The organism is Halopelagius longus (assembly GCF_900100875.1).
GTDB classification, from domain to species: Archaea; Halobacteriota; Halobacteria; order Halobacteriales; family Haloferacaceae; genus Halopelagius; species Halopelagius longus.
This window is the reverse complement of the sequence record NZ_FNKQ01000001.1, coordinates 114,677-558,719: the sequence shown is the minus strand read 5'-3', so window position 1 is coordinate 558,719 and position 444,043 is coordinate 114,677. Positions and strand designations below refer to the sequence as shown.

Below are 444,043 nucleotides of genomic sequence, written 5' to 3'. Positions count from 1 at the left end.
CCGAGGACCGCGAGCGGTTCCGCGAGTTCAACGAGCGAATCTGCCGCGGTGAGACCGGAACCTTGGAGTTCGACATCGTCGGCCTCGAAGGGACGCGCCGCCAGATGGAAACCCACGCGGCGCCCCTCGAACGGCCCGACGGGACGACCGTTCAGGTGGCGGTCACGCACGACGTCACCGAGCGAAAGCGGCGCGAAGCCGAACTCCGCCAGACGAAGAACCGGTTCGAGACGGTGTTCGAGCAGAGCGACGAGGCCATCCTCATCTTCGACCCCGACGCGGCCGAACTGGTGGACGCGAACGCCGCGGCCGTCGCGCTGACCGGCTACGCGCGCGAGGAACTCCTGTCGCTTCGTCCGTCCGACCTGCACCCCGACGAACTGGAATCGTTCTGCACGTTCCTCGAGGAGGTGCGCCGAAACGGGTCGGCGTGGAGCGAGGACCTCCACTGTCGCCACCAGGACGGCCACGACCTCCCGGTGGAGGTCACCGGCTCTACGATCACGCTCGACGGCCGCGACCTCGTGCTCGCACTCGTTCGGAACATCGAAGAGCGAAAGAAACACGAGCGGTATCAGCGGGAGTTGTACGATATCGTGGCCGACTCGCGGGCGTCGTTCGACGAGAAACTCGAGCGCCTGCTCGAGTTAGGGCGCGAACGGGTCAGCCTCGAGAACGGGTACCTCAACCGCATCGACGCCGACGCCCGCGAGTTCGAGGTCGTCGCGGCGGTCGGTCCGAACGACCGTATCGAGCCGGGCGTGGTGGATTCCTTGTCGGGCACCTACTGTGAGCGACACCTCTCGTCGACAGAGCCACTCGCCGTCGCGAACGTGGCCGAAGCCGAGTTAGAGGGACTCCGCGCCCACGAGGAGTACGGGTTGAAGGCGTACTTCGCGACGACCGTCGACCTCGGCGCCGACGAGCGTGGAACCCTCTGCTTCGCCAGCGAGTCGCCGCGCGAGGGACGGTTCACCGACGCCGAGCGGTCGTTCCTCGACCTGTTGGGCCAGTGCATCGGCTACGAATTCGAACGCCAACAGCACGAACGGGAGTTGAAGGAGACGATCGGCCGACTCCAGCAGTCGAACGAGCGACTGGAGCGGTTCGCGTACGCCGCCTCCCACGACTTACAGGAACCGCTCCGGATGGTCACGAGCTATCTCCGATTGATCGAGAGCCGGTACGCCGACGCGTTCGACGAGGACGGCGAGGAGTTCCTCGAGTTCGCCGTCGACGGCGCGGACCGCATGCGCGAGATGATCGACGGCCTGCTGAAGTATTCGCGGGTCGAAACGGGCGGTGACCCCCTCGAACCCGTCGAGTTGGACGGCGTCCTCGAGGACGCTCTGAAGAACCTGCAGATCGGAATCGAGGAGACCGACGCCGAAATCCACGTCGAAGAACTCCCCCGCGTGGAGGGCGACGCCGGCCAACTCCGACAGGTGTTCCAGAACCTGCTGGACAACGCGCTCACGTACAGCGGCGACGAACCGCCGCAGGTCCGCGTCGACGCCGAGCGACGGGGGCGCGAGTGGGTGATATCCGTCCGCGACGACGGCATCGGCATCGACTCCGAGGACCACGAGAAGATATTCACCGTCTTCGACCGACTCCACAGTCGCGACGAGTACGACGGGACGGGCATCGGGTTGGCCCTCTGTGAGCGCATCGTCGAGCGTCACGGAGGCGACATCTGGGTCGAGTCGGAACCCGGCGAGGGGGCGACGTTCTCCGTTACCCTCCCCGCGGCAGGGGAGTAACTTCGGTCGCAGACCCTCGGCTACGCCCCGAGTCCGATGAGTTCGACGACGGGGTGGTGACCTTCCTCGTTGACTCGCACGTCGGCCAGCGAGTCCAGTCCGCCGATGCGGGCGACTTTCCGAAGCCCCAACTCCGGAACGTCGCTCGGGTCCACGACGAGGACGTACGCGCGCATCTCGCCGATGTCGAGTTCGCGCGCCGCGAGGGCGCGGTGGTGGCCGTCCACGAGGAGCGTCTCCTCGCCGTAGTCGAGCGTGATGAGCGGTTCCGCGAGGCCGTGTTCCAGTTCGTAGGCGCGCCCCTCTAACTCGTCTGCGAACACCTCTCGCTGCGTGGGTATCAGCTCTGAAATCGCGACGACGGCGTCGCCGATGCCGACGGAGACGCCGTGGGTCGTTTCGAGCATCTTCCGGGTGCGCTCGACTTTCGAGGGCGTCGTGCGCTCTATCTGGCTCCGGACCACGTCGGCGTTGGAGACGACGCCGAGGAACGTCTCGTCGTCGTCGACGACGGGGAGGAACCGGTGGCCCGTCCGGAAGAGGATGCCCGCGGCGTCCTTGAGGGACATCCCCGGGCGGGCGATGGCGACGTTTCGGCGCATCACCGCGCGGAGGGGTTCGTCGTCGGGGACGCCGAGGAGGTCTATCGCGCCGACGAACCCCGCGAGGCGTCCGTCGTCGTCGAGGACGGGGAGGCCGCGGTCCCGAGACCCCGTCCGCAGGCGTTCGACGACGTCCGCGACGCGGTCCTCGGGGCGGGCCGTCGCTACCGTCTCGGTCATGTAGGCGTCGACGCTGACGTCGTCGAACTCCGTCGGGGGCATCACCCTTCGTTGGTTCGCCGAGACCGTATAATCGACCCTTCCGTTCGGATTTCGGTCAGTTTTCAGATTTGATACTCGGTCGGGTACTTTTATGTACAAACTCGCCACAGTCACACGTGTCGGCAAGCGGACGTGGCTTCCCCAACCCTGCGTCCGGTGCTCGACGTGGCAGAACGTCTCCCCGGACGTTCCGCGTGCGAACCGCACGCCACCACCACCACCACCCACCACACTGTAACCGAGGCGTTCCCCGCGAACGCCGCCGCCGGGCGCCGTCTCTCGCCCGGCGGTCAGTCGAGCGCCGCACCGCGCGGCGAACCCCAGACGGGGACGCTCTCCCCGGGGCGTTCCCGTCGTCCGTCCCAACTGTCGCCGGGCCGGAGTCAGCCTACCGACTCCGGTCCGGCCTCGACTCGTTCGCGGGGTGGCTTCGTTTTCTCCGAACTGTCGCGCGGTAAACGTTTAGCCGCTGCCCTCCGAAGCGGTGGGCATGAACGGCGTCATCACCGGCGTGGAGGGCGAACTCCGGAGCAACGGAATCAGCGTCGAGTCCATCGATACGGGGGGCGAGACGGTCGAACTCACGTACCTCACCGCCTTCCCGGGTGAGAGCGTGAACCACCTCGAGGTGGGGCGCGCCCTCAGGACGTTCGTCGAGAGGGTGACGGCCGACGAGTGGGAACCGAAGCGCGTCGAAGCCACCGTCCTCCGTTCGGACGACGACGTGCAGGGGACGTGGCACGCCGAAGCCGAGTGGTTCCGCGAGTACGACCAGTACGAACTGAGCGACGAGGACTTCTCCGAACTCGTCCTCGGCACGTTGGAGGGCGGCGAATGAGCCGACCCACCGCGCGCGGCGAGTGGAAACGGGCGGAGAAACGGGAGCGAGTGCGAGAGCGACGCGGACGGCCGGAGCGACGGGAGAGCGACCGCTCCCGGTCCCGCCGCCCGTCGCGCTACGAGTTCTCGAAGGTGACGATGGGGTTCGAGAGCGGCGGCGAACGCTGCACCGGGTGGCTCTACCGACCGGACCGCCCGTCCGACCCGCCGGTAGTCGTCATGGCGGGCGGCATCGCGGGCGAGCGCTCGTTCGGACTGCCGGCGTACGCCGAGCGACTGGCCGAGGCGGGGTACGCCGTCTTCCTGTTCGACTACCGGAACCACGGCGACAGCGAGGGCGAACCGCGGAACCTCCTCTCCCCGTCTCGTCAGCGAACCGACTGGGAGGCGGCCATCGCGGGCGTCCGCGAACGGGACGGCCTCGACACCCGGCGACTCGTCCTCTGGGGAACCGACCTCGGCGGCGGTCACGTCCTCGACGTGGCGGCCGACGACGCCCGCGTCAAGGCCGTCGTCGCCCAGACACCCGTCCTCTCGGGGCGGTCGCTCCTGACGACGAACGGGTACGGATACCTCGCGAAGGGCGTCCTCGCGGGCGTCCGCGACAAACTCCAGTCGCTCGTCGCCGGGCCGCACACCGTCTCCGTGACGGGCGACCCCGGGGAGTCGGCCCTGCTCTCGACGCCCGGCGCGCGGGCGGGCTACCTCGATTTGGTCCCGCACGCCTCCGAGTGGAACAACGAGACGCCCGCCCGGTCGCTCCTCTCTCTGGCGACGTACTCCGCGGGCGACGAGGCGGAGGCCATCACCTGTCCGGTCCTGTTCATCGCCGCCGAACGCGACGACGTCGTCTCGGCGGACGCAGTAGAGAAGAAGGCGGAGTCGGTGTCGGACGCCACGTTCGTCCGCCTGCCCGCGGGACACTTCGACCTCTACGAGGGGGCGGCGTTCGAACAGGCCGTCGGCCACGGCATCGCGTTCGCAGACGGGACGTTGGACCGGCGGTAGGGCCGGTCGAGGGCGGTGCGTGACCTTCTTCACCGCGGGGTCCAACCGTTCACCGATGACCGCGACGCGAACTGTCGAACTCGAAGGTCACATCATCGATTCCGGGATGATGCAGCGAGCCTTCGGTATCGTGATGGACCTCGACGGGTCGTTCGAAGTCGAGGAGTTCGAGGTCGGCAAACACAAGGACAAGACGTCGTACTGCCGGATGGCGATAAGCGCCGACACCGAGGACCAACTGCAGGAGATTCTCCACGAACTCCACCAGAACGGGGCGAACCTCACCGACCCGGTGGACGCCCACGTCGAACCCGCACCCGCAGACCGGGTCGTGCCGCACGGCTTCTACTCGACGACGAACCACCCGACCGAAGTCCGCTACGACGGCGAGTGGATAGACGTCGAGAACATCGAGATGGACTGCGCCATCGTCGTCGAACCCGACCCCGAGGAGGGGGAGGGGCCGCGCGCCTACACGAAGGTGCTGAACGGCATCGAGGAGGGCGATTTGGTGGTGACCGACGAGGCGGGCATCCGCGTGCAACCGCCGGAACGCCCCCGCGACTCCTCCGGCCCGTTCGGGTTCATGCAGGGCGGCGTCTCCTCCGAACGGCCCTCCGAATCGCTCATCGAACAGGTGGCGGAGGCCGTAGAGGAGACGAAGGCCGAGGGCGGCAACGTGTTGGTCGTCGCCGGCCCCGCCCTCGTCCACTCCGGCGGCGCGATGGATCTGGCGCGCCTCATCCGCGAGGGGTACGTGGACATGCTCTCTGCGGGCAACGGCTTCGCCACCCACGACATCGAACACGGCCTCTACGGCACCTCCCTCGGCATGGACATGGAGACGATGGAACACCCGCGGAAGGGACACAAACACCACATCTACACCATAAGTGAAGTCATCCGCGCCGGCGGCATCGCCGAAGCCGTAGCGGAGGGACTCGTCGACGAGGGCGTCATGTACGAGTGCGTCCAGAACGACGTGCCGTACGTCCTCGCGGGCTCTATCCGCGACGACGGCCCCCTGCCCGACACCATCACCGACGCGGTGGAGGCGCAGAACGCCATCCGCGAACAGGCCCACGAGGCCGACATGGTGTTGATGCTCTCGACGCTTCTGCACTCCGTCGCCGTGGGCAACTGCCTGCCGTCGAACGTCCGCGTCGTCTGCGTGGACATCAACCCCGCGACGGTCACCCAACTCCTCGATAGGGGAAGTTCCCAAGCCATCGGCATGGTGACGGACATCGGCACGTTCGTCCCGACGCTCGCGGACAAGATTCTCGGCCCCGCGAGCGAGGAGGAGGCGGAAGCCGAGAGCGAGTACTACGAGACGGACGGCGGCGGCGACGGAGACGACGGCGACCACGGCGGCGGTCACGGTCACGGTGGCGACCACGGTCACGGCGGCGGTGGCTATCCCTGCGGCGGTCGCTGAACGCGTCCGTCCCGCCGAATCGGTCGCGGACGGCCGCGACGGCGTCGCGGGCTACTTCTCTGAGTCGAGGTGTCGCTCTCGTTCGAGTCGCTGACAGCCGACCACCAGACTGTCCGGGATACCCGCGGAGTTCGCCTGTAGTGCCTCGAACACGACGGCGACTTCGTCGAACCGCGGCCCGCGGGACGCGACGAACGGGTCGGTCTCCCACTCGACGAACTCCCGGTCGGCCAACACCGGCAGATGGCAGTGGTGGAGTTCGTACCGCAACGTCTCGGAGTCCTCGGGAACGTTCGGGTTGACCGCGTTCTCGGGCAACGACACCGTCTCTCCGGGACCGGCCTCCATGAGCGAGAGGACGACCTGCCGGCGCGGTTCCGCCGACACCGCTCGAAAGACGTCGTCCCACCGGTCGATCACTCGCCTGCCGTTCTCGAACCGTATCTGAGGCATAGGGGCCACTAGTCCTTAATCTACAAAAGTGTACGTTCGGGGACGTTCAGTCTCGCGCGACGTTCGGCGGCGGGCCGAACGTTCCGGCGGGCGGCCGCCTCTCGGACGCTGTCGCTCCATCCGCGGCGTACGACGCCGTCGCGGAGTCGCGGATACACCCTCACTCAACCGTCTCTAACGGCACGACGGCCATCGGCACGTTCGCGTTGAGGAGGACGTCCTGGGCGGTGCTTCCGAACACTATCTTCGCCGTCGGGTTGCGCTTTCTGATGCCGATGACGAGTTCGTCGGCGTCCACGTCCTCGACGCACTCAAGGAGGTCCGTCGCCGGGTCGTTCCCGCGGACGAACTGGTGCGTCTCGACGGTGCAGAACGCCCCGAGGCGCGACCGGACGACGTTCAACGCGTCCTCGCCGTCGCGCATCGCCTCGGCGTCGGTCCGGTCACCGCCGACGTGGGAGTTCACCGCGTGGACGGTGTCGCCGTCCGCCACTCTGTCCGCGAGGTAATCGCAGAGTTTCGCGCTTCGGTCCACGGAGTTCGTCCCGAGTACGTACGTAGTCACGGGGGAGGGGTCACGGAGGCGGACAATAAGTACGTCGCCGGCCGACGTTCACCTGTGGGGGAATTTACACAAGACATATACCTCGGACTCCTGTCGGTCGTCGTATGAACCGCGACGCCGCCCTCGCAGGCGCGGCCGTCGGGGTAGTCCTCGTCGCCCTCCTCGCTTCGGTGGCACTCCCCGGCGTCCTCGCCGACCCGACGGAAGACGGTCCGGTCCGACCCGGCCCGGTTCGCATCTCGGAGGTGAACATCGGGTCCGACGACGCACAGGTGCGGGGTGGGACCGTCACCCTCTCGGTCGACACCCGAATCGAACACCACGGCAATCCGACGGAGAACGTCACTCTCCTCGTCCGCGCCGTGGACTCGGAGTCCGGACTGGTCGAGACGAGCCGAACCGTAGACGTGGGAACCCTCCGCGACGACGCCGAAACGGCCGTGACGACGAACGTGACGGTCGAACGACAGGGGGGCTACCGCATCGAGACGGTCCTCTATCAGGACGACCGCCGCGTGGACGAGAGCGGGAAGACCGTCAGCGGTCTGGAGGCGTTGACGCCCGCGTACGCCCGAAGCGACGTTCGGTTCTCCGAGACGAACGCGCTGCCGCCCCTCTCCTTCTCCGTCGCGCGGGCGGACGCGGGGAACAACCGGACGACGCTCGAACTCGCCGCGTCGCTGACGAACGGCGGCGACGACCGCTCGGAGGACCTGCAGGTGCAGTTCGTCCTCCGGCAGGCCGAATCGAACATCGTCGCCGCGCGGACGACGGCCGGCGTGGGCGCGATTCGCCCCGGTCGAACCGCGACGACGACGGCGCGGGTGACCGTCCCGCGCGACTACAACTACTACGTCGACGCCGTGTTGCTGAAAGACGGCGTCGTCGTGGACTCCGCGCGGACGGCCGCGAACCTCGACCCGACGAAGCGAATCAGCGTCAACGAGACGGAGACGGAGGTCGAACTCCGCGTGGAGGACTTCGAAGGCGGCGGAAACGGCGGCGGAGAGAGACCGACGGAGGCGGGCGGCGAACCGACGGACGCGAGCACGCCCGGATTCGGCCCGGTCGTCGCAGTCGTCGCACTCCTCGCGTCGGCCCTTCTCGCCCGGAGGTGGACCCAATGACAGACGCAAACCCCGACCCAGACCCCGACGACGGCGGTACCGACGCACGACAGACCGACCGACAGGAGTGGCCCGACCCCTCTCGGGGCGGCGGCGAGTCCACGGCGGAGCAACTGAAGCGGTACCTCAACTACGCCGTGCTCGCGGGCCTGATACTCGTCGCGTTGGTGTCGGTGTTCCAACTGTACTCGGCGGTGACGCGGACCATCAACACGTTCGTCACCCCCGAGTACCGCGCGCCGTTCCTCGCGGCGTTCAACCTCGTCGTCCTGCTCATCGCGGCGTTGGGCGTCTCGCTCCAACTGAAGCGACTGCAGGAGTAACGCCGCCGACCGCAGTTCTCGAAGAGGCGTCGGAACCGACTCGACGAAGAGAATCAGACGACCGCTAGCCACGCCAGCAAGACGACGGCGCCGCCGACGGCGGTGCTGGCGACGGCGTGGACGCGGAGTCTATCCAGCAGGGCGTGCGCGTCGCCTTTCACCGTGAGCAGGTCGTGAATCTCGCTGCCGATTTCACAGCGCGGGAGGAAGTCCATCGCCACGTGGAGGAACACGCCCGCGGCGAACCCGAAGACGAGCCCCCGAATCGGGGCGGCGGCGGGGATGGCGATAGTGCTCGACAGAATCGCGGCGACGCCGACGCCCGAGGCGGGCACGAGGAGGACGGAGACGGGGCGGTCCGCGGCGACGAGGCGGCGCGCGGCGGCGTACCCCGCCGGACCCTTGTGCGAGACGATGGCGACGCCGAGAAGCGGTCCGAGTTCGGGCATGTTGCCGTAGATGATGCCGATTATCGCGCCCGCGGAGAACGCGTGCGCCGACAGTTCCGCCACCGTGCGGTCCATCGGCAGGTCCATGTGCGCGAGGCGGTGGCCGATGGTGTGGGAGGCGAAGCCCGCCAACAGGCCGAACGCGATGCCGAACCCGCCCCACTGGGGGTGCTGTCCGATGGCCTGCGGGACGAGAAACACCGCCGCGCTCGTCACCATCGCGCCGCTCGCGAGGCCGTACCCCCACACGAGGGCGTTGGCCTGTTCGCCGACGGCGCGCGCGCCGAGGGGCGCCGCAAGCGCCATCGCGAGGAACGCCACCCACGAGATTCCCAGTAGTTTCCACGACTCCGTGACTGCCGCGTACACCGAGAGCGCTGCCAGCACCGCCGTGGCTAGTAGCCCGAGCCGTGATATTCGGTTCACGATGTGAATTCCTTCTTTGTGGTTAATAGCGTTCACGTTGTTAACGTACTTGCGAGTTTTGATAATGGTGTCGGTGCGTCGGAGTTCGGTCGCTGCGACGCCGGTTTTCGCGTCCGGGGTCGGTTCGCGGCCGTTCGTATCCCGACCGACTGGCGCGCACGGCGAGACTGAAACGGTCGTTTGTGTCAACGAGTACTATTTGTCCGCAGACGTGAACGAACGAGTATGGTCGACATCGACTCCGAGACGCTGTTCAACGGCGCGGCGGCCGTCCTCGCCACCGTCGCCGTCCTCTTTTTCGTCTTCAACGTCCAGTGGGGCTACTCGCCGGTTTCGAAGGTAGCGCTGGTGCTCCTGTTTCTGTCCGGCGTGTTCGCCCTCACGCAACGAACCGACGACTACCAACTGACCCTGTTGGGGTACGGCGTCGTCGTCGTCTCGTTCGTCGGACTGTTCTTCGAGGTGGTGAGCGCGTTCGGTGCGGGCGACGCGGTGACCGTCGTCGGCCTGTTGCTCCTCGCCGCCGCCCTGTTCTTCGTCCGCACCCGACTCGACGAGGACGAACGCTTCGTCGCGGGGCGGCGGGCGACGTACGCCGTCGGCGTCGTCGCGGTTCTCACCGTCGCCGTCCTCCTCGTGGACGTGACCACCGGCGGCCTCGCGTACGAACTCCAACCCGCGAGCGACGTCGAGTTCGCGGAGTCGCACGACGAACGGATGCTCGTCGCGTCCGTCGTCGTGACGAACCCGACGCCCCTCCCCGAACGCGTCGAGACGCCGAACTACGAGGTGTGCGCCGCGGGCAACTGGAGCGAGTACCGGCCGCCGTCGGAACCGGGGCACCCGGAACGCTCCGTCCACGTCAGCGCGTACGTCGAAGACGGCTACGACGAACACGTCTCCCCGTTCGGAACGAAGACGTACCCCGTCGAACTGAACATCAACGGCGCGAACCTCACCGGCGAGACGTTCCCCGTCGAGCGAACGTCGGCGTGCCCGGACGACGAGGAGGGGTCGCCGTACGTCGCCATCTTCGAGGCGGAACAGGACCGGTACGGACGCCCAGTCGCACTGTAGACGGCCGGACCGCCCTGTAGTCAGTTCTTTTATACTTTCTACGTCCCTACGCCGGGGTATGAACTCCGTCTCGGACCTCCGTTCGCTCGCCGACTCCTCCGTCGTCGTCGTGGGCGGGGGGTTCGGCGGCCTCTCTACGGCGTGTTACCTCGCGGACGCCGGCGCGGACGTGACCCTCGTGGAGAAAAACGAGCAGTTGGGCGGGCGCGCCAGCAGACTCGAACGCGACGGGTTCCGGTTCGACATGGGGCCGTCGTGGTACCTGATGCCCGACGTGTTCGAGGACTTCTTCGGCAGGTTCGACCGGACGCCGTCGGACTACTACGAGCTGACGCAACTCGACCCCCACTACCGCATCTTCTTCAAGGACGGCGACAGGGTGGACGTGGTCCCCGATTTGGAGGCGAACAAGGAGACGTTCGAGTCGTACGAACCCGGCGCGGGCGAGAAACTGGCGGAGTACCTCCGGAAGTCCGAACGGAACTACGAGATAGGGATGGAACACTTCGTCTACGAGGACCGGACGGCCCTCTCGGACTATCTCGACCTGAACGTGGCGAAGAACGCGTGGGGACTGTCGCTCGTGGGGTCGATGCAGGACCACGTCGAACGCTACTTCGACCACCCCAAACTCCAGCAGATAATGCAGTACACCCTCGTCTTCCTCGGGGGCGCGCCGAACAACACGCCGGCGCTGTACAACCTGATGAGCCACGTCGATTTCAACATGGGCGTCTACTACCCCGAGGGCGGCATCGGCGGCGTCGTGGACGGCATCGCCGAACTCGGCGAGGAACTCGGCGTGACGTTCCGGACGAACGCCCCCGTCTCGGAGATTCGCGGCCGCGAGGGCGCGTTCGTCGTCCGAACGGAGGGCAGCGAGGAGTTCTACGCCGACTACGTCGTCAGCGACGCCGACTACCGCCACACGGAGATGGAACTGCTCCCGCCGGAGAAGCGCCAGTACGACGAGGCGTACTGGGAGTCGCGGACGTACGCCCCCTCCGCCTTCCTCCTCTATCTCGGCGTCGAGGGCGACGTCGAACCCCTCGCACACCACACGCTCGTCCTCCCGCCGGACTGGAACGACCACTTCGAGACGATATTCGAAGAGCCCTCGTGGCCCGAGGACCCCGCGTACTACCTCTGCGTCCCCTCGAAGACGGACGACGACGTCGCGCCGGAGGGCCACAGCACACTCTTCGCACTCGTCCCCGTCGCCGCCGGACTGGAGGACACGCCCGAACGGCGCGAACAGTTCCGCGAACTCGTCCTCTCTGACATCGAAGAGAACACGGGCGTCGAGTTGCGGGACCGCATCGTCTTCGAGGAGACGTTCTCCGTCGACGACTTCACAGAGCGCTACAACAGCACGAAGGGGACGGCGCTCGGGTTGGCCCACACGCTCCGGCAGACGTCTCTGTTCCGCCCGCCGCACCGGTCGAAGGCGGTGGAGGGGTTGTACTTCACCGGGTCGTTCACGACGCCCGGGATCGGCGTGCCGATGTGCCTCATAAGCGGGCAACTGACCGCCGAGTCGATGGCGGAACGCGTCGGGCGAGAATGAGCGACCCCGGCCGGCTCCGGTACCTGCTCGCGCTCTCTCGGCCGCGCTTTTGGCTCTACCTCGCGGGCCCCGTCCTCGTCGGCGTCGCGTTCGCCGCCGAGAGCGTCGCCGACCTGGTTACCCCCGGCACCGCCGTCGCGTTCGCGTACTTCCTCCTGCCGGCGAACGTCTACCTCTACGGCGTCAACGACGCCTTCGACGCGGAGATAGACGCCGCGAACCCGAAGAAAGACGACCGGGAGGCGCGGTGGCGCGGCGACCCGTCCGTCGCGGCCGTCGTCGTCGCCTGCGGACTCCTCGGCGCGGCGACGTTCCTCGCCCTCCCGCGAGTCGCGTGGCCGTACCTCGCGGGCTTCTTCTTCCTCGGGACGGAGTACAGCGCACCTCCGCTCCGGTTCAAGACGACGCCGTTCCTCGACTCGCTCTCGAACGGTCTCTACATCTTGCCGGGGGCCGCCGCGTTCGCCGCCGTCGCCGGGACGCACCCGCCCGTCGCCGCCCTCGTCGGCGCGTGGTTCTGGGCGATGGGGATGCACACGTTCTCGGCGATTCCGGACGTCGAACCGGACCGCGAGGCGGGCGTTCGGACGACGGCGACGTTCCTCGGGGAGACGCGGACGTACGCGTACTGTCTCGCCTGTTGGCTCGCCGCCGCCGCCGCGTTCGCCCTCGTGGACGTTCGCCTCGGCGCACTCCTCTCTGCGTACCCCGTCGCCGTCTTCGCCGTCTTCCGGTCGGGGGTCGACGTCGAACGGGCGTACTGGTGGTACCCCGCGTTGAACACCGTCGTCGGGGCGACGCTCACCCTCGGCGCACTCTGGAGGTTGGTCAATGGGTGAGTCGGGACTGACGCTCTGGGGGGGACTGCCGCGGACGCGCGCGGAGTGGGAGGACCGGTTGGACCGCCTCGTCCGCGAGAACCGCTTCACCATCTCGGTGTTCTTCCCGCTGAACGGCGCGATTCTGCTCGTCGCGAGCGCCGAGGGCCTCCTGCCGGACCCCCTCGCGTTCAACGCCGCCCTCGTGTTGCTCGGGACCGTCGTGATGCGCGCTCCCTTGCTCGTCGGTGCGCTTCCCGCCACCGACCGCCGGGCGGCGACGGGCGTCGGACTCCTGACGCTGTACGCCTACGGTATCGAGTCCGTCGGCGTCCGAACCGGCGTTCCGTACGGGGAGTTCTTCTACGGCGTCGAACTCGGGCCGACGGTCGGCGGCGTCCCCCTCGGCCTCCCCGTGTTCTTCATTCCGTTGGTGATGAACGCCTACCTGCTCTGTCTGTTGCTCCTCGGCGAACGCGCCGAGAACGGGGCGGTTCGACTCGTCGCCGTCATTGCGGCGGTAGTGGCGATGGACCTCGTCTTAGACCCCGGCGCGGTGGCCCTCGGCTTCTGGGTGTACCCCGGCGGGGGCGCGTTCTACGGCGTCCCCCTCTCGAACTACGCGGGGTGGCTTCTGAGCGCCGCCGTCGCCGTCGTCGCCCTCGATTGGGCGTACGACCGCCGCGCCCTCCTCTCGCGACTCGAAAACTGCGAGTTCATGCTCGACGACATGGTGTCGTTCGTCATCCTCTGGGGCGCGATAAACGCGTGGTTCGGCAACTGGGCGGCCGTCGCCGTCGCCGCCGCCTTCGGCGTCGGACTGCTGAAGACAGAGCGGTTCGACGCGCGACTGCTCCGGGTGCGGCGGTGAGTTACAGTTCCGGTCCACGGAGAGTGCGTGACGAACCGTACCGGTAGACTGATTGTTCGCATTTCCGAAGCGCCACCGATGCCCTCCGACACGGACGCGTTGCTCCGCTCGATTCGTCGCTGGCTGTTGGTCTGTGCGTTTCTGCTCGGCGTCGGGGCCGTCGCCCTCTCCGAGGCTGGACTCGCGCTGACGGGATACGAGAACAAACTGGCGTTCACCGTCGCCGGCGTCGCAGGTACCGCCGTCGCAATCGTCTCGGGGTCGGCCGTACTCGCCAGTTTCGTCGCCGTCGGGTCCGGCGGTTCGACCGAGTGATTCGCCGGGGCGCTTCGACGGGGACGGCCGGGAGACGGAGCCGAGTCGTTACTCGCTTCTGGTGAGGTACTGGACCCAATCCGCCACTCGCCTGCCGAGGACGCACGGTGCGCCGAGCGACCACGCCGGTCCGGGGTTCGACGGGCCGTGTTCGCGTCCCGTCGGGTCGGCCTGCTCGGGGTAGGTGACGGCGCTCACCGCCCGAAACACGGCCACGGGGTCGCTCTCGACGGCCCAGTACGCTCGCGTCTTCGCGAGCAACAGGAGTTTCCGGCGGGTCGAAAGCGACGGCGTCTCCGAGAGGACGTCGTAGTCTCGCCGCCGAATCTCTCGGTGGTGGTCGGCGTACAGCACCGCCGAGAGTAGGACCGCGAACTGGCAGTCCTCCGGGAGGTACTCGATGCCCGCGACGCCCGTTCGGTACAACCGTTCGGTGCGGCGCATCTCCTCGCGCATCGCCGCCCGAAAGTTCTCGTCGCAGTCGAACGACCGCAGTTGCGCCTCCGAGACGCCGTGTCGGTCGAGCGTCTCCCTCGGGAGGTATATCCGGTCGAGTTCGACGACGTCCTCCCGCACGTCGCGCAGGAAGTTCGACATCTGGAACGCCTCGCCGAGGGCCGTCGCGTGCGGGCGCGCCCGTTCGACCGCCGCCCCGCCGGGGTCCATGATGGTCGTCATCATCCGACCGACGGCCGCCGCCGACCCGTCCATGTACGACTCCAGTTGCTCGTACGTCTCGTAGCGACCCGTCGAGACGTCGGACAGCATCGCGTCGACGAACGCGTTCACGTCCGACTCCCGTACGCCGTACTCCTCGCGGAGGTCCGCGAACGCCGAGAGCACCGGGTCGTCGGTGTCGCGCCGTCCGAGGGCCGCCGCGCGGAGTCGCTCTAACTCCGCCCGTTGTTCGGCGGGCGTCGCGCCGGCGGCGTCGTCTACGATTTCGTCGGCGACTCTGAAAAACGCGTACAGCACGTACGTCGCGCGCCTCACGCGCCGCGGGAGGACGCGCGTCGCGAGGTAAAACGTCTTTCCGGTCCTGCGCTGTATCTCCTTGCTCCGTCTGACGTGGTCCCGTCTCACCATCGTCCACGGTGCGGGGGCCGGACGTCTCCTCGAACACTCGTCCCCTGAGACATGGTACTACTTGACTAGTGATTACAACGACATAACAGTTAGTTCCCCTCAGAAACCGACCGGTCGGATTCGAGAGGAGTCACCAGAACGTGTCGCTGCAGTCGTAGACGACGCCGTGTTGCGGGCAGACGTACTTGCAGTGGCGGCGGTGCATCGACTCGCCGCAGAGCGGACAGGGGCGACCCGTCTGGTCCATGCTCGCGGCGAGGGACGCGGCGCACGTCACTGTTTCTCTCCGGCGGCGTCGGTGCGAGCGTCGGAATCGGAGTCGGCGTCGAAGAGAGACGGGAGAACGGAGAGAGAAAGAACGGCGAACGGAGCGGTTACGGGTCGCTCAGTTCAGCACTCCGACCAGCCGCAGGACTCGCAGGTCTTGCAGCCTTCGGAGTAGTACAGCGTCATGCTGTTACACTCGGGACACTCGGGACTCTCGCCCGCGGCGAGTAAGTCGTCCATCGCGTCCGAGGACTTCGAGTCGGCGTCCGGGGAGTCGGCGTTCGGCGAGTCGGCGACGGCCGCGCCGCCGTCGGCTTCGGGTTCGGGTTCGCCGAGGTTCGCTTCCTCGGAAACCTCCGTGAGGTTCTTCTGTTGCGGGTAGCCCTCGTCTATCTCGCCGTCGAGGTAGCGGCGCATCGCCGTGCCGATGGCGTCGGGGATGGAGTTTATCTGCTCTCCTTTGTCCCACGCCACCTTCGGACTGCGGATGCCCTGCAGTTCGCTGGCGATCTCCTCGGGGTCGACGCCCGTCCGGAGCGCCGTCGAGATGGTCTTCGCGAGCGACTCGGTGAACGAGGCGGTGAAGCCGCCGGAGTTGCCGATGTTGGCGAACAGCTCGAACGGTCGGCCGTGTTCGTCCTCGTTGATGTTGACGTACAGTTTCCCGTAGCCGGTGTCGATGCGCTGGGTGACGCCGTAGAGGACGTCGGGACGGGGACGCTTCGAGCCGAGTTCCACGTCGCCGTCGGCCTCCGCGAGCAGGCGTTCGACTTCGCCGTCGAGTGCGGCGCGGACCTCCTCGTTGTCGAGGAAGCCCTCCAGACCGCCGAACACCTCCTCCATCTGTTCGACGAGGGTCTCCGCGGCCTCGCCCTCGTCGGCGAAGTCGGCGTTCTTCGCGCGCGTCGTCAGCACCTGCTTCGAGCGGGTGCCGTCGCGGTAGACGGTGACGCCCTTCCCGCCGTTCTTGTAGATGTAGCGGTACACCTCGTCCATGTCCTCCCGCGTCGCGGAGTTCGGGAAGTTACACGTCTTCGAGATGGCGGAGTCGACGCCGTTCTGACAGGCGCACTGCACGGCGGCGTGCTGTTTGCCCGAGAGGTCGGAGGTGACGACGAACAGCTCGGTGATGGCCTCCGGAACGGTCGAGAGCGAGGAGACGCCGTCGAACTCGTTGTTGGCCATCTGCTCTTGGGCCTCCCGTTTGACCTCCTCGACGTCGATGTCGTTGGCCTCCAACACCCGGAGGAAGTAGTCGTCGAACTCGACGAGCATCTCGTCGCCCTGCACGTCGTCGGAGACGTTCTTGTAGTAGGCGACGTTGTAGATGGGTTCGCAGCCACCCGTCGTGTTGCCGATCATCGAGGTGGTGCCCGTCGGCGCGATGGTCGTCGTGTTGTGGTTCCGAAGCGCGAAACCATCGGCCCAGTCGTCGGCGTCGAGGCCGGTCTGCTTTTCGAACCACTCGCGGTACTCCGTCGGGTTCGCGTACTTGGAGTCGCCCCACTCGTTGAAGCTACCGCGCTCCTCGGCGAGTTCGTGGCTGGCCCACTTCGACTCGTGGTTGATGTGGGTCATCAGCTGCTCTGCGACTTCGTTTCCGGCGTCGGAGCCGTACTTGATGCCGAGCTGGATGTACAGCTGGGCCAGTCCCATGATGCCGAGGCCGATTTTGCGCATGTCGCGCACCTTCTGTTCGATTTTGTCGACGGGGAAGTCCGACATCGTGACGACGTTCTCGAGGAAGCGGGTGCCGTACTCGATGCGGTGGTCGAACTCCTCCCAGTCGATGGCCTCTTCGAGGAAGGCGTCGACGGCGTCGTCGATACTGTCGTACTCGTCGCCGTGGTCGTCGTACCAGACGCGCCAGTCGGGCGCGTCGAGGTCGGCGAGCGTCGAGAGGTTGATGTGGCCGAGGTTACACGCCTCGTACTCTTCGAGGGGCTGTTCCCCGCAGGGGTTCGTCGCGAGGATGCGGTGGTCGGGGTGCTCCTCCACGTCGAAGGAGTGCTCCTTGTTGACGCGTTCGAGGTAGATGACGCCGGGTTCGCCGTTCTCCCACGCGCCCTCGACCATGTGGTCCCACAGTTCCTCCGCCGGGATGGAGAGCACTTCGCCGACTTCGACGTACTCGCCGAGGCCGAACATCTCGTATATCTCCTTCGTCTCCGGCGTGGCGACGTGCGGTTCCTCGGTTCGGGGGTTCGTGAAGGTGAACTCCTCGCCCGCGAAGAGGGCGTCCATGAAGTCGTCGGTGATGCCGACGGAGATGTTGAAGTTAGAGAGATGGCCCTCGACGGCGTTGCGGAGGTGCTTGGGGACGCGCCCCTCCTCGTCGATGAGTTCGCGCGCCTCCTCCAGTGCGTCGGCGAAGGAGTTGTGCGTGAAGTCGTCGGGGTCGTTCAGGCGAAGCGAGTGCGCGAGCGAGACGTCCTTGTTCTTCGCGTGGATGAACTGGATGACGTCGGGGTGGCTGACGCGCATGACCCCCATCTGCGCGCCGCGGCGCGCGCCGCCCTGTGCGATGGTTTCGCACATCTGGTCGTACGTCCGCATGAACGTGATGGGCCCGGAGGCGATGCCGCCGGTCGAACCCACGGCGTCGCCGTACGGGCGGAGTCGCCAGAAGGCGTACCCCATGCCGCCGCCGGACTGGAACACTTCGGCGGCCTCCTTCGCCGTCTGGTGGATGTCGGTGATGTCGTCGTCGGGCGAGTCGACGAAACACGCGGAGAGCTGCTGGAGTTCGTCGCCGGCGTTCATGAGCGTCGGCGAGTTCGGCATGAACGACAGCGACTCCATCATCTCCTGGAACTCCTCGCGCTTCGCCTCGACTTCGGCGCGAATCTCCTCGGGGAGTTCGGGGACGACGGTGTCGTAGGCGAACTTGTTGACGTTGTAGACGGAAAGCTCCGTCTCCGCGTCGTCTTCCGCCGCCGTACCCTTACCGAACACTTCCGCCGCCAGTTCGTCGCGGCGCGGATGGTCGGGCTTCAGTTGGTCGGGCGTGACGGTGACAGTCGCGTCGCGCTTCTCCGCCTCGTAGACGGCTTCCGCGAGTGCGATGTTCTTGGCGACGCGAGCGAACAGCTCCTCCTGCGTCTCGACGAGTTCGCCGTCGGCGTCCTTTCGGAGGTACCGCGCCGGCAGGATGTTGTGGTAGGCGTTGGCGGTCAGACGGTCCTCCAGCGTGTCCCCCTCGGTGCGCTTTATCGGCAGCTGCAGCTCGTCCGCCGAGATGTCCGCGCGACTCATCTACTGTTCCCCCGCCCCAGCACCCCGTTGCTGGGCGATTTCGAATCGGATGGCTGGCTCAGTTCCGTTCATAGTAACGATGGCTTGTGAATGGAGGCGCTTCGGTAAAGGCTTCGGTATTGGGTAATGTCTGACTGAAATTCTCATCGCTCTGTCATACATTCCGAACTCTACCCGCCCACGTTCACAGCGCGGTACGTCCGTAGGTCCCAACCGGACATAACGGTATTCAGACCGGAGTGAAAGTAATGTTACGACTGGTAAAATCGAAAGACGGAGCCGTCACGTCCAGCCGAAGAGATGGGGGGTTCGAACTGCAGTTTCGCGCCGCGGCGGTCGGCCCGGTCCGCGCGCCCGCGACTTTATCAACCCGCGACGGTCGGGGGGAGTCGGAAACGTACCAGTTGGCGTATCGTTATCGGGGCGATTACTCGTCCGTTCGCCGGTCGTCCGGGGAGGCGAGACAGTCCTCCCACAGACTTATTCTCTCCCGCGCCGATATGTTGGGTATGTCCGCCACGTTCGCACCGGTCCTCGACCAGACGCTCGCCGCGTGGGCGACGCTCCCCCTCCAACTGGGCGGCCTCCTCGCCACCCAACTCGGACAGTTGCTCGTCGGCGTCGTCGCCATCGGCGTCGCCATCCTCGTCGCCCGCCTCGTCCTGAAGGTGGCGTGGCGACTGGTCACCATCGCCGTCGTCGTCATCGCCGCACTGCTGCTGTTTTCGACGCTGGGCGTCAACGTCCTGTAAGCCGTCCCCGGCGGGACGCTCGCCCCGCGGAGCGGAGAATCGTGACGGTGGGGCGAGTGCGGGACTTACGCTTCGGCCACCGCGCGCGCGTCGTCGTCCCACCACCAGAGGACAGCCGTGAGGACGAGGCCCGCGACGAACAGTCCCCAGTTGACGAGCGGGGAGTTGTAGTAGAACACGTCGAGGCCCACGGCCTGTCCGACGACCGGCCAGAACGGCTCGATGGGTTGAGCGATGTCGGGAGCCGACAGCATGTCGGCGAACAGGTGACTGAGGGTCGCCACCCACACCGCGCCGATGGCGTAGGCGTACCGGTTGCCGATTTCAGAGGCCGGGACGTAGTGGGCTTCGAGCCACGGCACGACCCACTTTCCGAGTATCGCGCCGATGGCCACCGCCGCGACGCTCACGAACAGTATCGTGTGCGTGATGCCGTGGTGGTGAACCGTCGGAAACGCCCGGCTCAACCAGAGGTCGATGTCCGGAAGCAGGCCGAACGGCGCGCCGAGGGCGACGAATCCGAGCGCCGCCCGTTCGGCGTACAGGAACCATCCGACGGCCAACCAGATGAGCGCCATTCCGACGTGGCCGATTATATCAACCATGGGACGGGCGACGGAGACGAGACGAATGTAGTTGACGGGCGGTTCCGCGGGCGAGTCGAACGGCGGGCGGAGCGATGCCATCACCTACAAGACCACCTCGTCCCCTACACCCAACGATGAGTCGGTCACAAGTCGTGGGTGCAGAGTTGGGTCACACCATCCGTCAGGTGGTCCCGCCGGAACTGATACCGCTGTTCATAGTCGTCACGTTCTTCGGCGGCGTCGGTTTCGTCCTCACTCTGTTCACCGTCGATTACTGGTTCGTGGACGCGAAACGCGGCGCGCACTCGCTCGGATTGGCCATCGCGGGCGCGGGGTTGGTCGTCGCCCTGAAGGCGTTCTTCGGCGAACCGCGTCCGTCGGTTGACGTGGCCGTCATCGCCGCCTCGGGGTTCAGTTTCCCCAGCGGACACGCGACGATGTCGACCATCGCCTACGGCATCCTCGCGTACGACCTCCGGAAGGGGACGCGGCGGGTCAGGTTCGCCGTCGCGTCCGTCGCCGTCGCCCTCATCGCCCTCTCGCGCGTCGTCCTCGGCGTCCACTACGTCAGAGACGTCGTCGCGGGCGTCCTGTTCGGGTCGCTCTTCCTCCTCGCCGCGATATCGCTGACGAAGCACGTCCCCCGGTACGCGTTCTGGTTGGCCGCCGCCGTCGGCACCGTCGCACTCCTCGTCAGCGGTGCCAGTCAGGACGGACTCGCCATCTTCGGCGCGTCGGCGGGCGCGGCCCTCACCTGGGAGTCGTTCGACGTCTACCCGGGCGTGGAGTCGCGCCGCGAACAGGCCGTCCTCGTCGTCGGCGTCCTGCCCTTCCTCGCCGCCGCCGGGTACGTGGCCACGAAACTCGACCCGCCGCCGGCGGCCGTCGTCCTCCTCACGGGCGTGGTGACTGCGGCGATACTGGCCGCTCCGCTCGTCGTCGAACGGTTCGACTAACGCGGGAGAATCGACCTCGAAACCTCAGACGACGGACGCGCGGTCCGAGACGACGGTCCGCAGGAAGTTGGCGACTACGTCGTGGCCGACGGCCGTCAGTACGCTCTCGGGGTGGAACTGCACGCACTCGATGGGGTACTCGCGGTGGCGGACGCCCATGACGAGGTCAGTTCCCTCGTGGTCCGTCGTCGCCGACACCTCGAAGCAGTCGGGCACCTCCGTGGCGACGAGCGAGTGATACCGCCCCGCCTGAAAGCCCTGTTCGAGGCCCGCGAAGACGCCGCGTCCGTCGTGGTCCACCGGGAACGCCTTGCCGTGAATCGGTTCCGGCGCGTGGCCGACGGTGCCGCCGTAGGCGTACACCGCGGCTTCGAGGCCGAGACAGACGCCGAGCGTCGGCACCTCCGTCGAGAGCGTCGTCAACACCTCCGTGGTCACGCCCACGTCGCGGTCGTTCTTCGGGTGGCCCGGTCCCGGACTGATGACGATGGCGTCCGGGTCGAGGTCCCGAATCTCGTCGAGAGAAGCGGTGTTCTTCCGGACCACCACCTCGACGGGTTCGCCCTCGATTCGCCGCTCGGAGAAGTACTCCACGAGGTTGTACGTGAACGAGTCGTAGTTGTCCACGACGAGGAGGCGGAGCGTCATCGGGGCACCTCCCCGGCCGCCGCGGAGTCGGACGCGTCGGGTTCGCGTTCGATTCGTTCGACGGCGGCGAGGACGCCGCCCATCTTCTGTTCGGTCTCCTCGTACTCGGCGGCGGGGTCGCTGTCGGCGACGATGCCCGCGCCCGCCCGAACGGTGATTACGTCCTCCTCGCCGCGTCGCACCGCCGCGGTGCGGATGACGATGGCGAAGTCGGCGTCGCCGGACCACGAGTAGTAGCCGACGCCGCCGCCGTAGACGCCGCGGGGCGTCAGTTCCAACTCGTCGATTATCTCCATCGCGCGCACCTTCGGCGCGCCCGTGAGGGTGCCCGCGGGGAAGGAGGCGCGGGTGGCGTCGAAGGCGTCGTTCTCCTCCGCGAGCGTCCCCGTGACGGTCGATTCGATGTGCTGGACGTGGCTGTACTTCAGGACGTTCATGAACTCCTCGACGCGGACGCTCCCCGGTTCGGAGACGCGGCGCACGTCGTTTCGCGCGAGGTCCACGAGCATCGTGTGCTCGGCGCGTTCCTTCCCGTCGGCGAGCATCTCGCCGGCGAGGCGGCGGTCCTCGACCGGACTCGTCCCGCGGGGACAGGTGCCCGCGATGGGGTTCGAGACGACGCGCCGCCCCTGCACGGAGACCAGCGTCTCCGGACTCGCGCCGACGACGACCCGGTCGTCGTGCCGGAGCAGGTACATGTACGGCGAGGGGTTGACCTCCCGAAGCGCCTCGTACAGTCCCATCGGGTCGACGGACCCGCGGAGTTCGCGCACGCGGGAGATGACGGCCTGATAGATGTCGCCGTCGAGGACGTGCCGCTTCGTCCGCCGAACGGCGTCCTCGTACTCGTCCTGCGGGCCGGCCGTCTCGCCGGACTTGACGAACCCTCCGGTTTCGGGTTCCTCGGCCGCCGAGAGCGTCTCGGCGACGGCGCGCGCCTCCGAGAGCAGTTCGTCGTACACCGCGTCGGGGTCGTCGTCCGGTCCGACGACGGGGGTGAACACGAGTCGGACGGTGTCCTCGGCGTGGTCGAACGAGAGCGTCCGCGTCGTCAGGACGAACTGCGCGTCCGGCACCGGCGAGTCGGGGCGTTCGACGCCCACCTCTTCGAGCCAGAGGTCGTACACCGCCTCGTACGCGAGGAAGCCGACGAGTCCGCCGCGGAGTTGCTGGCGTTCGTCGTCCGGGAACCCGACGCGCGGGAGGTCCGGAAGCGCGGTTCGGAGATTGTCGAGTACGTCTCCGTCCCGAGAACCCGAACACGCCTCAGCGACCACCTCGGCGGCGCGGCCGCCCAGCGTCTCCACGTCCGTGCCGTCGGGGCCGACGGTGACGACGGCCTCCGGGTCGTAGCCGACGAACGAGTACCGCGCGTGGCGGTCGGCGTCCGCGCCGTCGCCGTCGCCGTCGGCGGCGAACGCGCCGTCCGGATCGGAGGAGGGCGTCTTCTCGGCGCTCTCTAAGAGGAAGCCGTAGTCGCTCCGGTCCGAGAGCGCGGCGTAGGCCGAAAGCGGCGAGGTGGCCGGCAAGTCGGCGGTCAGGTGCGCGACGGCACGTCCCTCCTCGGCGTCGAGAAGGGACGCGAACTCCTCGCGCGAACGGGAGAGCGAGACGTTCGTCACGACGGCACCTCCCGTTCGCCGTCCCGGTCGCCCTCGCTTCCGCCGTCGTCCCGGGCGCGTTCGGACGCGTCGGCCGCCGCCTTCGCGTTCCGAACGAACGCTCGGACGGCGTCGTGATCCTTCACGCCGCCCTCGGCTTCGACGCCGCTTGCGACGTCGACGGCGTAGGGACGGACCGTCCGAACCGCCTCCGCGACGTTCTCGGGCGTGAGTCCGCCCGCGAGCGTCACGGGGGCGTCGAGCGTCTCGACCACCTCGGCGGTGGCCGTCCAATCGTGCGTCTCGCCCGTCCCGCCCGCGCCGTCCTCGGAGACGGAATCGACGAGGACGCCGTCCACGACGTGCGCGACGGCGCGCGCGCGGGCGGACGACTCGGCGTCCACGACGGCGACGACGCGGGCGTCCGTCTGTACGCTGATTCGCTGGAACTCGTCGGCGTCGAAGTCGCCGTGCAGTTGCAACACGTCGGGCGACGCCGCCGACGCGAGTTCGACCGCCCGAGTCACCGAGGCGGGCATCGAGACGAGCGTCGTCGTGAGAAACGGCGACGCGGCCTCGAAGAGCGCCGAGGCACGCGACAGCGACACTTCCCGCGGCGTGTCAACGGTCACCTCGGAGATGACGCCGACGGCGTCCGCCCCGGCGCGTTCGACGGCGCGGAGGTCGGATTCGTTCGTGACGCCGCAGACTTTCGCCCGCACCATCGGGTTAGGCCTCCACCTCCGACTCCGCGTCGGCGTCGGCGGTGGACGCACAGAGGTCGTCGAGTTTCGCCGCCGCCGCGCCGGAGTCGATGGACTCGGCCGCGGCTTCGACGCCCTCCTCGATTGAGTCGGCGAGTCCGGCGACGTACACCGCCGCGCCCGCGTTCGCGAGGATGATGTCCCGCTTGGGGCCGGTCACCTCGCCGGTGACGATGCCGCGTAGGTCCTCGGCGTTCTCCTGCGGCGTGCCGCCGGCGACGGCGTCCACAGGCGCGGATTCGAGGCCGATGTCCTCGGGCGCGAGCGTGTACTCCTCGACGCTGTTTCCGTCGACTTCCGCGACCACCGTCTCGTCGTGGAGCGCGATTTCGTCCATGCCGGCCCCGTGGACGACGAGGGCGCGTTCGACGGGCATCTCCGTGAGGGCGTTCGCGAGGAGGGGAACGAGGTCCGGGTCGTAGACGCCGACCACCTGCGCCTCCGCGCCCGCGGGGTTCGTCAGGGGGCCGAGGACGTTGAACACGGTGCGCATTCCGAGTTCCTTCCGGGGGCCGATGACCGCCTTCATCGCGGGGTGGAACACCGGCGCGAGCATGAAGCCGATGCCGTCGCGTTCGATGGCCGCCTCGACCGCCGGCGGTTCCGCCTCGACGTTCACGCCCGCGACGTCGAGTACGTCCGCACTCCCCGACGAGGAGGAGACGGAGTAGTTGCCGTGCTTCGCCACCGCCGCGCCCGCGCCGGAGGCGACGATAGCGCTGGTCGTCGAGACGTTGATGGTGTCGTAGTCGTCGCCGCCCGTGCCGCAGGTGTCGACCAACGGCGTCCGGTCGGGTTCGATGGTCCGCGCGGCGTCGCGCATCCCCCGTGCGAACCCGGCGATTTCGCTCTCTGTCTCGCCCTTCGCTCGAAGGGCCGCCAGGAGCGCCCCGATTTGGGCCTCCGTGGCGTCCTCGAAGACGAGGCGTGCGGCCTCGCGGGACTGTTCGAGCGTCAGGTCCTCGCCCTCCGTCGCGCGTTCGATGTAATCCTGAAGCGTCATGTGGTGACCACCGATGTACTGGTTCGGGTTACAATGTACAAATTCGTTCATCGGCTTAAGCGTGTCGGAGGTGCGGATACTTGGCGCGGGGCGCAATCCGTGGGGAGCGGTGACGATACCCGGCGGGGGTGAGGGTTCGACAAACCGAGGCCGTGCGGCAATAAGAGGGGTCGCAGCGGCGGAATCGGGAGACGGAGTTCCAATCCGAAACCTTCAATTATATCCCCGGGATACGAAGTAATGCGCTCGGATAGGGCGCGTCAGCACGCACAAACCGGACGGGTTGGTGGTCTAGTCTGGTTATGACACCTCCTTGACATGGAGGAGGCCGGCAGTTCAAATCTGCCCCAACCCACTTCTTCGACGCTTATAACTCACGTAGCGAATCGTCACGCCGTCTGCGGATTCTCGCTGAAACCCGGCGTTCAATTCGGGCGTTCGGGACGCGTTCGTGTCCGATGACGCCGCCGGACTGCGATTCGAGAGCAAGTAGATAGTACGGCTACGCCGAGGTGCGAAGAGATACCACTTCGCTCCGACGACCACTGCCTCAACGGTAGTTGTATAAGAGACTGTTCGGGGGTAACGGTGGAAAGTACTCCGTGAGTATCAATCCGTACTAACAGAAATTCTGTGTGACGTAGACTGCAGTCATATCATCCCGGGACGTCACAGTAACTCCGATACCCTCCACACGCCAGTACGGCCGAAGAATGTTTTCACGGTGTCCCGTTGAATTCATCCAACCGTTCACAATTTCGTCAGCTAACTCTGATTCGTTTGTCTCCAATCCAGATGATGCCCGGTACGCGATGTTCTCACCCCCGGTTGCATATTCCCTGTCTGAAATCTGAACTCGACATTCGTACCCATGCTGCTGATACCGATCGTCAAAATCACGTCCTTCAGGCGAATCGTGGCTAAAGTAATCTCGTGTCGCCATGTCCTGAGAATGGCTTCTCGCGACGTTACTCAACTGAGAATCTGATTTCAACGGAGAGAGGCCATGGCTCTGTCGTCGCTCGTTTATCTCCTTATGTATCTCACGCTCAAGTACCGACTCGTTATGTGTCGTATCGATTTCGAGACTGACGTTCGGAAGGACGTCGGCAGTTGACGAGTTGTTTCCGGCTGGAATGCTGTCTAATCGTTCTTTGTCGAACGTCGGGCGACCATTAGAGTATCCTAAAATACCGAGATGAATACTCATAGCAATAACAGAAGCAAGGAGTACTACTGCCAAGATACTGCTTCTGCTAAACATCTTAGAATAGGTGCGAGAAACCGTCTTTCCTCGCGTCTGGTGGCTTTTCGTACCTGTCTCCGACTTAAACCACGGTTCGCTCTTCCGAGTACCTCTCTTTAGCCCCGCACATTTGTGGTTCTCGGGGAGTCTGTGCGTATTACAGAACGTTCCGCCGCAGTAATTACAGGTATGAGACAAACCTTGACTGTTATCGCATAACTCACACTGTGCCATATCAGATCAAAATAGAGTAACCGTAATAATACTAGTTAGAAATGAAGAACTTTCGCGGTTAGCAGGCGCCTCTAAGAGCGGCGAACTTCGAGAATACCCCCACCCCACGTGATTCTAGATGATACATGAGAAGGTCCCCCCATGAGGACACAGTTACGCCTCTGTGGCCGCCACTACACGTCGGAGTTGGTGTATTTCGAACACAAGAACCGCTAAGAAGACGGCAACTACCCCCGTGAGGAACTCTCCGGCTATAATAAATGCGTACGGGAGACAGACGATTACGGTGAAAGCGATCAGGACGGCGTATAGTATCGAGGCTGTATCCATGTATCACCTCGACACAACGCCTCTTAAAAATCCTATCAAAAGGTAGTGTTCAACTTACACATGATTCTGGGTTATCGTCCCACAGGATACACAGACCTCTCTGGTAGCCGTGCTCTTGGGATTAGACGCTAGTTGCGATCGTTGCGGGTTCTGAACTCCTACTATGACCAGCCAGATTGGATAGAGGAATTAGAGGAACGACGCCGCCAGCATGTTCACCGTCTCGACTTCGACGAATTCGGAGGTGTGACGAGTGAAATATTTCGTTCCTGGCCAATCCACTACATTCTCGCGACGTACTACAGGGCGAGCATCCCGATCACCCAGTCCACCGGTACGAACCCGCCCCGCCCTCTCCGACCGAGATGTAAACTCCCTCTCACGCGAGGACCGGCGAACGAAGACTCTTATCAGTCCCGCTCGTCTCACCTCGGTAGATGGATACGACTTCCGAGTCGGAGTCCTCGTTGCGGACGCGACTCCGACAGCAGGAGGTTGTCGCGGAGCTCGGCCAGCGAGCACTCGACGCCGGCGATATCGACCGATTGATGCGGGAAGCGACGACGGCGGTTGCCGAGACGCTGGGTACCGAATACTGCGGGGTAATCGAGCTACTTTCGGACGAGGAGGAGGGCGTCCTGCGTCAGGGCGTCGGCTGGCGAGACGGCGTTGTCGGGACTGCGACCGTGTCCGCCGACCCGGACTCGCAGGCGGGGGTCGCCCTCCGCACCGACGAACCGGTCGTCGTCGAGGATCACCGGGCCGAGACGCGGTTCTCCGCGCCCGGGCTGTTGAGGGGTCACGACGCCGTCAGCGGTATCTGCGTCGGCGTCGGTTCGAGCGAGGGGCCGTGGGGCGTACTCGGAGCGTACGCGGCCGAGCGACGGGAGTTCGACGCCCACGAGGTCGAGTTCGTCCGGAGCGTCGCCGACGTTCTCGGGTCGGCCATCGCCCGGACGGAACGCGAACGCGCGCTTCGAGAGGCCGGGCGTCGGGACGAGGCGCGCAAGCGGGCCCTCGAAGAGTCCGAACGGCGATACCGGACGCTCGTCGAACAGTTCCCCAACGGCGCCGTCGCACTCGTCGACGACGACCTCCGCTATCGGACCGTCGGCGGCACGCCGTTGGACGTGGCGGGCGTCACGGCCGAGGAGGTGAGAGACCGGCCGGTGGGGGAGATACTGCCGCCGAATCTGGCCGACGAGTTGGTTCCGCGCTACGAGGCCGCACTCGACGGAACCGAAGACACGTTCGAAATCGAACTCGGCGAGCGGATCTACCAGTTCCGCGTCGTGCCGGTCCGGGACAACGCCGGCGACGTGTTCGCGGCGCTGGGGATGTCCCAAGACATCACCGAACGCGAGGAGGTCCAGCGCAAACTCGAAGCGTCGGAGCGCCGCCATCGGACGCTCGTGGAGAACTTCCCGAACGGCTCGGTGGGGCTGTTCGACGAGAACTTGGAGTACACCGCAGTCGGCGGACAGTTGCTCGATACGCTCGATGTGGACCCGGAGGACCGGATCGGACGCAGCATCACCGAACTCCACCCCGAGGACCTCCTCGAAGACATCGAGCCGTACTTCCGGGCCGCCCTCGACGGCGAGGCCAGCACCTTCGACGTCGAGTACCGCGGCCGGTACCTGCACGCCCGCACGCTCCCGGTCAGGAACGCCGACGGCGAGGTAGACGCGGGGATGCTCGTCGTCCAAGACGACACCGAACGCCGGAGGTACGAGCGGAGACTCGAACAGTACCGGGAGTACACCAACCGCATCCTGGACGCCATCGACGACGTGTTCTACGTCCTCGACGCCGACGGGAACCTCCAGCGGTGGAATCGGAGCGTCTGCGAGGTGACCGGCTACTCCGACGCGGAGATAGCGTCGATGCACGCGCTGGACGTCTTCGCCGAGGACCAACAGGAGACGATTGCGAACGCCATCGCCGAAGTGCTCGAAACCGGCAGCACCCAGGAGGAGGCGGAGATTCTCACCAAGGACGGCGAGCGCGTCCCCTACGAGTTCGTCGCATCGAAACTGGACGACCCCGACGGGGACCCGGTGGTGGTGGGCGTCGGCCGAGACATCACCCGACAAAAGGAGCGCGAACGGGCCCTCGAAGAGAGCGAGGCGAAGTTCCGGATGCTGACCGAGAACCTCGAGGAGATGGTCTGGATATCCGACCCCGGCACGCGGGACGTCCTCTATCTCAACCCCGCCTACGAGGAGATATACGGCCGCGACAGAGAGCCGATATACGACGACCCCGCGACGTTCCTCGAGGCGGTCCACCCCGAGGACCGACGGCGAGTCGAAACCGCGTACGACGAGATACCGGAGGAGGGAATCGACGAGGAGTTCCGTATCGTCCGGCCAGACGGCGAAATCCGGTGGCTCGACGCCCGGGCGGGGGTGGTCCGCAACGAGGGCGAGGAGCGCATCGTCGGCATCGCCGAAGACGTGACCGAACGCGTCGAACGAGAGCGGAAACTCGAGGAGTCCGAGCGTCGCTACCGGACGCTCGTGGAGGACTTCCCCGACGGGGCGGTCGCGCTGTTCGACGAAGACCTCCGCTACACGGCCGCGGGCGGCCAACTCCTGAAGGAGGACGACATCGACCCCGAGGACCGAATCGGGGCCAGCATCCGCGAACTCTACCCCGACGACCTCGTCGAGCAGGTCGAACCGTACTTCCGAGCCGCACTCGACGGCGAGGCCAGCACCTTCGAGACCGAGTACGCCGGTTGGAACCTGTTCAACCGGACGCTCCCCGTCCGGAACGCCGACGACGAGGTGTACGCGGGGATGCTCGTCGTCCGGAACGTCACCAAGCGCCGGGAGTACGAGCGAAAACTGGAGGAGTCCAACGAGCGCTTAGAGCAGTTCGCCTACGCCGCCTCCCACGACCTGCAGGAACCCCTGCGAATGGTGTCGAGCTACCTCCGACTGCTCGAACGGCGGTACGAGGACGCCCTCGACGAGGACGGCGAGGAGTTCCTCGAGTTCGCCGTCGACGGCGCAGACCGCATGCGCGAGATGATAGAGGGGTTGCTCCAGTACTCCCGGGTCGATACCCGAGGTAACCCCTTCGAGGCGGTCGAACTCGACGCCGTCTTCGAGAACGTCCGTCGGGACCTCCAGATGAAGATATCCGAGAGCGACGCCGACATCACCGCCGAGCGTCTCCCGCGGGTCTACGGCGACAGAAGTCAGCTCAAACAGGTGTTACAGAATCTGCTGGCCAACGCCATCGATTACAGCGGCGACGACCCGCCGCGGGCCCACGTCTCCGCCGAGAGGGACGGCGAGGAGTGGGTCGTCTCGGTGCGCGACGAGGGCATCGGCATCGACCCGGCCGACGCCGACCGGGTCTTCGAGGTGTTTCAGAGCCTCCACGCCCCCGACGAGCACTCCGGAACGGGAATCGGGTTGGCGCTGTGCGAACGCATCGTCGAACGCCACGGCGGACGGATATGGGTCGAGTCGGAACCCGGCGAGGGGGCGACGTTCTCCTTCACGCTCCCGACGGTGGCGTCGGCGTCCGACGACTGAGACGAGGAAGGAACCGGAGCGGTACTCTCGGAGTAACGGGACTCTCGCCGGCGTCCCTCGGGAGTCCCCGACGACGTACCTCAACGCGCCGTTTGAGCTATCGGACGTACTATCTTCCCGGACGTTCACGCGGCTAGACGTGATGCCCTCCGAACGAAATCGAGCGGAACGGAATCGAACCGACGGAGGTGAGCGATGACGCGCCTCCGCGTCGCAGTCCTCGCCTGCGTCCTCCTGACGGTCGCGAGTCCGGCGGCGGCCGCCGCCGCGGACGACAGCGTCACTCTCGTCTACGAGGGGGACGCTCTCACCTTGGAAGCCGGGCCCGGACAGGTCGTCTCGGGCGAGACGACGCTCCCCCCGGGGTCGGTGCTGAACGTCCGGATGCGGTCGACCGGCGACACCGAACCGGCGTTCCTGAAGACGGTCGAGGCCACGGTCACGGAGCACGGCACGTTCGAGGCGCGCTTCGACCTGAGCGACGTCTCCGAGAACGGGTCGGTCGCCGTGACCGTCGTCCACGACGGGGAACGACTCGCCGAGGCCGAGGGAGAACTCGCCCCCTGCGACGGCGACTGCGCGGACGCCACGGCGACGGAACGCGACGCCTTCGGCGGGGAAGCGACGCTCTCGACGGACAGCGTCGGCGTCGCGTCGGTCACCGAGGTGACCCGGTCGCGGACCGCGCGCATCCCGGTGACGTTCGGCGACAACGAGGCGGTGACGGTGGTCGTCGGCGGCGAGGAGGTGAACTACCGGTACGCCGCGACCGTCCGCGACCGGGACGGCGACGGCCGAGCGGTGGTCCTCTTCCACACGGAGAACGCCGGCACCCCGCGGACGACAGCGAGCGTCCTCGACGACGGGCGACGGACCGCACTCGACCCCATCGAGGAGTCGTCGCTCGAATCGCTGGTAGACCCCGGCGACTACCCCGTGGCCGTCTATCCGGGCGAGAACGGCTCCGGCGACCCCGCGGACGTGGGGTCGATGGTCGTCCACCAAGCGCCGACCGTCTCGGACGGGAGCGAGACACCGAGGGCCACCGCGACGACGGAAACTGCGACTGCGACGCCCGCGTCGGTCGATAGTTCCGAGACCGGCTTGTTCGGCGACGACGCGTTCGGTATCGGCGCTCTCGCCGCGGGGTGCGCACTCGGCGTCGTCGGCGTCGGCCTCCTCCTCGGCCTGTTCCGGACGTAACGCTCGGTCTCCGGAACACTCGGTCGCCGAAACGCTCGGTCCCCCAATTGACTCTTTTTCCGGTCACCGCCGCCGGAGGGCGGCGACGAGAGCGAGGACGAGAAGACAGCCCGCGAAGAAGAGCAGTCCCGGTTCGACCGTAGAAAACAGGAGGGACGGCAGCGAGGGGTCGGCGGTCGGCGCACGACTCGCCGGTTCGACCACGCCGACGCCCGTCGTCGTCCGCCCGGCGAGTCGTTCCGCGCCCCACTGGACGAACGCAGACGCGAGGCCGAGAACGCCGAGTCCGGCCACCACGTCGACGAGAGAACGGCGGACGCTCGGGCCGATGTCGCGGTTGCCGACGAAGACGATGGGGTCGTTCGCCGGGCCGTAGACGACCATCTCGTTGCCCTTCTCCGAATAGCGGGTGTCGACGCCCTCGACCAGTCCCGCGTCGGTCAGACTGGAGAGGTGGTAGTGGACGTTCTGCACCGACGTGTCGAGGCGGTCGGCTATCTCGGAGGCCGTCCCGGGGTCGTCGAACAGCGTTCGGAACACCTCCCGACGGGTGTCGGAGGAGAGCGCTCGGATGACGGCGTCGGCCTCCTCGTCGCCCACGTCGAGGACGCGGGGTCGTTCGTCGGTGCGGGCGGTTCGGTCCTGTATGCGGTCGATGAGTCCGGACATCGTGAGTTCGGGTGCGCGAAGGGTCGCGTTCGTTCGTCGTCGTTCGGCCGGGTACTAAGCGCTACCCGTAGGTCAAATCCCTCTTTGAGCGGTCGGTCGTCGGTTCGGCCGTCGCGTTCGCCTCGCGGGCGGTTCGGTTCGCCGCCTCGGATGCGGCGCGGACCGCCGCGACGGGGTCGATGCGCCCGTGACCCGTCGCGAAGTCGGCTCCCGGTCGCCCGGCGTCGGCGGCCGTTCGTTCGAGTGCCACCTCCACCTCGCGGGGGGACCGCTCCGGGGCCACCGAGAGGATGAGGGCGGCCGCGCCGCCGACGTACGGCGCCGCCGCCGACGACCCGACGAACGCCTCGCCCGTCGTCGGCGCGACGCCGCGGTCCGGCGCGACGACGTCGACGCCGAGGCGGCCGTCCGCCGTCGGCCCGCGGGAACTGAACGGTTCCGGCCGGCCGGTCCGGGGGTCGTACGCGCCCACCGCGAGGACGCCCGGGGCCGTCGCCGGGGCGGTGAGACTCCGCTTCGGCGTCGCCCGCCGGAAGTCGTGCGTCGGCGATTCCAGTTCGAGGCGCGTCCCCGTCGCGTTCTCGGGGCCGCGGACGACGACGTGGTACGTCCCCGGTTGCGCGAGGGCGACGAGGCGTTCGTTCGGCACGCCGTCGCCCCCGTACGGTTGCGACCGCGCGACGAGTCGGGTTCGACCGCCGCTCGTCCGGTACAGTTCCGCGGTGTAGTCCTCGCGGCTACGGGCCTCGTCCCACGATATCCACACCGTCACGCGGCGGCGGTCCCCCGAGAGGTACGCCCGGTTCGTCTCCCCGAACCGGAGCGTCCCGTTCTCCACCGCGTCGTACCGGCCCCGCCAGTGGCCGCGCGCGATGTTGCCCGTCGGCGCGACGAACACGACGCCCTCGCGGGTGGCGTTCGTCGCCGCGCGGGACACCGCACCGCTCCCGTCGCCCGCCGCCCCGAGGAACGAGACGGGCGCGACGACGACGTCCACGTCGGATTCGACCGCCCACGCGACGGCCTCGCGGAACCCCGCAGGGGAGTCGAACGTCGCCAACGCGAGGTTCGCGTCGGGCGCGACGCGGGCCACTGTCGTCGCCGCGGCGGTGCCGTGGTCGTTCCGGCCGCCGTTTCGGACGGACGACTCCGTGCCGAACGTGCGCGTCGCCACCACGTTCGCCGACCGGTTCGTCCGGTCGAGGTCGAACCCGGTCGGGTCCACGATGCCGACGGTGACGTTCTCGCCGGTGACGCCGGCGGCGTGCAGTCGGGTGATGGGGTCGTCGCCGGGCGACGCGGAGGCGGACGCGTCGTCCGCGGGCCGCGGCGAGGGGTGGGGTTGCCACGCGGCGATGGACCCGACGCCGGCGGCGACGAGGGCGACGCAGACGGTGACCACGAGGAGCGTTCGACGGGCGTCGGCGGTCATGGCTGTCCGAACGCGGCGGCGGAACCGTCTCGGTGGAGGGGCATCGCTCCGGAGATTCGCGTCCGCGGTGAAAACGATATCGCACTCGCCCGACAGGTTCAGCCCTCGGTTCGCCCAAACTAACTTAGCGCCCCGGCGTCAATCGAAGTTACTTCGCCCGGAAGTCACTCATCTCGGTCGGAAGAGTCACCGGCGTCGTCCGCCTGCGAGAGTTGAACTCGCCCGTCGCCGAAGACGACGACGTCGCACCCGAGATAGGAGAATCGGAGTTCGGAGTCGGGCGCGACGGACCCGGTTTCCGCGAACGTGTCCAACACGTCCGGGTCGATGGCGTTGGACAACGGTTTCAACGCTAACGGGTCGGAGTCGAGGTGTTCGGCGACGTGTTCGACGACTGCGACAGAGGGACGGTAATTAGAGTTTTCGTTTGGGGAGTTCATTCAAAGTATATCCTTGGTTCGTCGGATGGGTACCTCCTTTACTATTCTTTCGGCAGTTTCCCTCGCTCAGTAGCCAAAGGAGTTTAGTAGTAGTATACGACTCGGTTTTGCGATAACAATTTGGTAAACAGTAAGCGGGGGTGGATACATCTACCACTGGTATGGGAGGTACCGCCCAGGTGGGGCCCTCGTCGAGCGGCCTCGACTCGGACGGCACGTGCCTCCTCGTACGGAAACGCTTCCGCGGGACGGCACGCCGCGGAACCGGTCGAACCGGCCGAGCGTCTCCCCTCTCCCGAGGGGCGGGAATCAGGTCGAACGGACGAGAACAGAGCCAAGGTTGAGAGTATGTCCCAATGAACGTTTCGTGTCAATGGTCCTCCAAATGAGTAACGAGTACGATGGTATCGACGGCTGAGATAACAGAGTCGCTGACCGAGTTGGGCCTCACCGAGTACGAGGCGCGGTGTTACGTGGCGTTGACTCAGCTCTCCCGCGGGACGGCAAAGGAGGTCAGTCAGGTCTCGGACGTCCCCCAATCTCGGGTGTACGACGTGACCGAACGACTCTACCAGAAAGGGCTCATCGACGTACAGGAGTCCGAACCGAGGACGTTCAGGGCGATGCCGCCGCCGGTCGCGTTGAAGCGACTCCGGCGCGAGTACAACGAGTACTTAGAGAAGGCGAGCGAACAGCTGGAAGAGCTGAAATCGCGGGAGACCGACGACGACGACGGCGTCTGGAAGATAGCGACCGCGGAGGACGTGGTCCTCCGCGCGCAGATGCACGTCGAGGACGCCAAAGAGGAGGTGTACCTCCTCGTCACCGAGCAGAGCCTCCTCGAAGACGAACTGCTGGACGTGCTCGAAGCGGCGTGTCACCGCGGCGTCTCCGTCTTCGTGGAGGTGCCCGACGAAGCGGCGGCGGAACACCTCCGAACGAGGGTGCCCGAGGCGGCCGTCCGAGTGTCGCCGTCGCCGTTCACGGCGGGACTGTCCGACGGCCAAGAGCCGGGACGGTTGCTGTTGGTCGACCGGACGACGGTGCTTCTGAGCGAAGTCCGGGAGGGACTCGTCCCGCAAGCGAGCGACGAGTCCGGGATGTGGGGGCGAAGCGGGGGTCACGGACTCACCGCGTGGCTGCGACCGCTCCTCCTCGCCCGACTCGAAACCGTCGGGTTCGACGTCGAAAACGCGTCCTGACGGCGGGAGCCCCGACCGACGTAGAGGTTTTGTGGGTCGGCGCCGTGGGACCCGCCGTGAGCGGGTTCGAAGCGGTACTGTTCGACCTCGACGACACCCTCTGTCGGCACGAACAGTCCGAGGAGACGCTCTACCGCGGCGCGTTCGAGGCGGCGGGCGTCGAACCGTTCGGCGCCCCGAGCGACCTCTGGACGGCCCTCTCGGGTCCGCCGCCCGCGGACGGACAGGAGGCGTACCTGCGCGAGGGGTTCGACCGCGTCGCGGCGCAGTACGGGGAGGAGTCGGTCGATACGGGCGCGTTAGCGCGAGGGTTTCTCGACGCGGTAGACTACACCGCCGTCTCGCTTCGGCCGGGCGCGGCGGCGGCCCTCGAACGTGCGCGCGAACTCGGACGAGTGGCGCTCGTGACGAACGGACCGGAGCGCCGTCAGACGACGAAACTCGCGGCGCTCGACCTCCAGGAGGCGTTCGACGTGCGCGTGTTCTCCGACGACGTGCCGCGCAGAAAGCCGCACTCCGACCCCTTCGACCGGGCGTTGGCGCGACTCGACGTCGAGGCGGAGGCGACGCTCCACGTCGGAAACTCGCTCGAACACGACGTCGCGGGCGCGCAGGACGCCGGTCTGCGCGCGGCGTGGTGTCCCGTCGCCGCCGACGCCGACCCCGGCGACCACTCACCCGACTACGTTCTCGAGAGCCTCAGCGACCTGCGCGACGTCCTCGACGCGCCGCGTCGGGCCCCGTGACGCCGCAACTCGCCGACCGTCGGCCGACGGCCGTTCACTTACCGTGAGAATATAAACCATACACATTGTCTAGGGGATATGGAATGAGACAAAGTTTCAATACCGCGGCCGGTGTATCTCGGAGTGGAGGACTCGTATATGGATATTACTGATATCGCCACTCCCGATTTCGTGGAAGTCGACGCCGGAAAGCGGCTCGGCAAGATCCGCTCTATCTTCGAGCGCGAGAAGCCGCGAGGCATCATCGTCACGGAAGACGGAGTGTACGCGGGGGTCATCGGCGAGAAGCAACTCGTCCGCTCGCGGATGGAAGACGACACGAAGGCGTCGGTCGTGATGAAGTCCGCTCCCCGCATCGACCGCCACGAGGACGTCCGCGAGGCCGCGCGGATGCTCGTCGAGGGCGACACGAAGATAGCGCCGGTCTACGAGGGCGAAAAGCTCTACGGCATCGTCACCGGCGACGACATCCTCGAAGCCGTCATCGAGAACCTCGACGCCATCCGCGTCGAGGACATCTACACTGAAGACGTGGTGACCGTCGGCGAGAAGTCCCACATCGGGCAGGCCATCAACCGCCTGCGCGAACACGGCGTCTCCCGGCTTCCGGTCGTCAGCGAGGACGGCAACCTCGAAGGTATCCTGACGACCCACGACATCATCGACTTCGTGGTGCGCGACGCCGACCGGCAGGGCCGCGGCGACCGGCGGGGCGACATTGACCGGATGCTCGACTTGCCCGTCTACGACCTGATGAGTGCGCCCGTCATCACCGCGCAACCGGGCGAATCCGTCCGCGACGTGGTCGAAGAGATGTTCGAAAGCGACGTGTCGGGACTCGTCGTGACGCCCACCGACAGCGATTCGACCGTCTCCGGCATCGTCACGAAGACGGACGTGCTCCGAGCGCTCACGTTCACCGAGGAGCGACAGATGGACGTCCAGATAACGAACATCGACCTCTTGGAGACGCTCTCACGGGAGAGCATCGTCGAGAACATCACGCAGGTCGTGGACAAGTACCAGCAGATGCAGGTCCACCACGCCCACGTCCGCTTCCACGAACACAAGGAGAAACTCCGCGGCACGCCCCTCATCCAGTGTCAGATTCGCCTCCGCACGAGTCACGGGCAGGTCGCCGGGAGTGGCGAAGGCTACGGGTCCGAGCACGCGTTCCACGTCGCACTCGACAAACTCGAACGGAACGTCCTCGAAGTGAAGGGCGTCAACGCCGACGAGAAGTACCGCGGCCAACTCGTCCGGAAACTCGGCGAACTGTAGGCGGCGACCCCACGAGTTCGAGCGTTCTTTTTCAGTCCGACGGGGAGACGGTCGGTTTCACCGACGGAGCGGTTCGTTCGACCGGCGAGGGCGCGGTCCGCACCGTCGGACAGACCGGTCGCTCACACTGTACTCTCGACTAGCCATCGAACTCATAGGAGAGATCGCTCCGAGAAGAGGGCCGTGTCTCGCGCGGACGAGGCATCGCCTCAGACGTCCGCCGCTTCCAACCCGGCGTCGGTGATTTTGAACGTGACCGTCTCGCCCGCGGGTTTCGCGCGGTGTTTCTCCAACGTGGCGCGGCGGTTTCCGCCGCGGAAGCGGTCGAGGCGGACGACGGCCCCCGTCCAGTGTTCGAGGGTGTGGCCGCCGAGCGCTTTCGCCCGGTCGGTGTCGGGATCGGTGAACACCTGATTGGTGATGACCACCGCGAGGTCGTGTTTCCGCGCGAGAGACAGCAGGTGAGTCACCTGTCGGGCCACCCGGCGGAGCGATTCGCCGCCGTCGCCGCCCTCCGCGGTGCGTTCGAGGCGGTAGAAGCCGGTGGCGCTGTCGAGGACGACCAAGTCCGCCTGCTCTGCGAACTCCTCGACGTCGCGGACGGCCTCCTCCTGTTCCTCGAAGTCGTGGGCCTCCGAGATGATGAGGCGGGAGGTGACGTCCTCGACGGACTGGTCGTCGCCGGCGACGTGTTCGGCGAGTTGGCTGAATCGGTCCACCGACAGCCCCTCGGTGTCGATGTAGACGACGGTACCCCCCGCCGCCGCCGCGCGCACCGCCGCCGAGAGGGCGACGTTCGTCTTCCCCGCGGCGGGCGCACCGTACACCTGCGTGACGGTGCCGCGTTCGAACCCGCCCCCGAGAAGGTCGTCGAGTACGCGGCACCCGGTGGTTACTGCTTCGGACACGGGAGAACCTCCGGGGCGTCCGCCGAAAAAGCCCCCGGTCCGGCTCTCATCGCCGATAACCGGCGGCGGGAGCGTTCGCCGTCCGTCGTTCGCCGTTCGCCGCCGGCCGGGAGTCGCGACACGTTTTACCCCTCCGGCGTCGAATCCGACGGCGTGATAGTCGTCGCTACCGCAGACTTCGAACTCTATCACGACGTGGTCGGGGAACTCCGCGACCGCGGCGTGTCGTTCACCACCGCGGAACCGGACGAGGAGTTCCCCGACCGCGCGGAGGTGCTCATCGTCTCGCCGACCGACGAGGTGTCGGTGCCGGAGGGCGCGGAGACGGTCGTCGCCACGGCGGCAGAGTCCCGGAAGGCCGTCGAGGAGGCCATCGCGGTGCTTCGGGGCGGCGGCGGGCGGACGATAGTCGGCGTCGACCCCGGCACTCGGCCGGGCGTCGCCGTCCTCGTGGGCGAGACGGTGGTCTCGGCGTTCCACGTCCCCCTCGCGGACGCGGTAGAGACGATTCGCCGCGAAGTCGAAGACGTCCCCGACCCGGTCGTCAGAGTCGGCGACGGCGCGCGCATCCAAGGCGCGACCATCGTCAACGAACTGGAAGACGTGACCGTCGAACTCGTCGACGAGACGGGGACGACGCCGTACCTCGGCACCGGCGCGCGCGGGATGGGCGACGTCCTCGCGGCGGTCAACATCGCCCGCCGGGAGGGGTCGGTCGTGGAGTCGCGCGACATCGAACCCACATCGGGCGAACTCCAGCGAATCAAAGACCGCTCCCGGCACGAGTCGGAGGACAACCGCACCATCGACGAGGAACTCGCCCGTCGGGTGGCCGCCGGCGAACTGACCGTCGCGGAGGCCTTAGACGAACACCGAATCCGGGGGAACTCCCGCGACGGCGACTCGACGGAAGAGTGAGGGCGGCCCGCCGCCGGAGGCGGAGCGCTACTCGTCGCGGACGGCCGACTCGGCGCGGCGCATGATCTCGCGGACGGGGAGGTCCGTCTCGCGGGCGACGGCGGCGGCGTCGTCGTACTCGGGGCTGTAGTCGTACGGGTCGCCCGTCGCGTCGGACGCCACCTTCACCGCCACCTCGTACGCCTCGCCGTCGATTTCGAGCGTCGCCGTCTCGAACTCCCGGGCGGCAATCCAGCGGTGTCCGGCCCCGTGTTCGCGGATTCCCAAGGTTCCCGTCTCGACGGCGAGTCGGTGCGCGACGCGTTGGGCGTCCTCCGGGCGCGCGACGACTTTCACGAGGTGGCCGGGCCGGGACTTCTTCATCGTCGCCGGGAGCACCGTCACGTCGCGCGCGCCGGCCTCCGTCAGCGACTCCTGCAGGCTCCCGAGGAGTTCCGGCGTCGCGTCGTCGAGGTTCGTCTCCAAGACCGTTATCTCGTCTCGCGTCAGGCGGCCGGACCCGTCGCCGACGAGGGCCCGGAGGACGTTCGGATGGTCGGGGAACTCCCATCCGCCCGCACCGTACCCCGAGGAATCGACCGTAAGCGGCGGAAGCGAATCGACGCCCGCCGCGACGTGCGCGAGTATCGCCGCGCCCGTCGGCGTGAGCAGTTCCGCCTCGACGGGGCCGCCTTTCAGCGCCCAGTCGGCGCGTTCGGCGATTTCGACCACCGCCGGCGCGGGCACGGGGTAGGTTCCGTGACTCATCGTCGTCTCGCCGCCGCCTGCCGCGACGGGCGTCGTCACGACGCGTTCGACGCCGAGGTCCGAGAGGAGGAGACACGCACCGACCACGTCCGCGATGGCGTCGTCCGCGCCGACTTCGTGAAAGTGGGTCGATTCGAGGTCCGTTCCGTGGACGGCCGCCTCCGCCTCCCCCAAGATGCGGAACACCGCCTTCGCGTCCGACTCGACGTCCGCCGGCAGGTCCATCGACTCGACCAGTTCGACGACTTCGGCGTACGACCGGTGGGGGCCGTGCCCCTCCGCCGGCGTCTCTCCGTCGTGGTGGCCGTCGCCGTGAGAGTGGTGGTGATGGTCGTCGCCGTGCGAGTGGTCCCCGTCGTGGGCGTGTCCGTGGTCGTGTGAATCGCCGTGGCGGTGACCCTCGTCGTCGCCGCGTGCGTGGTGATGGTGTTCCTCGTCGTGAGCGTGGTCGTGTCCGTCGGCGTCGCCGTCGTCCGCCTCGCCGTCCGCGAGGACGCGAACGTTCGTCGCGGCGATGCCGTTCTTTTCGGCGGTGCCGACGTCGTAGCGGACGTCGAGTGCCTCCTCGACGGGAGCGAGGGCGGACCGGTCCGCGCCGGCGGCGAGCAACGACCCGAGAATCATGTCGCCGCTTGCGCCCATCCGTCCGTCGAACGCGAGAGTACGCATGCCCGAGCGAACGCGTCGCGCGGTGAAAACGATGCGGCATTCGGTGTCGGAGTCGGTAGGGATTAGTAGCCTCGCGGCTTACTGTGCCAGTAAGTGTCACAGACTGAGTTTCGACACTCTACCGGCGGGGTCAGGGAAGCACTTAACCCTCGCCGTGACCGAATCTGAGGCATCCCCGCGAGGCAATCATGAACGAAGTCCAACTCGAAGTGGCGAAGGCGTACCCGAACGACTCGGGTCGCGGTATCGCCCGTCTTGACCCGGACACGCTGCTCCATCTCAAGCTCTCACCGGGCGACATCATCGAGATAGAGGGCGGCGAGACGACCGCAGCGAAGGTGTGGCGTGCAGACCGGCAAGACTGGAACACCGATACGGTTCGCATCGACGGATTCACCCGGCAGAACGCCGACGTCGGCATCGGCGAACGGGTGACCATCCGAAAAGCCGAAGCGAAGAAGGCGGAGAAACTCGTGTTAGCCCCGCCCGAGGAGGCGAGCGTCCAGTTCGGCTCCGACGCCGCCGGCATGGTGAAACGGCAGATTCTGAAGCGGCCGGTCGTCGAACGCGACATCGTTCCCGTGATGTCCTCGACGAACCACCCCTTCATGCGGTCGCCCGGGCAGGCGATTCCGCTCATCGCCGTCGAAACCGACCCGGAGGGCGTCTGTCTGGTCACCGAGGACACCGAGGTGGAACTCCGCGAGGAGCCCATCTCCGGGTTCGAGAAGACCGGCGGCGGCATCACGTACGAGGACATCGGCGGCCTGCAGAACGAGATTCAGCGCGTCCGGGAGATGGTCGAACTCCCGATGAAGCACCCGCAGATATTCAAGAAACTCGGCATCGAACCGCCGCAAGGGGTGCTTCTCCACGGCCCGCCGGGCACGGGGAAGACGCTTCTGGCGAAGGCCGTCGCCAACGAGACGTCTGCGAGTTTCTTCTCCATCGCCGGCCCCGAGATCATCTCGAAGTACTACGGGGAGTCCGAACAGCAACTCCGCGAGATATTCGAGGACGCAAAGGAGGAGTCGCCGTCTATCATCTTCATCGACGAACTCGACTCCATCGCGCCCAAGCGCGAGGACGTGACCGGCGAGGTGGAACGCCGCGTCGTCGCCCAACTGCTGACGATGATGGACGGCCTCGAAACCAGAGGGCAGGTCATCGTCATCGCGGCGACGAACCGCGTCGACTCGGTGGACCCGGCGCTCCGCCGCCCCGGCCGCTTCGACCGCGAAATCGAAATCGGCGTCCCCGACGAGACGGGACGGAAGGAGGTCCTGCAGATTCACACCCGCGGGATGCCCCTCTCGGACGACGTCTCCTTGGACCACCTCGCCGACGAGACGCACGGCTTCGTCGGCGCGGACATCGAGGCGCTGACGAAGGAGGCCGCGATGAAGGCGCTCCGGCGCTACCTCCCCGAGATAGACTTAGACGAGGAGGACATCCCGCCGAGCCTCATCGACCGGATGATAGTGAAGCGACAGGACTTCGAGGGCGCACTCAACGAGGTGGAACCCTCGGCGATGCGCGAAGTCCTCGTCGAACTCCCGAAGATTACGTGGGACGACGTGGGCGGACTCGAAGAGCCCAAAGAGAAGGTCAAAGAGAGCGTCGAGTGGCCCCTCACGTCGAGGGGTAAGTTCGAGCGGATGGGCATCGACCCGCCGAAGGGCGTCCTGCTGTACGGCCCGCCCGGCACGGGGAAGACGCTCATCGCGAAGGCCGTCGCCAACGAGACGAACGCGAACTTCATCTCGGTGCGCGGCCCGCAACTGCTGTCGAAGTGGGTCGGCGAGTCGGAGAAGGCCATCCGGCAGACGTTCCGGAAGGCCCGGCAGGTGTCGCCGACGATAATCTTCTTCGACGAACTCGACAGCCTCGCGCCCAGTCGGGGCAACGACATGGGCAACAACGTCTCCGAACGCGTCGTCAACCAACTCCTGACCGAACTCGACGGACTGGAGGAGAACGGCGACGTGATGGTCATCGGCGCGACGAACCGGCCGGACATGATAGACCCCGCGCTCATCCGCTCGGGTCGCTTCGACCGGTTGGTGCTCATCGGCGAACCCTCCGAGGAGGGCCGCGAGCAGATTCTGAAGATTCACACCCGCGACAGTCCGCTCGCACCCGACGTGAGCCTGCGGGAGATAGCCGAGATAACCGACGGCTACGTCGGTTCGGACCTCGAATCCATCGCGCGCGAGGCGGCCATCGAGGCCCTGCGCGAGGACGACGACGCCGTCGAAATCGAGATGCGGCACTTCCGGAAGGCGATGGAGTCGGTCCGCCCGACCATCACCGAGGACCTGATGGACTACTACGAGCAGATGCAGGACCAGTTCAAGGGCGGCGGCGGCGACCAACTCGAAGGTCGGCGCGACGGCCGCATCGGGTTCCAATAGCACCTTTTTGCTGACTCGGGTGCGCCTTCGGCGCACCACTCGTCGCAAAAATCTGCACCAAAAAGTTTCCGCGACTCGCTACGCTCGTCGCGGTGCAGTTCCCTCTATCCCGCTTTTCGTTTTTTCGCTCAGAGGCAGCCAACGGTTCGCGGCTCAATCACCCTGTTCGTACGTCATCCGGACCAACCTCTCGGTACCGCCCTCCGGAATCTCGACTTCGGGGTCGAACAGTTCGAAACCGACCGACTCGTAGAAAGGGACGAGTCCGCGACGACAGAGGAGCGATAGGCCGGGTACGTCCCGGAGTTGCGGGTGGTCCGTGACGGCCTCCATGAGAGTTCCACCGATACCCTCGCCGCGGTGGTCGGCGGCGACGACGACGTCGAAGACGTTCGCGTAGTAGGTGTAGTCGGTCAGGATACGCGCCGCGCCGACGAGAGTACCGTCGAGTTCGACGCCGACCGCGACATCCGTCTCGGCTAACGCCGTACGAACGCCGTCTGCGTCCCGGTCGGCCCACCACTCGTACTCCTCGTAGAGGGCGGCGAGTTCGTCAGCGTCGTCGGGGGAGAGCGTCCGTACGTCGGTCTCGCTCATCGGTGTTCCGGGTTCACGAGATGATAGAGGAGTTCGATATCTCGCTTCGGCTGGTCGTCGGCTAACACCTCGTCTAGAACCTCCCCGTGTTCGTGGTCGATTTCGTACGGGGACGATTGGAACGCTTCGTAAACCCCGTCTATGTCTTCCGCTTCCATGTAGTACACGAGGTAGTCGGCATCGTCAGTCTGTTCTAGAAAGGCCGCTTCCGAAATCATACCCTCGTATCGGAGAGTTTCGATGGCCTCCTCGCGCCGGGTCGTGATTTCCGTCATCCACTCCCGAAGTCGGTCCCTCTTCCCCGGCTCGATTCTATTTTTAGTCAGAATAACCTCGGACATGCTGTCAGTGCACGATCATCACACGTCAGCATAAACATCACCTCTTGGACACCATCGTACGAGTTGGCAGTCGTCCCTGTTGGGGTCGGCCATCGGGTTGTACCGCGAGCGAGGGCGAAGCCCGAGCCTCGCGGCCCTTTTTGTCGCCAGAACGCGAAGCGTTCTGGCTGAACGACCAGAAATCGGAGATTTCTGGTAGTGGTCCAGATTTTTGGAGGGGGTTCGAGGCGACGGCTTTGCCGTCGCCGAGGACCCCCTCGAAAAAGGTGGGTTTCAGTAGAGAAGTTCGTCGTCGTCTTCGATCATGTACAGCGACCGGGCGGCGATGTTGACCCCGTGGTCGCCGACGCGTTCGAGGTCACGGATGGTGAGGAGCAGTCGGGAGACGTCCTCCATGTAATCCTCGGAGTTTAGGTCCTCGTCGGAGAAGGGGTCCGACTCGATGAGGTCGCGGACGACGATTTCGCTCGCCACCTCGCACATCGAGTCGAGTTCGTCGTCGCGTTCGGCGACCTTGTAGCAGAGTTCGGTGTCTCTCTCCTCGTAGGCCTCCATCGCGTCGTCGAGCATCCCGATCGTCACTTCGCCCAACTGCTGGACGTTGACCTCGGGGAACAGGTCTCGTTTGGCCGAGAGCGTGTAGTCCGCGAGGTTCACTGCGAGGTCGCCGATGCGTTCGAGGTCGGTGATTATCTTGAACGACGCGGCGATGAATCGCAGGTCCGAGGCGACCGGTTGCTGGAGTGCGATGAGGTCGATGCAGTCCTGTTCGAGTTCCAAGTACAGCCGGTTAACCTCGTCGTCGCCTTCGATGACCTCTTGGGCCAACTCCGTATCTTTCTGTTCGAGTGCGGTGAGTCCCGTTCGGAGACGCTCCGCGACGATCTCGCTCAAGTAGAGAACGTCGTCGCGGAGTGATTGAAGGGACGCTTGATACTCTTGTCGCGGCATATCTGTGGGGAGGTGAGGCGGCGGAATAAGGGTGTCGCATATATACGTATTTAGCACTATATACTGCCGTCCGTCGGGAGACGCCGTTCAGTACTCATCCGTCGAAATAGGGAGACTCTACGGGAGTAACGGGGGTCGGCGAGAAAAGCCAAGAAGACGGACGGCGGGAGTGCCGCCGGCGGAGACGCGGCGAGCGTTATCCGAACTTGCCGGTGATGTAGTCTTCGACGCGTTGGCTGTCGGGGTTCTCGAATATCTTCTGGGTGTCGTCGAACTCGACGAGTTCCCCGCCCGTCAGGAAGACGGCCGTCTGGTCGGAGATGCGGGCGGCCTGTTGCATGTTGTGAGTGACGATGACGACGGTGTAGTCCTCGGCGAGTTCCTCGATGAGGTCCTCGATTTGGGAGGTGGCGACGGGGTCGAGCGCCGACGCCGGTTCGTCCATCAGGAGGACTTCAGGGTCCGGCGCGATGGCCCGCGCGATGCAGAGACGCTGCTGTTGGCCGCCGGAGAGTTCCAGACCCGACTCGTCCAGTCGGTCTTTCACCTCGTCCCAGAGGGCGGCGCGCTTGAGCGACTGCTCGACGATTTCGTCGTAGTCGCCGCCCTTCCCCTGAATTTCGAGGCCGTAGACGACGTTGTCGTAGATGCTCTTCGGGAACGGGTTCGGCTCCTGAAACACCATCCCGACGCGGCGCCGGAGGGCGACGGGGTCCACGTCGGAGTCGTAGACGTTCTTCCCGCGGAGGGTCAGTTTTCCCTCGACGCGAGCGCTGTCGATGAGGTCGTTCATCCGGTTGATACAGCGCAGGAACGTCGATTTCCCGCACCCCGAGGGGCCGACCATCGCGGTGACGCTGTTCTCGGGAATCTCCATCGTGATGTCGTTCAGCGCCTGATCGTCGCCGTACCAGACGTTGACGTTCTCCGCGCGCACGATGGTGTTCCGGCGGTGCGTCTGTGACTCCGAGGGTGAGACGCTCTCGCTGATGTCCGTCTCGACGAGCATGTCGTCGTTCGTCGGGTCCTCGTCACCCCGTTCCCGCGTCGAACCGAAGTCCGTCTCTGTGTCTTCTTGGCTCATGGTTTGAAGTTAGGTTTCGTTCTCATACTTGTTCCGGAGGACGATCGCGATGGAGTTCATCGCGAGCAACACCGCCAGCAACACGACCACGCCGGCGGGTACTGCCTTGGTGTAGAAGTCTTCGCTGGCGAACAGACTCGACCACGCGTACACCTGAAGCGGCATCGCGCTCACCTTCGAGGTGAGGTCCGTCGGCAGGTTAAACAGCACGTTCGGCGCGCCGATCATGATGAGCGGCGCCGTCTCCCCGATGGCGCGTCCGAGCGCCAGAATCGTCCCGGTGAGGATGCCGGGGAACGCCTCGGGCAACACGACGTTCTTGATGGTCTGCCACCGCGTCGCGCCCATCCCGTAAGACGCCTGCCGCATGTCCGAGGGGACAGACCGGATGGCCTCCCGCGCCGAGATGATGACGATGGGCAGGATGAGGAGCGCGAGCGTCGCGCCGCCGATGAGCACCGTCCCCGTCGGTCGGTTGAGGTACGTGACGAACACGCCGAGTCCGAGCAGACCGTAGACGACGGAGGGGACGCCAGCGAGGTTCGAGATGTTCACGTCGATGAACCGGGTGAACGCGTTGTTCGGGGCGTACTCTTCGAGGTACACCGCGGCGCCGACGCCCAGCGGGAACGACAGCGCGGCGACCGTACACATAAGCAGTATCGACCCGCCGATGGCCGGGTACAGACCGGCGTTCTCGGCGGCCCCGCTGTGGGAACTGGTGAGGAACTGCCAATCGACCCACGACTGCGGCCCCGCGAAGCCGAGGACGTCCACGGCGGCGGCGCCGAGGAGCGAACCGCCGATGACGACGGCGGCAAAGAGTAGTCCGAGTCGGTCCTCCTCGCGCACGACGGCCGACCCCCCGGCGTACGTGGCGGTGGGAACAAGCGCGACGCCGGTGACGATGGCCATCGAAACCGGGTCGACGCCGACGACCGGGCCGACGAGTGCGCCCGCGGCCGTCGCGGCGATGGCGGCGACGCCCGCGTACGCGCCCGTGCGTGCGGACTCGAATATCTTGGCGACGTACCGGCCGACTGCGACGGCCAGCACCGAACCGACGACGAGCGTGACCATCACCCAATCGAGCGGCACGAACGGCGCGGACCGCACGAGTCCGGCGACGCCGTGAAGGAGCGGCGGGAGTCCCAGCGCTTCACCGACCGGGCCCGGGAAGCCAAACAGCGAGAGGTAGAAGAGGGCGGCGGTCGAAACGAGTCGAGTCGTGAAGCCGATGTGTCGGTCGTACTTCATCAGGCCGACGACGGCAACCGTCGGGAGGGCGAACGCAACCGCGTAGGAGAAGCCGACGAGCGGCGGGATGATGTCGACGAAGACGACGGCGACGCCGCCACTGAACATGAGGGTGACGACGAGCATCCCGACGACCATCCCGCCGAGTTTGAGCGCGGGCATCCGCCGCAGGGCGAGATATCCGCCGAGGAGGGTCGAGGGGAGCACGAGCGTCACGAAGAAGACGAGATACCAGCCGGGGTCGGCGGAGAGCGGCTGTATCGCGTCGTTTGCGACGTAGACGAGGAGGACGCCGAGCGTGACGATGCCGAACATCGTCGCGGCCATGAGCAGGTACCGGAAGACGGTGCCGACCGTCCGGCTGACCTGTCCGAAGCTCTGCACCTGCCCGGCTTCGTTTTCGGTTGCCATCTCAGTACTCCTCCCGGTAGCGTTGGGCGACGATGTCGCTTACGAGGTTCATGACGAGCGTGATGACGAAGAGGACGAGACCGATGGCGAACAGGCTGCGGTACGCGAGGCCGCCCCCGGTGATGTCGCCGGTGAGCAGTTGGACCATCGCGGCGGTCATCGGAAGCGCCCCTTCGAGGAAGGAGGTCGGGTCGAGCGGGTTGAGGAACCTCGCCTGCGAGCCCGCGGCGACGGTGACGGCCATCGTCTCGCCGATGGCCCGCGAGAGCGCGAGGATGAACGAGGAGAAGATGCCGGAGAGCGCCGCGGGGACGACGATTCCGGTCGAGACGTCGAACTTCGTCGCGCCCATCCCGTAGCCCGCCTGCCGGAGTTCGTCCGGGACGGCGGACATCGCGTCCTCGCTGATGGAGGCGACCATCGGGATTATCATGATGCCGACGACGATGCTCGCCGACAGGAGGTTGAACGTCCCGATGCTCGGGAAGATGACCTCCAACGCGGGCGTGATGTAGATGAGCGCGAAGAAGCCGTAGACGACCGTCGGGACGCCGGCGAGGATTTCGAGCGCCGGCTTCAGCACCGACCGGGCCTGCGCGCTCGCGTACTCGCTGAGGTAGATGGCGGTGGCCACCCCCAGCGGAAGCGCGATGACCGCCGACCCGATGGTAATCATGAACGTCGCGGAGACGAGCGCCAGCACGCCGAACTCCTGGCTGTTTATCTGCCACGTCGTCCCAGTGAGGAACTCGACGAGGGACGCGGTTTCGCCTTCGACGCCCATAAGCGGCGCCGTGATGCTGAAGAACTTCGCCGCCTCGGTGACGAGAAGGGCGACGATGCTGACGGTCGTAACGACGGAGAGCGCCGCGCACAGGAAAAAGAACGACCGCGTCAGCAACTCACGCGGCGAGTTCTCCGTCTGCCGCGTGAGGTCAGATTCTAAGTCGTCTGTGCTCATTGTGTGGTATGAGTCGTGGGTTATGAAAAAACGCTTCGTTAGTAGATTCCGGCTAGTGAGGCCTTAGTTCGCCTCTTGGATGGCGGATTCGAGTTTGTCCATCATCTGGCTCTGCTCCTTGTCGCTGAGCGGAACGTAGCCGACTTCCTCGGCGACGATTTTCTTGCTGGTGGCGTTCTCGAGCCAGAACTTGGCGAACTCGGCGACGTGGTTCTTCGAGAGCGACGACTTCGCGGCGTAGGTGAACAGCGGACGGGAGAGGGGAGTGTACTTGCCTTGGAGGGCGTTGTCGAGCGAAGGCTCCACGTAGCCGCCGTCGCCGTCCTTGATGGGGACGGCCTGCACGGCGTCTTGGTTCTCGCTGTAGTAGGCGAAGCCGAGGTACCCCATCGCGTACTTCGACCCTTGGACGCCCTGCACGATGGTGCGGTCCTGTTCGGTCGCGGAGTAGTCCTGACGGTGACCCGGCCCTTCCTCGCCGAGGACGGCCTCGATGAAGTAGTCGTACGTCCCCGAAGCGTCGGTGGGGCCGAACAGTTCGAGGGGTTCGTCGGGCCACTCGGAGTTGACGTCCGCCCACGTCTTGGGTTTGGTCTCCGCGGACCAGATCTGCTTGAGTTGCTCGACGGTGAGGCCCTCGCCGATCCAGTCGTTGTCGTTGTTGACGATGACCGTGAGCGCGTCCGTCGCGACTTTCAACTCGACGGGTTCGACGTCGTTGGAGGAACACTGCTGTTTCTCCTCCTTCTTGATGGGACGCGACGCGTTGTTGAAGTCCGTCTGTCCGGTACAGAAGTAGTTGGCGAAGCCGCCGCCGGACCCGGTAGACTGGATGTTGACGCTGACTCCCGAGTGATTCTTTTGGAATCGCTCGGCCATCGCAGTAGCGAGCGGGAACACCGTAGAAGAGCCGGCGACGTTGATGTCGCCCGAGAGCGTCTCGCTCTGCGTTCCCTCCGTCCCCTCGCCGCCGGAGTCCGTCGAGTCGCCGCCCGACTCGGTCGGACTTCCCGAGGAACCGCCGCTTCGCGTACATCCGGCCAGTCCCGCGACGCCGGCCGCACCGGCACCGACGATAAACTTACGGCGTGAGAGGTTCGATCCCGTCCGCTTACTTTGGCGCGTCATCAACCGTAGATATCGCAAGACAGACTAAAACCCCTGCTAATATGGCTATATAGACAAAATATTCGTTCATAGTTGTACGTCCACCCGCCCACAATTGACACTTGTGCTTCATCTTTCGCTCGGTGGAGGACGAATACCGGCCGTTCAGCGCCTCTATTCGGGATATGAATCTCGAAGCTATTGACCGTCTCGTGGTATTTCTGCGAACGGAACTGATTCGAGGGCGGGTTCATTCTCCATCACAGAACAGTTCGAGTAGCGGAGGCCGTTGTATATAGTGGTATGGTGACCCGGCTTAGGATCCTCGTTCGGCGGTGATTTGCCCTCGATCGTCCGAAATTCCCTATTCCGGGCCGCCACCGTAGCGCCTCGAAGCGCGCGTGTACGGGCGAACGTCGGTTCTCTGAACGACAACACCGGAGGGGACGGCAATAGTATATAGGAAAAGGCAGATTTATGTCCCATACAATCACACACCCTCGTATGGTCGAAACCCGGAAGGTGCAGGTGACGGGCGGGTCGACGTTCACGGTGTCCATCCCGAAAGACTGGGCGACTGCAAACGGAATCTCCGCGGGGAGCGAAGTGGAGTTCTACCCCGAGGGCGATTCGCTGTTTCTCACCCCCCGAACGGAGGAGGAACGGACGGAGGGGACGCTCGACATCACGAACTTAGAGAGCGACGAGCTGATGCGCGCGGTGATGACGATGTACGTCAGCGGGTTCGACATCATCGGGTTGGAGAGCGGACGCATCACGACCGACCAACGTCGGACGATCCGCGAGGCGACGCAGAGTCTCGTCGGCTTGGAGGTGCTCGAAGAGACGCGCGACCGCGTGGTCATCCGCGACCTGTTGGACTCCTCGGAACTGTCCATCCACAACGCGGTGACGCGGATGCGCCTCATCGCCCTCTCGATGCTCGAAGACGCCATCGAGGCGCTCACGGAGCTCGACCAAGACATGGCGCTCGACGTCATCCAACGCGACGACGACGTGGACCGACTCTGGATGGTCGTCTCGCGCATCTTCCGGGCGACGCTCCGAACGCCGAAGGCGGCCGAGGAACTCGGCCTCCCGCGGGAGGTGTGTTTCGACTACCAGTCGGCGGCCAGACAGCTCGAACGCGTCGCGGATCACGCGACGAAGATTGCCCACCTCACGCTGGAGATTCAGGAACCCGTCCCCGACGACGTGGCCGACGCCCTGCGCGAACTGTACACGGAGGCCACGAGGGTCGTAGACGACGGGATGGACGCGCTGTTCACGGAGGAGAGCTCCGAGGCGACGCGCCTCGCGAACGAGGCGCGCGAATCGGTGCAGGCCATCGACGAACGCGCCCGCGCCATCGACGAACTCCTGCGCGAACTCGACCCCGCGCGCGCGCAACTACTCGGTCTCATCGTGGACTCCGTCTCCCGGAGCGCCGACTACGGCGGTAACATCGCCGAGACGGCGCTTCAGAAGGCCGCGCCGACGCCCTGAACGACGGTCCTCGAACTCCGACTGTTTCGCTCCGACGCCGGAATCGACGGCGACGACGCTACGCGGCGGAGACTCCGAAGAAAAACGGCGGTCGCTCGAAGGCGTTACTCCTCGTCGACGAGGACGGCGTTGACCTGTCCGTCCTGACCGGGGCGGGAGGTCACGCGGGCGCGGCCCTCGCTGGTCTCGAGGATTGCGCCCTTCGTGATGATGTTCCGTCGGATGTAGTTGATGTTCGCGGGGTTGTCCACGACGTTCTCGATTTCGGCCTCGGTGACCGTGTCGCCGTCTGCGACCTGCGCGACGTTCGTCGAGAGGGCGCGGACCTTCTTCTGGTTCCCGCGGGAGTCGACGGTGCGGAACCGCGGTTCGCCGACGGTCGTCTCCGTCGGTTCGCGGCCGAGTTGGTAGCGCTTCTTGTTGCTGGAGCGCCGAAGTCGGCCTCCGGTGCGCTTTCGCTTCGAGCGTCCTTGGTCCTTCATACGCGGTGAGAATCCCGGTAACTACTTGAATCGCTCGACTCAGCGCAGAACGCACACCCCTTCGTGTTTTCCGATTATCACGTTCGATAGCGTCCGGATAATTTTAAACCGGCCGAACGCGTCGGTCCGAACATGTCTTCCGACGTCGGCTCGGGCCCGGACAGCCCCATCCGTCCGGTCGAGGTGACGCGTGATTCGGACGAACATCTCGCGACGACGGTCGTGTACGCGCTCTCCGAAGCGCTCGACTGTCACCCGAACGACCTGCCGGTCGAACTGAACGAAGCCGTAGACCCGGACGCGCTGGAACGCGTGTTCGAGGAACGCGGCGGGAGAGAACGCGGCCCGGGTCGTCTCATATTCGAAATTGCCGGCTGCGAGGTCACCGTCACCTCGGACGGTCACGTCACCGTCGTCCCCGCGGGGGCCGCCGGAGGCGTCGAGAGGGACGCGGAGTCCGAACGCGGCGAGCGAACCGCCGACGACTGACGCGCCCGCCGACCGAACCGGGAACTCCTTGTCCGTCGCCGTCCCACGAGGAGCCATGAGTCTCGAGGTGGCCGTCGCGGTGCCGTTCAAGCAACGGGGGACCGACACGTTGGGCGAAGGCGAGTTCGTCGTCGCCCTCTCTTTGGACCGAGACTGGTTCTCCCCCGACCAAGCGAAGCGACTCATCGACGTCGCCGCCGGGCGCGGACTCCTCGCTCGCGAGGACGGCGACGTCGTCGCCTCGTTCGACCCCGGTGCGGTGTCGGTGCCCGAAGAGTACGAACCCGACGAGTCGATTCTCCGCGAGCAGTCGGCGTTCGAGCAGATGCTCGACGCCCTCGTCGCCGCCGGCCACGACAAACAGGAGGCGGTCGCCGGCGTGAACGAACTCCAGCGAGAACTCGCCGTGAGCGTCGAAGCCGCAGCCGCAGTGTACGCAAAGCGCCGGGGCGTCGACGTGAGCGACGCCGCGAAGAAGGCGGCGGGCGAACTCGGGAACTGAGAGCGAACCGCGCGGCCTAAACGGCGGGCGGACGAACGGCGAACATGGTCGAGGACAGACTGACGGACGGGAAGCGAATCGCGCAGTTCGTCGCCTCGGAAGTCGAGGGCCACGAGGACCTCCCCCTCGCCGTCTCCGACGCCGACCCGGACGTCGAACCGACCGAGGACGGCGCGTTCGCGTATCGAATCGTCCGGACCGAAGCGGACGGCGAAGGTAACGCCGTCGCCGAGGTGTACGTCCACCCCGACCGCGCCCGCGCGGAGTTCGTCACCGCGGTGGATGTCGCCGCCGAGGCGGCCGACGCCGAGGGTCTGCGCGTCCGTCCGAAGGCCGTCCGTCCGCCGCGGACGCTCGTGTTCGTCGAGGACGGCGCGCAGGTGAAGTGGTTGCTGCCGGCGCTTCGGGCCGTCGCGGACGCATGAATCTGACGGCCGAAACGGCGTGAAACGGCCCGAAACGGCATCTAAACACCGAGTAACCAAATGCGTCCGTCTCCTGACCCGAGTGGGGTGTCACTATGCCCCGAAAAGGCGAAGATGCGGACCCACGGCGCGCACAGGGCGATTCAGCGGTAACGGACCGACAGACGCCGCAGGAACCCGCCGGCGAGCCCCGCGCCGAGAACCGACCGGCCGCGGAGTCGCGGCCCGCCGGACGCCGAGCGGACGTCCGGTCCGGACTCGGCGCACTGTTCGCCAGCGCCGCGTTGCGCTGGGGACTCGCCGTCGCCGGCTTCGTACTGTTCCTGTTCGCGATCGGGCAGGCCGTCGGCCTCGACCTGCTGGGGATGTTCGCAGAGGCCCTCAGCACCGAGACGGGCCGGTGGCTCCTCGTGGCGGTGTTCGCGCTGTTCCTCATCGGCGTGGCCCGCCGCGGCATCGTGAGAACGTTCCGTGCGTGAGGTTCGCGACTCGCGTCTCGCCTTTTTCTGAGCGCCGACCCGTACGACGGACGCCGATTCGACCGGACTATAGCTCCGCTAACAGCGTCGGCAGTCGCGTCGTGAGTTCCTCGCGCGGGACATGCGCGGCCGCCTTCGGGTCGGGGTCCGGCCCGCCCTCGAAGACCACCTGCACCGGGACGAGTCCGGCGGCGGCCGCGCCGCCGATGTCGGCGTCCACGTCGTCGCCGACGTACACCGTCTCCTCGGGGGCGGTTCCGAGCGCGTCCAGAAGCGCCTCGAACGCCGCCGGGTCGGGCTTCCCGGCGGGGAGTTCGCCGGTGACGAGGGCGGCGTCGAACGCGTCGGTCCACCCCAGCGTCTCCAGTTTGTCACGCTGGGCGACGCGCGGGCCGTTCGTCAGGAGTCCGACCGCGTACGTCTCCCGAAGCGTCGCGAGGAACTCGCGCGCGCCGTCGATGGGGACGAGGGCGTCGGCGATGCGTTCGCGGTACGCCGCCGCGAGTGCCGCCGGGTCCACGTCGGAGCCCCGTTCCGCGAGCAGATGCTCGAAGATGGGCGTCCGCGTCTCGCTCGTGAGGTTTCGACTGTGCGCGTCGAGGTAGGCGCTCCGCGACAACTCCGGCGCGCCCGTCGCCGCGGCCGCCTCGTTGAGAATCGTCGTCCGGTCGCTCGTCGGCACCGCGAGCGTGTAGTCCAAGTCGAAACCGACCGCCCGGATAGTCACGACCCGAAGTTGGGGCGGGACGGGCATGACGCTTGTCCTTCCGCGCCGACAGTTCCGACGCCGTCGGCGGCGAGTCCGACGTTCCGTGACGACGGGGTTTTTGCCGACCCGTCGCAACAGGCGTGACAATGACGCTCGACCCCGTCCACGTAGACGGCATCGCGAACCTCGCGAGCTACCTCGCGAAGCGCGTGGACGACCGCGAACACACCGACCTCGCCCGGCGCGTCTGGGAGGAGTTCCTCGAACCCCTGTACGGCCCCGACGGCGACGTGGTACTCGACGTGCTCGGAGAGAAGCGCCTGCAGGCGGTCGAAATCGACGACGTGGCCCTCGCGGACGCGCCGTTCGAGACGGTCCACGGCCTCGACTCCGGCACCATCAACCCGACGACGTTCAAGAACGGACTCGTCCTCGACTTGGCGCAGGCGGCGATGGCCGCCGTCCCCTCGGACCTCGACCTGCACCGGTGCCGGAGCATCGTCGCCACCGCCCACTCGAACGACGCCACCGCCGCCCTCGACGAACCGTGGCGGAAACTCGACGACGGGTACTGTCGCTGGCGGGTCGTCCAGTCGCCGCGCGTGAGTCGGTACGCCGAGGGCGTCGTCCACGCGCTCTCTCTGTACCTCGCAGAGAGCACGCACGCACTCGAACACGCGGAGGAGGTGGAGGACTTGCTCGTCCTCGACGGCCCCCTCTACCCGAAGGAACTGTTGAACTGGCGCGACAGAGACGAGGAACTCGGCGAGTTAGCGCGGGAGGCGAAGCCGCAGAGCGTCGTCGAGAACTACGTCCGACTCGTCGAGTCGTTCGTCCGGCGGGACGTTCCCCTCGTGGGGTTCGTGAAGAACCCGAGCGCGAAGCACGTCGTCCGGACCGTCCGCGAGCGAGAGATGGAGGCCCCGTGGACCGACGACACGGCGTTCTTCACCCGCCTGTTGGAACGCCGCGACGCCCCCGGACACGGGAACGAGGGCCGCAGGACGCGCGACCTGACGTTCACGAACTGGTTCCGCTCTCGGGGCGGGTCAGACCGGGCGCTCTCGACGGACGGCGACGCCTACGGCATCGACCGGGAACTCGACGCCGAACTGTACGAGGTGACGTTCTTCGTCGTCTACGACCCCCGGACGGACGTCCTCTACCGCGCGGAAGCGCCGTACGCGTTCACCCGGAAGGAGGAGACGAGGCGCGCGCTCGCGACGCAGATTCTGCGCGACGTGGCCGCCCAACGCGGCCCGCCGGAGGCGGTGGAGAAGGCCGACGAGTTGGCGCGCATCAGCGCACACGAGAAGGCCGCCCTGCGGCGGAAGTTAGAAGACGAGTTCGAGTCCGACGCGGTGCGCCGGTACGACGACGTTCGGTGGGGGCCCGACGAGTAGGAACTCAGGCCGCGTCGGGTTCGGTCTTGACGACTTCGATGTTCACGTCGTCTTCGGTGACGCCGACGCGGGCGAACTGCGTCTTCACGTGGTCCTTCGCTGCGTTCAGCGCCTGCTCCCGCGTGTCGAACCCGCGGGGCATCGGCGCGTCGAACGCGACGTTCAGCGTCCGGCCGCCGATCTCCGTCTGCGTGCCGCCGCTCTCTACTTCGTAGAACTCGTCGCAGACCCAGACGTACGGGGCGTCCTCGTCGGGCGCGCCCTTGAACGACGGCGCGCGTTCGCCCCGTTCGTATATCGTCCCCGTCAGCGTCGTCCCGCCGCCGTAACCGCGAACTAAGAGCATGCCCGACGGTACGTCCCCGAGGGTGAAAAGGCGCGTGGAGGCCGAGAGATGTGGGCGAGACCCACGAATCGCGCGGGAGGACTGCGATGGGTGGTGTTTTAGTCGAGGGACTTCCTGTCGTGGAACGTCATGGTGGACCTCGGCGACTTCGAGGAGGAGATGAACGGGGGGAACGGGTCGTCCGACTCGTCCGCGTCGGACGAGTCGGCGTCGGAGGAACCGGCCGCGCCCGCCCCGACCGGTTCGGGCGCGGGGGCGTCCGCGACGGGCGCGTCCGGCGCGTCGAACGGGTCGAGCGAAGACGGACTCGCGTTCGACGAGATGGACGTCGAACCCGCGGGGACGGACCGCGGCATCGGCGCGATAGCCGTCTCGAAGGGACTCCGCGTGGCCGAGGACGGCGAGGACACCTCGCTTCGGGCGTTCGTCACGACGGGGAACCGAGAGAACGTCCGCCTCGGGAAGTACCTCCTCGTCCCGTACCCCGACGACGAACTGCTGTTCTGTCGCATCTGCTCTCTGGAGTACGCACAAGAGTTCCAAGCCGACGACGCCACCGAGATACACGCCCGGCGCGCGATGCGGCGCGACGACTTCGACGAACGCGACTACAAGTTCGTCGCGACGCTGGACCCCGTGGCCGTCCTCTTCGACGACGGCGAGGAGATGAAGCGCCGGATGGTGGACCGCGTGCCGAAACCGCGGGCGATAGTCGCGGAGGCCGAAGACGCAGAGCAGATAAAGACGGGGCTGAACATCCCCTCCGAGGGCGTCTTCCTCGGACATCTCTCGGTCGGCGGCGAGAAGGTTCGCACCGCGGCGGAACCGCCGACCATCGACTACCGCCTGAAGGACGACTACGCCGACGGCGACCCACTCGTCTTCCGGCACACCCTCGTCGCGGGCGGCACCGGGTCGGGGAAGACGCACGCCTCGAAGAACCTGCTGCGACAACTGCTCGATTCCGACCGGACGTACCGGATGGACGACGGGCGGAACGCGCGGATGGCCGTCGTGCAGTTCGACCCGCAGGACGAGTACGCCCAGATGCACGACGACAACCCGTCGATGGACGACGACGTGGCCCGCCGGTACGAACGCGAGGGCATCGCCCACGGCGGCCACGACGACACCCTCGCTCTCGTGCCGAAGGAGGACGGCGTCCCCTACGGCGGGGAGAACCACGGCGCGGAGCAACTGGAGTTCACCATCCCCTTCTCGATGGCCCGCGAGAGGCCGTGGTTGGTCGCCGGCAGTAGCCTCAACGAGAACCAGTACCCCGCCCTGCGGGAACTCCTGCGGCGGTTCTTCCGCGACCACGGCGACGACGGCACGTACGACGAGTTCCTGACGTTCCTGGACGACCCGGCGTTGAAGGAGGAGCTCCACGAGGCGGGGCGCGTCCACGAGGCGACGTACGACGCGGTCAAGCGCCGCGTCCGGGGCGTCCCGAACGGCGTGTTCGACCAGTCCGCCCGGCCCATCACGGAACTGGACCACGAACTCGTCCGGCCGGGCGGGTTGACCGTCGTTCCGACGTACCACCTCTCGACGAGTCGCGCGAAGGAGATGTTCGTCCTCGCGGTGTCGAGCATGCTCATCGACGACAAACTGTCGAACGCGCCGGACTCCCAGCGAATCAAGGAGACGCCCCTCGTTCTCGGGATGGACGAGGCGCACAACTTCCTGTCGGACGCCGACACCGTCCAAGCCCGCAAAGTCGTCTCGAAGTTCACGGAGGCGGCGAAACAGGGCCGGAAGGAACGACTCGGGCTGTTTCTCATCACCCAAGATCCCCAAGACATCGCCGAACCCGTGTTCAAACAGGTGAACACGAGACTCGTGTTGAACCTCGGCGACGAGGACGCCATAAAGAGCGTCAACATCCCGCCGAACCTCGAAGGGAAGGTGCCGTACATGGAGAAAGGCCAGATGGTCGTCTACTCGCCGGACAACTCCGAACCGGTCGAACTCCGCGGCCTCTCGACGTGCGTGACGCGGCACGGCGAGTAACGGCCCCTCCCGGCGGTCCGTCGGATCGTATCCGCGAGTCGACAGTTGCGCGGAGTTTTACTCGTCCGTGCCGTACGTTCTCGTATGTCGAAACACCTGCTCCTGCCCGTCGATGGGTCGCCGCAGTCCGTCGAAGCGCTTCACTTCGCGTCGTCGGAGTGGGAAGACGCGGCGGTGACGCTTCTGCACGTCATCGACCCCGTCGCCACGGACCCGCGTCCGAGTGCCCTGCCGGGCGGGTCCGAAGAGTGGTACGAGGAGATGCGCGAGGAGTCCGAGGAGTTGTTAGCGAAGGCCCGGGCGGCGTTCGACGACGACGACGACGTTCGGACGCGAATCGAGGTGGGCCGTCCCGCCCAAAGCATCGTCAGCGTCGCCGGCGAGGGCGAGTTCGACCACGTCGTCATGGGGAGTCACGGACGGGAGGGTATCTCGCGCATCATCCTCGGTAGCACCGCGGAGTACGTCGTCCGGCGGTCGCCGGTGCCCGTCACCATCGTCAGGTGACCGCTCGGTATCACCGACGTAACCGGGTTACACGGGAGGCACGAGGGCTGAGAACACGATTTGGAATCGGCCATCCGCGCCGGTGCCCTCCGGTACTTGTACCGGACGGCCCTACCGAAACGTGATGGAGTTCAGCGAAGTCGTCACGAGCAGACGTTCCGTTCACCAGTACACAGACGAAGCGCTCGAGGAGGAGACCATCGAGGCCATCTTCGAACGCGTCCGACACTCCCCGTCGAGTTACAACCTCCAACCGTGGGAGTTCCTCGTCCTCACCGAAGACGAGAACCGCGAACGTCTCCGGTCTGTGGCGTACGACCAAGAACACGTCACCGACGCGCCCGTCGCCGTCGTCGTCCTCGGTAACAAGGACCCCTCGGCGCACGCCGACGCCGTCCTCGACGACTGGCTGAACAAGGGCTACCTCCCGAACGAGGAGGCCCGAGACGCCGTCATGGAGAGCATCGACGGGATGGCCGCCCTCCCCGAGGAGGAACGCCGCGTCTGGACGGTTCGCTCGACGACGCTGGCCGCGTCCGCACTCCTGAACGCCGCGTGGGACGAGGGCGTCGCCACCTGCCCGATGGGCGGGTTCGACGCCGAGGGCGTCGTCGAGGAGTTCGACATCGACGCCGACCGGTACGAACCCGTGATGCTCGTCACGATGGGTTACGCCGCCGAGGACGCCCCCGACGTCGAGAACGAACGGAAGTACCGCCGCCCCGTGGACGAAATCGTCCACTACGACGAGTTCGACCCCCTCGGTTCGACGGAACTGCCCGCGGAGACGCCCGCCTCCGCCGACGACTGACGGGCGTTAGTTCGGGTTCGACCCCTCCTTTCTCTCCCTCTTGGAGTCGTCCGTTCCGCCTTCGGTCGGACCGTCTCGCCGCGGGCTTTCCCGACACCGATTCCCGCCGCGGGCGGTCACCGCGAGCGGACTCCACTTCCAACCTTGTGAATATCATCCACGTTAATGGTGCCGACTAGAGTCACCTCTGTCTAACTTACACTATTTCGAGATAGTACGATAGGAGGATTTAATTCCGTTATTAAGTCGGTTCCGTCGTGCAGTTTTACCTCACTATCGATGAAAAACCAACTCGATAATGTAAGGGAAGAATAGCGAATGAATTATACATGGCCGGGATGTACATCGGGTGCCATGTCCGACAAGACGCTGCAGGACTGTGAAGAGACCACACAATCGGGTGTGGAGCAAGAATCGCGTGACGGACTCGGTCGTCGGGCGTTCGTCGCCGCAGGTGGCACCGCGCTCACGCTGGCACTCGCCGGTTGTTCCGGCGGTGGCGGCGGTGGCGGCGAAGGTACCACCGAAGGCGGCGCAGGCGCTGCAGAAGAGACGACCACCGAAGGTGGCCTCGGCGGCGAGGAGACGACCACCGAAGGCGCTGCCGCCGAAGAGACGACCACCGAAGGCGGTGCCCTCGGTAACGAGACGACGACCGAAGGCGGCGCTCTCGGCAACGAGACGACCACCGAAGGCGGTGCTCTCGGCAACGAGACGACCACCGAAGGCGGCGCCCTCGGCAACGAGACGACCACCGAAGGGGCCTAAGTCGGCGCTATCGGACTGAGTACGAGTATCGCTTCTGGGTGGGATTTCCCCACGGGGTTCGTCGATGGCCTGCGAGGCGCGGACGTCGTCGCAGATGCGACGCGTCAGAAGATGTTCGCGCGTCCGTAGACGCTGATTCCGTCGCTCGTGAGTTCGTACGGCTTCGTCTCCCGAGAGTGGTTCGCGTCGCGTATCTTCTGAATCTCGATGGCCAGACGCGTCTCGCGGAAGTCGTCCGGACGGACGTACTGGAGGACGAAGACGGCGTCCGCGAGATACTCGACGATGCCGTGCCGCGAGACGTACGGGTTGTCGTCGCTGGCCTCGGAGGTGAGCATCGTCGTCACGCCCGCCTCCTTGAGCGAGCGAGCGAAGTTGAACACGCGGGTGCGGCGCTTCGAGGGGCGGTCGTACATCATCTCCAACAGCGAGACGGAGTCGAGGACGAGGCGGTCCGCGCCGAACTCCTCGACGAGTCTCGGGAGGTCGCTCTGGATGCTTTCGAGGCTGTTGGCCATCTCCACGGGGTCTAAATCGACGACGGCGAGGCGTCCCTCGGACTCGTACTCTCGGAACTGCCAGCCTTTCTCCTCGGCGGTGTCGAGGATGCGCTCTCGGCTCTCTTCGAGGGTGATGAACGCCGCGCTGTCGCCCGCCTCGAGCGCGCAGTTCAGAAACTGGAGGCCGAGCGTCGTCTTCCCCGTCCCGGCGGAGCCTATCGCGACCATGAGCGACCGGACGGGGACGCCGCCGAGAATCATCTCGTCGAGGCCGTCGATGCCGATGTCGAGGCGGTCTATCTCGGACTCGAAGTCCTCCTCGTCGAACTCCTCAGGGCCGCCCTGCGGCGGTCCCGCGGCGTCGAAGTCGCCGCCACCTCTCCTGAACCCTCCGCCGTCGTCGGGGCCGAACCCGCCGGAACGGTCGCGAAGCGGTCCGCCGGACCCGCCGCCGAAGGGGTCCGCCCCCGACTCCGCCGGTCCCGACTCCGAGCGGTTCGGTCCGGGCGCGTTCTCCAACGCCGACCCGAAGTCGTCCCACTCGCCGTTCGACTCGCCCGCACCGCCGCCGTCGTCCGCGGCGCCGGAATCCGGATCGGTCGTCTCGCCGTCCGAATCCTCGGACGGACGTCCGCCCGCGACGCTCTCGCTCGGCGGTTCCGGCGGACCGGCGCGAACGCCGCCGAAGGGGTCCGCGTCCGAACCCCCCTCGTCGTCGGCCGAGCGTGACTCTTCGGGTCGCTCCGCGGGTTCGCCGGCGGCGTCCGCCTCTGCGGCGTCCGCCTCCGCGTCCGCCGCCGAACCGAGTTCGTCGTCCGCGTCGGCGTCTGTTCCGGCGGCCGACGCTCCCCCGTCGGCGTCACTCGGGTCGGCGTCCGGGCCGTCGTCGGCCGCGGCCGAACCGTCGCCGTCGGTCGCCTCCGAGTCGTCGTCCCGGAGGGCGCGTTCGAACCAGTCGTCGTCACCCACGTCGACCACTCCCTCGGGGGGTGCGGCCGCGCGGCGTACGGGTCGCGTCCATCGCAGTCGTCGGAAGGAGGAAGTCGGAGTGCATGAATGTTGCCCGTGGCGGAACGAGAGAATTCTCGCGACGCCCGCGAGCGAGGGGTCCGCTCGGACGGTGTGTTTTTCCCGGGGGGACGCAAAGCCGCCTGCACGAACATGAAGGTCGGTATCCTCGCACAGCGTGGCAACAGCCGAGCGGCGTTCCTCGCCGACGAACTCCGCGAACGCCTCCGGGAGTCCGGCGTCGAAGTTCGCGTGGACACGGAGACGGCGACGACGCTCGATATCGCGGGGACGCCGGCCGACGAGTTCGATTCGACGGACCTCGTCGTCAGCATCGGCGGCGACGGGACGTTCCTCTACGCCGCGCGGGGGGCCGGTCGGACGCCCATCCTCGGCGTGAACCTCGGGGAAGTCGGCTTTCTGAACGCCGTCGGCCCGGAGAACGCCGTGGACGCCGTGATGGACGAAGTCGCGGCGTTCAGAGAGGACGGCGACATCGTCGCCCGCGAGGTGCCGCGAATCGCCGCCTCCGGCGACGGATGGACGGAGGACCCCGCGATGAACGAGGTCACCGTCACGGGCACGCGCCGGGGCCACGGCGGCGGCGTCGGTATCGAAGTCCGGGTGGACGGGTCGCTGTACAGCGGCGGTCACGCGGACGGCGTCCTCGTGGCCACGCCCACCGGGAGCACCGCGTACAACCTCAGCGAGAACGGGCCGCTCGTCCACCCGAGCGTCGGCGGACTCGTCGTCAACGAGATGGTCCCCGAAAGCGGGATGCCGCCCCTCGTCGTCGCGCCCGACGTGGAAGTGAGCATCACGCTCACCGACGCGGAGCGGGCGGTGGTCGTCAGCGACGGACGGACGCGCCGAGAGGTCGAACCGCCGACCGAGGTGACCGTCTCCGCCGCGGACGACCCGGTTCGGCTGGCCGGGCCGACCTCCGACTTCTTCGAGGCGCTCGGAAAACTCGACTAGACGGCGTTCGGGACGGACAGAGACGGCCTCGGTACGAACTGCGAAAAGAGAGCGGTGCGGCGAAATCGGAAGTCGGGGGAACTCGCGGGACGCGTCGGCTTACTCGCCGCCCCAGCGGGCCGTCCGCTTCGGGCGGTCGGAGATGGCTTCCACGTCGAGCGGAGCGTCTTTCGCGTCGAGCGCTTCCAGCGCCGCCTTCGCGGAGGCGTGCGTGGAGAAGTACGTCACGTCCTCCTCGACGCAGACTTCCAGCGCGTCGCGGTTACGCGAGACCACGAGGTCGACTTTGCCCTCGCGGAGCGCCTGCTTGAGCTCGTCGCCCTCGTAGTCGGCTAACTCGAAGTGGTCGGCGTAGGCGTCGCGGAGCGACTTGCCCGCCTCGGTGTCGGCGTCGGGGAACTCGTCGGCTTCGAGATCCACGACGGCCGTCCCCTCGGTCGGGATGGACTTGCTCGTGGCGTCTTGGGCCTTGTCGTACGCTTTCGCGAAGGTGCGGGCGGTACCCATCACCTCGCCCGTGGACTTCATCTCCGGGCCGAGGCGCGGGTCCGAACCCGGCAGGCGGTCGAACGGTAGGACGACCTCTTTGACGCTGAACTGCTCGGGAATCTGCTCGTCGGTTTCGAGGTCCCGAAGCGACTCGCCCGCCATGACCTTCGCGGCGAGTTTGGCGATGGGGACGCCCGTCGCCTTCGAGACGAACGGGACGGTGCGCGAGGAGCGCGGGTTCGCTTCGAGCACGTACACGTCCGAGGAGCCGTCGTCGCGCTGTTTGACGGCGAGTTGGACGTTCATCAGGCCGACCGTATCGAGCGCGCCGGCGATCTCCTCTGTGACCTCGCGGACGCGGGCCATCGTCTCCTCGTCGAGCGAGCGCGGCGGAATCATGCAGGCGGAGTCGCCGGAGTGGACGCCCGCGCTCTCGACGTGTTCCATCACGCCGCCGATGAGCACGTCGTCGCCGTCGGCGACGGCGTCCACGTCGAGTTCCACCGCGTCGGCGAGGAACTCGTCGATGAGGATGGGCTTGTCGGGGGAGACGCGAACGGCCTCCTCGATGTACTCCTTCAGTTCCGCGTCGGAGTGGACGACGTCCATCGCGCGGCCGCCGAGGACGTAGCTCGGGCGGACGAGGACCGGGTAGCCGATATCGTTCGCCAGTTCGAGCGCCTCCTGCTCGCTGGTCGCGGAGCCACCCTCCGGCTGGAGGATGCCCAGGTCGTCCATCAGGCGGTTGAACCGGTCGCGGTCCTCCGCGAGGTCCATCGCGTCGACGGTGGTGCCGAGAATCTCACAATCGAGGCCGCGGCGTTGAATCTCCGCTTCGAGTGGGTGGCCGATGTTGACGGATGTCTGGCCGCCGAACTGCACCATCACGCCGTCGGCGTCCGTCGCCTCTATCACGTCCGCGACTTCCTCTGCCGTGATTGGCTCGAAGAACAGGCCGTCGGAGGTGTCGTAGTCCGTCGACACCGTCTCGGGGTTGTTGTTCACGACGTGCGCGTCGATGCCCATCTCGCGGAGCGCGCGGATGGCGTGGACGGAGCAGTAGTCGAACTCGACGCCCTGCCCGATGCGGATGGGGCCGCCGCCGACGACGACGACGCTCTCTACGTCGCGGTCCACGCGGAGTTCGCCCGCGGCGGAGTCGCCCTCGAGCGGTCCGGTGAAGTACTCCGGTTTACGCGAGGAGTAGTAGTACGGCGTCTGCGCCGCGAACTCGCCCGCGCAGGTGTCCACCTGCTTGTAGGTGCGGCCGGGCACCTCCGTCTCGACGGTGCCGACGTCGGTTCCGGTGGCGGCGGCGATTTGGGCGTTCGTGTGCCCCGCCGTCGCCGCGGCGGTGAAGTCGCCCTCTTGGGCGGCGACCACGGAGTCTGTGATGTTCTTGTAGCGCTCGACGTACCACTCCTTGATGCCGGTCATCTCGACCACGTCGTCGACGGAGTAGCCGCGTTCGAACGCCTCGAAGATGGCGTACGTGCGGTCCGGCGTCGGGCGTTCGAGGTACTGGGCTTCGAGTTCCTCGTCGGACACCTCGCCCCAGTCGGCGGCGGGGTCGTACTCCGTCGAGCGGAGCGCCTTCATCATCGACTCCTCGAACGTCCGCCCGATGGCCATCGCCTCGCCGGTGGACTTCATCGCCGTCGAGAGCTCGAAGTCCACGTCGGCGAACTTGTCCTTGGGCCAGCGCGGAATCTTCGTGACCACGTAGTCGATGGCCGGTTCGAAGGCGGCGGTCGTCTGGCCGGTAATCTCGTTTTCTATCTCGTGGAGACGCTTGCCGAGGGCGACCTTCGCCGTCACGCGGGCGATGGGGTAGCCCGTCGCCTTCGACGCCAACGCCGAGGAACGGGAGACGCGCGGGTTCACCTCGACGACGCGGTACTCGCCGCCGGGGGTGCCGTCGTCGTGCCACGCGAACTGGATGTTACAGCCGCCTTGGATGCCGAGTTCGCGGATCACTTCGAGCGCCGCGTCGCGCATCTCCTGGTGTCCCTCGTCGGGGATGACCTGCGACGGCGTGACGACGATGGACTCGCCGGTGTGGATGCCCATCGGGTCGATGTTCTCCATGTTGCAGATGATGATACAGGAGTCGTCGGCGTCCCGCATCACCTCGTACTCCAGTTCGACCCACCCCGAGATGGACTCGGTGATGAGCACCTCGCTGTTGCGCGAGAGGCGCAGGCCCTTGCGGACGCGCTCTTTCAGTTCGTCCATCTCGTCGACGACGCCGGACCCCGACCCGCCGAGCGTGTACGTCGTGCGGGCGATGACGGGGAGGCCGCCGACTTCCTCGACTGCGGCCTCCACGCGGTCCGCGAGGTCCTCGTCGGTGATGTTCGACACCGACTCGCCTTCCTCCAGGGAGATGGTCGTCGAACTGGGGACGGGTTGGCCGATGTTCTCCATCCGCTGACGGAACAGGTCGCGGTCCTCCGTGGCGTAGATGGTGTCCAGCGGCGTCCCCATAATCTCGACGTCGTACTCCTCTAAGACGCCCTCCTCGGCGAGTTCGGCCGTGACGTTGAGTCCGGTCTGACCGCCGAGGCCGGCGATGACGCCGTCGGGGTTCTCCTTGCGGATAATCTCGGAGATGGCCTCCGTCGTGATGGGTTCGATGTACACCCGGTCGGCCATCTCCGGGTCGGTCATTATCGTCGCCGGGTTCGAGTTGACGAGGACGACTCGCGCACCCTCCTCCTGCAGTGCTCGGCACGCCTGCGCGCCGGAGTAGTCGAACTCGGCCGCCTGTCCGATCTGAATCGGCCCGCTGCCGATGAGCAGTATCGTCCTGTCCTCGGACGCTGTCCGAGAGTCGGTCGAAGTGTCCTCGTCAGTCATCACTCTCTCCAAATCCTCACATCGTAATAAGCCCGGCGAAAAACTACGAGATGCGAAATCGAATTACGAATATCGTAAGACTTGCCGCCCGGCCGACGAACGGCGTTCGTTCGGCTTCTCGCCGCCGTTCCGCGTCGCTCCCGGTTTTTCGTCCGTGCGTCTGCGGCGTCCGTCCTGTAGTTCCGCACTCGCGTGCGCGAGCGTGGGCGCTCGTCGGCGAGGCGACTACGGGAAGAGCAGAGCAAACGGAACCGAAGCGGCGGAGGCGGTCAGGCGTACAGGTCGTCCTCGGAGATGTCGCGTTGGGCGCGGTACTCCTCGACGAACTCGGCCACGTCGAAATCGAGCATCTGCGCTTCGAACTCCGAAATCGCGCTCTCGTCGTCGGCGTGGGAGATGGCGTGTTCCATCAGTTCGACGACGAGTTCGACGAGAATCTCGTGGAGGCGGCGGGAGTCGAAGTCGGCCACCCAGATGATGCCCGTGCCGACTTCGCCGTCGTCGCTCACGTCGGCGGAGACGACCTTCTTCGGGAACTCCTCCAAGGCGATGCCCATGAGGTGCGGCGTGCCGAACTCGGGCATCTCGTCGCTGGTGGTCTCGACGGCCTCGCGGAGAATCTCGACGAGGAACTCCGGGAGGAATCGCTCCGGGGGGTGGACGTCCATCACGACGGCGTGTCGCTCCCCGCAGGAACACTCGAACTCCCGCATCCCGAGGTCGAGGCTGCGGACTGACTTCGTCTCCCCGCAGGGGAGGTCCAACTCCTCCCCCCCGCCGCCGGGGACGCGCGGTTGTGCCATACCTCGTCGTTGTCGCCCTCGCCGTTTAAACGTCGCGCTCCGGGGAGAGACGTGCGAAAACAGGATGCGGCGGTCGTCTTCGCGGTTACCGGTTCGCGGTCGTGAGCAGCATCGGGCCGACGACGAGGAGCGCGATGCCGAGATAGAGGTAGTGCGGCGGCACCAACGACTGCGGCGTCAGGAGGAAGATGACGCCGAAGGCGGTGACGTTGATGGCGATAATTTTCTGGGATTTTAGCGGGAGCGAGCCCACGAGCGCGAGTACGAAGACGAGCAACAGCGCCTGTCCGACGTTGTAGTCGAGCAGGAAGCTGTCGATGAGCTGTAGGGGAAGCATCCTTTACGGGAGGTTCGGCGCGAATCGAGTATTAAAGTTCCGTTCTCTCCGGCGAACTGTCTCCGCTCGTCACTCCTCCGTGGGGCCGGTGATGTCGAGCGGACGTATCCACCCGTACCAGATGGCGACGACCATCCCCGCGTAGCCGAGCATGAAGACGATGCGTCCGACCTCGTTGTAGCCGAGTTCGCCGAGTGCGCGCCGCGCGATGCCCGATCCGGCGATGCCGACGAACAGAATCGCAACGAGGAGCAGTTTGTCGCGCGTGAGCGCGAACAAGGAGGACTGTTCGTCGTCGCCAGACCCCGTCTCGCGGCCCGCCGAGCCTTGCTCGGTGGCGTCGTCAGGTGAAGCCTGACTGCTTGCCGAACCCTGTTCGGCAACGTCCCCGGACGGACGCGCCCCGCGTTCGTCGTCGCTCATGTCTCACCGTCGGGACCGAACCGCCCTGAAAGGCTCGGTTCCGCGGTCGAGGGTGGACGAGTCGGTATCGTTTTGCGACGTCGGAGTGTATACGGACGTATGGCTGCTTTCGTCGGTCGCTCCCTCGATTCTCACGTCTCCTCTCGGGCGGCCGCGCATCTCGCGTTCCGACGTACGGACGGCGACGCGGTTCGGTCGCCGAACAGACGCCGCCGCCGAAACGACGCGCGAGGGCACAGATGGTAGATTACGTCGTCTCCGGCCTCCAGATTCTCCTCGCACTCTTCCTCGTGTTCATGAACGGCTTCTTCGTCGCCGCGGAGTTCGCGTTCGTGCGGATACGTCCCACGCGCGTGGACGCACTCGCCGAGGAGGGGAAATCCGGGGCGAAGTACGTCGTCGACGCGGTGGAGAACTTAGACGAGTTCCTCGCCGTCTCCCAACTCGGAATCACTCTCTCCTCGCTCGGACTGGGGTGGATAGGCGAACCCGCCGTGGCGTCGCTCATCGAACCCCTGTTGGGACCCGTCCTCCCCGAATCGGCCGTCCATCTCGTCTCCTTCGCCGTCGGGTTCGGCATCATCACGTTCCTGCACGTCGTCTTCGGCGAACTCGCGCCCAAGACGATGGCCATCCAAGAGGCCGAGAAAATCGCGTTCTTCGTCGCCCTGCCGATGAAGATATTCTACTACATCTTCGTGCCGGGCATCGTCGTGTTCAACGGCACCGCGAACTACTTTACGCGACTCGTCGGCGTCTCCCCCGCCTCCGAGTCCGAGGAGGCGCACACGGAAGACGAGATTCTGCTCGTCCTCTCTCAGTCGGAGGAGGAGGGCCACATCGACCTCGACGAAGTCGAGATGATAGAGGGCATCTTCGAGTTGGGCGATACGGTCGCCCGCGAAATCATGGTTCCCCGTCCGGACGTGGTGACGGTGCCGCCCGAGATGTCGCTGGACGAACTCCGCTCGTTCGTCGCCGAGGGACAGTTCACGCGCTACCTCGTGTTAGACGCCGAGAACGGCGAACAGGCCGTCGGGTTCGTCCACATCAAGGACGTGCTCCGCGCGACGGAGGCCGAAGAGAGAGCCGCCGGCGCGCCCGAACCGACGGCCCGAGACATCGCCCGCGAGGTACTCGTCGTCCCCGAGGACCACCGCATCGACGAGTTGCTCGTCGCCTTCCGGAAACAGGAGATTCAGATGGCCGTCGTCATCGACGAGTGGGGCGAACTCGAAGGGATAGTCACCATCGAGGACATCATCGAGGAAGTCGTCGGCGAGATACGCGACGAGTTCGACGCCGAGGAACTCGAACCGACGGTGGCGAAACTCGAAGACGGTACCTACGCCGCCGACGGCAACGTCTCCATCGAGGCGGTCAACGAGGCGGTCGGGTCGGACTTCGAGAGCGACGACTTCGAGACCATCGGCGGGTTGGTCCTCAGCCACCTCGGACGCGTCCCCGAGGTGGACGACCGAGTGGCGGTAGCGGACTACGTCCTCCGCGTGGACGGAGTGGAGGACACTCGAATCTCGCGCGTCACGATAACGGAGAGCGAGGACGCCGCGCCCGAACCGGACGCGCACGAATCGGACGAGTAAGACTCCCACGTCGGCCGAAGCTTCCAACGGCGTCCGCCCGAATACGTTAGAGAGATGACGCCATTCGTTGTCGGTGTCCGACTCCTCGCGGGCGTCCTTCTCATCCTCGCGAACGGCTTCTTCGTCGCGATAGAGTTCGCCCTCACGCGGGTCCGACAGTATCCGGCGTCGGAGTTCGACGAACCGGGACTCCGCCGGGCGTGGGAGATGACCGACGAGTTGGAGATATACCTCACGAGCTGTCAGGTGGGGATAACCGCCTCCAGCATCGCCGTCGGAATCGTGTCGGAACCTGCGCTCGCGGCGTTGTTCGAGCCGTTCTTCGAGGAGACGGCGCTCGCGAGCATCGGCGCGGGCGGACTCCTCGCGTTCGCCCTCATCAACCTCGTCCACCTCACCCACGGCGAGCAGACGCCGACGTACCTCGGCGTCGAACGGACCAAGACGGTGTGTCGCTACGGCGCGATGCCGCTGTACTGGTTCGCGTGGATCATCAGGCCGGTCATGAGAGTCGGCGACGCCGTCGCGAAGTGGACGCTCGGCCTGTTCGGCATCGAGATGACGGGGGCGTGGCTCGAAACCGAAGAGGAGGTCATCGAGACGCGGGCGCAGTTGCACCACCGACTCGACTCCGTCCTGCAACGGGGGGACCTCTCGGAGGAACGCCACGAGGAGGTCCTCGGCGCGTTGGCGGCGGGCACGCAACGCGTCGATAGGGTCATGGTGGACGCCGAGGACGTCGTCTACCTCTCGACGGACGCCTCCGTCGAGGAGAACCTCCGCCGGTTGGCGGAGTCGCCCCACACCCGGTTTCCCCTCGTCGGGAACGAACCGTCGGACTTCCGCGGCGTCGTCTACGTCCCCGCGGTCATCGACGAGATTTCGGCGCTCGAACGCGGCGAGACGACGTTCGAGGACATCGCGGCCCCGCCGATGACGCTCTCGCCGGACGCGACGGTCAGCGAGACGATAGACCGGTTCCAAGACGAGCATCAGGAACTCGCGCTCGTGTTCTCGGACGACGAGGTGGTCGGGCTGGTCACGGCGACGGACGCGTTCGAGACGGTGATGGGCGAGTTGGAGGACCCCCTCGACCGGGACGGACGGGACGAGGCGACGCGATAGGCGGACCTTTTGCGCCGGGCGGAGACGGAGGGATATGCACCTCCGTACGCTCCCCGACGCGCACCTCGACGCCTTCTCAGAGCGAATCAACTACGCGTTCCGTCCGACCGAGGGCCCGAACTGGGACCGCGACGAGGAGGACCACCCCGACCTGTTCACGCCGTTCGGGTTCTACGAGACGCCGCCGGAGGCGACGCCCGAGGCGTCCGACCTCACCGCCGTCTGCGGCACCTACGACTTCACCGTCCGCGTCCGCGGCGAGTGGCACCGGATGCCGGGTCTGGCGGCGGTGGCCTCGCCGCCGGAGACCCGCAGGCGAGGCATCGTCGCGCGGATGCTCGATTCCCTCCTCGAACGCCACCGCGAGAACGACGTCGCCCTCTCGACGCTGTGGCCCTTCGAGTACCCCTTCTACCGCCGATTCGGGTGGGCGACGGCGAACAACTACGCGCGCCTCACCGTGCCGCCCGAACAACTGTCGGCCGTCGCGGCCGACCCGGCGGGGTCGTTCAGACGCCTCTCCGCGGACGAGGACCTCGACGCGATTCGCGCCGTCCACGAGTCGTGGGCGACGGAGTCGCTGGCCGTCAAGCGCACCGAAGGGTGGTGGCGCGACGCCGTCTTCGGCGGAGAGGAGCCGGATTCGTTCGTCTACGGGTGGGAGGACGACGCCGGCCGCCTCCGCGGGTACGTCGTCTACGAGTTCGAAGAACGCGAGGACGGCGACGGCCGGCGACTGAACGTCCGAGAACTCGCGGCGGCCGACGAGGAGGCGGCGGCGCACCTCCGGCGGTTCTGCCGGGACCACGACTCGCAGGTCGAGGAAGTTCGGTTCGCCCGCCTCCCGGAGTGGGCCCGCCCCATCGACGCGTACCCCGACCCGCGGGCGGCGACGTTGGAGATTCGCCCCGGGCCGATGGTCCGCATCGTGGACGTCGCGTCGGCGCTGACCGACGTTTCGTACGACGCCGAGGAGTCGGTGACGCTGGACGTGCGCGACGACCGGTGCGAGTGGAACGACGCCGCCTTCCGCCTCGACGTCACAGACGGGGACGCGACCTGCCGGCGAATCGAGGACGGAGGCGACGCGGACTGCGAGGTGGAAATCGGCGCGCTCTCGCAACTTCTCGTCGGCGCTCGCACCGTCGAGGAGGTGGTCCGCGCGGGCGACGCGTCCGCGGGGGGCGAGGCGGCGCGGACGCTCGAACGCCTCTTTCCGCGGGAACGGACGTTCCTCCGCGAACAGTTCTAACTGGGGGCTACCGGAGCGTCCCGACTCCCGTCGCGGACGCGACGCTATCGGAGGCGGTGACGCGCAGAAAAACGGACGGGGTACGATTCGACCGACCGTGGGGGTTCAGTCGGTCGTCTGATAGCCCATGTCGTGTAAGATGTCGTGGACGCGGTCGGTGTGGTCGCCCTGCAGTTCTACCTCGCCGTCTTCGACGGTTCCGCCGCAGGCGAGCTTCTGTTTCAGCGTGGACGCGACCTCCTTCAACTCGTCGCGGGGAAGGTCGAACCCCGAGACGATGGTCATCGCCTTCCCGTACCGGCGCGTGTCGAGTCGGACCGTCAGCTCCTGCTGCGACTTCTGCAGGTCGGAGTCGATGCCCAGTTCATCCGGAAGCCCGGAAACCGAACCGAGGTCGTCGTTATCTGCCACACTCCCACTACGGGCCGGAGACGTATATACCCGTTCTCCGCACAGACGGAGAGTACGAACCTTCTCGGCGGTGATTTTCACGTTCGAACGAACGTCGTGACAGAGTGTACCAATCGCGTGCGGAAACGGACATCCGCGGACTCGTCGGCCCGAATCGAGGGCGGTACCGCGGTCCGAGAGCGACGAGAGAGTTCTACGGCAATATCGACGAGAGCGTCGACGTCGCAGTCTCCGTATCCGTCGACGACGGTGTCGCGGTCGCCGTCGTCGTCTCCGTGGAGGTGGATGTCGGAGTCTCGGTGACCGTCGACGTAACCGTGGACGTCAGCGTCTCGGTAATCGTCGGCGTCGAGGACGCCGTGGCCGTCTCCGTCGCCGTCGATGTCGCTGTGTCAGTGGCGGTCAGTGATGCCGTTTCCGTGGCCGTCGCCGTGGCGGACTCCGTCGTCGGCGACGTCGTCTCCGTCGCCGTCGATGTCGCGGTGGCCGTCTCTGTCGGCGATGATGTCTCCGTCTCCGTCGGTGTTGATGTCTCCGTGGCCGTCGCCGTGGCGGACTCCGTGGCCGTCTGCGTCTCTGTCTCCGTTTCCGTCTCTATCGCCGTCGGGGTGTTCGTAACCGTCGGCGTCGAAGCGTTAGTGGCCGCGGACGTCGAGGTGTTGGTGTCCGTCGAGGCGTTGGCGCCGGTCGAAGTGGTAGTGTCCGTCGAGGTGTTGGCGGGCGTCGGAGAGGGTGTTTCCGTGTCCGTCGCAGTCTCGGAGGCGTCCGAGTCGCTCTCGTCCTCGTTCGAACCGGACGAATCGGAGTCGTCGTCGTCATCTCCGGACGAATCGGACGAACCGGACGATCCCGACCACCCGGACGAATCGGAATCGTCGTCGTCGTCTCCGGACGAGTCCGAATCGTCCGCCGTCGGCGTCGCGGTGGCCGTCGGCGTCGCGGTGTCCGTCGCCGTCGGGGACTCCGTGGCCGTCGGCGAAGCCGTCTCGCCCGAGTCGCTCCCGCCCGTCGCGGACGAGTTCGCGCCCTCCGGCGTCGGTTCCGGCGTCTCTACCACGTCGTCGGGCGTCGTCGCGCTTCCTCCGTCGCCGGCGCACCCCGCAGTGAGCACTGCGAGGACGACGACGAGCGTCGCTACGGAACGCGTGACTGCCATGGTACATCCACCACGTCTCTCACCGATGAACGTCACCCACGTCGTCAGATTCGGCGTCTCGGCTTCACCGCCTGATATATATTATACATAGTGAATTACGCCGATACCGACTGTTCGGGAACGGGAGGAGACTGTCGCCCGGTGGGAATCTCCGAGAACGGGTCGAAAACGGGAGGGGGAACCGCCGACGTGGAGTGGGCCGTCTCAGTCGCCGGGCGTGTTACCGCGACTGTAGCGAGCCACCATCTTCCACATCGTCTCGTCTAAGTCCTCGCCGTCGGAGGCGGAGACGAGTTGGCGGTACAGGGGTTCTGAGACGGTTATCTCGGGCATCGAAGAGTCGTATACCGTCGGTCTACATAATACTACTGTAATACGTAATCGAGTAAATACCCCGTCGAACGGGGAACGAGGCTAAGAACCAGCGAGGAACGGCGATCACTTCTCGTCGGAGTCCGACTCCTCGTCGCCCAACCGCCGGGAGAGGCGGTCGAATCGGGACTGCGCCGCGTCGCGTCGCTCCCGCGTCCGGTCGGGGTCGTAGCTGAACTCCATCGACTCCTCGTCGGCGAGGTAGACGCCGAAGACGGCGTCTTGGTGTCGTCCCGCCGCGGGAAGCATCGCCCGCGGGACGACCGTCTCGTCGACGAGTTCGCCCTCCCGTTCGAGGAGGAGCACCGCGTTCTCCTCTTCGAAGCGGTCCAGTACGGCGGTGTAGATGCGCTCGGTCACGGGTACGTCTCCTCTACGACGACGGTTCCCGACGCGTCGGTCACGGTGACGGTGTCGCCGCCGTTGTTCCAGACGGGGCGTTGGGACCCCCAGTACAGGTCGGTTTCGGTGTCGTCGCCGGCGCCGGTTCGGAGGGTGACGCTCTCACCCGCGTCGAGGGTGAACCCGTCCGGGAACGCGTAGGTGTGGCCCGCCCCGTCTTCGACCGTCCATCCCGAGAGGTCCGCCGCCGAGTCGCCGGTGTTTTCGAACACGACGTACTCGTCGTCGAGGTTCTCGCTCTCGTCTCCGGCCGCGTCGGCGTTGACCTCGGCGAGCGAAATCTCGGCCGGTTCCGACGGCGAGGGCGTGGGAGTGGCCGTCGGAGTCGGCGTCGGTTCGGGCGTCTCCGTCGCCGTCTCGGTGGCGGTCTCGGTTTCCGTCGCCGTGTCCGTGGCCGTCCCGTTTCCATCGCCCGCAGTCGCGAGTGAGAGGCGACTGCGTTCCGTGACGTTCGGACCCGTTCCGGGTTCGACCGGCGACCCCGAGCGCAGTTCGAGGGGGTTCGTCGTCGCGTTCTGCTGGGTCTTCACGACGAGTTCGTCGCCCTCCTCCACGAGGACGACGTTGCCGTGAGTGGCCGTCCAGTACGTGGAAACCGACCGCGAGGCGAGTCTCTCGAGCGTCTCGTTGTGCGGGTGACCGTATCGGGAGTCGTACGCACTGGAGACGACGACGACGCGCGGCGAACTCTCGTCGAGAAGTGCGTCACTCGTACTCGACCGACTGCCGTGGTGGCCGGCCTGCAGTACGGTCGCGTTCAGTCGCTCCCCGTACTGGCGGGTGAGGTACGCCTCCCCGTCGTCCTCGGCGTCGCCGGGGAAGAGGTATCCGGTCGACTCCGAGTCGTTTCTGAGCGAGAGGACGACGCTGTTCTCGTTTCTGTCGCCGTCGGCCAGTGGCGTCTCGGGCGGCGCGAGAACCGTGGCGTTGACGCCGGCGAACGGTATCGTGTCGTTGGCCGCGACTTCGTACAGCGGAACGTCGTGCCGTTCGACCGCGTTCAAGTACCGCTGGTACGTGTCCGACGAGGCGGCGATTCCGGGGTCGTACACGGCCCCGACGCCGCCTTTCTCGGTCTCGTAGCGGTCGATAACCGCCGCGTGCCCGCCGATGTGGTCGGCGTCGGCGTGGGTGGTGACGAGGTGGTCGATGCGCGAGACGTTCTCCCGTTCGAGATACTGCAGTACGTCGGCACCGTCGTCGCGCCAGTCGCCGGTGTCTATCAGCATCGTCTCCCCCGACGGCGAGACGACGAGGATGCTCGCACCCTGTCCGACGTTGATGAAGTGGATTTCGAGGCTTCCGTTCCCGCCGGCGACGGACGACGACGGCGTCGAATCCGGATCCGTACCGTTCGTCGCCGTCGCCGCGTCCTCGGGAGTCGCCGCGACACTCCCCGGCCCGACGCCCCCCGCGACGACGAGGGAAAGGACGACGACGAGCGTTACCACGGCCCTCGATTGTATCATAAAACATACATTATGCGTCTCGGCGATGAATGTCGGCCTCGTCGTCAAATCCGGCGCCTCGTTCGCAGTAACTGCGATTGTCGGCACGGAACACGTCGGAACCGGCCGGATGCGGCGAGGGTGACCTGACGCTTCAGAGAGCCAGAGCGTGAAGTGTTACCAGATGATAGAGTTCGACCTTGCGGGCGTCGGGCGCGGCCGACGGGCCGACGGCAACCTCAAAACGGCCGGTTTTGCACCTGTACCTCGGTGAACGAGTCGTGTCCGCAGACGCGGCACTCGCTCGGCGAGTCGAACCGCGCGTAGACTATCGAACACTTTCCGCAAGCGAACAACGGCCTTCCGTGTTGGTCTTGCTGGTCTGACACACAGGTAATACTCCGTCTGAAAGGAAAAGAGGTGTGTCCAGCCGACGTGCGGGCCGCGCGGTGCGGCCGGTGCGAGAGACGAAAACGGCCCCCTGCTCCCGCGACGCGAACGCCGCCGACGGTGGTCACAACAGTATTGGCCGACGCCGCCCTCGGAGCGACCAATGACCGTCTCGAAACCGGTGAGTCACGACCGATGAGGGACCGTCTCGGCGTCGACCCGCAGGTGTTGGCGCTGGCCGTGGCGCGGATGACCGAGTCGGTCGGCAACTCGTTTCTCGTCGTCGTCCTGCCGCTTTTCATCGGGAGCGAGTACATCTCCGGGGCGACGTTCGGCTTGACGGAGGTGGCGGTTACGGGTATCGTCCTCTCGCTTTTCGGCTTGGTCAACAGCCCGTTACAGCCCTTCACCGGTCGGCTCTCGGACCGCGCCGGTCGTCGGAAGATTTTCGTCCTCGTCGGGCTGGTGCTCATCGGCGTCGCCAGCTTCTCGTACTCGTTCGCCGCCACGTACTGGCACCTCGTCGGACTCCGCGTCGTCCAAGGAGTCGCGGGCGCGCTGATAATCCCGACGACCGTCGCCCTCGTCAACGACCTCGCGTCGGAGTCGAATCGCGGGGGGAACATGGGGACGTACAACACCTTCCGACTGGTCGGGTTCGGCGTCGGCCCCATCGCCGCCGGTGCAGTCGTCTCCGCGGGTCCGTTCACCTTCGACGTCGGCGGGGCGTCGGTGACGATGAACGGCTTCGACGCCGCCTTCTACATCGCGACGCTGACGGCCACCCTGAGTTTCGCCCTCGTCTCGATGCTCGTCCGCGACCCGGAGGTCCCCGAGACGGACGCCGGCGACTCCCTCGCCGAGAACGTCTCCGTCTTCGACCGGTCGGGCCGGGGCGTGCTCGACCCCGTGTTCACGCTCGGACTCGCGAGTTTCTTCATGGCGGTCGGCATCGCCCTGTTTGCGACCCTCGGGGAGATAGTCAACCAGCGACTCGCGCAGGGCGCGACGATGTTCGGCCTCCAGTTCGCGGCGTTCGTCCTCGCGCAGATTCTCCTGCAGGTCCCTATCGGCCGAGCGACGGACTTCTTCGGCCGCAAGCCGTTCATCGTCCTCGGGATGGCGCTTCTCGTCCCGACGACGTTCGTTCAAGGCGTCATCCTCGACCCGTGGCTGATGTTCGGCGCGCGCTTCGCTCAAGGCGTCGCCGGGGCGATGGTCTTCGCGCCCGCACTCGCCCTCGCGGGTGACCTCGCGCCCGCCGGTCGTTCGGGCGGCACGCTGTCGGTGCTGACGATGGCGTTCGGGTTCGGCATCGCCCTCGGTCCGCTGGCGTCGGGCTTTCTCGTCGCGTTCGGCTTCGTCGTCCCCTTCGCCTTCGGGTCCGCCCTCGCGGTAGTCGGCTTCGTACTCGTCTGGACGCAGGTCGAGGAGACGGTCACCGCCCGCCGGTCGCTCCGCGACCCGTTCACCGACGCCGGCGGAAACGACTAGGCGGCGTCGAACGAGTACCGCCTCACTTGGTGGCGATATCGGCCCACACCATCCGGTGGTCGGACGCCGTCTCCCCGTCGTCGCCGAGTCCGCGCTTCGTCGCCTCCGCACTCGGCCAGACCACGGACGACGAACGGAGCGTGAGGTCCGGGGAGGGGAGGACCCAATCGACCTTCGACCCGCCGCCGAAGGTGGCCGTCGCGTAGCGGTTCCCCAGTTGGGCGCCGCCCGGACTCGTGGGGAGTTTGTGGGTCTGGAAGTCGTCGTTCTCGAGGAAGTACTTCCTCGCCGGGTCGAGCGGTCGGTCGCCCGCTAATCCCGCGTTCATGTCGCCCATCAGGACGTAGGAAGCGTCGTCGTCGAGGCCGCCCTCCGTCCCGCTATCGTCGTAGATGTAGTCGGCACCGGCGACGTAGTCCGCGAAGAAGCGTACCTCGTCGTGGTTCCACCGGCCGTTGAAGTTGTTGTCGCCGTCGAACACCGGCGGCGTCGGGTGCGAGAAGAGGCCGTGGACGATTTCGTCGTCGACGCAGAACGGCACGTCCACGTGCGTCTTCGAGGAGAGTCGGAACACCTCCAACTCCGCCTCCGTCAGGTAGATATCGTCCGTCTCGACGCCCTCCTCGCCCTCGACCGGAATGAGATTGTCCGGCATGTCCGCCCACAGGAACTCCCGGAACGTGCGAACGGCCTCCTCGTCGAAGGGGTACCGACTCGCCACGGCGAACGCGTAGTGACCGGGGTACTGCCCGAATCCGAAGGCGTCGTCGGGTCGTTCACCCGCCTGCCCGTCCTTGTTGAAGTCGTACTCCTCCTCCGGGAGAACGCCGGTGTTGCTCTCCGGTTGGAGGGTGTACTGGTAGTCGATGCCTTCGAGGCCGTCCCGTTGCGGGACGCTGAGGTAGTTCTCGACGAAGGCATCGACGTTGGTTCGCTCCGTCCGTTTCCCCTCTTGGAGGTTGTTCGCGAGTTCGTTGAGGACGAGCACGTCCGGCCGTATCTCCTGAATGATACGTGCGGCCGCCTCCGCCTGTTCGTCGCCCGGTTCCTGAACCTGCTCCGTGGTCAGGTCGACGACGTTGAACGTGGCGTACCGCGCGCTCGTCGGTTTTCCCCGGGCGCTTGCGGTACCGACCGCACCGGAAGCCGCCCCCAACGCGCCTATCGCTTTCAGTACACTCCGCCGCGAGGCGTACTGTGTCATGTTCGCACAGACACGTCAACGATATATAAAGATACTCCGGGGAGAGCGCTTCTGTGGTACGAGCCGACATCCGCTAGCGACGAAGTGAAGCGGGCACTGCGGGTCTGGTACGTAGCACAAGGGTCCGTCTGAAACATGGCCGAATTAGCCACGATCGCCGTCAGTCTGCCCGTTCAAATCATCGAAGAGAGACGGTTCTATTCAGGAGTAGTAGGAACGAAGTTAGGTGGCTGGGGAGTTCTCAGCCCCTAACGCGGAACGGCCAAATACCGTTCGCGCTGTAGGTGGGCCAACGCGGATTTGAACCGCGGACCTCCCGGTTATCAGCCGAGCGCTCAACCTGACTGAGCTATTGGCCCAGGTGAGCGCATTCAGTCGTTGTCCGGTGTCGAGTTTAAGGGTTTCCTTTCGGGGCGACAGCGTTGCGTGTTACGAATTGTCGTCGTCGCGGCGGCCGTAACTTTCGGGGTCTAAGTCGATGACGTCGTCGTCGGGGTAGCCGCCGGTCCAGACGCCGCCGGAGACGAACCCGTCGGTCTGTTTCTCGATGTAGGGCTTGACCACGTAGCGCTTCAGCACCTCGCGGATGGGGTATCGCGTCAGCGGAAGCGCGAGCATGAAGCCCAACAGGTCCGTGACGATGCCCGGCGTGAGGAGGAATGCGCCCGCGGCGATGAGCAGGCCGCCGTCCATCAGTTCGTTCGTCGGGAGGCCGCCGGTCGCCACCTTCTGTTGGAGCCTCGAAATCGTGTGCCGCCCCTCCGCGCGGACGAGGAGCATACCGACGAGGCCGGTGAGGACGACCAGCAACACCGTCGCGGCGAACCCGATGGCGTTGGCGACGGGGACGAGGAGCAACGTGTCGGCGAGCGGTATCGCGAGGAGAATCGCGATGACCCAGCGCGTCTGCATGGGGGGTTATTTTCGGCCACCGTTCAAAGCCCTTGTGACGTTCGGGAGTCGTCACCGTACCTCGAAGGGCTTACCCCACGCGCTCCCCGAACGCGACACATGGCAGACGACAAGACGCGGGTCGAGTGGCGCAGGTGGGGACCCGACGCGTTCGAGGAGGCTCGAACGTCCGAGAAGCCGGTGTTGCTGTCTCTGACCGCGACGTGGTGCGACGGCTGTCACGAGATGGACGTCGAGACGTACGCGGAACCGCGGATCGCAGCCAACGTCAACGACGGGTTCGTCCCCGTCCGGGTGGACGTAGACCGCCACCCGCGTGTGCGGGAGCGGTACAACATGGGCGGGTTCCCCTCGACGGTGTTTCTCACCCCGAGCGGTGACCTCCTGACCGGGGCGACGTACCTCGGCCCCGACGGGATGCGGCAGGTTCTGGAGAAGGTCCGCGACCTCTGGACCGAGAAGGGGGCGGAGGCGGGGCGCATCCCCCGCGCACTCGCCGGCAAGCCGACGCCCGCGGGCGAGGTGACGGCGCGAATCGAAGAGCACCTCGCGGGGCAACTCGACGAGAAGTACGACCACCGCTTCGCCGGGTGGGGCGACGGCGCGAAGTTCCCGATGCCCCGAACCGTCGAGTTCGCGCTGAAACGCGCCCGCGAGCAGGGGTTGGAGACGCTCGGCGCGATTCGGGAGTCGCTGTTCGACGACGTGGAGGGCGGCTTCTTCCGGTACGCCGACGCGCCGGACTGGACCGACCCGCACCACGAGAAACTGCTCGACTCGAACGCGGCGCTCTGTCGCGCCTTCGCCAACGGCTACCTCTACACCGGCGACGAGGAGTTCCTCGGGCCGGTCCGCGAGACGCTCGATTTCCTCGCGGAGAACCTCTGGAACGGCGCGGCGTTCGGCGGGAGTCTCGGCCCGGCGGAGGAGTCCGACTACTACGAGGGTGACGCCGATGCGCGCGGCGAGGAGACCGGACCGCGGCGCGACCTCACCGCGTACGCGGGCGCGAACGCCCTCGCGGCGGACGCGTTTTTGACGTTCGCCGCCTACACCGACGACGAGAGAGCGACCGACTACGCCCGCCGCACGCTGGATTACGTGGCGTCGTCGCTCGTCGACGACGGCGTCGTCACCCACTACCGCGCGAGCGAGGAGTCGGGCGAGTCGCACTTACTCGAAGACCACGCGCGCGTCGTCTCCGCGTTCGTCCGCGCCCGACAGGTCGTCGGCGACGAGGGAGCGCTCGAAACCGCCCGGAGCGTCGCCGACGTGGCCATCGACGAACTGCAGGAGCCGGAGGGGGCGTTCCGCGACGGTCCCGAGACGGACGTCGGACTCCTCGACAAGCCGCTTCGACCCCTCGACGGCAACGTCGAGATGGCCGACGCGCTGCTCGACCTCGCGGCGGTGACGGGCGAGGACCGGTACGAGGACGCCGCCCACGACGCCATCGCGGCGTTCGGCGGCGCGTGGGACCGCATCGGCGTCCAAGTCGCCGGCTACGGGTCGGTCGCCGCGCGACTGACGCGCTCGACGCTCGTCGTCGAAGTCGGCGCGCCCGCGAGGTCCGACCTCCACCGGGCGGCGATGCGCGTCGCCGACCACGAGAAGGTGGTCCTCCCCGGCGCGGACGTTCCGGAGGGCGAGGCCGTCGTCCGACTCGGCGACGAGGAGGCGTCGGCGACGACGCCGGACGAACTGATGGCCGCCGTCTCCGACCTCGACGGCGGTCTCTGAGGCGACGTTCGGACGCGACGCCCCCGCGGCGGCGACCGGTTCGGACAAACGCCGGGGAACGGTAACCGGGTGTAAACCTCCGATGCGTTTTTAACGGTAGCAAATGACACGGAGACATGGCCAACCTTCGGGACCTCGGGCTGTCCGAGTACGAAGCTCGGGCGTATCGGTCGCTCCTCCGGACGGGTGCGACAACCGCGAAAGAGTTGTCTCGCGCCAGCGACGTGCCGATGGGCCGCATCTACGACGTGCTGAACAGCCTCGAACAGCACAGTCTCGTGCGGAGTCAGGCCGCCAGTCGGCCCAAGAAGTACGTCGCCGTCGAACCGGACATGGCGTTAGACCGCCTGTTGGAGAGCAAGAAGCGCGAACTCGACGAGAAGGCCGAGCAGTACGAGGCCGTCGTGGACGAACTCTCCGACGAACTGGAGACGGCCGAACCCGTACAGGGGCAGTTCTGGACCGCCGCCGTCGGCACCGACGAGTCGGTGGACCTCCTTCTGGAACGACTCGCCGCCGCCGACGAATCGCTCGTCATGGTCGCAGGGACGCCCTCGGCGCAGTTCGACCTGGGGCAGGTCGGCGACTTGGTGACCGAGGAGTTGGCGACGGCGCTCGACCGCGGCGTGGACGTATCCGTGCTGATGTCGCCCGAGCTCGTGGCCTCCCTCCCCGAGAGCGTGGGCGAGCGCTACCTCGACAGTCTCGCGGACCACCCGCGCTTCTCCGTCCGAACGTCCGAGCAGCTCTCGGGGACGTTCAACCTAATCGACGACGTGGAGGTGTGCATCGAGGTGCCGAACCCGCTCGACCCCGGCGAGGCGTTCGCCATGATAGACCTGAAGGACCCGGATTTCAGCGCCGACATCCGGTCGATGTTCGACCCCCGGTGGGAGGAGGCGGAACCGCTCTCTCTGTCTGCGGCCGCCTCCGAGGAGTAACCGAATCCGACACCCGAAGGAAGCGCCTCGGGCGAGAGAAGAGCCGCTTCGTTACCGGTCCATCTCCGCGCGGAGCTGTTCGAGCGTCACTTCTCGCTCCGCGTGGGCGTTGTGCTGGTGGATGGACTCGTCGTTCGACTGCTTCATGCGGACGACGGCGTCGTCGTCTAAGTGGTCCATTTCTTCGAGCACTTGGTCGGCCATCGACCGGACGCAGTCCTCGACGAACTTCGCGTTCGCGTGCGCCTCGTAGGTCATGTGGTCCTCGTCCGGACGCTTCGCGAGGTTGTAGATGCGCGCCGACATCGAGTCGCGGGCGATGTCGATGAGGTCCATCAGGTCCACGTCGGGCGACCCCTCCGTCTCGACGGTGAGCGTCGCGTGGCCGCGTTGGGAGTGGCCCGGTTGCGGCACCTTCGAGAGGAACTCCTCGATGGTGTCGTCGTCGACCTCCAAATCCTGCAGTACGTCGCGCGCGCGAGAGGCGGACATGCCCTGTGAACAGGGACAGACCGTCATGCCGGTCACTTCCGCGCCGATCTCCTCGCGGGTGCCGTCGTCGGTGGCGACTGCGCTCGCGATGATGGTCGCCGTCCCCTGCGTGGCGAGTCCGCTCGCCGGGGTGTCCTCCCGGAGGACGAGTTCGGCGGTCATGCGAACCTCGGCGGTGGACGTGTACTCGTGCTTCGCGAGGAGTCGCTCCGCGGCGTCGCCGCACATGTCCTCGACGCGGTAGGCGGGTTCGGAGACGGCGTCTTCGAGCGTCTCGTCTATGACCTGCATGTTCCGGCTCATGTCGATACCCTTCCGACCGCTCGGAAGGTCCACGAACACCTCGAACTCGGCCATCAGAACGAGCGGACGCTTGTCGTCGCGGGCGATTTTGACGAGTTTGTCTACCCCCGTGACGCCGACCTGACTCAGCCCCACGGTCACGTCGGGGCGGCTTGCCTGTACGTCAGGCAACTGGTGACTCATTGATTCCACAGAAGGACGCACCGCGATTAGTGCTTTCGCTTCACGGACGGAGACTCCCGAAAGAACCGCGGTGAGGTGGCCGATATCGCCGGTATCGGTGACGAGCCGGTCGGCTCAGGGCCAGTCGTCGCGTTCGTCGGAGGAGTCGAAGGGGTCCGGTTCGGGCGACTCGCCCGCGAGCCCCCAGTCGGCGGCCTCGGCGGCCTGCGAAAGCGGGAGGTACTCCCAGTCGGCGTCCCCGGCGACGGCTTCGTCCTCCTCCGAGGTGCCGACGAAGACGTGACGGTCGGTGTCGAACTGCTGTTTGACGTTCTCCAGACTCTCCTTGACCCCGCGGGGGCCGGAGAAGAAGTCCTGGCGGATGCGGTGCTTTCGCGTGAAGTTGGTCACGACGTACGTGGGTTTCTCGCTCACGACGCCGACGTACTCCGTCCACTGACGGGCGTCGTTGAACACGGCGTTGGGGTCCGCGAGCGACTTCAACGCCTCCAACTCGAACGCGAGCGTCATGTCCGTGCTGCCGCCACCATCCATACCTACACCTCCTCGCGTCTGTCGCAAAACGCCTTCGGTTGCTCCGACGGCCGGCGGTCGGGAGCGAACGCCCCGGTCACAGCACGAGGTAGTAGTCGGTGTACCGAACGACGTCGTCCCGTTCGAGGTCCGACGCCGCGGCGTCGGGAGCGCCCTCGGAGACGAACGCCCGTTGTGCGGACTCAGACAGTTGGTCGAAGTCCCGCACCCGCGCGTCGCCGTCGATGCTTCCGGGAGCGATGGCAACCACGTCCGAGCGGTCGGCGCCGCCGTCGGACGCTCGGTCTCGCGCCGTTCGTGACATGTGTTACCAATGTGCACTAGCGAGGAATAAATGTTGCGGGATGCGGGTCGAGGCGGGGAACGCGACGCGGGACTCGGGAGGAGGAAGAAGAGAACGGAGTCGGGAGAGAGGAAGGACGGAAACGAGAGAGGCGACGGCGAAAGAGAGACGAGACGCGAGAACGAGAGCGGGCGGTCTCAGCGGGAGAGAGAGAGTCGAGTCGGTCGGCGGCGGGGTTACTCCGCCGGAGCCTCTTCGAGTTCGAGGTCGTCGATGTCGAACTCTTCCTGCATGAGGACGTCTTTCTGGTCCGCGACGACGCGTTCCTCGCGCATGAGCTTCTTGTACTTGGTCTGCGGCGAGAGGTCGCCGATGAGGACGCCGCCGACGATTTTGCCGTCCTTGAACGCGAGACGCCGCCACTCGTCGTCGGAGTGTTTCGCCTCGGCTTCGTCGTCTCCGAGGGTCGGGTGACCGAACGAGAGGAACGGGAAGTCGAAGTGGGTGATGGAGTACGAGGAGACCCACCGGAACTCCTCGGACTGCGGGTTCACCATGTTCTTCGCGGCGACGGTACCCTGCTCTTTCGCGGAGCCCCACGCGCCGTTCTGCGCGCGTTCGCCGAGGATGACGTCGTGGAACTGGGTGATATCGCCCGCGGCGTAGATGTCCTCGTCGCTCGTCTGCATGTACTCGTCGACGACGACGCCGTTGTCGCACTCCACGTCGGTCCCCTGCAGGATCTCGGTGTTGAAGTCCAGACCGATGGCGATGCCGACGAAGTCGGCGTCGTAGTGGTCGCCGTTGGGGTCGACGGCGGCGGTGACGTGGCCGTCGTCGTCCGTCTCGAAGTGGTCGACGCCGGACTCGAAGACGGGTTCGACGTTTCGTTCCCGGAGGGCGTCGTGGATTATCTCCGCGCCCTCCTCCGAGAGGGCGTAGCGCCACCACGCGTTCCCGCGCATCAGGTACTTGCCTTCGACGTCCTGCGCGGCGGTGATGGCCGCGAGGTCGATGCCCAAGAGACCCGCACCGACGATGACGGAGTTGTCCGCCCGTTCGATGTGGTCGCGAATCTGCCGCGCGTCTTGGAACGTCCAGAAGTGGTGGATTCCCTCCGCGTCGGAGTTGTCGACCGGCAGTTGGGTCGGCGTCCCGCCCGTCGAGTAGAGGAGCTTGTCGTACGAAATCTCCTCGCCCTCGTGGGTCGTGACGGTGTGGGCGTCGGGGTCGACGTCCACGACGAGCGTGTTGAGTCGGAGGTCGATGTCGCGCTCGTCGTACCAGTCCTCTTCGTGGATGGAAATCGGTGCCTCGGGCAGTTTGCCCTTCGCGAACTCTTTGATGAGAATCCGATTGTACAGGGCCTCGCCCTCGTCCGTGATGACGATGATGTCGGCGTCGGGTTCCTCCTCCCGGAGGGTCTCTGCGGCGGAACTCCCCGCAATCCCGTCGCCAATAATCACGTACGACTGGGTCATATTCGGATGATTTGAGGCCGGGGTTAATGTGGGTTGCTATCCGTACATATCTGCGCGCCGCGGGACGGCCGACGCTCGTCGCCCGAGAGGCCGGTCGGGGCCCTGTCGTCGACTCCGTCCGGCCCCGAGGCGGGTTCGACGCCGCGCCTCGCCCGCGCGGCGAGTGCGCACACGTTGGCTTGAAGAGTTCCCGGTCCTAACCCCCGACAACGATGAAGATACGCCAGAACGTTCGCCACTTCGCCGCGAAGAAGGCGCTGACGATGCCCGTCGTCGGCGACATCGCGACGGAGAAACTCGTGAACATGCACGTCAGAATCTTCGGCGAGAAGGCGGACCCCGACCGCCGCGAGGAACGCGAACCGCGGATGGAGGCGTTCTTCGACTGCACGTTCGACACGTACGTCCGCGCCCTCGAAGAGGGGTACACGGAGGCGGAGGCCCGCGAGATAACGCACATACAGGCGAACTTCGACTTCTACAACCACGGGTGGACGGAGATGATGGAGTTCCCCGCGGACGAACTCGAGGACCACTACGAGCGCCACCGCGACTTCTTCGAGCGGTACGACATCGACATCGCGGACCCCCTCGGCGACTTCCGCACCCGCGAGATTCCCGACGCGCCCTCGACGCCCGAGAAACTCGAAAACCCCGAGCATCCCCACGCCGAGGGCGGGTTCGCCGACGACGTGTACGTCGAAGACGAGTCCGGCGAACTGCACGTCGGCGGGCAGGAGGAACCCGAAGACGTCGACGTGAGCGCCGCGCCCGGCGTGCAGGACGCGGACGAAGAGTCGGCGTAACGCCTCTCAGTCGTCGCGGCCACCCGCTCGCCGTCGCGCGCCGCGCCGTCCGCGAGGGGCGAGTGCTCTCTGTCACCGGTCGCTGACCGACCGGTCAGTCAGAATTGAGAAAAGCGCGCTCTGTTCCGACGGGACGGCACCGGTCGTTACCGGTCGGTGGTCGCGTCGTCGTCTTCGACTTCGATTCGGTGTGGTTCGCTCTGACCTTGCTCGGCCTCGCGGCCGCCGCCACTCGCGTTCACCGGGAGTTTCTGTCTGACCTCGTTCGCGAGGGACTCGACGCGGTGTCGGACGGTTCGGACTTCCTCTTCGAACTTCTGGACGTTCCGCTCGACGTAGTGGACCCGGTCGCGGGGGACGCGGCGCACCAAGTCGTTGCCCTCCTCGTCGGTTCCCGACATGAACGCCCAGTGGTCTTGGGCGTAGACGACCTGTTCGTTCGAGACGGTCACCTCCTTCTTCCCCTCTTCGGGGTGTTCGTAGACGATCGTCGCTTTCCCCGTCTCGACGGGTATCTCCGGAGTGTCGTCGCTTTGACGTTCGGTGTCGCTCATAAGGCCCTAGGAGGTACCGACCACAGGGGCGTATGCTCTATGGCGGCTCTCGGAGAATGTCACGTCTCGAAGGCGATACCGGGCGTCGAAGCCGTCTCGGCTACTCGCGTCGTCCGCCGTCTACGGCGACCCCGTCCGTTTCGGCGACTGCTTCGCCGCCGTCGCCGCCGCGTCGGCGTTTCTCGGCGATGCGGTCCGCGCACTCGTAGCCCGCGACGATGCCGCCGTTGAGGCTTCGTTCGGGGTACTGCGCCTCGCTGGCCATCCCGGCGTAGTAGACGCCCTCGCCCACCTCCTCGCTCAGGTCGTACGGGACGACCAAATCGAGGTAGCCGCGTTCGTACACCGGCGCGGCGCGGGGGTTGCGGGCGACGCGGAACTCCGTCACCGAGGAGGGGTCGAACTCCGGGAACATGTCGGCGATCTCGTTCAGCCACACCCGACGGAGTTCCTCGTCGTCCATCTGCCAGATGTCCTCCTCCTCGTCCTGCACGTAGGCGGCGACGTAGAGGAGGTGTTGCCCGCCGTATCGCTCCTTCGGGACGAAGTTCGTGTGTTCGATGAGTGCGCCGAACGGCGCGTCGTGGGCCACGTTCAGCCAGTAGGTATCCATCAGAGACTCCTCCATGGTCACGAGGCCGCAGACCGCGCCTTGGAAGTCGATGTCGCACTGGTAGCCGGTGAGTCCTTCAAGGACGTTCGGCATCGCGGCGACGACGACGTCGTCCACCTCCTTCGTCTCCGCCTCCTCGCCCGTCCCGACGGTCAGACTCTCGACGCCGTCCTCGCCCGTCGAGAGGCCCGTCACCGGCGCGTCGGTGGTGATGTTCTCCCGGCCGACGGCCTCGACGAGGGCGTCCAAGAGGGGGCGGAATCCGCCGTCGAAGTAGCCGAGAATCTCGCCGCGCATCAGGTCGCGTTCGCCGCGGAAGCGGACGCGCCCCAGGAACCACGCGGCCGACACGTCGTGTTTCCTGTCGCCGAACTTCCCGTCGAGCAGGGGGTCGACGAAGTTCTCGTAGACGCCGCGGGTGGTGTGTTCGACGACGAACTCCTCGATGCCGACGTGTTCGTACTCGCTCAGGTCGTCGTAGGCGTCGAAGTCGGGGATACCGCCGCGCACGTCGATACCCTGCGTGAGCATCCCCAGCCTGAACTTGTCGTAGAGGCTCATGTGGGGGTAGGCGGCTATCTGCCACGCCGTGTCGAGTGGGTGGACGACGCCGTCCACGTAGTAGGCGTTCTTGCCGATGCGCCACTCCAAGTCGTCACCGAGTCCGAGTTCCTCCGCGAGTTCGACGATGGTCTCCTCGGACTTCGAGAGGTGGTGGTAGAACTTCTCGATGTCGTCGCCCGGCGTCTCGTAGACGGCCGCGAGGCCGCCGACTTGGTCGGACGCCTCGAACACCTGAACCTCGTAGCCTCGCTTCCGCAGTCGGTAGGCCGCGGCGAGTCCCGCGATGCCGCCGCCGACGACGCCAATCATGCACCGGGCTACGAGACGGCGGGAAAAGTCCCTTCCGTTCGTCCGCACTCGCTGCGTCGGGCGGAACCGAGTGACACCGAACGAACCGTTTCTTCCGTCGTTCGCTACATTTTTATCCGCAGTCTGGTAAGCCGTCTCCCATATGCGCACGGTCAGGGCACCCGCGACGAGCGCGAATCTCGGGAGCGGCTTCGACGTGTTCGGCGTCGCCCTCGACCGACCGGCGGACGTGGTCCGCGTGGAGAAAGCCGACGAGACGACGATAGAGGTGACGGGCGTCGGGAGTCAGTACATCCCCGAGGACCCCGAGAAGAACGTCGTCGGCGCAGTCGCGGAGGCCCTCGACGCTCCCGCCCACATCCGCATCGACAAGGGCGTCCGTCCCTCCTCGGGTCTCGGCTCCTCGGCGGCGAGTTCCGCCGCGGCCGCACTCGCCCTCAACGGCCTGTACGACCGGGGCTACTCCCGTCGGGAACTCGTCCCCATCGCCGCCGAGGGCGAAGCCGTCGTCTCCGGCGAAGCCCACTCGGACAACGTCGCGCCCGCCCTCTTGGGCGGGTTCACCGTCGCCCGCCACGGCGGCGTGACGGCGGTGGACGCGGAGATTCCGCTCGTCGCCTGCCTGCCCGAGATAGCCGTCTCGACGCGCGACGCCCGGCGCGTCGTCCCCTCGCGCGCCGACATGGACGACGTGGTCCACACCGTCGGGTCGGCGGCGACGCTTGCGGTGGGGATGTGCCGGAGCGACCCCGAACTCGTCGGCGCGGGTATGGACGAACGCATCGTCACGCCCGCCCGCGCGGAACTGATAACCGGCTACCACGACGTTCGGGACGCCGCCTTGGAGGCCGGCGCGACGGGCGTCACCGTCTCCGGGGCGGGGCCGTCGCTTCTGGCCGTCTGCGGCGACGCCGACCGCGCCCGCGTCGCCAGCGCGATGCTCGACGCCTTCGAGGACGTCGGCGTCGACGCCCGCGCCTACCAGACGAAAGTCGGCGCGGGCGCGACGTTTCACTGACGCAGGTCCCACCGGTCGCGCCCTCTCTCCTCCGTCTCTCGACTCACAGCGCCTCGTCTCGGACTCTCTTGTCCTCCGGAAACGGACGGCGAGCGTTGGGAATCGAACGCCGAGTCGGAAGGAACGCCGTGGCGGAGGTGTCGCGTCCGTTGGCCTCGCGACAGTCGCGGACGCGCTCGTCGGTTTCGTCGACGCCGGACCGCGCCGAAATTATCGAATCGAAGATGGTACGCCCCTCTCATTCGTTCTCGCGTAGATGCACCCCACTACTTTTCAGTTGTCGGATGCAAGTGTTTGGTATGGTACCTCGTAGCAGTGGTTCGACGCCGTTCGAACGCTTGAAGAACCGCTTCGACAGGGACATGGTGTGCCCAGAGTGCGGGTACGACGACGACGAGGGGGAGTGGCTCTCGGAGACCGACGGCAGACGAGTCGTCTATCAGCACATCTGTCCGTCGTGCGGGAAGGTCCGCCAGTCCTGTTACACGCTCGGCGGCTAGTCGGTTTTTCGTACGGCGCGACCGTTCGCCGGACCGAATCGGCAGACGGTCACCGGTGACGAGTCGAACTCCGTTCGCAGCGACCGCGTCGAACCCGGTTCGTTCGCGCCGACCGTCTCGAAGCGTCGGCACCCGCCGGTGACGAACTTCGCGAACGACGAGAGAAGGAGTGAAAACCGACGGAGAATATCGGCGGAGAGAGTGCGCAGAGCGTTCAGACGCCGCGGCCCTGCAGACGCTCTTCTTCGGGGATGTCGGCGTTCGCTTCGCCCTTCATGCCCTTGCCGATGCCGGAGGCGATGGAGGCCAGCGTCTCGGGGTCGTCCCAGTTGTTGACCGCCTCGACGATGGCCTCGCCCATGCGTTCGGGGTCCTCCGCGCCGAAGATGCCCGACCCGACGAAGATGCCGTCGCAGTCGTGGTACATCATGAGGGCGGCGTCGGCGGGCGTGGCGATGCCGCCGGCCGCGAAGTTGACGACGGGGAGGCGGCCGCGTTCGGCCGTCTCGTGGACGAGTTCCGCGGGCGCTTCGTTCTCGCGGGCCCACTTCTCGCGCTCTTGGTGGCTCATCCCTTCGAGTTTGCGGATGGAGCCTTTGATGTTGCGCTGGTGGTGGACGGCTTGGTTCACGTCGCCGGTGCCCGCCTCGCCCTTCGTCCGAATCATCGCCGCGCCCTCGTTGATGCGGCGGAGGGCCTCGCCGAGGTTGCGCGCGCCGCAGACGAACGGGGCGGTGAACTCGCGCTTGTCGATGTGGTAGCGGTCGTCCGCCATGGTGAGCACTTCGCTCTCGTCTATCATGTCCACGCCCACGGCCTCCAGAATCTGCGCCTCGGTGTGGTGGCCGATGCGCGCCTTCCCCATCACCGGGATGGAGACGGCGTCGATTATCTCCTCGACCTTCTGCGGGTCCGCCATGCGGGAGACGCCGCCGCGCTTGCGGATGTCGGCGGGGACGGCCTCAAGCGCCATGACGGCCACCGCGCCGGCCTCCTCGGCTATCCGCGCCTGTTCGGCGTTCACGACGTCCATGATGACGCCGCCTTTCTGCATCTGCGCGAACCCGCGCTTGACGAGGTCGGTACCCCGGCGGAGTTCCTCCAAATCAGTCTCCTCGGCCATGCTCGGTGCTTACGGGCGAACGCACTTAAGGACAACCAGTCCGGTCGAATCGGCCGAACGGCGGCCGAACGGCCCGCGATGGACGGGTACGCGAATCGAGAGGATGAACCGGCATCCATTTGAACGAACCGGCCGTGCCGTGAGTCATGGTTTCGTTTTCCGGGCTCCGGAGACTCGTCTCCGACGACGACGAACTTCCCGAACCTGACGGACTTCCGCGGTGGTTGGCACCGCTTCCGCGGTGGTTGGAGAACGTCGGCCTCCGATTCGCGTGGGTCGTCGTCGCCGTCAATCTCGTCGGAACCGCCTTCGGCTTCTGGTACTACGGCTTCCACCCGTACCCGTTCTCTGACTCGCTGATAACGTGGCAGTTCGCCGCCGAACCGGTCGTCATGTGGCCGTTCGTCCCCGACAGTCCGGTGGCGACGCTGTTCATCGCCGGCGCGTTCGCCGCGTGGAAACTCGACAGGCCGAACGAGTACCTCAACGCCCTCGCGTTCTTCGGGTGCTGGAAGCTCGGCCTCTGGACGCCGTTCGTCCTCGCGGCGTTCGACGCGGCGTTCCTCCAGACGACGACGCTCCCGATGTACGTCTTCCTGTTCGTCAGCCACCTCGCGATGGTCGTCGAGGCGTTCGTCCTGCACCGCGTTTCGGACTTCCCGGTGCGGGCCGTCGCCGTCGCCGTCGTCTGGTACGGCTTCAACGACGTGGTGGACTACTTCGTCCCCGTCGTCGGCGACCCGCACCACACGTCGCTTCCACTCCCCGACGCCACGCCCGTCGGCGAGACGACGGTCCTCCAAATCGCCGCCGTCGCCGCAGTCACCCTCACCGTCGCGGCGACGTTCTTCGCGCTGAGCACGCGCGTGAAGAAACTGGAACTGGAACTGGACCGCGAACGGACCTGACGCAGTCGAAACTGGAACGCGGTCGGACCCGACGCCGGGACGTTCGGTGTAGTAGTCTTTTCGGTGACAGATTTTTGCCTCGCGGGACCGAACGACGAGCGATGAGCAACCTGTTCGACGCGGTGGCGGAGTACCCCCTCGAAGTCGAGGAGGTAGCGCGTACGCGCCGCGACCGCGACACGTCGAGCGGTTTCGTCCGGACGACGACCACGTTCCACCTCCGCGGCGGCGACGAGGAGGGCCGCGGCGAGGACGTGACGTACGACGCCGAGGACCACGACGCCCTCGAAGACGCCCCGGAGGACCCCTTCGATATCGTCGGCGAGTACGGGTCGTTCGCGGAGTTCTCGGCCGCCCTCGACGACACCGACCTGTTCCCGACGGGCGGCCCCGAACGCGAGGCGGCCGAACACTACCGGCGGTGGGCCGTGGAGTCGGCGGGGTTGGACCTCGCCCTCCGCCAGAACGACCGCGCCCTCTCGGACGTACTGGACGTCGACCCCGACCCGGTTCGGTTCGTCGTCAGCACTCGCCTCGGCGACCCGCCGTCTCGCACCCGCATCGAGTCGATACTGAGCGACTACCCCGACACGGAGTTCAAACTCGACCCGACGGCGGAGTGGAACGAGAACGTCATCGAGTCGATAGCCGCGACGGCGTCGGTCCGCATCCTCGACCTGAAGGGCCACTACGCCGGAACCGACGTGGACCAAGAGCCGAATCCCGGCCTGTACCGACTCGTGTTGAACGGGTTCCCCGACGCCGTGGTAGAGGACCCGGGCATCACCGACGACACTCGGTCGCTGTTCGAGGGCGAGGAGCACAGAATATCGTGGGACGCGCCGATTACGGGCGTCGAGGCCGTCGAGAACCTCCCCTTCGAACCGGAGTGGCTGAACGTCAAGCCCTCGCGGTTCGGGACGGTCGAATCCCTCTTCGAGACCATCGAGTACGCCCGGGAGAACGATATCACCCTCTACGGCGGTGGCCAGTTCGAACTCGGCGTCGGGCGCCAGCACATCCAACTTCTCGCGTCGCTCTTCTACCCCGACGGGCCGAACGACGTGGCACCCGGCGGCTACAACGACCCCGAGATACCGGAGGGACTGCCGACGAGTCCCCTCGACGCGCCGGAGAACGAAATCGGCCTGAAGTGGACCTGAACCGGGGCGTCAGTCTTCGAGCACGTCGTCCTCGTCGGCGTGGGCGCGGACCCACAGTTCGCCGATGCGCGACAGTCGCGTCCGGTAGGACTTCCCGCGTTCCTCCTGTTCGATGTAGCCCTTCCCGCCGGGTCCGAGACGGTCGACGTTGTAGATGACCTTCGACCGGAAGGAGTCGGTGTACTCCTCGTTCATGTCGCGGGCGAGTCGCTCCGCGAGTTCCGAGACGGAGGCGAACTCGCCGTGTTCGCCGAGTGCGAAGAGGATGACCTCCTCGAACGGCTTGACGTTCGAGAAGGAGGCGACCGGCAGTTCGACGATGTGGCTCCCCTCGATTCGCTTCGCGCCGATGGTCGTCCCGCGTTCGTCGAACTCCTCTAAGAGGTCGGAGGCCGTCTCGAATCGCTCTCTGATTCGGTCGTCCTCGACGTCCTCGCCGTTCAACAGGTCGTCCAACAGGTCGCGTCCGGCTCTGAGTTCCTCGGCGAGTTCGCTCTCTAAGTACTTCTCGGGGGCGGTGTAGTAAGTGTGGATGCGCTCTCTGTCCTCCTGCCGTTCGACCATGATGGAGTGGGCGGCGGTGGCGAACGCGAAGGAGACGGGCCGGGGCATCGCGCTGACGTTCACCCACACCTCGCCGGAGTCGCTGTCGTCTAACTCGGCGTTGATGAGGTCGTACGCCTGCTCGAAGGCGGCGTCGTAGTCGTACACGTCGTCGAGGACGACGCGCTCCGTCTCCGCGCCCAGCAGGTTCTGGAAGTCCTTCTCCAACTTCCCCGAGAGGCGGCGGGAGTACTCGACGTTGGCCTCGCTCCCCACCGCGCCCTCCAACAGGATGACCCGGTCTACGTCCAACTGGTCGCGGATGAGAGGCGCGATGAGCCGGTCGTAGTCGAACCCGACCGGGACGATGTGGGTCTGCATACGCGGTACGTCGGCCCGACGCTTATAAAAAGCACCAGATAGCGTACCGCAGATACGGACGGTATCGCTGTCGGACCCCGCGCCGTCTCGGACTCCCGACGAGACGTCGGGTAGCGGGGGACCGAGAGACTACTCGATACCTCCGCGGGAACCGTCGGTTCGACACGAGTGGGAGTGAAATAGCCGCTACGTAGGCGTGCGACCGAACTGCGCCCTACTGCGAGGCGCCGTCGAAATCGTCGACGAGGAACGCCGCCGCGATGGTAAGCCCGGCGGCAACGACACCCAGCGGTGCTTGCGCCCCGACTGATTCGCCAGCGGCAACCGAACCGATCGCGTACGCGATTACGGCAGCGATGAGGGCGAGCAGGCCTAAAAACTCCCACTGGCGCTCACCCGTAGTTAGCAATCGATACGCGTCTCGGCCGGTGTTGCTCTCTTGGGACACGCTTGTAAATTGTATCACGTCTCCAATTAGTTCTTTTTGTGTCATCTGTTCGATCGACGGACGACTGTGGCGTCTCCCCACGTACCGAACAGGAGACCCTCTGCTTCAACATCGGTTACCGAGTAACCGAGTCGATCGCATCGATCCCCTCTCGAAAGGGCCCGCGCGTCACTCGTCGGCCCGGTTCTGCAGATAGTCCAGACAGACGAGTCCCGCGCGGGCTTGGATCGCGACGAGTTTCCAGATCGGAATCGCCTCGTAGTCGAGTTGGTCCCGGATTTCGCCGAGTCGTTCCTGGAAGACGCCTTCCAGCGCCGCCTTCGCGTCCCTGAGGCGTTCGTGGGCATCCTCGTCAGCGCTCATCGCCGCGCGGTCGATCGACCGCAACAACATCCCGGTGTACGTCAGCAGATGATACTGCTCGAGGAAGCGTTCGTCTACTCGCTGTGCGATAGTCGCCGGCGCGTCCGTCTCCGCGACCGATTCCGCCCATTCCAGCTTCGACTCGTACTCGTCCTCGAAGTAGGAGGCGACGCCCGCGGCTTCCCGAGCCATCGGCGTGTCCGGCAGATACTCTCCCGCGGATTCGACTGCGCTTTGCATGGCGTCGAGGAGCGGTTGCCGGGACTGAATCCCCTCTCGGATGACGTCTTCACGGGTGCGATCCAGTTCGGTTCGGTCTTGGATCTGCGGGTCGAAGAAGTACGGCAGTTCGACGACGAACTCGACGACGTCGTCGTCACCCCGACTGGCGTAGTCGTAGGCGGTGCCGCCGAAAAGCGCCTCCTCGAGGGCGACGTCCTCGTCGTTCCGTGCGGCGTCGTACTGGTCGTCGAAGGTCTGGAGCGGATAGACGGCATCGTCGAACGACTCCAGATCGAACCACTCGGGCTCACCCATGTCGAGTGGGACGCCGTACTCTCCCGGGAGCGACGAGAGCGTGTCGTAGAGCGGTTCGAGGGGTTCGGTGACGTAGTAGTAACACCCCCCGAACGCAGTGTTGTGGAAGCTGTAGACGAACTCCGGATGGTGAGTGTCGATTAGGTCGGCCAGTGCTCGGGTCGCCGGCGTCGGGGAGTCGAACGAGTAGTTCTCGCGTTCGATGGGGAACGTGGCTTCGATCTGTTCGTCCGGCGGCGGTCGGAAAAAGTTCTGGGCGTAGTTCGAGAGCGTGAACGGGCCGTCGAACCACCCCTCGTTCAGTCTAACGCCGTCCGGGTCGGAGACGGGCACACAGACGAACGTGTAATCGAGAGACGACCGTAGTTCGTCGTTCGTCGCGAGTTCGTGAACGAGAAAGTCGATCGTCATCGAACCGATCGGCTCGTTCGGGTGGGGTGCACCGAACAGGAGTGCGCTTCGGTCGCCATCCCCGACAGTCACCGCCCAGAGTGTCTCACCGTCCCTGCTTTCGCCGAGTTCCTCGTACTCCACGTGGTCGTTCTCGGCTGCGAGCGCTCGGTCGCGCTCGCGATGTTCGTTCACCGTGAGAAACGAGTCGTAACGGGGGACCGCGTCGTCGACCCAGGGGAACGTACGCCCCGGTGCTGATCGGGGACCTGTCATTCGAGATACGTTTTTCGCACTATCTATTAATGGTGACTCTGTTGACAGCCGAGAGAGGCGAGACGTGAAGCAACTGACCTCGGCGCGATTGTTCCGGACAACCGTCTCGGACGGACGAGGAAACGTCGAGCGACGAACGGTTCGGCCGCTATTCGAGTTACGAACCGTCGCCGCGAAGAGGCCGACGCCGAGGACCCGGGGACGGTTTTCGGCCGTCGGCACCGTCAGTACGTCGGCGGAATCGCTCGACGCATCACTCGAAGGCGGAGACGTCGAAGTGGACGCCGCCGCGTAGGTAGTCCACGCCGATGAAGGCGAGGAACGGACCGGTGAGAGCGATGATGACGCCCGCGAAGGCCGTCCCCCCGCCGTCGACGAGTATCGCGCCGTTCGTCAGCATACCGACGCCGAGTGCGATGTCGCCGACGCCCGCGAAGACGTACCACGGGACGACGGCGGACCCGACTGCGACGGATTCGCGGAGTCCGGCGACGAGGAAGGCGCCTCCGGAGACGGCGAAACACGCGCCGAGAGCGACGAAGAGTGGGTCCGTCGGGGGGCCGAACGCGACGATGGAGGAAGCGATGCCGAGGAGGAGGACCGCGGGGAGGAGGAACAGGCGGCGCTTCATGTCGGCTGTTCGGGAGTACGGCGGGGTAAATCTGCCGACGCGGGGCGCTACTCGGCCAGTATCTCGTCGGTCGTCGCCACGGCGGCGAACTCCCCGCGGAGGTGCGCGAGGGCGGTTCGGTGCGTCGTCTCCGCGTCGTACCGTTCGCCGTCCGGTCCCGTGCGGTCGAACGTCGCCGTCGCGTCGGAGACGACGAGGGGGGAGAACCCGAGGTTCTCGGCCATCCGGGTCGTCGTCGAGACGCAGTGGTCGGTCGTGAGTCCGGCGACGACGAGGCGGTCCGCCCCCCGTTCGCGGAGCCACGATTCGAGGTCGGTGCCGACGAACGCGCTGTTGACCCGTTTCGTGAACACCGGTTCGTCGGAGTCGGGGACCGTCTCGGGCTTCCACCCGAACCCCTCCGCGTCGCGTCGAAGCGGCGAGTCCGCCTCCGTCGAGTCGTGCCGGACGTGGACCCGCGGCGCGTCGCGGGTGCGCCACGCGTCGAGGAGTCGCCCGGCGTTTCTCTCCGCGTCGGGGTTGTTCCGTTCGCCCCACGCGGGGTCGTCGAAGCCCGATTGGAAGTCCACGAGGACGAGGGCGGCGTCGTCTCCGTACGCCCGTGCGACGGATTCGTTCATGGCGACGGATCGGCGCAGGCGCAGTTTAACGTTCGGGAACGGCGAGTCGAACCCACGACGGGAGAAAGGGGGACAGACCGCCCGCGGTGACTCGTTTCAGTCCGCCCGCAGACCGACGGAGAACCGGTCCGCGTCCTCGTCCACGGCCGCCGTCGTCCGCGCCGAGACGCCGATAGTGAGGACCAAAGAGAGGAGCATCCCCCAGAGGGCGTAGTCCCACGTGAAGTACGTCGCGCCCAGCACCGTCGCCCCGGCGACGGTCACCTCGGGGAGGAAGACGTGCGCGAGGTAGAACGCCTGTCCGCCGACGATTCCGGCGTACATCCCCGCTCGCGTCGTGTTCGACCAGTAGAGCGCGACCATCACCGGGAGGGTGAGTTGGGCGAACCCGCCGAAGGCCGTGTCGCCCACCTCCACGAGCGTTCCCGGCCGAAAGAGGCTGGCGACGAACGTCAGCAGGGCGAACGCGGCGACGCCGCCGCGGGCGACCCACGCCTCCCGGTCGGCCGTCGCGTCGGGGGCGACGAACGGGCGGTACAGGTCGCGGGTGAGGTACGACGACCCCGAGAGCAGCATCGAGTCCGACGACGACATCATCGCCGCCATCGCGCCGGCGACGACGAGGGCCGCGAACCACGCGGGCGTGTACTCGTTCAGGAGGACGGGGACGACGTTCGCACCCTCGGGGACGGAGACGCCCAACCCGGCCGCCCACGACCCGAGCAGAAACGCCGGGACGAAGAGGAGGAGGACCAGTATCGGCCAGAGCGCGAACGACCGCTTCAGCACGCGGGCGTCCTTCGCCACGAAGAACCGCTGGTTTATCTGCGGGAACATGGTCACGCCGAAGGCGATGGTGACGGCGCTGGAAATCATCCACTGCGGCGAGTAGAGGCCGCCGCCGAGGGCGAGGAACTCCGGTTCGGTGGACGCCATCGACGCGGAGACGCTCCCGAGGCCGCCCGCCGCCGAGACGACCCAGACGACGGCCGCCCAGACGATAGAGAGCATGAAGACGCCCTGCAGGGTGTCCGTCCACGCGACGCCGCGGAGGCCCGCGAGGACGACGTACACTATCATGAACAGGGTGATGAGCGCCGCGCCCGCCCAGTAGGGAACCGCGCCGTTCGTCAGGCCGACGATGGCCTCGCCCGCGCCCATCTGCTGGAGCATCACGTACGGGAACAGCCAAAACAGGCTGACGCCGGCGACGAGTGCGCGGAGGCCCTTCGACCCGAAGCGGTCCCCGAGCATCTCGCCGAGGGTCACGTACCCCCGACTGCGGCCGATGAGCCACTGTCGGTAGCCGACGAGATACCAGAGGATGGCGAAGAGGACGCCGTCCATCAACCCCATCACGAGAATCCACTCCGGCCCGGCGGAGTACGCGAGGTTCGGCCCGCCGAAGAACGTGAAGGCCGAAAGCAGGGTCGCGAACGTCGTAAACAGGAGGACGACGGTGCCGAGCGACCGACTGGCGAGGTAGTAGTCCTCCGCGTCGCGACTCGTCAGGCGGTACGCGAGTGCGCCGACGGCCACGGAGACGACGAGGTAGGCGCCGACGACGCCGAGTTGGACCGGCAGGTCCGTCGCGGCCATCTCAACTCCCCTCCCCCGTCTCCGTCGCCATCAGTCTGTCCCACGCGCCCAGCGAGAACGCGTAGAACGCCGCCGAGGCGACGAGCATCCAGCCGATGTGCCACCACAACCAGAGCGGAAGTCCGGCCCACGTCGCCGCGTCGCGCCACATGAACCACGGGACGGCGAACACGACCAGCAGGGCGAACACTCCGTACCAGAGGTAGTCCGTCTTCGACTCCGTCATTGGAACCGATTCGTTACTCTTCCGACGTAAATATTGTCGTTCGGAGTTCGATTGCGTCTATCGAAGAAATATCTTCTTCGAAACGAGCGACCGGTGGCGCCGCACCGCCCACGGAGTATAAGCGAGCGTCGTCCGACAGTACGAACATGCAAACCGCCGTCCAACTGTACACCCTCCGTTCGCTGGACGCCCCCTTGCCGGAGATGGTCCGCCGCGTCGCCGAGGCGGGGTTCGACGGCGTGGAGTTCGCCGGCATCGGCGGGGACGAGAGCGCCGTCGCCGACGCGCTTTCCGACACCGGCCTCGCCGCCCCCTCGGCCCACGTCGGTATCGATGCCCTCGAATCGGACTCTCGGGGCGTCGCCGAGACGTACGACGCGTTGGGGGTCGACTCCCTCGTCGTCCCGTACCTCGACCCCGACCACTTCGCGGACGAAGACGCCGCCGAGGACACCGCCGACCGACTCGGCGCACTCGCCGGAACCGTCCCCGGCCTCGGTTACCACAACCACGAACACGAGTTCGTCGAACTCGACGGGGAGTACGCCCTCGAACGCGTCGTCACAGAGGCCGACGTGGAACTCGAACTCGACGTCGGGTGGGCGCACGCCGCCGGCGCGGACCCCGCTTCGCTCGTGGACCGACACGCCGACCGAATCGAGGTTCTCCACCTGAAGGACGTAGTCGAAGACGCCGACGCGCCGCGCGGCGGCCGTCCCGTGGACCTCGGGGCGGGCGACGTTCCCCTCGACGCCGTTCTCGACGCCGCGCGCGATGCGTCCGTCGAGTGGGTCGTCTTCGAACACGACGACCCCGACGACCCCCTCGAATCGCTCGAATCGGCGGACTCGTGGCTGGCGGAGCGCGGACTGTAACCGCCGGACCGACTCGTCCCGACCGACTCGACCCGACGCCGCCGGAACCGGTCGCCGGCGACGCTGCGACGACTCTCGAATCGGGCCGCCGGTACGATAGTTATTTGCCGACAGCGAACGAAATATAAGGGTGTCATCGGGCTTCCCATGACATCATTCACATCATCATTCCCCGAGAGGGGGGTTCATCAATGGACGATACAGCAAAATACCTCATTCACGCGGCCATCACCGCCGACGGCGTCGTCGAACGTTCGGACGTCGTCGGCGCCATCTTCGGGCAGACGGAGGGTCTGCTCGGGGACGAACTCGACCTCCGCGACCTCCAGCAGTCGTCGAAAGTCGGTCGGATAGACGTACAGATAGACAGCGAGAACGGGCAGTCGTTCGGGCGAGTCACGATAGCGACCAGCCTCGACAAGGTGGAGACGGCTATCCTCGCGGCGTCGCTCGAAACCATCACCCGCGTCGGCCCCTGCCAAGCGGACGCCAGAGTCACGGACATCGAGGACGTGCGCGAGGCGAAGCGACGCGAAGTGGTCGAACGCGCGAAGGAACTCCTCGCGGAGTCGTTCGACGACACCGTGATGACCTCCACGGAGATTTTAGAGGAGGTCAGAGAGAGCGTCCGCGTCGAGGACATCACCGAGTACGAGGGCCTCCCCGCCGGACCGCGCGTCGTCGACTCGGACGCCATAATCGTCGTCGAGGGGCGCGCGGACGTGCTGACGCTCCTGAAGTACGGCATCAAGAACGCCGTCGCCGTCGAGGGGACGAACGTCCCCGAAGACGTGGCGGAGTTGACGCAGGAGCGGACGGTCACCGCCTTCCTCGACGGCGACAGGGGCGGCGAACTCATCCTGCGGGAGTTGTCGCAGGTGGGCGACGTGGACTACGTCGCGTTCGCCCCGGAGGGGAAGTCCGTCGAGGACCTCCCTCGTCACGAGGTGATGTCCGTCCTCCGGAACAAGATAGCCTTCGAGATGCTTCCCGACGACGGGAACTTCCGGGACGCCGCGACCGACTCCGCGGCGGACGCCGGAGGTGGGGTGACGGACCCTCCGCAGGGGTCGCCGACGACTGAGTCGGCGACTCCCGCCCCCGAGACGGGGTCAGACGACAGCGAACGAGACGAAGAATCGGCCCCCGACGACGCCGCCGACGAAACGCCCGCCGAAGCGCCATCCGAGGACGGACCCCCCGCCGAGGGCGGCGGCGAAACGCCGGACGTGGCGGTGAACGTCGCCGACGCGGAGACGGGCGAGTCCGCCGCCCTGGTGGCGACCACCGCGAGGAACGCCTCGCCGGCCGACGTCGACGAGACGCGAAGCGTCTCGTCTGCCAACCGGAACGCGAAGCGTTCCGGTGACGCCGCAGACGCGGGTTCCGGAACCGCCCGGAACGGTGCGGCGACCACGGACGCGGCGGCGGCCGCGCCCGAGTCACCGTCAGATTCGTCCGGCGAGGGGGGCGAGGCGGCGGTCGAAGGCGACGAAGCGTCGCATCCGCCGTCCCTGCGCGACCACGTCCGGGCGGTCGTCGGCGACGCCTCCGGGACGGTCCGCCTCCTCGACGACGAACTGCGGACAGTCTCGGAAGCGCCCGCCGAAGACGCGTTCGACGCGGTCGAGAGCGCCGAGTCCGCGCCGTACGCCGTCGTCCTCGACGACGAACTCTCGCAACGCGTCCTCGACGTGGCCGCCCAACGCGGCGTCAGTCACGCCGTCGCCGCGTCCACCGGCGAGTTCGTGAAGCGACCGGTCGGCGTCCGGGTCCTCGCCGCGTCGGACCTGTTGGCCGTCGCCGAGTGAGGGCGTCCGCCGCCCCCGCCGGCCCGCGTCCGACGATTTCTCTCAGACGGTTCGCTCGTAGACGACGGCGTCGCCCGACTCGAAGAAGTCCCGACGCCGCCCGGCGACCTCGAAGCCGTGCGCCTCGTAGAGCGACCGGGCCGCCTCGTTGTCGGGCGCGACGGTGAGTGTGACCCGCGTGCCGGCCGGTCGCTCCCGGAGGTAGGCCGTCAGGAGTTCGGACGCGCGCCCCTCGCGGCGGTGGGCGGGGGCGACGACGAGTTCCGCGACGTGTCCCCCGTCGGCCGAATCGACCGCGAGGAGGTAGCCTACCGGTCGGTCCGCCGGTCCGTCGCCGTCGGTGGAGACGAGAAGCGTGCCCACCTCGTTACCCGCCGCGAGGAGCGACGGCGACGGCTCCGGGAGGTGCGACTGGAGGCGAGAGAGCGCGGCCCGGTCGGACGGGCGGGCCGGCCGGACGGGCATCAGACGAGTGCGGCGACGGCGACGACGGTGCTGACGAGTGCGCCGACGACGGTGGCCGCGAAGTTCACCGCCTCGTTGCCGATTCGGTCGCCCTCCACCGTCGCGCCGAGGAGGCTATCGACGGTCATGCCGACGACGCCGCCGAGGAGGACGACCAACGCGCCCGCGAACGTCACGTCCGAGAGGACGAAGTAGGCGAAGGCGGCGACGATGCCCGCGCCCGCGACGCCGGCGAGTTCCCCCTGCCACGTCACGCCGCCGTCGGTGCCGGGCGCGACGGTTTCGAACGTCGTGATGAGCCGAGGGTTGTCGTAGAGCCCGCCGATTTCCGACGAGAGCGTGTCGCTCATCGCCGCCGCCAGCGACCCGGCGAAGGCGTACTGGAAGACGTCCGCGCCGACGGGAAGCCACGGACTCGCGGCGAACAGGACGACGGCGACGAGGGCGACGGCGGCGTTGCCGAGGACGTTGCCGGTGCCGCGCGCCCCGTCGTTGTCTTCTGCGACGCCGCGGTCCTTCTTCGCGTCGTACTTGAACTTCGCCGAGAGGCCGCCGATAGCGAAGAAGGAGATGAGGACGACGAACCAGCCGAACCCGCCGAAGACGATGGTGAGGAGTCCGAGGAGGACGCCCGTCAGCATCCCCGCGACGGACGCGGTTCCCAAGGCGTACGAGACGTAGCCGAGGAAGACGGTGACGACCAAGGCGACGGCGATTTCGACCGGCGCGACGGTGTCGGCGAGGAAGTCGAACAGCCACAGCAGGAGTCCCGCAGAGAGCATCACGAGCGGGTCGTCCTGCTCGAAGAGCACTTCGCGGACCAACGCCGCGACGAGGGCGGCGGCGGCCGCGAGGAAGGCGAAGCGCGGGAGGAGAACCTCGCCGCCGACGTACGACGCGACGGCCGCCTGCGCGAGGATGCCCGCGAGGAACCCCCCGAAGACGAAACCTGCGGTGCCGAGGAACGGGTCGTCCGACGTCTCGGCGACGAGTTCCGCGCCGAGGTTGCCGTAGGCGAGGACGACGACGGCGGCGACGAACAGGTCCACCGGGAGGTCCATCACGGTGGAGAAGATGGCCAGTCCGGCCGCGGCGAGTGCGAACCCCGCGAGGCCGTTCAGCCGGCCGTCCTGTCGGTCTCCGGGCCGGGCGAACAGCTCGAACAGCGGACCGTCCGTGATGACGAACGCGGCCAAGAGCGCGACTGCCGCGAACGGCGCGAACGCCGCACCGTTCAGCGCCGGCGCCGCCAGAGCCAGCGTCCCCACCACGGCGAACCCACCCGCTCGCCGAAGCGTCGAATGCACACCGTTCGATATCTCCGACTCGCACTTAACGCTCCCGACATTGCCCGTCTCCGTCTGACGGTTCCGCGGGCGGGCCGAGGGTTCGCGCGAACCGGTGGGATTTACTCGCGCCGCCACGGAGGATTGGGCGTGGGACTGTACGACCGCTACCTCGCCCTCCGCCACAGACGCCACGAGTCCGACCCCCCGGAACACGTCGCGGTGGTCATCACCGAACGCGACCTGTTGGAACAGGGCGCGTACGACACGCTAGAGGAGTTCTTCGGCTGGGCGTTCGAGTACGGCGCAGAACAGGTCACCGTCTCGGTGAGCGTCCTCGACGAAGCCGTCGTGCCGACGCTCGAACGGGAACTCACCGAAGTGCAGAGTCCGCGAACGCTCGCCGTCCGCGGGCCGGACGACACGGAACGCGTCGATACGCCCGTGCAGGTGAGCATCGGCCTCGGCGGCAAACACGAGTTCGCGGAGGCCGTCCGCTCCATCGCCACGGAAGTCGAAGCGGGGAACGTCTCGCCCGACGACGTGGACGAACACCACGTCGAAGAGCGACTCGTCTTCCCCGACGAACCCGACTTGGTGCTGAAGACCGGCGCGGAACGGCTCTCGGATTTCATGATTTGGCAGTCCGTCTACTCGGAACTGTACTTCACCGACGTGAACTGGCGGGACTTCAGGAAGCGCGACTACCTGCGGGCGGTGTTGGACTACCAGAACCGACAGCGAAGGTTTGGCCGGTAGGCCAAACGTCGTCACGAGCGAAGCGAGCGACGGAAATTCGGTCGGTTGACTAGCTCGTCAGTCCGCGATTTCCTCGCCCTGACGCTCCAACTCCGCGGTGACCTGCTGCGCTCCCGTCGAGGACAGTTGCTCTCGGAGGCGGCCCGCGACGGTGCGCGCCTCGGCGAGTTCCGTCTCGGCGACGGCGCGGACGAGGGCCACCGCCCGTTCCGACCGGGTGCGCTGCCACGACTTCTCGCGGGACTCGTACGTCCGGAGGCCGCGGAGGAAGTCGGCCTTCGAGAACTCCGGCCAGTAGGGCGCACAGAAGTAGACGGCCGCTTCGTTGCCGTTCGCGTGCCACGGGAGGAAGTTCGAGGTGCGTTCGTCGCCGCCGGTGCGGATGATGAGGTCGACGTCGCGGGCGGGTTGGCGGTACAGTCGTCGGTCTATCTCCTCGACGCCGATGTCCTCGGGCGAGAGGTCGCCGCGTTCGACGGCGCGGCAGACGTCGCGGGCCGCCCCGAGAAGTTCCGCCCGCCCGCCGTACGCAAGGGCGATGTTCAACCGGAAGCCGTCGTACTCGCGGGTCCGGTCCTCCGCGTACTCGACGGCCTCCTGCAGTCTGTCGGGGAGGAGTTCGACCTCTCCGATGGCGGAGATTCGGACCTCGCCGTCGTGGACCCGGTCGGCGTCGGCGAACTCGTACAACTTCGACTCGATGAGGTCGAAGAGCGCTTCGAGCTGGTCCTCCGGGCGGTCGAAGTTCTCCGTCGAGAAGGTGTAGAGGGTGAGTTCCTCGACGCCGAGTTCGTCGCACCAGTTGAGGACCTGTTCGGTCGTCTTCACGCCCTCCCTGTGGCCTTCGGACACGTCGTCGCCGCTTTTGCGCGCGTACCGCCTGTTTCCGTCTTGGATGATGGCGACGTGGTCGGGGCCGTTCCCGACCTCCCGCCGGAGCATCTGCTCGTACGCGCTAGCGAATCGACGACGAGCCCACTGCAACATATACGACGTACATCCGCCGCAAACGGTATGTGTCTTTTCGTTCCCGTGAACTGTCGGCGCGGAAACTCGTCCGGCGAGACGACAGCCGGGGTTGGCGGAAACCGCCACCCGTTTATCCCGGGGCGACGAGTTTCGCCCATGACCGACGCCGTAGACGACGACCTCTACAAGCGCACGATGGCGCTCCTCGAACCGGGCGATATCGAACTCGTGGGCGCCATCGTCCACACGGACCTCGACGGACAGGAGGACTTGGAGATGCAGGAACTCACCGTCGACGCGAACGAAGTCATCGCGGCGCACGCCGGGAAGGGCGAGACGTACATCTACGCCGGCAACGACGACACGGACTTCGCCTCCAACCAGTTCCAAGGCCTGACGCTCGACGACGAGGAGTTCGTCTGGGAGTGCCAGCAACTGCTCCGGAACGGGACGTTCGACATCGTGTTCTACTACGAGGCCACCGCCGACCACGACGCCATCGTCGATGAACTCGAAGAGTTGGCCCACGTCGACCGCGTGACGCCCGTTCCCTGACCTCGGACGTACACGGTTAATCGGGCTGGATCGGGCGGTAGACGCCCCGAAACGTCACCTCCTTCGAGACGCTTATCCATCCAGAATACTGAAAGAGAGGTAATGAGTAGGGCCGACGCCGACGTCGAGGACCTGACGGAACTCGACCGCGCCATCGTCAACGCGTTTCAGGGCGGGTTCCCCGTGGTGGAACGTCCGTTCGAACCGGCCGCCGCGGCACTCCGGGAACGCGGCGTCGAGGTGACCGCCGACGAACTTCTCGAACGCGTCCGACGCCTCGACGAGTCGGGCGTCCTCACCCGGTTCGGCGCACTCGTCAACGCCGAGGAGATAGGGGGGACGGCGACGCTCGTCGCCATGCACGCCCCCGAGGACCGGTTCGACGAGGTGGTCGAGACGGTCAACGCCCACCGCGAAGTCGCGCACAACTACGAACGCGAACATCCGCACCTCAACGTCTGGTTCGTCGTCAGCGTCGCCGACGAGGAACGCGTCGAGGAGGTTCTCGCCGGGATAGAGGCGGAGACGGGGCAACCGACGTACAACCTGCCGAAGAAACGGGAGTTCCGCGTCGAGGCGAAGTTCATGCTCGACGGTCCCGTCCCCGACGGCGACGTTGACCTGTCGCACCTCGGCCCCGAGGTGGACCCCGAGTCGCGGCGGACGCTGACGCCCGCGGAACGCGACTTGGTGCTGGAGATTCAGGGCGGCCTCCCGATAACGGAGACGCCGTACGCCGACGTGGCCGCGGCCATCGACGCCGAGACGGAGTGGGTCGTCCGGACGATAAAGCGGTTCGAGACGGAGGGGAAGGTGCGCCGCGTCGGCGTCATCCCCAACCACTACGCCCTCGGCTACACGGAGAACGGCATGACCGTCTGGAACGTCCCGGACGAGGTGGTCGAGGAGGTGGGTCCCGCCGTCGCCGGACTCGACTTCGTGACCCACTGCTACCGGCGGCCCCGCCACGAGGGCGTCTGGCCGTACAACTTCTTCGCGATGACCCACGGTCGGAGCGAGGAGGAGAGCGAGGAGCGAATCGAACGGGTGCGCGAGGAGATGGAGACGTACTGGGACGTCGGCGACGACGACTGGGACACCCTGTTCTCGACGCGCATCCTGAAGAAGACCGGCATCCGCATGGACGAACGCGCGGAGGCGAACACCCAGTGAGACGACGCACGGAGGGAGACCACGAGTGATACCGCTGTACCACGACTTCGCGGGCGAGACGGTCCTCGTCTTCGGCGGCGGACGCGTCGGCGCGCGGAAGGCGCGTCGGTTCGCCGCCGAAGCGGAGGTTATCGTCGTCAGTCCCGACTTTGCGGACGACGATTTCGGCGGGGCCGAACGCGTCCGCGATGCTCCGGCGCCCGACGGTGTCGAGGAGTGGGTCGCCCGGACGGACCCCGCTCTCGTCGTCGCCGCGACGGACGACGAGGCGGTGAACGAGGCGGCCGAACGCGCCGCCCGGGGCCGCGGTGCGCTGGTCAACCGCGCCGACGAGAGTGGCGGCAGAGAGGCGGGAAGCGTCGTCGTCCCCGCGACGGCGACGGACGGCGACGTGACGGCGGCCATCTCCACCGGCGGCGCGAGTCCCGCCCTCGCGAAGTACCTCCGCGAACGGGTCGAGTCGGAACTCGACGGCGCGGGGGCGATAGCCGACCTGACCGCCGACCTGCGGACGGAACTGAAACGCGACGGCTACGCGCCGGAGAAGCGCCGAGAGGCCGTCCGAGCCGTCGTACGGTCGCCGAGCGTTTGGAAGGCTTTACGTACGGGGGAATCTAATCCCCGTCAAGAGGCAGACCGCGTGATACGTAACACGATGGGGGGTGACCGATGAGAGACGCCGGAGTGATAACTGGCGTCCGCGTCTCGCACGAGTCTGCGAGCATCGAGGAGATAGAGTCGGCGTCGACGGACGACGCCGAAACCGTCGTCGAGTGTCTCCTCTCGCGGGACGGCGTCGAGGAGGCGTTCGCCATCCAGACCTGCAACAGGGCGGAGGCGTACGTCGTCACCGACGCCGTGGCGGTCGGACGCCGCGCCCTCGACGACTTCGCGCCCGACGTCCGCGACGGCTCCGTCGTCGAGATGGACCACGAGCAGAGCCTGCGGCACCTCATGCGGGTCGCCGCCGGACTCGAATCGCTCGTCCTCGGCGAGGACCAGATACTCGGCCAACTCAAGCGCGCCGCCGAGTCGGCGCGGGAGGCCGGGGCGGTCGGACCGGTCCTCGACGACGCCCTGACGAAGGCGGTTCACGTCGGCGAACGCGCCCGGACGGAGACGCGCATCAACGAGGGGGCCGTCTCCCTCGGGTCGGCGGCGGTCAAACTCGCGGCGTCCGAGGTGGACGTCGCGGGAGCCACCGCGTTGGTCGTCGGCGCGGGCGAGATGGGCCGCCTCGCCGCCGAGGCGTTGGCCGCCGCGGACGTCGAGGAAGTCGTCGTGGCGAACCGGACGCTCTCGAACGCCGAACATCTCGCGGAGTTGGTGGACAGTCCCGCCCGCGCCGTCCCGTTGGACGACGTGGACGAGGCCGTCGCGGAGGCCGAGGTGGTCATCACCGCCACCGGGAGTCCGACGTACGTCATCTCGGAACCCGAGGTTGCCGGGGCGGGCGAGACGATGCTCATCGACATCGCCCAACCCCGCGACGTGGACCCCGCCGCAGGCGAGGCGTCCGGCGTCGTCGTCCGCGACATCGACGCCCTCGAAGCGGTGACCGACGAGACGCGGGCGCTCCGCGAGGAGGCGGCGCGCCGCGTCGAGGCGATGATAGACGACGAGTTCGACCGCCTGCTCGACTCCTACAAGCGAAAGCGCGCCGACGAGGCCATCGGCGCGATGTACGAGTCCGCCGAACGCGTCAAGGAGCGAGAGGTCCAGACCGCCCTCTCGAAACTGGAGTCGCAGGGCACTCTCACGCCGGAGCAACGCGAGACGGTGGCGTCGATGGCGGACGCCCTCGTCGGACAGTTGCTCTCCGCGCCGACGAAGAGTCTCCGCGACGCCGCCGCCGAGGACGACTGGTCCACCATCCAGACCGCCATGCGACTGTTCAACCCCGACTTCGAGGGCGAGATGCCCCACTTCTCGGGGGACGACGGCGAGTCGGGGGAGTCCTCCGAGGGACGCCCCGACGGGATGCCCGCCGACGTGAACCCGAGTCCCGACGACGACATCCCCCAGCGCGTCCTCGAAAGCCTGTCGGACGACTGACGGGGAGAAACGTTATCCCGAATCCGTTCGACATTTCCTCACATGGCCGACCTGCTCAGCGACGACGAGATTCAGCGAAAGCTCCCGAAGGGGTGGGACCGCGAGGGAGACGAGATAACGAAGACGTACGAGTTCGACGACTACCTGAAGGGAATCGAGTTCGTCACCCGCGTCGGCGAGGTGGCCGAAGAGGAGTTTCACCACCCCGAGATTCGCGTCGGGTACAAGGAGGTCGAAGTCCGCCTGACGAGTCACGAGGAGGGCGGCATCACCGACCAGGACATCCGTCTGGCCGGTCTGTTCGACGACGAGGTGTAGTCCCGTGCGCGCGGCGTACGTCTTCAAGGTGCGGTTCGGCCTCGAAACGCTCCCGGGCGTCGAAACCGACCCGCGAGCGTTCGACGCCACCGTCGAACTCGAGGCGGACCCGCCGGGCGAGGGCGATTGGCTGTTCTTCCGGGACGCGCTTTGGCGCGGCGAGGTCAACGACGAGCGATACGCCCGCGAACTCGCCGAGGAGTGGCTTTCGGTCCCCGTCGAGTCCGTCTCGTTCCGGGAACTGCGGACCGACGGGGAGTACCTCGACGCGTTGAAAGCGGAGATAGCCGACAACCTCGACCTGTTCAACTCCGAGGCGGTAGACGAGACGCTGACGAAGTATTTCGGCAGTTCCATCCACGTCAGGCCCTGACCGGCCGGAACCGGGGGCGTTCTCGGTCGCGCGAATCGGCGCAACACACTTATCTCGTCGCCGCTTATCGCTTCGTCCATGATTGCCGACGCGTACGACTTCTGGCTGTTCGACCTCGACGGGACGGTCGTCGACGTCGAGTGGTCGTACACCCGCGAGACGTTCGACCGGGTCGGCGACCGGTTGGGCCGGGAGTTCACCGACCGCGAGGCCGAAATCCTCTGGCACGGCCTCGGCGGCGCGCGCGACCCGCAACTCCGCGAGTGGGGTCTCGACCCCGAGGCGTTCTGGGACGCCTTCCACGCCGTCGAAGACCCGCAGGCCCGCGCGGAGGCGACGTTCCTCCACGACGACGCCGCGGCATTGGTGGCCGACCTCCGGTCCCGGGACGTGCCGGTCGGGGTGGTGACGCACTGCCAGCAGTTCCTCACGGACCCCGTGGTGGACCACCTCGACATCCGCGAGTGGTTCGACACCATCGTCTGCTGTACGGCCGACCTCGGGTGGAAACCCGACCCCGCGCCCGTCCGCCACGCCATCGAGCGGTTGGGTCTCGACCCCGACGACGCGGGGGCGGGCGTCCTCGCCGGCGACGGCGCGAGCGATATCGGCGCGGCGTGGAACGCCGGCCTCCACGGCATCCACGTCGAACGGCACCCGCCGGAACGACGCGGCCGGTGCGTGTTAGCCGACTACCGCGTCGAGTCGTTCGCCGACCTCGACGGCCCCGCCGTCGCCGCAGACGGCGGCGAACGTACTGACGGGTTCTGAACCCCTTCGGAATCGAGTTCCGACGGCGGCAAACGAGTAAAGAGTCGCAGACGGGGACGGCGTCCGACCCGGTCAGGCGCGGTCGTATCCGGCGAGCGAATCGAACACGTCGTCGGCGTCCCGAACCGCGCGTTCGAGTTCGCGGACGCCCGCTTTCTCCGCCCTGTCGGGGTTCACCCGGACGCGAACCGTCTCCGTCCCGACGGGGACGAACCCCAAATCGAGCGACTCGGCCGTCTGCCGCAGGCCGAGTCCCGCGTCGGCTTTCCCGTCGACGACGGCGCGGGCGGGACTCTCGTAGGCCTTCGTGCCGAGTTCGTACCCGTCGATGGCGTCCGTCAGTTCGGTGCTCGTCGTCTCGCGGTCGGTCGCCAACTCGGCCACCGCCTCGTCGAGACTCGCGCGGAGTCCGGAGTTCGTATCGCGGTTGACGAACCGCAGGTCCTCGTCCGCCAGGTCGGCGAGGCCGGTCACGTCGTCGGGGTTCCCCGGCGGGACGACGAGACCCCACTCGCGCGTCCACTCGCCGAGTTCGGCCGCCTCCACCTCGCGGTCGCTCGGTCCGGCGACCACCGCCGCGTCGGGCACGCCGCCGCGGAGGCGTCTGCGACCGTCTCGGCTTCCGACGGCGAGGTACCGGGGCCGTTCGAGTCTGTCCAGCAAACGCGAGAGGGCGGGGTCGTCCTCGCCGACGCCGAACATCGTGGGTTCGCGTACGTCCGGCGAGAACAGGCGCACCTCGACCGATTCGCCCTCGGCGAGGTACTCCGTGTCCGGGTGGACCTCCACCACGCCGTCGGCTTCGACCAAGGAGGTGGTCGCGCCGCTTCCTTTGTCCACGGGGTACACCAGCGTCTCGCCCGTCTCGTCCTCGACTAACCCGACCGGCATCAGGCGGAGTCGCCCCTCGCCGTAGCGTTCGCGGACGGCCATCGACCCTTCGACGGTCGCGGTTCGGGGTTCGGGGAGGCCGGCGGCGCGGCGGACGGCGGGCGCGACGAACGTCTGGAAGATGGTGAGCGCCGAGACCGGATAGCCCGGCAGGCCGACGTACGCCGAGTCACCGACGCGGCCGACGAGCATCGGCTTGCCCGGTTTGACCGCGACGCCGTGAAGCAGGAGTTCGCCGCGTTCCTCGATGACGCGGTAGATGACGTCCACCGCGGAGGCCGACGTCGAACCCGACGAGAGTACCAAGTCGCACTCTTCGGCCGCCTCCACGAGGATTCGCTCCATCTCCTCGTAGTCGTCGCCGGCGTGGGGGTAGAGGCGCGCCTCGCCGCCCGCCTCCTCGACGGCCGCGGCGGTGGTGTAACTGTTCACGTCGTAGATTTGCCCCGCTTCGCTCCGCAACTCCTCGCCCGGACGGACGAGTTCGTCGCCGGTGGAGACGATGCCGACGACCGGTCGCCCGCGGACGGGCACCTCGTCGATACCGAGCGCAGAGAGGAGGCCGATTTCGCGGGGCGTGATGCGGGTACCCGGCCCCAACGCTCGGGCACCGGCGGCCACGTCCGCGCCCGCGAGCATCACGCTGTCGCCCGGCGCGACCGCTTTCCGGACGACGACCTGTCCGTCGCGTTCCTCCGTGCGTTCGACGACGACGACGGCGTCCGCGCCGGGCGGCATCACCGCGCCGGTCGAAATCTCGGCCGCCTCCCCCTCGCCGACGGTCACGTCGGGTTCGCTTCCGGCGTGGACCGACCCCGCGAGGTCCAACGTCACGGGGTCGGCCTCGTCCGCGCCGAAGGTGTCCCGGCCGCGGACGGCGTACCCGTCCATGCTCGCGCGGTCGAACCCCGGCACGTCCAACTCGGCGTCGATTCGCTCCGCGAGGACTCTCCCGCGGGCCTCCGCGAGGGGGACCGTCTCCGGGTCGGGTTCGAGGTCCAACGAGGCGATGGCCTCGTGGGCCTCCTCCGGCGGTGCGAGGTCACGGAACTCCTTGCGTTCACTCACGCCGACCACTCCCAGTCTTCGACGGCGACCGTCTCGCCCTCGGCGTACCCCTCGCGGTCCTCGGGGACGACGACCCACCCGTCGGCGAGGGCGACCGAGGAGAGGACGCCCGACCCAGACGCGCGAGTGGGGGTAGCAACCCGTTCTCCGTCGTCCGAATCGAGGCGGACGCGCGCGAACGTTCTGACGCCGGGTTCGCTCGGAATCTTGCGTTCCAGGCGGGCTTCGACCGTCGGGAACGGCGAGTCGGGCAGGTGGCCGACGCGCTTCACGAGGGGCCTGAGGAACTGCACGGCGTTGACGATGCAGGCGACGGGGTAGCCCGGGAGCATCACGACGGGCGTCTCCTCGACGACGCCGAGGGCGACCGGGTGGCCGGGTTTGAGGGCGACGCCGTGGACGAGTACCTCGCCGAGTTCGTCGACGACTTCGGGCACCAAGTCGCGTTCGCCGACGGACGACCCGCCGGTGGTGACGACGATATCCTTCGTCAGGTCGCGTTGAATCGCCGCCCGGAGGGCCGCCTCCTCGTCGGTGACGACGTTCCGGTAGGTGGGGACGCCGCCCCACCGGTCCACCAGTCGGGTGACCGTCAACCCGTTCGTCTCGACTATCTCGCCGGGGCCGGGGTCCTCCTGAACGAGTTCCTCGCCCGTCGGAATCACGCCGACGGTCGGCCGTTCGTAGACGGACACCTCGTCGACGCCGACCGATTTGAGGAGGCCGAGGTCCGAGGGCCGGAGCCTGTGACCCGCGTCGAACAGGTGTTGCCCCTCCGAAACGTCCTCGCCGACCGGGCCGACGTTCTCGCTCTCGGTGACGGCGTCGAACACTTCGAGTTCGCCCCCGACCGCCTCCGTCTCCTCTATCATCACGACGGCGTCCGCACCCGGCGGGAGTTCGCTCCCGGTGTGGACCCTGACGGCCTCGCCGGGGGCGACCTCCCCGCCGGTGTCCGCGTCTTCGGCCCCGACGCGGAGAATCTCGGGCGACCGACCCGACGCGCCGAACGTATCCCGCGCGCGGACCGCCCACCCGTCCATCGCCGCCCGGTCGTACCCGGGGACGGGCCGCGGCGACGTTACCGGTTCCGCCACCGCCCGCCCGTCGGCGGGACCGAGGGGGAGTCGTTCCGTCCGTTCGTGGGGCGTCGCCGCCGAGAGAAGCGTCTCTCTGGCGGCGGCGACCCGCGTCCGGTCTTTGAACCCGGCGGCGCGTCGGTCCGCGCCGGGGTCGTCGGAATCGGAGTCCGCTGCGTCCATGGTAGACCGTTGCGCGCCCGGAACCAAAAAGGGGCGTAGCGCCGGGCGGTGCGCGCCGCCGAAAAAGGCCTTACGGCCCGAATCGACAGCCGCGACCGGGGGGTTTTAGCCCGAGGCACCCTTACGTCGGCGTATGTCTGCACTGCGGGACGCGCTTCAGGAACTCCCCGACGCGGTGTTCGCCGACCTGCTAGAGTCCGAAGACGCGTACCTGATCGTGTTGGACCTCCCCGGCGTCACGGCCGAGACGGCCGACATCGGCGTCGATAGCGGCCGTCTCACCATCGAGGCTCGGCGGGAGAAGCGCCTGCCGGCGGAGTTCCAGTACGTCCGCGAGGACCGGTCGCTGTTCCTCGACGCCGAACTCCCCCTCCCGCCGGACGCCACCGGCGCGGGGGCGGACGCGGAGATGGAACGCGGCGTCCTCACGATTCGCCTCCCCAAGCGCACCGCCGCGCCCGAACGGAGCATCCCGATCACCACAGACGAGGACGGAGCCTGACGCCGCGGTGAGGTGGTGACGCTGGTCAACATCCGCGCGTACTGGCGGTTCCTCGTCGTCGTCTACCAGTTCTCCCCGCTGATAGTCGCCTACGCGAGAGACCGCCGTCGGTTCTTCCTGTTCGGCGGGTCCCGGAGCGTCAGCCCCGACATGCGGGTGCGTCGGGCGGGGATTCTGCTCGACTCGCTTCTGACGCTCGGGCCGACGTTCATCAAACTCGGCCAACTGCTCTCGACGCGCCCGGACATCCTCCCGCCGGAGTACATCGAGGTGCTGTCGAGCCTTCAGGACGACGTGCCGCCGGCCCCGTGGGAGGAGTCGAGTCAGGTCTTGGAGGCGGAACTCGGCCCCGTCTCGGAGGCGTTCGACGAGTTCGACCCCGACCCGATAAGCGGCGCGAGTCTCGGGCAGGTGTACACCGCGGAGTACGAGGGCGACCCCGTGGCGGTGAAGGTTCGCCGCCCCGGCATCGAGAAACTCGTGGAGGCGGACCTCCGGGTCGTCCGGTGGTCGCTCCCGGTCGTCAGGCGCTTCATCGGGGAGGGTCGGGCGTTCTCCCTCGAAAATCTCGCCGACGAGTTCGCAAAGACCATCAGACAGGAGATGGACTACGGCCGCGAACGGCGCATCCTCGAACAGATTCGGTCGAACTTCGAGGGCGACGACGCCATCCGCATCCCCGCGCCCGTCCCGGAACGCTCCGGACCGCGCGTCCTCACGATGGAGTACCTCCCGGGGACGAAGATAAACGACGTGGCGGCCCTCGACGAGATGGGTCTCGACCGGACGCAACTGGCGACGACGCTCCAACGCGTCTACCTGCAGATGATAATCGACGACGGCGTCTTCCACGCCGACCCCCACCCCGGGAATCTGGCGGTGGACGACGAGGGGCGCATCATCTTCTACGACTTCGGCATGTCCGGAGAGGTCGAACCGTTCATCCAAGACAAGATAGTGGATTTCTACGTCTCCATCGCCAATCAGGACATCGACGGCATCTTGGACGCCCTCATCGAGATGGGGACGCTCTCGCCGGAGGCCGACCGGCAGGTGATGGGCGACGTGATGGAACTCGCCATCGCCGACGCCCGCGGCGAGGACATCGAGCAGTACCGCGTCCAACAGATAATCGAGCAGGTGGAATCGACCATCTACGAGTTCCCCCTGCGCCTGCCGCGCAATCTCGCCTTGGTCCTCCGCGTCGCCACCGTCGTCGAGGGCGTCTGCGTCACGTTGGACTCCGACTTCGACTTCATCGCGGTGGCGACGGCGTACCTCCGCGAGGAGGGGTACTACGAGGAGACGGCCAGAGAACTCGCCAAAGACGCGGGCAGGCAAGTCCAACGAACCTCGCAAGCGCTGTTTACCGTCCCGCCGAAACTCGACCGGACGCTGGACCGACTCGAACGGGAGAACCTCAGCGTCAACATCCGCGTCGAGGACAAAAACGGCGTCTTCGACCGACTCGCGCGCCGCATCGCCTACAGCATCCTCCTCGCCGTCGGCGCGCTCTCGACGTCGATTCTGTACGCGTTCGACCAGACGAGCGTCCTCCCCGCCGCCGTCGCCGCCCTGCTCACGATTCCCGTCGCCGTCCTCCTGTACCGGTCGTTCCGGTCGAAGCGGGGGGTTCGCGCGACGCCGCAGTTCACCCGCCAGAACCTCCGCGAACGCCGCGAGGAGTGAGGTCGGTATCAAACCTGAGTCTCGGGAGGATGCGTTTATACGGGAGGAGTTTCCATACGCAGGGTATGACTCGCTGGCGGGCCGTGCTAGCCGGGTTCGCGCTAGCGGCGTGTAGCGAAGCGCTCGTCTTCGCGCTCACGGGTCGCGTGACGCTCGTGGGGGGACTCGCCGGAAGCGCGGTCGCCGGATACGTCGTCGGCCCCGAATCCTCCGACGGGGCGTGGCACGGCCTCCTCTCCTCTCTGGCGTGGGGGACGCTCCTCATCCCCGGACTCGTCGTCCTCGCGGTGACCGGCGACGGGACGCTCCCGTTCCCCTACGAGTATCTCGCTCCGTTCTTCACCACGCCCGGCGCGGCGTCGACCGGAATCCTCCTCTCCGTGACGCTTCCGAACGCCGTCGCGGGGACGTTCGGCAGTTTCGTCCGCCGGCACCGCGAGGACCGGTTCGACGGCGGCGGCCCGACGACGGACGCCCGCGTGACGACCGACGGCGGAACGGAGGGTAACGTCGGGTGGTTGGGGTCGGACCCGAACGAGGAGACGTGACGACCCCGTCGAACTGCGCTTCTCGCGGAGCCGTCAGCGACCGCTCATCGCCCGTATTCGTTCAGGAGCGTCGCGACGGAGACGCCGACGAGGACGAGTGCCCCGAGGATGATTGCGGCGTCGAGTTCTCCGCGGACCCCGGCGCCAACCCGCGGGCGAACGACGATGTCGGCGGCGGCGACTGCGATTAACAGGAGTGCGCTGGCGTTGGAACCGTATTCGTCTATAGCGCGTGAGAACATCGTTCGGATGCGCACATAGGAACGGTATTCGAAAAGTGTAGAGTTCTGTCACGAAAACCGTCCGAAAATCCGCGTGCCGACTACGCGGCGTCGTACTCGTCGTAGTCGTCGTCGCGGGCGATGTCGTACAGGCGGAAGCCGAGTTGCGCCATCGCCTTGTCGGCTTTCAGTCGGCCGAGGTGTTCGCTGACGGCGGCGGCGTCGAAGTCCACGGTATCGTCGACCGGCACCGAGAGGTCGTCCGCGGAGACGCCGTTCTCCAACGCGTCCAACAGGACGGCGTACGCCGTGATGCGCGAGGAGAGTCGTTCCACGTCGTCTCGGTCGCCGGGCGGCGACAGTTCGGCCTCCAGTTTTCGTTCGGCGGCGAGGGCTTCGCGGGGGTCGATTCCGAGTTCGGACGCCGCGGCGCACACCTCCGGGACGTCGATGTCGAGGCGGCGGCCCACGGCGCGGACCGCACCCAAGGCGGCGGAGAACGCGCCGTGTCGCTCCACCGCGTCCTCCCCGACGCCGCGGAGGAGCGACCGAGCGAGCTCCGTCCCCGCGGGGACCGAGAGTCGCCTGACGACCGTCTCGACGGGGTCCGCGGAGGCAGAGGGGGATGTGGACGCTCGCATACCCCCAATCTGCCGGCCGAGTATGTATAGGCTCGGATACAGTTATCGTTCGAGAGAACTGTGCGGACCGCAATCGGTCGATCCGGCCGACCCGAACCGCGGTACGGGGAGAGCTGTCTCCCGGGTGTCACGCGTCGCTACCGTCCCATCGCGGCGTTTCCAAACCGTTTATACCCACAACCCGATAACGCGGAGATATGGCGAAAGAGCAGAAGCAGGTCCGCGAACTGCAGGAAGGAAGTTACGTGATGATGGACGACTCCCCCTGTAAGATAAACGCCTACAGCACCGCAAAGCCCGGGAAGCACGGCAGCGCGAAGGCCCGCATCGAGGGCAAGGGCGTCTTCGACAACCGGAAGCGGTCGCTCTCCCAACCGGTCGACGCGAAGGTGTGGGTCCCCATCATCGAGCGGAAGCAGGGACAGGTCGTCTCCGTCACCGACGACGACGCTCAGATTATGGACCTCGAGACGTACGAGACGTTCACGATGCGCATCCCCGAGGACGAGGAGCTCTCGCCCGAAGACGAGATTGAGTACCTCGAGTACGAGGGACAGCGGAAGATCGTATAATCGAGATGTTCCCCGGGGCGACCGCATCGCGTGACGACGCCGCGTACGTCGTCGTGGGCGCCCCGCTGGATATCTCGACGTCGTTTCGCCCGGGGGCCCGATTCGGCCCCGAGAGAATCCGGCGGTTCGCCCGGACGTTCGACGACTACGACCGGCGAACCGACCTGCGCTTTTCCGACCTCGGAGTACACGACGAGGGCGACGTCCACCCGTGGGACGACGCCGAGGCGTACGTCGAGTGGGTGAGCGGCACGCTCACGGACGTGGTGTGGGACGACGCCGTCCCCCTCCTTCTCGGCGGCGAGCACACCGTCACCACGGCGGGCGTCGACGCCGTCGAACCGGACGTGTTCGTCTGCCTCGACGCGCACCTCGACCTCAGACGCGAGTACGACGGCAACGAGTGGAGTCACGCCACGCTCACGCGCCGCGTCCTCGACGAACTCGGCGCGGAGGAGGCGGTGATCGTCGGCGCTCGAACCGGGTCGGAAGCGGAGTGGGACCGCGCCGAAGACGACGACGTGACCGTCGTTCCGCCGGAGGAGGCGGCCTCGTGGGAACCCGGCGACCGGTTCGACGGCCGGTCGGTCTACCTGAGCGTCGATATCGACGCCGCGGACCCCGCGTTCGCGCCGGGAACGGGGACGCCCGAACCGTTCGGCCTCGAACCCCGCGAGATGCGCGATATCGTCCGCGCCGTCGCCCCGCACGCCGGCGGCTTCGACGTCGTGGAGGTCAACGACAGAGACGACGGACAGGCGGCGTCGCTCTCGGGGAAACTACTCCGCGAGTTCGTCTTCTCGCACGCCGCCGCGCGGTCGGAGCGGTAGTCTGATCTCCGGGCCCGCTACTCCGAACCGGGTACCGGGTGGAGAACGCCGTACCAGAGTCGGTAGAGAATCGTCCCCACGAGGCCGCCGGTACCGAACCCCTGTTGGAACCCGTCGCTCGGGAACAGTCGCCGCTGGATCAACGCCCAGCAGAGGGAGTACGCGACTCCTCGATACTTGTTCGACCGCATCTGCCCCCAGTCCCGGTCGAACGCCGAGTGGTAGGCGAGTTGGTAGAGCGTGCCGACGAGTATCCCCTTTGCCGAGAGCGAGGGCAGGTCGTCGTACTCCTCGCGTCGATTCAGAACGTTTCGACTGTACGTTTGGGTGACGAGCGCGGCGACCGAGATGAGGAACTCGGCGACCGCCCGTCGGCGGGATACCATACGTACTCCTGTGTCTGTCAACCTATATACATTTCTGTGGAGGCGGGACAGGACTTCGAAAGGGGGAAGGAAACGAGCGTCGGCCCTCGCGCGTCACCTTCCGGTGACGCGTCGGACGAGGCGTCGTGCCTTGCTGGTGATGCGACGCTTGTACCGTCGCGGCAGTCGTCGCCAGATGAGGAATGCTTTGCTGAACTTACCCATTGTGGACACCCGCGGCCGTGGCCGCGGAACTCGTTTCGACCCGTTCGGAGCGAACGGGGTCGGTAGTAGTCCGGGGACGTACAAAGGCGTCGTGGCCGTCCGCGCGGCGGACCTCCGGGCCGAATCGGGAGGATACAAGCGTCGGGAGGCCGACCGACGCGACATGGACCTCTCGGACGTCGTTGCCCGCTACGACGAGGAACTGAACACAGAGGAGTTCGCGGACGTGGACGCAAGCGCCAACGGACTGCAGGTCGGCCCCGCGGAGGGGTCGGTCGAGCGCGTCGCCTTCGCCGTGGACGCCGCCGAGGCGACCATCGAGGCGGCCGTCGAGGCGGACGCGGATCTCCTCGTGACGCACCACGGCCTCGTCTGGGGCGGCCTCGACCGGGTGACCGGCCGCGCGTACGAGCGAATCGAACCGCTGGTCGAGAACGACCTCGCCCTCTACGTCTCACATCTGCCCCTCGACGGCCACCAGACGCACGGCAACGCCGCGGGGGTCGCAGACCACCTCGGACTCGAAGCGCGAGAGCCGTTCGGGTCGCTCGGGCCGGTCGAAATCGGACAGGCGGGTCGAGCGTCGAACTCGTACACGGTCGAGGGACTCCGCGACGAACTCGACGCCCTCGATAACGACGGAAATCCGACGCGGGTGTTCGACTTCGGCCCCGAGGAGGTGACCGACGTGGCGATAGTCACCGGGTCGGGCGTCGATTGGTTGGACGAGGCCGTCGAAGCGGGCGCGGACGCGTTCGTCACCGGCGAGGGGAAACAGAAGGTGTACCACGAGGCCAAGGAGGCCGGAATCAACGTCTTCCTCGCGGGCCACTACGCGACGGAGACGTTCGGCGTCCGGAGCCTCGCCGCCCTCGCGGACGAGTGGGGACTGGAGACGACGTACGTCGACCACCCGACCGGTCTCTGAGAATCGGACGCTCCTTTTTCGCTCGGCCCGGCATCGTCGCGTTCAAATCCGGCCGCCGCGCAAGCGTACGCATGAGCGACGACGACCACGAGTACCAGCCACCGAACCGCGAGGAGTTCGCGGAGAACCCCATCGGTCACGCCCGCGTCGAGGCGGGGATGACCGTCGGCGAACTCGCCGCGGAGTACGGCAAGGCGGGCATCGGAGCGGCGAACGTCAACCGCGCCGTCGACACGTACGCCGAGATGCTGGCCCGCGACGACGTGACGAACTTCTTCGGCCTCGCGGGCGCGATGGTGCCGACGGGGATGCGCCAGATAGTCGTGGACCTCATCCGCGACGGCCACATCGACGCCCTCGTGACGACGGGCGCGAACCTCACCCACGACGCCATCGAGGCCGTCGGCGGCAAGCACCACCACGGCCGCGCGGAACCGCACGACCCCCACCCTTCCAACGAGGACGCCGAACCGACGGGCGAGACGACGCGAGACCACGACGAACACCTCCGCGACGAGGAGGTAGACCGCATCTACAACGTCTACCTGCCGCAGGAGTACTTCGCGCTGTTCGAGGGGCACCTCCGCGAGAACGTCTTCCCGAACGTCGAACGCACGGTGTCGATTCAGGAGTTCACCGCCGAACTCGGGCGGGCGAACCTCGAACGCAATCGGGAGGAGGGAATCGAGGAGGACGCCGGCGTCGCCGCCGCGGCCTACGAGAACGACGTGCCCATCTACTGCCCGGCGATTCAGGACTCCGTGCTGGGGATTCAGGCGTGGATATACTCTCAAACGTCGGAGTTCACGCTCGACGCCCTGAAGGACATGACGCACCTCTCGGATCTCGCGTTCGAGGCGGAGAAGGCGGGCGCGATGGTCGTCGGCGGGGGCGTCCCCAAGAACTACGTCCTCCAGACGATGCTGACCATCCCCGACGCCTACGACTACGCCGTCCAACTCACGATGGACCCCGACCACACCGGCGGCCTCTCCGGCGCGACGCTGGACGAGGCCCGGTCGTGGGGGAAACTGGAGAAGTCCGCGAAGAACGTCACCGTCGTCGGCGACGCGACGGTCACGCTCCCGTTGGTCGCCGCCGGCGCGCGCGAACGCGCCGAGGAACTGGAGTTCTGAGCGGACAGCGGGGCCGGAAGCGTCGGACGCGGTCAGTTAGAGCGGGTCCGTCTCGGCGACGTACTCCGCGAGCGTCTCCAACGCCGCCGGATCGTACTCTTCTGCGACGTGTTCGACGTTCCACAGCCCCGAGGCTCGTATCTCCGCGTTCGGGCTGTGTTTCCCGAGCCAGTCGGCCGACCGGGCGTCCGCGACGGGGCCGCCGTAGTTGCTGACGAGGGCGATGACGTTCCGCTCGATTCGCGCCCGGTCGCTCTCGGCGGCGGGCGCGTCCGGAACGTCGACCCAGAGGAACGGCTGGTTCCGGAGGTAGACGCTCACCCACCGCTCCAGCGGGTACTCCTCGTCGCGAACCTCGCCCCGCGGTCGGTCGGCGGGGATCCGGGACGTTCCCCAATCGGGGTACGCGTCCGCGAGCCCGTGGCGTTCGACGAGCGCCTCGCCGACGCGCAGTCGGTACACCGATCCGCGGTGGTTTCCGCCGTGCGGGTGCGCCGAACTGCCGTCTCCCGTCCCGTAGTGCTGTTTGAGGCGGTCCCAGAGGGTCGTCTTGCTCCCTTCGCTGACGGCGTGCGTTCCGACGCGCGTCAGTCGGAGTTGCCCCGACGACGCCCGCGTCTCGCCCGGCGCGAAGAAGAAGTAGACGCCGCGGTCGGGCCAGTTCATGCGCCCGTGACAGTCTGCCAACCGCCGCGGACCGCCGACTCTCGCGGCGAGGTCGTCGAAGATGTCGTACAGGCGGTCGAGGTCGGCGAGTCGCGCAGTCTCGGTCACTACTCTGCGGTGCCGCGTCCCCCTATTTAACGGTTCGTTCGAGGCGGCGGGGTTCCGACTTCCGACAGATATAGCAACTCGCGGCGTCCTACCGTCGAGTAATGAGTCTCCTCCGCGACCGCCTCCTCGGCCTCTCCGTCGTCACCCTCCTGCTGTCGGGGACGCTTCTGGCAGTCGTCCTCGGGTACGGCGCGTTGGTCCTCGGGTCGGCGTTCGTCACGGGCGCGTCGGTCGTCGGCGCGGCCTTCGAACTCGCCGTCCCGTGGGTTCCGCTCGCTGGCGTCGCCCTCCTCGGTGCGGTCTTCGGAAGCGTCGGCTTCGTGTACGCGCTCGCCCGGCGCGCGTCGGTTCCGCGCGGCGGGCGCGTCCAACGCCTCGCGGAGTTCGCCGAACGGACGTACCCGCCGCTTCGAAAACTCGGCCTCTCGGAGGCGGTGTCCGAACCGGAGCCGTCCCCCGAGGAGAAGGCGCAGGACGCCTTGGAGGACCTGAAACGGCGGTACGTCGCGGGCGAGATAGACGAACGGGAGTTCGAACGGCGGGTCGACAGACTCGTCGCGAACGACTCGGTGGACGACGCGCGGGCGGAGCGGGAACGGCGCGAGACGCTCCGCGAAGGGCGGTACTGACGCCGCGACTGTCGGGAGTAGTCGTCGCCGTTCGAGCCGGAGCAACCGGCAGAACGGTGACCCTGACGTATCTTTTTGCGCCGTCCGTCCGTCGGCTACGCCATGGAGTACACCACGTTCGGACAGACGGGCGCGACGGTGAGCGAAATCTGTCTCGGCTGTATGAGCTTCGGAACCGACTGGGACGAGTGGACGCTCGACAGAGAGGAGAGCCGCGAACTCATCGAGCGCGCCATCGAGCTCGGAATCAACTTCTTCGACACCGCGAACGTCTACTCGTACGGCGAATCGGAGGAGATTCTCGGCGAGGTGCTCGCGGAGTACGACCGCGACGAGTTCGTCGTGGCGACGAAGGTGTACGGCCAGATGGACGACGAGGACCCGAACTCGGGCGGCCTCTCGCGGAAGACCATCGAACAGGAACTCGACGACTCCCTCGACCGGTTGGGGATGGACACGGTGGACCTCTATCAGATTCACCGGTGGGACTACGACACGCCCGTCGAGACGACGCTTCGAGCGTTGGACGACGCCGTCCGACGCGGGAAAGTCCGCCACCTCGGTGCGTCGTCGATGTGGGCCCACCAGTTCGCCGACGCCCTGCACACGTCCGAGAGCCTCGGACTCGAACGGTTCGTCTCGATGCAGAACCTCTACAACCTCGCGTACCGCGAGGAGGAGCGCGAGATGCTCCCCCTCTGCGAGGAGGAGGATATCGCGGTGATGCCGTGGAGTCCGCTGGCGGCGGGATTCCTCACGCGCCCGCACGAGGAGTTCGACGCGACGACGCGCGGCGAACACGAGGCGTCGCTCGAACGCGGCTACACCCGCGGCGGCGGCCCCGAAATAAACGAACGCGTGCAGGAGCTCGCAGAAGAGAAGGGCGTGAAGATGGCCCAAATCGCGCTCGCGTGGCAGTTCCACAAGGAGTGGGTGACGACGCCGATCGTCGGCACGTCGAGCGTCGAACACCTCGAAGACGCCGTCGAAGCGCTCGACATCGACCTCTCGGACTCGGACGTCGAGTACCTCGAAGAGCCGTACGAACCCGTCCCCGTCGCCGGACACGACTGAGAGCGTTACGACGCGAAGGGGAGCGTCGAGACGCGCCGCACCGTCGTTTTTGTTCTATCAGTAACGTTCATTATGGTGGCGCATCTCCGTCGAGACGTGATGTCGGTCGTACGCGTACGCTGTTGACTCGTTTTCGACCCCGCACAGGCGTACGACCGACCCCCGGCGAACCCCACGCACGTGAGCACACATACCCGTAACCCGACAGAATCGCAGTCGAGAACCGACCCCCGGCCGACCCCCGAACCGACCGAAGAGCGAGACGCGGCGGAGGCGGAGCAGAGTGCAGACGCCGCAGACCCTGCGGACGCCACAGACGCCGCAAACCATACCGGTTCGTGGGTCGAGCGCTGTCAGCGGTCGTTTTCGACCACCGACACGCGCCGCCTGCGGAACTTGACCGACGACGAAAACGAGGCGATGCCGAACCCGAAGTGACCGGTCTCCTCGGAGTCGCTACCCACCGCGAGGTGACCCCTCGTCCGACTCGGACAGTCGCCGCGACCGAAATAGTAAGTTGTCCGGGGTCCGGTGTGGGCGTATGCGACTGGCACGCGTTCGCACGCCGGACGGCATCCGAACCGGCGAGTACGACGACGGGACGGTCACGGTGGACGAGGACACCTACGGTATCGGCGACGACGGGGACGCGACGCTTCTTGCGCCCTGCGAACCGTCGGCGTGTTACTGCGTCGGTCGGAACTTCGCGGCGACGTTGGACCAGATGGACTACGACGTTCCGGACGCCCCCGACTGGTTCATCAAACCGCCCGCGTCGGTCCACGACCCCGGCGCGCCCGTCGAGTACCCCTCCTGGACCGAGGAGTTGACGTACGCCGGCGAGTTGGCGGCGGTCATCGGCCGGCAGTGCCACGATATCGGAGAGGACGAGGTCGACGACGCGGTTCGGGGGTACACGATTCTGAACGACTTGGACGCCCTCGACCAACCGGGCCGAACCGCGCGGAAGGCGTTCGACGCCTCTGCGCCCCTCGGGCCGTGGATCGAGACGGACGTCGACCCCTCGGACATCGAGATGACGACACACGTCGGCGGCGAACTCCGGCAGGAGGCGACGACCGCGCAGATGCTCTTTTCGCCCGCGGAGGTGGTGTCGTTCCTCTCGGAACGCTACACGTTCCGCCCCGGCGACGTCATCTCGTTCGGCAGTCCGGCGAACCCCGGCCTCGTCGAACCGGGCGAGGAGGTCGAAATTTGGTACGAAGGCGTCGGAAGGCTCCGAAATACGGTCGTCGAGGAGGCGTGAGGCGACCGGCGGGCACCGTCGAACGGTAACCGACTTCCCGTCCGAGAGAGTATCGACGGGTGGCCGATGACGACGGCACCGCTCCGAGCGGGGTGGCACCCGACGGTGACGAGCCCTATGAGTGCCGAGGCCGACTTTCTGTAGAGGCGAAATCGCAGCCGAACCGGGACTTCGAGGCCGAATCCGACTCGTCAGTCGTCGGCCGCCGCCGGCGACTCGGCGGGGTCGGCGTCGCCCGTCTGCTTGTACCGCCCGCCGAAGATAGCCGTCGCGAACAGGACGAGCGGCGAGAGGAACGCGAAGAAGTAGAACGGGACGTACGCGAGCGTACTCACGCCGAAGACGGCCGACATGTAGACCGCGCCGGCGTGCCACGGGAAGAGCGCACCCGTCGGAGTGCCCGCGGACTCGATAGCCCGCGAGAGGTCCTCACCCTCCAGCCCGTACTCGTCGTAGAGGTTCCGGAGCGTCAGTCCCGGGACGACGATGCTCATGTACTGCTGGGCGGAGAACGCGTTGACGAAGATGGCCGAGATACCGGTCCCGACGACCAGACTGCGCGGACCGAAGATGACGGACGCGAGCGAGTGAGCGAGCACGGCGAGGACGCCGGTTCGCTCGAGGAGTCCGCCGAGCGTGAGGGCCGCGACGACGACCGAGATGGTCCACGCAGACCCGGAGAGGCCGCCGCTGGCCAGCAGGTCGTTCACGAGCGTCATCCCCGTCTCGGGAGCAGTCCCGTTGAGGAACACCTCCCACGAGGCGGTGAACGCGCGACCTTGCACGAGGACCGTCGTGAAGGTGCCGGCGAAGACGCCGGCGACGAGCGTCGGGAGCGCCGAGATGCCGTAGAGCGCCAGCCCGAAGGTGACGACGAGCGGTACGAACACCAGCGCGGAGAGGTCGTAGGTCCCGGCGAGAGCGCCCTGAATCTCGGCGACGCGGCCGGCGGGAATCGCGCCGGCGGCGCGCAGGCCCAGCCCCGCGTAGAGCAGAACCGAGAGGCCGAAGGCCAGAACCGTCCCGTTGCGCATCGCGCGGATGTGGTCGTAGAGGTCAATGTTCGTCACCGCGGCCGCGAGGTTCGTCGTGTCAGAGAGGGGCGACTGCTTGTCGCCCGCGTAGGCGCCCGAGAGGATGGCGCCTGCGGTCATCGGGGGGGATATGCCGAGGCCCGAGCCGATGCCGATGAAGGCCACGCCGAGGGTGCCGGCCGTGGTCCACGAGGACCCGATGGAGAAGGCGACCACCATCGCGAGCAGCGCCGTCGCCGGCAGGAATATCTTCGGGGTCAACACTTCGAGCCCGTAGTACATGAGGCCGGGAATCGTCCCGGCGCTGATCCACGTCGCGATGAGCGCGTAGATGACGAACAGGATGAGTATGGCCTGCAAGCCCATCAGCAGGCTGTCCGCTACGCCCTCGTAGAGGTCGTCCCACGAGTAGCCGAGCCAGTACTTGCCCACCGCGCCGGTCAGCACGATACTCCAGAGGAGCGGCCCGTGAGGGGCCAGTTTCAGATATCCGGAGCCGACGCCGAGGAACAGGACGACCCCGAGAACGGGGACCAGAGCCTGCAGAAAGCTCGGACGCCGCTCCGACGGGATCTCCTCGTACGTCAGTGGTTCGAGGTTCAGAGATGGCACGTGTACCCGGCGGTAATAACTGAAAGGTATTAAGCAGACGGATTTTATTCTTGCAGAGCATCAGAGTTGTTACCTCACCTCACGGTACGGCCACTACTGGTTCCGCCGATAGAGTGGCGGCAGTGGTCCGGACGACGCAAAACAGTGTATCTCAGCAGACATCCCAGTAGGAGAGACGGCCCCGAGCGGTTTTCCGAACCCGGTTCCTTCGCTCGGCTTCCGGCCAACAGACGCTCCGTTTTAAAGGGCGTCTCGGACGGAACCGCACCCCTACTCGTCGTCGGATTTGCCGGGCCACGTCACGGACCCCATGAACGGGACGCCGATCTGTTCCGCCGCCCTCGATATCATGTGCGCGCCGGTCGGCACCGTCAGGAACAGGAAGACGATACCGACGAGCGACGAGAGGCCGGGACCTCCGGGGCCGAAGTACGCGAACCCCGCGAGGAAGATGGAGACCGTCCCGATGGTCGCCGGCTTGCTCGTCGCGTGCATCCGGTTGTACACGTTCGGAAGTCGCAGCAGGCCGATGGTCCCGACCGTGAGGAAGAACGACCCGACGACGATCAGGCCGACGACTACCCAGGTCCGTATCGCTTCCACGCCGACCATCAGCGGTCACCTCCGTCGACCCGCTGACTCGCTGTGACGGCCCGGCGCGTTCGGTGGTGGTGGTTGTGAGACATGCTCAGGTCACTCTCCCGTGACGATGATGTCGCCTTCGGTGACGAACTTGGCGACCGCGACCGTCGAGAGGAACGCGATAATCGCGAGGACGAGACTGACGGTCACGAAGAGGCCCCGGTCGGTCTTGATGGCGAACAGGACGGCGATGGCGACGACGTTCGTCGCGATGGCGTCCAGCGCGACCACGCGGTCGGGAATCGTCGGTCCCCGGACCGCGCGGTAGCCGCACAGCAGGTTCAGAAGCACCGCGAGGGCGATTGCGGCGTCTACGACCGGCACTATCGTCCCCTCAGCGACCATCGTCGTCACCTCCGGTGGCTTCCTCGGCCGGCGGTTCGACCTCCGTCTCCGCCTCGCTCTCGGTGTCGGGGAGGGCCTGTTCGAGGACTGGATGCGTCTGGTCGGGCGGGTAGACGGCGAAATCCGGCGCGGGGTCGGCCGGCGACAGTTCCTCGTCGAAGATGACGAGCGCGTAGTCCTCCCAGTTGCGGATCGGGGCGACTATCTCTTCGGGCGCTCTCCCGTCGATGACGTGGACGTACAGCGCGTTCTCGTTCGGATCGTAGTCGAGCGTGAGCGAACCGGGCGTCATCGTGATGCTGTTTGCGATAGTGGTCACCCCGAGGTCCGTCTGTACCCGCAGCGGGATGAGTATCACCTCGGGGTCGATCGGTCCGGAGGGTGCGAGCACGCGGTACGTCACGTCGAAGCTGGAGACGATCGCCTCCTTGGTGAACGTTAGCATGTATAGTATCGTGTACGGGACGCCGCGAACCACCCGGCGGAGGTCGACCGTGTCGGCGTACAGACGCCGGAAGAGGTACGAGAGGGGGAAGCCGACCGCGAGGCCGACGAGCAGCGCTCCGACGAGCGGTTCGAACGCGAGCGGCGGCCCCTGAATGAACACCCAGAGAACGCCGAACACGACGCCGATGACCGGCCAACTGCGGGTCACGCGCCACCACCTCCGCCGAGACCAACGATGTCGACGTACGCCTCGGTGTCGACGGCGGCGTTCGCCGCCGTCTCGGCGAACCGGTATATCGGGTCGAACCCGACGCCGACGACGACCACGGCCGCCGCGAGCGCGACGAGAACCGCGAGTTGGCCCGATTCGACGGTCGCGCCCTCGACCGCCGGCGTCTCCGCCCCCCAGAAGCCGCCGACCCACACCCGCGTCGTGTACAGAATCGTGAGCACGGCCCCGAGGAGCAACGCGACCAGCGCGAGCGCCGACAGCGCGCCGGAACCGGACGCGAGCCCTCGAACCGTCGCGTCGAACGCGAGGAGCTTCCCGAAGAATCCGGTCAACGGCGGGAGGCCGATGAGCGAGAGGAGGCCGACGAAGACGGCCCCCGAGAGCACCGGCGAGCGGCCGGCGACGCCGCCGAGACCCCGGAGGTTGTCCGTCCCGGTCGCATCCTCGACGGCGGCCGCCGAGAGGAAGAGGAGCCCCTTCGCGAGCGCGTGGTGGAGCGCGAACACCAGCGCGGCCGCGATGGCGACGCCGCGGAGCGTCCCCGCGGGGTCGGCCGCCGCGGCGACGGCGATGGGGATGGCGATGAAGCCGACTTGGCCGACGCTGGAGTACGCGAACACGCCCTCCAGTCGGTCCTGACCGACCGCACCGAACCCCCCGACGACGATGCTCGCTATCCCCATCGCCGCCAGCACCGGCGCGAGGAAGGCGAGCGGCGACACGCCGGCGACGCCGAACAGGTCGACGGAGACGGTGTCGACGGCGAAGACCGTAAAGTAGAGGCGGACGATGGCGTACATTCCGACCTTCTTGGTGACGCCGGCGAACATCGCGGTGATGGGCGGCGGCGCGGCGGTGTAGGCGGCGGGGACCCAAAACTGGAATGGGACGAGACCGGCCTTCAGCGCGAACACCGCGAGCAGCAGGGCCGACAGGCCGACGGCGGGCGCGGGGTCGACGCCGTACGCCGCGGGGTCGGCCAACCGCCGGGCCATGTCGGCCATGTTGAGCGTGCCCGTCGTGGCGTACAGGCCGCCGATGGCCACGAGCATGAGCGCGCTTCCGAGGACGTTCATCACCAGATAGCGGAACGACGCCGCGGTGGCGTAGTCGGTGCCGTAGAAGGCGACGAACACGTAACTGACGATGAGCATCACCTCGAACCAGACGAACAGGTTGAACAGGTCGCCGGTGAGGAACGCGCCGGTCACGCCCACAAGAAGCACGTGGAACAGCGGGTGGTAGTAGACGCGCTGGTTTTCGGAGCTCACGTACCGAAGCGAGAACAGTATCGACGCGAACCCGACGCCCGCGGCGATAGTCAGCATGAACGCCGACAGCCCGTCGAGGACGAGCGTGATTCCGAAGGGCGCGGGCCACTCGCCCACGCGGTAGACCGCCGCGCCGGGGGCACCCGGCGCGAGGACGAACACCCAGACGGCGGCGGCGATGGCCGCGACGTACGCGGCGGCACCGGCCGCGCTCGCCGCGCGCTGAATCCGCGGCCGCTGACCGAGCGCGAGGGTGAGCACGGCGGTACCGAGCGGGGCTAAAAGCGGCGCGATGACGAGCCAACTCATCCCATCCACTCCGTGACGTCCATGGTTCCGTTCTCCTCGTAGGCGCGGTACGACAGGACGAGCGCCAGCGCGGTCGTCCCGAAACTGATGACGATGGCGGTCAACACGAGCGCCTGCACCACGGGGTCTGCGATTTCGGGGACCTCGCCGCCGTGGGTTTCGAGGACGGGGACGAGGGCGTGCGTCCCCTCGTCGACGCCGCCCATCGCGATGAGGTAGACGAACGTGGCCTGAGAGATGACGGCGACTCCCAAGACGACCGCCACGAGGTCCCGCCGCAACAGCAGGAACGTCCCGACGGCGAACAACGCGCCGACCGCAACCGCGAGGACGACGCTCATCGGCTATCAACTCCACATCGAACGAACGGCGTCTCAGTGTTCCGTATCATTCGGCGCTCACCACCGAGGTAATCGTCAGGAGGCTGCCGACGACGACGAGGTACACGCCCAGATCGAACACGAGCGCGCTCGCGAGTTCGACCTCGTGGTATATCGGGACGTGTTCGAGGTGGACGTACGTCTGGGTCAGGAAGGGGTCGCCGACGAGCATTCCAGCGACGCCGCTGCCGACGACGACCACGAGTCCCGCGAGCAACGTGCGGCGGTAGGCGGTGACCGTGCGGTGCTCGAAGATGCTGGTGCCGGGATCGACCTCCCTGTCGAGGACGCCCGACTCCAAGTAGTCGAGGTCGTAGGCGACGTAGACGAGCGCGAACGCCGTCGTCGTGAGGACGCCGCCGATGAACCCGCCGCCGGGCAGGTTGTGGCCTTGGAGGAACAGCCAGATGGAGAGGACGAGCACGATGGGGACGGTCACCCGGGCCGTCGTCCGCATAATCGTCGTCGTCACGGCGAGTCACCCCCGTCGGGAATCGGCCCCTCCTCGGTATCGCCGACCGTCTCCTCGCTTCGGGTCCGCATCGTCACGAGCACGAGGATGGCGAGTGCGGCGACGGTGACGACCAGCAACTCGCCGAGCGTGTCGAACGCCCGGAAGTCGACGAGGATGACGTTGACGACGTTCGTGCCGCCGCCGGCCGGGACCGCCTGCTCCGCGTAGTAGGCGGCGACGCTCGTCGGCTCGGCGTCGGGGCCGGGTGCCGTCAGCGAGACGGCCGTGAACGCCATCGCGCCCACGAGAATCGCCACGCCGGCGTCGCGGGCGAGCACGAACGGTCTGACGTCCGAGTAGAAGGACGGCAACCGCTGGAGGACGAGCAGGAATATCAGGAGGACGAGCGTCTCGACGACCAACTGCGTGAGCGCGAGGTCCGGCGCGCTCGCGAGGATGAAGAAGATGGCGAGCATGAATCCGAGAATCGACAGCGTGAGGACGCTGGCGACGTGGGAGGAGGCGATGGTCACCGCCACGCCGGCGAGGACGGCTATCGCCAGCACGCCTGCGACCGAAAACGGAACGCTGAGCCTCCCGATTCCGGGAACACCGCCGGTCGCGGCGAAGCCGGCGAGTGCGAGCAGGCTCCCGGCCGCAGCGATCCACGCCACGTACGTCCGCAGGAGGCCGTTGTGGACGAACGGGCCGAACCGGGCGCTCGTCGCCTCCGCCGTCGAGACGGTCCAGTCGTACCACCCGCTGGGCCGCACGGGGACCGGAGCACCGACGCCGCGTTCGATGGCCGCCGCGAGTCGCCCCGTGAACGGGTACGCGGCGAGGCCGCCGAGGATAGCGACGGCGGACATCGCGACCGGGGGCGAGACGTGAGTCGGCAGTCCGACTTCGAGGTGCGCCTCGCCCGCGGCGGTGGCTTCGACGGCCCCCTGGACGATAGCGTCGACCGCCACCTGCGGCGCGACGCTGACGACGACGACCCCGGCGGCCAAGACGGCGGGGGGTGCGACCAGTGCGACCGGCGGCCGGTGGATGTCCGCGACCGGCGCTCGTCGGTCGCCGAAGAACATCGCGAGGAACTTCAGCGAGTAGACGACGGTGAACACGCTCGCGACCGTCGCCACGGCGGGGTAGAGCCACGCGAGTCCGCCGGCCTCGTGGGCGACTTCGTAGGTCGCCTCGAACAGCAGTTCCTTCGAGTAGAAGCCGTTGAGCGGGGGGATGCCGGCCATGCTCAGCGCGGCCACGCCGGCGATTGCGGCCGTTATCGGGAGGTCCCGCCACAGCCCCCCGAGGTCGTCGAGAGTACGGCTGCCGGCCTCGTGGGCGACGATTCCCGCGACGAGGAACAGCGGAGCCTTGAACAGCGCGTGGTTGAGCAGGTGGAACGCGCCCGCCTCGCCGCCGTACACCACGTCGAATCCGAAGCCCGCGACCATCAGCCCGAGGTGACTCGCCGTCGAGTAGGCGAGCAACTCCTTGCTGTCGGTGGCGGCCACCGCCAAGAGCGCCCCGACCGTCATCGTCAGGAGTCCCATCGTCGCGACGAGGAGCACCCACTCGGGACTCAAAAGCAGGGGGCGCACGCGGCCGATGAAGTAGACGCCCACCTTGACCATCGTCGCGGAGTGGAGGAAGGCCGAGACGGGCGTCGGAGCGACCATGGCGTTCGGTAGCCAGAAGTGCAGCGGAACCTGCGCGGACTTGGCGGCCGCGGCGACGACGACGAGGACGAGTGCGGGCACGAACAGCCCCGACTCGCGGAGGGCGGCGCGCATCGCCTCGTCGTTCGCGAGCATCGCCGTCAGGTCGAAGGTGACGCGGCCGAGGGCGTCCTGCGCCGCCACCGAGAGCACGAGCAGACCGGCGAGCAGGCACAGGCCGCCGCCGACGGTCACGACCATGGCCATCCGCGCCGAGTAGCGCGACTCGGCGTCGTCGGTGTGGTGGCCGATGAGCACGAACGAACAGAGGCTCGTCAGTTCCCAAAACAGGAAGACGAGCACGAGGTCGGAGGCGAGCGCGACGCCGAGTATCGAGCCCATGAACGCGAGCAGCGCCGCGTAGTAGCGCGCTAGACCGTCCTCGCCGTGCATGTACCGCACCGAGTAAACGAACACGAGGACGCCGATGCCGCTGGCTAAGAGCGCAAAGAGGAGCCCCCACCCGTCGACGGTGAACTGGAACCCCACGTCGAGAGCGGAGACCCACGACGCCCTGACGGTGCCGTGGCTGTCGAGTTGCGTCACTAGCAGCCCGAAGCTCGCCGCCGCGACGAGGGCTCCCGCGTAGCCGGTTCGTTCGCCGAGGACGCGATAGATGAGCGGTGAGAGAACCGCAGCGACGAAGGGAAGCGCGACGATAGTCGTGACGACTGTGAGGTTTGGTGCCATCAGTGTTCGTCGATGTCGGCCGGAGTTCAGTTGCCGCCGTAGTCGGCCTCTGCCCGCCATTGGAAGCCGGCTCCAAAGTACCTGATGACCACCTGTTAGAAAGAAGTCAGTCGCGTACCTGTCCTCCACCACTCCGTACCCTCGCCTCCGGTTTCCGAATCGAAAGAACGCCCTCGGCGTCGGCCAACGGGTACAACTGGAGAAACGGTGAGGACGAGTGCCGAGACCGACTTCCTATCGAGCAGATCGAACGGAGAGCCGGTCTTCCCCGACAAGTACAGCAGACAAAACTTATCACAAACCCTTCGACTCGTTCTACACATGCCCCGCACACGACGAAATGTCCTCCAGATGACGGCGCTCGCTCTCGGTGGCTCAGGGCTCACGTCGCTCGCCGGATGCCTCGGCGGGACGGCCGGAACCGACGAGACGGCCACCGACGGACCGACTACCGCGCCGTCGACCGACGACGGGTCCGACGAGAGCGGCGAGTCGTTCCGCGAGTGGCTCATCGACCCGACGAACACTCCTCTCAGGGACGGCTACGGCATCGTCTACCACGACGTCGCGGCGATTCGCGAGCGTCGCGACGCGATTCACGAGAACGCCTACGAACGGCTGAAGAGCGAGATGCTCCGAGAGGCTCCGGCGAGAAACTTATTGGACACAGAGGACGTCTCGGCGACGCTCAGTCTCGACTTCGAGGCGAAGATAGCGTTCGGATCGTTCGACCCCGACGCGTTCGGGGAGCGTCTCGCCGAGAAGTGGAACGCACGAGCGACGTCGACCGACGAGCCGACGACGCCGACGAGAACGCCGCGTCCGGAACCGGAGGAGTATCGCGGCTTCCGACTGTTCGGCGACCGGCGCGTGTACGCCGTCTCCGAGGATATCGTCCTGCTGGTCTCGACGATGGGCAGGCGCGACGGCGATTCGCTCGAACGCGCCAGAGCCATCCTCGACGCGAGACTCGACGGCGAAACCCGCTACCCCGACGGCAACGAGTACGTCGGCGCGATGCTCGGCCTCGTGGAGGAGACGCATGCGTTGACCTGTTATCCCGAGGCGATGGACGGGTCGTCGTCCCGCGGCTTCCGGAAGGACGTCATTACGGGCGGCCTCAAGTCGTGGCGGTTCGGGCCCCAGACGACCGAGTTCACCTTCGCGAACACCTACCCCGACGCCAAAGCCGCGAAGAACGCCGAGTTCGAGGCGTACGTGGAGTCGGACCGCTTCGACCCGTACGACGGGTTGGACGTGACGACGGACGGGAAGATGGTCTGGACGAAGGGGACGATTCCGACCGGAGAGTTCGACCACCTCTCGCCGGGCGGTCCCGGCGACAGCGTCCACACGGCGAACGGTAATCTCGCTCGGAGGTGAACGGCGCGTAGACTCGTCACACGGAGTCGGGGTACCGACGTCACCGCGTAGTGGTTCGGTACCAGCGTCGCGTCGACTGCCGAGAGGTACCGCCGGTCAGGACGTTCTCCGTCGCGTACCGCTCGGCTTCCGCCGGCGTCAGTTCCGCGGCCCACTCCACCCGTTCGTCCCTCTTCGCCCCGGGGCCCCGGTTCTCGTACTCGACGAACGTGACCGTCGCTTCGGCCTCCGGGCGGGACCAGTTGTGCCACCCGGCCGGATTGACGTGCGAACCCATCTCGGTTCGGAGGAACGCGACGTGGGCGTGGTCCCGCCACGGGCGGCCCAAGTACACGTCGGAAACCTCCGGGTCCGCGGTGAGAGTACAGTCCCTGAAGACGAACCCGAACGGTTGGTTCCGGGGCGTGGACGCGGCCGTGACGTACGAGTCCGCCTTCGAGTGGATATCGCACCGCTCGAAGACGGCCGTGGCACCGCCGAACACGAAGTCGGTCGTCCCCTCGACGTGACAGTCGCGGAAGTACTGTCGTGAGCATTCGCCGCCGGCGTACACGGTGTCTTGATTGCCGACGAACCGACAGTGCTCGAACTCGGCCCGGTCGGCCTCCGCGTGAAGCGCGACGGCCTGTCCGGCGTCCGCGCCGGCGCCGTTTCGCACCGTGAGGTTACGCGCCCGGAAGTCGTTCCCGCAGACCTTCAGCGTGTACGTGAAGAACGTGCTGTTCCGCCCCCGTCCTATCTTCTCGAAGTGGTCGTCGTGCGTCAGTATCGTCTCCGCCGCACCCTCCCCGACGAGGGTGATTTTAGGGTTCCACGAGTGGACCGCCACCTTCTCGTCGTACACGCCCTCCCGCAGGAGTATCCGTATCCGTTCCCGAGGAAACGACTTCGCCCCGTCGATAGCCGCCTGAACGCTCTCGTAATCGCCGTCTCCCTCCCGGTCGACGACGTAGTCGTACCCGTCGAAGTCGTCCGAACCCATCGGCGCCCGGTACGTTCTCCACCTATCCATACTCTTTGCCGGGTCGCCTCCCCACGTCCGCACTCCGAGGAGGACCCGCCGCCGGCCAGATAGTACAACCGTCTGCGCCGTCAGTATCCTCCATGGCCGGACTCGTACAACGAACCGCGCGGGGTATCGACGACATGTGGCGGTCCGTCTGGGACGATTCGAGCCGGGGACAGAAACTCGTCATCGCCGTATTCCTCGTCATCACGGGGCTGGCGATACCGGTGATTCCGATAGTCTACCTGGCCCGGTTCATCGCGAACTGAGCCGTCCGTTTCGAGTCGCTCGGATCCGGACCGACCGCCGGGTTCACCGCGCCGGTGCCGAGCAGAAAACGGCGGCGACGGGACGGTCCGACGCCGCTCAGAACTCGTTGTTTCGAACGACGTCGGGGTCGACGTCTTGCTCGTCGATGTAGACGTTCAGGTCGTACCGCATCGGCTCGTAGTCCAAGTCGAGTTCCTCGACGGTCCCCGAAAGGAGGTATCGGTCGCCGAGGTACGTCGTCCCCCCGGCGTTCTCGGGTATCGGTCCCGTCTCGTCCGTCGCGGTGACCGTTCCGTCGTCGTTGGTCGTCGTTCCGTCGTCGGAGTCGGCCGAGAAGTCCCCGCTCTCGGTCTGTATCTCGCCGCGTTCGGCGATGGTCAGCACCTCGTACCGCGTCGGCCCGTTCGCCGTAATCATCAGCGAGTGGTACCCGTCGAGATACGGTCCCTCTCCGTCGTTCATGATATCGGAGACGCTCGTGAGCGACTCGTCGAGGTAGACGTTCGCGTCGTACCCGTCCTCGGGTTCGACCTCGAGCGTCGACAGTCGCCCGGTGATGAGCATCCGGTCGCCGAGGTACGTCGTCCCCCCGGCGTTCTCGGGCACCGGTCCCGTCTCGTCTCTGACTCCGAAGTACGCGTCGCGGGTCGGCCGGTACACGTCCTCGTCGGAGTCCGCGGAGAAGTCACCGCCCTCCGTGTCGGGTTCCAGCGTCCCGTCCACGGTGAGCGTGTACTCGACCGGCCCGTTCGCCGAGAGCGTCAGCGTGTGCCACGAACTCCCCGTCGTTCGCTCTCCGTTCGACCCCGCGACGGTGCCGACGGGAAGCGCCGCACCGCCGACGCCCGCCGCGATAGTCTTCAACACCGTTCGCCGTTGCGGTCCCCCCGCTCTCCGTCCTCCGACCGCCGAGGTACCTTGGTGTGTGGTATCTTTCCCCATATGTATCGTGACGGCCGGGAGTCACTTAGTCACATCTCAGGAGCGGCAGAAAGACGCCCCGAACGACAGCTTCGCGGTGTCGTTCGGAGAACGGATACTTTCACGAGCGCATCGCCTCGCGGCGATGAGAGCGGGGAGTGCTGGCGTCGCCCGCCGAACGACCACCGACCAGTATGCTCGTCGGTCGTCCACCCAGCGGTGACCGACCTGCACATACAACCCGGTCGCTCATTGAGCACTCGGACGAAACGAGAGACGAACCATGACTACCGACTCGATGGACGAGCTCTTCGTCGAAGGGCTCCAAGAACTGTACTACGCGGAGCAACAACTCGTCGATGCGCTGGAAACCCTCGCCGATCAGACCGACGACGAGGCCGCCAGTCAGGGGTTCTCCGAGCACCGCGACGAGACGCGGGAGCAGATAGAGCGCCTGGAGCAGGTGTTCGAGCAGATAGGTGAGGAGGCCCAGACCAAGCAGGAGCAGGTCATCGACGCCCTCATCGACGAGCACGAACAGTTCGCACAGGAGAACGACGGCGACGTGCTCGACCGGTACAACATGGGCGTCGGGCAGAAGACCGAACACTACGAAATCGCCGCCTACGGTAACCTCACGTCGCTGGCTCAGAAGACCGGTCACGACGACGTGGCGGACACGTTGGCGGAGACGCTCCGCGAAGAGCAGGACGCGCTCGAAGAAGTCACCGAGGCCAGCGAGCAGTTCGACCAAGAGGAAGTCGCCGGGTAACCGACTCCGCGCCGACGCTTTTCTTTCGGTTCCGTACGGGGCGTGCGACCCAGTTCGCAAGTCGGTGACAGTTCGGATTCGAGTCCCCGCGTTTTCGCGTCCGCCACGGCCTCAATCGTCTCACAGTACTCTCGTTCGGCGGAACGGTAACGTCATCGCGCGTGCGTAATCCGCCGCGATTGCGTTTCCCACGTTATTGTATCCTGTGTGACTGTTGTGCGAACTTATATCACGGTGCCTCCGTCAGGTACGCCAATGAGAGGTGTCTCGGCTCGGAAGGGGGGAGGAGCGGTCGCCGGGGTCGGTGTCCTGCTCAGCCTATTCCACCTGGAGAAAGTCCTCGCCATTCCGTCGACGCCACCGGAGTTGGCGATAGAGCTGTTTCCGCTCGTTCTCTCGGTTTCGATGACCGTCGTCGGCGCGGCGATGGCGCGGGGGCGATTCGCCGGGCGGCAGTTCGTGGAGCGGATGCTGGCGTGGATGGGCGTCGGCGCCGTCGCGCTGTCGATACTCGGCGGGTGGACGGTGGCGGGCGCCGTCCTCAGGGGGTTTCCGCTGCCGTGGGCGTTCGTACCGATTCTCAACGCCGCGACGGCCGGTGCGCTCATCGGGTTGCTCGTCGGCGTCTACGACGCCCGGAGTCAGGAACACCAGCAGTCGCTGGAGGAGGCCAACCGCATCAACGACACGCTCCGCATCGCGACGCAGGAACTCGTGGGGAACTCCGAGCGAGGTGCGCTCGAACAGGCCGTCTGCGACCGGCTGACGGAGTCGGATCCGTACGACGCGGCGTGGGTCGGCCGGTACGAGGAGGGCGACAGCCACGTTCGACCCGCGGCGTGGGCGGGGTTCGAAGACGCGTACTTCGATTCGCTCGAAATCACGGTAAACGACGACCCGTCGGGACAGGGCGCGGGCGGCCGCGCCATCAAGACCGGGGAGATACAGTGCATCCCCGACGTGTTCGCCGACCCGACGATGGAACCGTGGTGGGAGCAGTTCGAGGCGCGAGGCGTCGAGTCGTTGGCCGTCGTCCCGATAAGCGACGACGACTCCGTGTACGGGTTCGTCAGCATCTACGCTGACCGGCAGAACGTGTTCGACGAACGGGAGCGAGAGGTGCTGTCCGAACTCGGCGAGACCATCGGTCACGCCGTCGCCTCGATAGAGACGCACGAACGACTCGCGGAACGAGAGCGGGAGTTGGAGCGGCAGAACGAGCGGTTAGAGGAGTTCGCGGGCGTCGTCTCACACGACCTCCGCAACCCCCTAAACGTCGCGGAGGGGTTCCTCGAACTCGCGCGAGAGGAGGGCGACGAGCAACACTTCGCGCGCGTCGAGGACGCGTTGGGACGGATGGACGAACTCATCGAGGACCTGTTGACGCTCGCTCGTCAGGGGGCGGCTGTAGACGCGTTCGACGACGTCCCCCTCGCGGACGTCGTCGAGGCGGCGTGGGAGACGGCGGGTTCCTCGGCGGCGACGCTCCGAATCGCGGACGAACTCGGGACCGTCGCGTGCGACCAGAGCAGACTGCGGGAGCTACTCGAAAACCTGTTCGGGAACAGCGTGGAACACGGTTCCACGAGTAGTCGGCCGGGGGCCGACGACAGCGTGGAACACGCCGGCCCCGAGGTGACCGTCACGGTCAGACGGACGGACGCGGGGTTCGCCGTCGAGGACGACGGACCCGGTATCCCGGCGGACGAACGAGAGACGGTGTTCGAGGCGGGCCACTCGACGAACGCCGAGGGCACCGGGTTCGGACTCAACATCGTCCGGAGCGTCGCCGAAGCCCACGGCTGGTCGGTGTCGCTCGGCGAGAGCCCCGACGGCGGCGTCCGGTTCGAGTTCTCCGGCGTCGAAACCGTCGAATCGGAGCCGGTCGCCCGCTGAACGCCCGCGGCGACGGCCCACTCGACGCGCGGCCGCGCGTCGAAAACCCGAGTCGGGCGTCTACCACGTTTCCGTCGTCGTCCCCCGGCGCACGGCGTTCACCGCCGCGCCGAGAAGCATCACGATGCTGGCGAAGTAGAGCCACGTGACGAACAGGAGGACAGCGCCGATGACGCCGTAGGCGGCGTAGCGCCCCGCGTTGGCCGCGTAGATTCGGAAGCCGACCTGAAGGAGCACCCAGCCGACGGCGGCGACGACCGTTCCCGGCAGCACCTCCCGAACCGACACGTCCACCGGCGGGAGCACGTAGTATATCGGCAGGAACGCGAGCGTGAGGACGATAATTAAAACGAGCGTTCCGAGCACGTTCGCGAACGGAATCTGCAGGCTCAGTATCGAGAGCACGATGCCGACGGCGACGACGAGAGCGACGGCCAGCGCGATTCCGACGATGACGACCAGCGCGTCGATCACCTGCTCGACTATCGAGACGTCTATTTCGTTCGCGTACACCTCGTCGAACGCTTGGTCGAGGCCGCGAAAGAGTTTCAGCGCGCTCCACAGCAACGTGACGAACCCGACCACTGACGCGGCCCCTCGTCCGGCGGTGCTGGTCAGCGTCTGGGTCACGACTTGCGCCCCGGCGGACGATATCTGCTGACTGAGCATGCCGACGATGCGGTCGGCCAGCGCCTGCCCCCCGAAGAACGACGCCAGCGCCACGGCGAGCAACATCAGCGGGATTATCGACACGAACGCGTAGTAGGCGATGCCCGCCGCGAGGTAAGTGAGGTTGCGGTCCTTCGCGAGGCCGGCGACGGAGCGGACGGTGGACATACGAAAGTGCACGGACGCTCCGTTGAACCCGGTTGTGGCCGTCGGGCGTCGTTGCGGGGGGGACCGCGCCGCGTCCGGCGTGATGGGGGCCGAGAGATACAAGCGCCCGAGCGGTGTACTCGGTCAAACCGTCGTCACCGAGCGATGCCGGCGGGGCGGTGGTCGCCGTATCCGACTCACGATGACTACGTCAAACTACGAACTTCGAGAGCGCATCGAGGCCGTATCGAACGCGTCCGGCGGCGGCGACGACCTGCTCACGGTCGCGATTCCGCCGGAGGAGTCGCTCGGCGAGACGCTCGAACGGGTCGAGGAGGAGTACGCCGAGGCCGAGTACATCCACGCCGACGAGTCGTCGACGGCCCGCAGAGCGGTGCTCGAACGGACCAAACAGATCCTCCACGAGTACGGCGAGACGCCGGATGGCGGACTCGTCGTCTACGTCGGCGTCACCGGCGACGAGGAGGACCTCAGCGAGTACGTCTTCGACGACTTACCGAACCCGATTCGGGAGGAGCGCTACGAGTGGTCGAACGAGTTCGACGCCGAGGCGCTAGCGGCCGCCGCGGGCGACTCCTCGACGTACGGCCTCCTCGTGGTCGAACGCGGCGGCGCGGCGTTGGGCCGGTTCGACGGCGACCGGGTCGAGGCGGTCGAGACGATAGACAGCGACGTGATGGGGAAGACGAAGGCGGGCGGGCAGTCGGCCGACCGGTTCGAACGCGACAGAGCGCGTCAGAAAGAGGAGTTCTTCGACGACGTGGCGGCCGAGGCGGAGCGAGCGTTCCTCGAAGACGGGGCGGGCGAGGACGGAGCCCCGACGGTGGACGGACTTCTCGTCGGCGGGACGACGGTCACCGTCGAGGAGTTCGAAGACGGCGACCACTTAGACCACAGACTCCGCGACGCGGTGGTCGGCGGGACGTTCTCCGTCGAGTACGCCACCGAGCAGGGACTGACGCAACTCGCCGAGAAGGGGCGAGACGCGATGGACGACGCGGAGGGAGAGGAGGTCCGCGAGGCCCTCGAACGCTTCCGCGACGGCCTCCGAGACGACGGCGACGACGAAGTCGCCTACGGCGAGGAGGAAGTCGAGCGAGCCTTGGAGTTCGACGCGGTGGAGACGCTCTTGGTCTCCGGCGCGCGGCCGGTCGAGGACCTGCGCGAGTACGAGGAGCGAGTGACCGAGGCGGGCGGCGAGTTCGTCGCCGTTCCCCCGGACACCGAGGACGGCGCGCGATTCGCGGAGGCGTTCGGCGTGGCCGCGGTGCTCCGCTTCCCCGTCGAGTGACCGCGCGATGCCTCCGACCGTCGCGGGCGCTATCGACTCGCCGCGCTTCGACGCCGCGAGAGAAGAGAGCGCGAAGCGAACCGCGCCGCCGGAGGGGTGTGAGGCCTCACTCGGCGAGGCCGTCGGTCTCGAACAGCGTGTCGAACTCGTCCGGCAGTTGCGACCGCGCGTCCTGCAGTTCGTCTTCGAGGCCGGCGTCCGCGAGCGTCGCGAACACCGCGCGGGCGTGCGTCCGCGCCTCTTCGCCGCCTACGTCCCCGCGTTCGCGCCGGGCGACGCTCCGGACGAACCCCTCGGTGGAGAACTCCTGCGGCGTCGCGTCGCTCCGGTCGGTGACCGTCTGTTCGTACTCGTCCGGGAGTCTCTCGGCGACGTCCTCGGCCTCCCCTTCGGAGATGTGTTCGCCGAGCGTCTGAAGCGTCGCCAGCGCGGCGTGTTCCGCTTCGTCGTGCGATTCGAGTCGGGCCCGTCGAGCGACTCCGTCGAGTAGTTCCTCTCGTTGCATACTCTCAGGGCGCCGTGGGGCGCCACCTCCGAGAGACGGTTGCGCGGCGCTTCAGTCTACTGGCGATACGGGGGCGACGGGGGCGCAGTCGGCCGTTCGCCGCCGTCCGACCGGGCACAGCACTTAGGGACGGACGGACCCAACTTCGAGCGTATGGAGGCACCCCGACAGTTGCGTTCCGCGGCGAACGAACGAGAGGATATCACCATCGCCCACCGAGACTACGAGGGCGAGAGCGTCGTCGCCATCGACTTCGGACCCGGCGTCGAGGCGACGGTGGACATCGTCGGCGAGACGGCCATCGTCGTCGCGGGCGAGAACCAGTTCGAGTTCGACGTGCCGCCGGAGGCGACCGAGATAACCACGAACGACGGCATCCTCCTCATCAAAGAGTAACACCGGGCGCCGATTCGGTGCCGCGAACGTCTCCGTTCTGACCGCAGTCGTCGGTCACCCCGACGTGTCCGGCGTCTCTACTTCCGGTGACTCTCCCAACCACTCTTCGACGACGGGCGTCGCGGTGATGCCGCCGAGGACGACCGACAGCAAGACGGCCAGTCCCGACACCGCCCAGAGCACGTTCGCGTCCCGAAAGGCCGCCTCGTTGAGGGCGTACGCGAGGTAGTAGAACGTCCCGATGCCCCGCAGGCCGTAGAAGGAGATGACGAGTCGTTCGGCCCAACTTCGGTCGAACCCGAGGAGCGCGACGATTCCGGACACCGGCCGGACGACGAGGACGATGAGCACCGACGCGACGACGAGTTCCCACGTGAGGGGCGCGAACAGTCCGCTGGCTATCAGCCCGCCGAAGAGAATCATTATCGCCGCCATCGTCAGTTGCTCGGCCTGTTCGGCGACGTCGTGAAGCGGGTCGTAGTAGGCGTGTCGGTACTCGTAGTTGCGGATGGTGACCGCGGCGACGAAGACGCCGATGAAGCCGTACCCGCCGATAAACTCGATGAAGCCGTACACGAGGAGTGTCGCGCCCAGGGCTTCCACGCCCAACAGCGACCGGGCCATGGGGGCTTCCGGCGAAATCTCCTCGACGAAGACGAGTTTCGCCATCACCCATCCGAGTCCGGCCCCGACGGCGAGTCCGACCGCGATTCTGAAGAGCACGTCCACGAGGAACCACTCGCCGACCCAGTTGCCGGGCGAGACGCCCATCAGCGCCATGGCGATGGCGAGGTACGTAAAGGGGAAGGCGAACCCGTCGTTGAGTCCCGCCTCCGACGTGAGGGCGAAGCGAGCCTCGTCTTCGCCCCCGTCGGCGTCGTCCAGCATCTCGTCTTCGTCGCTCCCCTCCGGCCCTTCGACCTGCACTTCGCTCGCTAGCACGGGGTCGGTCGGCGCGATGACCGCGCCTAACAGCATCGCGGACGGAATCGTCAGTCCGACGACCCACCACCCGACCAACGCCGCCAGACCGATGGTCACCGGCATCGTGATTCCGATGAGTCGCCACGTCGACTCCCACCCCCTCAGGCCGGGGGGCCGGTCGAGTTTCAGGCCCGCGACCATCAGGGCGATAATCACGCCGAACTCGGTGATTCGCTCGGTGAACTCCCCCTGCAGAACCGGGTCGAGAGAGGGGAGTCCGAGCGGTAACGAGAATATCGCGAACCCGAAAGCCACCCAGATGAGAGGCCGAGACAGCGGGAGTTGTTGGACGTATCGCGGCAGCAGACCGGTCCCTAAGACCGCGACTCCGAGGAGTATCAAAACGAGGTCGTAGAACTCCAGTGCCATGTCCCCACGTTCTGCGAGGAGACGGAAGACGCTGTGGAAATGACAACTTTACTGATAAGCAACGTCGGGATTCCGAAACTATAACGGGCGTACGCAGACGGGATGGCCTCTCGTCGATCGGTCGGTCCGAATCCCGCGAGGACGTGTCAGATATCGTTTGTTACGAGCCGTCCTGAACGAGGGGCTTTACCTCGGCCGTCCGTACGGGCGGGGCACGTTCGATGAACCGACGCACGTTCCTCGGTAACGGCCTCGCTGTCGGAAGCCTCGTCGCCCTCGCCGGGTGCACCGAGCAGACGCTCAAAGCGGGAAAGTCGCAGGTGAAGTCGCTTGACGAACTCTACCGCTACGAGGAGGTTTCGCTTCCGGTGCGACAGCGGTTCGAACTCGTCGAGGAGGGCGTCCACCGCGCGGAGGGCGCGGAGATAGCGACGCCGGACGACTTCGAGGCGTTTCTGGACGAGCACGGATTCGCCGTCGAGGGCGTCTCGGAGGAGACGAAAGCGGGGAAGCCGATTCTCTCGCTCGAATACGCCGTCGACGACGAGACGGGACGGGGCCGGGCGCTCGAAGTCGGTACCGTCGCCGGGGCGTACGCGGCGTTACTCGAAGCCGAGTTCGACGGCGAGAAACTCGACGCGACGCTACTCGACCCGGAGGGAGCGGAGTTCGGCGAGTTCACGGTCCGGACGGACGCGGCGGAGCGGTACAACGAGGGCGAGATATCCGCCGCGACGTACGGGAAAGAGGCGATGAAGGAGCTACAATCGACGTAGCGCGTCACCGCCTCGACGGTCACCGGTCGGTCGCCGTCCGGTCGGCGTAGCGCGGATACCGGGCGCGGTACCCCTTTCGTCGGCCGACGGGGGCCAACACCGACGCGAGCGCGTTCACGGCGGGGCCGGGGACGACCGGCGGTCGTATCTCCTCGCGGTACTCGTCGGCGAGAACCGCCGACTGTAGCGGGCTCGGAATCCCCCGCCGGTCGGTTTTCCCGTCCTGCGCGAGTCCGAACATCGTCTCGAAGAACGCCTCGATCTTCAGTCCGGGGCGCAGTTCCACTACCGCGTGCATCTCCCTGTCGCCGGCGTTCCACACCGTGTGCTCCGTCTCGGGGAGCACGGAGAACTGCGTGCCGGGCGTGGCCGTCCACTCGTCGCCGTCGATTCGAACGCCGAGTTCGCCGCTTCGGACGTCGATTCGTTCCTCCTGCCGGGGGTGAACGTGGTCGAACTTCCCGACGGCGAACCCGCCGGGTTCGAGGTAGTAGTCGAACTCGACCGCTCGCCCGCCGGAGTCTTCGGCCGTCGTTCGGAATGCGATTCGCTCTCCGGTCGCGGGGTTTTCGATGACGTCGCCCGTAGAAACCATCTCGTCGTCCTCCGTCCGTCCGTTCGGACCGAAGCGGCGTAGGTGTTCGTTCGCCGCCTGCGACGGGTTCGACGCGCCGCCTCCGCGTTACTCCCCGCGGGCGTCCCCCGAAGGGTCGGACTCCGTTCCCTCGGCGGCGACCGTGTACTCGGCTATCCACGGCGGTTCCTCGCGGTCTTTCGACCACTGGAACAGGTGCCGCTTCTCGTTGGCGTAGTAGTAGCGGTAGGCGTCAACGTAGTCCGGCGCGGTCCACTCGCCGGTGACCTGCGGCGGGTCGGTCGCCGCCTCGGTCGGCCACGCCAACTCGCGCACCGTCTCGGGGTCGAGCGTTTCGACCGTCGCCCAACAGCCGTGTCGGTCCTCCGGCGCGTGGTCCCAGCGGTACCGCCACTCGCCGTGGGCCGCCTCCGTGTAGGCCCGGAGTCGCCGCCAGTTGTCGTACGACTCCGCGGCCCACTGCGTGAGCGGGTGGTTCCGGTGAGTGAAGTACAGGTCCTCGCCCTCGACCCCGTTCAACTGCGCCGCGGTCGTCAGCACCATCGAGCACTCGAAGACGCTGCTCGTGACGTGCTTGTCGACGAGCCACTCGACCGCCGTCTGCAGGTCGCGGTCGAGCCAGAACGCGTTGACCATCACCGACAGTCGGGGGCCGCGGCAGTTATGCTCTCGGGCGGGTACGCCCCTCGTCGGCCTCGGACGGCGAACTCTTGGTCGTCGCCGGCGTACCGCCGCGTCACGGATGTCACTCGCAGTCGTCGTAGACGACAGGGAACCCGCCGCCGTGGCGGAGGCGGTTCGCGCGCACCCGGACGTGGAATCCGTCGAGTCCCGCCGCCTCGACGCCGGCGACGTGGTGATGGGGAACGTCGGCGTCGAGCGGAAGACTCTCTCGGACTACGTGAGCACGCTCATCGGTCGGCGCGCGCCCGACCTCCGCGACCAAGTTCGGAGACTGAGCGAGGCGTACGAACACTCGTACGTCCTCTTGGAGGCCGAGTTACCCGCGGACGGCGACGAGGGGGTGCCCGCGGCGGCCGTCCGGGGGTCGGCGGCGTCTCTGACCGCCCGACTCGGGACGCCCGTCATCCCGTGTTCGGACCGCGACCGCCTCGTCGATATGGCCGTCCGACTCGGCCGGAAGCACGTCGAAGAGCCCTCGAGCCCGGCGCTTCCGAACGGGTCGGTGACGGCGCTGGACGCGCCGACCGCAAAGCGGATGTACGGCTGTATCGACGGCGTCGGAACCGACACGGCGGGCCGCCTGTACGACGCGTACCCGAGCGTCGAAGAGATCGTCGCGGCGTCGCCGGAGGAACTGATGGCCGTCGACGGCATCGGGCCGAAACGGGCCGACGCCATCCACTCGGCGTTCAGAGGCGGCGAGTGACGGCGTCCGGCCGCCGACTCAGAACAGGTCCGAGCGGAGGCGGACTTCGGTGTTCTGCACCGTCGTGAACGCCGACTCCTCGATGGTGTAGGTGTCGTCGTCCTCGTCCCACCCGAGCGTCTCCTTCAGTCCCTCGTCCACGTTGTCCCACTCGGGGTCGACGTACGCCGTCCCGCCTCGAACGTCCGTCACCACGCCGATGCGCTCGGTTCCGCTCACGACTGTCTTGCCGCGGTCGTCGTCCGAGAGTTCGGCCGTCATATCGGCTTCGGGTACGCCCGCGACCACCAAAACGTCGCTGCCGGGTCGCTCAAGTGGGTTCGGTGCGTTCCCCGGGGTCGCGCGACGGCCGCCTCACGCGGTTCGCGCGCCGTCGCCGAGTCGCGCGTCGAACAGTTCTCGGACGACGGCCTCCGGCGCGACCATGCAGACGCCGGCGTTCCGCAGTTCGGGGTTCGTCAGGAAGTGCGCCGTCTCCCCCGACGGGAGGATGGTCACCGCCTCCTCGGCGGAATCGTCCGACTCGAAGAGGAAGGTGGGCACCTCCACCCGTTCGCCCGGGTGAATCTCGCCCGACCCGGCGAGCAACACGCCGTCGTCGTCCTCGAACAGCGACCTGTCGTTCGAGATGTACGCGGCGGGGACGTCGGGGTCCGCCGCCCAGTGGACGGATTCGTCGGCGCTGAGCAGTTCCATCTCGTACACCGCATCCGGGAGGACGACGCGCCTCTCCTCCGTTTCGATGCCGTGTCTTCCGAGCCAAAACAGCGCGTCCTCCGCGCCGCCGGTCACGTCGAGCATACGTCGGGTCTACACCCCGGAACGGAAAAAGCGCTGAGGCGGACGTGTAACGCTCCGAGAGAGTCTCTCTCCGTAACGTCCCGACGGCTGAAAGCAGCAAACGACTCACCGCGTCACCAGACATATGACCGAATCCGACGAACTGACGGACGCATGACCATTCCGAGCCGAACGCTTCCGAACGGCGACGAGATGCCGCAGGTCGGAGCCGGCACGTGGGACATCGGCGGCGAGACGGTCAAAGAGTCCGTCCGGGCGGCCCTCGACGCCGGGTACACCCACGTCGACACGGCGGAGGGATACAAAAACGAGGCCGAAATCGGCGACGTTCTCGCGGAGTACGACCGCGAGGAACTGTTTCTGACCTCGAAGGTCCTCCCGTCGAACCTCCACTACGAGTCGGTGCTCGAGTCCTGCGAGGCCAGCCTCGACCGCTTGGGGACGGACTACCTCGACCTGTATCTGATACACTGGCCGAACCCGACCATCTCGCTGCGCGAGACGATGCAGGCGCTCGAACGCCTCCACGAGGAGGGGAAGGTACGGAACGTCGGCGTGAGCAACTTCAGCAAGTACCAACTGATGTTCGCGCTGAAGGTGGCCGACGTGCCCATCGCCGTCAATCAGGTGGAGTTCCACCCGTGGCTCTATCAGGAGGACCTTCTCCAGTACTGCGAGGACAACGACGTGGTGCTCACCGCCGCCGCGCCGTTGGCCCGCACGGAAGTGCTCGAAGACCCCGTGGTTCGGGACGTCGCCGAGGAGTACGACCGGACGCCCGCGCAGGTGGTCCTGCGCTGGCAGGTTCAGAAGGGCGTCGTCACGATTCCGAAGTCCTCGACGCCCGAGCACATCCGCTCGAACTTCGAGGTGAGCGACTGGGAACTCGACGCCGACGACGTGGCTCGAATCGACGACATCGACACCGAAAAGCGCGTCTACATGATCGACGTGGACGACGAAACGTACGGAATCCCGCGCTGAAGGGGGAGTCGGTCGGACCACCGGGTCCGACCGCGAGTCAGTTCAGAGGTACGAGTCGTCGTACGCCTCTCTCGACCGGGAGGCGTGGCTGTTTCCGCACTCGCTGCACTCCATGCGCTCCATGTCGTCCACGATGACGTCCAGCGACCCGCAGTTGGCGCAGTAGTAGCCGTACCGCTCGCTCATCTCCTCGCCGGTGTACGTCACGAAGAACGGGGCGTCGGTGCCGGACTCCTCGTCCTCGTCGTCGGTGCCGATGTACACCGTCTCCCCGTCGTCGGTCGTCGCGCTTCTGACGCCGTCCTCCGTTTCGGTGTCGGGGAACTCGAGTTCGTCCGTGTCCGCGTTCGCGGCGTCCGTACCCGCGGCGTCCGTCTCGTCGGATGCGGCCGACGGTTCCGTGTAGACGTACTCGACGAGCGATTCGTCGCCGAGTTCGACCGTTCGCTCCTCCGTCCGGACGTAGTCGAACTTCTCGAAGAACTGTTCGCCCTCCGTGTTCTTCTCCAGCGTCGCCGCCCGGACGTACTCTACGTCCTGGTCCCGGAGGGACTCTATCGCCGACTCGAACAGCTCCGTGCCGACGCCCGCGCCCTGATGTTCGGGGTCCACGAGGAGCCACCGAATCTCGCCGACGCCGTCGCGGACGACGCCGATGACGATACCGGCGACGGCCGTCTCGACGCCGTCTATCTCGTTCTCCGCGACGAACACCACGGCGTTGTCGCTGTCGATCACCTTCGAGAGGTGGTCGTCGTCGAACTGATCGTCGATTATCGACTCGATCTGCTGGGGACTCAGCCGGTAAGACATCGTCATCGAACTTTCGACCATCTCCCGGATTCGGTCCGTCTCGTCCGAGGTGGGTTCGCGGAGTTCCATACCCCTCAGTTCTACCACAATCGGGATAAGCGCGGGGGCGTCTTTCCCCGAAGTAAGACGTTCTGTCGATCTAACTAGAACCCGCCGAATCTGGCAGAACGCGTATGTGTGGCCTGTCTGTAGACGGAGGCATGCTCGAACGGATTCGGCGTGCGCGAGACCGCGTCCGGAGGGAGGGAGTCGGGTCGTTCGCCTACGAGGCGGTCAGGTCGTCGCTCCCGTTCCGGGACCGGTTCCGGTTGGACCTCCTCGTGTTCGAGTGGACGAAGGGGCGGAAAGTCCCACTGGAACCGCGGAGCCGCCTCCGCATGCTCCGGCACGGGTTTCTCTCCTCCTCGTACTACCTCTACGGCTTCGACGAACGGCGGAACTACGACGACTACGTCTCGGAGTACGAGAAGATGGCCTACACCGCCCACATCAACGGGCGGACGCGGACGTACCTCGACGACAAGTTCCAGTTCTATTCGGCGATGCGGAGTCGAGGGTTCGGCGACAGACTCCCGGAGTTGTTCGGGGCGATAGACGGCGGGCGGGCGGACGTCGAAGACGTGGGCGCGGACCGGGTTCTCGAACTCCTCGACGGCGGCGAGAGACTCGTCCTCAAGAGTGCGACGGGCGCGGGCGGAAGCGGCGTCTACATCTGTCGCGCCGCGGACGACGGCGAGGGCTACGTCGTCAACGGCGACGCCGCCTCCGCCTCGGAGGTGCGGTCCGTCGTGTCGTCGGTGGAGAGGTACCTCGTCACGGAGTACAACGAACAGGCCGACTACGCGGCGGCGGTGTACCCCGACTCGCCGAACACGGTTCGGGTGATGACGATGCACCCCGGAGACGACGACGCGTTCGTCGCCGCCGTCGTCCACCGGTTCGGCACGGCGGCGTCCGGCGGCGTCGACAACTGGTCGCGGGGCGGTATCGCCTGCGAGGTAGACGAGGCGACGGGCGAACTGCGCCGGGCGACCCGGTACCCCTTCGACGGGGAACTGCGCTGGTTCGAGGCGCACCCCGACACCGACGCGACAATCGAGGGTCGGTCGGTGCCCGGATGGGAGCGCGTGAGGGAGGGCGTCCTCGAACTCGCCGAGGCGTTCCCCGACATGCCCTACGTCGGGTGGGACCTGTTGGTGACCGAACCGGGCGAGTTCGTCGTCTTGGAGGGGAACAACCAGTCGGACGTGGACTTGGTACAGGCGAACCGGCCCCTCCTCACCGACGACCGGGTGTGCGATTTCTACGAGGAGTTCGTCGCCGCCGACGAGTGGCCGCCCGGCGGTTCCTGACGCCGGAGCCGGTCGTTTCGGCTAGATGTCGGCAAGAGCTATCTTCCGTCCGTAGACGGTACACCCGAAGGGATGAGCACGAGCGACGAGGGAGAGCCGTCGGGGGCATCACTTTCCTACAGCAACATCCTCGAACGGGAGATGGAGAACGCCCTGAAGGAACTCGACAGGCCGACGAAGGGGCTGTTTCTCTCGGGTCTCGCGGCGGGGATGAACCTCAGTTTCGGCGCGCTGTTCATGGGGATGGTGCTGACGTACTCGCTTTCTTTCCCCTCGACGCTCGTCAAGCAGTTCCTGCTGGCGGCGGCGTCGTCGGTGGCGTTCCTGTTCGTCGTCCTCGGGCAGACGGAACTGTACACCGCGCACACGACGCTCGCGGTGTTGCCGGTGTTGGACGGACGGACGTCGATGCGCGAACTCGGACGCCTCTGGAGCGTCGTCTACATCGCCAACCTCGTCGGATGCGCGGTGTTCGCCGGCCTCATCGCCGTCCTCGGCCCGGAGATGGGCATCGTCGCGCCGGCCGCCTTCGAGAGTCTCGCGAACGCCCTGTTGGCCCACCCGTGGTGGGTCATCCTCCTGTCCGGCGTCGTCGCCGGATGGTTGATGGGCACCGTCACGTGGTTGGTCGCCGCCAGTCGGGACACCATCGGCCGCGTCGCCGTCACCCTCATCGTCACCGCCGCCATCGGGTTCGGCCCGTTCCACCACGCCATCCTCGGGACGACCGAAGTCCTCGGCGCGATGTTCCTCGGGACGGGCGTCACCCTCGGGCAGTTCGGCCACTTCATCCTCTGGACGACGGTCGGAAACACCCTCGGGGGCGGCGTGTTCGTCGCGGGCCTCAACTACGGGCACGCCGCCCTCGCGGGCGAGGAGAAGGACGTCGAGATAGACCCCGGCGCGGAGACGGGCGACGACTGACGGATTCGGACGCGCCGACACCTTGCGAGTGACTGCCGTGTGACTTTGCGTCCGCCGATAAGAGGGAGAGACGGCCATGACCAGCGGACGTCTCATATCGTCACTGCCGAATCGTACGGGGCCGGAGAGACGACGCTCCGACGGGGGACCGCCCCGCGTCGGCGGCGTCGGACCCGCGAGCGGGTGCGGCCGATGAGCGACCGGCCGCGCTACGAAGTCGTCGTCGTGGGCGGCGGGCCCGCGGGGTTGACGACTGCGCTGTACGCCACGCGACTCGGCCACCGAACCGCGGCGTTCGACGAACAGGGCGGCAGGCACACCGCGGTCCGAGACGTGCACAACGTCTACGGCGTCTCCGAGGACGTCTCGGGCAAGCAACTCTCGGAACTGGCCGTTCGACAGCTCGAAGAGTACGGCGGCGACTTCCACCCCGACGCGGTCGAGCGAATCGAACGGGACGACGACGGCCGGTTCCGGGTGGAGGCGTCCCACGCGACGGTCACGGCGGAACGCGTCGTCCTCGCGACGGGGTTCTCGGACGAGGAACCGGGCGTGCCCGAACTGCGGCGCTTCACGGGGCGCGGACTGCACTACTGTCTCCACTGCGACGCGTACGTCCTCGGGGACGGCCCCGTCTTCGTTCTCGGCCACGGCGACCACGCGGCGGAGGTGGCGATGCTGATGCTCAACTTCACCGCCGACGTGGAGTTGCTGTTGAACGGCGCGGACCCCGAGTGGAGCGACGAGACGGAGGAACGCCTCCGCGCGCACCCCGTCGAACGAATCGATACGGACGTGGTCTCGGCGTTCCCGGCGGACGAGGACGAAGACGACCCGTGGTTGGGCGGACTGCGGTTCGCCGACAGGTCGGACCGCGAGTACCTCGGCGGGTTCGCCGTCTACGGCAAGGAGTACAACACCTCCCTGGCCGACTCTCTCGGCTGCGAACTCGCCGACGACGGGGCGGTTGCGGTGGACGAGAACTTCGAGACGAGCGTCGAGGGCGTCTACGCCGTCGGCGACGTGACGCACGGACAGAACCAGACGTCGATAGCCGTCGGCGACGGCGCGCGGGCGGGTATCGCCCTCCACAAGGACCTGCGGACGTACCCCCTCTCGCGCGAGGAACTCGACTCGGCGGACGACCGCCCGGTTCCGGGCGCGGCGGGCGACGTGCGCGCGCGGATGCGCCGCGTCCGCGGACTCGACGAACACGCCGGCCTTCGATGGCCCGCGCCCGAGGAGGGCCGCGTCGAACGCGAGTAACGAGCCTCACTCGCGCCGTCGCCGCCGCAGGAGGCGCCGAACCGCGCCGTTCGAGGCGATTCTGAGGCCGACCCTCGACGCCGCCTCGCGGAGACGCCCGCGGACGACGGCGGCGGCGTACGTTCCGAACGCCGCGAGTGCGCCCACTCGGTAGGTAGGGTCCGGCCGGTCGGCGGTGGCGGCGGCGACGATAGTCTCGGCGACGCGTTCGGGGCGGTTGATTCCGGGGCCGCCCTCGCGGACGACGCCGATAGATTCGAGTGCGCGGTAGAGGTCGGCGTACGCCGGGGTGTGTTCGACCGACTCGACTTCTTCGAGTGCGCGGTAGAGGTCGGCGTACGCCGGGGTGTGTTCGACCGACTCGACTTCTTCGAGTGCGCGGTCGTAGAACGGCGTCGCCACCAGCCCCGGTTGGACGCAGACGACGTTCACGCCGGTGTCGGCCGTCTCTTGGCGGAGTGCGTCGCTGACGGACTCTAACGCGAACTTCGAACCGGTGTAGATTCCCAGCCCCGGCACCGTCAGGCCGCCGAACCCCGCCGTGACGTTGATAATCGTCCCGCGGCCGCGTTCGCGCATCCGAGGGAGGACGGCGCGCATCAGTCGAATCGGACCGTACGTGTTGACGTCGAACTGCCGCCTCACCTTCTCCATCGGCACGTCCTCCACCGCGCCGAACTGGCCGTACCCCGCGTTGTTGACGAGGCACTCGAGGCCGCCCTCCTCCTCGAAGACGCGGCCGACGGCCGTTTCGACCGACGCCTCGTCGGTCACGTCGAGTTCGACGACCCGACAGTCCCGGTCTTCGAGCGTCCGAACCGCGTCCGCGTCCGTATCGCGTGCGGCGGCGTACACCGTCCACCCCGCCTCGCGGAACCGAAGCGCAGTCGCGCGGCCGATACCCGACGAACAACCGGTGACGAGAACAGTCTCTCCCATGCGGCGAGATGTGCCGCCGGGCAGTTAGGCGTAATTCAGGCGAGGTGGTACGCCCGTCCGCGGGGACGGCGGAACGGGAGGCGGCGGACCGAACTGCGCCGAGGGAGGACGCGAGGAGCGACCGGGGCCCAAACGCACTTCCTCGCGGGAGAACAACGACGTATGTTATGAGTCTGACAGCATTCTTCCGAAAAGACCAGTCAGAGCCGGTGAGAGAAGAGTCGAGCGCGGTGAGCGAGGAGCCGAGTGCGGTGATCGAAGAGGCGAGCACGGTGATAGACGCCGTGCGGTCGGCGACGTCCGGAGGGTCAGCGTCGTCCGGAGAGGCGATGCCGTCCGATTCGTCCCTCTTCCGCAAGGCCGCCATGGTGGGCGGCGGCATGCTCGCGTTGGCGTACTTGGCCACCCGGGAGGCCGGGTCGGGCCCAGAGGTCCCGTCAGCCGACGAGATGAGCGAGACGGTCGAAACGGTCACAGAGACGCCCGGGAAGGCGATGTCCGCCGTCGGGTCCGACGAATCGACGGAGGAAGGAGAGACGACCGAGGGCGAAGCCGAAGCGGAGGAAGAAGAGGAGATAGAGGTCGAGACGGAGATAGAGCTAGAGGTCGGCGAAGGCGTCGAGGTGGAGGTCGAAGCCGAGACGGAACTGGAGCGTGAGGGAGACGAACTCGAAGTCGAGTCGGAAGTCGAGGTGGAGGCCGAACGGACGGACGACGACGAAGAGGCCGAAGAGGCCGAAGAAGCCGAAGGCGAAGACGAGACGGAAGCGACCGACGGCGAAGAGGCAGACGAGGGAGACGAGACGATGGCGACCGACGGCGTGGGCACAGTCGACGAGGACGCCGACCTCCCCGGCGAGGAACGAAGCGTCGAAGAGATAGACGAACTGGCCGAGGGAGACGTCGAATCGGAGTCGCCGGAACCGGGCGAGATGAACGTCGACGAGGACGTGGTCGACGACGCCATCGAGGACGGTACCGAGGAAGACGGCGCGGCGAGCGAAGCCGAAGAAGAGGAGTAACGCGCGCGTCGGTCGAACAGGACGGTACGTCGCCGCGATCCTATTTTCAGTCGTCGCTCACACGCCCCACGGGAACGTCTCCGGCGGTGTCTCTCGGTGGGGTTCGAGGTGGAGGGGATGCAGCGCCGACGTCTCCTCGACGTGGACGAACGAGTCGTAGCGTTCGGGGAGCGCCGTCGGCACGTAGTTGCCGAGTTCCCGGTCGGGGTGGTAGACGACGCCGATGGCGCGTTGCCCCCGCGACGTTTCGAGGGGCGAGGCGTCGAACTCGTCGAACAGGAGGTACGAGTCGTTCACGTCGGCGCGTTCGAACACGTCGCCGTAGGAGGTGTCTCTCGCCTCCGGCACCGACATCCGTTCCATCGGCGCGTCCCACGCCCGCCCGGCGATGACCGACCCGCGGTGGGTGCCGAAGCCGACGAGGTGGACGTTTCCGGGGCCGTATCGTTCGCGGGCGAGTTGGCCGATGTTGACCGCGCCGCGGTCCGCCATGTCCGTCGCGCGGGCGTCGCCGACGTGGGTGTTGTGCGCCCAGACGACCGCCGTCCCGTCGGTGTCGTCGCGGTTCAGCAGTCTGTCGAGCGTCTCGGTCATGTGCTCGTCGCGGACGTTCCACGACGAGGAGTTCCCGCGCGCCATCGAGCGGTAGTACTCCTCTGCGTTCTTCGCGACCAAGGCGTTCTGCTCGGCGGCGAAGGCGGAGTCGTCGTCGTCGCCGTCGTACGACGGTGCGTTCCGACGCAGGTCGGCCAGCACCTCGATCACCTCGTCCTCGCAGTCGCCGGGGACGAGTCGGGTCGAACGGCCGTACTCGCGCGCGTCCTCGCCGTACGGTTCGAAACACTGGTAGGCGTCCTTGGCCCGTTCGGCCGCCTCGGGGTCCACGTCTTCGAGGTAGTCGAGCACCGCCTCCATCGACTCCGAGAGGCTGTACACGTCGAGGCCGTAGAAGCCGACCATCTCCGAGGACGCGCGGCCCTCGTTGTACTCCCGAAGCCACCGCAGGAACTCCGTCACCTCCCAGTTGGCCCACATCCACGTCGGCCAGCGGTCGAACTCGTCTAACACCGCCATCGTATCGTCGGGGACGTCCGACCGGTGTCGAACGTGGCGGTTCACGTCGTAACAGTCCGTCCAGTCGCCCTCGACGCCGACGAACGCGACGTTCGACTCCCGAATCAGGCGGGCCGTCAGGCGGGCGCGCCAGCGGTAGAACTCGCTGGTCCCGTGGGACGCCTCGCCGATCATGACGACCGACGCGTCCGACGCCGCCTCGACGAGTCGGTCGAGGTCGCTCGGGTCCGAGAGGCCGCGGGCGTTCCGCCGCACGGACTCGACGGCGGCGTCCATCCCCTCGGTGCGTCGTTCGCCGCGGCCGAGACTCATCGGTGCGTCACCTCCGGCCGTTCCGTCGGAGTCGCGTTCATACGAGACAGTACCGCGCTCCCCGGCAAGTGAACTCCGCGCGCATACGCAAGGGCGGCAGGACCCGGTGCGCCGGCGGGGTAGCCCGGCGCACCGGGTCGACGGTGAGCCACCGCGGCCGAGTCGAAGGTGGATATGAGTCTATTGGCCCACTTCTCAAGCGGGTGGGGGACGAAGTGCGAGTAGCATGGATATTGACGGAGTTGTCTCGACGGAGTACGTCGAACAGGACGCGAAGACCCCGGCGTCGAAACTCCGCGGAGCGTTCGACACGAACGAGGACCGCGTCATCATCGTCACGAACGGCGGGTCGTTCGCGGGCGTCGTCTCGCAGAAACAGCTACTGTCGTCGCACCACCCGCCGGACGAGACGGCGATGAACGTGGCCATCGACCCGCCGCAGGTGTCCCGACACGAGGACGTCCGCGAGGTGGCCCGCCTGATGGTCGAGAACGAACTGAAGATACTCCCCGTCTTCGACGAGGGAGACCAGTTCGTCGGCGTCGTGAAGGCGATGGACATCGTCGAGGAGGTTCAGGAGAACCTCAACACCCTCGACGTCGAGGACGTCTACACCCGGGACCTCATCTCGGTGGAACGGGACACGACGGTCGGGCAGGTCATCAACCACCTCATCGAGAACAAGATTTCGCGCGTGCCCGTCGTCGAGGACGGCAGCGCCGAGGGGATGGTGAGCATCGCGGACCTCGTGGACTTCACCGTCCGACAGGTGGAGAAACAGGAAGGCGGAGACGCCGGCGGCTTCGACGGACACGGCGGCGAAGGTTCGACCACCGACTTTCGGGCGTCCAGCGGCGGATACGGCGAACGCGCGGGATTCGAGGCCCGGCTTCTCGATTTGCCCACCCGCGACGTCATGACGCCGACGACGTACACGACGACTCCGCAGGAGTCGCTCGGCGACGCCATCGGCGAGATGCTGGAGAAGGAGTGCTCGTCTCTCGTCGTCGTCGGCGAGGGGACGGACGAAGTCGTCGGTATCGTGACGGTGACTGACGCCTTAGACGCCCTCACGAACACAGACGAGGAGCGCATCCCCGTCCAAATCGCCAACGCGAAACTGCTCGACACCCTCTCGCGGGACGAGGTGGCGAAGCGAATCGAGCGGATAGACGGAAAGCGCACCGAGATGAACATCCTCGAATCGAAGGTCGTCTTCCACGAACACGAGGAACGCCTCCGCGGGATGCCCCTCGTCGAGGCGACGGTCAGACTGTTCACCGACAAGGGGCGGTTCTTCGGGACGGGCGAGGAGTACGGCGCGGAAGCGGCGTTCAACACGGCCAGCGAGATAGTCGAGGAGAACGTCCTCGAAGACAAGGGCCGGGACATGACCGAGCGAAACGACCGACCGACGGCGGAGAAACAAGAGCAGGTAGAGAGCATCGTCGATTGGTGGCTCGAAGGGGAAGAAGAAGGGGAAGGAGAGGCGTAGGGTCGGTCAGACCGCCGTGCGCGTCGCCTCCGGCGCTCGAATCGCGTCCGACGCCGCACCGGCCGTCGCAGTCGCGTCCGCGTCCGACTCGTTCGCCGTCGTTTCGTTCGATTCGCTCGCCTCGCCGACGACGTAGCGCTGTCCGACCATCGGGTCCAGCAGGCTATCGACGGGCGCCCTGTCGTCGCGGAGCACCGGCACGTCGTCGGTCCGCGCGTCGTCGCGGTACGACGTTATCTCCTCCGAGAGGTCGATGCCGATATCGCGGCGTTCGTTCCGCGCCGCGAGTTCCGCCTGCGAGATGTGCGTCCCGTTCTTCGTCGCCGCGACTTCGATGTTCTGGACGACGGGGCCCCCCTGCGTCGGGAAACTGTACACCTGCGGGAACACCCGCGACATCGTCTTGTACTGCGCGCGGTAGAACTTCGAGGCGGGGCCACTCGGCGCGGAGATGACGTTGGCGAGGAGGACGCCGTCTTCGTCGAGTCTGTCGTTCGCCAGTCGCATGAACTCCACCGTCGTCAGTTGGAACGGCACCTTGTCCTTCTTGTAGGCGTCGAGGACGATGAGGTCGTACGTCCGGTTCGTCTCTTGGAGGAACTGGCGGCCGCCCGTCGTGTGGATGTTGAGGTTCTCCGACTCCTCCACCGCGAAGTACTCCTTGGCCACGCGGACGACTTCCGGGTCGATTTCGGCCACGTCCACGGTGACGTTGTACTCCGCGGCGAAGCGCTTCGGCCCGGTGAACCCGCCGCCGCCGATGAACAACACTCGGTCGACGTCGTCGGTCATGAGCAAGGGCATGTGAAAGTACGGCGTGTAGTCGAAGACGTGGGCGTTCGGGTCGTCCAAATCCATCGCGCTGTGGGGCTGGCCGTCGAGGTAGAGCGTCCGGGTGTCGCCCCTATCGACCACCTCCAGTTCCTGATACGGCGTCTGCGTCTGGTAGACGACGTTCCCCGTCGCGGAGAGGCCGACGCCGCCGGACGCGGCGGCGACGACGAGGACGAGGGCGACGGCCAGACTCCGGCCCGCACGCTCCCGACCTATCGAGGGGCGGGCGACGTAGACGGCGGTCGCAATCGAGAGGAGGCCGAAGACGAGGCCGATGTGGGCGACGCTCAGAGCGGGGATGAGAAAGTACGTCGTCGCGAACGCGCCGACGATGCTGCCGACGGTGCCGACGGCGTAGACGTGGCCGGACGCCTCGCCGGTCCCCTCCTTCTCCGACAGTTCCGCGGCGTACGGGCTGACGAACCCCAGCAGGTACGTCGGCGGGCCGAACAGGAGCGTGACCGCCGGGAGCGAAGCGAACCGACTCGGAAGGGGGAAGGCGACGGCCGACCGCAGCATCACGTCGCCGAAGAAGATGACCCCCGCCACGTAGAGGGCGGTTGCGAGAAACACCTTCACCATCCGGTCGTTCGACGCCCGCGACGCCGCGTGCCGACCCCCGTGGTGGTAGCCGAGACTGAGTGCGGTGAGGAACACTCCGATGATGCTCCCCCACGTGTAGATGCTGCTACCGAACTGGGGGGCTATCATCCGTCCGGCGAGAATCTCCAACCCCATGCTCGCCACGCCGGAGGAGAACACGGCTACCTCCGGTTTCGACAGTCGGAGAGCGGACGCGGAGAGCGTCGACGCCATGGTCGGTGTACGGACGAGGACCAATTAAGTGTTAAACGGAGATGTGCCGCGGAGAGATAGTGCGAAATCCGATACGTACGCCGAATAGTTAGTGGTTATATATGTATCTATTTCTAAGTAGTATTCGAATGCAGAAATTGTCTCGTGGGAGAAATATGGATTCCCCTCCCCCATTTAGCGCCAAATACGCCCTTATTTCGCGGATTAAACTACTGAACGAGTGGTCGAGATAAAGAGAGATACAGTATATTACCGGTGTATTATTAGACACATTATAAAAATAATTATAGTGACAGGGAGGACACATTTGACGTATGGTAGACTTCAGCAGACGGCAGCTGATGGCGACGTCCGTCGCCGCTTCGGTCGGCGCGAGCGTGGCCGGCGGCGTGGTGAGCGGTGAGGAAGAGGACACCGACACGGACAACGCCCCCAGCGTAGACGGAGAGATAAAGCGGTTCGCCTCGACGGCACTCGGCGCGGAGGTCACCGGACCGTTCGTCCTTCCGGGCGGAACGCTCCTTTTCAGCCTGCAGCATCCGAGTCGGGAGAACCCCGAACCGTTCAACAGCGGCGGCATCGGTTACGTACAGGGGTATCAGTTCGAAGACGGGAGCGACTTCGAGGAGTTGGACGTTCCCAACACGAACGAGGAGAAGGGACGCGTCCGCGTCGGCGAGGGAGAGTACACGCTCCTCGCCCGCGAGAACGACAACCTCGGGAACGGGGAGGACCTCGGCATGCCGACGACGCCCGACGGACTCGAAGTCGACGAGTTCGCGGGCTCCCGGTACACCGACCTCGGGTACAACCCCGACATGAACCAGTTCATCCCGACGAACGACGAGGGGACCGAGGGTCTGCTGTTCACCAACTTCGAGTCGAGTCCGGGTAACGTCACACGGATGCCCATCAGTCGGGACGACGACGGCACGTGGAGCGCCGACTTGGAGAACACCATCAACCTCTCGAACACGGAGGAACTCCGGAGTCTCGGCGGCACGCGCATCAACTGCTACGGCGACGTGAGCCCGTGGGACACGCCGCTTTCGGCCGAAGAGGAGTACGCCCACACGCGCACCTCCCTGACCTCCACCGTCAGCGACATCGTCGAGGACGGCACGGGCGTCGGCCACCGCGGCGGCGCGCAGTTCTGGAACCGACCGAACCCGAGCGAGATTCAGAGCGCCATCGACGAGTACTACGGCGACGACTCGTGGTCGGTGCAGGGGTTCTGGGCCCTCGGCGGCCTCGAACTGCTGGCGTACTACCTCGGTGCCGACCGGGTGGACCAAGCGGGCGGGTACACGGAGAACACGACGACGCCCATCGCCGACAACTACCCGAACCCCTACCGGACCGGCTACATCGTGGACTTCCGCGAACCCGACGCCGAGACGCCGAAGCCCGTGAAGTACCACGTCTTCGGACGGGCGGCGTGGGAGTGTCCGGACGTCCAGAGCGACGAGAAGACGGTGTATCTCAGCTCCGACGGGTCGAACAAGGGCTTCTACAAGTTCGTCGCGGACGAACCCATCCCGAGCTACGACGACCCGATGGACGTGAAAGGGACCCTGTACGCCGCGAAGGTGACCAACAAGGAGGCGGCGGCGAAGAAGCCGCCCGCCGAGGCCGAACTCGAACTCGAGTGGCTCGCGATGAGCAGAGCGAGCAACGCGGAAGTCGCGGAGTGGATAGCCGAGTACGACGACGTCTCGCAGGTCGATTACCTCGAAACCCACGCCGACACCGACTGGCAGGAGGACCTCGAGGCGGCCCTCGAAGAGGCCGACAAGGAAGTCGCCGAGAACGGAAATCAGAACTACATCACCGACGAGGAGATCAAAGAGTGGGGCGAACTGTGGAGCGAGGACCCCGAGTCCACCGTCGCCGACAGGGGGCGGGATGACCTCCGGAAGGTGCCGTTCCTCGAAACCCGCGCCGCCGCCAAGGAGATCGGCGCGACCGTCGAGTTCCGCAAGAGCGAGGGCATCGACAGCATCGAGGACGCCGAACCGGGCGACTACGTCTACGTCGGCATCTCCGAGGTCAACGACGGGATGAGCGACGACGCGGGCGACCTCCGGACCGAACGCGTGGACGGCGGACTCGTCTACCGCGGGAAACTCGAAGACGACTACAACATCTCGACGCTCGAACCGGTCATCGTCGGCCCCGACGCCACCGACCCCGCGGACGTGGCGGACGACGCACTCGTCAACGTGGACAACATCTACGTGATGGACGACGGGCGGGTCCTCTGCTGTGAGGACGCCGACCAGTTCGGTCGCTCCTACAAGAACGACTGCATGTACGTCTACACCCCGCCGGAACTGAAGGACGACGGCGGAGACGACGAGAGCGAGGAGACGACCGAGAACGGCGGCCACGGAAACGGGAACGGGAACGGCAACGGCAACAACGGCAACGGCAACAACGGCAACGGCAACAACGGCAACTGAAACGGCTTCGACGGAACCGAAACCGCCGACGGCGACGGGGCGGATCCGCCCCGGAGCGAACCGGTAGCGGGGTGCGGTCCGCGCGGACCGCGCCCGGTCCGTTCCGAACCGTTCGGCCGACGTTCACCACTCATACTCGATCATGGCGAAATCAGACGAGCCGACGACCGAGACGACGGAATCGATACACCGCGAGTACATCCTCGACGTGCGAATCGTCGCGTACGACGCCCCGGAGGGTCGGCGCTACCGGTTCGAAGCGCCGGAGCACCGGGGCGTCGAGTTCGAGGACCCGGAGATGGCGGAACTGTACGCCGACGTGTACTTCGACGTCAACGGCTTCGAGGAGGCCGGAACCGGAGAACGCGGCGTCCCGCCGGAGGTGATTCAGGCCGGACGCGACACGCTGGCGGCGTACTTCCTCACGCAACCGGGCACCGACGTGAACTGGGTGGCGTCGTTCTACGGCGTCAAACCGGTGAAAGTCGAGAAGTACGTCTCGTGGGTTCGCGAACGGGCGACGGAGATACGCGAGGGCGCCGCGGAGATGGGCGAGACGTAGTCGCCCGCCGCCTCGCGCCCCCGGCGTCGGCGCGTCGCGCCGACACGCTATTCCCCGTCGTGACGTAAGGACACTCACATGGGTGGTCGAGCGTCCCTCTCAGACGAGACGGACTTCCGCGAGACGGTCCGGTTCTACCTCCTCGACCACCGGACGAGACTCGGGAAGGCGATAGATATCGCCCTGCTCTTCGGGAATCTCGTCTTCGTCGGCATCTTCGTCGCCGAGACGTATCCGCTGTCGGCGGCGACTCGGGCCGCACTCTGGCGCGCGGAGGTGGGTATCGCGGTGCTGTTTCTCGCGGAGTACCTGCTTCGGTTGTACGGCGCGCGCGACACCGTCGCCGAGTTCCTGAGTCCGTACACGATGGTCGACCTCCTCGCCATCCTACCGACGTTCGCGGTGTTGCTGTTGCCGACGCCCCTCGCGGCGAACATCGGATTCCTCCGGGTGCTCCGAGTCGTCAGAATCCTGCGGTTCTTCCGGTTCACGCAGGACGAGGAGTTCTTCTTCGGCACCGTCTCCGCGGAGACGCTTCGGGTGACGAAGTTGCTGTTGACGGTGCTGTCCATCTTCTTCGTCACCGCGGGCCTCTTCTACAGCATCGAACACCGGGTGAACCCCGGCGTCTCGAACTTCGGGGACGCCTTCTACTTCGCCGTCGTCGGCCTCACCACCGTCGGATTCGGCGACATCGTGCCGGTGACGGCGGCGGGGCGAGTGGTGACCGTCGCCGCGATTCTGGCGGCCATCGTCCTCGTCCCGTGGCAGGCGGGGAAGATAGTCCGCGAGTGGTCGAACAAGGGGAAGGTGAACGTCACCTGTCCGAACTGCGGCCTCTCGCACCACGACCCGGACGCCTCCCACTGCAAGGCCTGCGGCCACGTCATCTATCAGGAGTACGATTCGCGGCGGTAGGGAGTTACAGCGGTTTCTCCGGCGCGCCCGCCGCGAGCATCGCCTCGAACATCTCCCGGAACAGGTCCTCGTCCACCGACTCGACGACGCGAGCGTTCGGTTCGCCGTCGGTGACGCCCAACTCGTCTACCAGACTGTACCCGCGGGTCATCCCCTCGCGTTCGTCCACGTCCACGAAGTACCGCGAGGACTCGGTGACGAGTTCGTCGTCGGCGACGAGACACGCCGCGGTCAGCGAGTCCGGTTGGGTCGCCGCGTCCTCGCCGTGGCGTTCCCGACTGAACTCCCGTACCCGTTTCGTCGCCGTCCGGTAGAGTTCGGAGTACTCGGTGCCTATCTCACCCAGTCGGTCGAGGAACGCCGTCTCGAACGTCGCGGCCCTGACGGTGAGTCCCCAATCGACGAGGTTCACGTCGAGTTCGTCGACGACCATCTTCGCGGCGTCGGGGTCGGCCCAGAAGTTGTACTCCGCCGACGGGGTGTCGTTGCCGAGGGTGTTGACCGCCCCGCCCATCACCCACACCTCGTCCAACAGGTCGGCCAGTTCGGGTTCCCGCCGGAGGGCGAGGGCGACGTTCGTCAACGGCGCGATACAACAGAGCGTAATCTCGCCGGGCGATTCCCGGGCCGCCTCCACGATGGCGTCGGGGGCGAACCCCTCGGCGGAGGGGATGCCCGTATCGGGGAAGAAGTCGCCGCCGAATCCGCCCTCGCCGTGGATGTGCGGGACGTGTTCGTGCTCTTTCACCAACGGCCGGCGCGCCCCCTCGTAGACGGGCACCTCGTCGGCGAGTCCCGCCACGTCGAGGGTGTGCTTCGCGTTCTCGACCTGATAGTCGAACTCGACGTTCCCCGCGGCGATGGTGACCGCCTCCAAATCGACGGAGTCCGCCGCCGCCAACAGTAGTATCGCCAGCGTGTCGTCACCCGCAGTGTCGGTATCGACGATAACTCGACGAGACATAACCTCCTCCTTCGAAGCGGACGTTCTTAATCACCGCGATTTGTAAGTAATCCGACCGAATCGAGAGCGGAGCACGACCGTCGGAAGCGAACCCCGTCCGGAATTCACGCGGCGATCGATCGCCCGTATTCCGTCCGCAGGAGTGTCAGTTCGCCGTAATACGATTATCAGTCGCGATACCGGAGGGAAACAGATATGGCCGGGAACGACCCGGACCAAAGCGGATGAACGGCAGGTCGCTCCGGGAGATGCTCGACCGACGCCCCGACACGGAGGCGGGTCGAGTCGTCCGTCGAATCTGGCTCGCTCGGGGGTACGAGGCGGCCGTTCGGTTCAGCGGCCCCGACCTGTACGTGGAGGCGAGGGGCCGGACCGACGAGGGCGCGACGCGGCGCATTCGCGCGTGGGTGTCGTCCGAGGGGACCATCGACCGACGGCGGATGCGGGCGTTCGTGAACGCCTGCGAACGCGACGACGCCGAACCGCACGTCGTCACGCTCGGAACCGCGCAGATAGCGGACGACGCACACCTCCCGGGCGTCTGGGAGTTCGACGCCTCCCGACTCGCCGTCGAAGTCCGGGACGCGGGCGTCGAAGCGGCGGTTCGCGCACTCGAAGCGGAAGCGGAGTCGACGGCCGAGGAGGACGCGAGCGAAAACTGGTTCGGCGAACCCGTCGAAGACGACGGAGACAGCGAAGACGACGACGAAACCGACGAGGAGGAGTTGACGAGACGCGACGCGGCCCGCATCACCGGCAAGTACGTCGTCGGCGGACTGGTGACCTACCTGTTCGTGGAGAGCCTGTCGGACGCGGTTCGCGCGTCGCCCGAACTCCGGCGGACGGTCCGCGAGGCGACGACCCCGTTGTGGAGTCACGTCCCCGCGATGCCCTCCGGCGAGGGAGCGTCCGACGGCGGTGGCGGCGTCGGCACCGGCACGGGGACGCCCGACTACGGCAATCCGACCAGCGGAGAGCGAGTCGAGAACGCGACGGCGATACCGTACGACGAACTCGCCGCCGACGCGGCGGCGAACGCGGGCCGGAACGTCCGGTACGAGGGCGTCGTCCGGAGCACCGTCGAAGGCGTGACGGAACGAGGCGTCCGTCTGGCGGTGACGCCGGGACCGAACGGGTCGTGGTCGGACGAAATCGCCTGTCGGTGGCCCTCGGGTCGGTTGTACGAGGACGCCGTCCGGTTCCGACTGCTCGAAGGGGAGCGAATCCGCGTGTGGGGCGTCGTCCGCGGTGCGACGGAGGCGACGCGGACGGAGCGGTCGATTCCGCTGGTGGAAGTCGTCGGCATCGCGTCGGTAGAATCGTGATCCGGTGACCGGGTTTCCCTCGCTCACGGCGGAAGTCTCCTGCGAGCGCGTACCACGGAAGCCCTATCAACGGCGGGATGCTGAAAGGTGTATGGAATACGCTGATTCTCTCGACCGGGCTCTCGACGTTCTTCCGGACCGCTCGCAGGAACAATCTCGACTCACCATCCCCGACCCCGAGGGCGAAACCGACGGCGCATTCACCCGCCTGACCAACCTCGGCTCCATCGCCGACGCACTCTCCCGGAAACCCGAACACGTCCACAGCTTCATCCAGCGAACGCTCGGGACGAACGGGCAACTCGACGACAACCGCGCGCGGTACAGCGGGTCGTTCTCGGTGTCGGACTTCGACGAGGCCCTCGACGGCTACGTCGCCGAGTACGTCACCTGCTCGGAGTGCGGACTCCCCGACACCCGCCTCGTGACCGAGAACGGCGTCGACATGCTCCGCTGTGAGGCGTGCGGTGCGTTCCGCCCCGTCGAAAAGCGCTCCTCGCAGTCGAAACAGCAGTCCCAAGAGGCCGTCGAGGAGGGTCGCACCTACGAAGTGAAGATAACCGGAACCGGCCGCAAGGGCGACGGCGTCGCCGAACGCGGCAAGTACACGATATTCGTCCCCGGCGCGCAGGAGGACCAAGTCGTCCGCGTCCTCATCGAGAACGTGAGCGGAACGCTCGCGTTCGCCCGACTCGTCTGACGCTCTCGACTACTCTCTGACGTTCGCCGTCTCCCGACTTCGACGCGTTCGGCGACTCTTCGAGAGCGCGGTTTCACCGCGGCTAAGCAACCGGTAACGAATTTTATCATCGATCCGATTCGAGCCGTAGATATGGCCCTCCGTCAGTTCCTCGCGTGGACGACCCTCCTGCTGGCGTCCGTCCCCGCTACGGTAGCCGCACAGTCCGTCCCAGAAACGGTGCCGGACAGCACCGCCGCGCTTCTCGTGCTCGGAGTGCTCGTGTACGCGATTTACGTCGCCATCTCCGTCGTGGTCGGCGGTGTCGTGTTAGTCGTCTCGAACGTCCGTTCCTCCGGGTCGTACGTCCGGGACATCGAGAAGCGCATCTACGCCCGGCCCCTCCGGTCCGGAGCACTCGGAATCGGCGTCATCGTGGGCGGAGTCGTCGGAACCCTCCTCCTCTCGATAGGTGCCACCTCGCTCGTGGCGTTCGGCGCACCGGAACCGCTCGGTCTGGTCTCCGTGGTTCCCCTCCTCGGCGGAACGCTGTTTCTCTCCGTCGCGTCCGCGGTCGGAACGATCGTACTCGGGTCCTATCTGCTCCGGAAGGTGCGCGGCGGGGAGCCGAACCACTGGCTCGCGCTCGTGGTCGGTTCGCTCGTCGTCAACGTCCCGGTGCTCAATATCGTGCTCGCGATTCCCGTCGTCTTCCTCGGTGCCGGGGCGATAGTCGGGCGGCGGTGGAGCAACCGACGGGACGGACCCTCCGAACCGGGCCCGGGGAGTCCGGTCGAAGGCTGAGTCCCGTCGCCGCCCGGCCCGGAGCGACCGACGCGGAGGAGCGACTCACTCGTACGTCTGCCACGACGCGGACCCCACGTCGATTCGGACGAGGACGTTCTCCTCCCACGCGTCGTCTTCGACGCCGTACTTCTCGTTTATCCGCCGCGTCGCCGCCCGCGTCTCCGCCTCGTCCTCGACGACGGTGGCGGTGCCGAGGAGCGTCACCATCCACTGCGCGTGTCCGCCCTCGTCTTTCTGCACCGACAGCGCCACCTTCGGGTTCTCGCGGACGTTCCGCAGTTTCGTCCCGGTGGTGACGAGTTCCACGACGCCGTCCTCGTACCGGTACCACAACGGCGCGACGTGCGGGCGGCCGTCGCGGCAGGTGGCGAGGTGGGCCATGAGCGGTTCGCTCGTCAGCAGTTCCTCGGCTTTCGCGTCGACGCCGCGGGACATGCGAGAGTCGTGACGCGCCGACGGCAAAACGGTTCGGAGGGCTCCGAATCGACCGGCGGCCGTTCGTCCTCGGCGTCCGGATAGAACGACTCGGCGCGCACCGTCACCGGAACCCGTTCGAAAACGGTACGGTCGCCCGATACCGCCCGAACGCTTCTGTCGGTCGGGCGCGTACCTCTCACCCCGCGGGAACTGTCCGCGAGTTCACACTATGTCATCGGAAACCGACGATTCGACGGAGGGCGCACAGCGGTTGTTAGTCCACTTGGCGAACGGTCCGACCGTCGCCTGCGGGAACTTCAAGGCCATCGAGGAGGGCGTCCTCCTGTTCGAGGACGCGGAACGGGAGCGAGTCATCGGGTTCGTCCCGTACGGCGAACTCCGGTTCGTCCTCCCGTCGGACGCCGACGTTCGCCCCGCCGCGACGAACGCCGCGGCGGGCGACGAGAGCGAACCCGGAGGCGGAGACGAACCGGAGATTGAGGTCGAGACGGAGGTGGAAGTCGAGGCCGGCGACGGGGTGGAAGTGGACGTCGAGGCGGAGACGGAACTCGAACGGGAGGGCGACGACGAACTCGAAGTAGAGTCGGAAGTCGAAGTGGAAGCCCGACGGACGGGCGAGGGCGAAGCGGAGACGGAAGAGGCCGAGAGCGAAAGCGACGCCGAGGCGGAACGAGACGACGGACCGGCGACGGCGCAGTTCGACTCCGGGGCCGACGAAGGGACCGACGACGTCGAGGTGCGGGGCGCGGAGGAGGCCGCCGAGGCCGAAGCGCACGAACCCGACCCCGCGACCGAGTCCGGAGAGACGGGCCGCGAGGAACCCGAGGCGACGTCGGAGGCGGCGTCCCCCTCGCAGGCGACGGTCGAGAGCGAATCGGACGCCTCCGAAAGCGCCGGCGACCCGACGGAGGTAGGCGGCATCGGCGAGGCGTACGGCGCGGACCTCAGGGACGCCGGCATCGACTCCCTCGCCGCCCTCGCGGACGCGAGCGCCGAGGACGTGGCGGACGCCGCCGACGTGAGTCCCGAACGGGCCGAACAGTGGATAGCCGACGCCGCCGAGGCGACGAACGAGAACGCCGCCGACGGGGAGTCCGACGGGACCGGCGCGGAGGCGTAAGCGTCAGTCGTCGGCGATTCGGTTCGCCGCGACGAACTCCCCGGTCGCCTCGCGCCACGCGGCGACGAGTTCGTCCTCGAACGGTTCCGTCTCCAGCGAATCGACGGCGTCCCGTTCGTCCAACCACTCGACGGTCCGGCGGACGCCAGTCTCGAAGTCCACGGTGTACTCGAACCCCAAATCGCGTTTCGCCTTCTCGTTTTCGAACACCGTACTGTACTGAAAGTGGTCCCGGAGCATCCGCGTCCTCTCGGGGGCGACGGCGGTGAGAACGTCCGTCGGGACGTGAACCAACTCCGGTTCGGGCGCGTCGAGGGCCGACGCCACCCGGCAGTGGTACTGGTTCCACGTCATCGTCTCCTCGCTCGTGACGTTGTACGCCTCGCCGTAGGCGTCCTCGTTGCCGACTGCACCGACGAACGCCGCGGCCACGTCGTCGCGGTGGCACGGCCCCCACAGCGAGGTGCCGTCGCCGTGGACGACGATTGGCGCGCCCTCCCGAATCCTGTCGACGTAGTACGACCCGGTGCCGAACGTGTGGACGAGCGTTCCGCCCTCGCCGTAGGTGTTCCACGGGCGGAGGACGGTCACGTCGAACGCCTCGCCGTCGACTTCGAAGAACACGTCTTCGGCGGCCGCTTTGCCGGCGGCGTAGTCGCTGACGGGCGGATGGCGGGGCGCGTCCTCGGTCACCGGGTTCCGCGGCGGCGGGCGGTGGTAGACGTCGATGGTGCTGCAGAAGACGTACTGGTCGATTCGGCCGCGGAAGGCGCGGACGGCGCTCTCGGCCTCCGCCTCGGTGAAACACACCATGTCGATGACGCAGTCCGGCGCGGGGTCGAGTTCTCGCATCCGCACCTCGAAGCGGTCGAAGTCGGTCCGGTCGCCCCGGAGCGTCGAGACGGCGTCGGGAATCGCGGCGTCGGTTTCGCCGCGATTGTAGACGGTGACCTCGTGGCCCGCATCGACCAGTTGTCGGGTGATACCGGTGCTGATGAGACCGGTCCCGCCGACGACGAGAACGTGCATGGCTTCGAGGCGTCCGCCGGGCGTAAAAACCTCGGCGTCCGGCGTCGCGTCCCCCGACCCGACCGTCACGCGAGCGTCACGTCGAGGTAGAGCATCACGGCGACGCCGAGCATCATCCCCGCGGTGGCGACGTGTTCGTGCCCGCGCGCGTGGGTCTCCGGGACTATCTCGTGGCTGATGACGAACAGCATCCCGCCGGCGGCGAAGCCCATCGCGTAGGGAACTATCGGCGCGACGAACGCCGCGGCGACGGCCCCGGCGACGGCCAGCGGAATCTCGACGAGGCCGGCGCGCACGCCCGCAACGGCGGCGTAGAAGTACGATCCGAGGCCGGCGCTCCGGGCGGCCAGAGAGACGGCGAGTCCCTCGGGGACGTTCTGCGCGCCGATGGCGAGCATCAGGGCGACGGCGTTGCCGATGTCGCCCGACCCGAACCCGACGCCGACGGCGAGTCCCTCGGGCATGTTGTGGAGGGTGATGGCGACGATGAAGAGGACGACGGACTCCATCCGACCGTCGGAGGGGTCGACCCGACGGCCGGTGACGACCTGTTGGACGTTCGGCACCCACTCGTCGGCCCTGTCGAGGAGGACGACGCCGAGTGCGAACCCGACGAACACCGGGAACGGCCCGCCGAGTTCGATGCCCGGAAGCAGGAGGCTCGTGAAACTCGCAGAGAGCATGACGCCCGCGGCGAACCCGAGCGCGGCGTCCAACGTCCGTTCGCTGGGGTTCGGGTAGACGACGATGGCGAGTGCGCCCGCGGTGTTACAGAGGGCGATGAAGACGCCCGCCGCCAGTCCGAGCAGCAAGGGGTCCGTTCCGACGAGAGAGACGAAAAACTCCGCGGCGTTCATTCTCCCCGAAGCATCGGACGGGCGCTACCTGTACCTTCCGCCGCGTCGGGGCCCGTTTCCGGCGGCGGTTCTCTCCGAGCGAGAACGGAAGCGAGGATATAGGCGTGCCGGGTGCAAACGCCCGAGAGAGGTATGTTCCAGCGAATCCTGTTGCCCACGGACGGCACCGACTCGATGCAGACGGTCGTCGAAATCGCCGCCGACGTCGCGGAGCGCCGAGACGCGGAGGTACACGTGCTCTACGTCGTCGACGACCGGGCCTTCCTGACGCTCCAAGAGGAGATGCAGGAGGACGTTCTCGCCGAACTCGAAGGCGAGGCCGAAACCGCGACCGACCGTGCGGCAACCGGCCTCTCGGAGGCGGGCGTCGCCGTGACCGAGGCCGTCAGAAAGGGCGACCCCGCCGACGAGATTCTCGCGTACGCCGACGAGATAGACGCCGACCTGATTACGATGGGGACGCGCCGCGGCGACTACACGAAGAACCTCATCGGGAGCGTCTCCCAGAAAGTCGTCGCCGGGTCGAGCGTCCCCGTCCTGACGGCGAACCTCAACGGCGACGAGGAGTGACCGGGTAGCGGCGTCGGTCGGTCTCGGCGTCGCCGTCGCCGCGGGCCGCCTCAGTTCTCGTCGCTCTCGAAGTCGATGGCGACGGAGTTGATGCAGTAGCGCTTGCCCGTCGGGTCGGGGCCGTCGTCGAAGACGTGGCCGAGGTGGCCGCCGCAGTTCTTACACAGCACTTCGATGCGGCGCATCCCGTGGCGGGTGTCCGTCTCCGTCTCGACGTTGTCGTCGTTCGCGGCGAAGAACGCCGGCCACCCACAGCCGGAGTCGTACTTCGTCTCGGAGTCGAACAGTTCCGCACCGCACCCCGCACAGAGGTAGCGGCCCTCCTCGTCGCGGTTCAGATGCTCGCCGCTGAATCGCGGTTCGGTACCTCGCTCTCGCAGAATCTCGTACTCCTCGTCGGTCAATCGCTCGCGCCACTCGTCTTCGGAGTCCGGCACGTCCTCCGTCGCTCGTTCGCTCATACCTTCGGTACGCGCCGCGGACGGAAAACGGCTTTCCGCGCTACTCGTCGCGTCGAAGCAACGACGGGAGGCGCAGCATCTCCAGTTCGTCCACGCCGAGTTCGAGCATCGACGCCCGAGAAACCGCCTTCGGCAGGCCCACGGGCGTCCGGTCCACGTCGAGCGTCGGCGGCGCCTTCGGCGACCCGTCCTCGTCGATGAGGGCCTCCCAGAGGTCGGCGTCGGCGTCGAAGTCGGCGCGGACGTCTTGGACCTGCCTGCGGCCCTCGTTGTAGGCGAGGTCGAGGACGCTCCGCTGGTACGCCGTGCTGGTGAGGCGTCGGATGCGCGTCCGTTCCTCGGGGAACTCGTGGCCGAGTTCGCTGGCGATACCGAGGGCGTACATCCGCCGAAGCGCGTCCTCGGCTTCGAGCGTCTGCCAGTCGGTATCGAATACCTTGTCGTACATGGCCTACAGGTCCACGCGCTTTGCCGGGTCTACCACCAATCCGTCGTCGGAGAACTCGAGCGACCGGATGTCGCAGTCGATGTCCGTCCCGCGCATCTTCACCACCTGTATCCCGCGCGTCATCCCCGTCGCTTCGAGGTAGTTGTGGAAGAAGATGACGCCGTGTGCGAGATAGTGCTCGTCGGAGTACGAACTCGGGTCGGTCATCTCGGAGATGAGGAGCGTCGTCGCTTCGCCCTGCTTCAACGCGGTGAGAAAGCGCGTCATCTCCTCGTCGCCGCCCGCGAAGAACAGGCGGAGCAGCATCGTCGAGTCGACGACGAGGCGGTCCACCTGCCGCGAGTTGACGAACGCGACGATCTTGTCCGTGAGACTCTGCACGCTGGATGGGTTGTTCCCCTGCGAGAACTGGTTCAGCAGGTGCTTGCCCTTCTGGCTCACGAGGTTGATGAATCGGAACTGCTCGGACGACGTGAGGGTCTCGAAGCCGAAGTCGTACCCCGACATGTCGTTTACGAGTTCCTCTTTCGTCTCGTGCATCGTGATGTACATGCAGTTCTCGCCGTTACGAAGTCCCTCCGCGATGAACTGCGCCGTGAACGTGGTCTTGCCACTTCCCGGCGGACCTGACAATACGTAGAGTCGTTGGGGGAGGAACCCACCTTCGATGAGATGGTCGAACCCGCTAACCCCACTCGGAATCCGCATAGGGGTACTCTCCGAAGACTGGGTTATAACAATTCCGGGGACGAGGAGGCCGAACCGGTCACTCGGGGTACAGTTCCACCTCGCGTTCGACGCCGTCGATTCGCGCCACGTCCTCCTCGTCGAGGGTCAGAGACGTCACCGCATCGAGGTTCGCGCGGAGGTGGTCCGCCGAACTCGACTTCGGGATGACCGCCATCCCTTTCGCCCGCAACCACGCGAGACTGACCGCCTGCGGCGTCGTCTCGTGTTTCTCGGCCACCGCGACGACTTCCTCGACCCGGGTCACCGCCCCGCCCGCCATCGGCGAGTACGCCACCGGGACGGTGCCGTGTTCCCGCGCGTCTTCGAGGAGTTCCGGACGGGCGAAAAGCGGGTGGTACTCCGTCTGGTGGGCCGCTATCGGCGAATCGAGGTGGTCCCGCGCCGTCGCCAACTCCGCGACGCTGAAGTTGCTCACGCCGACGCGGCGAATCAGGCCCTCCTCGCGGAGGCGGTCGAACGCCGCGAACGTCTCTTCGGGGTCGTAGGCGTCGATGGGGCGGTGGACGTACAACAGGTCGAGGGAGTCCACGCCGAGTCGGTCCATACTCTCGCGCGTGCTCGATAGCACGTCGTCGTACCCGAGGTTGTCCGCCCACACCTTCGTGGCGAGAAACACCTCGTCGCGCGGAACGTCGGCCGCCGCTATCGCGTCGCCGACGACGGACTCGTTGTCGTAAATCTGTGCGGTGTCGACGTGGCGGTAGCCCATCTCCAACGCCGCCGTCACCGCCTCCGCCTCCGAGGGCGTGTCGAGACCCATCGTCCCCAGTCCGAGTGCGGGCACGTCCGCCTCTCCGAGCGTCGGAATCGCCGGTTCGTCGTCCATACCTCCTCGGGCGGACCGCAGGGGTTTGAGGTTCGGGGTTCGTCCCGAACCGTAATGCGGGGTGCGCCCCTACGGCCGTCCATGCGACGCCCGAGGAGATCGAGCCACTGCGGGACGACGGGCCGTGATATCGACCGAATCGCGCCGCGAGACGGCGGGTGCGAGACGTGACGCGACGCGTCGGTATCGTCGGTGCGGGGGCGGCGGGCGTCGGGGCCGCGTACGCCCTCGCGACGGCGGACGCCGACGCCGAGGTGACGATACTGGAGAAAAGCGGCGGCGTCGGCGGGCGGGCCGCGACGCGGCGACGGCGCGGGTGCCGCTACGACCACGGCGCGAACTACGTGAAGAACGCCGACGGGCGGACGGGGGCGCTGATTCCCGAACTCGGAGCGGAGGGTCTCGTCGACATCGAGGACCCCGTGTGGACGTTCGACGCCGACGGGGAGGTTTCGGAGGGCGACGAGGCGGAGAACGCCCCCGAGAAGTGGACGTGGACGGAGGGAATCACGCAACTCGGGAAGCGCCTCCTCGACCGAACCGACGCCGAGGTGCGGACGCGAACGCGTGTCGAAACCGTCGCGCGCGAGGGCGAGGGGTGGACGTTCTCGTGCGTCGAGGGCGGGGAGTTCGGCCCGTTCGACGCCATCCTCCTGACGCCGCCCGCGCCGCAGACCGCCGCGCTCCTCGATATGACCCACTGGGACGACGACCGGTTGGACGACGTGCGGCGGGCGGTCGATTCGGTCCCGTACCGGACCATCGAGACCGTCGTCCTCCACTACCCGTTCCGCGAGGAGTTCCCGTGGTACGGCCTCGTGAACGCGGACAAGGACCACGAGATAGGGTGGCTCTCCCGCGAGGAGTGCAAAGCGGGCCACGTCCCGGAGGGCGAGAGCCTGTTCGTCGCGCAGATGAGTCCCGAGTGGTCCGCGGAGCGATACGCCGAACCGGTCGAGGAGGTAGCGCCCGCCGCGGCCGGACTCGTGGCCGAACTCCTCGGCGACGACCGGTACCGCGCCCCCGACTGGACGGACGACCAAGGGTGGCGACTGGCGCTTCCCGACGAGGGCGTAGACGAGGACGCGGTTCGCTCGACGGAGGACGCCGGCCTCTACTTCGCCGGCGACTGGGTGGCCGGCGAGGGGCGCGTCCACCGCGCCCTCTGGAACGGGTACGACGCGGGCGAGCGAATCGCCGACGGCGTCTGAGACGCGCCGCCGCGGTCAGTCGCCCCCTGCCTCGTGAATCGTCTCCCCGCGGTGGAGGCGCGCGGCGATGGTGAACGTCTGCTCCCGTTCGCGCCGCGTCGGGAAGTGAGCGGCGAGGTACCGCGCGACGGCGACGAACAGCGTCCGAATCTCCTCGGGGTCGTCCCGAACGTCTATCTGCGAGAATCCGGCTTCGAGCGCTTGGAACGTGTGGAATCCGGCGTCTTCGCGGAGGAGTCCCCGCCCGAGTCGTTCGCGGAGTCGCGCCGGGTCGCCGCCGCGGTCGAAGAACTGCGCGGCGTGCCGTCCCGCGGCGTCCACCCGCCCCTCGGCGTCGAACGCGGCGAGGAGTCCGTCGAGGTGCGCCTCGGTCCCCTCGTCTGCGTCTCCGTCGGGGCGGTCCGGAATCGGCGCGGGCGGCGTGTTCAGGAAGCGGTCGAGGTAGACGTTCGTCGCCGCGTCGAACACGCCGCGGTAGAGTTCCGTCGCCCCCGTCCGCCGCGCCAACCGGTGGACGGCGTTGGCGTAGGTGAACGTGTGGTGGACGGTGTTCCAATCGGAGAACTCGTTGACGGTGCCGAACCGGGCGACGCGCGTCCCGGCGGCGTAGGCGACTTCGCTCGCGAGTTCCGCCACCGTCGCGCCCTCGGCTATCGCCGTCGTGAGCGCCGAGTACACCGTCTCGGGGTCGTCCGCGAGGAGCGTCTCGGTGAACTCCTCGGGGGCGGTCCACGACTTCGACTCGCCCGCCGCGACGAGTTCGTCCAACTCGTCGAACGTCTCCTCGAGCATCGACGCGAGGTCAACGGGTTGCCGCCACGAGGACTGCTCCTCGGCGCGGGCCGCCGTCGCCAACCCCCGAACCAGCGTCGGGAGGACCGCCTCCGCGTGGTCCCACCCGACCGTATCGAGGGCCTCGAACGCCTTGTTCACGAAGTCCAGCGTGTGCCCGGCGTTCAGGTAGCGGTGGTCGGTGGCCGCCGCGGCCAGCATCTCGGCCACGCGCGCGTCCGAGCAGTCGTTCGCTATCGCCGTCCGGAGGACGCGTTCCGCGCCGTCGGCGTCGCGCACCTCGACGTTCTCGCGGAACCACGACTTCAGCCGGTCGTACGACACGTCGCGCGCGCCGAACGCCTCCTGGTCGAACCGCGGCGGTTCGTCCGCGCAGTCGTTCGCCACCTCCGCGAGCCCCTGATACAGCGCGCGCGTTCGGTCCTCCTCGCCGAGGTGCGGGCGGACGTTCGCCATCGCGGTGAGGACGGTCAGCCCCGGCCCCCACCCCGCCTCTCTGTACCGCGCGCCGAACCGGACGCCCGTCTCGACCACCTCCGCGGACGGGACGCCCGCGTCCGCGAGTCCGAGTACCGATTTGGCGACGACGAGTCGGAGGTTCCGTTCGAGGCCGTCCTCCAGGCGCGCCGCCCACCGCTCTGCGGGCGACTCGTCGCGTTCGGGGTCCGGATTCACGTACACGTCGCCGTCGCGCACCTCGACGGGGTACGTCCGCACGTCGTCCGCCCACGGGTCGAAGGTGTCGCCGCAGGAGAGTTCGAAGCGGGCGTGGTGCCAGTGGCAGGTGAGGACGCCGTCTTCGACGCTGCCGTCGGTCAGCGGAAAGCCCATGTGCGGACACCGGTTGTCCGTCGCGAACACCTCGTCCTCGTGGTAGAAGACGGCCAGCGGCGTCCCTTCTCCGGTGACGAGCGTTCGACCTTCCTCCTTCAGTTCGTCGAGGGCGCACGCGCGTACGAAGTCGCCCCGCGATTCGGAAGCCATGTTACGAGCAACCACAGCACGCACCGTAAGCGTTCGCTGAAGCGAGTATACGTAGTGTCTGTGATACGTCGGGCGTCGGAGGAAGGGGTCGCGGCGGCCACTCGGCGACGGCGTTCGATACAACCTGAGAGGCGTTCTCGGGAGGTAGCAGCGGCGTGCGACGAGATGACACCCGTCTGCCGATAGCTTTTATTGTAGGAGAGCGAACGGTCTCTCGTGTCTGCCCTCACCGTTCGAATCGACCCACACGTTCACTCGGAGGCGTCGTACGACGGCTCGGACCCGGTGGAGTTGATTCTCGAACAAGCGGCAGAAATCGGACTTGACGCCGTCGTCATCACGGACCACGACGTCATCCACGAGTCGATTCGAGCCGCAGAACTCGCCCCGATGTACGGACTCGTCGGCATCCCCGGGGTGGAGGTATCGACGGCCGACGGACACCTCCTCGCCCTCGGCGTCGAATCGATGCCGCCGCGCCGCGAACCCCTCGGCGACACCGTCGAGTGGATTCGCGACCACGGCGGCGTCGCCATCGTCCCGCACCCGTTCCAGCGGAGTCGCCACGGCGTCCGCAAGAGCCAGTTGACCGACGCCGACGCCATCGAGGTGTACAACTCGTGGCTGTTCACGGGGTGGAAGAACCGCCGCGCGCGCCGATTCGCCCGCGAGTACGGCTACCCCGGCGTCGCCGGGAGCGACGCGCACAAGGTCGGATACGTCGGCCGCGCGTACACCGAGATAGACGTGCCCGACGTGACCCGCGCGACGCTGACCGCAAAGGACGTCCTCGACGCCATCTACCACGGGACGACGCGCGTCGAGGGGCGGCGGACGCCGATTCCGACGAGCACCCGCCACTACGGCGGCGCGGCGCTTCGGAAGAGCGGCTACTACGCGAAGTTGGGCGCTATCAAGAGCGGGTCGCTCGCGAAGACGGGCGTCGTGCAGGCCGCGCGAACGCTCGCCCGCGTCGGCCCCTTTTCGCGCTGAACGGGCGCTCGCTCACTCGTCGCGTTCGGCCGACCCGACCAGTTCCTCGTACTGCGCGCCGGTCTGTTTCAACGTCTCCGTCGAGTAGAGGCGTTCGTGGTCGAACGGCAGGTGGTCGTCGGCGAGTTCGTCTATCTTCTCGTCCACCGCCTCGGCCTCGCGGCCGTGAATCATCGTAAAGAGGTTGTAGTCCCAGTCGAGTTCCTCCCGGCGCGGCCGGTGGTAACAGAGCGTCACGTACGGAAGCCGACCGGCGGCCTCGCCGCGGGCGTCGAGTTCGTCGTCCGGCACGTCCCAGACGACCATGCAGTTCGAATCGAAGCCGGTGACGACGTGGTTGACGACGCAGCCGATTCGCTTGATACAGCCGTCGTCGAGGAGGCGGGCTATCGCGGCCACCACGTCGTCCACGTCGGCCTCCACGGCCTCGGCCACGTCGGCGTACGGCGTCGGCGAGAGGGGGAAGCCGTCCTGAATCTCGACCAAGAGGTCCGCCTCCAGCGTCGAGAGGTCGCCGGTCGCCTCCTCGGAGATGCGCGTCGCGGAGACGTCCGTCGCTTCGAGGCTCTCGCGGGCGAAGCGGTCCCGATTCACGACGGGGAACTCCAAGTCGATGTAGTAGTCCGTGAGCATCGGGAGGTTCAGCACCGTACAACCGGTTCGCTCCTCGATTTCGGCGAGAATCTCGTCGCGTCGGTCCCGCGAGGCGGCGGTGACGACGAACCACATGTTCCACTCGTGGTCCCGGCGGTAGTTGTGGTTCACCTGCCGGTAGCCGTTTATCACCTCGGCCACCTCCTCGAACCGAGATTCGGGGGCGCTGACGGCCGCGAGCGTCGAACTCCCGATGACCGGCGGGTTCAACACCGCGCCGAACCGCCGGAACACCTTCTTCTCGCGCAGTCGCCGCACCCGTTCGACCACCTCGGACTCCGAGACGCCGAGTTCCTCGCCCACCGCGCGAAACGGTCGCGGTTCGACCGGGAATCCGCTCTGGTACTCGTCGATGAGGGCGGCATCGACGTCGTCGAGCCCCGCGCGCCAATCGCCCTCCAGTGCGCTCATTGCGTAGACGTAGGAGCGAACGAACGTACGGGTTTCGGATTTGCGACGGCGTTCGCTGACCGTAGGTGCGACGGAGGTGTATCGGTGCTTCGGCAGTGTACCGGTGCTTCGGCGGTGGTACGACCGGCGGAGTTCGCGCCTCGAACGGACTACTTTTGTCGGGGCAGACCAACGTTCAAACATGGCTCAAGCGTCCGAAGCGACCGAATTTGGGGAGTGGCCGCTGAAGCGTCTGATGACCGAAGTGGTCGGCTCCGGCACCAAGTCCGCGGAGGACATGACGCGCGACCAAGCGCAGGATGCGATTCGGCGCATCTTCGCGGGCGAACCCGACCCGACGACCCTCGGGGCCTTCTGGCTGGCGAACCGCTGGAAGCACAACAACGCCGAGGAACTGGCGGCGTACACCGACGTGATGTGCGAGCACGTCGAGTACGCCGAACCCGACGCGGACCCCGTCGACTGCGGCGCGAACTACGACGGCAAGGGGAAGACGGCGATTCTCGGCGCGGCCGCGGGCATCGTCGCCGCCGCCGCGGGGACGCCCGTCGTCGTCCACTCCGGCGACCGGGTGCCGACGCAGAAGCAGGACGCCTACAAGCACGTCCTCGACGAACTCGGCGTCCGGACGGAACTGGAACCGGAGGAGAGCGCCGACATGGTGGACGAGACCGGATTCGGCTTCTACTACCAACCGGCGTTCAACCCCGTCGTCGACGACCTGTGGGACCGCCGCGACCGGATGGGCGTCCGCACGTTCTTCAACACCATCGAGACCATCGCCAACCCCGCCGACGCCGACGTCCACCTCGGGTCGTTCTACCACCTCACGTTCGCCAAGAAGATGGTCGACACCTTCGAGCAGTCCGACCACCACGACCTGCGCCGCGTCCTCATGTTCCAGGGCATGGAGGGGTACGACGACATCCGCCCCGGGTACACGAAGGTGGCCGAGTGGACCGACGGCGAGTTCGACGACTTCGAGATAGAGACGGCCGAGTACGGCATGGACTTCGAGTACGACGACTTGGGCGTCGACGAAGAGGACGTGGCGGGCGACTCCGCCGAAATCACGGAAGCCGTCCTCGCCGGCGAACGCGACGACCGGTTCGCCGACGCCGTCGCCCTCAACGCCGCCCTGCGCATCTACGCCCGAGAGGACGCAGAAAGCATCGACGAGGGCCTGGAGATGGCCCGCGACGCCCTCGAAAGCGGCGACGCCGAGGCGGTTCTCGAAGACCTGCGCGGGTTCTGAGCGACGCCCCCGAACGTTCGGTCTCTCTTTTCGCTCTCGAACCGAGACCTGTCGTCCGTCCGCCAAAGGAGTGAACCCGCTGTGGGCCGAGTTCGTCGGGGATGGAGTACACGAACCTCGGGAACACGGGGCTGGAAGTGTCGCGACTGTGCATGGGGTGTCTGAACTTCGGAACCGAACAGCCGTGGATGCTCCACGACGTAGAGGAGGCACAGGAGGTCATCGACCGGGCGTTGGAACTCGGTATCAACTTCTTCGACACGGCGAACGCCTACTCGGGCGGCGAGAGCGAGGAGATTCTCGGCGAAGCCGTCGCCGAACGCGACAGGGAGGAACTCGTCCTCGCGACGAAAGTGTACTTTCCGATGCGCGAGGGCCCGAACGGGGGCGGCCTCTCCCGGAAGCACGTCCTCGACCAGGCGCACGCCAGTTTAGACCGCCTCGACACCGACTACATCGACCTCTATCAGATCCACCGCTGGGACGAGAACACGCCCATCGCGGAGACGCTCTCGGCGTTGGACCGCCTCGTCGAAGAGGGGGTCGTCCGCTACGTCGGCGCGAGTACGATGCCGGCGTGGAAACTGATGAAAGCGCTGCACGAGGCGGACGTGAACAACTACGAGCGGTTCGTCTCGATGCAGTGCGAGTACAACCTCGTGGACCGCCACGAGGAGGCGAACGTCCTCCCCCTCTGTGCGGACCAGAACCTCGGCGTGATTCCGTGGTCGCCGCTCGCCGGCGGCTTCCTCACCGGGAAGTACGAACGCGGGGAGGACCCCGACGAGGGCCGAGCGGCGACGGACGAGTTCATGGAGAAGCGGTTCACCGACGAGAACTGGGCGGTCCTCGACGTGGTCGAGGAACTCGCCGAGGAGAAGGACGCGACGGAAGCGCAGGTGTCGCTCGCGTGGTTACTGCACAAGGAACTGGTGGACGCGCCCATCGTCGGCCCGCGAACCGTCGAACACCTCGAAGACAACGTCGGCGCACTCGACGTGGAACTCACGGACGAGGAGATGGAGCGGTTAGAAGAGCCGATAACGCCCGTCTGGAACCCGGACATCGGCGACGTGTGACGGCCGAGTCGCGGCGGAACGGAGCCGATCACTCCACGCCGTCGCGTAGCGGAAGCGCGACGCCGACGAGCGTCTCGCCCGCGGTGACCGTCGCCTCGCGCGCGACGGAGTAGACGAAGCCCGCGCGGTCCGCCGTCACCTCCTGTAGCACCTCGTAGGTCGTCGGGTCGTAGACGCGTCCGAGGTGGTCGCCCGCCTCCACCGTCTCGCCGAGGGCGGTGTCGGGGCCGGGGTGGAACAGTCCCGAATCCGAGGCGGTGACGCGTCCGAGGTGGTTCCGCGCCGTCCGCAGGTCCGAGGGTATCTCCGGGTCGCCCGGGAGCATCCCGAGTTCCTTCATGACGTTCTGTACGCCGCGGACGCCGGTTTCGATGGCGGGTTCGACCAGTTGCTTGCTGTGGGCCAGTTCGGGGGTGATGGAGGGGATGCCCTCTCGGGTGGCCGCGACGCGGAGCTTCCCGCCGAAGTTCCGCTCGGACCACTCCACGTCCGCCTCGTCGCCGGCGGCCTCCGCCAACAGGAGGTCCGCGCCGAACGCCGCCGCCAGCCGTCGGGACTCGTTGTTCCCCTTGAGGTAGACGGTGTGGGTGAGCATCTCGGGGCTGCCAGTGTGTAGATCGACGATCGCGTCCGCCTCGCCGGCGTACTCCCAGAGAGCCGCCGCCATCCGTTCGTGGAGCGACCCCTCGGCGTCGCCCGGCCAGACGCGGTTCATGTTGGAGTTGACCGAGTCGAGTTCCTCCGGCGTCGTGTAGGAGACGCGGTCGAACGTGAGGGGGTCTGCGACGGGGACGGCCACGAGCGTTCCGGAGACGGCGTCGTGGTCGAGTCGTTCGTGGAGGCGGCGGAGGACTTCCGTCCCGTTGACCTCGCGGCCGTGCTGGGCGGCTTGGACGTACAGCGTCGGGCCGTCGCCGGACGCGGGTTGGCCGCCCGCCGAATCTCCGTCGGAGGCGTCGCCGTCCCCGTACGTGTGGACGGTCGTCTGCACCGGGACGCCGGAGGGCAAGCGCGCGAGGGTGAGAGTCTCGGCCGTGTGCATACCCGCACCTCGGACGGGCGCGCCTTGTATCATGTGGGGCCGCACCTCGAAGGCACGGTTTTTGTACCCGACGGCCTACCATGCCCCTATGGTAGACGAATCCGCGATGGAGAACCCCGAGAATCCGGTTGCGACGCTCCAGACGAACCGCGGCGACATCGTCGTCGAACTGTTCGAGCAACGCGCCCCGCGGACCGTCGAGAACTTCGTCGGCCTCGCGACGGGCGAGAAGGAGTGGAGCGACCCGGAGACGGGCGAAACGCGGACGGACTCGCTGTACGATGGCACGGTGTTCCACCGCATCATCGAGGGGTTCATGATTCAGGGCGGCGACCCCGAGGGGACCGGCCGCGGCGGCCCGGGCTACACCTTCGACGACGAGTTCCACGACGAACTCAACCACGACGAGGCGGGGAAACTGTCGATGGCGAACCGCGGGCCGAACACGAACGGGTCGCAGTTCTTCATCACCCTCGACGCCCAACCGCACCTCGACGGCAAGCACGCCGTCTTCGGGCAGGTCATCGAGGGGATGGACGTCGTCGAGGAGATCGGTAGCCTCCCGACGGACCGCAACGACGAACCCATGAAGGACGTCGTCCTCGAATCCGTCGAGATAGAGGAGTAACTCGATACAGTTCGACGCTTTCTCTTCCCGAGACCGACCCCGACAGCCTCCGGTTCGGAGGGCCGCCGAGACCGCAATCGACAGCGCAAAGGCCCGTGACGCGTTAGTTACGCACAATGAGTGAGTCCGACGAGTCCGGGGATGGACCGCTTCGCCCGAGCGACATCGGCGACGACGAGAACGCCCCGCCGGTCGAGGAGAAGCCCTACAAGATAATCTTCGAGGCGAACAAGTGCTTCGCGGCCGGGCGGTGCGCGGAAGTCGCCGACAACTGGGAGATGGACCTCGCGACGAACCTGGCGAAGCCGAAGTCGTACTTCATCGGCGAAGACGAACTGGAGGAGAACGTCCGGGCGGCGGAAGTCTGTCCCGCGAAGAAGGAACGCGGCGTCATCCACGTCGTGGACCGACGGACGGACGAGGAGATAGCGCCCGACCCGAACGGCGACGGGACCCTCAGCGTGGACTGGTAATCACTCGTTCAGCGTGACGTTCCCGAGGGGGCCCGTCATGCGCGGGTTGATGCCCGAGATGGTGTGGGGCCGGAACCCCTCCACCGCGTCGCGGACGCCGAAACTGTTCTTGAGGTTGTAGACGGGCAGGTGCGGACGGTCCTCCAGAATCGTCGTGATCGCCTTCGTGTACAACTCCGTTCGCTCCGCGCGGTCCGCCGACTCCCGCGCGGCGTCGAGTTGCCGCATCACCTCGTCGTTGTCGTAGTAACACCCGTTCGTGCCCCCCGCCTCCTCCTCGTGGAACATGTAGTAGAGGTAGCCGTCGGGGTCCACCTCGTCCAACCACCCGAGCACGTACATGTTGTAGTCGGACTCCTTCCCGGTCGAGTACCTATCGAGGAACGCCCCCCAGTCGAGACGCTTGACGCTGGCGTTCGAGAAGCCGAGTTCCTGCAGGGCGTTCGAGACGGTGACGCCGATCTGTTCGCGCTTGTCGTCCGGCGGGACGATGACGGTCCAGTCGTACTCTTTGGAGACGCCCGCCTCCGTCAGTAACTGCTCGGCCATCTCCATGTCCTTCTCGTGGGGTATCTCGTCCCACTCCTCGCCGGGGAAGCCCCACGAGTCGATGAGCGACTGCGGCAACGGACTCGTCATCCGCACGCCCGCGGGTTCGACGTAGCGCGACACCGCCTCGTCCATCGAGACGGCGTAGTCGATGGCCTCGCGGACCCGCTTGTCCGCCGTCGGCCCCTCGTTGCAGTTGAACGCGAGGTAGTAGTAGCCCAGACCTGGGCGTTCCGCGACGCTCGCGCCGTCGATCTCCTCGACGGTCGAGTAGAGCTTCGGCGGCACCGTCTGGACGGCGTGGTTCTCTCCGTTCCGGAGCGTCGTCACGCGCGTCGTCGGTTCGGTGACGGGCGTGAACTCCAGCGTCTGTACCTCCGGCGTCGTCTCACCCCAGTAGTCGTCGTAGCGTTCGAGGCGGACGTACTCCCCCTCCGTCCAGTCGACGAACTCGAACGGACCGCTCCCGACGGGTCGTTCGGTGTTGAACGCCTCCTTGTCCGCCTCGCGGACGGACTTCGGCACCGGAGCCCACGCGAGTTTGTGCTTGAACGGCCCGAACGGGTACGAGAGATCGAACTGCACCGTCTTCTCGTCTATCACCGTCACGGAGTCGAGCATGGTGAACTCCGACCCGTTCTGCGTCTCCTCGCGCCCGGGTGCGAGGAAGGAGTACTTCACGTCCTCGGCGGTTATCGGGTCGCCGTTGTGGAACGCGACGCCGTCTTTCAGCGTGACGACGAAGCGCGTCCCGTCCCGCGTTATCTCCGGGTCGCCTTCGGCCAGTTCGGGCGTCAGCGTCGTCCCCTCCTCGTAGGTGTACAGCGAGTCGAAGACGCGTTCGACCACCTGTAACGACGGTACGTCGTTCGCCCGTAGCGGGTCGAAATCCAGCGGCGACTTCGCCTGCGCGAACCGGAACGTCGGCCCCGCGTCCCCCTCTGTCGTCGCCGACTGCGCGTCCCTCGCGTTCCGTCCGCCCGTACACCCGGCGAGTCCCACCGCTCCCCCGGCGCCGACGGCTTTCAGCACGCGTCGTCTCGACAGCCCGTTCTGGTCAGTCATAGCGTATTTCGTCGTAACCGACGAAACAGGAAATGCCTGACGACACGCTCGGAACTCTCCGCAGTCTCCGACGGGCGAAGCGAAACCATCTTTGGGCCGTCCCGGGAAGTGGTGGGTGCGCGGGGGTGGCTGAGCCAGGCCAAAAGCGGCGGACTTAAGATCCGCTCCCGTAGGGGTCCATGGGTTCGAATCCCATCCCCCGCACTCGTTTCTTCGAGCCGTAACCGCCGAGGCGTCCGAACGTCGTCGGTGCGCGCGTCACCGCCAGAGAGAGAGCCTGCGATCGGTCGAAGGCGCGTCTACGACCTCCTCTCTCGACCTCCGCAGTGCGGACCGGCCCCACTCGGCGGCGCTCCCGAGCAAGTTTCGAACGTCCCGGACGAACGGCATCGGGTCGTCCGCGCTGAGGTAGTCGAACCGAGGGTCTCGGACGAGCGAGGACGCCACGTCCGCGACGGCGTCCGCGAATCGGGGCCGTTCGACGAGGTTGTACTCCTCGAAGAGGACGCTGTGGAGGTAGAGCAACTCCCCGCGGAGGAGGTGCCCGCCTATCCCCGCGGTGTAGGTCGCTTCGGACGCCGCCTCCGCGAAGCGCGAGCGGTCGGTCGCCTGTAGCCAGTAGAGGTACGGGAAATCGACGCCCGCTTGGACGGTGAAGGGGAGCGACGACCAAAATCGGGGGTTCACCTCCATGAGTTCGAACTCGCCGGTCCGTTCGTCGCGGAGGAACTCCACCATCGCGACCCCGTGCCAGTCGAGTCGATTCAGCAGATTTCGCCCGGCCGCTTCGAGTTCCGGAATCCGAACCGACTCCCGGTACGCGCTCGGCCCGCCGGCGTACTTCCACCCCCGTCGCTGACGGTGTTGGAACGTCGCCATCGGTTCGCCGCAGTCGTAGATGGCGAAGAAGCCGTACTCGTCGGACTGGGGGACGTACTCCTGAACGATGGGGACGTGGCCCATCTCGGCGCGTATCTCCGAACGGTTCGGTTCCTCGCCGGGCGCGAGGTACACCGTCGAGGCGTCCGACACCCCGCTTTCGGACCTCTCCTCGACGTACTCGGGTGCTAAAACGGTGTACCGCGATTTGACGATGGTCTCGCGGTCCCAATCGACCCACTCGTCGAGCGTCGCCGTCTCGGGGTAGCCGACGCCCGCCGCCGCCGCCTCCTCGAACAGTTTCACCCTGTCTTGGACCTTGCGTAGCGTCTCCATCGTCGGCCACGGCGTCCCGACGTGCTCTCCGAGCGTATCGCGGTTCCGCGCGAGTGCGTACACGTCGGCCTCCCTGAACGGGACGACGGTCCGCACGTCGGGCCGTTCGGCGAGGGCCACCAGCGCGTCTCCGTACGAGTCGAGGTTCTCTTCCGGGTCGGGGACGCTGGCGCGTTCGTCGCAGTACTTCGAGGCGAATGCCGGCGGCGTCGCCTTCTCCGACACCGCGAGCGTTCGGACCCCGCGGCGACCGAGGGACCGAAGGCAAGCGACGCTGCTGGCGACGCTTATCGCGGGAACGACTGCGGCCCCTCCCCCGGCGAACTCTGACTCGTTCATTGTTAACGCTCCTCCCCGGAAGTGACCTAATTATTCGCCGCTTACGCCACCTAGGCTGTCAATTAATAAGGCAAATCGTATCTCGGACCAAGAGACGGCGTACACCGGGATATCCGAAGCGCGGTGAGTTCGACGCGTCCGTATCGGGGGCGACGGAGACGGGCGCGCCGCAGGTGGTCAACGTCGAAGCGAGGATATCCGAAGCGAGGGCTCGAACGTTCGGTAACGCACCGTTTCTCCGACGGGGTTATCCCCGTCTCGCGCCAGTATAGGGGGATGAAGACCGCACGCCGGCCACTGGTACTCCGACGGACAGGGTTTCGAGAGCCCCGACGAGGGATTCGACTTCGACCCGACGGGCCGGTGGTGGACGTAGACCAGGTGGACGACCACGCGCTTGCGGAACTCGTCGAGGAGGCGTCGCTCGACGCCCTCGAGGAGTACGAGGCGGCGGCGAAGGCGGAAAATCGGGTGACGGGCGGCCGCTCTCGCCGGATGGACGCCGACTGTCTCAGCGAGTGAAAACCGTCCCCGATGTGCGAACGAGCCCAAACTTATTCGTGGGTTCCTAATTAGATGTAATTACACGATGTCCGTACGACCGCTCGTGGGGCCGACCCGGTACGACTACCAGCTCGGCGTGATGGGCATGAGTCTCCTCTGCGGCGGCGCTGTCGGCGTTCTCTCCTCGATTCCGTTGTACGTCGCCGGCAGTCTCGGCGCGCTGTTGGCGGCGGTCGTTCTCGTCGTCGGGACGGTCACCGAATTCGCGTGACGTTCCGGCCCGGTTATCACCGCAGATAGTCGTCGGAGTACCACACGAGAACGACAGGCGTCCTTCCGCGTTCGTTCGGAAGAGCTACTTCAGGAAGTACGTCCACCTGTTGCTCGTCGATCTGACGGTGGACGCCGACGACGGAGAGAGCGACGTGACAGGCGAAGTCGACGGGGCACAGGGGCCGGACGGCGGTTCGTCGGCGGAGGCGGCGCAGAGCGACGACTGAGGGTCGGACGGTCGGCGGTGACTCCTCTCGGTGGACGAACGGTACTCGTACGAAAGCCGTTGGACGCGACGGACCCCGACGAACCGGCGGAGACGCCGCTACGCGTCGAACGGACGAACGCGTCGCCAGAAGCGGCGCGGTGGCTGGCGGTGTAGCAGAATGGGAAAAGGTAGCGGCCCGCCGGGAGCAGCCCGGCGGACCGCTGCCGCCCTGAATTGGTCCCCGCTGACGCTTCGGCCCTCCAAAGCGAAGCGTCACTTGGTCAAATGGATGGGAGACACATAAAAGTGCCGCACGAGACCGAGTCGTTCACTCGCCCTGATGTATCTAACGAGATACGTCGTCGCGATGAGAGATCCGTCCGAGCCGCGTCCGACACGAGGGGCTTTTGCCCCGTCGTTCCCTTTAGAGGACCATGAGCGACGTATCCGGACGCGTTCGGCGAGCGTTCGACGACCACGGCTCCTTCGAGCAGGTAGACGACCGGACGTTCGAATCGACCGCGACGGCGTTCGACGGGACGGTTCGCGTCTCCGAGGACGGTGCGGAGATAACGTTCGAAGTCGAGGTTCGCGTCCCCATGCTGGACGCCGTCGTCGAGGACGACGTGGCCGAAGTCGTCGAAGACGGGTGGTACGAGACGTTCGCGCTCCGGGCGGAGGACATCGGCGGCGTGACGAAAGCCGAACGCGACCTGTCCGTGGACGTGCGCCGGGACGGGGAGGAGGCGGTGGTCGAAACGTCGTTCGCCGACGTGAACGAACGCCGCGGCGCGGACGACGCCGGTGCGGTCATCGACTACGTCGAGGGAACGTACGTGCAGGGCGTCATCCCCGGCTACGAGTACACCGACCCGGTGTCGAGCCTCATCGACCGCGCGAGCGAAGCGGCGGGTGCGGACGGCGGGACGCCCCTCTGAGAGGCGAAACTCCGATTTTCGGCGGCCGCGGAGACGGTTCGGGGGAGTCAGTCCATCGCCATGTACGTCTGCGTGTCCTCGATGCCGTCGACGCCGTGGATGCCCGCGGCGATCTCTTTCACCTCGCCGGGGGAGTCCACCTCGGTTTTGACGACGAAGTCCACGTCGCCGGCGACGATACTGACGCTCCGGACGCCTTCGTCCAGCGACAGCATCTCCTCGCGGAGGCGGTCTACGTCACCGGTCGAGGCCTTCACCATGACGTAGGAGGTGACCATCTCAGGCACCTCCCGTGGCCCGCGACAGTTCCTCGCCGACGACGAGTTGGCGAACCTCGTCTAACACCGAGAAGTCCGCGAGAACCGCGATTCTGTCGCCCGTCTCCAGCGAGTGGTCCGGCATCGGCAGTCCCATCGGTTCGTCCGCCTTCCCGAACGCGAGGATGCGCGAGCTCGCGGGCAGGGCCACCTCGTCTATGGTGTACCCCCGCATCGGCGACTCCTCGGAGACGGTCATGAGGACGACCTGCAGGTGCTGTGCGATGTCGGCGATGGCGCGGACGGACCCGCCGAGGAGGGCGTTCTTCGCCCCGATAGCGCCGAGGCGTTCGGGGTACACCACCTCGTCTACCTCGTTTGCGTACTTCTGGTACACCTCCTCGCGGTAGTCCTCGTCCACCCGGAGGACCGTCCGGAGCCCGTAGTGTTTGGCGATGGAACAGGCGGCGAAGTTCACGTTCAAATCGCCCGTGAGGCCGCCGAGCGCGTCGGAGTCGGCGATACCCGCCTCTTCGAGAACCTCCTCGCGGGCGCCGTCGCCCTCCACCACTTCGAACCCGGCGCCGCGGGCCCGGTCGATTCGGTCCCGGTCCAGTTCGACGAGGGCCACCTCGTGTCCCTCCCCTTTGAGAACCCGGGCCGTTCGAAGACCGACACGTCCGGCACCAATGATAACGAACCGCATAGTAGGGACGTACGCCGCGTGAGATGAATAACCTTACCCCGGACGGCGGCACAAACGCTTTGAGCCGATGCGTGCATGTGTGTGTCATGGTACACGCCTTCATCATGGTGAAAACCGCCGCGGGCGAGTCGGAACGACTGCTCGACCCCATCCGAAAGCTCTCGACAGTCACGGAGGCGCACATCGTCGCGGGCGACTACGACATCATCGCGGAGGTTGAGTCCGACGAGGTGTACGAGGTGTTGAAGACCGCCTCCAGCGGCGTTCAGGGGCTAGAGGGCGTGACGGACACGAAGACGTACATCTCGATGGACGACTGACGCGGGGAGTCAGCGGTCGAGTTCGTTCGGGTCGTGTCGCGAGAGGCGGTCCCGCATCGACGCTCGCTGGCGTTCGATATCCGGCGGGAGCGACCCGTAGGCGTGGTCGAACACGTCGTCGGGGTCCGCCGGTTCGACGGATTCCGCCTCCTCGACGGCGGCTTTCAGTTCCGCCTCCGTCTCCTCGCGGACCGTCTCGACGAACGCGTCGTCTATCACGCCCTCCCCGCGGAGGAACTCCTCGTACCGTTCGAGGGGGTCGCGCGTCCGCCACTCCGGTAAGTCCGGTTCGTCGTCGCGGTAGACGCTCGGGTCGTCCGCCGTCGTGTGCGGCCCCCGCCGGTAGGTGAGACTCTCCACGAGAACCGGGTCGCCGTCCCGCGCCGACGCGAGGGCGTCGGTGACCGTCTCCCGCACCGCGAGGGGGTCGTTGCCGTCCACCTGCACGCCCTCGAAGCCGTACGCCTCCGCTTTGGCCGCGATGGAGTCGCTCGCCGTCTGTCTCTCCCGCGGCATCGAGATGGCCCAGTCGTTGTTCTCGCAGAAGAAGACGACCGGCGCGTCGAAGACGCCCGCGAAGTTCAGCCCCTCGTGGAAGTCGCCTTCGCTCGTCGCGCCGTCGCCGAAGCAGACGAGGACCGCGTACTCCTCCTCCCGGTAGTTCGCGGCCATCCCCGCGCCCGTCGCAAGCGGTATCTGCGTGGCGATGGGCACCGCCTGCGGGAAGACGGGGATATCGTGGTCCGAGTGGTACTCCGCGCGGCCGCGACGGAACAGGAGGATGTCGCTCATCGGAACGCCGCGGGCCAGTTGGAGGGCGTTCGAACGGTAGGTGGGGAACAGCCAGTCGTCCTCCCGAAGCGCGTGGGCCGCGCCGACCTGCGACGCCTCCTGCCCGCGGAACGGCGGGTACCCGCTCATCCACCCGCGTCGCTGGAGGGCGAGGGCGCGGTCGTCGAACCGACGCGCTCGCACCATGTCTCGGAAGGCGGCGCGGGCGTCGACCTCGGTGAGCCACGTCTCTTCGAGGGAGCGCTCTCCGACGAGTCGGTGCATGACCGAGTTCTCGCCGCGACTCCTGATAAAGTTCCGCGATTGCAGGAGTCGAACCCCGTCCCGAAAGCCGAGGGTGTAAAGTTCGCCGCCGACGTACGCGGCGTATGGTCTCGGTCGTCAACCTCGTGCTGTTCGGGGCGGTCCTCGTCGGTCACACGCTTCTGGCGGCGGTGTTAACCCGGTTCTTCCGCATCCGGCTGAAGACCCAGTGGGGGTACGTCGTCTACTCGCTGCTTCTCATCCCCGTCGTCCTCGTCGTCTCGACGCTCCTGTTCTTCGGCGTCCTCCCCATCGGGGCCGGGTTGAACCTCGGCGTCCCGGCGTTGCTCGGCGCGTCCGTCGGGATGCCGCTGGCTCTCGGATTCGCAATCGACACCCTGTACGTGCCGCCGCCCGAGGAGTACGACCTGCCGGAGACGCAGTAGTCGGTTACGCCCCGTCGCGCCGTTCGCGTTCCCGCAGGAGTCGCTCGACGCTCCGTTCGACCATCTCGACGACGTCCTCCGGCGGTTCAGTCGCGTCGATGCGGACGAACCGTTCGGGGTTCGCCTCGATGAGTTCCTCGTAGTTGTCCCGCACCGCCGCGAGGTACTCCGCTCGCTCGAACTTGTTCGTCGCCCCCGCGCGGGCGGCGGCCGTCTCGGGGTCCACGTCGAGATAGATGGTCGCGTCCGGCGGGCGGGAGAACGCCGCGTGGATGCCCTGCACGTACTCCAGCGGTCGCGTCAGGTCCGTCTCCGAGAGCGTGGCCGCCTGATAGGCGAACCGCGAGTCGGAGTAGCGGTCCGAGACGACGAGTTTCCCCGCCTCCAACGCCGGGCGAATCACCCGCGAGAGGTGGTCGGCGTGGTCGGCGGTGAACAGGAACAACTCGGCCAGCGGGTCCGCGTCCTCGTCGGACATCGACCGATAGACGGCGTCGCCGTACCACGACTCCGTCGGTTCGCGGGTGAACACCGCGTCGGGATAGGCGTCGTGTAACGCCTCCCACGCGGTCGTCTTCCCGCTTCCGTCGAGTCCTTCGAGCGTGATGAGCATACTCCGACGTGGAACGCGGAGGGAGTAAAAGCGCGCGGGATTCGGACGTCGGACGCCCGTCGCGCCACCGGCAGGTCGCCAGACGGCGGTAGGACGGCCGCGGAACGACCGCGAAACCGGGGGACGGGAAGTACATTTACCTGTTCAGAAGCCGACGTAGACGCCATGAACGTTCTCGTCGTGGGCGGAACCGGATTCATCGGGAGCCACCTCTGTCGCGAACTGGTCGAACGCGGGCACGAAGTGACAGCCCTCTCGCGGAGTCCCGGCGGCGACGACTTGCCGGCGAAGGTGAACAACGCGATGGGGAACGTGACGGCGTACGACTCCATCAAAGGCGCCTTCGAGGGGATGGACGCCGTGTTCAACCTCGTCGCGCTCTCGCCGTTGTTCAAGCCGAAGGGGGGCAACGAGATGCACGACAAAGTCCACCGACAGGGGACCGAGAACGTCGTCCGCGCCGCGGAGAACAACGACGTAGGGCGCTACGTCCACCTGAGCGCGTTGGGCGCGGACCCCGACGGCCCGACGGCGTACATCCGCGCGAAGGGCCGGGCCGAAGAGATAGTGACCGACTCCGACCTCGATTACACCGTCTTCCGCCCCTCCGTCGTCTTCGGCGAGGGCGGCGAGTTCCTCTCCTTTACGAAACTGCTGGCTCCGCCGTACGTGAGTCCGCTTCCGGGCGGCGGCGAGACGCGGTTCCAACCGCTCTGGGTCGGCGACTTCGCGCCGATGCTGGCGGACGCGGCCGAACAGGAGGAACACGCCGGGCGGATCTACGAGGTCGCCGGCCCGGAGAAACTCACCCTCGCGGAGATAGCGAAACTCATCCACAAGTCCGAGGGCCGGTCTACGACCGTCGTTCCGGTTCCGATGCCGCTCGCGCGAATCGGCCTCGCCGTCGGCGGGGCGATTCCGGGGTTCCCCATGGGGTCCGACCAGTACCGATCGCTTCAGTTCGACAACACGACCGACGACAACGACGTCGGCGCGTTCGGCGTCGATAGTGACGACCTGACGACAGTCCGCGCGTACCTCTACCGGCAGGGAACCTGACGGCCGACGGAGGGAATTCCCGCCCGAACGGCCGAAAGAGTTATATATAAATTCATACCTTCCACCTCGAAGGACGCCTATCCGTCGGTGTAACGACTCGTTAACAGCCCGGTTACGTCCGGCGATTTACCCCGTTATATTCCCCTGAATCGACATTCCGGCATCACAAGGCTTATGTCTACGTTGGTGCTGGCATATATTCAATGGCGAGGGGACCGGAGAAACGATGAAGCTCGCAATGATCGGATTCGGGCAGGCTGGGGGAAAAGTAGTCGATAAATTCGTCGAATACGACAAGCGGCAAGGGTCGGGCATCGTCCGCGCGGCCGTCGCAGTCAATTCGGCGAAGGCAGACTTGATGGGACTCGAACATATTCCGCAGGACCAACGCGTGCTCATCGGGCAGTCGCGCGTGAAGGGCCACGGTGTCGGTGCCGACAACGAACTCGGCGCCGAAATCGCCGAGGAAGACATCGACGAAGTTCAAGGTGCCATCGACTCGATCCCCGTCCACGAAGTGGACGCGTTCTTGGTCGTCTCCGGACTCGGAGGCGGTACCGGGAGCGGCGGTGCGCCCGTATTAGCGAAACACCTGAAACGAATCTACACCGAACCCGTGTACGGCCTCGGCATCCTGCCGGGCAGCGACGAAGGGGGTATCTACACCCTCAACGCCGCGCGGTCGTTCCAGACGTTCGTCCGTGAGGTGGACAACCTCATGGTGTTCGACAACGACGCGTGGCGGAAGACCGGGGAGTCCGTACAGGGTGGGTACGACGAGATTAACGAGGAGATAGTCAACCGCTTCGGCGTCCTGTTCGGGGCCGGAGAGGTCGAACAGGGGGGCGAAGTCGCAGAGAGCGTCGTCGACTCCTCCGAGATTATCAACACGCTCGCCGGCGGTGGCGTCTCCACCGTCGGCTACGCCTCCGAGAGCGTCGAGAGTGAGGGCGGTTCCGGCGGGGGACTGCTCTCTCGACTCACCGGCGGCGAAGAGGACACGAATCTCGACACCGCCCACACGACCAACCGAATCACGTCGCTCGTGCGGAAGGCGGCGCTCGGACGCCTCACGCTCCCCTGCGAGATAGAGGGCACCGAACGCGCCCTTCTGGTGATGGCCGGCCCGCCGGAGCATCTCAACCGGAAAGGTATAGAGCGCGGGCGGAAGTGGATCGAGGAGCAGACCGGGAGCATGGAAGTCCGCGGCGGCGACTACCCCATCCGCGGGGCCGGGAAAGTCGCGTCCGTCATCCTGCTTTCGGGCGTCACGAACGTGCCGCGCATCAAGGAACTCCAGCAGGTCGCCATCGAGGCGCAGGACAACATCGACGAGATCCGAGAGGAGAGTAACGACAACTTGCAAAATCTCATCAACGATGACGAAGACGAGCTTGAATCGCTGTTTTAAGCTCGCGCTGGCCTGTCTGCTCGCCCTCTCTCTGGTGGCCGTTCCAGCGGCCGCCGTCTCCGTCGGGAACGACGACGTCCCCGCCGAGAGCGAAGTCGGTCAACAGGTCACCGCGACGGTGACGCTCGACGAACTGTACAAGAACCCGCAGTTGGAATCGTGGACGCTCGCGGGCTCTACGGAACTGACGGACGTGACGTGGACCGTCGTCTACTACGACCAGACCGGCGCGAAGGTCGGACAGGACGAGTTCGACGGTCAGAACTTCAGCGGCGCGGACGTCTCCGCGGCCGACGGGACGAGCGAAGTCGAGGTGACCGTCACCGGCACCGTCCCCGAGGTGGAGTCGTACAGCTACGACCCCGCACAGGAGTTCACCGCGATGGAACTGACGCAGACTCGCTCCGGCGGGTCCTCCAACGAGATCGGCACGTGGTCCACCCACCACTTCACGCAGGAGAGCAACGACGCGCGCGCCGCACTCGACGAGGCGCAGTCGGCCATCCAGAGCGCATCGGGCGCGAACACGAAGGAGGCCGAACAGCAGTTCTCCAACGCGGTGGACGCCTACGAGAACGGTAACTTCGACCTCGCGACGAAACTCGCGAGCGAAGCCCAGACGAAAGCCGAGAACGCACAGCAGTCGAGCCAGACGAAACAGCTCGCGATGTACGCCGTCGGCGGCGTACTCGTCGTCGCCCTGTTCGCCGGTGGATTCCTCTACTGGCGGTCCCAACAGGACAGCTACGACAAATTGGGCTAACGCCCGCTCCAACGCACTTTTTTATCGACGCTCGCTCGAACGTACTACCCATGCGCGTCGTCGTCCCGTACACCGACCGCGACCCGAAGAGTCGCCTCGCGGGGCGACTGGGCGAGTCGGAGCGACGAGCGTTCTCTCGGGCGATGCTGCGCGACGTTCTCGACGCCGTCGAAGGCGCGGGACACGACCCGGTCGTGTTGGCGACCGAACCCGTCGCGGTTTCCGACGCTCCGGTCGTCGTGGACGACAGAGCGCTGACGCCCGCGGTCAACGGCGTCCTCGCGCGCCTCGGCGGTTCGGACGCGTCGGAGGACGACGGAGGCGATGGAAGCGAGGGCGGCGAAAGCGATAACGGAGACGGGAGCGAAGGCGAACTCGAACGCGGAGACGACGAACCCGTCGCCTTTGCGGACGTGGCCCGCGACGGGGAGGTGGCGGTGGCGATGGCGGACCTCGCACTCGCCACGCCGGAGGCCGTGCGGCGACTCGCGGACGCCGAAGGCGACGTGGTTATCGCGCCCGGACGCGGCGGCGGGACGAACGCACTCGTCGTCCGCCACCCGGGATTCCGCGTCGATTACCACGGCGCGTCCTACCGCGACCACCGCCGCATCGCCGGGGAGGCGGGTGCGTCCGTCGGCGTCCTCGATTCGATGCGCCTCTCCACCGACGTGGACGAACCGTCGGACCTCGCGGAGGTGTTGCTCCACGGCGGCGGGGAGTCGAAGCGGTGGTTGCGCGAGGCGGGGTTCGAACTCGACGTCTCCGGGGGGCGCGTCGGCGTCGTTCGGGAGCCGTAACCCCTCGTTTCCTAAATAATCTGCCAGTAAAGACATATGGGTAGAGTCGAATCGTCAGTGTGCGCGGCACGTCGGCTGTTCCGGCACACCGGTTGAACCGTACTGTCGCGCGTTGCCCCATCCCCTGTCTTCGCGGGCGGATCTCCCGCCGTCCGTCCTTTCGACGGGGGCGTCGCCGCGTCTCCCCGTCCCGCGGCGGCGCCCGACGGTCGTACACCCCCGTTTCCCCCCTGCGGGGAGTGTACACCCTTTTGTGCCCTCGGGACGCACCCGAACGCATGTTCCCCGGCATCGACGAGTACGACGTGTCCGTCGACGTGGCGGAGGGCGACGTCGAACGACTCCTCGACGCCTCGCCCGCGGACGTCGATGCGGCGCCGGAGTTGACGTTCTCTCGGAACATCTTCCTGCCGTTGACGACGGCCTGTCGCTACACCTGCACGTACTGCACCTACTACGACGTGCCGGGCGAGGCGTCGTTGCTCTCGCCGGAGGAGGTGCGGCGGCGACTGCGCGTCGGCGCGGACGCCGGGTGCACGGAGGCGCTTTTCACGTTCGGCGACGAGCCCGACGAACGCTACGAGGAGGTACACGCCCAGTTAGCGGAGTGGGGGTACGACGACATTCTGGACTACCTGCGCGACGTCTGCGAGATGGCGATGGCGGAGGGACTGCTGGCCCACAGCAACCCCGGCGACCTGACGGCGGCGGAGTTCGAATCGCTCGCGCCGGTCAACGCCAGCATGGGCGTGATGTTAGAGACGACGGCGGACGTGCGGGCGCACTCGGGGACGCGCCGGAAGACGCCCGGCCAGCGACTCAACACCATCGAGGCCGCGGGCGAAGTCGGCGTCCCGTTCACCACGGGCATCCTCGTCGGCATCGGCGAGACGTGGCGCGACAGGGCCGAAAGTCTGCTCGCGATTCGCGAACTCCACGAACGGTACGGCCACGTACAGGAGGTCATCGTCCAGAACGTCGTCCCGAACGAACGCTCCGACTTCGAGAAACCGTCGGTGGAGACGATGCGCCGCGTCGTCGCCATGGCGCGCGTCGCCCTCCCCGAGGAGGTGTCGGTGCAGGTGCCGCCGAACCTCTCGCCGACGCGCGAACTCCTCGACTGCGGCGTCGACGACTTGGGCGGCGTCTCGCCCGTGACGGACGACTACATCAACCCCGACTACGAGTGGCCCGCCCTGCGGGAACTCCGCGACATCGCCGACGGGGCGGGCGTCCCCCTGTACGAACGCCTGCCCGTCTACGACCGCTACCTGCCCGAGGCCCACCGACGCGAGGACTTCGACGGCCGCCCCGCGCCCGGCGAGTGGCTTTCGCCGGCGGTGCGGGACGCCATCGGGGCGGACGACGTGCACGGCGAACGCTACCGCGGCGTCGCGCGCCGGGACGGTCCGCTCGCGGTCGGTGCGGACGACTGACCGCGACGGCGACGCTGGGCCGTCGCGGACGACTGACGGCGGGCGTCCGTCGGTCCGGTACCCGCGTTCTCGGGGCGCGAGAACCACCGACGACCGTCTATCCGCCGCCCGCGAAGGGTACCGTATGTGTGAGATAGACGCGCCGTGGGCCGTCGCAGTCCCCGGTTCGACCCCGATTCACGAGGTGCGCCGCCAGTCGGTCACCGACCGCCGGCGCGGCGGCTAAGCGGCGAAGATACCGGGTTTTGCGCGTCAGCGACGGAAGAACGAGACGACGGTCACGACGGCGGTCAGAACCGGCGGCACGGGGAGTTCGACCCGGCCGGACAGTTGCGGGATGCGCTTTCGCGCCAGCGTGTAGAGTGCGCCGACGACGAGGAGTGCGACCGTTCCCGCGCGCACGGTCGGTCCGTAGAGGACGAGGCCCGGTACCGCGAGGACGACTGCGAGCGCGAAATCCGCCGGCGCGCCGTCGTAGCGAATCCAGCGACGCGGCGCGACCCACCCGCCCGCGGACCGGAGGTAGACGCCGCGGTTCGTCGCCGCCTCCCACGGGCGCGCCTCCGTACTGCCGCCCGCCAAGTCGAATATCGGGTGGAGCGTCGCGGCGACGAAGAACGCCGCCGCCGCGGTCGAAAGCGCCGACGGGACGACGGCCGCGAGGGCGAGACAGACGACCGCCGAGAGCGCGTACGCCTCCGCGACGTGGAGCGTCCGTCTGTGTTCGCCGACGACCATGTCGAGGTCCGGAAACACGCCCCCCGCGAGCGACCCGGCTAAGGCGGCGGGCGCGAGGTCCGGCGCGACGAGGGCGACGGGCGCGGCGAGGGCGAGGCCGACGGCGACGTGCGTCATCGCCATCATCCGCGACCACCCGAACCCGCGCGATGCCTCTCGGTACTCATCTCACAGCGAATCAACCGCTACCGACGTATATCTCTTGCGCGACAGCGTTCGTCGGGGACCGCCCGCCGGTCAGATTCCGAGCACGTCGGGCACGCGCTTCCTGAACGCCGTGTAGACGAGAGCGAGGAGGACGCCGGCGACGACGAGGACTCTGACGCCGCCGTCGAAGACGTAGGCGGCGGGGGCGGCGAGGACGACGGTCAGGAGGAAATCCTCCGGCGCCCCGTCGTAGCGGACGACGTACTTCGGGCGAAGCCACCGTCGGAGGGGGTGGACGTAGACGGCCCGCGGCGACGTTCGCTCCCACGGGCGGAGTTCCTCGCCAGCGCCGAACCAGTCCGAAATCGAGTGGAGGCCCGCAGACAGTAGACAGAGGGCGAGAGCGACCCAAAGCGGCGTCGGCGCGGCGGAGGCGACGATAGCGGCGAGGACGCCACAGAGCGTGTAGTACACCGGGAAGTGGAGCGTCCGGCGGTGGACGCCGACGAACAGATCCACGTCGGGGAGGACGCCCCCGACGAGTGCGCCCGAGGCGGCCGGGGCGGCCAGTTCCGGGGCCGCCGTCGCCACCGGAACCGCCAGAAGGAGTCCCGCCGCGGCGTGCGTCGTCACCATCACGGGTCGGCCTCAGTCGTCCGCGCGGGCCGTCGAACCGGTCCCCTCGGTGCGACCCGAGAGCATCGGCGTCCCGTCGGCGCGGGGGCCGAGCATCGGGCCGTGCGGGCCGTCGTCCGGGTCGATGCGGCGGCGTTCCCTGTAATCGGTCGAGCGTTCGACCGGCGGGCGGCCGATGGCCGATACCATCTCCACGTAGTCGTCGAACGACCGGTACTCGCCGTATCCGCCGCCCGCGCGCTTGGTAATCTCCTCCGAGAGGATGGTGCCCATGAAGTCGTTCGCGCCGCAGTTCAGCAGTTTCAGCGACTTCGCGTTCCCGAACTTCACCCACGACGACTGGATGTTCTCGACGTTGTCGAGGAACAGGCGGGAGACGGCTATCATCAGTTCGTCCTCGTCGTCCGACGCGCCGCCGGTGACGAGTCCACGGTCGTAGAGCGGGGTGTTCTGGTGGACGAAGGAGAGGGGGACGAACTCCGTGATGCCGCCGGTGCGGTCCTGCAGGTCCCGAATCACCTTCAGGTGCATGACGCGGTGGGCCTCGTTCTCGACGTGGCCGTACATGATGGTGGCCGTCACGTCGAGTCCGGCGGCGACGGCCCCTTCCATGCCTTCGACCCACTCGTCGGTGCCTATCTTCCCCGGACAGATGACCTCGCGCACCTCGGGGACGAGAATCTCCGCCGCGGTGCCGGGCGCCGAGGAGAGACCGGCCGCCTTCAGTTCGCGGTAGACGTCCTCGTAGGACCAGTCGGTGCCGCGCCGCGCGTGGTACGCCTCCTCGGGCGTCATCGAGTGGAGGTGCGCGCCGCCGACGGACATCGCGCGCATCTGTTCGACGTACGTGCCGGGGTCCGTATCGTACGCTTCGGGCGGTTTGTAGTCCACCTCGGCGTAGGGGTCGTCGTAGCGCTCCAGAATCTCGCGGTGTTCCTCGTTCAGGACGAACGCGGGGTGGAGGCCGGAGACGGAGGTGACCTCGTAGATGCCCGTTTCGAGGGCGTCTTCGACGATTTCGCGGGACTCGGCGGGCGTCTTCGTGAACCCTGTGTGCTCGCCCTCGTAGTCGGACTCGAACTGGTGGGCGGTGTTCTTGAAGTTGCAGAACAGACAGCCCGTGTTGCACGCCGTCGTGACGTTGTTGTTCAGGTTCGCGACGAACGTCACGTCGTCGCCGACCATCTCCGCCCGGCGGCGGTCCGCGGCTTCGAGCACCTTCTCCTTCCGAACCGGGTCGATGCCGGAAACGTCCGTCCCCGTCGTCATCAGTTCGATGCCGTCGGCGACGGTGAGTCTGTCGCCGTCTCGCGCCTTCGCCAACGCGTTCTCGAACGACTGGTCCGTCTCGGGCGTGTGCTCGAAGTCGAACTGGTCGTCCGAGTCCGTCGCCGGCGCGTCGGTCATGCTACGACTCCACAACCGGCAGACACAAAAGTGAGGCGGTCGCGGCGGGGGTGACCGACGGACGGCGGCGCGGTAGGCGGCGACTCTGGGCCGACCCGCCGATGCCGAACGGCGTACGGCGGGCGCGCGGCGCGACCCTCGTGAGAGCGATTATTACCGCGGCGCGCGTACTGTGGGGTATGAAAACGGAACCCACGATAGAGACCGACTGGTCGGACGTGGACGGTGGGCCGCGTCCGTCGGGTCGTCGGGACCGGTCCGACGACGGGACGAGTTTCTGGGTCAGCGCGCTCCTCGGCGCACTCGTGAGTATCGTCGCGTCGTTCGTGCCGTTCTCGCCGGTCCTCGGCGGGGGAGTCGCGGGCTACCTCCACTACGGCACCCGCGAGGAGGGCGCGAAGGTCGGTGCCGTCTCCGGCGCACTCGCGGCCGTCCCTCTCGTGGCGGTTCTCACCCTCGTCCTCGGCGCGTTGGGCTTTCTCACCGTCGTGGAGAACGCCGTCGCCGGAGCGCTCGTGTTCTTTACTCTCCTCCTGTTCGTCGTCGGCGCGACGCTGTTACTTTCGGCGGGACTTTCGGCCCTCGGCGGCTATCTCGGCGTCTACGTGCGCGAGGAGATGGACGGCGGCGACGCCGAAGCGACCGTCCGGCCGCGCGAGTAACTGTCCCGTCTCTCCTCAGTGCCCTCGCTCTCCTCTCCGTACCGTCACTCTCGAACTAGCGCCCGAGGGACGACGAGGACGAGGACAACGGCGGAAGGGTAAAACGAGAAGGCGGGCGCGCCGTGCGTCTCGGCCAACACGTCCACACAGAGGAGGACGACGACCAACGTGAGGAGAAACGGCGTCGAGTAGAATCGGCTCGGTTCGTTCATCGCGCCGAAAGGGTCCGTCCGCGTAATAGTCGTGTCTATCAGTCCCGTCCGCGGACCGCCCGTTCAGACGGACTGCTTCGCGGCCAGTCGCGCCTCGACCATCTCGACGAGTGCCGGAAGCGCCTCCGTCGCGTCCTCGCGGACGACGTGGTGGGCGACTCGGTCCTTCTCCGTCTCCTCCAGATTGACGACGGCGAGTTCGCCGCCGAACCGCGACGCCTCCTCCGGAAGCGACGCGGCGGGGTCGACGGTCAGAGACGACCCGACGGCGAGGAACAGGTCGCCCTCGCGGGCCATCCGGCGCGCGGCGTCGAACGGGTGGTACGGCAGTTCCTCGCCGAACAGCACCACGTCGGGCTTCATGAGGCCCTCGCAGGCGGGACACCGCGGCGTCTCGCCCCCGCGGACCGCCTCGAACGCCTCCTCGGCGGGCACCGTCGCGTCGCACTCCACGCAGGCGGCGCGGGAGGCGTTGCCGTGGAGTTCGATGAGGCGGCCGGAGCCCGCCTCCTCGTGGAGGCCGTCGGTGTTCTGCGTCACCACGGCGTCTACGACGCCCATCTCTTCGAGTCGGACGAGGGCGTCGTGGGCCGGGTTCGGTTCCGGGTCGGCGGCGAACATCCGCTCGTGTAAGTCGAGGCGGTCGCGCCAGAAGCCGTCGGGGTCGTCTCGGAATCGGTCGCTGCTGAAGTCGTCCGGGTCGAAGTCGGTGTTCCAGATGCCGTCCTCGCCGCGGAAGGAGGGGATACCCGACGCCGTGCTGACCCCGGCCCCCGTCATCGCAGTTGCGCTCTCGGCGGTGGCCAGCGCGTCCGCCACGCTGGCTAACTCGTCGTCCATACTACCCGTAGTAAGTCCTAGATGAAAAGTGTCGCGCCGATCCGGTTAGTACGCCTATAACCACGAACGTGCATATGAAATGCCCCATTAACGGGGTCGGTGGGCACGGAAGTGGAAGGTTACTTGTGCGATGGGTGGCCACGGAGGCACATGACCAGCGTGAAGGAGTTCCGAGTCGAGGAGTCGCCGACGGCCGACGAACTCGGACGGGGGCGGTTCGTCTTCACCGACCAGTACTCCGTGTTCGACTGGGGGGAGATGCCCGACCACATCCCGGGGAAGGGCGCTTCCCTCTGTACGATGGGCGCGCACAACTTCGAACTCCTCGACGTGAACCACGTCCCGACGCACTACCTCGGCGTCGTAGAGCGAAGCTCTACGGCCCGCCAGACGTCGTCTGGCGACGTCGTCGAGGACGGCGAGGTGAAGGAACTCGCGGAGTGTCGTGAACCGCCGACGGAGATGGCCATCGAACTGACGCAGGTGCCGGACCTGCCGTACGTGGGCGACGGGACGTACGACTACGACGCTTACCACGAGGCGGCGGGCGAGAACTACCTGATTCCGCTCGAAATCGTCTTCCGCAACACCGTCCCGGTGGGGTCGAGTCTCCGAACGCGGGGGTCTCCGGCGGAGTACGGCCTCGACGTCGAGGAGTGGCCCGACGAGGCGGTCGACCTCCCCGAACCGGTCGTCGAGTTCTCCACGAAGTACGAGGAACGGGACCGCTATCTGGACCGCGAGGAGGCCGACGAAATCGCCGGTGCCGTCGATATCGGCCGCCTCGAAGAGTTGGCGCTCGCCGTCAACCACGTCCTCAACGGCCGCGCGGAACGCGGCGGGTTCGTCCACGAGGACGGGAAAATCGAGTGTCTCTACCACGATGGCACGGTCAAAGTCGCCGACGTGGTCGGCACGTTCGACGAGAACCGCTTCTCCTACGAGGGCCAAGAGGTGTCGAAGGAAGTCGTCAGGCAGTACTACAAACGCGCCGACCCCGAGTGGGTCGAGGCCGTCTCGGAGGCGAAGTCCCGCGCGGACGCCGAGGGCGTCGCCGACTGGCGGAGCCTCTGCGAACGCGACCCGGAACCGCTTCCAGAGAATGTCCTCGACGCGGTGGCGGAGATGTACGCCGCGGGGACGAACGCCTACACCGGCGCGGAGTGGTTCGACGCGCCCGACGTCGAGGCGGCCGTCGAACGCGTCCGGAACCTCTGACTACTCCAACCACGAGAGGACGACCCGAACCGCCCGTTCGCCGAGGCCGGCGGCGCCGACGACGGTGAGTATCCCCGCGCCGGCGAGGGCCGCCCACGACAACACGTCGAGTCGGGGGGCGAACCCGACGCGGGCGGCGACGAGAACCGCGGTGGCGAACGCCCATCCGCCGTAGAGGACGTACGCGAGGCGGCGGAGTCCGGAATCCACGGCGGACAGTAGCACGAGACTCGGCAAATGCGTGGCGGCGACGTCGACGAGACGCGAAGCGTCTCGTCTGCCAACCGAAACGCGAAGCGTTGCGGTGACGTGACAGAAGACCTTTAAGTCGGTTTTTCGAGCGTTTTAGCGTGCGCCCTCCAACCCGCAGATGCGTCCTCGCCGCCCTCGGTTCCGCCGCGACGCTCGGAACCGCCGGGTGTACCGGACTCAGAGCGCAGTACCTCCCGCGAACGCACCGACGAGATGCGGACCCGTCCGGCGACTCCGGCCCGTGGCCGACGCTGGGGCACGACGCCCGCCGAACGGCGTCCGCCGACGGACCGGGACCCGACGCCGACGCCCGACTGACGCGTCTCCACGGGGCGAATCACTTTCCCGAGCGACAGGTCGTCGTCGGCCCCGATTTCTTCCTGTTCGTCGTCCGCCGGTGGTTCGAACGCGGCGAGGACGGAGACGACCCGTTCTCGGGCGTCGTCGCGGTGGACAAAAGCGGGGCCGAGCGGTGGCGGTTCGGCACCGAACCGGACGTGGGGGTACCGACCGTCGTCGGTAACGCCGTCGTCGTCGAGGACACGAACGGGACTCGCGCCGTCGACGCGGAGACGGGCGCGGTGAACTGGTACTACCGGAGCGGATACGGCTTCCCGCACGTCTCGCCCGCCGTCCGCGACGGGCGCGTCTACGTCGGCGGCCGTCGCTTCCTCGCACTCGACGCCGCCACCGGCGAGCGTCTGTGGCGGACCGAGGAGGAGATGCCCGCCGCCCAGACGTGTTCGGCCACGGCGGACGGCGTCGTCGTCTCGAACGGGTACGACGGGAACGGCGGCGGCCTGTTCTGTCTCGACGCCGAAGGCGGGAGCGTCCGGTGGGAGGCCGACGTGGCCTCCACCTACGACCCTGCGGCGGTGGGCGAGCGTCGGTGCTTCTCGGTGGACGAGGAGGGCGTCCTCTCGGCCGTCTCGATGGCCGACGGGAGCGTGGAGTGGACGCGGAACCGGACGACGGACGGCGAGCACCTCCGGTACGAGCAACCCGTCCTCGCGGACGGACTCGTCCTCGTCGGCGGGTGGAACGCGCCGCTTCGCGCGTTCGACCCCGCGACGGGGGAGACGGCGTGGACGGCCGGCCCCGCCGACGAACGCCACTACGCGCCCGTCGCGGCCGACGACGGTATCTACGGCGTCACGCGGGAGGGAACGGTCTACGAAGTCGGGTTCGACGGAACGGAGCGCTGGCGTCGGTCGATAGCGCGGACGGTGACGTGCGCGCCGTCGCTGGCGGACGGCGCGCTCTACTTCGGGAGTCGAAGCGGCGAGACGGTAGAAGAGTGGCGGGGCGGGTTCGACCGCTTCGGCCCCTGAAGCGGTTCGGGGCGTCGGTCGTCAGTCGTCGGAGGGGTCAGTCGTCGGAGGGTTCCGGAGTCGCTTCCGCCTCGTCGTCCTCGTCCGCCGACTCGGGCGCGTCGGCGAGTGCGTCGCCGAGGCCGTCGACGGGCCGGTCCGGGTTCGCCTCGCGGGCCTGCTTCGTCATTCCGAGTTGGTACTCGGACTCGTCTGCGTCCTCGCGAACGCTGGTCCGTCCGCGGTGGACGCTGACGGCGCCGTCGAGGTGGAGTTGGACCGCTTCGAGGAGCGCGTCGGCTTCGAGCGGTTGGCCGAGTTCCTTTATCTCCTCGACGCTGGCGTCGTCCGGCACGTCGAACGCCCGTTGGGTGATGATGGGACCTTGGTCCAAGTCCGTCGTCACGTAGTGGGCGGTGACGCCCGCGATGCGGACGCCCTCCTCTTTGGCCTGCCGGTAGGCGGCCGCGCCGGGGAACGCCGGCAGCAGGGAGGGATGGATGTTAATGATGCGGTCCTCGTAGCGGAACACGACGTTCGGGCTGAGGATGCGCATGTAGCGCGCGAGGACGATGAGGTCGACGTCGTACTGCTCGAGCAGTTCGAGCAGTTCGTCCTCGTCGGGCGACCCCTTCTCGTCGCCGATGTCGTGGAACGGCACGTCGTACTGCGAAGCCAGCGGTTCGAGGGAGTCGCGGTTCCCGATGACGACGGAGATGTCCGCGCCGAGTTCGTCGTTCGTCCACGCCTCGAACAGCGCCTCCAGACAGTGCGACTCCTTGGTCGTGAGCACGGCGATCTGCTGCGTCTCGCGGTCCGACGGGAAGCGGACCTGCACGTCCACGCCGAGTTCGTCGCCGAGTTCCGACAGCGCGTCCCGGAGCGTCTCCTCGGTGCAGACCATCTCGGAGGTGTCCGCGTGGAGCGTCATCCGGAAGATGCCGTCGCGGACCGCTTGGTCCAAGTCCTCGACGTTGATTCCGCGCTCGAACAGCAGGGTGGTGACGTTCGCGATGAGTCCAGTCTTGTCTCCTCCGATGACGGTAATCTCGGTCAGGTCTGTCATCGGTCCCACCTCCAGCTGCTTTCGAACGGAGTCATCGGCGGTTCGAGGGTGTCCGAACGCAAAAGGGTGTCCATCTTCGGTCGTCTCTCGGCCGTCGTGGCCGCGAAGCGGCCGTCTCTCCCGTCCGCCCGGGTCGCCGACGGACGCCGCTCGCCGCGGCATCGATACCCACGTTCGTGCATATCGGAGGCAGTCCAAAACGTCTTTTGCCCATGACCGCGCACCCCAACACGATGACGACCTACACCGCGACGGTGACGGTTCGCCTGAAGCGCGGCGTCCTCGACCCGGAGGCCGAGACGACGAAGCGAGCGCTCGAACGCCTCGGTTTCGAGTTGGAGACGCTTCGCTCGGCGGACCAGTTCGAGGTGGACTTAGACGCTCCCTCGGCGGACGAGGCCGAGGACCGCGCCGACGAGATGGCGCAACGACTCCTCGCGAACCCGACCATCCACGACTACGACGTCGAGGTGGCGGAAGCGTAGATGTTCCGTAGATTGACGACGCACGGAGGCGTCTCCCGATGACGGTCACCTTCTCGACGCCGACCGTCGAGGCGTCACACGGAGGTGACTCCAGATGACGGTCGCCGTCGTCCAGTTCGGCGGGTCGAACTGCGACAGAGACGCCGTACGGGCGCTCTCGCACCTCGGAATCGACGCCGAACGCGTGTGGCACGAGGACGGCCTCCCGGACGACGTGACGGGGGTCGTCCTCCCCGGGGGGTTCTCCTACGGCGACTACCTCCGCGCCGGCGCGATGGCGGCGCGGTCGCCCGTCATGAGCGAGGTTCGGGAGGCCGCCGAACGGGGCGTCCCCGTCCTCGGCGTCTGCAACGGCGCGCAGATAGGCTCGGAGTCGGGCCTCACCGACGGCGCGTTCACGACGAACGAGAGCGCGCGCTTCCAGTGCGAACGCGTCCACCTCCGCGTCGAGAACGCCGACACGCCGTGGACCGCGGCGTACGAGGAGGGCGACGTGATCGCACTGCCCATCGCCCACGGCGAGGGTCGATTCGAGATAAGCGACGAACGCTACGAGGAACTAGAAGCGGCCGACCGCGTCCTCTTTCGGTACTGCGACGCCGACGGGAACGTCACCGAGGAGTCGAACCCGAACGGTTCTCGCGGCAACGTCGCGGGCATCCTCGGCGAACGCGACACCGTCGCCGTCCTGATGCCGCACCCCGAACGCGCCTGTCTCCCCGACCTCGGGGACAGCACCGACGGTCAGGGCGTCCTCTCGGGGTTCGAGGGCGCGTAATCGGGGAGTTCGAGAGGCTCTGTTCGGTCGTCTCAGGGGACGACTTCGCTCGGCGAACTGGTGGCTATCCACGCGTCGGCGTTTTCTTCTGCGGAGATTTCCAGCCAACCGTCTTCGTAGTAGACCGTGTTGTACGTGTACATCGTTTTGGGGCGGGCGACGCCCTCGCGGGGAACCGTGCGCGGAAGCGTCGCACTCTGTCGAGGGCGAGGACGGGGGAGAACAAGACTACGCGCCGCCTTCGCGGACGGTAGCGGACGCCTACCCGAGTTTGAAGCTGCTTAACTCACCGCGTCAGCGGCATCGAGTAACTGGTCTCCTCCGCTAAGACGACTTCCCACGTCCCCTCGCAGTCGCAGGACACCTGCTCGAACACCGAGGGATCCTGCCGCAGGTCGAAGTCCTTGATGGCCTTCTGCACCAAGTCGTCGCAGTCGCCGCAGTTGTGCGGGCCGCGGTCCGAACCGTGTCCGACGGGGTCGGAGACGACGATGGCGTCCACGTCGGCGGTCGATTCGAGCACGTCGGCGACCGACCAGAGCCACGGCGGGCGGTAGCCGCCGTTGAAGTAGAGTTCGTCCACCATCGTGTAACGCTGGACGTTCGTCGGGTTCATCGAGACGGTGTGGCAGTTCTCCACCTCGGCGCACCGCCGGACGGAGGACTTCATGTCCTCGAGCGCCTCCGACTCGGTGAGGAACGGCGGCTTCATCAGCAGGTACGCCTTCACGCCCGCGCCCGCCTCTGCGGCCTCCGCGCAGGCGTCCTCGAAGTCGGCGAAGTCGAAGTACTTGTTCACGCAGTCGTGGCGCACGCGGTCCGTCGCCGTCTCCAAGCCGACGGCCACGTCCGTCTCCAAGCCGACGCCGGTGAAGTCTTCGAGTTTCTCCCGTTCCACGAAGTCCGGGAGCGACTCGACGACGATGCGCTCCCGGTCGGCGAACGTCTCGCCGATGGCCGCGCGCGTCTCCGCGCCGACTTCGCGTTCGTCGAGGAACGAGCCCGACGTGTATATCTTGACGAGTTCGGAGGGTTCCTCGGCGTTCTCCTCCTCGTGGTCGAGACAGACCTGAATCTGGTCCATCAGCGCCTCGTGGGCGACGCTGCCGCCCTCGACGGACTCGGCGACGTACCCGCACATCGTACACCCGCCGGCGCGCGCCCAGCGACAGCCGCCGGTGTTGAGGATGATAGTGAGCGACTGCTTGACGCCGTCCGGCGTGTTGTCCTCGTCTATCCAGACGCGCGTCGGTTCGTGCGGGTCGTAGGTCTCGTCCTTCTGCGACCGGATCTCGCGCATCACCTGATTGTGGGCGTCCATGCCCTTCCCCCGCTCGTACACTTCGGGGCTCGGCTTACTCATTACGCTCTCGTACCCGACGAGTCCGTAAATCCGCTTCGTCTGCGTCGCCGCCGCAAGCCGGGGGGAGTCCGCGCCGCTCTCCCCGGCGAAACCGGACGACGTGACGGACGTAACTGCTCGCGGTTACTCTCTCGTGGTAACGACTAACAGGGTACGGGGCGTACTTAACCACGAACGACCATGACAGAATTAGGCGGATTCCAAGACCACGTCGCTCGGGTGGACCTCTCGTCGGGCGAGGTGCGGTACGAGGGGGTAGACGACGAGGACGCCAAGAAGTACATCGGCGCCCGCGGACTCGGCGTCAAGTACGTCTTCGACAAGGGGCCGGAGGTTGACCCGTTGGGGCCGGAGAACCTCCTCGCGTTCATGAACGGTCCGCTGACGGGGACGCAGGCCCCGATGAGCGGTCGGATCGCGGTGTGTACCAAGTCGCCGCTGACGGGGACGGTGACGGACTCCCACCACGGCGGGTGGTCCGGCGCGCGCCTCAAGTGGTCCGGATTCGACGGCTTGCTCTTCGAGGGGCAGTCCGACGAACCCGTCTACGCCGTCGTCGAGGACGGCGAAGTCGAACTCCGGGACGCCTCCCACCTGTGGGGGAAGGGCGTCCACGAGACGCGGGACACCCTCGAAGAGGAGCACGAGGGGTCGTACGGCAAGAACATGAGCCTCATGGCCATCGGTCCCGGCGGCGAGAATCAGGTCCGCTACGCCGCCATCCTCAACGAGGACGACCGGGCGTCCGGTCGCGGCGGCACGGGATGCGTCATGGGGTCGAAGAACCTCAAGGCCATCGTCATCAAGTCGGGCACGAAGATGCCCAAGCCCGCGGACGCGGAGACGTTCACCGAGGGCTACCAGCAGGCGATGCAGCTCATCACGGAGTCCGACGTGACCGCGCCGAACGAGGGCGGCCTCTCGATGTACGGGACGAACGTCCTGATGAACCTGACCGAGGAGATGGACGGCCTCCCGGTGCGCAACGGGAAGTTCACCTCCGGGCACAGCGAGGCGGAGGCGATGCCCGACGACGTGAACGTGGACCCGGAGAACGTCTCGGGCGAGAACGTCCGCGAGAACATCCTCGTGGACGAGCCGACGTGTCACTCCTGTCCCGTCGCCTGTAAGAAGGAGACGGAGGTCACCATCGAACGCAAGGGCGAGGAACTGAACGTCCGCGGCGAGTCCTACGAGTACGAGTCGGCGTACGCCCTCGGCCCGAACTCGATGAACGACGACCGCGACAAGATTGCGGTCATGATTGACATGTGCAACGACCTCGGTCTCGACACCATCGAGGCGGGCAACATGATCGCCATGGCGATGGAGATGACCGAGGAGGGCAAACTCGACGACTTAGACGAGGTCGACGGGCTACGCCCGTCTGCTAGTGGGACGGAGTCACACTCTGGCATCGAGTGGGGCGACGCAGACCACATGATGGACGTCTTGGAGGATATCGCCCACCGCGAGACGGAACTCGGCGACCTACTCGCGAAAGGTGCAAAGCGCATCGCCGACGAACGCGACGCCGAGGACAACTCGCTGGCCGTCAAGGGCCAGACGATTCCCGCCTACGACCCCCGCTGCATGAAGGGGATGGGAATCGGGTACGCCACCTCGAACCGCGGCGCGTGCCACCTGCGCGGGTACACGCCGTCGGCGGAGATTCTCGGCATCCCCGAGAAGGTGGACCCCTACGAGTGGGAGGGGAAGGGCGAACTGTGCGCCCTGTTCCAGGACATGCACGCCATCTCCGACAGCTTCGACATCTGCAAGTTCAACGCCTTCGCGGAGGGTATCGAGGAGTACGTCGCCCAGTACAACGGCATGACCGGCCGCGACCTGACGGAGGACGAACTGATGGAGGCGGGCGACCGCATCTACACGCTGGAGCGGTACTACAACAACCTCGCGGGCTTCGACGGGTCCGACGACTCCCTGCCGAACCGGTTCGTCGAGGGCGACAACGCCATGCCCGGACAGGGAGCCACCGAGGGCGAACTGTGCGAACTCGACCAGATGAAAGAGGAGTACTACGAGCGCCGCGGATGGGTCGACGGCGTCGTCCCCGACGAACGCCTCGACGAACTCGGCATCGACGTCGGGCCCGGAACCGGCGTCTCCCGCGGCGGTGGCGGCGCGACGCCCGCGGACGACTGAACGCACCGACCGTGGCGGCGGAAATCGTCGCCGCCAACGACTGACCACCCCGACCTGACGCGCCCGCGGGCGGCGTCGGACCGCCCGCACCACGTTTTCGGATTCCGTTTTCGCGCCTCTCAGACCACGAAACGCAGGAGCCACAGCGTCACCATGCCGACGGAGATGGTGACCAGTAGGCTGTCGGCGTACCACGTCACGGCGGCGGCGACGACGCCCGCGAGGAGGCGTTCGTTGCCGGGGCCGACGGCGACGGACCCCTCGACGACGATCAACGAGGGCGCGACGAGGGCGGCGAACACCGCGGGCGGGACGTACCGGAGTGCGCGCGTGACGGACGCCGGCACCTCGTCGATGCGACCGAACAGGTAGACGAACGACCCCCGGATGGCGAACGTGGCGACGCCGGCGGCGACGATGACGGCCCAGACGGGGAGCGGTCCGTAGTCGGTCGCCATCAGCCCTCCACCTCCTCGGGGCCCGCCTCCGGCACCTCACCGGTGAGTTCCTCGGTGGCGACGCCCGCGAGGACGCCCGCGACGGCCCCGGCCATCAGGCCGAGGTTGAACGGGACGGCGAGGGCCTCGCCGACGACGGCGACGGACCCGCCGACGACCGCCGCGGAGACGGCCGGCGCGTTCGAGACGACGGGGACGAGGAGGCCGAGAAAGACGAGGGGGACGGCGAACTCCAACCCCCACGAGGCGGGGACGCCCGTCCCGAGGAGGACGCCCGCGACGGTGCAGACCTGCCAGACGAACCAGATGAAAAAGCCCGCGCTGAGGAAGTACCGCCGGCGCGCGGCGGGGTCGAGTTGCTCCTCCGCGTACCGGGCGATGGCGAGGGCGTACGCTTGGTCCGTCAGCACGTACGAACAGAGCGCCTTCCACCGGGCGCTGAACGACCGGAAGTACGGCGCGATGGAGGCGGAGTACATCGTCATCCGGAGGTTGATGACCACCGCCGTGAGGACGACGACGGCGAGTTCGGCGTTCCGACCCAACAGGTCGATAGCCGCCAACTGCGAGGTACCCGCGTACACGAGGACGGACAGCCCCATCGCCTGCGCGAAGGAGAGTCCGGCCTCGACGGCGGCGACGCCCGAGACGAGGCCGAACGGGACGAGTCCGAGAGCGACGGGCGTCGCGTCGCGGACGCCGCGTCGGACCTCGGGGGGGACGCGGAGGTTCATGAACTGTGGATTCGCCCTCGCCCACACAAACAGGTATCGTTTCGAAAGTCCGGACGGGTTTTCCCCGGCGCAGTCGGCGGATTATCGCCGGTTCGAGGACCGCCGGTCAGGCGGAGTCGCGGCCGACGACGAGGGCTTCCCGGATTTCGAGGGCGGTGACGAACTCCTCTCTGCGGTCCGCCTTCGACCCGATGCGCCGGAGTTGCTGGCCGTGCGCCCGCCTGAGGGCGTCGGCCTCGCGCGATTCGAGGCCGAGTTCCGACCCCACCTCGTCCCAAAAGCCCGTCGGGACGAGGAAGACGGCGCGTTCGCCGTCGTCCTCGACGGTCTCGTAGGTGCGTTCGTACTCGTCGAGTCTGGACGCGAGGAATCGTTGCGCCCGGCGGACGAGTTCCGGGAGTCTGTCGGGTGCGACGCTGGCTTTCGCCCCCGCGAGGACGAGTACGTCGCCGTCGAGGGGGAGTTCGGCGTCGTCTACGGCGTCTTCGTCCACGTTAGCCCCCGGCGCGCATGGCCTTCTGCGAGAAGCGTTCGACGAGTCCGTCCAGCACCTCGGGGTCGCCCTCGAACGACACCGTCACCTCCGTCAGCGACATCGTCGGCCCGACGGACACCTTCCCGGAATCGAGCGTCGCCCGCCAGTCGTCGGCGACGACGGTGTCTTCGTCTACCTCTTTGCCGCCCAAGTTTCCGAGGTAGTGTCTGGCGAGTCGCTTCGAGATGCCGCGGAAGGACTTCTCGCGCGTGGCCGTCGCCGCGTCGTCGGACACGGCTATCCCCCCGCGACGGGCGGGAACACGCTGAGCGTGTCGCCCGACTCGAATCGCGTCTCCGCCCCGTCTTGGTACTCGACGTCCCGTCCGTTCCGGAGCACGTTCACCTGCGAACGGACGTGCCCGTCTTCGAGCAGTTGGCCCGACAGACCGTCGAACTCGTCTTCGAGGGCGCGGAGGACGTCGCCGACGGTGGCGTCCTCGGCGTACTCGCGTTCGATGGTCTTCGAACCGACGGCCTCGCGGAACGTGGCGAAGAACCGTAGCTGTACGTCCATACGTCTCGATGCGTCTCGCCGGGCAAAAAGGTGCGCGCCGTACCGTCCCGCCGTCGCGCAGTCTCGCCGTCAGCGCTTGCCGAACCGGATGCCGTCCTCGACGAGGCGGTAATTCCGTTCCCGGTCGATGTGGTCGGCCAACCACTCGTGTTCGTGTATCTGCATGATGAGGTCGGCCTGCAGGTTGCGCCACGCGATGGCGTAGATGGGCGACTGCCCCCACGCGCGGAGTTCGGGGACGAACTCGTCGTACGTCTCCATCCGGTCTTCGAGGTGTTCGACGAAATCGACGACGTGACCCGCCGCCTGCGCGTCGCTTTCGGCCTCCACGAGGAGTCGGTTCAGCCGGGATTCGAGGCCGCCGACCGCTCGCTTCATGTCGGCCTCGGCGTTACCCCCGTCTTCGGGGAGCGAGTCGAGTATCTGCTGGGGAACGCCCAGAGAGAGTTCTCGCTCGGAGTCCTCAACCATACGCGGGTACTCGGCCCGCCGGATGAAAAAGTCGCGGGACGGCGGAGAGAGTTGGAAGACGGTACCGCCGCCACACAGTCTAAAAACGGGGACGCCGCCCGCGGACGGTCCGTAGCACGACCGGTGCATACTGACGGTAGGACGGCGTTGATGAAAGGGGGTGAAGCTGGCAGTGAGTCGTTCGCGGGCGCACCCGCCCGCCCCGCAGAAGGGTTACTCGGTTCGCTCTGCGAGTCGTTCCGCGACGAGTTCGTCGAAGTCGACGCCGTCGGTTCGGTACTTGTCGCGCAGTTCGACAACGACTCGCCCCTTCTCGGTGATCTCGTAGAGCCCGGAGTTCGGCGCGGGACCAACACGCTCCACCAGTTCGTAGTCCGCGAGGATGGGGAGACGGGTGTTGATGTACGACCGATTTTTATCGAGCACGTAAGAGAGGTTGACGGCGGTGTTCCGTCGTCCGTCGGAAAGGGCATCCAAGATATCGAAATCCGTAGGGACCGCCAGCTTCATACGAGCGAACAATCTTCGGCCGGGGATAAATAGGCCTTGTTTATCTGAGTGTCATGAACGGGAGTTAAACCCTTGAAAAAGAGTATAAAATCCGACCGGGGCGAGGGGGACGGGGCGGCGACCCTAGGTCACTCGTCGAGTCGTTCGCGTTCGTCGGCGGCGGCGAGAGCGAGTTCGAGGTTTTCGACGATGGACTCGTGGCGGTCGATGGCCTCGCGAATGTGCTCTTTCGCGGGCGAGAGGTCGGACGAGTCGTCGTCGCGGTACTGCGCGCGGACGAAGTACGCCTCGAGGGCCCGCGTGGTTTCGGCGTTCGCAGTCAGGAGGCTCCGAACGGCGGTCCAATCGAGGGCGTCTCCGTCCGGAAGTTCCTCCAGGAGGTCTGCGGTCGCGTCGGAACGGTGGCTCATCGTGTCAGGCTGGTAGTCTGTTGGTATTGAATGTTGTGACTGTTCAAGGAAAAGCAACGAAATCGCGGAGAAGAACGGCCGGTTTAGGTCCGCGGACTCGGCTTAATCGGGCGTTACCCGTCTGATTCGTCCGCGAACGTGTCCACCGCGTCGTCGACGAGGGCGTCGCCGTACCTCGCCCGCGCCGCCGCCTCCGTCACGTTCCCGAGGCGGAGGTCCGCGGCGAGGGCCGCCGGGTCCCGGTCTTCGGGCGCGCCGTACCCGCCCGCCCCCGGCGTTCGGATGCTGACGACGCTTCCGGGCGGGAGGGTTCGGGTGGTCTTGCCGGGGAGTCGCTCTACAATCTCGCCGTCGTCGTCCACGAGGGCGTCCAGTCCGGACGCGCCGTCCTCGCCGCCGTCGAGTCCGTACGGCGCGTGCGTCCGTCGGTCCGCCAGCAAACTGAACGTCGCTTCGTGGTCGCGGACGCGGATGTCGCGCCGGAGGCCCAATCCGCCGCGGAACTCCCCCGCGCCGCCGGAGTCGGGGCGGAGTTCGTACCGTTCGACTCGGAGCGGATACGCCGTCTCCAACACCTCCGCGGGCGTGTTCATCGTGTTCGACATGTGGACGTGGACGGCGTCCAACCCGTCGCTTCCGGCACGGCCCCCGAACCCGCCGCCCTGCGTCTCGTAGAACGCGTACGGCGTCCCGTCGCGAGGGTCCGTCCCGCCGAAGGTGACGTTGTTCATCGTCCCCTGGGACCCGGCGACGACCCGGTCGGGGACGACGCTTCCGAACGCGCCGAGGACGGCGTCCGTCACCCGCTGACTCGTCTCCAAGTTACCGCCGACGACGGCCGCGGGCGGCGTCGGGTTCACGATGGTCCCCTCCGGCGCGTCGATGGTCACCGGGCGGTAACAGCCGTGATTCGGCGGGATGTCGGGGTCCGTCACGCACCGCACGGCGTAGTACGTCGCCGACGCGGTGACGGCGAAGACGGCGTTGACCGGCCCTTCCGTCTGCGGCGCGGTTCCCTCGAAGTCCACGACAACCTCGTCGCCGTCGACGGTGACGGCCACCTCGACGGGCAGGTCCTCGTTGCCCCGCCCGTCGTCGTCCAGTACGTCGGCGAACTCGTAGGTGCCGTCGGGCAACTCGGCTATCTCCGCCCGCATCCGCCGTTCGGAGTAGTCCTTGACGGCCTCCAACGCCGCGTGGAGTTCGTCGCCGCGTTCCGCCGCGAGGTCGGAAAACCGCCGTCGGCCGGTGGCGTTCGCCGCCTCTTGGGCCCGCAGGTCGCCGCGCCGTTCCTCCGGCGTTCGCACGTTCGCCAGAATCAGTTCCAGTACGTCCTCGTTCGTCTCGCCCGCCTCGACGAACTTCACCGGCGGGATGCGGAGGCCCTCTTGGTATATCTCCGTGGAGTCGGCGGCGACGCTTCCGGCCCGCGCGCCGCCGATGTCGGCGTGGTGCGCGCGGTTGGCCGCGTACGCGATAACCTCCCCGCCGCGGAACACCGGCGAGACCAGCGTCAAATCGGGGAGGTGCGCCCCGCCGCGGAACGGGTCGTTCAGGAGGACGGCGTCGCCCGGTTCCAACGTCTCGGGCGGGAAGCGGTCCACCGCCGCCCGGACCGAAAAGGGCATCGCGCCGAGGTGGACGGGCATCGTCTCCGCCTGCGCTATCATCTCGCCGTCGGCGTCGAACAGGGCGGTCGAACAGTCGCGGCGTTCCTTGATGTTCGGCGAGTAGCCCGTCCGCACGAGGTTCGCGTTCATCTCCTCGGCGATGGCCTCGCAGGCGTTGCGGACGACTTCCAGCGTCACCGGGTCGACGCCGTCGGAACGAGAGGGAGACGATTCGTCGCTCACTCGCCCACCTCCACGACGAGGTTGGCCGCCTCGTCGACCCGCACGGTCTGGTCGGGGTGGACGACGGTCGTACTCTCCTCGCCCTCGACGACGGCCGGCCCCTCGAAGGCGGCGTCCGTCGGGAGTCGCGTCCGGTCGTACACGCGGGCGTCGAACGCCTCGCCGTCGAGGACGACGCGGCGCGTCTCGCTCACCGCGTCCGCCACCGACCCCTCCCGCGCCTCGGGGTCGAGGTCCGGCGGCGAGACGAGTCCGCGCGCGCGGAGTCGCAGCGTGACGAGTTCGACCGGTTCCTCCGGATAGGCGTGCCCGTAGCGCCGTTCGTGCGCCTCGTGGAACCGTTCGCGGGCGTCCGCGAGGGAGTCGGCGTCGAACTCGGGGTCCACCGGAACCGAGAGTTCGAAGGACTGCCCGGCGTACCGCAGGTCCACGGACGCCTCGAACCGCGCCGTCTCGCCGGCGAACCCCTCGCTCTCCAGTCGTTCGCGGCCGTCTTCGACGAACTCCGCGAACGCGTCGCGAACGTCGCGGGGGTCGACGTCCGAGAAGGGGCGGACGCGGGAGGTGCTGTAATCGTAGAGCACGTCGCTGATGAGGAGTCCGAGCGCCGAGAGGACGCCCGCCGTCCGGGGGACGACGACGCGCGGCACGTCGAGGGCGTCCGCGAGTTCCGTCGCGTGGAGGGGTCCCGCCCCGCCGAACGCGACGATGGCGAACTCGCGGGGGTCGTAGCCGCGTTCGACGCTGACGACCCGGAGCGCCCGTTCCATGTTCGCGTTCGCAACGTCGAGGACGCCCTGCGCCGCCGCCTCGGGCGTCGTCCCCGTCTCCTCGGCCAGCGACTCGAACGCCGACTCGACCGCCGAACGCGCCCCCGAGAGGTCGTCCGCGAGGAACGCCTCGGGGTCGATGCGCCCGAGGAGGAGGTGCGCGTCCGTGATGGTGGGGTCGGTGCCGCCCCGCCCGTAGCAGATGGGGCCGGGGTCTGCGCCCGCCGAACGCGGGCCGACGCGGAGTGCGCCGCCGGCGTCCACCCACGCGATGGACCCGCCGCCCGCGCCGACGGTGTGGACGTCCACCGTCGGGACGGAGACGGGGTAGTCGCCGACGTCCGTCTCCGTCGTCACGAGGGGGTCGCCGCCGGTGACCAGGGAGACGTCGCAGGAGGTGCCGCCCATGTCCATCGTCACCACGTCCTCGAACCCGCACTCCGTCGCGACGTGCGTCGCGCCCTGCACGCCCGCCGCCGGGCCGGAGAGGAGCGTGTTCACCGGGCGTTCCCGCGCCGCCTCGGCGGTGATGATGCCGCCGTTCGACTGCATTATCTTCAGGGGCGCGGAGACGCCCGCCTCGCGGATATCCGCGGAGAGGTTGCCGATGTAGCGGTCCATCACCGGCTTGAGGGCGGCGTTCAGCGCCGTCGTCAGCGTGCGCTCGTACTCCCGAATCTCGGGGAGGACCGAAGACGACAGGGAGACGGACGCGTCGACGCCCTCCTCCCGGAGAATCTCGCGGACGCGACGCTCGTGGGCGTCGTTCTCGAAGGGAAACAGGAGGGAGACGGCGACGCTCTCGACGCCCGACTCGCGCAGTTCGGCGGCGACGGCGCGCGCGTCGTCCTCGTTCAGCGGTTCCAACTCCTCGCCGCGTTCGTCCACCCGGCCGCGCACCTCGTATCGCCCGTCGCGTTCGACCACCGGGTCCGGTTTCTCCACCTGAAAGTCGTAGATGTCCGGTCGGTTCTGCCGACCGATTTCGAGGGCGTCGCGGAACCCCGCCGTCGTCACGAGGGCGGTGTCGGCCCACTCGCCTTCGAGGACGGCGTTCGTCGCCACCGTCGTCCCGTGGCCGAAGAAGCCGATGTCGGACGCGTCGACGCCCTCCTCGTCGCGGGCGGCGTCCAGTCCGTTCGAGACGCCGCGTTCCGGCGCGTCGGGCGTGGAGGGGACCTTCCTGACGCCCAACCGCCCGTCGCGGACGGTGACCACGTCGGTGAACGTCCCGCCGACGTCGACGCCGACGCGCGTCTCCTCCGTCACCGGGAGCCACCTCGACCGTTCGTGTCGTTCGCTCGCATACGTCCGGTGTGTGCGGCGACGCAACTGAACGTTCGCATCTCGGCGACCGGCGAAAGCCCTCAAGCGCGTCGAGGGAGAAGACCGAACGATGACCCGTCACGAGGGCGGCGACGACTTCGTCACGTTCTACCGGCAGTACACGAAGACGTGGGTCCACGCCCTCGCGACCGTCGCCCTCACGGCGTTCGGGACGCTGACCACCCTCCACCGCCTGTTCGCCGTCGTCGCCATCGCGGCGTACCTCGTCCCGTTGGTCGTGCAGTACCTCCGATACTCGGCGGAACCGGAGGCAGAGGCGGAGGCGTCGGACGAGACGGACGCACGCCCGACTGGGAGAGGCGCGGGGGGAGCGACGGGGACGAACGGCGGGGCGGAGGCGAAGGCGACGGCAGGCCAGTCGGCGACCGAACAACCGACGGCGGAACGACCGACGGCCGAAGTCGCGAGGACGACGGAAACCGCGAGTTCCGACGAATCCGAACCGGCCGACCGCGCCGACCGCGCCGAACCGGCCGAGTCGGCCGACCCGGAGTCCCCGGAACCGTCCACCTCGGGCCCCGAGTGGACCGCCGTCGACTCCCCGACGGACGAAACGCTGTTCGACGCCGCGATAGCGGGCGGGGACGCCTACGCCGTCGGGTCCGGGGGCGTCGTCGTCGCCGGGTCCGGCGGGGACGACTGGCGCGTCGTCCTCTCGGACGGCCCCGGCGCGGGAGGCAACGCGCTTCGCGGCGTCGATGCCGTCACCGACGGCGGCGTCTGGGTCGCGGGCGACGGCGGCGCGGTCGGTCGTATCGACCCCGAAACCGGCCGGCACGTCGATTACTCCGCGCCGGACGGCGACACGTCGAACGTGGCGGCCGTCGCCGCGGCGGGCGAATCCGGCGTCGAGACGGTCCTCCTCGCCGACGGGTCCGGGCGAATCCGCCGGGGGCGCTACCGGGAGGGAGAACTCTCGTGGGACGACCCGGTGAAGCCCGGTAGCGGGTCGAGCATCGCGGGCGTCGTCCTCCGCGACGACGAGGTAGGCTACGTCTGCGACACGAACGACGGCGCGTACCGGACGGAAGACGGCGGGCGGACGTTCGAGTCGGTCGGTCCCGTCGGGGCGGACGGAACGCTCGCGGACGCGGCGGCGACCGGACCCCGGACGTGCCTCGTCGCCGCCGACGACGGCGTGGTACACCGGAACGACGGGACGACGTGGACGCCCGAACGCGCGGGAGAGAGGACGCTCACCGCTGTTGCCGCGTCGGAGGTACTTGCGGTTTCCTGCGCGGACGACGGGTCGGTGTACGAACGGGTGCGGGCGGGCGAGTGGGACCGACGCGACGCGCCGACGTCGGCGTCGATGCGCGGGGCGGCCGTCGAGGCGTCTGCGGCCGTCGTCGTCGGAGACGGAGGCGTCGTTCGGCGTCGCGGGAGTCGGACGTAGCGCGCGAGGACCCGCCTCCGAACGACGGACTCGCGACTACGGGTCGCTTTCGTCCGGCGGGCCGGCGTTCGACCGACGCCGAGCGTACATCAGGGGAACTCCCGCGAGGGTGCCCGCGACGGCGGCGACGCCGAATAGAACGGCGACGAGGAGAGGGACGTAGCCGACCGTCACCATCTCGACCCCCCAGACGCTCACGAACCGGAGCGTCCAGACGAGTCCCGTGAGCAGAGCGGTGAGTAGCCCGAACGCGCCCCCGAAGCGGTACGCGTACGACTCGCGGCGTTCGACGACGACCCACCAGACGACCGGCCCGACGACGAGCGTCGGAGTCGCGAACGTGGCCGCCCACAGTTCCGTGGGGATGCCGACGATCGCCGCGAACAGCGACAGTATCTGGTCGAGGAGCAACGCCGTCGCCGTCGCGAAGGCGAACGTGTAGAGACCCGCGTACGCAGACCACCTCCCGGAGGCGGAGACGGAGACGGGAGAACGGAGAGTACCCATGCTCGGGCCGACGAGTAGATTCGGTAAAGCCTTTCTCGTCTCGTAAGCCGGCTGACAGCCCGAGAGTCGGTCCGAGTGCCGTCAGCGTTCTCAACGTGAAGGCGGCGCGCGGGCTACCTCTCTTCGACGTGGCGAATCTGGACGGCGACGCCGCGGGTGCTTTCCGCCATCTCGCGGCCGAACATCTCCGCGCGGCCGACGGCGAACGCCTTCGGCCCCTCGACGACGACTTCGTCGCCGACGCGGATGTCGTCGTCCGCGTCCACGACGCCCGGCGCGAGGACGCTTCCGTGCGGCGCGAAGTTGTCTATCTCGACGCGCTTGGTCGGCGCGTCCGACTCCACCCACGTCCGCGCGCCGCGGAGCGTAAAGGAGAGGACGCCGTACTGCGGCACCATCGTCGCGAGCTGTTCGCCCTCGCCGTCTCGAACCTGCAGTTTGGGGTAGCGACTCGTCATCGACACGTCCGCGTCGGCGAACAGGTCGTCGCCCGCGCCCGGCCCGAACTGGTAGTCCGCGAGGGCTTTGACGGTGTTGTGTTCTCGCTCCCGTTTCGAGTACTTCAGTTCGCCGTCGAGGGCGGACATCAGGTTCGAGATGGACTCGGTCGCCGTCGGGTGGTCCTCGACGGTGTACTCGAACGGCACGTCGACCGCCGCTTCGACGCGTTCGCAGATGTCGCGGTAGCCGTGGTCGGGGACGTGCGCGATGACCCGCGGGTAGTCGTTGCGTTCGAGGTATCGCCGCAGAACCGTCGCGACGAACTGCTTTTCGTCCTCGGACCACCGGCCGGTCACCACCGAATCGTAGTGCTGGGCGGGGTAGGTGAGTTCGAGTTCCTGCGGGACGACGCCGATGGGAGAGGTCATCGAGGCGAGGTGGCCGCGGAACTGCACGGCGTCGTGGAACTGGCCGTGACTCTGGGACTCGCTGTAGGGCTTCTTCGCCGAACAGGGGACCAACACGAGGGGGTTCCGGAAGCGGTTCCTGTACCGCGTCGTCACCCGTTCGGCGAACCGCTGAATCTCGACGCGGCGGATGGTGTCCGAGGTGGCCGCTGAAAGTTCGGCGTTGCGGATGAGCGGCGTCCGCTCTTCGAGGTAGCCGTACTGCTGGTCGAACTCGCGGAACGCCGCCGTGAGCCACTGGTCGTGGCGCGCCTGCCCCTCGACGTAGTCGCGGAGGCGGCCGTCGCGGACGCGGCGGCGAACCGTCGCCAGTTCCGTCCGGAGGGCGTTGACGTTGTGTTCGGCGCAGTCGGCGCGCGTGAACTCCTCTCGGGGCGTCCGACACGCCGAACAGGAGCAGGGGAGTTCGTCCAAGTCCTCGAGGAAGTACTCGTTCTCGCTGGTGAGATAGAACCCCTCCCGTCCCTTCACGCGGGCGAGTTTCGAATCGAGGAGGTCCACGCCGGCGTAAATCAGCGTCGCGGCGTTCCGCGGGGTGGCGACGCCGGAGAGGTAGAGAGCGGTGTCGGCGGGCGTCGCCTCCTTCACGGCGCGAATCTCCTCTTCGAAGGCGGCGGCGTGGCCGACGAACCCCTGCGCGTCGGCGACGATGTACGCGTCCGCGCCGTAGTCGTCGGCCGTCTCGGCGGTGACGACGGCGGCGTGCGGGTAGTCCACGTCGGGATACTCGACGGCGAACGACTCCTGGACCCGTTCGTCCGTCCCGGCCGGGAACGCCCGGTGGGGGAGGACGGTGAGAACGTCCTCGGACCCCTCGGGAACCTCCCGTTCTTTGGCCCAGAGACTACCCGCGTCCTCGACGTACCCTTCGCGAGACTGCGTCTCGCGGGCTTCCGAACGCGGTTCGGAAACGTCTACGAGGGCGGGCGTCGTGACGGGGTCCGACAGGCGAAGTTCGCCGATGCGGGCGGCCCCGTCCCGCGAGTGAACCTCGAAATACTCGGTCATGGGTCGGAGTCGGCCGCGGAGGGTGAACTATCTTCCTTTCTCCGACGACCGGCACCTCGCGGTTTTTTCCGCATCCCGCCCGTACCGACGGCCGTGAACCTGACCGGCCCGTGGTCTAAGTCCGAGGCGGCCGAGTACCTCCGCGAGGCGACGGTTCCGGTCCGAATCTCCTGTCGGACGCCCGAGGGCCACCCGTGGATGCTGTCGCTCTGGTACGAGTGGAGCGACGACCCCGACGGAACGCCCGAACTGCGCTGTGCGACCGGTGCGGACGCGGACGTGGTTCGGTACCTCCGGAACGACCCCGAGGTGGCGTTCGAGGTGTCCGAGAACGACCCGCCGTACCGCGGCGTCCGCGGGCGGGGGACGGCGACCGTCGAACCCGACGAGGGGAAGGCGCTGCTCCGGTCGTTGCTGGAACGGTACCTCGGCGGCACCGAAAGCGAACTCGCCGGGCGGTTGCTCTCGAACGACCGCGAGGAGGTGCGCATCCGCGTCACCCCCGAACGACTGCACGCCTGGGACTACACGGCCAGAATGCGGGGCGCGGACCCGGCGGACGGCGCGGGAGAAAGTAAGAAAGACTGATATTTCGTACCGCGAAACGGTCGGGCGATGTCCGCCCTCCCCGACCCGTTGATCCGACTGTTCCTCCCGTTCCGCGCGGACGACCCTGCCAACCCGGCGCTGGCCGCAGTCGTCGTCTTCGCCGTCGCCGTCCTCGTGGGGTGGAGCGTCTCCGCCACCGTCCCCGTCTTCGAGGCGCACGTCTCCGGCACCGTGACGGTCGATAACCCCGAACGGCCCGCGGACGTGTTCTGCGACGGCAACGACTTCGAGAGCGAGATTCTCAACGGGACGCCGTCCGCGTGCGACGAACCGCGAACCGTCCAGAAGAGCCTCGGAGCGCGCGCCGCGAGTACGGCGTCGGGCCTCGTCGTCCCCTTCGGCCTCGCCGTCGCGTTCTCGTGGCCCGTCGCCGCGGCCGTCCTCTGGGCACTCACCGGCGCGTCGAAGGCGTCGGGGTCGTTCCGGGACGTTCTCGCGGGGACGGGGTGGGGGTTCGTCCCGTTCCTCCTCCCCGCGGCCGCCCGCCCGTACCTCGTCGAACGCGCCGCCCGGACGTTCGCGTTCCCCGGAACGCTCGACGGCGTCGCCGCCGCCGTCCGGTCGATTCTCGTCGGGTTCGGGAGCGAACCGCTCACCGCCCTCTCCCTCGCCGCCCTCGCGTGGTCCGCGTACGTCTTCGCGGGAGTGGCCCGGCGGGTGCGCGGCGTCTCGCGCGGGCGGGCCGTCGCCGCCGCCGTCGGCCCCGCGATACTGCTCGGCGTCGCCTCCGTCGTCGGCAACTCGCTCGGACCGATGCCCGCGCAAGCGGTCGGCTACGGCGTCGTTCTCGCCGCCCTCGGCGCTCCGTTCCTCGTGGCACCGCGAGAGGTGATAGAGTTCAACAAGCAGTTCGAACTCATCGGCTTCAGGAACACCCGGTCGGTCGAACCCGAGGAGTGGTACGTCGCGCTCCACCGGTTCGGCGGACTCGCGTTCGTCGGACTCGGCTACGTCCTCACCGGCGGCCCGGCGCTTCTGGTCTGAGGCGGCGGTTCGGCCCTCAGTCGTCGTCCGACGGCACGCGTCCGAGCAGTTCCGCCGTCACCGAGTCCGGAACTTTCGAGAGGGCCGTCTCGGGCCACCCGTCGTGCGCGAGGACGAACTCCGTGTCCGGGTGCGACTCCGCGAGGCGCGCGACGCCCTCGGCGGCCATCTCGTACGCTGCGGGGTCGGTTCGCTCCGGCACCTCGGCGGTGAGCGGGTACGTCTCCGAGAGGGCGCGCGGGAACGGCCCGAACGGCGGGACGACGCGCCAGGAGGCGTCGAACCGGTCGCCCGAGGCTTTCCCGCCCTGCGTGAGGAGGATTCGCCCCTCCGCTTCGAGGCGTTCGAGGCGTCGGTGGTGGCGGAGGACTTCGGGACGCCGAGCGCTCTCCGAGGAGAGATAGAAGAACGACCCCTTCGAGGCGGGGTCCTCGCGTTCGAGTTGGTCGGCGTGGTCCAAGAGGGCGCGGTAGCCGTCGAGCATCGCGGGGTGCGACCGGGCGCGTTCCTCCACGAGTTCGAGGAGTTCGCCCGCGCGAATCGCCTGCTTGACGCGGCGAATCTCCGCGAAGGAGACGTGCAGGTTGTGTTCCGCCAGCAGTCGCTCCCGTTCCTCGCCCTCCGTCTCGCGGAGTTCCTCCGGCGAGTACGCCGAACAGACGGCGCAGGAACAGGGGAAGTAGTCGAGTTCCCCGAGGTGTTCGGTGCCGTGGACGGTGAGATAGCGGCCGTCGCGGGCGTAGAGGGCGTAGGCGGCCGAATCGAACAGGTCACAGCCGAGAGCGACGGCGAGGGCGAACATCATCGGGTGGCCCGCGCCGAACAGGTGCACCGGCGCGTCCGCGCCGAGTCCGCGTTTCGCGGCGGCGACGGCGTCCACCATGTCGTCGTAGCGGTAGGCGTTCATCAGCGGAACCACCGCGCCGACGGGGAACACGTCCAGGTCCGTCGCGTCGGCGGTCCGACCCCCGCGTTCGCGCAGGTCGGGGTACGTCGAACCCTGCACGGGCGCGTTGACGAGCATCTCGCCCGTCTCGGCGTCCTCGGCGTCGCGGAGGGCCTCCTCCGTCACGTCGAGTTCGCGTTCCGCCTGCTCTCTCGACACGTCCGGGGGCGTCGGGATGTCCACCGGCGTGGCGATGTCCGTCCCGATGTCGCGTTGGAACTGCAGAATCTGCTTGGTCGTCACGTCGATGTCGCCGTACTCCGCGAGTTGGAACGACCCCGAGTCGGTCATTATCGCGCCGTCGAAGTCGAGCATCTCGTGGAGACCGACGTCTAAGGCCTCCTCGCGCAGGTGCTCGTTCGTCTTGATGATGTAGGAGTTGGTGATGAGAATCTCCGCGCCGAACTCCGATTCGAGTCGGGCGGGAGAGACCGTGACGATGTTGGGGTTGACGACGGGCAGTAACGCCGGCGTCTCGACCGTCACCCCCGCGCGGGGGACGGTGAGTTCGCCGATTCGACCGGCGACGTCCCCGTCGCGTATCTCGAAGTGGTCGCGCATGGAGTGGGATTTCCCCGGCGCGTTGCTAAGGGTTGCGTTCGGTCGGCCCGGCGCGTTGCTAAGGGTTGCGTTCGGTCGGCCCGGCGCGTTGCTAAGGGTTGCGTTCGGTCGGCCCGGCGTGACTGCCGACCGAAGGGTTGCGTTCGGCCGGCACGGCGTGATTGCGCTACGAGTCCGCCGACGCCTCGACTATCGACCGAAAGTTCTCGAAGAGTCGGGCGCCGTTCGCGTCCTCGAACCGCAGGCCCGACTCGTCCCACCCGAAGTCGTTCGCCAACCGGCCGCGGAGTTCGGGGGTGAACTCGGGGTGGAACTGGACGGTCCAAAGCGGCGCGTCGCGGTGTCGCGTGCCGAACGCGCGGTAGTAGTCCGCCGAGGCGATAACCTCCATCTCGTCGCCGGTGTCGGTGACGACGTCGGCGTGGGCGACGGGGACGACCGGCGAGACGCCCTCGAAAAGCGGGTCGTCGGCGAACTCGGCTTCGACCAACCGGGCCGTGGTGCCGACGTTCTCGACCGTTCCGCCGAGGGCGCGGTTTACGAGTTGGTGGCCGAAGCAGACGCCGAGCGTCGGAATCTCGCGTTCGACCGCCGCCTCGACCAATCGCCGTTCGTCGTCTATCCACGGCCGGTCGTCGCGTTCGTAGACGCCCGCGGTGCTCCCCGTGAGGACGAGTCCGGCGACGCGGTCCAAGTCGGGGCGTTCGCCGGCCGGAAACTCCACCTCGCGGGCGTCGGGGAAGTTCCCCGAGAGGGCGTCGCAGTGGTACTCGTACTCCGAGTGCACCTCGTTGCGGACGACGGCGATGGGTGGCGAACTCACGTCGGAAGCGGTACGCACCGGCGAGGAAAAACGGTACGGGTGAACGACCGTCCGCGCGGAAACCGAGGACGAGCGGTCAGAACGGCACGAGGAGGCCGCTCTGCGGCATGGAGTCGGAGAACTTGATGCCGAGGTAGAGAATCGAAAACAGCGTCGCGTTGTAGATGCCGTGGGTCAACGCGGGGACGACGATGTTGTCCGTCAGTTCGTACACCGTCCCGAAGACGAGGGTCGGAAGCACGAGGACGCTGATGGTGACGAGTCGCGCCGATGGCGCGCCGATGAGAGAGGTGTAGTGTATCGCCGCGAAGATGAGGCTCGCGAAGGGGATGGCGATGAACGGGGAGAACACCTCCCGGAGGCGGCGTTGGACGACGCCGCGGAACAAAAGCTCCTCGCCGGGGCCGATGATGAGTATCGCCGCGGGGATGAGGAGCAACAGCACCTCGGGGTTCTCGAAGCCGGTCTGTGCCGCCTGATTTTGCGCCGTCTGAACGCCGAGCGTCGTCACGACGTACGAGGCGGAGATGGCGAGGCCGAACGCGCCGAGGAATCCGACGGCGACGAACACCAAGTCGCGGAACGTCGGGACGCGGACGCCGACCCACGACCAGCCGTACCCTCGATACTTGAGGTACGCCGCGGCGACGCCGCCGAATCCGACGCCGGTGGCGAGGGTCAACGAGAGGACGATTTCCACCAACGGAGTTATCTCGACGCCGAGAACGTTCAGACCGAGTACGCCTGCGACGACGAGAACCAAACCGAGGCCGATTCCGACACCGGACATGAGGAGGGCGACGAGGACGGCGCGAATCGGACTGCCCGACGGGTCGGTCGGGCCCGAGTCGCCGTCGAGGCCGGATTCCGGGGTCTCCGTGGAAGATTCCGAGGACACACCCTATCTTCGTTCTCATCTGTCAAAATGGTTCGTTTTCGCGACGGTGACCCGCTTTCTTCGGGCGAGTAAGAGAGGGCTTATCTTGGTCTCGTTGTTAGTGGCTCTGTGTCCACTCCAAACGACCCGCCGAGGTCAGACGGAGAGCTCGTCCCGCTCTCCGGCGTCCTCTCGCTTCTGACCCGAGCGGAGTTCGGATTCGTCCAACTCACTCCGAACGGAGACATCGGCGCCGTCAACGACGCGTTCGTGGCGTTTTCCGGTTACAGTCGGGACGAACTTCTCGGGACCCCGATTACGGACTACCTCGCGACCGTTCCGTCGCCGCTCGAATCGCTGTTCGGACGCGAGTTCGGTGCAAGCGAGCCCGTCAACTCGGTACTTCCGCTCGAAACCGCAGACGGCGATATCCTCGTCTGCAAAGCGCAACTCACGGCGCTTCCCGAGGAGGACGCGGTCGTCGGTCTGTTCTCTCCGCAGTCGGACCGTGAGGCGGACAGTCCGCAGCTGAACCCCGAGCACGACGAGGAAACCGCCGCGAAGGCGTTCATCGCCCTCGCGGACTCGCTCTCCGACGGGATCACCGTCCTCGACACGACGAGCCGAATTCAGTACGCGAACCCGGCGGTCGAAAAGATTCTCGGCTACTCGTCCGAGGAGCTCGTCGGGCAGAGCAAACTGAGTATCATCCCCGAGCGTCTCCGCGAAAACCACCTCGAGGGAATCAGCCGATATCTCGAAACCGGCGAGAAGAATATCAACTGGCAGTACGTGGAACTCCCGGGACAACACAAAGACGGTCACGAGGTACCGCTCGGCATCTCGTTCAACGACTTCATCTTCGACGGGGAGCGCTACTTCGTCGGGCTGTTTCGGGACATCTCGGAGCGAAAGGAGGTCGAACGGACCCTCCGCGAACGCGAACGGCAGTTAGAGGAGTTAGTCGAGAAGTTAGAGGAGTCCAACGAGCGCTTAGAGCAGTTCGCCTACGCGGCGTCGCACGACTTACAGGAACCCTTGCGGATGGTCACGAGCTACCTCCGGTTGCTCGAAAAGCGCTACGAGGGCGCCCTCGACGAGGACGGCGAGGAGTTCCTCGAATACGCCGTCGACGGTGCCGACCGCATGCGCGAGATGATAGACGGGTTGTTGGAGTACTCGCGGGTGGACACGCGGGGCGACCCCTTCGAGCCGACGGATTTGAACGACGTGCTCGCGGACGTCCGGACCGACCTCACGGTGAAAATCGAGGAGACGGACGCCCGAATCGAGTCCGAGGAGCTACCCCGCGTTCGGGGCGACGAAAACCAACTGCGGCAGTTGTTCCAGAACCTGTTGGACAACGCGCTCACCTACACGGCCGGGGACTCGCCGCGCGTGGAAATCACCGCCGAACGGAACGACGACGAGTGGACGATATCGCTCAGCGACAACGGGGTCGGCATCGACCCCGACGACACGGACCGCATCTTCGAGGTGTTCCAGAGCCTCCACACCCGCGAGGAGGGCGGCGGAACGGGTATCGGGCTGGCGCTCTGCAAGCGTATCGTCGAACGGCACGGCGGCGACATCTGGGTAGAGCCCGGCTCCGACGGCGGGACGACGTTCTCGGTGACGCTCCCGGCGGCGTCCGACGGCGACTGAGAGTCCGGCCGACTCAGCCCGACCGGTCGGCCAGTTCGTGCCGGGTGAGGCCGACGACGGCGCGGCCGTCGCGGAGTTCGCCGTCCAAGGCCGCCGCGAGGAGGTCGTCGTAGTTCTCGACGGTGACGCGGATGCTCTCGTTGAAGTCGAGTTCCTGTTCTGCGGTCGGTTCGCAGTCGCACGCGACGAAGAAGTGGTGGACGCTGTCCAGCAGGCCGTTTGCGGGTTCGACCGTGCAGAGGCGTTCGACCGCGCCCGCCTCGTACCCCGTCTCCTCGGCCAGTTCTCGCCGCGCGGCGACGGTCACGTCGTCGTCGTCCTCCTCTACGGTCCCCGCCGGGAGGCCGCGACTGACGCGGCCGACGGCCTGCCGCCACTCCTCTATGACGACCACGTCGCCGTCGGGCGTGAAGGGTAAAACGACCACCGCGGGCGGTTCCGACACGTAGTGGAAGTCCGTCTCCGTCCCGTCGGGCAGCACCACTTCGTCGCGGCGAACGTCGAACCCCGGACAGGAGTAGTCCACCGCGGAGTCCGTCGTCTCCCACGCCAACTCGTCTGGGTCGTCGGTCATGGCTCCGCCTCGGAGCGGCGAGTGCAAAAAAGCGCGTGGTCGCCGCCGCCTCAGTCGCGGACGGTTCCCCAGACGACGAGAGCGCCGCCCCCGAGGACCGAAAAGATGGAGATGAGGGAGACGGCGACGTGGAGTTCGTTGAACCAGAACGGCACCTGCAGGCCGGTCTGGGCGACCATCAGGAGGAACGACAGCACCGGAATCTGCCCGTCGCCCACGTCGCCGTCGTTGCTATCGGCGTAGGAGACGCCGCCGACGGTTTCACCCTCGGGGAGTCGTTCCGCCTCGTAGGGGACCTGCGGCGTCTTGTAGCTCCAGACCACCTCCCCCGACTCGTTCACCTCGACGATGCGCTGGTTGAGCGAGTCGGTGACGAGGGTGTTGCCGTTCGAGAGGCGGTCGGCGTCGCGCGGCCAACTGAACGGGACGCCCTCCGCCCCGTAGAGCGCCCACGCCTCCTCCCACTCGCCCGTCTCCGCGTTGCGGTGGAGTTCGACGATGCGGTCGTTGTGGCTGTCGGCGACCAGTACGGACCCGTTACCGAGCCACTGGGGGTTGTGCTGTTGGCGCAGGAGCGTCGGGTCGCCCTTCCCGTCTCCGTCCTCGTCTTTGTTTATCACCTCGACGACGCCCTCGCCGCGTTCGACGACGACGAGTTGGTGGGCGTTACGAACGGAGACGAGGTAGCGGTCCTCGCCGATGGCGTCCACGTCGTTGATGTGGAGCCAGTCGGTCCTCGTCGGGTCCTCGGGGGCGTCGTACTGCGAACTCGCGTTCCACTGCCACGTGATTTCGCCGTTCTTCACGGTGAAGATGCGCTCGTACTCCATGTCCGTCACGAGGAACTCTCCGGAGGGGAGCAGTTCCACGTCGTGGACTTCGCTGTTCACGCGCGTCCGCACCGGGAAGGAGTACTCGTAGACGACTTCGGGTTCGGCGCTGGAGTCGTTCGCGTGCGGGTCGATGACGCGGAACCCGGTGTGCGTGCAGGGGGACTCGTAGGGGCCGCACTCCTCGTACCCGGAGTCCATGAACCCCGCGAGGACGCTCCCGTTGTCGAGCATCGTCACGTCGAAGTAACTGTCCGTGCCGTCGGCCCGCCACGCCGTCTCTTTTCCTTCCAGCAGGTAGACCGAGCCTTTCTCGTGCAGTCCCGGCCCGCCGCCTTGCGACCCGACGAGCGTCTGTTGCGTTCCGTTACCGGCGGACGCCGACCCGACCTCCGGCGCGAGGGCGGCGCTGACGCCCAGCGTCAGAACGAGGATGAGGACGCCGAAGACGGCCAACGCCGCACCCGCGCTCCGCGGCGAGGCGGGGAGAGATGGTGCCATGAGTTGGGTATCTCAATCGGATGGCCGACGAAAAAGCGTTCGGAACGGCTCGCGTCTGTCAATCGACTTTCAGTTCGAGCGTGTAGCCGAAGGGGTCAGTCACGTAGACGGCGGGGTTCGTTCCCGTCGCGCCCAACGGTTCGAGTTCGCGGTCCACCTCGATGCCCGCCGCGTCGAGTTCGGCTTTCAGCGACTCGAAGTCCGTAGAGACGGTCAGCGCGAGGTGGTCGAAGTTCGCCCCACTCGGAGGCTCGAACTCCGGGTCCGGTTGGACGTGGACGACGTGGGTCGGGGCGAGGCGGACCGAGAAGAACGGTTTCTCGCCCGACTCGAACAGGTCGAGGTTCTCCACGTCGAGGCCCAACCCGTCGCGGTAGAACGCCACCGCCGCCTCGACGCCGTCCTCGGGGATGTGAAGGTTCGCGTGGTCTATCGCTTCGACGTCCATACCGGGCGTTCGTCCGGCGGCGTGAAAACGGTCCCCCCGACGACGCTCGCTACGGGAGGCTCTCCGCGCCGGGGTTCAAAAACTTCGCCTCCGCCTTCTGGAGATGTTCGCGCACCTCGTCGTGCGTCTCGGCGAAGGCGTCACGTTGCTCGGCGACGCTTCCGCCCTCGAACGCCGCCCGGTCGAGTCCACCCGCGACGAGGCGCGTCGGTTCCCCGCCGGTGTGCGTATCGACCGTCTCGAATCGTGCGTCCGAAGTCATAGTTTCTCGAGCGATTCGACCTCCGCCTCGTCCCAGTCGTAGAACGGTTCGTCGACGCTCCGAAGGGCGTCCACGCACTCGTTGTGCCGCCGCACCGCCTCGTCCCTGAGGGGGTCGTCGGGGTTCGCCCGAATCCACGACCGTAACTCCGCCAGTCCGCGCGGCGAGTACGTGTCGATGCGGTCCTGCTTCTTCAGCAGTTCGAGCTTCCTGTCTTCGTCCCGGAGCGACTTGACGAGTGCGACGCTGGCGGTGCCCATCAGCACCGCTATCGATGCGAGCATGACCGTCCAGGTGACTGTCGTGAGCGCCATGGTCAGTTCCCTCCGTCGGTCGCTTTGGGGACCGACTCCGTTCTGCTGTCGACGAACTTCATCAGAAGCGTGCTGAGGACCAGCAACGCGAGCATCAGCGCGATGCCGCCGAACATGAGCAGTTCGTTCTCGGTGCCGAGACTCGTCACCGCGCCGTACGCCATGATGAACACCATCACGACCGGAATCACGTACTTGACGATGCCGTTCCACCACGACCCGACGAACAGGTCCGAGTTGCGGTTGAGTTCGAGGACGCGCATGCGTTCGGCCCCGAACTTCCACCCGACGAGGCCGATTATCGCGAGGGTCGCCAGCGGGAGCCCCCAGTTACCGAACACGAAGTCCATCTGGCCGAGGAACTCCGAGGAGTAGGCGCTGGGGACGCCCAGAAGCCAGACGAGGAACGAAACCGCCGCGACGGCCCCGCGCCGGTCCAAGCGCGTCTCCTCGGCCACCGTCGTCACGCCCACCTCGGTGATGCCGAGGCCGGAGGTGAACGTGGCGAAGAAGAAGCCGAGGAAGAAGGCCATCGCCCAGATTTGACCGCCGACGAGTTCGGGGAACACCTGCACGAGCGAGATGAACATGAGGTTCGCGCCCGCCGTCGGTTCGAGGCCGAACGCGAAGACGACGGGGAAGACGGCGAAGATGGCCAAGAGGCCGATGCTCGTGTTCCCGACGGCGGTGAACACGCCCGCCCCGAGGGGCACGTCGTCGTACTTCCGGAGGTAACTCCCGTACGTGAGGGCGATACCCCACCCGAGACCGGTCGAGAACAGCGCCTGTCCGAGTGCGGCCACCCACGTGTCGCCCTGCACGAGGTACTCCCAGTTCGGCGTGAACGCGAACGCCAGCCCCTGCATGCCGCCGTCGAGGGTGACGCCGCGGATGGCGATGGCGACGAGGGCGACGACCATGAACGGAATCATCCACTTCACGACGCGTTCGATGCCCTGCCGGATGCCGAACAGGAGGACGACGCCGATGGCCGCCACCGTCACGGTGTGCATCCCTATCATCAGTAGCGGCGACCCGGCGAACGACTCCCAGAACGCCGTCGCGTCGAAGCCCGGTTGGAAGAAGGTCAAGAGCAGAGAGTGGGCGGCGTAGTACAACGCCTGCCCGATGATGGGCGCGTAGTACGACATCAACGCGATGTTCACGAGGACGACGACGAGCGAAACGCCCCGAAACCGGCTGTCGCCCGCGACCTGTTTGAACGACCCGATGACGCCCTTCTGCGTGTACCGCCCGAGTGCAGTCTCGGCCATCAACCCGGGCACGGCGATGAGAAACAGCAACAGGACGTACGCCAGAAGGAACGCCCCGCCGCCGTTCTGGCCCGTCGTGAACGGCATGCGCCAGATGTTTCCGGCACCGACCATGGCGCCGACCATCGCCATGAGGAACCCGAATCGACTCCCCCACTCCTCTCGTGCGGTTCTCGGTTCGTTGTCTGCCATTGTTTCACACATTTAGACGACGACCGGAAATCCCACTATAGGATGCCCTACCATGGACGGTGATGTCGAGAGGGAAGAACGTGACTGTCTCTAGTCAGTACGTCGGCGGGTGGTGACCGGCGACTGGAGCGGGTAATGACTACTCTGCGCGGGCGCACGTGGTGAAATAACATACCACGGTCGCGGCGAAGTCAGTCCGCGGCCGTCTCCTCGCCGAGACTCACCGTCGCGAGGTCGGATTCGAGTTCCTCGACGTGGTCGTTGTACGCCTCGACGAACCCAGCGAACTCCTCGGCGAGACGGCGAACGTCCGGCGCGGAGGGCGGTTCGTACTGCGAGAGGAGGTAGATGCCGCCCTCGCCGCCGACGCGGAGGTACGACGCGCGGCCGTCCTCCCACTTCAGTTCCCACCGAGTTCCCGACACCGTCGTCGAGAACGACCCGTAGTTGCTCCCCTCGTAACGGTAGAGTTCCGAGGCGATGGCGTCCGAGACGTCCCGGATGCGCCCGACGATTCTGTCCCGTTCGGCGACGATGCTCTCGGTGGAGACGGCCTCGGGGAACTCCTCGGGTACGCCGTCTAAGACGCCGTCGAGGGATTCGACGTGGTCGTTGTACGCCGCCACGAACGCGTCGTAGTCCGTCATCGCTTGCGCGAGTTCCTCGGGGTCCGGCGGGTGTTTCGTCGAGACGACGTACGTTTCGCCGCCCGACCGGCCCTCGTACCGGAGATACTGCAGGTCGCCGCCCTCGTACTTCACCGTCCACTTCCCCTTGTCGGTCTTGAAGGTGGACTGCCCGTAGTCGCCGCCCTGTAGCAACGCGAGTTGCCGCGCAATCTGTCCCGCGTGGTCCGTGACCCACGACACGACTTCGTCTCTGTGCGAAACGACCTCGTGGGCATCGGTAACGTCGAACTCAGGTCCCTCGTTCATCTGCCGTCCCTAGCCGCGGGACGGGTATAACGCCTCTGCTGAACGATCGTTAACTCGGAATGAACCGCCGCCGTCCTGCGATTAGAACGGTAAGAAACAGTTACCATCCACTGGAAGGTAGTTATTGCTATTTACGAATATACATATCAGGTTAGTGTATTTATTGCAACACACTTCAACAATCCGCCAACGCGTATTTTAGGCAGACACGAGTAAGAACTGTCTGCACGACAACTTATGTCCCGAACAACCAGACGGTCACTATTGAAGACACTTGGTGTCGGAGGTACAGTATTCGCGTTCGGTGCCGGTGCGGGGTACGCACAACAGAGCGAGAGCGGTACGGAGAGCGGAAGCAGTCCGTTCCCGCCGAGCGAAGACACGGCGCTCGTTCGCGCGCTCCACGCGTCGCCGGACGCGCCCGCGGTCGATATCTACGTCGACGGCCAGCAGGTCGCCCAAGGCGTCCAGTTCGGAAACATCACCGGCTATCTCGACCTCTCGCCGGGCGAGGTACAAGTTCAGGTGTATCCGTCGCAGGACGGCGGCGAAGGCGGTAACCAGACGGCCGCCGGAGCAGGCGCGACTAACGAGACGACGACCGAAGGCGGCATCGGTGCCACCAACGAAACGACGACCGAAGGCGGTGCCGGCATGACCAACGAAACCACCACGGAAGGTGGCGTTGGTGCCGCTAACGAGACGACCACCGAAGCTGGCGTCGGAGCCACCAACGAGACGACGACCGAAGGTGGCGCCGGTGCGATGAACGAAACCACCACCGAAGGTGGCGTCGGTGCCGCTAACGAGACGGCCAACGAAACTGGCGCCGGCGCGGCCAACGAAACTGGCGCCGGTGCGGCCACCGAAACCGGTGGCGGCGCGGCACAGACGCCGTCCTCGGAGCCGCTCATCGACGAGAGCGTCACCGTGGAAGGCGGTCAAAGCTACACCGTCGCGGCCGCCGGCCGACTCCAGAACATCGAGGCGCTCGTCTTCGAGGACCAGCCCGAGGGCGAGCAGACCGAGGACGAACAGGACCAGAACACGGACACGGCGCTCGTTCGCGCGGTCAACGTCTCGCCCGACGCCGGCGTCCTGAAGGTCCGCGCCGGCAGCTACGTCGTCGGCGGTGCGATAGAGAGCGAGGAAGCGAGCAACTACGCCGACATCCAGACCGGCACCACGCAGGTCGAGGTGCTCCAGACGGGCGACGCCGACCCGATAGCCTCCGCCAGCTACCAGTTCGAGGCGGGCGAACGGTACAACCTGTTCCTCGTCGGGATGGTCAACCCCGAGACCGCCGCGGCCGAAGGCGGAATCGGTAATCAGACCGGCACCGACAATCAGACGACGGAAGCGGCTGCCGCCAACGAAACGACGGAAGGCGGCGTCGGAGCGGCCAACGAGACGGCCACCGAGACGGGCGCCGGTGCCGTCAACGAGACGACCACCGAAGCTGGCGTCGGCAACGAGACGGCCACCGAGACGGGCGCTGGTGCCGTCAACGAGACGACGACCGAAGGCGGCATCGGTGCCACCAACGAAACGACGACCGAAGGCGGTGCCGGCATGACCAACGAAACCACCACGGAAGGTGGCGTCGGTGCCGCTAACGAGACGACCACCGAAGCTGGCGCCGGTGCGATGAACGAGACGACCACCGAGAGCGGCGTCGGTGCCGCTAACGAGACGACCACCGAAGCTGGCATCGGCAACGAGACGGCCACCGAGACGGGTGCCGGTGTCACTAACGAGACGACGACCGAAGGCGGCGTCGGCAACGAGACGGCCGACACGCAGACGCAGGGAGCCGGCGGCCAGACGCAGGCGGCCGAGTTCCAAATCGTCGGCGTCCAAGACAGCGACGGGAGCATCCTCGAGGAGGCGGAGCAACAGACTCCCAGCGCGGACGACCTGCTGCCCATCGACCTGAGCGGCGGTAACGACACCGCTCAGAACGACACGGCCGCCAACGCCACGGCCGAGAACGACACGGCCACCAACGCCACGGCCGAAAACGACACGGCCGCCAACGCCACGGCAGAAAACGAGACGGTCACCAACGCCACGGCCGAGAACGACACGGCCACCAACGCCACGGCCGAAAACGAGACGGTCACCGGAACTGCCACGAACGGCACGGCCACGGAAGCGGGCAACACGACGACGAGTAGCTAACGACGCGACGACGAGGCTCCGTCGGAACGCGTACCGACCGGCATCACGGAGGTTGGTGACCTCCGAAAACGGGGCATAGTGGGCTCGACCCGACGGCGGCGGACCGACTCCGTCGCCGTCGGGGACGCGGGTCCACGGGAGTGAACGGGTGATTCTTCTCGACGTATCTCGCAGACTCGACGGAGCGTCGCGAACCGTCGGTGTCGCCGAGACGAGCGGAAATTCGCTTGGCAGTGAAATCCGTACTAACGAGTGTTTCAGGCTTCTATACCCCAGATTCGCTCGTACCGACCGATTAGACGGTCGATTAGACGGCGGCGAACCGAGTTATCACGCAGGTAACAAGGTGGACGTGCGGCGGGCGTCTACAGCGACGGCCGTTCCGGCCTCGAGGGTGTACCGGGCGGCAGTATCTTCAACCATGACTAGATCGAGAAAGCGGAGTAAACAGTCGGACGGAGAGGACGCCTACGCCGTCCGGCCGTATCGGCCGGGAGACAGAGAGGGCTTTCTTTCGCTCTACGACACCGTGTTCGGCGCGACGAGCGAGGAGTGGTTCCGCTGGAAGTACGCGGACAACCCCTACGCGGGCCGAATTCCGATGTACGTCGCCGAATCTGAGGGAGACATCGTCGGCGCGTCGCCGTTCTTCGCTCTCCGGGTCCGAGTGGGCGGCGACTCCGCGTTGGCGCTACAACCCGCCGACGCGATGGTCCATCCCGACCACCGGCGGCGGGGTCTGCTCACGCGGATGACCGAGGCCGCGATAGACGACTACGAGGAGGGCGACCCGGCGATGTTCTTCAACTTCCCCAATCCGACCGCGAAGGGGGCGTTCACGAAACTCGGATGGGTCGAGGTGGGAGACGTGACGACGCACTACCGCGTCCAGAACCCGGCGAACCTCACGCAGACCGAGAGCGCGTTCAACCGACTGACCGCTCCGGGGACGGCACTCGCGCGGGCGTACTTCGCCGTCCGGGACCGCCTCGTCCCCGCGGAGACCGGACGGGTGACGGTCGAGCGGCGCGAGGAGGTGCCCGCCGCGGAACTGGCGGCGTTGTACGCCGCGGACCCCCCCGAGGAGATACACGTCGTCCGCGACGAACGCTTCTACCAGTGGCGGTACGAGAACCCGAAGTGGGAGTACACCTCCTACCTCGCCCGGCGCGACGGCGACCCGGTCGCCGGCCTCGTCGTCGGAACCCGCACGTCGGACGGAACGCGGGTCACCAAACTGGTCGATGCGGTTCCGTGCGCGGCGGGCCGGGAGGCGACGGCGTTGTCCCGCCTCGTCCACCGGGCCATCGACGACCACCGCGACGCCGACCTTATCGGCGCGTGGGACGGAACGCTCCCCGACGACGTCCTCGACCGGTTCGGCTTCCGCGCCGACGACCACTTTCCGCTCTCTCGGGTCTCGACTCGGACCGCCGTCGTCGCCCGGGCGTTGGAAGGCGACGACACGGACGTCCTGCGCGGCGTCGAACTCGACGCCCGGACGAACTGGCGGTTGATGTTCGCCGGGAAAGATACTTGTTAACAGGTACCTCGGCGTTCCTAGAAGCTTAGGCGCGGTGCACTTGTCGTCCGTTACGGAAGCAAGTGCCATGAACTCGAAGAGGGGGACTCGGCACGCCGACTCGCGTACTCGGACGCTGCAGTGCATCGCCGACGGGCGACGGCGGGCCGCCCTTCGCATCCTTCTCGACGCGGAGGAACGGCTACCGGTGCGGGAGGTGGCGTCGCGTCTCGCCGACGCGGAGCGTGGAGTCCCGGACGCGGCGGCCGCCGAGACGGGACTCGTTCACGTCCACCTCCCGGCGCTTTCGGACGCGGGCCTCGTCGAGTGGGATCGAGACGACGAGTGCGTGGAGACGGCGACGCACCCGGTCCTCGACGACCCACGGTTCCGGGAACTGCTCGAAACGGACGGGGACGGCGCGGACGAGGCGCTCTCGGCTCTCTCGGACGAGCGTCGTCGCCTCGCCCTCGCGGTTCTCAGAGACGACGGGACGACGGTGTCTCGGTCCGCCCTCGCGGGCGAGGTACTCCGCCGCGAGGCGGGCGACGCGGACACGAACCCGGACGCCGACGACGTCCGGCGCGTCGAGTTCCGACTCCACCACGTCCACCTGCCGAAACTCGACGACGCGGACTTCGTCGCGTACGACCCGGAGAGAGGGCGCGTCTCGTACGCCGACCACCCGGCGCTGGAGACGGTGTTCGCGGCGGTTCACGAAGCCGGAGTGGACCCCGCCGACGGGTTCGACGACCTCTCCGCCGAGTGCGGGCTCTCTCGCAGGTAGGGTCGGAGGGGCACAGGCGGTCGAGCGGTCCTCCCCAGACGACGGGGACGACGGACGGCTTCGAGCGGAGGCGCGTCACTCCTCGTCGGAGGGTAACCGAACGACGGAGAGCCAGAACCGCTCCAGCGTCTGAATCGTCGAGATGAACTCGTCGGGGTCGACCGGCTTCGTGAGGTAGGCGTTCGCACAGAGGTCGTACGATTGGACGATGTCGTCGTGCGCCGTCGAACTCGTGAGGACGATGACGGGGATGCGCCTGAGTTCGTCGTCGTTTCGTATCTCTTCGAGGACGGCGTCGCCGTTCTTCCGCGGGAGATTCAAATCGAGCAACACGAGGTCCGGCCGGGGGGCGTCCTCGTAGTCGCCGCGCCGATAGAGGAAATCGAGGGCTTCGACGCCGTCGGTTACGACGTGCAGCGTGTTCTGGATTCGACCGTCCTTGAACGCCTCCTGCGTCAACCGCACGTCGCCGGGGTTGTCCTCCACGAGCAGAATCTCCGCAGGGTCGCTCCGCTCCGTTCGGTCACTCATCGCTCTCACCCGCCACGGGGAGGGTAAAGGAGAACGTCGACCCCTCGCCGGGTTCCGACTCGACCCAGATGTCGCCGCCGTGTCGCTCGACGATTCGCTCGCAGAGCGCCAACCCGATTCCGGTGCCGGGGTGTTCCTCCCGTCCGTGGAGTCGCTGAAACACCTCGAAGATGGTGTCGGTGTCCTCCGGGTCGATACCGACCCCGTTGTCGCTGACCGAAATCACCCACTTCCCGTCGCTCCGTCGGGTGGTGATTTCCACGCGGGGCGGCTCCTCGCCGGAGTACGTGAGCGCGTTGTCCAGCAGGTTCTGGAGGAGTTGGCGCAACTGGTTGGCGTCGCCCTCGACCCGCGGGAGCGACTCCGCCGTGATGTCCGCGCCCGTCTCCTCGATGTGTAACTGGAGATCCGTGAAGACGTCGTCGAGCACCTCGTCCAACTCTATCGGTTCTAAGGGGTCGCCCTTCGTCTCCACGCGGGAGTATTTGAGGAGGGCGTCTATCATCTCTCGCATCCTGTCCGCGCCGTCGACGGCGTATTCGAGGAACTCCTCGCCGTCCTCGTCGAGAGCGCCCTCGTAGCGCCGTTCGAGCAGTCGGAGGTAACTCGAAACCATCCGCAACGGCTCTTGGAGGTCGTGCGACGCCGCGTACGCGAACTGCTCTAAGCGCTCGTTGGACTCCTCTAACTTCTCGATTAACTCCTCTAACTGTCGTTCGCGTTCGACCTGTTCGGTGATGTCCTGCGTGAAACTCAGCCCCGCGAAGACGTCGCCGTCCACGTCCCGCAGGGGCGTGACCCACACCTGCCAGTTTCGACCGCCGAACTCGGTGGTGGTGTTGTCCGTCTCGCCCTCCTCGACGGCGGACCGAAACAGCGGTTCGAGGTCGTCGACGGTGTGTTCGGGGAAGACGTCCGGCATCCGCTGGCCTTCGAGTACGTCCGAAGTGGGGAGCTTCTCGCCCAGGAGACGGCCCGCGGTCAGCGTGTACCGCAGGTCGCGGTCGTAGACGCCGACGGCGCCGTTCGGGAAGTGCTCCGCGAGCGTCCGGTACCGGCGCTCGCTCTCCGCGAGTCTGCGCTCGTACTCCTTGCGATCGGTGATATCCTGCGCCATCGTCATCCCGGCGAAGACGTTGCCGTCCGTGTCGGTGATCGGTACCGCGTAGACGACCCACTCGCGGTCGACGTACGACACTTCGACGGCCCTCTCCTCCCCGTCGAGAGCGTCGCGCAGTGCGGGGCCGAGTTGGGACCCCACCTCCTCGCCCCACACTTCGCGCGGCGTCCTGCCCTCCAAGTCGTCCTTCGAGACGGGCAGGTACTCGAAGGCTCGACCCTCCGCGAGCGTGTAGCGGAGGTCGTCGCCGTACATGGTGACGATGCCGTTCGGGAACGACTCCGCGAGCGTCCGGTACCGTCGCTCGCTCTCCTCGAGTTGCCGTTCGTACTCTCGGCGTTCGGTCACGTCGCGGTCGGAGACGATGACCGAGACGACGTCGCCGTCGTCGTTCGTGACGGGTCTGAAGACGCCGCTGATGGCGTACCGCTCTCCGGACGGGTGAGAGAGGTCCGCCTCGAAGTCCACGTACTCGCCGGACGCGGCCCGTTCCGTCCACTCTTTGACGTCGGCCTGCACCTCGTCTCCATCGCCCCACCACGGCGTCTCCCAGAACGGTTCGCCGGTCACCTCCTCGAGGTCGGCGTCGATGTACTCCATCGCCGTCCGGTTGATGTCCAACACCGTCCCGTCGGTGTCGAGGAGGCCGACGAGGATGTTCGGGTCCTCGAAGATGGCCTCGAACCTGCGCTCCGTCTCTTCGAGTTCCCGTTCGCGCTTCTTGCGGTGGGTCGTATCCCGGAAGTACACCGACAGACCGGTCTCCGAGGGGTACGCGCGCACCTCGAACCAACTGTCGAGCGGTTCGGGGTAGTACTCCTCGAAGGCGACGGTCTCCTGTTCGTACATCGCTCGCTCGTACTCCGGCTTGAACTTCCGTTCGGTCGCCGCGGGGAACACGTCCCAGATGTCCTCCCCGAGCAGCGTCCGCCCGTGGGGGTTGATCAGTTCGTGCGCCTGTTCGTTGACGTACGTGAACCGCCACTCCTCGTCTAACGCGAAGAACGCGTCCGAGATGCGACCGTAAATCTCCTCCAGTTCGCTCTTGGTCTGTTGGTTCTCTATCGCCGACGCGAGGACGTTCGCGACGCTCTTGACGAAGTGGGCGTCGTGTGGGGAGAACTCGCGTTCCGCCGTCGTGTGCGTTCCCAGCACCCCCCACGGCTCCGCGACGGACCCGATGACGACGCTGATACCGCTGACGACGCCGTGGCTCGTGAGCAGTTCGGGCCCGGAGAACCGCTCCTCGGTCCGAAGGTCGTCCACCACCACGGGCGCTTCCGAAAGCAGCGTGTAGCCCGCCTGCGAGTCCCGGTCGGTCGGAACCGTCGCCGACCCGACGAGTCCCTCGCGCCACCCGACGCCCTGTCGGAGGAACACCTCGTCGCCGCCGGGCAGCAACTCGAGAACCTTCGCGTACTCGTTGTCGAGCGTCTCGGCGACGGCGGCGGACGCGTCGTGCATCAACTGGTCGAGGTCGTCAGTTTCGAGGGCCTGCTGACCGAGTTCCGCGACGACCTCCTGCTGACGGATACGAGCGTCCGGTTCCGTGTCGGACCCGGTGGAGGAGTGCATCTATGCGTACATCGGTTGAGCGAGCCTAAAGCCTTCTGCGCGAAACGGCCGTCGCTCCGTTCGCGACGACGGCGCAGATTCCACAGACACCGCTCGAAGAGCGAGAATGCGGGAGAAGTGGGCCGGCGCAGATTCGAACTGCGGTTACGGCCACCCGAAGGCCGAAGGATACCAAGCTACCCCACCGGCCCGCATGTCTGTTTGAGTCCTGCGCCGCGTTTAACAGTTGTGATTCACCTTCGAACCGGGCCTGGACGCGTCAGTACCGCTGGAATCCCTCGGTGTCGAGGTAGTTGTGCGCCACCGTGATGGCGTGGTCCGCGTGCAGGAGTTGCGGCCCAAGGCGGACGCGTTCGTCCGCCGCCTCCGCGAGGAGCGACTCCTCCTCGTCGGTGAAGTCGTGGTGGTCCGAGAGGACGAAAAGCGGGCGCTCGGGCGGTTCGACGTCCACCACCGGGTCGCCGTCCTCGTGAAGTTGGACGACGGTTGCGTCCGTCGCCGCCTCCCGTAACGTCTCTTCGAACCCCATCCGGCGGATGCTCACACCGGGGGAACTCTCGGCGGCCATGTGGCCGATGGCCTCGTCGCGGTGCTCCAAGGCCTTCCGAATCAACGCCGCCGTCGTCCGTTCGTCCGGATTCAGGCGGCGGAGTTCCGACCCCTCGAATCGGACCGTGTACTCGTCGCCGAGGACGAGGTGGACGCGCACCGCCTCGCGGATGTCGTGCGACAGGAAGAACGCGGAGTTGACGCACCGACAGAGGACGTCGAGTCGGCCGGCACCCCCGGCGATGTCGTCGAGCGAGAACTCCGGCGTCGTCGGCGCGTCGTGTCCGGCGATGAGGAACTGGCGCATATCTACCCCGTGGACCCTCGGGGTGTTGGGTCTGTCTCATTGCGGCAGCCACAACCTTAACCTTCGATGCTGATTTACGCCGAGTAACGTTAACGAACGTTCACAAGAGTACTGAAGCGCTCAATCGTGTCTTAATTTGGTGAAACGGAGTACGTTCGTCCAACTATATCTGAAAACCGTACCTCAGACGCGAAAAATTATCGGCGGTCGGATAGTTGTTTCGGATGTTTGTTCCAGCATATGTGGTATGAAAAATGTACTCTGTGCGGCCTACAAGCGCTGAGTCGTAATTATTTCCTGATTCGAGAGCTATTCGTCAGTTATTTATCCAACGGGAGATTGAATCACGGTATCCCTCAACAAAGGGCGTACCAAGTCAATGTCTGACGAAAAAACCTTCCACAGCAAGATGAACCGTCGCCGCGTCCTGCAGGGACTCGGTGGCGTCGGCCTGGCCGGCATCGCGGGATGTTCCGGTCAGGGCGGTAGCGGTACCGGCACGGGCAACGGAACCGAGGGTGGCTCTTCGAGCAAGCTCAAAATCGGGCAGACGAAGAGTCCCATCGAGTTCGACCCCATCGTCCTGAACGACGTCCCCTCGACCGAAGTCGTCGACCGAATCGTCGAAGGCCTGTACTCCTACGACGAGAGTACCGGTCTGGTCCCCGTCCTCGCCACCGGCGAGCCCGAAGTGTCCAAGGAGGGCACGCGGTACGTCGTCGAGATCGAGGAGAACGCGACGTTCTCCAACGGCGACACCGTCACCGCCGAGGACGTCAAGTACTCGTTCGAGGCTCCGGTGAAAGAGCAGACCGAGAACGCCTCGGAACTGAACATGATCGACACCATCGAGGCGGTGGACGAGAAGACCGTTCAGTTCGACCTCAAGTACGCCTTCGCCCCGTTCCCGAACACGCTCGCGTGGTACGTGGTCCCGAAGTCGGTCCGCGAAGAGGACAAAGACGCGTTCAACACCGGCGGCAACCTCGTCGGGTCCGGCCCGTTCACGTTCGAGGAGTGGTCGGAAGGCCAGTTCGTGCGCATCAAGGCGAACCCGGACTACTGGGGCGACCCCAAACCGAAGCTCGACGAAGTCGAGTTCGTCCCCGTCGAGGAGTCGACGACGCGCGTCACGACCCTCAAGAACGGCGAGAACGACGTCATCAAGGGTATTCCGCCGAAGCAGTACTCGACCATCCGCAACATGGGGGACGTGAACATCAACGAGGTCCCCAGCATCGGGTACTACTACGCCGCGTTCAACTGCAAAGAAGGTCCGACGACCGACCCCCTCGTCCGCGAGGGCGTCGACTACGCCTTCAGCATGGACCAGGCGGTGTCGAACTACGTCGAACCGACCGGCGTCCGCCAGTACAGTCCGTACCCGAAGGCCGTCGCCGAGGAGTGGGGCTTCCCCATCGACGAGTGGAAGCAGATCCCCCACGACAAGAACGTCGACAAGACGAAGGAACTGTTCGACGAGGCCGGCGTGCCGGACGACTACTCGTTCAAGATCATCGTCCCGCCGGACGACATGCGCGAACAGATAGGCATCTCCATCTCGAACGGCCTGAAGGAGGCCGGATGGGAGGCCACCGTCCAGCGTCTCGACTGGGGTAAGTTCTCCGAGAAGTACGTCACCGGCAAGGAGTCGGACTACAACATCTACACGCTCGGGTGGTCCGGCACGCCCGACCCGGACGCGTTCACGTACTACCTGTTCGGTGCGACCGACGACACCATCGGCGTCACCGAGGGGACGTACTACCACGACAGCAGCGACAAGGGCGCGACGGCCACCGAGAAGTTCGTCCAAGCGCGCAAGGAGAACGACCAGAAGAAGCGCAAGCAGCTCTACGTCGAGGGAACCACCACGGTTCTCGAAGACCGCGCGCACCTGCCCGCGTACAACCTCAAGAACAGCTTCGGTGTGAAGGACTATGTCAAGGACTTCGCATCCCACCCGGTCCTGCAGTTCACGCTGTCGACGGACCACAACAACGTCTCCGTCCAGAAATAATCTGATAGACGGAGGCGGTTACGTCATATTTATGTACAAAACGGCCGCAAAACGGCGATTAGAGATATGAACGCCTCACAACGTGTGGTGCAATAATGGGACGGCTTCGGTACGCGATCAGGCGACTACTCCAGTCGATCCCGGTGGTTATCGGCGTGATTACCATCACGTTCTTCCTCACCGACGCGATTCCCGGGGACCCGGTATCGATAATGTTGGGACCGTCGCCGAGCGCACAGCAGGCGGCGGCGATTCGGGCGAAGTTCGGGCTCGACCAACCGCTCCACGTCCGGTACTTCAACTACCTCATCGACGTGGCGCAACTGCAGTTGGGCACGAGCATCTACTACCAAGTTCCGGTGACGCAGAAGATAGCCGAGCGACTGCCGATAACGCTGTACCTGCTGCTTTCGAGCTTCGCGTTCGCGCTCGTGACGGCGGTACCGCTTGGTATCGTCTCCGCGAAGCGCCGGAACAAGCCGACCGACCACGTCTCGCGAGTCGTGGCACTGCTCGGCGTGAGCACGCCCTCCTTCTGGATCGGGCTGATGCTCATCATCGTCTTCTCGTTCTGGTTGAACCTCTTCCCGTCGACGAACCTCGTCTTACCGTGGGCGTCACCCGCCGGCGTGGACGGGGCGTCGAACCAGTTCGAGGTCATCCTCACGTCGATTCACCACCTCATCCTTCCGATGATAACGCTGGGAACGCTGCAGATGGCGGCGTTCACCCGCATCGAGCGCTCCTCGATGCTGGAAGTGCTCGGCGAGGAGTACGTGAAGCTCGCCCGCGCCTACGGCGTCAGCGAGCGGAAAATCGTCCGGAAGCACGCGTTCAAAAACGCACAGCTCCCGCTCATCACGCTCGTGGGACTCAACCTCACGTCGGCGCTCGGCGGGGCCGTGCTGACCGAGACCGTCTTCTCCATCAACGGGATGGGTCGGCTCATCATCACGGCGATTCAGAACCAAGACTACCCGCTCGTCATGGGTACGACGCTCGTGTTCGGCCTCGTGTTCGTCATCGGGGTCATCATCACCGACCTCTCGTACGCGTACGTCGACCCGCGGGTGTCCTTCGAGGGGAGTGAGTGACAATGAGCGACCAACCAACGACACGAACCGACGTGGACGCCGGTGCCGACGCCGGCGCGGACGCCCCCGCCGGAGAGGACGAAGAACAGCCCGAAGCGCGAGTGGGGTGGCGGTACACGCTCTCGCAGGTGAAACGCGACCCGACGGCGCTGGCCGGGTTGTGTATCATCGCGGTGATGGCGGTCATCGCCGCCATCGCGTTCGTCGACGGCGTGCTCTTCGAGTATCTCGCCGACTATCAGGTGTTCGCGAACATGGGCGTCCACCAGTACGTGCTGGCGGAGACGTTCTGGGTCAACCCGGCCGTCGACCCGGGCAACGCGCAGATTCTCCGCCCGCCGGTCGGACTGACGAACCAGCTGTACCCCGAGCAGCCGGGGACGTGGGCGCACCCGCTGGGAACGGACCACCGCGGCCGCGACATCCTCGTTCGGCTGTTCTACGGGACGCGCATCGCCATCACCGTCGGCATCGTCTCGACGGGCCTCGCGCTCGTTCTGGGGACGCTCGTCGGCGCAGTCGCCGGCTACTACGGCGGATGGATAGACGACGCGCTGATGCGTACCGCCGAGACGCTGTACGCCATCCCGTTCCTCGTGTTGGTCATCGCGTTCATGACCGCGTTCGGCGTGAACCTCATCTACGCGATGGTCGGCGTCGGTATCGCGACCATCCCGACGTTCGCCCGCCTCATCCGCTCTCGCGTGCTCTCGGTGCGCGAGGAGGACTACGTCGAGGCGGCGCGTGCGGCGGGCGTCCGCGACCGGAACATCATCCTCCGACACGTCATCCCGAACAGTTTCGCTCCCGTGCTCGTGCAGGCGACGTTGCAGATCGGCGTGAACATCCTCATCATCGCCGGTCTCTCGTTCCTCGGGTACGGCGCACAGCCCCCGACGCCGTCGTGGGGACAGATGCTCTCGAACTCGCGCCAGTACATGCTGCCGAACCCGTGGTTCAGCATCTGGCCGGGCATCGCCATCCTCGTCACCGTCATCGGCTTCAACCTCATCGGTGACGGGCTGAGAGACGCACTCGACCCACGGATAAACAACTGATGAGCGCAGAACCACTACTCAAAGTAGAGAACCTGAAGACCCAGTTCTTCACCGAGGAGGGGACCGTCCGCGCGGTGGACGGCATCTCCTTCGAGGTGAACGAAGGCGAACTCATCGGCCTCGTCGGCGAGTCCGGTGCCGGGAAGTCCGTCGCGACGAGTTCCATCATGCGACTCGTGGAGGACCCCGGCGAAATCGTCGGCGGGACGGTGACGTACAAAGGAAAGAAGATAATCGACATCGAGGAGGGGCCGGACGGCGAACTCCGGCGCTCCCCCGAGATGCTCTCGAACGCGGAGATGCGCAAGCAGATTCGGGGCAAGGAGATAGCCATCATCTTCCAAGACCCGATGGAGGCGCTGAACCCCGTGTTCAAGGTAGGCGCGCAGCTCCGCGAGTTCATCGAGATAAACCGCGGCGTCTCCGAGAAGAAGGCCAAGGAGATCGCGGTGGACATGCTCCGGGAGGTCGGCATCCCCGAACCCGAGAAGCGGTACGACAGCTACCCCCACCAGTTCTCCGGCGGGATGCGCCAACGCGTCCTCATCGCGATGGCGCTGTCCTGTCAGCCCGACCTCATCATCGCCGACGAACCGACGACGGCGCTCGACGTGACCGTCGAGGGCCAGATCATCGACCTGGTGGACGACCTCAGAGAGAAGTACAACACGTCGTTCATCTGGGTGACGCACGACTTGGGCGTCGTCGCGGAGATATGCGACCGGGTGAACGTGATGTACCTCGGCGAAATCATCGAACAGGCCGACGTGGACGACCTGTTCCACAAGACGCGACACCCCTACACGGACGCGCTGTTGGACTCCATCCCCCGCCCGGACCAGACGGTGGAGGAGCTTCAACCCATCAAGGGCGTGATGCCCGAGGCCATCAACCCGCCCTCCGGGTGCCGCTTCCACACGCGGTGTCCGGACGCGCGAACCGTCTGCCCGGAGGTCCGCCCAGAGTATCAGGACGTGAGCGACCCGGACGAGGCGCGGCACATGGTCTCCTGTGTGAAGTACGAGAACGTCGGCTACGACGACGCGGAACCGTTGGAGACGGAGGCCACGGAGGCGTTCGGCGGCGGCCTCGTCGAAGCCAGAGGTGACGACGAATGAGCGAAGTAATAACCAGAGAAGAGACGGACTCGGTCGGATTCGGCGAAACGCTCATCGAAATCGACGGGCTGACCAAACACTTCACGCAGGGGGAGGGACTGCTCTCCGCGTTCTTCGAGACGGAGACGGTCAAGGCCGTAGACGACGTGACGTTCGACATCGCCAAGGGCGAGACGGTCGGACTCGTCGGCGAGTCCGGGTGCGGCAAATCGACGCTCGCGCGGACCATCCTCAGACTGCTCGAACCGACCGACGGGTCCGTCCTGTTCAAGGGCAAGAACCTCGCGGAAATCGGCGGCGAGGAACTGCGGTCGATGCGGAAGGACATGCAGATGATCTTCCAGGACCCGCAGTCGTCGCTCGACCCGCGGATGAAGGTCGGACCCATCGTCGAGGAACCGATGAAGGCCCACGGACTGTACGAGGGCGAACGCGAGGAACGCGCCCGGATGCTGTTGGAGAAGGTCGGACTCGACCCCCAGCACTACAACCGGTACCCCCACCAGTTCTCCGGCGGGCAACGCCAGCGTGTCAACCTCGCGCGCGCACTCGCGGTCAACCCGGACTTCATCGTCTGCGACGAACCCACGTCGGCGCTCGACGCCTCCATCCAAGCGCAGGTGCTGAACACGATGCGCGAACTGCAGGACGAGTTCGGGCTGACGTACCTGTTCATCAGTCACGACCTCTCGGTCATCCGCCACATCTCCGACCGCGTGGCCGTGATGTACCTCGGTCAGTTGGTCGAACTCGCCGAGACGGACGAACTGTTCGAGAACCCCCAGCACCCCTACACCGACGCGTTGCTCCAGTCGATTCCGGTGCCCGACCCGCGGGCGCGGGGCCAACGCGGCGTCCTCGAAGGCGACGTGCCGTCGCCCATCGACCCGCCCTCCGGATGTCGCTTCCGCACGCGGTGTCCGAAACTCATCTCGCCCCCGGAGTACGACCTGACGAAGAGCGAGTGGGAGGACGTGCGTCGATTCATGCGCGCCGTCGAGCGCAAGACGTTCGAAGTCGAGGGCGAGGCGTCCCTTCGCGCGGAGTTCTTCCCCGACGGGACGCCCGGCGGCGAGGCCGGACGCATCGTCGAGACGAGCATCGACGAGGTTCTCGAAGACGAGTGGGAGACCGCCGCGGACCGACTCGTCGAGTCGTTCGCCGAGCAGTCCATCTGCGCGAAGGAACTGCCGGCGTACGAAGTCGACCCCGAGTTCGGAGACGGACCCCACCTCGCGGCGTGTCACCTCCACCGCGAGGGCGGCGGCGAAACCGCCGACTGACGGCCACCTCGCGGTAGCCGTTCGCGTTACTTTTCGACCCGTATCTCGACGCTGTCGCTCGGTCGCGTTCCGGGCACGGCGACGAACGCACCGACCTCGTGGACGCCCGGTTCCGCTTCGACCCACCGGGTCGGTTCTCCATCCCCGCCGACGCGCTTGAACCGCCCGTCCCACGTGTGCGTGAGGACTTTCCGCTCTCTCGCCCGGAAGGCGAGCGTTCCGGTGGCGTCGCCGAGGTACACCCGTTCGTCGCTGGCTTCGAGTTCGCCGTCGACCGTCCACCCCCAGAGCCGTCGCGTCTCCGTCTCGACGGCGACGGGCAGGGGAAACGAGTTCTCGATTACGACGGTCAGTTCCACCGGGTCGCCGCGGGCGTACACCTCGCGGTCGGTCTCGACGGTCACCGAGAGCGACCGGCGGACGACCGACTGCGGGACGAACTTGCCGAGGGCGGCGGCGACGGGGTTGCTCACGTCGTCGAGTCCGTAGCGGTCCTGCCGTTCGGTCGCTCCGTTCGATGGCGGCATCGTCTCGTTCGGAGTACGGCGAGAGCGCGTTTACTTTCGTCGGTTAGCGGGCGAGCACCGCGAACGCGAGGCGCGACGGCCGGTTCGGGCCGAAGAAGAGCGGAGACGTCGTCGGACTACCCCCGCCGGCGAGAACTGACGCGATTCAGTTCCCGTACCGGTGGACGAGGTACCCGCCGAGGGCCGCCCCGCCCGCCGCACCGCCCACTGCGCTCGACGGGTCGACGGACCCCCGAAGGCCCGCGGAGAACGCCGTCCCGGCGCGCCGAATCGACCCTTCGGGCACGCGGACCACGTACTCGTGGACGTCGCCGGCGCCGACGCGGCCCGAGACGGTCCGGTCCAACGCGCCGCCGTCCGTCCCGGCCACCTGCGCGCGGAGTTCGTACGCCGTCGCTCGGCGGCCGACGACCGAGAGTCGGTACGTGCCGTGCGACGCGCCGTAGCGGTACCGGGTCGCGTGCACGTCCGAACGGGTCCGGTCCGTGAACGCGCCGTGGGTCCGTCCCACCGGGTCGCCGTCGGGCCCGACGGCGGTGAACGCCACGTCCGCCGAGTCCACGGAGAACCGAACCGCGCAGTCAAGGAGGTGGCCGAAGTCGGCCTCGTCGTCGGCGCGTCGCGGCGCGGTCACGGACGCCCCCGCGCGGATGGCGCGGTCCCAGCGGTTGAACACCAACGCGTCGTACGTCGGGTGGCCGACCACCGGGAACTCCTCTGTCGGTCGGACCGAGAGGGTGCGCCGCCGTCCCTTTCGGTAGCCCTGCGCGGGGACGTTCGGGTCGTACAGGCGGAGTTCGACGCCGCCGCCGGTCTCCTCGTAGTCGTAGACGAGAACCTGATGGGAGAGGCGCGTCTCGGTGTCCACGAGGGTGACCGTCGCGGTTCCGAAGGCGTCCACGCAGGCCGTGAGCGCCGACATCTCCGCGGTGTAGTCTATCTTCGCCGGGGTGAGCATCCGCCGGCGGCCGAGCCACGCGTACACGTCGAGAATCTGCGACGACTGGTAACGGTCGATTCGACGCCCGACGGTCGTCTCGCCGTCCGAAAGCGTCACTTCCGGGCTGTGCAGGTCGGCGGCGGCGTCGGCGTCCGCGGGGAGCGACTCCGGCCGTTCGAACAGTTCCTGTGCGGTGAATATCATCCCGTAACAGTGGCCGTTCGTCGAGGCCAGTTGGGCGACGCCGACGCGAATCTGCGAGGATATGAGGTCAACGAGCGACGGCGGGAGTTCGCCGACGCCCACGCCGAACAGGTCGGCGAAATCGCCGCGCCAGTCGTTCCGGATGCGCTCTTTGACCGCCTGGTTCGAGACGGCCCGGTGGTCGTGACCGGGGTAGGCGTCCCTGTCGCCGCCCGCCCAGTTCGGGAAGCCGAACCCGTCGCGCGCCGGGTCGAACCCGCCGTCGGCACCGCCGCCGCCCGCACGCTCGCCGCCGTCCGCCGTCTGCGCGCCCGCGACGCCCGAACCGGCGGCCACTCCGAACGCGGCCGCCCCGACGCGCGAGAGAAATCCCCGCCGACCCAGATTCGTCATTGTACCAACGTGACACGTCCGATGACTTGACTGTTTCCCGTCTCAGTAGCCCTGCGCGTTCCCGTCCTTCCGAGGTTCGGTCGCCGCGGAGAGCGTTCCGTTATCGTTCCGCGCTATCTGCGCGCCGCCGAACGTGCCGGGTGAGAGCAGACGCACGTCGTGTCCCCGCCGGACGAGTTTCGTGCCGAGACTGTCGCTGAGGCGTTCCTCGACGGCGAGCGTGTCGTCCTCGCGGTAGCGCCACCGGGGGTAATCGAGGGCCGCCTGAAGCGGCATCCCGTAATCGACGACGTTCGATATCACCTGCACGTGCCCCTGCGGTTGCATGTACCCGCCCATGACGCCGAAGGCCGCCCAGTCGTCCTCGTCGAACTTCGCGAGCGCCGGAATCAGGGTGTGGAACGGCCGCTTGCCCGGTTCGAGGCGGTTCGGGTGGTCGGGGTCCAGAGAGAAGGAACTCCCGCGGTTCTGGAGGGCGATGCCGGTGTCGCCGGCGACGAGGCCCGACCCGAACCCGGCGAACCGGGAGTTGATGTAGGAGACGACGTTGCCCTCGTCGTCGGCGACGGTGAGGAGGACGGTGTCCGCGTCCTCGGCGTTGGCGTCGGGGACGCCGAAGGAGACATCGCGGTTCGCCTCCTCGCTCACCTCCTCGGCGCGCGTTCTCGCCCACTCCTTCGAGGCGAGGGGCGGTATCTCCTCGTACTCGGGGTCGGTGACGTAGCGGTGACCGTCGCGGAAGGCGAGTTTCGTCGCCTCCGCGAAGTAGTGGATTCGGTCAGGCGAATCGAGGGGGTACTCGCCCGCGCCGAGTTCCTCCGCGACGTTCAGCGCTTCGAGTGCGACGAAGCCCTGATTGTTCGGCGGGAGTTCGAATATTTCCGCGCCGTTGTACGTCGTCGAGACGGGGTCGGGAAACTCCGGTTCGAAGTCCGCGAGGTCGGAGACGGTCAGGAAGCCCCCGGCCTCCTGCACCTCGGCGGCGATTTGCTCGGCGATGTCACCCTCGTACACCACGTCCGCGCCCTCCTCGGCGATGCGTTCCATCGTCGCGCCGAGTTTCGGCAGGGTGACGGTCTGGCCCACGTCGGGCGCGTCGCCGTCGAAGAGGTACGCCTCGCGGGCGTTGTCGCTCTCGAACAGGTCCTCGCCGTGTTCCCACTGGCTGGCGACGACCTCCGAGACGGGGTAGCCCTCGGTGGCGTAGCGAATCGCCGGTTCGAGGGCGTCCGGGAGCGTCAATCGCCCGAGTTCCTCGACGGTCACCTCCCACCCGCGGGCGGTGCCGGGGACGGTGACGGCGTGGGGGCCGGTGTCGGGCATCTCGGCGTCTTCGGGGTCCACGCCCTCCTCCTCGGCGACGGCTTCTCGGACGTTCTCGATGGTCGCGTCCGCGGGCGCACCGCCGCAACTGCGCATCGCGCCCACCTCGCCGTCGGCCGTCCGGTAGAGGGCGAACACGTCGCCGCCGAGTCCCGTCGAGGTGGGTTCGACGACGTTCAGGGCCGCCGCGGTGGCGACGGCGGCGTCGAAGGCGTTGCCGCCCTCCCGAAGCGTCTCGATACCCGCCTCGGCGGCGAGGGGTTGGCTCGTCGCCACGACGCCGCGTTGCCCGTACACCGTCGAACGACGCGAGGTGAACCTGTCTAAGTCCGCGTTCCCGTCGATATCCATGCGCGACAGTTCGGAAACGGCGGCCAAAAGTCCACCCGAAGGGGAAAAGGGGAAGGTATCGCTCGCGGCGGATTCGACTCCGCTACTAGGACCGGAGGACGAACGCGGGTACGGCGTCGGGGAACGACGTCGCCGCACTCCACGCGAAGAAGGCGACGAAGCCGACGACGAACGAGAGGGCGGCGACGAAACAGAGCACCGCCGTCGTTCTCGGGCGTCGAACGTGAGAGAAGCCGTATCCGACCACACAGACGAGAAGAACGGCGAGTGCCGCCGCCGGGGCGGGAGGACCGTCGAGGGCGAAGAGCGTCTCGAACGCTTCCGTTCCGACGACGCTCCACGCGGCGCTAACCGCCGCGACGACGAGTATCCGTTTCGAGGGGACCACGACCGGCCATCGCGGACGGTCGATAAATGCTTTCTCGGTGTATCGACTCCGTGTGAGAGACGCACAGCTTCTGCGGAAGAACCTCTCGGAGGGCGGTGTCGTCGGGGAGACAGCGAATCGCCCGGTATAGAGAACGTGACCAGCATTGCTGGTGCTGCCCGCCCGTTCAGACGTCCTATCTCCGAAGTAAGAGGAGGAGGAATCCGACAAGTATCAGAAGTAACAGCGCGACGATAACGAGATTCATCACCGTCGCTTGCCAAATCGGGGCGGAGTCACCTGCTGGAGCAAGCGTGGTGGAACGAATAACAGTAGCAGCGAGGGACAAAAGGAAGGAGGACTCTTGCATACAGATGGTTCTCTAACTGGGCTATATGCTTTCTCGTGTAGACCGATTTTCTTGGTAAGCAGTCTAGGGGACCGAAGAGAAGGGTCCGAGTCAGTCCGTCAGGCCGTACCCGCGGCGGAAGAGGGCGACGTTGAACGCGGTGACGACGGCGGCGAAGACGACGAGGACGGCGAGCGAGGTGTTCGGGTCCACCTCGCTGACGCCGAGGAAGCCGTACCGGACGCCGTTGACCATGTATATCATCGGGTTCAGGAGCGACACCTGCTGGAGCGTCTGCGGCAGTTCCGCGATGGAGTAGAAGACGCCGCCGAAGAACACCAGCGGTCGGAGGATGAACTGGTTCAGCATCGTCAGGTCGTCGAAGTCCTCCGCCCAGAGGCCGCCGAGGACGCCCAGACTCGCGAAGAGCAGGGTGATGACGAGCATGAACGCGACCAGATAGAACGGGTGGGTGACGCCCACCGACGTGAAGAACGCGCCGATGATGGCGACGAGTGTGCCGACGATGACCCCCCGGAGCGCCGAGGAGAGGATGTACGCCCACACCATCGAGGAGTAGGAGAGCGGCGACGTCAACGCCTCCTCGATGTAGCGGTTCCAGCGACCGTGGAAGATGGAGAAGGAAGCGTTCTCGAAGGCGTTCGAGATGGCTCCGAGGACGATGAGACCCGGCAGGATAAAGAGGATGTACGGGACGCCCGCGATTTCGTTGATTCGCTCCCCGAGGATGACGCCGAAGACGGAGAAGTACAGCACGTTCGTGATGAACGGCGGGACGAACGTGTTGCGGGGGCGGCGGAGGAACCGGAGGATTTCGCGCCGCAGGAGGGCGACGAACCCGGTCATATCGACGCTCGACATCAGTTCGACACCTCCATCGTCTCGCGGTCGTCCTGCCGCGTCATCTCGACGAACACCTCTTCGAGTGAGGTTCGGGTTATTTCGAGGTCCACAATCTCGTGGCCCGCCCTGTCGAGTGCGCGGACGAGGTCCGGGGCGACCAGACCGCCCTGCTGGGCGGTGACCGCGAGGCCCGACTCCGTGAGTTCGGCCGCCTCGTACTGGCCGTCGAGGGCCGAGAGGTCGGGCACCGCGGCGGGCGGGTCCCGCAGGGAGACGGTGATGCGGTCGGTCCCGCGGTCCATCAGTTCGTCCGGACTCGCCACGTCCACGACGCGTCCGGAGTCTAAGATGGCCACCTCGTCGCAGAGGCGTTCGGCCTCCTCGATGTAGTGCGTCGTCAGGAGGATGGTCGTCCCGTGGTCGTTGAGGTCGGTGATGGTCTCCCACAGTTCGTGGCGCAGTTGCACGTCGACGCCCGCCGTCGGTTCGTCGAGGATGAGCAGGTCCGGTTCGGTGATGAGGGCGCGCGCGAGCATGAACCGGCGCTTCATTCCGCCGGAGAGCCAATCGAAGCGGGTGTCGCGCTTGTCGTAGATGCCCACTCGCTTCAGCACCTCGTCGGCGCGCTCTCGGGCCTCGCTCTTGGGGACGCCGTGGTAGCCCGCCTTGTGTTCCAGAACCTCCCGGATGGGAAAGAAACGGTCCACGTTGAACTCCTGCGGGGCGAGGCCTATCTTGTCCCGCGCCTCGCGGTAGTCGTCCTCGACGTCGTGGCCGAAGACGCGGGCCGTCCCGCCCGACTTCCGGACCAGACCGACGAGGACGTTGATGAACGTCGTCTTCCCCGCGCCGTTCGGTCCCAGCAGGCCGAAGAAAGAGCCCTCTGGCACGTCGAGGTCCACACCGGAGAGCGCCTGCACGTCGCCGTACGACTTCCGTAGATCGCGTATCTCTATCGCGGGAGGCACTACCCGCCAGTCGGCAACGGACGGGATTAAGCGCTCCGACCCCGGAACTGGGTGTCACGCAGTCGCACGGTCCCGTGCGCCCGTCTCCGGTTCGGTCGCCGCCTCGACGGGTCACTCCAGGTGGTGGTAGTCGAGTTCGTACCCCGCCGCGAGCGCCTCCCGAACCGGGTCGCTCGGTTCGGCCACCGACCGGGTCCGAACGTTCGCGTCCGATCCGTCGCGTTCGACGAGGACGTTCACCCGCCACTCCGCTTTCGTTTCGGGGTGGTCGTCGCGGAAGTGCGCCCCGCGGGACTCCGTTCGGTACCGGGCGGCGACGAGCGTCGCCTCCGCCGCGGTGAGCATGAACGGGAGGTCCACCGCGAACTCGAAGTCCCTCCCGGTCCTGTCGCCTTCCACGCGCAGGTCGTCCATCCGGTCGCGGAGTTCGCGCACTCGGTCGATGCCGTCGCCCAGTCGGTCCGCGTCCCGGAGGATGCCGGCGTGTTCCCACATCGTCTCGCGGAGTTCCGCGACGAGTTCCCGCGGGCGCACGTCTCCCTCGGCCCGTTCGAGTCGGTCGAGGCGGCGGTACTCGCGTTCGGCGGCGCGGCGGGCGTCCGCGTCGAGTTCGTCGTCGGTCTCGCCCGCGGCGATTCTCTCGGCGACGTGGCGACCGACGTACGGTGCGATGGCGACGGTTTCAGCCAGCGAGTTCCCGCCGAGTCGGTTCGCGCCGTGGACGCCCGCCGCCGTCTCGCCGACGGCGTACAGTCGGTCGACGCCCGTCTCGCCGGTCGTCGCGTCGATTGCGACGCCGCCCATCGTGTAGTGGGCCGTCGGCGCGACGACGACGGGGTCTTCGGCCATATCGACGCCGAGCGACTGGAATCGCTCGTACATCTTCGGCAGACGCTCGCGGATGAACGACCCGTCGCGGTGGGAGATGTCGAGGTGGACGCCGCCCGCCTCCGTACCGCGGCCCTCGCGTATCTCTTGGGCGATGGCGCGGGCGACGACGTCTCGGGCGTCGAGTTCCATCTGGTCCGGCGAGTATCGCTCCATGAACCGTTCGCCCTCGCCGTTGTACAACCGCCCCCCTTCGCCGCGGACGGCCTCCGTCACGAGTTCGCCCGACCAGTCCTCGTCGTACCGGTCGAGTTGGACCATCCCGGTGGGGTGGAACTTGACGAACTCGACGTCCAACAGACTCGCGCCCGCGTCGTAGGCGAGGGCCGGACCGTCGCCGGTGTTCTCGTCGTCGCGCGAGGAGTGGCGGTCGTAGACGGCGGAGAACCCGCCCGCCGCGAGGACGACGTGGTCCGCGACGAACAACAGGAAGCGGCCGTCCTCCATGTCGAACCCCGCCGCGCCGTAGACGCGCGACCCGTCGGAGAGGAGCGTCGTCACCATCACGTTCTCGCGGTAGGGAACCTCCAACTCCTGCGCGCGCGAGACGAGGGCGTCGAGGACCGCTCTCCCCGTCTCGTCGCCCCTGAATACGGTTCGACGGAACGACTGCGCGCCGAAGTAGCGCTGGTTTATCTTCCCGTCTTCGGTCCGGTCGAAGTTCGCACCCCACTCGTCGAGTTCGCGGATTCGGTCGGGCATCGTCTTCGCGACGAGTTCGACCGCCTCGGGGTCGTTGACGAAGTGTCCCTCGTTCAGGGTGTCCGCGGCGTGAATCGCCCAGTCGTCCTCGGGGTCCAACGACCCGAGTGCGGCGTTGATGCCGCCCGCCGCCCACGTCGTGTGGGCGTCACCGTGGTCGCGTTTTCCGACGACCAACGGTTCGACGCCGCGTTCCTGCAGTTCGATGGCCGTCCGGGCGCCCGCCGCGCCCGCACCCACGACGAGGACGGGCGCACGAACTTCCTCGTACGCAGGTGTCGGTGCACTTTCGTCGTCCGGTCGGTCCGCGTTCGGGTTCACGAGCGGAGGTTAGGACTACCCCGACTTCAGGTCTATGCGGGAGAATCGACGGGTGAGACGCCGAGAACGTCGTTTTTCGGGGAAAAACGGACCGTGGCGAACGCGGCGTCTCGGCCGGGTGCGTCGTCGGTACCGAAGACAATTAAACTCATTAAAGAATATTATCACTATCAATCATTATGTTTATTCGTGCGATGGTCCTCCGTGGGAGTGAGGCGACGACGAATGAACGTACGCACCACCAAATCCGACGTAGCAGGCGTCCGCGCACGAACGAACGCGACGACACCGACGACCGACCGACCCGACCGACCGATACGCGACATAACATGACACGAACGACCCGACGAACCCGACGGACTCGAACCGCCGAACGAACGCGCCGACCGACCGAAGAAGAAGACAGAGAGGCACCTTTGGTTCCCATCATCGACACGACCACCGGACGGTATCGACAGACCGAGCAGAGGCGGCGACCGACCGACGAGGAGGACGCGGAAGCGCCGTTGGTCCCCCTCATCGAGACGGACACCGACCCGGACGCGGAGTACGACGACGTCCGCCGCGAAATCGCCGACCTGAAGACGCAACTGAATCGCATCGAATCGACGCTGGGGGGAAGCCGATGAGCGAGGAGACCATCGGCGGCGACGAGATGGGAGCCGAGGAGGTGTTCACCCGCGACATCGACAACCCCGCCGGCCGGGAGTTCCGCCGCCTTCTCGACGAGCAGAACTTCACCTTCGCGCCGGGCATCTACCACGCTCTCGACGCCCGCCTCGCAGAGATGGCCGGACTCGACGCCGCGTACATGAGCGGCTACTCCACGGTCCTCGGCCAGTTCGGCTTCCCGGACTTGGAGATGGTGACGATGACCGAGATGGTCGAGAACGCAAAGCGGATGGTCGAGGCGACGAACCTGCCCGTCGTCGCGGACTGCGACACGGGGTACGGCGGCATCCACAACGTCCGCCGCGCCGTCCGCGAGTACGAGAAGGCCGGCGTCGCCGCGATTCACATCGAGGACCAGACGACGCCGAAGCGGTGCGGCCACATCGCCGGCAAGCAGATAGTCTCCCGCGACAAGGCCCGCGCCCGGTTCGAGGCGGCGGTGGACGCAAAGCAGTCCGAGGACACGGTCATCATCGCCCGGACCGACGCCTACGGCTCCGCGAACGGCGACTGGGAGGAACACCTCGAACGCGGCCGCATCTACGCCGACGCCGGGGTCGATTTGGTCTGGCCCGAGATGCCGGACCCCTCCCGCGAGGACGCCGTCGAGTACGCCGAGACCATCCACGAGACCCATCCGGACCTCGACCTCGCGTTCAACTACTCGTCGTCGTTCGCGTGGTCCGAAGAGGAGGACCCGCTAACGTTCGAGGAACTCGGCGACTTGGGCTACAAGTACATCTTCATCACCCTCTACGGCCTCCACTCGGGCGCGCACGCCGTCTACGAGGACCTCAGCAACATCGCCGACAACGACGAAGAGGCGCAGTTCGACCTCGAATCGCGCTACATCGGCCACCCCACGGAGTCCCACCACGAACTCTCGTTCGTCAAGGACTTCCAAGACATCGAGACGCGCTTCGACAGAGAGGCCAAAGAGCGCATCGAACAGTCCGAGGGCTTCTCCGAGGAGGAGTCCGACCCGATAAAGAGCGACGACGACTGAACCGGCCGGGTCCCGTGGGCACGACACCCCGCCGGAGAGCCGCCGCGAACTCGCCGCGCCGGACCGCGGCAAACGTTCGCACACCCGGACAATCGTTAAGTAGCGACCGGGTGACTCATCGACCGAGTCCCGCGACCCCGCGGGCGGAGCATCCGATGACCGACACCACCACCACCACCCGTCGCGCACCCGCCGCGGCGTCCGCATCTCTCGCGGCGTCCGCACCAAGCGACGGGTCCCGGTGTCCGGTCGTCGGAAACGCCGGTATCCTCGGTGTATCCACAGTATCCGCGGCACCCGCCGCATCCGATGCACCCGGGGTACTCGGCCCCCTCCGCGTCCGGTCCGCGTTCGGCGCGTAACGTCGCGCCGCGCGGGCGGGGTCGGGGGAACCCGATTCCGTCGCGCACGCCACGGAATCGGCCCCTCACTCTTCTCGCGTGACGCACCTCGCGCCGCCGCGGAGCGACCGGACCGCTCCCGTGTCGGCAGTCGTCTTCGACGCGCGTTCGAGTCGCGCCGGGAGCCTCATGGCGATAAAGCAGTCCAGCCAGAACGAATCGCACCCCGACCGCCCCGCCGCCGTCCGCGCGTCGATGACGGTGCTCGTCACGCGCGACGCCGACGGCGACTTGGCCGCGGGCGTCCGAAAGCGCCTCGCCGCCGTCGAGAGCGTCGAGGCCGTCGAGTCGGTGGAGATACGCGGCCTCAAGCCCGCGCTGAACGACCTGCGCGTCGGCGTCGATGCGGCGCTTCTGGTCGACGTCCCGCCGGACGACCGAGAGCGGGCGGCGGAGTCGTTAGCCGACGGCTTCGGCGTCAAGGCCGTCGAGAGCGTCGAACTCCGGTAGCGTCCGTCGCCCTCCTCGGCGTCACCCCCTCGCGGCGACGATGCCCCCGCCGGGCGTCGCTACGGGCGTCCGGCGGCCCTTCGCGGCGGCGGGACTGCCCTGAAAAGGCAAGACAGAAACCCAATCCGCGTCACGAGAGGGTATGAGCATCCTCGAGGACGCCCGAGCGTTGGCGGAGAGCGGTCCCGTCTGCGACGCCTGTTTGGGCCGCGTCTTCGCCGACCGGAGTTTCGGACTGACGAACGCAGAGCGAGGGCGGAGCCTCCGCGTCGCCGCCGCACTCGACGACGACGAGGCGTTCGAGGCGACGGACACCGCCGAGTGCTGGGTGTGTGAGGGCGAGGTGGCCCGCTTCGACGAGTGGGCCGAACGCTGCGCCGAGGCCGTCGAGGACGTGGAGTTCGACACCTACCAAGTGGGCACGCGCGCCCCGCCCCTCGTCGAGGAGAACGAAGTGCTCCTCCGGGAGGGGGCCGGACTCCCCGAGGACGCCGGCGAACTGTTCAAATCGGAGTTCAACCGCGAGGTGGGCAAGCGACTCGGCCGCATCACCGAGACGGAGGTGGAGTTCGGCCGACCGGACGTGATGTTCCTCCTCGACATCGAAGCCGACGAGGTGGAGGTGGACGTCCACTCGGCGTTCGTCTACGGTCGCTACCGCAAACTCGAACGCGACATCCCGCAGACCGAGTGGCCCTGTAACCGGTGCGACGGGTCGGGCTACGTCGGCAAACAGGTCTGCGAGAAGTGCGGCGGGTCGGGCTACCTCTACGAGGAGAGCGTCGAGGGACTCACCGCCCCCGTCGTCCGCGACGTGATGGACGGGACGGGCGCGAAGTTCCACGGCGCCGGGCGGGAAGACGTGGACGCGTTGATGCTCGGGACGGGCCGTCCGTTCGTCATCGAGATAGTCGAACCGCGTCGCCGCCGCGTGGACACCGACCGACTGGAGGGCGACATCAACGTCTTCGCCGAAGGGAAGGTCGAAGTCGAGGGCCTCCGCCTCGCGAACTACGAGATGGTCGAACGCGTCAAGAAACTCGACGCGAGCAAGCGGTACCGCGCCGCAGTCGAGTTCGACGCCGACGTGACCGAGGCCGAACTCGCCGCCGCGATCGAGGAACTCGACGGCGCGACGGTCGAACAGTACACGCCGCACCGCGTGGACCACCGGCGCGCGAACCTCACGCGGACCCGCGAGGTGTACGAGGCGACGGGCGAACTCGAAGACGCCCGCCACGCCACCGTGGAGATTCACGGCGCGGGCGGCCTCTACATCAAGGAACTCATCTCCGGCGACGAGGGGCGGACCGAGCCGAGTCTGGCCGACATCCTCGGCGTCGGCGCGGAGGTGACCGCCCTCGACGTCGTCGCCGTCGAAGGCGTCGAAGAACCGTTCGAGGACGAGGAGTACTTCCGCGACTGAGCGTCTGCGCGGACGCCGACGTCGGAACCGACGCTCGCTCGGCCCTTCTCCGCCGGAACCCGCACAACGCTTTTCAGACCCCGGTCGCAATCTCACCGTGAGGAGAGATACCATGTGCCACCACTACGAGTCGACGGGCGAGTGGGAGGCACTCGTCCGCAAAGAACTGGAAGCGCGCCGCGAGGAGTCCGACGACGAGGAGGCGGAACCGGAAGTCGAACGCGTCGAACCCGAAGCGCCCGACGTTCCGACGGCGGACGACTGAGTCGGAGAGACCGGAAGCGCAGACGCCCTCGGCCCGCCTCTTTCTTCGAACGGTCGCCGCGCAGTCGCCTCAGGAGGATCGCGTCTCGGCGGCGGTTCGTCCCGCCTCGCCGGGAGACAGCGACGGAACCCGCACGCTGACCACCGACCCGGTCGGGTCGTTGGCCTCGAAGGAGACTGTTCCGCCGGCGACGCCCGTCGCCCACGTGACCAACCAGAGGCCCAGACCGCTCCCGTGGACGAGGGGGGACTCCGTGCCGCGTTCCAACACCGAGCGCTCGTACTCGTCGATGCCGGGGCCGTCGTCGGCGACGGCGACGCGGACCCACTCGTCGGTCACCTCGACCGTGACTCCGACGTGCGGGTGGTCGCTCGGGTTGTGTTCGGCGGCGTTTTCGAGGAGATTCGAGAAGACGGCGTCGAGGACGGTGGCAACGTACACGTCCTCGGGGAGGGGGTCGCAGGTGACCGTCGCCTCCGGGTACGCCTCGCGGACGTCCGCGACGTGTTCGGAGAGGAGGTCCGCAAGCGGCGTCGCCTCGGTCGGTTCGCGCCCCTGTTCGAAGATGTCCGAAATCTCCCGCGCCTTCTCCCCTATCTCCGCGATGTTCGCGGCGTGTCGCTTGACGGTGGTCGCGCGCGGGTCGCCCGCCTCCTTCTCTATGAGGTCCGCGTATCCGGCGATGAGGTTCGTCTCGGTGCGGATGTTGTGTCTGAGCACTCGGTTCAGCACTTCCAGACGCTGTTGCTGTCGGATGTGCTCGCTGACGTCGTGGAGGGTGATGACCCGGCCGATGGCCCGCCCGCGGAAGTCGGTGATTCGCGTGACGGTGGCGTCGTACAGCGCCTCCCGGGAGTCGCCGTCGAGGGTGACGCGGCCCGTCGCCGCCCCGTCCTCGGGCAACTCGTCGTACTCCGGGAAGAACTGCGCCGCCGGTCGTCCGAGTATCTCCCGCGGCGCGACGCCGAGGGTCTCGACGGCGCTCTCGTTTACGTCCACCACGTAGTCGTGGCTATCGACCACGATGGCGGCCTCCTGCATCCGTTGGAAGACGAGGCGGCGCGCCCGCCGGTTCGGCGAGGGGTTCGTCCCCAGCAGTCGGAACCGCGTGAGCGCACCGAGGTAGGCGACGCCGGAGACGGCGAAGGCGATGGGCGTCGGGTCGAGCCCGGTAATCGGAACCACGCCCGCGACGAACAGGGCGTTGCTCGCCCACGGGGCCAGCGTCCCGACGAGGAGCGCGGCGCTCTGTCCGCGGAACGGGAGCGAGTCGCTCCGGATGAGGCCGAAGAGCGGAATCGACCCCAGCAGTCCGAGCAGGTACGTGTACACCGTGATGAGCCAGAACCACGGGCCGGGGGTTCGAGAGAGCGTCGCGACGCCGTTGCGGCGGACCAGCGTCGATTCGACGTACAGCAGGTCGTGGGACTCGCTGGTCACCGCGAGGACGACGGTGAGAACGGGGACGACGGAGAGGAGGGCGACGTACCGGAGGCGGACGTACTGGTCGTGTCCGGTGTACTCCAACGCGAACAGGAACCACGCGACGGGGATGACGACGACGCCCACCCACGAGAGATTCATCCAGAACAACTTCGAGTCGAGCGTCGTCGCCTGCAACTGGAAGATGAGGAAGGCGGACCACCAGCACTGCCCCGACAGCATGGCTACGAGGGGAACCGACCCCGGTTCGGGCCGTTCCCGCCACGCGAGGAACGCCGCCGTCGTTCCGACGGTAATCGTGGCGAACAACACCGGCGGTAACAGGGTGACGGGGAGCACCGCTTTACAGAGAGACGTGTCGCATTACATATTAACTGTCCGGTGAAAGTTTCGCAAAAGTGGACGTGCCGCCGGTCGGTTACTCAGACGGGGAGCAGACGGACGATGCCGAGCGTGACGAACACGAAGAGGAACGTGCACTCGGCGGCGAGGACGAGAGCGCCCTCCCTCTCGGTCCGACCGAGCAAGGAGGTGACGGCGCAGGAGTAGCCAGCGCCGACGAGCAACGCGAGTGCCGCCGCGACGGAGACGTACCCCGAGAAGGCGGCGTATCCGGCGAGTGCGACGACCGCGAGGTTGACGCCGTAGAGAGCCTGTCGCGTCCGACGCACGCCGAAGACGACCGGGAGCGTCGAGACGCCGATGGCCGCGTCGCCCTCGACGTCGCGGACGTTCGGAATCTCGGCGTTGACGAACGTCGCGAGGAAGAAGTACGCGAAGACGACGGCGGCCGTCGGCGTGAACGCCGCGTCCGCGAAGGCGAGGGGGAGGAACGTCAGCGTCGCCGCCCACGCGAAGGCGACGACGGCGGAGTTGACGAGGAGAACCTCCTTCAGGCGGTGGAACGGCAGGCCACTCTCGGGCACCCAATCGGAGGCGTAGAGGACCCAGAACGCCCCCGGGAGGAGCGTGATAGCCAGCGCCACCGGTCCGCCGAGGACCGAGAGCGCGACGGCGAGCCCGTACGCGAGCGACGCGAGCACGTAGAGTTCGTCGCGGTGCCGGCGGACGAACGCGGCCTGCCGGGGGTTCGAAACCGCGTCGGTGTCCGCGTCCGCGATGCGGTCGCTCGTGTAGACGGCGAAGGTGACGAGTCCGACGACGACCGGCGCGGCGTTCGACGGAAGCGACAGGAGAGACATCACGACGGCGACTTCGGCCATCGCGATGAGTGCGAGATACGCCGAACTGTACACCAGCGCGTCCCACCACGATTCTCCCCGTCTCCTCGCCCACTCGGTCAGTCTGCTTTGCATCGACGCCGCTCTGTCGGGGTCGTTCGACAGCGACTGTGTGTCGTGTACCATTGATTGTCTCCGCGACAGCGGGGACGACCGAAACGCCGCGGCTGTCGCTACGACGTATCGTCGGAATGGGGTGAATTAAAGACGAGACATTAACCTGTCATTTAGCGGCGGTCGAACGGCCCGAAAACGCGGTTCGAGCGGTCGGCGTCCCCGCGGACCACAACCGCTTAGTCGCCGCCGGGTCCTTGCGGCGTACATGGGAGACGGACGCGGCGAAGGCGAGAGACGCGCGTTTCGCGTCGGATGCGACGAAGCGGGGAAGGGGCCGGTTCTCGGCCCGATGGTCGCCGCCGCGGTGCGGGCGGACCCGGCGGCGCTTCCCGAGGGCATCGACGACTCGAAGCGTCTCGCGCCCGCCAGACGGGAGGAGATAGCCGCCGCCCTCCGCGATGACGACGCGGTGGCCGTCGGCGTCGCCGTCGTCCCGCCGTCGCGCATCGACGCCCCGGAGACGGACATGAACTCCTTGACCGTCGCCGCGCACGCCGAGGCAGTCGCCGCCGCGGCGCGGGACGGCGACGCCGTCGTCGCGGACGCCGGCGACGTTGACGAAGCGCGGTTCGGACGCCGCGTCGCGTCGGACGTCGGCGACGCCGGCGTCGAGGTGAGCGTCCGGGCGGAACACGGCGGCGACGAGTCGTACGCACTCGTCGGCGCGGCGAGCGTCGTCGCCAAGGTGGAACGGGACGCGCGCGTCGCCGCCATCGCCGAGGAGTACGCCGAGTACGGCCCCGTCGGAAGCGGGTACCCCAGCGACGGGACGACGCGGAAGTTCCTCCGCGAGTACGTGGGCGAGACGGGGGAACTGCCGGACTGTGCGCGCGCGTCGTGGTCCACGTGCGACGACGTTCTCGCCGCCGCGGCGCAGTCGTCGCTCGACCAGTTTTAGCGCAAAAAAGAACCCGTACTGTTCGACGGCCGAACTCAGCGCATGTCGGCGAGGGAGACGAACGAACCCGATTTGGCGGATATCCACGTCGTTACCAACTCGTCGTCGTCCGCGTCGGCGGGATAGATAGTGCACTCGTCGGGTTCGTCGTCGTACGAGACGACGGTGGCTTCGTACGCTGGCGGTGACGCCGGTTCCCCGAGTCGCGGCCGGGGACCGACGCGTCGCGGAACCTCAGCGTCGTTCGTCGCACCGATGACGTCGCCCGTGAGATGCCGATTTGTATCCATCGTTGTGTCTTCGAACCCCGTTCGAAACCGACGGGGGGCGGCTTCGGTCGTCTCTCGGTACGCCTACCCGTACCTCCTACGAGGATATTTAGGTAATGGCCGATTCTACGCTCCTGAGAATTACGCCGGAGGTTTGATAGAAGCTCTAAACCCGCGTTTTACCGACGAGCGAAGGGCGATACGGCCGATGAGCGATCGATCCGAGCGGACGGGAGTCGGCGGAAAATACCGTACGAGCGATACGTATAAATGACCGAACGTCGGCGGTTCAGCGCTCCTTCGTCGTGAGGGCGCGCAGGATGTCGCCGTACGCCGGTCGGGTGATGAGGACGCCCACGAGGACGCCGAGGATGGTGAAGATGGCGAAGCCCTGCAGGTCGCCGAGCGACAACACCGCCAGCGGAGACATGGCGATGATGGTCGTCGCCGCCGCCGCGCCGATGACCCAGAACGCCTTCTTGAAGCGCGACTGGAAGACGCGTCGGGAGTTTATCTGCCCCTCGGCCATCACCTCGTCGGCGATGATGATGAGGTCGTCCACCCCCGTCCCGATGACGGCGATGAAGCCCGCGATGACGGAGAGGTCGAGGGCGTAGCCGATACCGGCGGCGAAGCCGAGGAGGATGAACACCTCAGAGAGGGCGGTGACGACCATCGGCGCCGCGACGCGTATCTCCTTGTAGCGGAAGAACACCACGCCGCTAACGGCGAGGACGGCGACGATACCCGTCAGAAGCGAGTTCGACTTGAAGTCCGCCCCCTGACTCGGCGAGACGTACGAGGAGGTGCCGCCGTCGGGACCCGTCATGTCGAGTTTCGCCGGAAGCGCGCCCGCGCGGAGGTTGATGGCGACCTGTTGCGCCTCGGTGAGGTTCCGCGTCCGGAGCTGGAACTCGGGCGCGTTCGCCCACTCGCCGGAGCGCATCCCCTGCGCGAGGCCGGGACTCATCCCGAAGGCGTTGACGACCTCTCCGTTGACGACCAGCAGGAGGCACGGTTCGGTGCCGTTGGGGTTCTCCCGGTAGGTACAGGTCGTGCCGCCCGGTTGGGCGATACCCGTCTCGACGGCCGCCTGTTGGAAGTCCTGCGCCGCCGACTGCTCGACGGTCACCGGAACGAACGCGCCGCCTCCCTGACTCTCGGAGGCGGTGCCGATGCTCTGGAAGTCGTCCTGTTGGAGTATCTCGCGCGTCTGGTACCCGCTCCCGTTCTCCGCGGGGTAGTACGCCTGAATGGAGACCGTCCCGCGTTCGCTCACGAGTTCGAGCACCTCCGAGCGGTCCCGGTTGGGCACTTCGATGAGGATGAAGTGCTCCCCGGTCGCCGTCCGCACCGTCTGGACGGTCCCGCCGGAGAGTCCGGCCTCGTTGATCTTGTTTTCGAGGACGGAGACGGCGTCCTGCCGGGTCGTCTGGGTCACGCCGTCGCGGACCGTCCCGTACTCGTAGCCCGCTTGGCCGAGCGCCGTTTGAAGTTCGGCCTGCGTGACGTTCTCGACGGTCACCTCGACGGTGCCCGTGTTCTGACTAGTCGGTCGCGCGATGACGTCCGAGGGCGTCGCGTTCGACAGTTGGGAGGCGACGTTCCGTTCGACCGTCCGCGGTTGGTCGCCGCCGAACTGCACCTCCTCGGCGGTGATGCCGACGAGTGGCGCGCGGACGCGCGTCCCGCCGGACAGTTGCAGGCCGTACTGGAGGTTCGTCATGCCGCTATCGTTCGCCACGGCACCGCCCGCGCCGCCCGTGTCGTCCGGGGCGAGCGTCGGCGAGAACAGCGCGAACGCCGCCACGAGGACGAACACGACGAGCAGTGCGATGCGCCAGTTGTCGCGGAGTGAGACCATTATCGGGCCACCCCCTCGTACTTGTACCAGCGGAGTAGGCTCAGGTTCAGCATGTAGGTGTTCATCAGGTCGGCGGAGAGACCGAAGACGAGGACCGTCCCGATGGCAGCCAGCAGTTGGATGCCGAAGATGGTCGCCGTCACGGTCATGACTATCATCGCCGCGATGGACGTGAGCGTCATCGTCACGCCCGTCCGCATCGCGCGGTAGGTGGACTCGTAGAAGTCACCCGACCGGCGGAGGACGTGGTTGTTCAGCAGGATGTCCGAGTCGACGGAGTACCCGATGAGCATCAGAAGCGCCGCGACCGTCCCCAGAGACAGCTCGATGCCGAGGACGTTCATCAGCGCCAACGGGATGACGATGTCGGAGAACGCCGAGATGACGACGGCGATGGAGGGGACGAACGTCCGGAACATCGCGAAGACGAGGAGGCTCATCCCGAGGAACGCCGCCACCACGCCGCCGAGGGCGAGCGTCTGCGTGTCACCGCCGAAGCTCGGCGAGACGGAGGAGATGGCTCGTATCTCGAAGCCGGCTTGTTCCGCCTGGCGTTCGAGCTCCGAGGGGTTCACCGACGACCCGTCGTTCGACTGGAACGTCACGATGTACGTGTTCTCGGTCGGAACCGAGCGGATGGACTCGGGTTCGGCGGTGAACGCCTGCCGTATCTGTTGTTCGGCTTGCGCCGGCGGTGCATCGACCGCGACCTGTATCTCGGTACCGCCGGTGAACTCTATCCCTTGGTTCACCGGTGCACCGGTTGCGACGTACCATCCCGCGATGACGAGGAGAGCGACCACGAGAACCGCAAGCGGGACCGCCGCGAGTTGGCGATTCGTGTACCGGGTGTAATCTACCTCCGGTACAGTGAACTCGGCCATGGAATCCGTTCATCTTGGGTGCCGAATAAGCCTTCTTATACGTTCGCGGGGTTCGGTGAACCGTCTCCCCTGCGAGTGCCGGCGGGAGTGCCTTTGCGTTCGAGCGCGTATCCGAGGGCATGAGCGCAGACACCGCCCGCAGAGTCGTCGTCTCGTACCCGGACGAACTCAGCGCGTGGGGCCGCGACCAACTGGAGACAGACCGGTTCAGGTCGTACCTCCGGCGGGTCGTCGAGGACCCGAGCGTCGGCGACACGTACGAGGAGTTCGTCGATACCGGCTGTTGCGGCGACTCCTTGGACGTTCCCCTCCGCATCGAGTCCGTGGAGGGGCCGTCGGCGATGGGGGCGGAGACGGAGATAGCGTACACCGCCCGCGACACCGAACCCGGCGAGATAGCGGGCGGGTGGAAGGTCCAGAGCAACGGCGGGCCGGGCGCGACGACCGGCAAAGCGCGCGACGGTGGGAGTTGAGGACTCGACCGGCGAGTGACGCGGTTGCGGAGGGCGACGCGCGGCGTCAGGAGAGCACGAAGTCGTAGGTGAGTAAATCGTAGACGATAAGCGCCACCCCGAGGCCGGTCGCGACGACGAGAGACCAGAACAGCACGTCGTTCTCGGCGGTCCTCTCGAACTCACCGTCGATTTCGCCCCGCACGACGCTCCGTGCGAGAGCCACCAGTAGCAGAAGCCCGCAGGCCGCGGTAAGAACCGGCCACAGAGAGACGCCGTCCGCGAGGAGTTGTACCGTTCCGCGGACCGTGGTGCGCAGTCCGAAGACGACGTAGGCGAGCACGACGATTCGCTGTCTCTCCATGCCGGTCGGTTTCCCGACAACCGTATAACATTTCCTCGCCGGCCGCGTCCGTCGCCCGCGTTCAGGGCATGTACCGCACGACGACGACGCCCGGTTCCGAACGAATCTCCACGCGGTTCACGCCGAGGCGCGCCGCCCGAGAGAGCGTCCCCTCCTCGTCGTCGGCCACGTCCGAAACCGCCTCGTCCGTCGTCTCCTCGGGGACGGTGATGACGTGCAGTTCGCCCGTCCCCGCCCGTTCCTCCCGCGTCAGTTCGCCCACCGGTTGGTCGGCGGCGATGTCACGGGCGTGGGCCGTCGGCGACTCGTCCGACACCTCCAGCGAAAGCGGTCTGCGCTCCCGCATCTCCACGAGTTGGTAGGAGACGTTCATCGGCGGGTCCGGGGAGACGACGCCCTCGACGGCGTCGTGGCGTTCGACGCCGGGATTCGACGAGAGGGTGTGGACCTGTCCCGTCTCGACGTCTTTCAACACGGCCGAGTCGTCGTCCGCGGCGGTCACGAGAAACGTGCCTTCGACCCGTTCTTCGTCGGTCATCGCCGCGGGGTACGCCGCGCGCCCCCTTCGGGGTTTCGTCATCGGCGGACCGCCGCCTCCCGAGCGTTTATCCGCCCCCTCGGCGACCACCCGCACATGCCCGCGCTCTGGCGGTTGACGCGGAACGAACGCGCACGACGGGTGTACGATGCGCTGAAGCGGGTCGGAGTCACGGGGACGCGGATGTACCAGTACGTCGCCGACCCGCGGGACGACGCCGGGGCCGACGACGCCGTCGAGGGAATCGAGTTCGCGGCCCGCGGCCCGGCGGACGTCGGCGACGAGTACGAGGCGTTCGCGGAACTCCGCGACGACGAGACGGTCCTCTGTGCACTCGACGGCGACGAGATAGTCGGCTACCTGTTCGTCAGCGTGGACGTCACGCACCGCATCCACCCTCTCGAAGAGACGCTGACGTTCGACGGCGGGTACGTCAGGCGCGTGTTCGTCCGCCCCTCCTATCGGGGACGGGGAATCGCCACCGCCCTCGTCTCTCGGGCGCGCGACGCCGCCGCCGACGCCGGGGCCGAGGCGGTGCACGCCCTCGTCGCCCTCGACAACAAGCCCTCCCAGTGGGTGTTCGAGGCCAACGGCTTCGAACGTCGGTTCGAACACGCCTACTACCGCGTCGGCCCCCTTCGACGGCGACGCCTCGAAGATATTGAGCGCACGTAGGTCTCGGTAGCGCTCCGTTTCTATATATCTTCTATTTAATTATGTAGCGCGGCGGGAAAATTTATGCGCTCTCGGGACCGACATCGAGGTAGAGCGTCACATGTCCAACGAAGGGAGGTCCGTACTTCGGGGCTGGAGCGAACAGGTAGACGCGCGGGCGCGTCGGGTGCTCCGCTCGTCGGCGGGCGACAACATGGTGAGCCGGTTGGGGGTCGCAGACTGGTTGAGTCTCGCCGCGTTGTTCTGGGCGTGGGTCGGCGCGGTGTTGTTCGTCCAGAACGAACCGAACTGGGGCATCGTCGCCGTCCTCGTCGGGTTCGCGTTCGACAAACTCGACGGCTACTACGCGCGGGAACACGGGAGTCCGTCGGCGTTCGGGCGGCAGATAGACTCCTTCATCGACATCTTCACCTACCTCGTCTCGGCGGCGTTGCTGTACCACGTCGTCGTCTCGCCGCACGCCGTCGCCAGCGCCGTCGTCGGGTTCGTCGTCATCATGTTCGGCGGCCTCAGACTCATCCGCCACAACGACGAGGGGTTCTTCGACGAGGAGGGGACGAGCTACTACCACGGCACCACCGTCGTCCACACCCACGCCGTCGTCCTCGCGAACTACTTCCTCTTTCAGTTCGTCCCCTTCTGGAACGGGTGGGTGGCCGGACTCACCGTCGTCGCCGTCTGCCCCCTGATGACCTCGGAGTACAAGGCGTACAAGACCGACTTCGCGCACACGTTGGTCGGCGTCGGCGGCGTCGTCACCATCGCACTCTGCCTCGCCCTCGAATTCGGATACGCATGACGAAACTGGGAGTTCCGGACGGCGGGGACGGAGCGAGCGACGGCGTAGGCGAGGTGAGCGACGGGGACGGCACCGGCGACGCAGACGACGCCGACGGCGAACGCCGCGAGGGGGGCGGGTCGCTCTTCGGTCGCTATCGGACGCTGCGGTTCGACCCGCACGTCCACTCGGAGGGCTCGTACGACTGCGAGACGCCCGTGGAGGCGATACTCGAACGCGCCGCGGCCGCCGGCCTCGACGCGGTGGCGGTCACCGACCACGACGAGATAGACGAGTCCCTCAGGGCCGCCGAGTTGGCCCCCGTCTACGGCCTCGTCGGGATTCCGGGCGTCGAAGTTTCGACCGCCGAGGGACACCTGCTGGCTCTCGGCGTCGAGTCGGTTCCGGAGACCGGCCGCTCTCTGGCCGAGACGGCGCGCCGCGTGGCAGACGCCGGCGGCGTCAGCGTCGTCCCCCACCCGTTTCAGCGCTCCCGGCACGGGGCGCGGCGGCGCGCGATAGACGGCGCGGCGGTGGACGCCGTCGAAGTGTACAACGCCCACACGCTCACCGGACTGCGGAACGGGCAGGCGCGGTCGTACGCCGACGCTCGGAGTATTCCCGGCGTCGGCGGGAGCGACGCCCACGGCCCCGCACTCGTGGGGCGGGCGTACACCGTCGTCGGCGTCCCGAGAGGGAAGGAAGCCGACCCCGAGGCGGTTCTCGACGCCGTCGCCGCGGGCCGAACGGCCGTCCGCGGGGAGCGGACGACCGCCCGGCAGTATCTCGAAAAGTACGCGACGAACGCGAGCATCCTGACCGCGTCGATACTCTGAGATGGGACGCGTCTTCGAGTCCGACCGCGCCCGGCGCGACGCCGCCGTTCGCCTCTCGGCCCTCCTCGTCGTCGCCGTCGCCGCGGGGCTTTCGGTCCACGCCTTCGCGCCGTCGCTCGCGAGTCCGAAGCGGATTATCGCCGCCGTCGAACGCCTCGGGCCGTACGCGGGCGTCGGCTTCGTCGGCGTGCAGGCCGCGCAGGTGATATTCGCGCCGATACCGGGGCAGGCCCTCGGCGTCGCCGGGGGGTACCTGTTCGGAACCGTGCGGGGCGCGGCGTACAGCGTCGTCGGCGTCGTCCTCGGCAGCACCGTCGTCTTCGTCCTCGCGCGGCGGTTCGGCCGCCCGTACGTCGAACGCGTCGTGGACGACGCCGTCCTCGAACGGTTCGACTCGTTCGTCGAGGAACGCGGCGCGGTGGGTCTGTTCGTCGTCTTCCTCTTTCCCGCCTTCCCGGACGACGCCGTCTGCGCCCTCGCGGGCCTCACGACGCTCCGAATCCGGACGCTCGTCGTCCTCGTCGCCGCCGGGCGAATCCCGACGTTCCTCCTCGTCGCTCTCGTCGGCGAACGCGCCGCGGACGGACGTCTCCTCGCCGCGGGGTCGGTCGCCGCGGCACTCGTCGTTCTCTCCGCACTCGTCTACCTCGGGCGCGGGAAGTTCGACGCCGTGCGGTGACGACCCGTTCATCCGAGGAGGCGGTGAACCGCCGCGATGAGGAGAGCGCCGCCCAGGGGGACGACCCACGAGAAGGCGGACGGAATCGCATAGAGGAGGGCGACGACGGGGGCGAAGACGCCGGACGGCGCGGGGCGGGTGACCGTCTCGCCGTCGAGGACGAACGTCTCGGGCATCGACGCGACGAGGCCGAAGTACAGAGAGAGCAGAAACAGGAAGCCCGCGACGGCGAGGGCCGCCTCGTACCGGTCCCGCGACTCGATACCGCGGCGGTGCCGCCGCGCGACGACGAGTATCGGGGCGACGGCCGGGAGGACGACGAGCAAGCCGACGACGATGTAGAACGCCCGCGAGAGCGTGAGCGACCCGCCTTGGACGGCGGCGGTGTTGCCGACGAGGACGACGACGCCGATGAGGACGAAAAGCGAGATGAGACCGACGGCCGCCGCGCTGACCAGCACGTACGACTTAAACAGGAGCGACCGACTCGACCGGAACGCGTAGGGGAACGCGCCGAAGACGCCGTTGTAGCCGTCCGCCATTGGCGGCGATTGGACTCGGCGGCGATTAAGCGAACCGGTCCGCGTCGGGCGTCTCACGTTCCCGTCGCGGTTCGCGTCCGTCGGAACCGGGGACCCACCTTTTTGCCCGCCGCCGTCGGCTGTTGTCGTATGCACGTCGATATCGGGAACGTTCTCGACGGGACGCCGAGCGTCTCGCGGGACAGTCTCGAACGGTTGGACGGGGCGGTGGCCGCCGCGCACGAACGCATCGAGTCGGGACGCGCCGACGCCGAACACGGCTACGCGGCGTTGAACCTGCCCGAGACGGCCGACGCGGGCGAGATTCGCGCCGCCGTCGAACCGTTCGGCGACCCCGAAGCGATAGTCACCGTCGGCATCGGCGGGAGCGCCCTCGGCGCGGCGACGCTGACGGAGGCGTTGGCCGACGAGGACGACCCGGACGCGTACTACCTCGACAACGTGGACCCCGAGCACGTCTCGACGCTCGTGGAGTCGCTTCCGCTCTCGGAAACCGTCGTCAACGTCGTCTCGCGGTCCGGGACGACGGCGGAGACGCTGTCGAACTTCCTCGTCGTCCGCGAGGCGATGGAGGCGGCGGGCGTCGATTGGACCGACCGGACGTTCGTCACGACGGGCGAGGAGGGAAACCTCCGGAACCTCGCGGAGAAACACGACCTGCCGGCGTTGGACGTGCCGGAGGGCGTCCCCGGTCGGTTCTCCGTACTCTCGACGGTCGGACTCGCCGCGGCGGCGATTCAGGGCCACGATTTAGACGCCTTACTCGCGGGCGCGGCGGACGAAGCCGACCGCCTGTCGGGGTCGCTGTTCGAGTCGCCCGCGTACGCCTACGGGGCGACGACGTACGCCCTCGCGCAACGCGGCGCGCTGACGAACGCGATGATGCCGTACGCGGAGTCCATGGAGTACTTCGCGGAGTGGTTCGCGCAACTGTGGGCCGAGAGCCTCGGGAAGGACGGCGTGGGGCAGACGCCCGCCCGCGCCCTCGGGGCGACGGACCAACACTCCCAACTGCAACTGTACCGCGCCGGGCCGCGGGACAAACTCGTGACGCTCGTCCGCCCGCGCGAACGCGAGGACCGGGGGATTCCCGAGACGGACCTCGAAGGACTGTCGTACCTCGGCGGGTCGTCGCTCGGCGAACTGCTGGACGCCGAGTTCGAGGCGACGGAGGCGAGTCTCGCCGCCGCGGGCGTCCCGAACGTCCGAATCGAAATCGACCGGGTGGACGAGCGCGGACTGGGCGAACTGCTCTACGGGATGGAGGCCGCCTGCGTCCTCTACGGCGAACTCGCGAACGTCTCGACGTTCACCCAACCGGCCGTCGAGTGGGGCAAACGGGCCGCCCGCGGCTTGCTCGGCGGCGGCGACTTCGAGGAGGCCGACGCCGTCGCGGAGAAGACGACGCTGGTCGTCGAGTAGTCGGACGAGTCGGCGTCGGGGAGTCGCGCGCCCGATCGGAGATTCTATCCGCCGGGGCGGCCTACCGACTGCCGTCTTCGCCATGGCAACCGACCCTCAAGCCTCGTCGCTCGACGACGCGCGCACGCACCTCCGAGCGTTCGGCGGCGCGTTCGTCGTCGTCGCCCTCGCCTTGCTCGTGGCGGTCATCTTCGTCTCGCTCCTCCAACCCCTCGTCGAAGCGTTCGGCGTCGCCCCGGAGAGCGCACTCGGACGCGCGTTGACCAGCGCCGCGCAGTTCGTCGGATTCGGCGTGGCCGCCGTCGGATACCTCGTCGTGACGGAGCAACGCGAGTTGGTGTCCGTCCGCGCGCCGACGGCCCGCGACGCGGCGTGGGTTGCCGGCGGCCTGTTGGGACTCGTCTCCCTCTACCTCGCTATCGTGTTCGGGATGGAGGCGCTCGGCATCCAGATGGCCGGGAGCAACCTCATCGCGCAGGGGCAGGACGAACCGGTGTACTACCTCTACCTGATTCCGGTGACCCTCCTGCTTGTCGGCCCGACGGAGGAACTCGTCTTCCGCGGCGTCGTGCAGGGGTCGTTCCGCCGAGCCTACGGCCCCGTCTTCGGCGTCGTCGCCGCCAGCGCCGTCTTCGCGGCCATCCACTGGAGTTCCTTCTCGGGGAGCGGTCGGTTCGTCACCCTCGGCGTCATCCTCCTCTTGGGGGCGACGCTCGGGACGGTGTACGAGAAGACGGAGAACCTGTTCGTGCCCGCGGCGGTCCACGGCCTGTTCAACACCGTCCAGTTCGTCTACGTGTACGCGACGGCGACGGGTCTGCTGTAAGGTCCGGTCGGAGGGAAAACCGATTACCTCGACGGCCGTGAGTGAGAGAACGTGCAGATAGATTGGTCCGCCGCCGAACGGTTCCTCTCGTACGTCGACGGGGAAGAATCGGTGTCCCGCCTCTGGAATCACCCCGCGTACGACGTCGTCCGGGAGCACGCGGCCGTTCTGGGTCGGGACGTGACGCCCGAAGGTATCTCCGAAGCGGTCGACGGCGAACCGGACGCGTTTCCCGGGTTGGAAGGCTTCTCGGAGACCCGACCTCGGATCGTTCGCCTCCTCGACCGGGTCCGCTCCCGGGAACGCGAGTGGACCGACGAAATCGAACGACACCTCCGACGCGTCGTCCCGAACGCGGAGACGTCGGACGTGACTGTCTACCTCGGCGTCGGCTACGAAATCGGAGTCGGCGTCCGAAGCGGTGCCTACGTCAACCTCAACGAACCGCTGTTCCTCCGAGCGCCGCGTCAACTGCTGTACACGTGCGTCCACGAGAGTTCTCACGTCCTCTACGAGGGAGAACACGACGCACTCGACAGGCTCGGGCCCAGACCCATGGAGTACGACGACCAGCGGGCCGTCTGGAACACCGTGTTCCACACGGAGGCGTTCGCGACGTACGCCCCGCTCGAACTCCGTCGGTCGGACGGCAACGTCGGCGGGTGCGACCACGTCATCTGCGATGACTACGCCGTACTCTCCGATTCCGAACGACTTCGAACCCTCGTCGAGGAGTACGACTCGGTCCGCGAACGGATCAGTCGCGAATCGCTGTCGCCCGACGAGATGGTGTCGCGCCTCTTCGGAGGGTCGCGACTCCCCTACCGAGTGGGGTGTGCGCTCCTCGAAGCGGTCGAACGCAGAGACGGACCGGACGCCGTTCGAGACGCGTTCTCCACCGACCCGGTGGAGTTCCCGACGCGGTACGACTGGGCCTTAGACGAGTATCGAGCGTGAACCGGTCGGGGTCCGCGTCCGAGGGCGTTAGTTGAGTCCCATCCGTACAGTACCGCGAGGTGAGCGAACCCTCGCGGCTTTTTTGGTCCAGATTTTGCGCCGAGGGGTCGCGCAGAGCGCGACCCGAGGCGTAAAAAGGTGGGTGTTTACGCCGGGTTCTTCCGCGCGAGGTCCATCCCGCAGACGGGACAGCGGTCCTTGTTGTCGTCGAACTCGCGCCCGCAGCCCTGACACTGGTACTTCCAGTCGCGTTGCTCGGAGATGCCGTCTTGGGCGATGACTTCGACCTGTACGTTGAGCTTGTCGGCGACGTTCTGCATCGCGTAGTCGTCGGTCACGAGGACGCCGTCGAGTTCGAAGGCGGCGGCCAGGAGGCGGACGTCGGTGTCCGAGAGCGTCTCTCGGTCGCCCGTCTCGCCCGCCGCGCGGCGGACTTTCTCGACGGTGCCCGAGGCGGGGATGTGGATGTGCATCCCGGATCCTTCCATCGCGTCGAACCGGAAGGACGCCTCCCCCTCCAGTTCCTCGTTGACCATGGGGATAGAGGCCGTCTGTTCTGTGGTGTGGTACTCGTTGATGAACGCAGAAGAGTCGAGGATGTGCATCGGCGTCGATTAGCGTTGGATGACGATGTAGTCCTTGACCGCCTGCACGCGGGAGACGGGGACTCGGAATCGGCCTTGGTCGTTCTGTTCGAACGCGAACTGTCCCGGGCGAACCTCCTCGTTCGGGGTGACGAGGAGATCGTGTAGCGCGCCGGTCTTCAAGTCCATCGTGATGTTGTACAACTGCCCGAGCTCGGTTCCGTCCGAGCCCATGACGGCCTTCCCCGAGAGGTTTTCGGCGAGTATGTCGGCCATGCAGGTGCATACCGTGTAGCCCCACATAAACTCCACGGGGCCGTCTGACGACCGGCCGACGAACGCGGCGCGAGGACCGACGAACGGACGACGGAACCGAACCGTGCTATCAGGCCCCGCAGCGGCGGAAGACGCCGTCGCGGTGCGGCGACGGCCCGGACGTGACGATGGACTTAACTGCAATCCCGAACAGGCTACGGACAAGAGAACTTCTCCGGGGTGATTCTTCATGTCTGACACAGATTCCGACGCCGACGCGGACGCAGCCACAGAACCGAACACGCTACGCACCCCCATCGTCGCCGTTCTCGGGCACGTCGACCACGGGAAAACGACCCTGCTCGACAAGATACGCGGCTCCGCCGTCAGCGAGGGCGAGGCGGGCGCTATCACCCAGCACATCGGCGCGACGGCCGTCCCCTTAGAGACGGTCTCGGAGATGGCGGGGAGCCTCGTGGACCCCGACGACTTCGACCTGCCGGGACTGCTGTTCATCGACACGCCGGGGCACCACTCGTTTACGACGCTTCGCTCCCGCGGCGGCGCACTCGCGGACATCGCCATCGTCGTCGTGGACGTAAACGACGGGTTCCAACCGCAGACCATCGAGGCCCTCGACATCCTCAAGCGGACGGGCACGCCGTTCGTCGTCGCGGCGAACAAGATAGACACGACGCCCGGATGGAACCCCCACGAGGGCGAACCCATCCAGCGGACGTACGACAAGCAGTCCCAGAACGCCAGCCAGCGACTCGACTCGAACCTCTACGAGATTATCGGCAACCTCTCGGACGAGGGGTTCTCCGCGGACCTCTACTGGCGCGTCCAGAACTTCCAGAAGAACGTCGGCGTCGTCCCCATCTCCGCCATCACGAGCGAGGGGATTCCGGACCTGCTGGCCGTGCTGATGGGTCTCTCCCAGCGCTACATGAAAGAGCAGATGGAGATAGACGTCGCCGGCCCCGGCGCGGGGACGGTGCTGGAAGTCAAGGACGAACGCGGGTTCGGGACGACCCTCGACGTGGTGCTGTACGACGGCACCATCGCCGAGGACGACACCGTCGTCGTCGGCGGGATGGACGGCCCCATCGTGACGGACGTGCGGGCCCTCCTGCAACCGCGCCCGAACGCCGAGATTCGGACAGAAAAGCGCTTCAACAAGGTGGAGTCGGTCACCGCCGCCTCCGGTATCAAAATCGCCGCGCCCGACCTCGAACTGGCGATGGCGGGCGCGCCGATTCGCGTCGTCCGCGACCGAGACGTAGACGACGTCATCGCGGAAGTCGAGGCCGAACTCGCCGAGATAGAGGTCGATACGGAGGAGGAGGGCGTCGTCGTGAAGGCCGACACCCTCGGCAGTCTCGAAGCGATGGCGAACGCACTCAAGGAGGCGGAAGTGCCCGTCCTCCGCGCGGAAGTCGGCGACGTCGCGCCGCGCGACGTGGCCATCGCCTCGACGGCCCGCGAGGACGAACACAAGGTCATCCTCGGGTTCAACGTGGACGTCCTGCCGAACGCCAAGCAGGAACTCGACCAGAACGACGTGCGCCTGTTCGACGACGACGTCATCTACCAACTCATCGAAGACTACGAGGAGTTCGTCGAGGAGCGAAAGCGCGCCCAACAGGAGACGGTCCTCGACAAGATAATCCGGCCCTGCCGGTTCCGCATCCTCGAAGACCACGTCTTCCGGCAGTCGAATCCCGCCGTCGTCGGCGTCGAGATACTGTCGGGCACCCTGAAGAACAACACCCACGTCGCGAAGTGGGAGGGGAACGAACCGAAGCGCGTCGGCCAACTCTCCGGCATCCAAGAACAGGGCGAGGACGTCTCGAAGGCCCGCGCGGGCAAGCGCGTCTCCGTCGCCATCGACGGGCCGACGGTCGGCCGCCAGATAGAGGAGGGCGACGAACTGTGGGTGCAACTCCCCGAGAAGCACGCGAAGATTCTCGAACAGGAACTGTCCGACGACATCCCGGCCGACGAACTGGAAGCGCTCACGGGCTACCTCGATAAGCACCGCCAACGCGACCCCTTCTGGGGGAAGTGACGGCCTAACCGACGTGTCCGTTTTTGTGACTGCCGCCCGAGTGTGACGGCATGCTCTCGCGCGAAAACGCGGTCATCCTCGGCTTCGGAGCGTTAGCGCTCGGACTCGCGATATTCGGGTCCGAGCTCCCGTGGTGGAACCAGACGCTGTTTCTCCTCGTCGTCATCGTCGTCGGCATCCTCGCCCCGTTGGCCGTCAACGACTACCTCGACAAGAGAGACCGGACGTGAGACGCGCGGCCCGACGTCCGCGTCGGCGGCGTCCCCGTCAGTCGAAACTGAACGTCTCGCCGCCGCAGTTCGGACAGTCGTCGCGCCCGACCGGAGTCGGGCCGAGCGACTCGAAGGCCAAGAGGCTGAGGCCGCAGTCGGCGCACCGAACGTTTCTCGGCACCGCCCGGCGCTACAGCCTGACGGGGTTACCGTCGGACGAATCGCCGAGCGTGCGCACGCGAACGTCGCCGTCGCCGTCGACCGAGATGTCGTAATCGAGGTAGGTGAACGAGATCTCGGCCACGCCGCCGAACGCGACGAGCTGTTCGAGGGCGTCGGGGTCGACGGCCTCGTACAGCGGTGGCAGAGAGAGGACGTCCGTCCCTTCGCGGTCCGCAACCGAGGTGAGAATACGTTCGGTGACGCTCTCGGCGGCGTCTGAGCGGAGAGTACTTCGATTGTAGGCCATCGCTCTCTCGTACGCCGCGGGACTATAAAAACGTAATTGAGGTATGTAAGAACTTAATTTTCTGCAATCCTAGTAAAGAATCAATCGCGAAAGGTGAGATCGGACGCGAATCCGCTGAACGCTTGCCGGGAGTGTTCGGAGATGAGGTGTTCCCGTTCGATGCGGAGTCCGAGTTCCTCGATGTCGTAGGCGAGTTCGGTGATGGCGCTTTTGTCTCTCGCCGCCGCGACGACGTAGACGTTCTCGTTGCCGGTCATGAGGGAGAGCACTTCCACGACGCCGGAGAGGTCGCGGACGTTGGCGACCAGTCGCGCGCGTTCGGCGACGCGCGCGGTGCAGACGAACATGAACAGGTGCTGAATCCCGGCGTTGTCGTAGTTGACGTTCACCTGGTAGTCCTCGATGACTCCCTCCTCCTCCATCTTCTGGATGCGGTTACGGACGGTGTTATCGGAGACGTCCACGGCGTCGGCGATGTCGGTTATCGCGCACCGACCGTCGCGTTGGAGGTGAAAGAGGATCGCTTGGTCTACGAGGTCCAGCGGTGACGGATCCATACCGCGCCTTCGACCCACCCGGACAAACGTGCTTCGGCGGTGACCCGGCCGGGCGTTCGTCCGCCGACCTCGAAGCGCCTCGTAACTTATGGAGACGTTCGGCAGATAGGTCCTCGCGGTTCGGGGTAATGTTTACTACGGAGCCGTCCGTACGTTACGGTGGAGGTGAGTTACATGAGCACGAGACAGACACCGACCGGTGAAGCGATAGTACCGAAGTTCGAGTCGGAGTACGACGTTCTATTGTTGTTGTTGCCGCTTCCGTTGATGCTCGGCGTGGTCGGTGCCGTGCTCACGTCGGTTCCGGTCGCCGTCGGCGCGGGCGTCGGCGGTCTCCCATCGGCGGCGTTGCTCGCCTACGGCCTGTTCGTGAAACCGCCGATGCCCGACCGTCTCGGCCGACGGGGATGAGGCCGCGACGCCTCGTTACGTCCGCAGTAGAACCGCTTCGTTCGGGCGTCGTTCCTTCGATCTTCGCAGAATAGCGTACGGTCCGCGGAGACGCCTCAGCGAGCGGTCGGCGTGAGTTCGTCGCCGACTGCGTTCATGACCTGAAACGCCGCGGAGGCGGCGAGTCCGCGAGCCACTTCGTCTCTGTCGTCGTCGGTGAGACCCGACTCCAAGTCGTTCTCGTCGGGGCTGAAACCGGCGCTGACCGGCCGGCCGACGGGCGGGTGGACGGCCACCGTCGCCTGCGGACCGTTGCTTCCGTAGGAGAGTTCCGACCCGATGGCGTACCCCTCCGGAAGATACGACTGCGTGCGGGAGACGATTCCCGCGACGGCCTCGCGCAGCGTCCGGACCTGTTCTGTCGAGAGGTCGTCCTCGTTCGGACGGCCCGCATCGACGACGCCGGGAGAACCCGCGTAGGGGTTGTTTCCGTTCATGAGGATAAGTTACTCTTCATAAGCGCAGTACGATGATAAAGCCGTCGAAGGGTGCGAATCTCTGTCACAGTATCGGCTCGCTCTCGCCGTAGGCGGCGACGGTGACCGCCGTCGTGTACCCCTCGCCGTCGGCCTCCGCGGCGGTGACGACGACGCGTTCGTCGTCGAACTCCCACTCGCGGAGGCCGCGCCCCGCGGCCAGTCCGTCTTCGACCGCCCGCCGGACGGCCGCCGGGTCCTCGCCCGACGCCTCGTAGAAGAGGCCGGGTCCCGGTCCGGTCGCCCACCCGAGTCCGGCGGCGACGGTACCCTCCTCGGCCGTCGTCGCCCGCGCCTGTACGACCGTCAGGCGGTTGCCCGCCGGACCGAGATTCGGCGCGGTGTCGACTTCCTCGACGGACGCGCCCTCGGGGACGATAGAGGAGACGGCGACGAGGTTGTAGTTGTGCACGTTGGCCGCGGCCAAGGCGGCGTCGTACGACGCCATCTCGGTGGGCGCAGTGCCCACGCCGCGAACCACGTAGATGGTGCTCATCGTCGGAGAACGGCGGCGCGGGAAATAAGGAGTTACGGAAGCGCGGCGTCGGCCGCGGGAGTCAGTACTGGTAGTCGGTGTGGCCCGGAAGCGTCGTCGTCTCGTCGGTGGATTCGAGTTTCTCGTAGGCGGCCTCGAAGTCCGCGCGGGTGACCTCCGTCCGTTCGTCGCGGATGGCGAACATCCCGGCCTCGGTGGCCAGAGAGGCGATGTCCGCGCCGGAGTAGTCCTCCAGTTTCTCCGCGAAGTCCGCGAAGTCCACGTCGTCTGCGACGTTCATGTCGCGGGTGTGGATCTCCAGAATCTTCTCGCGGCCCTCGGCGGCGGGCTTGGGCACCTCGATGAGGCGGTCGAACCGGCCGGGACGGAGGATTGCCTCGTCGAGCATGTCGAAGCGGTTCGTCGCGGCCATGATGCGAATCTCGCCGCGGTCGTCGAAGCCGTCCATCTCCGAGAGCAGTTGCATCATCGTCCGCTGGACCTCCGCGTCGCCGGACGTCTTCGAGTCAGTCCGCTTGGAGGCGACGGCGTCTATCTCGTCGATGAAGATGACGGCGGGTTCGCGGTCCGCGGCGAGTTCGAACAGGTCGCGGACGAGGCGGGAGCCTTCGCCGATGAACTTCCGGACGAGTTCCGACCCGGCCATCTTGATGAACGTCGCGTCCGTCTCGTTGGCGACGGCCTTCGCGAGCATCGTCTTCCCGGTGCCCGGCGGGCCGTAGAGGAGAACGCCGGACGGCGGGTCGACGCCGACTTCCTCGAACATCTCGGGGTTCTTGAGGGGGTCCTCGACCGCTTCGCGGACCTCCCGGACCTGTTCGTCGATGCCGCCGATGTCCTCGTACCGGACCTCGGGCGACCCGTCGACTTCCATCGCCTGCGCGCGGGAGTCCGTCTCGTCGTCCAAGAGCGTCTGGATGGCGAAGGAGTCGTTGATGGCGACTCGGTCGCCGGACTCGACTTCGGCGTCGAGGTGCGGCGAGGCGTCGGTCAACACCTCCTGGTTGTTACCGTGCTGTTTGATGACGACGCCGTCGTCGGTCACCTCTTCGACCGTCGCGACGTACAGCGACGAGGTTTTCAGCGCTTCGTTGCGGTCCTTCAACTGTTCGACCTCGTCCTTCAACTCCTCGCGCCGGTCGAGCGCCTCCGAGAGGCGGTCGTCGAGTTCGTCGTTCACCGCGACGAGACGCTCGAAGTGCTGCCGGATGGCCGACAGGCGTTCGGCCTCGGACATCTCCGGGTCGAGGTCCAGACGAGGGCGTTCAGGGAGAGAGGGGCTTCTGGACATCAGTTGCACGACTCTTAGAGACGCGCGTAAATGTGCCTTTGGGTACCCCAAGTCGTTTGTGGCGGCCTATTTCGACGGAGAACGCGCCGGAAAACGGGACATTCGCAACCCGTCGAACGGGGACGTGTCCGACGTACGTCAAGAATCGCCGTCCGGGTCGGCGGCGTCCCTCGCGCGTGCCCGGTGAAGTACTTAGTGTCTCGTCGATTCAATCGACGCGTTCGCCCTGATACGATCCGTCGTACGTCTCCTCGTGGTCGGCCTCGGCGAGAACTAACTGCGCGACGCGCGCGCCGCGTTCGAGTTCTATCTCGTGGTGGACCTCCAAGAGGCCCTCGCCCTTCCCTTCGTACCCGGCGTCCCAGACGGCGGTGTCGAGCATGCAGGAGTTGCGCATCAGCGAAGACCGGGGGTAGAGAAAGCCGACGTGTTCCTCGGGGATGCGGATGGTCTCGGCGTACTGGAGGACGTACCCGCCGGGAGAGAGGCGGTAGACGCCGCCCTCGGCGTCGAGTTCCCGTCGTTCGCCGATTTCCTTCCCCTCCCTGCCGATTCTCCCCGGTCCGACCTGTTCGAGGACGGCGGCGACGGTCAGGTCCACGCCGTTCGGTTGCACCTGCGAGTCGTCTATCGGGTCGATGCGGTCCGCGACGAATCGTCCGGAGCGAAACATAGCGGGAGAGTCGCGGCGACCGAAAAAGGGCTATCGTTGTTCCGCCGACAGTCATATCACCGAACATACACGAAAAATCGAACGACGGAGGCGTTGTTCATGATTGTCACAGATATTCATTTTATGCGTATAAGGAACATACCTCTATCCTCAAACACGCGGGATTTATAATCGTAGACGGCCGACTCCGACACGTTATGGGACAGACGCTTACGGAAAAAATACTCGACGATCATCTCGTCGAAGGCGAGCTCGAGCCCGGCGAGGAAATCGGAATCGAAATCGACCAGGTCCTCACGCAGGACACGACGGGGACGATGGTCTGGCTCCAGTTCGAGGCGCTCGGCCTCGACGAACAGCAGACCGAACTGGCCGCGCAGTACTGCGACCACCAGACGTACCAGTTCGACTTCAAGAACACCGACGACCACCGCTTCCTCCGTTCGGCGGCGGGCACGTACGGTGCGCACTTCTCCCGACCGGGCAACGGCATCTGCCACAACGTCCACAAGGAGAACTTCGCCGCGCCCGGGAAGACGCTGCTCGGCTCTGACTCTCACACGCCGACACCCGGCGGCCTCGGCGAACTCGCCATCGGTGCCGGCGGCCTCGACATCGCAGTCGCCATGGGCGGCGGCGCGTACTACGTCGAGATGCCGGAAGTCGTCAACGTCCGCCTCGAAGGCGAACTCCAGGACTGGGCTTCCGCGAAGGACGTCATCCTCGAGATGCTCCGACGCCTCTCCGTGAAGGGCGGCGTCGGCAAGGTGTTCGAGTACACCGGCCCCGGCGCGAAGTCGCTCTCGGTGCCCGAGCGTACCACCATCACCAACATGGGGACGGAACTCGGCGCGACGTCCTCTATCTTCGAGACCGACGAGAAGACGAAAGACTATCTCGCCCGACAGGGCCGCGAAGACGAGTACGTCGAACTGAAGGCCGACGACGACGCCGAGTACGCCGACGAAGTCGTCATCGACCTCTCGGAGATCGAACCGCTCATCGCGAAGCCGTCGATGCCCGACAACGTCGTTCCCGTCGACGAAGTCGCGGGCACGGACGTAGACCAGGTCATCGTCGGTTCCTGTACCAACGGCGGCTACGAGGACGTTCTCCCGGCCGCGAAGATGGTCAAGGGCCGCGAAGTCGCAAAGAGCACGGACCTCATCGTCGCGCCCGGTTCGAAGCAGGCCGGAGAACTGCTCGCCCGCGAAGGCTGGACCGCCGAGATGATGGCGGCCGGCGTCAACGTCTCCGAGGCGACCTGCGGACCGTGTATCGGTATCGGCCACGTCCCGGCTTCGAACTCCGTCTCCGTCCGGACGTTCAACCGCAACTTCGAGGGTCGCTCCGGCATCGAGGACGACTCGGTCTTCCTCGCCTCGCCGCAGGTCGCCGCCGCGGCGGCGCTGAAGGGCGAAATCGTCGATCCCCGCGACCTCGCGGACGAACTCGGCGACCTCGAAGCGCCCGGCGTCGAACTCCCCGACCAGTACGACGCCTCGAAGGCCGACCTCATCGCACCCGACGAGGCCATCGACGACGAACTCATCAAGGGCCCCAACATCGGCGAAGTGCCGCTGAAGGACCCCCTCCAAGCGAACATCGAGGGTGAGGCGCTCCTGAAGATGGAGGACAACATCACGACGGACCACATCATCCCGGCCACGTCCGACATCCTCAAGTTCCGCTCGAACATCGAGCGCCTCTCGGAGTTCACGCTCTCGCGCGTCGACGACACGTTCGCCCAGCGAGCGAAGGAGGCCGACGGCGGCTTCCTCGTCGCCGGCGAGAACTACGGGCAGGGCTCCTCCCGCGAACACGCCGCGATGTGTCCGATGTACCTCGGCATCGAGGGCGTCCTCGCGCAGTCGTTCGCGCGCATCCACAAGGCGAACCTGTTCAACTTCGGCATCGTCCCCCTCGCCATCGACGAGGAGACGTACGAGAAGATAGAGCAGGGCGACGACATCGCGATCGTCGACGACGTCGCCGAAGCCGTCGAATCCGGTCAGGAAGAGTTCACGATCCGCGTGAACGACGACTGGGAGGCGACGGCGACGCTCGACGCCTCCGAGCGCGAACGTCGCATCCTCACCGCCGGCGGCAAGCTGTCGCTGACGAAGCAGCAGAACGAGGAAGACTCCTCCGGCGGCGCGACGCCCGCGGACGACTGAACGACGGCTCCGCACCACAACGTCCCATTCTTTCGACGCTCTCCCGGTAGCGACCGGTCCGTCGGTTCGACTTCCCCGCCACCGTCCCCGGAGTCGTCGCGTTTTTGCGCCCCTCCCGCGTACGTGCCGGTAGTGAACGAGAGGTCACGGAACCCGGACGGAACCGACCGGAACGCGCGGGCCGACGGGTCGGGCGCGGACGCCGCCGCGCCGGAGAACACGGTCGTTCGGAGGGCGACGCGGTCGGACCTCCTCGACGTCTACCGCATCGAGAAGAGTTCGTTCTCCCAGCCGTGGCCCTACTCGGCGTTCGAGACGTTCCTCGAGGAACCCGGATTCCTCGTCGCCGTCCGCGGGCCGGCGGTGGTCGGGTACGTCGTCGCCGACGTGATGCCGAACCACGGGCGCGGCATCGGACACGTCAAGGACATCGCCGTCCGCCCCGACGCCCGCGGGGCGGGACTCGGCCGCTACCTCCTCGAACGCGCCCTCGTCGCGTTGACCATCGACGGCGCGACGCTGGTGAAACTGGAGGTTCGCGTCGGCAACGAACCCGCCATCTCGCTGTACCGCGACGTGGGGTTCGAACGGGCGCGCCGCGTCCCCGGCTACTACGCCGACGGCGAGGACGCGTTCGTGATGGTGCTCGACCTCGACGCGTGGCAGGCCTGAACGGCGCGAGTAGCCGCGACTCCGCCGGGCGACAAGGTGATACCCGCCCGTCGCCGACGAGCATCTAGTGACCGACAGGAACACCGTACTCGTCGTCGGCGACCCGCCGGCGCTGTTCGGCGCGGCGTTCGACGCCGTCCTCGGAGACCCGACGCTCTGGCGGGCTTCGGCGGCGGAGGCGGCGTCGCGCGTCGGCGACGGAGACGAAGAGCGAGTCGACTGCGTCGTCGGAGCCGTGCCGCCGGAGGCGCGGGCGACGCTGGTCTCGGACGTGCGGGAACGGGCTCCGGGGCTGCCCGTCATCCTCGTCGTGGACCCCGACGAGGCCGAGGGCGGGCACGAGGCGTTCGCCGCCGGAGCGACGGACTATCTCGCGGCGCGCGGAACCGACGCGGAGGCGGAGTGGTTGGCGCACCGCGTCCGGGCGGCCGTCGACGCCCACCGAAGCGACCGAGAGCGGACGCGCCGCATCGCCCAGCAGTACGTCGTCTCGGACCTCGGCGCGTTCGCCCTCTCGGGGCCGACGTACGAGCGACTGATCGAGGAGACGGTCGAACGACTCCGGGCGGCGTTGGACGTGGCGTACATCGCCGTCGGTCGGTTCCGGCCGTCCGTCGGCGACGTGGAACTCGTCGCCGTCGAGGGGTGGCCCCAAAGTTACGTCGGCGGCGTCTCCCTCGGTCCGGGCACGCACGCCGAACGGACGCTGTGGGCCGACGGCGCACTCGTCTCCGAACGGGTGTTCCTCGACGAGCGCTTCGATTCGAGCGCCTTGGAGGACTCCGCGAACATCCAGAGCGGACTGAGCGTCGCCATCGAGGGGCGCGACGGCCCGTGGGGCGTCATCACGGCTCACTCGGCGACGCCGGGGATGTTCGACGAGACGGACGGGCGCTTCATCGAGAACGTCGCGACGCTCGTCGGCGCGGCCATCGAGCGACAGACGCTCCGCTCGACGCTCGAAGAGGTGTTCGAACGCATCGAGGAGGGCGTCTACGGCCTCGACGAGCAGTGGCGGATAACCTCAGCGAACCCGAACGCGGCCCGCCTCCTCGGCGCGACGCCCGAGGACGTGGTCGGCCGGAGCGTCTGGACGCTGTTTGAGGACGATTACGTGCGCGCGCAGTACGAACGCGCCCGCTACAAGCGCGAACCGGCGACGTTCGAGGCCGTGCACGCCCCGACGGGCGCGTGGTACGAACACCGGGTGTACCCGTCTCGAAACGGCGTCTCCGTCTACCTGACGGACGTGACCGAACGGAGAGAGCGCGAACTCGAACTGCTCCGCTACGAGTGGATGGTCGAGACGGCCGACGACGGCGTGTACGCCCTCGACGACGAACTCCGCTTCGTCGAGGTGAATCGAGGGTTCGCAGACCTGTTCGGCCGAAGCAGGGAGGAACTGTTGGGGACGGCCGCCACGGACGTCATCGACGAGGAGACGGCCGAACGGATCGACGAACTGCGCCGGCAGTCCGTCGACACCGGGGAGGCCGCCACCGTCGAGTTCCCGTTGGACCGACCGGACGGGAGTTCCGTCTGGATAGAGACGCGGTTCTCCGCGCTGTTCGAGACGGACAACGACGGCGAACGGCGGTTCGTCGGCACGGTCGGCATCTCCCGCGACGTGTCGGCGCGCCGCCGGCGCGAGCGGTTGCTCACCACCCTGCAGGAGCACACGCGGTCGCTGACGCGCGTGACGGACTACGACGCGGCGGTCGAACTGACGCTCGAAGCCTGCGAGGACCTCTTCGAACCGCTCTCCGTGGACTTCTTCGAGTACGACCCCGGAGAGCGAACGCTCCGTCCCCACCCCGCCTCAGACGCCGACCCGGACGAACTCGTCGTCCCCGGCGGGAACCCGTGTTGGCGCGCGTTCGCCGAGGAGAAGACGGTCATCGTCGACAGCGGAACCGGACGCGGGCGGAACCTCGTCGCGGAGGCGGTGGGGCAGTACGGCGTCCTCTCCGTCGAGATGGACCGCGACACCGTCGCCGACGAGTCGGGCACCGAGGTGTTCCGACTGTTGGCCTCGACGATGAGCGAGATACTGTCGGTCGTCGAGGCGGAGGCCGCCCTCGGCGACAGGGACCGCAGGCTGGAGTCGCAGAACGAGCGCCTGACGAAGCTGAACCGCATCAACCGGACCATCCGCGAGGTGACCGGAGCGGTCGTTCGGGCGGCGACCGGCGAGGAGGCGGCCGCCCGCGCCTGCGAGCGACTGGCCGACGCGCGACCCTACCGCTTCGCGTGGTTCTGCGAGGTGGACGCCGCGACGGGGTCGCCGACGCCGACGACGACGAGCGGCGTCGAGGACGGGTACGCACACCGCCTCGTCGAGGTTCTCTCGACCGACCCGTTCCCCGAACTCGTCGCGAACACCGCAGAGAGTCTCGTCCCCGCGGTGGTGAAGAACGTGGTGGACGCGCCGGGGTGGGAGGCCCACAGGCGCGACGCCCTCTCGTACGGCTTCCAGTCTTTGGCCGTCGTCCCCGCGGGGGAGGGTCGCCTGCTCGTCGTCCACGGGACGGACGCGGACGCCTTCGACGAGGAGGACGGCGAGATGCTGGCCGAACTCGGCGCGACGCTCGGGAGCGTCATCGACCGACTCGGCCGGTCGCAGGCGATGCTGGCCGACCGACGGACGGAAGTCGAACTCGCGGTGACCGACGAACGGCAGTCGCTGCTCGCCCTCGCCCGTCGGACGGGCGAATCGGTTCGCGTCACGGGCGTGATTCCGACGTCCGACGGTGGTTACCGGACGTTCGTCCGGACGGCGGCCGACCGCGAGGCGGTCGAAGCGGCGCTCCCGGCCGGAACGTCGCTCACGGAACTCACCGACGGCGACGACGACGACCACCTCTACGAGATGCAACTGCCCGACCGGGCGTCCTTCGAGGTGTTGTACGCCGGCGGCGGACGACTGCGCGAGATGACGGCGACGGAGGCGGCCTGCCGGGTCGTCGTCACCCTCCCCGAGAGCGTCAACGTCCGCTCCGTGGTGGACGCGTTCTCGGCCATCCACCCGGAGACGACGCTCGTCTCGAAGCGCACCGTGACGAACCCGATAGAGACCGAAGGCGCGTTCCGCGCGCGCCTCGAAGACGAGTGGACGGAGCGTCAGAAGGAGGCGATAACCGCGGCGCACCACGGCGGCTTCTACGAGTGGCCGCGTCTCACCACCGCGACGACGCTCGCGGACGTGTTCGACATCTCCTCGCCGACGTTCCAGTACCACCTCCGGGCCGCCGAACGGAAGTTGGTCCGGACGGCCATGGAGTAACGGACGGGCGACATACTATTCGAATAGAGTCGTCTGACGCGGACGTGCTACTATGATAGAGGCGACGACTAAGCCCGACCGAGCACAACTGAATGTATCGGCCGCGGTCGGAGCCGGAACATCATCGGAACACACTATGGACGAAAAACGAGTCATCGGGGAACGAGCCGAACCGTACGAACGAGACGGTAGCGACGGAAAGACGGTCGTGTTACGGCACGACTGGGACGGCGCCTGCGGCGTCGCGGTCACCGTCGCCCGGGCGGCGGCCGAAGCGTGGACCGGCGACCAGACGGACGCGCTCTCGCTTCCACCGGTCGGATCCGTCATCGACACCGACGCGCTCGAACGGCTTTTCGCGTCGCTCAACCGGGAGCCGTCCGTCCGACCGAACACCGACGAGAGCGAACTCGCCTTCGTTCGGTTCAAATACGTCGGATACGAGGTCAGCGTGCGCGAAGACGGTCGCGTGACCGTCGAAGAGCACCCCTACTGAGCGCCGCCGAGCCACCCCGAACTCCGCTCGCGGCCCGCCGGTCGCCGTTCGGCGACTCGTTTCTCCGGTCCGGTTCGACCGCACGACCCTTGTACGACGGTCGCCAACGCACGACCATGGGGTACGCCTGCCCGGTCTGCGACACGCCGCAACGAGACGCAGAGCACCTCGCGAACCACGTCGCCTTCACTGCGATGCTCCACGGCGACGAACACGAGACGTGGTTGGACGACCACGTCCCCGAGTGGAGTTCGACGAACGCGGACGAACTGGGGCCGGTCGTCGCAGAGTACGCCGAGGAGACGGAGTACGAAGAGGTGTTCGAGGACACCGTCCACGACCACGGCGGACACGGCCGCACGGGACACGACCACGGGTCGCCCTTCGAGGGCGGAGCCGAGAACCCCGGATTCAACGCGTCGGCCGCCGCCGGGATGGGCGGCGAAACGCTCGACGACGAGGCGCGCGCCGTCCTGCAGGAGGCAAGAGAGATGACAGAGCGGATGCGCGAAGAACGCGCCGCGGACGAAGACGGCGGCCGAACGGACGACGAGTGACCGGCGGCGCGGACGCGAGGCGGCCGACGCGGACGGACTCTTCTCTCGGCGCATCGCCCGCGGCGGCGACGGAAAGCGGTTAGTGACCGCGCGGGAGACGAAGACGCATGGAGACCGAAGGGAGCCTCGAACCGGAGAGCGAGTCGGCCGCCGAGGCGGCGTTCGAATCGGCCGGACCGACCGCGCAGTCGGTCGTCCGCGAGGTGGCGAAGGCGATGGAGTTCGACCGCGAGGAGTACCGCGACCGGGTGACCGGCGACGTGGTGGAGACGGCCCGGAACGTGCTGTTCGCGGAGCGTCTCGCCGTCACCGTCGGCACCCGCGAGGAGTTCGACGCGTGGTGCGAGGAGCACCCGGAGTACGAGGTGACGGAACTCGGCAGTCCGTCGGTCGAACGCGTCGTCTGGCACGCCGCGCCGTTCGCCGGCGAAGTCGTCGCCGCCACGTTCCAGAACGAACGCGAGGCCGCCGTCGGAACGCTCCGCAGGCGGGCGTTCGCCCGCCTCTACCGGCCGCGGTTCGAGGGGGACGACGCGGAAGGTGAGGACGGCGACGACAGACGGGACGGCGACGAACCGAGAGCGTCCGACGGGGCGGACGCGCCGAACGGGGCGTGACGCCGACCGGTCGCGAGTGGAACTAAGGACGCGCGCCGAGTGACGGCCACCATGGCCGAGGACGGACGGAGACACGAGTCGCTTTCGGAGCCCGAGTGGCCCGTCGTGGCGTCGGAGACGGAGTACGAGACGCCGTGGTTCACCGGCGGGTACGACCTCGTAGAGCAACCCGACGGGAGCACGAAGCGCTACTACTGGGCCGAACTGGCGACGGCAGTCGTCGTCGTCGCAGTAGAGGACGGGGAGGTGCTGCTCGTCGAGCAGTACCGCCCGACGGTGCGGGAGACGCAGTTGGAACTGCCCGCGGGCATCGTCGAGGAGGGCGAGTCCTACACGACGGCGGCGGCGCGCGAACTCCGCGAGGAGACGGGCTTCGACCCCGCCGGAACGTCGGTCCTGCAGGACCTGTGGTGTTCGACCGGCCTCCTGCGGCACCGACGCGCGTACGTCTTCGCGGAGGGTCTCACCCCGGTCGAACCGGAGTTGGACGAAAACGAGTTCCTCTCGGTCCGGTCCGTCCCCGTCGAGGACGCGCTTTCCGTCGCGCGGGAGAACCCGACGAACGACGCGACGGTCGAGGGCCTCCTCCTCGCCCGCGAGGACGGACTGCTGTAGTCCGACGCGGGGCGGAACGAGCGAGCACTGCGAGAGGAGGACTTTTACCGAACGACGCGCTTCTCGCCGATATGGACGGCGAAATCGACCCGAAAGAAGTCGAGACGCTCCTCGACGACGAGGACCCGCCGCGGGTCGTCGACATCCGCTCGCCCGGCGAGTTCTCCCGCGGGCACATCCCGGGGAGTCGCAACATCCCCTTCGGGGAGTTGCCGACGCGCGTCGCCGAGATAGACGACGCCGACCGCATCGTCACCGTCTGCCCGCACGGCCAAGCGAGCGTGCAAGCCGCCCGCCTCATCAAATCGTACGAGGGGACGGCCGACGCGCGCGTCGAGAGCATGGCCGGCGGACTCACGGAGTGGGACGGCCCCCTCGAAAACGGGAGCGAAGCGGCCGACTCCGAATCGGACGAAAACGCCGACGAGGGACCGGAAGCCCCGTTCTGACGCCCGTCTCGTCTCCGCTCGCCCGTCCGACTCGCCCCGACGTGCGCGGTCCGGACGCCTGACTCGCCGGGTCGGCCGGAGATGTCTCTCTGCAGGCGGTTCGACGCGGAAAAGTCAGAACGCCCCCTCGCGACCGGACGAGCGGTACGACCGCTCACGAGAGGGGAGACGCTCCGAAAACGACTCGACGCCGGACTGGGATTAGAGGACGGTCACGCGACGTTGAAGCCCTTCTCGCGGAGGAAGTCCTCCACGCGGCCGGTGTGGTTACCTTGGAGTTCGATGGAACCGTCTTCGACCGTGCCGCCGCAGGCGAACTTCGACTTCAGGTCCGAAGACAGGCTATCCATGTCTACGTCTTTGGGATCGAACCCTTCGATGACCGTTACCTCTTTTCCGTAGCGACGCTCGTCGATGCGGATGGCTATCTCCTGAGACTCCTTGGCCACGTCTTCGCAGACGCAGAGTTCCTCAGGCAGCCCGCACGTCGAGCATACTTCCGACATTACGAGTTGAACGTACAAGACCGGGATATTAAACAGTATCGGGAACTCACCTCGCGTTTCACCCCCGCTCGGTCGTTCGATTTTCGCCTCGGCGAGGAAAGCGGCGGGTGCGGACGCGTCGGCCGACCGCCTCAGTTCCGCCGGAAGCGACCGAGAATCGGCGTAGACTCCTTCACGAGGCGGTCTACGGCGGCTATCGCTTCGTCGGCCTCCCCGCGGGTGACGCCGTCGCCGTACCGGGCGCGTTCGTACGTCTCGCTCACCCGGCGGACGTCGCCGTCCAGACCGACCCGTCCGACCGCGGAGACGTAGTCCCGCGGCGTCTCTCCGGTCCGACGCGCCCGGTACCGCCGTTCGAGCAGGTACTCGAGTCGCCGGTACGCGCGGACGGCGTCCGCCGAGGGGTCGTCGCGCGCGCCCTGGTACCGGAGCCAGACGAAGCGGTACGCCCGTTCGGTGACGCCCGTCCGCCGCGCGCCCGCGACGAGTCCGGCGAGGGCGACGAGTCCGAGTGCGAGCGTCCGCCCCGGCGGCAGACTCGGCACCGACGAACTACCGCCCGGTTCCGTCGTCGCGGTTTCGATGCCCGGTGCCGCGCCGGGCGGCGTGGCGTTCTCGTCGTCGTCGGCCTCCGAGAGGGTGGGCGTGGGCGTCCCGGAGTCCGCCCCGCCGTCGCCGGAGTCGGCGTCGGAGTCGGAGTCGGTGGTGGCCGGCACCGTCGTCGGCGTCGGCGTCGAGGTGGTCTGCGTCGTCTCGGTGTCGACGCCCTCCGCGCCGTTCTGCCGCGCCTCGGTGAGGCGGGTGGACTCGGCCGTCTCTCGCGGACTCGACGGCGTCGGGTCGAAGCGAACCCAGCCCACGTCCTCGAAGTACACCTCGACCCACGCGTGGGAGTCGAGGCCCCTGACGACGTAGTTGCCCTCGTCCGTCTCCTCGCCGGGAGTGTAACCGGTGACGAAGCGGGCGGGGACGCCCTCCGAGCGCAGGAGGACGACCATCGTGGTGGCGTAGTAGACGCAGTACCCCGCGTCCATCTCGAACAGGAACGCGTCGGCGGTGTTGCCCGACGGTTGACTGACCGAAAGCGAGTACTGCTTGTTCTCTTCGAGGTACGTCTCGATGGCGACGGCCTTGTCGTACGGCGTGTTCTCGTCGCCGGCGATTTCGTCGGCCTTCCGGCGGACGCGGTCCGGGGTGCTGTCGGGGAGTTGGAGGTACTGTTCCGCTATCGCGTCGGGGTAGTCGGTGCCGGACCGGCGGAGTTCCTCGGTGGTGTACAGCGGCTTCTGACTGGTGACGGTGTACTGTTCGCCGGAATCGAGCGACCGCGTCGGCCTGATACCCCCTTGTTGGGTCACCTCGGCGTCGGACGCCACGTCGCCCTCCAGTTCGACCGGTCGCCACGCCGACGGGAGGATGGAGATGGTGTCCTTCGCGGTCACCGTCTGTTCGATCGTCTCGGACGCTCCGGGCGGTCCGCGCAACCGCCCGGAGTAGGGGTTGGTGTTGCCGGTTCGGACCCACCCGTCGCCCGTGTACCGGTCGTACGCCGCGGTCTGCCAGTACGACTGTTCGGAACTGTTGACGGTGAACCGAACCTTCGGCGACAGGCGGATGCTGCCGACCACGCCGATGCGGTCTTGGGCGTCCACGAGGTTCGCCTCCATCGTGGGCGACCCGCGGTTCGGGAGGAGGGGCGCGCCCTCCGCGCCGGGGACCACCGAGACGGTTCCCGCGGAGACGATCATCGCGGCCAAGAGTATCGTCACGACGTCCACCTGCGCGACGCCCGCGCCGTACCGTTCGAACGTCGCCGCCGCGACTGCGACGGTGCCGCCGACGACGCCGACGAGCGTCGTCAGTTGTCCGGCGTCGCCCGTCAGGACGAACAGCGTGAGGGTGACGCCGCCGACGGCGACGGCGGCGACGTAGCGCCGCCGCAGGGCCAGATACCACGAGAGGAACACCGGGCCGGGGGCGATGGCCATCGCCCAGACGCTCGCACCGGTCAGTCGGAGGACCGAGAGGCCGGTGAGAAGCGCGACGGTGTCCGCGAGGATTCGCCCGGGCGTGAGCAGTTCCAGTTGGCTCCGCGGCAGGGTGAACACGTAGAGGCCGAACCCGCCCGCGAGGAGGGCGGCGGTGACGACGACGGCGACGCGCACGCCGAGGAAGCGGCCCAACAGCGTCGCGAACAGGAACGCCCCGGCGACGACGGCGAGGAAGGCGGTCCGACCGCCCACCACGTCCGTCACGTGATAGAGGACGCTCAGGTACGTGCCGGTCAGGACGAGGACGCCGACGAGTGCGACGGCGCGCGCCCCGGGGGTGCGGTCCGGCGAGAGCGACCCGAGGCGGTCGCCCGTCTCCGCGCTCACGCCGTCACCTCCTCGGAGGCGGCGGTTCGACCCGCGTCGCCGGTTCCGAGTCCGGTCGCCTCGCCGGCCCCGTCGCCGACGAGGCTCTCGAACGTCGTCTCCTCGTCACCCACTCGGACGGTCGTGTTCGACTCGTCGGCGCGCACCACCACGTCAGCAGACTCGTCGGGGACGCGGCCGCTCTCGGCGCGGGCGAGGTGTTCGAGGAGGCTCCGTTCGTCGCCCGCGGGGGCCTCGACGACGCCGGAGGGCGTCGAGAGCGTCACCGGCACCCCGTTCCGGACGAGACTGACCGAGAGCGTCGCCGCGGCCTCGGCCATCCGGTCGCCCGCCGAGCGAACGCCGCCCGCCGACAGCAGGACGCTCTCGGCGTCGGACTCGGGGACGTACTCCTTGACGATGAGGTCGTTTCGCTTCGCGCTCGACTTCCAGTGGACGTCTCTGAGGGAGTCGCCGCGGGCGTACTCGCGGAGGTGGTCGAACTCGTCGCGGCGGTTCGACGGTTCGGGGTCGTTGAGCGACGAGAGGTCCTGCGTCGCGGAACGCGTGAGTTGACGGACGGGCGGGTACACCAGCACGGAGTCGGTGCCCTCGGCGACGAGTTCGCGCTTCGCCAACCCGAGAACGTCCCGCGAGACGAGCGAGAGCGGTCCGATTTCGTGCTCGCCGCGCTTTCGGTACGTCACCTCGTACGAGGCGGGAGCACCGCCGACGACGACGTCGAGCGTGGCGTCGCCGTCGAGTGCGGCGGGGAGGTCGTCCGTCACCGTCGCGGGATAACTCCGCTCGGACTCCAGAGAGAGCGTCACGGTGCCCGCGGTGTCGGGGAAGTCGGCGGCGGGCGTCCGGCGTTCGACGCGCGGCGGGTCGGCACGGTACACCTGAACGACCGCCGCCGCGAGGGCGACGACGGCCGGGAGGACGAGGGCGTTCAGCGCCCGCGGCCCGAACACCGCCGCGAGAACGACGCCCGACGCGACGACAACGAGGAGCGCAACTCCGCGTCGAGTCAGGCGCATCGCTTACTCCACCGCGACGCTGTCCAACGCTTCGTCGATGAGCGACGCGCTTCGGTCGCCGCCGGTCCGAACGCGGTGTATCCAGACGGAGCGAATCTCCGTCTGCACGTCGTCCGGGACGACGTAGTCGCGGCCGTTCAGCACCGCACGCGCCTGCGAGGCGCGAACGAGGGCGATAGCGCCGCGGGGGCTGACGCCCAAGTCGGCGTGCTGACGGGTGTAGGCGGCGAGTCGGGAGACGTACGACCGAACCGGTTCGCGGACGGTCACCTGCGAGACGGTCGCTTGGGCGCGGCGGACGTCCTCCGTCGAGGCGACGGGTTCCAGCGAGTCGATGGGGTGTTCGCCCGCGACGCGGCCGAGCAGTTCCGTCTCCTCGGTCTCGGAGGGGTAGCCGAGGCGTATCTTCTTCATGAAGCGGTCTATCTCCGCGACCGGGAGTTCGTACGTCCGGCCGGGTTCGACGTCGTTCTGGGTGGCGATGACGGTGAACGGTTCCGGCACGGCGTGCGTCTCGCCGTCGACGGTGACCTGTTGTTCCTCCATGACTTCGAGGAGCGACGACTGCGTCTTCGGCGGCGCCCGGTTTATCTCGTCGCCGAGGACGACGTTCGCGAAGACGGGGCCCGGTTGGAACTCGAACTCGTTCGTCTTCTGGTTGAACACGCTGACGCCGGTCACGTCCGAGGGAAGCAGGTCCGGCGTGAACTGGACCCGCTTGAACGACCCGTCGAGCGACGTGGCGACCGACCGGGCGAGCATCGTCTTGCCCACGCCGGGGACGTCCTCCAACAGGAGATGGCCGCGGGCGAGGAGGGTGATCAAAATGTGCTCTATCGCGTCCGACTGGCCGACGATGACGCGTTCGACGTTCTCTGTGATTCGCGTGGCGAGAGTCGACGCCTCCTCCACGTCGAACGTCGGTTTGAGGTCTGTCTCCGGTTCGGGTACTGCATCTGCGTCGGTCATGTATCAGAGAGGACTGCGTGCGGACCGGAAACGACGCCGGCCGTCGCGTCTCCCGGCGCTGTTAGGGGGGCGGTCCGCGCGCACGTGAAACGGAGTTACGTCCGAACCAACGTAACTTTGCTGGGTAGAGAGGGTCGTTCACCCTCGGACGGACGCTCTCGACGGCGCGACACTCGCGCGCTGAGACTGCTGTCGCGTCCCGTCCGCGCCCCGTCCGCGTCCGGTTCGCACCCGCCCGCGCCGCCGTTCCCGTTCGCTTTTGTCCCTTCGTCGCCCTCGATACCACATGGACGACGCGGACGGAACCGAGACGCGCGCGGACGACGGGGAGACGCCGGCGGACGCGGGCGCGTCGGACGAGGACCTCCGACCCGAGGGACCGCCGCAGAAGCTGCGTGCGAACCGCGAGGAGTTGACGCCGATGCTGTCGCAGTATCTCGACCTCTGTGAGGCCCACCCCGACGCGGTCGTTCTCTTTCAGGTGGGCGACTTCTACGAGGCGTTCTGCGAGGCGGCTGAGATGGTGGCGCGCGTCTGCGAGGTGACGCTGACGAAACGCGAAGACTCCACCGGCCGGTACCCGATGGCTGGCATCCCCATCGACAACGCGGCGTCGTACCTCGAATCGCTACTCGATGCGGGGTATCGGGTCGCCATCGCGGACCAAGTCGAGGACGCAGAAGAGGCGTCGGGGCTGGTGGACCGCGCGGTGACGAACGTCGTCACCCCCGGCACCGTCGTCGAGGACGAACTGCTGGACGCCGCGACGGCGACGTACGTCGGCGCGGTGGCGAGAGCGAACGAGGGGAGCGACGACACGTACGCGTTCGCCGCCCTCGACGTCTCGACGGGCGAGTGTCAGGTGACGAGCGCCGACCGACTCCGAATCGCGGAGGAACTGGAGCGACTCGAACCCGCCGAACTGCTCGTCGGCCCCAACGCCGCCCTCGACACCGAGTCGCTTCAGTTCGAGGCGATGGTCACGGACCACGACCCGACGGCGTTCGACGCCGAGTCGGCCACAGAGACGCTGTCGTCGTATCTCGCGAACCCCGAGGCGGTGCTCTCGGACCCGACGGAACGGCGCGCCTGCGGCGCGCTACTGGACTACGCCGAGTACACGCAGGGCGACGACGGCGCACTCGACTACGTCTCTCGGGTTCGGCAGTACGACCCGCGCCGGACGCTCCAGTTGGACGCGACGGCGCTCAGGAGCCTCGAACTGTTCGAGTCGCGGAGCCACCGGAGCGGCGATACGCTCGCGGACGCGGTGGACGAGACGGCCTGCGCGCTGGGCCGGCGGCGACTCGTCTCGTGGCTTCGCCGCCCCCTCCTCGATGAGTCGGAGATAGAACGCCGCCACGACGCCGTCGAGGAGTGGGTCGAACGGCCGATGGCGCGGGAGACGGTTCGGGAGTTGCTCGCGGACGTGTACGACGTAGAGCGACTCATCGCGCGCGTCTCCCGCGGTAGGGCGAACGCGCGGGACCTGCGCTCTCTGAAGGCGACGCTGGACGTGGTTCCAGAGTTGAAAGCGGCCATGTCCGACGTGGAGAGCGACGCCCTCGTCTCGCTTCGAGACTCCTTGGACGAACTCGAAGACGTGCGCACCCTCGTCGGCGACGCCATCCGGCCGGACCCGCCGCAGGAGATAACCGAGGGCGGGGTGATCTGCGAGGGGTTCGACGACGAACTCGACGAGTTGCGCGCGACGGAGAGAGAGGGCCGCGAGTGGGTGGCGAACCTCGAAGAACGAGAGCGAGAGCGAACCGGTATCGACTCCTTGGACGTAGGATACAACCAAGTCCACGGCTACTACATCGAGGTGACGAACCCGAACCTCGACAGGGTGCCCGACGACTACACCCGGCGGCAGACGCTGAAGAACTCCGAGCGGTTCTACACGCCCGAACTGAAGCGCCGCGAGGACGAGATTCTCGGCGCGGCCGAGAAGGCCGACGCCTTGGAGTACGAGGTGTTCTGCGAGGTTCGCGACGCCGTCGCCGAGGAGGCCGACAGGGTGCAGTCGCTGGCGGATTCGCTCGCTGACTTGGACGTGCTCACCTCCTTCGGCGCCGTCGCCGCCGGCCACGACTACGTCCGCCCGGAGATGGGCGCGGCGGACGTGCGAATCGAGGGGGGCCGCCACCCGGTGGTCGAACGCGCCCAAGACGAGTTCGTCCCGAACGAGGCGGACTTCACCGACGGGCGCGTCGCCGTCATCACCGGCCCCAACATGTCCGGGAAATCGACGTACATGCGGCAGGTGGCCCTCACGGCCGTCCTCGCGCAGGCGGGGAGTTTCGTCCCCGCCGACGCCGCGGAACTGCCGATTCTCGACCGGGTGTTCACCCGCGTCGGCGCCTCCGACGACATCGCGGGCGGCCAATCGACGTTCATGCGCGAGATGGCCGAACTGACGGACATCCTCCACAACGCCACCGAGGATTCGCTCGTCCTCTTGGACGAGGTGGGCCGCGGCACCTCGACGGCGGACGGCCTGGCCATCGCCCGCGCGACGACGGAGTTCGTCCACGACGAGGTGGGCGCGACGACGCTGTTTGCGACGCACTACCACGACCTGACCGCCCTCGCCGAGGAGTTGCCGAACGCGTTCAACCTCCACTTCACCGTGAGCAAACGCGGCGACGGCGGCGACGCGGGCGGCCCCGACGTGACGTTCCTCCACCGCGTCGCCGAAGGCGCGTCCTCCTCGTCGTACGGCGTCGAGGTGGCGAAGATGGCGGGCGTCCCCGACGCCGTCGTCGAACGGGCCAGAGAGTACGTCGCGGAGGCCGAACGGAGCGCCGAAACCGGCGTCGAATCGGACGCCGGATCCGACGCGGAACCGGAGTCTCGGTCGCCCGGCGAAAGCCCCAACTCCGCCGAACGCGAAGAGAGAGCGACGAACGGCCGGGCCGAGAACGGCGCGTTCGGCGGCGAACCGAACGAATCCGCCCCGGCGGACGGCGACCCCTCGGCGGACGACGACCGACCCACAGACGGAACCCTCGCCGCCTACGTGGACGGGTTAGAACCCGAGGGCGACGACTCCGAGGCGACGCCCGCCGAACGCGACGTGGCCGAGGAGATACGCGAACTCGACATCGCCGGGACGACGCCGTTGGAGGCCCTGAACACCTTGAACGAACTCAAACGGAAACTTGATGACTGACGCAGACCCGAGCGAACGCTCGGTCAGACGATTGGACGACGAGACGGTGGCGCACATCGCCGCCGGTGAAGTCGTCACTCGCCCCGAGGACGTGGTGGTCGAACTCGTCGAGAACGCACTCGACGCCGACGCGTCCCGCGTGACGGTGACCACCGAGGGCGACGGCACGGACCTGCTCCGCGTCCGCGACGACGGCCGCGGGATGAGCGAAGCGGACGCCGCCCTCGCCGTCGAACGCCACACGACGAGTAAACTGTCCGACGCCGACGAACTCGAAGCGGTGCGGACCCTCGGCTTCCGGGGCGAGGCGTTGCCGAGCATCGCCGCCGCCGCGGGAACGCTGGAACTCGTGACGAACGACGGCGGCCCGCGGGGGACGCGCGTCCGCATCCGAGACGGACGGAAGGAGGTCACCGCCGCGGGGCGCGCGCGCGGCACCACCGTCGAAGTCCGCGACCTGTTCGCGGAGATGCCCGCCCGCAAGCGGTCGCTCGCGTCCTCCCGCGCGGAGTTCGCCCGCGTCTCCGACGCCGTCTCGCGGTACGCCCTCGCTCGCCCGGACGTGGCGTTCACCGTGGTCCACGACGGGAGCGAGGTGTTCGCCACCGCCGGGTCCGGGTCGTACGCCGACGCCGTCCTCGGCGTCTACGACCGGGACGTGGCGAGTCGGAGCACGGCGTTCGAGGCGGAGCGAACCGTCTCGGACGGCGGCGAGGAGATAGCCGTGCGCGTCGAGGGACTGCTTTCGCACCCCTCCGTGACGCGTTCGCGGCGGGACCACGTGTACACGGCGGTGAACGGGCGGGCGTTCCCCTCGAACGCGCTTCGCCGCGCCGTCGTCGCGGGCTACGGCGACCTGTTGCCCGACGGCCGTGCGCCCGTCGCCGTCGTCAGCGTCTCGCTCCCGCCGTCGTGGGCGGACCACAACGTCCACCCCGCGAAGCGCGAGGTGAGACTGCGGGCGCAGGAGGACGTGACCGAGGCGGTGCGCGACGCCGTCGCCGAGGCGCTTTCGACCGCCGACCTCCGGCGGAGCGGGGAACTCGCGATGGACCTCGAAGCCTCGCTGGAACCGCTCTCGGAGGCGGACTCGGAGTTCGAGGACGCGACCGTAATCGGGCAGTACCGCGGCCTCTATCTCCTCTGTGAGTCCGACGGCGAACTGCTCGTCGTGGACCAACACGCCGCCCACGAGCGAATCAACTACGAGCGACTGCGCGCCGCGACGGACGGCGACCCCCAGTCTGCGGCGGTGGACCCGCCGGCGACCGTCTCGCTGTCGCCCGCACTCGCCGCGACGGTGAGAGAGCGGCGGGCGGAACTGGAGCGACTGGGGTACGACGTCGAACCGTTCGGCGGCGGGACGGTGCGCGTCGCCGCCGTCCCCGCGCCGATGGGCCGCGCCGCCTCGCCCGAGAGCGTCCGCGACGCCTTGGACGCCCTCTCGAACGGCGAGACGCCCGACGAGGGGCGCGCGGAGATGCTGAAGGACCTCGCGTGTCACCCGTCGCTGAAGGCGGGCGACGAACTCGGCGAGGCGGAGGCGACGGCGCTTATCGAACGACTCGGCGCCTGCGAACGCCCGTACGCCTGCCCGCACGGCCGTCCGACGGTCCTCGCCATCGACGAGGAGACGTTCGTGCGCGGGTTCGGGCGGCGCGGGACGCGGATGGGCTGACTGGGGAGGGCAGAATCCGAACGTTCCGGCGCGGAGGATCAGCGGTAGCCGCTCACGACGAGGATTATTCCGAAGACGACGCCGATTGCGACGAGTGCTCCGCCGCCGAGGGCGTACAACTCCGCGGCGGTGTACTGGAACTGTTCGCCGTACCGCATGATTCCAGCCGACACCAAGAGGGTGAGGCCCGAACCGGTCAGAACCGTCGCGACGTCGAATCCAGCGGGGTTACCGATGTCCGGCATACGGACGAACTGTAATCGACGTAACGTGATAGAGGTGATGACCGAATTTGGGACCGCCTACCACTCCTTGCACGACCCGCAGACGAACGTTCCGTCGCCCGACGTCCACACCCGTTCGACCGACTCTCCGCAGGCGGCGCACTCGACGCCGTCGGGGTCCCAGCGGTACGTCGCGACTGCCGGTTCGGGCGCGTCTGCGTCGGCGTCGCCGGAGTTCGACGGTTCACCGGGTTCGGACGCCTCGTCGGGGTCGTCTCCGGTCTCCGACGCCGACGCGTCGGAACTCCCCCCGACGAAGTCGTCCAGCGAACGGTCCTCGGTCATGGTCGGACGAAATCCGCCTCGCACCTTAGCCGTGGCGACATCTCGGGCGGGACGCGACGGCGTGCCGTCCATCAACACACAAATACGGGGAACCCGAACGGTCGCGCATGGTCACGGTACTCGATTTCGTCGTGATGCTGCTCCGGAGCGCCGTCGAACTGTTAGTCACCGGCGGACAGCGAATCATCGGCACGGGCGACCCGCTAACCATCATCTCGTTCCTCGTCGGCGGGGTGCTGATAGCGTTCTCCGTCGCCTTCTTCGGCTACCTCGCCGTCGGCGGGTTGGTGAACTGGGCGACCGGTCTCGGCGCTAGCGCGCCGAGTCGTACGCCGCGGCCGCGAGAGTAATCGCTTCGTCGGGGTCCGGTCCCAACGGCGACCCGACGACGACGCCGTCGGCGTGGGCTAAGACGGCCGCCATGCGGTCGGCCACCTCCTCGTCGGTGCCGGCCATCGCGAAGGCGTCGACCATCACGGGCGTCACGAGTTCGAACGCCTCCGAGAACGCGCCCGCGCTTATCTTCTCGCCGATTTCCTCCGCCCGAGAGCGGTCGATGCCGTGTCTCTCGAGGACCGGCGGGGCCGCCCCCGCCGCGATGAACGCTACCGGCGGACGGGCGGCCTCCCGCGCCGCCTCGCGGTCCGCCGAGACGCTGACGCTGGCGTACGCGAGCAGTTCGAAGTCGCCGCGGTCGTCCGGGCGGTCGGAGACGCCCTCCGCGACGCGTTCGCGCGCCCACGCCAAGTCGTCCGGGTGAGAGCCGTTGAACAGCAAGCCGTCGGCGTGCTTGCCGGCCATCCGGCACATGTGCGGTCCCTCGCCGCCGACGTACACCGGAATCTCGCCGGGTACCTCGAAGTTGAGTCCGGCGTCCGTCGCCTCGAACGTCCCCTCGTGGGAGACGCGTTCGCCCGCCCAGAGTTTCCGCGCGACCGTGAACGACTCCAAGACGGAGCGCAGACCGCGTTCGTCTTCGAGGCCCAAGTTCCGAAGCGTCGAGGGGTCGCCCGGGCCGATGCCGAAGACGGCGCGACCCGCCGACAGTTCCGCGACGGTGGCCGTCTTCGCCGCAAGCGTCACCGGGTGGAGTTCGTAGGGGTTGGCGACGCCCGGCCCGAGTCGGACGTTCTCGGTTTCGGCCGCCAGATGCGCGAGGACGGCGAAGGGGTCGCGGTTGTTGTAGTGACAGGAGACGAAGGCGGCGTCGTAGCCCGCTTCCTCCGCGCGGACGCCGCGTTCGACCACCTCGGGGACGGGGTGTTCGGGCGTCAGTTCGACGCCGAGCAGTCCCTCATCCGTCATACTCCCACCCCCGGAGGGCCTGCCGGACGAAGTCCGTCTCCGCGTCGCGGAAGTGTTCGTCGCTGCCGCCGTGGTCGCCCCACTCGAAGTCGCGGACGACGACGACGGGCGTACCGCCCGCCCCCTCGCCCGCGAGGAGGTTCGCCGCCGCCGCGAGTTCGTCCACGACGTTCTCGACGGTGACGCCGAGTTCTCGACCCTCGCGGTCGGCCTCGCCGCGCCAGTCTCTGGACGCGCACATTCCGGCCCACCCGATGGCGACGCCGCGTTGCCCGTGGCGGAACGGCCGCCCGCAGGTGTCGGTGACGACGACGCGGTCGGCCGCGACGCCGTCTCGGATTCGCTCGGCGCTCTCGGAGGGGCGTTTCGGAAGCAGGAGTAGGTCGTGTCCGGGGACGTTCGAGCGGTCGATGCCGGCGTTGACGCCGACGTGTCCGAACCGCGTCTCCGTCAGGAGAAACGGGGATTCGGTCAGCAGTTCGACGCTCTCTTCGAGGACCGCCTGGGCGAACCGGGGGTCTTTCTCCTCGCCGGTCGCCGCTTCGAGGGTCGCGGCAATCTCTCTCGCCCGCGGCCCCGCCGGAAACGCAGAGAGGTCGGCCTGCCGGCCTTCGGCCTTCGAGACGACGGTGGAGGCGACGCAGACGATGTCGTCCTCGCGGAGGTCCGCACGCTCCCGGACGATGGCCGCCACGTCGTCCCCCGGTCCGACTTCCGGCACGTCGGGGACGGCGAATAGTTCCATACCGGAGGTGGGGGACGCGCCGATAAAAAGCGAGGAGATGTTGGAGAATGCGGCCGGTTTTCGGAGGCGCAAGACCCGTCACCCCGGAGGCCGAAATCGCAGGTATGACCCACGTCGTGACCTGCTTCGTTCGGAACCGCGGCCGGGTGCTCCTCGTCCGCCGAAGCGACAGCGTCGGAACGTTTCCCGGTCGGTGGGCGGGCGTCTCGGGGTACGTCGAGGGCGACCCGGCCGCCGCCGAGGACGACGCGCGGCGAGAACTCCGCGAGGAGGTCCGACTCGGAGACGGAGACGTCGAACTCGTCCGCGTCGGCGCGCCCCTCGACGTCACCGGCGCGGACGGCGAGTTCACCGTCCACCCGTTCCTGTTCGAGGCGGAGACGAGGGAGACGGTGACGAACGAGGAGATTTCCGAGGCGGAGTGGACCGACCCGACGGCGATTTTCGAACGGGAGACGGTGCCCGAGTTGTGGGAGACGTGGCGGCGCGTCGCGCCCTCCCTCCCGACCGTCCGCGAGGACCGGACCCACGGGTCGGCGTGGATCGCCGCACGCGCACTCGAAACGCTCCGGGACGACGCCGCCGAGAGCGACGACTGGGAGTCCGTCGCCCGGACGGCCCGGAAACTCCGCGACGCCCGGCCGAACATGGCCGCCGTCTCGAATCGGGTGAACCGCGCGATGGCGACGGCCGACCGGACGCCCGACTCCGTCCGAGAGCGGTGCATCGCCCTCCTCCGGGAGTCGCTCGACGCCACCGACGCCGCCGCCGAGACGGCCGCGGAACGACTCGCCGCGCGCGAGGCGACGACGCTCGCGACCCTCTCTCGGTCCGGAACCGTCCGGGCGACCGTCGTCGAGTCGGACCCCGAGGCAGTCGTCGTCGCCGAATCGCGCCCGGACTGCGAGGGCGTCGGCGTCGCGGAGTGGGTCGCGGCGGAGACGGACGCGGACGCCGCGCTGACGACGGAGGCGGCGATTCCGGCCGCGCTCTCGGAGTTCGACGCGGACGCCGCCGTCGTCGGCGCGGACGCCGTCCTCTCGGACGGGCGCGTCGTCAACAAGACCGGAACGACGGCGCTGGCACTCGCCGCGCGCGAGGCTGACATCCCCATCTACGCCGTCGCCGCCCGGGACAAGGTGCGCCCGGCGGGCGACTCGTGGGAGGCGGAGGAGACGACGCGGACGGACGCCGTGTACGACGGCGAGGAGGCGGTGTCGGTGTTCGCGCCGACGTTCGAGGCGACGCCCGCAGGACTCGTGGACGCCGTCGTGACCGAGGCGGGACTCGAAGACGCCGAGGACGTGCGCCGAATCGCCGAGGAACACGCCGAGAACGCCGCGTGGGACGAGTCGGGGCCGTAGCGGCCGCGTCGCGGAGTCGGGGTCGGCTCGGAGTCGGCTCGGAGTCTTAGTCGGCGTCGAACGCGTCTCTCCGCGGTCAGTCCGCGAGCGTGTCCGGGAAGGTCGGCGGCAGCGGTTCTGGACGCTCGACGCTCGTCTCGATGGTGACGTGAGTCCCCTCCGCCGACGCGTCGCGTATCCCGTCGAGGATTTCGAGCACGTGATTCGCGAGGGCACCGCTCGTCCGGTGTCGCCAGTCGCCGCGAATCGCCGCCGCCAAGTCCGCGACGCCGGCTCCCCGCCCTGCGGTGTACTCGTGGGTCAACTCGACTTCCTCCGCCGTGCCGTCCGCCGAATGGACGTGAACGGGGCCCTCGAAGTGGTTCGGGTCCGGGAGTCGGAGCGTCCCGTCGGTGCCGTAAATCTCGAACGCGGGGGACCCGAACGTCGAGCGACCGGGCGCGTCGAAACTCGTGAGGACGCTCGCGGTCGCTCCGTCGGCGAAGTCGACGATTCCCGACTCGTGCGTGGGGACTTCCACGTCGATGGTCTCCCCGCGGCGGGGGTCGCTCGTGATGGTGCGCTGGTCGGAGGTGCGGGTGGTCGAACCGGTGACCCGCTTGGCGGGGCCGAGCACGGAGACGAGTGCGGTCACGTAGTACGGTCCCATGTCGAAGAGCGGACCGCCGCCGCGCCGGTAGTAGAGGTCGGGCGACGGGTGCCAACTCTCGTGTCCGCCCGACGTCCAGACGGCCGTCGCACCCACCGGGTCGCCGATTCGCCCGTCGTCGACGACCGACCGAACGGTCTGCAGACCCGCGCCCAAGAAGGTGTCGGGGGCCGACCCGACCGACAATCCCTCGGCCTCCGCAGCGTCGAGAATCGCGGCGGCGTCCTCGAAGCTAGCGGCGAGGGGTTTCTCGACGTAGACGTGCTTGCCGGCCGTCAGGATGTCGTGACACGTCTCGGTGTGGACCGACGGCGGCGTCAGGTTGACGACCAACTCGATGTCGTCGTCAGCGAGCATCTCGTCGGGGGCGTACGCCCGCAAGTCGTACTCCTCGGCAGTCTCCCGCGCACGCTCGGCGTCGATGTCGGCGCAGGCGACGATGTCGTACACGTCGAAGCGGTCGTCCGCGCCGAGGTACGCCTCACTGATCGTTCCGCAGCCGAGAACGCCCGTCTGAACTGGACCCATACGTCTCTCCCGACCAACAGGGGGAAAAAGGCTGGGTCGAAGCGGGGTGACACGGTATCGACCGGCGGACGGGCGGCGAATAGCGTAGAAAAAAGTACTCTCGGCGGGAGTCTCGAACATGGCAACCGAGATACAGGCCCTGCTCCTCGGCGGTAACAGGTTCCCGTTCCACCGGTTCGAGCGGATGGGACCGGTACTCGAAGAGACGCTCGCGCCGGTCGGCGTCGAGGCCGACCTGACGACCGACCGGGAGTCGGTGACCGACCTCGACGGCTACGACGTACTCGTCGATTACACGACCGACAGCACGTTCACCGACGAACAACTCGACTGCATCCTCTCGTTCGTGGAGTCGGGGAACGGCTACGCGGGCGTCCACTGCGCGTCGGACCTGACGACCGTCGACGGGGAGAACAGGGACGAACCGGTGCCCGAACTCCGGGAGATGCTCGGCGGACACTTCGTCACGCACCCCTCACAGGGGGCGTTCGACGTGAACGTCGTCTACAGCCACCACCCCGTCTCGGCCGACCTCGACGACTTCCGCGTCTGGGACGAACCGTACGTCGTCGAGTACGACGACGAGGTGACGGTGCTCGCCCGGATGGACCACCCCGAGAACGGGGACACGCCGGTCTCGTGGGTGAAGGAGTACGGCGACGGGCGCGTGTTTTACTGCTCGCTCGGGCACGATTATCCGGCCATCGCCACCGACGGGACGCAGGCGCTCCTTCAGAACGGCGTGCAGTGGGCGGCCGACACTCCCGCGTTCGGGTAGACGAACGCGGAACTCGTCGACGCCGACGCGTGAGTCCGTCGCGGCTAGTCGCGTACCGGACGGTCGCGTTCGACGGACCGGGGGTCGGACCCCGTTCGGAGTCGCCCGGACGTGTTCTTCAGGAGGTATCTGAGCACCGCCGCGCCCTTCGGAGGGTAGCGAAGTTCCCCGAGTCGGTCCGGTTCGGCGGGGGTGAACGCGGGGTCCGAGAGGTTCTCGACGGCCGTCGCGAGCATCCGTTCGGCGACGCAGAACGCGCGCGCTTTCACCGCCTGCCACGTGTGCAACTCCGAGATGTCGACGCGTTCGAGGGCGACGATTCGCCCCCCGTCGAGCGTCTCGGTGAGCTGTTGCACCGTCACGCCCATCTCGCCTCGGCCGTCGAAGAACTCCCAGAATCCCGCCCCCATCACTCCGCGGTACTCGCGGATGTCGCCGACGTGGTAACTCAACACGCCGTGGGTCGGTGCGTGCAGGATTTCCCCCATCAGGATGCCGAACCCGGTCAGGCGGACGGCGACGTCCACCTCGGAGGCGACGCCGTCGACGACGAACTCCGGGAGGACCGTCCCGAGTCCGTCGGCGGGTTGCGGCGTGCAGTACACCCACTCCGCGTCCGGCACGCCCTCGACGTCGGTGACCGGCGTCGGACGCTCGTACTCGGGCGTCTCCGTCGCCATCCGCACCGCGCCGACCATCGACCACAGCGGGTAGTTGCGTATCTGGCGCGCCGCGTCCCGCACGAACGCTCGGACGCCGTCCTCCCGGTCCTCGGGGTCGCGGAACACGACGTGCGTGATTTCGGCGTCCGTCTCCGAGACCATCCGCTCGAGCGCCCGTTTCTCCCAGCGGGGTACGCACTCGTCGCAGAGGACGGCCACGCGGAGCGTACTGTCGGAGTTCGGAGCCATCGTGGGGGAAAGTACCCGAAACACGAAACCGAGCGTAAGTAGTTACAGTTGCCATAGTGTGCGAATAGAACGCATAACTGAACGAATATACCAAGACGATATTCCTTAATTGGTCCCACCCTCAACGTTAGTAAGTTGGTTTCAGCAATTGCAATATTACATATGCATTTTCGCGATAGGGAGCGGAGAAAAGGTGGATTCTTGTCGCTCCGGTCCCAACCCCGACTCGGTGGCAGTGAAGACAGTTACCCCCTCCGAGCCCCTTGTGACGAGGACTTCTCCCGAGCCACCGTCTACAGACGCAGCGTGAGTTCCGCCGCGTTCGTCTCTCCGCCTCGGAGCGGAACGCTCGGCGCTCGATTCAGCTGACGAACTTCAGCAGGTCGTCGCGTTTCTGCTCGTGGAAGTGGTTCTGGAGGGCGGAGAGCAACGGTTCGATGTTCCCGCGCTTGGCGGTTATCGGCGCGATGGTGTCCTGCCACTGCTTCCAGGGCGGCATCAGGCCGAGTCGGTCGCAGAGTTCGTCGAGGCGTTCGTCCTCGTCGTCCACCTTGTCCATCTTGTTGACGGCGACGACGACGGGGATTTCGAGTTCGCGCAGGAAGTGAAACATCTCCACGTCGTGCGGTATCTCGTCGGGGCCGGAGTGGCGGTCGATGATGTCGACGACGCTCTTTCCGTCCACGACGAGGACGCCCGCGAGGATGTCGTCGGCGTTCGCCTCGATGTACCGCACGATGTCGGTCATAATCTGTTCGCGGCGGTCCTCCTCGACGCCGGACATGAACCCGAACCCCGGCAGGTCGGTGAACATGAAACTCTCCGGGGCCCAATCGAAGTGGTTTGGCTTCCGCGTCACGCCGGGTTTCTTCCCCGTCGTGAACTTCGAGTGTCCCGTCAACTCGCGCATCAGCGTCGACTTCCCGACGTTTGAACGCCCGACGAGGACGACCTCCTGCCGGTCCGGGCGGTCTTCGAACATGTGTGGACGGACGCCGCCGCGGCGGTTAATGCTGACGTTGACGACCTCCTCGAACGCGCTCTTCGACCCGTGTCCGGAGACCGCCGACCGGGCGTCTCCCGATAACGTCTCTATCTTCGAACAGTCTTTTTTAAGCAACAATCTTATTACGGTTGCTGTGTAGGCTGAGACAGAGTACCATGCAACGGACCTCCGACCAGCCCTCGAACGGACCCCAACCGGGTGACTCCCCGAAAGAACTCCGGCAGGCGCTTCGTGACGCGACCGCCCTCCTGAACGACGACGTCGAACAGCCACAGTCGTTCTTCGTGGCGATGCAGTACGGCAACGGGACGGACTACATCCACGCCCACGCCGACAGCAACGACGACCAACTCAACCAGAAGGTGTACGACCTCTTCTCGCCGCTTGCGGTCCACGTCCAGCAGGTCGCCGAGGCGGCCAACGCCGACCCGGAGAAGGTGCTGGAGTGCACCGCCGAGATACTCGACAGCATCGAGGAACCCGAGCGCCTCGGCGAGTAGTCGGAGCGACGCGAGTCCTCGCCGCCGCGGAGCCTAGCCTCAGGGCGTGAACACCGGTCTGATACAGCCGTCTTCCTTCTCCTTGAACATCTCGTAGCCCCGCGGGGAGTCCTCCAAGGAGAACTCGTGGGTCGCCAGATACGACGGGTCCATCTCCCCCTCCTCGACGTGTTCGAGGAGTTCGGGGACGTACCGCTGACCGTGCTGTTGTGCGGTGCGGACGGTGAGGCCCTTGTTCATCACGACGCCCATCGGGAACTTGTCCATCACGCCGTAGACGCCGAGAATCGAGAGGGTGCCGCCCTTCCGACAGGCGCGGATGGCCTGCCTGAGGGCGTCGCCGCGGTCGGTGTGGAGTTTCAACTGCTGCTTCGCGCGGTCGTAGGCGTGGGCGACGCCGGTGCCGTGGGCCTCCATCCCCACCGCGTCGATGCAGGCGTCCGGGCCGCGCCCGCCGGTCATCTCGTGTAGCGTCTCGACGACGCTGTCTACCGCCGTGTAGTCGATGGTCTCCGAGCCCGCCTCTTTCCGCGCCGTCCGCAGTCGTTCGGGGAAGCGGTCGATGCCGATGACTCGCTCCGCGCCCATCAGTCGGGCGCTGTGTTGGGCCATCAGGCCGACGCCGCCGCACCCCCAGACGGCGACGATGTCGCCGGGTTCGATGTCGCAGAAGTCCGCGCCCATGTAGCCCGTCGGCCACGCGTCGGAGGCAAAAAGCGCCTGCTCGTCGCTCAGTTCGTCGGGGACGTGGAAGCAGTTCTCCTCGGCGTGGGGCACCCGGACGTACTCCGCGTGCGACCCGGCGTACCCGCCGAAGGCGTGCGTGTAGCCGTAGATTCCGGCGGTCGCGTCGCCGAGAATCGGCTCCTGTAACTCGGGGTTGGGGTTCGTGTTGTCGCAGAGCGACCACAGGTCGTCCTGACAGTACGCGCAACTGCCGCACCCGACGAACGAGGGGACGACCACCCGGTCGCCTTCTTCGAGGCCCTCGACTTTGCGCCCGACCTGCGCGACTTCGCCCATGAACTCGTGGCCGATGACGTCGCCCTCGCGCATCGACGGGAGGTAGCCGTCGATGAAGTGGAGGTCGGAACCGCACGCCGTCGTCAGCGTCACGCGCAACACCACGTCGCGCGGGTTGACCAGTTCCGGGTCGGGGACCGTCTCTACGCCCAAGTCGTTGACTCCGTTCCAGCAGAGCGCTCTCATCCTTGTCTCCTCATACCGTATCACCGCGTCCGCGAGCGGAGGGGTTGCCTTCGAGCGTCGGTATCTCCCCCGTCTCGACGAGGCTCTTGAACCGCCGAAGCGCCTTCTTCGCGAGGACGGCAGGGACGAACCCCGAGAACTTCATCGCCGCGTTGCCGACTTTCCCGCCGGGCGGGTCGAAGCGCAGGTGAAGCGTCACCTCCGTCCCCTGGTCGCCGGGCGCCGAACGGAGTCGAATCGACCCCTCGTTCGGCACCGTCGCGTTCTCCATCGACTCCCAGCGCAGCAGTTCTCCGGGTTGGCGCTCGACGAACCGCGTCTTCCACTCCATGTCACGGCCGAACGGGCCGTGGACCGTCCAGTGAAGTCTGTCCTCGTCCACCGGGTCCACGTCGGCGAAGTGACCCATCACCTGCGCCAACTGCTCGGGGTCCTGCCAACGCTCGTACAGTTCGTCCGCGTCGGCTCCGACGGTGACCGTCCGTTCGACGTCCGTCTCGACGGGTTCCTCGTCGCCCTCGCCGCGACTCCCGCCGCGTCCGAAGACGCTCGGGAGGGGACTCCGCCCGGGGATGCTCCGGTGGAGCAACCACCCGCCGGCCAACGCGGCCACCGTCCCGGGCCACGTCCGCCGCCTGACGCCGAACCAGAGGAGTGCGCCGCCGAGAATCGTCGAGGCGACTCGCACGCCCGTCCCGACGTCGGGTTCGTCGTCGGAGGGGTTCGGCGTCGGCAGGGCGGACGACTCCCCGTCCAGTACGTCCTGAATGCGGGCGGTCATGGCGGGGACCAGTTCGACGCCGGACTACCGATTCGCTCCGCGCGCGGCCGACGTCCCGCGGTCGGTCGCCCGCGCTCTCGGTACGGTCGGTTCACAGACATTGTGTAACACGTCCTCGTCGGAAACTGGCGGGGCGACGACATGTGCGTTGGGCCTGCAAACGCCGGAGGAACGACCTATTAGTGCGTCGCCCGCGCCCGTCGAGACATGGACAAACAGGACGTTCGCGAACGCGTCTGGGACGAGTTAGCCGAGAGCGGCGAGGCGCGGTTTCCGTACCCGCCGCACGGGAGAATTCCCAATTTTAACGGCGCGGACGAGGCGGCGGAGCGACTGGCGGCGACCGAAGCGTGGCGGGAGGCGGATGCGATCAAATCGAACCCCGACGCGCCGCAGTTGCCCGTCCGCCGGGCCGCACTCCGGCAGGAGAAGACGGTGTACATGGCCGTTCCCAGACTCCGAGAGGAGAAGTGCTTCCTCCGCCTCGACCCCGCGGAGATAGACGACTACGACCACGCGACGACCATCGGCGGGTCCGCGGAGGTGGGCGTACAGGTCGCACCCGAGGAGATGGACCCCATCGACCTGATAGTGAGCGGTAGCGTCGCGGTGGACGAGTCGGGCGGGCGAATCGGCAAGGGCGAGGGGTACAGCGACTTGGAGTTCGCCCTCCTGCGGGAGTGCGGCCTCGTCTCCGACGAGACGGTGACCGCGACGACGGTACACGAGATGCAGGTGGTGGACGACGACGTCGACGCGGGGGCGCACGACGTGCCCATCGACCTGATAGTCACGCCCGAACGAACGGTCCGAGACGAGGTGCGGGCGAAACCGTCGGGCGTCCGGTGGGCGGAACTGTCCGAGGAGCGAATCGAGGAGATTCCGATTCTGCGCCGGTTGCGACCGGAGTAGGGGAGAATTCATCCGGCGTTAACGGGAGTCTGAGCGTCTAAATCCACGTTTTCCGGAACGAACGGCCACACCAGTTATCCGTTCTTACGCCGAACATCTCCCACAGAGCCGAGCCGTACATCGCCGCTCTCCGACACCCCGCGAGGGCGAACGAAAACCGGAGGAGACAGAGACCCATGAGCCAGACCCAACCCCAGACGAACGCGGTAGAGACAGTACTCGATTACGCGGAGAAAGACACGTCCCCGGAGGACGCCGGCATCGCCGACGTGTCCGAGGCGGTACTGCAGGACATAGACGAGATCGGTGAGGGCGACCTCTCGGCCGACGTGGTCGGACGCGCCATCGGCGAGGCGTTGGGACGCGAACTCGGCGCGCGCCTCGGGAACGAACTCGGCGCGTGGTTGGCGCTACGGATACGCGACGCGGTGACGGGCGGCGACGAAGCCGGGTCGCTAACGGAGATGCTTCGGTCGTGGGTGAGAGCGCTCAAAGAGTGGCTCCAAACGATGGGAGACGTACTTCCCGGAGTCGGCGACGGGAGCGAGGGGGCGCTACCCGCCGGCGAAGAGGTAAAGGACGCTATCCCCGTGTCCGGCGGGCCGGCGGAGTCCGACGAGGAGTCCGGAGACGAAGAGTCCGAAGAGGAGGGAACGTCGGACGACCAACAGGCCATCATCGACCGCATCCAGGAGTCGTTCGACGTGAGCGCCGAGGAAGCCGCCGCCATCGTCCGCGGCGAGGAGACCGAACCACAGAGCACAGAGAGCGACCAGTCGCCCGAGGGGAGCGAATCCGACGGATCGGAGGCCGACGAGGGGTCCGAGTCGCAGGCGCAGGAGACGGACGCGAGCGACGGCGGCGACGACGCCGAGGGCGACGAGACGGAGACCGGCGAGGGCGTCGCCGCGGACGAGGGAACCGTAGACGAGGCGGTGAGCGCAGAATCGGACGCGGGCGCGGTCGAAGAGGAGATAGAAGCGGACGCCCAAGGCAGCATCGAAGCGTCGGCCGAGGAAGTCGAAGAAGCGAGAGAGGAGTCCGAAGGCGACGATTCGGAGGCGGAGGGCACCGACGCCGACGAAGAAGCGACGGACGCCGGCGAGGACGGCGGAGCGGAGGCGGACGAGTCGAGTACGGACGAGGAGTCCGAAACGGACGACTCGGACGCCGACGGAGGTTCCGATGCCGACGGAGACGCGAATACAGAAGGCGACTCCGACGGGGACGGCGACGCGACGCGAGACGAGATGAGCGACCGGTTGGTCGAGATGTCGGAGGACGACCTACAGGGACTCGCGCAGGACCTCGTGAACGAACTCAAACAGCGTCAAGAAGGGACTGCCTGACGGCGGCTACGATTCGTCCGCATCCGATTTCTTCTTCCCGTCGGTCGGCGCGGTGAGTCGAGACCGCATGGGGTGTCGGGCTACCTCCTCCCGACTCAGTTCTCGCTGTATCTCGTCCCACTCCTCGAACATGCCGTACTCCCGCATCGTCGCCATGCCCGCGAGGGCGGCGCGGAGTTTCAACCCCACGAGGGGGATGTCCGCGACGGTGATGAGCACGTCCGCCTCGACGACGGCCCCCTTGTGGAGGAGCATATCGACTAGATCGACGACCGCGTGTTGGTCGCCCTTACTCGGTTTCACGGCGACCCCTCCTCGGTCGCACCCACGTCGAGTTCCGGCGCGAAGGAGTACGGCGGCCACGGACCGCTGAACCGCACCTCGACGCCGTCCTCCGCGGCCACGTCGTCCAGTATCTCGCCGATGTCGTCCTCGTTGTCCACGGGGGCCAACACGGCGAATCGGACGGAACTCGTCGCGTCGTCGTCGTCCGGTTGCGCGCCGACGAGCGACGCGCTTCGGTTCTCGCCCAACCGTTGGACCCGTTCGGCGTACCGGGCCAGTTCCTCCGCGACGGCCTCGGCCTCGTTCTCGCGGTGTTCGCGCAGGAGGTCCTCCAACCGCTGTTCGTACTGCTTCCCGACGAGGAACCCGGTCCCTTCGCCGGCCTCCTCCTTCTTCTCCCGGAGTTCGCCGAGGCGGTCGTCCGTCTCCGCGAGGCGGTCGGCGAGGGTGTCCTCGTTGCGGCGCACTTCGATGCGGTACTCGCGCCGTCCGGCGAGAGCGTCGAGGGCGTCCCGGAGGCCGTCGGCGGACTCCCGAAGCCACTCCCGCACGGTGTCGTCGTCGCCCGTCAACACCGTGTCGAAGCGGACGGGAAGCGGGGTGCCGAAGGCGTCCGCGGCGGCGTCGGTCACTCGCTGGTGGGCCAACAGCCAGCGTTTCAGCGTCGTCGGGTCGTCGCTGTCGTACAGCGATTCGCAGCGATGGACCACCGCGCCGACGTCGCCTTCGGTCAGGACGCGGACGGGTTCGTCCTCGATGCCTTCGACGTCGAATTCGGCGTCCGCGTCGTCGGCCCGGACGACGCAGTAGAGGTACCGCCCCTCGTCGAACTCGGCGGACGAGGCGTCGGCGGCGTCACTCATCGCGTTCGACCTCCGACGCGGGCTTCACCCACTCGGTGTCTTCGACCTGCCGGATGGCGTCTTCGACCAGTCCGTCCAAGTCGCCCCGCAGGTCCTCGACCGGTTCCTCGATTCCCTCCTGCTCTTTGAGCGAGTCGATTTCGGACTCGATTGCGGCCAACTGCCGACCGAGGCGCTCTATCTCCTCGTCTGTGAGGTGTCCCGACTCCATGCGCCGGACCGCCTCGCGTTCCAACGCCTCCACGAGCAGTTCGACCACGGTGACGACTAACGCCACCAGCCCGGTCCCGGCGTTCTCGTCGTCTATCTCTATCGTGGTCATCCTTCGTCACCGTCTCCTTCGTCCTCCGAGGACGTGTCTTCGTCGGCCGATTCGTCGGCGTCGTCGCCCTCCGCGTCGTCGGTGACGGAGTCCTCGTCCGCCTCGTCACCGTCGGCGTCACCCGACTCGACTTCGGGTTCGTCGTCGGCGTCGTCGTCGTCGGCCTCGGATTCGCTTTCGGCGTCGGATTCGTCTTCGGAATCGGGTTCGCCTTCGTCCGACACCGCCTCGTCGTCCGGCGACGCCGGCGTCTCACCCGTCGCGGGCGTCTCCGCCGACGTCCGGGTCTGACCGCTGGCGGGAGTTTGGCTGGTGACGGGCGTCTTCGCGGTCAGAAACTCCGCCTCGTCGGACTCGTCGTCTTCGTCGTCGTCCCTCCGGGCCTCCGCCGCGTCCAGTTCCTCCTCCGAGGACTCGGTCACCGTTACGGGCGCTTCCGCCTCGGAGAGGCCCTCGCGGCGTTCGCCTTTCGCGGCGGCCTCCACGCGGTCCATGTCGGTCCCCTCGGGGAACTCCAGTCCGTACTCCGCGGCCGTCTCGAAGGAGGCGATGGCCGCGCGCACCTTCACGCCGAGGAGTTCCGTGTCGCCGATGGAGACGACGATGTCGGCGTTTATGACGACGCCTTTGTCCAGGAGCATCTCGACCATCTCCGCGAGGTCGGTCTTCTGGCGGGACGGTTGCTCAACCATCGGACTCACCCCTTTCCGGTTCCGTCTTCGTCTCTGCCTTCGGTTCCGTCTCCGTCTTCGTCTCCGCTTTCGCTTCCGCCTCCGATTGCGACTTGCGCGCCTCCTGTTCGAACCGGGAGCCGTAGATGCGCTTGCGGTTCGGGGCCGTCGAGTAGCGCGTCTCCCGCGGAATCGTCGAGTAGTGCGTCGCGTGCCCGATGTCGCCGCGGTCGTTCTGTATCGTCCGGACCGCGGTGGGGTTCCGCGAGGAGGTTTTCTTACTCTGACTGCTGGTGCGCTCTTGGTTCTTCTCGTAGACCTTCTTCAGTTTCTCGTGGGCCTCCAGCATCCCCGCGCGGAACTCGTCTACGGCCTCCATCGCCTTCGACTGAATCCCTATCTGGACGGCCTCCGGGTCGTAGTCGCCGAGTCCACTGCCGTCGCCGCCCATCAATCCGCCGTCGTCTCCGCCGACCAGTCCGTCGCCGTCGTCTCCGGCGAGAATCCCGTCGTCGGCGTCGGCGGACTCGTCGGAATCGTCGCCGGTGAGGGTGTCCGCGGCGCTTTCGACCAGCGAGTCGTCGTCTTCGGCGTCGTCGCCGGAGATGGCGTCCGCGGCGCTTTCGACCAGCGAATCGTCGTCTTCGGCGTCGTCGTCGATTAACGCTTCGAGTTCAGCGATGACGTCGTCCTCTTCGTTCCTCTCGGCGTCCGCGTTCCCGTCGTCGGACCCGCCGAGGAGGCCGGAGTCCTCGCCGCCCGAATCGAGTAGGCCGGAGTCCTCGCCTCCGAACATCTCGGAGTCCCGCGACTGCTTCCAGAGTTGGCGGACGTCGGTCGCGCCGAGCATCTTCCGGAGTTCGACCGCACGGAGGAGTTGCCGGTAGTCGACGGCGTCCCCCACGTCGCCGTCCCGAAGTGCGTCGGGTATCTCGCCGACTTCGACCGCCTTCGCGAGTTCGCCTGCGTCCACGGCGTCCGGGAGTTCGCTCACGTCCACCGAGTCGAGGACGTCTTCGAGTTCGTCCGCCGTGTGAACCAGTCGCTGGAGAGTCTGGAGGGCGTCCTCGACGTTCCCCTCGTCCACCGACTCCTCGAGCTTCGCCATCTCCTCTTCCGTTCGACTGAGGAGTTCGTCGAGGTCGTCACTCATCGGTCCTCCCCTCCTCGGGTTCGATTCGGACCTGCAGGACGCCGTTGTTGAGTCGCGCGGTCGTGTTTCGCTCCGGCGGAACGTCCACGGGGACCCTGTCGACCTGACTACCGTCGACTGCGACGACCAGTTCGTCGTCGTCGAGTCCGACCGTCACGTCGTCGGGGTCGAAGTCGCGGAGGTCCACGGTGACGATGGCCACGTCCTCCTCGTGACTGACCGCAGACGGGAGGTCGGCGTTCGTACGCCGCTTCGTCCGTGGTCGCTCCTTCCGCGGCGTGCGTCTCGGCCCGTCGCGCGTCGGCCGGTCGTGCTCCGGCCTGTCGCCGAGTCCCGTCTCGACGGAGTACCGGTACTCGACGGACGAGCGGTCGGTGTCGAACAGGCCCGAACCGCTGTTTCGGTTGCGCTTTCGGAGCGAAGACAGCAGGCCCGTCAGCGCCCGTAGTCCCGCACCGAGCGACACGCCGTCCCGGTCGTTAGGTCGGTTCTCGTCGTCGTCGTTTGAGTCGTGCATTAGCGTTTCACCTCTACCTTGCCGCCGGACAGTTGCTCGCGCACCTCCTCGGCGAGTTCCAGTTCCGCTTCAAGTTCCTCCTTCCGACGCTCGTACTCCGCCTGGGACCGTTCGCCCAGTTCGTACAGCAGTTGGTTCTCCTTCAGTTCGTCCTGCAGCGCTTCGATGTCGTACATCTCTTCGAGCGCCAACTGGTGGAGGACGTCGAGGAGCGAGATAAACGGCCGTACGAGTATGTCGTCAAGGAGGAACATGGCTTATCTATCGACGCCGACGTGGATGTCGACGAAGTTGTAGGGGGCCCACGGACCGGTGTACTGCACCAGCACGTCGCCGAGTTCGGCTTCGAGTTCGTCCACCGCTTCGCCGAACTCGTCCTGCTTGTCGCGCTCGACCAGATACGACCGGTTGAGCAGCAGTCGGTCGCTGAACTGGCCGTTCTCGACTTCGTTGATGCTGGCCTCCGTGAGGCGTTCTGCCGCTTCTTCGACGGTGCTCTCGTCGAGGTCCGTGTCCTCCTCGGAGACGACTTTCACGCCCAGTTCGACCATTCCCTCGACGTCGTTGAGCGCGCGCTTGAACGCCGGGCGCGCGCCCCGGAGGACGTTCTTCAGCGTTCGCGCGTCTTTGAACGCCATGCCGAACTGCATGGGAACGACCGTCCGGCCGTCGCCGTGTTCCAGTACCGTCCGTAGCACTTCGTCGTGCGCCTGTACGTTCTCGTCGGTCCGTTCGGGGTCCGTCGTGTCGATGTCGGAGACGATAGCCGAGACGGTCTTGTGGGTGACCGTGTACACTCGCTCGGCCCCTCCGACCCCGGATATCTCTAAGTCGAGGTCCTCTGCGTCGATGGCTCCGTAAACGTACAGGTTCTCTTCGCTCATTGGAATCTTCGCGCGGAATCGCGGCCGTCCGCGACGGCTGTCCGCACACCTTCATATAAGGGGGGCTACGCGGATAAGAGATGGTGTTTATCAAAAGGACTGAATCTATACCGGTCGATCGTTTCCCCGATCTGGGTATTAATTCTCTAATTTGCAACTGTATCGGAAGATAACCCTTCTATGTTCACATCTTGGCCTCAAGCCTCATTACGTTCCGGGTCGGACCATCAGTTCCAGGTCGATTACAATGGCACAACGAACACCCAACTCATCAAGTCTCGCGGAAGTCCTCGACCGGGTTCTCGACAAAGGCGTCGTCATCGACGTCTGGGCCCGAATCTCCGTCGTCGGTATCGAACTCCTCACCGTCGAGGCGCGCGTCGTCGTCGCGTCGGTCGACACCTTCCTCCACTACGCGGAGGAGATCGCGAAAATCGAACAGGCGAGCGCCTCGGGCGATATCGACGAACTGGAGGAGATAGAAGTCGAAACCGAACCTGCACAGACGCAGTAATCGACTGAATGACCGACGGCTCCGAACACAACCGGACGGTACGCGGCCTCCGCGTGCGGTCCGACAACGAAGAGACACAGCGCCGAAGCAAGGAGGAGAAGAACCTCGACCGACACCGGTCCGAGGTGGACGAAAGCGGCGACGAGGGACCCCTGTCGGCCGAGGAGGTCGCCAAACGGTTCGAGCCGTTCGTCGAAACCGACGAGACGCAGGCGCTCGTCGAGCGCATCAACAACTGGTGGGCGGCCGAACAGCCCGTTCACCTCGTCGGACCGACCGGATGCGGGAAGACGACGATGGCCGTCCAAGCGGCGGTGGCGCGCGGACGCCCCATCGTCTGGATAGAGGGCGACGACGCGGTCGATACCGCCGCGCTCGTCGGCGAACACGCGGGCAAAGAGCAGTACACCGAACGCGACCAGTACGTCAGGGACGTGGTGAAGAAGACCTCTATCACCCGCGACCGTTGGGTGGACAACCCGCTTTCGGTCGCGGCGCGGGAGGGCGCGACGCTCATCTACAACGAGTTCTCCCGCTCGAAACCCGCCGCGAACAACGTCCTGCTGTCGGCGTTCGAGGAGGGCCTCCTGGAGTACTCGACCGGTCGCGGGGCCGACCGAACCGTCGAGGTCCACCCGGAGTTCAGGACGGTGCTCACCTCGAACTCCGTCGAGTACGCCGGCGTCCACCGCCCCCAGGACGCGCTTCTGGACCGACTCGTCGGCATCCACATGGGCTTCTACGGCAAGGAGACGGAGGTCGAAATCGTCGATTCGGAAGTCGACGAACTCGACCGCGAGAGCATCGAGAAAATCGTCACCATCGTCCGCGGCCTCCGCGAGGAGATGGACATCACCGTCGGCACGCGGGCCGCCATCATGGCCGCGCGCGGACTGTCTGCGTTCCCGCCGGAGGACGACATCCTCGTGGACATCTGCACGGACGTTCTCGCTTCGAAGGTATCTTCGCGGGAGGAAGTCGAGGAGATTAGGGGCCAGATTCAATCCATCGTGGGAGGAATATGACAGTATGGCCAACGCCCCAGCGACGAGCGACGAGACGGAGCAATGCATCGCTCTCACCCGGGACGGCGAACGGTGTTCCCGAACCGCCGGCGACGGCGACTTCTGTTACCAACACGGACAGAGCGACGATACTATCGACGAGATAGCCGCCGACGGCGGAACGGAAGCCGAAAGCGGGAGCGAAAGCGACGGCGGGAGCGGAAGCGGCGAGAGCGAAAGCGAATCCCGAGACGAAGCCGAAACGGAGTCCGAGTCCGACGCCAACGCCGAAACGGAATCCGAATCCGAATCCGACACCGACGCCGAGTCCGACGCCGACACCGACTCAGACGCCGACTCCGGAGACGGAACCGAGACGAGCGACATCGGCAGGGAGGGCGACGAGACGGTGGACTCGGACGGACTCGAAGACGCCGCCGAGGGGACGGGCGGGGAGTCCGTCGATATCGTCGAAGTCAGACGAATCGTCGAATCCACCGCTTCGGACCTCATCGGACGGGAGTTAGACGGCATCAGCGAGATCAGAGCCGAGGAGGACGGCTGGTTGGTCGTGGCCGACCTGATAGAGCGTCCGGCGGTGCCCGACTCCCAAGACATCCTCGGCAGTTACGAACTCGAACTCGGACCCGGCGGCGCGATTCAGGGCTACCGCCGCGTCAACCGCTACCGGCGGAGCGACACGGCGGACGTGGAGTGACGCCGCTGCGCGCTATTTTTCCGCTCGCGAATCGTCGGTAGCTCCGTCGTCCGGAGCGTATCCCGGGGAGTTTTTCCCTCACCCGCCCCACGTTCGATCGTGCGACTCGTCCAAGTGATGGTTCCGACGGGGAAGCGACAGGCCGTCGTCGGAGCCCTCGAAGAGGAGGGCATCGACTACGCCCTCTCCACCGAGTCGAGCAACCGTCAGTACGCCGCAGTCGTCACGTTCCCCATCCCGAAAGCCGCCGTCGAACACATCCTCCAACGCCTCCGCGACGTGGGTATCGAACGCGACTCCTACATCGTCGTCACGGAGGCCGAGACGGTCGTCTCTCGGCGCTTCGACGAGCTTCAAGACGAGTGGAACGAGGAGAACCCGGAGGGGAGCGACCGAATCGCGCGCGAGGAACTCGTCGCCCGCGCCGAGGAGATGGCGCCGCAGACGCTGACGTTCGTCGTGATGACCGTCATCAGCGCCATCGTCGCCACCGCGGGGGTGCTCCTCGACTCGCCCGCCGTCGTCGTCGGGTCGATGGTCATCGCTCCGCTGGTCGGCCCGGCGATGACGACGAGCGTCGGCACGATAATCGACGACCGGGAGATGTTCGCCCGCGGGGCGAAGTTGCAGGCGTCCGGCATCCTCCTCGGCATCGTGAGCGCCGCGCTCTTCGCGCTGGTACTCCGGATGACGAACATCGTCCCCCTCACCGGGCAGGAGGTGTTCTCCATCGGGGAGGTGGAGTCGCGCCTCTCGCCCGACGTTCTGTCGTTGGTCGTCGCCCTCGGTGCGGGGGCCGCCGGGGCGTTCTCGCTCGCTTCCGGCGTCTCCGCCGCCCTCGTCGGTGTCATGATCGCCGCGGCGTTGGTGCCCCCGATGGCGGTGGTCGGTATCGGCCTCGCGTGGGGGTCGCCGGTCGCGGTACTCGGGTCGGCGGTGCTCGTCCTCGTGAACGTCCTCTCCATCAACGTCGTCGCCCTCGTCGTGCTGTGGCGGATGGGATACCGGCCGAAACTGTGGGTCCAGGAGAACGAAGCCCGGTCGATCATGATGACCCGCGTCACGACGTTCAGCGTGATTCTGCTCATCCTCACGGCCGTGCTCGGCGCCGCCACGTACGGTTCGGTTCGGAGCGCGGAGTTCGAGAACGACGCCCGGGTCGCAATCGAGGAGTCGCTTCCGCAGGACGCGAGTCTCATCTCGATGGAGGTCGGATATCGGAGTTTCCCCCTCCTGACCCCGGAGCGCATCACCATCACTATCGGCTATCCGCCGGGCGAACCGCCGCCGCAGGTCGCCGACGAAATCAGCCGCAAACTCAACGACCAGGCGCCCGAGACGCTCGAACCGTGGAGAGAGGAGGGCGTCCAAGTCGAGGTTCGATACATCGCCATCCAACGGCCGAACGGAGAGTCGGGCGGCGCGACGACTCCCGGAGACGAGGACGGCGGCCCCGAACGCCCCGCGGTGTCCGCGAGGGGGGTCGGCCCCCGTTCGCCCGCGGTCTGAGTGACTGAAAGAGGCCTTTGTCTCAACGGCGGGTTGAATACCTGAGCCGCCGATGTACTGTCATGCGATACAGAGCGCACCTACTTCCGACCGCACTCGCCGCCCTCGTCCTGCTCTCTGGGTGCCTCGCGCCCCTCCAGACCGACGGCGGAAGCGACGACGGGGCCGCCGCCGGCCCCGCGACCATCTCGGCGTCCGGGTCAGGCGAAGTGACCGCGGAGGCCGACCTCGCGGTGATTTCGGTCTCCGTGACCGCCACCGCCGACTCGGCCGACGCCGCCCGGAAACAGGTGGCCGAGGACGCAGACCGGATGCGACAGGCGCTCCGTGACGCCGGCGTGCCCGACGACGCCGTCGAGACCACCGACTACCGCGTCGACGCCCAGTACGACCACTCGAAGGAGAGCCGCGAAGTCGTCGGTTACCGCGCGGTCCACACCTACAGCGTCGAAGTCGAACCCGCCCGCGCGGGCGAAATCGTAGACGTCGCCGTCGGCAACGGCGCGAGCGAAGTCGGCAACGTCGCGTTCACCCTCACCGAGGAGACGCGCGCCGAACTCAGACAACAGGCGATAGAGCGCGCGATGGACGCGGCCCGCACGGACGCCGAGACGATGGCGTCCGCGTCGAACCTCACCCTCGGCGACGTCAGGTCGGCCTCGACGGACGGCAGCAACCAACCGATGTACTACGACCGCGCCGTCGCAGAAACCGCCGCGGGAGGCTCCACCTCCTTCGAACCCGGCCCGGTGACGGTGACCGCGACGGTCAGCGTCACCTACGAAGCCGAGTAACCGCAGAACAACCGATTCGACTTCGACCGACCCGCTTCGGCCCTCCGCCGAACTCCGTATTTTCCGAGTTACTCCTGCCGAGACGGCGGGATATCCGGTTCGTATCCGACCGCATCGACGGCGGCGTCGAGTACCTCGTCGATACCCTCGTCGTTCGTGACGCTCATGTAGAGGTCTGCCTCCACGTCCGTCGAGCGGTCGCTCTTGTTGCAGACGGTCAGGACGGGGACGGAGCCGAACCGCTCTTCGACGGCGTCGCGGAGTTCTAACTGCACGTCGAGGGGATACCCGCAGGCGCCGCTTGCGTCCACGACGAAGATGACGGCGTCCGCGAGATGTTCGAGTGCGCTCGCGGCCTGCCGTTCGATGTCGTTTCGTTCCTCCTCGGGCCTGTCGAGGAGTCCCGGCGTGTCGATTATCTGGTAGCGAACCCGGTCGCGCTCGAAGTGGCCGATCTGGACGCCCCGCGTCGTGAAGGGGTAGCGCGCTATCTCGTTCGAGGCGCGGGTGACCTTGTTGACGAACGACGACTTGCCGACGTTGGGGTAGCCCGCGACGACGATGGCCGGTTCGTCGGGGCGGATGTCGGGGAGGTCCTTCAGGTCGTCGCGCGCCTCGCCGACGAGGAGCAGGTCGTCTTCGATTTCGTCCATGATGTCTGCCATCCGGGCGAACGCCTGCTTGCGGTGCTTCCGCGCCGTCTCCGGCTCCGTCTTGCGGAGCTTCGGCTGGTACTCGCTGCGAATCTCGGAGATCTGCCGACTCGCCCACGTCACCTCCGAGAGCGCCTGCCGGAGTTCGTCGACGTCCACGATGGCGTCCGCGAGTTCGTAGTAGAAGGGGTCCACCGTGCCGAAGTCGGGCCACTCCGTGACGACGTTCTCTAAGTTATCCGAGAGGATAGAGGAGGCCGTCTGCAGCATCGACTGCTGGGCCTCTAACCCGGACTTCGCACGTCCGGAACGCGCCGCGCGAGAGAACGCCTTGTCGAGAAGTTCCTCCGACCGCGGCGTCGTCGGTAGGGACTCGAAAATCATGTTGCACCGTTTACTCGGCCGAAGGGTAAAAGGCCGTCCTTTGGCGTCGCGGGCGCGAGCCGAGCGTTACCACGGCGACCGGCGGCGCACGTCGAGTCTGACGCGGTACGGAAAGTCGCCGCCGTCGTGCCCGTCGCCGCCGTCGGCGTCGCGCCCCTCGACGGAGACGCCCACGTCGCCGTCGAGTAGCCACGTCCCCGCCCCGCCGCGTCCGAGTTCGTAGACGGTGCCGACCGTCTCGCCCGGTTCCACGGCCGTCTCCGTCCCGAGACCCGTCATCGAGAGGACGCGTCGGCCGACGGTGCTCACCCCGGGAGCGTCGCGGTACTCGTCGCTCCAGAGCGTGAGACGCGACTCTCGGTCGTCCGGGCGGTGCGCGCCGACGACGCCGAACGGCATCGGCGGCCCGGCGGCCACCGCCACCGTCTCCGCGCCCTCGTTTCGGAGCGAAAGCGAGAACGCGGCGGGGTCGAACGGTGCGCGCAGGGACTCGCGGACGGCGACGTCGACGGAGAGCGGAACGTCGCGGACGTCGCTGACGTACGTCGTGTAGTACCGGCCGTCCGCGCGGAGGTAGTCGGCCTCGCGGAGTCGTTCCGCGACCGACGCGGACAGGTCGTTCGTCCCGAATACGCCCGGCACCGCGGCGGCTTGCCTGAGCGTCGGGCGGACCGACGCCGGAAACGACGAGAGTTCGACGCTCTCGCCGCGTTGCTCGGTGCCGAGGTCGTTGAATCTGAGCCCGTAGTCGAACCGCTCGGCCGTCGCGGCGAGTTCGTATCGCCGCGTTCGGTGGACGACGCCCGCGCCGACGGCGGCGCCCGCGGCGGCGACGGACGCGAGAAAGCGTCGGCGTTTCACGTGAAACGGTTGGGATTCCGACGCGAAAACGGTTTCGGGGACGGCGCGTCGGCCGCCGCGTCCGGCGACACGGGCGGACTGCCGCGACGCTTTTGCTCGCGAGACGCGTACGTTCGGACATGGCAATAGACTGGCGCGCCGTCGCCGTCGGCTTCGTCGTCATCCTCGTCGTCGGAGCCGTCGGCCTGAGTCTGCCGGTAGTGGGACAGATAGGCGCAGGACTCCTCGGGGGGTTCGCCGCGGGCTACCTCGCCGGCGGGAGTCTCGGACACGGCGCGTGGAACGGCCTCGTCGCCGGGTCGATTTCGGGCATCATCCTCACGGTCGGCCTCGCCCTGTTGGGGAGTCTCGTCGGCCTCGTCGGCGGCCCCGTCGGGTCCCTCGTCGGCGGCGGGGGCGTCCTCCTCGTCGGCTTGGTCGTGACGCTCCTGTTCGCTATCGACAGCGCACTCGCGGGCGCGGTCGGGTCGTGGGCGAAAGGCGCCTAAAACTACCCCTCGCCGCGCTCTAAGTATTCGCGCTGAACCTCGACCACTTCCGTCGAGTCCGCGCAGTCCGCGTAGCGACGCAACGGTTCCTCGTTGAGTTCGAGGAAGGTGTGGCCCCACGTGAACTTCGAGAGAATCGCCTCCGCGCGCTCTCTCCGGCCGAAGATGCACAGCGCCGCCGCCAACGCCTCGACGGTCGTCAGGCGCATCGGCCGCCCGAAGTTGACCGGGTTGGCCGCGACGAGGTACGGGAGGGCGCGGTGGTCGCCGGGGAGCGAGAACATCGCCTCGCCCGCCGACTCCCACGAACAGTCGAGGGCCACGAGGGTCGCCGCGTCCGCGTCGGCGGGCGAGAGCGCACGCTCCGCGTGGGGGTTCAGGACGACGCCGTACGGCGTCGCGCGGTCCGAGCGGTGGAGTTCCGCGAGGTCGAACTTCGCGAGTTTCCGGGCCGTACACTTCTTCGGGTCGTCGTCGCCCTCGTAGCGAACGTGGAGTTCGTACGCCCTCTCGGTCGCGTCTGCGGTCACGTCCGTCCCTCCGCGGCGTGCCGACAAAAGGGGTTCGTCGCGCCGCGGGCGACAGACAGATGCGTCTCCTGGCAGAGAGAAACGGTATGGAACCGACGGAGGCCGACGACGGAAGCGACGCCGACGGAGACGTCGGAGACGAGACGGCGACCGCACGCGAATACTACGAGGCTATCGACGCGGGCGACTACGACCGCCTCCGGTCGCTTCTGGCCCCCGAGTTCGTCCACGACCGACCCGACCGGACGTTCGAAGGGCGGGAGTCGTTCGTCGCGTTCATGCGCGAGGACCGCCCCGAGAGGGACACCACCCACGAGGTGGTGAACGCGTACCGCGCGGCCGAGGGCGGCGGGCGGGCCGTCCGCGGGCGGTTGGTCGGCGCGGACGGCGACGTTCGGTTCGAGTTCGTGGACGCGTTCGCGTTCGAGGGCGGTCGGATCGTTCGAATCGACACGTTCACGCGGTGAGCGCGGGCGTCACGCCTCCTTTCTGACCGCGATGACGCCGTCGGAGTCGATTCGTACCTCCTGACCGTCGACGTAGAGCGACACCGAGAGGTCGACGCCGGCGTTGCGGGCCCTCACGAGCAGTTTCTCGATCGCCTCCGGGTCCGTCCCGGAGAGGCAGGAGGTTCGTTCGGCGTCCGCGTCGAGAGAGAGCAGAAGCGACGCGTCGAGTTCGTCGGGTCCGTCGAACCGGTGGCGTCCGATCGCGTACCACCGCGTCTCTTCGGCCGACCTCATCGAGCATCACCGGATGTATCGTACCGAGTCCGTCTGACCATACACCCGCCGGTCGTCGTGGACCGTCAAGTAAGGGGTCGGCCGTGGCAGCCAGTTTCGTCGGATTACGCCGAGTTTCACGTTAAACGCCGGATTAAACGGGGCGCTGACGGGTCGGACGCGGCGTCACTCCTCCGTTCCAGCGCCCAGGGCCGACTCGCCGACCGGGTCGTGGCCCTCGATGCGTTCGCGGCCGCCCATGTACGGTCGGAGCGGTTCTGGAACGGTGACGGTGCCGTCGTCGTTCTGGTAGTACTCGAGGATGGCGACCATCACGCGCGGGACGGCGAGGCCCGACCCGTTGAGCGTGTGGAGGTACTCCGCCGACTCGTGGCGTTCGGGCCGGTAGCGCAGTCCGGCGCGGCGGGCTTGGAAGTCCTCGAAGTTCGACACCGACGACACTTCGAGCCACCGTCCGCCCTCCTCGGGGCCCCCCTCCATGTCGTCGCCGGGGGCCCACACCTCGATGTCGTACTTCTTCGCCTGCGTGAAGCCCAAATCGCCCGTGCACATCTCCAGGATGCGGTACGGGAGGCCGAGGCGGCGAAGCACCTCTTCGGCTTCGTCGACGAGTCCCTCGAATCGGTCGTAACTCTCCTCGGGGCGGACGAAGTTGACCATCTCCACCTTGTTGAACTGGTGGACACGGACGATGCCGCGCGTCTCGGTGCCGTGTTCGCCCGCCTCGCGCCGGAAGTTCGGCGTGTACGCCTGCAGCTTCAGCGGCAGGTCGTCGTCCAAGAGAATCTCGTCGCGGTACATGTTCGTGACGGGCACCTCCGCCGTCGGACACAACCACAGGTCGTCGTCGTCGTACGGCGCCTCGTTCGACTCGCCGAGGCGGTAGGCGTCATCGGTGAACTTCGGGAACTGGCCCGTCCCCTCCATCGACCGCGAGTTGACCGGAACCGGCGGGAACACGTCGGTGTACCCCTGTTCGCGGTGGACTTCGAGGAAGAACTGAATCAGGGCGTGTTCGAGCATCGCGCCGTCGCCCTTCGTGAAGTAGAAGCCGCCGCCGGTCACCTTCGCGCCGCGTTCGAAATCTAAGATGCCGAGTTCCTCGCCGAGGTCGTAGTGCGGGATTACCTCGTCGGGGAGTTCGCGCATGTCGTCGAACCCCTCGCGGCGGCGTTCGACGTTCTCCGACTCGTCCTCGCCGACGGGAACGTCCTCGTGGGGTATCTGGGGAATCCGCATGAGGGCCGCCTCCAGTTCGTCCTCCAGTTCGTCGGCGCGGTTCTCGACCTCCTCTAACTCGGCTTTGAGCTCTTGGGACTTCTCGATGGCCGCCTGCGCCTCCTCCTCTTTCCCCTCGGCTTTGAGTTCGCCTATCTTCGAGGAGGTCTGGTTGCGTTCGTGCCGCAGGTCGTCGCCGCGGTTCTTCAGCGACCGCCACTCCTCGTCGACTTCGAGGACTCGGTCCAAGTCGACGTCCTCGACGCCCTTGTTCCGTAGCGCCTCCCGGACCGTCTCCGGGTTCTCGCGGAGGAACTGCCTGCTAATCATTGCTCCGAGGTTCTGACGGGCGAGGCAAAACCGTGTCGCATCTGTGTGCCCGCGCGGCAGGGTTCCGGTCACTCCGCGCCCGAGACCGACGAGTGGGCGTCCGAAAGCGCCGCCTCGGCGTCCGCGACCAGCGTCTCCACGATGGTCGCCGCCGGAGCGACGTCGCGGGTCAGTCCCACGCTCTGACCCGCGTACAGCGGTAGTTCCGTCACGTCGCCGTCCGTCCCCGGAACCGCAAGCGAGTCCTCGTACCGCGAGAGCGGTTCCCCGTCGGGGGAGCGAGCGACCGTCTCCCCCTCGCCGGGGCGTCCCGCCTCCGGCCTGCCCGCCGCCCGCCAGCGGTCGGTCGTCTCGTTTTCGACGACTCGGTGGGGGACGCCCGGCCACCCGTCGGGGTACGGCGTCCCGTACACCGTCTCCGTCTCGTCGGCCTCGACGACGCGGCGGCGGTACGCGCGGTGGACGCGCGCCTCCTCCGCCGCGAGAAACCGGGTTCCGAGCCACGCCCCGTCCGCGCCGAGCGTCACCGCCGCCGCGAGTCCCCGCCCGTCGGAGATGCCGCCCGCGGCGACGACGGGGACGTCCACCGCGTCGGCGACTCGCGGAACCAGCGGCATCGTCGCCACGTCGCTTTGGACGTGCCCGCCCGCCTCCCAGCCTTGGGCGACGACGACGTCGACCCCGGCGTCCGCCGCGGCCCGGGCCTCCTCGGCGCTCCCGACGGTCTGGAGCACCACCCCGCCCTCGTCGTGGATTCGGTCCACGAACGGGGCGGCGTCGCCGAAGGAGAGCGAGACGATATCCACCCCGGCGTCGAGGCACGCCGCCACGAGTTCCGACGCGGGAACGTCCGACGCCTCGGGGTCGAGGACGACGTTCGCGCCGACGGGGGCGTCCGTCCGCCGGGTCGTCTCCCGAACCGCCTCCCTCGCGTCGTCCGGGGCGCGCCACGTCACCGCGAGCATTCCCAGTCCGCCGGCCTCCGAGACGGCCGCCGCGAGGCGGGGGCAGGTGGCGCTTCCGATGGGTGCCTGCACCACCGGTCGCTCGATGCCGAGTCGTTCCGTCAAGCGCGTGTCCATGGTCGTCGCGTCGAACCGTCGGCGAGCGGACACTTATGTCTCACCCGGTGGCCGGCCGAACGCTTTTGGCTCCGGGCGTCCCCCCTCACGCATGGCGATTGGCGACGTGGAGGCCGTCTCCGGCCACGACGACGTGTACTATATCGACACCGGGATGTACGACACGGAAGCGTACGGCTCCGTCTACATCGTGGACGCGGAGCGACCGACGCTCGTCGATTCGGGCATCGGCACGAACCACGAGCGAATCTTGGAGGCCCTCGAATCGGTCGGCCTCTCCCCCGAGGACGTCGAACTGATTCTCCCGACGCACATCCACCTCGACCACGCGGGCGGCGCGGGCTACCTCGCGGAGGCCTGTCCGAACGCGACGGTGATGACCCACGAGATAGGCGTCCCGCACCTCGTCGACCCGGAACGCCTCGTCGAGGGGACGAAAGCCGCCGTCGGCGACCAGTGGCAGTTCTACGTGGACCCGAAACCGGTCCCCGAGGACCGAACCGAACCGCTGACGGACGGCGACGAGATATCGCTCGGCGACCGGACGCTCGAAGTCGTCCACGCGCCGGGGCACGCGCCCCACCAGACGATGTTCTACGAACCGGACGAGGAGATACTGTTCACCGGCGACGCCGCGGGCATCTGGGTCCCCGCGAAGGGCGAGATTCGGGAGACGTCGCCGCCGTCGCAGTTCGACCTCGAAGCCTGTCTGGAGGACGTCCGAACCATCGAGGAACTGTCGCCGGAGACGCTCTGTTTCGGCCACTTCGGCCCCCGCGAGTACGACGACGACCTGATGGAGACGTACAAGCGAACGCTCGTGGAGTGGGTGGAGGCGGTCCGGCAGAAGCGCGAGGAACTCGGCGACGACGAGGCGGTGGTCGACCACTTCGCCGAACACACGCGGATGGTGAACGTGTGGGGCGAGACGAAGGCCCGCGCGGAGGAACGCCTGAACGCGCGGGGCGTCCTCGGCTACCTCGACTGGAAGGCGAAGCAGGACGACGGGGAGTGACCCGCCGTCGGCCGCCGAGACGGGCGGCGACGGGGGATTCGGTAACAACTCGTTACGGACAACGACCGGTTGAACGCCGAACAACGTTCGGCCGCGCGAACGCACGTGATTTTACGTTGCGGACGGACGAGGAAGTGACATGGACTGGCGGGACGCCGAGGCGGCCTTCGACGACGAGGTAATCGGCCGCACGACGCTTTCGAGAACGTTCGAAGACAGCGCGGAGCGAAACGCCCGACGGACCGCCCAGCAGTACAAGGGCGGAGTCTACGACCGGTCGCTCGTCGAACGCGGGGCCGTCGCCGCCGCGCCCGAAGGGGAGTACGCCGACCTGACGTACCGCGAGATGCGGGACGTGGTCCGCAACCTCGCCGCCGGCTTTCGGGAACTCGGCGTGACCGCCGCCGACCACATCGGTATCTTCGCGCACACGCGAATGGAGTGGGCGCAGACCGACTTCGCCCTCCTCGCGGCGGGCGCGGCGGTCACGACGGTGTACACCTCCTCCTCCGACCGACAGGTCCGCTACTTATTGGACGACTCGAACGCGGCGGGCGTCGTCGTCGAGAACGCCGACCTCCTCCGGCGGGTTCTCGCCGTCGAAGACGACCTGAATCTGGAGTTCGTCGTCGTGATGGACGAGATACCCGACGGAAGCGGGATGGCGGGTGCCGTCCGCGACAGGGACGACCTGCTCACGTTGGGCGAACTCCACGACCGGGGCGCGGCGGCGTTCGACGAGGCGACGTACGAGGGATGGATCGAGGAACGCGGCCCCGACGACCTCGCCTCCCTCATCTACACGTCCGGGACGACGGGCAGGCCGAAGGGCGTGCGCCTCACGCACCGGAACTTCCGCTCGAACGTCAACCAGTGTTACCGGCGGTTCGGCCCCCGTCCCGACAAGGACGACGTGCCGGTCGTCTCGTCGGACTCGGTGACGCTGTCGTTCCTCCCGTTGGCGCACGTCTTCGAACGACTCGCCGGACACTACCTCATGTTCGCCGCGGGCGCGACGGTGGCGTACGCCGAGAACCCCGACACCCTCCGCGAGGACTTCCAACTCGTCGCGCCGACGACCGGGACGAGCGTTCCGCGGGTGTACGAGAAACTGTTCGACGCCGTCCGGTCGGAGGCGTCCGAGTCGGCCCTGAAACAGCGCATCTTCGAGTGGGCCGTAGACGTGGGGCGGCGACACCACGAGAGCGACGCCCCCGGCTACCTCCTCGGCCTGCAACACAGGGTCGCCGACCGACTCGTCTTCGAGCAGGTCAGGGAGGCCCTCGGCGGGCGGATAGAGTTCTTCATAAGCGGCGGCGGGAGCCTGTCGGCGGAGCTGTGCGCCCTCTATCACGGGATGGGACTGCCGATTCTGGAGGGGTACGGGCTGACCGAAACCTCGCCCGTCATCGCCGTCAACCCCGTCGAGGAACCCAAGGTGGGAACCATCGGTCCGCCGGTGGAGGACGTCGAGGTGAAACTCGACGACACCGTCGTCGGCGACATCGAGGGCGAGGCGGGCGGCGACGTGGGCGAACTCCTCGTCCGCGGCCCGAACGTGACCGACGGCTACTGGAACCTCCCCGAGGAGACGGCGGCGTCGTTCGAGGACGGATGGTTCCGGACGGGCGACATCGTGGAACTGCGGCCGGACGGGTACGTCGCCTTCCGGGAGCGTGCGAAGCAGATACTCGTGCTCTCGACGGGGAAGAACGTCGCACCCGGACCCATCGAAGACGCCTTCGCCTCGAGTTCCGTCGTCGAACAGTGCATGGTTCTCGGCGACGGCAGGAAGTTCGTCTCGGCGCTCGTCGTGCCGAACTTCGAGGGAGTGCGCGAGTGGGCCGAACGCGAGGGGATCGACCTGCCCGAGGACCGGCAGGACCTCTGTCGCGACGAGCGAGTTCGCGAGCGGATACAGGCGGAAATCGACGGCGTGAACGAGTCGCTCGAGTCCTACGAGCGGATAAAGCAGTTCCGCCTCGTCCCCGAGGAGTTCACCGAGGACAACGAACTCATGACGCCGACGATGAAGAAGAAGCGCCGGAACATCCTCGATCGGTACGCAGACCAGATAGAGATGCTGTACCGCGCCCCCGACGACCGCGACGAGGCGACCGCCGCCTCGCGCGACTGAGTTTTCCACCACATTTGGCCGATTTCGGATGTTTTCCGGACGAACGTTCAGTTTCGCACCCGGAAATGGCGTCGGGAATGTATGGACTTATGGTCGTTCGCCACATCGCCACAGTCACATGGAGGTGTCATAGTGGCTACCGCCGAAGGGGCGAACCTCATCCCGATCGTCGCGGCCATCATCGGCATCGGAGTCGTATCGCAAGTGCTCTCCGACCGGTTTCAGGTCCCGAGCGTCGTCTTCTTGTTGTTCTCGGGAATCGTCCTCGGTCCGGAGGTACTGGGAGTCATCGGTCCGGACTCGTTCGGGAACGCCCTCTCGGCCATCGTCGGCCTCTCCGTCGCCATCATCGTCTTCGAGGGTGCCTTCCACCTCCGGGCGGACAAACTTCGCGAGGCGCCGTCGGCGACGATCGGCTTGGTGACCGTCGGCGCGGTGTTGTCGCTTCTGGGAACCGCCGCCGCGGTTCACTTCCTCCTCGAAGCCGCGTGGCCGATTTCGTTCCTCATCGGCGCGTTGCTCGTCGCCACGGGGCCGACGGTCATCACGCCGATTCTCGAAGTCGTCCCGGCGCGGGACCGAGTCGAGGCGGCGTTGGAGGCGGAGGGTATCGTCAACGACGTGACGGCCGCCATCCTCGCCGTCGTCATCTTCGAGGCCATCATCTCCGGCATCGGTACCGCACCGGAACTCCTGACGCTGTTCGCCGAACGCCTCGGTGTCGGCGTCATCGTCGGCGGACTCGTCACCGCGACCGTCTACTACGCGCTCCGGTACGTGGACCTCTCGCCGGGGAACGCCCCGCAGAACGCGCGACTGCTCGTTCTCGCCGGGGCACTCGTGGCCTACGGCGCCGCAGACACCATCGCGACCGAGTCCGGTATCGCCGCGGTGGCGACGGCCGGCATCCTCCTCGCCAACCTCGACGTACCGTACGAGGAGGACATCTCCGCGTTCAAAGGCGACATCACCCTCCTCGTGCTCTCGTTCGTCTTCATCGCCTTGGCTGCGCTCCTGCAGTTCGAGACGCTCATCGCACTCGGCGTGGGCGGACTCGGCGTCGTCGTCGCCGTCGCGCTCATCGTTCGACCGCTCGGCGTCTTCTTATCGACCGTCGGCGACCGGTTCAGCTTCCAAGAGCGGATGTTCATGAGTCTCGTCGGACCGCGCGGCATCATCCCCGCGTCCGTCGCGACGCTTTTCGCCATCCAACTCCGCGCGGAAGGGTTGACGGAGGCGGCCGACCTCCTCGTCGGCACCGTCTTCCTCGTCATCCTCGCTACGGTCGTCCTCGAAGGCGGATTCGCCCGCCGCATCGCAGAATACCTCGACATCATACCAATGCGTGTACTCGTCATCGGAGGCGGGAAGGTGGGCAGAGAGCTCGCCGCCCGTCTCGAAAACCGCGGAGAGAACGTAGTGCTCATCGACCAGAGTCAGGAAGCCGTCGAAATCGCCCGCAACGAGGGGTTCACCGTCCACAAAGGCGACGGCACCGACACGGACGTGCTCCGGTCGGCCGGAGCCGACAACAGTCGCATCGTCGTCGCCGCGACGGGCGACGACGACGTGAATCTGCTCGTCGCCCAGTTGGTCAACTCGAAGTTCGACCCCGAGACGGTTCTGGCGCGGGCGAACAACCCCGACAACGTGGACGCGTTCGAGGAACTCGGCGTTCGGACCATCTCCTCGGTGCTGGCCACCGCCCAAGCGATGGACAACTACATCGAGCGGCCGGCGATGATGGACTGGATGGGCGAAGTCGGTCACACCGGCGACATCCAAGAGGTCGAACTGACCGCCGAGGAGCACATCGGCCGCACCGTCCGCGAAGTCGGTCCGGAACTCCCCGGCGACTGCCTCATCGCGTTGGTCGCCAGAGACGGCGACACGCGCGTTCCGAACGCCGACTTCACGCTCCAGAAGGGCGACCGAATCACCGTCATGGGAGCCAACGAGTCGGTCCGCGAGGCGCTACAGTACGTCCACCCGGACGACTGACCCCGCGGCGGCCGTTCCGTTCACTCGTCGCCGCGGGAACGAACCGCCGCGGCGGCGGCGGCCGCACCCACTCCGAGGACGCCCGCGACGGCGTCGAAGCCGGGGATCGCCCCGCCCGACGACCCGCCCGCGGGCGTCGGCGTCTCGATGCTGCTCGCGCCGACTTCTTCGAGTCCGACGGTCACGAAATCGCTGGAGCACGACGTCTGGCTGTTGACGACGAACAGCTTTCCGGATTGGACGACCGTCCCCTGCTGGGTGACGGTGTAGAGGGTCGTCTGCTCGGACGGCATCTCGCCGGTCGTCTCGAATATCTCCGCGTCGAAGGCGGTCAGGTCCTCTTGGTTCTCGACGAACCCGCACTCGCCGACCCCCGAGAGGTCGGCCTCCCGGTCGTACCCGGTCACCTGTACGAACAGTCCCACGTAGTCCGACTGGTCGAACGTCGGGGCGTCGGTCGGCAGGGCGGCCTCCGTCGTCACCTCCTCTTCGGGTGCGCTCGTCCCCGACTCCTCGGTTGGCGTCTCGGTGGGGGCCTCCGTCTCCTCGGTGGGCGTCGCGGCGGGCGACTCCGTCTCCTCCTGTGCCGCCGCGCCGCCGACGAACGCCGGAAGCGAGGCGGCCGCCCCCGCGGTTGCGACGCCGGTCAAGAGTCGTCGGCGCGAGAGCACCCGAGAGTCCCATCCCGACTCCGCACCGTCCGCTGGACGTTCAGTGGTCACGGGGTGCGATTCGCCCGGAACGGCGAAAAGCGTCGTGGCCGCCGTCAGTCGTCGCTCGGAGGCTACTGACCGAACTCGGCGGGCGCGGTCTGCCACCGTTTACGAACTAAAAAGCGCCGGAATCCGGCTTCCCTCACCGACTGAACTCGATAGCCGCGCCCTGCCCGAACCCGACGCAGAGCGTGGCGAGTCCGCGCTCTTCGTCGCGCTTTATCATCTCGTGAATCAGCGTCACGGGGAGGCGCGCGCCGGACGCGCCGAGGGGGTGACCGAGGGCTATCGCGCCGCCGTTGACGTTGTACTGGGCGGCGTCGACGCCGAGTTCCTCGCGGGCGTAGACGGCCTGACTGGCGAACGCCTCGTTCAGTTCGACGAGGCCGTAGTCGGAGATGTCCCGACCGTTGCGTTCGAGGAGTCGCCGCGTCGCCGGCACCGGGCCGATTCCCATCACCGTCGGGTCCACGCCCGCGACGGCGTTCGTGCCGACTTCCGCGAGGACGTCTAACCCCTCTTCCTCGGCGAACTCCCGACTCGTGACGAGCACCGCCGCCGCGCCGTCGGTTATCTGCGAGGAGTTCCCCGCGGTGACGGTGCCGTCGCCGGTGAACGCGGGCGAGAGACTCGAAAGCGCCTCCAGGGAGGTGTCGTAGCGGATACCCTCGTCTTTCGTGACGACGCCGTCGTCCGTCTCGATGGGGACGATTTCGTCGTCGAAGCGACCCGACTCCGTCGCCTCCGCGGCGCGGTTGTGACTCCGCAGGGCGTACTCGTCCTGTTCCTCGCGGGAGACGCCCTCCTGTTCGGCCACCTTCTCGGCGGTCATCCCCATCTGGAGTTGGAAGACGTTGTACTTCTCCGACAGTTCGGGGTGGAGATGCTGGTAGGAGTCGCCGTCCATCGGGACGCGGCTCATGCTCTCGACGCCGCCCGCGATGATGCACTCGCGGTTGCCCGCCGCGATGGCGTCGGAGGCGGAGATGACGGCCTGCATCGAGGAGGCGCACCAGCGATTGATGCTCGTCGCCGGCGTCCCCTCGCCGAGTTCCGAGAGGAGGGCGATGACGCGCGCGACGTTGTTGTCCTGTTCGCCGCGTTGCTGGGCGACCCCCCACATGAGGTCGTTCACGTCGGCGCTCTGCAGGCCCGTCTCCTCCATGATGTGGTCGATGAGGGCGACGGAGAGGTCCTCGCTTCGCGTGTCCTCGAAGACGCCGCCGGCTTTGCCGAACGGCGTTCGGTACGCGGCCGCGATGACTGGCGTAGGCATACTCCCATTTCGAACGTCTGCGGCAATAAATGGGGTAGAACTCGAAGGATACCGCACGGAGTTTCACGTGCTCGCGGTTCCTTCTACGGGCACCCGAAAGCACTTGGCCCGCCGCCGGGAGCCTCGTCCGATGACCCTCCACCGCCGCCGGTTTCTCGGAAGCACGGCCACTCTGTGCTCGTTCGCCGGGTGCCTCGGCAGTGCCCAATCGGGGAACGACGGGCGTTCGACCGAAGGAACGCGTTCGGCCGCGGACGCGTCCCCCGCCCGATCGTCGTGCGAGGTGGCCGCGTCGTTGCCCGCCGCCGACGACGGACCGTCGTACCCGAAACACCCCGAATCGACCGCCGTTTCCGCCGCCGAGACGTTCGCGCTGAACTTCGAGGCGGCCTACCAGCGCAACGACGTTCTGTCTTCGAACGGCGACCCGACCTACCTCACCGTGAAGAGTCGTACCGTCGAACGGAGCGAATCGAGAGAGAACGGAGCCCTCGCCGCCGTTCGGCTCGATATGGGGTGCGGATTTCCGGAGGGCGACGAGGGCGGGACGGAAACCCCCGTGACGGTCCACGCGGACTACGCGGCGCACGCGACGTACTTCGTCGGCCCGACGCGGGCGGTTCGCGCCGAGAGAGAGGGGTCCGAACGCGCGGACCCGCGGACCGCCGCGAACGCGGACGTCGTCGCCTGCGCCGACCCGGAGACGCCGAGTTAGGCGTCCTCGGCGGCGAACAGTTCGGGTGCCACGTCGGCGGAGGCGTGCTGGCGGGCGTCGGACTCGTCGGCGTGTTCCGCCCCGGAAGGCTCTTCTCGCGTCATCGTCTCAGTCGTCCGCCGTTCCCGCCGCCTCACTCGCCGACGACGCTTCGTCGTCCTCGGCGAACGGGTACCACGCCTGCTTGGCGTCGTACATGTACGGGTCCTCGTAGTCCGTCTCCTCGGGTTCGGCGAGTTCCACGAGGGATTCGGTGCCGACCGACTCGACCCACTCGCGGAACGTCTGGCCCTCCTCGCGGTGGGCGGCGAACCCTTCGAGCAGGTTCCGTATCGCGCCGGGCGCCTCGTCGGCGGGGACGCGTTGGCGAATCCACTCGACGAAGGAGGGGTCCTCGCCGACGCCGCCGCCGACGCCGATGTCCAACGCCTCGACCATCTGGCCGTCCTTCCGGGCGCGCATGCCGAACAGACCGATGTCGGCGGTGTTGGCCTGCCCGCAGTCGGCGGTACAGCCCGAGTAGTGGATCTTGACGGGCCCCGCGTCGTCCGGCAGGTCCACGTTCGCGTCGAGCCACCTGAGCAGAAGCGCCATCCGCGCCTTCGTCTCGGTCAGCGCCAACGAGCAGAACTCCGTGCCGGTACACGCCACCGCGCCGCGGGTGAACGGGTTCGGCTCCGGTTTGTACGTCTCCAAGAGCGGTTCCGCGAGTAGGGCGTCGAGTTCGTCGTCGGGCACGTCCATCACGAGGGGGTTCTGCCGACGGGTGAGTCGAACCTCGCCGGAGCCGTACTCGTCCGCCAAGTCGGCGAGTTCGATGGCGTCCTCGGCGGGGATGCGCCCGACGGGGACGCTCAGACCGACGTAGTTCCGCCCGTCCTTCTGGTCGTGGACGCCGACGTGGTCGGCCTTCCCCGCCTCGGGCGGACGACCGGCGTTGTACGTGTACTCCTCGCGGATGTCCTCGCCCGCGCGTCGGAGTTCGAAGTCCACGTACTCCTCCTGAAGCAGTTCGCGGATGGTCTCGGGACCCTCTTCGTCCACGAAGAAGCGCGTCCGGTTCTTCGAGCGAACGTCCCGGTCGCCGTGGTCGTGGTACAGTTCCACGAAGCCGCGGACCACCTCGTAGGCCTCGTCTTCGTCCGCGACGAACACGTCGAGAGGGCGGGCGACGCGGGGTTCCCTGCCGCCGAGGCCGCCGCCGACGCGGACGTTGAAGCCGAGGACTTCCTCGCCCGCCACCTCCTTGCGCGCGGGTTCCAGTCCCACGTCGTTGATGCTGTCTTGGGCGCAGCCCTCGTGACAGCCCGTGACGCTGATGTTGAACTTCCGCGGCATGTTCGCGAGGGCGTCGTCGCCGCGGAGTTCCTCCTGGAAGCGGTCCAAGAGGGGCGTCGTGTCCACGAGTTCCTCGGCGTCCTTGCCGGCGACCGGACAGCCGACGATGTTGCGCATCGTGTCGCCGCCGGCCGAACGCGTCGAGACGCCCGCGGACTCCAGTTTCTCCCAGATGTCGGGGACGTCCGAGAGGCGAATCCAGTGCAGTTGGACCGACTGCCGCGTCGTCAGGTCGAGCCACCCGTTTCCGAACTCGGGGTTCGAGACGGGGCCTTTCGCGTAGTCGCGGGCCACCTCGGCTATCGCGCGGAGTTGGCCGGGTTTCAGGCGACCGTCCGCGTTCGTCAACCGCATCATGAAGTACCCTTCCTGCCCGGTGCGCTGGTGGAAGATGCCCCAGAACTTGAACCGGGTGAACCACTCTTCGCGTTCGTCCTCGGGGATGGACTCCCACCCCTCCGCGGCGAACTCCAGAATCTTCTCGCGGACGGCGTCGCCGTACAGTTCCTCCTTGAATTTCTCTTTCTTATGCGCCATCGCGAATCACCGACGGTTTCTCCGTCTTGCGTTGCGTCGTCTGGACGTTCATTCGTGGTCGTGCCTGTGGCAGCCACGCACATAGTATTAACCGTTGAAAAACCAAACATATGGCTAGATAATTCGACATTCCTCCTATTTATAACCAATTCAGTAGCGTATAAGGACGTATGATTCCAGTTTTTCTGCCTCGAAGTGTACATCCTCAACTGAAGGTAATGAAATATGATTAACAATTCTGCGCGGAGAGCGCGGAGTTCGACGTACCGAGGAGCGCATCGAAGAAGGGGGTCGGGGAGGACCGGCCCGTCACTCGCGCGCGACGGACCCGAGGTCGGCGCGCGTATCCACGTCTCGGAGGATAGCCGGCGCGCCGTGGGCGGCGGCGGTCGACTCCGAGACGAAGGCGGGCGAAAGCGCCTCGACGAGGCTCCGTAGGTCGTGTCGGCCGTCCCGGAGCGTCTCCGTGCAGGCCACCTCTCCGGCGCGGACGTGGACCGCCAACGGAAGCGGTTCGACGGCGCCGTCCCACCGCACCGCGGCGCCCGTCGACCCCTCTGCGCGGGCGGCGAGGTGAGCGAGAAACGCCGTCGTCAGCGCCGGCATGTCGCAGGGGACGACTACAGCGTACCGAGCGTCGGCGTGTCTGAGCGCCGTTCGCAGGCCGAACAGCGGACCGCGGTCCGCCATGGGGTCGGGCGCGAACGTCGTCGGGATCGAAACCGCCGCGAGGGCGTCGGCGAGGGCGTCGCGTTGGTCGTCCCGGCAGTTGACGACGAGGTGATCCGAGAGCGGTTCGACCGCGTCGGCGGCGCGGACGACCAACGGGACGCCGTCCACCGACGCGAGGGCCTTGTCGCCGCCGTCGAAGCGCGTGGAACGGCCGCCCGCGAGAATCACGCCGGCGGTCCCCACGTCGATTCGACGCGCGTCGGAGGCGTCAATCGTCTCCTCGGCCGTCATCGGTTCCGTCTCGGGGTCCGTCGGGACGCCGCGCCGCCGAGAGGGTACCTTCGGAACCGGCACGTCGTCGGGTACCTCACCGGCATCAGTCGCCCGCCTCCGCGGGGGAGGGCGCGCCTCGGTTCGCCTCCTGCGTCGGGTGGCGGAGGCGAACGGCGCACTGCTTGAAGTTCGGCTCCTTCGAGTGGGGGTCAACCGCGGGGACGGTGAGGCGGTTCGTCGCGGGGTGGTGGATGCTGCACCAGAGCATCCCCTCGGGGACCGTCTCGTCGGCCTCGACGACGCCCGCGACGGTCCCGCGCCGGGAGTCCACGAGCGTCGTCGGGCGGCCGTCGGCGTCGCCCCCGGCGCCGGCCGCCTCGTCCGGCGACGCGTCGAGTGCGTCCGCGTGGGCGTCTATCGTCGCCGGCGCGGCGCGGACTTCGAGGGGGCCGGGGTCGTCCACGTCCCGCGAACGAACGCCCGTGTTGTAGCCGTCCTCCTCGCGGGCGGTGGTGAGCACGAGGGGGTAGTCGTCGTCGGCCGGTTCGGGGAGGTCCGGCGCGTCGAACGCCACCGTCGAGACGCGCGCCGTCCCGGAGGGCGTCTCGAAGGACCACCCGTCGTCGGTCCGGTAGCGGTACCCGCCGGCGTCGTCGGGCGTCGGCGCGGGCCACCGAACCGCGCCCTCCGCCTCCAGTCTCTCGTAGGAGATGCCGGCGCAGTCGGCCTTCGTCCCGGCGGTGAGTTCCCGGAACTCGTCGAACACCGCCTCGGGTTCGACGGGCGGTTTCGGGAGCAGACCCGGCGAGACGCGGCGGGCCACGCCCGCGATTACGTCGAGGTCCGTCCGGACGCCGGTCGGGATGTCCGTCGCGGCGCGGACGCGCGATACGGTCCGCTCCATGTTCATCGTCGTCCCGCCCTGTTCGCCCCACGTCGCGGCAGGAAGCACCACGTCCGCAAGGTCGGTCGTCTCCGTCCGGAAGGCGTCCTGCGCGACGAGGAACGCGTCGTCGAGAACCGCCCGCGCCCGGTTCGCGTCGGGGAACCCGGCGGCGGGGTTGGTGGCGACGGTCCAGACGACCGAGGGGTCGGAGTCGAAGATGCCCACCGGACCGGGGCCGGCGTCGTCGGGGAGGCGTTCGACCGGAACGTCCCACGCGTCGGCGACGGTGCGCCGTTCCGCGGGGTCCTCGAAGTCGCGGTGACCCGGCCAGGTCCCCTTCGAGGAACAGACCCGCGTCCCCATGGAGTTGGCCTGTCCCGTCAGCGAGAACGGACCGGACCCGGGGCCGAGGTTGCCGGAGGCGAGACAGAGGTCCACGAGTGCACCCGCCGTCGCCGTCCCGCGAACGCTCTGGTTGACGCCCATGCCCCAGTAGACGAGCGTCCGGCGTTCGAGGGCCTCCGCGAGGAGGTCGACCGCGTCGAGTCCGACGCCCGCGGCGTCGGCGGCGGCCTCGACGGGCGGAAGCGACTCGCGGAGTTCGTCGAACCCCTCGACGTTCTCGGCGACGAACGCCTCGTCGACGCGGTCCGTCTCGACCAGTCGGGCGAGGACCGCCTTCGCGAGGGCCAAGTCGCCGCCCGGCGCGAGTTGGACGTGGTCGTCGGCGAACCCGACCGTCTTCGTCTCCACCGGGTCCACGACGACGAGTCGGCCGTCCGTGGCGGCGTCGGCTATCCACCGGAACAGCACGGGGTGGGCGACGGCGGGGTTCGCGCCCCAGACGACGTGAACGTCGGCCTCGGGGACGTCGTCGTACGTCGGCGGCGGCGCGTCGCTTCCGAACGCGTTGTAGTACGCCGTGACCGCACTCGCCATGCAGAGCGTCGTGTTCGCGTCGTACATCCGCGTCCCGAGACCGCCGCGGGCGAGTTTCCCGAGGGCGTACGCCGCCTCGTTCGTCTGCTGACCGCTTCCGAGCACCGCCACCTCGTCGGGGTCGGACTCGCGCGCCTCCCGGAGGCGCACCGCGGCGACGGAGAGGGCGTTCTCCCACGTCGTCGGGACGAGTTCGTCGTCGCGGCGGACGAGAGGGCGGGTCAACCAATCGCCGCCGGGGTTCGCGGACTCGTCGATTCCCCGCCCGCAGGCGAGTCCGCGGTTGACCGGATGGGCGGGGTCGCCGCGGACGGACTCGATACCGGTGCCGTCCTCCACCTCCCGGTGGACGTGCCCGCATCCGACCGCACACCGCATGCACGTGGTCGAAACCTGTCTCACCACGGGTACCACCCCGACGCCATATTACACGGTTTTGGCCTACACATCTGTTCGAACATGGACCGATTCACGATATAACGGGACGTATGCAGGTATAAATCGCTAATCTTTGAACAAATAAGTCGGTCGTGAAGTGTGGGGGAGTCACCCGCAGACCTTGGTGAGGTATTATCGGTATAAGGGGATTCGAGCCGGCGACGGCGGCGGGAGGAGCGGTGGCACGGGGGTCGCTCGCGTCTTCCCTTCGACGGTCTTAAGCGTTCGTGGCGGCAACTTCTTACGGATGAGTAATCGGGCTCTCGAGGTAGTCGAATTTCTCCTCACGGCTCATCTCTACACGGAAAACCGGGGGTTGGACGAGAACGACCTGCCGCCGCGGTACCGCCGAGTGTTCTGGGCGGAACCGGACGATGACGCCGACACTGATGAGAACGCCCCAATCGGTATCGAACGACCCCTCGTCGTTACCGAGAGTACGGCGAGGAAAGCAACCGGCGTCGAGCATCCGTGGGACGCCGTCTCCGACCTGCTGTTCACGCAGCGCGAGGAGTTCTCCGGGCGCATCTCGCTGACGCAACCCGAGATGGCGACCGAGTGGTTCTTAGACCGGGCCGAACGCGACCGGTTGGAGACGAACCCCACCATCGCGGCGACCGTCGAGGACCGCGGCGACGTGGACGTGACCCACGCCGAGGCGCGGGAGCACACCCGGCCGATTCAGGCCGACCGCGTCTGGATAGACAGCCTCCTCGACGAGTACTTCGACGAGGAGGAGGACGCGGAGATGCTCGACTTGGTGCAGGTCCGCGCGCCGGAGGAGATAGAGATGACCCTTCAGGACTTGGTCCTCACGCAGGACCAAGAGGGCGAGATACAGAAGCTGATGAAGGCAATCGAACACCGCGAGTACCTCGCGGAGATCGGCCTCCGCGAGATAGGGAAGATACTGTTCGTCGGGCCGCCGGGCACCGGGAAGACCACCGTCACCCGCGCTCTCGCCCACGAACTCGGGCTCCCGTTCGTCGAGGTGAAGCTCTCGATGATAACGAGCCAGTATCTCGGGGAGACGGCCAAGAACGTCGAGAAGACGTTCGAGGTGGCCAAGCGACTGTCGCCCTGTATCCTCTTCATCGACGAGTTCGACTCCGTGGCGAAGACCCGCCGGTCGGACGAGCACGCGGCGCTCAAGCGGGCGGTCAACACCTTGCTGAAGAGCATCGACGACATCTCGCTCATCCGCGACGAGGTCATCCTCATCGGCGCGACCAATCACCCGGACCAACTCGACTCCGCGGCGTGGCGTCGCTTCGACGAGATCGTGAACTTCCCGAAACCGGACCGCGACATGCGCGCGGACATCCTCCGCATCATCACCAGACGGATGGACGTCGCGGAGTTCGACCCCGAATCCGTCGCCGACCGGACGGAGGGCCTCACCGGCTCTGACCTCCGGATGGTGATGCGGGAAGCCGTCCTCGAAGCCCTCACCGAAGAGCGGATGTCGCTCACGCAGGAGGACATCTTGGACGCCGTCGAGGACTTCGAGGAGCGAGACAACCTGAAGAACATGGACATGATGTCCGACGGCGAGCAGTTGGTCGCGGGCGACGGCGGCGCTCACGACCACGACCACGACCACAGTCACGACCACGACTGAGGCGACGTGCGGTGGGGTTTCGCCCCTTTTCTCGACAAAGTACTTAGCAGGCGGTCGGGAACCGGCGAGCGATGCCCTCCACCAGACGCGCGTTCGTCGGCGGATTCGCCTGCCTCGGTAGCACCGTTCTCGGCGGGTGCCTCGGCGGCGCGCCGACCGCATCGAACCGCGGCGACGACGGGACGAACCGAGACGAACCGACGACCGACGGCGAACCGACGCCGGACCCGACGCCCGGCGAAGCCGACCCCGTCTCGGTCTCGAAGACCGTCGAAGACGTGGCGTACGTCCCCGAGAACGAGACGGTGCGGATAGTCGCCGCCTACCGCCACGCGAACCACGAGGCGGTGGTGAACGGGTCGGAACCGCCCGAACGCGAACCCGTCTACGAGGAGATACCGTGGGAGCGGTGGGCCGAGGCGGAGTGCGCCACCGTCGCTTCGAAGGCGGTGGCGGAGAGACTCGCCGACGAACTGGACGGGAACGGCGGCGCGTCCGTCGGCGTCACCGCCGGGGACGACGGACTTTTCGTCAGCGTCGAGTACGTCGTCACGTACGACCGCGACGGGGAGAAAGTGAGCGAGACGAACGCCGCCTTCGACCGACTGGTCGCCGCGACGCCGCGGGAGGTGACCGCGACGGTGACGCTCGACGGCCGGACGGCGACGCGAACCGTCCCGACGCGGGTTCGGTACTCCGAGCGACACTACGCGTGACGCGCCGACCGCCGAACCGAGACGCCTAATTGTCCGGCGGACGGTCGTACGTCCGTGAACCGCCGCCTCGCCACCGTCGGCCTGTTCGGGACGCTCGCGACCCTCTGGGGGTTCTCCTTTCTCGCCATCTCCGTCGGCCTCGAATCGCTCGAACCGGTGCTGTTCGCGGCGTTCCGCTACGACCTCGGGGCGGTGCTCCTGTTGGGCTACGCCCTCGCAAGCGGCGCGACGTGGCGGCCCGCGGACCGCGCGAACGTCGCGGCCGTCCTCGCGGGCGGCGTCTTCCTCGTCGGGATGAACGCCTTCCTGTTCGTCGGCCAGCAGACGGTTCCGAGCGGGGTGGCCGCCATCCTGCAGAGCCTCGTCCCCATCGCCACGTCGCTGTGGGCGTTGGGGCTCTTGCCGGAGGAACGCGTCTCGCCGGTCGGAGCGGTCGGCATCGCCCTCGGCTTCCTCGGCGTCGTCCTCATCGTCCGGCCGGACCCCGCGAACCTGCTCGGCGACAGAGTCGTCGGCCGACTGCTCATCCTCCTCCAAGTCGCCGGCGTCGCGTTGGGCGGCGTCCTCGTCCAACGGGCGCGCCCGACGCTGGACAACGCCGCGCTCTCGGGGTGGTCGATGCTCGTCGGCGGGGTGCTCCTCCACGCCGTCAGCGTCGGCCTCGGCGAGTCGTTCTCGCTCCCGGCAACCCTCCGAACGGGGGCCGCGGTGGCGTACCTCGGCGTCTTCGCCACCGCCGCCGCCTTCTCCATCTACTTCCACCTACTGGAGACGCAGGGCGCACTCGAAACGTCGCTGGTCGCCTACCTCGTGCCGGTGGTCGCGACAGTCGCCGGCGTGGCGATACTCGACGAGAACATCACGCCCGCGACGCTTTTGGGCTTTCTCGTCGTCTTCGCCGGGTTCGTCGTCCTCAAGCGCCGGGCGATAGCGGAGTTGGTCAGCGACACGGCGGTGGCCGTCGGGCGCGCGGGCGACTGACGCCGGCGAGGAACCCGACGACCGGGACGCATCGACTACGCTTATCAACCGGCAGGAACGTACCTCGTGGTGATGCGGGTCACTCTCCTCGGTACGGGCGATACGACGGGGACGCCGACCGTCGGGTGCGACTGCGACACCTGCCGGTCGGCGCGAGAACGCGGCGTCGAGCGCAGTCGCTTCTCCGTCCACGTCGAGAACGAGCGAACCGACGAGTCGTTGCTGGTGGATTTCAGCCCGGACTTCCGGCACCAGTTCCTGACGCAGGACGTTCCGCTCCCGGACGCGGGCGTCGTGACGCACGTCCACTTCGACCACGTGGACGGCCTCGGGAACGCCTACCGGGTCTTCGACGAGTTGCCCGTCCACGCGGCCGACGAGACGGACCCGCGGACGGGCGAGAGCGTCGCCGAGACGGTCGCAGACAAGTACGACTACCTCGAACAGGTCGGCGTCTACGGGCACGCGCCGTTCGAGTCGTTCCGCGTCTGCGGCCTCGACGTGACCCTCGTCCCCGTCGAACACCCGCCGCTTCTCTGTTACGGACTCGCAGTCGAAGACCCCGAGACGGGCGCGAAGCTCTCCGTATCGGGCGATACGAACTACGCCGTCCCCGAGGAGTCCCGCGAGGTGCTCCGCGACCCGGACCTCTTTCTCGCGGACGCCATCGTCCCGGCGTCGCTCTGCGAACACCACCCCCTCGGCGGGAAACACCACGACGAAAACGGCGTCCCGCGCACGTTCGGGACGAAGCACATGACCAGAGAGGGCGCGCTCTCCCTGGCCGACGACCTGAACGCCTCGGAGACCCGTCTCGTCCACACGGCGCACTTCTACCCGCCCGACGAGGCGTTCGAGGAACCCCTCGCCGTGGACGGCGAGGTGTACGACCTCTGAGCGCGTCGTCCCCGCGTCGCGGTCCGTCCGAGGATACTTCGCCGCGGAGCGACCCGATAGGGTATGCCGACCGTCTCCTCTGACCTCCGCTACGCCGTCGCGAGTGCCGTCGCCGGCGGCGTCGTCTTCGCCGCGTTCTCGTGGGCGGCGGAGGGAGAAATCGACTGGGCGGGCGGCGCGGCGTTCATGCTGGCGTTCGGACTCGTCGTCACCGTCGCACTCGTCTACTCGAACCGAGAGGAAGAGAAATAGCGTCAGGTGAACCGGTCGAGTCCGCTCTGTCTCCGGACGACGCCCGCCGGGTCTCGGACCCACGGCGTCCGGGTATCCCGGAGGGCGGCGACGTCCGCGTCGGGCGCGTCGCCGTCCTCGCGCGCCGGGCAGTCCGCGCCGCACTCCCGGGCGGGGTCGACGACGCGGCCGAAGTGCGAACAACGGGGTCGCCCGTCGGCCGTCGCGTCGGCGCGGGCGCAGGCCGGGAACTCGTACGTCCGCCAGCCCTTGCCGTAGGCGCGTTCCGCGAGTCGCCGGCGCGCGCGGGCCTTCTCCGCGGCGGAGACGACGGCCACGTCCGTCCGCAGGGGCCGTTCCTCGACGAGTTCGACGCCCGGACGGTCCGTCCGCAGGGGCGTCGGTTCCCGAACGACCGTCCGGTCGCCCGTCTCGGGGTCGAACCGCCAGACGCCCGCCTCCTCGGGCAGGCGGTTCAGGTGGGCGCGGGTGACGTAGCTCTCGGTGGCGAGGACGACGCGGTCGAAGAGGCCGAGACTCACGTCGGTCCGCAACTGGCGTTCGAGTGCGCCCGGCGCGTCCAAGTCGGGTTTGTTCTCGACGCCGACGAGTTCGGCGAACCACTCCTCGGGGTACCGCGTCGTCCGGCGCACGTACTCCCGCGCGCCGCGGCGTTCGCGCTCGAAGAATCCGCTCTCGACGGCGCGGTCCACCGCGGTTCGGGCCGCCTCGCGGGAACAGTCGAAGGCGTCGCGCCAGTACACCGCCTCCCCGACGCCCACGTCGCTCTCGATTGCGCGCGTCGGGATGGTGTCTGCGGTGATGGCCGTTCGCTCGTCGAACCGCGGGCCCGGGACGACGGCGCAGATATCGACGATGCGGCGGCCGGGAGCGACGACTGCCGCGCCGAGTTGCCGGGCGGGGAGCCACTCGGTTTCGGCTTCGAGGTGGGCGCACAACGCGAGTTCGAACGCGAACTCTCGCGTCCGGTCGTCCGAGGCGGGCACGGGGGACCCTCCGGGCGGCGCGGACAAAAGCACCTCGCCGGGCGACGAGAGACGGGAGAGAACGACGGGGCGACGACGAGAGACGGCGGAGAGCCGACGCGTCCGGCGTCCGATAGTCGCTCTTCGGCCGAAAGACCGAGGCGTCGGCCGAGTCGGGTTGCAATCGCGCGATACCTGTTGGATATCAGAAGATAACTACTTTTGTGAATACGCCCCACCCACGACGACGGATGCACCCCGGAAACGAACGAAATGAGACTGACGGAAGCGGGAACGAGGGACGAGAGGGATGGAGCAGACGGGCGTACCTCGGCGTCGCGGCCGCCGCGGGCGCGTCCGCGCTCGCCGGCTGTAGCGGGCAGGGGTCGACGGTGAGCGCCGCGCGGCGGCCGCCGAAGGTCCCCGAGGGGCGACTCGACGAGGGCGGGTGGGAGCAGACGGACGACGTGACGGACGACCCGGCGTTCGAGCAGTCCGTCGGGCCGATGACGCTCACCGCCGCCACGCGGACGCTCCTCTACGAGGACACGGCGCTCCGAGAGCGGATAGCCGAGCAGACGCTTGGCCGGGCGGACGCGCAACTGGCGACGTTCTTCGCCACGCGGGCGACGTTCGACCCCGACATCACGAGTCTCCCGGCGGGCGCGGGCCGCCAACAGCTCCTCGACAGGGTCGAATCGCAGTCCCAGCAGGCGTTCCAGTCGCGCCTGAAACAGGCGGGCCTCACGGACGTGACGAAGACCAGCGAGGAGACGATGCAGGTGGCGTCGGGCGCGGAGGCGCGCCTGACTAACTTCGAGGCGACGTACGCGTTCGACGGCTTCTCGGTCGACTTGGGCGACCGGAAGATAGCCATCGAGGGCGGAGAGATAACCGTCGCCGGACACCTCGCGGCGTGGATAGGCGACGGCTCCGTGCTCGTGACGGGCGGGGCCTACCCCGACGAGAACTTCGAGCGGGAGGTGACGAAGTCGCCCTCGGAGGCGATATCGCTCACCGTGGACGTGGACCTCGGCCTCGAACCGGAGACGTACCGCGACGAACTGTTCGGGCTGATGAAGCGGGTTCGGTAGTCGCGGCGTCGAGGGCGCACGACGGCGCGTCGAGGAGGGCGCGGCGCTTCGCAGACGGAACGCTCGGAGGACGGGCACTCGCTTTTTCCCTCGGATGGCCGTAACGGAGACGATGCCAGACACAGACGCGGTGCGGACGACGGAGTCGGTCCGCGGTCGGTCGAGCGTCGCCGACGAAACGGTCGTCGTGACCGGCGCCTCCAGCGGTATCGGTCGCGCAATCGCGGAGACGTTCGTCGCGGACGGCGCGGACGTGGTCATCTGCTCTCGGACGCAGGCGGACGTCGACGCCGTCGCCGAGGAACTGAACGCCGCCGACCGTCCCGGGTCGGCTTTCGCCGTCGAGTGCGACGTGACCGACAGGGACTCGGTGGCGTCGTTCGCCGACGCGACCGTCGAGGAGTTCGGCGGCGTGGACGTCCTCGTGAACAACGCGGGCGGGGCCGGCCCCGGCGCTCCCCTTCACGGAGTCGAACCCGACGACTGGGACGGCGTTATCGAGGTGAACCTCACCGGGACGTACAACGTCACCCGCGCGTTCGCCGACGCACTCCGCGAAGACGGCGGCGCGGTGGTCAACACCTCCAGCATGGCCGGTCGCTACGGCGTCGCGAGGATGGGCCCCTACAGCGCCGCGAAGGCGGGCGTGAGCGCCCTCACGCGGACGCTCGCCGTCGAGTGGGCCGGCGACGACGTTCGCGTGAACGCGGTCGAACCGGGGTTCATCGCGACGCCGGCGGTGCGGGAGTGGCTCGGCGTCGAGGAGATGCCGGAGCGAGACCCGGTGGACAGGACGGTCGGCACGCCGGAGGAGGTGGCCGACGCCGTCCGCTTTCTCGCCAGCGACGCCGCGTCGTTCGTCACCGGACAGACGCTCTCGCCGACGGGACCGCCGAACACCTTCGAACCGCCGGCGGACTAATCACCTCGGCCCGCCTAGTGGTATTCGAACAGTGTTCGGGGAGGGACGACTCCCTCTCCTGCGGGAAGTTCACACGACACGGGCCGCAGAGCGTCGGCCCCGCGACTATAACAGCAACTTTATCAGGCGCTCGGGGCGAAACTTCCCCAAGATTACTTCAGGAGGTCAATGGTGACGCAAAATCCACAACAACCGGAGGTGAACATCGGACTCGTCGGTCACGTAGACCACGGCAAGACGACGCTCGTACAGGCGTTGTCGGGGTCGTGGACCGACCAGCACTCGGAGGAGATGAAGCGCGGCATCTCCATCCGACTCGGGTACGCGGACGCGACGTTCCGCCGAATCCCCGGGAAGGACGAACCGGAGTGCTACACGGTCGAAGAGACCGACGAGGAAGGCAACGAGACGGAAATACTGCGAACGGTGTCGTTCGTAGACGCGCCGGGTCACGAGACCCTGATGGCGACGATGCTGTCGGGCGCGGCCATCATGGACGGCGCGGTGCTCGTGGTGTCGGCCACCGAGGACGTGCCGCAGGCGCAGACGGAAGAGCACCTGATGGCGCTCGACATCATCGGCATCGACAACATCGTCATCGCCCAGAACAAGGTCGACCTCGTCGACCGCGAACGGGCCGTCGAGAACTACGAGCAGATCCAGGAGTTCGTGAAGGGAACGGTCGCCGAGGACGCCCCCATCGTCCCGACCAGCGCCCAGCAAGGCGTCAACGTTGACCTCCTCATCCAGACCATCGAAGAGGAGATTCCCACGCCCGACCGCGACGAGGGCGAGGCCGCGCAGATGTTTACGGCGCGGTCGTTCGACATCAACCGCCCGGGTACGACGTGGGAGGACCTCTCCGGCGGCGTCATCGGCGGGTCCGTCGTCACCGGCAAACTGTCGGAGGGCGACGAACTCGAACTCCGCCCCGGCCGAGAGGTCGAAGAGGGCGGCCAGACCGAGTGGCGACCCATCACGACCGACATCCGTTCGCTGCAGGCCGGCGGGCAGATGGTGGACGAAGTCCGCCCCGGCGGCCTCTGCGGCGTCGGGACCGGTCTCGACCCGAGTCTCACGAAGGGAGACGCCCTCGCGGGACAGGTCGCGGGCGAACCCGGGTCGCTGCCGCCGACGCGCGAGGAGTTCACGATGGACGTCGAACTCCTCGACCGAGTCGTCGGCGAGGACGAGGACACGGTCGAGGAGATATCGACCGGCGAACCCCTGATGCTCACCGTCGGCACGGCCACCACGGTCGGCGCCGTCACGAGTGCGCGAAGCGGCGAGGCGGAAGTGTCGCTGAAGCGCCCCGTCTGCGCGCGGTCGGGCTCGAAGATAGCCATCAACCGCCGGGTCGGCGCGCGGTGGCGACTCATCGGCATCGGGACGCTGAAGTGACGGAGAGAGACGCGACACGAACCCAGAGGAAGGTGTGACGACAGTCATCATGGACACGAACGCGCTGATGATGCCGGTCGAACTCGACGTGCGACTGTTCGAGGAACTCGACCGGCTACTCGCCGCCGACCTCGACCTCGTCGTCCCCCGTGCAGTCACGGCGGAGTTGGAGAAACTCTCCCGCGGGGGCGGCACAGAGGGCGTGGCGGCCAGCGTGGGCGCCGACCTCGCCGCGGAACGGTGTCGCGTCGTCGAAACCGACGCACCGTACGCCGACGACGCAGTCGTCGAACTCGCGGAAGGCGAGTGCGACTACGTCGTCACGAACGACAAGCCCCTTCGGGACCGACTGCTCGAACGCGGCGTTCGAGTAATCGGTATAAGGGGTCGGGACAAACTCGCAATAACGGAACCATAGCCATACGATGTACAAACGGGTACGACTCAAGGACACAGTCGAGGTCCCGCCGGAGCATCTCGCTGACGTGACCCCCAATCGGGTCAAGCGACTCCTGCAGGATAAGCTCGAAGGACGGATGGACGAAGATGTGGGCAGCGTCGTGAGCGTCGTGAACGTCCACGACATCGGCGAAGGTACGGTCCTCCCGGGCCGCGCCGGCGTCTACTACGAAGCGGAGTTCGACGCCATCACGTACGACCCCAACATGCAGGAGGTCGTAGACGGCGAAGTCGTCGAAGTCGTGGAGTTCGGCGCGTTCGTCGGAATCGGTCCGGTGGACGGACTGCTGCACGTCTCGCAGATATCGGACGAGTACCTCGCCTACGACGGCGAGAACCAGCAACTCGCCTCCACGGAGTCGGGGCGGACGCTCGGCGTCGGCGACTCGGTTCGGGTCCGCATCGTCACGAAGAGCATCGACGAGCGGAACCCCCGCGACTCGAAGATCGGTCTCACGGCCAAACAGCCGGGGCTCGGCAAGCACGGCTGGCTCGAAGAGGACCGCCAGAAGAACGAGGCCACGACCGGCGCGGAGGGAAGCTAGATGGCGAAGCCGCGTCTCGCCTGCCGCGAGTGCCACTACATCAACGACCCGGACGCGAACGTCTGCGAGAGCTGCGGCGCGACCACCCTCACCGAAGACTGGGCGGGGTACGTCGTCATCACCCACCCCGAGGAGAGCGAGATAGCCGACGAGATGAACGTCAACGAACCCGGCGGCTACGCGCTGAAGGTCCGCTGACGCCGGACGATGCTCCGACTGCCTCGCGACCTCCGCGGCGCGTTCAAAGAGCCGTTCGGTCCGGTCTATCAGCGCGCCGACCGTCTCCTCGAAGACGCCGGCGACCCGATAATCGCCGTCGGAGACGTCGTCACCTACCACCTCCGCGAGGCCGGGCGCGTGCCGGACGTGGCCGTCGTGGACGGGAAGACGAAGCGCGAGGCGATAGACGAGGAGGTTCGCCGCGCCGTCGCCGCCCCGGACGACGGCATCGACGCCGAAAACGAGGCCGGAACCATCGGCGAGGAACTTCTCGCGGCGCTGGCTACCGCACTCGCGGAGTACGACGAACCGGTCACCATCGTCGTCGAGGGCGAGGAGGACTTGGCGACGCTTCCGGCCGTCGTCGCCGCGCCACTCGGCGCGAGCGTCGTCTACGGCCAACCCGACGAGGGGATGGTCCTCGTCTCGGTCACCGAAGAGGCGAAACTGGAGATGCGGACGCTGTTGGGCCGGATGGAGGGCGACGCCGACGCCGCCCTCGACGTACTCGGCGTCGAAGCGTAGTTCGTGCTGTGGTTTTGTGCAGAACGGAGCCTCTTCACAGACCCGACTGATAGCTGCCACAACCGCTACCGCGGTGACTCTCCAACTGCCGGACCGCCGTTTCAACTCCCACTAGCATCGTTCTTCGACCAAGCGTGAACGCCGTTCAGTTAGAGACACGCAGGACGATATACTCGTCTCCCGTTCGAAGTCTCTCGACTGTACCGAACGGAGAGAGATGGGAACGCAGATCGACCTCACGGTGATGTACTATCTCGAGTTCACCGTCGGGAGCGAGAACGTCGTGTACGCCGGAGAATAGCTCTGAGAGAACCCCACCACCCGCGTGGGTTGGCGGATTACAGAGCACTCTATCGAACGTCTGATCGGCGATGCCCTCGGCGCAATCAGCAGTTACGACAGTTCCATCTACGCGAGACGCGCGGAGACTGCACTCCGCACACGACGTCGCAACCGCATCGTCGTCGCTCAACCAGAGATCACAGTCCGCGACTCGACCAGCGTACGTTCCGATGGCCCCGTAACCACAGCAGAGATCCAACACCCTTTCACCGTCTTCGACCGTTATCGTCTCCAAGAGGAGACGCGTCCCGTCGTCCAATTTAGAGGGGGAAAACAACCCCGAGACGGTGACGAGCGAGAGCGTGACGCCGTCTATCTCTGGCCGGATCTCTCGCGGCGAGACGTAGGCCGGTCGTTCGAATGACCGCGGTCGGGTCGCCTCGAGAAGAGCGCAACCATCGTACTCGGCTACCTGTTCGACCGTTGCAGCGGTCTCGCGCAGGCACCGTTCGTAGCGCGTGAGACCGGTTTGCTTCGACGCAGCCAGATAGAGGCTTCCGTCGGGTTGCAGAACGGACAGACCATCGACGATACGCTGTTTTCCGACCGATAGTGGGGTGTAGGGCTTCGGAGCGTACGCAACTGTGTCGAACGTATCGCCAAGAGCGGTGACGTCGGCGACGAGTGCGGTTGCCGCGTCAACGCTATTTTCCCTCGCGTTACGCTCGCAAAGCTGTACGGCACGAGCACTGGACTCCACCATACTGACGGAGACAGAGCGATCAGCGAGAACGACACCAACAACGCCATAGTTTGCTTCTAGAGCGAGGAGACGGCCGAGGTCGACTCCCCAGAGAGATTCTATCAGTAGGAGCTCGGCGTTCCGGAACGACTGCTTCGAACAGACTCCGTCTGCGGTGTAGAACCGGTATACTGGACGTGCGCCCGAGATTTTCGATTCGAGAGCCAATTCGTAGGGGGCGTGCCTCATCAGGGGTACCCTCCGAGTGATATCGAAAGCGGACGGAAACTGTGATCAATCGCCTGTTCGATACGAACGCGATGCTGTCGACTGAAGTGTGACCGGGTCGTTGACGTTTCGGGCATTTACGCGGGTTCGGTAGCTCGTGATGATCGGAGAACGAGGCAGCCTACGCACTGCGCTCGAGCTACAGAGAACCTGTAAGAACGGTCCACGCACAGCTGAGCGCAGGGCGCGAACCGAGCGCCAATCAGCGCGACAGCCCCGTGAGAACCCCAACCGGTCGTGAATTCGGTTGGGTCACCGAACCGCCCACAGTTGGCGAGCCGGCCGAACCTCCCTTCGCTCTCGCGTGGTGGAGTACATCACCGAGATACGGAGCTCGGCCCAGGGCTCTTTTTCAACGTGAGTTCACGTTCGTGACCCGATTATTAAAAAATCCGTGTTCGAGGGAGTCGAGGACTCTCCCCGTGAGAGTCGGTATCTGCGCCGAGCCACCGGCCCACCATCTCCGCTACGGTTTCGCTGTCCAATAAGTAACGCACCGTACTGAGCGGATGTTTCGGTCCGTATTTCGAACGCGAGACGGCCGAATCGCCGTCCGACGGGCGAACCCGAGTCGCCGAGGCGTCCGTTCGTCCCTTCGAAATCCTTTTACTTGCATCGGGAGCATTTTAACCCAACTGAACCATGGAAATCGAAGTCATCTCCGAAGACGAGAATCCGATGTTACACCGGAGCGACGTCCGCTTCGAGATAGTGCACGAAGAAGCCTCGCCGTCCCGTCTGTCGGTCCGCGACAGTCTCGCGGCGAAGCTGAACAAAGACTCCGACGAAGTCGTCGTCCACGAACTCGACACGAAGTTCGGCATGCGCAAGACCGTCGGCTACGCGAAGGTCTACGACTCGCCGGACTTCGCGCGCGACGTCGAACAGGACTACATGCTCGACCGGAACAAGATCGCCGCCGACACCGAAGAGGTCGAGGCGGAGGCCGAAGAGGCCTGACTTCCGGGTCGAACAGACTCCGAATCAGCTTTCGTATTCTCGATGCGAGTTCTCGGAATAGAAGGTACCGCGTGGGCCGCCAGCGCCGCCTTGTTCGATAGCGAAGCCGACGAGGTGTTCATCGAGTCGGACCCCTACGAACCCGATAGCGGCGGCATCCACCCGCGCGAGGCCGCGGAACACATGGGCGATGCGATTCCGGCCGTAGTCGAGACGGTTCTCGACCGGGCGTCGGAGACGGCGGCGGGCGACGGAACCGGAATCGATGCCGTCGCCTTCTCTCGGGGACCGGGCCTCGGTCCGTGTCTCCGCATCGTCGGCACCGCGGCGCGCGCCCTCGCACAGACGTTGGAGGTTCCCCTCGTCGGCGTCAACCACATGGTGGCGCACCTCGAAATCGGCCGCCACCGGTCGGGCTTCGACTCGCCGGTCTGTCTGAACGCCTCGGGCGCGAACGCTCACCTGTTGGGTTACCACAACGGCCGGTACCGCGTCCTCGGGGAGACGATGGACACCGGCGTCGGCAACGCCATCGACAAGTTCACCCGCCACGTCGGGTGGTCCCACCCCGGCGGCCCGAAGGTCGAGAAGGCCGCCAGAGACGGCGAGTTCCACGAACTCCCCTACGTCGTCAAGGGGATGGACTTCTCCTTCTCCGGCATCATGAGCGCCGCGAAACAGGCGTACGACGACGGCGTGCCGGTCGAGGACATCTGTGCGGGCCTGCAGGAGACCATCTTCGGGATGCTCGCGGAGGTGGCGGAACGGGCCCTCTCTCTGACGGGGACGGACGAACTCGTCCTCGGCGGCGGCGTCGGGCAGAACGAGCGTCTGCGCGAGATGCTCGCGGAGATGTGCGAGCAACGCGGCGCGGAGTTTTACGCGCCCGAGCCACGGTTCCTCCGCGACAACGCGGGGATGATAGCCGTCCTCGGCGCGAAGATGTACGAGGCGGGCGACACCCTCCCGATTCCGGACTCGTCGGTGGACCCGAACTTCCGCCCCGACCAAGTGCCGGTGACGTGGCGCGGCGACGAGGAGTCCGTCGCGCGCGACCCGGCGGCATCGGGTGAGATTCGCGGCGCGGAGGCGACGGTCACCATCGAGTCGGACCGCGTCGTCAAGCGCCGCGTCACGAAGGCGTACCGCCACCCCGAACTGGACGACAGACTCCGTCGGAAGCGAACCGTCGCGGAGGCGCGCCTCACGAGCGAAGCGCGGCGCGTCGGCGTTCCGACGCCCGTCGTCCGCGACGTGGACCCCGCCGAGGGCGTCATCGTCTTCGACCGGGTGGGCGAGTCGGACCTCGCCGGGAACCTCACGGCCGACCGGTGTCGGACCGTCGGCGAACACCTCGCTCACATTCATCGGGCGGGGTTCGTCCACGGCGACCCGACGACGCGGAACGTCCGCGTCGGAGAGAGGACGTACCTCATCGACTTCGGCCTCGGCTACCACACCGGCCACGTCGAGGACCACGCGATGGACCTCCACGTCTTCGGCCAGAGCGTCGAAGGGACGGCCGCGGAACCGGAGCCACTGCTTCGGGCGTTCGAGGAGGGGTACGAACGCGAGGGCGACGACGAAGTGCTCTCGCGCCTCCGCGAGATAGAGGGCCGCGGGCGGTATCAGTAGGTCAGCTCGTACGGTCCGACTCGGCGTAACCCCGCAGCGATTCTCGAAGAGCGACTCGGCTTCGGGCGCAGCGTCCGAGAGGACACCAAAACGATTTATCAGCCGCCCGCGTAATCGTGAAGTATGGCAGACAAACCCCAGAGTGGTGAAATCCTCGGGATTCCGTACAATTTCGAACGACCGTCCATGGGCCGGATGCTCTCGTCGTACTGGCAACCCGGCAAGGGGATGCTCGTGAAGAAGCCGTTCGGAATCGGGTACACGCTGAACCTCGCCAACTGGCGGTCGTGGATCGCGCTGGTCGTCGTCGGCGCACTCCTCTGGCAGGAACGGTCTTCGGGCGGAGACACCGTCGCGACGATGGACGACGACGACGGCCCGGTCGAAGTCATCGTCGACGACGACTGAGCGGCGGACACCGACGCCTCTTTCTCTCGACCCGCCGGACGTTCGAGCGAATGCTCCGATACGTCACGACGAATCCGGGGAAGGTCCGCGAGGCGTTAGAGTACCTCGATGCGGTCGAGCAGTTAGACTACGACTACACCGAGGTGCAGGGGTCGGACCTCGGCCCCATCGCGGCGCACGGCGCGCGCGAGGCGTACCGGCACGCGGGCGAACCGGTCCTCGTGGACGACGCCGGACTGTTCGTCGACGGCTTCGAGGGCTTTCCCGGCCCGTACTCCTCGTACGTCGAGGAGACGCTCGGCGTCGAAGCGGTCTACCGACTCGCGGAGCGAGAACTGGACGAACCGCGCCGGGCGGCGTTCAAATGCACGCTCGCGTACTGCGACGGCGAGGAGTTCGAGGCGAGTCCCGACCCGATAGACAGAGACGACCGGACCGCCGCGGCGGCCCACGGCGCGGAACGGGACGAAGAGGAGACGGACCTCCTCCCGGTGAAGATATTCGAGGGGACCGTTCGCGGGCGCATCGTGCCGCCGCGCGGCGACGGCGGATTCGGCTACGACCCCATCTTCGAACACGACGGGACGACGTTCGCCGAGATGGACGCGGCGGAGAAGAACGCCGTCTCCCACCGCGGGCGGGCGTTGGCGAAGTTCGGGGAGTGGTTCGCTGAACGCAAGTGAAGCGAACCTCGTGAGACGAGCGTAGCGAGTCTCACGTAGGTCCCGTGAGGGACCGAAGCGACCGAACGGGAGGACTCGGAACGAACGAAGTCCGGAGAAGTGACTGTTCTCATACTATTATTTCTCAGATGGCAGAGGAACGATAATCGCGGATAGATAGCGCCCAACGCCGGAAGATCGGACGACAGAGAGATAAGAGAGCGAGGTAGTGACAATTCTCTGATGGTTGGTAATTCAACAAAGTGATAATCCGGGTCACCAGAGACGACTCCGATGGGAACGAACAGATGGGAGCGGCCGACGAGACGGCGCTTGTTGGCGTCGATCGGACTCGCCGCCGCCGGCGTCACGGCCGGATGCGCGGCTGGAAGCGACGTCGGCGGAATCTCGGACGAGAAGTCGTCCGGCGGAACGCTCGCCGTCCGCGTGACGAACCGGACCGAGACGGAACAGACCGCCACGGTAATCGTCAGAGACTGGGACGAGAACGTGGTCGACCGCGTCGAGGAGGCGTCGGTGCCGCCGAACGCCGAGAGCGAGTTGCTCCGCGCCGACTACGACGGCGACTGGTACAGCGTCGAGGTGCGAGGCGACGAGTGGGAGACGAGCGAGTGGTGGGAGCCCGAACTCTGCCGGTCGTACGCGTTCGCCATGACGCTCGAAACGGTGGCCGGCGTTCCGTCGGTCCGGACGAACGACGCCTGTTCGGCCGCGACGAAGGACTGACCCGAACCGACCGGCCGCGCGGCCGGTGGCGGCCGACTCACTCCCGCGGGTCGCGGTCCGGGCCGGGGTAGTCGCCGCCGACGACTTCTTCGTGGAGGCTCTCGGCGTCGAACAGCGTCGCGAACGCGCGCGGGTGGTGGACGCTCACCGGGAACTGACCGCCGAGCGTCGCGCCCGCCTTCGAGGAGAGCAACCGGTCGTCGAACGAGAGGACGTGCATCGCGCCGCCGCGGTACGCCGACCCGAGAGCGGGGTGGTCGGCCGCGGGGTGCGAGACGTGGTCGCGCCACTCCTCGACCCGTTCGAGCCAGTCGGCCGCGAGCGATTCGTCGCCGAGCGATTCGACCACCGCCCGCGCGTCGTCCAGGAGGGGGTCGCTGGCGACGAGCGTCGTCCACGAGTGGCGACGGAGGGCGTCCAACGCTTCTCTGGCGTCGCCGTCGACGAACAGGTCCGCCGCGAGGACGTCCGCGTCGGCGGCGACGCGGGCCGGACTCCGTTCGACGTCGTCGGGGTCCGGAACGTCCGCGTCCGCACCGTCCGCGGCGTCCTCTCCGTCGCCACCCTCCCGGCGCGCGTCGAGTGCCTCGCGCACGTCGTCGGCCGTCCGTTCGGACGATGCCGCGCGGTCGAACAGGTCGGTCCACGATGTCATGGGTCGGCGTTCGGTCCACGGATAGAAGGGCCGTTCGGTCGGTCGGACGCGGGGACGTGCGTCCGAGACTCTCACGCCGACCCGAACCGGTCGAGGAGTCGGTCCGCGACTGCGCCGACGAGGAACGCCGCGCCGACGTTCGTCAGGAGGCCGACGACGCCGACGGCGGCGACGAGGAGGAGTCTGTCGCACCGGGCGGCGGCGCGGCCGAGGTGCCACGCGACGACGACGAGGAGGACGCCGAGGACTGCGGTGGGGAACGCCGTCACGACGCCCGCGACGCAGGCGGCCGCGAGGTAGAGCACGCCGAGGACGACGTTCGCTCCGCCGGTGCGCGCGCCGAAGGCGTGTTTGCCCGCCAGTCCGCCGCTTCCGTGACACATCGGCAGGCCGCCGAACGGAACCGCCGCGAGGCACATCGCGCCCATGCTCCCCGCCAATCGGTCCGGCGGCACGTCGGCGTCGAACAGGTCCGAACAGAGAAGCGAGGTGGCGACTGCGGCGTTGCCGGCGGTCATCGCCAACTGCCCAGCCGTCGCCTCCGCCGCGCCGAACGTCGGCGTCGGAACGGTCGGAAAGACGGCCGGAGAAGGGAGCGTCGGGGAGACGCCGCCGGCGGCGACGACGGCGAGAACAGCCCCGCCCCCGAGGACGAGGAGCGACGAGAGGCGGACGCGTCTGGCGACGGCGGCGACGGCGACGAGTCCGACGGAGGCGGCGGCGAGCGTCGGGTCGCCCGCGGCGAGTTCGACGCCCGTCCGGGCCAGAAGGAGGGCGACGGCGAGTTGGACGCCGCGAATCGCCGCCTCGCCGACGAGCGACTCGATTCGGCCGAGGGCGCGGAGTCGGGCGGCGACGACGAGGACGACGCCCGCGAGGAGTCCGGCGGCGACGAGTTCCCCCGCGGTTATCGTCCCGGCGATGGTCAGTCCGACGAGCGCTTTCATCGGTTCGACCGACAGCGGAAGCCCGTACGCGACGCCCCAGACGAGTTGGAAGACGCCGAACCAAAGCAGGACGGTGGGGACGGAGAACGGCGTGAGCGCTCCGAGGGCGACGACGAGGGGGAGCACCGTCACCGAGTCGCCGAGCGCACCCGCGAGTTCCCCCGCGTCGATTCGGAGCGAACGCCCGGCGCGAACGTCGGCGAGGGCCATCGGCGAGTCGGTAGGAGAGGACGGACTTGAACGTTTTCGGTAACTATCTCCCGGCACTTCGGCGGGAAACGTAACCGAAACACGTTGCGCGGCGAGGAGTACCTTTATTCCGAGCGCACCCATCGTTGTTCCCATGTCGATACAACGGAGGCGGTTCCTCCAAGCGGCGGGCGTCGGAACGGTCCTCGGTCTGAGCGGGTGCGCGGGCGAGGACGGCGGTTCGACGGCGACGCAGGGGGGTGCCGGGACGCAGGAGCAAGTCGAGAGCCGGACCGACGGCGGGTCCGGCGGCGCGGAACTGACCCTAGCCACCACGACCAGCACGTACGACACGGGGCTTCTCGACGAACTGAACGCGGCGTTCGAGGAGTCCTTCGGCGCGACCATCAAGACGATACCGCAGGGCACCGGCGCGGCCATCGAGACGGCGCGCAACGGCGACGCGGACGTCATCCTCGTCCACGCCCGCGGCGCGGAGGACCAGTTCCTGCGGGACGGGTTCGGCGTCAACCGCCGGGACGTGATGTTCAACGACTTCGTCGTCGTCGGCCCGGAGGACGACCCGGCGGGCATCAACGGGATGTCCTCGGCGACGAAGGCGTTCACGACCATCGCGGAGACGCAGTCGACGTTCGTCTCCCGCGGCGACGACTCCGGGACGAACAAGAAGGAACTGAACGTCTGGGCGGAGTCTGGCGTCGAACCGTCCGGGAAGTGGTACCGCGAGATAGGCAAGGGGATGGGCGACACGCTGGTACAGGCGAGTCAGTCCGGCGCGTACACTCTCGCGGACCGCGGGACGTACCTCTCGATGAAGAACGAGGTGAACCTCACTATCCACGTGCAGGGACCCCTGAAGGACGGCCCGACAATCCTCAAGAACCCCTACGGCGTCATCCCGGTGAACCCCGCGAAGTACGGCGACGCGAACTATCAGCTGGCGATGGCGTACGTCGGCTTCCTCACCGGTCCCGAGGGGCAGGCCCTGATAGACGGCTACACCGCGAACGGGTCGCAGTTGTTCTTCCCGAACGCCCTCGCGGAGGAGCCGAACTTCGCGCAGTACGTGCCCGAAGACTGGGACGGGTCGAACCCCTCGAAGGAGGACATCGCGTTCCGAGCGTGGGTGGACCAGCGCGTCCCCGAGGACTTTTAGTCCGACCGGGAGGGAGAGGTACCCGTGTTCCTCGGCGGCGCGTTGGGCGATTTGAACGTGCAGTACCTCGTCAGCATCACGCTCGTCTCCCTGTACGTCAGCACCGCGGCCGTCCTCGTCAGCACCGCCGTCAGCCTCCCCGTGGCCGTCGCCGTCGCGTTCGGCGACTTCCGCGGGAAGTCGCTTCTCACGTCTCTCGTCTCGACGGGGATGGGCTTTCCGAGCGTCGTCGTCGGGCTGGTCGTCCTGCTGGCCCTCTCGAACTCCGGCCCCCTCGGCGAGTTCGGACTGCTCTTTACCCCCGAGGCGATGATCGTCTCCCAGACCATCCTCGCGACGCCCGTCGTCCTCAGCGTGTCGCTGTCGGCCGTCGAAGGCGTCTCCGCCGACCTGCGCGACGCCGCCTTCGTCGCCGGCGGGACGCGGACGGACGTGGGACTCGCGGTTCTCAGCGAGGCGCGGTACGGCATCGTCACCGCCGTCCTCGCGGGGTACGGCCGCGCCATCAGCGAAGTCGGGTCGGTGCTCATCGTCGGCGGCAACATCGTCTTCTCCGATCAGACGTCGTTCACGCGGACGCTGACGACGGCAATCACCGTCGAAGCCCGGAAGGGAAACGTCGAGACGGGCATCGCCCTCGGCGCGATTCTCCTCGCTCTCGTCCTCGGCGTGAACGCCGTCGGCGCGCGGTTCCGCGACCGGACGCCCGGCGAGACGGCGGCGGGGGGCCGGCAGTCGCGCGGGCCCGCCGGACGCGGCGGAGGTGAGCGATGACCGACGCCGGGCGCGTCCGTAGCGACGCGGGCGACGGAGGACGCGGCGCTTCCGCCCGCGACGGACGGGACGAGGGGCGTCGGAACGGCGAGCACGCCCCCGAACGCGAGGGGACGCGCCTCGCCGCCGAGGGCGTGACCCACGGGTTCGGCGAGGGGCCGGTGTTCGAGTCGGTGGACCTGACGGTCGAACCGGGCGAGGTGCTCGCCGTCGTCGGCCCCTCGGGGACGGGGAAGACGACGCTGCTCCGACTGTTGGCGTGCTTCCACCCGCCGGAGGAGGGAGTCGTCAGCGCCGACGGCACCGACGTGTGGTCGCTCTCGGAAGCCGACCGGTTGGCCGTCCGCCGCCGCGTCGGGATGGTGTTTCAGGTCCGGAGCCTCTTTTCGACGACGGCGGCGGAGAACGCCGCCTACGGCCTGCGCGTCCGGGAGTCGTGGACCGACCGCCTCCGGACGGCGGCGCGGCGCGCTCTCGGCTTCGAGACGACGCCGAAAGCCGCGAGAGAGGCGCTCTCGACGGTCGGGATGACCGACAAGGCCCACAGGCACGCGTCGTCGCTCTCCGGCGGCGAGGCCCAACGCGTCGCCATCGCCCGCGCCCTCGCTCCCGATCCGGACGTGCTGCTCTTGGACGAACCCACGTCGAACCTCGACCCGCGGAACACCGCGCTCGTCGAGGAGGCCGTCGAGGCGGCCAGCGCGCGCGGTATCGGCGTCGCGATAGCGACGCACGACATGCAGCAGGCCCGGCGCGTCTCCGACCGCACCGCCCTCCTCTTGGACGGGTCGATAGTCGAGTGCGGCCCCACCGAACGCGTCTTCGAGTCGCCCGACGACGAGCGAACCCGGAAGTTCGTCGCGGGCGAACTCGTCTACTGAGCGTCCGCCTCCCGGAGCGATTTTTACCGCCGGGGCGCGTCCGGCCGCGTATGGTGGACGACTGGTTCGAGGCGTACCTCGACGCCGACGGCGTCAGCTTCGACGACGACGACGCCGCCCTCCTTCGCGCCGTCGCCGAGTCCGGGTCCGTAAGCGGTGCCGCCTCCGCGTTGGGCCGTTCGCGCCCGCGGTGTCTGGCGCGACTCCGCGAACTCGAAGACGCGTTGGGGTCGCTGGTCGAACGCCGCCGCGGCGGGTCCGACGGCGGCGGCAGCGAACTCACCGCGACGGGACGCGAGGTGTTGGCCCGGTTCGACCGCCTCCACGCCGCCCTCTCGGGCACCGCGGGCGTCCCCGAGACGGTGACGCCCGGCACCGTCGCCGGCGTCGAGGGCGAACTCTGCGACGTGGAGACGGCGGCGGGGCCGGTCAGAACGCTGGGCGAGGCGTCGGCGCGCGAACCGGGCCGCCGGGTCCAAGTGAGCGTCAGAGCCGACGCCGTGACGCTTCAGGCGCCGGACGACTCGCCCGCGCCCGACTCGACCAGCGCGCGGAACCGCCTCGACGGGTCGGTCACGGCGCTCGAACGCGGCGACGCCGTCGTCCGCGTCGCGGTGGACGTCGGACTCGAAGAACCGCTGTGGGCGCTCGTCACCGCCGACAGCGCCGACAGACTCGGCCTCGAACCCGGCGCGGGCGTCGTCGCGTCGTGGAAGGCGACGGCGACACGGACGACTGCGGTGGCGGCGTCGACGGGAGACGACGGCGACGAGAGCGACGAAAATCACGAGAGCGACGAAATCGAGGACGGGTCCGAGGGCGGTGGCGACGCCGCGGAACTCGACGGCCCGTGACCCGGGCGCTCAGTCGTCCGCGTCCTGTCCGGCGGCGACAGCCAGTTCTTCGAGGTGCGACCGAACGTCCTCGGACACCGGCTGGAGCGGTCTTCGGACGGTTCCGGCGGGCGCGCCGCGCGCCCGCATCGCGGCCTTCAGGCCGGGGACGCCGTACTCGTCGGTGACGGCGCGGTTCAGATCGACGAGCGACGCGTTCAGTCGGCGGGCCACCTTCTCGTCGCCGTCGCGGTGTCTCTCGTACACCTCGGCGGCCGCCTCGGGGACGACGTTGGCGAGGCCGAGGACGCCCCCGTCCGCGCCCGCGCCGAGGGCCTGCGCGAAGACGCCGCCGGCCCCGACCAACAGGTCGAAGTCGTCGTCGCGGGTCGCGCGGCGTTCGCGGATGAATCGGTCGATATCGCCGCTGGAGTCTTTCATCCCCGCGATGTTGGGGTAGGAGGCGAGGCGTCCGACGAGTTCGGGCGAGAGGGCGACGCCCGTGTGCGTCGGAACGCTGTAGAGGTAGACGGGGATGTCCGCTTCGTCGGCCACGTCGCGGTAGTACGCTTCGAGTTCGTCCTCGTCGTGGGGGTAGTAGAAGGGCGTGACGACGAGGGCGGCGTCCGCGCCCGCCGCCGCGGCGTCGGCGGTGGCGCGCACCGTCTCCTCGTAGCCGGGGTGGCCCGTCCCCGCCAGCACCGGAACGTCAGACTCCGAGACGACGATCTCTATCACGCGGGCGCGTTCCTCGGCGGACATGAACTCCGCCTCGCTACTCGACCCGCAGGGGGCGATGAAATCGACCCCGCGGGCTTCCATCCACCGGACGAGTTCGCGGAGTGCGCGTTCGTCGAGCGTTCCGTCCTCCTCGAAGGGCGTCGCCAACGGCGGTCCGATTCCGTGCACGGTGGCAATGGGGTCGGCGCGCGGATGTAGTTTATCGCAGAAGACGCGGGTCATCCATCCGTCTGACACGGATTTAAGACCGATCGTTGCCGATATCCATCCGGGCGCGCACGACGGCCTCAGTTCCCATCCTCCCGACGCGCGCCCGGCACACCCACCGCCGCGGCACTCCCGATGCCGCGGCAGACGGCGCACTCCTCCCCCCACGGCGCCGTCATCGCTCCCGTTCCCCCGTCCGGTCGGACAGTTACCCGCCGAGCAACGTCACTCGAACGTCGTCTAAGGCGTCCCGTTCCGTCACGAGTGCGAGTTGGTCGCCGGCCTCGATTTTCGTGCCGGGGAGCGGAATCGTCATCGCCTCCCGTGCGCGCCCGTGAGCGTAGACGATGCCGTCCTCCCCGAGGTCGACGTCGGCGACTTTCTCGCCGACGACGGGGGAGTCTTCCGGTATCGTCACCGTCGAGAGGCGGAGTTGCTCCGTCAGATCGGCGATGGCGTTGAAGTTGCCGCCGAGCAGTGCCGTCTTCGCGCCCGCCGCGCCGAGGCGTTCGGGGTAGACGACGTCGTCCACGTCGTCGGCGTACTGCTCGTATATCTCCTGTCGGTAGTCCTCGCTGATTCGCATCACGGTCCGACACCCGAACTCCGCGCCGATCATGCAGGCGGCGAAGTTGACGTTGGGGTCGCCGGTGAGGCCGCCGATTGCGGTGGCGTCCTCGACGCCCGCGCGCCGGAGGACGGACTCGTTGCTCCCGTCGCCCTCGATGACCTCGAAGCCGGCCTCTCGGGCGCGTTCGACCTTCGTCTCGTCGTTGTCTATGACGACTACGTCGTGTCCCTCCTCGTTGAGCACTCGGGCGGTGCGGGCGCCGACTCGACCGTACCCGACGATAACGAACCTCATGGTAGTGTCTGACGACCGCGGAGGGTAAAAGCTTGAACGGCGCTCCGGGGGCGGCGGTTAGCCCGCGCGGGCCTCCTCGATTCGCTTGTGGACGCTGTCTACCGCCGTCGCGAGCGTATTCGTGCCGAACAGACCGACCAGAACCGCGCCGACGGAGTCGAACAGGAGGTCGACGATGGTGTCGTCCAACCCGTACTGGACGAGAACCGCCTCCGCGCCGACGGCGTCGGCGGAGAGGCGGGCGAAGAACTCCAGCACTTCCCAGAAGACGCCGAACGCGAGGGTGAACGTGACGATGAACACGAACATGAACCGCCGCGGCAGGTGGACGGTGTCGGTGTACCGATCCACCGCGCGGGCGGTGGCGTACCCGACGCCCGCGACGATGGTCGCAGAGAGGGTGTGCGTCACGTGGTCGTACCACCAGACGCCGTCGTAGAGGCCCAACATCCCCACCGCGTGGAGGAAGACGGCGAGCGTTATCCACAGCGTCAGACCCGGCGAGAGGCGGATGCCCCAGTCCCGACTCAGGACGGAGGGGAGGAACGTCACCGCGAAGGCGAACAGGCCGTTGACGGCGACGCTGACGTTCCGCGCGAGGACGCCCGCGACGAGGATGCCGACGATGCCGAACTGCATCGCGCGAACGGCGTGGCGGGCGGGGAGGGACCGTCGCCGAGCGTTCATGACTCACCGTACGGGCGGAGCGGGATAAACGGTCGTGCTATTGACGTGTTAGCACGGTACACGACAAGGTTTTTCCCTCGTTTCCCCTACGTGACGGCGATGATGGCAACAACGCACGCCCTCGCAGGGGTCGTGCTCGCCGTGGTTCTCGCGACGCTGTTTCCGGAAACAGCCGCGGGAACGATTCCGATACCGGTCGTAGCCGCGGCGCTCGGCGGCGTGTTCCCGGACTTCGACCTGTACGTCGCACACCGGAAGACGCTGCACTTCCCGGTGTACTTCAGCATGCTCGCGGCACCGGCACTCGTCATCGCCGTCCTCGCGCCGACGACGCTCACGCTGTCTGTGGCGCTGTTCTTCGCCGCCGCGGCGCTTCACTCCCTGATGGACGCCCTCGGCGGCGGACTCGAACTCAAACCGTGGCTCGGAACGTCCGACCGCGCCGTCTACAGTCACTACCACGGCCGGTGGATTCGGCCGCGGCGGTGGGTTCGCTACGACGGCGCGCCGGAGGACTTGGCCGTCGCCGTCCTGTTCGCCGCGCCGACGCTGTACGCGTTCGACGGCTACGTCCAGACGGGCGTCCTCGTCGCCCTCGGCATCTCCGCGGCCTACGTCGTCCTCCGGAAGCCGATGGTGACGATAGCCGAACGCGTCGTCGACGCGCTTCCGGCGGGCGTGTTGGCGTACGTGCCGAACCGGTTCGTCGAGGACTTCCGCTGAGCGCCGCCGGGCGCTTTTCTGCTCACCGAACGCCGCGAAGTTCGCGGAGCGCGGCCGTCAGCACGCCGTCGGCGTAGAGTCGCGTTCGCTCCTTGCCCGCGAGTCGTTCGAGGCGTCCGCTCTCGACGCCCTCGCCGATGCGGGCGACTATCGCCCGACGGACGCGGACGACGACGGTGAGACCCGACGCCGCCAACCGGTCCCCGGACTGTTCCAGCGGCGGCGGTAAGTCGCCGACGCGGCGCGCGATTCTGAGCGCCGACGCGAGCGACGGCGCGTCCACGTACACGTCGCCGAACGGCCCCGTGGACACCGTCGCCGTCTCCCCCTCGACGGTGAGCGTCAGGTCCGCTTCCACGCGGAGAACGCCCGATACGTCGGACATCTCGGTCAGTCGTTCGGCTCGGAGGTGCGGATTTTGAGCGTGCCGTCGAGTTCCCAGTGGGCGTACTCGGCGTCGTCGCCGGTCGCACTCGGAACGTCCACCGACATGTCCTCGAACTCGTACGTTATCTGCGCGCCGCGCCCGGTGAGGCGGTCGTACAATCCGACTGCGAGTTCCGGCCACGTCGTCGTCTCCTCGATGCGGTCCGACGGCTGAGAGTCGTCTGTACTCATGCGTACGCCGTACGGATAGGACGCGGATAAGAAATTGGGCTGACACGAGAGAATGTCGCCTTTCAGCCCTCGATACCGCTAATTTCGGCCGTCTGTAAATATACGAGTACGATAACAGAGTTCGCTGACAGTGGCCAACGCAGGCATCGAACGCATCCGGTCGAAGAGCGACGGGCGCGAGCGACGGGGCGGATTTCCGAGACGGTGCGAGGGCCGCAGCGTCGCGTACGGGCGGGTCGGCGTCGAGAGGCGGCGCGAGGCGCTTGCGAAAGTCTGCCGTCGTCTCTTTCCTCCGAGGCACCTCTTTCTCGTTGACCTCGGGGGAGTCCCCTCGGGGAGTGATACCGATGACTGACGACTACCAGCCGAACGACCAGTCGCGTCGCTCGTTCATGAAAACGGGAGCCGCCGCCTCGGGGGCCGTGGCGCTCGGACTCGTCTCCTCCGGGTCCGCCGCCGCACAACAGGGCACCGAGACGCCGCAGGGAGGTACCAGTACGCAGGACGACGACGGCATCACCGACGAGGGTTACAAGGCGCTCATCTTCGAGGACGACTTCCAACCGGCCGCCCGCTTTACGTTCGTCTCGGGCGTCATCGAGTGGACGCCGAACTGGGCGGACGTCCGCGACAGCGCGTGGTCCGAGTACAACACCTACCAGATACGGTGGCTCCACAACGGACAGGTCGATACGCTGTTCGTCACCCAAGACGCAAGCGAGCAGTTGACCGAGTTCGACCAGAACTTGGGCTTCATCCCCGACGAGGACGACGTCAACCAACCCGCCGTCTGGGAGATGAGTCGCGAGTGGGCGCCGTTCGGCGACAACGAGCGACTCCAAGTGGTCAACTTCAGCGAAGTCAACGAAGAGGAGGAAGACCAGATTCTCCAAGACGACGACTGGTGGGACGACCAGAATCAGACGCAGACGGAGACGCAGACCCAAACCCAGACTCAAACGCAAACGGAGACCCAAACGCCGACGCAGACCCAGAGTTAGAGGCGTACGCGCCCGACCGCTCGACTCCGTCCCGCTTTTTTCCGGTTACGTTCGCCGGTCGTCCGTCTCGACGCTCTCGTAGGCGCCTTCCTTCCGGAGTCTCCCCGTCTCCCGCAGGACGCTCGGCGTCCGACAGACGCCGGGCGCGCCCGTCACCTGCGGGACGGTGCAGTTGTTGCAGTTCTCGCACGTCGCTTCCACGTCGCCCGGTACGCCGTCCGTCGCCCCGTCTTCGAGGAACCGCGCGGCGATGCGGGGTTCGGCGTAGAACGGACGGCCCATCCCCACCATGTCGCACCGCCCCTCCGCGAGGAGGCGGTCCATCTGCGCGCGGCGACGGATGCCGCCCTCCGCGAGAACCGGGACCGAGACGGCCTCCCGCACGCGGGTGCAGAACGGCTTGTTCCACGCGGGGTCGAACGATTGGCTCCGCGCGTGGACTCTGTGCGCGAGGGCGACGAGTCGCGGGCGGAGTCGCCCGCCGAACGCCTCCCGATAGCCGTCGCGGAACTGCGAGTCCGACCACGCGCGGTCCGGGTACTCGCCGCGAATCAGGCTCATGTCCCAGAAGACGGAGCCTTCGACGGGGACGAGGGCGTCGAAGCCGACGGCCTCCAGTCGCCGGGCGATTCGAACGCCGTCCTCGACGGAGAGGGACGACCGGACGAACGGCGGCGACGCCGTCTCCGCGGGCACTTTAGTCACGACGGGAACGTCCTCGCCCACCCGCGTCCGTATCTCCTCGTAGACGAGTTCGAGAAAGCGCGTTCGCTCCCGGAGACTCCCGCCGAACTCGTCGTCGCGGGCGTTGTAGAACGGCGAGAGGAACTGCTGGACGATGCCCATGTTCGCGCCCGCGATGTGGATGCCGTCGTACCCCGCTTCCACCGCGTGTTCGGCGCACCGACCGAAGTCCGCCGCCAGTTCGTACACCGCCTCCGTCGAGAGGACGCGCGCGTCGTACGAGAGGATCCCCGCCGCGTCGAGCAGTTTCAGCGGCGTCGGTAGCGGCGAGACGGCGAGTTGCTCCGGGGCGGAACGCTCCTCGCGATAGGCGGCGTGCCACGTTTCGAGGCTCCGAATCCCCCCGTGGTCGAGTTGGGCGAGTATCTTCGCGCCGTGGTCGTGAACCGCCTCCGTGAGGGGTCGCAGGCCGCGGGCGAACGCCCGGTCGGCGAAACTCGTCATGTTCGGCGCGACGTGGCCCGTCTCCTCGCGGACGGGACTCGCGCCCTGACAGATGAGGCCGACGCCCGACGCCGCCGCGGGTTCGAGTTCCTCGCGGAGGATATCCACCGCGTCCGATTCCTCTCCGGCGCACTCCAAAAGCGGGGCGCGGTAGAGGCGGTTCGGAACGTCGAGTCCGGCGATGCTGACGGGGTCTTCGAGGGCGGGTGCCACACGGCACACTACTCGCAGAGCGGATTAAGCGTCCCGCCCGGACGCGCGAATCGTCCGCGGCGGTGACGGCGGTGTCACCGGGTGACGGCGACGCCCGCAAACAGTTACTCCACCGCGGAGAGACACTCGGTTATGACCTGTCCCTACCTCGCGTACCGCAGTTCGGCGGGCGGCGAGGAGTTCGACGCGGAACGGGCGTACTGCACCGCCGCCGGGCGGTTCGTCCAACCGATGCGCGCCGACATCTGCAACGACCGCTACGAGTTGGACCACGCCGCGCACTGCGAGATATTCCGCGCGCACGAGGCGGAGGACGACTCGTGACGTACGAGGATTACCTCGCGGGCGACCCCGTCATCGTCACCGCGGCGTTGACGGGCGGCGTCCACGGGAAGGAGGCGAACCCGAATCTCCCGGAGACGCCCGAGGAGATAGGGAGGGCCGCCGCCGCGGCGGAGGCGGCGGGCGCGGCGGTCGTCCACCTCCACGCCCGGACGCCGAACGGGGAGCGGTCGTTCGCCACCGAGCGCTTTCAGGAGATAGACGACGCGGTGCGGCGGTACGCCGACGACGTCATCGTCCAGCACTCGACGGGCGGAACCGGCGCGCCCGACGCGGACAGACACCTCCCACTCCGGACGGACCCGCCGCCGGAGATGGCCTCCCTCGACATGGGACCGTTGAACCGCTACGACCACCTGACCAGCGAGAACACGCGGGCCCTCGTCGATTCGCTCCACGAGGAGATGCGGGAACGAGGGATCAAGCCCGAACTGGAGGTGTTCAACGACGGCCACCTCAACGAGGTGTACGGCCTGCTAGAACGCCGGGAACTCGCGGACCCGGTGTACGCGACGCTCATCTTCGGCGGCGGAACGCTCACGCGTCCGCGCCCGCGGAACTTCCTGAACGCCGTCGACAACCTCCCTGACGGCGCGCAGTTCAACACGCTCGGGTTCGGCCCGCACCAACTGCCGTTCGCGGCGATGGGCATCCTCCTCGGCGGGCACGTCCGCGTCGGACTGGAGGACAACGTCTACTACCGCCGCGGCGAACTCGCGGAGAGCAACGCTCAACTCGTCGAACGAACCGTCCGCGTCGCCGAGGAACTCGGTCGGGAGGTGGCCACGCCGTCGCAGGCGCGCGACATCCTCGGACTGTGAGCGAGAACCCGCCCCAGACTCTATTCCGCGCGTTCACCTACGTGGGAGTATGCCATCCGACATCCCCGGAATCCACCACGTCACGGCAATCGCCGGCGACCCCGGGCGGAACCTCCGGTTCTACACGGAGACGCTCGGACTACGATTGGTCAAGCGGAGCGTGAATCAGGACGACGTGTCCGTCTACCACCTGTTCTACGGCGACGACGAGGGGTCGCCCGGGACGAGCATGACGTTCTTCCCCTATCAGAACGCCCGGCCGGGGCAGGTGGGGACGGGACAGGCGAGTGCGACGCAGTTCCTGATTCCCGCCGAGTCCGTCGAGTACTGGACGGACCGCTTCGAGGAAGAGGGCGTCGAGGCGGACGAACCGCGCGAACGGTTCGGCGACACGGTGATTCCGTTCTCCGACCCCGACGGCCTCCCCCTCGAACTGGTGGCGCGCGACGACGCCCCCGCGGGGAACCCTCCGGACGGTCCGGTGCCCGAAGCGCACGCGATTCGGGGCTTCTTCGGCGCGACGCTCTCTCTGGACACCGCCGGGGCGATGCCGGACCTCCTCGGGACGATGGGGTTCGAGGAGGCGGAGAGCGACCACGACCGGACCCGGTACGAGGCGGACGGCGAGTTGGGCTACGTCGTCGATATCCTCGAAGACCCGCAGGGCCGGCGCGGACGGCCGGGCGCGGGCACCGTCCACCACGTGGCGTTTCGAGTGGCCGAGGACGAACAGGCCGAGTGGCGCGAGGTGCTCCAGGACCGCGGCCTCCGGCCGACGGAGATAATCGACCGCAAGTGGTTCAAGTCCGTCTACGCCCGCACCGACGGCGGCGTCCTCTTCGAGTTCGCCACGAAGGAACCGGGGTACACGGTGGACGAGGACAGAGACGAACTCGGTGAACGACTCGTCCTCCCCGAGTGGTTGGAGGACCGGCGAGACGAGATAGCGGCCGGCCTCCCGGAGTTACCGACGGGTCCGACGGAGTAGGAGCGGCGTCGACGAACCGCCGGTTCGAGGTGGAGAAGCGGAGCGCGACGGCCGAGAACCCGAGACGGGAGGGAGACCCCTCAGTACGGAACGAGCGTCAGACCGAGAGCCAAGAAGGGAACGAGAAGGAGGAGCATCGTCACCGCGTAGCCGAACATGTCTCGCGCGCGCATCCCGGTGATGCCGAGGAGCGGAAGCGCCCAGAAGGGCTGGAGCAGGTTCGTGTGGGCGTCGCCGACGGCGTAGGCCACCGTGGCCTGTCCGATGGGGATTCCGAGTTCCTGCGCGGCGCTCAGGACGGTCGGACCGATGACGGTCCATTCGCCGCCGCCGGAGGGCACGAAGACGTTGACGATACCCGCGGTGACCCACGCGACCGCGGGGAACGTCTCCGGCGTCGAAACGGAGACGAGCGTCTCCGCGAGGACCGTCGAGAGGCCCGAGGAGTTCATCATCCCCATTATGCCCGCGTAGAAGGGAAACTGGAGGATGATGCCGCCGGTCGAGGAGATGGCGTCGTAGAACTCCTCTTGGTACCGCTTGGGCGCGGTGTACAGGAGGATGCCGAGGAACAGGAACGCGAAGTTCATCGTATCGAGGCTGAGCGCGTCGAGTCCCTCCGTGAGGAACACCGACCCGATGTAGAGCACGCCGCCGAGTCCGATGAGGCCGCCGAGGAGGGCGCTCCGATCGATCCGTTCGCCGGGCGTGTCCGCCCCGGCCGACTCCGCCGCGGTGTCCGGGTCGTCCGCGTACACCGGGTCGTCGTCGTCCGCGGCCGTCGCCGCGCCACCGTTGTCCGACTCGATTCCGCCGCCGTCAACCGCGGTGTCCGGGCCTCCGAGTTGGCTCTCGGGCACGTACTCCGTGATGTCGGACACCTCGTCCGCGGGCGGCGCGAGCAGATAGAGCATGACCGCCCCGTAAGCGATGCCGAGCACCGTCAGCGTCAGCGTGTAGGGGTGGAGGATGGTCTGTGAGACCGGGACGAGACCGTCCACGACGCCCTCTTGGAGGAAGACGTTGTCGGGAGTGTTCATCAGAAGCGGTGCCGACGCCGCGAGGCCCCAGTGCCAGGTGAGCCCCATCCCCATGTATCCTGCGACGCACAGGAGGGGGTAGTGGACGTCGAGTCCGCGCCGGTGGGCCTGTCGGCCCATCTCGCGGGCCATCACCGCGCCGACGACGAGTCCGAGACCCCAGTGAATCCACGCGACCACCATGGCGATGACGCCGACGAGAACGACCGCCTGCTTGCCGTCGTTCGGTACCGCGGTGAGTCGGGCGACGCCTCGCCGAACCCACGGGTGGTACGCGAGGGCGTACCCGGTCACCAGGATGAGCACCATCTGCATCGCGAAGGTGAGCAGGGCCCAGAACCCCTCGTTCCAGAACCGCACCATCTCCACCGGACCGTTCCCGAGGGCGAGTCCGCCCGCGAACACGAGGTACGACAGGAGGATGGCGAAGAGGAACGGACTCGGCATCCACCGTTCGACGTGTCGCGAGATACGCGCTCCCAACCGTTGTATCGCCGTACCGCCTGAGTCGTGTGACATACGAGTACACACCACGCAAAGTGACATAAAATCACGAGATAGATGCGTTCCGAGCAGTCCGATAGGACGTGGTCGAGCGTCAGTACTGGAGCGAGACGGACGGAGAACGGCAACGAGACACGAGTGTGTCGAAGAGAGAGTGGCGGCGTCTCGTCCGGTAGAGAGGGTTCGGCGACGGGAACTAGCCGTTCTCTTTCGGCGAACTCACCGCGACGAGACACGGAGAAACGAGCGCTCCGGACGAAGTTCGCCTCCGCCGCGGCACCTACTCTAAGTCCGCCTCGGGGCTCTGTTGACGGCGGTACGCCCCCGCCATCTCCCAGAGCACCTGTTCTATGTCCTCGCCGTCGGCGGCCGTCTCCAACTGCTTGTAGAGGTCGTCGGAGATGGTTAGTTCGGGCATTTCACTAGTGGTAACCCGTGGCACGGCAAAGTATGTTCGGGCCCGTCAGTGGCGAGGAATTACCTCAATCTGATAGGGTCAGACGGTGAAATACGTACTCGAAGGAGTATAGCTAACCAATCCCTTCTTGATGTTCTCCGAAGCCGGTTTCATCGGAAGGTCATCTCCCAATCACATTTCTGTGATGTCCTCAACCTCAATCTCAATGGGACGAGATGAGCGAGAGACTTCATTAGAGGCCTTCTGGATTCGGCAAGACATCGAGTAAGGTGTACCACATTCGTTTCAGATATACGGTGGTGAACCAGCTGGAAAGTAGAGCGTGCGTATCGAATGGGAGGTTCGGTCACTCCTCACCTGTCTCTAATCCGTGTTGTTCAATCAGCTCTGGCACACTCTCGGGGCACAGTTCGAACTCGTACTGGTCGTGGAGAGTAGCGAGTTTCTCAGCCGCGTCCGCGTCCGGCTCTCCATTATCTGGAAGAATCTCATCAGCTTCCGCAAAGTACCAAGCAAAGTCACCCGGAGTGATAATCTCCAGAAATCGAAGCGATTCCGGCCCCGGATTCCAGAACGTATGCCAGATACCGCGCCCTTTCACAGCACTCTCGCCAGCTTCAACTACGAACGTGTTGTCTCCCTCTTGAACGCCCATCCGTCCCTCGATAATGTATGAGATCTCGTCTTCGTTTGTGTGCCGGTGGAGCGGAGCAGCAAGTTTCCCCGGTGCCAGCGTGTGCTCGACCACAGCCACCTCGTTTTCACCATCACGCGGTGCGACTTTGAGTTCGGCACCAAGATTCCGATTGAAACCAACAGACACGGAGTACTTCTCGCGTTGAGTTGTATCAGTCATCGGGGGCGTACACCTGAATAGAAATTGTTATTGGACCATCATAATTTCCGGGGAGTTTGGTCAGTAGCCCCCTTTATGTGCCAGAATCGAACGGCGTCTTTCCTTCCTGATGATAGACAGACCAATACGCGACAGCCCAACAGATTACGAGCGCCGCGATGCTCAACCCTGTTTAGCGAAGAGGCGAATCTTGAACGGGTTTCGGTCAGACGATCGCATCGATAAAAGTGTGCATATAAGGAGTGTACGGAGGAAAAGCCTAGGCCGGGATTTGAACCCGGGCTCTCGTCCTTACCAAGGACGCGCTTTACCGCTAAGCTACCCAGGCGCGCGTCTTCTGATAATGCCGAACTCTCTTTAGGCGTTTCGATTCGGATGCGGTGCGACAGGGAGTTTCACGGGTCTATCGGTCCGTCGCGGAGGAGGGCACTCGGTCGTCGGACCCCGACTCGACGGCGGACAGCGACGCGATGCGGTCGGTGGTCGCCTCGGAGAACGCCGTCGCGGCGGGGACGAGGCCGTCCTCCACGTCGCACTCGCGGCCGAGGTCGGTCGCAAAGTCCAACAGCGCGGGCGACGCTTCGCCGCCGACGGCGGTGGTGCCGGTGAGGACGGCCAGCGCGAAGATGTCGGCCTCCAAGTTCCGGTCGAGGGCCGCCGTGTCCGCGCCCTCGGCGCGGCGGTGGGTCTGGTCGCGGCCGAACGCCCGCACGACTTCGACGGCGCGGGTGGCCGCGTCGGTGCGGGCGAGGAGGTAGAACCCCCGAGAGACCAGCACGTCCGCCGCGAGAACGTCCAAGTCGGCGGCGATATCGTCAGGCGTCGCCTGACTGCTTGCCGGGGTCCCCTCGGCGGTGTCTTTGTCGTCCGTCATCGTCGTCCACGGAACGTCGTGGGCGAGCGACCGGGTGAGTCTGAGGCCCTCGTAGATGAGTTGCACGCCGGCGGCCTGTTGTGCGATTCCGTCGGTATCGCCGGTGTTCGTCCGGTGGTCCGCAGAACCAGTCTCTACGGCGTCGGCGTCCATGTCCGGGTCGAGTGCGCGCGCGCTCAACAACGTCAGCACCGCGGGCGTCATCGAGGTGTCGGCGAGGCGGTCGAACAGCACCTCCCTGAGGCGTTCGGGTTCGATGTCGTCGAGCACTTCACGCGCGGCATCGCGGGCCCGCACGGCGTCGTCCATCGAGCGAGGGTTACGGCGGGAGGGGCAAAGACCTTTGGAAACGCGCCGGAGAACGGCGCATGATTCGGACGACGGCGGACGGACGCGTTCGGACGGTGCCATCGACCGGCCGGCCCGGCGAAACGCGCTCAGACCCGCCGACCTCGACGCCCTGCGGGCGGCGATAGCCGAGACGGACGCCTCGGAGACGCCGGTCGTCTACCTGCGCGGCGCGGGCGAGGACGCCTTCTGCGCGGGCGCGGACCTCGATACGGTGGCCGACCTCTCGGCCCCCGAGGCGTTCGCGCGTCTCCACGGGCGGTACGCCGACGACATTGCCGAGGAAACCTCGGCAAGTTGTCAGGCTTCGCATGACGACATCGCCGCCGACCGGGAGTGAAGAGCGGAATCGAGAGAGCGACGCAGAACGTCAGGGGCCCGAAATCAGGGGCGGAGCGACTCGGGTGCGGGCGGCATGTGGCGCTTGTGTTCGCTCCGTTCGTAGAGTTCGACGACGCGTTCGACCTGCGACTCGGGGATGTCGAGGTGGCGGACGGTGGCCGACTTCGAGAGCGGTCCGTCCACGTGGAGTGCGAGGACGGCATCTAAGGTGTCGTAGCCGACGCCCATCTCCTCCTCGTCGGTCTGTCCGATCCACATCCCCGCGGAGGGCGTCTTCGAGACGAGGTCCTCGGGGACGCCCATCGAGACGGCGAGCTGTCGGACCTGCTGTTTGTACAAGTTCCCGATGGGGTTGCAGTCCACCGCTTGGTCGCCGTACTTCGTGAAGTAGCCGAGGAGCGCCTCCGAGCGGTTGCCCGTCCCGAGCACGATCTTGTTCTCGTAGTTGGCGACGAAGTAGCCGAGGACGGCCCGCGTCCGCACGTAGACGTTGCCGGCGGCGCGCTTGTCGTCTGCGGCCTCCGGGAACGCCTCGAAGAACTGCTCGGCGATTGGCTGAATCTCGACGACGTCGTACTCGATTCCGAGCATCCGGGCGACTCGTTCGGCGTCGCTCATGTTCTCCTCGGCGTTTACCTCGCTCGGCATCACGACGCCGTGGAGGTTCTCCTCGCCGAGTGCCTCCGCCGCGAGGTACGCCGTGGCCGTGCTATCGATACCGCCGGAGAGGCCGAGCACCGCGCCCTCCGCGCCGGCGTCGTCCACGACGTCTCGGATGAACTGCAGAATGTGCTCGCGCGTCCGTTCGAGCTCGTCCTCCGAGAGGCGGAGGTCGAGCGGGGCCGACTGACTGAGGACCGTCGTTTCTTCGCTCATCGACTGCGAATACCGTCTCGGAGAACTAATAGTCACGTGTCGTCGGCGTTCGGTGGACGAACGTCCATCCGACTCCCGTCGGAGCCGACGCTGTATGCGGGTCGATTACGTCGAAAAGCGTGAGGTGCCGCCGGCGTGCGGCTAAAGCAGTAACGCGACGACGGCTAACACCAGGAACACCACGACGAGAATCTTCGCAATGTCCATCGACAGTCCGGCGATTCCCTGCGCGCCGACCGCGTAGGCGACGAGTGCCAACACGAAGAACACCAGCGCGTAGTAGAGGAAGTCGCCGCTGAACTGCAGGGGGGACAGTACCTGAGCGATCGTTGGTTGTAACATTGGTGTCTAACTCTCCTGCCCGGCGTCCCCGGCGAACGGGTCCGCTCGCCGTCGCTCCCGCTTCCGTTGGACTCGGGCACCTACAGATACTCCTGCGACGGGGAAGACACCCCCGCCAAACCAGTTTGGAAAACGGTCGTCGTTCGTGACTGTGTGAACACTTTCGCGGTCGTCAGCCGAGGTAGCACGTCGTGCCGCAGGAACTGCACTTGAGGACGCCGTCCTGCGACAGCATCACGCCGTCGGAGCACTTCGAGCAGCGACCGCAGACGTTGACTCCCGTCGCCCGCCCGACGGCTTTGAGCGCCGTCTCCAACCATCGAATCTGCTCTCCCTGTTTTTCGACCGCGGCCGCCAACGCGTCGAGGCGTTCGTCCGTGCTGTTCGCGTTTCGGGTCCTGCTGAGGAGTTCTTCGTTCATGGTCGTGGTGCGTCGGTCGGGGCGGCCGCATCCGCCTCGAACCGTCTACGCTTATTCTGTTGTACGCGCTACGTCGATATCTCTTCACCACCTACGTATGTTGGTAGTTTGGGCGGGCTCGCGCCGACGGACGCCGTCGCGAAGCGGGAAAATCGCATCACCTCAGCGCTTCCAACTTCCGGGTTTCTCGCCGTGGAACTCGCCTTTCGCCTGCCGACGAATCGGCCAGAAGGTGAGTGCGGTGACGAGAAGGAAGAACCCTCCCACGGCCGCGACGACGACGGCACCCGGAACGCCCGGGACGGACGCCGTCGCCAGAAGCGACTGCTTCGGTTCGAACAGCGTCACGCGGAAGAGCCACGCCATCCCCAACAGCACGTAGAGGGGGTAGTAGACGCGCCGCAGCCGACGCGATAGCGCCTCGCGGTAGGTCACCTTCAGCGTCGGCGTTCGGAGGTCGTCTCCGAGCTCGACCCGCCACTCTTCGAGGGGCGCGCCCGAGGGGTGAAGCGAGTTCGCGAAGAGGTTCTCCTCCAACAGGCGGACCCGTGACCGACTCGCGTCGTAGGTCCGGTACCGACGCACGTCGAACACGAGGAACAACGAGACGGCGAGAATCCCTATCAGGAGGAGGTACGCCGCGGTGTCCGTCCCTTGGAACGCGAGTGCCAGCACCGCCGCCACCACGACTATCGCCCAATCGGTCGTCAGGTCGAGTCGAGCGAGCAGGGTCCCGCTTTGGGACACCTCGCCGCGGTAGTAGTGCGGCATCAGTTCGAGGAACTCGTCGCGGTTGGTCGCGGCGATGCCGGCGACTTCCCTCGCCTCCGGGGCCGTAGAATCGAACGTCTCGGGGCCGGCGGTCACCGTCCACTCTCTCCGTGGAGCGACTTCGATTCGCGGAGCTGAATCTCTCGAATGCGGCGGTTCGAGCGGGGATGTATGGAATTCCTCGGGGACATACCACCAATACGCGCGGGACGACGATGGCCCTTTCTACGGAACGGGAGTGGCGCGGGCGAGAGCGACGAGGACAGCGGTGAGGGGACGGCGAGGTGGCCGACGAGAGACCGCATCCTGCGGCTATCGGAGCGGTGCGACGAAAAAGGGAGACGGCGGAGGGCCGACTACACGCCGTCTATCGGGTTGGCGAAGTACGGAACGCCGCCGACGCGCCGCGCACTCTGTCTCGCGTACGTCCGGAGGTACTCCTCGACCGGCCGTCGTCGGAGCGACTCGCGGTTCGCATAGAGGAAGCCGAGTCGGACGAGCGGGGTGGACTCGCCGTCTCGTTCCGCGGCGTCGGGGGCCGCGAGAGCGTCGCGTCCCGGCGCGTAGTAACCGACGCCGCCGGAACCCGCCGCGTACTGAAACTCTCTGACGCCTCGGACGAGGACCGTTCCGTCCGACGACGCCGACGCCGCGCCGGAACGGCCGGCGCGTTCTCCGGCGGTCTGCCCGTCGGACGGGCGGTGAGCGGTGACCGCGTCCGCCGCGCCCGCCGCACCGCCGCGCGCGACTTCCGCCCACGTCTCGACGGGTCCGTCGCCGCCCCACGCCTCGGCGAGTCGGTTCGGCCGGAGGCAGTCGCACCACGCGCCCGGCGGAAGCAACGCCATCCGGTCGGTGGGAATCTCCCTGCCTTCGAACGCGACGCCGTTCTCGCCCGCGCGCGCCCGTTCGTCGGGCAGTATCGGTCGGCTACCGGCCACTACGTCCGCCTCGCCCTCGGCGAACCGCCGGAGGGCTTCCGTCGTCTCCGCGACGCCGAGGGAGACGTCCGCGCTCGGATTCCGGTTCAGAAGTCCGTCGAGGGCGGCACCCGCCGCGCCGCGTTGGGAGGGACTCGCGCGGACGGTCACGGTTCCGCCGCGCCCCTCGTTCACCGCGGACCCCGTCACCAGACCGGCCCCGGCCGTCGCCCCCGCCATCGCGAGGAACGTCCGGCGCGAGGTCGGATACCCGTCGCTTCCCCGGGACCTGCGAGCGTCGTTAGTCGTGGTCATTGGACGAATACTCCGTCACCGGTTATTCCTCGGTGCTGTTGTCGGTCGACGTCGTCGTGTTCGTCGGAGTGTCCGTTTCCGTCTCCGTGTGCGTGCCCGTCTCCGTCTCCGTCTCCGTCTCTGTCTTCGTCTCCGTGTGTGTGCTCGTCTCGGTGTGGTTCTTGCCGTTACCCGCAAAGGCGTCCTCTCCCTGCGGCGAGGGGTCGTTGTACGTCTCGGGTTTGGACACCTGTATTCCGGGGTCGTACCCGTCGAGTTCCTGCTGGTTGATGAAGGAGAACGTCCCCTCCTCGTCCGGGGCGGTCCCGGACGTCCACGGCGCTCCGGGGTCGGACTGCTCTTCGAGGTCCGTCGCCATGAACGAGTAGTTGAACTCCTGATTCTCCTCCTCGTCCGGGAAGCTGTCGGGAATCGGGAACACGTCGAACAGTTCGTCGGAGTCGCCGAGGTCCTTCAGAATCTGTATCCACTGGTTCTGGTGCATCGTGTCGCGGGCGATGAGGTACGCGAGCATGTCCTTCATGCCCGGGTCGTCGGTCATCTCGTACAGTCGCGTGGCGAGCAACCGACCGGTCGATTCGGCCGCGATGTTCGAACACATGTCGGCCGCGAGGTTCCCCGAGGCGACGACGTAGTTGCCGTTGAACGGAACGCCGTTCGCGTCCACGAACAGGGGGTTCAGACCGCTGGAGAGGAACTGCCGAGGTTGCAGTCCCGCGAGCGTCGTGTAGTCCTCGCTGTTCTTCATATCCTCTTTCAGTTGGACCGGGGCGCCCTGGAGATTCTTGTCCACCGCGGTGGCGAGCATCTCGATGTGGCCGAACTCCTCGGTGGCGGTGTCGATGAGCGCTCGCTTGTATGGCGCGTACTCCTCCGTCTGCGGGAGGCCGGCCGCCTGCGCCATATACTGTAGGGCCACGCGAAGCTCTCCCTCGACGCCGCCGATGGCCTGTTGCAGCATCTTCGCGAAGAGGGGGTCGGGGTCCTCTACTTCGACTTTGTACTGGAGTTGGTCGCCTTCGTGGTAGAACATCTATGACACCGTCTGAAGTCACAACCCGATGTCACATATATCTGATACGGGATGCTTCTGAGTGTGCGAATTCCGGTAAATTAACCGACCTCGTACGCTCATCTTCTTTTGTATCTGGTCTTACACATTCTCCGTCGCGGATAAACGAAGGGCCGATTTCTCGGCGGTTACCGCGCCGGGAGGAGTGGTCGCTACCGACGGCGAATCGACGAACGAAAACGAGGTTCGGCCGCCCGCGGCTATCGTCGCCGCGGGAGCGGTGCGCGTCGTTCCGTCACGCTTCCGAGGAGGTGCCCGCGACAGTCTCGTCTCTCATCCCCGCCTCGAGTGACCGGATGTACTCGTCGGGATGTTCGAGGACCCACTGCCGCGCCGCGTCGAAGTTGTACTTCTCCAACCCGTCGAGAACGTCCTCCGAGAGCATATCGTGGGTCCCCATCTGACGCAACGTCTTGAGTTCGCAGTGGACCTGACGCGGCACCGTCACCGGTTCGGTATCGGAGTCGCTCATGGGCGTCGTCTCACGCGGCTCACACTTATGCCTCAGTGTCAGCCGTCCAGTTTATCCGGCGGGGCGAACGGTTGTCGCCACTCACTCCGTCGCGAACGCAATTACGTGGGAGAGAGAACTCGAGATGGGTGCCTCTGACCGCGCCTGTTACTCGTTCCGCTACACACGTCGAGGTGGTGCCTAATTTGATAGGCCGAGACGGATCCGGGGTGTCATTCGTAATCGATATAAACGGTCGCGCCCTGATTTCGATGCGAGCGCCGGCGCTGAGACGGGCGGCGTCCGTCGATGCTCGGTGCGAACGACGTGAGCGCCGATGGTCCAGTGGTAGGACATTAGCTTCCCAAGCTAATAGCCCGGGTTCAATTCCCGGTCGGCGCACTCCTGTTAGTCGTGCGCCGCCGACGTTCGTCTCGCTTCGCTCGATGAACTCCCGGTCGGCGCACTCCCTGCGGTCGTTCTCCGAAACTCCGAAATCTGACGTAGCGACGGCTTACTCCTGCGTCGCGGTCGTCGTGCAGGCGTCGGGCGTGTCTTCGACCCAGACGCCGAGTTTGCCGTCGGCGCCGATGCGGCCTTCGAGGCCGTAGCACGGGAAGTCGGTCTTTCCCGTGTCGAACGTCCGCCACTCCTCGCGTTCGTCGATTCGGAAGTGGACCGTGTAGGTCCCTCGGCCGTCGGTCCACGGGCCGTCGACCTGCTTCATCGTCTCGTTCGAGTCGGTGCCGAGTCGGTAGGACGACCAGAAGGCCACGTCCCCGTCGCGTTCCACGAGGACGTGCATGGTGTGCGACTCGGCGTGGTGGTTCACCACCCTGACGTACCCGAGACTCGTCCGGTCGTCGCTCTCGGTAGTGGCGGTTTCGGTTTCGGACGCGCCGGTGGTCTGCCCGTCGTCGGTGGGTTCTCCGGTCGCGGTCTGGTCGTCGTTTCGGGCGTTCGTCCCGCCGCACCCCGCGAGGGCCGCCGCCCCCGCGGCGGAGAGCGAGAGGAGACTGCGGCGAGAGAGCGTTCGAGACGTCGGTTCGTCGCGTCGGTTCATGAACGCGACTCCGTAGCAGGGGTGAAAAGGTTTGCCGTCGAGAATTACGTTCGAGCGTTAACGTCGGCGGCGTCCGTCCCGGACTCGGACGGGGAGACGACGTAGCCGTCGTCTTCGAGTGCCGTCGCGACCACCTCGTCGAGGTGCGCGCGCATCGTCTCCGAGAGGCGGGCTATCTTGGGGTCCTCCTCGGAGAGTTCGACGCGGGTGGCGTCGTCCTTCTCGGGGAAGCGGTAGCGGCGGCCGTACTTCTCGCCGTTGTTGCCGTAGGCGATGACCGTCAGGTACGGTCGGCCGCGGTACTCCAGTCCGGGGGCCGCCTCGGGGTCGTACGCCGCCCAACTCCCGGCGGGGTGCGTCGTCACGAGTGCGAACTCCGAAAGGTTCGTCGCGTACCGACCGACGACCAGCGCTTTCTCCAAGGTTTCGCGGTCCCACGTCGTCTCCTCGCCGGTTCGGACGTGGCGGCCGACGACGCGTTCGGGGGTTATCTCCGCGACTTCCCACTCGTCGATGCGGACCGACTCCACGTCGCTCGCGGCGTTTTTGATTCGGTCGCCGACGCGGACGCCGTAGTAGACGGGGCGGCCCGGACGCCACTGGATGTGCAGTTCCTCGGGGTCCCGGAGGATGCGTACCTCCCGCCCCTGGACGATTCGGTGTTCGACGGCGGTGAACCCGTCGCTGTGAGTAGTTGCCATAGGCGTACTAATCGCGCGCTGAGGAGATAATCCTCGCTACGCGCCCGATTCCCGGACGGTCACCCGAAGAACTCCGCGAACGCCCGGGAGTCGAGAAGGTCCAGAAGCGTCGCGGCGGCGTCCTCGTCGAACCAGAGGCGGCGACGCCACCACGGCCCGCGCCCGGAGTCGTTCGACAGGCGGGTGACGATCTCGTTCGCCTCCGCGCCCGCCGTCGGGGTGCTGAGAGGGACCACCCGGTCGAACAGGCGGGAGTTCGGCGTCCCGGCGACGAGGACTTTCGCGTCGAAGGGGTTCCGCTTGACGTGGGCGTTGTTGGCGAAGCGTTCCCGGTCGATCGTCGGAAGCGACCCGTACTCCTCGCCCGTCACCGCGATATCCACCTCGAACGCGCCGATGAGGTAGACGCCCCAGTCGGGCGGGAGGTACGGGGCCGCCTCCTCGTACTGACCGCGGAAGTCGAGGGTGGCGTAAAAGAGGAGCCAGTCGCCGGGGTCGAGCGTCGAGAGCGGACCCGCCTTCACCGCGTGTTCGTCGCCGTACGTGTACGACTCGCAGTAGGGGTACGTCTCGAACTCCGGGTCGAGGTGGACCGGCCGGTCCATCGCCTCCGGGGGGAGTTCGACCGGCGGGTCGAGGTCCGCGTACGTCGGCACCGAGGCGGCGGGTCGCGTCGGTTTCCGTTCCGGTATCGGGACGTAGGCGAACGTTCCGTCGGGGTACACCGGGCCGCGAACGCCCGGGATGTTCGTGTTGGCCGCGACGTTGATGGCGATTGCGCGAGGCATGAGTAGAACGTCGAGACTACGCGGCGGTCGAAGGCCGGCGAGAGCGTCGGGCGCACCGGTGTCTCATGCGAGTCGGCCCGCGCAGTTCCAGCACCGGTCGAAGGTCCGGTCGGGTTCGTTCTCCACCCCGCACCGAGGGCAGACGCGCGCGTCCGACGGACCCGACTCGCGGTCCCACGCCTCCGTCGCCTGCAGGCGCGAGACGCCGACCGCGTCGCGCCCCCGCGGCGCGGTGCGTGCGTGCGACTCCGCGTCGTCCCCGTCGCCCCCGAACCCGCCCTGGACGCCCTCGTCGCCGTCGAGGAGGTACCGGTACACCACCAACTGGAGCACCGTCAGGCCGATGGCGTAGACCACGATCCATCCCCACGCGTCCATGCTATGATAAACGGTACCAAGGCACTTTATCCTTCGGTCGCGGGGGCGAACGCGGCGGCGGAGGCGGCGGATACCGGTTCGTCGGCGTCCGTCCGGCGGGTCGGTTAGGAGGCGTCCGGCGGGGAGAGGTCGCGGTCGAACTCGTCGAACGCGTCCACGTCGTCGGACAGGTCGTACGGAATCGTGCGCTCCTCCTGTCGGTTGGTGAGTCGGTCCTCGATGGGGTCCGCGACGGACTCCCAGCCCGGTTTCACCTTCACGCTCTTGGCGGGGATGCCGACGACGATGTGGTGGTCGGGCACGTCGCCCTGGACGGCCGCGCGCGCGCCGACGACGGCGTTCTTCCCGATGCGACAGCCGGCGCGCACCATCGAGTCGTACGTGACGCGGGCGTCGTCCTCGACGATGGTGTGGAAGTTCTCGACCTGCGTCTGGTCGACGATGTCGTGGTCGTGGCTGTAGATGTGGGCGTTGTCCGAGATGGACACCTGGTCGCCGATGGTGAGTTTCCCCCGGTCGTCCAAGTGGACGTCGTCGTGGACGACGGTGTTGTCGCCGACGCGGATGTTGTGGCCGTAGGTGAACGTGATGCCCTTGAAGAAGCGGCAGTTGTCCCCGCACTCGTCGAAGAGGTGCTTCGCCAGCATCTGTCGAAACCGGAGCGCGAAGTGGATGTTGTCGGCCATCGGCGTCGCGTCGAACTGCCGCCAGAGCCACTGGAGGTGCTTCGAGCGCGTGAACTTCTCTTCGTCCTTCTCCGCGTAGTACTCCGACTCGAGCGTCGCGTTGCACGGGTCGTACCCCTGCAGTCGGACCCGTTCCGCGGCGGAGATGTCGTCGCCCGCCTGCCACCGCTCGTACGCCTCGCGGTCGCCGTAGAGGTCGATGAGAACGTCTCTCACGACCTTACAAGTGTCCTCCTCGGAGGAGAGTCGCTCGTCCACCTCGCCGATGAACGACTGGACGTTCCGCTCCGCCTCCTCGGGGAGAGAGACGTGGACTTTCGTCATTGTACCTAGGTTCGCCTCCCGAAGACAAATCGGTTCGGTTGTGCGCAGGCGGTGGTGAACCGGGGCGTCTCGCCCGTCAGTGTCGGATTTCGACGGAGAGGAGCATCCTCCGGGAGGATTCGATACCGGCGACGGTGTGAAGCGAGATACTACGAGGTGAGTCAACGATTGGAGACCGACGCGCACTTTAGCGGCGTCCGAGAGGGTGTCGCTATGGACGGCAATCGAGGACCGGACGGTCCGTCGGACGCGTCGCGGGCGGCGTGGACGCGCGACCACGCGTCCGAACTCCGACGCGACGAGTCGAACGTCGCGCCGGTCATCTACCCGGCCGACGAACGGGTCGACGACGAACTCCACATCTGGGACACGTGGTTCCTCCGAGAGCGCGGCGGGGAAATCGCCGAAATCGACGGCTACCGGGTCATCGTCGCGCTGACGGCGTCCTCGGACCTGCTCCCCGGGAAACGCCACGACGTCGCCACCCTCCGCTACTTCTACTCCGAGGACGGGGAAAACTGGGAGACGGGCGGGCCGGTGTTCGAAGGCGAAGCGTTCGGCTCTCGGCAGTGGGCCGGGTCGGTGCTCTACGACGACGGCGACGTCTACTGCTACTACACCGCCGCCGGGCGCGCGAGGGAGAAGGAACTCTCGTACTCCCAGCGAATCGCTCTCGCGGAAGGCGGCCGGTTGACCGTCGGCGACGGAGTGTCCATCGACGGTCCGTGGGAACACTCCATCCTCCTCGAACCCGACGGCGAGTTGTACGAGACGGAGGCGCAGTACCGCGGGATGACGTACACGTTCCGCGACCCGTGGTTCTTCGAGGACCCCGCCTCCGGCGAGACGTACCTGCTGTTCGAGGCGAACACGCCCGTCCCCGAAGGGTCGGACGCCTGCGGCGGCGACCCCGCACAACAGGAGTTCAACGGGAGCGTCGGAATCGCCCACTCGCCGACGGGCGACCCGACGGACTTCGAACTCCGGCCGCCCCTGTTGGACGCCGTCTGCGTGAATCAGGAACTCGAACGCCCGCACCTCGTCGTCCGTCGGGGGCGGTACTACCTATTCGTCTCCAGTCACGTTCACACGTTCGCGCCCGGACTGGAGGGGTACGACGCCCTCTACGGCTTCGTCGCCGACGAGTTGCGCGGCGACTACGAACCGCTGAACGGCCACGGGATGGTCGTCACGAACCCGGCGGGCGCGCCGTTCCAAGCGTACTCGTGGCTGGCGTACGACCACGGCGACGAACTCCTCGCCACCTCCTTCTTCAACTACCACGAGTACGACCGGCCGACGATGGACGACGTGGCCCTCCTCCCGGAGGACGAACAGCGCCGGCGCTTCGGCGGCACCCTCGCGCCCACCGTCAGAATCGAACTCGACGGGGCAGAGACGCGCGTCCGCGGCGCACTCGACCACGGCCACCTGCCGCTTCCCCGCGAGGGACTGCCCGAACCGTGGTGGACGCGCGCCGAGGGCGACGACGGCGACGGCGGGGAGTACTGAACTACTCGCCGCGCTCCCGCGCCTCGAACGCCGCGCCGAGTTCCCACGCCTCGAGTCCGTCGATTCGGACCGACCCGCCGCGCGCGGAGAGCGACGCGCCCTCGGCGTCCGCCCGCGTCGGGTAGACGCGACTGGTGAGACACCGCCGTTCGTTCGCGAACAGTTCGAGGACGGAGCCGTCCACGAACGCCCGAAGCGACAGGATGTCGCCCTCGACGGGCATCCGTTGCTCGCTCGTCTCGGGCACGCCGTCGAGAGCGCTCTCGGAGCGGTCCACGACGAGTTCGTCGCCGTCGTAGCGGACGACGGTTCGCTCGTTACCCGCGGGCGACTCGAACAGGCCGAGTTCGAGCGTCGCCCCCGATTCCGTCCGCGCGTCGAACGCGAGTTCGTAGGCGTTACCCGACAGATCGAGCGTGCGCGAGTCGCCGGGGGCGAGGGAGATATCCCCCTCCGCGGCGCGGCGGCGACGGAGTTCGGCCAGTTCTCGCGCGGGTCGCTGGCGGAGTTCGCCGCCCTCGACGGAGAGTTTCCGCGGGACGGTCAACAGCCCCGACCACCCGGCGTGCCACTGCGCCTCCGCGTCGCGGGCCTCGGGGGCCCACCCCCACGCGAGGACGCGGCCGTCGTCCGTCCGCGTCGACTGCGGCGCGTAGTAGTCGCCGTAGTCGAGTCGTTCGCGGTGCTCTATCTCGAAGGAGGGGTCGTCGAGGTTCGCGGTGCCGAGGAAGTACTCGACGTGGCTGTAGTTCGAGACGTGCAGCACCTGTTTCTCGCCGAAGTCGAGCAGTTCGGGGCACTCCCAGACGACGCCGTGGCCCTCCCAGTCGCCGACCAACAGGGGGCCGACGTACTCCCACTCGCGGAGGTTCGGTCCCCTGTAGAGGAGGGCCGCCCCGCCCGTCTCCTCGACGCCCGCGCCGACGAGGTGGTACCACGTCCCGCCCTCGCGCCAGACGTTGTGGTCGCGGAACTCCGCGCGCCAGTCGTCGGTTTCGAGCAGGTCGATGTCCTCGGTGGGGGCCGAGAGGATGGGGTTCTCGCCGTGTTTCTCCCACGTCTCCAACGTGGGGTCGTCCGTCGTCGCCAGACAGGGGAGTTGGTCGCGCCCGCGCCCGCCCGTGTAGACGAGGGTCGGCGTCCCATCGTCGCCCACGACGGCGCACCCCGACCAGACGCCGTCGCGGTCCGGGCCGTCCGGGTCGGGCGAGAGGGCGACGGGGCGGTCCTCCCAATGGACCAGATCCTCGCTCGTCGCGTGTCCCCAGTGGATGGTGCCGTGGAACGGCCCGCCCGGGTTGTACTGGTAGAAGACGTGGTACGTGCCGTCGTACTGGAGAATTCCGTTCGGGTCGTTCAGCCACCCCGCGGGGGCCGAGAGGTGGTAGCGCGGTCGGCGGTGGTCGTCGGCGAGTTCCTCGCGGACCGCCTCGAACCCCGCCGCGTCGTCGGGTCTGTCGGTGAATCGCGGGCGGCGGCGCGCGTCGCCGCCGAGGAGGGCGAGGGCGTTGCGGAGGAGTCGTCGCTGCGCCTCCGCGGCCTCGAACTCCCGTCCGGGGAGGAACGCGACTTCCGATCCGACGCCGTACAGGTCTCCCTGGCCGACGCGCCACGCGAACGCCGCCTTCTGCGCGACGTGGAACGCCTCGCCGCGAATCGTCGAGGCGAGTACGTCGCCGGAGGCGGGGAGCGACCCCTCGTACCGGGCGAACGGCCGCGCCGCCTCCGCCGGTTGGGTGTGGAGTTCGCGGAGGGGGAACCCCTCGAACAGGGGGTGGGCGTCGAACGTGCGCTTCTTGAGGAGTCCGCTCGGTTCGGGCGGCGTCTCGACGCCGACGGCGTCCGGCGCGACGGGGTCGACGCCGAACGGTTCGACGGCGGAGAGGGCCCGGAGCGTCAGAAGGAGACCGTTTCCGGCGGCGAGGAACTCCGAGACGGCGTCGGCGCAGTCGGCCGCCTCCTCCCGAACCGGGTCGAGCGGTTCGCCTCGGTGCCACCACGCGGCGTCGAACCGGGAGAGCGACGCGTCGTCGGGTGCGAGGTCCGCGAGTGCGACGTCCTCGACGGTTGCGACCGTCCGTTCGCACCACTCGCGGGCGGCGCGTTGTTCGTCCGTGAGTTCGTCCGCGCGCAGGAACGCGACGCGGACGGGGAGTTCGTCCATCGTCGCTGTCGTTCGAGGGGGCGGAGTATTAACTCGTGGTTTAGTACCACCTTTTTCTTCGTCGGGTGCGCGAAGCGCACCGCTCCTCGAAAAATCTGGACCAAAAAGGCCGCGAGACTCGGGCTCCGCCCTCGCTCGCGGTGCATGTTACTGGCCGTTATCGAGGGCGGTGTAGGAGAACGAGTGGAGAGTGTTGATAGCGCTTTTTTCGGAACGGTGTCGTTCCGCTCGAGGTATTTGGTACACCACTCAGGTGTCCGCGAGCGAAGCGAGCGGTTCACCGACGGAGCCGTCGCAGACGGCGGAGTCGGATTTTTTTGGTCCAGCTTTTTCGAGGAGGGTTCCCGCAGCGAACGTAGTGAACGAGGAAACCGACGAGAAAAAAGGTGGGCTAAAGTGACCCGAATACCAAGCAGGCGGTATGAACTACCGGACGCTGGGCGATTCGGACGTGGAGGTCAGCGAAGTCGGGTTCGGCGCGTGGGTCGTCGGCACCGACTGGTGGGGCGACCGCTCGAAGGACGAGTCCATCGACCTGCTTCACCACGCCATAGAGCAGGGCATCACCTACTTCGACACCGGCGACGTGTACGGCCACGGCAAAAGCGAAGAAGTCGTCGGCGAGGCCATCGCGGAGTACCGCGACGAGGTGACGCTGGCGACGAAGGTGGGCTACGACTTCTACAACAACCCGCAGGCGGGTCACGGCGAACTCCCCAAGGAGATGACCGGCGAGTGGGTTCGCTCGGCGACCGAGAAGAGCCTCGAACGCCTCGACACCGACCACGTCGAACTGCTCCAACTCCACAACGCGAACGTCGACGAGGTGGACGAGGACGTGCTTGAGACCCTCGACGAACTCCGCGAGGAGGGTCTCGTGGACGCCGTCGGGTGGGCGCTGGGGCCCTCCATCGGCTGGCTCGCCGAGGGCGACATGGCCATCACGGAGGAGTTCGACGCCGTGCAACTCGTCTGGAACCTCTTCGAGCAGGAGGTGGGCAACCACTTCCTCGACACCATCGAGGAGACGGGCTCCTCGACGAGTCTCATCCCGCGCGTGCCGCACTCCTCGGGCCTCCTGAACGAACAGGTGACGCCCGAGACGGGGCACGACTTGGACGACCACCGCGGGTTCCGCCCCGACGCGTGGTACGAGACGGGCTGGGAGAAGATAGAGACGCTCCGCTTCCTCGAACGCGACGGCGAGCGAACGATGGGACAGGCCGCCATCGCGTACCTCCTGAGCCACGACGCCGTCGCCAGCGTCACGCCGACGTTCCACACCCGAGCGGACATCACCGAGTGGGCCGCCGCCTCCGAGGTGCCGAAACTCTCCGAGGAGGAGATGACTCGCGTCGCCGACCTCTACGAGGACAACTTCGGCATCGACCGCGACGACGGGATGGACGAACTCCGCTCGTCGGTCGGCGGCGACGACATCGACGCCGCGGGCATCGACAAACGGCCCAGTTCGGGGCCGCGCAGTTCCGCCGACTGACGCCGTGAACCGAACGGCGAAGGCGTTTCTCGCCCTGACGGCGGCGGTCCACGTCGCCCTCGCGGCGTGGATTCGCCGCGACGCCCGCGCCCGCGACGCCGACGCGTCGCCGTGGGACCTCCTGACCGCCCTCACCGGCGTCTTCGGGCTGGCGGGCTACCTCCGGACGCGTCGCCGAGCGAACTGACACTTTTTATCCGAGAGCGCGGAACGTCCGTGTATGCTTTCGCCCGACGCGCTCCGAGGGAGGGGACCGTGACTGAACGCGCGTACGCGCCCGGGAGCGTGACCGTCGTGTTCGTTCCGCAGGACGACCCCGAAGCGGGCTCTCTCGGCGTCAGTTTCGCCGTCGAGGACGGCGTGACCGCGACGGTCGAAGCCGCCGCAGAGACCGTCGTCCGCCTCGACGGCGACCGAACCGACTTCGAACCCGTCGAACGCCTCCTCTCGACGCTGGACGTGAGCGCCGCCGTCGAACTCGACGCCGCCGTCCCCGTCGGACGCGGGTTCGGTGCCAGCGGTGCCGCGACGCTCGCAACCGCCCTCGCGGCGAACGAGGCGTTCGGCCTCGACCGGTCGCGCGAGTCGTCGGTGCGGGCGGCCCACCGCGCCGAAGTCGCCGCGGGGACGGGCCTCGGCGACGTGTTCGTGCAGGACCGCGGCGGCGTCGTCTGGAACACCGGCGACGGCGTAGAGCGTGCGGAACCCGGCGGCGAGACCGTCGAGTACGCGTCGTACGGCGGTATCTCCACCGCGTCCGTCCTCGGCGACGAGGAGGCGATAGCCGCCGTCGCCGCCGCCGGTCGGGAAGCGCTCTCGTCGTTCGACCCCGACGCGCCCCTCCCGGAACTGTTCGAGTCGGCGTGGCGGTTCGCCGACGAGAGCGGGTTGCCCACCGACGCCGTGCGCGATACCGTCGCGGACGTCGCGGCGGCGGGCGGGGCGGCGACGATGGCGATGGTCGGCGAGACGGTGCTGGCCGTCGGCGCGCCGGGCGTCCTCCCGAACCGGACGCGACTCACGGGGGCGGGCGCGAAACTCCGCTAAGCCGGGAGTCGGCCGGTCGTGACGGCGACAGCGACGGCGGGCAAAATTATTTTCGGCTGGTTGTCAACTAGGGGGTATGACCGCCCTCCAAAACGCGAGCGAGTGGTTCTCCGAGCAGGCAGAGACGCTGAAAGAGAACCCGGCGCTGCTCGGGTTCGTCGTCGCTCTCTGGATTACGTCGCTGGCGTTGTTCTCCGGTGGGAACCCCGTAATGGTGTTTCTCGCCGTCGCGCCGGTGTTGACGGCGATGGGGTACGGCGTGGACGTACTCGTACAGAAGATGTTCGGGAGCGACGACGACGCCCGGAACGGGGGAGCGGAGTTCCGGGGCGACTACGAAACCGGCGACCAGAGCGAGTACGAGGCGATAGACGAGGCGCGCGCGATAGAACGCTTGCGCGACCGGTACGCCGCGGGGAAGATAGACCACGACGAGTTCGAACGCCGCCTCGAACGGTTGGTCGAGACGGAGTCGCTGGCCGACGAGGCGTCCGCGCGGCGCGAACGCGAGTACGAGTACTGAACCCCTTCGTTTCCATTCGAAACCGCTCGCCGGAGCGGCGTCTGACGCGCAGTCGCAACGGCGTCCGACGGGAACCACGGGGCGCGTTCGCGTGTCGGTCCGTCGCCCGCCGCCTCAGGCGAGGAAGACGTGTCGGGGTCGGTCGGCCAACACGTCCCGGCCCCACTGGACGGTGTCGCGGAACTCGTCGGACCGGAAGAACGCCATCGCGTCCTCGCGGGCGTCCCACTGGCTGGCGATGAACATGTCGTCTTCGTCTTCGACGTTCACCATCAGGTCGGTGTCTCGGTGGCCGTCCATCTCCTCCAGCAGGCCGCCGACGGTGCCGAACTTCTCGACGAACTCCTCGCGGTAGTCGGATTTGACCGTGTAGAACATCCCCATCGTCCCGAATCCGGACTCCTCGCCGGCGCGAGAGACGATGCCGGGGAGTTCCGAGAGGAACCCGGCGGCCGTCTCGGCGGCCGACGCGGTGTCCCAGATGCTGACGACGGCGCTCCGGTCGCGTTCGTTCGCCTCGTACACCGCCGTCTTGACGTGCGTGCCGTAGTGTTCGAAGTTGCCGCGGAGGCCCTCTACCTCCTCGAACAGTTCGGCGGTGTCGGCCTCCGAGTAGAGGACCGTCGCGTACACGTCCTCGCCGTGGGGCTGTCCGGCGTAGATGTTCAGGTCTTCGAGTTCGCCGCGGATGTCGCCGGACTCCTCGTCGCCGTCTTCGCCGTGCGGCGCGTCGCCGTGGGCGCTTCCGCCGCCGTGGCCGTGGTGGCCGCCCTCACCGCCGTGGTGCGCGGAGTCGCCGTGGGCGTGACCGTGCGCTTCGCCGTGTGCGCCGCCGTGTTCGCCGTGCGGGGAGTCGTTGCCGGCCGTCGGAACCGCCTCGCCCTCCAAGTACGCGCCGAGGTCCGCGGGCGGGAAGCGGCGGCCGACGTAGAACTGGCCGAACTCGCCGTACTTCGAGGAGGCGTCGTCGAACCGCATGTCGTAGACGATGTTCTTCATCTCCACCGGGTCCTCGGCGAACAGGGTGACGCCCCACTCGAAGTCGTCGAACCCGACGGAGGAGGCGATGACCTGCTTTATCTTCCCGGCGTACTCGCGGCCGGTGTCGCCGTGGTCGGACATCATCTCCGCACGCTCCTCGAAGGAGAGGTCGTACCAGTTGTACTCCTCGCCGCGGCGCTTCGACATCGGGTAGAACGCCACGTACTGGTCCTCGGGGATGTCGGGCTTCAGTTTCCCCTCGATGTAGTTGCGGAGGCCGGCGTCTATCTCGTCTTCGTTCCCCTCGAAGTAGTCCTGAGAAACGTAGCCCGATACCTCGGTGACGGAGACGTACGACGTGGGTTGCTCCGTGAACGCCGCAAGCGCCGTCTGCTCGAACTGGCGTTCGGCGCGCGAGAGGTCGTCGAGCGTCGGTCGGAGGTGGACGACGAGCAGGTCCGCCTTGTGGCCGAGGACGGAGAAGACGGCCGAGGCACCCTCCTCGGCGTCCTCGACGGCCTCGTGCGTGCGGAGGTGTGCGACGCCCTCCTCTATCGCGCGCTCCCGTTCGTGGGCGGGCGCGTCGCGCCACGCGTCCCAGTCGACGGTTCGGAAGTCGTGCAGGACGAACCAGCCCTCGTCGGTCGGTGGGGCCTCTGGCATACGAGTCGGTTCGAATCCCTCCCGTATGGGAGTTGCGAGTCGTCGCCGCGGTTCGAGAGCCGTCGGAACCGGCGGCCAACGGGCGAAACTGTCCGGACCGAAACCCTTTCACCCGGATAGTCGGAAACAACTTCCGATGCGGAAAAGCGGCCCGCCGAAAGGCCTCATCTCGTACTTAGTGCTGGAACTGCTGGAAGAGAAACCGCGGTACGGGTACGAGATACTCAAGGAGATCACGGAGATAAGCGGCGGTCACTGGGAACCGTCGTACGGGTCCGTCTACCCCATCCTCTACAAGTTCGAGGAGAAAGGCTGGGCCAAGCGGGTCGAACGCGAGGAGGAGTCCGACCGCAAGTACTTCGAACTCACCGAGACGGGCGAGGAGGAACTCGCGGAGAAACGCCGCGAGGCGGGCGGGAAAGCCCGCGAGTTCGCCGACATCATCCTCGGGTTCTACCACGTCTACGTCGGGTTCGCGACCGACGACCGGTTCGAGTTAGAACCCCCCGAGGACGGGTGGCGCTACGACGAGACGTTCAGTTCCTGGATAATCGAGCAGTTGATTCGCCACCACGAACGCGACTTCGGCGAGTTCGAGCGAATCGACGCCACGCCCGAGGAGTTCTACGACCGCGAGGGCGTCGAGGAAGGCGACGAGTAGCCTACCCGCCGAGGACCGTCGGCCCGAAGATGAGCACCAGAAGCGACAGCAGCATCGTCACGCCGACGCTCGTGGTGATGGTTCTGACGAGGGGGTACGGCTCCTCCACCGGCAGTCGGGCGACGACGGCTTCCGCGCTCGTCCGCAGGATGCGGCCGCCGTCGAGCGGATAGCCGGGGATGCAGTTGAACATGCCGAGCTGGAGGTTTATCCACGCCGTCCAGAAGCAGACGTTCGCGAGGAGGAACACCCCGGTTCCGAGGAACCCGAACGGGCCGCTCACCGCGTAGAAGTTGTAGACGTTCTGCGTGAAGCCCGGGAAGTTCGGGATGCCGAGGACGAGCGACGCCAGCGGCAGGATGAGCGAGACGTACACCGCGCCGAGCGGCGAGTCCGCGATGCCGCCCGACAGCGACGCGGCGTCGGGGCCGCCGTCGCCGCCGAGAAGCGAGACGTACGTCCCCGCCGGGTACGACTGGACGCCGAAGTCCGTCAGGAGGAGTCCGCTCGTCCCGAACAGGTTCACGCCGAGGAAGCCGCCGCCGTCGCGGGGGTTCTCCCCGAGCGTCACGTCGTAGGTTTCGAAGGACCCGCCCTTGTACACCTCGACGGACACCGTCTGACCCGGCTGGATGTCGTCTAAGACGTTTCCGAGCTCCGTCGACGAGGTGACGCGCGTCCCGTTCACGGCGGTGACGACGAACGGCGCGTCGGGCACCCCGGCGTCGGCGACGGGGCCGTTCGCGGCGACGGACGTGACGTACGCGCCGACGGGTATCGTCACCGTCCCGCGGGAGGTGGTCAACTCGGCGAATCGGTCCTGACCGACCGCCTCGGAGAAGCCGCGCTGGGTGTACACCGGCGTCCCGTTGACGGCCTGCACCCGGATGGGCTCGCCGCCCAGAGAGAGGTTCGCGGGGTTACCGGCGACGGTGCCCGCGACCACGAGCGAGCGTTCGACGGTGACGGTCCGCGTCTCGCGGTCGGCGGCGCTCTCCCCGCCGTTCAGTTCCACCTGAATCGACCGCGCGTCGGAGTTCAGAAGCGCGCTGTCGAGCGAACTCTCGTTGCTCACGGGCGTTCCCGCCACGGCGGTGATTCGGTCGCCCTGCGAGATGCCGCCCGCGGCCGCCGGCGACCCGTCGTACGCCCCGGCGACGGCCATCCCGGGCGCGACGCCGATGGAGGCGATGACCGGGCCGAAAAGCAGGGCGAACGCGACGATGGTGACGGCGAAGTTGTTCGTCACGCCCGCGGCGAACATCCGGGTTCGGCCGCCCCTGTCGGCGTTTCGTTGGCTCTCCTCGTCGGGTTCGACGAACGCGCCGAGGGGTAACACCGTAAAGAGGAACACCCCCATCGACTCGATGTCGATGTCCTCGACGCGACAGAGGATGCCGTGACCGCCCTCGTGGACGACGAGTCCGACGAGGAGGCCGAAGATGATCTCCGGGGCGACCGAAAGCGGCAGGAAGTCGTTGACGCCGGGGATGACGAGGAAGTTCTGCGGTTGGTTGACCGCGGAGGGCGCGGGCGGGTTCCGGAGGATGAGGATGCCCTGCGCCAACAGGAAGAAGAACATCCCGAACATGATGACGAGGGCCGCGCCGACGCCGATGTTGCTCCACGCCCGCCAGAACCGCTTGGGCGTCGCAATCCAGTCGATGAGGTCGCGACCGCGTTTCGTGTGTATCGTGGTGAACGGACCCTGTACGCGGACCGAGGAAGGCAGGAGACCGCGTCGTCGGAGGAAGAAAGCGGCGAACGAGTACGCCAGCAGGCCGACGAGAACCCACAGTAGCGTGTTCATCAGAGGAAGGGAAGTACGCGCCGGTGAAAGACGTTCGGATTGTCGGAGCGGCCGGGTCGGAACCGCCCCCGTCCCAAGGAGTATATGATGGGGCGGAGGAGTACTCGACAGGAATGTTCGACGGGAGACAGTACGAGGTCAGACAGAAGTTCGGAATCAGCACGAAGTACCGCGTCTACGAGGACGGCGAGCCGATTCTCGAATCGAAGAAGAAGAAACTCCGCCTGAAGGAGGACTTCCGCTTTACCGACGCCGACACCGGCGAGGAACGCTTCCGCGTGAGAGCCGACAGCGTCCTCGACATCGCGGCCGCCTACGACATCGTGGACTCGCAGACGGGCGAGCGAATCGGGTCGGTGAAGCGAAGCGCCATCTCGTTTGCGAAACACGAGTACGCCCTCCTCGGCCCGGACGGGGAGACGGTGGCGTACATCCGAGAGGACAGCGTTCTGAAGGCCATCCTCCGCCGGAACGTGACGACGTTCCTCCCGTTCACCTACAACGTGGAGGGGCCCTCGGGCGAGTCGTTAGGCTCGATTCACGAGTCGTTCTCGTTCCGGGACAAGTACCGGATAGACATCGCGGACACGACGGCGGTAGACCCGCGACTCGTCGTCGTCGGCGCGGTGGTCGTCGACGCGATAGAGGAGAACTGAAGGGAGAGGTCAGGCCTCTCTGCGCAACCGCTTCACGACCAAATCCCGGTCGAGTTCGCCGAGGAACTCGCCGAGACGCGGTCCCTGCGTCTGGTCGAAGAACAGGCGGTAGCCCGCCTCGAAGAACTCGCCGACGTCCACGTCGTGTCGCTTCGCCGCCTCGTATATCTCGCCCTGTATCTCCCCGCCGTCGTGACCCTCCTCGACGAACGCCGCCAAGTCCTCGAGGGCCTCTTCGACGTCCGCGTCGAACGCCACGTCCGGCAGGTCGGCCTGCAGGCGGTAGTTGTACTGGTTGTCGAGGCGTTGCGCCCACGCGTGTGCGCGTTCGACCCGTTCGAGTGCCTCCTCGACCGCCCACTCGGGGGTGTCCTCGTCGAAGTAGCCCTCGTTCGTCGCCATCCGGATTCGGAGGTCCCTGTCGTCGGTCATCCCGAGGACGGCCGCGAACGTGTAGGGGAGTCGGACGCGTTCCTCGCGCACTTCGTCCACGACGAACGGGTACGCCCGGTCGGCGAGAGCGTCGAGGTTCTCGTCGTCTTCCTCGCCGAAGTAGATGCGCTCGAAGCGGTCGAACTCGTCGACCAGTTGGTCGAGTCGGGAGATGTCGAAGTCCTTGGCCTTCTTCGGGTTGCGGACGAAGAAGTACCGGAGCACCTCCGGTTCGAGGAGTTCGAGAATCTCGTCGACGGTGACGATGTTCCCCTCCGAAGAGGAGAGGGGGTCGCCGTTGAGCGTGAACCACTCGTACACCATCGGCACCGGCGGTTCGATGCCGAGGACGTTGCGCGCGATGTCGTCGCCGGAGGGCCACGACCCCTCGGCGTGGTCCTTGCCGAACGGTTCGAAATCGACGCCGAGAACCTGCCACTGGCCGGGCCACTCGAAGCGCCACGGCAGTTTGCCCTCGCGGAAGGTGGCGGTACCCTCGTGGCCGCACCCCTCGATGTGTCGGTCGCCGGCGTCGATGCCGTCGCAGACGTACTCGACCGTCTCCGAGTCGAGGTCCACGCTCGTTATCGTCTGCGTCAGGGTGCCGCACTCCTCGCACTGGGCCATGAACGGGACGTACTCGTCGTCCACCTTGTCCTGATACTGGCTCAGCACCTCGCGCGCCTCGTCGGCGCGTTCGAGGACGCGGCGGACGACGGGGTCGAAGTCGCCGTTCTCGTACAGTTCGGTGTTCGACACCATCTCGATGGGGACGCCGATGAGGTCGGCGCTCTCTTCGAGGAGGTTTGTGAAGTGTTCGCCGTACGAATCCACCTCGCCGAAGGGGTCGGGGATGTCCGTGTAGGGCTTCCCGAGGTTCTGGCCGAGTGCGCCCGCGTTCACGTCGCCGAGTCCGACGACGTTCCACTCGTCGTCGGCGAGTTTCCGCGGCAGTTTCCGCAGGGCGTCCTTGTCGTCGGAGGTGAACACCTGTCGAACCTCGTGGCCGCGTTCGCGGAGTGCCTCCGCGACGAAGTAGCCGCGCATTATCTCGTTGAAGTGGCCGAGGTGGGGGACGCCGGACGGCGAGACGCCGCCTTTGATGACGATGGGGTCCTCCGGGTCGCGGGCCGCTATCTGGTCGGCTATCTCGTCGGCCCAGAAGGCGCGGTGCGTCGTCGCTTCGCTCTCCGCGTCGACGGACGGGAGTTCCTCGGACTCGGGAGTATCGTCGGTCATCTACTGCTGTGCCCAGTAACTCGGTTCGTCGCCGACGCCCTCGGGGACGATGTTCGTCCCGTCGTGGTCGCCCGAGAGAACGGCGCGTTCGATTCGTTCGGGGTCGGTCCCGTCGAGGACGATGGTGCGGACCTTCGAGCGTTCGATGAGTTTGGCCGCAAGAAGGTCCACGGGGGCGGACGCGCCCGCGTCGCGACTCATCGGCGCGATGACGTCGACGAGTTCCGACGCGGAGAGTTCGTCGTACTTCTCCGCGCCGTCGTCGGCGGTCGGGTCCGAACTGTAGACGCCGTTGACGCTGGTTCCGTAGACGAGGAGGTCGGCGTCGACGTACTCCGCGAGGGCCGCCGCGACGGCGTCCGTCGTCTGTCCGGGCATGATGCCGCCCATGACGGAGATGTCCCCGCGGCGGATGGCGTCGCCCGCCTCCTCGTAGTCGTGTGCGACCTTCGGGTCCACCTGCGGGCCGAGTGCCGCGATGAGCAGGCGGGCGTTGATTCGCGTCACGTCGATACCGATCTGGTCGAGTTGGACCTCGTTCGCGCCGAGGTCCCGCGCCGCGTGGATGTAGTCGCGCGCGACGCCGCCGCCGCCGACGACGGCACCGATCTCACAGCCCTCGCGGGCGAGGTTCTCGACGACGGACGCGTGCCCCTCGACGCGTCTCGCGTCGAGTTCCGGCGCGAGGACGCTCCCGCCGATAGAAATAACGACTCTCATTGCCCCGTCGTTGCCACGAACCGGTCTTAAGGGTTATCAAGTCCGCGACGGACTGACGCCGCGACTCACCCGTCTCCCGACCGACCTATCGCGGAGCGAGGCGCTCTCCCCGGAGACGGACCCGCGGAGCAAACACTAAAGCCCGTCGCAGACCGCCGTTTCGGGTATGCACCTGCTCGGAGTCGTCGGGTCGGGGGCGACGGAACTGTGCGAGCGAGTCGCACCCCTGCTCGACGGACGCGTTGCGACGGTCGAATCGCTCTCGGACGTGTCGGGCGCGGACGCGACGGACTCGGTGCCGTCGCTGGAGTCCGCCTCGGCCGCCGACGCCGCCTACGGACTCGGGCCGGACGGGTCGTGGGTCGCCGCGGGCGAAGGGAAGACGCTCGGCGACGTTCTCGACGAGTTGGCCGCGAGGTACGACTACGCGCTTCTGTCGGGCTTCCCCGACGCCGACGTGCCGACGGTGGCCCTCGGCGGGGCGCCGGCGGCCGAGGCGGAACTCGAAGCCGAGGACGCCGAGTCGGTCGAACTCGACGCCGTCGCCGAACTCGCGGAGACGGGCGAACCGCACGTCACCCTCGAACGCCTCGTCGAACGGGCGAAGGCGTCGCCGCGTGCGGAGTACGCCGGCGCTATCGCCACGTTCACCGGGCGCGTCCGCGCGAAGGACGAGGAGGACGACGCCCGGACCGTCCGGTTGGAGTTCGAGAAGTACGACGGCGTCGCCGAGGAGCGAATGGCGACCATCGAATCGGAGCTAGCGGACCGAGAGGGCGTCGAGGAGGTCCTCACGTTCCACCGAACGGGCGTCGTCGAGGACGGCGACGACATCGTCTTCGTCGTCGTCCTCGCCGGACACCGCAGGGAGGCGTTCCGCGCGGTGGAGGACGGAATCGATCGATTGAAGGACGAAGTTCCGCTGTTCAAGAAAGAGACCACCGTCGAGGACGACTTCTGGGTGCACGACCGGCCGTAACCGCCCGCGTACGCGTCTGTCGCGCGTCTGACGGAGAGTCTCGTCCACTGCTGAACGGAGACAAAACCAGCAACAAACACCTGCTTAACACCCAGTAGTCGGCAATATTATCCTCTTCACGGACCGTATTTTTTCATTGCTTATACCTGAGAACTGATCCCTCAGATCCGTTTCTAAAACATCTAACGGTTCCTTGAACCGTCGTGAAACGAGCGTTTTTCGCTATTTACGGGTGAAAGCGGTCGAATTCCCCCTAACGTTCCTTTCTTTATATACTGTCCCGGAAGCATGGAGGTAATGAGGTCACACAGATGAGCGCAACCGCAAACCCCTCCACCGAGTCCGCAAGCGAGAACGTCTCGAAAGAAGACCGTCTGAAGCAGTACCTCGTCGAGAAGGCGCAGGACGGCGAGCTGTACTTCAAGTCGAAGTTCATCGCGGACGAGGTCGGTCTCTCCCCGAAGGAAATCGGCGCCCTGATGGTCAAGCTCCGCGAATCCGCGACGGAGCTGACCATCGAGAAGTGGTCGTACACGAGTGCGACTACGTGGCGCATCGAGCCGAACCAAGCTTGAGCGGGCGCGTTCGTCGCTGAACGACCGCCGCCCGAGTGGTCCCCGCGACTTCTGCCGCCGTTCCGGCCGCCCGCGTCGGCGGGGCCTCCCCCGCCCGCCGACGACGGAGCGGTCACGATACCCGCTGTCACGGGATTTATACTGACGTGCGACCTACCTGCGTAGCGATGGAATCCGTCGATTCGGCGGAGGACCCGCCGGTCGAGGCCCTTCAGTCGGTGTTTCACCTCCACGAGACGCGCCGGGACGGTGGCCGAATCCTCTACTACGGCGAATCGCGCGTCCCGGAGCGAATGCTCGTCCGCGAGGTGTGGCCGGCGTTCAGACGCGCCGGATACGAAGTGCAGGTCACCTCGACTGACTCCGGCAGGGAGGACGTGGTCGTCGCCCGACCGGTTTCCGAGGGCGTCGACGGCGTGCCGTGGAAGAACCTCAGCCTCCTTCTCGCCACCGTCGTCTCGACGATGTTCGTGGGCGCGTTGACGTGGTACTACATCCCCTTCTCGGAGGTGACGGCGAACCCCCTCGTCGTCCTCCGGGCGTGGCCGTTCACCGCCGCCATCCTCGGCGTGTTGGCGACTCACGAACTCGGACACTACGTCGTCGGGCGGTACCACGGCGTCGACATCTCGCTTCCGTACCTCATCCCGTTCGTCTTCCCGTTCGGGACGCTCGGGGCGATAATCCAGATGCGCGGGCAGATGCCCGACCGGAAGGCGCTCTTCGACATCGGCGTCGCCGGCCCGTTGGCCGGTCTGGTCGCGACGATTATCGTCACCGCAGTCGGCCTCTCGCTCCCGCCGATGACCGTCCCGTCGTGGGCGGTACAGGAGGGCAGCGAGGTCATCGTCTTCAACAATCCGCCGCTCTTGAACATCATCGCGACGATACTCGGGCGACCGACCGAGTACGCCGACCCGACCGTCACCGTCCACCCGGTCATCATCGGCGGGTGGGTCGGGATGTTCTTCACCGTGTTGAACCTCCTGCCCGTCGGTCAACTGGACGGCGGCCACATCGTCCGCGCGATGGTCGGCGAGGCGCAGGAACGCATCGCGGCGTTCGTCCCCCTCGTGCTGTTCGGCCTCGCGGCGTACCTCCACTACGTCCTCGGCAACAGCCTCAGCGAGTCGGTCGGTCTGTGGGCGTTCTGGGGGCTGATATCGGCGGCTATCGCGTTCAAAGGCCCCGCCGACCCCATCGACGACTCGCCGATCGGTCCGGCCCGGATGGCGCTGGGCATCGTCACGTTCGCGCTCGGAGCGCTCTGTTTCCTCCTCGTGCCCATCGAAGTGATGACCGTCTGAAGGGGCGCAGTTCCGCCGCCTACTCCACTACTCTCACTCGTCCGACGCGTGCGTGTAGCCCTCGTCGGGGACGGGGTCGCCGTCCGCGACGACAGCGTCGTCCGTCACGTCGCCGACGACGGTGACCGAGACGGGAACCGCCGCCCGAACCGCGGCGAGGTCCGACTCGGGGACGGTGAACACGAGTTCGAAGTCCTCGCCGAAGTACGCCGCCATCTCCCTCTCGTCGCCGTCGCCCGCGGCGTAGTCGGCGACGGCGTCGTGAACGGGGAGACTGTCCCACGAGACGGCGAACCCGCAGTCGGACGCCTCCGCGAGTTGGTGGAGCGAACGCGCGAGTCCGTCGCTCGAATCCATCATCGCCGTCGCGTACGGCGCGAGTGCGACGCCCGAGGCGACCCGCGGCGGGAACCGAAAGAGGTCGTTTCCGCGTTCGACGTCCCCCGCCTCGAAGGCGCGGAGTCCGGCGGCGCTTCGCCCGAGAGCGCCGGTGACGCAGACGACTTCACCCGGCGACGCCCCCGAACGGAGAACCGGGTCCTCGGAGTCGCCGATGGCCGTCGTCGCGACGGTGAACTCGTCGTGGGTGTCCAAGTCGCCGCCGACGTACTCCGCGCCGACGGACTCGCAGACGTCGCGCGCGCCGCCGACGAACGCGCGGAGTTCGTCCTCGTCGAGTGTGGGCGCGCCGTAGGCCGCAACCGCCGCCGTGGCGTCCGCGCCCATGGCCGCCACGTCCGAGAGCGACGCGCCGACGGCGCGCCACCCGGCGGTGTACCGCGTCGTCCCCGCCGGGAAGTCGGTGGAGTCGTGGAGCATGTCCGTCGTCACCACCTGCGCGCCGACGACGGCGGCGTCGTCGCCCGCGCCGGGCAGTTCCGCCGCGAGCGTCCGGAGCGCCGTTCGTTCGTCCATGCCCACGGTTCGCGTCCCGACGGCGAAAAAACCACCACGTTCCGTCGGCCCGCGCCGCCCAGTCGTCGCCGGCGGGTCGGTTCGACTTCGGGAGTCGCCGCACCCGGCGGCCGTCGGTCACTTTCGATGGGTTGATGCCGCGGACGGCCGACGGTCGGGGTATGGCCCGCGAGAATCTCCGCGCCACCGTACTGGGATTTTTGGGCGCGTTCGCGGTGTTCGCGGTGCTGTTTTACTTCGCCGGGATCGACGACCTCGTCGGCACCCTCCAACGGGCCGACCCCGCCTACGTCGCACTCGTCGTCGCCACCACGCTCGGTTGGTTGGCGGCGTGGAGCGTGGCGCTTCGGACGGTGTTGGGCGTCCTCGGCGTCGACATGTCGTTCGCGAAGTCGTTCTTCGTCTTCACGGGCGCGATGTTCTCGAACAACATCACCCCGTTCGGGCAGGCGGGCGGCGAACCGGTCACCGCCTACCTCATCACCCGCACCGCAGAGGCGGAGTACGAGACGAGTCTCGCGGCCATCGCGAGCGTCGACACGCTCAACTTCGTCCCCTCCATCACCATCGCCCTCATGGGGGCTATCTACTACGCGACGGAGGTCACCCTCGGGACGAACCGCGACCTCGCGTTGGCCATCGTCGCCGTCGTCGCCCTCGCGGTGACCGTCCCCACCATCGGCTACCTCGCGTGGCAGCGACGGTACGGACTGGAGGCGCGAATCGTCAGTAGTCTGACCCCGCGCATCCAGTGGGTCACGGAGCGCATCCCGCGCATCACCACCCCGACGAGGGAGGGGATCGAGAAGCGCATCAACGGCTTCTTCCGCGCCATCGAGCGCGTCGCGACGAACCCGCGCGGGTTGGCGCTCGCGCTCGGGATGTCCGCCGTCGGGTGGTCCTTCCAGATGCTCGGCCTCTGGCTCTCGTTTCGGGCCATCGGGGTCAGTATCCCGCTGTCTATCGCCCTGTTCGTCGTCCCCATCGGCGCGATAGCGGGCGTGACGCCGCTTCCGGGCGGAGCGGGCGGCATCGAGAGCGTCCTCGTCCTCCTCCTGCTTGCGGCCCCCCTCGCGGCCGTCACGAACTCCGTCGCCGTCGCCGCCGTCGTCATCTTCCGCGGCGCGGTGTACTGGATACCCATCCTCATCGGCGGCACCGTGATGGGGTGGGTGAGCGCCCGCGCGAATGGGGCGTAGCGGAACGAACGTACCGTATCAGCAGACCGTAGCAGTAGTACCGTAGCCGACGGTACCCTCGCACAGACGCGCGCCTACGAGCCTCGATGGGCGATTTTCGACCGCCGACGTACCAGCACACGCACCGTTGGAGAACGCGCGGCAACCACGCCTATGTGCGTGGATTGGGTACATATATGCGAAATGGATAATTTGTCTGACAGCGACGGGACACGGCGACGACTCGACACGGACGCGGAGGATGCGGGCGTGGAAGTCGTCAAAGCCGTCGCCGACTTGGAGGGTGTCCACCCGACCGAGTTGACGACCGCGTACGACTGCGTGGACGGCGTCCTCGACCATCTCTTCTCGAACCCCCCGTCGCCGGAGGCCCGGATGCGGGTTCAGTTTCACTACGAGGGGTACCGCATCGCCGTCGAACAGAACGGAAACGCGACGTTCGCGAAGGCGGAGTAGGCGGGGACGCCGCGACGCGTCGGCGTCGCCGCGGCGCTGAACGGCCGCCTCGAATCGTCTGTCGGCGCGTCCGGGCGAGGGGCCGCATCGGTCGCGTACCGCCCGAATACGATGGCTTTAAACGACGCCGTCCGGAACGAGTACCCATGGTAACCATCTATGACGTTCCGGCGGACGCCCTCATCGAGGACGTCGCCGAACGACTCGAAGAGCGCATCGAGGAACCCGAGTGGATGGCCTTCGTCAAGACGGGGCAGACGCGGGAACTCCCGCCGCAACAGGACGACTTCTGGTACGTCCGCGCCGCGTCGCTCCTCCGCAAGGTCGCCACCGACGGTCCGGTCGGCATCGACCGACTCTCGACGGAGTACGGCGGCCGCAAGAGCGGTTCCACCCGCTACCGCGTCTCCGGCAAGCACTCCGACACGGGCAGCAAGAAGGTCATCCGAACCATCCTCCAGCAGTTAGAGGAGGAGGACCTGGTGAACACCGCCAAGGGTCGCGGCCGCGTCATCACCGACGAGGGCCGTAGCTTCCTCGACAACGCCGCCGCCGACGTCTTCGAGTCGCTCGACCGCCCGGAACTCGAACGCTACGCCTGAGCCGGCCGTCGAATTCTGCTTTCTGCATCTCCCTCCGAGCCGCGGCGTTGCGCCGCCTGTCGAATGTCCGAAATCGTTTTCAGATACGCGACGGAATCGTACGATATGAGCGGAAACCCCGACGAGGACGAACGGCTGCAGAAGCTGCGAGAGCAGAAGATGCAGGAACTGCAGGACAAGGCCGGACAGCAGGGCGGCGGCCGAGACGAAGCCGCACAGGAGGCGGCGCGCGAACGCGCCGAGGCGCAGCAGGACGCGCTCCTCAAACAGCACCTCACCGACGGCGCTCGGCAGCGACTCAACGCCGTCGAGATGTCCAAGCCGGAGTTCGCCGAGAAGGTCAAAAAGCAGGTGACCGCCTTGGCACAGAGCGGTCGCCTGCAGGACCGCATCGACGAGGACCAGATGAAGAGCCTACTCAAGGAGCTTCAGCCGGAGTCGAAGAGCTTCAACATCCGTCGGCGCTGACGCGAACGTGGATTTAGCGCTCCTCTACAGCGGCGGGAAGGACTCGACGCTCGCCGCTCTACTGCTCGATTCTTTCTACGACGTGACGCTCGTCACCGGTCGGTTCGGGGTCACCGACGACTGGAAGCACGCCCGCGACGCCGCCGACAGGCTCGGGTACGACTTCGACACCGTGGAGTTGGACCGCGAGGTGGCCGAGGACGCCGCCGACCTGATGGTCGAAGACGGCTACCCGCGAAACGGCATCCAGCGCGTCCACGAACACGCCCTCGAACGGGTGGCCGAGTTGGACGTGACCGCCGTCGCCGACGGGACGCGCCGGGACGATAGGGTGCCGACCGTCTCCCGCGCGCAGGCCCAGAGCCTCGAAGACAGACACGACGTCGATTACCTCTCTCCGCTCGTCGGCTTCGGCCGCCACGCCGTCGATAGACTCGTCGACGAGACGCTCGACGTGGAGTCGGGGCCCTCGGAGCGCATCCCCAAAGCCGACTACGAGGGCGAGCTCCGCGCGCTACTCACGGACCGACACGGGTCACAGAGCGTCTCGGCGGTGTTTCCGGACCACGAACAGACGTACGTCCGCGGGCTGAAGTGACGGTTCGAAACGAAAGCCGAACGACTCTTACCCCGAGGCTGTCACCGGCCTCGTAATGGTCGCTCTCGAACCCGGTATCGTCTACTCTCTCGTCGCCGCCGTCGTTTGGGGGACGTACATCTTCCTTCTGAAGCAGTACTTCGGCGGCTACCCGGGGGCCGTCGTCACCGTCGTCGTCAACGCCTTCGCCATCCTCTGGTACCTGCCCGTCACCGCGACGCAGACGAACGCGCGGGCGTTGCCGAGTCTCGGCGAGTTGGGCCTCTACGGCGTCGCCGTCGTCGTCGGAACCGGCGCACTCGTCGGCATCGCCTTCGTCCTCTTCGTGGACGCACTCGCGGAGGGCGACGTCTCCTACGTCGCGCCCATCAACAAACTCGCGCCCGTCTTCGTCCTCCCCATCGAAGTCGTCCTCCTGAACCAGTTCCTCGGCCCCCTCCAAATCACGGGCGTCCTCGTGGCGACGCTGGCCGTCTACGTCGCCAACTACCGCGGCGGCGCGCTCTCTGACCCCCTCCGGCGGGCCGTCCACTCCCGCCCCGCGCAACTCGCCCTCGCGAGCGCCGCCTGTTACGCCGCGAGCGACGTGGGAAAACGCTTCGCGCTGCAGGAACTGGCCATCCCGACGGCCGCCTGGGTTCCCGTCCTCTTCGCCGCGGCGGGACTGGCCGTCCTCCCCGTCGCCCTCCGCCGGTGGACGAGCGTTCGCGGCGCGCTTCCGAAGTTCGCCGCCGCGGGCGCAGTCGTCGCCCTCGGCGAACACGTCACCTCCACGGCGTTCGCACTCGTCCCCGCGAGCGTCGCCTCGCCCATCGTCAACACCCAAGCCATCGTCGCCGTGATTCTCGGCGGCGTCCTCCTGCACGAGCGTCACTTCGGCATCCGACTCGTCGCGGCGGTACTCGCGGTTGCGGGCGTCTCGCTCATCGCCGTCGGCGGCGACTTCCGCTCTATCGGCGACGTGGTGGCCGCGCTTCCCTTCTGAGGACCCGTCGCGTTCTCGCCGACGAACGGCGGCGACAGCTCCCACGTCCGGGAGAGTGGGTTTATCGCCGGACACGACGAACGACTAGCAATGTCGGAGAAAGTAGCGGAGAGCGACGGTCGAGACGCGATGGGGAAGGGTATGGCGGTCGGTCTCGCCGTCGGGGTCGCGATCGGCGTCGCGATGGACGATCTGGCGATCGGAATCGCCGTCGGGCTGGCTCTGGGACCCGCGTTCGGAGCCGGATGGCCGAAGCGGGAGTGACCGACGGAATCGTCCCGAACGGTAGCGCGGTTCGTCCCGTCGAGAAGACTTATCACCCGTTCAGAACGAATCCGAGCCGATGCCCTCCAGACGCACGTTCATCCGCGCAGTCGGCGGTGCCGCCGCACTCGGCGGCGCGGGCTTCGTCCTCTCGGGCCGCCGCCTCCCCGGGACCTGTCCGTCGCGAAAAGACCCCACGTGGGAACACGACGGCGAGGACTGGACGACGCCCGCCTTCGGACCGAACGCCCTCTTCCTCGGCGAACGGTTCGGGATAACGGGGTTCGACGGACCCACCCGCCTCGCGGCCCTGCAACCGTGGGACGGCGAGGCGGCGTGGGCGCGGACGACGACCGGTTCGGGGTGGGGTCGGCCGGCCGTCGCCGGAGAGACGGTCTACGCCGGAACCGGGAACGAGACGGTCCACGCGTTCGACCGGGTGACCGGCGACACGCGGTGGGTGTGGGACGGGAGCGAGGAGGACACCATCGGCGGCGGCGCGTGGGCGCGCCCCGCAGTCGCCGACGGCACCGTCTTCGTCCCCGTCTCGACGGCCGCCACCGCGAATCCGGACCCCTCCGACGACGCGGACTACGACCACCGCGTCGTAGCTCTCGGGGCGACCGACGGCGAGGTTCGTTGGACCGCGCCGATAGACCGACCGACCTTCTCGGACCCCGCGGCGGTCGCGGGAACCCTCGTCGTCGCCACGGAGTCGGGGACGGTGTACGGTCTGGACCCCGGGGACGGGTCCGAACGCTGGGTCGTCTCCCGCGCCACCGGCGTCCGGCAACCGGTCGTCGAGTCCGGGGACCGCGCCGTCGTCGCGGACGACGGATCGGTCGTCGCTCTCGACGCGGAGACCGGCGAGGCGGCGTGGACGGCATCGACGCCGGGGACGCCGACGGCGCTCGACGCGACGGACGGCCGCCTCTTCCTCGGCGACGGCGACGGGAACGCGGCGTCGTACCGCCTCGACGACGGCGAGGAACGGTGGCGGTTCGGCGCGGAGGCGCCCGTCGGCGGCATCGCCGGTCTGCGCCCCGCGGCCGATCGAACCGAGTCCGACCGAACCGCCCGCGCCGACGAGGCGTCCGTCGAAGCGTACGTCGCGGACCAAATCGGATACGTGTACGGCGTGACCGACGCGGGGACCTGCGTACGGAGATTTCGGGCCTCCGAGAGTCGGTACGACAACCGGTGCGGGTGGCTACCCGACCACGTCACGATGAACGGCGCGGCGATACGGAGCGACGGGTTGTACGTCTCGACGCGGTGGGGGGCCGCGCGGTTCGAAATCGACGGCGACTGAGGAGCGTCCGCCGTCCGCGCGGATTCGAACGGCGGCGCGTCCGCGTTCAACAGTTTCAAGCGCGACACCCGCGAATCGCGGCACATGTACGACCGACTCAAGGGCTTTCGGGATTTCTACCCCGAGGAGATGTCCGCCCGGCGGCAGGTGTTCGACACGGTGGAAGACGCCGCCGCGCGCTACGGGTTCCGCGAAATCGGGACGCCGACGCTCGAACGGACGCAGATGTACGTCGACAAGAGCGGCGAGGAGATAGTCGAAGAGTTGTACGCCTTCGAGGACAAGGGCGGCCGCGAGGTGTCTCTGACGCCGGAGTTGACGCCCACCGTCGCCCGGATGGTCGTCGCCAAACAGCAGGAACTGTCGAAGCCCATCAAGTGGTACTCGACGCGGCCGTTCTGGCGCTTCGAGCAGGTCCAGCAGGGTCGCTTCCGCGAGTTCTACCAGACGAACGTGGACGTCTTCGGCTCCGAAGCGCCGGAGGCGGACGCCGAAGTGCTCGCGTTCGCCGCAGACGCGCTGACCTCCCTCGGTCTGGAGGCCGACGACTTCGAGTTCCGCGTCTCCCACCGCGACATCCTCGGCGGCCTCCTCGACGCCTTCGAGGGCGAGGTGGACACCCGCGACGCCATCCGCGCCGTGGACAAGCGCGCGAAAGTCGAGGAGGAGGAGTACCTCGGTCTGCTCTCGGACGCCGGCCTCTCGTACGACGACGCCCAGAAGTTCGACGACCTCATCGCGACCGGCGACTTGGACGCCATCGCGGAGTTCGGCGGCGACGACGTGGAGTCGGCGGTGGAGAACCTGCGGGCGGTCCTCTCCGCGGCGGAAGACTTCGGCGCGGGCGAGTACTGCGAGGTGTCCCTGACGACGGCCCGCGGCCTCGATTACTACACGGGCGTCGTCTTCGAGTGCTTCGACTCCACCGGCGACGTGTCGCGGGCGGCGTTCGGCGGCGGCCGGTACGACGACCTGATAGAGTCCTTCGGCGGTCAACCGACGCCCGCCGTCGGCGTCGCACTCGGCGACGCGACCCTGCAACTGCTCTGTCAACGCGCGGGTGTCTGGCCCGACGAGGAACTCTCGACGGACTACTACGTCCTCCAGATCGGCGACACCCGCGAAGTCGCCGCCGACATCGTCCGCGAACTCCGCGCGGCGGGGAACGTCGTCGAGACGGACGTCTCCGGCCGGAGTTTCGGCGCGCAGATGGGGTACGCCGACTCCATCAACGCCGAAACCGTCGTCATCGTCGGCGAACAGGACTTAGAGAACGGCGAGGTGACGATAAAGGAGATGTCGTCGGGCGACCAGACCACCGTCCCCGTCGAGGAGTTCCCCGGCGACGACGACGCGCCGACGTACGAGGACTACGAGTAACCGAACAGGGGGAGACGACTGGCCGTCAGACCTACTGTCGGCCGCAGTCGCCTCTCTACGATGACGGACACGAGGCCAAACGTCCTGTTTCTCTTCACCGACCAAGAGCGGGCGGACCTCGTCGCCCCCGACGGACTGCCGGTCGAGACGCCCAACATCGACCGACTCCGCGAGTCGGGGACGTGGTTCGACCGCGCGTACACGCCGACGAGCATCTGTACGAGCGCCCGCGCGTCCGTTCTGACGGGGTTGTACCCCCACGCCCACGGCATGCTGAACAACAGCCACGAGGCCGACGCGATTCGGAAGGACCTCCCCGAGGACCTGCCGACGTTCGGCGAGTTGCTCGCCGACGCGGGCTACGAGAACGGCTACGTCGGCAAGTGGCACGTCGGACAGTCCCGCGGCCCCGAGTCGTTCGGCTTCGAGTACTTCGGCGGGAGCGACGACCACCACGACAACTTAGACGACCGCTACCGCCGCTACCGCGAATCGTTCGACGTAGACGACGAGGAGATAACGGACCGGGTGTACGCCGAGTTCGGCGGCGAGGAGATGCTCGTAAGCGGCACCACGTCGCTCCCGCCGGAGGCGACGCGGACGTACTTCCTCGCGGACCTCACCGTGGACGCGATAGAGCGACGGGCGGAGGGCGACGACGCCCCCTTCTTCCACCGGACGGACTTCCTCGGCCCCCACCACCCGTACGTGATTCCGGAACCGTACGCGTCGATGTACGACCCCGACGACATCGACCCGTGGCCGACGTACGCCGAGACGTTCGACGGGAAACCGCGGGTGCACGACCAGTACCGCCGGTACCGCGGCGTCGAGGAGTTCGACTGGGAGACGTGGGCCGAACTCGTCGCGAAGTACTTCGGCTTCGTGACGTTCATCGACGACCAAGTCGGGCGGATACTCGACGCCCTCTCGGAGGCAGGGTTGGACGAGGAGACGATAGTCGTCCACGCCGCCGACCACGGCGACTTCACCGGGTCGCACCGCCAGTTCAACAAAGGGCCACTGATGTACGAGCAGACGTACCGAGTCCCGCTCATCGTCCGCGACCCGACCGAGGAGACGGTGCCGGAGTCCGACGCGTTCGTCGGCCTCCACGACCTGATGCCGACGTTCCTCGAGTGGGCCGACGCCGACGTCCCCGACGGAATCCACGCGCGGAGTCTCGGTCCCCTCCTCTCGGGTGACCGCCCCGCGGCGCGGCCCGACTCGGCGTACGCGCAGTACCACGGCGACGAGTTCGGCCTCTACTCCCAGCGGATGGTCCGCACCGACCGCTACAAGTTCGTCTACAACGGCCCGGACACGAACGAACTGTACGACCTGCGGGAGGACCCGAACGAACTGCGAAACCTCGTCGAGCACCCCCACTACGCGGACGTGCGCCGGGAGATGCAGGACCGACTGGTCGAGCGGATGGAGGAGGTGGACGACCCACTCGCGGGGTGGGTTCCGAAGACGTTCGCGTGACGCGGCGTCCGGCGACTCAGAGGTAGCCGAGGTCGGAGAGTCGTTCGCGCGTCGAGTCGGTCATCGACACCTCGCCGCCCGCCTCGGCGTGTTCGAAGGAGTCCAACCACTGGTCGAGGCGGTCCGAGAGGAGTCTCGTCCGCTCTCGGTTCTCCGCCGCGCGGTTCCGCGCCGCCGAGGCGTCGCCCGCGCCGCCGACGCGGCGGTATCGCTCGGAGCCGTCGGACCCGCGGACGTACTTCTCCTCCCGGGTCCGAATCGCCCGGAGAGACCGGTCGAACGCCCGAATCCGGTCCGGAATCTCGCCGAACCGCTCGCGTAAGGACTCCGGCGACGGTTGCGGGGCGAGGTACTCGGCGAAGACGGCGCGCCGCGGCGACGCCTCGGCGTCGGGGTGGAGCGACCGGCCCTGCGACTGCCGCCGGAGTTCCGGGTCCTCGACGCCCGCCGCGTCGAGGAGCGTGGGGGCCAAATCGAGCGTCTGGACGAGTTCGTCCCGGCGGCCGCCGCCGTCGAACGGGCCGCCGCGGAACACCAAGGGGACGTGCAACAGGGTGTCGCGGAGGTTGTACTGGTGGCCGAAGAAGCCGTGGTCGCCGACGTTCTCGCCGTGGTCGCCGACGGCGACGAACACCGTGTCCTCCCACTCGCCCGCGGCGGCGAGCGTCTCGCGGATGCGGGCGAGTTGGGCGTCGAGGTAGGCCAGAGACCCCCGATAGAGCGCTTCGAGGGCGTCGAACTCGCGGTCGGTCAGGGAGTACTCGCCCACGTCGTACGCTCTCGGGTCCTGCCGGAGCGACATCGCCTCCTCGTACGTCGTCCCGGACGGGAGGTACGGTTCGGCGTACTCCCGCGGCGGCCGGTACTCCGCGTGCGGTTCGATGAAGTTGAGAAACAGGAAGAACGGCGACTCCTCGCGCCGTCGAAGCCACGATTCGAGCCACGCCGTCGTTCGCTTCGCGCCGTCGCCGGGTGCGAGTTCGTCGTAGACGAGGTTCGCCGCGTTGACCAGCGGGTTCCCCTCGAACAGTCTGTCTCCGGCGGCGCGCAGTTTCGCCATCGGATGCTCCGCCCGCGTGACGGTGCCGAGGTCCGTCTCCGACTGGATGTACTGCCAGCCCTTCCGAAGCGTCTCGAAACCGCGGTCGAACCCGAACTCCGCGGTCACCCACGTGTTGTTCGAGACGCCGACCGTCTCGTACCCCGCGTCGCGGAACGCCGCCGCGAGCGTTCGGAGCGAATCGCCGAGGTAGGTGTGTCCGCCGTGCGCCCCGTGCCGGGAGGGGTAGGTCCCGGTGAACATCGACGCGTGCGAGGGGAGCGTCCACGGCGCGGCGGAGAACGCGTTCGCGAACTCGGTTCCCGACGCCGCGAGGTGAGCGAGCGTCGGCATCGGCGAGGACGACGCGGGTACCGTATCCCGCCCCCGAACCGTGTCGAGGACGGCGAGGACGACGTTCGGCCCGGTCATCGCCGACGCACCTCCGTCGGGTCGGCGGCGTTGGGCGCGCCGCCGGGGCCGAGACGCAACTCGGTAGACATTGACAGTCGTGAGGTTACGGCCCTCGGATTTTGGCTTTCGGGCTGTATATACCGCCCGCGGCGAGAACCGTCGGCGATAAGTCCGGAGAGCGGCCATCACCGGACGTGCGCGCGTTTCGCCTCGCTTACGACGGCCGGCCGTTCCACGGCTTCCAGCGGCAGCCCTCGGTTCCGACCGTCGAGAACGCCCTGCTCTCGGCGCTCTCCGGCCTCGGCGTCACCGACGACGAGGAGACGGTGCCGCCGGGGTACGCCGCCGCCGGACGGACCGACGCGGGCGTCTCCGCACTCGCGCAGACGGTGGCGTTCGACTGCCCCGAGTGGTGTTCGCCGCGGGCGCTGAACAGTCGACTTCCCGGAAGCGTCAGGGCGTGGGCGGCCGCCGACGCCCCCGACGGCTTCCACGCGACCCACGACGCCGTCCGAAGGTCGTACGTCTACGACCTCTACGCGCCCGATATCGACGACGAGGGTGCGCGCGCCGCGGCGGACGCCCTCTCGGGCGAACGCGACTTCCACAACCTCACGCCGGACGAGACGGGGACGGTTCGGGACCTCTCGCTTTCGGTCGAACGCGACGGCGACTTCCTCGTCGTCCGGGCGACGGCGGGCGGGTTCGCCCGCGAACTCGTCCGCAGACTCGTCTCCGTCGTCCGCGGCGTCGGAGGCGGTGACCTCGCTCTCTCGGACGTGGACCGCCTCCTCGGCCCCGAGAGCGTCGAGGGGCCGGACGGAGTCCCGCCCGCGCCGCCGGAACCCCTCGTCCTCGTCGAGGCGGCGTACCCCGAGTTGACGTTCGAACGGGACGCCGACGCGGCGGCGAGTGCCGCCGAGGTGTTCGGACGACGGCGACGCGACGGCCTCGTGCGGGCGCGCGTCGCCGGGCGCATCCGCGAGGGCGTCGAAGGTACGAAATCTCGGTAGCCCTCACGAGCCGAACACAAGTATCATAGCAACGACGACGGTGGTCCGCGCCCAGTACACGCCGTATGAGTTACGACGCGGTCATCTTCGACGACGACGGGGTGTTGGCGGTGCCGACGGCCACCGACGTGCGCCGACGGGCGGTTCGGACGGCGTTCGCTGAGTTCTCCGTCGAACCGACCACGGAGGGCGTAGACAGCGTCGTCCACGGGAGCATCGCCCGCATCCGGCGCGTCTGCGACGTGCACGGCATCGACCACGAGGAGTTCTGGAAGCGACACGAGGCGGCGGCCGCGGCGGCCCAAATCGAGGCGATGGAGCGCGGCCGGAAGACGCTCTACGACGACGTGTCGGCGCTCTCCGGACTCGACCAGCCGATGGCCGTCGTGGGGGACACCCAACGCGAGGCGGTCGAACACCTCGTCGACCGGTTCGGACTCGAAGACCTGTTCGAGGCGGCGTACGGGCGCGAACCGTCCGTCGAGGGGTTCAGACGACGCAAGCCGTCGCCGCACTACCTCGCTCGCGCCGTCGAGGAACTCGGCGCGGAGAACGTCCTCTACGTCGGCGACAGCAACGTGGACGTCCTGGCCGCGAGTCGCGCGGGCGTCGACTCCGCGTTCGTCCGCCGCCCCCACCGCGCGAACTACGAACTCGCCGCCGACCCGACGTACGAGGTGCGGTCGCTCCGGGACGTCGTCTCCCTGTGCTAACGTTTTTATTCCACTTCTTCGATACGTCGGTGATGCGAAAGAATCCCTCCAGCAAGGAAGACGCACCCCGCGACGCGGCGATGGAGTTCACCGTCGGAGCCGCACTCTTCGGCCTGATATCGGGCATCGGGTCGATGTTCGGGTCGAACTTAGGTGTCGTCGGCGTGGTCATCTCGTCGGTCGCCACCCTCGTCGGCGTGTACGTCGGCGGCGTCCGCGTCGCGCGCGGCATCGGAATCGTCGTCGAGGCGTTCGCGCCCGCGCCGACCGAAGCGACGTAATCACGCCCACTCGTCGGGCCAGAGATTCGCCGCCCGCATCCCCGCCTCGAAGTCCTCGGCGCGGAACGCCGCCGCGAGCGTATCGGCGTCGAGTCGCGGCACCTCCGTCTCCCCGGCGAGTTCCCGGACCAACAGAGCGGTGAGCATCGCGTGTTCGCGGATATTTCGGTCGTCCACCTTGTCGCGAGTGTCGGCGTGGGTGTGGCCCCACCCCCGCCCGCGTTCGCCGCTATCGCTGTGGAGTTGTAAGGCGGGGACGCCCGCCCGGACGAAGGGCCACTGGTCGCTGAACGGGTGCGGTTCGGGCTTTATCCGAATCGGGTGCCGCGTCCGGTCGGAGACACGGCGGGCGACGCGTTCGGTGGCGTCGGAGGTGTGCGTCATCGCCACCAAGTCGCGGAACCGACCCGCGCCGTCGACGTTGACGACGGCCTTCAGTCGGTCGTCGTCGAATTCGTCCGCGAGTCGTTCGGAACCGAGCAGTCCGGTCTCCTCGCACCCGACGGCGGCGACGCGGACGCCGAGGGGGAGGTCCATCGCCGCGAGGATTCGCGCCGCGACGACGACGGTGGCGATGCCGCACCCGTTGTCTAGCGCGCCCTCCGCGATGTCGTGGGCGTCGTAGTGGGCGACCAAGAGGAGTTCCTCGTCGGTGTCGGGGCCGACGCGCCCGACGACGTTCCGACTCTCGCCGGGCGTCGTCTCCGCCTCCACGGTCAGGCGCGCCGTCACGCCCCGGTCGGCGTAGTCGGTCAACCACGCGCCGGACTCCTTGCTGACGCCGACGGCGGGCGCGACGGCCTCCTCGCCGAACGTCAAGGAACCGGTCGGCGGCAGTTGACCGGGGACGTGGTTGACGAAGACGAACGCCTCCGCGCCGGAGTCGACGGCGTAGCCGAACTTCTCCATCCGGTGGACGAACCGCCCGCCCGAGGGCGTGGTGGTCGAGGCGACGGCTATCTTGCCGTCTACGTCCGCCTCGTCTATCTCGTCGGGCGTCCCGTGGCCCACGTCTGCGAGTTCGCCCGTCACGTCGCCCGACGGCGAGTACGGGAGGGCGACGGCGTCGAAGGTCCGTTCGTCGGGCGCGGTGAGGCGGAGTGTCGATCTCCCGCGGTGCCACGCCCGCATCTCGAACGGTCGCTCTCGAACGTCTTCGACGCCCGAACCGCGGAACGCCTCGGCGACGAGTTCCGCCGCGCGCCGTTCGCCGTCGCTCCCGCCCATGCGGTTTCCGATGCTGGTGAGGCGGGTGAGAAACTCCCACGCCGCGTCGTCGGTCCACGCCCGCCCGAGGGCCGCGGCCGCCGCCGCGTCCGCGTCCGCCGGTGAGTCGCGTCGGTCCATACCGCGGGGTCGTCCGTCGCACCGATAGGGGTTGCGGGGAATCCGGGTGGGCTACTCGCCGTCCGAGAGCACCGTCAGGTGCGTCGGCGGGACGCGTTCGGTCGTGTAGACGGCCTTCCCGCGCTTCCGAATCTCGCGCCCGGACTCGCGGAGGCCGGCGGCGTCCACCCGGAGGACCGCCGGGTCCGGGGCGTGGCGCGACCCCACTTCCCGGGCCTCCTCGACGGACTCGGAGAGGTGTACCTCCCGCCGGTTCATCGGTTTCAGCCCCTCCTCGCGGATGGCGTCCAGATTCCGCGGCGCGGTGCCGTGGTACAGAACGTCCGGAATCGGGTCGTCGGCGTCGGCGTCTGCTTCGGGGTCGTCGCCCGCGTCCGCGTCGAGGTCCACGTCGATGGAGTGTCCGTACGCGGCCCGGATGCGCCCGTCGTCGCGTTCGAATCGCCCCTTCGGGTCCGTGGCGACGACACCCCGGAGTGCCTCTTCGTCCGCCCAGTCGTACTTCCGTTCGACCGCCGCCAGTAGGTCGGCGAACTCGGCCCATCCGGCCTCGGAGACGGTGATACCCGCGTCGTCGGGGAAGTGCCGGAGCGCACCGCTGACGAACTTCGAGAGCCGAGTCCGTCGCTCCGACGAGAGGACGACGCGCCCGCCGACGCCGCAGACGGGACACGCGTCCCCGTCGAAGAACCCGTGGTCTCGACAGCGACGAATCGCACCCATCGTCGGAGCAAGGGGACGGGCGCTAAAGAGCCTGATGAACGACCGAACAGACTCGTACCAACGACATACTAGCCCTAAATATTATTCTCTGCGGACACGAAACTGTGGGAACGATGCCGCAATGTGAAAACTGTGGTTCGTTCGTCACCGCGGAGTACGTCCGAGTTTTCGCCCCGGACGAGATGGACAACCCCCGTGTGTGTCCGAACTGCGAAGACAAGGTCAGGGACGGAGCGGAGGTTCGCGAGGCGCGCGCGACGCGGCACTAACCGAATCCGGGACTCGATACGTAATCGACGGATCACCCCCTAGCGGACGCTACGTCGCCGGCGTGAGGCGAACCGTCTGACGCGTCGAAGGCATCGCTCGTCGGTTCGTGCGACCGAGTACGGAGACGTGCCGGTCGGTGCCCTCAGTCGTCCTCTTGTTCGCCACCTCCGCCTTCGCCGCCACCTCCGCCTTCGCCGCCCTCACCGCCTTCTCCACCTTCGCCTCCCCCTCCGCCTTCACCGCCTTCTCCGCCGCCTTCGCCTCCCTCTCCCCCCTCGCCGCCGAGTCCCGAACACCCGGCGAGGGCGAGAGCGAGTGCCGATGTAGCGCCTGTAACGACTCGTCGTCTGGTCGTACTGCGGGCCATGAGCGACCCTTCGGGCGTCCGAGAGAAGTACTCTGTGCGCGTTCGATGGTAATTCACGTTCGCGAACCGCTCTCGGCGCCGCGCCGCCGAACGCGCCACCGCACCGGAATTGGCAAGGCTTACCACGACACCGGCGTTGTGAGGACGTATGAGTTCGGTTCCCGAGCGGAGCGAAATCGAGCGGGAGTACAAGTGGGACGTCGAGGACATCTACGCCAGCGACGACGCGTGGGAGGAGGCGTTCGAGGCCGTCAGAGAGCGTCTGGACGAACTGTCCGCCTACGAGGGCCGCGTCACCGAGAGTCCCGAAACCCTCCTCGAACTGCTCGAACTGCAGGAGGACATCATGCGAGAGGTGTCGAAGGTGGCCAGTTACGCCAGCCTTCGGAGCGCCGAGGACACGCGGAACCAAGAGTACCAAGCGCTCTCGACGAAAGCGCAGTCGCTGGCGTCGCAGGCGTCTTCCGCGGCCAGTTTCATCGAGCCGGAACTGCAGGAACTCGACGAGTCCGACGTCGAGGAGTTCGTCGAGGAGGAACCCGCCCTCGCGGAGTACGAGCACTTCTTCGACGACGCCCTCCGGATGAAGCCGCACACTCGCTCCGCCGAAGTCGAGGAACTCCTCGCGGAGTTGGGCGAGGTGGCGGGCGCGTCGAGCGACATCTACAACATGCTCTCGAACGCGGACATGACGTTCCCCACAGTCGAGAACCCCGAGGGCGAGGCCGTCGAGATATCGCAGGGCAACTTCACGAAACTCCAGAAGCACCCGAACCGCGAGTTCCGCCGCGAGGTGTACGAGCAGTTCTACGACGAGTGGGAGGACGTGCGCAACTCCGTGGGGACGGCGCTGAAAAACAGCGTCAAGAAGGACGTGAAGTACGCCCGAGCGCGGAACTACGATACCGCCCGGGAAGCCGCCCTCGACGGCCCGAACGTCCCCGTGGAGGTGTACGACAACCTGCTCGAAACCGTCCGCGACAACCTCGATTACCTCCACCGCCACGCCGAGTTGAAGCAGGAGGCACTCGACGTCGATGACCTGCGGATGTGGGACCTCTACATGTCGCTGACGGGCGAGGAGGGTCCCGAAATCACCTACGAGGAGGCGAAGGAGTACATCATCGAGGCCGTCGCACCCCTCGGCGAGGAGTACCAAGAGCGACTCGCGGAGGGCTTGGAGTCCCGGTGGGTGGACGTCTACGAGAATCGGGGCAAGCGCTCGGGCGCGTTCTCCTCGGGCACGTACGACACCCAGCCGTTCATCATGATGAACTACCAGGACGACATCGCCTCGATGTTCACCCTCGCGCACGAACTAGGCCACTCGATGCACTCGGAGTTGGCGAAGGAGGCGCAACCGTGGCAGTACGCCGACTACGAGATTTTCGTCGCCGAAGTCGCCTCGACGGTCAACGAGACGCTCCTGACCCACTACCTCCTCGAAAACGCCGAGGACGACGAACTCCGCACGCACGTCTTAGACGAGTACCTCGAACGCTTCCGCTCGACGCTGTACCGCCAGACGATGTTCGCGGACTTCGAGTTGCAGATGCACGAGATAAGCGAGGAGGGCGGCGCACTCACCCCGGACCGGCTCGACGAGATGTACGGCGACCTGAAGGCGGAGTTCTACGAACCCGCCGAGACGGACGACCGAATCGGACGCGAGTGGATGCGCATCCCGCACTTCTACTACAACTACTACGTCTACCAGTACTCGACGGGCATCTCCGCCGCCGTCGCCATCGTCGAACGCATCCTCGAAGAGGGCGAGGACGCCGCCGCGGACTACCGCGAGGCACTCGCCCTCGGCGGGTCGAAGTACCCCATCGAGGTGTTGGAGACGGCGGGCGTGGACATGGCGTCGCCCGAACCCATCGAGTCCGCGGTGTCGGTGTACGGCGAGTACCTAGACGAGATAGCGGAGTTGCTGGACCTCGAATAGAAACCGAGAGGGCGGCTTTTCCTCGTTTCCAGCGGTTCTATCTCGGGGTTACGCCTCCACCGACCGCAAACGCTATGAGACATAGTGATCGATATGATGACATGTCTGGGACTGTTCGGGACTACCTTGCGGACGCGTACAACCCGACAATACGGGGCTCAGCGATTCTCTTGTCCACGTCGGGTTTTGTGCTGTTCGTATTCCTCGGCAGTCCAGATTTCACGGATCCGTACTACCTCTTCGGACTCGGAACGACGATATTGGCGGTCATCTCGGCGGTGATTATGCTCGTTTCCGTCAGAATGGAGCGCCGTTAGACCGCTACTCTAACCGAGCGATGTGATGAGCGCCCACATCGGGCGCTGAATCGAGATGCGCCCTCCATTCGAGACGGTAGCCGAAGCCTGTCACCCGTGCCGGGTTTCGACGGATCCGAAACGCGTGCTCTTCTCGTTCCGGCCCCGCCGTTGCTGCGACTATCGTCGCTAACGACTGAGCAAATGGCCGCGAACGGGGACTCACCCCTCGTGCCGCCCTTTGTAGAGGTAGACGACGACGAAGACGGGTACCGCGGCGATGACGGCGTAGTGCCACTCGCCCGCGAACTCCGGCGGCGCGAGGAAGAGGACGGCGACGACGTAGCCGAGGAGTGCCCCCAAGACGGACCACCCGTCGGAGTCGCGGAGGTACTCCACGACCGCGCCGACCATCGTGAGAAGCACGACGGCGGTGAGCATGACGACTATCTCGTCGAGCGACGACATGAACCCGTGACCGGGGTCGAAGAAACTCGGCATTTACGCTCGTTTGTCGGCGTCGGACGACGTGAAAACTCGGGCCGAGAGGGACTCGAACCTCAGTCGCTCTGCTCACTCCGTTCGCGTCGCTCGCTGGTTCAAGCCCTCGGTGGCGTTTTCACTGCTCACTTCGTTCGCAGGAAAACGGGCCGGGAGGGACTTGAACCCCCGACCGTCTGGTTAAAAGCCAGACGCTCTGCCGAACTGAGCTACCGGCCCTCGTCGTGACCTTACTGGTCGGCAGTCATAAGCGTTTACTCTCGTCCTGCACGCTCTTTGTCCTCCGCCGCGTCGTGCGAGTATGAGCGAACGCTCCGCCCCGGCGGACACCGAACTCGGGTCGTTCGTGGACCGACTCCTCAGGTTCGACACCACCGGCGGCGACGAACGCGAGGCCCAGCGGTGGCTGAAGCGGCAGTTGGACGCCTTCGGTTTCGAGACGTTCGAGTGGACCGCAGACGCCGAGCGACTGGCCGACCACCCGTCGTTCCCGGACGACCCCGCCGAAATCGACGCCGCGGGCCGACCGAGCGTCGCGGGCGTGTTCGAGTTCGGCACGCCCGAGGACGGACCGACGCTGATTCTGAACGGCCACGTGGACGTGGTGCCCGCCGAGTCGGAGAACTGGACCGCGGACCCGTTCGACCCCGTCTGGTCCGACGACGGGGAGACGACGCTCACCGCCCGCGGCGCGGTGGACATGAAATCGGCGGTGGGCGCGTGCGTGTTCGCGGCGCGCGACCTGAAGTCGCGGGTCGAATCCGGCGAAGCGGACGCGAACGGCCGCCTCGTCGTCGAGAGCGTCGCCGGCGAGGAAGAGGGCGGCATCGGCGCGGCGGCGGCCGCACTCGACAACCCCTACCCCTTCGAGCGCGACGCCGCGATAGTCGCGGAACCGACCGACAGGCGCGCCGTCACCGCCACCGAGGGGACGGTGATGAAGCGCCTCCGAATCCGCGGGCGGGCGGCCCACGCCGCGACGCGGTGGCGCGGCGAGGACGTGCTTCCGCACTTCGAGCGGATACGCCGAGCGTTCTTCGAGTTGGAAGCCGAACGCGGCGAGTCCGTCGAACACCCCCTCTACGAGGAGTACCCCGTTCCGTGGCCGGTGTGCGTCGGGCGCGTCGAGGCGGGCGAGTGGGCCTCGAGCGTCGCCGGAGCGCTGACGGCGGAGTGGCGTCTCGGCGTCGCGCCCGGCGAAACCGTCGCGGAGGTGGAAGCCGCCTTCGAGGAGCGACTGGACGAGGTTGCGGCGGCCGACGAGTGGTTGCGCGAGCACCCGCCGACGTTCGAGCGATTCTCGATTCAGTTCGAACCCGCCGAAATCGACGCCGACGAACCCGTCGTTCGAGCGCTTCGGGACGCGATGGCGGCGACCGGACACGAGGACACCGACCCGGCGGGCGCGACGTACGGCGCGGACTCGCGCCTCTACGTCGAAGCGGGCGTACCGACGGTGCTGTACGGGCCGGGGACCGTCGAACAGGCGCACTTCCCCGACGAGAGTATCGAGTGGGCGGACGTAGAGGCCGTGCGCGAGACGCTGACGGAGGCGGCCGCGAACTTCCTTCAGTCGAAGAAGTAGTCTTCGAGCACTTCGCCGACCAAGTCGCCGGGCGTGCGGTTCTGTATCGACGCGCGCCGCCGGAGTTCGCGGTACGCGTCCGGCGGCAGCGACAGTTCGAGTCGGCCGAACTGGACGTCCCGGTCGGCTAACGCCTCGGAAACGGAACGGCCGTCGTTGACCTCGCTCGCCACCTGTCGGACCTCTCTGACGGTCAGGTCGCCGTCGATGACCGCCCACGCGATGTCGAACCGGTCGGGCCCGGGAACGCGGGCGATGTGCTTCGCCGCCGTCGGCGCGATGTGGCCCCGGGCGACGTGCCGACGGATGCCCTGCGGCAGGTCGTGAACCCGCGCCCACTTGCGGATGAACGAGACCGAGACGTCGCCGCCGGCGCGTTCGGCCGCCTCCTTGTAGGACCCGACGCCGCGGACGAGGGCCGCACACGCCGCCGCGCCGCGGAGCATGTACACGTTGTCCTCCGCGCCGACGGTGTTCTCGGAGAAGGCCCGAACCGTCTCGGCGGCGAGGGAGATGCTCTCGGGGTCGTCGGGGTCGAAGCCGACGGCTTCGTGCGCCCTGTGTCCGGTGATGGCGGGGTCCGCTCGGACGACGGGCTCGCCGACCGGTTCCTCTCTGTCGGCGGGTAGCGTCGGCTGGTCCCCCGAATCGGCCGGCGGCCTGTTATCGTCCGTCATCGTCTGAGTTCGAGTAACGAACCAGTCACCAAAAGCCTCCCCGTCTCTTGCGAACGTTGCGCAAAACCCGGGAGACGCAGAAGGGTAGAGAGTCAGTCGTCGCGGTTCTCGGAGAGATGCTCCCACACCTCGGTACAGCCCGCACCGTCGTCGAGAGATTTGAGGTGGTCGTAGTCGTCTTCGGCCGTCTCGGCGTCGGCGTCGGCGGCCGGTTCGTCGTCGTCTATCTCGTCGCCGTCCCTCTCGACGCGGGTCCGAGTCATCGCTCGCCCCCCGTGTCGATGTCGTACAGTTCCGGCGCGACGTCGGCCGATGCGTGCTGGCGACGCCCCGCGTCTGGGTCGTGACGGTCGGTCATCGAACCATCGTTCGGACGCCACACGGTTAAAGCGCGCTTCCTCTGTAATGTGTACCTGCACTCCCGACTACCGGAATCGGTTGCCCCTTTCTCGGAGACGGCATATCGGGTGTAATCGCCCGCCTGCGGCAGGATTGTCACGAACCCTCGCGTCGTCAACCGGGACGGCGCTTGCTCGCGCCGTCAGAGTAGGGTATCTCGGACGCGTACGGGTCGGTATGACAGTCGCCCTTCGCGTCCTCGACGACGGCGCGTGGATATCCGTAAACGACGACCGCAAGGTGAGCGTGAGCGAACTGTGGCGGTTCGTGGACCCGGATTTCTGCCGTTGCGAACTCCCCGACTTCGTCGTCGAGGGCATCGTCGACGTCGGCGTCGAGGGTCGGACTATCGAGACGCGCGTCTACGGACAGTGCATCGCCTGCGGCGAGAAGGGGACGACCGGATGGCTACCGGTCGGCAAGATTCTCGACGGCGAATACGTCGATATCGACCGCGAGGGTGTCCTCAAACCGGCCGGACCGGAATAATAGGCAGTATTTTCCTGTATTCGGAAGCACCGGGAAGGGTTGACGGCACGCGTCGGTCTTTGAGTGTCCGCACGAATGAAGACGTAGACAAATGCCTACGGACGTCGAACGCTGGAAGTCAGAGGTGTACGGGAACGAGATACGCGAGCATCTGTTCAGGTTCGCGGAGGAGGGGTGGGACGCCATCCCGGACGACGAACACGACGCGTGGTTCGAGCGGTTCAAGTGGTGGGGTCTGTACCACCAGCGGAACGGACAGGAGTCGTACTTCATGATGCGCATCGGGACGCCGAACGGCGTCCTCGAACCGGGCCAACTGCGCGTCGTCGGCGAGATAGCCGAGGAGTACGCGACCGGACCGGGCACGAACCCCATCTTCGGCGACGCCTACGCCGACTTCACGACCCGGCAGTCGATCCAACTGCACTGGATAAACATCGAGGACGTGCCGGAGATATTCGAGAAACTGGAGGAGAACGGCATGTCCACCCAGCAGGCCTGCGGTGACTCCTGGCGGAACATCGTCGGCAACCCCGTCGCCGGGAAGGACGCCGAGGAGGTCATCGACGCGTGGCCCGTCATCCACGACCTCAACGAGCAGTTCAAGGGCAACGACGACCACTCGAACCTCCCGCGGAAGTGGAAGGTGTCGGTCACGGGCTCCCCCGACGGATCCGGGCAGGGCGACATCAACGACCTCGCCTTCGAACCGGCGTACAAGGAGATAGACGGCGAGGAAGTCGTCGGCTTCAACGTCCGGGTCGGCGGCGGCCTCGCCCGAAACGAGGAGCGCTTCGCCCGCGACATCGACGTGTGGGTTTCCGAGGAGAACGTCCCCGAGGTGGCCGGCGGCCTCTCCGCCCTCTTCCGCGAGTACGGCGACCGCGAGGACCGCTACAACGCCCGCATCAAGTTCCTCGTCGACGAGTGGGGTCCCGAGAAGGTCCGCGACGTGCTCCAAGAGGAGTTCGTGGACTTCGAGCTCCACACCGCCGGACGCGACGTCCGCGAGGAGTACACGTACAACGCCGGCGACGGCGGCCGCAACGACCTCATCGGCGTCCACGAGCAGAAGGACGGCGACAACTTCGTCGGCCTGAACGTGCTCGTCGGCCGGATGGGTGCCGAGGACGTGCTCGAACTCGCCGACCTCGCGGAGGAGTACGGCTCCGGCGAGGTCCGACTCACGCAGCGTCAGAACGTCATCGTCACCGACGTGCCCGACGAGAAACTCGACGCGTTCCTCGAAGAGGACCTGCTTGAACACTACTCGCCTGACCCCTCGCCGTTCATGCGCGGTTCCGTCGCCTGCACGGGGACGGAGTTCTGCTCGCTCTCCATCGTGGAGACGAAGAACCGGCAGGTGCGCTACGCTCGCTGGCTGAAGGAGAACGCCGAACTCCCCGAGGGCACCGAGGAGTTCCACATCCACCTCTCGGGCTGCACCGCCTCCTGCGCCCAGCCGCAGATCGCGGACGTGAGCCTCCGCGGCATGAAGACCCGGAAGGACGGCGAAGCGGTCGAAGCCCTCGACATCGGTCTGGGCGGCGGCCTCGGCGAGGAACCGCAGTTCGCCCAGTGGGTCACCCAACGCGTCCCCGTCGACGAGGTGCCGGGAGCCATCAAGAACCTCCTCGAGAACTTCGACGAGGAACGCGAGGACGGCGAGTCCTTCCGCGAGTTCGTCACCCGCAAAGACGAAGACGAACTGGCCGAACTCGTCGAACCCGAGGAGACGGACTACGAGGACCCGATGATGCACAACACGAAGATGACGTGGTACCCGTACGCCGACGACGACGACATGGGCTCCAGCCCCGCGCCGACGTACCCCGACGACACGCCGATGCCGGCCGACGACTGAGGCGGGGTTCCGTCCCGTAGGCCGGTTCTCTCTTTCTCTCCTCTCTCACCCGCGTCCAGCGCCGCATCCGAGCGGAGGGTCGGTTTTATTGTGAACGAAGCAACACGTTCGTGCGGACGTTCGGTTCTCCGTCGCACGACCGCAGTCATGGCACCCGAAGACGCCGTTCGAGACGCCCTCGAATCGCACGACGCCACCGCGGCCGTCGAGAGAGAACTCCACGTCGTTCCGCCCCACGCCGTCTACGAGGCGACGTTCGGCGGGCGGCGCGCCGTCTGTAAGGTCGCACGCGGACCGACCGCCGACCCCGCCACGGAGGCGGCCGTCCTCCGGTACGTCGCCGCCGAGACGCCCGTTCCCGTCCCGCGCGTCCTCGCGTCCGGGGACGATCACTTCGTCGCGGAGTGGTGCGACGACGTGCCCGCGGACCCCTCGCTCACGGAGGCGCGGGTTCGAGCGATGGGGCGCGGATTGGCCGCCCTCCACCGGTCTGCGGCCGAGGACTTCCGGGCGACCGGTCGCGTCCGCGTCGGTCCGGACGGACTGACGCACTCGAACGACGAGGCGTGGAGCGAGACGCTCTGCGAGTTGGTGAGCGACCGAGCGTCGTACCTCGACGCCGTGGGGTACGGCGACCTCGCCCGCGAGATTCGAGCGGTCGTCCGCGAGAACGCCGACCGACTCGACGCGGTCGGAGAGACGACGCTCCTGCACGGCAACTACCTCCCGGACCACGTCGGCGTCGCGGCGGGCGGGGTCGCGCGCGTCATCGACTTCGAGCACGCACTCGTGGGGCCCGGCGAGTGGGACTACCTCCGAACGGTCGTCCCGGTGTTCGGCGTCGACCCGACGCCGACGGCCGGCGTCTCCCCCGCCGCGTTCCGGGACGCCTACGAGTCCGTCCGGCCCCTCCCGGAAGGGTTCGAACGGCGGCGACCGCTGTATCACCTCGCGAACGCGGCGTCGTACCTGCGAGCGCTACACGTTCAGCGGTCGCATCTCGACGTCCGCGTCGGCGGCGTCGAACCCGAAGACCCCCTCGACGTGGAGTCGGTCGCCCGGAGAGCGTACGACCTCTGTACGTCCGTCCGCGACGCACTCGACGACCGACGGGACGGGTGACGGTACGCCTTTGAGCGTCGGTCGCATTCTCACCGGTATGCCCAACAGGCTCCTTCGGGTCAACGCGTACACGACGTTCGACATGCTGGACGCCGAGGCGGTCGGACACGACTTCACCGACGAGGCGTTCGCCGTGCTGAACGTGACCGCGCCGCGCGAGAACCCCGACCACGTGAAACTCGAACTCGAACTCGACAACAGTCAGTTGGAGAACCTGCCGGCGCACGCGGAACGCGTGACGCTCAGCGCCGCCGAAGCGCGGACGCTCGCCTCGGAGTTAGAGAAGTACGCAAACCGCGTCGAGGCGGCGCAGAGCGACGACTGAGCGGGGTCGGTGGAGAACCGGAAAACCGAGAGAGCGTCGAACCCTCGCCGAGGATGAGAGACGGTCCGGAACGACGGTTTCGAACGGTCGGCGGGGGCGGTGGGTGCCTCTTCGACGCGGCGACTCGCCTCGGCACTCCGGGGACGTGTACTCGTCTACGTCGTGCACGCGCCGCGCACGACTCGCGCCGCCGAAGCGTCAGGTCGGTCGGATTCGCGGGGCGAACGCCGGGTCGGCGTCACTCCTCGGCGTCGCCGCCCGCGCGTTCCCGCCACCGCGCTTGCTGTTGCCGTTCCGTCACGTGGTCGAGGCCGTCCACCAACTCGTCGCGGACTCCCGACTCGAACGATTCGACGTCGCTCAAGAACGACTCCCGAAACGAGGTGACGAGTTCGTACGTCCACTGGTCTTCGACCGCACCCGCCGGGAGGTGGTCGTCGCGGAGGCGGTTCGCCCACTCTTCGTGACCCGCCTCGCGGAGTTCGTCCTCGGCGTCGGCCAAGCGGTTCATCGCGTGGCCGATCTGGTGGTGGAACGTCAACAGCGACCCGTACCCCTTGTAGATGTGTTCGAGGCCGAGTTGCAGGTCGTGAAGCGCCTCTCGTTCGGTCTCCGAGATATCCGGGTCCGGCGCGTTCGGGGGAACGTCGCTCATACTCCCGTCCAAGGAGTGCGGTAGCATAGGCGCGGTGGCCGGGAACCGAACAAAAAGAGCGCCTCGGGGACCTTACGCCGAAGCCTCGTATCCGGCGTCTTCGACGGCGGCGACGAGTTCGTCGTCGTCGGCGTCGCCCTCGACGGTGGCGGACTCACTCTCGCGGTCCGCGGTGGCGGATTCGACGCCGCCGACGTCCGAAAGCGCCTCTTCGACTGTCTGTTCGCAGTGCTCGCAGGTCATGCCTTCGACGGTGATGGTCCGAGTCATCTCGTTCGAACGTACTCGCCGTACGCTTAATGCGCTTTCTCTTCAGAATCGAAAGGGGAGCCCCGGATCGACCGAACGTTCGAAAGCGGCGGTCGGTCGGAGGGACGGAACGTGCGGCGTCAGTTCTCGGCGAACTGGTCGTGGTAGTGCCGTTCCACGTCGAGTCGCTGCTCGCGGGTCAGGTTCCCGAGTTCGCTGTCGTAGAGGTAGCGAGCGAACTGGTCGCGGGTGCGGATGTGCGCGAGTTCCTGCTCCTCGGCGAACGGTTGCCGGTCGTACATCTCGGTTATCTTCCCGGCCGACTCGGCGCTCAACTCGGAGAAGTTGTAGCCCCACTCGGCCTGCGACAGTTCGTCGCGCGAGTACGTCGCGTCCTCGCCCGAGTCGCCGAACTGCGCGTCGAACGTCTCCTGTACGTCCACGCGGGCGTCGAAGCCGAGTTCCTCGAAACTCGCGTTGTAGCGGTCCCGCGCGATTTCGTCGCGCGAACGGACCTCGGCGGGGTCCCACTCGCCGGACGGTTGGCGGAGGTACAGTTCCTCGACGTAGGCGGCGTCTTCCGTCCCGAGGGCGTCGAAGTCGGACCCGAAGACGGCCTGCGACAGTTCGTCGCGCGTCAGTTCGCCGGACGCGTCGCCGTCAGCGGTGTCCGATTCGTTCGTCTCGTCGGACCCGTTCTGGCCGTCGGCGTTCGTCGCGTCGCCGGAGTCGTCCGTCTCCTCCGCGTAGGAGGTGGAGCGAACGGTGAGGGTGACGTTTGCGGTGTCGGTCGCACCGTGGGCGTCCGTCACCGTCACGCGGAACGTCACGTCCGTCCAGACGGCCACGTCGGGGGCGACGACGGACGCGGTGGCGGTGTCGTTTCTCGCCCACTCGGCGTCGGGGCCGGACACCTGCGTCCACGAGTAGTTCAGTTCGTCGCCGTCGGCGTCGCGAGACGCCGCGGCGTCGAGTTCTACCTTCGTCCGTTCGTGGACCATCCCGTCGGCGCGCACCGCGGCGACGGGCGCGGTGTTGTTCCCGGCGGACGCGTTCTCGACCGATGCGTTCTCTGCGGACGCGTTCGCCGTCGACTCGGCGCCCGTCGCGTTCGCGTCGGACGCCGTCGAGTTCGCGGCGTCGGCCTCCGCAGCGTCGGTGTCTCCGGAGTCGGAGTCCGTCGCGTTGGCGCTCCCGGAGGCGGCCTCTGCGGTGCCGTCTCCGGTCACGGTGACGGTCGCGTTCGCGCCTGCGGACGCGTTCGTCTCGGCCGTCTCCGAGTCGGCGGACGCCTCGGAAGACGGTGTCTCGTCGGACGGTGCAGTCGGTGTCGCGGTCTGTTGGGACGACGCGACATCGTCCGTCGACGGAACGCCGACGTCGGCCCCGACACCGCCGACGAAGGCGGCTGTGGCGACGACGCCGACGCTTGCGACGACGGCGATGAGCGTTTGGTACTTCATAGTGTAGAGCCTCGCACCTCGAAGATTCGTGGGATGCGGGACCCTTCGTTATGCGGCGGCGAGCGAACCGGTAGGAGAGAGATAACTTCGTCCCAGATACACCGTCTTCTCGGAGGAAAATTCCCTCGAAGGAGTTAATCCGCGTCAAACGCCACACATTCGAACGTCTACCGGACGCGGACTTCAGATTCGAAAGTCGCCGGGGACGAAACGTTATTGCTCCCCACGGTCACACGTCCGGTCGTGAGCAGTCTCGACGAGACGGACATGGAGATTCTCGAACTCCTGTCCGAGGACGCACGCCGGCCGTACAGCGACATCTCCGAGCGAGTCGGACTCTCCGCGCCCGCCGTCTCGGACCGAATCGACCGCCTCAAGGAATCGGGCGTCGTCAGGCGATTCACCGTGGACGTAGACCGGTCGCAACTGCGCGCCGGCGTCCCCGTCCTCGTCCGCCTCGAACTTCGGCCGGAGGAACTCTCCGACGCGAAAGATGCCGTGCAGGGGGCGGACGCCGTCGAACACGTCTTCACCACCGCCGAGGGCGACGTAGTGTTCCACGGCCGATTCCGCGCCGACGCCGTCAGAGCGCAGTTGGACGAACTCGTCGACCTCTCGCGCGTCGAGGACTACGAGGTGACCCTCCTCTCTGACGCCGAGTGGACGCCGAACGTCGGCGGCACGGAGTTTGCACTCTCCTGTGCGGAGTGCGGCAACACCGTCACCGACGAGGGCGAATCCGCCCGGTTCGGCGGCGAACGGTACCACTTCTGCTGTCCCTCCTGTCTCGCCCGATTCGAGGACAAGTACGAACGACTCGAAGCGGGCGCGGAGTAGACTTTCGATTCCGAGATTCTTCCTCCGTCTAACCCGCACTAACTGAGGCGCAACCGAGGTAAGTATGGGGTGCGTAAGAGTACGTGAGTGATGAGTACTACAACAGCCCACCTCGACGTGCGGGGGATGTCCTGCGCTAACTGTTCGAAGACGGTTAGCGAGGCCCTTCGGTCGCTCGACGGCGTCGAGGAGGCGAACGTCAACTTCGCCACCGACGAGGGGACGGTGACGTACGACCCCGAACGGGTCACCCTCGCGGACATCTACGACGCCGTCGAGGAGGCGGGGTACGACCCCGTCGAAGCGACCGCCTCGATAGGCATCGCCGACATGTCGTGTGCCAACTGCGCGGAGACGAACCGCGAGGCGTTGGAGTCCACGCCGGGCGTCGTCCGCGCGGACGTGAACTACGCCACCGACGAGGCGAACGTCGTCTACAACCCGGCGGACGCCTCGAAGGAGGACCTCTACGACGCCGTCGACTCCGCCGGGTACACGCCGGTCCGCGAGGACGACGGCGACGAGGGCGACGGCGGGTCCGGCGCGCGCGACGCCGCCCGGAACGCCGAGATGCGTCGGCAGAAGCGCCTGACGCTGTTCGGCGCGGCGCTTTCGGTTCCGCTGTTGGCGATGCTCGTCCTCGAACTGTTCGCCTCGGGCGTCCTCCCCGAGACGGTTCCGGGCACCGACCTCCCGTTCGGGTGGGTCGCGTTCGCCCTCGCGACGCCCGTGCAGGTCGTCCTCGGCCGGGAGTTCTACGAGAACTCCTACAAGGCCCTCGTGAAGAACCGCACCGCGAACATGGACGTGCTCATCGCCCTCGGGTCCTCGACGGCGTACCTCTACTCCGTCGTCGCCCTGTTGGGCGTCCTCCCGAACGCCGGCCTCTACTTCGACACGGCGGCGCTCATCTTGGTGTTCATCACCCTCGGGAACTACCTCGAAGCGCGTTCGAAGGGGCAGGCCTCCGACGCCCTCCGGAAACTGCTGGAGATGGAGGCCGACACGGCCACCCTCGTCGAGGACGACGGCACCGAGCGAGAGGTTCCCCTCGAAGACGTGGACGTGGGCGACCGCCTGAAGGTCCGCCCCGGCGAGAAGATTCCGACGGACGGCGTCGTCGTGGACGGCGACTCCGCCGTGGACGAGTCGATGGTGACCGGCGAGTCCGTCCCCGTCTCGAAAACCGAGGGCGACGAAGTCGTCGGTTCGACCGTCAACCAGAACGGCGTCCTCGTCGTCGAGGCGACGAAGGTGGGCGAGGACACCGCCATCCAGCAGATAGTCGAGACGGTGAAGGAGGCCCAGTCGCGCCAACCCGAGATTCAGAACTTCGCTGACCGCATCTCCGCGTACTTCGTCCCCGCGGTCATCGCCAACGCCCTGTTCTGGGGCGGCGTCTGGTTCGCCTTCCCCGAGGCGTTGGCGACGTTCGTGAACGGACTACCCCTCTGGGACGTGGTGGTCGGCGGCCCCGCCGCGGCGGGCGGCCCCGTCTCGAACTTCGAGTTCGCCGTCCTCGTGTTCGCGTCGTCGGTGCTCATCGCCTGCCCCTGCGCCCTCGGACTGGCGACGCCCGCGGCGACGATGGTCGGCACGTCCATCGGCGCGCAGAACGGCGTCCTGTTCAAGGGCGGCGACATCCTCGAACGCGTCCGCGACGTGGACACCGTCGTCTTCGACAAGACGGGCACCCTCACGAAGGGCGAGATGTCGCTGACCGACGTGGTCGTTATCGAACCCGCCGCGGACGGCGGTGAGGCGGCCGCCGACGGCGGTCCCGACGCAGTCGGGAGCACGTCGGACCCGCGGTCCGACGGCGGGGCGGTGAAGACGAGCGAACGCCCCGAACGCACCGAGGAGTCGGTCCTGCGCCTCGCCGCCGCCGCCGAGAGCGGAAGCGAACACCCCCTCGCCGAGGCCATCGTCGAGGGCGCGCGCGAACGCGGCATCGACGTCTCGGACCCCGAGTCGTTCGAGAACGTCCCCGGACACGGCGTCCGCGCCGCCGTCGAGGGCCGGGAGGTTCTCGTCGGCAACCGCAAACTGCTCTCCGAGGAGGGAATCGACCCCGCGCCCGCGGAGGACGAACTCCGCAGACTCGAAGGCGAGGGGAAGACGGCGATGCTGGTGGCCGCCGACGGCGAACTCCTCGGCGTCGTCGCCGACGCGGACACCCTCAAGGAGTCCTCGGCGGACGCCGTCGCCGCCCTCCGCGAACGCGGCATCGACGTGCGGATGATAACCGGCGACAACGAGCGAACCGCCCGCGCCGTCGCGGAACGAGTCGGCATCGACCCCGAGAGCGTCCGCGCGGGCGTCCTCCCGGAGGACAAGGCCGACGCGGTGGAGGAGATACAGTCCGACGGCAGTCGCGCGATGATGGTCGGCGACGGCGTCAACGACGCCCCGGCCCTCGCGACGGCGTTCGTCGGCGTCGCCATCGGGTCCGGCACCGACGTGGCCATCGAGGCGGCCGACGTGACGCTGATGCGCGACGACCCGCGCGACGTGGTGAAGGCCATCCGCGTCTCGGAGGGGACGCTGTCGAAGATTCGGCAGAACCTCTTCTGGGCGCTGGGGTACAACGCGGCGATGATTCCGCTGGCCTCCCTCGGCCTGCTTCAGCCCGTGTTGGCGGCCGCCGCGATGGCGTTCTCGTCGGTGTCGGTGCTGACCAACAGCATGCTGTTCCGGCGGTACGCGCCGGACCACGACTACCGACTGCTCGGCTTCCTGCGCGGAGGGAACTGACGTGGGCGACGACTGCACCTACTGCGGGTGCGACGTGACCGCCCACGACCCCGTCTACGTCGAGGAGACGGACGGGGACGGGAGCCGACTCCCCGCGGGGCGGTTCTGCAACTACGGCTGTCTCGCGGCGCACGTCGAAGAAGCGGGACTCGCCGCCGGGACGACCTGTCGGGTCGAACTCGACTGACCGGCGGCGAGACGGCGGGAAAGAGAACTCCCTCGCTCTCAGTACTCTTCTCTCAGCGCTTCGTGAACCGCGTCTCGCTTCTTCCGGCACCGCGTCGTCAGTTCGCCGACGGCGGACAGCACCGGGTACGTCACCTCGCGGTCCGAGGAGAGGTACTCGACGACGGCGTCGTGGCGGATGCCCGCCTTCAACCCCGTCGCGGAGACGTGCCGGAGCGTCTCCTGTCTCCGGTCGGCGACGGCGTCGAGGTCGGATTCGACGGCGTCGATTCGGTCGCGCATCGAGAGCAGTTCCTCGGTGTCTGCGAGGATGAGCGTCGCCTCGTCCGTGGGCGGGAGTCTTTCTCTCGCCGCCTTGAGGTCGTCGATGGCCGAATCGAGCGAGTCGCGTTCGCGTTCGAGGACGCGGACCATCACCGTGTTCTCCGCGAGGCGTTGCTCGGTGTGTTCGAGGACTGCGCGCTTCAACTGCGGCGTGAACCGGTTGCCGCCGCCCTCCGCGGCGAGGGCCACGGCGACTTCCTCGGTCAACTCGGCGGCGATGGTCTCGTGGACCGACGGGTCGCCGTCGTCGCTCTCCGTGACGTGCGGTTGCACTAACTCGGCGAACGCCCGGCGGACGGTTCGGCAGGCGTCGTCGCCCGACGTCGAACTGGCGGCCGTCCACCCGGCGGGGCCGCCGGCGGACCCGACGTCGTCCATCGTCGCCGCGGGCGTGGTTTCGACGCAGTCCTTGAACCGCCGGAACGCGTCTCGCTGTTTCGAGACCGCACGGTGTTCGTCGCGGGCGTCGCGTCGCGCGGTGAGCGGAGGTTCGAGTGCGTCCGACATGGGCGGTCAGTCGCTCCCGGATTCGGGGCGGACGGCCACGGGTGCGGCGTCAGATGTCCCCGTTGACGATGGAGGCGACCCGTTCGCGGTCGAACAGTTCGCCTTCCACGTCGTACAGTTGTTTGGCGGCGCGTTCCGTGAGCACGAGGTTCGTGATGGGACCCTGATAGAGGGGGCCGCCGCGGTAGACGTCGCCGTTCTGGACGGCCGTGAGCGCACTCGCCGTGTCGTGGTTCTCCATGAACGAGACGACGGTGTTCTGGAACTCCTCGGCCGTCTTGGCCTCCTGCCCGCGGAAGAGGAGAACGTCGGGGTCGACTTCGAGAAGCGTCTCGTAGTCGATTTCGCCGCGGGAGGAGTGGAAGTCCTTCACGTCCGTCTCCGCGAGGGCGTCGCGGACGTTCAGGTCGCGCCACTGCTTGAAGCTCGTCCCCTCGCTGATGACGTACGGGAGGAACGACTCGGGTTCGTCGCCGGAAGCCCAGAGGATGGCCACCTGCGGTCGTTCGGACTCCGAGGACGGGACGACGTCGGAGAGACCCGACTGGAACTCATCGTGGAGGGAGGCGAACGCCTCGTAGCGGTCGGTGCGCTGGAACACCTGCGCGAGTTTCTCGAACGCCTCGTACAGCGTGTAGTACTTGTAGTCCTCGTGCCACGCGTACCCTCGCGAGAAGATGCTGTTGCCGAAGAACGGCGCGATTTTCTCCTCGATTTCGTCCACGTCGGCCTGCTTCCACCCCTTGTACCGGTTGAGCAGGAAGTTCGGGTCCATGACGTGCACGTCGCCGTCGAGTTCGTAGAACACCTCCTTGCTGACGCCGTCGGAGTACAGCGACACCATATCGCTCTTGTCGACGGAGACGTCGGGTATCTCGTCGTAGTACTGAGTGTGGTACCGCGACGTCATCCAGACGCCCTTCGGCGGTTCGACGCCGAGGGCGACGCCCATGTCGGCCCAGCTACCGTTGTTCGCCACCCACGTCTCCGGGGGTTGGGCGAACTCGACTTCGCCCATCGGCTCTATCGAGACGCTGTAGGAGGACCCCGACTCCGTCGTCTCCGACTCGGTTCCCGTCTCCGTCTCTGTCGCCGTGGCCGACTCGGTCGCGGACGCTTCCGTCTCGGTCGACTCGGATCCGCTTCCGCCGGTACAACCGGCGAGGAGGCCACTCGCAGCCAGTACTCCGCTCGCCTTCAACACGTTACGTCGCGTCCGACGCGGTGCGCCGTCGTTTGCCATTACGGTTTAGGCTAACCTAAAAGCACAAGAGTGTTTCGAAGTGGCCGGGAGAATCGGTTCAGAGCGACCGTTTCGGGACGATTTCGGGGTCGGGCGTGTAGGTGACGGCGGCGTCGACGTTGAACACGTCCGCGAGGAGTTCCTCGGTCACCACTTCCCGCGGCGGTCCCCAGTCGTACACCTCGCCGTCGCACATGGCGACGAGGTAGTCGGCGAACCGGGCCGCCTGCGCGATGTCGTGGAGGACGACGGCGACGGTGACGTTTCGTTCCTCGTTCAGTTGTCGGACCGTCTCCATCACGCGGAGCTGGTGGTGTAAATCGAGGAACGTCGTCGGTTCGTCCAACAGGAGCACGTCCGTATCCTGCGCGAGGACCATCGCTATCCACGCCAACTGCTTCTGCCCGCCGCTGAGGTTCCCCACCTGCTTGTCGCGGAGGTGGTCGACGCCCGCCAGGTCGAGTGCGCGTTCGACGGCGCGTTCGTCCTCGTCGGACACCTGCTCGAAGAAGTTGCGGTGGGGGTAACGGCCGTGGTAGACGAGGTCCTCCACGGTGAGCGACCCCGGCGACTCGTTCTCCTGTGAGAGCATGCCGAGTTCGCGGGCGAACTCCTTGTCGCCGTACTCGTGGAGTCGCTTCCCGTCGAGGGTGACGGCGCCGGCGTCGGGCTCTAAGTGGTTCGAGAGCGCCTTCAGGAGCGTACTCTTCCCGCTCCCGTTCGGCCCGACGAGCGCGGTTATCTCGCCGCGCGGCACGTCGATTCGGTCGCACTCGACGACCGGACCGTCGCTCGTCGGATACGACAGCGAGAGGTTCTCTCCGACGAGCACACTGTCCGCCTCCTCGCGTCCGTTCTGAGCGGGTCGTTGCATGGAGTCTGTCTGTTCTGCCGGCCGCGTCGGTTCGGTCGTGTCGTTTACCTTGCTCATCAGATGTCACCCAGATTCTGCTGTCTCCGCATCAGATAGAGGAAGTACGGCCCGCCGACGAGGCCCGTGACGACGCCCACGGGCAACTGAACCGGGTCCAACGCCAGTCGCGCGCCGACGTCCGCGACCACCATCAGCGCCGGGCCGGCGAAGACGCACCCGACCATCAGGCGCTTGTAGTCGCTCCCGACGATGTTCCGCACGAGGTGCGGCACGATGAGGCCGACGAAGCCGACGATGCCCGCGACGGCGATGGCGGCGCTCGCCGCGAGGATGGCGACGCCCGAGAGGAGAAAGCGCGTCCGTTCGACGGACATGCCGAGCGACTGCGCCGTCTGCTCGCCGAGAAGGAGGACGTTCAGCTGTCGGGCGGCGATTACCGAAAGCGAGAGCGCGACTGCCGTCGAGGGGAGCGCCAGACGCACCTGCTCCCAATCGACGCCGGTCAGCGAACCGGTGGTCCACGCGATGGCGCTCTGGACGATGGCGAGGTCGTCCGCGAAGAAGAACATCGCCGTCTGCATCGACTGAAACAGCGTGCTGACGATGACGCCGGCGAGGACGAGGCGAACCGGACTCGTCCCTCCCTTCCACGCGATGGTGTAGACGAGGAGGAACGCCAGCGCGCCGCCGCCCGCCGCGATGAGCGGGAGAAACGGCGCGAGACCGCTGAAGACGACGAGCGTCAGGAGAATCGCGAGCCCGGCACCCGACGAGACGCCGAGGATGTACGGACTCGCCAGTTCGTTCCGGGTGACCGCTTGGAAGATGGCACCCGAGACGGAGAGGTTCGCGCCGACGAGGATAGCCACGAGGACGCGCGGCAGTCGGATGTTCCAGACGATGAGGGTCTCTCGCCCCATCTCCGGGAGGTCCGTTCCGAAGAGGAACGCCGACCACGCGTCCGCGTTGAAGAGGACAGTCGGGTTCAGCACGGCCCGCCACGCTTGGGCGAGCGACATCGTGTACGTGCCGAAGCTCACCTGGACGAGACCGCCGAGAACGACGACGGCGACGCTGGCGACGCAGAGGCCGACGAGCGACCCGTCGATCCATCCAACGCCCCGACGAATCCTCGACCAGATACCCAACCGCATAGATTCACTCATCAGACGTTGTTTAGGTTTACCTAAACCAAACGTATATGCGTTACCCTTCGACCCGAGAAGACGAAAAGAGGAGATACGAGCCGTCGCATCCGGTATCTCGGACGAATCGGTGCGTTCGCACCGACCGAACGGGGGAGGAAGCTCGAACGCGTGCGCGCACCGAACCCCGTCTTCCGCCCGGCGACGTGCGGTCGTTCGTCGGATGGGTCCCTTGACACATAATTCGTTCGGCGGAGCCTGCGCGCCCTCGCGTGGGACGCGCCGTCGGCGCTCGATTCGGTGTCCAGCCCCCACACCCGCTTCGATCGGCGTCGTTCGAGTCGCAGATGTTGTGAACCTGTACTGGAGCGTGCGAGTAAAGAATAGGCTAACGAGCGAACGATTAGCTATAGGCAAGAGAGGCGCCGACCGTCGGGGCGATTCGACATGACGGCCATCGTGCACCAATTCGCTAGTACGCCCGCGAGAGAGCCGATATTACCGCATTGTGACCACCTCGAATCGCGGATGAACCGTGAACTGATGGTAAGGTTTATAATTATCTTACTGTATTGTTATTGGTAGTGCGGCGCTATCGGTAAAGTTGCGTCGCGGGACTGAGAACGATGAGTGAAGAACGATACATCGGTGCCATCGACCAGGGGACGACCGGAACCCGGTTCATGGTGTTCGACCACGACGGACAGGTAGTAGCGAACGCGTACCAGAAACACGAACAGGTGTATCCGGAGCCCGGCTGGGTGGAGCACAAGCCGCAGGAGATCTGGGAGAACACGAAGGAGGTCATCGACGCGGCGCTCACCGAGGCGGGAATCGGCTCCGAGCAGTTGGACGCCATCGGCATCACGAACCAACGCGAGACGACGCTCATCTGGGACCGCGAGTCGGGCAAGCCCATCCACAACGCCATCGTCTGGCAGGACCGACGCACCACGGACCGCGTCGAACAGCTCCAAGACGAAGGCAAAGAGGGGTGGATTCGAGAGAAGACCGGTCTCGAACCGGACGCGTACTTCTCGGCGACGAAAGCCGAGTGGCTGCTCGACAACACGGACCAGATAAAGCTCCAGCGGATGCGGCCCGACGACGTCCGCGACAGGGCCGAGCAGGGCGAGTTGCTGTTCGGCACCATCGACTCGTGGCTCATCTACAAGCTCACCGGCGAGCACATCACGGACGTGACGAACGCCTCGCGGACGATGCTTTTCAACATCCACGAGATGGACTGGGACGAAGAACTCCTCGAAGAGTTCGGCGTCCCCGAGGCGATTCTGCCCGAGGTTCGTCCCTCCTCCGACGAGAACCATTACGGCTACACCGACGCCGACGGCTTCCTCGGCGCTGAAGTTCCGGTCGCCGGCGCACTCGGCGACCAGCAGGCGGCGCTGTTCGGCCAGACTTGCTTCGACGAGGGCGACGCGAAGAACACCTACGGGACGGGGTCGTTCATGCTGATGAACACCGGCGACGAGGCCGTCGAGAGCGAACACGGTCTGCTGACGACCGTCGGCTTCCAGCGCTCCGGCGAACCCGTGAAGTACGCCCTCGAAGGCTCCATCTTCATCACGGGCGCGGCGATCGAGTGGCTCGAAGACATGACGCTCATCGACGACGCCGCCGAGACCGAAGAGCTCGCTCGGTCGGTCGATTCGACGGACGGCGTCTACTTCGTGCCCGCGTTCGCCGGTCTCGGTGCACCCCACTGGGACCAACGCGCCCGCGGCACCATCGTCGGCATGACGCGCGGCACCCGCCGCGAACACGTCGTCCGCGCGGTGCTCGAATCCATCGCGTTCCAGACGCGCGACGTCGCGGAGGCGATGGAGTCGGACTCGGGTATCGACCTGACGACACTCCGCGTGGACGGCGGCGCGGTGAAGAACAACTTCCTCTGTCAACTGCAGGCCAACATCGTCGGCACCGACATCGCTCGTCCGGTCGTCGACGAGACGACTGCGCTCGGTGCCGCCTACGCCGCCGGACTGGCCGTCGGCTACTGGGAGACGGTGGACGAACTCCGCGACAACTGGCACGTCGACAGCGAGTTCCAACCGGAGAGTCCCGGCGACGTCGAACAGCGCTACGGTCGCTGGACGGACGCCGTCGAACGGTCGCTCGACTGGGCCCGCGACGGAGGTGAGTGAACGTGGCGCTCGCCGAACTCTGGTCGATAGAGATGCTCATCGCCGCCTTCGCGGGCGGGGCGTTCGGGGCCGCGGTCGGTGCGCTTCCGGCCTTCGTCTTCACCGGCTTCATGGTCATCGCCGGCGAGGCGGCGAAGATAGCCAACGCGGACGCGGCCGCTATCACGGACTCCGTCGCGTTCGGTGCGCCGTTCTCGCCCGCCATCAGTTTCGCGGGCGGCGCGGCCGCCGCGGCGTACGCCGCCAAGCGCGGCTACATGCAGTCGGGCTTCGACTACCACAACGCCAAGGACATCTCCTTCGCACTCGGGACGAAACCCGACGTGCTCGCGGTCGGCGGCGTGTTCGGCATCCTCGGCCACTGGCTGACGGTGATTTCGGCCTCGTTCAACATGCCGTACGACCACATCGCGATGGGCGTCGTCCTCTCGGCGCTGTTCCACCGGCTCATCCTCGGCTACGACGTCATCGGGAAAGTCCGCGGGAAGAACATCCTCGACATGAGCCCCTTCGAGCGGGAAGAGCTCCGAACCACCGACAGCGCGCCCTCGGGCGGTGCGGTGGCCGACGGCGGCCACGAGACGAACCGTCTGGCGGTCGAACCGTGGCTCCCCCAGCAGTACCAGTGGCCGAACGTCGCGGCTATCGGTGTCGTCGGCGGCATCTTCGGCGGGTACATCGGCGTGGCGACGGGAAGCGCGTTCCTCGTGTTCGGTATCAGCGCGGCGTCGCTCCTCTTCTTGAACCTCGGCGTCGAGCGGTTCCCCGTCACCCACCACATCACGCTGCCCGCCGCGACGGCGGCGCTCGCGTTCACCGCGGGCGGGAGCGAGGGGTCGGTCGCGGCGGCACTCATCGTGGCCGGCGTCTTCGGCCTCGCCTGCGCGCTGTTCGGCGAACTGTTCCAGCGCGTCTTCTACGCGCACGGCGACACCCACTGGGACCCGCCCGCGGCGGCCATCGTCTTCGGGACGTTCCTCGTGTTCGTGCTGTACGCCGTCGGCGTCTTCCCCGACAGTTCGTGGGTCGCGACGCTCGGAATGTAGCCGGTCCCTCGCAAATTTATTAGCGGCGATACCGTAGCACAGCCAACGTAAGCGGCGGTTAGTCGGAATACGATTCGACTGAATGAACATCGAAGACCGAATCCTCCAGCGGAAACGTCGGGGGGAACGACGGCGATTACTCGTCGACGAGAGCGCGTTGAGTCCCGTGTGGCACCCGGAGAGCCCGGTGGGACGCGGGGCGACCATCGAGCGACTGCTGGACCGACTCGACCCCGTCTTCGACGGGGAGACGCCCGAGGACGTGTACGTCCACGGCCCCTCGGGGTGCGGGAAGTCCGCCGTCGTGACGGCGCTGTTCCGCCACCTCTCTCGACATCTCTCCTCGCCGACGAACACCATCCAGACGACGACGCGAAGCGGAAGCGAATCCGGCACCACGTTCGCGTACGTGGACGTCCGGACGGCGACCAGCGAGTTCGAGTTCTACCACCGACTGCTCGACGAATCGACCGACGAGTCCGTCCCCCGGCGGGGACTCTCCACCGACGAACTGCGCGGGCGGATTCGGAAGTCCCTCCGAACGCAGTCGCTCGTCGTCGCACTCGACCACGTAGACGAGGTGGACCCCTCGCTTCTGGAGTGGTTGGCGCGCGAACGCGACGAGTGGTCCCGCGACGTGTCGGTGGTGGCCGTCGGGCGGGCGAGTCCCGGGGGCGCGCCGGAGGCGGTGTCCGACGCACCGACGGTCGAAGTGCCGCGCTACCACCGCGCGGAGGTGACGGACATCCTCACCAGTCGGACCACCGCGGGGTTGGCGCGCGACGCGGTGACGCACGACCAGATTCGCACGCTGGCGACGTGGGCGGAGGGCGACGCCCACGACTCCCTCGCGGCGCTTCTCGGCACCGTCGACGCCGCGTTAGACGACGGGGCCACCGTCGTCGAGGAGGACCACCTCCGGGCGGGGATGGACTCGGTGCCCCGGCCCTGCGTCTCCCTCGGGCGCGTCCTCGCCCTCGCGGAGAACAGACAGGAGGTGCTGCGCTACCTGCTGGAACTCGACGAGTCCGAGCGCTCCTCGGTGCAGAAGACGGCGGACGCACTCGCCTCCCGGTCGTCGCTGTCGGCGAGCACCATCCGGCGCTACCTGTACGAACTCGCGGAACAGGACGTGGTCGCGCGCGTCCAAGCCGACGAGTCGAACGGGGCGGGACGGCCCCCGAGCAGGGTCGAACCGCGCTTCCCCACGCGTGCGTTCGAGCGTCTGACGGCCGTCGAGACGCGGACGGCGAACTAACCACTACGCGCCGAGTGGATAACGTATTGACGAAAATGGTTATACCGTTAGCCTCCGAGCCGTCCGAATAGAACGGTCGAACACGCCCGCCGAACGGGCGGAGCGTCCCGTTCGAGCACACTCATGTCGTCACACTCACCATCCGGCGGGCGGTCGTCCGACGAAGATTCGGGCCGGTACTTCTCGCGGGACGACCCGGTCTGCCTCCGCGTCGTGGAAGCCGTCGCGGCGTTCCGCGGCGTGGACCCCCTCGAACTGGAACCGTTGGCCGAACGCATCGACGCCGACGCGTTGAACGCCCTGTTCTCGCCCGTCGGCGACGGGACCATCGACGGCGGGAGCGTCACCTTCCGCTACGGCGGCGCGCGGGTCACGGTCACCAGTCGCGGAGACATCGACGTCGTCGAAGCGGAACGCGCCGGTCGGCGCGAGTAGCCCTCCGTCGAGGACGCCCGAGCGGAAGCGACGAATCCAAACGGCTCGGCCGGCTACCGTCCGGTGATGGACATTCGGTTTCTGGGCGGCGCGCGCGAGGTTGGGCGGAGCGCCATCCTCGTCAACGACCGTCTCCTCCTCGATTACGGGATACTCACCGGGAATCCGCCGCAGTTTCCGGTGGACGCGCCCGACCCGGAGGCCGTCGTCGTCAGTCACGGCCACCTCGACCACGTCGGGTCGATTCCCTCGCTCCTGTCGGGCGACCGGCGGCCGCCGATACACTGGACGCCGCCGACGCGCGAACTGGCGCTGACGCTCGCCCGCGACACGCTCAAACTTCACGGCGGGAGTTACAACTGCCCGTTCACGGAGGCGGAGGTAAAGCGCGTCACGCAGGTGTCGGAGACGCACGGCTACCGCGAGACGTTCGAGGCGGCGGGCCACGAGGTGACCTTCTTCGACGCCGGCCACATCCCCGGAAGCGCCCACGTCCTCGTGGACGACGGCGAGACGCGCCTGTTCTACACCGCCGACTTCCACACCGACGACCAGCGGTTGGTGTCGGCCTCAACCGCGCGCCCCGACGCCGACGCGGTCATCTGCGAGAGCACCTATTCGGACGTGGACCACGACCCGCGCCGACGAATCGAGGAGCAGTTCGTCGAGAGCGTCGAGACGACGGTGTGGGACGGCGGCACCGTCGTCGTGCCCGCGTTCGCCATCGGTCGGACCCAGGAGATGCTTCTGGTCTGCGAGGCCAACGACATCGACTGCTACGTCGACGGCATGGGCAAGCGAATCACGCGGATGCTCCGCCAACACCCCGAGTACGTCAGGGACCCCGAAGCGCTCCGTCGCGCGAAGTCGAACGCTCGCTTCGTCACCGGCCGGGACGGACAGCGGAAAC

At 67.1% G+C, this 444,043-nt stretch carries 464 protein-coding genes, 7 tRNA genes and 4 pseudogenes (2 of these 475 cut by a window edge); 235 read left to right on the top strand and 240 right to left on the bottom strand.

Translation table 11 applies throughout. The annotated features are described in order from the left end of the window. On the top strand, positions 1–1,763 hold the 3' portion of the coding sequence (locus tag BLS11_RS02835) for an MEDS domain-containing protein (RefSeq protein ID WP_092532607.1). Its footprint begins 1,420 nt before the window's first position; the window shows 1,763 of its 3,183 coding nt (coding positions 1,421–3,183); its start codon lies off the left edge, out of view; it ends in the stop codon at positions 1,761–1,763. Positions 1,764–1,783: 20 nt separating this feature from the next. Here the strand turns inward: BLS11_RS02835 and BLS11_RS02830 are convergent, their stop codons facing one another. Next, positions 1,784–2,587, bottom strand: coding sequence for a CBS domain-containing protein (locus BLS11_RS02830; protein WP_092532604.1), 804 nt, complete (start codon positions 2,585–2,587; stop codon positions 1,784–1,786). A gap of 490 nt (positions 2,588–3,077) precedes the next feature. Here BLS11_RS02830 and BLS11_RS02825 point away from each other — a divergent pair, with 490 nt between their 5' ends. The 3 genes from BLS11_RS02825 (at position 3,078) to BLS11_RS02815 (ending at position 5,873) form a co-directional block, all read left to right on the top strand. Continuing rightward, positions 3,078–3,425 (top strand): DUF8159 domain-containing protein, encoded by a 348-nt coding sequence (locus tag BLS11_RS02825; protein ID WP_092532600.1) that lies wholly within the window; start codon positions 3,078–3,080, stop codon positions 3,423–3,425. 140 nt (positions 3,426–3,565) lie between these two features. Further along, on the top strand, positions 3,566–4,435 hold the full coding sequence (locus tag BLS11_RS02820) for an alpha/beta hydrolase (RefSeq protein ID WP_245698734.1): 870 nt from the start codon (positions 3,566–3,568) through the stop codon (positions 4,433–4,435). A gap of 55 nt (positions 4,436–4,490) precedes the next feature. Beyond that, a complete protein-coding gene (locus BLS11_RS02815; protein ID WP_092532594.1) occupies positions 4,491–5,873 on the top strand; it encodes an ornithine cyclodeaminase, nickel-pincer nucleotide-dependent in 1,383 nt (460 codons plus the stop codon). 51 nt (positions 5,874–5,924) lie between these two features. Here the strand turns inward: BLS11_RS02815 and BLS11_RS02810 are convergent, their stop codons facing one another. Together BLS11_RS02810 and BLS11_RS02805 are read right to left on the bottom strand one after the other, a co-directional pair. After that, positions 5,925–6,326, bottom strand: coding sequence for a hypothetical protein (locus BLS11_RS02810; protein ID WP_092532591.1), 402 nt, complete (start codon positions 6,324–6,326; stop codon positions 5,925–5,927). 160 nt (positions 6,327–6,486) lie between these two features. Further along, entirely contained in the window at positions 6,487–6,891 is a 405-nt protein-coding gene (locus BLS11_RS02805) for a universal stress protein (protein ID WP_092532588.1), read from the bottom strand. A 104-nt stretch (positions 6,892–6,995) separates the two neighbouring features. Here BLS11_RS02805 and BLS11_RS02800 point away from each other — a divergent pair, with 104 nt between their 5' ends. Together BLS11_RS02800 and BLS11_RS02795 are read left to right on the top strand one after the other, a co-directional pair. Continuing rightward, a complete protein-coding gene (locus BLS11_RS02800) occupies positions 6,996–8,018 on the top strand; it encodes a DUF7490 domain-containing protein (RefSeq protein ID WP_092532585.1) in 1,023 nt (340 codons plus the stop codon). Further along, positions 8,015–8,341, top strand: coding sequence for a DUF8060 family membrane protein (locus tag BLS11_RS02795; protein WP_092532581.1), 327 nt, complete (start codon positions 8,015–8,017; stop codon positions 8,339–8,341). Before BLS11_RS02800 ends, BLS11_RS02795 begins: the two co-directional genes overlap by 4 nt. 53 nt (positions 8,342–8,394) lie before the next feature. Here the strand turns inward: BLS11_RS02795 and BLS11_RS02790 are convergent, their stop codons facing one another. Next, positions 8,395–9,216, bottom strand: coding sequence for a ZIP family metal transporter (locus tag BLS11_RS02790; protein WP_092534450.1), 822 nt, complete (start codon positions 9,214–9,216; stop codon positions 8,395–8,397). A gap of 225 nt (positions 9,217–9,441) precedes the next feature. Between BLS11_RS02790 and BLS11_RS02785 the strand changes: the two genes are divergently transcribed. From BLS11_RS02785 to BLS11_RS02765, 5 genes are all read left to right on the top strand, one after another. Further along, the gene (locus BLS11_RS02785) at positions 9,442–10,293 is read left to right on the top strand and encodes a hypothetical protein (RefSeq protein WP_092532578.1); all 852 of its coding nucleotides are present in this window, start codon (positions 9,442–9,444) and stop codon (positions 10,291–10,293) included. Positions 10,294–10,351: 58 nt separating this feature from the next. Further along, positions 10,352–11,860 (top strand): phytoene desaturase family protein, encoded by a 1,509-nt coding sequence (locus BLS11_RS02780; protein WP_092532575.1) that lies wholly within the window; start codon positions 10,352–10,354, stop codon positions 11,858–11,860. Further along, positions 11,857–12,699 (top strand): prenyltransferase, encoded by an 843-nt coding sequence (locus tag BLS11_RS02775; RefSeq protein ID WP_092532572.1) that lies wholly within the window; start codon positions 11,857–11,859, stop codon positions 12,697–12,699. Before BLS11_RS02780 ends, BLS11_RS02775 begins: the two co-directional genes overlap by 4 nt. Further along, positions 12,692–13,549 carry a bisanhydrobacterioruberin hydratase gene (cruF, locus tag BLS11_RS02770; RefSeq protein ID WP_092532569.1) on the top strand — a complete coding sequence of 286 codons (858 nt, stop codon included), beginning with the start codon at positions 12,692–12,694 and terminating at the stop codon, positions 13,547–13,549. Before BLS11_RS02775 ends, cruF begins: the two co-directional genes overlap by 8 nt. A 78-nt stretch (positions 13,550–13,627) precedes the next feature. Next, complete coding sequence (locus tag BLS11_RS02765) at positions 13,628–13,864, top strand: hypothetical protein (RefSeq protein ID WP_092532566.1); 237 nt, start codon at positions 13,628–13,630, stop codon at positions 13,862–13,864. A 48-nt stretch (positions 13,865–13,912) separates the two neighbouring features. Here BLS11_RS02765 and BLS11_RS02760 read toward each other — a convergent pair whose 3' ends face one another. From BLS11_RS02760 to BLS11_RS02755, 3 genes are all read right to left on the bottom strand, one after another. Beyond that, the gene (locus BLS11_RS02760) at positions 13,913–14,950 is read right to left on the bottom strand and encodes a phytoene/squalene synthase family protein (RefSeq protein ID WP_092532563.1); all 1,038 of its coding nucleotides are present in this window, start codon (positions 14,948–14,950) and stop codon (positions 13,913–13,915) included. A 130-nt stretch (positions 14,951–15,080) separates the two neighbouring features. Then, the gene (locus tag BLS11_RS19910) at positions 15,081–15,197 is read right to left on the bottom strand and encodes an HVO_2523 family zinc finger protein (protein ID WP_309473053.1); all 117 of its coding nucleotides are present in this window, start codon (positions 15,195–15,197) and stop codon (positions 15,081–15,083) included. 143 nt (positions 15,198–15,340) lie between these two features. Next, a complete protein-coding gene (locus BLS11_RS02755) occupies positions 15,341–18,472 on the bottom strand; it encodes an adenosylcobalamin-dependent ribonucleoside-diphosphate reductase (RefSeq protein ID WP_092532560.1) in 3,132 nt (1,043 codons plus the stop codon). A gap of 509 nt (positions 18,473–18,981) precedes the next feature. On the opposite strand from BLS11_RS02755, the gene BLS11_RS02750 reads away from it, so the two are divergent. Beyond that, positions 18,982–19,224 (top strand): DUF8029 family protein, encoded by a 243-nt coding sequence (locus BLS11_RS02750; RefSeq protein WP_092532557.1) that lies wholly within the window; start codon positions 18,982–18,984, stop codon positions 19,222–19,224. 65 nt (positions 19,225–19,289) lie between these two features. On the opposite strand, the gene BLS11_RS02745 is transcribed toward BLS11_RS02750, so the two are convergent. After that, positions 19,290–19,910 carry a metal-dependent hydrolase gene (locus tag BLS11_RS02745; protein ID WP_245698657.1) on the bottom strand — a complete coding sequence of 207 codons (621 nt, stop codon included), beginning with the start codon at positions 19,908–19,910 and terminating at the stop codon, positions 19,290–19,292. A gap of 35 nt (positions 19,911–19,945) precedes the next feature. On the opposite strand from BLS11_RS02745, the gene BLS11_RS02740 reads away from it, so the two are divergent. Beyond that, on the top strand, positions 19,946–20,767 hold the full coding sequence (locus tag BLS11_RS02740; protein WP_175454359.1) for a phosphatase PAP2 family protein: 822 nt from the start codon (positions 19,946–19,948) through the stop codon (positions 20,765–20,767). Positions 20,768–20,791: 24 nt separating this feature from the next. Here the strand turns inward: BLS11_RS02740 and trpG are convergent, their stop codons facing one another. Genes trpG through trpD form a run of 4 tightly spaced genes read right to left on the bottom strand, consistent with a single transcriptional unit; the run spans position 20,792 to position 24,783 of the window. Beyond that, positions 20,792–21,415 (bottom strand): anthranilate synthase component II, encoded by a 624-nt coding sequence (gene trpG, locus BLS11_RS02735; RefSeq protein WP_092532551.1) that lies wholly within the window; start codon positions 21,413–21,415, stop codon positions 20,792–20,794. Further along, a complete protein-coding gene (gene trpE / locus BLS11_RS02730; RefSeq protein ID WP_092532548.1) occupies positions 21,412–23,037 on the bottom strand; it encodes an anthranilate synthase component I in 1,626 nt (541 codons plus the stop codon). The genes trpG and trpE overlap by 4 nt, the downstream gene beginning before the upstream one ends. Then, a complete protein-coding gene (locus BLS11_RS02725; protein ID WP_092532545.1) occupies positions 23,034–23,741 on the bottom strand; it encodes a phosphoribosylanthranilate isomerase in 708 nt (235 codons plus the stop codon). Before BLS11_RS02725 ends, trpE begins: the two co-directional genes overlap by 4 nt. Positions 23,742–23,745: 4 nt before the next feature. Continuing rightward, entirely contained in the window at positions 23,746–24,783 is a 1,038-nt protein-coding gene (trpD, locus tag BLS11_RS02720) for an anthranilate phosphoribosyltransferase (protein WP_092532542.1), read from the bottom strand. A 280-nt stretch (positions 24,784–25,063) separates the two neighbouring features. Between trpD and BLS11_RS02715 the strand changes: the two genes are divergently transcribed. Further along, positions 25,064–25,138 (top strand) — tRNA-Val (locus BLS11_RS02715). A 264-nt stretch (positions 25,139–25,402) separates the two neighbouring features. Here BLS11_RS02715 and BLS11_RS19970 read toward each other — a convergent pair. Then, on the bottom strand, positions 25,403–26,263 hold the full coding sequence (locus tag BLS11_RS19970; protein ID WP_092532539.1) for a CAP domain-containing protein: 861 nt from the start codon (positions 26,261–26,263) through the stop codon (positions 25,403–25,405). 153 nt (positions 26,264–26,416) lie between these two features. Then, a complete protein-coding gene (locus tag BLS11_RS19250) occupies positions 26,417–26,593 on the bottom strand; it encodes a hypothetical protein (protein ID WP_175454358.1) in 177 nt (58 codons plus the stop codon). 437 nt (positions 26,594–27,030) lie between these two features. Here BLS11_RS19250 and BLS11_RS02705 point away from each other — a divergent pair, with 437 nt between their 5' ends. Then, entirely contained in the window at positions 27,031–30,144 is a 3,114-nt protein-coding gene (locus BLS11_RS02705; protein ID WP_092532536.1) for a PAS domain S-box protein, read from the top strand. A gap of 195 nt (positions 30,145–30,339) precedes the next feature. Continuing rightward, positions 30,340–31,347 carry a BGTF surface domain-containing protein gene (locus BLS11_RS02700; RefSeq protein ID WP_092532533.1) on the top strand — a complete coding sequence of 336 codons (1,008 nt, stop codon included), beginning with the start codon at positions 30,340–30,342 and terminating at the stop codon, positions 31,345–31,347. A 63-nt stretch (positions 31,348–31,410) separates the two neighbouring features. Here BLS11_RS02700 and BLS11_RS02695 read toward each other — a convergent pair whose 3' ends face one another. The 3 genes from BLS11_RS02695 to BLS11_RS02685 form a co-directional block, all read right to left on the bottom strand. After that, positions 31,411–32,016, bottom strand: coding sequence for an ArsR/SmtB family transcription factor (locus tag BLS11_RS02695; protein WP_092532530.1), 606 nt, complete (start codon positions 32,014–32,016; stop codon positions 31,411–31,413). A 61-nt stretch (positions 32,017–32,077) separates the two neighbouring features. Beyond that, positions 32,078–33,448 (bottom strand): S8 family serine peptidase, encoded by a 1,371-nt coding sequence (locus tag BLS11_RS02690; RefSeq protein ID WP_092532527.1) that lies wholly within the window; start codon positions 33,446–33,448, stop codon positions 32,078–32,080. Positions 33,449–33,612: 164 nt separating this feature from the next. Further along, positions 33,613–33,888, bottom strand: a complete 276-nt coding sequence (locus tag BLS11_RS02685) for a HalOD1 output domain-containing protein (protein WP_092532524.1) — start codon at positions 33,886–33,888, stop codon at positions 33,613–33,615. A 401-nt stretch (positions 33,889–34,289) separates the two neighbouring features. On the opposite strand from BLS11_RS02685, the gene BLS11_RS02680 reads away from it, so the two are divergent. From BLS11_RS02680 to BLS11_RS02670, 3 genes are all read left to right on the top strand, one after another. Beyond that, a complete protein-coding gene (locus tag BLS11_RS02680; RefSeq protein WP_092532521.1) occupies positions 34,290–35,090 on the top strand; it encodes a TrmB family transcriptional regulator in 801 nt (266 codons plus the stop codon). Between the two features lie 56 nt (positions 35,091–35,146). Continuing rightward, positions 35,147–35,836 carry an HAD family hydrolase gene (locus BLS11_RS02675; RefSeq protein ID WP_092532518.1) on the top strand — a complete coding sequence of 230 codons (690 nt, stop codon included), beginning with the start codon at positions 35,147–35,149 and terminating at the stop codon, positions 35,834–35,836. 138 nt (positions 35,837–35,974) lie between these two features. Further along, positions 35,975–37,117: a CBS domain-containing protein gene (locus BLS11_RS02670; RefSeq protein WP_092534444.1), complete on the top strand. Its 1,143-nt coding sequence runs from the start codon at positions 35,975–35,977 to the stop codon at positions 37,115–37,117. 209 nt (positions 37,118–37,326) lie between these two features. On the opposite strand, the gene radB is transcribed toward BLS11_RS02670, so the two are convergent. Beyond that, complete coding sequence (gene radB / locus BLS11_RS02665) at positions 37,327–38,025, bottom strand: DNA repair and recombination protein RadB (protein ID WP_092532515.1); 699 nt, start codon at positions 38,023–38,025, stop codon at positions 37,327–37,329. 153 nt (positions 38,026–38,178) lie between these two features. Here radB and BLS11_RS02660 point away from each other — a divergent pair, with 153 nt between their 5' ends. After that, a complete protein-coding gene (locus BLS11_RS02660; protein ID WP_092532512.1) occupies positions 38,179–38,943 on the top strand; it encodes a hypothetical protein in 765 nt (254 codons plus the stop codon). A gap of 27 nt (positions 38,944–38,970) precedes the next feature. Here the strand turns inward: BLS11_RS02660 and larC are convergent, their stop codons facing one another. Continuing rightward, positions 38,971–40,359, bottom strand: a complete 1,389-nt coding sequence (gene larC / locus BLS11_RS02655; protein WP_092532509.1) for a nickel pincer cofactor biosynthesis protein LarC — start codon at positions 40,357–40,359, stop codon at positions 38,971–38,973. Between the two features lie 188 nt (positions 40,360–40,547). Between larC and BLS11_RS02650 the strand changes: the two genes are divergently transcribed. Then, entirely contained in the window at positions 40,548–42,773 is a 2,226-nt protein-coding gene (locus BLS11_RS02650) for a CDC48 family AAA ATPase (protein WP_092532506.1), read from the top strand. Between the two features lie 153 nt (positions 42,774–42,926). Here the strand turns inward: BLS11_RS02650 and BLS11_RS02645 are convergent, their stop codons facing one another. The 7 genes from BLS11_RS02645 to BLS11_RS02615 all read right to left on the bottom strand — a co-directional run bounded on the left by BLS11_RS02645 (position 42,927) and on the right by BLS11_RS02615 (position 49,503). Further along, positions 42,927–43,370, bottom strand: a complete 444-nt coding sequence (locus BLS11_RS02645) for a GNAT family N-acetyltransferase (protein ID WP_092532503.1) — start codon at positions 43,368–43,370, stop codon at positions 42,927–42,929. After that, the gene (locus BLS11_RS02640) at positions 43,367–43,711 is read right to left on the bottom strand and encodes a DUF6176 family protein (protein ID WP_092532500.1); all 345 of its coding nucleotides are present in this window, start codon (positions 43,709–43,711) and stop codon (positions 43,367–43,369) included. Before BLS11_RS02640 ends, BLS11_RS02645 begins: the two co-directional genes overlap by 4 nt. A gap of 273 nt (positions 43,712–43,984) precedes the next feature. Further along, the gene (gene phoU / locus BLS11_RS02635; RefSeq protein ID WP_092532497.1) at positions 43,985–44,662 is read right to left on the bottom strand and encodes a phosphate signaling complex protein PhoU; all 678 of its coding nucleotides are present in this window, start codon (positions 44,660–44,662) and stop codon (positions 43,985–43,987) included. Positions 44,663–44,858: 196 nt separating this feature from the next. Next, on the bottom strand, positions 44,859–45,746 hold the full coding sequence (gene pstB, locus BLS11_RS02630; RefSeq protein ID WP_092532494.1) for a phosphate ABC transporter ATP-binding protein PstB: 888 nt from the start codon (positions 45,744–45,746) through the stop codon (positions 44,859–44,861). 9 nt (positions 45,747–45,755) lie between these two features. Continuing rightward, complete coding sequence (gene pstA, locus BLS11_RS02625) at positions 45,756–47,414, bottom strand: phosphate ABC transporter permease PstA (protein WP_092532491.1); 1,659 nt, start codon at positions 47,412–47,414, stop codon at positions 45,756–45,758. Position 47,415: 1 nt separating this feature from the next. Next, entirely contained in the window at positions 47,416–48,375 is a 960-nt protein-coding gene (gene pstC, locus BLS11_RS02620) for a phosphate ABC transporter permease subunit PstC (RefSeq protein ID WP_092532488.1), read from the bottom strand. Between the two features lie 63 nt (positions 48,376–48,438). Further along, positions 48,439–49,503 (bottom strand): PstS family phosphate ABC transporter substrate-binding protein, encoded by a 1,065-nt coding sequence (locus BLS11_RS02615; protein WP_092532485.1) that lies wholly within the window; start codon positions 49,501–49,503, stop codon positions 48,439–48,441. Between the two features lie 483 nt (positions 49,504–49,986). On the opposite strand from BLS11_RS02615, the gene BLS11_RS02610 reads away from it, so the two are divergent. Then, complete coding sequence (locus BLS11_RS02610) at positions 49,987–50,988, top strand: phosphate signaling complex PhoU family protein (RefSeq protein WP_092532482.1); 1,002 nt, start codon at positions 49,987–49,989, stop codon at positions 50,986–50,988. Between the two features lie 104 nt (positions 50,989–51,092). Here BLS11_RS02610 and BLS11_RS02605 read toward each other — a convergent pair whose 3' ends face one another. Then, on the bottom strand, positions 51,093–51,470 hold the full coding sequence (locus BLS11_RS02605) for a 30S ribosomal protein S8e (RefSeq protein ID WP_092532479.1): 378 nt from the start codon (positions 51,468–51,470) through the stop codon (positions 51,093–51,095). Between the two features lie 132 nt (positions 51,471–51,602). Here BLS11_RS02605 and BLS11_RS02600 point away from each other — a divergent pair, with 132 nt between their 5' ends. The 4 genes from BLS11_RS02600 (at position 51,603) to BLS11_RS02585 (ending at position 53,365) form a co-directional block, all read left to right on the top strand. Beyond that, entirely contained in the window at positions 51,603–51,959 is a 357-nt protein-coding gene (locus tag BLS11_RS02600; RefSeq protein ID WP_092532476.1) for a HalOD1 output domain-containing protein, read from the top strand. Between the two features lie 55 nt (positions 51,960–52,014). Further along, positions 52,015–52,461, top strand: a complete 447-nt coding sequence (locus tag BLS11_RS02595; RefSeq protein ID WP_092532473.1) for a DUF2240 family protein — start codon at positions 52,015–52,017, stop codon at positions 52,459–52,461. Positions 52,462–52,505: 44 nt separating this feature from the next. Next, complete coding sequence (locus tag BLS11_RS02590) at positions 52,506–52,886, top strand: DUF7993 family protein (protein ID WP_092532470.1); 381 nt, start codon at positions 52,506–52,508, stop codon at positions 52,884–52,886. Between the two features lie 95 nt (positions 52,887–52,981). Beyond that, positions 52,982–53,365 carry a hypothetical protein gene (locus tag BLS11_RS02585; RefSeq protein ID WP_092532468.1) on the top strand — a complete coding sequence of 128 codons (384 nt, stop codon included), beginning with the start codon at positions 52,982–52,984 and terminating at the stop codon, positions 53,363–53,365. A gap of 67 nt (positions 53,366–53,432) precedes the next feature. Here the strand turns inward: BLS11_RS02585 and BLS11_RS02580 are convergent, their stop codons facing one another. Then, complete coding sequence (locus tag BLS11_RS02580; RefSeq protein WP_092534441.1) at positions 53,433–54,092, bottom strand: HAD family hydrolase; 660 nt, start codon at positions 54,090–54,092, stop codon at positions 53,433–53,435. 128 nt (positions 54,093–54,220) lie between these two features. On the opposite strand from BLS11_RS02580, the gene BLS11_RS02575 reads away from it, so the two are divergent. Then, on the top strand, positions 54,221–55,477 hold the full coding sequence (locus BLS11_RS02575) for a DNA double-strand break repair nuclease NurA (protein WP_092532465.1): 1,257 nt from the start codon (positions 54,221–54,223) through the stop codon (positions 55,475–55,477). 4 nt (positions 55,478–55,481) lie between these two features. Here BLS11_RS02575 and BLS11_RS02570 read toward each other — a convergent pair whose 3' ends face one another. Further along, positions 55,482–55,823 (bottom strand): DUF7113 family protein, encoded by a 342-nt coding sequence (locus BLS11_RS02570; RefSeq protein ID WP_092532462.1) that lies wholly within the window; start codon positions 55,821–55,823, stop codon positions 55,482–55,484. A gap of 129 nt (positions 55,824–55,952) precedes the next feature. Between BLS11_RS02570 and BLS11_RS02565 the strand changes: the two genes are divergently transcribed. The 4 genes from BLS11_RS02565 (at position 55,953) to BLS11_RS19245 (ending at position 59,922) form a co-directional block, all read left to right on the top strand. Next, complete coding sequence (locus BLS11_RS02565) at positions 55,953–57,836, top strand: ATP-binding protein (protein ID WP_092532459.1); 1,884 nt, start codon at positions 55,953–55,955, stop codon at positions 57,834–57,836. 84 nt (positions 57,837–57,920) lie between these two features. Then, positions 57,921–58,343 carry a universal stress protein gene (locus BLS11_RS02560; RefSeq protein ID WP_092532456.1) on the top strand — a complete coding sequence of 141 codons (423 nt, stop codon included), beginning with the start codon at positions 57,921–57,923 and terminating at the stop codon, positions 58,341–58,343. A gap of 124 nt (positions 58,344–58,467) precedes the next feature. Then, positions 58,468–59,154 (top strand): nitroreductase family protein, encoded by a 687-nt coding sequence (locus BLS11_RS02555; RefSeq protein ID WP_092532453.1) that lies wholly within the window; start codon positions 58,468–58,470, stop codon positions 59,152–59,154. A 354-nt stretch (positions 59,155–59,508) separates the two neighbouring features. Next, positions 59,509–59,922, top strand: a complete 414-nt coding sequence (locus tag BLS11_RS19245; RefSeq protein WP_092532450.1) for a hypothetical protein — start codon at positions 59,509–59,511, stop codon at positions 59,920–59,922. 104 nt (positions 59,923–60,026) lie between these two features. Here the strand turns inward: BLS11_RS19245 and BLS11_RS02545 are convergent, their stop codons facing one another. Further along, on the bottom strand, positions 60,027–61,391 hold the full coding sequence (locus tag BLS11_RS02545; RefSeq protein WP_114936187.1) for a KaiC domain-containing protein: 1,365 nt from the start codon (positions 61,389–61,391) through the stop codon (positions 60,027–60,029). A gap of 192 nt (positions 61,392–61,583) precedes the next feature. On the opposite strand from BLS11_RS02545, the gene BLS11_RS02540 reads away from it, so the two are divergent. Further along, positions 61,584–62,408 (top strand): NAD(+)/NADH kinase, encoded by an 825-nt coding sequence (locus BLS11_RS02540; protein WP_092532444.1) that lies wholly within the window; start codon positions 61,584–61,586, stop codon positions 62,406–62,408. Positions 62,409–62,507: 99 nt separating this feature from the next. Here BLS11_RS02540 and carB read toward each other — a convergent pair whose 3' ends face one another. The 4 genes from carB to BLS11_RS19965 form a co-directional block, all read right to left on the bottom strand. After that, positions 62,508–65,756 (bottom strand): carbamoyl-phosphate synthase large subunit, encoded by a 3,249-nt coding sequence (gene carB / locus BLS11_RS02535; RefSeq protein ID WP_092532441.1) that lies wholly within the window; start codon positions 65,754–65,756, stop codon positions 62,508–62,510. Between the two features lie 269 nt (positions 65,757–66,025). Further along, entirely contained in the window at positions 66,026–66,559 is a 534-nt protein-coding gene (locus BLS11_RS02530; RefSeq protein WP_092532438.1) for a DUF5815 family protein, read from the bottom strand. Between the two features lie 85 nt (positions 66,560–66,644). After that, the gene (locus BLS11_RS02525; protein ID WP_092532435.1) at positions 66,645–66,896 is read right to left on the bottom strand and encodes a DUF8006 family protein; all 252 of its coding nucleotides are present in this window, start codon (positions 66,894–66,896) and stop codon (positions 66,645–66,647) included. Between the two features lie 69 nt (positions 66,897–66,965). Then, complete coding sequence (locus tag BLS11_RS19965) at positions 66,966–67,319, bottom strand: DUF7996 family protein (protein ID WP_394327373.1); 354 nt, start codon at positions 67,317–67,319, stop codon at positions 66,966–66,968. A gap of 239 nt (positions 67,320–67,558) precedes the next feature. On the opposite strand from BLS11_RS19965, the gene BLS11_RS02515 reads away from it, so the two are divergent. The 3 genes from BLS11_RS02515 to BLS11_RS02505 are packed head-to-tail and all read left to right on the top strand — an operon-like array spanning position 67,559 to position 71,300. Next, positions 67,559–68,923: a hemolysin family protein gene (locus BLS11_RS02515; protein WP_092532432.1), complete on the top strand. Its 1,365-nt coding sequence runs from the start codon at positions 67,559–67,561 to the stop codon at positions 68,921–68,923. Between the two features lie 54 nt (positions 68,924–68,977). Further along, complete coding sequence (locus BLS11_RS02510) at positions 68,978–70,048, top strand: CNNM domain-containing protein (protein WP_092532429.1); 1,071 nt, start codon at positions 68,978–68,980, stop codon at positions 70,046–70,048. 34 nt (positions 70,049–70,082) lie between these two features. Beyond that, the gene (locus tag BLS11_RS02505) at positions 70,083–71,300 is read left to right on the top strand and encodes a GNAT family N-acetyltransferase (protein WP_092532426.1); all 1,218 of its coding nucleotides are present in this window, start codon (positions 70,083–70,085) and stop codon (positions 71,298–71,300) included. Between the two features lie 105 nt (positions 71,301–71,405). Here BLS11_RS02505 and yciH (BLS11_RS02500) read toward each other — a convergent pair whose 3' ends face one another. After that, positions 71,406–71,711, bottom strand: a complete 306-nt coding sequence (gene yciH / locus BLS11_RS02500; protein ID WP_092532423.1) for a stress response translation initiation inhibitor YciH — start codon at positions 71,709–71,711, stop codon at positions 71,406–71,408. A gap of 104 nt (positions 71,712–71,815) precedes the next feature. Here yciH (BLS11_RS02500) and BLS11_RS18935 point away from each other — a divergent pair, with 104 nt between their 5' ends. Continuing rightward, on the top strand, positions 71,816–72,958 hold the full coding sequence (locus tag BLS11_RS18935) for a hypothetical protein (RefSeq protein ID WP_114936174.1): 1,143 nt from the start codon (positions 71,816–71,818) through the stop codon (positions 72,956–72,958). Positions 72,959–73,071: 113 nt separating this feature from the next. Here the strand turns inward: BLS11_RS18935 and BLS11_RS19815 are convergent, their stop codons facing one another. The 3 genes from BLS11_RS19815 to BLS11_RS02485 all read right to left on the bottom strand — a co-directional run bounded on the left by BLS11_RS19815 (position 73,072) and on the right by BLS11_RS02485 (position 75,110). Then, positions 73,072–73,200, bottom strand: a complete 129-nt coding sequence (locus BLS11_RS19815) for a hypothetical protein (RefSeq protein ID WP_258555510.1) — start codon at positions 73,198–73,200, stop codon at positions 73,072–73,074. 105 nt (positions 73,201–73,305) lie between these two features. Beyond that, positions 73,306–73,599 carry a DUF3006 domain-containing protein gene (locus tag BLS11_RS02490; RefSeq protein ID WP_092532420.1) on the bottom strand — a complete coding sequence of 98 codons (294 nt, stop codon included), beginning with the start codon at positions 73,597–73,599 and terminating at the stop codon, positions 73,306–73,308. Further along, positions 73,596–75,110, bottom strand: a complete 1,515-nt coding sequence (locus BLS11_RS02485) for a lamin tail domain-containing protein (RefSeq protein WP_092532417.1) — start codon at positions 75,108–75,110, stop codon at positions 73,596–73,598. The genes BLS11_RS02490 and BLS11_RS02485 overlap by 4 nt, the downstream gene beginning before the upstream one ends. A 564-nt stretch (positions 75,111–75,674) precedes the next feature. Between BLS11_RS02485 and BLS11_RS02480 the strand changes: the two genes are divergently transcribed. Continuing rightward, complete coding sequence (locus tag BLS11_RS02480; RefSeq protein WP_092532414.1) at positions 75,675–76,973, top strand: MFS transporter; 1,299 nt, start codon at positions 75,675–75,677, stop codon at positions 76,971–76,973. Between the two features lie 22 nt (positions 76,974–76,995). Here BLS11_RS02480 and BLS11_RS02475 read toward each other — a convergent pair whose 3' ends face one another. The 3 genes from BLS11_RS02475 to BLS11_RS02465 all read right to left on the bottom strand — a co-directional run bounded on the left by BLS11_RS02475 (position 76,996) and on the right by BLS11_RS02465 (position 79,089). Further along, the gene (locus BLS11_RS02475) at positions 76,996–78,177 is read right to left on the bottom strand and encodes an endonuclease/exonuclease/phosphatase family protein (RefSeq protein ID WP_092532411.1); all 1,182 of its coding nucleotides are present in this window, start codon (positions 78,175–78,177) and stop codon (positions 76,996–76,998) included. A 285-nt stretch (positions 78,178–78,462) separates the two neighbouring features. Next, positions 78,463–78,536: transfer RNA gene (locus BLS11_RS02470), tRNA-Ile, on the bottom strand. A 70-nt stretch (positions 78,537–78,606) separates the two neighbouring features. Then, the gene (locus BLS11_RS02465) at positions 78,607–79,089 is read right to left on the bottom strand and encodes an FxsA family protein (RefSeq protein ID WP_092532408.1); all 483 of its coding nucleotides are present in this window, start codon (positions 79,087–79,089) and stop codon (positions 78,607–78,609) included. Between the two features lie 99 nt (positions 79,090–79,188). On the opposite strand from BLS11_RS02465, the gene BLS11_RS02460 reads away from it, so the two are divergent. Together BLS11_RS02460 and BLS11_RS02455 are read left to right on the top strand one after the other, a co-directional pair. Next, positions 79,189–80,829 (top strand): DUF255 domain-containing protein, encoded by a 1,641-nt coding sequence (locus tag BLS11_RS02460; RefSeq protein WP_092532405.1) that lies wholly within the window; start codon positions 79,189–79,191, stop codon positions 80,827–80,829. Between the two features lie 116 nt (positions 80,830–80,945). Next, on the top strand, positions 80,946–81,770 hold the full coding sequence (locus tag BLS11_RS02455; protein WP_092532402.1) for a TrmB family transcriptional regulator: 825 nt from the start codon (positions 80,946–80,948) through the stop codon (positions 81,768–81,770). Between the two features lie 51 nt (positions 81,771–81,821). Here BLS11_RS02455 and mptA read toward each other — a convergent pair whose 3' ends face one another. From mptA to BLS11_RS02435, 4 genes are all read right to left on the bottom strand, one after another. Continuing rightward, positions 81,822–82,748, bottom strand: a complete 927-nt coding sequence (gene mptA, locus BLS11_RS02450; RefSeq protein WP_092532399.1) for a GTP cyclohydrolase MptA — start codon at positions 82,746–82,748, stop codon at positions 81,822–81,824. Between the two features lie 114 nt (positions 82,749–82,862). Continuing rightward, on the bottom strand, positions 82,863–83,282 hold the full coding sequence (locus BLS11_RS02445) for a DUF7124 domain-containing protein (protein WP_092532396.1): 420 nt from the start codon (positions 83,280–83,282) through the stop codon (positions 82,863–82,865). A gap of 76 nt (positions 83,283–83,358) precedes the next feature. Next, positions 83,359–83,586 (bottom strand): hypothetical protein, encoded by a 228-nt coding sequence (locus BLS11_RS02440; RefSeq protein ID WP_092532393.1) that lies wholly within the window; start codon positions 83,584–83,586, stop codon positions 83,359–83,361. A 215-nt stretch (positions 83,587–83,801) separates the two neighbouring features. Continuing rightward, positions 83,802–85,046, bottom strand: coding sequence for an NAD(P)/FAD-dependent oxidoreductase (locus BLS11_RS02435; RefSeq protein WP_092532390.1), 1,245 nt, complete (start codon positions 85,044–85,046; stop codon positions 83,802–83,804). Between the two features lie 212 nt (positions 85,047–85,258). Between BLS11_RS02435 and BLS11_RS02430 the strand changes: the two genes are divergently transcribed. Continuing rightward, positions 85,259–85,852, top strand: coding sequence for a DUF6149 family protein (locus tag BLS11_RS02430; protein ID WP_092532387.1), 594 nt, complete (start codon positions 85,259–85,261; stop codon positions 85,850–85,852). Between the two features lie 146 nt (positions 85,853–85,998). Here the strand turns inward: BLS11_RS02430 and BLS11_RS02425 are convergent, their stop codons facing one another. Both BLS11_RS02425 and BLS11_RS02420 read right to left on the bottom strand, forming a co-directional pair. Further along, positions 85,999–86,406 carry a hypothetical protein gene (locus BLS11_RS02425; protein WP_092532384.1) on the bottom strand — a complete coding sequence of 136 codons (408 nt, stop codon included), beginning with the start codon at positions 86,404–86,406 and terminating at the stop codon, positions 85,999–86,001. A gap of 100 nt (positions 86,407–86,506) precedes the next feature. Further along, positions 86,507–87,892 carry an NAD(P)/FAD-dependent oxidoreductase gene (locus BLS11_RS02420; protein WP_092532381.1) on the bottom strand — a complete coding sequence of 462 codons (1,386 nt, stop codon included), beginning with the start codon at positions 87,890–87,892 and terminating at the stop codon, positions 86,507–86,509. Positions 87,893–88,034: 142 nt separating this feature from the next. Between BLS11_RS02420 and BLS11_RS02415 the strand changes: the two genes are divergently transcribed. Next, on the top strand, positions 88,035–88,910 hold the full coding sequence (locus BLS11_RS02415) for a homoserine kinase (protein WP_092532378.1): 876 nt from the start codon (positions 88,035–88,037) through the stop codon (positions 88,908–88,910). A gap of 299 nt (positions 88,911–89,209) precedes the next feature. Then, positions 89,210–89,410 carry an HVO_0649 family zinc finger protein gene (locus BLS11_RS02410; RefSeq protein WP_092532375.1) on the top strand — a complete coding sequence of 67 codons (201 nt, stop codon included), beginning with the start codon at positions 89,210–89,212 and terminating at the stop codon, positions 89,408–89,410. Positions 89,411–89,624: 214 nt separating this feature from the next. On the opposite strand, the gene pdxS is transcribed toward BLS11_RS02410, so the two are convergent. Then, positions 89,625–90,533: a pyridoxal 5'-phosphate synthase lyase subunit PdxS gene (pdxS, locus tag BLS11_RS02405; RefSeq protein WP_092532372.1), complete on the bottom strand. Its 909-nt coding sequence runs from the start codon at positions 90,531–90,533 to the stop codon at positions 89,625–89,627. A 146-nt stretch (positions 90,534–90,679) separates the two neighbouring features. Here pdxS and BLS11_RS02400 point away from each other — a divergent pair, with 146 nt between their 5' ends. Both BLS11_RS02400 and BLS11_RS02395 read left to right on the top strand, forming a co-directional pair. Then, positions 90,680–91,441 carry a DUF1405 domain-containing protein gene (locus tag BLS11_RS02400; protein ID WP_092532369.1) on the top strand — a complete coding sequence of 254 codons (762 nt, stop codon included), beginning with the start codon at positions 90,680–90,682 and terminating at the stop codon, positions 91,439–91,441. A 101-nt stretch (positions 91,442–91,542) separates the two neighbouring features. After that, complete coding sequence (locus BLS11_RS02395; protein ID WP_092532366.1) at positions 91,543–92,604, top strand: hypothetical protein; 1,062 nt, start codon at positions 91,543–91,545, stop codon at positions 92,602–92,604. A 9-nt stretch (positions 92,605–92,613) separates the two neighbouring features. Here the strand turns inward: BLS11_RS02395 and BLS11_RS02390 are convergent, their stop codons facing one another. The 7 genes from BLS11_RS02390 to BLS11_RS02355 form a co-directional block, all read right to left on the bottom strand. Then, positions 92,614–93,528 carry an HFX_2341 family transcriptional regulator gene (locus BLS11_RS02390; protein ID WP_092532363.1) on the bottom strand — a complete coding sequence of 305 codons (915 nt, stop codon included), beginning with the start codon at positions 93,526–93,528 and terminating at the stop codon, positions 92,614–92,616. Between the two features lie 214 nt (positions 93,529–93,742). After that, positions 93,743–93,976: a hypothetical protein gene (locus BLS11_RS02385; RefSeq protein WP_139172751.1), complete on the bottom strand. Its 234-nt coding sequence runs from the start codon at positions 93,974–93,976 to the stop codon at positions 93,743–93,745. 168 nt (positions 93,977–94,144) lie between these two features. Further along, positions 94,145–95,461 carry a M14 family zinc carboxypeptidase gene (locus tag BLS11_RS02380; RefSeq protein WP_217628973.1) on the bottom strand — a complete coding sequence of 439 codons (1,317 nt, stop codon included), beginning with the start codon at positions 95,459–95,461 and terminating at the stop codon, positions 94,145–94,147. 334 nt (positions 95,462–95,795) lie between these two features. Then, positions 95,796–96,173, bottom strand: a complete 378-nt coding sequence (locus BLS11_RS02370) for a DUF7994 family protein (protein WP_092532351.1) — start codon at positions 96,171–96,173, stop codon at positions 95,796–95,798. A gap of 47 nt (positions 96,174–96,220) precedes the next feature. Next, positions 96,221–96,793 (bottom strand): cysteine hydrolase family protein, encoded by a 573-nt coding sequence (locus BLS11_RS02365; protein WP_092532348.1) that lies wholly within the window; start codon positions 96,791–96,793, stop codon positions 96,221–96,223. Between the two features lie 96 nt (positions 96,794–96,889). Continuing rightward, positions 96,890–98,392, bottom strand: a complete 1,503-nt coding sequence (locus BLS11_RS02360; protein ID WP_092532345.1) for a sodium:solute symporter family protein — start codon at positions 98,390–98,392, stop codon at positions 96,890–96,892. Between the two features lies 1 nt (position 98,393). After that, the gene (locus tag BLS11_RS02355; RefSeq protein ID WP_092532342.1) at positions 98,394–98,618 is read right to left on the bottom strand and encodes a DUF3311 domain-containing protein; all 225 of its coding nucleotides are present in this window, start codon (positions 98,616–98,618) and stop codon (positions 98,394–98,396) included. A 146-nt stretch (positions 98,619–98,764) separates the two neighbouring features. Between BLS11_RS02355 and BLS11_RS02350 the strand changes: the two genes are divergently transcribed. Together BLS11_RS02350 and dnaG are read left to right on the top strand one after the other, a co-directional pair. Then, positions 98,765–99,493 (top strand): sugar phosphate isomerase/epimerase family protein, encoded by a 729-nt coding sequence (locus BLS11_RS02350; RefSeq protein WP_092532339.1) that lies wholly within the window; start codon positions 98,765–98,767, stop codon positions 99,491–99,493. A 191-nt stretch (positions 99,494–99,684) separates the two neighbouring features. Next, complete coding sequence (dnaG, locus tag BLS11_RS02345) at positions 99,685–101,304, top strand: DNA primase DnaG (protein ID WP_092532336.1); 1,620 nt, start codon at positions 99,685–99,687, stop codon at positions 101,302–101,304. A gap of 42 nt (positions 101,305–101,346) precedes the next feature. Here the strand turns inward: dnaG and BLS11_RS02340 are convergent, their stop codons facing one another. Then, on the bottom strand, positions 101,347–101,769 hold the full coding sequence (locus tag BLS11_RS02340) for a GNAT family N-acetyltransferase (RefSeq protein ID WP_092532333.1): 423 nt from the start codon (positions 101,767–101,769) through the stop codon (positions 101,347–101,349). After that, entirely contained in the window at positions 101,769–103,076 is a 1,308-nt protein-coding gene (locus BLS11_RS02335; protein WP_092532330.1) for a DUF92 domain-containing protein, read from the bottom strand. The genes BLS11_RS02340 and BLS11_RS02335 overlap by 1 nt, the downstream gene beginning before the upstream one ends. A 129-nt stretch (positions 103,077–103,205) precedes the next feature. Between BLS11_RS02335 and BLS11_RS02330 the strand changes: the two genes are divergently transcribed. Next, positions 103,206–103,814, top strand: a complete 609-nt coding sequence (locus BLS11_RS02330; RefSeq protein WP_092532327.1) for an undecaprenyl diphosphate synthase family protein — start codon at positions 103,206–103,208, stop codon at positions 103,812–103,814. A 57-nt stretch (positions 103,815–103,871) separates the two neighbouring features. Here the strand turns inward: BLS11_RS02330 and uppS are convergent, their stop codons facing one another. Continuing rightward, a complete protein-coding gene (gene uppS, locus BLS11_RS02325; protein WP_092532324.1) occupies positions 103,872–104,801 on the bottom strand; it encodes a polyprenyl diphosphate synthase in 930 nt (309 codons plus the stop codon). Between the two features lie 138 nt (positions 104,802–104,939). Between uppS and BLS11_RS02320 the strand changes: the two genes are divergently transcribed. The 7 genes from BLS11_RS02320 to BLS11_RS02290 all read left to right on the top strand — a co-directional run bounded on the left by BLS11_RS02320 (position 104,940) and on the right by BLS11_RS02290 (position 110,028). Continuing rightward, positions 104,940–105,338 (top strand): DUF5778 family protein, encoded by a 399-nt coding sequence (locus BLS11_RS02320; protein ID WP_092532321.1) that lies wholly within the window; start codon positions 104,940–104,942, stop codon positions 105,336–105,338. A 102-nt stretch (positions 105,339–105,440) separates the two neighbouring features. Continuing rightward, positions 105,441–106,511 carry a siroheme decarboxylase subunit beta gene (gene ahbB, locus BLS11_RS02315; RefSeq protein ID WP_092532318.1) on the top strand — a complete coding sequence of 357 codons (1,071 nt, stop codon included), beginning with the start codon at positions 105,441–105,443 and terminating at the stop codon, positions 106,509–106,511. A gap of 25 nt (positions 106,512–106,536) precedes the next feature. Next, complete coding sequence (locus BLS11_RS02310; protein ID WP_092532315.1) at positions 106,537–107,184, top strand: precorrin-2 dehydrogenase/sirohydrochlorin ferrochelatase family protein; 648 nt, start codon at positions 106,537–106,539, stop codon at positions 107,182–107,184. Continuing rightward, positions 107,181–108,566 (top strand): glutamyl-tRNA reductase, encoded by a 1,386-nt coding sequence (gene hemA, locus BLS11_RS02305; RefSeq protein WP_092532312.1) that lies wholly within the window; start codon positions 107,181–107,183, stop codon positions 108,564–108,566. Before BLS11_RS02310 ends, hemA begins: the two co-directional genes overlap by 4 nt. 42 nt (positions 108,567–108,608) lie before the next feature. Next, positions 108,609–108,884 (top strand): 4a-hydroxytetrahydrobiopterin dehydratase, encoded by a 276-nt coding sequence (locus BLS11_RS02300; protein WP_092532309.1) that lies wholly within the window; start codon positions 108,609–108,611, stop codon positions 108,882–108,884. Positions 108,885–108,888: 4 nt separating this feature from the next. Next, a complete protein-coding gene (gene lwrS, locus BLS11_RS02295) occupies positions 108,889–109,257 on the top strand; it encodes an LWR-salt protein (RefSeq protein WP_092532306.1) in 369 nt (122 codons plus the stop codon). Positions 109,258–109,335: 78 nt separating this feature from the next. After that, positions 109,336–110,028, top strand: coding sequence for an HAD family hydrolase (locus BLS11_RS02290; protein ID WP_092532303.1), 693 nt, complete (start codon positions 109,336–109,338; stop codon positions 110,026–110,028). Between the two features lie 72 nt (positions 110,029–110,100). Here the strand turns inward: BLS11_RS02290 and BLS11_RS02285 are convergent, their stop codons facing one another. Beyond that, positions 110,101–111,996 carry a molybdopterin biosynthesis protein gene (locus BLS11_RS02285; protein WP_092532300.1) on the bottom strand — a complete coding sequence of 632 codons (1,896 nt, stop codon included), beginning with the start codon at positions 111,994–111,996 and terminating at the stop codon, positions 110,101–110,103. Next, positions 111,984–113,249 (bottom strand): molybdopterin molybdotransferase MoeA, encoded by a 1,266-nt coding sequence (locus BLS11_RS02280; RefSeq protein WP_092532298.1) that lies wholly within the window; start codon positions 113,247–113,249, stop codon positions 111,984–111,986. Before BLS11_RS02280 ends, BLS11_RS02285 begins: the two co-directional genes overlap by 13 nt. Before the next feature lie 133 nt (positions 113,250–113,382). Between BLS11_RS02280 and BLS11_RS02275 the strand changes: the two genes are divergently transcribed. From BLS11_RS02275 to BLS11_RS02265, 3 genes are all read left to right on the top strand, one after another. Then, positions 113,383–113,751, top strand: coding sequence for an Hsp20/alpha crystallin family protein (locus BLS11_RS02275; RefSeq protein WP_092532295.1), 369 nt, complete (start codon positions 113,383–113,385; stop codon positions 113,749–113,751). Between the two features lie 12 nt (positions 113,752–113,763). Further along, positions 113,764–115,440 (top strand): ABC1 kinase family protein, encoded by a 1,677-nt coding sequence (locus BLS11_RS02270; protein ID WP_092532292.1) that lies wholly within the window; start codon positions 113,764–113,766, stop codon positions 115,438–115,440. Positions 115,441–115,505: 65 nt separating this feature from the next. Further along, positions 115,506–115,988, top strand: a complete 483-nt coding sequence (locus BLS11_RS02265; RefSeq protein WP_175454357.1) for a DUF5518 domain-containing protein — start codon at positions 115,506–115,508, stop codon at positions 115,986–115,988. 44 nt (positions 115,989–116,032) lie between these two features. Here BLS11_RS02265 and BLS11_RS02260 read toward each other — a convergent pair whose 3' ends face one another. Together BLS11_RS02260 and BLS11_RS02255 are read right to left on the bottom strand one after the other, a co-directional pair. After that, positions 116,033–116,230 carry a hypothetical protein gene (locus tag BLS11_RS02260; protein WP_092532289.1) on the bottom strand — a complete coding sequence of 66 codons (198 nt, stop codon included), beginning with the start codon at positions 116,228–116,230 and terminating at the stop codon, positions 116,033–116,035. An 80-nt stretch (positions 116,231–116,310) separates the two neighbouring features. Next, a complete protein-coding gene (locus tag BLS11_RS02255) occupies positions 116,311–116,850 on the bottom strand; it encodes a hypothetical protein (RefSeq protein WP_092532286.1) in 540 nt (179 codons plus the stop codon). A 197-nt stretch (positions 116,851–117,047) separates the two neighbouring features. Between BLS11_RS02255 and BLS11_RS02250 the strand changes: the two genes are divergently transcribed. Together BLS11_RS02250 and speB are read left to right on the top strand one after the other, a co-directional pair. Then, positions 117,048–117,422, top strand: coding sequence for a translation initiation factor IF-5A (locus BLS11_RS02250; RefSeq protein ID WP_092532283.1), 375 nt, complete (start codon positions 117,048–117,050; stop codon positions 117,420–117,422). Positions 117,423–117,427: 5 nt separating this feature from the next. After that, the gene (gene speB / locus BLS11_RS02245) at positions 117,428–118,252 is read left to right on the top strand and encodes an agmatinase (protein ID WP_092532280.1); all 825 of its coding nucleotides are present in this window, start codon (positions 117,428–117,430) and stop codon (positions 118,250–118,252) included. A 17-nt stretch (positions 118,253–118,269) separates the two neighbouring features. On the opposite strand, the gene BLS11_RS02240 is transcribed toward speB, so the two are convergent. After that, the gene (locus tag BLS11_RS02240) at positions 118,270–118,638 is read right to left on the bottom strand and encodes a DUF8097 family protein (protein WP_092532277.1); all 369 of its coding nucleotides are present in this window, start codon (positions 118,636–118,638) and stop codon (positions 118,270–118,272) included. 367 nt (positions 118,639–119,005) lie between these two features. Here BLS11_RS02240 and BLS11_RS02235 point away from each other — a divergent pair, with 367 nt between their 5' ends. Both BLS11_RS02235 and BLS11_RS02230 read left to right on the top strand, forming a co-directional pair. Further along, on the top strand, positions 119,006–119,770 hold the full coding sequence (locus BLS11_RS02235) for a Nif3-like dinuclear metal center hexameric protein (RefSeq protein WP_092534435.1): 765 nt from the start codon (positions 119,006–119,008) through the stop codon (positions 119,768–119,770). A gap of 71 nt (positions 119,771–119,841) precedes the next feature. Next, positions 119,842–120,906, top strand: a complete 1,065-nt coding sequence (locus BLS11_RS02230) for a deoxyhypusine synthase (RefSeq protein WP_092532274.1) — start codon at positions 119,842–119,844, stop codon at positions 120,904–120,906. Positions 120,907–120,942: 36 nt separating this feature from the next. Here BLS11_RS02230 and BLS11_RS02225 read toward each other — a convergent pair whose 3' ends face one another. Then, complete coding sequence (locus BLS11_RS02225) at positions 120,943–121,680, bottom strand: GIY-YIG domain-containing protein (RefSeq protein WP_092532271.1); 738 nt, start codon at positions 121,678–121,680, stop codon at positions 120,943–120,945. 101 nt (positions 121,681–121,781) lie between these two features. Between BLS11_RS02225 and BLS11_RS02220 the strand changes: the two genes are divergently transcribed. The 4 genes from BLS11_RS02220 (at position 121,782) to BLS11_RS02205 (ending at position 124,650) form a co-directional block, all read left to right on the top strand. Further along, positions 121,782–122,309, top strand: coding sequence for an SHOCT domain-containing protein (locus BLS11_RS02220; RefSeq protein WP_092532268.1), 528 nt, complete (start codon positions 121,782–121,784; stop codon positions 122,307–122,309). A gap of 102 nt (positions 122,310–122,411) precedes the next feature. After that, the gene (locus BLS11_RS02215; RefSeq protein ID WP_092532264.1) at positions 122,412–123,383 is read left to right on the top strand and encodes an aldo/keto reductase; all 972 of its coding nucleotides are present in this window, start codon (positions 122,412–122,414) and stop codon (positions 123,381–123,383) included. A 180-nt stretch (positions 123,384–123,563) separates the two neighbouring features. Further along, the gene (locus BLS11_RS02210) at positions 123,564–123,821 is read left to right on the top strand and encodes a hypothetical protein (protein WP_092532261.1); all 258 of its coding nucleotides are present in this window, start codon (positions 123,564–123,566) and stop codon (positions 123,819–123,821) included. Between the two features lie 103 nt (positions 123,822–123,924). Further along, the gene (locus tag BLS11_RS02205; RefSeq protein WP_092532259.1) at positions 123,925–124,650 is read left to right on the top strand and encodes a fumarylacetoacetate hydrolase family protein; all 726 of its coding nucleotides are present in this window, start codon (positions 123,925–123,927) and stop codon (positions 124,648–124,650) included. Between the two features lie 191 nt (positions 124,651–124,841). Here the strand turns inward: BLS11_RS02205 and arcD are convergent, their stop codons facing one another. The 8 genes from arcD to mbhE form a co-directional block, all read right to left on the bottom strand. Next, a complete protein-coding gene (gene arcD / locus BLS11_RS02200) occupies positions 124,842–126,296 on the bottom strand; it encodes an arginine/ornithine antiporter ArcD (RefSeq protein WP_092532256.1) in 1,455 nt (484 codons plus the stop codon). Between the two features lie 270 nt (positions 126,297–126,566). Next, entirely contained in the window at positions 126,567–126,908 is a 342-nt protein-coding gene (mnhG, locus tag BLS11_RS02195) for a monovalent cation/H(+) antiporter subunit G (protein WP_092532253.1), read from the bottom strand. 81 nt (positions 126,909–126,989) lie between these two features. Beyond that, a complete protein-coding gene (locus tag BLS11_RS02190) occupies positions 126,990–127,283 on the bottom strand; it encodes an MrpF/PhaF family protein (protein ID WP_092534432.1) in 294 nt (97 codons plus the stop codon). Beyond that, positions 127,273–127,938: a Na+/H+ antiporter subunit E gene (locus BLS11_RS02185; RefSeq protein WP_092532250.1), complete on the bottom strand. Its 666-nt coding sequence runs from the start codon at positions 127,936–127,938 to the stop codon at positions 127,273–127,275. Before BLS11_RS02185 ends, BLS11_RS02190 begins: the two co-directional genes overlap by 11 nt. After that, a complete protein-coding gene (locus BLS11_RS02180; RefSeq protein WP_092532247.1) occupies positions 127,935–129,542 on the bottom strand; it encodes a complex I subunit 5 family protein in 1,608 nt (535 codons plus the stop codon). The genes BLS11_RS02185 and BLS11_RS02180 overlap by 4 nt, the downstream gene beginning before the upstream one ends. Then, on the bottom strand, positions 129,539–129,883 hold the full coding sequence (locus tag BLS11_RS02175) for a sodium:proton antiporter (RefSeq protein ID WP_092532244.1): 345 nt from the start codon (positions 129,881–129,883) through the stop codon (positions 129,539–129,541). Before BLS11_RS02175 ends, BLS11_RS02180 begins: the two co-directional genes overlap by 4 nt. Before the next feature lie 46 nt (positions 129,884–129,929). Beyond that, a complete protein-coding gene (locus tag BLS11_RS02170; RefSeq protein ID WP_092532241.1) occupies positions 129,930–130,394 on the bottom strand; it encodes an MnhB domain-containing protein in 465 nt (154 codons plus the stop codon). Then, positions 130,391–132,787: a hydrogen gas-evolving membrane-bound hydrogenase subunit E gene (gene mbhE / locus BLS11_RS02165; protein WP_092532238.1), complete on the bottom strand. Its 2,397-nt coding sequence runs from the start codon at positions 132,785–132,787 to the stop codon at positions 130,391–130,393. Before mbhE ends, BLS11_RS02170 begins: the two co-directional genes overlap by 4 nt. 321 nt (positions 132,788–133,108) lie before the next feature. Here mbhE and BLS11_RS02160 point away from each other — a divergent pair, with 321 nt between their 5' ends. Further along, on the top strand, positions 133,109–134,170 hold the full coding sequence (locus BLS11_RS02160) for a hypothetical protein (protein ID WP_092532235.1): 1,062 nt from the start codon (positions 133,109–133,111) through the stop codon (positions 134,168–134,170). 40 nt (positions 134,171–134,210) lie between these two features. On the opposite strand, the gene BLS11_RS02155 is transcribed toward BLS11_RS02160, so the two are convergent. After that, complete coding sequence (locus BLS11_RS02155) at positions 134,211–135,152, bottom strand: pectinesterase family protein (protein WP_092532233.1); 942 nt, start codon at positions 135,150–135,152, stop codon at positions 134,211–134,213. A 122-nt stretch (positions 135,153–135,274) separates the two neighbouring features. Here BLS11_RS02155 and BLS11_RS19240 point away from each other — a divergent pair, with 122 nt between their 5' ends. Further along, positions 135,275–135,445 carry a hypothetical protein gene (locus BLS11_RS19240; protein ID WP_175454356.1) on the top strand — a complete coding sequence of 57 codons (171 nt, stop codon included), beginning with the start codon at positions 135,275–135,277 and terminating at the stop codon, positions 135,443–135,445. Between the two features lie 97 nt (positions 135,446–135,542). Here BLS11_RS19240 and BLS11_RS02150 read toward each other — a convergent pair whose 3' ends face one another. Further along, the gene (locus BLS11_RS02150) at positions 135,543–136,313 is read right to left on the bottom strand and encodes a hypothetical protein (RefSeq protein WP_092532231.1); all 771 of its coding nucleotides are present in this window, start codon (positions 136,311–136,313) and stop codon (positions 135,543–135,545) included. A gap of 337 nt (positions 136,314–136,650) precedes the next feature. On the opposite strand from BLS11_RS02150, the gene BLS11_RS02145 reads away from it, so the two are divergent. Beyond that, positions 136,651–137,139: a YciE/YciF ferroxidase family protein gene (locus tag BLS11_RS02145; protein ID WP_092532228.1), complete on the top strand. Its 489-nt coding sequence runs from the start codon at positions 136,651–136,653 to the stop codon at positions 137,137–137,139. Positions 137,140–137,394: 255 nt separating this feature from the next. Beyond that, complete coding sequence (locus tag BLS11_RS02140; protein ID WP_092532226.1) at positions 137,395–139,035, top strand: ATP-binding protein; 1,641 nt, start codon at positions 137,395–137,397, stop codon at positions 139,033–139,035. A 60-nt stretch (positions 139,036–139,095) separates the two neighbouring features. Here BLS11_RS02140 and BLS11_RS02135 read toward each other — a convergent pair whose 3' ends face one another. Then, a complete protein-coding gene (locus BLS11_RS02135; protein ID WP_092532224.1) occupies positions 139,096–139,872 on the bottom strand; it encodes a YihY/virulence factor BrkB family protein in 777 nt (258 codons plus the stop codon). Positions 139,873–140,053: 181 nt separating this feature from the next. Between BLS11_RS02135 and BLS11_RS02130 the strand changes: the two genes are divergently transcribed. Next, the gene (locus tag BLS11_RS02130; RefSeq protein WP_092532221.1) at positions 140,054–141,163 is read left to right on the top strand and encodes a Vms1/Ankzf1 family peptidyl-tRNA hydrolase; all 1,110 of its coding nucleotides are present in this window, start codon (positions 140,054–140,056) and stop codon (positions 141,161–141,163) included. 106 nt (positions 141,164–141,269) lie between these two features. Here BLS11_RS02130 and BLS11_RS02125 read toward each other — a convergent pair whose 3' ends face one another. Next, positions 141,270–141,668, bottom strand: coding sequence for a DUF2267 domain-containing protein (locus BLS11_RS02125; RefSeq protein ID WP_092532218.1), 399 nt, complete (start codon positions 141,666–141,668; stop codon positions 141,270–141,272). Positions 141,669–141,821: 153 nt separating this feature from the next. Here BLS11_RS02125 and BLS11_RS02120 point away from each other — a divergent pair, with 153 nt between their 5' ends. Further along, positions 141,822–142,064, top strand: coding sequence for a DUF7127 family protein (locus tag BLS11_RS02120; RefSeq protein WP_092532215.1), 243 nt, complete (start codon positions 141,822–141,824; stop codon positions 142,062–142,064). Between the two features lie 54 nt (positions 142,065–142,118). Here BLS11_RS02120 and BLS11_RS02115 read toward each other — a convergent pair whose 3' ends face one another. Then, complete coding sequence (locus BLS11_RS02115) at positions 142,119–143,417, bottom strand: cation:proton antiporter (protein ID WP_092532212.1); 1,299 nt, start codon at positions 143,415–143,417, stop codon at positions 142,119–142,121. A 221-nt stretch (positions 143,418–143,638) separates the two neighbouring features. On the opposite strand from BLS11_RS02115, the gene BLS11_RS02110 reads away from it, so the two are divergent. Further along, positions 143,639–144,193, top strand: coding sequence for a DUF8159 domain-containing protein (locus tag BLS11_RS02110; RefSeq protein ID WP_092532209.1), 555 nt, complete (start codon positions 143,639–143,641; stop codon positions 144,191–144,193). Between the two features lie 19 nt (positions 144,194–144,212). On the opposite strand, the gene BLS11_RS02105 is transcribed toward BLS11_RS02110, so the two are convergent. Beyond that, the gene (locus tag BLS11_RS02105; protein WP_092532206.1) at positions 144,213–144,788 is read right to left on the bottom strand and encodes a cupin domain-containing protein; all 576 of its coding nucleotides are present in this window, start codon (positions 144,786–144,788) and stop codon (positions 144,213–144,215) included. Between the two features lie 87 nt (positions 144,789–144,875). Then, entirely contained in the window at positions 144,876–145,424 is a 549-nt protein-coding gene (locus BLS11_RS02100) for a hypothetical protein (RefSeq protein ID WP_092532203.1), read from the bottom strand. Between the two features lie 106 nt (positions 145,425–145,530). Here BLS11_RS02100 and BLS11_RS02095 point away from each other — a divergent pair, with 106 nt between their 5' ends. Further along, on the top strand, positions 145,531–146,178 hold the full coding sequence (locus BLS11_RS02095; RefSeq protein ID WP_092532200.1) for an ERCC4 domain-containing protein: 648 nt from the start codon (positions 145,531–145,533) through the stop codon (positions 146,176–146,178). Between the two features lie 18 nt (positions 146,179–146,196). Here BLS11_RS02095 and BLS11_RS02090 read toward each other — a convergent pair whose 3' ends face one another. Continuing rightward, on the bottom strand, positions 146,197–146,439 hold the full coding sequence (locus BLS11_RS02090) for a PRC-barrel domain containing protein (protein ID WP_175454355.1): 243 nt from the start codon (positions 146,437–146,439) through the stop codon (positions 146,197–146,199). Between the two features lie 93 nt (positions 146,440–146,532). Beyond that, on the bottom strand, positions 146,533–146,979 hold the full coding sequence (locus BLS11_RS02085) for a hypothetical protein (RefSeq protein ID WP_092532197.1): 447 nt from the start codon (positions 146,977–146,979) through the stop codon (positions 146,533–146,535). Positions 146,980–147,132: 153 nt separating this feature from the next. Here BLS11_RS02085 and BLS11_RS02080 point away from each other — a divergent pair, with 153 nt between their 5' ends. After that, positions 147,133–147,963, top strand: a complete 831-nt coding sequence (locus BLS11_RS02080) for an aldo/keto reductase (protein WP_092532194.1) — start codon at positions 147,133–147,135, stop codon at positions 147,961–147,963. Between the two features lie 42 nt (positions 147,964–148,005). Here the strand turns inward: BLS11_RS02080 and BLS11_RS02075 are convergent, their stop codons facing one another. Beyond that, positions 148,006–148,845 carry a GNAT family N-acetyltransferase gene (locus BLS11_RS02075; RefSeq protein WP_092532191.1) on the bottom strand — a complete coding sequence of 280 codons (840 nt, stop codon included), beginning with the start codon at positions 148,843–148,845 and terminating at the stop codon, positions 148,006–148,008. A gap of 131 nt (positions 148,846–148,976) precedes the next feature. Here BLS11_RS02075 and BLS11_RS02070 point away from each other — a divergent pair, with 131 nt between their 5' ends. From BLS11_RS02070 to BLS11_RS02060, 3 genes are all read left to right on the top strand, one after another. Continuing rightward, complete coding sequence (locus tag BLS11_RS02070) at positions 148,977–150,128, top strand: sugar-transfer associated ATP-grasp domain-containing protein (protein WP_175454354.1); 1,152 nt, start codon at positions 148,977–148,979, stop codon at positions 150,126–150,128. Positions 150,129–150,200: 72 nt separating this feature from the next. Then, positions 150,201–151,052, top strand: coding sequence for a formate/nitrite transporter family protein (locus tag BLS11_RS02065; protein ID WP_092532186.1), 852 nt, complete (start codon positions 150,201–150,203; stop codon positions 151,050–151,052). Between the two features lie 192 nt (positions 151,053–151,244). Further along, positions 151,245–152,318 carry an NAD(P)/FAD-dependent oxidoreductase gene (locus tag BLS11_RS02060; RefSeq protein WP_092532183.1) on the top strand — a complete coding sequence of 358 codons (1,074 nt, stop codon included), beginning with the start codon at positions 151,245–151,247 and terminating at the stop codon, positions 152,316–152,318. Positions 152,319–152,324: 6 nt separating this feature from the next. Here BLS11_RS02060 and BLS11_RS02055 read toward each other — a convergent pair whose 3' ends face one another. Next, positions 152,325–153,257 carry an SDR family oxidoreductase gene (locus BLS11_RS02055; protein WP_092532180.1) on the bottom strand — a complete coding sequence of 311 codons (933 nt, stop codon included), beginning with the start codon at positions 153,255–153,257 and terminating at the stop codon, positions 152,325–152,327. Positions 153,258–153,424: 167 nt separating this feature from the next. On the opposite strand from BLS11_RS02055, the gene BLS11_RS02050 reads away from it, so the two are divergent. Next, positions 153,425–154,279: a hypothetical protein gene (locus tag BLS11_RS02050; RefSeq protein ID WP_139172750.1), complete on the top strand. Its 855-nt coding sequence runs from the start codon at positions 153,425–153,427 to the stop codon at positions 154,277–154,279. Positions 154,280–154,336: 57 nt separating this feature from the next. Here the strand turns inward: BLS11_RS02050 and BLS11_RS02045 are convergent, their stop codons facing one another. Beyond that, positions 154,337–155,665, bottom strand: a complete 1,329-nt coding sequence (locus BLS11_RS02045; protein WP_092532174.1) for an erythromycin esterase family protein — start codon at positions 155,663–155,665, stop codon at positions 154,337–154,339. A 226-nt stretch (positions 155,666–155,891) separates the two neighbouring features. Here BLS11_RS02045 and BLS11_RS02040 point away from each other — a divergent pair, with 226 nt between their 5' ends. After that, complete coding sequence (locus BLS11_RS02040; RefSeq protein ID WP_092532171.1) at positions 155,892–157,160, top strand: CBS domain-containing protein; 1,269 nt, start codon at positions 155,892–155,894, stop codon at positions 157,158–157,160. Positions 157,161–157,166: 6 nt separating this feature from the next. Here the strand turns inward: BLS11_RS02040 and BLS11_RS02035 are convergent, their stop codons facing one another. Next, complete coding sequence (locus BLS11_RS02035) at positions 157,167–158,810, bottom strand: spermidine synthase (RefSeq protein ID WP_092532168.1); 1,644 nt, start codon at positions 158,808–158,810, stop codon at positions 157,167–157,169. Between the two features lie 314 nt (positions 158,811–159,124). Between BLS11_RS02035 and BLS11_RS02030 the strand changes: the two genes are divergently transcribed. The 3 genes from BLS11_RS02030 (at position 159,125) to BLS11_RS02020 (ending at position 162,752) form a co-directional block, all read left to right on the top strand. Continuing rightward, entirely contained in the window at positions 159,125–161,272 is a 2,148-nt protein-coding gene (locus tag BLS11_RS02030; protein ID WP_092532165.1) for an alkaline phosphatase PhoX, read from the top strand. Between the two features lie 142 nt (positions 161,273–161,414). Continuing rightward, complete coding sequence (locus BLS11_RS02025; RefSeq protein ID WP_092532162.1) at positions 161,415–161,834, top strand: hypothetical protein; 420 nt, start codon at positions 161,415–161,417, stop codon at positions 161,832–161,834. 78 nt (positions 161,835–161,912) lie between these two features. Further along, positions 161,913–162,752: an ion transporter gene (locus tag BLS11_RS02020; protein ID WP_092532159.1), complete on the top strand. Its 840-nt coding sequence runs from the start codon at positions 161,913–161,915 to the stop codon at positions 162,750–162,752. Positions 162,753–162,756: 4 nt separating this feature from the next. On the opposite strand, the gene BLS11_RS02015 is transcribed toward BLS11_RS02020, so the two are convergent. Continuing rightward, complete coding sequence (locus BLS11_RS02015) at positions 162,757–163,716, bottom strand: nucleoside hydrolase (RefSeq protein ID WP_092532156.1); 960 nt, start codon at positions 163,714–163,716, stop codon at positions 162,757–162,759. 224 nt (positions 163,717–163,940) lie between these two features. Between BLS11_RS02015 and BLS11_RS02010 the strand changes: the two genes are divergently transcribed. The 3 genes from BLS11_RS02010 to BLS11_RS02000 all read left to right on the top strand — a co-directional run bounded on the left by BLS11_RS02010 (position 163,941) and on the right by BLS11_RS02000 (position 166,524). Continuing rightward, positions 163,941–165,041 (top strand): hypothetical protein, encoded by a 1,101-nt coding sequence (locus tag BLS11_RS02010; RefSeq protein WP_092532153.1) that lies wholly within the window; start codon positions 163,941–163,943, stop codon positions 165,039–165,041. 91 nt (positions 165,042–165,132) lie between these two features. Next, positions 165,133–165,741, top strand: a complete 609-nt coding sequence (locus BLS11_RS02005) for a translation initiation factor IF-2 subunit beta (RefSeq protein WP_092532150.1) — start codon at positions 165,133–165,135, stop codon at positions 165,739–165,741. Between the two features lie 132 nt (positions 165,742–165,873). Continuing rightward, positions 165,874–166,524 (top strand): hypothetical protein, encoded by a 651-nt coding sequence (locus tag BLS11_RS02000; protein WP_092532147.1) that lies wholly within the window; start codon positions 165,874–165,876, stop codon positions 166,522–166,524. Positions 166,525–166,569: 45 nt separating this feature from the next. Here BLS11_RS02000 and BLS11_RS01995 read toward each other — a convergent pair whose 3' ends face one another. Continuing rightward, positions 166,570–166,962: a pyridoxamine 5'-phosphate oxidase family protein gene (locus BLS11_RS01995; protein ID WP_092532144.1), complete on the bottom strand. Its 393-nt coding sequence runs from the start codon at positions 166,960–166,962 to the stop codon at positions 166,570–166,572. Between the two features lie 211 nt (positions 166,963–167,173). Here BLS11_RS01995 and BLS11_RS01990 point away from each other — a divergent pair, with 211 nt between their 5' ends. Continuing rightward, complete coding sequence (locus BLS11_RS01990) at positions 167,174–168,085, top strand: helix-hairpin-helix domain-containing protein (RefSeq protein WP_092532141.1); 912 nt, start codon at positions 167,174–167,176, stop codon at positions 168,083–168,085. 3 nt (positions 168,086–168,088) lie between these two features. Here BLS11_RS01990 and BLS11_RS01985 read toward each other — a convergent pair whose 3' ends face one another. Continuing rightward, the gene (locus tag BLS11_RS01985; RefSeq protein ID WP_092532138.1) at positions 168,089–169,114 is read right to left on the bottom strand and encodes an NAD-dependent epimerase/dehydratase family protein; all 1,026 of its coding nucleotides are present in this window, start codon (positions 169,112–169,114) and stop codon (positions 168,089–168,091) included. Between the two features lie 65 nt (positions 169,115–169,179). Then, positions 169,180–169,971 (bottom strand): ZIP family metal transporter, encoded by a 792-nt coding sequence (locus tag BLS11_RS01980; RefSeq protein WP_092532135.1) that lies wholly within the window; start codon positions 169,969–169,971, stop codon positions 169,180–169,182. 132 nt (positions 169,972–170,103) lie between these two features. Here BLS11_RS01980 and BLS11_RS01975 point away from each other — a divergent pair, with 132 nt between their 5' ends. Continuing rightward, complete coding sequence (locus BLS11_RS01975) at positions 170,104–170,541, top strand: universal stress protein (RefSeq protein WP_092532132.1); 438 nt, start codon at positions 170,104–170,106, stop codon at positions 170,539–170,541. Between the two features lie 50 nt (positions 170,542–170,591). Here the strand turns inward: BLS11_RS01975 and msrB are convergent, their stop codons facing one another. From msrB to BLS11_RS01955, 4 genes are read right to left on the bottom strand one after another with little or no spacing between them, the layout of a single operon-like run. After that, complete coding sequence (gene msrB / locus BLS11_RS01970) at positions 170,592–171,002, bottom strand: peptide-methionine (R)-S-oxide reductase MsrB (protein WP_092532129.1); 411 nt, start codon at positions 171,000–171,002, stop codon at positions 170,592–170,594. A 40-nt stretch (positions 171,003–171,042) separates the two neighbouring features. Then, positions 171,043–171,450 (bottom strand): DUF8057 family protein, encoded by a 408-nt coding sequence (locus BLS11_RS01965; RefSeq protein WP_092532126.1) that lies wholly within the window; start codon positions 171,448–171,450, stop codon positions 171,043–171,045. A gap of 3 nt (positions 171,451–171,453) precedes the next feature. Next, entirely contained in the window at positions 171,454–172,158 is a 705-nt protein-coding gene (locus BLS11_RS01960) for an RAD55 family ATPase (protein WP_092532123.1), read from the bottom strand. A gap of 58 nt (positions 172,159–172,216) precedes the next feature. Further along, the gene (locus BLS11_RS01955; RefSeq protein ID WP_092532120.1) at positions 172,217–173,026 is read right to left on the bottom strand and encodes an aldo/keto reductase; all 810 of its coding nucleotides are present in this window, start codon (positions 173,024–173,026) and stop codon (positions 172,217–172,219) included. Positions 173,027–173,193: 167 nt separating this feature from the next. Between BLS11_RS01955 and BLS11_RS01950 the strand changes: the two genes are divergently transcribed. Further along, positions 173,194–174,237, top strand: coding sequence for an NAD(P)/FAD-dependent oxidoreductase (locus BLS11_RS01950; protein ID WP_092534429.1), 1,044 nt, complete (start codon positions 173,194–173,196; stop codon positions 174,235–174,237). A 15-nt stretch (positions 174,238–174,252) separates the two neighbouring features. On the opposite strand, the gene BLS11_RS01945 is transcribed toward BLS11_RS01950, so the two are convergent. Then, a complete protein-coding gene (locus BLS11_RS01945) occupies positions 174,253–176,013 on the bottom strand; it encodes a Rieske (2Fe-2S) protein (protein ID WP_092532117.1) in 1,761 nt (586 codons plus the stop codon). 216 nt (positions 176,014–176,229) lie between these two features. Here BLS11_RS01945 and BLS11_RS01940 point away from each other — a divergent pair, with 216 nt between their 5' ends. After that, positions 176,230–177,006: a CehA/McbA family metallohydrolase gene (locus tag BLS11_RS01940; protein WP_092532114.1), complete on the top strand. Its 777-nt coding sequence runs from the start codon at positions 176,230–176,232 to the stop codon at positions 177,004–177,006. Between the two features lie 12 nt (positions 177,007–177,018). Here BLS11_RS01940 and ahbB (BLS11_RS01935) read toward each other — a convergent pair whose 3' ends face one another. Further along, on the bottom strand, positions 177,019–178,071 hold the full coding sequence (ahbB, locus tag BLS11_RS01935) for a siroheme decarboxylase subunit beta (protein ID WP_092532111.1): 1,053 nt from the start codon (positions 178,069–178,071) through the stop codon (positions 177,019–177,021). A gap of 181 nt (positions 178,072–178,252) precedes the next feature. Between ahbB (BLS11_RS01935) and BLS11_RS01930 the strand changes: the two genes are divergently transcribed. Beyond that, positions 178,253–179,326: an anthranilate phosphoribosyltransferase gene (locus BLS11_RS01930; protein ID WP_092532108.1), complete on the top strand. Its 1,074-nt coding sequence runs from the start codon at positions 178,253–178,255 to the stop codon at positions 179,324–179,326. 101 nt (positions 179,327–179,427) lie between these two features. After that, positions 179,428–180,405, top strand: coding sequence for an aldo/keto reductase (locus BLS11_RS01925; protein ID WP_092532105.1), 978 nt, complete (start codon positions 179,428–179,430; stop codon positions 180,403–180,405). 28 nt (positions 180,406–180,433) lie between these two features. Here the strand turns inward: BLS11_RS01925 and BLS11_RS01920 are convergent, their stop codons facing one another. Next, positions 180,434–181,447 carry a succinylglutamate desuccinylase/aspartoacylase family protein gene (locus BLS11_RS01920; protein ID WP_092532102.1) on the bottom strand — a complete coding sequence of 338 codons (1,014 nt, stop codon included), beginning with the start codon at positions 181,445–181,447 and terminating at the stop codon, positions 180,434–180,436. A gap of 88 nt (positions 181,448–181,535) precedes the next feature. Between BLS11_RS01920 and BLS11_RS01915 the strand changes: the two genes are divergently transcribed. Together BLS11_RS01915 and BLS11_RS01910 are read left to right on the top strand one after the other, a co-directional pair. After that, a complete protein-coding gene (locus BLS11_RS01915) occupies positions 181,536–182,075 on the top strand; it encodes a peptidylprolyl isomerase (RefSeq protein WP_175454353.1) in 540 nt (179 codons plus the stop codon). A gap of 116 nt (positions 182,076–182,191) precedes the next feature. Beyond that, positions 182,192–182,548: a ferredoxin gene (locus tag BLS11_RS01910; RefSeq protein ID WP_092532098.1), complete on the top strand. Its 357-nt coding sequence runs from the start codon at positions 182,192–182,194 to the stop codon at positions 182,546–182,548. Here BLS11_RS01910 and BLS11_RS01905 read toward each other — a convergent pair whose 3' ends face one another. Further along, positions 182,549–184,162 (bottom strand): ABC transporter substrate-binding protein, encoded by a 1,614-nt coding sequence (locus tag BLS11_RS01905; RefSeq protein WP_092532095.1) that lies wholly within the window; start codon positions 184,160–184,162, stop codon positions 182,549–182,551. A gap of 119 nt (positions 184,163–184,281) precedes the next feature. On the opposite strand from BLS11_RS01905, the gene BLS11_RS01900 reads away from it, so the two are divergent. Then, a tRNA-Leu gene (locus BLS11_RS01900) sits at positions 184,282–184,366 on the top strand. A 54-nt stretch (positions 184,367–184,420) separates the two neighbouring features. Here the strand turns inward: BLS11_RS01900 and BLS11_RS01895 are convergent. After that, a complete protein-coding gene (locus BLS11_RS01895) occupies positions 184,421–185,716 on the bottom strand; it encodes a carboxylate--amine ligase (RefSeq protein WP_175454352.1) in 1,296 nt (431 codons plus the stop codon). 366 nt (positions 185,717–186,082) lie between these two features. On the opposite strand from BLS11_RS01895, the gene BLS11_RS19235 reads away from it, so the two are divergent. From BLS11_RS19235 to BLS11_RS01885, 4 genes are all read left to right on the top strand, one after another. Next, positions 186,083–186,238, top strand: a complete 156-nt coding sequence (locus tag BLS11_RS19235) for a hypothetical protein (protein ID WP_175454351.1) — start codon at positions 186,083–186,085, stop codon at positions 186,236–186,238. A 67-nt stretch (positions 186,239–186,305) separates the two neighbouring features. Next, positions 186,306–186,491, top strand: coding sequence for a DUF8015 family protein (locus BLS11_RS01890; RefSeq protein ID WP_092532091.1), 186 nt, complete (start codon positions 186,306–186,308; stop codon positions 186,489–186,491). Positions 186,492–186,737: 246 nt separating this feature from the next. Then, positions 186,738–186,875, top strand: a complete 138-nt coding sequence (locus BLS11_RS19230) for a hypothetical protein (RefSeq protein WP_175454350.1) — start codon at positions 186,738–186,740, stop codon at positions 186,873–186,875. A gap of 260 nt (positions 186,876–187,135) precedes the next feature. Further along, entirely contained in the window at positions 187,136–187,639 is a 504-nt protein-coding gene (locus BLS11_RS01885; RefSeq protein ID WP_092532088.1) for a DUF5813 family protein, read from the top strand. Positions 187,640–187,686: 47 nt separating this feature from the next. Here BLS11_RS01885 and BLS11_RS01880 read toward each other — a convergent pair whose 3' ends face one another. Continuing rightward, entirely contained in the window at positions 187,687–187,917 is a 231-nt protein-coding gene (locus tag BLS11_RS01880) for an Lrp/AsnC ligand binding domain-containing protein (RefSeq protein WP_092532085.1), read from the bottom strand. A gap of 1 nt (position 187,918) precedes the next feature. After that, the gene (locus tag BLS11_RS01875) at positions 187,919–188,602 is read right to left on the bottom strand and encodes a potassium channel family protein (RefSeq protein ID WP_092532082.1); all 684 of its coding nucleotides are present in this window, start codon (positions 188,600–188,602) and stop codon (positions 187,919–187,921) included. 86 nt (positions 188,603–188,688) lie between these two features. Here BLS11_RS01875 and BLS11_RS01870 point away from each other — a divergent pair, with 86 nt between their 5' ends. After that, complete coding sequence (locus BLS11_RS01870; protein ID WP_092532079.1) at positions 188,689–188,922, top strand: Lrp/AsnC ligand binding domain-containing protein; 234 nt, start codon at positions 188,689–188,691, stop codon at positions 188,920–188,922. A 9-nt stretch (positions 188,923–188,931) separates the two neighbouring features. On the opposite strand, the gene BLS11_RS01865 is transcribed toward BLS11_RS01870, so the two are convergent. Next, on the bottom strand, positions 188,932–189,978 hold the full coding sequence (locus tag BLS11_RS01865) for a thiamine pyrophosphate-dependent dehydrogenase E1 component subunit alpha (RefSeq protein WP_092532076.1): 1,047 nt from the start codon (positions 189,976–189,978) through the stop codon (positions 188,932–188,934). A 104-nt stretch (positions 189,979–190,082) separates the two neighbouring features. Here BLS11_RS01865 and BLS11_RS01860 point away from each other — a divergent pair, with 104 nt between their 5' ends. After that, positions 190,083–190,403, top strand: a complete 321-nt coding sequence (locus BLS11_RS01860; RefSeq protein ID WP_092532073.1) for a DUF7991 family protein — start codon at positions 190,083–190,085, stop codon at positions 190,401–190,403. Between the two features lie 4 nt (positions 190,404–190,407). On the opposite strand, the gene tmk is transcribed toward BLS11_RS01860, so the two are convergent. Next, entirely contained in the window at positions 190,408–191,016 is a 609-nt protein-coding gene (gene tmk / locus BLS11_RS01855; protein ID WP_092532070.1) for a dTMP kinase, read from the bottom strand. 165 nt (positions 191,017–191,181) lie between these two features. Here tmk and BLS11_RS01850 point away from each other — a divergent pair, with 165 nt between their 5' ends. The 5 genes from BLS11_RS01850 to cofG all read left to right on the top strand — a co-directional run bounded on the left by BLS11_RS01850 (position 191,182) and on the right by cofG (position 196,485). Further along, positions 191,182–192,075, top strand: a complete 894-nt coding sequence (locus BLS11_RS01850; protein ID WP_092532067.1) for a complex I NDUFA9 subunit family protein — start codon at positions 191,182–191,184, stop codon at positions 192,073–192,075. A gap of 226 nt (positions 192,076–192,301) precedes the next feature. Beyond that, the gene (locus BLS11_RS01845) at positions 192,302–193,486 is read left to right on the top strand and encodes a tubulin/FtsZ family protein (RefSeq protein ID WP_175454349.1); all 1,185 of its coding nucleotides are present in this window, start codon (positions 192,302–192,304) and stop codon (positions 193,484–193,486) included. Beyond that, on the top strand, positions 193,455–194,249 hold the full coding sequence (locus BLS11_RS01840) for a DUF4398 domain-containing protein (protein ID WP_092532064.1): 795 nt from the start codon (positions 193,455–193,457) through the stop codon (positions 194,247–194,249). The genes BLS11_RS01845 and BLS11_RS01840 overlap by 32 nt, the downstream gene beginning before the upstream one ends. Positions 194,250–194,299: 50 nt before the next feature. Continuing rightward, positions 194,300–195,049, top strand: a complete 750-nt coding sequence (locus tag BLS11_RS01835; protein WP_092532061.1) for a CofC family guanylyltransferase — start codon at positions 194,300–194,302, stop codon at positions 195,047–195,049. Between the two features lie 278 nt (positions 195,050–195,327). Continuing rightward, complete coding sequence (cofG, locus tag BLS11_RS01830) at positions 195,328–196,485, top strand: 7,8-didemethyl-8-hydroxy-5-deazariboflavin synthase subunit CofG (protein WP_092532058.1); 1,158 nt, start codon at positions 195,328–195,330, stop codon at positions 196,483–196,485. Positions 196,486–196,737: 252 nt separating this feature from the next. Here the strand turns inward: cofG and BLS11_RS01825 are convergent, their stop codons facing one another. From BLS11_RS01825 to cofH, 3 genes are all read right to left on the bottom strand, one after another. Further along, a complete protein-coding gene (locus BLS11_RS01825) occupies positions 196,738–197,346 on the bottom strand; it encodes a hypothetical protein (RefSeq protein ID WP_245698654.1) in 609 nt (202 codons plus the stop codon). A gap of 114 nt (positions 197,347–197,460) precedes the next feature. Beyond that, complete coding sequence (locus tag BLS11_RS01820; RefSeq protein ID WP_092532052.1) at positions 197,461–198,009, bottom strand: metal-dependent hydrolase; 549 nt, start codon at positions 198,007–198,009, stop codon at positions 197,461–197,463. 9 nt (positions 198,010–198,018) lie between these two features. Then, entirely contained in the window at positions 198,019–199,413 is a 1,395-nt protein-coding gene (gene cofH / locus BLS11_RS01815; RefSeq protein WP_092532049.1) for a 7,8-didemethyl-8-hydroxy-5-deazariboflavin synthase subunit CofH, read from the bottom strand. A gap of 179 nt (positions 199,414–199,592) precedes the next feature. On the opposite strand from cofH, the gene BLS11_RS01810 reads away from it, so the two are divergent. Beyond that, positions 199,593–200,075 carry a DUF5518 domain-containing protein gene (locus tag BLS11_RS01810; protein ID WP_175454348.1) on the top strand — a complete coding sequence of 161 codons (483 nt, stop codon included), beginning with the start codon at positions 199,593–199,595 and terminating at the stop codon, positions 200,073–200,075. A gap of 44 nt (positions 200,076–200,119) precedes the next feature. Here BLS11_RS01810 and BLS11_RS19225 read toward each other — a convergent pair whose 3' ends face one another. Both BLS11_RS19225 and BLS11_RS01805 read right to left on the bottom strand, forming a co-directional pair. Beyond that, entirely contained in the window at positions 200,120–200,287 is a 168-nt protein-coding gene (locus BLS11_RS19225) for a hypothetical protein (RefSeq protein ID WP_175454347.1), read from the bottom strand. A gap of 63 nt (positions 200,288–200,350) precedes the next feature. Further along, the gene (locus tag BLS11_RS01805) at positions 200,351–201,127 is read right to left on the bottom strand and encodes an NAD-dependent deacylase (RefSeq protein ID WP_092532046.1); all 777 of its coding nucleotides are present in this window, start codon (positions 201,125–201,127) and stop codon (positions 200,351–200,353) included. A 150-nt stretch (positions 201,128–201,277) separates the two neighbouring features. Here BLS11_RS01805 and BLS11_RS01800 point away from each other — a divergent pair, with 150 nt between their 5' ends. Beyond that, on the top strand, positions 201,278–202,345 hold the full coding sequence (locus BLS11_RS01800) for a phosphoribosylaminoimidazolesuccinocarboxamide synthase (protein ID WP_092532043.1): 1,068 nt from the start codon (positions 201,278–201,280) through the stop codon (positions 202,343–202,345). Here BLS11_RS01800 and BLS11_RS01795 read toward each other — a convergent pair whose 3' ends face one another. After that, positions 202,346–202,555 carry a hypothetical protein gene (locus BLS11_RS01795; protein ID WP_092532040.1) on the bottom strand — a complete coding sequence of 70 codons (210 nt, stop codon included), beginning with the start codon at positions 202,553–202,555 and terminating at the stop codon, positions 202,346–202,348. A gap of 140 nt (positions 202,556–202,695) precedes the next feature. Between BLS11_RS01795 and BLS11_RS01790 the strand changes: the two genes are divergently transcribed. After that, on the top strand, positions 202,696–203,928 hold the full coding sequence (locus BLS11_RS01790) for an outer membrane protein assembly factor BamB family protein (protein WP_092532037.1): 1,233 nt from the start codon (positions 202,696–202,698) through the stop codon (positions 203,926–203,928). Positions 203,929–203,965: 37 nt separating this feature from the next. Here the strand turns inward: BLS11_RS01790 and BLS11_RS01785 are convergent, their stop codons facing one another. Further along, entirely contained in the window at positions 203,966–204,973 is a 1,008-nt protein-coding gene (locus BLS11_RS01785) for a formyltetrahydrofolate deformylase (protein ID WP_092532034.1), read from the bottom strand. A 233-nt stretch (positions 204,974–205,206) separates the two neighbouring features. Here BLS11_RS01785 and purS point away from each other — a divergent pair, with 233 nt between their 5' ends. Together purS and purQ are read left to right on the top strand one after the other, a co-directional pair. Next, positions 205,207–205,458 carry a phosphoribosylformylglycinamidine synthase subunit PurS gene (gene purS, locus BLS11_RS01780; protein ID WP_092534417.1) on the top strand — a complete coding sequence of 84 codons (252 nt, stop codon included), beginning with the start codon at positions 205,207–205,209 and terminating at the stop codon, positions 205,456–205,458. Positions 205,459–205,552: 94 nt separating this feature from the next. Next, positions 205,553–206,236, top strand: a complete 684-nt coding sequence (gene purQ / locus BLS11_RS01775) for a phosphoribosylformylglycinamidine synthase I (RefSeq protein ID WP_092532031.1) — start codon at positions 205,553–205,555, stop codon at positions 206,234–206,236. Positions 206,237–206,522: 286 nt separating this feature from the next. On the opposite strand, the gene BLS11_RS01770 is transcribed toward purQ, so the two are convergent. Continuing rightward, entirely contained in the window at positions 206,523–207,599 is a 1,077-nt protein-coding gene (locus tag BLS11_RS01770; protein WP_092532028.1) for an archaeosine biosynthesis radical SAM protein RaSEA, read from the bottom strand. Between the two features lie 180 nt (positions 207,600–207,779). Between BLS11_RS01770 and BLS11_RS01765 the strand changes: the two genes are divergently transcribed. Next, the gene (locus tag BLS11_RS01765; protein ID WP_092532025.1) at positions 207,780–209,765 is read left to right on the top strand and encodes an aldehyde ferredoxin oxidoreductase family protein; all 1,986 of its coding nucleotides are present in this window, start codon (positions 207,780–207,782) and stop codon (positions 209,763–209,765) included. A 119-nt stretch (positions 209,766–209,884) separates the two neighbouring features. Here BLS11_RS01765 and BLS11_RS01760 read toward each other — a convergent pair whose 3' ends face one another. From BLS11_RS01760 to BLS11_RS01715, 10 genes are all read right to left on the bottom strand, one after another. After that, a complete protein-coding gene (locus BLS11_RS01760; protein WP_092532022.1) occupies positions 209,885–210,223 on the bottom strand; it encodes an AzlD domain-containing protein in 339 nt (112 codons plus the stop codon). Next, entirely contained in the window at positions 210,223–210,957 is a 735-nt protein-coding gene (locus tag BLS11_RS01755; protein ID WP_092532019.1) for an AzlC family ABC transporter permease, read from the bottom strand. Before BLS11_RS01755 ends, BLS11_RS01760 begins: the two co-directional genes overlap by 1 nt. Positions 210,958–211,063: 106 nt before the next feature. Beyond that, positions 211,064–211,450 carry a DUF8048 family protein gene (locus BLS11_RS01750; protein WP_092532016.1) on the bottom strand — a complete coding sequence of 129 codons (387 nt, stop codon included), beginning with the start codon at positions 211,448–211,450 and terminating at the stop codon, positions 211,064–211,066. A gap of 1 nt (position 211,451) precedes the next feature. Next, on the bottom strand, positions 211,452–211,727 hold the full coding sequence (locus tag BLS11_RS01745; RefSeq protein ID WP_092532013.1) for a MoaD-like domain-containing protein: 276 nt from the start codon (positions 211,725–211,727) through the stop codon (positions 211,452–211,454). Between the two features lie 2 nt (positions 211,728–211,729). After that, positions 211,730–212,008, bottom strand: coding sequence for a ubiquitin-like small modifier protein 1 (locus tag BLS11_RS01740; protein ID WP_092532010.1), 279 nt, complete (start codon positions 212,006–212,008; stop codon positions 211,730–211,732). Positions 212,009–212,077: 69 nt separating this feature from the next. Continuing rightward, positions 212,078–212,479, bottom strand: a complete 402-nt coding sequence (locus BLS11_RS01735; protein ID WP_092532007.1) for a DUF7971 family protein — start codon at positions 212,477–212,479, stop codon at positions 212,078–212,080. A gap of 213 nt (positions 212,480–212,692) precedes the next feature. After that, positions 212,693–212,989, bottom strand: coding sequence for a helix-turn-helix domain-containing protein (locus tag BLS11_RS01730; protein WP_092532004.1), 297 nt, complete (start codon positions 212,987–212,989; stop codon positions 212,693–212,695). A 128-nt stretch (positions 212,990–213,117) separates the two neighbouring features. Beyond that, entirely contained in the window at positions 213,118–213,399 is a 282-nt protein-coding gene (locus BLS11_RS01725) for a DUF8103 family protein (protein ID WP_092532001.1), read from the bottom strand. A gap of 113 nt (positions 213,400–213,512) precedes the next feature. Continuing rightward, positions 213,513–215,252, bottom strand: a complete 1,740-nt coding sequence (locus BLS11_RS01720; RefSeq protein ID WP_092531998.1) for a hydantoinase B/oxoprolinase family protein — start codon at positions 215,250–215,252, stop codon at positions 213,513–213,515. Further along, positions 215,249–217,291 (bottom strand): hydantoinase/oxoprolinase family protein, encoded by a 2,043-nt coding sequence (locus BLS11_RS01715; protein ID WP_092531995.1) that lies wholly within the window; start codon positions 217,289–217,291, stop codon positions 215,249–215,251. Before BLS11_RS01715 ends, BLS11_RS01720 begins: the two co-directional genes overlap by 4 nt. A gap of 127 nt (positions 217,292–217,418) precedes the next feature. Between BLS11_RS01715 and BLS11_RS01710 the strand changes: the two genes are divergently transcribed. Next, the gene (locus tag BLS11_RS01710; protein WP_092531992.1) at positions 217,419–218,765 is read left to right on the top strand and encodes a WD40/YVTN/BNR-like repeat-containing protein; all 1,347 of its coding nucleotides are present in this window, start codon (positions 217,419–217,421) and stop codon (positions 218,763–218,765) included. Between the two features lie 36 nt (positions 218,766–218,801). Here the strand turns inward: BLS11_RS01710 and BLS11_RS01705 are convergent, their stop codons facing one another. Together BLS11_RS01705 and arcS are read right to left on the bottom strand one after the other, a co-directional pair. Continuing rightward, positions 218,802–219,272 carry a hypothetical protein gene (locus tag BLS11_RS01705; protein WP_092531989.1) on the bottom strand — a complete coding sequence of 157 codons (471 nt, stop codon included), beginning with the start codon at positions 219,270–219,272 and terminating at the stop codon, positions 218,802–218,804. Positions 219,273–219,385: 113 nt separating this feature from the next. Continuing rightward, positions 219,386–221,188 carry an archaeosine synthase subunit alpha gene (gene arcS / locus BLS11_RS01700; protein WP_092531986.1) on the bottom strand — a complete coding sequence of 601 codons (1,803 nt, stop codon included), beginning with the start codon at positions 221,186–221,188 and terminating at the stop codon, positions 219,386–219,388. A gap of 93 nt (positions 221,189–221,281) precedes the next feature. Here arcS and BLS11_RS01695 point away from each other — a divergent pair, with 93 nt between their 5' ends. Both BLS11_RS01695 and BLS11_RS01690 read left to right on the top strand, forming a co-directional pair. Continuing rightward, on the top strand, positions 221,282–221,776 hold the full coding sequence (locus tag BLS11_RS01695) for a pyridoxamine 5'-phosphate oxidase family protein (protein WP_092531983.1): 495 nt from the start codon (positions 221,282–221,284) through the stop codon (positions 221,774–221,776). Positions 221,777–221,803: 27 nt separating this feature from the next. Further along, positions 221,804–222,781, top strand: a complete 978-nt coding sequence (locus BLS11_RS01690) for a DUF6199 family natural product biosynthesis protein (protein WP_092531980.1) — start codon at positions 221,804–221,806, stop codon at positions 222,779–222,781. A gap of 16 nt (positions 222,782–222,797) precedes the next feature. Here BLS11_RS01690 and tgtA read toward each other — a convergent pair whose 3' ends face one another. From tgtA to BLS11_RS01675, 3 genes are all read right to left on the bottom strand, one after another. Further along, positions 222,798–224,288 (bottom strand): tRNA guanosine(15) transglycosylase TgtA, encoded by a 1,491-nt coding sequence (gene tgtA / locus BLS11_RS01685; protein ID WP_092531977.1) that lies wholly within the window; start codon positions 224,286–224,288, stop codon positions 222,798–222,800. A 166-nt stretch (positions 224,289–224,454) separates the two neighbouring features. Continuing rightward, positions 224,455–225,111: a type 1 glutamine amidotransferase gene (locus tag BLS11_RS01680; protein WP_092531974.1), complete on the bottom strand. Its 657-nt coding sequence runs from the start codon at positions 225,109–225,111 to the stop codon at positions 224,455–224,457. A gap of 76 nt (positions 225,112–225,187) precedes the next feature. Continuing rightward, on the bottom strand, positions 225,188–226,009 hold the full coding sequence (locus BLS11_RS01675; protein ID WP_394327372.1) for a CPBP family intramembrane glutamic endopeptidase: 822 nt from the start codon (positions 226,007–226,009) through the stop codon (positions 225,188–225,190). Between the two features lie 108 nt (positions 226,010–226,117). Here BLS11_RS01675 and BLS11_RS20070 point away from each other — a divergent pair. Continuing rightward, positions 226,118–226,315: pseudogene (locus BLS11_RS20070) on the top strand (PAS domain-containing protein); the annotation flags it as partial. After that, positions 226,304–227,653: a sensor histidine kinase gene (locus BLS11_RS01670; RefSeq protein WP_449404957.1), complete on the top strand. Its 1,350-nt coding sequence runs from the start codon at positions 226,304–226,306 to the stop codon at positions 227,651–227,653. The pseudogene BLS11_RS20070 and the gene BLS11_RS01670, both read left to right, overlap by 12 nt. Before the next feature lie 13 nt (positions 227,654–227,666). On the opposite strand, the gene BLS11_RS01665 is transcribed toward BLS11_RS01670, so the two are convergent. The 7 genes from BLS11_RS01665 to BLS11_RS01635 all read right to left on the bottom strand — a co-directional run bounded on the left by BLS11_RS01665 (position 227,667) and on the right by BLS11_RS01635 (position 232,983). Next, the gene (locus BLS11_RS01665; protein WP_092531968.1) at positions 227,667–228,227 is read right to left on the bottom strand and encodes an NUDIX hydrolase; all 561 of its coding nucleotides are present in this window, start codon (positions 228,225–228,227) and stop codon (positions 227,667–227,669) included. A gap of 50 nt (positions 228,228–228,277) precedes the next feature. After that, positions 228,278–229,558: a hypothetical protein gene (locus BLS11_RS01660; protein WP_092531965.1), complete on the bottom strand. Its 1,281-nt coding sequence runs from the start codon at positions 229,556–229,558 to the stop codon at positions 228,278–228,280. Between the two features lie 58 nt (positions 229,559–229,616). Beyond that, positions 229,617–230,006, bottom strand: coding sequence for a VOC family protein (locus BLS11_RS01655; RefSeq protein ID WP_092531962.1), 390 nt, complete (start codon positions 230,004–230,006; stop codon positions 229,617–229,619). A 49-nt stretch (positions 230,007–230,055) separates the two neighbouring features. Next, positions 230,056–230,268: a proline racemase family protein gene (locus BLS11_RS01650; RefSeq protein ID WP_092531959.1), complete on the bottom strand. Its 213-nt coding sequence runs from the start codon at positions 230,266–230,268 to the stop codon at positions 230,056–230,058. Beyond that, positions 230,265–230,582 carry a DUF8026 family protein gene (locus BLS11_RS01645; protein ID WP_092531955.1) on the bottom strand — a complete coding sequence of 106 codons (318 nt, stop codon included), beginning with the start codon at positions 230,580–230,582 and terminating at the stop codon, positions 230,265–230,267. The genes BLS11_RS01650 and BLS11_RS01645 overlap by 4 nt, the downstream gene beginning before the upstream one ends. 2 nt (positions 230,583–230,584) lie before the next feature. Continuing rightward, on the bottom strand, positions 230,585–231,988 hold the full coding sequence (locus BLS11_RS01640; RefSeq protein WP_245698715.1) for a sodium-dependent transporter: 1,404 nt from the start codon (positions 231,986–231,988) through the stop codon (positions 230,585–230,587). Between the two features lie 251 nt (positions 231,989–232,239). Continuing rightward, positions 232,240–232,983 carry a profilin-fold protein gene (locus BLS11_RS01635; RefSeq protein WP_092531949.1) on the bottom strand — a complete coding sequence of 248 codons (744 nt, stop codon included), beginning with the start codon at positions 232,981–232,983 and terminating at the stop codon, positions 232,240–232,242. Positions 232,984–233,247: 264 nt separating this feature from the next. On the opposite strand from BLS11_RS01635, the gene BLS11_RS20065 reads away from it, so the two are divergent. The 3 genes from BLS11_RS20065 to BLS11_RS01620 all read left to right on the top strand — a co-directional run bounded on the left by BLS11_RS20065 (position 233,248) and on the right by BLS11_RS01620 (position 237,473). Then, positions 233,248–235,164: a DUF4397 domain-containing protein gene (locus tag BLS11_RS20065; protein ID WP_175454346.1), complete on the top strand. Its 1,917-nt coding sequence runs from the start codon at positions 233,248–233,250 to the stop codon at positions 235,162–235,164. Positions 235,165–235,585: 421 nt separating this feature from the next. Next, a complete protein-coding gene (locus tag BLS11_RS01625; RefSeq protein WP_092531944.1) occupies positions 235,586–236,707 on the top strand; it encodes a GNAT family N-acetyltransferase in 1,122 nt (373 codons plus the stop codon). 67 nt (positions 236,708–236,774) lie between these two features. Further along, on the top strand, positions 236,775–237,473 hold the full coding sequence (locus BLS11_RS01620) for a DUF7344 domain-containing protein (protein WP_092531941.1): 699 nt from the start codon (positions 236,775–236,777) through the stop codon (positions 237,471–237,473). 75 nt (positions 237,474–237,548) lie between these two features. On the opposite strand, the gene BLS11_RS01615 is transcribed toward BLS11_RS01620, so the two are convergent. The 4 genes from BLS11_RS01615 to trmY form a co-directional block, all read right to left on the bottom strand. Next, entirely contained in the window at positions 237,549–238,004 is a 456-nt protein-coding gene (locus BLS11_RS01615; protein WP_092531938.1) for a response regulator, read from the bottom strand. Next, entirely contained in the window at positions 237,997–240,699 is a 2,703-nt protein-coding gene (locus BLS11_RS01610) for a PAS domain-containing protein (RefSeq protein ID WP_092531935.1), read from the bottom strand. The genes BLS11_RS01615 and BLS11_RS01610 overlap by 8 nt, the downstream gene beginning before the upstream one ends. A gap of 118 nt (positions 240,700–240,817) precedes the next feature. After that, a tRNA-Pro gene (locus BLS11_RS01605) sits at positions 240,818–240,890 on the bottom strand. A 68-nt stretch (positions 240,891–240,958) separates the two neighbouring features. Beyond that, entirely contained in the window at positions 240,959–241,555 is a 597-nt protein-coding gene (trmY, locus tag BLS11_RS01600) for a tRNA (pseudouridine(54)-N(1))-methyltransferase TrmY (protein WP_092531932.1), read from the bottom strand. A 379-nt stretch (positions 241,556–241,934) separates the two neighbouring features. Between trmY and BLS11_RS01595 the strand changes: the two genes are divergently transcribed. From BLS11_RS01595 to BLS11_RS01575, 5 genes are all read left to right on the top strand, one after another. Further along, on the top strand, positions 241,935–243,575 hold the full coding sequence (locus tag BLS11_RS01595; protein WP_092531929.1) for an ABC transporter substrate-binding protein: 1,641 nt from the start codon (positions 241,935–241,937) through the stop codon (positions 243,573–243,575). A gap of 95 nt (positions 243,576–243,670) precedes the next feature. Next, positions 243,671–244,669: an ABC transporter permease gene (locus BLS11_RS01590; protein WP_092531926.1), complete on the top strand. Its 999-nt coding sequence runs from the start codon at positions 243,671–243,673 to the stop codon at positions 244,667–244,669. A 2-nt stretch (positions 244,670–244,671) separates the two neighbouring features. After that, a complete protein-coding gene (locus tag BLS11_RS01585) occupies positions 244,672–245,727 on the top strand; it encodes an ABC transporter permease (RefSeq protein ID WP_092531923.1) in 1,056 nt (351 codons plus the stop codon). Then, positions 245,727–246,845 (top strand): ABC transporter ATP-binding protein, encoded by a 1,119-nt coding sequence (locus BLS11_RS01580; RefSeq protein WP_092531920.1) that lies wholly within the window; start codon positions 245,727–245,729, stop codon positions 246,843–246,845. Before BLS11_RS01585 ends, BLS11_RS01580 begins: the two co-directional genes overlap by 1 nt. Then, a complete protein-coding gene (locus tag BLS11_RS01575; RefSeq protein ID WP_092531917.1) occupies positions 246,842–248,128 on the top strand; it encodes an ABC transporter ATP-binding protein in 1,287 nt (428 codons plus the stop codon). Before BLS11_RS01580 ends, BLS11_RS01575 begins: the two co-directional genes overlap by 4 nt. Before the next feature lie 26 nt (positions 248,129–248,154). On the opposite strand, the gene BLS11_RS01570 is transcribed toward BLS11_RS01575, so the two are convergent. The 7 genes from BLS11_RS01570 to BLS11_RS01540 form a co-directional block, all read right to left on the bottom strand. Further along, positions 248,155–248,655, bottom strand: a complete 501-nt coding sequence (locus tag BLS11_RS01570) for a DUF7974 family protein (RefSeq protein WP_092531914.1) — start codon at positions 248,653–248,655, stop codon at positions 248,155–248,157. Between the two features lie 145 nt (positions 248,656–248,800). Beyond that, positions 248,801–250,192: a hypothetical protein gene (locus BLS11_RS01565; RefSeq protein WP_092531911.1), complete on the bottom strand. Its 1,392-nt coding sequence runs from the start codon at positions 250,190–250,192 to the stop codon at positions 248,801–248,803. 42 nt (positions 250,193–250,234) lie between these two features. Further along, positions 250,235–251,866, bottom strand: a complete 1,632-nt coding sequence (ggt, locus tag BLS11_RS01560) for a gamma-glutamyltransferase (RefSeq protein ID WP_092531908.1) — start codon at positions 251,864–251,866, stop codon at positions 250,235–250,237. 85 nt (positions 251,867–251,951) lie between these two features. Next, positions 251,952–252,254, bottom strand: coding sequence for a hypothetical protein (locus BLS11_RS01555; protein ID WP_092531905.1), 303 nt, complete (start codon positions 252,252–252,254; stop codon positions 251,952–251,954). 439 nt (positions 252,255–252,693) lie between these two features. Then, positions 252,694–253,464, bottom strand: a complete 771-nt coding sequence (locus BLS11_RS01550; protein ID WP_092531902.1) for an ABC transporter permease — start codon at positions 253,462–253,464, stop codon at positions 252,694–252,696. Continuing rightward, positions 253,464–254,414: an ABC transporter ATP-binding protein gene (locus tag BLS11_RS01545; protein WP_092531899.1), complete on the bottom strand. Its 951-nt coding sequence runs from the start codon at positions 254,412–254,414 to the stop codon at positions 253,464–253,466. The genes BLS11_RS01550 and BLS11_RS01545 overlap by 1 nt, the downstream gene beginning before the upstream one ends. Positions 254,415–254,525: 111 nt before the next feature. Beyond that, positions 254,526–256,325 (bottom strand): L-aspartate oxidase, encoded by a 1,800-nt coding sequence (locus tag BLS11_RS01540; protein WP_092531896.1) that lies wholly within the window; start codon positions 256,323–256,325, stop codon positions 254,526–254,528. Positions 256,326–256,654: 329 nt separating this feature from the next. Between BLS11_RS01540 and BLS11_RS01535 the strand changes: the two genes are divergently transcribed. The 5 genes from BLS11_RS01535 (at position 256,655) to BLS11_RS19220 (ending at position 260,545) form a co-directional block, all read left to right on the top strand. Further along, complete coding sequence (locus tag BLS11_RS01535; protein ID WP_092534411.1) at positions 256,655–256,954, top strand: hypothetical protein; 300 nt, start codon at positions 256,655–256,657, stop codon at positions 256,952–256,954. A 26-nt stretch (positions 256,955–256,980) separates the two neighbouring features. Further along, positions 256,981–258,003 carry an isocitrate lyase gene (gene aceA, locus BLS11_RS01530; RefSeq protein ID WP_394327385.1) on the top strand — a complete coding sequence of 341 codons (1,023 nt, stop codon included), beginning with the start codon at positions 256,981–256,983 and terminating at the stop codon, positions 258,001–258,003. A 482-nt stretch (positions 258,004–258,485) separates the two neighbouring features. Then, positions 258,486–258,854 (top strand): hypothetical protein, encoded by a 369-nt coding sequence (locus BLS11_RS01525; protein WP_217628972.1) that lies wholly within the window; start codon positions 258,486–258,488, stop codon positions 258,852–258,854. A 142-nt stretch (positions 258,855–258,996) separates the two neighbouring features. After that, a complete protein-coding gene (locus BLS11_RS01520) occupies positions 258,997–260,280 on the top strand; it encodes a tRNA pseudouridine(54/55) synthase Pus10 (RefSeq protein WP_092531890.1) in 1,284 nt (427 codons plus the stop codon). 97 nt (positions 260,281–260,377) lie between these two features. Beyond that, entirely contained in the window at positions 260,378–260,545 is a 168-nt protein-coding gene (locus BLS11_RS19220) for a hypothetical protein (RefSeq protein ID WP_175454329.1), read from the top strand. Between the two features lie 69 nt (positions 260,546–260,614). Here BLS11_RS19220 and BLS11_RS01515 read toward each other — a convergent pair whose 3' ends face one another. Continuing rightward, positions 260,615–262,327 carry a histidine kinase N-terminal 7TM domain-containing protein gene (locus tag BLS11_RS01515; RefSeq protein ID WP_217628971.1) on the bottom strand — a complete coding sequence of 571 codons (1,713 nt, stop codon included), beginning with the start codon at positions 262,325–262,327 and terminating at the stop codon, positions 260,615–260,617. Between the two features lie 83 nt (positions 262,328–262,410). Continuing rightward, entirely contained in the window at positions 262,411–263,355 is a 945-nt protein-coding gene (locus BLS11_RS01510; protein WP_092531887.1) for a UbiA family prenyltransferase, read from the bottom strand. A gap of 196 nt (positions 263,356–263,551) precedes the next feature. Between BLS11_RS01510 and rnhB the strand changes: the two genes are divergently transcribed. Then, positions 263,552–264,244, top strand: coding sequence for a ribonuclease HII (rnhB, locus tag BLS11_RS01505; protein ID WP_092531884.1), 693 nt, complete (start codon positions 263,552–263,554; stop codon positions 264,242–264,244). Positions 264,245–264,279: 35 nt separating this feature from the next. Here rnhB and BLS11_RS01500 read toward each other — a convergent pair whose 3' ends face one another. The 3 genes from BLS11_RS01500 to secF form a co-directional block, all read right to left on the bottom strand. Further along, on the bottom strand, positions 264,280–264,534 hold the full coding sequence (locus tag BLS11_RS01500; RefSeq protein WP_092531881.1) for a DUF7511 domain-containing protein: 255 nt from the start codon (positions 264,532–264,534) through the stop codon (positions 264,280–264,282). A gap of 268 nt (positions 264,535–264,802) precedes the next feature. Further along, entirely contained in the window at positions 264,803–266,377 is a 1,575-nt protein-coding gene (locus tag BLS11_RS01495) for a preprotein translocase subunit SecD (protein WP_092531878.1), read from the bottom strand. Further along, positions 266,377–267,261, bottom strand: coding sequence for a protein translocase subunit SecF (secF, locus tag BLS11_RS01490; protein ID WP_092531875.1), 885 nt, complete (start codon positions 267,259–267,261; stop codon positions 266,377–266,379). The genes BLS11_RS01495 and secF overlap by 1 nt, the downstream gene beginning before the upstream one ends. A gap of 119 nt (positions 267,262–267,380) precedes the next feature. Here secF and BLS11_RS01485 point away from each other — a divergent pair, with 119 nt between their 5' ends. Further along, positions 267,381–267,734: a DUF7968 family protein gene (locus tag BLS11_RS01485; RefSeq protein ID WP_092531872.1), complete on the top strand. Its 354-nt coding sequence runs from the start codon at positions 267,381–267,383 to the stop codon at positions 267,732–267,734. A gap of 46 nt (positions 267,735–267,780) precedes the next feature. Here the strand turns inward: BLS11_RS01485 and BLS11_RS01480 are convergent, their stop codons facing one another. After that, on the bottom strand, positions 267,781–268,077 hold the full coding sequence (locus tag BLS11_RS01480) for a hypothetical protein (RefSeq protein WP_092531869.1): 297 nt from the start codon (positions 268,075–268,077) through the stop codon (positions 267,781–267,783). A 61-nt stretch (positions 268,078–268,138) separates the two neighbouring features. Then, a complete protein-coding gene (locus BLS11_RS01475) occupies positions 268,139–268,615 on the bottom strand; it encodes a DUF5812 family protein (RefSeq protein WP_092534402.1) in 477 nt (158 codons plus the stop codon). A 96-nt stretch (positions 268,616–268,711) separates the two neighbouring features. Between BLS11_RS01475 and BLS11_RS01470 the strand changes: the two genes are divergently transcribed. The 4 genes from BLS11_RS01470 to BLS11_RS01455 all read left to right on the top strand — a co-directional run bounded on the left by BLS11_RS01470 (position 268,712) and on the right by BLS11_RS01455 (position 271,583). Next, on the top strand, positions 268,712–269,290 hold the full coding sequence (locus BLS11_RS01470; protein ID WP_092531866.1) for a GNAT family N-acetyltransferase: 579 nt from the start codon (positions 268,712–268,714) through the stop codon (positions 269,288–269,290). 100 nt (positions 269,291–269,390) lie between these two features. Continuing rightward, a complete protein-coding gene (locus tag BLS11_RS01465; protein WP_092531863.1) occupies positions 269,391–270,089 on the top strand; it encodes a CDP-alcohol phosphatidyltransferase family protein in 699 nt (232 codons plus the stop codon). Then, positions 270,086–270,904, top strand: a complete 819-nt coding sequence (locus BLS11_RS01460) for a CehA/McbA family metallohydrolase (protein ID WP_092531860.1) — start codon at positions 270,086–270,088, stop codon at positions 270,902–270,904. Before BLS11_RS01465 ends, BLS11_RS01460 begins: the two co-directional genes overlap by 4 nt. A 1-nt stretch (position 270,905) precedes the next feature. After that, positions 270,906–271,583: a TVP38/TMEM64 family protein gene (locus tag BLS11_RS01455; RefSeq protein ID WP_092531857.1), complete on the top strand. Its 678-nt coding sequence runs from the start codon at positions 270,906–270,908 to the stop codon at positions 271,581–271,583. 8 nt (positions 271,584–271,591) lie between these two features. Here the strand turns inward: BLS11_RS01455 and BLS11_RS01450 are convergent, their stop codons facing one another. Further along, positions 271,592–272,125: a DUF8056 family protein gene (locus BLS11_RS01450; RefSeq protein WP_092531854.1), complete on the bottom strand. Its 534-nt coding sequence runs from the start codon at positions 272,123–272,125 to the stop codon at positions 271,592–271,594. A gap of 129 nt (positions 272,126–272,254) precedes the next feature. Here BLS11_RS01450 and BLS11_RS01445 point away from each other — a divergent pair, with 129 nt between their 5' ends. From BLS11_RS01445 to BLS11_RS01435, 3 genes are all read left to right on the top strand, one after another. Continuing rightward, on the top strand, positions 272,255–273,547 hold the full coding sequence (locus BLS11_RS01445) for a glucose-6-phosphate isomerase (protein WP_092531851.1): 1,293 nt from the start codon (positions 272,255–272,257) through the stop codon (positions 273,545–273,547). Positions 273,548–273,629: 82 nt separating this feature from the next. After that, on the top strand, positions 273,630–274,373 hold the full coding sequence (locus BLS11_RS01440; RefSeq protein WP_092531849.1) for a CPBP family intramembrane glutamic endopeptidase: 744 nt from the start codon (positions 273,630–273,632) through the stop codon (positions 274,371–274,373). Between the two features lie 51 nt (positions 274,374–274,424). Next, a complete protein-coding gene (locus BLS11_RS01435) occupies positions 274,425–275,330 on the top strand; it encodes a hypothetical protein (protein ID WP_092531846.1) in 906 nt (301 codons plus the stop codon). Positions 275,331–275,476: 146 nt separating this feature from the next. On the opposite strand, the gene BLS11_RS01430 is transcribed toward BLS11_RS01435, so the two are convergent. Continuing rightward, a complete protein-coding gene (locus BLS11_RS01430) occupies positions 275,477–275,935 on the bottom strand; it encodes an NOB1 family endonuclease (RefSeq protein ID WP_092531843.1) in 459 nt (152 codons plus the stop codon). 9 nt (positions 275,936–275,944) lie between these two features. After that, on the bottom strand, positions 275,945–276,190 hold the full coding sequence (locus tag BLS11_RS01425; RefSeq protein ID WP_092531839.1) for a PRC-barrel domain-containing protein: 246 nt from the start codon (positions 276,188–276,190) through the stop codon (positions 275,945–275,947). Positions 276,191–276,419: 229 nt separating this feature from the next. On the opposite strand from BLS11_RS01425, the gene infB reads away from it, so the two are divergent. Together infB and BLS11_RS01415 are read left to right on the top strand one after the other, a co-directional pair. Continuing rightward, a complete protein-coding gene (gene infB, locus BLS11_RS01420) occupies positions 276,420–278,240 on the top strand; it encodes a translation initiation factor IF-2 (RefSeq protein ID WP_092531836.1) in 1,821 nt (606 codons plus the stop codon). A 50-nt stretch (positions 278,241–278,290) separates the two neighbouring features. Next, entirely contained in the window at positions 278,291–278,470 is a 180-nt protein-coding gene (locus BLS11_RS01415) for a DUF7987 family protein (protein ID WP_092531833.1), read from the top strand. Between the two features lie 37 nt (positions 278,471–278,507). On the opposite strand, the gene BLS11_RS19810 is transcribed toward BLS11_RS01415, so the two are convergent. The 3 genes from BLS11_RS19810 to BLS11_RS01405 all read right to left on the bottom strand — a co-directional run bounded on the left by BLS11_RS19810 (position 278,508) and on the right by BLS11_RS01405 (position 279,478). Continuing rightward, positions 278,508–278,633 carry a hypothetical protein gene (locus tag BLS11_RS19810; protein WP_258555506.1) on the bottom strand — a complete coding sequence of 42 codons (126 nt, stop codon included), beginning with the start codon at positions 278,631–278,633 and terminating at the stop codon, positions 278,508–278,510. Positions 278,634–278,642: 9 nt separating this feature from the next. Next, complete coding sequence (locus BLS11_RS01410; RefSeq protein WP_175454345.1) at positions 278,643–278,921, bottom strand: HalOD1 output domain-containing protein; 279 nt, start codon at positions 278,919–278,921, stop codon at positions 278,643–278,645. An 80-nt stretch (positions 278,922–279,001) separates the two neighbouring features. Continuing rightward, a complete protein-coding gene (locus BLS11_RS01405) occupies positions 279,002–279,478 on the bottom strand; it encodes an Lrp/AsnC family transcriptional regulator (protein ID WP_092531830.1) in 477 nt (158 codons plus the stop codon). Positions 279,479–279,652: 174 nt separating this feature from the next. On the opposite strand from BLS11_RS01405, the gene BLS11_RS01400 reads away from it, so the two are divergent. Further along, entirely contained in the window at positions 279,653–279,889 is a 237-nt protein-coding gene (locus tag BLS11_RS01400; RefSeq protein ID WP_092534396.1) for a DUF8015 family protein, read from the top strand. Between the two features lie 95 nt (positions 279,890–279,984). On the opposite strand, the gene BLS11_RS01395 is transcribed toward BLS11_RS01400, so the two are convergent. The 4 genes and pseudogenes from BLS11_RS01395 to BLS11_RS01380 form a co-directional block, all read right to left on the bottom strand. Then, positions 279,985–280,365: a DUF5811 family protein gene (locus BLS11_RS01395; protein ID WP_092531827.1), complete on the bottom strand. Its 381-nt coding sequence runs from the start codon at positions 280,363–280,365 to the stop codon at positions 279,985–279,987. A gap of 64 nt (positions 280,366–280,429) precedes the next feature. Next, positions 280,430–280,900: a pyruvoyl-dependent arginine decarboxylase gene (locus tag BLS11_RS01390; protein WP_092531825.1), complete on the bottom strand. Its 471-nt coding sequence runs from the start codon at positions 280,898–280,900 to the stop codon at positions 280,430–280,432. Between the two features lie 61 nt (positions 280,901–280,961). Then, a complete protein-coding gene (gene pan2, locus BLS11_RS01385) occupies positions 280,962–282,191 on the bottom strand; it encodes a proteasome-activating nucleotidase Pan2 (RefSeq protein WP_092531822.1) in 1,230 nt (409 codons plus the stop codon). Between the two features lie 208 nt (positions 282,192–282,399). Further along, positions 282,400–282,867: pseudogene (locus BLS11_RS01380) on the bottom strand (deoxyuridine 5'-triphosphate nucleotidohydrolase); the annotation flags it as partial. 194 nt (positions 282,868–283,061) lie between these two features. Here BLS11_RS01380 and BLS11_RS01375 point away from each other — a divergent pair. The 8 genes from BLS11_RS01375 (at position 283,062) to BLS11_RS01340 (ending at position 291,730) form a co-directional block, all read left to right on the top strand. Beyond that, complete coding sequence (locus BLS11_RS01375) at positions 283,062–285,041, top strand: aconitate hydratase (protein WP_092531816.1); 1,980 nt, start codon at positions 283,062–283,064, stop codon at positions 285,039–285,041. 132 nt (positions 285,042–285,173) lie between these two features. Next, complete coding sequence (gene rimI, locus BLS11_RS01370; RefSeq protein ID WP_092531812.1) at positions 285,174–285,713, top strand: ribosomal protein S18-alanine N-acetyltransferase; 540 nt, start codon at positions 285,174–285,176, stop codon at positions 285,711–285,713. Positions 285,714–285,780: 67 nt separating this feature from the next. Continuing rightward, positions 285,781–288,996 carry a bacterio-opsin activator domain-containing protein gene (locus tag BLS11_RS01365; RefSeq protein ID WP_092531808.1) on the top strand — a complete coding sequence of 1,072 codons (3,216 nt, stop codon included), beginning with the start codon at positions 285,781–285,783 and terminating at the stop codon, positions 288,994–288,996. Between the two features lie 136 nt (positions 288,997–289,132). Next, entirely contained in the window at positions 289,133–289,492 is a 360-nt protein-coding gene (locus tag BLS11_RS01360) for a HalOD1 output domain-containing protein (RefSeq protein ID WP_175454344.1), read from the top strand. Positions 289,493–289,581: 89 nt separating this feature from the next. Next, positions 289,582–290,049: a DUF5810 domain-containing protein gene (locus tag BLS11_RS01355; protein ID WP_245698650.1), complete on the top strand. Its 468-nt coding sequence runs from the start codon at positions 289,582–289,584 to the stop codon at positions 290,047–290,049. A 107-nt stretch (positions 290,050–290,156) separates the two neighbouring features. Beyond that, a complete protein-coding gene (locus tag BLS11_RS01350; RefSeq protein WP_092531805.1) occupies positions 290,157–290,666 on the top strand; it encodes a DUF5809 family protein in 510 nt (169 codons plus the stop codon). 51 nt (positions 290,667–290,717) lie between these two features. Continuing rightward, positions 290,718–291,281, top strand: coding sequence for an NUDIX hydrolase (locus BLS11_RS01345; protein ID WP_092531802.1), 564 nt, complete (start codon positions 290,718–290,720; stop codon positions 291,279–291,281). Positions 291,282–291,352: 71 nt separating this feature from the next. Further along, the gene (locus tag BLS11_RS01340) at positions 291,353–291,730 is read left to right on the top strand and encodes a rhodanese-like domain-containing protein (protein WP_092531799.1); all 378 of its coding nucleotides are present in this window, start codon (positions 291,353–291,355) and stop codon (positions 291,728–291,730) included. 212 nt (positions 291,731–291,942) lie between these two features. Here the strand turns inward: BLS11_RS01340 and yciH (BLS11_RS01335) are convergent, their stop codons facing one another. The 4 genes from yciH (BLS11_RS01335) to BLS11_RS01320 form a co-directional block, all read right to left on the bottom strand. Beyond that, complete coding sequence (gene yciH / locus BLS11_RS01335; protein WP_092531796.1) at positions 291,943–292,236, bottom strand: stress response translation initiation inhibitor YciH; 294 nt, start codon at positions 292,234–292,236, stop codon at positions 291,943–291,945. 131 nt (positions 292,237–292,367) lie between these two features. Further along, complete coding sequence (locus tag BLS11_RS01330; protein ID WP_092531792.1) at positions 292,368–294,614, bottom strand: transglutaminase TgpA family protein; 2,247 nt, start codon at positions 294,612–294,614, stop codon at positions 292,368–292,370. Further along, on the bottom strand, positions 294,611–295,633 hold the full coding sequence (locus BLS11_RS01325) for a DUF58 domain-containing protein (RefSeq protein WP_092531789.1): 1,023 nt from the start codon (positions 295,631–295,633) through the stop codon (positions 294,611–294,613). The genes BLS11_RS01330 and BLS11_RS01325 overlap by 4 nt, the downstream gene beginning before the upstream one ends. A gap of 3 nt (positions 295,634–295,636) precedes the next feature. Beyond that, entirely contained in the window at positions 295,637–296,602 is a 966-nt protein-coding gene (locus BLS11_RS01320) for an AAA family ATPase (RefSeq protein ID WP_092531785.1), read from the bottom strand. 286 nt (positions 296,603–296,888) lie between these two features. Between BLS11_RS01320 and mutS the strand changes: the two genes are divergently transcribed. Together mutS and mutL are read left to right on the top strand one after the other, a co-directional pair. Continuing rightward, a complete protein-coding gene (mutS, locus tag BLS11_RS01315) occupies positions 296,889–299,777 on the top strand; it encodes a DNA mismatch repair protein MutS (RefSeq protein ID WP_092531782.1) in 2,889 nt (962 codons plus the stop codon). After that, entirely contained in the window at positions 299,770–301,455 is a 1,686-nt protein-coding gene (gene mutL / locus BLS11_RS01310; RefSeq protein ID WP_092531779.1) for a DNA mismatch repair endonuclease MutL, read from the top strand. Before mutS ends, mutL begins: the two co-directional genes overlap by 8 nt. Before the next feature lie 38 nt (positions 301,456–301,493). Here the strand turns inward: mutL and BLS11_RS01305 are convergent, their stop codons facing one another. After that, complete coding sequence (locus BLS11_RS01305) at positions 301,494–301,700, bottom strand: hypothetical protein (protein ID WP_092531776.1); 207 nt, start codon at positions 301,698–301,700, stop codon at positions 301,494–301,496. Positions 301,701–301,757: 57 nt separating this feature from the next. After that, a complete protein-coding gene (locus BLS11_RS01300; protein WP_092531773.1) occupies positions 301,758–302,024 on the bottom strand; it encodes a DUF7573 domain-containing protein in 267 nt (88 codons plus the stop codon). Between the two features lie 107 nt (positions 302,025–302,131). On the opposite strand from BLS11_RS01300, the gene BLS11_RS01295 reads away from it, so the two are divergent. Beyond that, positions 302,132–302,374 (top strand): DUF8024 family protein, encoded by a 243-nt coding sequence (locus BLS11_RS01295; protein WP_092531770.1) that lies wholly within the window; start codon positions 302,132–302,134, stop codon positions 302,372–302,374. Here the strand turns inward: BLS11_RS01295 and BLS11_RS01290 are convergent. Next, on the bottom strand, positions 302,337–303,314 hold the full coding sequence (locus BLS11_RS01290; protein ID WP_175454379.1) for a 5,10-methylenetetrahydromethanopterin reductase: 978 nt from the start codon (positions 303,312–303,314) through the stop codon (positions 302,337–302,339). The two genes, BLS11_RS01295 and BLS11_RS01290, sit on opposite strands and share 38 nt — an antisense overlap. Before the next feature lie 4 nt (positions 303,315–303,318). Beyond that, the gene (locus BLS11_RS01285) at positions 303,319–304,074 is read right to left on the bottom strand and encodes a coenzyme F420-0:L-glutamate ligase (RefSeq protein ID WP_092531764.1); all 756 of its coding nucleotides are present in this window, start codon (positions 304,072–304,074) and stop codon (positions 303,319–303,321) included. Between the two features lie 104 nt (positions 304,075–304,178). Between BLS11_RS01285 and BLS11_RS01280 the strand changes: the two genes are divergently transcribed. After that, positions 304,179–305,438 carry an NUDIX domain-containing protein gene (locus BLS11_RS01280; protein WP_092531761.1) on the top strand — a complete coding sequence of 420 codons (1,260 nt, stop codon included), beginning with the start codon at positions 304,179–304,181 and terminating at the stop codon, positions 305,436–305,438. 76 nt (positions 305,439–305,514) lie between these two features. Here the strand turns inward: BLS11_RS01280 and BLS11_RS01275 are convergent, their stop codons facing one another. Beyond that, positions 305,515–306,615: a Gfo/Idh/MocA family protein gene (locus BLS11_RS01275; RefSeq protein ID WP_092531758.1), complete on the bottom strand. Its 1,101-nt coding sequence runs from the start codon at positions 306,613–306,615 to the stop codon at positions 305,515–305,517. A 118-nt stretch (positions 306,616–306,733) separates the two neighbouring features. Here BLS11_RS01275 and BLS11_RS01270 point away from each other — a divergent pair, with 118 nt between their 5' ends. Further along, positions 306,734–307,393, top strand: coding sequence for a ThuA domain-containing protein (locus BLS11_RS01270; RefSeq protein ID WP_092531755.1), 660 nt, complete (start codon positions 306,734–306,736; stop codon positions 307,391–307,393). 44 nt (positions 307,394–307,437) lie between these two features. Here the strand turns inward: BLS11_RS01270 and BLS11_RS01265 are convergent, their stop codons facing one another. Together BLS11_RS01265 and engB are read right to left on the bottom strand one after the other, a co-directional pair. Further along, a complete protein-coding gene (locus BLS11_RS01265) occupies positions 307,438–308,304 on the bottom strand; it encodes a formyltransferase family protein (RefSeq protein WP_092531752.1) in 867 nt (288 codons plus the stop codon). A gap of 361 nt (positions 308,305–308,665) precedes the next feature. After that, positions 308,666–309,286 (bottom strand): GTP-binding protein EngB, encoded by a 621-nt coding sequence (engB, locus tag BLS11_RS01260; protein WP_092534388.1) that lies wholly within the window; start codon positions 309,284–309,286, stop codon positions 308,666–308,668. 179 nt (positions 309,287–309,465) lie between these two features. On the opposite strand from engB, the gene BLS11_RS01255 reads away from it, so the two are divergent. Next, complete coding sequence (locus BLS11_RS01255; protein WP_092531749.1) at positions 309,466–309,810, top strand: hypothetical protein; 345 nt, start codon at positions 309,466–309,468, stop codon at positions 309,808–309,810. A gap of 39 nt (positions 309,811–309,849) precedes the next feature. Here the strand turns inward: BLS11_RS01255 and BLS11_RS01250 are convergent, their stop codons facing one another. Together BLS11_RS01250 and BLS11_RS01245 are read right to left on the bottom strand one after the other, a co-directional pair. Further along, positions 309,850–311,019: a zinc-dependent alcohol dehydrogenase gene (locus BLS11_RS01250; protein ID WP_092531746.1), complete on the bottom strand. Its 1,170-nt coding sequence runs from the start codon at positions 311,017–311,019 to the stop codon at positions 309,850–309,852. A 10-nt stretch (positions 311,020–311,029) separates the two neighbouring features. Then, positions 311,030–311,800, bottom strand: a complete 771-nt coding sequence (locus BLS11_RS01245; RefSeq protein WP_092531743.1) for an SRPBCC family protein — start codon at positions 311,798–311,800, stop codon at positions 311,030–311,032. Positions 311,801–312,007: 207 nt separating this feature from the next. Between BLS11_RS01245 and BLS11_RS01240 the strand changes: the two genes are divergently transcribed. Both BLS11_RS01240 and BLS11_RS01235 read left to right on the top strand, forming a co-directional pair. Next, positions 312,008–312,712, top strand: coding sequence for a 5-formyltetrahydrofolate cyclo-ligase (locus tag BLS11_RS01240; protein WP_092531740.1), 705 nt, complete (start codon positions 312,008–312,010; stop codon positions 312,710–312,712). A 176-nt stretch (positions 312,713–312,888) separates the two neighbouring features. Continuing rightward, the gene (locus tag BLS11_RS01235) at positions 312,889–314,061 is read left to right on the top strand and encodes a hypothetical protein (RefSeq protein ID WP_092531737.1); all 1,173 of its coding nucleotides are present in this window, start codon (positions 312,889–312,891) and stop codon (positions 314,059–314,061) included. Between the two features lie 6 nt (positions 314,062–314,067). Here the strand turns inward: BLS11_RS01235 and gvpM are convergent, their stop codons facing one another. The 8 genes from gvpM to BLS11_RS01195 are packed head-to-tail and all read right to left on the bottom strand — an operon-like array spanning position 314,068 to position 318,756. After that, on the bottom strand, positions 314,068–314,364 hold the full coding sequence (gene gvpM, locus BLS11_RS01230; protein WP_092531734.1) for a gas vesicle protein GvpM: 297 nt from the start codon (positions 314,362–314,364) through the stop codon (positions 314,068–314,070). Further along, the gene (gene gvpL / locus BLS11_RS01225; protein WP_092531731.1) at positions 314,361–315,209 is read right to left on the bottom strand and encodes a gas vesicle protein GvpL; all 849 of its coding nucleotides are present in this window, start codon (positions 315,207–315,209) and stop codon (positions 314,361–314,363) included. Before gvpL ends, gvpM begins: the two co-directional genes overlap by 4 nt. Further along, positions 315,202–315,531 (bottom strand): gas vesicle protein GvpK, encoded by a 330-nt coding sequence (gene gvpK / locus BLS11_RS01220; protein WP_092531728.1) that lies wholly within the window; start codon positions 315,529–315,531, stop codon positions 315,202–315,204. The genes gvpL and gvpK overlap by 8 nt, the downstream gene beginning before the upstream one ends. Then, positions 315,528–316,223 carry a gas vesicle protein GvpJ gene (gene gvpJ / locus BLS11_RS19950; RefSeq protein ID WP_092531725.1) on the bottom strand — a complete coding sequence of 232 codons (696 nt, stop codon included), beginning with the start codon at positions 316,221–316,223 and terminating at the stop codon, positions 315,528–315,530. Before gvpJ ends, gvpK begins: the two co-directional genes overlap by 4 nt. Next, a complete protein-coding gene (locus BLS11_RS01210) occupies positions 316,216–317,355 on the bottom strand; it encodes a hypothetical protein (RefSeq protein WP_092531722.1) in 1,140 nt (379 codons plus the stop codon). Before BLS11_RS01210 ends, gvpJ begins: the two co-directional genes overlap by 8 nt. After that, on the bottom strand, positions 317,348–317,872 hold the full coding sequence (gvpH, locus tag BLS11_RS01205) for a gas vesicle protein GvpH (RefSeq protein WP_092531719.1): 525 nt from the start codon (positions 317,870–317,872) through the stop codon (positions 317,348–317,350). The genes BLS11_RS01210 and gvpH overlap by 8 nt, the downstream gene beginning before the upstream one ends. Next, a complete protein-coding gene (gene gvpF / locus BLS11_RS01200) occupies positions 317,872–318,126 on the bottom strand; it encodes a gas vesicle protein GvpF (protein WP_092531716.1) in 255 nt (84 codons plus the stop codon). Before gvpF ends, gvpH begins: the two co-directional genes overlap by 1 nt. 3 nt (positions 318,127–318,129) lie before the next feature. Then, positions 318,130–318,756, bottom strand: coding sequence for a GvpL/GvpF family gas vesicle protein (locus BLS11_RS01195; protein WP_092531713.1), 627 nt, complete (start codon positions 318,754–318,756; stop codon positions 318,130–318,132). A gap of 247 nt (positions 318,757–319,003) precedes the next feature. Here BLS11_RS01195 and gvpA point away from each other — a divergent pair, with 247 nt between their 5' ends. From gvpA to BLS11_RS01170, 5 genes are all read left to right on the top strand, one after another. Continuing rightward, positions 319,004–319,270 (top strand): gas vesicle protein GvpA, encoded by a 267-nt coding sequence (gene gvpA / locus BLS11_RS01190; protein WP_217628970.1) that lies wholly within the window; start codon positions 319,004–319,006, stop codon positions 319,268–319,270. An 8-nt stretch (positions 319,271–319,278) separates the two neighbouring features. Further along, positions 319,279–320,295, top strand: a complete 1,017-nt coding sequence (gvpN, locus tag BLS11_RS01185) for a gas vesicle protein GvpN (protein WP_092531710.1) — start codon at positions 319,279–319,281, stop codon at positions 320,293–320,295. Positions 320,296–320,299: 4 nt separating this feature from the next. Next, the gene (gvpO, locus tag BLS11_RS01180; protein WP_092531707.1) at positions 320,300–320,992 is read left to right on the top strand and encodes a gas vesicle protein GvpO, halophile-type; all 693 of its coding nucleotides are present in this window, start codon (positions 320,300–320,302) and stop codon (positions 320,990–320,992) included. A gap of 99 nt (positions 320,993–321,091) precedes the next feature. Continuing rightward, positions 321,092–322,501 carry a TIGR00341 family protein gene (locus BLS11_RS01175; protein WP_175454343.1) on the top strand — a complete coding sequence of 470 codons (1,410 nt, stop codon included), beginning with the start codon at positions 321,092–321,094 and terminating at the stop codon, positions 322,499–322,501. Positions 322,502–322,563: 62 nt separating this feature from the next. Then, a complete protein-coding gene (locus BLS11_RS01170) occupies positions 322,564–323,295 on the top strand; it encodes an SIMPL domain-containing protein (protein WP_092531704.1) in 732 nt (243 codons plus the stop codon). A gap of 68 nt (positions 323,296–323,363) precedes the next feature. Here BLS11_RS01170 and BLS11_RS01165 read toward each other — a convergent pair whose 3' ends face one another. Together BLS11_RS01165 and BLS11_RS01160 are read right to left on the bottom strand one after the other, a co-directional pair. Beyond that, positions 323,364–324,332 (bottom strand): NOG1 family protein, encoded by a 969-nt coding sequence (locus BLS11_RS01165; protein WP_092531701.1) that lies wholly within the window; start codon positions 324,330–324,332, stop codon positions 323,364–323,366. A 66-nt stretch (positions 324,333–324,398) separates the two neighbouring features. Further along, a complete protein-coding gene (locus BLS11_RS01160; RefSeq protein WP_092531698.1) occupies positions 324,399–325,193 on the bottom strand; it encodes a DUF8130 domain-containing protein in 795 nt (264 codons plus the stop codon). A gap of 119 nt (positions 325,194–325,312) precedes the next feature. Between BLS11_RS01160 and BLS11_RS01155 the strand changes: the two genes are divergently transcribed. Next, a complete protein-coding gene (locus BLS11_RS01155) occupies positions 325,313–325,681 on the top strand; it encodes a DUF5518 domain-containing protein (protein ID WP_092531695.1) in 369 nt (122 codons plus the stop codon). A 2-nt stretch (positions 325,682–325,683) separates the two neighbouring features. On the opposite strand, the gene BLS11_RS01150 is transcribed toward BLS11_RS01155, so the two are convergent. Beyond that, positions 325,684–326,211 carry a DUF367 family protein gene (locus tag BLS11_RS01150; RefSeq protein WP_092531692.1) on the bottom strand — a complete coding sequence of 176 codons (528 nt, stop codon included), beginning with the start codon at positions 326,209–326,211 and terminating at the stop codon, positions 325,684–325,686. A gap of 86 nt (positions 326,212–326,297) precedes the next feature. Here BLS11_RS01150 and BLS11_RS01145 point away from each other — a divergent pair, with 86 nt between their 5' ends. After that, on the top strand, positions 326,298–326,678 hold the full coding sequence (locus BLS11_RS01145; protein WP_092534379.1) for a nuclear transport factor 2 family protein: 381 nt from the start codon (positions 326,298–326,300) through the stop codon (positions 326,676–326,678). A 9-nt stretch (positions 326,679–326,687) separates the two neighbouring features. On the opposite strand, the gene BLS11_RS01140 is transcribed toward BLS11_RS01145, so the two are convergent. The 3 genes from BLS11_RS01140 to BLS11_RS01130 all read right to left on the bottom strand — a co-directional run bounded on the left by BLS11_RS01140 (position 326,688) and on the right by BLS11_RS01130 (position 329,584). After that, positions 326,688–326,954, bottom strand: a complete 267-nt coding sequence (locus tag BLS11_RS01140) for a hypothetical protein (RefSeq protein ID WP_092531689.1) — start codon at positions 326,952–326,954, stop codon at positions 326,688–326,690. Between the two features lie 165 nt (positions 326,955–327,119). After that, positions 327,120–328,502, bottom strand: a complete 1,383-nt coding sequence (gene serS, locus BLS11_RS01135; RefSeq protein WP_092531686.1) for a serine--tRNA ligase — start codon at positions 328,500–328,502, stop codon at positions 327,120–327,122. A gap of 68 nt (positions 328,503–328,570) precedes the next feature. Further along, positions 328,571–329,584, bottom strand: a complete 1,014-nt coding sequence (locus tag BLS11_RS01130; RefSeq protein ID WP_092534376.1) for an NAD(P)H-dependent flavin oxidoreductase — start codon at positions 329,582–329,584, stop codon at positions 328,571–328,573. 91 nt (positions 329,585–329,675) lie between these two features. On the opposite strand from BLS11_RS01130, the gene BLS11_RS01125 reads away from it, so the two are divergent. From BLS11_RS01125 to BLS11_RS01115, 3 genes are all read left to right on the top strand, one after another. After that, positions 329,676–330,599, top strand: coding sequence for an MBL fold metallo-hydrolase (locus BLS11_RS01125; protein ID WP_092531683.1), 924 nt, complete (start codon positions 329,676–329,678; stop codon positions 330,597–330,599). A gap of 139 nt (positions 330,600–330,738) precedes the next feature. Further along, entirely contained in the window at positions 330,739–332,736 is a 1,998-nt protein-coding gene (locus BLS11_RS01120; protein ID WP_092531680.1) for an AMP-dependent synthetase/ligase, read from the top strand. Between the two features lie 132 nt (positions 332,737–332,868). After that, positions 332,869–334,737 carry a cation:proton antiporter domain-containing protein gene (locus BLS11_RS01115; protein ID WP_092531677.1) on the top strand — a complete coding sequence of 623 codons (1,869 nt, stop codon included), beginning with the start codon at positions 332,869–332,871 and terminating at the stop codon, positions 334,735–334,737. A gap of 20 nt (positions 334,738–334,757) precedes the next feature. On the opposite strand, the gene BLS11_RS01110 is transcribed toward BLS11_RS01115, so the two are convergent. Both BLS11_RS01110 and BLS11_RS01105 read right to left on the bottom strand, forming a co-directional pair. After that, positions 334,758–335,459: a hypothetical protein gene (locus BLS11_RS01110; protein WP_139172749.1), complete on the bottom strand. Its 702-nt coding sequence runs from the start codon at positions 335,457–335,459 to the stop codon at positions 334,758–334,760. Positions 335,460–335,592: 133 nt separating this feature from the next. After that, a complete protein-coding gene (locus tag BLS11_RS01105; RefSeq protein ID WP_092531671.1) occupies positions 335,593–336,726 on the bottom strand; it encodes a thiolase family protein in 1,134 nt (377 codons plus the stop codon). Positions 336,727–337,009: 283 nt separating this feature from the next. On the opposite strand from BLS11_RS01105, the gene BLS11_RS01100 reads away from it, so the two are divergent. Then, positions 337,010–337,441, top strand: coding sequence for a hypothetical protein (locus BLS11_RS01100; protein ID WP_139172748.1), 432 nt, complete (start codon positions 337,010–337,012; stop codon positions 337,439–337,441). A 108-nt stretch (positions 337,442–337,549) separates the two neighbouring features. Here BLS11_RS01100 and BLS11_RS01095 read toward each other — a convergent pair whose 3' ends face one another. From BLS11_RS01095 to nasA, 3 genes are all read right to left on the bottom strand, one after another. After that, positions 337,550–339,316, bottom strand: coding sequence for a nitrite/sulfite reductase (locus BLS11_RS01095; RefSeq protein ID WP_092531665.1), 1,767 nt, complete (start codon positions 339,314–339,316; stop codon positions 337,550–337,552). 309 nt (positions 339,317–339,625) lie between these two features. After that, the gene (locus BLS11_RS01090; RefSeq protein ID WP_092531662.1) at positions 339,626–340,342 is read right to left on the bottom strand and encodes a molybdenum cofactor guanylyltransferase; all 717 of its coding nucleotides are present in this window, start codon (positions 340,340–340,342) and stop codon (positions 339,626–339,628) included. Between the two features lie 22 nt (positions 340,343–340,364). Then, positions 340,365–342,491 carry an assimilatory nitrate reductase NasA gene (gene nasA / locus BLS11_RS01085; protein WP_092531659.1) on the bottom strand — a complete coding sequence of 709 codons (2,127 nt, stop codon included), beginning with the start codon at positions 342,489–342,491 and terminating at the stop codon, positions 340,365–340,367. Positions 342,492–342,771: 280 nt separating this feature from the next. Here nasA and BLS11_RS01080 point away from each other — a divergent pair, with 280 nt between their 5' ends. The 5 genes from BLS11_RS01080 (at position 342,772) to BLS11_RS01060 (ending at position 346,991) form a co-directional block, all read left to right on the top strand. Beyond that, positions 342,772–344,145, top strand: a complete 1,374-nt coding sequence (locus tag BLS11_RS01080) for an ATP-binding protein (RefSeq protein ID WP_092531655.1) — start codon at positions 342,772–342,774, stop codon at positions 344,143–344,145. Between the two features lie 71 nt (positions 344,146–344,216). Then, positions 344,217–344,861: a hypothetical protein gene (locus BLS11_RS01075; RefSeq protein WP_092531652.1), complete on the top strand. Its 645-nt coding sequence runs from the start codon at positions 344,217–344,219 to the stop codon at positions 344,859–344,861. A gap of 54 nt (positions 344,862–344,915) precedes the next feature. Continuing rightward, positions 344,916–345,842: a DMT family transporter gene (locus BLS11_RS01070; protein WP_092531649.1), complete on the top strand. Its 927-nt coding sequence runs from the start codon at positions 344,916–344,918 to the stop codon at positions 345,840–345,842. 72 nt (positions 345,843–345,914) lie between these two features. Continuing rightward, a complete protein-coding gene (locus BLS11_RS01065) occupies positions 345,915–346,739 on the top strand; it encodes an MBL fold metallo-hydrolase (RefSeq protein ID WP_092531646.1) in 825 nt (274 codons plus the stop codon). Positions 346,740–346,802: 63 nt separating this feature from the next. After that, positions 346,803–346,991 carry a hypothetical protein gene (locus tag BLS11_RS01060; RefSeq protein WP_092531643.1) on the top strand — a complete coding sequence of 63 codons (189 nt, stop codon included), beginning with the start codon at positions 346,803–346,805 and terminating at the stop codon, positions 346,989–346,991. A gap of 2 nt (positions 346,992–346,993) precedes the next feature. On the opposite strand, the gene BLS11_RS01055 is transcribed toward BLS11_RS01060, so the two are convergent. Continuing rightward, positions 346,994–347,977 (bottom strand): DUF5787 family protein, encoded by a 984-nt coding sequence (locus BLS11_RS01055; RefSeq protein ID WP_092531640.1) that lies wholly within the window; start codon positions 347,975–347,977, stop codon positions 346,994–346,996. Positions 347,978–348,207: 230 nt separating this feature from the next. On the opposite strand from BLS11_RS01055, the gene BLS11_RS01050 reads away from it, so the two are divergent. From BLS11_RS01050 to BLS11_RS01020, 7 genes are all read left to right on the top strand, one after another. Continuing rightward, positions 348,208–349,050: a DUF6517 family protein gene (locus tag BLS11_RS01050; RefSeq protein ID WP_092531637.1), complete on the top strand. Its 843-nt coding sequence runs from the start codon at positions 348,208–348,210 to the stop codon at positions 349,048–349,050. 112 nt (positions 349,051–349,162) lie between these two features. Beyond that, complete coding sequence (locus tag BLS11_RS01045; RefSeq protein ID WP_092534373.1) at positions 349,163–349,972, top strand: SDR family NAD(P)-dependent oxidoreductase; 810 nt, start codon at positions 349,163–349,165, stop codon at positions 349,970–349,972. A 171-nt stretch (positions 349,973–350,143) separates the two neighbouring features. Next, on the top strand, positions 350,144–351,373 hold the full coding sequence (locus BLS11_RS01040) for a translation initiation factor IF-2 subunit gamma (RefSeq protein ID WP_175454342.1): 1,230 nt from the start codon (positions 350,144–350,146) through the stop codon (positions 351,371–351,373). Between the two features lie 49 nt (positions 351,374–351,422). After that, positions 351,423–351,791, top strand: a complete 369-nt coding sequence (locus BLS11_RS01035; protein WP_092531631.1) for a PIN domain-containing protein — start codon at positions 351,423–351,425, stop codon at positions 351,789–351,791. 7 nt (positions 351,792–351,798) lie between these two features. After that, positions 351,799–352,377, top strand: a complete 579-nt coding sequence (locus tag BLS11_RS01030) for a DNA-directed RNA polymerase (protein WP_092531628.1) — start codon at positions 351,799–351,801, stop codon at positions 352,375–352,377. Next, the gene (gene spt4, locus BLS11_RS01025) at positions 352,378–352,575 is read left to right on the top strand and encodes a transcription elongation factor subunit Spt4 (protein ID WP_092531625.1); all 198 of its coding nucleotides are present in this window, start codon (positions 352,378–352,380) and stop codon (positions 352,573–352,575) included. Between the two features lie 9 nt (positions 352,576–352,584). Further along, positions 352,585–353,121 carry a GTP-dependent dephospho-CoA kinase family protein gene (locus BLS11_RS01020; RefSeq protein WP_092531622.1) on the top strand — a complete coding sequence of 179 codons (537 nt, stop codon included), beginning with the start codon at positions 352,585–352,587 and terminating at the stop codon, positions 353,119–353,121. Between the two features lie 145 nt (positions 353,122–353,266). Here the strand turns inward: BLS11_RS01020 and BLS11_RS01015 are convergent, their stop codons facing one another. Further along, complete coding sequence (locus BLS11_RS01015; RefSeq protein WP_092531619.1) at positions 353,267–354,394, bottom strand: class I SAM-dependent methyltransferase; 1,128 nt, start codon at positions 354,392–354,394, stop codon at positions 353,267–353,269. Positions 354,395–355,075: 681 nt separating this feature from the next. Between BLS11_RS01015 and BLS11_RS01010 the strand changes: the two genes are divergently transcribed. The 5 genes from BLS11_RS01010 (at position 355,076) to BLS11_RS00990 (ending at position 358,845) form a co-directional block, all read left to right on the top strand. Then, a complete protein-coding gene (locus BLS11_RS01010; protein WP_092531616.1) occupies positions 355,076–355,393 on the top strand; it encodes a 30S ribosomal protein S24e in 318 nt (105 codons plus the stop codon). Positions 355,394–355,435: 42 nt separating this feature from the next. Further along, complete coding sequence (locus BLS11_RS01005) at positions 355,436–357,028, top strand: bifunctional N(6)-L-threonylcarbamoyladenine synthase/serine/threonine protein kinase (protein WP_092531613.1); 1,593 nt, start codon at positions 355,436–355,438, stop codon at positions 357,026–357,028. A gap of 123 nt (positions 357,029–357,151) precedes the next feature. Continuing rightward, positions 357,152–357,436 carry a DUF5808 domain-containing protein gene (locus BLS11_RS01000; RefSeq protein WP_092531609.1) on the top strand — a complete coding sequence of 95 codons (285 nt, stop codon included), beginning with the start codon at positions 357,152–357,154 and terminating at the stop codon, positions 357,434–357,436. Between the two features lie 50 nt (positions 357,437–357,486). Further along, positions 357,487–358,119: a non-canonical purine NTP pyrophosphatase gene (locus tag BLS11_RS00995; protein WP_092531606.1), complete on the top strand. Its 633-nt coding sequence runs from the start codon at positions 357,487–357,489 to the stop codon at positions 358,117–358,119. Positions 358,120–358,392: 273 nt separating this feature from the next. Next, positions 358,393–358,845: a hypothetical protein gene (locus tag BLS11_RS00990; protein WP_092531603.1), complete on the top strand. Its 453-nt coding sequence runs from the start codon at positions 358,393–358,395 to the stop codon at positions 358,843–358,845. Between the two features lie 37 nt (positions 358,846–358,882). Here the strand turns inward: BLS11_RS00990 and BLS11_RS00985 are convergent, their stop codons facing one another. After that, on the bottom strand, positions 358,883–359,500 hold the full coding sequence (locus tag BLS11_RS00985) for a DUF7384 family protein (protein ID WP_245698648.1): 618 nt from the start codon (positions 359,498–359,500) through the stop codon (positions 358,883–358,885). Positions 359,501–359,571: 71 nt separating this feature from the next. Further along, positions 359,572–360,657, bottom strand: a complete 1,086-nt coding sequence (locus BLS11_RS00980; RefSeq protein ID WP_092531600.1) for a putative sulfate/molybdate transporter — start codon at positions 360,655–360,657, stop codon at positions 359,572–359,574. A 133-nt stretch (positions 360,658–360,790) separates the two neighbouring features. On the opposite strand from BLS11_RS00980, the gene BLS11_RS00975 reads away from it, so the two are divergent. Genes BLS11_RS00975 through BLS11_RS00960 form a run of 4 tightly spaced genes read left to right on the top strand, consistent with a single transcriptional unit; the run spans position 360,791 to position 364,322 of the window. Continuing rightward, positions 360,791–361,813 carry an ABC transporter substrate-binding protein gene (locus tag BLS11_RS00975; protein ID WP_092531597.1) on the top strand — a complete coding sequence of 341 codons (1,023 nt, stop codon included), beginning with the start codon at positions 360,791–360,793 and terminating at the stop codon, positions 361,811–361,813. A gap of 24 nt (positions 361,814–361,837) precedes the next feature. Continuing rightward, positions 361,838–362,587 (top strand): ABC transporter permease, encoded by a 750-nt coding sequence (locus tag BLS11_RS00970; RefSeq protein ID WP_092531595.1) that lies wholly within the window; start codon positions 361,838–361,840, stop codon positions 362,585–362,587. Beyond that, the gene (locus tag BLS11_RS00965; protein ID WP_092531592.1) at positions 362,584–363,468 is read left to right on the top strand and encodes an amino acid ABC transporter ATP-binding protein; all 885 of its coding nucleotides are present in this window, start codon (positions 362,584–362,586) and stop codon (positions 363,466–363,468) included. The genes BLS11_RS00970 and BLS11_RS00965 overlap by 4 nt, the downstream gene beginning before the upstream one ends. 50 nt (positions 363,469–363,518) lie before the next feature. After that, positions 363,519–364,322, top strand: a complete 804-nt coding sequence (locus BLS11_RS00960) for a TOBE domain-containing protein (RefSeq protein WP_217628969.1) — start codon at positions 363,519–363,521, stop codon at positions 364,320–364,322. Between the two features lie 9 nt (positions 364,323–364,331). Here the strand turns inward: BLS11_RS00960 and BLS11_RS00955 are convergent, their stop codons facing one another. The 3 genes from BLS11_RS00955 to BLS11_RS00945 form a co-directional block, all read right to left on the bottom strand. Further along, positions 364,332–365,210 carry a dihydrodipicolinate synthase family protein gene (locus BLS11_RS00955; protein WP_092531589.1) on the bottom strand — a complete coding sequence of 293 codons (879 nt, stop codon included), beginning with the start codon at positions 365,208–365,210 and terminating at the stop codon, positions 364,332–364,334. A gap of 247 nt (positions 365,211–365,457) precedes the next feature. Then, positions 365,458–366,114, bottom strand: coding sequence for a potassium channel family protein (locus BLS11_RS00950; RefSeq protein ID WP_092531586.1), 657 nt, complete (start codon positions 366,112–366,114; stop codon positions 365,458–365,460). A gap of 57 nt (positions 366,115–366,171) precedes the next feature. After that, positions 366,172–366,801: a DUF2238 domain-containing protein gene (locus tag BLS11_RS00945; RefSeq protein ID WP_092531584.1), complete on the bottom strand. Its 630-nt coding sequence runs from the start codon at positions 366,799–366,801 to the stop codon at positions 366,172–366,174. A gap of 99 nt (positions 366,802–366,900) precedes the next feature. On the opposite strand from BLS11_RS00945, the gene BLS11_RS00940 reads away from it, so the two are divergent. Further along, positions 366,901–367,524, top strand: a complete 624-nt coding sequence (locus BLS11_RS00940; protein ID WP_175454341.1) for a metal-dependent hydrolase — start codon at positions 366,901–366,903, stop codon at positions 367,522–367,524. Positions 367,525–367,546: 22 nt separating this feature from the next. Here the strand turns inward: BLS11_RS00940 and BLS11_RS00935 are convergent, their stop codons facing one another. Together BLS11_RS00935 and BLS11_RS00930 are read right to left on the bottom strand one after the other, a co-directional pair. Next, positions 367,547–367,909, bottom strand: a complete 363-nt coding sequence (locus BLS11_RS00935) for a hypothetical protein (RefSeq protein WP_092531581.1) — start codon at positions 367,907–367,909, stop codon at positions 367,547–367,549. Between the two features lie 5 nt (positions 367,910–367,914). Beyond that, positions 367,915–368,142 carry a hypothetical protein gene (locus BLS11_RS00930; RefSeq protein ID WP_092531579.1) on the bottom strand — a complete coding sequence of 76 codons (228 nt, stop codon included), beginning with the start codon at positions 368,140–368,142 and terminating at the stop codon, positions 367,915–367,917. Positions 368,143–368,489: 347 nt separating this feature from the next. On the opposite strand from BLS11_RS00930, the gene BLS11_RS00925 reads away from it, so the two are divergent. Continuing rightward, positions 368,490–369,143: a twin-arginine translocation signal domain-containing protein gene (locus tag BLS11_RS00925; RefSeq protein WP_092534362.1), complete on the top strand. Its 654-nt coding sequence runs from the start codon at positions 368,490–368,492 to the stop codon at positions 369,141–369,143. A 45-nt stretch (positions 369,144–369,188) separates the two neighbouring features. On the opposite strand, the gene BLS11_RS00920 is transcribed toward BLS11_RS00925, so the two are convergent. After that, positions 369,189–370,544 carry an oxidoreductase gene (locus BLS11_RS00920; RefSeq protein ID WP_092531577.1) on the bottom strand — a complete coding sequence of 452 codons (1,356 nt, stop codon included), beginning with the start codon at positions 370,542–370,544 and terminating at the stop codon, positions 369,189–369,191. A 132-nt stretch (positions 370,545–370,676) separates the two neighbouring features. On the opposite strand from BLS11_RS00920, the gene BLS11_RS00915 reads away from it, so the two are divergent. From BLS11_RS00915 to BLS11_RS00905, 3 genes are read left to right on the top strand one after another with little or no spacing between them, the layout of a single operon-like run. Further along, positions 370,677–370,868, top strand: a complete 192-nt coding sequence (locus BLS11_RS00915; RefSeq protein WP_092531575.1) for a hypothetical protein — start codon at positions 370,677–370,679, stop codon at positions 370,866–370,868. After that, positions 370,865–371,707 carry a beta-keto acid cleavage family enzyme gene (locus BLS11_RS00910; protein WP_092531573.1) on the top strand — a complete coding sequence of 281 codons (843 nt, stop codon included), beginning with the start codon at positions 370,865–370,867 and terminating at the stop codon, positions 371,705–371,707. Before BLS11_RS00915 ends, BLS11_RS00910 begins: the two co-directional genes overlap by 4 nt. 49 nt (positions 371,708–371,756) lie before the next feature. Next, a complete protein-coding gene (locus BLS11_RS00905) occupies positions 371,757–372,695 on the top strand; it encodes a VOC family protein (protein WP_092531571.1) in 939 nt (312 codons plus the stop codon). 80 nt (positions 372,696–372,775) lie between these two features. Here the strand turns inward: BLS11_RS00905 and BLS11_RS00900 are convergent, their stop codons facing one another. The 5 genes from BLS11_RS00900 to BLS11_RS00885 all read right to left on the bottom strand — a co-directional run bounded on the left by BLS11_RS00900 (position 372,776) and on the right by BLS11_RS00885 (position 376,696). Further along, the gene (locus tag BLS11_RS00900) at positions 372,776–374,254 is read right to left on the bottom strand and encodes a short-chain fatty acid transporter (protein ID WP_092531569.1); all 1,479 of its coding nucleotides are present in this window, start codon (positions 374,252–374,254) and stop codon (positions 372,776–372,778) included. Positions 374,255–374,519: 265 nt separating this feature from the next. Further along, entirely contained in the window at positions 374,520–374,657 is a 138-nt protein-coding gene (locus BLS11_RS19215; protein WP_175454340.1) for a hypothetical protein, read from the bottom strand. 346 nt (positions 374,658–375,003) lie between these two features. Beyond that, complete coding sequence (locus tag BLS11_RS00895; RefSeq protein ID WP_092531567.1) at positions 375,004–375,513, bottom strand: cupin domain-containing protein; 510 nt, start codon at positions 375,511–375,513, stop codon at positions 375,004–375,006. Positions 375,514–375,769: 256 nt separating this feature from the next. Continuing rightward, positions 375,770–375,841, bottom strand: a tRNA-Thr gene (locus BLS11_RS00890). Between the two features lie 75 nt (positions 375,842–375,916). Beyond that, on the bottom strand, positions 375,917–376,696 hold the full coding sequence (locus BLS11_RS00885) for a DUF7114 family protein (protein WP_092531565.1): 780 nt from the start codon (positions 376,694–376,696) through the stop codon (positions 375,917–375,919). 59 nt (positions 376,697–376,755) lie between these two features. On the opposite strand from BLS11_RS00885, the pseudogene BLS11_RS00880 reads away from it, so the two are divergent. Beyond that, a pseudogene (locus tag BLS11_RS00880) lies at positions 376,756–377,012 on the top strand (enoyl-CoA hydratase/isomerase family protein); the annotation flags it as partial. 107 nt (positions 377,013–377,119) lie between these two features. Here BLS11_RS00880 and BLS11_RS00875 read toward each other — a convergent pair. The 7 genes and pseudogenes from BLS11_RS00875 to BLS11_RS00845 form a co-directional block, all read right to left on the bottom strand. After that, on the bottom strand, positions 377,120–377,953 hold the full coding sequence (locus BLS11_RS00875) for an NAD+ synthase (RefSeq protein ID WP_092531563.1): 834 nt from the start codon (positions 377,951–377,953) through the stop codon (positions 377,120–377,122). Positions 377,954–378,094: 141 nt separating this feature from the next. After that, positions 378,095–378,295, bottom strand: a complete 201-nt coding sequence (locus tag BLS11_RS00870) for a DUF1328 domain-containing protein (protein WP_092531561.1) — start codon at positions 378,293–378,295, stop codon at positions 378,095–378,097. 172 nt (positions 378,296–378,467) lie between these two features. Further along, entirely contained in the window at positions 378,468–378,716 is a 249-nt protein-coding gene (locus BLS11_RS00865; protein ID WP_092531559.1) for a hypothetical protein, read from the bottom strand. A 162-nt stretch (positions 378,717–378,878) separates the two neighbouring features. Continuing rightward, a complete protein-coding gene (locus BLS11_RS00860) occupies positions 378,879–379,583 on the bottom strand; it encodes a DUF2270 domain-containing protein (RefSeq protein WP_217628968.1) in 705 nt (234 codons plus the stop codon). Between the two features lie 260 nt (positions 379,584–379,843). Further along, the gene (locus tag BLS11_RS00855; RefSeq protein ID WP_092531557.1) at positions 379,844–380,722 is read right to left on the bottom strand and encodes a type 2 periplasmic-binding domain-containing protein; all 879 of its coding nucleotides are present in this window, start codon (positions 380,720–380,722) and stop codon (positions 379,844–379,846) included. Positions 380,723–380,924: 202 nt separating this feature from the next. Further along, positions 380,925–381,755, bottom strand: a pseudogene (locus BLS11_RS00850) (manganese catalase family protein); the annotation flags it as partial. Between the two features lie 274 nt (positions 381,756–382,029). After that, a complete protein-coding gene (locus BLS11_RS00845) occupies positions 382,030–382,266 on the bottom strand; it encodes a hypothetical protein (RefSeq protein WP_092531555.1) in 237 nt (78 codons plus the stop codon). Positions 382,267–382,576: 310 nt separating this feature from the next. On the opposite strand from BLS11_RS00845, the gene BLS11_RS00840 reads away from it, so the two are divergent. Further along, positions 382,577–382,647: transfer RNA gene (locus BLS11_RS00840), tRNA-Gly, on the top strand. Between the two features lie 112 nt (positions 382,648–382,759). On the opposite strand, the gene BLS11_RS00835 is transcribed toward BLS11_RS00840, so the two are convergent. The 5 genes from BLS11_RS00835 to BLS11_RS00815 form a co-directional block, all read right to left on the bottom strand. Continuing rightward, positions 382,760–383,308 carry a hypothetical protein gene (locus BLS11_RS00835; RefSeq protein WP_092531553.1) on the bottom strand — a complete coding sequence of 183 codons (549 nt, stop codon included), beginning with the start codon at positions 383,306–383,308 and terminating at the stop codon, positions 382,760–382,762. 44 nt (positions 383,309–383,352) lie between these two features. Beyond that, on the bottom strand, positions 383,353–384,009 hold the full coding sequence (locus BLS11_RS00830; RefSeq protein WP_092531551.1) for a hypothetical protein: 657 nt from the start codon (positions 384,007–384,009) through the stop codon (positions 383,353–383,355). 59 nt (positions 384,010–384,068) lie between these two features. Beyond that, positions 384,069–384,797 carry an Nmad3 family putative nucleotide modification protein gene (locus BLS11_RS00825; protein ID WP_092531549.1) on the bottom strand — a complete coding sequence of 243 codons (729 nt, stop codon included), beginning with the start codon at positions 384,795–384,797 and terminating at the stop codon, positions 384,069–384,071. Positions 384,798–384,860: 63 nt separating this feature from the next. After that, complete coding sequence (locus BLS11_RS00820) at positions 384,861–385,175, bottom strand: DUF7577 domain-containing protein (protein ID WP_092531547.1); 315 nt, start codon at positions 385,173–385,175, stop codon at positions 384,861–384,863. A 104-nt stretch (positions 385,176–385,279) separates the two neighbouring features. Further along, positions 385,280–386,185: an acyltransferase gene (locus BLS11_RS00815; RefSeq protein ID WP_092531545.1), complete on the bottom strand. Its 906-nt coding sequence runs from the start codon at positions 386,183–386,185 to the stop codon at positions 385,280–385,282. Between the two features lie 213 nt (positions 386,186–386,398). Between BLS11_RS00815 and BLS11_RS00810 the strand changes: the two genes are divergently transcribed. Then, positions 386,399–387,697, top strand: coding sequence for a glycoside hydrolase family 68 protein (locus BLS11_RS00810; RefSeq protein ID WP_092531543.1), 1,299 nt, complete (start codon positions 386,399–386,401; stop codon positions 387,695–387,697). A gap of 1 nt (position 387,698) precedes the next feature. Here the strand turns inward: BLS11_RS00810 and BLS11_RS00805 are convergent, their stop codons facing one another. Next, positions 387,699–389,861, bottom strand: a complete 2,163-nt coding sequence (locus BLS11_RS00805; RefSeq protein WP_092531541.1) for a GH32 C-terminal domain-containing protein — start codon at positions 389,859–389,861, stop codon at positions 387,699–387,701. 421 nt (positions 389,862–390,282) lie between these two features. Between BLS11_RS00805 and BLS11_RS00800 the strand changes: the two genes are divergently transcribed. The 4 genes from BLS11_RS00800 to BLS11_RS00785 all read left to right on the top strand — a co-directional run bounded on the left by BLS11_RS00800 (position 390,283) and on the right by BLS11_RS00785 (position 392,929). Continuing rightward, positions 390,283–391,359: an aldo/keto reductase gene (locus BLS11_RS00800; protein ID WP_092531539.1), complete on the top strand. Its 1,077-nt coding sequence runs from the start codon at positions 390,283–390,285 to the stop codon at positions 391,357–391,359. A gap of 4 nt (positions 391,360–391,363) precedes the next feature. Then, positions 391,364–391,546, top strand: a complete 183-nt coding sequence (locus tag BLS11_RS00795) for a hypothetical protein (protein WP_092531537.1) — start codon at positions 391,364–391,366, stop codon at positions 391,544–391,546. A gap of 68 nt (positions 391,547–391,614) precedes the next feature. Further along, entirely contained in the window at positions 391,615–392,406 is a 792-nt protein-coding gene (locus BLS11_RS00790; protein ID WP_092531535.1) for a GHMP family kinase ATP-binding protein, read from the top strand. Between the two features lie 76 nt (positions 392,407–392,482). Continuing rightward, on the top strand, positions 392,483–392,929 hold the full coding sequence (locus BLS11_RS00785) for an SHOCT domain-containing protein (RefSeq protein WP_092531533.1): 447 nt from the start codon (positions 392,483–392,485) through the stop codon (positions 392,927–392,929). A gap of 114 nt (positions 392,930–393,043) precedes the next feature. On the opposite strand, the gene BLS11_RS00780 is transcribed toward BLS11_RS00785, so the two are convergent. Then, the gene (locus tag BLS11_RS00780) at positions 393,044–394,573 is read right to left on the bottom strand and encodes a heme-binding protein (protein WP_092531531.1); all 1,530 of its coding nucleotides are present in this window, start codon (positions 394,571–394,573) and stop codon (positions 393,044–393,046) included. A 136-nt stretch (positions 394,574–394,709) separates the two neighbouring features. On the opposite strand from BLS11_RS00780, the gene BLS11_RS00775 reads away from it, so the two are divergent. After that, on the top strand, positions 394,710–395,234 hold the full coding sequence (locus tag BLS11_RS00775) for a PadR family transcriptional regulator (protein WP_092531529.1): 525 nt from the start codon (positions 394,710–394,712) through the stop codon (positions 395,232–395,234). 1 nt (position 395,235) lies between these two features. On the opposite strand, the gene BLS11_RS00770 is transcribed toward BLS11_RS00775, so the two are convergent. Further along, positions 395,236–397,044, bottom strand: coding sequence for a site-2 protease family protein (locus BLS11_RS00770; RefSeq protein ID WP_092531527.1), 1,809 nt, complete (start codon positions 397,042–397,044; stop codon positions 395,236–395,238). A gap of 113 nt (positions 397,045–397,157) precedes the next feature. Here BLS11_RS00770 and BLS11_RS00765 point away from each other — a divergent pair, with 113 nt between their 5' ends. Next, positions 397,158–397,700, top strand: coding sequence for an LURP-one-related family protein (locus BLS11_RS00765; RefSeq protein WP_092531525.1), 543 nt, complete (start codon positions 397,158–397,160; stop codon positions 397,698–397,700). A 9-nt stretch (positions 397,701–397,709) separates the two neighbouring features. On the opposite strand, the gene lysS is transcribed toward BLS11_RS00765, so the two are convergent. Then, a complete protein-coding gene (lysS, locus tag BLS11_RS00760) occupies positions 397,710–399,371 on the bottom strand; it encodes a lysine--tRNA ligase (RefSeq protein WP_092531523.1) in 1,662 nt (553 codons plus the stop codon). Beyond that, complete coding sequence (gene pyrH / locus BLS11_RS00755) at positions 399,372–400,091, bottom strand: UMP kinase (RefSeq protein WP_092531521.1); 720 nt, start codon at positions 400,089–400,091, stop codon at positions 399,372–399,374. A gap of 166 nt (positions 400,092–400,257) precedes the next feature. Between pyrH and BLS11_RS00750 the strand changes: the two genes are divergently transcribed. The 3 genes from BLS11_RS00750 to BLS11_RS00740 all read left to right on the top strand — a co-directional run bounded on the left by BLS11_RS00750 (position 400,258) and on the right by BLS11_RS00740 (position 402,952). Continuing rightward, positions 400,258–401,070, top strand: coding sequence for a molybdopterin synthase (locus BLS11_RS00750; protein ID WP_092531519.1), 813 nt, complete (start codon positions 400,258–400,260; stop codon positions 401,068–401,070). Positions 401,071–401,381: 311 nt separating this feature from the next. After that, positions 401,382–401,645: a DUF7123 family protein gene (locus BLS11_RS00745; protein WP_092531517.1), complete on the top strand. Its 264-nt coding sequence runs from the start codon at positions 401,382–401,384 to the stop codon at positions 401,643–401,645. Between the two features lie 167 nt (positions 401,646–401,812). After that, positions 401,813–402,952 (top strand): site-2 protease family protein, encoded by a 1,140-nt coding sequence (locus tag BLS11_RS00740; RefSeq protein WP_092531515.1) that lies wholly within the window; start codon positions 401,813–401,815, stop codon positions 402,950–402,952. Positions 402,953–402,985: 33 nt separating this feature from the next. On the opposite strand, the gene thiL is transcribed toward BLS11_RS00740, so the two are convergent. Beyond that, positions 402,986–403,867, bottom strand: a complete 882-nt coding sequence (gene thiL / locus BLS11_RS00735; protein ID WP_092531513.1) for a thiamine-phosphate kinase — start codon at positions 403,865–403,867, stop codon at positions 402,986–402,988. 161 nt (positions 403,868–404,028) lie between these two features. Here thiL and BLS11_RS00730 point away from each other — a divergent pair, with 161 nt between their 5' ends. From BLS11_RS00730 to BLS11_RS00690, 10 genes are all read left to right on the top strand, one after another. Beyond that, positions 404,029–405,066 carry a lysylphosphatidylglycerol synthase transmembrane domain-containing protein gene (locus BLS11_RS00730; RefSeq protein ID WP_092531511.1) on the top strand — a complete coding sequence of 346 codons (1,038 nt, stop codon included), beginning with the start codon at positions 404,029–404,031 and terminating at the stop codon, positions 405,064–405,066. A 183-nt stretch (positions 405,067–405,249) separates the two neighbouring features. Continuing rightward, positions 405,250–405,522 carry a HalOD1 output domain-containing protein gene (locus tag BLS11_RS00725; protein WP_092531509.1) on the top strand — a complete coding sequence of 91 codons (273 nt, stop codon included), beginning with the start codon at positions 405,250–405,252 and terminating at the stop codon, positions 405,520–405,522. 146 nt (positions 405,523–405,668) lie between these two features. Continuing rightward, positions 405,669–406,124, top strand: a complete 456-nt coding sequence (locus BLS11_RS00720; RefSeq protein WP_092531507.1) for a 30S ribosomal protein S19e — start codon at positions 405,669–405,671, stop codon at positions 406,122–406,124. A 105-nt stretch (positions 406,125–406,229) separates the two neighbouring features. Beyond that, positions 406,230–406,592 (top strand): DNA-binding protein, encoded by a 363-nt coding sequence (locus tag BLS11_RS00715; protein WP_092531505.1) that lies wholly within the window; start codon positions 406,230–406,232, stop codon positions 406,590–406,592. A 7-nt stretch (positions 406,593–406,599) separates the two neighbouring features. Continuing rightward, on the top strand, positions 406,600–407,190 hold the full coding sequence (locus BLS11_RS00710) for a DUF7411 family protein (protein WP_092531503.1): 591 nt from the start codon (positions 406,600–406,602) through the stop codon (positions 407,188–407,190). A 55-nt stretch (positions 407,191–407,245) separates the two neighbouring features. Next, entirely contained in the window at positions 407,246–408,175 is a 930-nt protein-coding gene (locus BLS11_RS00705; protein WP_092531501.1) for an EamA family transporter, read from the top strand. A 90-nt stretch (positions 408,176–408,265) separates the two neighbouring features. Beyond that, entirely contained in the window at positions 408,266–408,439 is a 174-nt protein-coding gene (locus tag BLS11_RS19210; RefSeq protein ID WP_175454339.1) for a glycine zipper domain-containing protein, read from the top strand. 79 nt (positions 408,440–408,518) lie between these two features. After that, positions 408,519–409,751 (top strand): outer membrane protein assembly factor BamB family protein, encoded by a 1,233-nt coding sequence (locus BLS11_RS00700; protein ID WP_092531499.1) that lies wholly within the window; start codon positions 408,519–408,521, stop codon positions 409,749–409,751. Between the two features lie 84 nt (positions 409,752–409,835). Then, positions 409,836–411,131, top strand: coding sequence for a histidine--tRNA ligase (gene hisS / locus BLS11_RS00695; protein ID WP_092531497.1), 1,296 nt, complete (start codon positions 409,836–409,838; stop codon positions 411,129–411,131). A 60-nt stretch (positions 411,132–411,191) separates the two neighbouring features. After that, the gene (locus tag BLS11_RS00690) at positions 411,192–412,619 is read left to right on the top strand and encodes a sulfatase family protein (protein WP_092531495.1); all 1,428 of its coding nucleotides are present in this window, start codon (positions 411,192–411,194) and stop codon (positions 412,617–412,619) included. A gap of 16 nt (positions 412,620–412,635) precedes the next feature. On the opposite strand, the gene BLS11_RS00685 is transcribed toward BLS11_RS00690, so the two are convergent. After that, on the bottom strand, positions 412,636–414,090 hold the full coding sequence (locus BLS11_RS00685; protein ID WP_092531493.1) for a sulfatase: 1,455 nt from the start codon (positions 414,088–414,090) through the stop codon (positions 412,636–412,638). Positions 414,091–414,266: 176 nt separating this feature from the next. Here BLS11_RS00685 and truA point away from each other — a divergent pair, with 176 nt between their 5' ends. The 3 genes from truA to BLS11_RS00670 all read left to right on the top strand — a co-directional run bounded on the left by truA (position 414,267) and on the right by BLS11_RS00670 (position 416,079). Then, entirely contained in the window at positions 414,267–415,085 is an 819-nt protein-coding gene (gene truA, locus BLS11_RS00680; RefSeq protein WP_092531491.1) for a tRNA pseudouridine(38-40) synthase TruA, read from the top strand. Positions 415,086–415,150: 65 nt separating this feature from the next. Next, a complete protein-coding gene (locus BLS11_RS00675) occupies positions 415,151–415,798 on the top strand; it encodes an HAD family hydrolase (protein ID WP_092531489.1) in 648 nt (215 codons plus the stop codon). Positions 415,799–415,830: 32 nt separating this feature from the next. After that, positions 415,831–416,079, top strand: a complete 249-nt coding sequence (locus tag BLS11_RS00670; RefSeq protein ID WP_092531487.1) for a hypothetical protein — start codon at positions 415,831–415,833, stop codon at positions 416,077–416,079. On the opposite strand, the gene BLS11_RS00665 is transcribed toward BLS11_RS00670, so the two are convergent. Further along, positions 416,080–417,426: a M28 family peptidase gene (locus tag BLS11_RS00665; RefSeq protein WP_092531485.1), complete on the bottom strand. Its 1,347-nt coding sequence runs from the start codon at positions 417,424–417,426 to the stop codon at positions 416,080–416,082. A 51-nt stretch (positions 417,427–417,477) separates the two neighbouring features. Next, positions 417,478–418,149, bottom strand: coding sequence for an RNA 2'-phosphotransferase (locus tag BLS11_RS00660; RefSeq protein ID WP_092531483.1), 672 nt, complete (start codon positions 418,147–418,149; stop codon positions 417,478–417,480). Between the two features lie 113 nt (positions 418,150–418,262). Between BLS11_RS00660 and BLS11_RS20060 the strand changes: the two genes are divergently transcribed. Then, the gene (locus BLS11_RS20060; RefSeq protein WP_449404953.1) at positions 418,263–418,418 is read left to right on the top strand and encodes a DUF7563 family protein; all 156 of its coding nucleotides are present in this window, start codon (positions 418,263–418,265) and stop codon (positions 418,416–418,418) included. A gap of 49 nt (positions 418,419–418,467) precedes the next feature. Here BLS11_RS20060 and BLS11_RS19205 read toward each other — a convergent pair whose 3' ends face one another. Beyond that, positions 418,468–418,659, bottom strand: coding sequence for a hypothetical protein (locus BLS11_RS19205; protein WP_092531481.1), 192 nt, complete (start codon positions 418,657–418,659; stop codon positions 418,468–418,470). A 275-nt stretch (positions 418,660–418,934) separates the two neighbouring features. Here BLS11_RS19205 and pepF point away from each other — a divergent pair, with 275 nt between their 5' ends. Beyond that, positions 418,935–420,734 carry an oligoendopeptidase F gene (gene pepF / locus BLS11_RS00650; RefSeq protein WP_092531479.1) on the top strand — a complete coding sequence of 600 codons (1,800 nt, stop codon included), beginning with the start codon at positions 418,935–418,937 and terminating at the stop codon, positions 420,732–420,734. A gap of 101 nt (positions 420,735–420,835) precedes the next feature. Further along, complete coding sequence (locus BLS11_RS00645) at positions 420,836–421,051, top strand: acyl-CoA dehydrogenase (protein WP_092531477.1); 216 nt, start codon at positions 420,836–420,838, stop codon at positions 421,049–421,051. 201 nt (positions 421,052–421,252) lie between these two features. On the opposite strand, the gene BLS11_RS00640 is transcribed toward BLS11_RS00645, so the two are convergent. Beyond that, on the bottom strand, positions 421,253–421,531 hold the full coding sequence (locus BLS11_RS00640) for a hypothetical protein (protein WP_092531475.1): 279 nt from the start codon (positions 421,529–421,531) through the stop codon (positions 421,253–421,255). 145 nt (positions 421,532–421,676) lie between these two features. After that, positions 421,677–421,750, bottom strand: a tRNA-Lys gene (locus tag BLS11_RS00635). A gap of 82 nt (positions 421,751–421,832) precedes the next feature. Here BLS11_RS00635 and BLS11_RS00630 point away from each other — a divergent pair. Then, entirely contained in the window at positions 421,833–423,116 is a 1,284-nt protein-coding gene (locus BLS11_RS00630; RefSeq protein WP_092531473.1) for a M20/M25/M40 family metallo-hydrolase, read from the top strand. Here BLS11_RS00630 and BLS11_RS00625 read toward each other — a convergent pair. Both BLS11_RS00625 and BLS11_RS19200 read right to left on the bottom strand, forming a co-directional pair. Continuing rightward, entirely contained in the window at positions 423,101–423,793 is a 693-nt protein-coding gene (locus tag BLS11_RS00625; RefSeq protein WP_092531471.1) for a DUF7119 family protein, read from the bottom strand. The genes BLS11_RS00630 and BLS11_RS00625 overlap by 16 nt on opposite strands. A 92-nt stretch (positions 423,794–423,885) precedes the next feature. Continuing rightward, positions 423,886–424,056, bottom strand: a complete 171-nt coding sequence (locus BLS11_RS19200; protein ID WP_175454338.1) for a hypothetical protein — start codon at positions 424,054–424,056, stop codon at positions 423,886–423,888. A gap of 313 nt (positions 424,057–424,369) precedes the next feature. Between BLS11_RS19200 and BLS11_RS00620 the strand changes: the two genes are divergently transcribed. From BLS11_RS00620 to BLS11_RS00605, 4 genes are all read left to right on the top strand, one after another. After that, complete coding sequence (locus tag BLS11_RS00620; RefSeq protein ID WP_092531469.1) at positions 424,370–424,681, top strand: DUF8134 family protein; 312 nt, start codon at positions 424,370–424,372, stop codon at positions 424,679–424,681. Between the two features lie 91 nt (positions 424,682–424,772). Further along, entirely contained in the window at positions 424,773–426,545 is a 1,773-nt protein-coding gene (locus BLS11_RS00615) for a nitrite/sulfite reductase (RefSeq protein WP_092531467.1), read from the top strand. 147 nt (positions 426,546–426,692) lie between these two features. Next, positions 426,693–427,667 carry a phosphotransferase gene (locus tag BLS11_RS00610; RefSeq protein WP_092531465.1) on the top strand — a complete coding sequence of 325 codons (975 nt, stop codon included), beginning with the start codon at positions 426,693–426,695 and terminating at the stop codon, positions 427,665–427,667. Between the two features lie 37 nt (positions 427,668–427,704). Then, positions 427,705–427,992 carry a DUF6360 family protein gene (locus BLS11_RS00605; protein ID WP_092531463.1) on the top strand — a complete coding sequence of 96 codons (288 nt, stop codon included), beginning with the start codon at positions 427,705–427,707 and terminating at the stop codon, positions 427,990–427,992. A gap of 238 nt (positions 427,993–428,230) precedes the next feature. On the opposite strand, the gene BLS11_RS00600 is transcribed toward BLS11_RS00605, so the two are convergent. The 3 genes from BLS11_RS00600 to BLS11_RS00590 all read right to left on the bottom strand — a co-directional run bounded on the left by BLS11_RS00600 (position 428,231) and on the right by BLS11_RS00590 (position 430,359). Next, the gene (locus BLS11_RS00600) at positions 428,231–428,647 is read right to left on the bottom strand and encodes a hypothetical protein (RefSeq protein ID WP_092534356.1); all 417 of its coding nucleotides are present in this window, start codon (positions 428,645–428,647) and stop codon (positions 428,231–428,233) included. Positions 428,648–428,719: 72 nt separating this feature from the next. Beyond that, positions 428,720–428,917, bottom strand: a complete 198-nt coding sequence (locus BLS11_RS00595; protein WP_092531461.1) for a CopZ family metallochaperone — start codon at positions 428,915–428,917, stop codon at positions 428,720–428,722. Positions 428,918–429,036: 119 nt separating this feature from the next. After that, complete coding sequence (locus BLS11_RS00590; RefSeq protein ID WP_092531459.1) at positions 429,037–430,359, bottom strand: PKD domain-containing protein; 1,323 nt, start codon at positions 430,357–430,359, stop codon at positions 429,037–429,039. A 243-nt stretch (positions 430,360–430,602) separates the two neighbouring features. Here BLS11_RS00590 and BLS11_RS00585 point away from each other — a divergent pair, with 243 nt between their 5' ends. The 3 genes from BLS11_RS00585 (at position 430,603) to BLS11_RS00575 (ending at position 434,137) form a co-directional block, all read left to right on the top strand. Next, positions 430,603–431,196 (top strand): AsnC family transcriptional regulator, encoded by a 594-nt coding sequence (locus tag BLS11_RS00585; RefSeq protein ID WP_092531457.1) that lies wholly within the window; start codon positions 430,603–430,605, stop codon positions 431,194–431,196. 90 nt (positions 431,197–431,286) lie between these two features. Further along, the gene (locus tag BLS11_RS00580; RefSeq protein WP_092531455.1) at positions 431,287–433,950 is read left to right on the top strand and encodes a heavy metal translocating P-type ATPase; all 2,664 of its coding nucleotides are present in this window, start codon (positions 431,287–431,289) and stop codon (positions 433,948–433,950) included. 1 nt (position 433,951) lies between these two features. Continuing rightward, positions 433,952–434,137, top strand: a complete 186-nt coding sequence (locus BLS11_RS00575) for a hypothetical protein (protein WP_092531453.1) — start codon at positions 433,952–433,954, stop codon at positions 434,135–434,137. A 38-nt stretch (positions 434,138–434,175) separates the two neighbouring features. On the opposite strand, the gene BLS11_RS00570 is transcribed toward BLS11_RS00575, so the two are convergent. The 4 genes from BLS11_RS00570 to BLS11_RS00555 are packed head-to-tail and all read right to left on the bottom strand — an operon-like array spanning position 434,176 to position 438,250. Next, on the bottom strand, positions 434,176–434,967 hold the full coding sequence (locus BLS11_RS00570; RefSeq protein WP_092531451.1) for a DUF7260 family protein: 792 nt from the start codon (positions 434,965–434,967) through the stop codon (positions 434,176–434,178). 49 nt (positions 434,968–435,016) lie between these two features. Next, positions 435,017–436,210, bottom strand: a complete 1,194-nt coding sequence (locus BLS11_RS00565) for an ABC transporter substrate-binding protein (RefSeq protein ID WP_092531449.1) — start codon at positions 436,208–436,210, stop codon at positions 435,017–435,019. 58 nt (positions 436,211–436,268) lie between these two features. Next, positions 436,269–437,084, bottom strand: coding sequence for an ABC transporter ATP-binding protein (locus BLS11_RS00560; protein WP_245698707.1), 816 nt, complete (start codon positions 437,082–437,084; stop codon positions 436,269–436,271). A 56-nt stretch (positions 437,085–437,140) separates the two neighbouring features. Further along, positions 437,141–438,250, bottom strand: coding sequence for a FecCD family ABC transporter permease (locus BLS11_RS00555; RefSeq protein ID WP_092531445.1), 1,110 nt, complete (start codon positions 438,248–438,250; stop codon positions 437,141–437,143). Between the two features lie 605 nt (positions 438,251–438,855). Here BLS11_RS00555 and glpK point away from each other — a divergent pair. The 5 genes from glpK to BLS11_RS00530 form a co-directional block, all read left to right on the top strand. Next, complete coding sequence (gene glpK, locus BLS11_RS00550; RefSeq protein WP_092531443.1) at positions 438,856–440,394, top strand: glycerol kinase GlpK; 1,539 nt, start codon at positions 438,856–438,858, stop codon at positions 440,392–440,394. A gap of 2 nt (positions 440,395–440,396) precedes the next feature. Next, positions 440,397–441,440: a DUF7973 family transport facilitator gene (locus tag BLS11_RS00545; RefSeq protein WP_092534353.1), complete on the top strand. Its 1,044-nt coding sequence runs from the start codon at positions 440,397–440,399 to the stop codon at positions 441,438–441,440. 82 nt (positions 441,441–441,522) lie between these two features. Beyond that, the gene (locus BLS11_RS00540; RefSeq protein ID WP_092531441.1) at positions 441,523–442,698 is read left to right on the top strand and encodes a Cdc6/Cdc18 family protein; all 1,176 of its coding nucleotides are present in this window, start codon (positions 441,523–441,525) and stop codon (positions 442,696–442,698) included. A 123-nt stretch (positions 442,699–442,821) separates the two neighbouring features. Further along, positions 442,822–443,133: a DdfA family disk-determining factor gene (locus BLS11_RS00535; RefSeq protein WP_175454336.1), complete on the top strand. Its 312-nt coding sequence runs from the start codon at positions 442,822–442,824 to the stop codon at positions 443,131–443,133. A gap of 66 nt (positions 443,134–443,199) precedes the next feature. Beyond that, positions 443,200–444,043, top strand: partial view of an MBL fold metallo-hydrolase gene (locus BLS11_RS00530; protein WP_092531439.1) — the 5' portion only. 389 nt of this gene lie beyond the right edge of the window; only the first 844 of its 1,233 coding nucleotides appear in the window; it begins with the start codon at positions 443,200–443,202; the stop codon falls past the right edge of the window.

Coding starts and splice junctions, on each gene's coding strand:
- BLS11_RS02830 (WP_092532604.1), bottom strand. CDS start 2,587: ATGCCCCCGACGGAGTTCGACGACGTCAGCGTCGACGCCTACATGACC.
- BLS11_RS02825 (WP_092532600.1), top strand. CDS start 3,078: ATGAACGGCGTCATCACCGGCGTGGAGGGCGAACTCCGGAGCAACGGA.
- BLS11_RS02820 (WP_245698734.1), top strand. CDS start 3,566: ATGGGGTTCGAGAGCGGCGGCGAACGCTGCACCGGGTGGCTCTACCGA.
- BLS11_RS02815 (WP_092532594.1), top strand. CDS start 4,491: ATGACCGCGACGCGAACTGTCGAACTCGAAGGTCACATCATCGATTCC.
- BLS11_RS02810 (WP_092532591.1), bottom strand. CDS start 6,326: ATGCCTCAGATACGGTTCGAGAACGGCAGGCGAGTGATCGACCGGTGG.
- BLS11_RS02800 (WP_092532585.1), top strand. CDS start 6,996: ATGAACCGCGACGCCGCCCTCGCAGGCGCGGCCGTCGGGGTAGTCCTC.
- BLS11_RS02795 (WP_092532581.1), top strand. CDS start 8,015: ATGACAGACGCAAACCCCGACCCAGACCCCGACGACGGCGGTACCGAC.
- BLS11_RS02785 (WP_092532578.1), top strand. CDS start 9,442: ATGGTCGACATCGACTCCGAGACGCTGTTCAACGGCGCGGCGGCCGTC.
- BLS11_RS02780 (WP_092532575.1), top strand. CDS start 10,352: ATGAACTCCGTCTCGGACCTCCGTTCGCTCGCCGACTCCTCCGTCGTC.
- BLS11_RS02775 (WP_092532572.1), top strand. CDS start 11,857: ATGAGCGACCCCGGCCGGCTCCGGTACCTGCTCGCGCTCTCTCGGCCG.
- cruF (WP_092532569.1), top strand. CDS start 12,692: ATGGGTGAGTCGGGACTGACGCTCTGGGGGGGACTGCCGCGGACGCGC.
- BLS11_RS02765 (WP_092532566.1), top strand. CDS start 13,628: ATGCCCTCCGACACGGACGCGTTGCTCCGCTCGATTCGTCGCTGGCTG.
- BLS11_RS02760 (WP_092532563.1), bottom strand. CDS start 14,950: ATGGTGAGACGGGACCACGTCAGACGGAGCAAGGAGATACAGCGCAGG.
- BLS11_RS19910 (WP_309473053.1), bottom strand. CDS start 15,197: ATGGACCAGACGGGTCGCCCCTGTCCGCTCTGCGGCGAGTCGATGCAC.
- BLS11_RS02755 (WP_092532560.1), bottom strand. CDS start 18,472: ATGAGTCGCGCGGACATCTCGGCGGACGAGCTGCAGCTGCCGATAAAG.
- BLS11_RS02750 (WP_092532557.1), top strand. CDS start 18,982: ATGTCCGCCACGTTCGCACCGGTCCTCGACCAGACGCTCGCCGCGTGG.
- BLS11_RS02745 (WP_245698657.1), bottom strand. CDS start 19,910: ATGGCATCGCTCCGCCCGCCGTTCGACTCGCCCGCGGAACCGCCCGTC.
- BLS11_RS02740 (WP_175454359.1), top strand. CDS start 19,946: ATGAGTCGGTCACAAGTCGTGGGTGCAGAGTTGGGTCACACCATCCGT.
- trpG (WP_092532551.1), bottom strand. CDS start 21,415: ATGACGCTCCGCCTCCTCGTCGTGGACAACTACGACTCGTTCACGTAC.
- BLS11_RS02725 (WP_092532545.1), bottom strand. CDS start 23,741: ATGGTGCGGGCGAAAGTCTGCGGCGTCACGAACGAATCCGACCTCCGC.
- trpD (WP_092532542.1), bottom strand. CDS start 24,783: ATGACGCTTCAGGATTACATCGAACGCGCGACGGAGGGCGAGGACCTG.
- BLS11_RS19970 (WP_092532539.1), bottom strand. CDS start 26,263: ATGGCACAGTGTGAGTTATGCGATAACAGTCAAGGTTTGTCTCATACC.
- BLS11_RS19250 (WP_175454358.1), bottom strand. CDS start 26,593: ATGGATACAGCCTCGATACTATACGCCGTCCTGATCGCTTTCACCGTA.
- BLS11_RS02705 (WP_092532536.1), top strand. CDS start 27,031: ATGGATACGACTTCCGAGTCGGAGTCCTCGTTGCGGACGCGACTCCGA.
- BLS11_RS02700 (WP_092532533.1), top strand. CDS start 30,340: ATGACGCGCCTCCGCGTCGCAGTCCTCGCCTGCGTCCTCCTGACGGTC.
- BLS11_RS02695 (WP_092532530.1), bottom strand. CDS start 32,016: ATGTCCGGACTCATCGACCGCATACAGGACCGAACCGCCCGCACCGAC.
- BLS11_RS02690 (WP_092532527.1), bottom strand. CDS start 33,448: ATGACCGCCGACGCCCGTCGAACGCTCCTCGTGGTCACCGTCTGCGTC.
- BLS11_RS02685 (WP_092532524.1), bottom strand. CDS start 33,888: ATGAACTCCCCAAACGAAAACTCTAATTACCGTCCCTCTGTCGCAGTC.
- BLS11_RS02680 (WP_092532521.1), top strand. CDS start 34,290: ATGGTATCGACGGCTGAGATAACAGAGTCGCTGACCGAGTTGGGCCTC.
- BLS11_RS02670 (WP_092534444.1), top strand. CDS start 35,975: ATGGATATTACTGATATCGCCACTCCCGATTTCGTGGAAGTCGACGCC.
- larC (WP_092532509.1), bottom strand. CDS start 40,359: ATGCGTACTCTCGCGTTCGACGGACGGATGGGCGCAAGCGGCGACATG.
- BLS11_RS02650 (WP_092532506.1), top strand. CDS start 40,548: ATGAACGAAGTCCAACTCGAAGTGGCGAAGGCGTACCCGAACGACTCG.
- BLS11_RS02645 (WP_092532503.1), bottom strand. CDS start 43,370: ATGAGCGAGACCGACGTACGGACGCTCTCCCCCGACGACGCTGACGAA.
- BLS11_RS02640 (WP_092532500.1), bottom strand. CDS start 43,711: ATGTCCGAGGTTATTCTGACTAAAAATAGAATCGAGCCGGGGAAGAGG.
- phoU (WP_092532497.1), bottom strand. CDS start 44,662: ATGCCGCGACAAGAGTATCAAGCGTCCCTTCAATCACTCCGCGACGAC.
- pstB (WP_092532494.1), bottom strand. CDS start 45,746: ATGAGCCAAGAAGACACAGAGACGGACTTCGGTTCGACGCGGGAACGG.
- pstA (WP_092532491.1), bottom strand. CDS start 47,414: ATGGCAACCGAAAACGAAGCCGGGCAGGTGCAGAGCTTCGGACAGGTC.
- pstC (WP_092532488.1), bottom strand. CDS start 48,375: ATGAGCACAGACGACTTAGAATCTGACCTCACGCGGCAGACGGAGAAC.
- BLS11_RS02615 (WP_092532485.1), bottom strand. CDS start 49,503: ATGACGCGCCAAAGTAAGCGGACGGGATCGAACCTCTCACGCCGTAAG.
- BLS11_RS02610 (WP_092532482.1), top strand. CDS start 49,987: ATGGTCGAAACCCGGAAGGTGCAGGTGACGGGCGGGTCGACGTTCACG.
- BLS11_RS02605 (WP_092532479.1), bottom strand. CDS start 51,470: ATGAAGGACCAAGGACGCTCGAAGCGAAAGCGCACCGGAGGCCGACTT.
- BLS11_RS02600 (WP_092532476.1), top strand. CDS start 51,603: ATGTCTTCCGACGTCGGCTCGGGCCCGGACAGCCCCATCCGTCCGGTC.
- BLS11_RS02595 (WP_092532473.1), top strand. CDS start 52,015: ATGAGTCTCGAGGTGGCCGTCGCGGTGCCGTTCAAGCAACGGGGGACC.
- BLS11_RS02590 (WP_092532470.1), top strand. CDS start 52,506: ATGGTCGAGGACAGACTGACGGACGGGAAGCGAATCGCGCAGTTCGTC.
- BLS11_RS02585 (WP_092532468.1), top strand. CDS start 52,982: ATGCCCCGAAAAGGCGAAGATGCGGACCCACGGCGCGCACAGGGCGAT.
- BLS11_RS02575 (WP_092532465.1), top strand. CDS start 54,221: ATGACGCTCGACCCCGTCCACGTAGACGGCATCGCGAACCTCGCGAGC.
- BLS11_RS02570 (WP_092532462.1), bottom strand. CDS start 55,823: ATGCTCTTAGTTCGCGGTTACGGCGGCGGGACGACGCTGACGGGGACG.
- BLS11_RS02565 (WP_092532459.1), top strand. CDS start 55,953: ATGGTGGACCTCGGCGACTTCGAGGAGGAGATGAACGGGGGGAACGGG.
- BLS11_RS02560 (WP_092532456.1), top strand. CDS start 57,921: ATGTCGAAACACCTGCTCCTGCCCGTCGATGGGTCGCCGCAGTCCGTC.
- BLS11_RS02555 (WP_092532453.1), top strand. CDS start 58,468: ATGGAGTTCAGCGAAGTCGTCACGAGCAGACGTTCCGTTCACCAGTAC.
- BLS11_RS19245 (WP_092532450.1), top strand. CDS start 59,509: ATGTCCGACAAGACGCTGCAGGACTGTGAAGAGACCACACAATCGGGT.
- BLS11_RS02540 (WP_092532444.1), top strand. CDS start 61,584: ATGAAGGTCGGTATCCTCGCACAGCGTGGCAACAGCCGAGCGGCGTTC.
- carB (WP_092532441.1), bottom strand. CDS start 65,756: ATGACTGACGAGGACACTTCGACCGACTCTCGGACAGCGTCCGAGGAC.
- BLS11_RS02530 (WP_092532438.1), bottom strand. CDS start 66,559: ATGGCACAACCGCGCGTCCCCGGCGGCGGGGGGGAGGAGTTGGACCTC.
- BLS11_RS02525 (WP_092532435.1), bottom strand. CDS start 66,896: ATGCTTCCCCTACAGCTCATCGACAGCTTCCTGCTCGACTACAACGTC.
- BLS11_RS19965 (WP_394327373.1), bottom strand. CDS start 67,319: ATGAGCGACGACGAACGCGGGGCGCGTCCGTCCGGGGACGTTGCCGAA.
- BLS11_RS02515 (WP_092532432.1), top strand. CDS start 67,559: ATGGTAGATTACGTCGTCTCCGGCCTCCAGATTCTCCTCGCACTCTTC.
- BLS11_RS02510 (WP_092532429.1), top strand. CDS start 68,978: ATGACGCCATTCGTTGTCGGTGTCCGACTCCTCGCGGGCGTCCTTCTC.
- BLS11_RS02505 (WP_092532426.1), top strand. CDS start 70,083: ATGCACCTCCGTACGCTCCCCGACGCGCACCTCGACGCCTTCTCAGAG.
- BLS11_RS19815 (WP_258555510.1), bottom strand. CDS start 73,200: ATGCCCGAGATAACCGTCTCAGAACCCCTGTACCGCCAACTCGTCTCC.
- BLS11_RS02485 (WP_092532417.1), bottom strand. CDS start 75,110: ATGATACAATCGAGGGCCGTGGTAACGCTCGTCGTCGTCCTTTCCCTC.
- BLS11_RS02480 (WP_092532414.1), top strand. CDS start 75,675: ATGAGGGACCGTCTCGGCGTCGACCCGCAGGTGTTGGCGCTGGCCGTG.
- BLS11_RS02475 (WP_092532411.1), bottom strand. CDS start 78,177: ATGACACAGTACGCCTCGCGGCGGAGTGTACTGAAAGCGATAGGCGCG.
- BLS11_RS02465 (WP_092532408.1), bottom strand. CDS start 79,089: ATGCAGACGCGCTGGGTCATCGCGATTCTCCTCGCGATACCGCTCGCC.
- BLS11_RS02460 (WP_092532405.1), top strand. CDS start 79,189: ATGGCAGACGACAAGACGCGGGTCGAGTGGCGCAGGTGGGGACCCGAC.
- BLS11_RS02455 (WP_092532402.1), top strand. CDS start 80,946: ATGGCCAACCTTCGGGACCTCGGGCTGTCCGAGTACGAAGCTCGGGCG.
- mptA (WP_092532399.1), bottom strand. CDS start 82,748: ATGAGTCACCAGTTGCCTGACGTACAGGCAAGCCGCCCCGACGTGACC.
- BLS11_RS02445 (WP_092532396.1), bottom strand. CDS start 83,282: ATGGATGGTGGCGGCAGCACGGACATGACGCTCGCGTTCGAGTTGGAG.
- BLS11_RS02440 (WP_092532393.1), bottom strand. CDS start 83,586: ATGTCACGAACGGCGCGAGACCGAGCGTCCGACGGCGGCGCCGACCGC.
- BLS11_RS02435 (WP_092532390.1), bottom strand. CDS start 85,046: ATGACCCAGTCGTACGTGATTATTGGCGACGGGATTGCGGGGAGTTCC.
- BLS11_RS02430 (WP_092532387.1), top strand. CDS start 85,259: ATGAAGATACGCCAGAACGTTCGCCACTTCGCCGCGAAGAAGGCGCTG.
- BLS11_RS02425 (WP_092532384.1), bottom strand. CDS start 86,406: ATGAGCGACACCGAACGTCAAAGCGACGACACTCCGGAGATACCCGTC.
- BLS11_RS02420 (WP_092532381.1), bottom strand. CDS start 87,892: ATGATTGGCGTCGTCGGCGGCGGCATCGCGGGACTCGCCGCGGCCTAC.
- BLS11_RS02415 (WP_092532378.1), top strand. CDS start 88,035: ATGCGCACGGTCAGGGCACCCGCGACGAGCGCGAATCTCGGGAGCGGC.
- BLS11_RS02410 (WP_092532375.1), top strand. CDS start 89,210: ATGGTACCTCGTAGCAGTGGTTCGACGCCGTTCGAACGCTTGAAGAAC.
- pdxS (WP_092532372.1), bottom strand. CDS start 90,533: ATGGCCGAGGAGACTGATTTGGAGGAACTCCGCCGGGGTACCGACCTC.
- BLS11_RS02400 (WP_092532369.1), top strand. CDS start 90,680: ATGGTTTCGTTTTCCGGGCTCCGGAGACTCGTCTCCGACGACGACGAA.
- BLS11_RS02395 (WP_092532366.1), top strand. CDS start 91,543: ATGAGCAACCTGTTCGACGCGGTGGCGGAGTACCCCCTCGAAGTCGAG.
- BLS11_RS02390 (WP_092532363.1), bottom strand. CDS start 93,528: ATGCAGACCCACATCGTCCCGGTCGGGTTCGACTACGACCGGCTCATC.
- BLS11_RS02370 (WP_092532351.1), bottom strand. CDS start 96,173: ATGAAGCGCCGCCTGTTCCTCCTCCCCGCGGTCCTCCTCCTCGGCATC.
- BLS11_RS02365 (WP_092532348.1), bottom strand. CDS start 96,793: ATGAACGAATCCGTCGCACGGGCGTACGGAGACGACGCCGCCCTCGTC.
- BLS11_RS02360 (WP_092532345.1), bottom strand. CDS start 98,392: ATGGCCGCGACGGACCTGCCGGTCCAACTCGGCGTCGTCGGCGCCTAC.
- BLS11_RS02355 (WP_092532342.1), bottom strand. CDS start 98,618: ATGACGGAGTCGAAGACGGACTACCTCTGGTACGGAGTGTTCGCCCTG.
- BLS11_RS02350 (WP_092532339.1), top strand. CDS start 98,765: ATGCAAACCGCCGTCCAACTGTACACCCTCCGTTCGCTGGACGCCCCC.
- dnaG (WP_092532336.1), top strand. CDS start 99,685: ATGGACGATACAGCAAAATACCTCATTCACGCGGCCATCACCGCCGAC.
- BLS11_RS02340 (WP_092532333.1), bottom strand. CDS start 101,769: ATGCCCGTCCGGCCGGCCCGCCCGTCCGACCGGGCCGCGCTCTCTCGC.
- uppS (WP_092532324.1), bottom strand. CDS start 104,801: ATGTTGCAGTGGGCTCGTCGTCGATTCGCTAGCGCGTACGAGCAGATG.
- BLS11_RS02320 (WP_092532321.1), top strand. CDS start 104,940: ATGACCGACGCCGTAGACGACGACCTCTACAAGCGCACGATGGCGCTC.
- ahbB (WP_092532318.1), top strand. CDS start 105,441: ATGAGTAGGGCCGACGCCGACGTCGAGGACCTGACGGAACTCGACCGC.
- hemA (WP_092532312.1), top strand. CDS start 107,181: ATGAGAGACGCCGGAGTGATAACTGGCGTCCGCGTCTCGCACGAGTCT.
- BLS11_RS02300 (WP_092532309.1), top strand. CDS start 108,609: ATGGCCGACCTGCTCAGCGACGACGAGATTCAGCGAAAGCTCCCGAAG.
- BLS11_RS02290 (WP_092532303.1), top strand. CDS start 109,336: ATGATTGCCGACGCGTACGACTTCTGGCTGTTCGACCTCGACGGGACG.
- BLS11_RS02280 (WP_092532298.1), bottom strand. CDS start 113,249: ATGGACGCAGCGGACTCCGATTCCGACGACCCCGGCGCGGACCGACGC.
- BLS11_RS02275 (WP_092532295.1), top strand. CDS start 113,383: ATGTCTGCACTGCGGGACGCGCTTCAGGAACTCCCCGACGCGGTGTTC.
- BLS11_RS02265 (WP_175454357.1), top strand. CDS start 115,506: ATGACTCGCTGGCGGGCCGTGCTAGCCGGGTTCGCGCTAGCGGCGTGT.
- BLS11_RS02260 (WP_092532289.1), bottom strand. CDS start 116,230: ATGTTCTCACGCGCTATAGACGAATACGGTTCCAACGCCAGCGCACTC.
- BLS11_RS02255 (WP_092532286.1), bottom strand. CDS start 116,850: ATGCGAGCGTCCACATCCCCCTCTGCCTCCGCGGACCCCGTCGAGACG.
- BLS11_RS02250 (WP_092532283.1), top strand. CDS start 117,048: ATGGCGAAAGAGCAGAAGCAGGTCCGCGAACTGCAGGAAGGAAGTTAC.
- speB (WP_092532280.1), top strand. CDS start 117,428: ATGTTCCCCGGGGCGACCGCATCGCGTGACGACGCCGCGTACGTCGTC.
- BLS11_RS02240 (WP_092532277.1), bottom strand. CDS start 118,638: ATGGTATCCCGCCGACGGGCGGTCGCCGAGTTCCTCATCTCGGTCGCC.
- BLS11_RS02235 (WP_092534435.1), top strand. CDS start 119,006: ATGGACCTCTCGGACGTCGTTGCCCGCTACGACGAGGAACTGAACACA.
- BLS11_RS02230 (WP_092532274.1), top strand. CDS start 119,842: ATGAGCGACGACGACCACGAGTACCAGCCACCGAACCGCGAGGAGTTC.
- BLS11_RS02220 (WP_092532268.1), top strand. CDS start 121,782: ATGAGTCTCCTCCGCGACCGCCTCCTCGGCCTCTCCGTCGTCACCCTC.
- BLS11_RS02215 (WP_092532264.1), top strand. CDS start 122,412: ATGGAGTACACCACGTTCGGACAGACGGGCGCGACGGTGAGCGAAATC.
- BLS11_RS02205 (WP_092532259.1), top strand. CDS start 123,925: ATGCGACTGGCACGCGTTCGCACGCCGGACGGCATCCGAACCGGCGAG.
- mnhG (WP_092532253.1), bottom strand. CDS start 126,908: ATGGTCGGCGTGGAAGCGATACGGACCTGGGTAGTCGTCGGCCTGATC.
- BLS11_RS02190 (WP_092534432.1), bottom strand. CDS start 127,283: ATGGTCGCTGAGGGGACGATAGTGCCGGTCGTAGACGCCGCAATCGCC.
- BLS11_RS02180 (WP_092532247.1), bottom strand. CDS start 129,542: ATGAGTTGGCTCGTCATCGCGCCGCTTTTAGCCCCGCTCGGTACCGCC.
- BLS11_RS02175 (WP_092532244.1), bottom strand. CDS start 129,883: ATGAGCGTCGTCCTCGCGGTTGCGGTCGGCGCGTTGTTCGCCGTCGGG.
- mbhE (WP_092532238.1), bottom strand. CDS start 132,787: ATGGCACCAAACCTCACAGTCGTCACGACTATCGTCGCGCTTCCCTTC.
- BLS11_RS02160 (WP_092532235.1), top strand. CDS start 133,109: ATGCCCCGCACACGACGAAATGTCCTCCAGATGACGGCGCTCGCTCTC.
- BLS11_RS02155 (WP_092532233.1), bottom strand. CDS start 135,152: ATGGGTTCGGACGACTTCGACGGGTACGACTACGTCGTCGACCGGGAG.
- BLS11_RS19240 (WP_175454356.1), top strand. CDS start 135,275: ATGGCCGGACTCGTACAACGAACCGCGCGGGGTATCGACGACATGTGG.
- BLS11_RS02145 (WP_092532228.1), top strand. CDS start 136,651: ATGACTACCGACTCGATGGACGAGCTCTTCGTCGAAGGGCTCCAAGAA.
- BLS11_RS02140 (WP_092532226.1), top strand. CDS start 137,395: ATGAGAGGTGTCTCGGCTCGGAAGGGGGGAGGAGCGGTCGCCGGGGTC.
- BLS11_RS02135 (WP_092532224.1), bottom strand. CDS start 139,872: ATGTCCACCGTCCGCTCCGTCGCCGGCCTCGCGAAGGACCGCAACCTC.
- BLS11_RS02130 (WP_092532221.1), top strand. CDS start 140,054: ATGACTACGTCAAACTACGAACTTCGAGAGCGCATCGAGGCCGTATCG.
- BLS11_RS02125 (WP_092532218.1), bottom strand. CDS start 141,668: ATGCAACGAGAGGAACTACTCGACGGAGTCGCTCGACGGGCCCGACTC.
- BLS11_RS02120 (WP_092532215.1), top strand. CDS start 141,822: ATGGAGGCACCCCGACAGTTGCGTTCCGCGGCGAACGAACGAGAGGAT.
- BLS11_RS02115 (WP_092532212.1), bottom strand. CDS start 143,417: ATGGCACTGGAGTTCTACGACCTCGTTTTGATACTCCTCGGAGTCGCG.
- BLS11_RS02110 (WP_092532209.1), top strand. CDS start 143,639: ATGAACCGACGCACGTTCCTCGGTAACGGCCTCGCTGTCGGAAGCCTC.
- BLS11_RS02105 (WP_092532206.1), bottom strand. CDS start 144,788: ATGGTTTCTACGGGCGACGTCATCGAAAACCCCGCGACCGGAGAGCGA.
- BLS11_RS02100 (WP_092532203.1), bottom strand. CDS start 145,424: ATGGTCAACGCGTTCTGGCTCGACCGCGACCTGCAGACGGCGGTCGAG.
- BLS11_RS02095 (WP_092532200.1), top strand. CDS start 145,531: ATGTCACTCGCAGTCGTCGTAGACGACAGGGAACCCGCCGCCGTGGCG.
- BLS11_RS02090 (WP_175454355.1), bottom strand. CDS start 146,439: ATGACGGCCGAACTCTCGGACGACGACCGCGGCAAGACAGTCGTGAGC.
- BLS11_RS02085 (WP_092532197.1), bottom strand. CDS start 146,979: ATGCTCGACGTGACCGGCGGCGCGGAGGACGCGCTGTTTTGGCTCGGA.
- BLS11_RS02080 (WP_092532194.1), top strand. CDS start 147,133: ATGACCATTCCGAGCCGAACGCTTCCGAACGGCGACGAGATGCCGCAG.
- BLS11_RS02075 (WP_092532191.1), bottom strand. CDS start 148,845: ATGGAACTCCGCGAACCCACCTCGGACGAGACGGACCGAATCCGGGAG.
- BLS11_RS02070 (WP_175454354.1), top strand. CDS start 148,977: ATGCTCGAACGGATTCGGCGTGCGCGAGACCGCGTCCGGAGGGAGGGA.
- BLS11_RS02065 (WP_092532186.1), top strand. CDS start 150,201: ATGAGCACGAGCGACGAGGGAGAGCCGTCGGGGGCATCACTTTCCTAC.
- BLS11_RS02060 (WP_092532183.1), top strand. CDS start 151,245: ATGAGCGACCGGCCGCGCTACGAAGTCGTCGTCGTGGGCGGCGGGCCC.
- BLS11_RS02055 (WP_092532180.1), bottom strand. CDS start 153,257: ATGGGAGAGACTGTTCTCGTCACCGGTTGTTCGTCGGGTATCGGCCGC.
- BLS11_RS02050 (WP_139172750.1), top strand. CDS start 153,425: ATGAGTCTGACAGCATTCTTCCGAAAAGACCAGTCAGAGCCGGTGAGA.
- BLS11_RS02045 (WP_092532174.1), bottom strand. CDS start 155,665: ATGAGTCTCGGCCGCGGCGAACGACGCACCGAGGGGATGGACGCCGCC.
- BLS11_RS02040 (WP_092532171.1), top strand. CDS start 155,892: ATGGATATTGACGGAGTTGTCTCGACGGAGTACGTCGAACAGGACGCG.
- BLS11_RS02035 (WP_092532168.1), bottom strand. CDS start 158,810: ATGGCGTCGACGCTCTCCGCGTCCGCTCTCCGACTGTCGAAACCGGAG.
- BLS11_RS02030 (WP_092532165.1), top strand. CDS start 159,125: ATGGTAGACTTCAGCAGACGGCAGCTGATGGCGACGTCCGTCGCCGCT.
- BLS11_RS02025 (WP_092532162.1), top strand. CDS start 161,415: ATGGCGAAATCAGACGAGCCGACGACCGAGACGACGGAATCGATACAC.
- BLS11_RS02020 (WP_092532159.1), top strand. CDS start 161,913: ATGGGTGGTCGAGCGTCCCTCTCAGACGAGACGGACTTCCGCGAGACG.
- BLS11_RS02015 (WP_092532156.1), bottom strand. CDS start 163,716: ATGTCTCGTCGAGTTATCGTCGATACCGACACTGCGGGTGACGACACG.
- BLS11_RS02010 (WP_092532153.1), top strand. CDS start 163,941: ATGAACGGCAGGTCGCTCCGGGAGATGCTCGACCGACGCCCCGACACG.
- BLS11_RS02005 (WP_092532150.1), top strand. CDS start 165,133: ATGGAATACGCTGATTCTCTCGACCGGGCTCTCGACGTTCTTCCGGAC.
- BLS11_RS02000 (WP_092532147.1), top strand. CDS start 165,874: ATGGCCCTCCGTCAGTTCCTCGCGTGGACGACCCTCCTGCTGGCGTCC.
- BLS11_RS01995 (WP_092532144.1), bottom strand. CDS start 166,962: ATGTCCCGCGGCGTCGACGCGAAAGCCGAGGAACTGCTGACGAGCGAA.
- BLS11_RS01990 (WP_092532141.1), top strand. CDS start 167,174: ATGTCATCGGAAACCGACGATTCGACGGAGGGCGCACAGCGGTTGTTA.
- BLS11_RS01985 (WP_092532138.1), bottom strand. CDS start 169,114: ATGCACGTTCTCGTCGTCGGCGGGACCGGTCTCATCAGCACCGGTATC.
- BLS11_RS01980 (WP_092532135.1), bottom strand. CDS start 169,971: ATGAACGCCGCGGAGTTTTTCGTCTCTCTCGTCGGAACGGACCCCTTG.
- BLS11_RS01975 (WP_092532132.1), top strand. CDS start 170,104: ATGTTCCAGCGAATCCTGTTGCCCACGGACGGCACCGACTCGATGCAG.
- msrB (WP_092532129.1), bottom strand. CDS start 171,002: ATGAGCGAACGAGCGACGGAGGACGTGCCGGACTCCGAAGACGAGTGG.
- BLS11_RS01965 (WP_092532126.1), bottom strand. CDS start 171,450: ATGTACGACAAGGTATTCGATACCGACTGGCAGACGCTCGAAGCCGAG.
- BLS11_RS01960 (WP_092532123.1), bottom strand. CDS start 172,158: ATGCGGATTCCGAGTGGGGTTAGCGGGTTCGACCATCTCATCGAAGGT.
- BLS11_RS01955 (WP_092532120.1), bottom strand. CDS start 173,026: ATGGACGACGAACCGGCGATTCCGACGCTCGGAGAGGCGGACGTGCCC.
- BLS11_RS01945 (WP_092532117.1), bottom strand. CDS start 176,013: ATGGCTTCCGAATCGCGGGGCGACTTCGTACGCGCGTGCGCCCTCGAC.
- ahbB (WP_092532111.1), bottom strand. CDS start 178,071: ATGAGCGCACTGGAGGGCGATTGGCGCGCGGGGCTCGACGACGTCGAT.
- BLS11_RS01930 (WP_092532108.1), top strand. CDS start 178,253: ATGGCTCAAGCGTCCGAAGCGACCGAATTTGGGGAGTGGCCGCTGAAG.
- BLS11_RS01925 (WP_092532105.1), top strand. CDS start 179,428: ATGGAGTACACGAACCTCGGGAACACGGGGCTGGAAGTGTCGCGACTG.
- BLS11_RS01920 (WP_092532102.1), bottom strand. CDS start 181,447: ATGCACACGGCCGAGACTCTCACCCTCGCGCGCTTGCCCTCCGGCGTC.
- BLS11_RS01915 (WP_175454353.1), top strand. CDS start 181,536: ATGGTAGACGAATCCGCGATGGAGAACCCCGAGAATCCGGTTGCGACG.
- BLS11_RS01910 (WP_092532098.1), top strand. CDS start 182,192: ATGAGTGAGTCCGACGAGTCCGGGGATGGACCGCTTCGCCCGAGCGAC.
- BLS11_RS01905 (WP_092532095.1), bottom strand. CDS start 184,162: ATGACTGACCAGAACGGGCTGTCGAGACGACGCGTGCTGAAAGCCGTC.
- BLS11_RS01895 (WP_175454352.1), bottom strand. CDS start 185,716: ATGAACGAGTCAGAGTTCGCCGGGGGAGGGGCCGCAGTCGTTCCCGCG.
- BLS11_RS01890 (WP_092532091.1), top strand. CDS start 186,306: ATGTCCGTACGACCGCTCGTGGGGCCGACCCGGTACGACTACCAGCTC.
- BLS11_RS01885 (WP_092532088.1), top strand. CDS start 187,136: ATGAGCGACGTATCCGGACGCGTTCGGCGAGCGTTCGACGACCACGGC.
- BLS11_RS01880 (WP_092532085.1), bottom strand. CDS start 187,917: ATGGTCACCTCCTACGTCATGGTGAAGGCCTCGACCGGTGACGTAGAC.
- BLS11_RS01875 (WP_092532082.1), bottom strand. CDS start 188,602: ATGCGGTTCGTTATCATTGGTGCCGGACGTGTCGGTCTTCGAACGGCC.
- BLS11_RS01870 (WP_092532079.1), top strand. CDS start 188,689: ATGGTACACGCCTTCATCATGGTGAAAACCGCCGCGGGCGAGTCGGAA.
- BLS11_RS01865 (WP_092532076.1), bottom strand. CDS start 189,978: ATGCACCGACTCGTCGGAGAGCGCTCCCTCGAAGAGACGTGGCTCACC.
- BLS11_RS01860 (WP_092532073.1), top strand. CDS start 190,083: ATGGTCTCGGTCGTCAACCTCGTGCTGTTCGGGGCGGTCCTCGTCGGT.
- tmk (WP_092532070.1), bottom strand. CDS start 191,016: ATGCTCATCACGCTCGAAGGACTCGACGGAAGCGGGAAGACGACCGCG.
- BLS11_RS01850 (WP_092532067.1), top strand. CDS start 191,182: ATGAACGTTCTCGTCGTGGGCGGAACCGGATTCATCGGGAGCCACCTC.
- BLS11_RS01845 (WP_175454349.1), top strand. CDS start 192,302: ATGAAGCTCGCAATGATCGGATTCGGGCAGGCTGGGGGAAAAGTAGTC.
- BLS11_RS01840 (WP_092532064.1), top strand. CDS start 193,455: ATGACGAAGACGAGCTTGAATCGCTGTTTTAAGCTCGCGCTGGCCTGT.
- BLS11_RS01835 (WP_092532061.1), top strand. CDS start 194,300: ATGCGCGTCGTCGTCCCGTACACCGACCGCGACCCGAAGAGTCGCCTC.
- cofG (WP_092532058.1), top strand. CDS start 195,328: ATGTTCCCCGGCATCGACGAGTACGACGTGTCCGTCGACGTGGCGGAG.
- BLS11_RS01825 (WP_245698654.1), bottom strand. CDS start 197,346: ATGGCGATGACGCACGTCGCCGTCGGCCTCGCCCTCGCCGCGCCCGTC.
- cofH (WP_092532049.1), bottom strand. CDS start 199,413: ATGACCGACGCGCCGGCGACGGACTCGGACGACCAGTTCGACTTCGAG.
- BLS11_RS01810 (WP_175454348.1), top strand. CDS start 199,593: ATGAAAACGGAACCCACGATAGAGACCGACTGGTCGGACGTGGACGGT.
- BLS11_RS19225 (WP_175454347.1), bottom strand. CDS start 200,287: ATGAACGAACCGAGCCGATTCTACTCGACGCCGTTTCTCCTCACGTTG.
- BLS11_RS01805 (WP_092532046.1), bottom strand. CDS start 201,127: ATGGACGACGAGTTAGCCAGCGTGGCGGACGCGCTGGCCACCGCCGAG.
- BLS11_RS01800 (WP_092532043.1), top strand. CDS start 201,278: ATGACCAGCGTGAAGGAGTTCCGAGTCGAGGAGTCGCCGACGGCCGAC.
- BLS11_RS01785 (WP_092532034.1), bottom strand. CDS start 204,973: ATGACAGACCTGACCGAGATTACCGTCATCGGAGGAGACAAGACTGGA.
- purS (WP_092534417.1), top strand. CDS start 205,207: ATGACGACCTACACCGCGACGGTGACGGTTCGCCTGAAGCGCGGCGTC.
- purQ (WP_092532031.1), top strand. CDS start 205,553: ATGACGGTCGCCGTCGTCCAGTTCGGCGGGTCGAACTGCGACAGAGAC.
- BLS11_RS01770 (WP_092532028.1), bottom strand. CDS start 207,599: ATGAGTAAGCCGAGCCCCGAAGTGTACGAGCGGGGGAAGGGCATGGAC.
- BLS11_RS01765 (WP_092532025.1), top strand. CDS start 207,780: ATGACAGAATTAGGCGGATTCCAAGACCACGTCGCTCGGGTGGACCTC.
- BLS11_RS01760 (WP_092532022.1), bottom strand. CDS start 210,223: ATGGCGACCGACTACGGACCGCTCCCCGTCTGGGCCGTCATCGTCGCC.
- BLS11_RS01755 (WP_092532019.1), bottom strand. CDS start 210,957: ATGAACCTCCGCGTCCCCCCCGAGGTCCGACGCGGCGTCCGCGACGCG.
- BLS11_RS01740 (WP_092532010.1), bottom strand. CDS start 212,008: ATGGACGTACAGCTACGGTTCTTCGCCACGTTCCGCGAGGCCGTCGGT.
- BLS11_RS01735 (WP_092532007.1), bottom strand. CDS start 212,479: ATGGTTGAGGACTCCGAGCGAGAACTCTCTCTGGGCGTTCCCCAGCAG.
- BLS11_RS01730 (WP_092532004.1), bottom strand. CDS start 212,989: ATGAAGCTGGCGGTCCCTACGGATTTCGATATCTTGGATGCCCTTTCC.
- BLS11_RS01725 (WP_092532001.1), bottom strand. CDS start 213,399: ATGAGCCACCGTTCCGACGCGACCGCAGACCTCCTGGAGGAACTTCCG.
- BLS11_RS01710 (WP_092531992.1), top strand. CDS start 217,419: ATGACCCGTCACGAGGGCGGCGACGACTTCGTCACGTTCTACCGGCAG.
- BLS11_RS01705 (WP_092531989.1), bottom strand. CDS start 219,272: ATGGGTACTCTCCGTTCTCCCGTCTCCGTCTCCGCCTCCGGGAGGTGG.
- arcS (WP_092531986.1), bottom strand. CDS start 221,188: ATGACCGAGTATTTCGAGGTTCACTCGCGGGACGGGGCCGCCCGCATC.
- BLS11_RS01690 (WP_092531980.1), top strand. CDS start 221,804: ATGTCCGCCCTCCCCGACCCGTTGATCCGACTGTTCCTCCCGTTCCGC.
- tgtA (WP_092531977.1), bottom strand. CDS start 224,288: ATGCGCGACCACTTCGAGATACGCGACGGGGACGTCGCCGGTCGAATC.
- BLS11_RS01665 (WP_092531968.1), bottom strand. CDS start 228,227: ATGACCGACGACCCAGACGAGTTGGCGTGGGAGACGACGGACTCCGCG.
- BLS11_RS01660 (WP_092531965.1), bottom strand. CDS start 229,558: ATGGCACCATCTCTCCCCGCCTCGCCGCGGAGCGCGGGTGCGGCGTTG.
- BLS11_RS01655 (WP_092531962.1), bottom strand. CDS start 230,006: ATGGACGTCGAAGCGATAGACCACGCGAACCTTCACATCCCCGAGGAC.
- BLS11_RS01650 (WP_092531959.1), bottom strand. CDS start 230,268: ATGACTTCGGACGCACGATTCGAGACGGTCGATACGCACACCGGCGGG.
- BLS11_RS01645 (WP_092531955.1), bottom strand. CDS start 230,582: ATGGCGCTCACGACAGTCACCTGGACGGTCATGCTCGCATCGATAGCG.
- BLS11_RS01640 (WP_245698715.1), bottom strand. CDS start 231,988: ATGGCGATGGTCGGCGCCATGGTCGGTGCCGGAAACATCTGGCGCATG.
- BLS11_RS01635 (WP_092531949.1), bottom strand. CDS start 232,983: ATGAACGAGGGACCTGAGTTCGACGTTACCGATGCCCACGAGGTCGTT.
- BLS11_RS01625 (WP_092531944.1), top strand. CDS start 235,586: ATGACTAGATCGAGAAAGCGGAGTAAACAGTCGGACGGAGAGGACGCC.
- BLS11_RS01620 (WP_092531941.1), top strand. CDS start 236,775: ATGAACTCGAAGAGGGGGACTCGGCACGCCGACTCGCGTACTCGGACG.
- BLS11_RS01615 (WP_092531938.1), bottom strand. CDS start 238,004: ATGAGTGACCGAACGGAGCGGAGCGACCCTGCGGAGATTCTGCTCGTG.
- BLS11_RS01610 (WP_092531935.1), bottom strand. CDS start 240,699: ATGCACTCCTCCACCGGGTCCGACACGGAACCGGACGCTCGTATCCGT.
- trmY (WP_092531932.1), bottom strand. CDS start 241,555: ATGCGCCAGTTCCTCATCGCCGGACACGACGCGCCGACGACGCCGGAG.
- BLS11_RS01595 (WP_092531929.1), top strand. CDS start 241,935: ATGTCTGACGAAAAAACCTTCCACAGCAAGATGAACCGTCGCCGCGTC.
- BLS11_RS01590 (WP_092531926.1), top strand. CDS start 243,671: ATGGGACGGCTTCGGTACGCGATCAGGCGACTACTCCAGTCGATCCCG.
- BLS11_RS01585 (WP_092531923.1), top strand. CDS start 244,672: ATGAGCGACCAACCAACGACACGAACCGACGTGGACGCCGGTGCCGAC.
- BLS11_RS01580 (WP_092531920.1), top strand. CDS start 245,727: ATGAGCGCAGAACCACTACTCAAAGTAGAGAACCTGAAGACCCAGTTC.
- BLS11_RS01575 (WP_092531917.1), top strand. CDS start 246,842: ATGAGCGAAGTAATAACCAGAGAAGAGACGGACTCGGTCGGATTCGGC.
- BLS11_RS01570 (WP_092531914.1), bottom strand. CDS start 248,655: ATGCCGCCATCGAACGGAGCGACCGAACGGCAGGACCGCTACGGACTC.
- BLS11_RS01565 (WP_092531911.1), bottom strand. CDS start 250,192: ATGACGAATCTGGGTCGGCGGGGATTTCTCTCGCGCGTCGGGGCGGCC.
- ggt (WP_092531908.1), bottom strand. CDS start 251,866: ATGGATATCGACGGGAACGCGGACTTAGACAGGTTCACCTCGCGTCGT.
- BLS11_RS01550 (WP_092531902.1), bottom strand. CDS start 253,464: ATGTCGAGCGTCGATATGACCGGGTTCGTCGCCCTCCTGCGGCGCGAA.
- BLS11_RS01535 (WP_092534411.1), top strand. CDS start 256,655: ATGACACGAACGACCCGACGAACCCGACGGACTCGAACCGCCGAACGA.
- aceA (WP_394327385.1), top strand. CDS start 256,981: ATGGGAGCCGAGGAGGTGTTCACCCGCGACATCGACAACCCCGCCGGC.
- BLS11_RS01520 (WP_092531890.1), top strand. CDS start 258,997: ATGAGCATCCTCGAGGACGCCCGAGCGTTGGCGGAGAGCGGTCCCGTC.
- BLS11_RS01510 (WP_092531887.1), bottom strand. CDS start 263,355: ATGGTACACGACACACAGTCGCTGTCGAACGACCCCGACAGAGCGGCG.
- rnhB (WP_092531884.1), top strand. CDS start 263,552: ATGGGAGACGGACGCGGCGAAGGCGAGAGACGCGCGTTTCGCGTCGGA.
- BLS11_RS01500 (WP_092531881.1), bottom strand. CDS start 264,534: ATGGATACAAATCGGCATCTCACGGGCGACGTCATCGGTGCGACGAAC.
- BLS11_RS01495 (WP_092531878.1), bottom strand. CDS start 266,377: ATGGTCTCACTCCGCGACAACTGGCGCATCGCACTGCTCGTCGTGTTC.
- secF (WP_092531875.1), bottom strand. CDS start 267,261: ATGGCCGAGTTCACTGTACCGGAGGTAGATTACACCCGGTACACGAAT.
- BLS11_RS01485 (WP_092531872.1), top strand. CDS start 267,381: ATGAGCGCAGACACCGCCCGCAGAGTCGTCGTCTCGTACCCGGACGAA.
- BLS11_RS01480 (WP_092531869.1), bottom strand. CDS start 268,077: ATGGAGAGACAGCGAATCGTCGTGCTCGCCTACGTCGTCTTCGGACTG.
- BLS11_RS01475 (WP_092534402.1), bottom strand. CDS start 268,615: ATGACCGACGAAGAACGGGTCGAAGGCACGTTTCTCGTGACCGCCGCG.
- BLS11_RS01470 (WP_092531866.1), top strand. CDS start 268,712: ATGCCCGCGCTCTGGCGGTTGACGCGGAACGAACGCGCACGACGGGTG.
- BLS11_RS01465 (WP_092531863.1), top strand. CDS start 269,391: ATGTCCAACGAAGGGAGGTCCGTACTTCGGGGCTGGAGCGAACAGGTA.
- BLS11_RS01460 (WP_092531860.1), top strand. CDS start 270,086: ATGACGAAACTGGGAGTTCCGGACGGCGGGGACGGAGCGAGCGACGGC.
- BLS11_RS01455 (WP_092531857.1), top strand. CDS start 270,906: ATGGGACGCGTCTTCGAGTCCGACCGCGCCCGGCGCGACGCCGCCGTT.
- BLS11_RS01450 (WP_092531854.1), bottom strand. CDS start 272,125: ATGGCGGACGGCTACAACGGCGTCTTCGGCGCGTTCCCCTACGCGTTC.
- BLS11_RS01445 (WP_092531851.1), top strand. CDS start 272,255: ATGCACGTCGATATCGGGAACGTTCTCGACGGGACGCCGAGCGTCTCG.
- BLS11_RS01440 (WP_092531849.1), top strand. CDS start 273,630: ATGGCAACCGACCCTCAAGCCTCGTCGCTCGACGACGCGCGCACGCAC.
- BLS11_RS01430 (WP_092531843.1), bottom strand. CDS start 275,935: ATGCACATCCTCGACTCTTCTGCGTTCATCAACGAGTACCACACCACA.
- BLS11_RS01425 (WP_092531839.1), bottom strand. CDS start 276,190: ATGGCCGACATACTCGCCGAAAACCTCTCGGGGAAGGCCGTCATGGGC.
- infB (WP_092531836.1), top strand. CDS start 276,420: ATGTCTGACACAGATTCCGACGCCGACGCGGACGCAGCCACAGAACCG.
- BLS11_RS01415 (WP_092531833.1), top strand. CDS start 278,291: ATGCTCTCGCGCGAAAACGCGGTCATCCTCGGCTTCGGAGCGTTAGCG.
- BLS11_RS01410 (WP_175454345.1), bottom strand. CDS start 278,921: ATGGCCTACAATCGAAGTACTCTCCGCTCAGACGCCGCCGAGAGCGTC.
- BLS11_RS01405 (WP_092531830.1), bottom strand. CDS start 279,478: ATGGATCCGTCACCGCTGGACCTCGTAGACCAAGCGATCCTCTTTCAC.
- BLS11_RS01400 (WP_092534396.1), top strand. CDS start 279,653: ATGAGCACGAGACAGACACCGACCGGTGAAGCGATAGTACCGAAGTTC.
- BLS11_RS01395 (WP_092531827.1), bottom strand. CDS start 280,365: ATGAACGGAAACAACCCCTACGCGGGTTCTCCCGGCGTCGTCGATGCG.
- BLS11_RS01390 (WP_092531825.1), bottom strand. CDS start 280,900: ATGAGCACCATCTACGTGGTTCGCGGCGTGGGCACTGCGCCCACCGAG.
- pan2 (WP_092531822.1), bottom strand. CDS start 282,191: ATGTCCAGAAGCCCCTCTCTCCCTGAACGCCCTCGTCTGGACCTCGAC.
- BLS11_RS01375 (WP_092531816.1), top strand. CDS start 283,062: ATGGGACAGACGCTTACGGAAAAAATACTCGACGATCATCTCGTCGAA.
- BLS11_RS01360 (WP_175454344.1), top strand. CDS start 289,133: ATGGACGAAAAACGAGTCATCGGGGAACGAGCCGAACCGTACGAACGA.
- BLS11_RS01350 (WP_092531805.1), top strand. CDS start 290,157: ATGGAGACCGAAGGGAGCCTCGAACCGGAGAGCGAGTCGGCCGCCGAG.
- BLS11_RS01345 (WP_092531802.1), top strand. CDS start 290,718: ATGGCCGAGGACGGACGGAGACACGAGTCGCTTTCGGAGCCCGAGTGG.
- BLS11_RS01340 (WP_092531799.1), top strand. CDS start 291,353: ATGGACGGCGAAATCGACCCGAAAGAAGTCGAGACGCTCCTCGACGAC.
- yciH (WP_092531796.1), bottom strand. CDS start 292,236: ATGTCGGAAGTATGCTCGACGTGCGGGCTGCCTGAGGAACTCTGCGTC.
- BLS11_RS01325 (WP_092531789.1), bottom strand. CDS start 295,633: ATGCGCCTGACTCGACGCGGAGTTGCGCTCCTCGTTGTCGTCGCGTCG.
- BLS11_RS01320 (WP_092531785.1), bottom strand. CDS start 296,602: ATGACCGACGCAGATGCAGTACCCGAACCGGAGACAGACCTCAAACCG.
- mutS (WP_092531782.1), top strand. CDS start 296,889: ATGGACGACGCGGACGGAACCGAGACGCGCGCGGACGACGGGGAGACG.
- mutL (WP_092531779.1), top strand. CDS start 299,770: ATGACTGACGCAGACCCGAGCGAACGCTCGGTCAGACGATTGGACGAC.
- BLS11_RS01305 (WP_092531776.1), bottom strand. CDS start 301,700: ATGCCGGACATCGGTAACCCCGCTGGATTCGACGTCGCGACGGTTCTG.
- BLS11_RS01300 (WP_092531773.1), bottom strand. CDS start 302,024: ATGACCGAGGACCGTTCGCTGGACGACTTCGTCGGGGGGAGTTCCGAC.
- BLS11_RS01295 (WP_092531770.1), top strand. CDS start 302,132: ATGGTCACGGTACTCGATTTCGTCGTGATGCTGCTCCGGAGCGCCGTC.
- BLS11_RS01285 (WP_092531764.1), bottom strand. CDS start 304,074: ATGGAACTATTCGCCGTCCCCGACGTGCCGGAAGTCGGACCGGGGGAC.
- BLS11_RS01280 (WP_092531761.1), top strand. CDS start 304,179: ATGACCCACGTCGTGACCTGCTTCGTTCGGAACCGCGGCCGGGTGCTC.
- BLS11_RS01275 (WP_092531758.1), bottom strand. CDS start 306,615: ATGGGTCCAGTTCAGACGGGCGTTCTCGGCTGCGGAACGATCAGTGAG.
- BLS11_RS01270 (WP_092531755.1), top strand. CDS start 306,734: ATGGCAACCGAGATACAGGCCCTGCTCCTCGGCGGTAACAGGTTCCCG.
- BLS11_RS01265 (WP_092531752.1), bottom strand. CDS start 308,304: ATGGCTCCGAACTCCGACAGTACGCTCCGCGTGGCCGTCCTCTGCGAC.
- engB (WP_092534388.1), bottom strand. CDS start 309,286: ATGTTCGAAGACCGCCCGGACCGGCAGGAGGTCGTCCTCGTCGGGCGT.
- BLS11_RS01255 (WP_092531749.1), top strand. CDS start 309,466: ATGCAACGGACCTCCGACCAGCCCTCGAACGGACCCCAACCGGGTGAC.
- BLS11_RS01250 (WP_092531746.1), bottom strand. CDS start 311,019: ATGAGAGCGCTCTGCTGGAACGGAGTCAACGACTTGGGCGTAGAGACG.
- BLS11_RS01245 (WP_092531743.1), bottom strand. CDS start 311,800: ATGACCGCCCGCATTCAGGACGTACTGGACGGGGAGTCGTCCGCCCTG.
- BLS11_RS01240 (WP_092531740.1), top strand. CDS start 312,008: ATGGACAAACAGGACGTTCGCGAACGCGTCTGGGACGAGTTAGCCGAG.
- BLS11_RS01235 (WP_092531737.1), top strand. CDS start 312,889: ATGAGCCAGACCCAACCCCAGACGAACGCGGTAGAGACAGTACTCGAT.
- gvpL (WP_092531731.1), bottom strand. CDS start 315,209: ATGAGTGACGCCGCCGACGCCTCGTCCGCCGAGTTCGACGAGGGGCGG.
- gvpK (WP_092531728.1), bottom strand. CDS start 315,531: ATGACCACGATAGAGATAGACGACGAGAACGCCGGGACCGGGCTGGTG.
- gvpJ (WP_092531725.1), bottom strand. CDS start 316,223: ATGGTTGAGCAACCGTCCCGCCAGAAGACCGACCTCGCGGAGATGGTC.
- BLS11_RS01210 (WP_092531722.1), bottom strand. CDS start 317,355: ATGAGTGACGACCTCGACGAACTCCTCAGTCGAACGGAAGAGGAGATG.
- gvpH (WP_092531719.1), bottom strand. CDS start 317,872: ATGCACGACTCAAACGACGACGACGAGAACCGACCTAACGACCGGGAC.
- gvpF (WP_092531716.1), bottom strand. CDS start 318,126: ATGTTCCTCCTTGACGACATACTCGTACGGCCGTTTATCTCGCTCCTC.
- BLS11_RS01195 (WP_092531713.1), bottom strand. CDS start 318,756: ATGAGCGAAGAGAACCTGTACGTTTACGGAGCCATCGACGCAGAGGAC.
- gvpA (WP_217628970.1), top strand. CDS start 319,004: ATGGCACAACGAACACCCAACTCATCAAGTCTCGCGGAAGTCCTCGAC.
- gvpN (WP_092531710.1), top strand. CDS start 319,279: ATGACCGACGGCTCCGAACACAACCGGACGGTACGCGGCCTCCGCGTG.
- gvpO (WP_092531707.1), top strand. CDS start 320,300: ATGGCCAACGCCCCAGCGACGAGCGACGAGACGGAGCAATGCATCGCT.
- BLS11_RS01170 (WP_092531704.1), top strand. CDS start 322,564: ATGCGATACAGAGCGCACCTACTTCCGACCGCACTCGCCGCCCTCGTC.
- BLS11_RS01165 (WP_092531701.1), bottom strand. CDS start 324,332: ATGATTTTCGAGTCCCTACCGACGACGCCGCGGTCGGAGGAACTTCTC.
- BLS11_RS01155 (WP_092531695.1), top strand. CDS start 325,313: ATGGCAATAGACTGGCGCGCCGTCGCCGTCGGCTTCGTCGTCATCCTC.
- BLS11_RS01145 (WP_092534379.1), top strand. CDS start 326,298: ATGGAACCGACGGAGGCCGACGACGGAAGCGACGCCGACGGAGACGTC.
- BLS11_RS01140 (WP_092531689.1), bottom strand. CDS start 326,954: ATGAGGTCGGCCGAAGAGACGCGGTGGTACGCGATCGGACGCCACCGG.
- serS (WP_092531686.1), bottom strand. CDS start 328,502: ATGATTAGCAGGCAGTTCCTCCGCGAGAACCCGGAGACGGTCCGGGAG.
- BLS11_RS01130 (WP_092534376.1), bottom strand. CDS start 329,584: ATGGACACGCGCTTGACGGAACGACTCGGCATCGAGCGACCGGTGGTG.
- BLS11_RS01125 (WP_092531683.1), top strand. CDS start 329,676: ATGGCGATTGGCGACGTGGAGGCCGTCTCCGGCCACGACGACGTGTAC.
- BLS11_RS01120 (WP_092531680.1), top strand. CDS start 330,739: ATGGACTGGCGGGACGCCGAGGCGGCCTTCGACGACGAGGTAATCGGC.
- BLS11_RS01105 (WP_092531671.1), bottom strand. CDS start 336,726: ATGCCTACGCCAGTCATCGCGGCCGCGTACCGAACGCCGTTCGGCAAA.
- BLS11_RS01095 (WP_092531665.1), bottom strand. CDS start 339,316: ATGGCGCATAAGAAAGAGAAATTCAAGGAGGAACTGTACGGCGACGCC.
- BLS11_RS01080 (WP_092531655.1), top strand. CDS start 342,772: ATGAGTAATCGGGCTCTCGAGGTAGTCGAATTTCTCCTCACGGCTCAT.
- BLS11_RS01075 (WP_092531652.1), top strand. CDS start 344,217: ATGCCCTCCACCAGACGCGCGTTCGTCGGCGGATTCGCCTGCCTCGGT.
- BLS11_RS01065 (WP_092531646.1), top strand. CDS start 345,915: ATGCGGGTCACTCTCCTCGGTACGGGCGATACGACGGGGACGCCGACC.
- BLS11_RS01060 (WP_092531643.1), top strand. CDS start 346,803: ATGCCGACCGTCTCCTCTGACCTCCGCTACGCCGTCGCGAGTGCCGTC.
- BLS11_RS01050 (WP_092531637.1), top strand. CDS start 348,208: ATGCACCCCGGAAACGAACGAAATGAGACTGACGGAAGCGGGAACGAG.
- BLS11_RS01045 (WP_092534373.1), top strand. CDS start 349,163: ATGCCAGACACAGACGCGGTGCGGACGACGGAGTCGGTCCGCGGTCGG.
- BLS11_RS01035 (WP_092531631.1), top strand. CDS start 351,423: ATGGACACGAACGCGCTGATGATGCCGGTCGAACTCGACGTGCGACTG.
- BLS11_RS01030 (WP_092531628.1), top strand. CDS start 351,799: ATGTACAAACGGGTACGACTCAAGGACACAGTCGAGGTCCCGCCGGAG.
- spt4 (WP_092531625.1), top strand. CDS start 352,378: ATGGCGAAGCCGCGTCTCGCCTGCCGCGAGTGCCACTACATCAACGAC.
- BLS11_RS01020 (WP_092531622.1), top strand. CDS start 352,585: ATGCTCCGACTGCCTCGCGACCTCCGCGGCGCGTTCAAAGAGCCGTTC.
- BLS11_RS01015 (WP_092531619.1), bottom strand. CDS start 354,394: ATGAGGCACGCCCCCTACGAATTGGCTCTCGAATCGAAAATCTCGGGC.
- BLS11_RS01010 (WP_092531616.1), top strand. CDS start 355,076: ATGGAAATCGAAGTCATCTCCGAAGACGAGAATCCGATGTTACACCGG.
- BLS11_RS01005 (WP_092531613.1), top strand. CDS start 355,436: ATGCGAGTTCTCGGAATAGAAGGTACCGCGTGGGCCGCCAGCGCCGCC.
- BLS11_RS01000 (WP_092531609.1), top strand. CDS start 357,152: ATGGCAGACAAACCCCAGAGTGGTGAAATCCTCGGGATTCCGTACAAT.
- BLS11_RS00995 (WP_092531606.1), top strand. CDS start 357,487: ATGCTCCGATACGTCACGACGAATCCGGGGAAGGTCCGCGAGGCGTTA.
- BLS11_RS00990 (WP_092531603.1), top strand. CDS start 358,393: ATGGGAACGAACAGATGGGAGCGGCCGACGAGACGGCGCTTGTTGGCG.
- BLS11_RS00985 (WP_245698648.1), bottom strand. CDS start 359,500: ATGACATCGTGGACCGACCTGTTCGACCGCGCGGCATCGTCCGAACGG.
- BLS11_RS00980 (WP_092531600.1), bottom strand. CDS start 360,657: ATGGCCCTCGCCGACGTTCGCGCCGGGCGTTCGCTCCGAATCGACGCG.
- BLS11_RS00975 (WP_092531597.1), top strand. CDS start 360,791: ATGTCGATACAACGGAGGCGGTTCCTCCAAGCGGCGGGCGTCGGAACG.
- BLS11_RS00965 (WP_092531592.1), top strand. CDS start 362,584: ATGACCGACGCCGGGCGCGTCCGTAGCGACGCGGGCGACGGAGGACGC.
- BLS11_RS00960 (WP_217628969.1), top strand. CDS start 363,519: ATGGTGGACGACTGGTTCGAGGCGTACCTCGACGCCGACGGCGTCAGC.
- BLS11_RS00950 (WP_092531586.1), bottom strand. CDS start 366,114: ATGAGGTTCGTTATCGTCGGGTACGGTCGAGTCGGCGCCCGCACCGCC.
- BLS11_RS00945 (WP_092531584.1), bottom strand. CDS start 366,801: ATGAACGCTCGGCGACGGTCCCTCCCCGCCCGCCACGCCGTTCGCGCG.
- BLS11_RS00940 (WP_175454341.1), top strand. CDS start 366,901: ATGATGGCAACAACGCACGCCCTCGCAGGGGTCGTGCTCGCCGTGGTT.
- BLS11_RS00935 (WP_092531581.1), bottom strand. CDS start 367,909: ATGTCCGACGTATCGGGCGTTCTCCGCGTGGAAGCGGACCTGACGCTC.
- BLS11_RS00930 (WP_092531579.1), bottom strand. CDS start 368,142: ATGAGTACAGACGACTCTCAGCCGTCGGACCGCATCGAGGAGACGACG.
- BLS11_RS00925 (WP_092534362.1), top strand. CDS start 368,490: ATGACTGACGACTACCAGCCGAACGACCAGTCGCGTCGCTCGTTCATG.
- BLS11_RS00915 (WP_092531575.1), top strand. CDS start 370,677: ATGACCTGTCCCTACCTCGCGTACCGCAGTTCGGCGGGCGGCGAGGAG.
- BLS11_RS00905 (WP_092531571.1), top strand. CDS start 371,757: ATGCCATCCGACATCCCCGGAATCCACCACGTCACGGCAATCGCCGGC.
- BLS11_RS00900 (WP_092531569.1), bottom strand. CDS start 374,254: ATGTCACACGACTCAGGCGGTACGGCGATACAACGGTTGGGAGCGCGT.
- BLS11_RS19215 (WP_175454340.1), bottom strand. CDS start 374,657: ATGCCCGAACTAACCATCTCCGACGACCTCTACAAGCAGTTGGAGACG.
- BLS11_RS00895 (WP_092531567.1), bottom strand. CDS start 375,513: ATGACTGATACAACTCAACGCGAGAAGTACTCCGTGTCTGTTGGTTTC.
- BLS11_RS00885 (WP_092531565.1), bottom strand. CDS start 376,696: ATGGACGACGCCGTGCGGGCCCGCGATGCCGCGCGTGAAGTGCTCGAC.
- BLS11_RS00875 (WP_092531563.1), bottom strand. CDS start 377,953: ATGAGCGAAGAAACGACGGTCCTCAGTCAGTCGGCCCCGCTCGACCTC.
- BLS11_RS00870 (WP_092531561.1), bottom strand. CDS start 378,295: ATGTTACAACCAACGATCGCTCAGGTACTGTCCCCCCTGCAGTTCAGC.
- BLS11_RS00865 (WP_092531559.1), bottom strand. CDS start 378,716: ATGAACGAAGAACTCCTCAGCAGGACCCGAAACGCGAACAGCACGGAC.
- BLS11_RS00855 (WP_092531557.1), bottom strand. CDS start 380,722: ATGACCACGACTAACGACGCTCGCAGGTCCCGGGGAAGCGACGGGTAT.
- BLS11_RS00845 (WP_092531555.1), bottom strand. CDS start 382,266: ATGAGCGACTCCGATACCGAACCGGTGACGGTGCCGCGTCAGGTCCAC.
- BLS11_RS00835 (WP_092531553.1), bottom strand. CDS start 383,308: ATGAACCGACGCGACGAACCGACGTCTCGAACGCTCTCTCGCCGCAGT.
- BLS11_RS00830 (WP_092531551.1), bottom strand. CDS start 384,009: ATGGCAACTACTCACAGCGACGGGTTCACCGCCGTCGAACACCGAATC.
- BLS11_RS00825 (WP_092531549.1), bottom strand. CDS start 384,797: ATGCCTCGCGCAATCGCCATCAACGTCGCGGCCAACACGAACATCCCG.
- BLS11_RS00820 (WP_092531547.1), bottom strand. CDS start 385,175: ATGGACGCGTGGGGATGGATCGTGGTCTACGCCATCGGCCTGACGGTG.
- BLS11_RS00815 (WP_092531545.1), bottom strand. CDS start 386,185: ATGACGAAAGTCCACGTCTCTCTCCCCGAGGAGGCGGAGCGGAACGTC.
- BLS11_RS00810 (WP_092531543.1), top strand. CDS start 386,399: ATGGACGGCAATCGAGGACCGGACGGTCCGTCGGACGCGTCGCGGGCG.
- BLS11_RS00805 (WP_092531541.1), bottom strand. CDS start 389,861: ATGGACGAACTCCCCGTCCGCGTCGCGTTCCTGCGCGCGGACGAACTC.
- BLS11_RS00800 (WP_092531539.1), top strand. CDS start 390,283: ATGAACTACCGGACGCTGGGCGATTCGGACGTGGAGGTCAGCGAAGTC.
- BLS11_RS00785 (WP_092531533.1), top strand. CDS start 392,483: ATGACCGCCCTCCAAAACGCGAGCGAGTGGTTCTCCGAGCAGGCAGAG.
- BLS11_RS00780 (WP_092531531.1), bottom strand. CDS start 394,573: ATGCCAGAGGCCCCACCGACCGACGAGGGCTGGTTCGTCCTGCACGAC.
- BLS11_RS00775 (WP_092531529.1), top strand. CDS start 394,710: ATGCGGAAAAGCGGCCCGCCGAAAGGCCTCATCTCGTACTTAGTGCTG.
- BLS11_RS00770 (WP_092531527.1), bottom strand. CDS start 397,044: ATGAACACGCTACTGTGGGTTCTCGTCGGCCTGCTGGCGTACTCGTTC.
- BLS11_RS00765 (WP_092531525.1), top strand. CDS start 397,158: ATGTTCGACGGGAGACAGTACGAGGTCAGACAGAAGTTCGGAATCAGC.
- lysS (WP_092531523.1), bottom strand. CDS start 399,371: ATGACCGACGATACTCCCGAGTCCGAGGAACTCCCGTCCGTCGACGCG.
- pyrH (WP_092531521.1), bottom strand. CDS start 400,091: ATGAGAGTCGTTATTTCTATCGGCGGGAGCGTCCTCGCGCCGGAACTC.
- BLS11_RS00750 (WP_092531519.1), top strand. CDS start 400,258: ATGCACCTGCTCGGAGTCGTCGGGTCGGGGGCGACGGAACTGTGCGAG.
- BLS11_RS00745 (WP_092531517.1), top strand. CDS start 401,382: ATGAGCGCAACCGCAAACCCCTCCACCGAGTCCGCAAGCGAGAACGTC.
- BLS11_RS00740 (WP_092531515.1), top strand. CDS start 401,813: ATGGAATCCGTCGATTCGGCGGAGGACCCGCCGGTCGAGGCCCTTCAG.
- thiL (WP_092531513.1), bottom strand. CDS start 403,867: ATGGACGAACGAACGGCGCTCCGGACGCTCGCGGCGGAACTGCCCGGC.
- BLS11_RS00730 (WP_092531511.1), top strand. CDS start 404,029: ATGGCCCGCGAGAATCTCCGCGCCACCGTACTGGGATTTTTGGGCGCG.
- BLS11_RS00725 (WP_092531509.1), top strand. CDS start 405,250: ATGGATAATTTGTCTGACAGCGACGGGACACGGCGACGACTCGACACG.
- BLS11_RS00720 (WP_092531507.1), top strand. CDS start 405,669: ATGGTAACCATCTATGACGTTCCGGCGGACGCCCTCATCGAGGACGTC.
- BLS11_RS00715 (WP_092531505.1), top strand. CDS start 406,230: ATGAGCGGAAACCCCGACGAGGACGAACGGCTGCAGAAGCTGCGAGAG.
- BLS11_RS00705 (WP_092531501.1), top strand. CDS start 407,246: ATGGTCGCTCTCGAACCCGGTATCGTCTACTCTCTCGTCGCCGCCGTC.
- BLS11_RS19210 (WP_175454339.1), top strand. CDS start 408,266: ATGTCGGAGAAAGTAGCGGAGAGCGACGGTCGAGACGCGATGGGGAAG.
- BLS11_RS00700 (WP_092531499.1), top strand. CDS start 408,519: ATGCCCTCCAGACGCACGTTCATCCGCGCAGTCGGCGGTGCCGCCGCA.
- hisS (WP_092531497.1), top strand. CDS start 409,836: ATGTACGACCGACTCAAGGGCTTTCGGGATTTCTACCCCGAGGAGATG.
- BLS11_RS00690 (WP_092531495.1), top strand. CDS start 411,192: ATGACGGACACGAGGCCAAACGTCCTGTTTCTCTTCACCGACCAAGAG.
- BLS11_RS00685 (WP_092531493.1), bottom strand. CDS start 414,090: ATGACCGGGCCGAACGTCGTCCTCGCCGTCCTCGACACGGTTCGGGGG.
- BLS11_RS00675 (WP_092531489.1), top strand. CDS start 415,151: ATGAGTTACGACGCGGTCATCTTCGACGACGACGGGGTGTTGGCGGTG.
- BLS11_RS00670 (WP_092531487.1), top strand. CDS start 415,831: ATGCGAAAGAATCCCTCCAGCAAGGAAGACGCACCCCGCGACGCGGCG.
- BLS11_RS00665 (WP_092531485.1), bottom strand. CDS start 417,426: ATGGACCGACGCGACTCACCGGCGGACGCGGACGCGGCGGCGGCCGCG.
- BLS11_RS00660 (WP_092531483.1), bottom strand. CDS start 418,149: ATGGGTGCGATTCGTCGCTGTCGAGACCACGGGTTCTTCGACGGGGAC.
- BLS11_RS20060 (WP_449404953.1), top strand. CDS start 418,263: ATGCCGCAATGTGAAAACTGTGGTTCGTTCGTCACCGCGGAGTACGTC.
- pepF (WP_092531479.1), top strand. CDS start 418,935: ATGAGTTCGGTTCCCGAGCGGAGCGAAATCGAGCGGGAGTACAAGTGG.
- BLS11_RS00645 (WP_092531477.1), top strand. CDS start 420,836: ATGTCTGGGACTGTTCGGGACTACCTTGCGGACGCGTACAACCCGACA.
- BLS11_RS00640 (WP_092531475.1), bottom strand. CDS start 421,531: ATGCCGAGTTTCTTCGACCCCGGTCACGGGTTCATGTCGTCGCTCGAC.
- BLS11_RS00630 (WP_092531473.1), top strand. CDS start 421,833: ATGAGCGAACGCTCCGCCCCGGCGGACACCGAACTCGGGTCGTTCGTG.
- BLS11_RS00625 (WP_092531471.1), bottom strand. CDS start 423,793: ATGACGGACGATAACAGGCCGCCGGCCGATTCGGGGGACCAGCCGACG.
- BLS11_RS19200 (WP_175454338.1), bottom strand. CDS start 424,056: ATGACTCGGACCCGCGTCGAGAGGGACGGCGACGAGATAGACGACGAC.
- BLS11_RS00620 (WP_092531469.1), top strand. CDS start 424,370: ATGACAGTCGCCCTTCGCGTCCTCGACGACGGCGCGTGGATATCCGTA.
- BLS11_RS00615 (WP_092531467.1), top strand. CDS start 424,773: ATGCCTACGGACGTCGAACGCTGGAAGTCAGAGGTGTACGGGAACGAG.
- BLS11_RS00610 (WP_092531465.1), top strand. CDS start 426,693: ATGGCACCCGAAGACGCCGTTCGAGACGCCCTCGAATCGCACGACGCC.
- BLS11_RS00605 (WP_092531463.1), top strand. CDS start 427,705: ATGCCCAACAGGCTCCTTCGGGTCAACGCGTACACGACGTTCGACATG.
- BLS11_RS00600 (WP_092534356.1), bottom strand. CDS start 428,647: ATGAGCGACGTTCCCCCGAACGCGCCGGACCCGGATATCTCGGAGACC.
- BLS11_RS00595 (WP_092531461.1), bottom strand. CDS start 428,917: ATGACTCGGACCATCACCGTCGAAGGCATGACCTGCGAGCACTGCGAA.
- BLS11_RS00590 (WP_092531459.1), bottom strand. CDS start 430,359: ATGAAGTACCAAACGCTCATCGCCGTCGTCGCAAGCGTCGGCGTCGTC.
- BLS11_RS00580 (WP_092531455.1), top strand. CDS start 431,287: ATGAGTACTACAACAGCCCACCTCGACGTGCGGGGGATGTCCTGCGCT.
- BLS11_RS00570 (WP_092531451.1), bottom strand. CDS start 434,967: ATGTCGGACGCACTCGAACCTCCGCTCACCGCGCGACGCGACGCCCGC.
- BLS11_RS00565 (WP_092531449.1), bottom strand. CDS start 436,210: ATGGCAAACGACGGCGCACCGCGTCGGACGCGACGTAACGTGTTGAAG.
- BLS11_RS00560 (WP_245698707.1), bottom strand. CDS start 437,084: ATGCAACGACCCGCTCAGAACGGACGCGAGGAGGCGGACAGTGTGCTC.
- BLS11_RS00555 (WP_092531445.1), bottom strand. CDS start 438,250: ATGAGTGAATCTATGCGGTTGGGTATCTGGTCGAGGATTCGTCGGGGC.
- glpK (WP_092531443.1), top strand. CDS start 438,856: ATGAGTGAAGAACGATACATCGGTGCCATCGACCAGGGGACGACCGGA.
- BLS11_RS00540 (WP_092531441.1), top strand. CDS start 441,523: ATGAACATCGAAGACCGAATCCTCCAGCGGAAACGTCGGGGGGAACGA.
- BLS11_RS00535 (WP_175454336.1), top strand. CDS start 442,822: ATGTCGTCACACTCACCATCCGGCGGGCGGTCGTCCGACGAAGATTCG.